This is a genomic window from Nostoc sp. UHCC 0302, from assembly GCF_038096175.1.
In the GTDB taxonomy this organism is placed as follows: domain Bacteria; phylum Cyanobacteriota; class Cyanobacteriia; order Cyanobacteriales; family Nostocaceae; genus UHCC-0302.
In genome coordinates this window covers 1,962,643-2,424,015 of the sequence record NZ_CP151099.1, presented here as the reverse complement: position 1 = coordinate 2,424,015, position 461,373 = coordinate 1,962,643, and the positions used below count along the sequence as shown (strand labels likewise).

At 40.9% G+C, this 461,373-nt stretch carries 351 protein-coding genes and 20 pseudogenes (2 of these 371 cut by a window edge); 192 read left to right on the top strand and 179 right to left on the bottom strand.

Going from position 1 to position 461,373, the window contains the following annotated elements:
• From WKK05_RS10035 to WKK05_RS09970, 14 genes are all read left to right on the top strand, one after another.
• Window positions 1-216, top strand: partial view of an EthD domain-containing protein gene (locus WKK05_RS10035; protein WP_341529585.1) — the 3' end only. 1,344 nt of this gene lie to the left of the window's left edge; only the last 216 of its 1,560 coding nucleotides appear in the window; its start codon lies beyond the left edge, outside the window; the stop codon is at window positions 214-216.
• Window positions 217-289: 73 nt separating this feature from the next.
• The gene (locus tag WKK05_RS10030) at window positions 290-3,595 is read left to right on the top strand and encodes an AtaL-like protein (protein WP_341529584.1); all 3,306 of its coding nucleotides are present in this window, start codon (window positions 290-292) and stop codon (window positions 3,593-3,595) included.
• A gap of 140 nt (window positions 3,596-3,735) precedes the next feature.
• On the top strand, window positions 3,736-5,946 hold the full coding sequence (locus WKK05_RS10025) for a CHRD domain-containing protein (protein WP_341529583.1): 2,211 nt from the start codon (window positions 3,736-3,738) through the stop codon (window positions 5,944-5,946).
• 56 nt (window positions 5,947-6,002) lie between these two features.
• A complete protein-coding gene (locus tag WKK05_RS10020) occupies window positions 6,003-6,692 on the top strand; it encodes a hypothetical protein (protein ID WP_341529582.1) in 690 nt (229 codons plus the stop codon).
• Window positions 6,693-6,763: 71 nt separating this feature from the next.
• Complete coding sequence (locus WKK05_RS10015) at window positions 6,764-7,081, top strand: antibiotic biosynthesis monooxygenase family protein (protein ID WP_341529581.1); 318 nt, start codon at window positions 6,764-6,766, stop codon at window positions 7,079-7,081.
• Between the two features lie 154 nt (window positions 7,082-7,235).
• Entirely contained in the window at window positions 7,236-8,663 is a 1,428-nt protein-coding gene (locus WKK05_RS10010) for an MFS transporter (RefSeq protein ID WP_341529580.1), read from the top strand.
• Between the two features lie 104 nt (window positions 8,664-8,767).
• Window positions 8,768-9,400: a DJ-1/PfpI family protein gene (locus WKK05_RS10005; RefSeq protein WP_341529579.1), complete on the top strand. Its 633-nt coding sequence runs from the start codon at window positions 8,768-8,770 to the stop codon at window positions 9,398-9,400.
• A gap of 170 nt (window positions 9,401-9,570) precedes the next feature.
• On the top strand, window positions 9,571-11,394 hold the full coding sequence (locus tag WKK05_RS10000) for an AGE family epimerase/isomerase (protein ID WP_341529578.1): 1,824 nt from the start codon (window positions 9,571-9,573) through the stop codon (window positions 11,392-11,394).
• A complete protein-coding gene (locus WKK05_RS09995; RefSeq protein WP_341529577.1) occupies window positions 11,394-11,537 on the top strand; it encodes a hypothetical protein in 144 nt (47 codons plus the stop codon). Before WKK05_RS10000 ends, WKK05_RS09995 begins: the two co-directional genes overlap by 1 nt.
• A gap of 92 nt (window positions 11,538-11,629) precedes the next feature.
• Window positions 11,630-12,043 carry an STAS domain-containing protein gene (locus tag WKK05_RS09990; protein WP_341529576.1) on the top strand — a complete coding sequence of 138 codons (414 nt, stop codon included), beginning with the start codon at window positions 11,630-11,632 and terminating at the stop codon, window positions 12,041-12,043.
• A 212-nt stretch (window positions 12,044-12,255) separates the two neighbouring features.
• Window positions 12,256-14,370: a glycogen debranching protein GlgX gene (gene glgX, locus WKK05_RS09985; protein WP_341529575.1), complete on the top strand. Its 2,115-nt coding sequence runs from the start codon at window positions 12,256-12,258 to the stop codon at window positions 14,368-14,370.
• 134 nt (window positions 14,371-14,504) lie between these two features.
• Window positions 14,505-15,266 (top strand): MinD/ParA family protein, encoded by a 762-nt coding sequence (locus tag WKK05_RS09980; RefSeq protein WP_341529574.1) that lies wholly within the window; start codon window positions 14,505-14,507, stop codon window positions 15,264-15,266.
• A 56-nt stretch (window positions 15,267-15,322) separates the two neighbouring features.
• Entirely contained in the window at window positions 15,323-16,657 is a 1,335-nt protein-coding gene (locus WKK05_RS09975) for a CHAT domain-containing protein (RefSeq protein ID WP_341529573.1), read from the top strand.
• Between the two features lie 598 nt (window positions 16,658-17,255).
• Window positions 17,256-21,533 carry a DUF4114 domain-containing protein gene (locus WKK05_RS09970; RefSeq protein ID WP_341529572.1) on the top strand — a complete coding sequence of 1,426 codons (4,278 nt, stop codon included), beginning with the start codon at window positions 17,256-17,258 and terminating at the stop codon, window positions 21,531-21,533.
• Window positions 21,534-21,624: 91 nt separating this feature from the next.
• Here the strand turns inward: WKK05_RS09970 and WKK05_RS09965 are convergent, their stop codons facing one another.
• The 8 genes from WKK05_RS09965 to WKK05_RS09930 form a co-directional block, all read right to left on the bottom strand.
• Window positions 21,625-22,407, bottom strand: coding sequence for a DUF928 domain-containing protein (locus WKK05_RS09965; protein WP_341529571.1), 783 nt, complete (start codon window positions 22,405-22,407; stop codon window positions 21,625-21,627).
• Window positions 22,408-22,574: 167 nt separating this feature from the next.
• Complete coding sequence (locus tag WKK05_RS09960) at window positions 22,575-24,185, bottom strand: CHASE2 domain-containing protein (protein ID WP_341529570.1); 1,611 nt, start codon at window positions 24,183-24,185, stop codon at window positions 22,575-22,577.
• A 41-nt stretch (window positions 24,186-24,226) separates the two neighbouring features.
• Complete coding sequence (locus tag WKK05_RS09955) at window positions 24,227-25,066, bottom strand: PP2C family protein-serine/threonine phosphatase (protein WP_341529569.1); 840 nt, start codon at window positions 25,064-25,066, stop codon at window positions 24,227-24,229.
• Between the two features lie 136 nt (window positions 25,067-25,202).
• A complete protein-coding gene (locus tag WKK05_RS09950; RefSeq protein WP_341529568.1) occupies window positions 25,203-25,637 on the bottom strand; it encodes an ATP-binding protein in 435 nt (144 codons plus the stop codon).
• 39 nt (window positions 25,638-25,676) lie between these two features.
• Window positions 25,677-26,015: an anti-sigma factor antagonist gene (locus WKK05_RS09945; protein WP_341529567.1), complete on the bottom strand. Its 339-nt coding sequence runs from the start codon at window positions 26,013-26,015 to the stop codon at window positions 25,677-25,679.
• Between the two features lie 427 nt (window positions 26,016-26,442).
• Window positions 26,443-28,020, bottom strand: coding sequence for an AAA-like domain-containing protein (locus WKK05_RS09940; protein ID WP_341529566.1), 1,578 nt, complete (start codon window positions 28,018-28,020; stop codon window positions 26,443-26,445).
• A 168-nt stretch (window positions 28,021-28,188) separates the two neighbouring features.
• Window positions 28,189-29,649, bottom strand: a complete 1,461-nt coding sequence (locus tag WKK05_RS09935; protein WP_341529565.1) for an AAA-like domain-containing protein — start codon at window positions 29,647-29,649, stop codon at window positions 28,189-28,191.
• Window positions 29,650-30,424: 775 nt separating this feature from the next.
• Entirely contained in the window at window positions 30,425-30,961 is a 537-nt protein-coding gene (locus tag WKK05_RS09930) for a PadR family transcriptional regulator (protein WP_341529564.1), read from the bottom strand.
• 233 nt (window positions 30,962-31,194) lie between these two features.
• Between WKK05_RS09930 and WKK05_RS09925 the strand changes: the two genes are divergently transcribed.
• The gene (locus WKK05_RS09925; RefSeq protein WP_341529563.1) at window positions 31,195-31,605 is read left to right on the top strand and encodes a hypothetical protein; all 411 of its coding nucleotides are present in this window, start codon (window positions 31,195-31,197) and stop codon (window positions 31,603-31,605) included.
• Window positions 31,606-31,904: 299 nt separating this feature from the next.
• On the opposite strand, the gene WKK05_RS09920 is transcribed toward WKK05_RS09925, so the two are convergent.
• Complete coding sequence (locus WKK05_RS09920; RefSeq protein WP_341529562.1) at window positions 31,905-32,114, bottom strand: hypothetical protein; 210 nt, start codon at window positions 32,112-32,114, stop codon at window positions 31,905-31,907.
• 854 nt (window positions 32,115-32,968) lie between these two features.
• Here WKK05_RS09920 and WKK05_RS09915 point away from each other — a divergent pair.
• The 3 genes from WKK05_RS09915 (at window position 32,969) to asnB (ending at window position 36,998) form a co-directional block, all read left to right on the top strand.
• The gene (locus tag WKK05_RS09915) at window positions 32,969-33,250 is read left to right on the top strand and encodes a hypothetical protein (RefSeq protein ID WP_341529561.1); all 282 of its coding nucleotides are present in this window, start codon (window positions 32,969-32,971) and stop codon (window positions 33,248-33,250) included.
• Window positions 33,251-34,114: 864 nt separating this feature from the next.
• The gene (locus tag WKK05_RS09910; RefSeq protein WP_341529560.1) at window positions 34,115-34,762 is read left to right on the top strand and encodes a sporulation/spore germination protein; all 648 of its coding nucleotides are present in this window, start codon (window positions 34,115-34,117) and stop codon (window positions 34,760-34,762) included.
• Between the two features lie 307 nt (window positions 34,763-35,069).
• Window positions 35,070-36,998 carry an asparagine synthase (glutamine-hydrolyzing) gene (asnB, locus tag WKK05_RS09905; RefSeq protein ID WP_341529559.1) on the top strand — a complete coding sequence of 643 codons (1,929 nt, stop codon included), beginning with the start codon at window positions 35,070-35,072 and terminating at the stop codon, window positions 36,996-36,998.
• A 222-nt stretch (window positions 36,999-37,220) separates the two neighbouring features.
• On the opposite strand, the pseudogene WKK05_RS09900 reads toward asnB, so the two are convergent.
• Window positions 37,221-37,574: pseudogene (locus WKK05_RS09900) on the bottom strand (POTRA domain-containing protein); the annotation flags it as partial.
• A 444-nt stretch (window positions 37,575-38,018) separates the two neighbouring features.
• Here WKK05_RS09900 and WKK05_RS09895 point away from each other — a divergent pair.
• The 4 genes from WKK05_RS09895 (at window position 38,019) to WKK05_RS09880 (ending at window position 42,547) form a co-directional block, all read left to right on the top strand.
• Entirely contained in the window at window positions 38,019-38,936 is a 918-nt protein-coding gene (locus tag WKK05_RS09895; protein WP_341531057.1) for a polysaccharide deacetylase family protein, read from the top strand.
• A 600-nt stretch (window positions 38,937-39,536) separates the two neighbouring features.
• Complete coding sequence (locus tag WKK05_RS09890) at window positions 39,537-39,986, top strand: hypothetical protein (protein ID WP_341529558.1); 450 nt, start codon at window positions 39,537-39,539, stop codon at window positions 39,984-39,986.
• A gap of 150 nt (window positions 39,987-40,136) precedes the next feature.
• On the top strand, window positions 40,137-40,745 hold the full coding sequence (locus tag WKK05_RS09885) for a phytochelatin synthase family protein (protein ID WP_341529557.1): 609 nt from the start codon (window positions 40,137-40,139) through the stop codon (window positions 40,743-40,745).
• 476 nt (window positions 40,746-41,221) lie between these two features.
• Window positions 41,222-42,547 (top strand): hypothetical protein, encoded by a 1,326-nt coding sequence (locus WKK05_RS09880; protein WP_341529556.1) that lies wholly within the window; start codon window positions 41,222-41,224, stop codon window positions 42,545-42,547.
• Window positions 42,548-42,662: 115 nt separating this feature from the next.
• Here WKK05_RS09880 and WKK05_RS09875 read toward each other — a convergent pair whose 3' ends face one another.
• The gene (locus WKK05_RS09875; protein ID WP_341529555.1) at window positions 42,663-43,220 is read right to left on the bottom strand and encodes an exonuclease; all 558 of its coding nucleotides are present in this window, start codon (window positions 43,218-43,220) and stop codon (window positions 42,663-42,665) included.
• A gap of 166 nt (window positions 43,221-43,386) precedes the next feature.
• Here WKK05_RS09875 and WKK05_RS09870 point away from each other — a divergent pair, with 166 nt between their 5' ends.
• Window positions 43,387-43,995: a phytochelatin synthase family protein gene (locus WKK05_RS09870; RefSeq protein WP_341529554.1), complete on the top strand. Its 609-nt coding sequence runs from the start codon at window positions 43,387-43,389 to the stop codon at window positions 43,993-43,995.
• Between the two features lie 346 nt (window positions 43,996-44,341).
• Window positions 44,342-45,925 (top strand): mechanosensitive ion channel family protein, encoded by a 1,584-nt coding sequence (locus WKK05_RS09865; protein ID WP_341529553.1) that lies wholly within the window; start codon window positions 44,342-44,344, stop codon window positions 45,923-45,925.
• A 324-nt stretch (window positions 45,926-46,249) separates the two neighbouring features.
• On the opposite strand, the gene WKK05_RS09860 is transcribed toward WKK05_RS09865, so the two are convergent.
• Window positions 46,250-46,855 (bottom strand): HPP family protein, encoded by a 606-nt coding sequence (locus WKK05_RS09860; RefSeq protein WP_341529552.1) that lies wholly within the window; start codon window positions 46,853-46,855, stop codon window positions 46,250-46,252.
• Window positions 46,856-47,649: 794 nt separating this feature from the next.
• Here WKK05_RS09860 and cax point away from each other — a divergent pair.
• Window positions 47,650-48,771: a calcium/proton exchanger gene (gene cax / locus WKK05_RS09855; RefSeq protein ID WP_341529551.1), complete on the top strand. Its 1,122-nt coding sequence runs from the start codon at window positions 47,650-47,652 to the stop codon at window positions 48,769-48,771.
• A gap of 56 nt (window positions 48,772-48,827) precedes the next feature.
• On the opposite strand, the gene WKK05_RS09850 is transcribed toward cax, so the two are convergent.
• Complete coding sequence (locus WKK05_RS09850) at window positions 48,828-49,853, bottom strand: zinc-dependent alcohol dehydrogenase family protein (RefSeq protein ID WP_341529550.1); 1,026 nt, start codon at window positions 49,851-49,853, stop codon at window positions 48,828-48,830.
• Window positions 49,854-50,112: 259 nt separating this feature from the next.
• Entirely contained in the window at window positions 50,113-50,547 is a 435-nt protein-coding gene (locus WKK05_RS09845) for a hypothetical protein (protein ID WP_341529549.1), read from the bottom strand.
• A 322-nt stretch (window positions 50,548-50,869) separates the two neighbouring features.
• On the opposite strand from WKK05_RS09845, the gene WKK05_RS09840 reads away from it, so the two are divergent.
• Window positions 50,870-52,381 (top strand): pentapeptide repeat-containing protein, encoded by a 1,512-nt coding sequence (locus WKK05_RS09840; protein ID WP_341529548.1) that lies wholly within the window; start codon window positions 50,870-50,872, stop codon window positions 52,379-52,381.
• Between the two features lie 45 nt (window positions 52,382-52,426).
• Here the strand turns inward: WKK05_RS09840 and WKK05_RS09835 are convergent, their stop codons facing one another.
• Entirely contained in the window at window positions 52,427-52,633 is a 207-nt protein-coding gene (locus WKK05_RS09835) for a hypothetical protein (RefSeq protein WP_341529547.1), read from the bottom strand.
• A 398-nt stretch (window positions 52,634-53,031) separates the two neighbouring features.
• On the opposite strand from WKK05_RS09835, the gene cysH reads away from it, so the two are divergent.
• Window positions 53,032-53,757: a phosphoadenosine phosphosulfate reductase gene (cysH, locus tag WKK05_RS09830; protein ID WP_341529546.1), complete on the top strand. Its 726-nt coding sequence runs from the start codon at window positions 53,032-53,034 to the stop codon at window positions 53,755-53,757.
• Between the two features lie 140 nt (window positions 53,758-53,897).
• Here the strand turns inward: cysH and WKK05_RS09825 are convergent, their stop codons facing one another.
• From WKK05_RS09825 to WKK05_RS09815, 3 genes are all read right to left on the bottom strand, one after another.
• The gene (locus WKK05_RS09825; RefSeq protein ID WP_341529545.1) at window positions 53,898-54,419 is read right to left on the bottom strand and encodes a dihydrofolate reductase family protein; all 522 of its coding nucleotides are present in this window, start codon (window positions 54,417-54,419) and stop codon (window positions 53,898-53,900) included.
• Window positions 54,420-54,458: 39 nt separating this feature from the next.
• Entirely contained in the window at window positions 54,459-54,890 is a 432-nt protein-coding gene (locus WKK05_RS09820; protein WP_341529544.1) for a hypothetical protein, read from the bottom strand.
• 156 nt (window positions 54,891-55,046) lie between these two features.
• A complete protein-coding gene (locus WKK05_RS09815) occupies window positions 55,047-55,751 on the bottom strand; it encodes a Crp/Fnr family transcriptional regulator (RefSeq protein ID WP_341529543.1) in 705 nt (234 codons plus the stop codon).
• Between the two features lie 590 nt (window positions 55,752-56,341).
• On the opposite strand from WKK05_RS09815, the gene WKK05_RS09810 reads away from it, so the two are divergent.
• Window positions 56,342-56,737, top strand: coding sequence for a hypothetical protein (locus tag WKK05_RS09810; protein WP_341529542.1), 396 nt, complete (start codon window positions 56,342-56,344; stop codon window positions 56,735-56,737).
• A gap of 104 nt (window positions 56,738-56,841) precedes the next feature.
• On the opposite strand, the gene WKK05_RS09805 is transcribed toward WKK05_RS09810, so the two are convergent.
• Entirely contained in the window at window positions 56,842-57,699 is an 858-nt protein-coding gene (locus WKK05_RS09805; protein ID WP_341529541.1) for a neutral zinc metallopeptidase, read from the bottom strand.
• Window positions 57,700-58,108: 409 nt separating this feature from the next.
• Here WKK05_RS09805 and WKK05_RS09800 point away from each other — a divergent pair, with 409 nt between their 5' ends.
• A complete protein-coding gene (locus WKK05_RS09800) occupies window positions 58,109-58,639 on the top strand; it encodes an isochorismatase family cysteine hydrolase (protein WP_341529540.1) in 531 nt (176 codons plus the stop codon).
• Between the two features lie 12 nt (window positions 58,640-58,651).
• Here the strand turns inward: WKK05_RS09800 and WKK05_RS09795 are convergent, their stop codons facing one another.
• The 5 genes from WKK05_RS09795 to WKK05_RS09775 all read right to left on the bottom strand — a co-directional run bounded on the left by WKK05_RS09795 (window position 58,652) and on the right by WKK05_RS09775 (window position 67,325).
• The gene (locus WKK05_RS09795; protein WP_341529539.1) at window positions 58,652-61,417 is read right to left on the bottom strand and encodes a zinc-dependent metalloprotease; all 2,766 of its coding nucleotides are present in this window, start codon (window positions 61,415-61,417) and stop codon (window positions 58,652-58,654) included.
• Window positions 61,418-62,175: 758 nt separating this feature from the next.
• Entirely contained in the window at window positions 62,176-62,736 is a 561-nt protein-coding gene (locus WKK05_RS09790) for a general stress protein (RefSeq protein ID WP_341529538.1), read from the bottom strand.
• Window positions 62,737-62,887: 151 nt separating this feature from the next.
• The gene (locus WKK05_RS09785) at window positions 62,888-63,088 is read right to left on the bottom strand and encodes a chlorophyll a/b-binding protein (protein WP_341531056.1); all 201 of its coding nucleotides are present in this window, start codon (window positions 63,086-63,088) and stop codon (window positions 62,888-62,890) included.
• A 567-nt stretch (window positions 63,089-63,655) separates the two neighbouring features.
• Window positions 63,656-65,782 (bottom strand): glycogen debranching protein GlgX, encoded by a 2,127-nt coding sequence (gene glgX, locus WKK05_RS09780; RefSeq protein ID WP_341529537.1) that lies wholly within the window; start codon window positions 65,780-65,782, stop codon window positions 63,656-63,658.
• Between the two features lie 514 nt (window positions 65,783-66,296).
• Window positions 66,297-67,325, bottom strand: coding sequence for a zinc-binding alcohol dehydrogenase family protein (locus tag WKK05_RS09775; RefSeq protein ID WP_341529536.1), 1,029 nt, complete (start codon window positions 67,323-67,325; stop codon window positions 66,297-66,299).
• Between the two features lie 91 nt (window positions 67,326-67,416).
• Here WKK05_RS09775 and WKK05_RS09770 point away from each other — a divergent pair, with 91 nt between their 5' ends.
• The 7 genes from WKK05_RS09770 to WKK05_RS09740 all read left to right on the top strand — a co-directional run bounded on the left by WKK05_RS09770 (window position 67,417) and on the right by WKK05_RS09740 (window position 75,345).
• Window positions 67,417-70,521, top strand: coding sequence for an EAL domain-containing protein (locus WKK05_RS09770; protein WP_341529535.1), 3,105 nt, complete (start codon window positions 67,417-67,419; stop codon window positions 70,519-70,521).
• A gap of 423 nt (window positions 70,522-70,944) precedes the next feature.
• The gene (locus tag WKK05_RS09765; RefSeq protein WP_341529534.1) at window positions 70,945-71,748 is read left to right on the top strand and encodes a hypothetical protein; all 804 of its coding nucleotides are present in this window, start codon (window positions 70,945-70,947) and stop codon (window positions 71,746-71,748) included.
• Between the two features lie 198 nt (window positions 71,749-71,946).
• Window positions 71,947-72,300, top strand: a complete 354-nt coding sequence (locus tag WKK05_RS09760; RefSeq protein WP_341529533.1) for a hypothetical protein — start codon at window positions 71,947-71,949, stop codon at window positions 72,298-72,300.
• Window positions 72,301-72,890: 590 nt separating this feature from the next.
• Window positions 72,891-73,784, top strand: coding sequence for a transposase family protein (locus WKK05_RS09755; RefSeq protein WP_341525207.1), 894 nt, complete (start codon window positions 72,891-72,893; stop codon window positions 73,782-73,784).
• Window positions 73,785-73,910: 126 nt separating this feature from the next.
• On the top strand, window positions 73,911-74,042 hold the full coding sequence (locus tag WKK05_RS09750; protein WP_341529532.1) for a hypothetical protein: 132 nt from the start codon (window positions 73,911-73,913) through the stop codon (window positions 74,040-74,042).
• 18 nt (window positions 74,043-74,060) lie between these two features.
• On the top strand, window positions 74,061-74,846 hold the full coding sequence (locus WKK05_RS09745; protein WP_341529531.1) for an SAM hydroxide adenosyltransferase: 786 nt from the start codon (window positions 74,061-74,063) through the stop codon (window positions 74,844-74,846).
• A gap of 244 nt (window positions 74,847-75,090) precedes the next feature.
• On the top strand, window positions 75,091-75,345 hold the full coding sequence (locus WKK05_RS09740) for a threonine dehydratase (protein WP_341529530.1): 255 nt from the start codon (window positions 75,091-75,093) through the stop codon (window positions 75,343-75,345).
• Window positions 75,346-75,532: 187 nt separating this feature from the next.
• Here the strand turns inward: WKK05_RS09740 and WKK05_RS09735 are convergent, their stop codons facing one another.
• Window positions 75,533-76,216, bottom strand: coding sequence for a RibD family protein (locus WKK05_RS09735; RefSeq protein WP_341529529.1), 684 nt, complete (start codon window positions 76,214-76,216; stop codon window positions 75,533-75,535).
• 145 nt (window positions 76,217-76,361) lie between these two features.
• Here WKK05_RS09735 and WKK05_RS09730 point away from each other — a divergent pair, with 145 nt between their 5' ends.
• Window positions 76,362-77,060, top strand: a complete 699-nt coding sequence (locus tag WKK05_RS09730) for a rhomboid family intramembrane serine protease (RefSeq protein WP_341529528.1) — start codon at window positions 76,362-76,364, stop codon at window positions 77,058-77,060.
• Between the two features lie 278 nt (window positions 77,061-77,338).
• Complete coding sequence (locus WKK05_RS09725; RefSeq protein WP_341529527.1) at window positions 77,339-80,020, top strand: PAS domain S-box protein; 2,682 nt, start codon at window positions 77,339-77,341, stop codon at window positions 80,018-80,020.
• 15 nt (window positions 80,021-80,035) lie between these two features.
• On the opposite strand, the gene WKK05_RS09720 is transcribed toward WKK05_RS09725, so the two are convergent.
• From WKK05_RS09720 to WKK05_RS09670, 11 genes are all read right to left on the bottom strand, one after another.
• Complete coding sequence (locus WKK05_RS09720; protein ID WP_341529526.1) at window positions 80,036-80,338, bottom strand: hypothetical protein; 303 nt, start codon at window positions 80,336-80,338, stop codon at window positions 80,036-80,038.
• Between the two features lie 264 nt (window positions 80,339-80,602).
• On the bottom strand, window positions 80,603-84,853 hold the full coding sequence (locus WKK05_RS09715; protein WP_341529525.1) for a response regulator: 4,251 nt from the start codon (window positions 84,851-84,853) through the stop codon (window positions 80,603-80,605).
• Between the two features lie 319 nt (window positions 84,854-85,172).
• A complete protein-coding gene (gene bioF, locus WKK05_RS09710; protein WP_341529524.1) occupies window positions 85,173-86,351 on the bottom strand; it encodes an 8-amino-7-oxononanoate synthase in 1,179 nt (392 codons plus the stop codon).
• 307 nt (window positions 86,352-86,658) lie between these two features.
• Window positions 86,659-87,297, bottom strand: coding sequence for a Holliday junction branch migration protein RuvA (ruvA, locus tag WKK05_RS09705; RefSeq protein ID WP_341529523.1), 639 nt, complete (start codon window positions 87,295-87,297; stop codon window positions 86,659-86,661).
• Window positions 87,294-88,052, bottom strand: a complete 759-nt coding sequence (locus tag WKK05_RS09700; protein ID WP_341529522.1) for a sucrose-phosphate phosphatase — start codon at window positions 88,050-88,052, stop codon at window positions 87,294-87,296. The genes ruvA and WKK05_RS09700 overlap by 4 nt, the downstream gene beginning before the upstream one ends.
• A gap of 548 nt (window positions 88,053-88,600) precedes the next feature.
• Window positions 88,601-88,834: an exodeoxyribonuclease VII small subunit gene (xseB, locus tag WKK05_RS09695; protein WP_341529521.1), complete on the bottom strand. Its 234-nt coding sequence runs from the start codon at window positions 88,832-88,834 to the stop codon at window positions 88,601-88,603.
• A gap of 35 nt (window positions 88,835-88,869) precedes the next feature.
• Window positions 88,870-90,102 carry an exodeoxyribonuclease VII large subunit gene (xseA, locus tag WKK05_RS09690; RefSeq protein WP_341529520.1) on the bottom strand — a complete coding sequence of 411 codons (1,233 nt, stop codon included), beginning with the start codon at window positions 90,100-90,102 and terminating at the stop codon, window positions 88,870-88,872.
• Window positions 90,103-90,164: 62 nt separating this feature from the next.
• The gene (locus tag WKK05_RS09685; protein ID WP_341529519.1) at window positions 90,165-90,446 is read right to left on the bottom strand and encodes a type II toxin-antitoxin system RelE/ParE family toxin; all 282 of its coding nucleotides are present in this window, start codon (window positions 90,444-90,446) and stop codon (window positions 90,165-90,167) included.
• On the bottom strand, window positions 90,433-90,726 hold the full coding sequence (locus WKK05_RS09680) for a type II toxin-antitoxin system Phd/YefM family antitoxin (protein WP_341529518.1): 294 nt from the start codon (window positions 90,724-90,726) through the stop codon (window positions 90,433-90,435). The genes WKK05_RS09685 and WKK05_RS09680 overlap by 14 nt, the downstream gene beginning before the upstream one ends.
• Window positions 90,727-91,135: 409 nt before the next feature.
• Window positions 91,136-92,500 carry a PIN-like domain-containing protein gene (locus WKK05_RS09675; protein ID WP_341529517.1) on the bottom strand — a complete coding sequence of 455 codons (1,365 nt, stop codon included), beginning with the start codon at window positions 92,498-92,500 and terminating at the stop codon, window positions 91,136-91,138.
• Between the two features lie 433 nt (window positions 92,501-92,933).
• Complete coding sequence (locus WKK05_RS09670; protein ID WP_341529516.1) at window positions 92,934-93,128, bottom strand: hypothetical protein; 195 nt, start codon at window positions 93,126-93,128, stop codon at window positions 92,934-92,936.
• A gap of 177 nt (window positions 93,129-93,305) precedes the next feature.
• On the opposite strand from WKK05_RS09670, the gene recA reads away from it, so the two are divergent.
• Window positions 93,306-94,382 carry a recombinase RecA gene (gene recA / locus WKK05_RS09665; protein WP_341529515.1) on the top strand — a complete coding sequence of 359 codons (1,077 nt, stop codon included), beginning with the start codon at window positions 93,306-93,308 and terminating at the stop codon, window positions 94,380-94,382.
• A gap of 111 nt (window positions 94,383-94,493) precedes the next feature.
• Here the strand turns inward: recA and WKK05_RS09660 are convergent, their stop codons facing one another.
• From WKK05_RS09660 to hemL, 3 genes are all read right to left on the bottom strand, one after another.
• The gene (locus tag WKK05_RS09660; RefSeq protein WP_341529514.1) at window positions 94,494-95,237 is read right to left on the bottom strand and encodes an FHA domain-containing protein; all 744 of its coding nucleotides are present in this window, start codon (window positions 95,235-95,237) and stop codon (window positions 94,494-94,496) included.
• 742 nt (window positions 95,238-95,979) lie between these two features.
• Window positions 95,980-97,665 (bottom strand): serine/threonine-protein kinase, encoded by a 1,686-nt coding sequence (locus tag WKK05_RS09655; protein ID WP_341529513.1) that lies wholly within the window; start codon window positions 97,663-97,665, stop codon window positions 95,980-95,982.
• A 606-nt stretch (window positions 97,666-98,271) separates the two neighbouring features.
• A complete protein-coding gene (gene hemL / locus WKK05_RS09650) occupies window positions 98,272-99,570 on the bottom strand; it encodes a glutamate-1-semialdehyde 2,1-aminomutase (RefSeq protein ID WP_341529512.1) in 1,299 nt (432 codons plus the stop codon).
• 107 nt (window positions 99,571-99,677) lie between these two features.
• Between hemL and WKK05_RS09645 the strand changes: the two genes are divergently transcribed.
• Together WKK05_RS09645 and hisIE are read left to right on the top strand one after the other, a co-directional pair.
• The gene (locus tag WKK05_RS09645) at window positions 99,678-99,866 is read left to right on the top strand and encodes a ChaB family protein (RefSeq protein ID WP_341529511.1); all 189 of its coding nucleotides are present in this window, start codon (window positions 99,678-99,680) and stop codon (window positions 99,864-99,866) included.
• A gap of 101 nt (window positions 99,867-99,967) precedes the next feature.
• A complete protein-coding gene (hisIE, locus tag WKK05_RS09640) occupies window positions 99,968-100,618 on the top strand; it encodes a bifunctional phosphoribosyl-AMP cyclohydrolase/phosphoribosyl-ATP diphosphatase HisIE (RefSeq protein ID WP_341529510.1) in 651 nt (216 codons plus the stop codon).
• Window positions 100,619-100,707: 89 nt separating this feature from the next.
• On the opposite strand, the gene WKK05_RS09635 is transcribed toward hisIE, so the two are convergent.
• The gene (locus WKK05_RS09635) at window positions 100,708-102,006 is read right to left on the bottom strand and encodes an MFS transporter (RefSeq protein ID WP_341529509.1); all 1,299 of its coding nucleotides are present in this window, start codon (window positions 102,004-102,006) and stop codon (window positions 100,708-100,710) included.
• 516 nt (window positions 102,007-102,522) lie between these two features.
• Here WKK05_RS09635 and WKK05_RS09630 point away from each other — a divergent pair.
• On the top strand, window positions 102,523-102,720 hold the full coding sequence (locus WKK05_RS09630; RefSeq protein ID WP_341529508.1) for a DUF2811 domain-containing protein: 198 nt from the start codon (window positions 102,523-102,525) through the stop codon (window positions 102,718-102,720).
• Window positions 102,721-103,251: 531 nt separating this feature from the next.
• Here WKK05_RS09630 and WKK05_RS09625 read toward each other — a convergent pair.
• On the bottom strand, window positions 103,252-103,971 hold the full coding sequence (locus WKK05_RS09625; RefSeq protein WP_341531055.1) for a response regulator transcription factor: 720 nt from the start codon (window positions 103,969-103,971) through the stop codon (window positions 103,252-103,254).
• A 686-nt stretch (window positions 103,972-104,657) separates the two neighbouring features.
• On the opposite strand from WKK05_RS09625, the gene WKK05_RS09620 reads away from it, so the two are divergent.
• Window positions 104,658-105,278 (top strand): CPP1-like family protein, encoded by a 621-nt coding sequence (locus WKK05_RS09620; protein ID WP_341529507.1) that lies wholly within the window; start codon window positions 104,658-104,660, stop codon window positions 105,276-105,278.
• 195 nt (window positions 105,279-105,473) lie between these two features.
• On the opposite strand, the gene WKK05_RS09615 is transcribed toward WKK05_RS09620, so the two are convergent.
• Window positions 105,474-106,166, bottom strand: coding sequence for an HAD family hydrolase (locus tag WKK05_RS09615; RefSeq protein ID WP_341529506.1), 693 nt, complete (start codon window positions 106,164-106,166; stop codon window positions 105,474-105,476).
• A 156-nt stretch (window positions 106,167-106,322) separates the two neighbouring features.
• Between WKK05_RS09615 and WKK05_RS09610 the strand changes: the two genes are divergently transcribed.
• Window positions 106,323-106,727, top strand: coding sequence for an NIL domain-containing protein (locus WKK05_RS09610; RefSeq protein WP_341531054.1), 405 nt, complete (start codon window positions 106,323-106,325; stop codon window positions 106,725-106,727).
• Here the strand turns inward: WKK05_RS09610 and WKK05_RS09605 are convergent.
• Window positions 106,724-107,791, bottom strand: coding sequence for a DUF3616 domain-containing protein (locus tag WKK05_RS09605; protein ID WP_341529505.1), 1,068 nt, complete (start codon window positions 107,789-107,791; stop codon window positions 106,724-106,726). The genes WKK05_RS09610 and WKK05_RS09605 overlap by 4 nt on opposite strands.
• Before the next feature lie 328 nt (window positions 107,792-108,119).
• On the opposite strand from WKK05_RS09605, the gene WKK05_RS09600 reads away from it, so the two are divergent.
• The gene (locus WKK05_RS09600) at window positions 108,120-109,088 is read left to right on the top strand and encodes a CHAD domain-containing protein (protein WP_341529504.1); all 969 of its coding nucleotides are present in this window, start codon (window positions 108,120-108,122) and stop codon (window positions 109,086-109,088) included.
• Window positions 109,089-109,295: 207 nt separating this feature from the next.
• On the opposite strand, the gene WKK05_RS09595 is transcribed toward WKK05_RS09600, so the two are convergent.
• Both WKK05_RS09595 and WKK05_RS09590 read right to left on the bottom strand, forming a co-directional pair.
• Window positions 109,296-110,350, bottom strand: a protein-coding gene (locus tag WKK05_RS09595; RefSeq protein ID WP_341525019.1) for an IS630 family transposase whose coding sequence is annotated in 2 segments (ribosomal slippage) — window positions 109,296-109,955 and window positions 109,958-110,350 — 1,053 coding nt in all. Because the reading frame shifts where the segments join, the coding sequence is not laid out codon by codon here.
• 77 nt (window positions 110,351-110,427) lie between these two features.
• Window positions 110,428-110,811: pseudogene (locus tag WKK05_RS09590) on the bottom strand (cation:dicarboxylase symporter family transporter); the annotation flags it as partial.
• A gap of 272 nt (window positions 110,812-111,083) precedes the next feature.
• Here WKK05_RS09590 and WKK05_RS09585 point away from each other — a divergent pair.
• Window positions 111,084-113,714, top strand: a complete 2,631-nt coding sequence (locus WKK05_RS09585) for a DNA polymerase III subunit alpha (RefSeq protein WP_341529503.1) — start codon at window positions 111,084-111,086, stop codon at window positions 113,712-113,714.
• A gap of 486 nt (window positions 113,715-114,200) precedes the next feature.
• On the opposite strand, the gene WKK05_RS09580 is transcribed toward WKK05_RS09585, so the two are convergent.
• Window positions 114,201-114,419 (bottom strand): P-loop NTPase, encoded by a 219-nt coding sequence (locus WKK05_RS09580; RefSeq protein ID WP_341529502.1) that lies wholly within the window; start codon window positions 114,417-114,419, stop codon window positions 114,201-114,203.
• Window positions 114,420-114,561: 142 nt separating this feature from the next.
• Between WKK05_RS09580 and WKK05_RS09575 the strand changes: the two genes are divergently transcribed.
• From WKK05_RS09575 to WKK05_RS09565, 3 genes are all read left to right on the top strand, one after another.
• On the top strand, window positions 114,562-114,732 hold the full coding sequence (locus WKK05_RS09575; RefSeq protein WP_341529501.1) for a hypothetical protein: 171 nt from the start codon (window positions 114,562-114,564) through the stop codon (window positions 114,730-114,732).
• A 728-nt stretch (window positions 114,733-115,460) separates the two neighbouring features.
• Complete coding sequence (locus tag WKK05_RS09570; protein WP_341529500.1) at window positions 115,461-116,168, top strand: response regulator transcription factor; 708 nt, start codon at window positions 115,461-115,463, stop codon at window positions 116,166-116,168.
• Between the two features lie 408 nt (window positions 116,169-116,576).
• On the top strand, window positions 116,577-116,864 hold the full coding sequence (locus tag WKK05_RS09565) for a hypothetical protein (protein ID WP_341529499.1): 288 nt from the start codon (window positions 116,577-116,579) through the stop codon (window positions 116,862-116,864).
• A 54-nt stretch (window positions 116,865-116,918) separates the two neighbouring features.
• Here the strand turns inward: WKK05_RS09565 and WKK05_RS09560 are convergent, their stop codons facing one another.
• Window positions 116,919-117,398, bottom strand: coding sequence for a cupin domain-containing protein (locus WKK05_RS09560; protein WP_341529498.1), 480 nt, complete (start codon window positions 117,396-117,398; stop codon window positions 116,919-116,921).
• 587 nt (window positions 117,399-117,985) lie between these two features.
• Between WKK05_RS09560 and WKK05_RS09555 the strand changes: the two are divergent.
• A pseudogene (locus WKK05_RS09555) lies at window positions 117,986-118,813 on the top strand (cation:dicarboxylase symporter family transporter); the annotation flags it as partial.
• 805 nt (window positions 118,814-119,618) lie between these two features.
• Here WKK05_RS09555 and WKK05_RS09550 read toward each other — a convergent pair.
• From WKK05_RS09550 to WKK05_RS09540, 3 genes are all read right to left on the bottom strand, one after another.
• Window positions 119,619-119,897, bottom strand: coding sequence for a hypothetical protein (locus tag WKK05_RS09550; protein ID WP_341529497.1), 279 nt, complete (start codon window positions 119,895-119,897; stop codon window positions 119,619-119,621).
• Between the two features lie 306 nt (window positions 119,898-120,203).
• Window positions 120,204-121,916, bottom strand: a complete 1,713-nt coding sequence (locus tag WKK05_RS09545; RefSeq protein ID WP_341529496.1) for a diflavin flavoprotein — start codon at window positions 121,914-121,916, stop codon at window positions 120,204-120,206.
• Between the two features lie 120 nt (window positions 121,917-122,036).
• Entirely contained in the window at window positions 122,037-123,755 is a 1,719-nt protein-coding gene (locus WKK05_RS09540) for a diflavin flavoprotein (protein ID WP_341531053.1), read from the bottom strand.
• Window positions 123,756-124,285: 530 nt separating this feature from the next.
• Between WKK05_RS09540 and speB the strand changes: the two genes are divergently transcribed.
• From speB to WKK05_RS09515, 5 genes are all read left to right on the top strand, one after another.
• Window positions 124,286-125,323 (top strand): agmatinase SpeB, encoded by a 1,038-nt coding sequence (gene speB, locus WKK05_RS09535; protein ID WP_341529495.1) that lies wholly within the window; start codon window positions 124,286-124,288, stop codon window positions 125,321-125,323.
• A 138-nt stretch (window positions 125,324-125,461) separates the two neighbouring features.
• On the top strand, window positions 125,462-126,307 hold the full coding sequence (locus tag WKK05_RS09530; RefSeq protein ID WP_341529494.1) for an endonuclease/exonuclease/phosphatase family protein: 846 nt from the start codon (window positions 125,462-125,464) through the stop codon (window positions 126,305-126,307).
• Between the two features lies 1 nt (window position 126,308).
• A complete protein-coding gene (gene cls / locus WKK05_RS09525) occupies window positions 126,309-127,754 on the top strand; it encodes a cardiolipin synthase (RefSeq protein WP_341529493.1) in 1,446 nt (481 codons plus the stop codon).
• A gap of 404 nt (window positions 127,755-128,158) precedes the next feature.
• The gene (locus WKK05_RS09520) at window positions 128,159-128,800 is read left to right on the top strand and encodes a hypothetical protein (RefSeq protein ID WP_341529492.1); all 642 of its coding nucleotides are present in this window, start codon (window positions 128,159-128,161) and stop codon (window positions 128,798-128,800) included.
• A gap of 10 nt (window positions 128,801-128,810) precedes the next feature.
• Window positions 128,811-129,617, top strand: a complete 807-nt coding sequence (locus WKK05_RS09515; protein WP_341529491.1) for a pentapeptide repeat-containing protein — start codon at window positions 128,811-128,813, stop codon at window positions 129,615-129,617.
• 80 nt (window positions 129,618-129,697) lie between these two features.
• Here WKK05_RS09515 and WKK05_RS09510 read toward each other — a convergent pair whose 3' ends face one another.
• The gene (locus tag WKK05_RS09510) at window positions 129,698-130,012 is read right to left on the bottom strand and encodes a chromosome segregation ATPase (protein ID WP_341529490.1); all 315 of its coding nucleotides are present in this window, start codon (window positions 130,010-130,012) and stop codon (window positions 129,698-129,700) included.
• Between the two features lie 326 nt (window positions 130,013-130,338).
• Between WKK05_RS09510 and WKK05_RS09505 the strand changes: the two genes are divergently transcribed.
• Window positions 130,339-131,442 (top strand): aromatic acid exporter family protein, encoded by a 1,104-nt coding sequence (locus tag WKK05_RS09505; RefSeq protein WP_341529489.1) that lies wholly within the window; start codon window positions 130,339-130,341, stop codon window positions 131,440-131,442.
• A 282-nt stretch (window positions 131,443-131,724) separates the two neighbouring features.
• Here WKK05_RS09505 and WKK05_RS09500 read toward each other — a convergent pair whose 3' ends face one another.
• The 7 genes from WKK05_RS09500 to WKK05_RS09470 all read right to left on the bottom strand — a co-directional run bounded on the left by WKK05_RS09500 (window position 131,725) and on the right by WKK05_RS09470 (window position 141,678).
• Window positions 131,725-133,455 (bottom strand): iron uptake porin, encoded by a 1,731-nt coding sequence (locus tag WKK05_RS09500; protein WP_341529488.1) that lies wholly within the window; start codon window positions 133,453-133,455, stop codon window positions 131,725-131,727.
• 869 nt (window positions 133,456-134,324) lie between these two features.
• The gene (gene kdpC / locus WKK05_RS09495; RefSeq protein WP_341529487.1) at window positions 134,325-134,963 is read right to left on the bottom strand and encodes a K(+)-transporting ATPase subunit C; all 639 of its coding nucleotides are present in this window, start codon (window positions 134,961-134,963) and stop codon (window positions 134,325-134,327) included.
• The gene (locus tag WKK05_RS09490) at window positions 134,963-135,232 is read right to left on the bottom strand and encodes a potassium-transporting ATPase subunit F (RefSeq protein ID WP_341529486.1); all 270 of its coding nucleotides are present in this window, start codon (window positions 135,230-135,232) and stop codon (window positions 134,963-134,965) included. The genes kdpC and WKK05_RS09490 overlap by 1 nt, the downstream gene beginning before the upstream one ends.
• A 6-nt stretch (window positions 135,233-135,238) precedes the next feature.
• Window positions 135,239-137,380, bottom strand: coding sequence for a potassium-transporting ATPase subunit KdpB (kdpB, locus tag WKK05_RS09485; RefSeq protein WP_341529485.1), 2,142 nt, complete (start codon window positions 137,378-137,380; stop codon window positions 135,239-135,241).
• Between the two features lie 264 nt (window positions 137,381-137,644).
• The gene (gene kdpA, locus WKK05_RS09480; RefSeq protein WP_341529484.1) at window positions 137,645-139,390 is read right to left on the bottom strand and encodes a potassium-transporting ATPase subunit KdpA; all 1,746 of its coding nucleotides are present in this window, start codon (window positions 139,388-139,390) and stop codon (window positions 137,645-137,647) included.
• A gap of 1,025 nt (window positions 139,391-140,415) precedes the next feature.
• A complete protein-coding gene (locus WKK05_RS09475; protein ID WP_341529483.1) occupies window positions 140,416-140,913 on the bottom strand; it encodes a DUF6174 domain-containing protein in 498 nt (165 codons plus the stop codon).
• Between the two features lie 309 nt (window positions 140,914-141,222).
• Window positions 141,223-141,678 carry a hypothetical protein gene (locus tag WKK05_RS09470; protein WP_341529482.1) on the bottom strand — a complete coding sequence of 152 codons (456 nt, stop codon included), beginning with the start codon at window positions 141,676-141,678 and terminating at the stop codon, window positions 141,223-141,225.
• A gap of 1,127 nt (window positions 141,679-142,805) precedes the next feature.
• Here WKK05_RS09470 and WKK05_RS09465 point away from each other — a divergent pair.
• Window positions 142,806-143,003, top strand: a complete 198-nt coding sequence (locus WKK05_RS09465) for a hypothetical protein (protein WP_341529481.1) — start codon at window positions 142,806-142,808, stop codon at window positions 143,001-143,003.
• Window positions 143,004-143,630: 627 nt separating this feature from the next.
• On the opposite strand, the pseudogene WKK05_RS09460 reads toward WKK05_RS09465, so the two are convergent.
• Window positions 143,631-144,968, bottom strand: a pseudogene (locus WKK05_RS09460) (IS4 family transposase).
• A gap of 599 nt (window positions 144,969-145,567) precedes the next feature.
• Here WKK05_RS09460 and WKK05_RS09455 point away from each other — a divergent pair.
• The 8 genes from WKK05_RS09455 (at window position 145,568) to WKK05_RS09420 (ending at window position 167,647) form a co-directional block, all read left to right on the top strand.
• Window positions 145,568-147,661: a hypothetical protein gene (locus tag WKK05_RS09455; RefSeq protein ID WP_341529480.1), complete on the top strand. Its 2,094-nt coding sequence runs from the start codon at window positions 145,568-145,570 to the stop codon at window positions 147,659-147,661.
• A gap of 628 nt (window positions 147,662-148,289) precedes the next feature.
• Window positions 148,290-150,092, top strand: a complete 1,803-nt coding sequence (locus WKK05_RS09450) for a fatty acyl-AMP ligase (protein WP_341529479.1) — start codon at window positions 148,290-148,292, stop codon at window positions 150,090-150,092.
• A gap of 63 nt (window positions 150,093-150,155) precedes the next feature.
• Window positions 150,156-151,124 (top strand): acyl-CoA desaturase, encoded by a 969-nt coding sequence (locus WKK05_RS09445; protein ID WP_341529478.1) that lies wholly within the window; start codon window positions 150,156-150,158, stop codon window positions 151,122-151,124.
• 59 nt (window positions 151,125-151,183) lie between these two features.
• Window positions 151,184-152,182, top strand: coding sequence for an acyl-CoA desaturase (locus WKK05_RS09440; protein ID WP_341529477.1), 999 nt, complete (start codon window positions 151,184-151,186; stop codon window positions 152,180-152,182).
• A gap of 677 nt (window positions 152,183-152,859) precedes the next feature.
• On the top strand, window positions 152,860-153,186 hold the full coding sequence (locus tag WKK05_RS09435) for an acyl carrier protein (RefSeq protein ID WP_341529476.1): 327 nt from the start codon (window positions 152,860-152,862) through the stop codon (window positions 153,184-153,186).
• A gap of 268 nt (window positions 153,187-153,454) precedes the next feature.
• On the top strand, window positions 153,455-158,698 hold the full coding sequence (locus tag WKK05_RS09430) for a beta-ketoacyl synthase N-terminal-like domain-containing protein (protein ID WP_341529475.1): 5,244 nt from the start codon (window positions 153,455-153,457) through the stop codon (window positions 158,696-158,698).
• On the top strand, window positions 158,695-162,183 hold the full coding sequence (locus tag WKK05_RS09425; protein ID WP_341529474.1) for an amino acid adenylation domain-containing protein: 3,489 nt from the start codon (window positions 158,695-158,697) through the stop codon (window positions 162,181-162,183). Before WKK05_RS09430 ends, WKK05_RS09425 begins: the two co-directional genes overlap by 4 nt.
• Before the next feature lie 52 nt (window positions 162,184-162,235).
• On the top strand, window positions 162,236-167,647 hold the full coding sequence (locus WKK05_RS09420) for an SDR family NAD(P)-dependent oxidoreductase (protein WP_341529473.1): 5,412 nt from the start codon (window positions 162,236-162,238) through the stop codon (window positions 167,645-167,647).
• A 342-nt stretch (window positions 167,648-167,989) separates the two neighbouring features.
• Here the strand turns inward: WKK05_RS09420 and WKK05_RS09415 are convergent, their stop codons facing one another.
• On the bottom strand, window positions 167,990-171,730 hold the full coding sequence (locus WKK05_RS09415; RefSeq protein ID WP_341529472.1) for a choice-of-anchor Q domain-containing protein: 3,741 nt from the start codon (window positions 171,728-171,730) through the stop codon (window positions 167,990-167,992).
• Window positions 171,731-172,365: 635 nt separating this feature from the next.
• Between WKK05_RS09415 and WKK05_RS09410 the strand changes: the two genes are divergently transcribed.
• Both WKK05_RS09410 and WKK05_RS09405 read left to right on the top strand, forming a co-directional pair.
• On the top strand, window positions 172,366-173,061 hold the full coding sequence (locus WKK05_RS09410; protein ID WP_341529471.1) for a pentapeptide repeat-containing protein: 696 nt from the start codon (window positions 172,366-172,368) through the stop codon (window positions 173,059-173,061).
• Window positions 173,062-173,919: 858 nt separating this feature from the next.
• Complete coding sequence (locus WKK05_RS09405) at window positions 173,920-174,117, top strand: DUF2811 domain-containing protein (RefSeq protein WP_341529470.1); 198 nt, start codon at window positions 173,920-173,922, stop codon at window positions 174,115-174,117.
• Between the two features lie 201 nt (window positions 174,118-174,318).
• Here the strand turns inward: WKK05_RS09405 and infC are convergent, their stop codons facing one another.
• Window positions 174,319-174,852, bottom strand: coding sequence for a translation initiation factor IF-3 (infC, locus tag WKK05_RS09400; protein ID WP_341529469.1), 534 nt, complete (start codon window positions 174,850-174,852; stop codon window positions 174,319-174,321).
• 226 nt (window positions 174,853-175,078) lie between these two features.
• Here infC and WKK05_RS09395 point away from each other — a divergent pair, with 226 nt between their 5' ends.
• From WKK05_RS09395 to xylB, 3 genes are all read left to right on the top strand, one after another.
• On the top strand, window positions 175,079-175,267 hold the full coding sequence (locus WKK05_RS09395; protein WP_341529468.1) for a hypothetical protein: 189 nt from the start codon (window positions 175,079-175,081) through the stop codon (window positions 175,265-175,267).
• A gap of 33 nt (window positions 175,268-175,300) precedes the next feature.
• Entirely contained in the window at window positions 175,301-175,495 is a 195-nt protein-coding gene (locus WKK05_RS09390; protein WP_341529467.1) for a hypothetical protein, read from the top strand.
• 516 nt (window positions 175,496-176,011) lie between these two features.
• Window positions 176,012-177,481 (top strand): xylulokinase, encoded by a 1,470-nt coding sequence (gene xylB, locus WKK05_RS09385; protein WP_341529466.1) that lies wholly within the window; start codon window positions 176,012-176,014, stop codon window positions 177,479-177,481.
• Between the two features lie 31 nt (window positions 177,482-177,512).
• Here xylB and WKK05_RS09380 read toward each other — a convergent pair whose 3' ends face one another.
• The 5 genes from WKK05_RS09380 to WKK05_RS09360 all read right to left on the bottom strand — a co-directional run bounded on the left by WKK05_RS09380 (window position 177,513) and on the right by WKK05_RS09360 (window position 184,033).
• A complete protein-coding gene (locus tag WKK05_RS09380) occupies window positions 177,513-179,375 on the bottom strand; it encodes a glycoside hydrolase family 2 TIM barrel-domain containing protein (RefSeq protein ID WP_341529465.1) in 1,863 nt (620 codons plus the stop codon).
• 847 nt (window positions 179,376-180,222) lie between these two features.
• Window positions 180,223-181,151, bottom strand: a protein-coding gene (locus WKK05_RS09375; protein ID WP_341529464.1) for an IS630 family transposase whose coding sequence is annotated in 2 segments (ribosomal slippage) — window positions 180,223-180,756 and window positions 180,759-181,151 — 927 coding nt in all. Because the reading frame shifts where the segments join, the coding sequence is not laid out codon by codon here.
• Between the two features lie 166 nt (window positions 181,152-181,317).
• The gene (locus WKK05_RS09370) at window positions 181,318-182,781 is read right to left on the bottom strand and encodes an MFS transporter (protein ID WP_341529463.1); all 1,464 of its coding nucleotides are present in this window, start codon (window positions 182,779-182,781) and stop codon (window positions 181,318-181,320) included.
• A gap of 827 nt (window positions 182,782-183,608) precedes the next feature.
• Window positions 183,609-183,809: a hypothetical protein gene (locus tag WKK05_RS09365; protein ID WP_341529462.1), complete on the bottom strand. Its 201-nt coding sequence runs from the start codon at window positions 183,807-183,809 to the stop codon at window positions 183,609-183,611.
• A gap of 68 nt (window positions 183,810-183,877) precedes the next feature.
• Complete coding sequence (locus WKK05_RS09360) at window positions 183,878-184,033, bottom strand: hypothetical protein (protein ID WP_341529461.1); 156 nt, start codon at window positions 184,031-184,033, stop codon at window positions 183,878-183,880.
• A 392-nt stretch (window positions 184,034-184,425) separates the two neighbouring features.
• Between WKK05_RS09360 and WKK05_RS09355 the strand changes: the two genes are divergently transcribed.
• From WKK05_RS09355 to WKK05_RS09345, 3 genes are all read left to right on the top strand, one after another.
• Complete coding sequence (locus tag WKK05_RS09355) at window positions 184,426-188,577, top strand: amino acid adenylation domain-containing protein (RefSeq protein ID WP_341529460.1); 4,152 nt, start codon at window positions 184,426-184,428, stop codon at window positions 188,575-188,577.
• Between the two features lie 130 nt (window positions 188,578-188,707).
• Window positions 188,708-191,965, top strand: a complete 3,258-nt coding sequence (locus tag WKK05_RS09350; protein ID WP_341529459.1) for an amino acid adenylation domain-containing protein — start codon at window positions 188,708-188,710, stop codon at window positions 191,963-191,965.
• A 278-nt stretch (window positions 191,966-192,243) separates the two neighbouring features.
• Window positions 192,244-193,773: a glycosyltransferase gene (locus tag WKK05_RS09345; RefSeq protein WP_341529458.1), complete on the top strand. Its 1,530-nt coding sequence runs from the start codon at window positions 192,244-192,246 to the stop codon at window positions 193,771-193,773.
• Between the two features lie 365 nt (window positions 193,774-194,138).
• Here the strand turns inward: WKK05_RS09345 and WKK05_RS09340 are convergent, their stop codons facing one another.
• Window positions 194,139-195,239, bottom strand: a complete 1,101-nt coding sequence (locus WKK05_RS09340; protein WP_341529457.1) for an alpha/beta hydrolase — start codon at window positions 195,237-195,239, stop codon at window positions 194,139-194,141.
• 233 nt (window positions 195,240-195,472) lie between these two features.
• On the opposite strand from WKK05_RS09340, the gene WKK05_RS09335 reads away from it, so the two are divergent.
• Window positions 195,473-200,185: an amino acid adenylation domain-containing protein gene (locus WKK05_RS09335; protein ID WP_341529456.1), complete on the top strand. Its 4,713-nt coding sequence runs from the start codon at window positions 195,473-195,475 to the stop codon at window positions 200,183-200,185.
• Between the two features lie 186 nt (window positions 200,186-200,371).
• Here WKK05_RS09335 and WKK05_RS09330 read toward each other — a convergent pair whose 3' ends face one another.
• The 9 genes and pseudogenes from WKK05_RS09330 to WKK05_RS09290 all read right to left on the bottom strand — a co-directional run bounded on the left by WKK05_RS09330 (window position 200,372) and on the right by WKK05_RS09290 (window position 208,383).
• A complete protein-coding gene (locus WKK05_RS09330) occupies window positions 200,372-201,226 on the bottom strand; it encodes a sulfurtransferase (protein WP_341529455.1) in 855 nt (284 codons plus the stop codon).
• Between the two features lie 390 nt (window positions 201,227-201,616).
• Window positions 201,617-202,165: pseudogene (locus tag WKK05_RS09325) on the bottom strand (AAA family ATPase); the annotation flags it as partial.
• Window positions 202,166-202,554: 389 nt separating this feature from the next.
• Window positions 202,555-203,070 (bottom strand): hypothetical protein, encoded by a 516-nt coding sequence (locus WKK05_RS09320; RefSeq protein ID WP_341529454.1) that lies wholly within the window; start codon window positions 203,068-203,070, stop codon window positions 202,555-202,557.
• A 145-nt stretch (window positions 203,071-203,215) separates the two neighbouring features.
• On the bottom strand, window positions 203,216-203,788 hold the full coding sequence (locus WKK05_RS09315) for a DUF4142 domain-containing protein (RefSeq protein WP_341529453.1): 573 nt from the start codon (window positions 203,786-203,788) through the stop codon (window positions 203,216-203,218).
• A 62-nt stretch (window positions 203,789-203,850) separates the two neighbouring features.
• Window positions 203,851-204,054: a ChaB family protein gene (locus tag WKK05_RS09310; protein WP_341529452.1), complete on the bottom strand. Its 204-nt coding sequence runs from the start codon at window positions 204,052-204,054 to the stop codon at window positions 203,851-203,853.
• A 216-nt stretch (window positions 204,055-204,270) separates the two neighbouring features.
• Window positions 204,271-204,834: a type 1 glutamine amidotransferase domain-containing protein gene (locus WKK05_RS09305; RefSeq protein ID WP_341529451.1), complete on the bottom strand. Its 564-nt coding sequence runs from the start codon at window positions 204,832-204,834 to the stop codon at window positions 204,271-204,273.
• 33 nt (window positions 204,835-204,867) lie between these two features.
• Window positions 204,868-206,619, bottom strand: a complete 1,752-nt coding sequence (locus WKK05_RS09300; protein WP_341529450.1) for a thiamine pyrophosphate-dependent enzyme — start codon at window positions 206,617-206,619, stop codon at window positions 204,868-204,870.
• A gap of 123 nt (window positions 206,620-206,742) precedes the next feature.
• Window positions 206,743-207,870 (bottom strand): aldo/keto reductase, encoded by a 1,128-nt coding sequence (locus tag WKK05_RS09295; RefSeq protein ID WP_341529449.1) that lies wholly within the window; start codon window positions 207,868-207,870, stop codon window positions 206,743-206,745.
• Between the two features lie 75 nt (window positions 207,871-207,945).
• A complete protein-coding gene (locus tag WKK05_RS09290) occupies window positions 207,946-208,383 on the bottom strand; it encodes a pyridoxamine 5'-phosphate oxidase family protein (protein ID WP_341529448.1) in 438 nt (145 codons plus the stop codon).
• Window positions 208,384-208,900: 517 nt separating this feature from the next.
• Here WKK05_RS09290 and WKK05_RS09285 point away from each other — a divergent pair.
• Together WKK05_RS09285 and metK are read left to right on the top strand one after the other, a co-directional pair.
• On the top strand, window positions 208,901-211,948 hold the full coding sequence (locus WKK05_RS09285) for an HAD-IC family P-type ATPase (RefSeq protein ID WP_341529447.1): 3,048 nt from the start codon (window positions 208,901-208,903) through the stop codon (window positions 211,946-211,948).
• 150 nt (window positions 211,949-212,098) lie between these two features.
• Complete coding sequence (metK, locus tag WKK05_RS09280) at window positions 212,099-213,283, top strand: methionine adenosyltransferase (protein WP_341529446.1); 1,185 nt, start codon at window positions 212,099-212,101, stop codon at window positions 213,281-213,283.
• Window positions 213,284-213,350: 67 nt separating this feature from the next.
• Here the strand turns inward: metK and WKK05_RS09275 are convergent, their stop codons facing one another.
• Entirely contained in the window at window positions 213,351-214,175 is an 825-nt protein-coding gene (locus WKK05_RS09275; RefSeq protein ID WP_341529445.1) for a M90 family metallopeptidase, read from the bottom strand.
• A gap of 474 nt (window positions 214,176-214,649) precedes the next feature.
• On the opposite strand from WKK05_RS09275, the gene WKK05_RS09270 reads away from it, so the two are divergent.
• Window positions 214,650-215,606: an aldo/keto reductase gene (locus WKK05_RS09270; RefSeq protein ID WP_341529444.1), complete on the top strand. Its 957-nt coding sequence runs from the start codon at window positions 214,650-214,652 to the stop codon at window positions 215,604-215,606.
• 6 nt (window positions 215,607-215,612) lie between these two features.
• On the opposite strand, the gene WKK05_RS09265 is transcribed toward WKK05_RS09270, so the two are convergent.
• Entirely contained in the window at window positions 215,613-215,762 is a 150-nt protein-coding gene (locus WKK05_RS09265; protein WP_341529443.1) for a hypothetical protein, read from the bottom strand.
• A gap of 639 nt (window positions 215,763-216,401) precedes the next feature.
• Between WKK05_RS09265 and WKK05_RS09260 the strand changes: the two genes are divergently transcribed.
• Both WKK05_RS09260 and WKK05_RS09255 read left to right on the top strand, forming a co-directional pair.
• Window positions 216,402-216,623, top strand: coding sequence for a CopG family transcriptional regulator (locus WKK05_RS09260; RefSeq protein ID WP_341529442.1), 222 nt, complete (start codon window positions 216,402-216,404; stop codon window positions 216,621-216,623).
• Window positions 216,624-217,833: 1,210 nt separating this feature from the next.
• Window positions 217,834-218,154, top strand: a complete 321-nt coding sequence (locus WKK05_RS09255; protein WP_341529441.1) for a hypothetical protein — start codon at window positions 217,834-217,836, stop codon at window positions 218,152-218,154.
• Between the two features lie 234 nt (window positions 218,155-218,388).
• On the opposite strand, the gene WKK05_RS09250 is transcribed toward WKK05_RS09255, so the two are convergent.
• The 7 genes and pseudogenes from WKK05_RS09250 to WKK05_RS09220 form a co-directional block, all read right to left on the bottom strand.
• Window positions 218,389-219,411, bottom strand: coding sequence for a VOC family protein (locus WKK05_RS09250; RefSeq protein WP_341529440.1), 1,023 nt, complete (start codon window positions 219,409-219,411; stop codon window positions 218,389-218,391).
• 315 nt (window positions 219,412-219,726) lie between these two features.
• Window positions 219,727-220,631: pseudogene (locus WKK05_RS09245) on the bottom strand (transposase).
• A 412-nt stretch (window positions 220,632-221,043) separates the two neighbouring features.
• Window positions 221,044-222,072 carry a hypothetical protein gene (locus WKK05_RS09240; protein ID WP_341529439.1) on the bottom strand — a complete coding sequence of 343 codons (1,029 nt, stop codon included), beginning with the start codon at window positions 222,070-222,072 and terminating at the stop codon, window positions 221,044-221,046.
• Between the two features lie 38 nt (window positions 222,073-222,110).
• Window positions 222,111-223,436 (bottom strand): peroxidase, encoded by a 1,326-nt coding sequence (locus WKK05_RS09235; protein ID WP_341529438.1) that lies wholly within the window; start codon window positions 223,434-223,436, stop codon window positions 222,111-222,113.
• A 19-nt stretch (window positions 223,437-223,455) separates the two neighbouring features.
• Entirely contained in the window at window positions 223,456-224,007 is a 552-nt protein-coding gene (locus WKK05_RS09230) for a hypothetical protein (RefSeq protein WP_341529437.1), read from the bottom strand.
• 39 nt (window positions 224,008-224,046) lie between these two features.
• Window positions 224,047-224,262: pseudogene (locus WKK05_RS09225) on the bottom strand (IS1 family transposase); the annotation flags it as partial.
• A 10-nt stretch (window positions 224,263-224,272) separates the two neighbouring features.
• Window positions 224,273-224,449, bottom strand: a complete 177-nt coding sequence (locus WKK05_RS09220; RefSeq protein WP_341529436.1) for a hypothetical protein — start codon at window positions 224,447-224,449, stop codon at window positions 224,273-224,275.
• Window positions 224,450-224,920: 471 nt separating this feature from the next.
• Here WKK05_RS09220 and WKK05_RS09215 point away from each other — a divergent pair, with 471 nt between their 5' ends.
• A complete protein-coding gene (locus WKK05_RS09215) occupies window positions 224,921-225,787 on the top strand; it encodes a bile acid:sodium symporter (RefSeq protein WP_341529435.1) in 867 nt (288 codons plus the stop codon).
• A 625-nt stretch (window positions 225,788-226,412) separates the two neighbouring features.
• Here the strand turns inward: WKK05_RS09215 and WKK05_RS09210 are convergent.
• On the bottom strand, window positions 226,413-226,544 hold the full coding sequence (locus WKK05_RS09210) for a hypothetical protein (protein WP_341529434.1): 132 nt from the start codon (window positions 226,542-226,544) through the stop codon (window positions 226,413-226,415).
• A 124-nt stretch (window positions 226,545-226,668) separates the two neighbouring features.
• Window positions 226,669-226,961: pseudogene (locus tag WKK05_RS09205) on the bottom strand (ATP-binding cassette domain-containing protein); the annotation flags it as partial.
• A 165-nt stretch (window positions 226,962-227,126) separates the two neighbouring features.
• On the opposite strand from WKK05_RS09205, the gene WKK05_RS09200 reads away from it, so the two are divergent.
• The 3 genes from WKK05_RS09200 (at window position 227,127) to WKK05_RS09190 (ending at window position 235,215) form a co-directional block, all read left to right on the top strand.
• Window positions 227,127-232,370 carry a PAS domain S-box protein gene (locus tag WKK05_RS09200; protein ID WP_341529433.1) on the top strand — a complete coding sequence of 1,748 codons (5,244 nt, stop codon included), beginning with the start codon at window positions 227,127-227,129 and terminating at the stop codon, window positions 232,368-232,370.
• 382 nt (window positions 232,371-232,752) lie between these two features.
• On the top strand, window positions 232,753-233,568 hold the full coding sequence (locus WKK05_RS09195) for a response regulator (RefSeq protein WP_341529432.1): 816 nt from the start codon (window positions 232,753-232,755) through the stop codon (window positions 233,566-233,568).
• Window positions 233,569-234,246: 678 nt separating this feature from the next.
• Window positions 234,247-235,215 (top strand): phytanoyl-CoA dioxygenase family protein, encoded by a 969-nt coding sequence (locus WKK05_RS09190; RefSeq protein WP_341529431.1) that lies wholly within the window; start codon window positions 234,247-234,249, stop codon window positions 235,213-235,215.
• Between the two features lie 279 nt (window positions 235,216-235,494).
• Here WKK05_RS09190 and WKK05_RS09185 read toward each other — a convergent pair whose 3' ends face one another.
• On the bottom strand, window positions 235,495-237,261 hold the full coding sequence (locus WKK05_RS09185) for a Rieske (2Fe-2S) protein (RefSeq protein WP_341529430.1): 1,767 nt from the start codon (window positions 237,259-237,261) through the stop codon (window positions 235,495-235,497).
• A gap of 610 nt (window positions 237,262-237,871) precedes the next feature.
• Between WKK05_RS09185 and WKK05_RS09180 the strand changes: the two genes are divergently transcribed.
• Complete coding sequence (locus WKK05_RS09180) at window positions 237,872-238,372, top strand: universal stress protein (RefSeq protein WP_341529429.1); 501 nt, start codon at window positions 237,872-237,874, stop codon at window positions 238,370-238,372.
• A 243-nt stretch (window positions 238,373-238,615) separates the two neighbouring features.
• Here the strand turns inward: WKK05_RS09180 and WKK05_RS09175 are convergent, their stop codons facing one another.
• On the bottom strand, window positions 238,616-240,049 hold the full coding sequence (locus tag WKK05_RS09175) for an AAA-like domain-containing protein (protein ID WP_341529428.1): 1,434 nt from the start codon (window positions 240,047-240,049) through the stop codon (window positions 238,616-238,618).
• 1,414 nt (window positions 240,050-241,463) lie between these two features.
• Between WKK05_RS09175 and WKK05_RS09170 the strand changes: the two genes are divergently transcribed.
• The 3 genes from WKK05_RS09170 (at window position 241,464) to WKK05_RS09160 (ending at window position 242,375) form a co-directional block, all read left to right on the top strand.
• On the top strand, window positions 241,464-241,772 hold the full coding sequence (locus WKK05_RS09170; RefSeq protein WP_341529427.1) for an RNA-binding protein: 309 nt from the start codon (window positions 241,464-241,466) through the stop codon (window positions 241,770-241,772).
• Between the two features lie 114 nt (window positions 241,773-241,886).
• A complete protein-coding gene (gene rpsU / locus WKK05_RS09165; RefSeq protein ID WP_341529426.1) occupies window positions 241,887-242,075 on the top strand; it encodes a 30S ribosomal protein S21 in 189 nt (62 codons plus the stop codon).
• A gap of 66 nt (window positions 242,076-242,141) precedes the next feature.
• The gene (locus WKK05_RS09160; protein WP_341529425.1) at window positions 242,142-242,375 is read left to right on the top strand and encodes a DUF3134 domain-containing protein; all 234 of its coding nucleotides are present in this window, start codon (window positions 242,142-242,144) and stop codon (window positions 242,373-242,375) included.
• Between the two features lie 627 nt (window positions 242,376-243,002).
• On the opposite strand, the gene WKK05_RS09155 is transcribed toward WKK05_RS09160, so the two are convergent.
• Genes WKK05_RS09155 through WKK05_RS09140 form a run of 4 tightly spaced genes read right to left on the bottom strand, consistent with a single transcriptional unit; the run spans window position 243,003 to window position 249,064 of the window.
• Window positions 243,003-243,461 (bottom strand): cupin domain-containing protein, encoded by a 459-nt coding sequence (locus WKK05_RS09155; RefSeq protein ID WP_341529424.1) that lies wholly within the window; start codon window positions 243,459-243,461, stop codon window positions 243,003-243,005.
• A 55-nt stretch (window positions 243,462-243,516) separates the two neighbouring features.
• Window positions 243,517-245,940, bottom strand: coding sequence for a glycoside hydrolase family 15 protein (locus WKK05_RS09150; protein WP_341529423.1), 2,424 nt, complete (start codon window positions 245,938-245,940; stop codon window positions 243,517-243,519).
• A 49-nt stretch (window positions 245,941-245,989) separates the two neighbouring features.
• A complete protein-coding gene (locus WKK05_RS09145) occupies window positions 245,990-246,928 on the bottom strand; it encodes a cation diffusion facilitator family transporter (protein ID WP_341529422.1) in 939 nt (312 codons plus the stop codon).
• Between the two features lie 15 nt (window positions 246,929-246,943).
• Complete coding sequence (locus WKK05_RS09140; RefSeq protein WP_341529421.1) at window positions 246,944-249,064, bottom strand: glycogen debranching N-terminal domain-containing protein; 2,121 nt, start codon at window positions 249,062-249,064, stop codon at window positions 246,944-246,946.
• A gap of 58 nt (window positions 249,065-249,122) precedes the next feature.
• Between WKK05_RS09140 and WKK05_RS09135 the strand changes: the two genes are divergently transcribed.
• A complete protein-coding gene (locus WKK05_RS09135) occupies window positions 249,123-249,278 on the top strand; it encodes a hypothetical protein (protein ID WP_341529420.1) in 156 nt (51 codons plus the stop codon).
• Here WKK05_RS09135 and WKK05_RS09130 read toward each other — a convergent pair.
• Window positions 249,275-250,087 carry an SDR family oxidoreductase gene (locus WKK05_RS09130; RefSeq protein WP_341529419.1) on the bottom strand — a complete coding sequence of 271 codons (813 nt, stop codon included), beginning with the start codon at window positions 250,085-250,087 and terminating at the stop codon, window positions 249,275-249,277. The two genes, WKK05_RS09135 and WKK05_RS09130, sit on opposite strands and share 4 nt — an antisense overlap.
• Before the next feature lie 735 nt (window positions 250,088-250,822).
• Between WKK05_RS09130 and WKK05_RS09125 the strand changes: the two genes are divergently transcribed.
• The 9 genes from WKK05_RS09125 (at window position 250,823) to WKK05_RS09085 (ending at window position 258,840) form a co-directional block, all read left to right on the top strand.
• Window positions 250,823-251,317: a DUF2231 domain-containing protein gene (locus WKK05_RS09125; protein ID WP_341529418.1), complete on the top strand. Its 495-nt coding sequence runs from the start codon at window positions 250,823-250,825 to the stop codon at window positions 251,315-251,317.
• On the top strand, window positions 251,314-251,907 hold the full coding sequence (locus WKK05_RS09120) for a DUF2231 domain-containing protein (RefSeq protein ID WP_341529417.1): 594 nt from the start codon (window positions 251,314-251,316) through the stop codon (window positions 251,905-251,907). The genes WKK05_RS09125 and WKK05_RS09120 overlap by 4 nt, the downstream gene beginning before the upstream one ends.
• A gap of 24 nt (window positions 251,908-251,931) precedes the next feature.
• On the top strand, window positions 251,932-252,852 hold the full coding sequence (locus tag WKK05_RS09115) for a cytochrome c oxidase subunit II (RefSeq protein ID WP_341529416.1): 921 nt from the start codon (window positions 251,932-251,934) through the stop codon (window positions 252,850-252,852).
• Window positions 252,842-254,518 carry a cytochrome c oxidase subunit I gene (locus WKK05_RS09110; RefSeq protein ID WP_341529415.1) on the top strand — a complete coding sequence of 559 codons (1,677 nt, stop codon included), beginning with the start codon at window positions 252,842-252,844 and terminating at the stop codon, window positions 254,516-254,518. The genes WKK05_RS09115 and WKK05_RS09110 overlap by 11 nt, the downstream gene beginning before the upstream one ends.
• Window positions 254,519-254,760: 242 nt before the next feature.
• A complete protein-coding gene (locus WKK05_RS09105) occupies window positions 254,761-255,426 on the top strand; it encodes a heme-copper oxidase subunit III (protein ID WP_341529414.1) in 666 nt (221 codons plus the stop codon).
• Between the two features lie 37 nt (window positions 255,427-255,463).
• Window positions 255,464-255,709: a hypothetical protein gene (locus WKK05_RS09100; protein ID WP_341529413.1), complete on the top strand. Its 246-nt coding sequence runs from the start codon at window positions 255,464-255,466 to the stop codon at window positions 255,707-255,709.
• An 89-nt stretch (window positions 255,710-255,798) separates the two neighbouring features.
• A complete protein-coding gene (locus tag WKK05_RS09095) occupies window positions 255,799-257,166 on the top strand; it encodes an NAD(P)/FAD-dependent oxidoreductase (protein WP_341529412.1) in 1,368 nt (455 codons plus the stop codon).
• 84 nt (window positions 257,167-257,250) lie between these two features.
• Window positions 257,251-258,213, top strand: a complete 963-nt coding sequence (locus WKK05_RS09090; protein ID WP_341529411.1) for a VOC family protein — start codon at window positions 257,251-257,253, stop codon at window positions 258,211-258,213.
• Between the two features lie 219 nt (window positions 258,214-258,432).
• Window positions 258,433-258,840, top strand: a complete 408-nt coding sequence (locus tag WKK05_RS09085) for a peptidoglycan-binding domain-containing protein (protein ID WP_341529410.1) — start codon at window positions 258,433-258,435, stop codon at window positions 258,838-258,840.
• 409 nt (window positions 258,841-259,249) lie between these two features.
• Here WKK05_RS09085 and WKK05_RS09080 read toward each other — a convergent pair whose 3' ends face one another.
• Entirely contained in the window at window positions 259,250-259,792 is a 543-nt protein-coding gene (locus WKK05_RS09080) for a DoxX family protein (RefSeq protein WP_341529409.1), read from the bottom strand.
• Window positions 259,789-260,718, bottom strand: coding sequence for an SMP-30/gluconolactonase/LRE family protein (locus tag WKK05_RS09075; protein WP_341529408.1), 930 nt, complete (start codon window positions 260,716-260,718; stop codon window positions 259,789-259,791). The genes WKK05_RS09080 and WKK05_RS09075 overlap by 4 nt, the downstream gene beginning before the upstream one ends.
• A gap of 605 nt (window positions 260,719-261,323) precedes the next feature.
• On the opposite strand from WKK05_RS09075, the gene WKK05_RS09070 reads away from it, so the two are divergent.
• The 5 genes from WKK05_RS09070 to WKK05_RS09050 all read left to right on the top strand — a co-directional run bounded on the left by WKK05_RS09070 (window position 261,324) and on the right by WKK05_RS09050 (window position 264,603).
• A complete protein-coding gene (locus WKK05_RS09070; RefSeq protein WP_341529407.1) occupies window positions 261,324-262,940 on the top strand; it encodes a GMC family oxidoreductase in 1,617 nt (538 codons plus the stop codon).
• A gap of 30 nt (window positions 262,941-262,970) precedes the next feature.
• Window positions 262,971-263,471 carry a DUF1622 domain-containing protein gene (locus WKK05_RS09065; protein WP_341529406.1) on the top strand — a complete coding sequence of 167 codons (501 nt, stop codon included), beginning with the start codon at window positions 262,971-262,973 and terminating at the stop codon, window positions 263,469-263,471.
• Window positions 263,468-263,986: an HPP family protein gene (locus tag WKK05_RS09060; RefSeq protein ID WP_341529405.1), complete on the top strand. Its 519-nt coding sequence runs from the start codon at window positions 263,468-263,470 to the stop codon at window positions 263,984-263,986. The genes WKK05_RS09065 and WKK05_RS09060 overlap by 4 nt, the downstream gene beginning before the upstream one ends.
• Window positions 263,987-264,022: 36 nt before the next feature.
• Window positions 264,023-264,379: a hypothetical protein gene (locus WKK05_RS09055; protein WP_341529404.1), complete on the top strand. Its 357-nt coding sequence runs from the start codon at window positions 264,023-264,025 to the stop codon at window positions 264,377-264,379.
• An 83-nt stretch (window positions 264,380-264,462) separates the two neighbouring features.
• Window positions 264,463-264,603 carry a hypothetical protein gene (locus tag WKK05_RS09050; protein WP_341529403.1) on the top strand — a complete coding sequence of 47 codons (141 nt, stop codon included), beginning with the start codon at window positions 264,463-264,465 and terminating at the stop codon, window positions 264,601-264,603.
• 680 nt (window positions 264,604-265,283) lie between these two features.
• Here WKK05_RS09050 and WKK05_RS09045 read toward each other — a convergent pair.
• The 3 genes and pseudogenes from WKK05_RS09045 to WKK05_RS09035 form a co-directional block, all read right to left on the bottom strand.
• The gene (locus tag WKK05_RS09045; protein ID WP_341529402.1) at window positions 265,284-265,724 is read right to left on the bottom strand and encodes a bacteriorhodopsin; all 441 of its coding nucleotides are present in this window, start codon (window positions 265,722-265,724) and stop codon (window positions 265,284-265,286) included.
• Between the two features lie 46 nt (window positions 265,725-265,770).
• Window positions 265,771-267,066, bottom strand: a pseudogene (locus WKK05_RS09040) (IS4 family transposase); the annotation flags it as partial.
• A 257-nt stretch (window positions 267,067-267,323) separates the two neighbouring features.
• Window positions 267,324-267,653, bottom strand: coding sequence for a bacteriorhodopsin (locus tag WKK05_RS09035; RefSeq protein ID WP_341529401.1), 330 nt, complete (start codon window positions 267,651-267,653; stop codon window positions 267,324-267,326).
• Between the two features lie 268 nt (window positions 267,654-267,921).
• Here WKK05_RS09035 and rppA point away from each other — a divergent pair, with 268 nt between their 5' ends.
• From rppA to WKK05_RS09020, 3 genes and pseudogenes are all read left to right on the top strand, one after another.
• Window positions 267,922-268,656, top strand: coding sequence for a two-component system response regulator RppA (gene rppA, locus WKK05_RS09030; RefSeq protein WP_341531052.1), 735 nt, complete (start codon window positions 267,922-267,924; stop codon window positions 268,654-268,656).
• Window positions 268,657-268,701: 45 nt separating this feature from the next.
• On the top strand, window positions 268,702-270,054 hold the full coding sequence (rppB, locus tag WKK05_RS09025) for a two-component system sensor histidine kinase RppB (RefSeq protein ID WP_341529400.1): 1,353 nt from the start codon (window positions 268,702-268,704) through the stop codon (window positions 270,052-270,054).
• 137 nt (window positions 270,055-270,191) lie between these two features.
• Window positions 270,192-270,299: pseudogene (locus WKK05_RS09020) on the top strand (mechanosensitive ion channel family protein); the annotation flags it as partial.
• 566 nt (window positions 270,300-270,865) lie between these two features.
• Here WKK05_RS09020 and WKK05_RS09015 read toward each other — a convergent pair.
• The 6 genes from WKK05_RS09015 to WKK05_RS08990 all read right to left on the bottom strand — a co-directional run bounded on the left by WKK05_RS09015 (window position 270,866) and on the right by WKK05_RS08990 (window position 278,646).
• Entirely contained in the window at window positions 270,866-271,891 is a 1,026-nt protein-coding gene (locus WKK05_RS09015) for a glycosyltransferase family 2 protein (RefSeq protein ID WP_341529399.1), read from the bottom strand.
• 18 nt (window positions 271,892-271,909) lie between these two features.
• Entirely contained in the window at window positions 271,910-272,953 is a 1,044-nt protein-coding gene (locus WKK05_RS09010; protein ID WP_341529398.1) for a glycosyltransferase family 2 protein, read from the bottom strand.
• 214 nt (window positions 272,954-273,167) lie between these two features.
• The gene (locus WKK05_RS09005) at window positions 273,168-274,430 is read right to left on the bottom strand and encodes a hypothetical protein (RefSeq protein WP_341529397.1); all 1,263 of its coding nucleotides are present in this window, start codon (window positions 274,428-274,430) and stop codon (window positions 273,168-273,170) included.
• 133 nt (window positions 274,431-274,563) lie between these two features.
• The gene (locus WKK05_RS09000; RefSeq protein WP_341529396.1) at window positions 274,564-275,841 is read right to left on the bottom strand and encodes a lipopolysaccharide biosynthesis protein; all 1,278 of its coding nucleotides are present in this window, start codon (window positions 275,839-275,841) and stop codon (window positions 274,564-274,566) included.
• 61 nt (window positions 275,842-275,902) lie between these two features.
• Window positions 275,903-277,150, bottom strand: a complete 1,248-nt coding sequence (locus WKK05_RS08995) for an O-antigen ligase family protein (protein ID WP_341529395.1) — start codon at window positions 277,148-277,150, stop codon at window positions 275,903-275,905.
• A 59-nt stretch (window positions 277,151-277,209) separates the two neighbouring features.
• Window positions 277,210-278,646, bottom strand: a complete 1,437-nt coding sequence (locus tag WKK05_RS08990) for a hypothetical protein (protein WP_341529394.1) — start codon at window positions 278,644-278,646, stop codon at window positions 277,210-277,212.
• 446 nt (window positions 278,647-279,092) lie between these two features.
• On the opposite strand from WKK05_RS08990, the gene WKK05_RS08985 reads away from it, so the two are divergent.
• The 6 genes and pseudogenes from WKK05_RS08985 (at window position 279,093) to WKK05_RS08960 (ending at window position 288,383) form a co-directional block, all read left to right on the top strand.
• Window positions 279,093-281,249: a hypothetical protein gene (locus WKK05_RS08985; protein WP_341529393.1), complete on the top strand. Its 2,157-nt coding sequence runs from the start codon at window positions 279,093-279,095 to the stop codon at window positions 281,247-281,249.
• A gap of 436 nt (window positions 281,250-281,685) precedes the next feature.
• A pseudogene (locus tag WKK05_RS08980) lies at window positions 281,686-281,829 on the top strand (mannose-6-phosphate isomerase); the annotation flags it as partial.
• A gap of 71 nt (window positions 281,830-281,900) precedes the next feature.
• On the top strand, window positions 281,901-283,109 hold the full coding sequence (locus WKK05_RS08975; protein WP_341529392.1) for a GAF domain-containing sensor histidine kinase: 1,209 nt from the start codon (window positions 281,901-281,903) through the stop codon (window positions 283,107-283,109).
• Window positions 283,110-283,223: 114 nt separating this feature from the next.
• Window positions 283,224-285,344: a hypothetical protein gene (locus tag WKK05_RS08970; protein WP_341529391.1), complete on the top strand. Its 2,121-nt coding sequence runs from the start codon at window positions 283,224-283,226 to the stop codon at window positions 285,342-285,344.
• Between the two features lie 836 nt (window positions 285,345-286,180).
• Window positions 286,181-287,713: an ATP-binding protein gene (locus tag WKK05_RS08965; protein WP_341529390.1), complete on the top strand. Its 1,533-nt coding sequence runs from the start codon at window positions 286,181-286,183 to the stop codon at window positions 287,711-287,713.
• On the top strand, window positions 287,706-288,383 hold the full coding sequence (locus WKK05_RS08960) for a response regulator transcription factor (RefSeq protein ID WP_341529389.1): 678 nt from the start codon (window positions 287,706-287,708) through the stop codon (window positions 288,381-288,383). The genes WKK05_RS08965 and WKK05_RS08960 overlap by 8 nt, the downstream gene beginning before the upstream one ends.
• A 2-nt stretch (window positions 288,384-288,385) precedes the next feature.
• On the opposite strand, the gene WKK05_RS08955 is transcribed toward WKK05_RS08960, so the two are convergent.
• Window positions 288,386-288,679 (bottom strand): hypothetical protein, encoded by a 294-nt coding sequence (locus WKK05_RS08955; protein WP_341529388.1) that lies wholly within the window; start codon window positions 288,677-288,679, stop codon window positions 288,386-288,388.
• A gap of 807 nt (window positions 288,680-289,486) precedes the next feature.
• Here WKK05_RS08955 and WKK05_RS08950 point away from each other — a divergent pair.
• The 3 genes from WKK05_RS08950 (at window position 289,487) to WKK05_RS08940 (ending at window position 291,705) form a co-directional block, all read left to right on the top strand.
• Window positions 289,487-290,371 (top strand): WecB/TagA/CpsF family glycosyltransferase, encoded by an 885-nt coding sequence (locus tag WKK05_RS08950; RefSeq protein ID WP_341529387.1) that lies wholly within the window; start codon window positions 289,487-289,489, stop codon window positions 290,369-290,371.
• Window positions 290,372-290,501: 130 nt separating this feature from the next.
• Window positions 290,502-290,840, top strand: a complete 339-nt coding sequence (locus tag WKK05_RS08945; RefSeq protein WP_341529386.1) for an STAS domain-containing protein — start codon at window positions 290,502-290,504, stop codon at window positions 290,838-290,840.
• Between the two features lie 214 nt (window positions 290,841-291,054).
• A complete protein-coding gene (locus WKK05_RS08940) occupies window positions 291,055-291,705 on the top strand; it encodes a sugar transferase (RefSeq protein ID WP_341531051.1) in 651 nt (216 codons plus the stop codon).
• Between the two features lie 26 nt (window positions 291,706-291,731).
• Here the strand turns inward: WKK05_RS08940 and WKK05_RS08935 are convergent, their stop codons facing one another.
• The 7 genes from WKK05_RS08935 to WKK05_RS08905 form a co-directional block, all read right to left on the bottom strand.
• Entirely contained in the window at window positions 291,732-292,175 is a 444-nt protein-coding gene (locus WKK05_RS08935; RefSeq protein WP_341526991.1) for a transposase, read from the bottom strand.
• A gap of 135 nt (window positions 292,176-292,310) precedes the next feature.
• On the bottom strand, window positions 292,311-292,805 hold the full coding sequence (locus WKK05_RS08930) for a helix-turn-helix domain-containing protein (protein ID WP_341526990.1): 495 nt from the start codon (window positions 292,803-292,805) through the stop codon (window positions 292,311-292,313).
• Between the two features lie 277 nt (window positions 292,806-293,082).
• Window positions 293,083-293,298, bottom strand: coding sequence for a hypothetical protein (locus WKK05_RS08925; RefSeq protein WP_341529385.1), 216 nt, complete (start codon window positions 293,296-293,298; stop codon window positions 293,083-293,085).
• A gap of 17 nt (window positions 293,299-293,315) precedes the next feature.
• Entirely contained in the window at window positions 293,316-294,734 is a 1,419-nt protein-coding gene (locus WKK05_RS08920) for an aldehyde dehydrogenase family protein (protein WP_341529384.1), read from the bottom strand.
• A 114-nt stretch (window positions 294,735-294,848) separates the two neighbouring features.
• Entirely contained in the window at window positions 294,849-295,892 is a 1,044-nt protein-coding gene (locus WKK05_RS08915; RefSeq protein WP_341529383.1) for a nitrilase-related carbon-nitrogen hydrolase, read from the bottom strand.
• A 29-nt stretch (window positions 295,893-295,921) separates the two neighbouring features.
• Window positions 295,922-296,683, bottom strand: coding sequence for a red chlorophyll catabolite reductase (locus WKK05_RS08910; RefSeq protein WP_341529382.1), 762 nt, complete (start codon window positions 296,681-296,683; stop codon window positions 295,922-295,924).
• An 80-nt stretch (window positions 296,684-296,763) separates the two neighbouring features.
• Complete coding sequence (locus WKK05_RS08905; RefSeq protein WP_341529381.1) at window positions 296,764-297,156, bottom strand: hypothetical protein; 393 nt, start codon at window positions 297,154-297,156, stop codon at window positions 296,764-296,766.
• Window positions 297,157-297,788: 632 nt separating this feature from the next.
• Between WKK05_RS08905 and WKK05_RS08900 the strand changes: the two genes are divergently transcribed.
• Window positions 297,789-298,550 (top strand): TspO/MBR family protein, encoded by a 762-nt coding sequence (locus tag WKK05_RS08900; protein WP_341529380.1) that lies wholly within the window; start codon window positions 297,789-297,791, stop codon window positions 298,548-298,550.
• Window positions 298,551-298,965: 415 nt separating this feature from the next.
• On the opposite strand, the gene WKK05_RS08895 is transcribed toward WKK05_RS08900, so the two are convergent.
• Entirely contained in the window at window positions 298,966-299,316 is a 351-nt protein-coding gene (locus tag WKK05_RS08895; protein WP_341529379.1) for a PEP-CTERM sorting domain-containing protein, read from the bottom strand.
• A 146-nt stretch (window positions 299,317-299,462) separates the two neighbouring features.
• On the opposite strand from WKK05_RS08895, the gene WKK05_RS08890 reads away from it, so the two are divergent.
• A protein-coding gene (locus WKK05_RS08890) for an IS630 family transposase (RefSeq protein ID WP_341525019.1) occupies window positions 299,463-300,517 on the top strand; the annotation gives its coding sequence in 2 pieces (ribosomal slippage) (window positions 299,463-299,855 and window positions 299,858-300,517; 1,053 coding nt in all).
• Between the two features lie 35 nt (window positions 300,518-300,552).
• Here WKK05_RS08890 and WKK05_RS08885 read toward each other — a convergent pair.
• Together WKK05_RS08885 and WKK05_RS08880 are read right to left on the bottom strand one after the other, a co-directional pair.
• Window positions 300,553-300,717, bottom strand: coding sequence for a hypothetical protein (locus tag WKK05_RS08885; protein ID WP_341529378.1), 165 nt, complete (start codon window positions 300,715-300,717; stop codon window positions 300,553-300,555).
• A 146-nt stretch (window positions 300,718-300,863) separates the two neighbouring features.
• Window positions 300,864-300,998 carry a hypothetical protein gene (locus WKK05_RS08880; protein WP_341529377.1) on the bottom strand — a complete coding sequence of 45 codons (135 nt, stop codon included), beginning with the start codon at window positions 300,996-300,998 and terminating at the stop codon, window positions 300,864-300,866.
• A gap of 543 nt (window positions 300,999-301,541) precedes the next feature.
• Between WKK05_RS08880 and WKK05_RS08875 the strand changes: the two genes are divergently transcribed.
• The 4 genes and pseudogenes from WKK05_RS08875 (at window position 301,542) to WKK05_RS08860 (ending at window position 306,209) form a co-directional block, all read left to right on the top strand.
• On the top strand, window positions 301,542-301,718 hold the full coding sequence (locus tag WKK05_RS08875; RefSeq protein WP_341529376.1) for a hypothetical protein: 177 nt from the start codon (window positions 301,542-301,544) through the stop codon (window positions 301,716-301,718).
• Window positions 301,719-301,958: 240 nt separating this feature from the next.
• Window positions 301,959-304,868 (top strand): cation-transporting P-type ATPase, encoded by a 2,910-nt coding sequence (locus tag WKK05_RS08870; protein ID WP_341529375.1) that lies wholly within the window; start codon window positions 301,959-301,961, stop codon window positions 304,866-304,868.
• Window positions 304,869-304,972: 104 nt separating this feature from the next.
• A pseudogene (locus tag WKK05_RS08865) lies at window positions 304,973-305,281 on the top strand (RtcB family protein); the annotation flags it as partial.
• A gap of 736 nt (window positions 305,282-306,017) precedes the next feature.
• Entirely contained in the window at window positions 306,018-306,209 is a 192-nt protein-coding gene (locus WKK05_RS08860; protein ID WP_341529374.1) for a hypothetical protein, read from the top strand.
• A 68-nt stretch (window positions 306,210-306,277) separates the two neighbouring features.
• On the opposite strand, the gene WKK05_RS08855 is transcribed toward WKK05_RS08860, so the two are convergent.
• The 4 genes from WKK05_RS08855 to WKK05_RS08840 form a co-directional block, all read right to left on the bottom strand.
• A complete protein-coding gene (locus tag WKK05_RS08855; RefSeq protein ID WP_341529373.1) occupies window positions 306,278-309,031 on the bottom strand; it encodes a UPF0182 family protein in 2,754 nt (917 codons plus the stop codon).
• On the bottom strand, window positions 309,028-309,744 hold the full coding sequence (locus WKK05_RS08850) for a DUF305 domain-containing protein (protein WP_341529372.1): 717 nt from the start codon (window positions 309,742-309,744) through the stop codon (window positions 309,028-309,030). The genes WKK05_RS08855 and WKK05_RS08850 overlap by 4 nt, the downstream gene beginning before the upstream one ends.
• A 100-nt stretch (window positions 309,745-309,844) precedes the next feature.
• Window positions 309,845-311,011 (bottom strand): hypothetical protein, encoded by a 1,167-nt coding sequence (locus WKK05_RS08845; RefSeq protein ID WP_341529371.1) that lies wholly within the window; start codon window positions 311,009-311,011, stop codon window positions 309,845-309,847.
• A 272-nt stretch (window positions 311,012-311,283) separates the two neighbouring features.
• Window positions 311,284-311,751 carry an Hsp20/alpha crystallin family protein gene (locus tag WKK05_RS08840; RefSeq protein WP_341529370.1) on the bottom strand — a complete coding sequence of 156 codons (468 nt, stop codon included), beginning with the start codon at window positions 311,749-311,751 and terminating at the stop codon, window positions 311,284-311,286.
• 448 nt (window positions 311,752-312,199) lie between these two features.
• On the opposite strand from WKK05_RS08840, the gene WKK05_RS08835 reads away from it, so the two are divergent.
• Window positions 312,200-312,868, top strand: coding sequence for a dienelactone hydrolase family protein (locus tag WKK05_RS08835; RefSeq protein ID WP_341529369.1), 669 nt, complete (start codon window positions 312,200-312,202; stop codon window positions 312,866-312,868).
• Window positions 312,869-313,024: 156 nt separating this feature from the next.
• Window positions 313,025-314,359 carry a glutamate-cysteine ligase family protein gene (locus WKK05_RS08830; RefSeq protein ID WP_341529368.1) on the top strand — a complete coding sequence of 445 codons (1,335 nt, stop codon included), beginning with the start codon at window positions 313,025-313,027 and terminating at the stop codon, window positions 314,357-314,359.
• 57 nt (window positions 314,360-314,416) lie between these two features.
• Here WKK05_RS08830 and WKK05_RS08825 read toward each other — a convergent pair.
• Window positions 314,417-314,703: pseudogene (locus tag WKK05_RS08825) on the bottom strand (ISLre2 family transposase); the annotation flags it as partial.
• Window positions 314,704-314,915: 212 nt separating this feature from the next.
• Between WKK05_RS08825 and WKK05_RS08820 the strand changes: the two are divergent.
• The 3 genes from WKK05_RS08820 (at window position 314,916) to WKK05_RS08810 (ending at window position 317,137) form a co-directional block, all read left to right on the top strand.
• Window positions 314,916-315,125 (top strand): hypothetical protein, encoded by a 210-nt coding sequence (locus tag WKK05_RS08820; RefSeq protein WP_341529367.1) that lies wholly within the window; start codon window positions 314,916-314,918, stop codon window positions 315,123-315,125.
• Window positions 315,126-315,649: 524 nt separating this feature from the next.
• Complete coding sequence (locus WKK05_RS08815) at window positions 315,650-316,552, top strand: fatty acid desaturase (RefSeq protein ID WP_341529366.1); 903 nt, start codon at window positions 315,650-315,652, stop codon at window positions 316,550-316,552.
• A 225-nt stretch (window positions 316,553-316,777) separates the two neighbouring features.
• Window positions 316,778-317,137 carry an SMR family transporter gene (locus WKK05_RS08810; RefSeq protein ID WP_341529365.1) on the top strand — a complete coding sequence of 120 codons (360 nt, stop codon included), beginning with the start codon at window positions 316,778-316,780 and terminating at the stop codon, window positions 317,135-317,137.
• A gap of 183 nt (window positions 317,138-317,320) precedes the next feature.
• Here the strand turns inward: WKK05_RS08810 and WKK05_RS08805 are convergent, their stop codons facing one another.
• Window positions 317,321-317,494, bottom strand: coding sequence for a hypothetical protein (locus WKK05_RS08805; RefSeq protein WP_341529364.1), 174 nt, complete (start codon window positions 317,492-317,494; stop codon window positions 317,321-317,323).
• Window positions 317,495-318,165: 671 nt separating this feature from the next.
• On the opposite strand from WKK05_RS08805, the gene WKK05_RS08800 reads away from it, so the two are divergent.
• The 9 genes from WKK05_RS08800 (at window position 318,166) to WKK05_RS08760 (ending at window position 329,110) form a co-directional block, all read left to right on the top strand.
• On the top strand, window positions 318,166-318,735 hold the full coding sequence (locus tag WKK05_RS08800) for a pentapeptide repeat-containing protein (RefSeq protein WP_341529363.1): 570 nt from the start codon (window positions 318,166-318,168) through the stop codon (window positions 318,733-318,735).
• 70 nt (window positions 318,736-318,805) lie between these two features.
• Window positions 318,806-318,937: a thiamine pyrophosphate-binding protein gene (locus tag WKK05_RS08795; RefSeq protein WP_341529362.1), complete on the top strand. Its 132-nt coding sequence runs from the start codon at window positions 318,806-318,808 to the stop codon at window positions 318,935-318,937.
• Complete coding sequence (locus WKK05_RS08790; protein ID WP_341529361.1) at window positions 318,937-319,113, top strand: thiamine pyrophosphate-binding protein; 177 nt, start codon at window positions 318,937-318,939, stop codon at window positions 319,111-319,113. Before WKK05_RS08795 ends, WKK05_RS08790 begins: the two co-directional genes overlap by 1 nt.
• Before the next feature lie 180 nt (window positions 319,114-319,293).
• On the top strand, window positions 319,294-320,259 hold the full coding sequence (locus WKK05_RS08785) for a Glu/Leu/Phe/Val dehydrogenase dimerization domain-containing protein (RefSeq protein ID WP_341529360.1): 966 nt from the start codon (window positions 319,294-319,296) through the stop codon (window positions 320,257-320,259).
• Window positions 320,260-320,798: 539 nt separating this feature from the next.
• Window positions 320,799-321,020 carry a hypothetical protein gene (locus WKK05_RS08780; RefSeq protein ID WP_341529359.1) on the top strand — a complete coding sequence of 74 codons (222 nt, stop codon included), beginning with the start codon at window positions 320,799-320,801 and terminating at the stop codon, window positions 321,018-321,020.
• Window positions 321,021-321,096: 76 nt separating this feature from the next.
• Window positions 321,097-323,253 (top strand): SIR2 family protein, encoded by a 2,157-nt coding sequence (locus tag WKK05_RS08775; protein WP_341529358.1) that lies wholly within the window; start codon window positions 321,097-321,099, stop codon window positions 323,251-323,253.
• 32 nt (window positions 323,254-323,285) lie between these two features.
• Window positions 323,286-327,221: a hypothetical protein gene (locus WKK05_RS08770; RefSeq protein ID WP_341529357.1), complete on the top strand. Its 3,936-nt coding sequence runs from the start codon at window positions 323,286-323,288 to the stop codon at window positions 327,219-327,221.
• A gap of 74 nt (window positions 327,222-327,295) precedes the next feature.
• A complete protein-coding gene (locus tag WKK05_RS08765) occupies window positions 327,296-328,450 on the top strand; it encodes a tRNA-dependent cyclodipeptide synthase (protein ID WP_341529356.1) in 1,155 nt (384 codons plus the stop codon).
• Window positions 328,451-328,606: 156 nt separating this feature from the next.
• The gene (locus WKK05_RS08760) at window positions 328,607-329,110 is read left to right on the top strand and encodes a hypothetical protein (RefSeq protein WP_341529355.1); all 504 of its coding nucleotides are present in this window, start codon (window positions 328,607-328,609) and stop codon (window positions 329,108-329,110) included.
• A gap of 36 nt (window positions 329,111-329,146) precedes the next feature.
• Here the strand turns inward: WKK05_RS08760 and ppsA are convergent, their stop codons facing one another.
• Window positions 329,147-331,603: a phosphoenolpyruvate synthase gene (ppsA, locus tag WKK05_RS08755; protein WP_341529354.1), complete on the bottom strand. Its 2,457-nt coding sequence runs from the start codon at window positions 331,601-331,603 to the stop codon at window positions 329,147-329,149.
• Window positions 331,604-331,963: 360 nt separating this feature from the next.
• Between ppsA and WKK05_RS08750 the strand changes: the two genes are divergently transcribed.
• The gene (locus tag WKK05_RS08750) at window positions 331,964-332,104 is read left to right on the top strand and encodes a hypothetical protein (protein ID WP_341529353.1); all 141 of its coding nucleotides are present in this window, start codon (window positions 331,964-331,966) and stop codon (window positions 332,102-332,104) included.
• A gap of 145 nt (window positions 332,105-332,249) precedes the next feature.
• Here WKK05_RS08750 and WKK05_RS08745 read toward each other — a convergent pair whose 3' ends face one another.
• The 4 genes from WKK05_RS08745 to kaiC all read right to left on the bottom strand — a co-directional run bounded on the left by WKK05_RS08745 (window position 332,250) and on the right by kaiC (window position 337,795).
• Window positions 332,250-335,174, bottom strand: coding sequence for a PAS domain S-box protein (locus WKK05_RS08745; protein ID WP_341529352.1), 2,925 nt, complete (start codon window positions 335,172-335,174; stop codon window positions 332,250-332,252).
• Between the two features lie 195 nt (window positions 335,175-335,369).
• Window positions 335,370-335,729 carry a circadian clock KaiB family protein gene (locus tag WKK05_RS08740; protein WP_341529351.1) on the bottom strand — a complete coding sequence of 120 codons (360 nt, stop codon included), beginning with the start codon at window positions 335,727-335,729 and terminating at the stop codon, window positions 335,370-335,372.
• On the bottom strand, window positions 335,726-336,055 hold the full coding sequence (locus WKK05_RS08735) for a circadian clock KaiB family protein (RefSeq protein ID WP_341529350.1): 330 nt from the start codon (window positions 336,053-336,055) through the stop codon (window positions 335,726-335,728). Before WKK05_RS08735 ends, WKK05_RS08740 begins: the two co-directional genes overlap by 4 nt.
• A gap of 27 nt (window positions 336,056-336,082) precedes the next feature.
• Window positions 336,083-337,795, bottom strand: coding sequence for a circadian clock protein KaiC (gene kaiC, locus WKK05_RS08730; RefSeq protein WP_341529349.1), 1,713 nt, complete (start codon window positions 337,793-337,795; stop codon window positions 336,083-336,085).
• 598 nt (window positions 337,796-338,393) lie between these two features.
• Between kaiC and WKK05_RS08725 the strand changes: the two genes are divergently transcribed.
• Window positions 338,394-338,783: a response regulator gene (locus WKK05_RS08725; RefSeq protein ID WP_341529348.1), complete on the top strand. Its 390-nt coding sequence runs from the start codon at window positions 338,394-338,396 to the stop codon at window positions 338,781-338,783.
• A gap of 331 nt (window positions 338,784-339,114) precedes the next feature.
• Here WKK05_RS08725 and WKK05_RS08720 read toward each other — a convergent pair whose 3' ends face one another.
• The gene (locus WKK05_RS08720; RefSeq protein WP_341529347.1) at window positions 339,115-340,212 is read right to left on the bottom strand and encodes an ATP-dependent 6-phosphofructokinase; all 1,098 of its coding nucleotides are present in this window, start codon (window positions 340,210-340,212) and stop codon (window positions 339,115-339,117) included.
• Window positions 340,213-340,750: 538 nt separating this feature from the next.
• Between WKK05_RS08720 and hoxE the strand changes: the two genes are divergently transcribed.
• The 9 genes from hoxE (at window position 340,751) to WKK05_RS08675 (ending at window position 348,857) form a co-directional block, all read left to right on the top strand.
• Window positions 340,751-341,284, top strand: a complete 534-nt coding sequence (gene hoxE / locus WKK05_RS08715) for a bidirectional hydrogenase complex protein HoxE (protein ID WP_341529346.1) — start codon at window positions 340,751-340,753, stop codon at window positions 341,282-341,284.
• Window positions 341,271-342,905 (top strand): NADH-quinone oxidoreductase subunit NuoF, encoded by a 1,635-nt coding sequence (gene nuoF / locus WKK05_RS08710; protein WP_341529345.1) that lies wholly within the window; start codon window positions 341,271-341,273, stop codon window positions 342,903-342,905. The genes hoxE and nuoF overlap by 14 nt, the downstream gene beginning before the upstream one ends.
• A gap of 9 nt (window positions 342,906-342,914) precedes the next feature.
• Complete coding sequence (locus tag WKK05_RS08705; RefSeq protein ID WP_341529344.1) at window positions 342,915-343,745, top strand: DUF6544 family protein; 831 nt, start codon at window positions 342,915-342,917, stop codon at window positions 343,743-343,745.
• 55 nt (window positions 343,746-343,800) lie between these two features.
• Window positions 343,801-344,517: a bidirectional hydrogenase complex protein HoxU gene (gene hoxU / locus WKK05_RS08700; protein WP_341529343.1), complete on the top strand. Its 717-nt coding sequence runs from the start codon at window positions 343,801-343,803 to the stop codon at window positions 344,515-344,517.
• A gap of 36 nt (window positions 344,518-344,553) precedes the next feature.
• Window positions 344,554-345,078 (top strand): DUF3122 domain-containing protein, encoded by a 525-nt coding sequence (locus WKK05_RS08695; RefSeq protein WP_341529342.1) that lies wholly within the window; start codon window positions 344,554-344,556, stop codon window positions 345,076-345,078.
• A gap of 59 nt (window positions 345,079-345,137) precedes the next feature.
• Window positions 345,138-345,683, top strand: coding sequence for an oxidoreductase (locus tag WKK05_RS08690; RefSeq protein WP_341529341.1), 546 nt, complete (start codon window positions 345,138-345,140; stop codon window positions 345,681-345,683).
• Between the two features lie 72 nt (window positions 345,684-345,755).
• Complete coding sequence (locus WKK05_RS08685; protein WP_341529340.1) at window positions 345,756-346,208, top strand: hypothetical protein; 453 nt, start codon at window positions 345,756-345,758, stop codon at window positions 346,206-346,208.
• A gap of 124 nt (window positions 346,209-346,332) precedes the next feature.
• Window positions 346,333-346,953: a CBS domain-containing protein gene (locus WKK05_RS08680; protein ID WP_341529339.1), complete on the top strand. Its 621-nt coding sequence runs from the start codon at window positions 346,333-346,335 to the stop codon at window positions 346,951-346,953.
• Between the two features lie 455 nt (window positions 346,954-347,408).
• Window positions 347,409-348,857, top strand: a complete 1,449-nt coding sequence (locus WKK05_RS08675) for a Ni/Fe hydrogenase subunit alpha (RefSeq protein ID WP_341529338.1) — start codon at window positions 347,409-347,411, stop codon at window positions 348,855-348,857.
• 174 nt (window positions 348,858-349,031) lie between these two features.
• Here the strand turns inward: WKK05_RS08675 and WKK05_RS08670 are convergent, their stop codons facing one another.
• Both WKK05_RS08670 and WKK05_RS08665 read right to left on the bottom strand, forming a co-directional pair.
• Complete coding sequence (locus tag WKK05_RS08670) at window positions 349,032-349,421, bottom strand: pentapeptide repeat-containing protein (RefSeq protein ID WP_341529337.1); 390 nt, start codon at window positions 349,419-349,421, stop codon at window positions 349,032-349,034.
• A gap of 174 nt (window positions 349,422-349,595) precedes the next feature.
• A complete protein-coding gene (locus WKK05_RS08665; RefSeq protein WP_341529336.1) occupies window positions 349,596-350,666 on the bottom strand; it encodes a Photosystem Q(B) protein 1 in 1,071 nt (356 codons plus the stop codon).
• A gap of 290 nt (window positions 350,667-350,956) precedes the next feature.
• Here WKK05_RS08665 and WKK05_RS08660 point away from each other — a divergent pair, with 290 nt between their 5' ends.
• From WKK05_RS08660 to hypE, 9 genes are all read left to right on the top strand, one after another.
• Window positions 350,957-351,430 (top strand): hydrogenase maturation protease, encoded by a 474-nt coding sequence (locus tag WKK05_RS08660; protein WP_341529335.1) that lies wholly within the window; start codon window positions 350,957-350,959, stop codon window positions 351,428-351,430.
• 31 nt (window positions 351,431-351,461) lie between these two features.
• Complete coding sequence (locus WKK05_RS08655; RefSeq protein WP_341529334.1) at window positions 351,462-354,251, top strand: bifunctional acetate--CoA ligase family protein/GNAT family N-acetyltransferase; 2,790 nt, start codon at window positions 351,462-351,464, stop codon at window positions 354,249-354,251.
• Between the two features lie 19 nt (window positions 354,252-354,270).
• Window positions 354,271-356,574 (top strand): carbamoyltransferase HypF, encoded by a 2,304-nt coding sequence (gene hypF / locus WKK05_RS08650; RefSeq protein WP_341529333.1) that lies wholly within the window; start codon window positions 354,271-354,273, stop codon window positions 356,572-356,574.
• Window positions 356,575-356,580: 6 nt separating this feature from the next.
• Window positions 356,581-356,808 carry a HypC/HybG/HupF family hydrogenase formation chaperone gene (locus WKK05_RS08645; RefSeq protein WP_341529332.1) on the top strand — a complete coding sequence of 76 codons (228 nt, stop codon included), beginning with the start codon at window positions 356,581-356,583 and terminating at the stop codon, window positions 356,806-356,808.
• A gap of 198 nt (window positions 356,809-357,006) precedes the next feature.
• Window positions 357,007-360,636 carry a pyruvate:ferredoxin (flavodoxin) oxidoreductase gene (gene nifJ, locus WKK05_RS08640; protein WP_341529331.1) on the top strand — a complete coding sequence of 1,210 codons (3,630 nt, stop codon included), beginning with the start codon at window positions 357,007-357,009 and terminating at the stop codon, window positions 360,634-360,636.
• A 197-nt stretch (window positions 360,637-360,833) separates the two neighbouring features.
• On the top strand, window positions 360,834-363,437 hold the full coding sequence (locus tag WKK05_RS08635; protein WP_341529330.1) for a cation-translocating P-type ATPase: 2,604 nt from the start codon (window positions 360,834-360,836) through the stop codon (window positions 363,435-363,437).
• Window positions 363,438-363,460: 23 nt separating this feature from the next.
• Window positions 363,461-364,492 (top strand): dihydroorotate dehydrogenase-like protein, encoded by a 1,032-nt coding sequence (locus tag WKK05_RS08630; RefSeq protein ID WP_341531050.1) that lies wholly within the window; start codon window positions 363,461-363,463, stop codon window positions 364,490-364,492.
• A gap of 18 nt (window positions 364,493-364,510) precedes the next feature.
• A complete protein-coding gene (gene hypD / locus WKK05_RS08625; protein ID WP_341529329.1) occupies window positions 364,511-365,656 on the top strand; it encodes a hydrogenase formation protein HypD in 1,146 nt (381 codons plus the stop codon).
• A gap of 9 nt (window positions 365,657-365,665) precedes the next feature.
• Window positions 365,666-366,712, top strand: a complete 1,047-nt coding sequence (hypE, locus tag WKK05_RS08620) for a hydrogenase expression/formation protein HypE (RefSeq protein WP_341529328.1) — start codon at window positions 365,666-365,668, stop codon at window positions 366,710-366,712.
• A gap of 206 nt (window positions 366,713-366,918) precedes the next feature.
• On the opposite strand, the gene WKK05_RS08615 is transcribed toward hypE, so the two are convergent.
• The gene (locus WKK05_RS08615) at window positions 366,919-368,277 is read right to left on the bottom strand and encodes a TrpB-like pyridoxal phosphate-dependent enzyme (RefSeq protein ID WP_341529327.1); all 1,359 of its coding nucleotides are present in this window, start codon (window positions 368,275-368,277) and stop codon (window positions 366,919-366,921) included.
• A gap of 232 nt (window positions 368,278-368,509) precedes the next feature.
• Here WKK05_RS08615 and WKK05_RS08610 point away from each other — a divergent pair.
• Together WKK05_RS08610 and WKK05_RS08605 are read left to right on the top strand one after the other, a co-directional pair.
• Window positions 368,510-368,662 (top strand): annotated as a pseudogene (locus WKK05_RS08610) (alkaline phosphatase); the annotation flags it as partial.
• Between the two features lie 486 nt (window positions 368,663-369,148).
• The gene (locus tag WKK05_RS08605) at window positions 369,149-369,970 is read left to right on the top strand and encodes a carbonic anhydrase (protein ID WP_341529326.1); all 822 of its coding nucleotides are present in this window, start codon (window positions 369,149-369,151) and stop codon (window positions 369,968-369,970) included.
• Window positions 369,971-370,338: 368 nt separating this feature from the next.
• Here the strand turns inward: WKK05_RS08605 and WKK05_RS08600 are convergent, their stop codons facing one another.
• The gene (locus WKK05_RS08600) at window positions 370,339-370,509 is read right to left on the bottom strand and encodes a ssl1498 family light-harvesting-like protein (RefSeq protein ID WP_341529325.1); all 171 of its coding nucleotides are present in this window, start codon (window positions 370,507-370,509) and stop codon (window positions 370,339-370,341) included.
• 555 nt (window positions 370,510-371,064) lie between these two features.
• Here WKK05_RS08600 and WKK05_RS08595 point away from each other — a divergent pair.
• Complete coding sequence (locus tag WKK05_RS08595; RefSeq protein ID WP_341529324.1) at window positions 371,065-371,679, top strand: CHAT domain-containing protein; 615 nt, start codon at window positions 371,065-371,067, stop codon at window positions 371,677-371,679.
• A gap of 308 nt (window positions 371,680-371,987) precedes the next feature.
• Here WKK05_RS08595 and WKK05_RS08590 read toward each other — a convergent pair whose 3' ends face one another.
• The gene (locus WKK05_RS08590) at window positions 371,988-375,245 is read right to left on the bottom strand and encodes an ATP-binding protein (protein ID WP_341529323.1); all 3,258 of its coding nucleotides are present in this window, start codon (window positions 375,243-375,245) and stop codon (window positions 371,988-371,990) included.
• Window positions 375,246-375,907: 662 nt separating this feature from the next.
• On the opposite strand from WKK05_RS08590, the gene WKK05_RS08585 reads away from it, so the two are divergent.
• The 9 genes from WKK05_RS08585 (at window position 375,908) to WKK05_RS08545 (ending at window position 385,540) form a co-directional block, all read left to right on the top strand.
• Window positions 375,908-377,008, top strand: coding sequence for a response regulator (locus tag WKK05_RS08585; RefSeq protein WP_341529322.1), 1,101 nt, complete (start codon window positions 375,908-375,910; stop codon window positions 377,006-377,008).
• A 49-nt stretch (window positions 377,009-377,057) separates the two neighbouring features.
• The gene (locus tag WKK05_RS08580) at window positions 377,058-377,744 is read left to right on the top strand and encodes a response regulator transcription factor (protein WP_341531049.1); all 687 of its coding nucleotides are present in this window, start codon (window positions 377,058-377,060) and stop codon (window positions 377,742-377,744) included.
• A 142-nt stretch (window positions 377,745-377,886) separates the two neighbouring features.
• Window positions 377,887-378,579, top strand: coding sequence for a response regulator transcription factor (locus WKK05_RS08575; RefSeq protein WP_341529321.1), 693 nt, complete (start codon window positions 377,887-377,889; stop codon window positions 378,577-378,579).
• A gap of 241 nt (window positions 378,580-378,820) precedes the next feature.
• On the top strand, window positions 378,821-379,024 hold the full coding sequence (locus WKK05_RS08570; RefSeq protein ID WP_341529320.1) for a hypothetical protein: 204 nt from the start codon (window positions 378,821-378,823) through the stop codon (window positions 379,022-379,024).
• Window positions 379,025-379,037: 13 nt separating this feature from the next.
• The gene (locus tag WKK05_RS08565; protein WP_341529319.1) at window positions 379,038-379,214 is read left to right on the top strand and encodes a hypothetical protein; all 177 of its coding nucleotides are present in this window, start codon (window positions 379,038-379,040) and stop codon (window positions 379,212-379,214) included.
• Window positions 379,215-379,434: 220 nt separating this feature from the next.
• Window positions 379,435-380,016 (top strand): helix-turn-helix domain-containing protein, encoded by a 582-nt coding sequence (locus tag WKK05_RS08560; RefSeq protein ID WP_341529318.1) that lies wholly within the window; start codon window positions 379,435-379,437, stop codon window positions 380,014-380,016.
• A 39-nt stretch (window positions 380,017-380,055) separates the two neighbouring features.
• Window positions 380,056-383,139 (top strand): peptidase domain-containing ABC transporter, encoded by a 3,084-nt coding sequence (locus tag WKK05_RS08555; protein ID WP_341529317.1) that lies wholly within the window; start codon window positions 380,056-380,058, stop codon window positions 383,137-383,139.
• A gap of 60 nt (window positions 383,140-383,199) precedes the next feature.
• On the top strand, window positions 383,200-384,711 hold the full coding sequence (locus WKK05_RS08550) for an HlyD family efflux transporter periplasmic adaptor subunit (protein WP_341529316.1): 1,512 nt from the start codon (window positions 383,200-383,202) through the stop codon (window positions 384,709-384,711).
• 40 nt (window positions 384,712-384,751) lie between these two features.
• Window positions 384,752-385,540 carry a peptidylprolyl isomerase gene (locus WKK05_RS08545; RefSeq protein ID WP_341529315.1) on the top strand — a complete coding sequence of 263 codons (789 nt, stop codon included), beginning with the start codon at window positions 384,752-384,754 and terminating at the stop codon, window positions 385,538-385,540.
• Between the two features lie 284 nt (window positions 385,541-385,824).
• On the opposite strand, the gene WKK05_RS08540 is transcribed toward WKK05_RS08545, so the two are convergent.
• From WKK05_RS08540 to WKK05_RS08480, 13 genes and pseudogenes are all read right to left on the bottom strand, one after another.
• Window positions 385,825-386,607, bottom strand: a complete 783-nt coding sequence (locus WKK05_RS08540) for a peptidylprolyl isomerase (RefSeq protein ID WP_341529314.1) — start codon at window positions 386,605-386,607, stop codon at window positions 385,825-385,827.
• Between the two features lie 180 nt (window positions 386,608-386,787).
• A complete protein-coding gene (locus WKK05_RS08535; RefSeq protein WP_341529313.1) occupies window positions 386,788-387,825 on the bottom strand; it encodes an aldo/keto reductase in 1,038 nt (345 codons plus the stop codon).
• A complete protein-coding gene (locus WKK05_RS08530; RefSeq protein WP_341529312.1) occupies window positions 387,822-388,922 on the bottom strand; it encodes a T3SS effector HopA1 family protein in 1,101 nt (366 codons plus the stop codon). The genes WKK05_RS08535 and WKK05_RS08530 overlap by 4 nt, the downstream gene beginning before the upstream one ends.
• Window positions 388,923-388,994: 72 nt before the next feature.
• Window positions 388,995-390,158: a phosphotransferase gene (locus WKK05_RS08525; protein WP_341529311.1), complete on the bottom strand. Its 1,164-nt coding sequence runs from the start codon at window positions 390,156-390,158 to the stop codon at window positions 388,995-388,997.
• A gap of 350 nt (window positions 390,159-390,508) precedes the next feature.
• Window positions 390,509-390,706, bottom strand: a complete 198-nt coding sequence (locus WKK05_RS08520; RefSeq protein ID WP_341529309.1) for a hypothetical protein — start codon at window positions 390,704-390,706, stop codon at window positions 390,509-390,511.
• Window positions 390,707-390,776: 70 nt separating this feature from the next.
• Window positions 390,777-390,974, bottom strand: coding sequence for a hypothetical protein (locus WKK05_RS08515; RefSeq protein WP_341529310.1), 198 nt, complete (start codon window positions 390,972-390,974; stop codon window positions 390,777-390,779).
• A gap of 70 nt (window positions 390,975-391,044) precedes the next feature.
• Complete coding sequence (locus tag WKK05_RS08510; RefSeq protein ID WP_341529309.1) at window positions 391,045-391,242, bottom strand: hypothetical protein; 198 nt, start codon at window positions 391,240-391,242, stop codon at window positions 391,045-391,047.
• Between the two features lie 86 nt (window positions 391,243-391,328).
• The gene (locus tag WKK05_RS08505) at window positions 391,329-391,526 is read right to left on the bottom strand and encodes a hypothetical protein (RefSeq protein ID WP_341529308.1); all 198 of its coding nucleotides are present in this window, start codon (window positions 391,524-391,526) and stop codon (window positions 391,329-391,331) included.
• A gap of 837 nt (window positions 391,527-392,363) precedes the next feature.
• Window positions 392,364-392,495 (bottom strand): annotated as a pseudogene (locus WKK05_RS08500) (transposase); the annotation flags it as partial.
• Between the two features lie 16 nt (window positions 392,496-392,511).
• Entirely contained in the window at window positions 392,512-393,654 is a 1,143-nt protein-coding gene (locus WKK05_RS08495) for an IS4 family transposase (protein ID WP_341531013.1), read from the bottom strand.
• Window positions 393,655-393,756: 102 nt separating this feature from the next.
• Window positions 393,757-394,323, bottom strand: a pseudogene (locus tag WKK05_RS08490) (transposase); the annotation flags it as partial.
• Window positions 394,280-394,420, bottom strand: a complete 141-nt coding sequence (locus WKK05_RS08485; protein ID WP_341531300.1) for a hypothetical protein — start codon at window positions 394,418-394,420, stop codon at window positions 394,280-394,282. The gene WKK05_RS08485 and the pseudogene WKK05_RS08490, both read right to left, overlap by 44 nt.
• A 161-nt stretch (window positions 394,421-394,581) precedes the next feature.
• The gene (locus WKK05_RS08480) at window positions 394,582-397,251 is read right to left on the bottom strand and encodes a bluetail domain-containing putative surface protein (protein WP_341529307.1); all 2,670 of its coding nucleotides are present in this window, start codon (window positions 397,249-397,251) and stop codon (window positions 394,582-394,584) included.
• 665 nt (window positions 397,252-397,916) lie between these two features.
• On the opposite strand from WKK05_RS08480, the gene WKK05_RS08475 reads away from it, so the two are divergent.
• A complete protein-coding gene (locus WKK05_RS08475; RefSeq protein WP_341529306.1) occupies window positions 397,917-398,345 on the top strand; it encodes a hypothetical protein in 429 nt (142 codons plus the stop codon).
• Window positions 398,346-398,564: 219 nt separating this feature from the next.
• Window positions 398,565-399,446, top strand: a complete 882-nt coding sequence (crtC, locus tag WKK05_RS08470) for a cyanoexosortase C (RefSeq protein ID WP_341529305.1) — start codon at window positions 398,565-398,567, stop codon at window positions 399,444-399,446.
• Between the two features lie 150 nt (window positions 399,447-399,596).
• On the opposite strand, the gene WKK05_RS08465 is transcribed toward crtC, so the two are convergent.
• The 7 genes and pseudogenes from WKK05_RS08465 to WKK05_RS08435 form a co-directional block, all read right to left on the bottom strand.
• Window positions 399,597-399,860 carry a hypothetical protein gene (locus WKK05_RS08465; protein WP_341529304.1) on the bottom strand — a complete coding sequence of 88 codons (264 nt, stop codon included), beginning with the start codon at window positions 399,858-399,860 and terminating at the stop codon, window positions 399,597-399,599.
• A 484-nt stretch (window positions 399,861-400,344) separates the two neighbouring features.
• Window positions 400,345-400,500 (bottom strand): CHAT domain-containing protein, encoded by a 156-nt coding sequence (locus WKK05_RS08460; RefSeq protein ID WP_341529303.1) that lies wholly within the window; start codon window positions 400,498-400,500, stop codon window positions 400,345-400,347.
• 262 nt (window positions 400,501-400,762) lie between these two features.
• A pseudogene (locus WKK05_RS08455) lies at window positions 400,763-401,101 on the bottom strand (CHAT domain-containing protein); the annotation flags it as partial.
• A gap of 159 nt (window positions 401,102-401,260) precedes the next feature.
• Window positions 401,261-402,574 carry an FAD-dependent oxidoreductase gene (locus tag WKK05_RS08450; protein ID WP_341529302.1) on the bottom strand — a complete coding sequence of 438 codons (1,314 nt, stop codon included), beginning with the start codon at window positions 402,572-402,574 and terminating at the stop codon, window positions 401,261-401,263.
• Between the two features lie 304 nt (window positions 402,575-402,878).
• Window positions 402,879-403,040: a hypothetical protein gene (locus WKK05_RS08445; protein WP_341529301.1), complete on the bottom strand. Its 162-nt coding sequence runs from the start codon at window positions 403,038-403,040 to the stop codon at window positions 402,879-402,881.
• Between the two features lie 278 nt (window positions 403,041-403,318).
• Window positions 403,319-403,519 carry a hypothetical protein gene (locus tag WKK05_RS08440; protein ID WP_341529300.1) on the bottom strand — a complete coding sequence of 67 codons (201 nt, stop codon included), beginning with the start codon at window positions 403,517-403,519 and terminating at the stop codon, window positions 403,319-403,321.
• Between the two features lie 565 nt (window positions 403,520-404,084).
• Window positions 404,085-404,756, bottom strand: a complete 672-nt coding sequence (locus WKK05_RS08435; protein WP_341529299.1) for a LuxR C-terminal-related transcriptional regulator — start codon at window positions 404,754-404,756, stop codon at window positions 404,085-404,087.
• A gap of 109 nt (window positions 404,757-404,865) precedes the next feature.
• On the opposite strand from WKK05_RS08435, the gene WKK05_RS08430 reads away from it, so the two are divergent.
• Both WKK05_RS08430 and WKK05_RS08425 read left to right on the top strand, forming a co-directional pair.
• Entirely contained in the window at window positions 404,866-405,522 is a 657-nt protein-coding gene (locus tag WKK05_RS08430) for a DUF3386 domain-containing protein (protein WP_341529298.1), read from the top strand.
• A 327-nt stretch (window positions 405,523-405,849) separates the two neighbouring features.
• Window positions 405,850-406,494 carry a hypothetical protein gene (locus WKK05_RS08425; protein WP_341529297.1) on the top strand — a complete coding sequence of 215 codons (645 nt, stop codon included), beginning with the start codon at window positions 405,850-405,852 and terminating at the stop codon, window positions 406,492-406,494.
• Between the two features lie 430 nt (window positions 406,495-406,924).
• Here the strand turns inward: WKK05_RS08425 and WKK05_RS08420 are convergent, their stop codons facing one another.
• Window positions 406,925-408,418: a PLP-dependent aminotransferase family protein gene (locus WKK05_RS08420; RefSeq protein ID WP_341529296.1), complete on the bottom strand. Its 1,494-nt coding sequence runs from the start codon at window positions 408,416-408,418 to the stop codon at window positions 406,925-406,927.
• 215 nt (window positions 408,419-408,633) lie between these two features.
• Between WKK05_RS08420 and WKK05_RS08415 the strand changes: the two genes are divergently transcribed.
• A complete protein-coding gene (locus WKK05_RS08415; protein ID WP_341529295.1) occupies window positions 408,634-408,849 on the top strand; it encodes a hypothetical protein in 216 nt (71 codons plus the stop codon).
• Between the two features lie 90 nt (window positions 408,850-408,939).
• Here the strand turns inward: WKK05_RS08415 and WKK05_RS08410 are convergent, their stop codons facing one another.
• Entirely contained in the window at window positions 408,940-409,287 is a 348-nt protein-coding gene (locus WKK05_RS08410) for a hypothetical protein (protein ID WP_341529294.1), read from the bottom strand.
• 59 nt (window positions 409,288-409,346) lie between these two features.
• Window positions 409,347-410,831 carry a CIA30 family protein gene (locus WKK05_RS08405; RefSeq protein ID WP_341529293.1) on the bottom strand — a complete coding sequence of 495 codons (1,485 nt, stop codon included), beginning with the start codon at window positions 410,829-410,831 and terminating at the stop codon, window positions 409,347-409,349.
• A 523-nt stretch (window positions 410,832-411,354) separates the two neighbouring features.
• On the opposite strand from WKK05_RS08405, the gene WKK05_RS08400 reads away from it, so the two are divergent.
• Both WKK05_RS08400 and WKK05_RS08395 read left to right on the top strand, forming a co-directional pair.
• On the top strand, window positions 411,355-411,855 hold the full coding sequence (locus tag WKK05_RS08400) for a pyridoxamine 5'-phosphate oxidase family protein (protein ID WP_341529292.1): 501 nt from the start codon (window positions 411,355-411,357) through the stop codon (window positions 411,853-411,855).
• A 60-nt stretch (window positions 411,856-411,915) separates the two neighbouring features.
• The gene (locus WKK05_RS08395) at window positions 411,916-412,800 is read left to right on the top strand and encodes an alpha/beta hydrolase (RefSeq protein WP_341529291.1); all 885 of its coding nucleotides are present in this window, start codon (window positions 411,916-411,918) and stop codon (window positions 412,798-412,800) included.
• A 6-nt stretch (window positions 412,801-412,806) separates the two neighbouring features.
• Here WKK05_RS08395 and WKK05_RS08390 read toward each other — a convergent pair whose 3' ends face one another.
• A complete protein-coding gene (locus WKK05_RS08390; RefSeq protein ID WP_341529290.1) occupies window positions 412,807-413,604 on the bottom strand; it encodes a Uma2 family endonuclease in 798 nt (265 codons plus the stop codon).
• A 176-nt stretch (window positions 413,605-413,780) separates the two neighbouring features.
• Entirely contained in the window at window positions 413,781-414,572 is a 792-nt protein-coding gene (locus WKK05_RS08385) for an FHA domain-containing protein (protein ID WP_341529289.1), read from the bottom strand.
• Between the two features lie 1,699 nt (window positions 414,573-416,271).
• Between WKK05_RS08385 and WKK05_RS08380 the strand changes: the two genes are divergently transcribed.
• The 5 genes and pseudogenes from WKK05_RS08380 (at window position 416,272) to WKK05_RS08360 (ending at window position 426,714) form a co-directional block, all read left to right on the top strand.
• Window positions 416,272-416,730, top strand: coding sequence for a hypothetical protein (locus WKK05_RS08380; RefSeq protein WP_341529288.1), 459 nt, complete (start codon window positions 416,272-416,274; stop codon window positions 416,728-416,730).
• A 156-nt stretch (window positions 416,731-416,886) separates the two neighbouring features.
• Window positions 416,887-416,983 (top strand): annotated as a pseudogene (locus WKK05_RS08375) (RNA-binding protein); the annotation flags it as partial.
• Window positions 416,984-417,115: 132 nt separating this feature from the next.
• On the top strand, window positions 417,116-421,339 hold the full coding sequence (locus WKK05_RS08370) for a chemotaxis protein CheB (RefSeq protein WP_341529287.1): 4,224 nt from the start codon (window positions 417,116-417,118) through the stop codon (window positions 421,337-421,339).
• 324 nt (window positions 421,340-421,663) lie between these two features.
• Entirely contained in the window at window positions 421,664-421,897 is a 234-nt protein-coding gene (locus WKK05_RS08365; protein ID WP_341529286.1) for a helix-turn-helix transcriptional regulator, read from the top strand.
• A gap of 11 nt (window positions 421,898-421,908) precedes the next feature.
• Window positions 421,909-426,714, top strand: coding sequence for a PAS domain S-box protein (locus WKK05_RS08360; protein WP_341529285.1), 4,806 nt, complete (start codon window positions 421,909-421,911; stop codon window positions 426,712-426,714).
• Between the two features lie 52 nt (window positions 426,715-426,766).
• Here WKK05_RS08360 and WKK05_RS08355 read toward each other — a convergent pair whose 3' ends face one another.
• Complete coding sequence (locus WKK05_RS08355) at window positions 426,767-427,831, bottom strand: sulfonate ABC transporter substrate-binding protein (RefSeq protein ID WP_341529284.1); 1,065 nt, start codon at window positions 427,829-427,831, stop codon at window positions 426,767-426,769.
• A gap of 138 nt (window positions 427,832-427,969) precedes the next feature.
• Here WKK05_RS08355 and WKK05_RS08350 point away from each other — a divergent pair, with 138 nt between their 5' ends.
• A complete protein-coding gene (locus WKK05_RS08350) occupies window positions 427,970-428,161 on the top strand; it encodes a hypothetical protein (protein ID WP_341529283.1) in 192 nt (63 codons plus the stop codon).
• On the opposite strand, the gene WKK05_RS08345 is transcribed toward WKK05_RS08350, so the two are convergent.
• The 10 genes from WKK05_RS08345 to WKK05_RS08300 form a co-directional block, all read right to left on the bottom strand.
• Entirely contained in the window at window positions 428,158-429,021 is an 864-nt protein-coding gene (locus tag WKK05_RS08345) for a TauD/TfdA family dioxygenase (protein ID WP_341529282.1), read from the bottom strand. The genes WKK05_RS08350 and WKK05_RS08345 overlap by 4 nt on opposite strands.
• A gap of 60 nt (window positions 429,022-429,081) precedes the next feature.
• On the bottom strand, window positions 429,082-430,188 hold the full coding sequence (locus tag WKK05_RS08340; protein WP_341529281.1) for an aliphatic sulfonate ABC transporter substrate-binding protein: 1,107 nt from the start codon (window positions 430,186-430,188) through the stop codon (window positions 429,082-429,084).
• Between the two features lie 171 nt (window positions 430,189-430,359).
• A complete protein-coding gene (locus tag WKK05_RS08335) occupies window positions 430,360-431,181 on the bottom strand; it encodes a class I SAM-dependent methyltransferase (RefSeq protein ID WP_341529280.1) in 822 nt (273 codons plus the stop codon).
• Window positions 431,182-431,475: 294 nt separating this feature from the next.
• Window positions 431,476-432,702 (bottom strand): acyl-CoA dehydrogenase family protein, encoded by a 1,227-nt coding sequence (locus WKK05_RS08330; protein WP_341529279.1) that lies wholly within the window; start codon window positions 432,700-432,702, stop codon window positions 431,476-431,478.
• Window positions 432,703-432,743: 41 nt separating this feature from the next.
• Window positions 432,744-432,905 (bottom strand): hypothetical protein, encoded by a 162-nt coding sequence (locus tag WKK05_RS08325; RefSeq protein ID WP_341529278.1) that lies wholly within the window; start codon window positions 432,903-432,905, stop codon window positions 432,744-432,746.
• 34 nt (window positions 432,906-432,939) lie between these two features.
• A complete protein-coding gene (locus WKK05_RS08320; RefSeq protein WP_341529277.1) occupies window positions 432,940-434,430 on the bottom strand; it encodes an amidohydrolase family protein in 1,491 nt (496 codons plus the stop codon).
• Between the two features lie 240 nt (window positions 434,431-434,670).
• Window positions 434,671-436,170 carry an amidohydrolase family protein gene (locus WKK05_RS08315; RefSeq protein ID WP_341529276.1) on the bottom strand — a complete coding sequence of 500 codons (1,500 nt, stop codon included), beginning with the start codon at window positions 436,168-436,170 and terminating at the stop codon, window positions 434,671-434,673.
• 157 nt (window positions 436,171-436,327) lie between these two features.
• Window positions 436,328-437,368, bottom strand: a complete 1,041-nt coding sequence (locus tag WKK05_RS08310) for an ABC transporter substrate-binding protein (protein WP_341529275.1) — start codon at window positions 437,366-437,368, stop codon at window positions 436,328-436,330.
• Window positions 437,369-437,387: 19 nt separating this feature from the next.
• Complete coding sequence (locus WKK05_RS08305) at window positions 437,388-437,717, bottom strand: 4Fe-4S binding protein (RefSeq protein WP_341529274.1); 330 nt, start codon at window positions 437,715-437,717, stop codon at window positions 437,388-437,390.
• The gene (locus WKK05_RS08300; protein WP_341529273.1) at window positions 437,714-439,342 is read right to left on the bottom strand and encodes an FAD-binding protein; all 1,629 of its coding nucleotides are present in this window, start codon (window positions 439,340-439,342) and stop codon (window positions 437,714-437,716) included. Before WKK05_RS08300 ends, WKK05_RS08305 begins: the two co-directional genes overlap by 4 nt.
• Window positions 439,343-440,682: 1,340 nt before the next feature.
• On the opposite strand from WKK05_RS08300, the gene WKK05_RS08295 reads away from it, so the two are divergent.
• From WKK05_RS08295 to WKK05_RS08270, 6 genes are all read left to right on the top strand, one after another.
• Window positions 440,683-442,386 (top strand): iron uptake porin, encoded by a 1,704-nt coding sequence (locus tag WKK05_RS08295; protein ID WP_341529272.1) that lies wholly within the window; start codon window positions 440,683-440,685, stop codon window positions 442,384-442,386.
• Between the two features lie 510 nt (window positions 442,387-442,896).
• Window positions 442,897-444,042 (top strand): FMNH2-dependent alkanesulfonate monooxygenase, encoded by a 1,146-nt coding sequence (ssuD, locus tag WKK05_RS08290; protein ID WP_341529271.1) that lies wholly within the window; start codon window positions 442,897-442,899, stop codon window positions 444,040-444,042.
• Window positions 444,043-444,129: 87 nt separating this feature from the next.
• A complete protein-coding gene (gene ssuC, locus WKK05_RS08285) occupies window positions 444,130-444,957 on the top strand; it encodes an aliphatic sulfonate ABC transporter permease SsuC (protein WP_341529270.1) in 828 nt (275 codons plus the stop codon).
• A gap of 138 nt (window positions 444,958-445,095) precedes the next feature.
• On the top strand, window positions 445,096-445,878 hold the full coding sequence (locus WKK05_RS08280) for an ATP-binding cassette domain-containing protein (RefSeq protein ID WP_341529269.1): 783 nt from the start codon (window positions 445,096-445,098) through the stop codon (window positions 445,876-445,878).
• Between the two features lie 420 nt (window positions 445,879-446,298).
• Complete coding sequence (locus WKK05_RS08275) at window positions 446,299-447,246, top strand: D-2-hydroxyacid dehydrogenase (protein WP_341529268.1); 948 nt, start codon at window positions 446,299-446,301, stop codon at window positions 447,244-447,246.
• A gap of 122 nt (window positions 447,247-447,368) precedes the next feature.
• Window positions 447,369-448,319 carry a D-2-hydroxyacid dehydrogenase gene (locus WKK05_RS08270; RefSeq protein ID WP_341529267.1) on the top strand — a complete coding sequence of 317 codons (951 nt, stop codon included), beginning with the start codon at window positions 447,369-447,371 and terminating at the stop codon, window positions 448,317-448,319.
• 66 nt (window positions 448,320-448,385) lie between these two features.
• On the opposite strand, the gene WKK05_RS08265 is transcribed toward WKK05_RS08270, so the two are convergent.
• The 3 genes from WKK05_RS08265 to WKK05_RS08255 are packed head-to-tail and all read right to left on the bottom strand — an operon-like array spanning window position 448,386 to window position 449,329.
• Window positions 448,386-448,745, bottom strand: a complete 360-nt coding sequence (locus tag WKK05_RS08265; protein ID WP_341529266.1) for a hypothetical protein — start codon at window positions 448,743-448,745, stop codon at window positions 448,386-448,388.
• Window positions 448,746-448,769: 24 nt separating this feature from the next.
• Window positions 448,770-449,132, bottom strand: a complete 363-nt coding sequence (locus WKK05_RS08260) for a hypothetical protein (protein ID WP_341529265.1) — start codon at window positions 449,130-449,132, stop codon at window positions 448,770-448,772.
• Window positions 449,133-449,143: 11 nt separating this feature from the next.
• Window positions 449,144-449,329, bottom strand: a complete 186-nt coding sequence (locus tag WKK05_RS08255) for a hypothetical protein (RefSeq protein WP_341529264.1) — start codon at window positions 449,327-449,329, stop codon at window positions 449,144-449,146.
• 110 nt (window positions 449,330-449,439) lie between these two features.
• Between WKK05_RS08255 and WKK05_RS08250 the strand changes: the two genes are divergently transcribed.
• A complete protein-coding gene (locus WKK05_RS08250; RefSeq protein WP_341529263.1) occupies window positions 449,440-450,468 on the top strand; it encodes an ABC transporter substrate-binding protein in 1,029 nt (342 codons plus the stop codon).
• 223 nt (window positions 450,469-450,691) lie between these two features.
• Here WKK05_RS08250 and WKK05_RS08245 read toward each other — a convergent pair.
• Window positions 450,692-450,928 (bottom strand): annotated as a pseudogene (locus tag WKK05_RS08245) (IS1 family transposase); the annotation flags it as partial.
• A 140-nt stretch (window positions 450,929-451,068) separates the two neighbouring features.
• Entirely contained in the window at window positions 451,069-452,268 is a 1,200-nt protein-coding gene (locus tag WKK05_RS08240) for an acyl-CoA dehydrogenase family protein (protein ID WP_341529262.1), read from the bottom strand.
• A gap of 757 nt (window positions 452,269-453,025) precedes the next feature.
• Here WKK05_RS08240 and rplU point away from each other — a divergent pair.
• Together rplU and rpmA are read left to right on the top strand one after the other, a co-directional pair.
• Window positions 453,026-453,430: a 50S ribosomal protein L21 gene (gene rplU / locus WKK05_RS08235; RefSeq protein ID WP_341529261.1), complete on the top strand. Its 405-nt coding sequence runs from the start codon at window positions 453,026-453,028 to the stop codon at window positions 453,428-453,430.
• A gap of 28 nt (window positions 453,431-453,458) precedes the next feature.
• The gene (rpmA, locus tag WKK05_RS08230; RefSeq protein ID WP_341529260.1) at window positions 453,459-453,755 is read left to right on the top strand and encodes a 50S ribosomal protein L27; all 297 of its coding nucleotides are present in this window, start codon (window positions 453,459-453,461) and stop codon (window positions 453,753-453,755) included.
• A gap of 386 nt (window positions 453,756-454,141) precedes the next feature.
• Here the strand turns inward: rpmA and WKK05_RS08225 are convergent, their stop codons facing one another.
• Window positions 454,142-454,915 carry an SDR family oxidoreductase gene (locus WKK05_RS08225; protein WP_341529259.1) on the bottom strand — a complete coding sequence of 258 codons (774 nt, stop codon included), beginning with the start codon at window positions 454,913-454,915 and terminating at the stop codon, window positions 454,142-454,144.
• 342 nt (window positions 454,916-455,257) lie between these two features.
• The gene (locus WKK05_RS08220; protein ID WP_341529258.1) at window positions 455,258-456,094 is read right to left on the bottom strand and encodes a nuclear transport factor 2 family protein; all 837 of its coding nucleotides are present in this window, start codon (window positions 456,092-456,094) and stop codon (window positions 455,258-455,260) included.
• Window positions 456,095-456,178: 84 nt separating this feature from the next.
• Here WKK05_RS08220 and murG point away from each other — a divergent pair, with 84 nt between their 5' ends.
• On the top strand, window positions 456,179-457,252 hold the full coding sequence (murG, locus tag WKK05_RS08215) for an undecaprenyldiphospho-muramoylpentapeptide beta-N-acetylglucosaminyltransferase (protein ID WP_341529257.1): 1,074 nt from the start codon (window positions 456,179-456,181) through the stop codon (window positions 457,250-457,252).
• Window positions 457,253-457,284: 32 nt separating this feature from the next.
• Here murG and WKK05_RS08210 read toward each other — a convergent pair.
• Window positions 457,285-457,487 (bottom strand): annotated as a pseudogene (locus WKK05_RS08210) (element excision factor XisI family protein); the annotation flags it as partial.
• A 261-nt stretch (window positions 457,488-457,748) separates the two neighbouring features.
• Between WKK05_RS08210 and WKK05_RS08205 the strand changes: the two are divergent.
• Complete coding sequence (locus WKK05_RS08205; RefSeq protein ID WP_341529256.1) at window positions 457,749-458,207, top strand: hypothetical protein; 459 nt, start codon at window positions 457,749-457,751, stop codon at window positions 458,205-458,207.
• Window positions 458,208-458,468: 261 nt separating this feature from the next.
• Window positions 458,469-458,708, top strand: a complete 240-nt coding sequence (locus tag WKK05_RS08200) for a DUF6737 family protein (RefSeq protein WP_341529255.1) — start codon at window positions 458,469-458,471, stop codon at window positions 458,706-458,708.
• 335 nt (window positions 458,709-459,043) lie between these two features.
• On the opposite strand, the gene WKK05_RS08195 is transcribed toward WKK05_RS08200, so the two are convergent.
• Window positions 459,044-459,226 carry a hypothetical protein gene (locus tag WKK05_RS08195; protein WP_341529254.1) on the bottom strand — a complete coding sequence of 61 codons (183 nt, stop codon included), beginning with the start codon at window positions 459,224-459,226 and terminating at the stop codon, window positions 459,044-459,046.
• Between the two features lie 480 nt (window positions 459,227-459,706).
• Between WKK05_RS08195 and WKK05_RS08190 the strand changes: the two genes are divergently transcribed.
• Window positions 459,707-460,918, top strand: coding sequence for a sensor domain-containing diguanylate cyclase (locus tag WKK05_RS08190; protein ID WP_341529253.1), 1,212 nt, complete (start codon window positions 459,707-459,709; stop codon window positions 460,916-460,918).
• A gap of 86 nt (window positions 460,919-461,004) precedes the next feature.
• Here WKK05_RS08190 and WKK05_RS08185 read toward each other — a convergent pair whose 3' ends face one another.
• On the bottom strand, window positions 461,005-461,373 hold the 3' portion of the coding sequence (locus WKK05_RS08185) for a thioredoxin family protein (protein ID WP_341529252.1). 210 nt of this gene lie beyond the right edge of the window; only the last 369 of its 579 coding nucleotides appear in the window; its start codon lies beyond the right edge, outside the window — the gene reads right to left on this strand; the stop codon is at window positions 461,005-461,007.

Below are 461,373 nucleotides of genomic sequence, written 5' to 3'. Positions count from 1 at the left end.
ACTATGTGTTGGCCAATTGTGATGTTTCATGGTGAAGTTACCTTCTTTGAATGGAAGTGTGTGGATGATGAAACCAACGAAACACTTGCTAAAGGAAATGTCACCTGGATTCGCCGCGGTCATAGAGGCGGATGTCACCTGAAAACTGAGCAATTAACTTTCTACCGCGATGTTTTTGCTCCAGGTGGATTATTGAAGTTAATCACCACAGCCTAATATCATTTGGGATTTTGAAAGGCTCTGTAAAAGAGCTTTTCTCCAAATCAGAAATTAGCTGCAATCAAACAAAATGATATTAGATGAGCATCAGAAATACAAAAATGCAGTTTTGGATGACTTGAAACTGCAAGCAGGTTTAAAAAGTATTAATCCGAAGTTTGGCGATTTTGTTACTCGTGTAGCTGGTGAAGCATGGGGTTTACCATTAATTGACCAAAAGACTAAGGCACTAATTGCGATCGCAGTTGATGTTGTCAATCAAAATCACAAAGGCCCCGGCAGTCCTTTTGCAGCACACGTGGATATGGCTCTTAAACAGGGAGCCACTTACGAAGAAATCACAGAAATTCTTTTATTTATGTGCGTTTATGCGGGATTTAATAAAGTCGCAGGCTGCTTCGGTGTGCTGAATCAGATTTTTGAAATAAGGAAAAAATCAATGACAACAGCAGTAAGAAAGGTCGATTACTCAATCCGTGACCAAAAAGGCAAAGTCGCCTTCTATCTATGTTTGTGGAAACGCAAAAGTATTTCTAGAGAACTTTTCTCTGACTATTGGAGAAATGTACATGGCCCACTTTGCGCCCGTCTTCCAGGTCAACATCAATACTGGCAATTTCACGTAGCTCACTATGATGGTGGGATTTGGCCGACAGTCGGCGGTGTGGACTATACCTGTACTGAAGAAGATCAGTTTACTGGAATTGCCGAATTAACCTTTGAATCAGAAGCTGAACGTGATATCTGGTTCAAATCTGCTGCCATTCTTATGGATGACGAGCGCAATATATTTAGTAAAGCAATTGGTTACAATACCAGCTCTGGTAATTCTAAAACATATATTGATAGCATTACCACGGGTGAACCCAACGGAGAACTAGGTCTAATCAAGTTCCACGTCATGGTGAAAAAATCTGATGGCGTGAGTGTAGAAGCTTTTCGCAAATATCTAACAGACAGCTTTGCACCAGCTGTTATCCAAAGTGATTCTATTCTGAAATTCCGACTGCATTTATTAGAAGAAGTAGATACTTCTACTTCTCGCCCAGATGCGCCTGGAGTATCTCATTATGAAGCTCCAGAGAAGCAGTATCAAGCTGCTTTTGAAATTGCTTTTGCCAATCCTTTGGAAATGGAAACATTCTTTGCTTCCAAAGAATACGCAGTTGCTGTTCAAGATTTGGCTAAGTATGTCAAGCAGCTTTTACCTTTTCCTGAGCAAACTGCTTACACCTTTGTTTATGACAGCAAAATGACTTTGGCGGGTCAATGTAGTTCTAAAGTTGCAGATTTGATTGTGAAAGCTGGAGCAACAAATCAACTTAAGGAGGACGTAGTTTCTCTTATGAGCGATCAACAAAATTGGCAGAATGGTAAGTCTGGATTAGGTCATTACCTGCAAGGTGTACAACACTTTGGAATGACAGTTTATGATATGCCGAAATCTCTAGAATTTTACCTAGATATATTAGGAGGTAAAGTTGCTATTGGTGGAGATGGATTTTACGGCGAAGCATTGCATAATCTACTATTTCAAAAGGAGGAAGTTGAGGCATTAGATAAAGGTCTTGATCCAAAAGCTCTAGGTGTTGCCAACATCAGAGATGGTTCAGATATGTCTTTAGATGTTAGATTCATTTCTTTTGGTAATACAGTTGTTGAATTAATTCATTTTCGGGATGCTAAGTTAACAATGGCAGCACCGAACTTCTTTGAAAAAATACCTTCTTCTGTTGGTTATACTAATGCTCCGCATCTTTCTTTTTATGTGAAAGATGATGTGGATATTGATGATTTTGCGAAAAAATTAGAAGAAGAGTGTCAAAGAAGAGGCATGACTGAGGTAGTTGTTAACCGAATTATTCGGGCTAACTCAACCGAAGAAATAAAAAAACTTGCCCCCAAATTTGCCAAGACTGACTTCACTGGTGATTTTGAGGGATGGGCATTATTTTACTGTAAAGGGCCGAACGGGGAACAGCTAGAATTTAATCAAGTAACTCGTAAAGCTAAAGAGAATTTCACCAGAGCAGAAGCGGAATATAACCAAGCTAACGGGACAAATTATTGGTTTTTAAATTCTCAAAAACAAAAATTAGATCCTCATAAACTGTACGCCACATATAGTATTCCTGTTAATGCCAACTACAGTACTGTTTGGGAAGTTTTACTCGACAAAATGCAAAATCCTCAACCTTATATCCCTCATAAGGTTGAAGAATTGAAGATTTTGGAGAGATATGAAAATGGCATTCTCCGCGAAATTAGAACGCCGGGAATGCATATGAAAGAAAAAGTCACTGTAGATCAGCAAACCGGAAAAATAACATTTACTGTAGTGGATCATCCACTTTTTACAGGTGAGTTAAGTAATCAAGTGACCCTAGCTAGTAATGGTAATTCTGGGTCTTTGCCAATATTAACTTACACAATAGATTTGCAGCCAATTAGCGAAACAGCTCTGCAACAAAAAGAGGCAGAGTGGTTTATTAAAGCTGCTCAACCAGAAGCGATCGCTCAAGCTGCTCAACATCTAAAACATATTATTGAAAGTAAAAATAATCAGGAGGAAAAAACAATGACACTGGCACATTCACAGACATTTGTTGGTACAAAATCTGAAATCGTGCGGCGGATGTTTCAAGCTGGCGAATCGATGAATGTAGAAAACTTCGTTAAGTTCTACACTGAAGACGCCCACTATCAATTTAGCAACTTCCCCGTTGCTTATGGGCCGCAAGGTATTAGAGACTCTTCTGTTGGGTTCCTGCAAACGGTTGCCAAAGTTTACCACCACATTAAGAATATGTGGGAAGTAGGAGACACAGTTGTCTGTGAAATGGATGTTACTTACATTCGCCATGACGGTAAAGTGTTCACACTTCCTTGCTGCGACACAATTGTCTTCAAAGGCGATAAAGTCCAGGAATTGCGAATTTATATGAATATCGATCCGGTATTCGTCTTTGATAACAATGAAGCACAGCCAAAAGCTGCGACTTCTGGCGGTTCATTGACGAAAACGCTGGAAAAAATGTATGAGGCTTTGCACGCTGAAAATTGGGATCAATTTATGACATTCTTTACCCCCAATTTACTTTACAAAATCGGTGCAAATGACCCTGTAATTGGCCCAGAAGCTTGTCGAGATTTGTTGGCTCATATCTATAAAACTCTCAAACTCACAACCCACAATACACGAGGAATTTGGGAGATTGGCAACACCATCATTTTAGAAATGGATGCTAATTATATCCATAAACAAGACAAGCGATTCGTTCAAGTTCCTTGTGTCGATATCTATCGTTTTGATGGCGATAAGATTTACGAATGGCGAGTTTATCCAGATGCTTCTGCAACTGGTGTCCGCATTTAAAACATTTAAAAGCAGTTGAATCAGCTGTAGGGGCGTACAGCTGTGCGCCCCTAACTCTTAGTCACCAAAACCCCAACAGCTTCAGTACCAAGTAGCCTGTTATTCACCATAAAACCAACACCGACTGGAAATTCACGCCGATGACACATAATACAGGCCCCTACGTTAGCATCCCACCTTCTACACGAGGTAAAGTTGTTGATGATTATTTGCTTGTACCACAAGACGATCCAACTCGTGCGGCTGTCTATGGTTCAGGTGATTTGTATACGTTTTTAGCAACTTCGCGGGAGACTGACTTTTCCTACAACTTTTTCGATTTCTTCTTGCCAGTTGGGGGTGGGCCGCCACCACACTTCCATCCTTACGAACAAGAAACGTGGTACATAACTGCTGGGGAAATTCAATACAACTTAGGTAACCAAGGGACTAATAGTTTGGTACTGCCCGAAGGCAGTTTGATCTTCGGCCCCAAAGATAGAGTCCACGGCTATCGTAACTTAGACTCGCAGGTATCGATATCGGGAAAAACTCCGGGAGCAAGAACACTTTCGTTAACTACTCCTGGGGCGTTAGACCTCTTCTTCAGTACTGTAGCTGAACGAGTCATAAATAGGAATGACCCCGTACCTGTTATTCCACCTGATGAAGCAACCTTTATCAACCTAGCAGAATTTTCGTTGCGGACTAAGGCAGGTATATCGTTTGCAGGGCCAGATTTTCAACCACCCGCAGATGCACTTGATTATTTACTGGTGCTTCCAGAAGACGCCAAGCCTGATGTTGTCCAGCAAGCGATCGCCCTTTCCAAAATTGATGGTTTTAAAGTTTGGACAACTGGGAATCAGCCAGGGTTACCGCAGCGACCAACATTTACCGGGCCGTTTGGAATTGAATACACTTCCCTAGCTAGCTTTACAGAAACTGGGAATAAGTTTGCATATAACGAATTTTCGCTTGCGCCGCAAGCGGCTGATACTTTTGTTCAAGCTAACTTAAATGCCAGCCAAGTGGTTAAGGATAGTAAATCGTTAGCGACTGGCGTTGCTAATATCAAACCTTTGAGAACAGGGAATGCTCTTTTCTATGATTTGACAGTAACTGGCTTAGACTTTGGGGAATTGTTACCAGGTGGCACTCCTCAAACTCCTGATAATGAGTTAGATGATGTTACTGCAATTCATATCCACTCAGGCGATCGCGGCAGCAATGGTGGACACGTCTTTAATATCTTAGATCCGCACCATCAAGATGAAGACAACCTGACTATAAAATTGAATGCGGATGGTTCCACCACACTCAAGGGTATCTGGACTCAGAAAGAGGCAGATATTCCCAAGGAATTAAAAGATTTTCTGACTGGTACTGGTTTACCAGGGCAAGAATCTGATTACTACTTCCAGGTTCACACCCAAGGTAATCCGGCTGGCGAAATTCGTGGTCAAATTGGTCGCACCACTGATGATTTTGGCGTGCCAATTAAAAGTGAGAACCATGAAATTTTATATGTAAAACAAGGACAACTATCAGTCAAAATTGGTGATGAAGTCAGACTGGCTGGGCCAGACACCTTTGTGGAAATCGCCCCAGGAAATGAATATGCGATCGCTAACTTTGGCACAGCAAAAGTAGAGTCACTAGCAGTTTCAGTACCACAGGGAAACCTTGAGCCAGCACCGATTCCTTCACCTTTAAAGCCTCAAGGACGTGCCTCCCACAAGCAACTGGTTTTCTTGGGTGATGGAGATGATGTATTTTCTCAGCCTAATCGCAAGAATCTTCGGGTTTACGGTGGTAAAGGTAATGATGAACTCTATGCCACTCAGGACGATCGCCTATTTGGCGAAAAAGGAGAAGACTTACTCGATGCCTCTAGCGGTACTGGTCGCAACCTTCTGGATGGCGGTGAGGGGAACGACTTCCTCATAGCTGGCAAGCAAGATCAACTAGTTGGGGGTGACGGAGACGATACACTGTTTATTGTCAATGGTGGCGAAAACGTTCTCTACGGTAATGCTGGGACTGACCAGTTCTGGATTGCTAACGGTAGAATTCCCGATACTGTGCTTGACCCCAGACAATCAGTACCGTTACCACCACCTTTTCCCGTACTGCCAACTTTGCAAGATACGCGCAACATCATTGCAGACTTTGAATTGGGTGTTGACAAGATTTACATCAGCGGCGTTAGTGGGATTTCTGACTTTGATGATTTGAAGTTACTACCTGTTTATGGCGACCTCCGCAGCACCAGCATTCTCGCCACATTAGGCGGTACAGAGTATTCTTTAGCAAACGTGTCAGGCATTTTGTCCAACGAATTAACGGCTAACGACTTTGTTTTTGCCTAGTCATAAGTTGAAAAAAGCTTAAAAGTACGTCCAACTGTTTGTAATAAGGGTATAGTATGCTCCGCTCAAATTCTAAATGGCTTTTACCTGTAACTGTTTGTTTAGTAACTTTTGGCTCAATTCGTCCGGCAGTTAGCGCCCAAATTAATTATACATTTAGTGCCAACTACGACACATTAAATACCTCAGTTAACGCCGCTCCAAACATCGTACAGGTATCCCCCTCATGGAAAAGTACGAACGCTTCTTTTGGACTGAATACTCTTAGCGGCCTGGTCTACGGTCTAACTGACTTCAATACTGGCAAATTCACCTTTGACACAAATCCTACAAAATTTGGCTTACAGGGTTTCCCTGCTGGCTCGGTTGTCATCGAAGGCAGCGGTGGAGACAAGTTATTTGCAAGCGATAGTGCCGTTGGGTTAATTGATTTCCAGACTCTCACAGCAACAACTACAGGTGTTTATACGATCACTGGCGGAGAGGGAAAATTTAAAGGTGCTAGCGGCAAGCTGGACTTTTCCGAAATTGGCAAACTCAGTTTAGATCCAAATACTCCTTTCCAAGGAAAAGCTTCAGTTACAGGTTCCTTCCAAGTTAACGCTGTTCCAGAACCGAAGTATGATGCAGCGCTCCTCGCTCTGGGTGTGCTTGGAGTTGGTACACAGTTGCGACGACGCAGCCTGAGAGCCAAACGCAGAATACTCACAGATTCATTTGTTGATTTCCCAACAAATAGCTTATAAGATTCGCAGTGATTCAACTTCATCTGTGATTATTTTATAGCCAACCAAACTAACTTTTAACTAAGACGAACATGGCTACAATTAGCGACAAAGCTGGTCTACTCACCGTCATTAACGTCTTCACAGTTGAAAATCCTCAACAGCAGCAGATCTTAGTAGATCACCTTGTAAGTAACATCGAAAAAGCTAAGAAGCAAGAGGGCTTGATCTCTGTGAATATCCACAAAAGCTTGGATGGTACACGAGTTGTAAACTACGCCCAGTGGAGCAGCAAAGAAGCACTGGAAGCAGCTCTGAAAAGCCAAGAATTTATGGCTCCTGTAGAGAAGGCTGTAGAATTCCCTCACGATTTTCACTTATACGAAGTCGTGTTTACAACACAACCATAGCGATCGCTATTTTTTCAAGGGTGTAGAGGTGTAGGAGAAACCATAACTTAATTGACTTGCTCATAATCTTTATTTCCAAATTAGTTCTGCTCCCTACCCCTCTGCCCCCTGCTCCCTGTCCCCTACCCGCCTCACTAATGACACAAAAAATCTTATGGTCACTAAGACTGCAATAGATTCCAGGCGTTGGCTAGCGCTGATCCTACTGTGTGCTACACAGTTTATGTTCGTACTTGATGTATCGATTATTAACGTTGCTTTGCCCTCAATGCAGTCAGCGTTTGATTTCTCACAACAGAACCTCCAATGGGTGATTAACGCTTATACACTTGCTTTTGGGGGCTTTCTCCTGCTTGGTGGTCGTGCAGGAGACCTACTCGGCCACCGTCGCGTTTTCATCGTTGGACTGACTCTATTTTCTTTAGCCTCACTGATGGGAGGTCTTGCGACTTCTGGAGCTATGCTGATTACAGCGCGTAGTCTTCAGGGCCTAGGCGCTGCTCTTAGCTCTCCGACGGCGTTGTCAATTCTCACGATGACTTTCACTGAAGGTTCGGAACGCAACCGCGCGTTAGGAGTTTGGGGAGCTACGGGTGCATCAGGTGGCGCAGCTGGCGTACTTTTGGGTGGAATACTGACTGGGATGCTGGGCTGGGAATGGGTGCTATTTGTCAACGTACCCATTGCTGGTGCAGCAGCTCTGTTTGCTCCAACATTGTTGAATGAGACTGTCACGAAAAAAGATTCTCGGCAATTCGATTTAGCAGGCGCTTTCTGTAGTACAACAGGGCTAATTCTGCTTGTCTTCACAATCGTGAACGCTGAAGGACACTTGGGGCGGACACTGGGATTACTCTTGCTGTGTGTGCTACTTTTCGTCGGCTTCATTATTATTGAGCAGCGATCGCCTGCACCACTAGTGCCGTTGCGAATCTTCCGTCTACGTAATCTCACTGGAGCTAACCTTGTCACTTTGGTTCACGGCACTGGGCCGTTGTGTACCTTGTTCTTTATCTCACTCTACCTCCAGCAGGTGCTAGGCTTGTCGGCGCTCAACTCAGGACTTGCCTTTTTACCTTTTGCACTAGCTGGCGGTGCTTCCTCTGGTTTTGCCTCGGTGATGGTGAATAGGTTCGGTGTCAAACCTGTTTTGACAGCCGGGATGCTTTTAATGGCCATCGGTCTGGTACTCTTCGCCCAAGTTGCTGTCGGTGGCAGTTATTTAATCCATGTGCTACCAGCTTCGCTCATTGTTGGTGCTAGCGCTGGTCTCTCCTTTGTCCCGTTAACTATTGCTGCTTTCATGTCGGTCAAAGATGAAGATGCCGGGCTAGCCTCCGGGTTGCTGGCTACTAGTCAGCAGGTAGGTGCTGCTATAGTTCTGGCGTTGCTAGTGGCGATCGCCAGCGCTCACACTAAAGGAATTATTGCAGCGCAAGGTAACTCACCAGAGGTATTGGTAAGCGCATTGACCCAAGGCTTTCAGTCTGCTTTCTACCTCGGTGCTGGTTTAGTGGCACTGGGTGCAATCGTTGCGTTTTTAGTTATCCAACAACAAACCAAATACTCCCGTCTTGAGTGACGCCTCTTCAGATTTCACTGACATGAAACAGAACAGATTTACACTTTGAATTTATCAACAGATTGGCATTCAATACATACAAATAATTAAAGAGTGAGCTAGCTATGACAACTGATTTAAAAGGAAAAATTGGTGTACTTATTGAAGAACATTTTGACCAAACTGAATTTCGCAAATTCAATGAGTACTTTCCTCAACAAGGTTATGAAGTAGAATACATTTCGCATTTGTGGGGTAATCCACAATTAACATTCGGCTCAAATCCCGATAACGGGGAAGTTGAAGATCATGTAGTTGTGACCACAGAAGTTAACGATATAAATCCATCCGATTACAAAGGCATAATTTGTATTGGTGCTTATGCTATGGATCGGTTGCGATATCAGGTTTCTGTCAAAAAAGGTCAGAAAAATCAAGCCCCAGCAGTGGTTTTTCTCAGAAAAGCAATGAATACAGATGGTGTGAAAATTGGTACAATCTGTCATTCTTTGTGGCTTTTATGTGCTGATAAAGATTTGATTCAAGGTCGCCAAGTTACCTGCGCTCACAATATTATTTGTGATGTAGAAAATGCAGGTGGTGAAGTTATTTATGAAGGTGACGTAACCGCCGATTTAGTTATTGATAGCAACTTGATAACAGGAAAACATCCAGGAGTTGTAGACCAATTTATGGAAGTTTTTCTACAAGAAATTGAGAAGCAGGAACAAAAGGTAAAAGTTGGAGCAAATGCTTGAAGGCTAGAGACTAGGGATTAGGGATTAGGGACGGGGGACTGGTGACTGGTGACTAGGAAAGAAATTATTTAAATATTTGCTTGAGCTTTGAATATCCATACCCAATCCCCAATACCCAATCGCCAGTACCCAATACCCAATGCCCAATACCTAATCTTGGAGATAATCTTATGGATCATATGAGTTTTTCATTTTCAGACACGATCGCCGGTTATGTCACCCACTTTAACCGTAATGACAAATCATTTGGTATCAAAACATCAGACGGACGAGAATACCAAGCATACCTCACCCCTAGCGCCTATGGTCGGATTAGCCAAAACTTAGAGGAACCTTATCTAGACTGTACTGCTCGGTTTGGTGAAATGCTCACTCCTGGTCAGCACGTGTTTGCTTATGGTGTTTTCTATCCTTATGGACAAGATTATAAGTTTGAAGTTAAATATCTTGTTTTTCCAGGTGATGCACCCAACAAATATCGGCATGAAGAAGCAGATTGGTGGATTAAACAAATACGTTCAATTGCTGATTCCTACTTGAAATGGCAGTTTGGCTACCCGGAACAGCCGATTGATTATAAAGAATATCGCACTTACCTCAACTTGGCTGGTAGTAAAAAGCGTGATGATTTCTTGCAAGAAACTGATACGATTTCTCGCCTAGTTTATGGTTTCGCCTCAGCTTACTTATTAACCGGAGAAGACCGCTTTCTGGAAGGCGCGGAAAAAGGTACAGAGTATCTGCGCCAGCACATGAGATTTTATGATCCAGATGAAGATTTAATTTACTGGTATCACGGTATTCAAGTTACAGGTAACCGAGAGCAAAAACTACTTACGTCTGAATTTGGCGATGATTATGATGCCATCCCAGCCTATGAACAAATTTATGCCCTAGCTGGCCCCATCCAAACTTATCGAATAACCGGTGATCCCCGCATTCTTAAAGATGCTGAGATGACTATCGATTTGTTTGATCGCTTTTTCTTAGATAAAGATGGTGTTGGTTATTTTTCGCACATTGACCCGATAACTTTAGATCCGCGTGCAGAATCTCTGGGTACAAACCGCGCCCGCAAAAACTGGAACTCAGTAGGAGATCACGCACCAGCTTATCTGATCAATTTGTGGCTAGCAACTGGCGAACAAAAATACGCCGATATGCTGGAATACACTTTTGACACGATCGCTAAATACTTCCCCGACTACGAAAATAGCCCATTTGTCCAAGAACGGTTCTACGAAGATTGGAGCCACGATACCACCTATGGATGGCAGCAAAACCGCGCTGTAGTAGGCCACAACCTCAAAATTGCCTGGAATCTGATGCGGATGCAAAGCCTCAAACCCAAAGCTGAATATGCAGATTTGGCACAAAAAATTGCTGCCCTGATGCCAGATGCGGGTAGCGATCGCCAGCGCGGAGGCTGGTATGATGTCGTAGAGCGAACACTGGGTGAAGGCGAAGAACAATACCGCTTCGTCTGGCACGACCGGAAAGCTTGGTGGCAGCAAGAGCAAGCAATTTTAGCCTACTTGATTCTACATGGCATAACTCAAGAGCCGGAATACTTGCGCCACGCCCGCGAAGCGGCAGCTTTCTATAATGCTTTCTTCCTCGACCATGATGACGGCGGTGTTTACTTCAATGTTTTGGCGAACGGTTTGCCCTATTTGATGGGTAATGAGCGGTTTAAAGGTAGCCACTCAATGAGCGGTTATCACTCAACTGAATTGAGCTATTTGTCGGTAGTTTACACCAACCTACTAATTACTAAGCAACCAATCGACTTTTACTTTAAGCCACAGCCGGGAGCATTTAAAGACAACATCCTGCGAGTGCAACCAGATATTTTGCCACCTGGAAGCGTGCGGATTGGTCAAGTATGGATCAATGAAGAAGACTATACCAATTTTGACGCAACTGCTTTAACAGTCAAGCTACCCGATACACAAGAAAAAGTGAAAGTTAAAGTGCAAATTGTCCCGAATTAGTGAAGAAATTAAAACAACTCAACGCTAAAACTGGCTGTCACAATATCATCAAAAATCTGTCAGTTTCAGCAATATACGGACACGAAACAATTTGCAGCGGCGATCGCATAAATAAGAGTGCAAAAATGCGATCGCTACTTTAAAAGTTAGGATACCCCGCAAGTATCAGATTTTAGTTGGTGGACACTCCACAAAACTGTTGTATTTATTTAAATTTGGAATTCATCACTACGCTATGACAATTAACATCGAATTGCTGCCAGTAACACTAGTAAAAACGGCTGTCGATCAAGAGAAGACTGATCTGAATACACTCCCATCAGTAACAGTCGTAGAAATAGTCGGCGATATAGACACCAATACAGCTCCCCTAGCTCAAGAGCAGATTCTACCACTAGCCCAACCTGAAACCAGAATGATCCTGGAAATGACTAATGTGCCTTATATGTCCAGTGCTGGCTTAAGGATGCTGCTGTCGCTGTACCGACAATTATCTGCCAAAGGCGGACAGATCATTTTGGTAGGACTTTCCGAAGAAATTCAAGACACAATGTCTATGACTGGATTTCTCGACTTTTTTCAGACTCGCAATAGCCTTGAGGAAGCCTTAGAAGCTTTCAATGTCAAAGTTAAAGTCAAAGGCACTTAATAGCTTGTGGTGAGGGCTAAAGCCCTTCCTCAAGCACTAAATTGATTACTACAAATTCCCCTAATTGCTGTGACAAACTACTAGTACGCGACAGCACAAATAAATCACCCATCACAAAACTCCAAAAGACTTACTGTGCTGGTTTGTTTATTTCATACTGCATACTTCATACTTCAGCTTTTTTGTACTAGCCCGATAGGAAGGAGCTATAAATGCAGAGAATTGATATCCATCCCACCCATAGTTACAAAAACTTTAAGCTACGTCCCGGTAGTGCGATCCCTTTTGGAGCAACCTTAGTACCAGGAGGCGTTAACTTTTCCATCTTTTCCCGTCATGCCAAATCCTGTACCTTAGTACTGTTCAAAAAGCACGCTCTTGAACCAATGGCGGAAATTCCATTTCCAGAAGAGTTTCGCATTGGTAATGTCTTCAGCATGACCGTATTTGAATTGGATTACGAAAACCTCGAATACGGCTACCGCATGGACGGGCCTTTCGACCCCAAACAAGGACACTGGTTTGACACCAGCAAAATTCTCCTAGACCCATACGCCAAAATCATTGGTGGCAGAGATATTTGGGGAGAAAAACCCGACTGGGATAATATATATCAGCATCGATCGCGTTTAGCATTTGATGATTTTGACTGGGAAGGTGAGCGTCCACTACAAATCCCTACTGAGGATTTAATCATCTATGAAATGCACGTCCGCAGTTTCACTCGCCATCCCTCCGCTGGAGTGAAGCATCCAGGGACATTTGCCGCCATTCGCGACAAAATCCCTTATCTTAAGGAGCTAGGTGTCAACTGTATTGAGCTGATGCCCATCTATGAATTTGATGAATTTGAAAACAGCCGCCCTAATCTGCAAACAGGGGAAGTACTACTAAATTACTGGGGTTACAGTACTGTCGGCTTTTTTGCTCCGAAGGCTGGTTATGCAGCTACAGGCAAATATGGGATGCAAGTTGATGAACTCAAAACGTTGATTAAAACTCTGCATCAAAATGACATTGAAGTAATTCTAGATGTTGTTTTCAACCATACAGCAGAAGGTAATGAGTACGGGCCAACGATTTCCTTTCGCGGAATCGACAACAAAACCTACTATATGCTGACTCCAGAGGGCTACTACTTTAATTTCAGTGGCACTGGTAATACCCTTAACTGTAACAATCCGATTGTTCGCAATATGGTACTCGACTGCCTGCGCTATTGGGCTGCTGAGTATCACATTGATGGTTTCCGCTTCGATTTGGCGGCGATTTTGGGACGTGATCCTTGGGGCGCACCACTCTTGAACCCACCACTGTTAGAAAGTCTTGCGTTTGACCCAATTCTCGCTAACTGCAAACTAATTGCTGAAGCTTGGGATGCAGGCGGTCTCTACCAAGTCGGCTCGTTCCCGGCATTTGGGCGTTGGTTAGAGTGGAATGGTAAGTACCGCGACACTATTCGTAAATTCCTTAAAGGTGAGCCAGGGCTGGTAGGAGACATGGCACAGCGGCTACAGGGTTCGCCGGATCTCTATGCTTGGGCTGACCGTGGCCCGACAACTTCAATTAATTTCATCACCTGCCATGATGGTTTTACACTGATGGATTTGGTTTCCTATGATGGGAAACACAATGAAGCTAACGGTGAAAATAACAACGATGGCACTAATGATAACGATAGTTGGAATTGTGGCTGGGAAGGTGAGACTGACAATCCAGACATTCAATCCTTGCGTCGACAACAGATAAAAAATGCTGTCGCTATGTTGATGGTCAGCCAAGGAGTGCCAATGATCCTCATGGGGGATGAGGTAGGACGCACACAATACGGTAACAATAACACTTATTGCCACGATAACGAACTCAACTGGCTCGATTGGAAATTATTGGAATCTCATGCAGAATTGTTTAAGTTTTTTAAGCACTGCATTGCCTTTCGTAATGCCCACCCCGTGCTGAGAAATAAATATCACTTCCGCAATGTCGATTACGCTGGCAGTGGCTATGCTGATATTACTTGGCATGGAACTCAGGCATGGAACGCTGATTGGTCTGATGCCAGTCGTATCCTCGCTTTTATGCTCTGTGGTAAACACGCTAGGGAGGGGACAGTAAGTGACGATTACATTTATGTAGCGATGAATATGCATTGGGAAAGTCAGTGGTTTGAAATTCCAGGACTGCCTCAAGGAATGCAATGGCATATTTTTGTGAACACTGGAGCCACACCGCATGAAAGCTGGACTCCTGGGACAGAACCAGTACTAGAAAATCAGTACGGATTGCTGATAGGAGGCCGGTCAGTGGTCATATTAGTAGGTAAATAAACTCATGTCCCTAGATACTGTATTTTTTCGTGAACATCGTCATTAGTAATTTTCCCCTTGCTCCCTACCCCCTGCCCCTTTCCCGTTGCTGCCTATATATGGCAACCTTAAAGTGAAATGGTATAAGGTGTGTCATGCCCAAAATTATCTCTGTTCACTCATTCCGAGGGGGAACTGGTAAATCAAATATCACTGCTAATTTGGCTGCTACTGTAGCTCGCTATGGGTATCGGGTTGGCATTATTGATACTGACATCCAATCTCCAGGGATTCATGTGGTTTTCGGTTTCGATGAGGAAACGATGGATCGTTCCCTGAATGATTATTTATGGGGCCGTTGTGATATCGAGGATACTGCCTATGATGTCACTTCTGCTTTGAAGGATGCAGCCAAGAAAGGGAGTGCTATTTACCTGATTCCTTCCTCTTTAAATCTTGGTGAAATTACTAGGGTGCTACGTGAGGGATACGATGTCGGTTTACTACATGACGGCTTTCAAGAACTGATCGACAAACTGAATTTAGAGTATCTGTTTATTGATACCCACCCTGGACTCAATGAAGAGACTCTTCTCTCAATTACCATTTCCGATGCTTTGATTATTATCCTGCGTCCAGATCGGCAAGACTTTCAAGGTACTGCTGTGACTGTGGACGTAGCCCGCCAGTTAGAAGTACCTGAGTTGTTATTGGTGGTTAATAAAGTGCTAGCTAATTTGGATTTAAAGGCTTTACAACAGCAGGTAGAACTAGCCTACAACGCATCCGTAGCTGGTATTCTCCTTCTCTCTGAAGATGTGGTTCAGCTAGCTAGTAGCGATATCTTCTGCTTACGATTTCCCAAGCATCCTTTCAGCCAAGTAGTAGAAGCGATCGCTAAACAGATTATTGGCTAAAAAATTTATCAGCATATTAAATGCACTAAGCTTAAAAATTAACCTGGTACAAATTTATGAACAAAGTTAGTTTTTTAGCTGTGACATTTTTAATCACAGGAATTATCGGCTATTTTCCAGCTCAGGCTAAAGTTAATGATTATAAAAAATTAAATTATCAGAATCCTCAACCACCTCCAGTAAAAGACGTTGTAACTGAGCAGGAAAAAACATGGAAAAAGGCTTATGAAAGTTACCTAGGTGGAACTTATTCTCAGGTATTAATGTCTGCCAGTGCTACTAGTTCTACCTTGCGTAGAATAGAAAAAGAAACTGGGCATAAGTCTGCTGTTGTCTATTTGATCCCCAAAGATAAACAGTTAGAAATTATCTTAGTCACGCCCAGAAATGACCCAATTTATAAAACTATATCAGCAGCTAACAAAAAGGCTTTACTCAAAGTAGCTAAGGAGTTACAAACAGAACTTAGTGATGTTAGAAGAGTTGACACTACTAGTTATTTGCCTCCAGCACAGCAACTTTATCAATGGTTGCTTGCTCCAATTGATAAAGACCTGAAAGCTCAAGATATAGATACTTTAGTTTTTTGCGTAGGCGTTGGCTTGCGTTCTGTACCATTTTCAGCATTGCATGATGGTCAGAAATTTTTGGTAGAAAAGTATAATATCAGTCTGATTCCTGCCTTTAGCCTGACAGACACTCGTTACACCGACATCCGTGACTTTTCAGTTTTAGCTATGGGGGCGTCCGAGTTCCAAGACCTTCAACCGTTGCCTGCTGTACCTATAGAGTTATCTACTATTGTGGATAACAAAGGAGGAATTCGCTTTTTAAATGACAAATTTACTGTAGAAAACTTGCGATCGCAACGGCAACAAAAAGCTTATAAAATTATTCACTTAGCAACTCACGGAGACTTTAAACCTGGAGCAGTTAGTAACTCTTACATTCAATTGTGGAATACTAAGCTGCGCTTAAATCAGCTGCCACAATTAGGATTGAATACACCTCCTGTAGATTTGTTAGTATTGAGTGCTTGTAAAACTGCCTTGGGGGATGAGCAAGCAGAACTCGGCTTCTCAGGGTTGGCGCTAGAAGCAGGAGTAAAGTCAGCGCTGGGTAGTCTTTGGTCTGTTAGTGATGCCGGAACTTTAGCTTTAATGACAGAGTTTTATAGACGCTTGAAAACATCATCCATTAAATCAGAAGCTCTAAGACAGGCGCAAATAGAAATGCTCAATGGGCAAATTCATATTGAGAACGGGCAACTGCGCCTAGTAGCACTAAGGTCAGCAACGCCCTTACCACCAGAAATAGCACAACTTGGAAATTTTAATTTATCGCATCCTTATTATTGGGCAGGCTTTACGATGATTGGTAGTCCTTGGTAAAATTAGTGTTACTCCCTTGCCGTTGCAAGATTATCTGTTTCGACATCTTGTGAAAAACAAATTATAATTTCTAGTGGCGGGAAACTACTTTTCCAACATCTTCTAAAAATCGATTAAAATCAGCTATTAACTTGATTTTTGATTCTAGACTTATAGCAGTCGCCAAAGCTGTTAGGACAAGTTAGCAATAGATGCTTTCAACAGCGTACATTGTGAATTAATTGTTGTCCTAAGCTTCTTGTCAGTTGCTATAATAGTATGAATAAGAGATTTTGTTGAGATGTTTGTTTTTTCGTAGTGCTGTAATTTCAGACCAATTTTTACTTTAAAAGAATTGTTTCATTAGCAGCGTAACGGACGTAAGACCGCTTGACGTGGGTTTATTGCAGCCTGTTTTAATTAGGAATTAAGTAAGTAGACATAAATTTAAAGTTTTTAGTTAGCGTTAAAGCGCTTTAACGCTAACTAAAAAATACAAAGTATGCTCAGTTTTGTTATGTCCACTTACTTATTCGGTTATTCGTTTTTAGCAAAATATTAACTGAGATTTTGCTTGATTTTAAAGTGGCTTTTTGAGATTAGAGGAGATAGTCACATCATGGTTTCTTATCCACTGAATAATGCGTATATTATTGGTCAGACAAACTTTGATGAATGGAGCGAAGGTTTAGATAAAAAAGAATATTTACGGGTTTTACCTCACCCTGACCAGAAAGTTGTTTTTAAAGATCCCTTTCTTGATTGGCAAAAGGATCATCAAAATGGTCAATTTAAAGAAGAGAGCCTTACTGGTAGTTATTTTTCTAGTTGGGGGCCAGATAAAGAATTAGACGTAACCCTGAAAATGTCAGACTTAAGCAAGACTGTCATTGATGGGTTCGGGATTCTCAAATCAGGAGATGGGTTAATTCCTTGGCTTAAGGATAGCGAAGGACAATCTGAAAAAACTCCCTACGAATTTCTTCGGGGATATAACGGTCAGATTCCAGGCCCCATGTTAATTACAGAGCCTGGAGACACACTCAAAATCAAACTTGAGAATGACTTAAAAGAAGTAACTAACTTACATACTCATGGGCTTCACGTCTCACCTCTAGGAGATGGAGATAATGTTCTTGTTAGCCTGAAGCCGGGTGAAACTAGAGATATAGAAATACCAATTCCAGACAATCACTTTATAGGTGTTGACTGGTATCATCCCCATTTACATGGAGAAGTAGCGGATCAAGTCGGTTCAGGATTGGGTGGTCTTTTAGCGATTAACGCTCCTTATAACATTCCGGATCTGGATAACTTTAATCCTACAACCAGTCCAATATATACATTTGCTATTAATACTTTTGGAATTCAGCAAGAACTTAGAGATCCAAGTTCTACCGATCCTCTTAATCAAAGTTCTGATCCAACTGTCAAAGTTCCTGCGGGTACTCCTTTAGAAGTTTTGGGTAACGAAGATGGCAAGAAAGTTTATGAACTTTCTGATGCAGTTTTTGAAGGTTATAATGCTAAACCTATATTCTACAATCCTGAAAAGCCCACAGGAAATCCCACAGGAAATCCTCCTTCTTTTACATACGGTGGTGGTGCTCTAGCAGAGCCAGTAGAAAACGTTATTCACACCGTCAATGGACAATACAACCCAACTCTAGACCTTAAGACTGGTGAATGGGATTTGTTTACATTCGCCAATATGAGTACCAATGCCTTCCATCTATTGCAATTGGTATACGACGATGGTACGCAACTTCTTCCCCAAGAAGTCAATTTAGTTGCTATTGATGGTGATGCGGCTGGTGTAGTAGAAGACGTGAGAAGGGAAGTAAAAAATTTTCCAGTCCTAAATCCTGGATCTAGGGTATCTGTTCAACACTGGTTTGATAAACCGGGTAAATATTACTTCCTTTCTAATGGAACAGAAGAGATTTTAGGTGACAATGTTTCACCCTTAATTAAAGGTAAGAAAGGATTTAATGATGGTCATTTAATTTGGGGTTCTCAAGTTTTAGCAACAGTTGAAGTTACTGGAGATCCAGTTCCTGAAGGTGAATTTCCTAAACCTTATGAGACGTTAGTCCAACAAAGTCAAAAGATTAACGACCTTGTAACTGCGGCAGAGGCAGGAAAGTTTGATCGGGAAAGAGATTTTGTTTGGGATGCCAATCCAGGTGGTGCGATACTGATAGGCAATAATCCCACAGATACGAATGTAAAAACATTCGAGGGAACTTATACTATCAACGGAAAGTATTTTTCTACTACACCCGGTGAGAGTTTACCTCCACTCGCTATGCCGATGCTGGGTACAACGGAGATATGGAATGTCATAAACAAATCTGGATTGCCAAATCCAGATTTAGACGGCAAGACAATTCCGGGTACAAATATCCCAGTCCCAAATTTTCCTTTACCAGAATGGCATCCATTTCACATTCACCAAAATGATTTTACTGTTTTATCAATCAATGGTTTCTCGGTTGATGAAATAGAGGACAACTACCTTGCGAGGGTTTTAAGCGATACAATTGCGCTACCACCTGCTTATGTAGAAGGCACTGCTACAAAAGAGAATCCCTATGGCAGACCAGCAGATCCGACAAAACCTGAAGAGTCAGCCAAACTTAAGGCATCAGTAGTCAGAATCCTGATGAAATTTGAGGATTTTCCTGGTAGTTATGTGAATCATTGCCACATTCTTTTCCATGAAGATGCTGGGATGATGATGATTCTTAGACCAATTCTGAATACAAAAAACACCTTATTAGGTTTGAGTTCAGAAGATGGTTCTGGGCAAATAGATTTATTTACAGCTAACAATCAGCAAGGTTTTAGTCTGACACCTTATGGTACAGGCTTTAAGAAAGGAATAGACGTTGCGATCGCAGATGTTAATTACAAAGGCCAAAAGGACGCTGAAAACAAAAATGTCACTGATAATGTTACCGATGTCATCACCATCCAGCGCTCTTTAGATAAAACTAGTGATAAGTTCACAGTCAAAGTCTTTGATGGCAAAATACTAATTGATGCACAGACAGACGAAAACCCATTAATTACACAGTTCACTCCTTTTCAAGATATCGCTAGCTCACCCAATCAAAGCGCATCAGTAGCATCTGGTGACATTAATGGCGATGGATTTGCAGATATTGCCGTTGGTTTAGGTGGAGAAATATCACCAACAATTGAGATTTATAGTGGTAAAGATTATAAATTACTCAGCCGCCTTAACCCATTTCACCACGAGAGTTTCAAAGGTAAAATTAACCTCGCAATTGGCGATGTTGATGGCGATAACTACGACGATATTATTGTCGGTCAGGGCAGTGGTGGACGCGGATTGCTGGAACTTTATAGTGGGCAATTAATCACTCAAAAAGGTAGTTTAAATGGCAAAGATACATCACATGAAACAGCACTGCTCTCCAAAGAGTTTCAACCCTACGGAGCCGACTACAAAGGAGAAATAGATGTCACATCTGGTTATATACTCCAAAGACCAGATGAACCAAATGATGCTCCCACTCAAACTAATAATGCCAACATTACGACAATTGCCAAAGATTCGCTACCTAATGAGAAAGAACAAATTCAAGTATTTACTTTTTTAGGAGGAAGTCATCATCATGAAGAAGAACATGACTCCTCTATGGAAGCTGAACAATTACGTTTAGAGGTATCATTAACTCCCGCGGGTAACACACAAGAAATTTCTGGAACCTTTGCTGATTTACCTGGGTTACCTAAAGGTGAACCTGTTCTGTTTACCCGCAAAGAAAACGGTGAGTATGAAATAATTCATCTGGGAGACAAGAATAAACCTGAGTCAACGTCAGTTGCTACAACTACACTCACCAAAAACGCTAACAATGATGTTTTTACCATTGACAGTAACACTGACCTATCAGAACTCAAAGTTACACTTACAGCAAGCGATGCCAATTTTGTCAATCAATTAGGAGTCTTTGTTGTTGATGATGCTAGTGGCAAAATTAACGGTATTGCTCCTGGTGCAGCCGGTTATACCGAAGCAGCACTCGAACGAGCCAAAGTTATTTTCTCAAGTTTAGCTAATGTCCCCAAGGGGTTTAATGCAGACAATCTGACCCGTCTACTGCAATTCAACTCTGGGGAAAATCTGAGATTTTTACTAGTAAAAAACAGCACCATAGATGCTGTACTAACTGGAGTTACCCCAGCAACAGGAGTACTGTTTGCTGATCCCTCAACGCAAAAGATTACAGACTTGGGGGCAGATGGTTTCTCATTAGCTTGGGAAGATGGGGCTGGTAACACAGTTAATGACTTCCAAGATTTAGTTGTGAAGATTCAAGCAACAAAAGATTCATTCCCTTTAGGCACAGGTTTGCAAGAAAAGCCACAGGGAGAAGTCATTGATTTGCGGGGTGTGACACAACAGGTAAAAGCTGATTTTGTAGTCAATAGAGAGGCGTTGTTTAACAACTTTATCGGCTTTTATGAAGTAGCTGATGAGAATGGTGGTATTGATACTAATGGCGATCGCAAAGCCGATATTCTCATCGGACAAGCTGGTTATACGCAAGCAGCTGTTACTAAGCGTGTTGCAGGTATTGACCTGACGGTAAATAACCAAGGTACAGCAACTTACAGCGGAACTTTCCAACCCGGTTCCATTTTTGCACCATTTCTCATCGTCAATGGAAGACCCGATGCTATTCTTGACAGCAATCCAAATAACAATCCAGCAGTTTACTTCCCATTTTTAGGCGCTAATGCTGATAAGGCAGATCATATTAGCTTGTTAGCAAATAACATCTTTGGTTTTGAGGATTTACCAAAGGCTGGTGACAAAGATTTCAACGATGTCACAGTCAGAGTAGATTTGAGTTTGGTGTAGCAGGCAGGAGAGACGCGATTAATCGCGTCTCGTCTGTACAGGAGATAGTAGTTATTTCTCTGCCTTGTCTCCTTGTCTCTAGTCCCCAGTACTAACGACTTAACGGCTCTTTGGCAAATTTGCTGAGTCCAACTGACTTTAGTAGTTCTTCCCAGTCGGCTTGTAAAGTTGAATCTTGAGGATGAGAGTAGCGTAATTCTGCTAATGTTCTAATGGTTTCGTGCCATATACCAGCTTCTGCATATAAAGCAGGGCGATCGCGTGGTGCTGCTTTCTCTAATTGATTGGCTAGAGTAAGACTCGGTTGAATTCTTTGCACCCAACCTTCTACATAAATGTCTTCACTCCGGTCTTGAGGATCGCAAATTATGGAAAAGAACCAGTGATAATTCTTCCCAACTTCTAGAGGTTGGAGGCTATTGTTATTAGGAAGACTAAATGTAAAAATGCCGGGAGTTTTGGGAACTGTAAATCTTGTTTTATAAATTACCGTGCTGTTAGCATTTCCTTCGTGTAACTCGAACTCTGCTAGTTGGGTAGAAATTGGCGGAATATATACAAAGAAAGTGGGATATTTTTCTACAGTTAATCCCAGGTTACTTTCTGGCAGTAAAGCCTTTAGGGAGTTTCGATTAGAACTACAACTACTGCCACGTGATGCCCCGCCTTTTCGATTCTCAGGCGCTCCGACTTTAGGAGGCTTAAAATCAACTTTTGTTTTAGCGATTTCTACACGTTCAGCCACTCTTTGATTGGCTATTGTGGACGGTGATTGGGCCTTTAACATCTCAGGAAACGTAGCACTCACACTTATTCCCAGTAACGTAGCTAAAGATAAAGATAGCGGTGCAAAAGTGGGAAAATTACTTTTCATCTTCAACCTTGTTTGATTATGTATAGATTTTAATTGGTATTTAATAATTAAAGCTTCAGTAAAAGGCTTAATACAAACTGCTCTCAGTTGTTATTTTTTTATGAGCCAATTTGATGTTAAATAATATCTACATCTAATATTATTAAACTATAACCTGAATTTATAATTTACTCATCAGTTTTATCTTTTTTATCTTTTATATTTTTCAAATTTTTTATTTTATCCTTCAGTCGTCGGAGATATTTTATATCTAAACTTTCAGACGTTTTACGACTTTTATTAGTTTCATTAACCTTTATAGATATATCAGGCGTATTCTTTTTTGTGACTATAGCTCGTTTACTCCTAAGCTCCTTGCCCTTTTTCTGTAAGTCTTGAAAATATTCTGTCTTGGTAATCTCGGCAACTTGGCGCTCTTTCTTCGACTGGTCAATCTCGATGTCTAACTTGAGAGGATTTTTGAGGCGATCGGAAATTGCCTTTGTGTATCCCGCCTTATTAAATCGGTCTACTATAACTACACTCCCGGCAGTTAGAATGAATGTGTATATAGATGGTACTAGCGGTATCCAAGCTCCCTGGAAGAACAAACCGAAGCATACCGCCAATAAACCTCCTAGCGCAACACCACTAGCTAACCCAAAGTGTAGAGGGTGGCGAATATACCAAGCCAATATTCCGCCAGAAAGCGACCATACCCCTATCCATATTGTCTCGCCCCAGTTTGACCAATACCAAAACAGAGGGCGATGATCGAGGACAGCACTCAGAATTTGACTTACCACCTGTGCATGAATTATCACGCCCAACATTTCTTGGTCTTTTTGTTGTCCGCCACTGTAAGGTGTATAAAAAGTATCTTTAATACTCTCTGCTGTAGTACCGATAAGAACTACACGGTTCTTAATCAAATTGGGATCAACTTTATCTGTTAATACTTCTGTGAGCGTTACTTGTTGGGCAATGTGCTGGCGAGAACGATAGTTAAGCAGAACTTGATAACCAGCAAAATTAGCATTGTGGTAGCCGCCAGAATTAGATTGTAAGCGTTTAAATACTGTTGAGCCTAGCTTTAGCTCCTGAGATTGTGTAAGAACTGGCTGAATTTTTTCTACTTTCAGGTAAATTAATGCTAAGCGCAAACCGAAGGAGTAGAGATCAGCGGTGGATTTTTGGCACAAATGGAGGTTTTGTGCATTTGGCTTCTTTATGGGGGGAGGATTCATAAACAGTAGACTTCGCCGCAGGATACCCCCAGAATCTACAAGTAAGTCAGCAAATCCCACATGATTTTCTGGGGCGCCAGGAGGAGGTGCAACTCCGGGGCTTCCTGAAGTATCATTGACTTTGCATACAGTAATAATGCGATCGCTTTCATGCAGCCGTTTAGTAAACTCTTTACTACCAGGTGGTTTGGGCAAATCTCGATAAATATCTAACCCAATCGCCCGCGGTTTTTGCCGCTCTAATTTATCCAAGAGCTTCTCTAGTATGTTATCAGGTAATGGCCATGTGTTTTGCAGATGCAGGTCTTCTTCAGTGATAGCAACAACTAGCAAGCGAGGATCAGGCCCTTCATCAGGACGCCATTGGATGAATTGGTCGAAAGCCCAAAGTTCCTGTGCTTGCAACCAACCAACTTCTCGCACACCCATTACCAAAGCCGTGGCGATCGCACTCGTAAAAACCACACTTGCGCCTGAGACTAATAATCCTTTGTACAGTCCCTGCAAACGTGGCAAAACAGAATTAACTGTGCGAGAGAACTTAGAAATCACACATCTTTCGTCCTTGCGATCCTAGTATAATCAGCCTCAAATCAGGCACGATGCACGGCTAACATGGTTATATCGTCAAACTGATCGGCATCCGCAATATGAGCATACACACTTGCTTCGATGCGGTCTAGCACCGCAGTTGCTGAAGGCGCAGGCTCTTGCAATAAAGATAGTAATTTTTCTTCAGTAAAAAACTTGCTTGCTGGGTTACGAGCATCAGTTACACCATCAGAGTAAGCTATCAAGATGTCCCCAGGTTCCAACTGAACTTGGTCAATACCAAAATTTCTATTGGGCATGATGCCAACAGCTGGGCCAGTGGTCTTAAGTCGAGCCTTGACGCCATCCGCTCCAATAATTACGGGAGATTCGTGTCCAGCGTTGATGTAGTGTAACAAGCCTGTAGCTGGATTCAATACGCCAAAAAACAGCGTGGCAAACATATTTATCCTGCTATGATTATTGGCTATGTAATTATTTGTTAGGTTAACAGCATTTTTTAGGGCAGTAGTGCCGATTCTGGGAGGTTGTTTGCGTATCCCCTGAATTGACTTACTGCCATCATCGCTCAGAGCATCCAACCAGCTAAGATTATAATGCTGTTGGGCAAAAGCCCGGATCAAACTCCGAAAAAGGGACATGAACAGCGCTGCACCTACTCCTTTGTCGCAAACATCAGCAATCACAATCCCAACTCGATTATTAGCTAGGGGAAAAGCATCGTAGAAATCTCCAGCAACTTCCCGCGCTGGATGAAAACGAGCAGCTAATTCCCACCCTGGTATCTCTGGTAAAGTCTCTGGTAAAAAGTCAGCTTGAATCATGCGAGCAATCTGTAAGTCTCGCTCGTAGATGACTAAAAGCTCATGCTCAGTTTTCATTTATGAGGAGCCTCCTTGGAGTGCTGAGTGAAATGGGGAGACAGAAGGCAGGAGGCAGCCGAGCTGAGGCAGAAGGCAGAAGGCAGAAGTAAAGAATTAGACTTCCTCCTTGTCCCCTCATCCCCCAGCCCCCTCTCTAATGGTCTGATTTAGTGCGATACATAATGAAAGTGTTGCGGTTTTTGTCCCCAACACGTTCATAGAAAAACTTATCGACTTCATGGAGTGCAAGATATATACCTAGACCACCAATTGCCCGCTCCTCTAGGGGCAGTTTTAACTCATCTTCATCTGGAAGATGAGTTTCGCATGGATTGTAAGCCAAACCTGTATCCTCAATAGAAATTGTTAGAGCTTGCTCGTCAATATCTGCTTGCAAGTACAAAACCCCCTCGTAACCCGCTTGACCATAGCCATACATAATAATGTTGGTAGCTATTTCGTCCACTGCTAGGCGGCAGCCATAGGCAGCTTTTTTATCTAAACCTGCTGCTGCGGTAGCTGTCATCACATATTCAGCGATCGTCGAAAGTGAATCCAAAGTTGCGGGTATTGTTAAAGAAGGTTGCATATCAATTACCTTATAAGAAACTAATTAATATGCATCCCTCTAAACGTTTTCAAGTTCTGCAATATTATCTTCATCAAGTAAAATCACACTTTGATCAAATCCAGTTTTTTTCAAAGTATCTTCTACAGTTTTCTGAGCGCCAACTACGTAAATATCAGTATTAGCACCCATCTTTTGCTTAGCAAATATTAGTACTCGCAACCCCGCACTAGACATATATTCTAAATCTTGCAAGAGTAAAACAAGGCGTTTTGCTCCTTGGGATGCAGCTTTGTCCACTTCTGTTTTAAAAATTGATGCAGTCAGCGCATCGAGTTCGCCAGACAACTTAATTTTGGCGATACCGTTATTTATTTCCAGAGTTGCATTGAAACCCATAATCTTTTTTCCTTAAATAGATTGATTTGACAACCTGAGAGATAAACTTACTTTTGATATCAGTTTAATTGCTTATTAATTGCCTCAAGACTAGATATCATCTAACCAATTTTATTTGTGCTTTAGCTTATTTCTACTTGAGATACTTTATTTAGCTCTAAATTATAAATTAAGCTGTTCGTTAAAGAAGTGCAGCATTAAAAAGTCCTAAAAAGTTAGGGATTGCAAAGATATAATCAAATTATTTTGTATTATTTAGTCATAAAAAGTCATATAACTGTATTAGCTATAAAGAGGAAGCAGAAGGGCAAAAGCATCAAAAATATTAGTTATTATTTATTTCCAAGTTCTGATCTCGATAGGGTGAATCGCACCCTATCGAGATCATCGGAAGCCTCAGAGGAGATAAGTCTACTCTGCTTCCTACTCACGGTTTATGTAGTACTTGCTTAGCGCCTTCTGAACATTCCTGTCCGTACTGGAGGAAATTTAGCATCCCTAAACCTAAAACAATCATGAATGCCCAAATAAATGCACCTAAAAAAAATAATCTTTGAAATCTGGCAGCTTTTTGCTCTTGAATCAATCGGGCTTTAACTTCTTTAGCCCGTTCTGCTTCTAACCAAGTCTCAACTTCTCGCCGATCAAATTCTTGGCTAGCCGCTAAAAACTGATGATCCAAATCGCTCAAGCTTTTGCCTTGTGACCAAGCTAGAGCCTCAAGTAAAGCTTGCCCACGTAATAGCCGTGAATGATCCCGGTGTTCTGAGGCAGCCCAGGCATTAAATGCTTGGGAGTAGGGCCGCAATTTCGCTAGTTGTTTTTCTACCCAAGCTTGATTAAAAACTTCTTGATAAATGCGATTTTTTACTATAAGTTGTCCTTGATGCTTAGTTACCAATCCTGACAATAGCAGCTCGATTTGCTCGTCTCCATCATTAGAAGATACTTCAATTCCCTGGAGAATTTGCTGGTATAGTCCCAGTAAACCACTAGCACGTAGTTCATTTCTCAGCAAGCGATCGCGGATTGTCTTTAAATGCTCCGGCTCATCATTTGCTTCCCAATTTTCTATAATATGCGTTTGTACTAACTTTTCCAAAACTAAGGATGGAAACTGGTAATAAAAACTTATAAGATGATAATTAATTATTGGTAAATGATCATCTAATTTGTAACGCTCATTAACTTCTAGGCTTCTCTGCTCCTGTAAATCTTTGCTGCCGCTGTTTCTTTCTTGTACTACTATTTGACAAAGTTTTTGAGTGAGAAACGGCTGACCATTCGTCCAAGCTAATATTTCTTTGAGAACTGCCATAGGATTAGCTACCTTACCCTCCAATCCTGCTGCCAATGGCTGAACTTCTGTTAATTTAAAGCCATCTATATCAATAGATTTACCTATATTAAATGGGGTACAATTTCGGTCAGCAATCAAATCTGATGGCGTTGCTACTCCGAACAGCGCCCACGTTAGACGGTTATATTCTGGGTCTTCTGCTCGCTGATTGTAGCAAGACCGAATTAGTGCAAAAAAATCAACAATTGGGAAATTTAGACCTAGAACACTATCAATTTCATCAACAAAAATAAATATTTTTTCACTTTTGAGATAGACTAACAAAATGTCTTCAACAAATTGGCTCAATCGCTGTAAAGCTGATAAATCTTCTCGCTCTGACCACCAAGCTTTTATATTAACTTTGCCAAAGAGGTTAAAACTTCTTAATAAGTCAACTACTATTCCCTTATACCACTGAGAAGGAGTAATATTGCCATTGCCGATCCGCGTCATGTCGATAGAGGCACAACTAAAGCCTGCTTTTTCTAAACGATGCCGGGTTCGTAATCGCAAGCTAGATTTACCCATCTGCCGCGAACTAAATACATAGCAAAATTCACCCTGTGTCAGAGCGTTATAAAGTTCAAAGTCAGCTTGTCGTTCTACGTAGCTAGGAGCATCTACTTTCAGACTGCCGCCGATTTGATATTCGTACTTATTCATCTTTTAGCTAACTCCAACAAAAGAGGTAGGGGGATAGGGGGAAGAGGGGGCAGGGAACAGGGGGGATAGTTCTTGAAAGCTCGATGTTGACCTTTTAAATTTCAAAGTTGACCTTTTGAGCCTCAATCTTCATGTTTCTCCCTGCTCCCCTGCCCCCTGCCTCTTCCCTCACCCCAATTGCTCGCCAAAATACAGTCGATACAACTCACAACTAGGCATTGCTTGATTTCCTTCAAGTTTCACCAAACCCATGCTTTCTAATTTATAGGCAGCGATCGCTTCTAATTGCACACTTGTTGGCGATGTAACTACCCGTTTGAGTGCTATCGCCAATTCAGGATGCTCTTGGAGATTCGCTAGGTGATGCCGCAAATAGTCGCTATAAATTCCGGCAATTGTCGGGGCTTCTTCTAGTAGTTGCTCTAGAGTTATCTCTTGACGTGCCAAGTTATAAAAAGCGATCCGAGCTAGATAGGGATGCCCACCAATCATCGCCAATAGAGCAGCCAGCTTTTGGACTCCTACCTCACCTCTAGCCCAATCTAGCCCATGACGCATGGCTAAATCTTGCATCTGCTCCACACTAAATTCCGGTAACTTAATCGGTAGCCCAACATTGAACGGCGACTGATTGATATCTAACGGAATATAAGCTTCTGTAGCATGAACCACTACCAGCCGAAGTTTTTGCCAGATATCCAGTTCTGAAGCATCTTCATGCCAGGAGCGTAGTAACGGTAGAAAGTCACCAGAGATTTCTGGATACTCGAAAATCCGATTCACTTCATCCAAAGCTAAGACTACCGGAAAGTCGATTTTTTGCAGTACATAGTCTTGTAAATATAATGTGCAGCTAACTTTGCTGCCGATATCCTCATCCCAATAATCATCCAGCTTTGGTTCTAGATTCAACTGCCGACTGACATTGGCACAAAACCAGCGTAAGAATTTTTCTAAGCTAGTGAAAACTTGACTATCCGCCTGCTGCAAATTGATCTGGACGGTGTGTATTCCAGACTGTCTAGCATAAGCCATAATTCTGTGCATCAGGGAGGTTTTCCCCATGTTATTGGGGGCTTTGATCCGAATTAGGCTCCCTGGTTTTTTAATTTCGGCATAAGTGCGTTCTTCAATCGGAGGACGTTCAATATAAAAAAAGGAATTAAGTGGCACTGATCCACTAGGAACGTCTAAAAAGTCGGGATTAAGCATTGAGAGTTTTCTGCCCTCTTGTCCCCCCACAGCCAAAAGTGTTCTTGATGTTCCCCTATCTCCAGAGAGAATCTCAATTTCTACTGTTTCTCTGCCTGATGCTTGATAATCCCTCAAGGCTGCTACCTGTAAATTCTGGGGTATTCTTTGCTGAATGCCACTGTCGCTACTTTGCGCTCGTCGTCTTAAAACTGACCGAAAATTACTTTTAGTTACTTCTTCCTCAAAGGCATTTGAGAGTAACTTCCATAACTTAGAACCAACATCCTTGATATAGTTAGCGTCATAACCAGAGCTTTCTGCTATCTCTGGATACGTTTGCCCTTCCCAAGCTTTGCGAAATACTAACTCCTGAACGTCATTTAAGCTTTGTTCAAGAAATGCATCTAAAATGACCAATCCTTCTTCAAGCTTCATTTTAAAAAAAAGTTATAAAGTTTATTTTAGATATGACTTTACCGGACTTTATCATACTTTTTTTACTTATTTACTTAAACTTAATACTGCTGTGTGACAAACGTGTTAATTTGCTCAAATCAGCAGACTTTGAAAAGTTCTTGAGATGACATTTATAAAATAAATGTATGGTTTTTGGCTGTTGTTGTCTTTTTATGATTTTTACTGTTTGGAGTAGACTGCACACAAAAGCGTAGATGCGATCGCAGAGCCTTGCCGTACTCCTACGGGGAAGCAAGCTACGCCTTAGTCTCCGTTAGGAACAAGCTAGTAGCTTGTCACCAGGCATTGCTAAATTACTAAGCTTAGGAAATATTTAGTTTTTTCATTGAGGTTATTCACTGGGTGGGTGGTAAAAAACTGAACTATCTAAAGTAATATTAACAAAACGCATAAAGCTTGAAGTTAAAACTGTCTGTTATCTGATTACTTTGATTGACTTTGGCTTTTACCTTATCAATAAGCTAGGCTAATTCCGAACTAAATATATAAAGCATATATAAAGCAATTCCAGAAGTTTTGATCTGTTACTACTCCAGTTCAATTTTGTTCCTTGACAAGTAATATTTGTGCATAGAGAAAATATACAAACTTTTTACTTTACATAATTTGGTTTTATCTCACCCACCAGTATATTAACTTCTAGCTTGAAAGTGCTATCAGCGGTAGCGGGGCTTTGAACAGCGTGCCGAGTTAGGAGAAAAAAGACACGAGTAGTTTTCCCAGTGGCCCCTCCCTACTGGTGGCTAATCACATCAATAGCTGTCTTGAGCCAATCAATATAAGTCTGTTCTCTGCGAATCACTAACTCTAGTACAAGCCGTTGCATAATCTCTTCACGATTTGCACTTTGATCTCCAAGTGCTGGTAGCTGAATATTGCCACAAGTATCTAACTTTTGGTTGCGTGCCACTAGTTGATGCTCTAGCAATTTAATAAGCGCTTCATTTGGTAACTGCGCCCCAAAAAATAACTGCACGAGCAACGGTTCTCTTAATGTTGGCAAAGGCTGAGGGCATTGAAGCCAACGGATTAGTTCCGCTTTTCCTGTTTGGGTCATGCTGTAGACCTTACGGTTAGGGCGATCGCTTTGAATCTCAACTTTACAAGTAATCCAACCTTGCTCGACTAGTTTATCGAGGGTTCTGTAAATCTGTGCCTGGTCTGCTGTCCACAAGTGAGCAATGCATTGATCAAAACAGCTCGTTTTCAGGTCATAACCTGTCATTTGTTCTTGCTGAAGGAGACCTAGAATTGCGTGTGCTAGCGACATAGGCGGTTTTCCGAACTTTAAAGTAGTCAAAACTATATATGTTATTTCTTATAGCATTATATGCTAATATAAGATTTATCATATAATAGTTGTATATTCGGAAACGCCAAAGCAAGAACTTGCTGGCAACAACAGATGGCTTATAGACTGACTTCACAGTCTATTTGTGATGAATACTCAAGGAGAAATTATTCAAGCCATTAAAGGCTTTCGTCATAAGAGGATGGGTTCCATTGACTTCTAACACACTTGTACAAAGAATACGTCAACATCAATATCTACGCGATTTGCGAAACAAATTACTAAGCCTTCATAAGGTATTGCTTGACGCAGAACGCATCGCCTACGAACAAGTTCAGGGACGAGTATCAACTAAAGAACTCCTTGAACTTGCTCTCAATCATGAACAATTTGCTTGGCTACATCGTATTTCTGAGCTGATTGTACAAATTGACCAAATGCTGACAGCAGATGAACCCGCATCGCTAGAAAATGTTCAAACTTTGATTACCGATGCTCGTACGCTGATTGTACCGTCAGAGGTGGGTAATGCATTTGCCAGAAAATACTACGCTGCTCTCCAGCGTGAACCTAGTGTTGTCTTAGCACATGCAGATGTGTCAAAGCTACTTGCGTTGGACTAGGGGTTGGGGATTGGGTAAATCAAACCCCCCTCTGGGGATAAGGGGCAATGGGGATTGGGGACTGGGGTATTAGTTATTTTTGCCCCTGTCTCCTTATCCTCCTTTTGAGCAGCACTAACTATCGTTGGTTGTCCAAGAATCTTGCTAAACCTTCTAAATAAAAGCTTTCAGGATTTATATCTGCTTGAACTGAGTTGCGATCGCCTACAGGATTCCACCATTTCTGTAAGTTGGGTTTTTCTGTTTCGGTGCTATCTTTACCGCAGAGAAATTTGTTAAACGCAGGTAGAAAGCGAGTGTTAGCAATCTAAATTCAGAGCGATCGCTTTAGCTGCTAGATCACATGGCAATAAGGGTAGTTTCAGGAAATCTAAATATTCATTCATAATCGCAGACTCATATCTTTCGATATCTCCATGTTTGATGGTAGGAACTTTGCTATATCGCGAAATCTGCGTGAACTGATTAGGTTTGTTTTGTAAGTCAATTATTAAGTTGTGGTCTTTCATATAGCTAATGTTAAAAAATATTGAGCATTGAATCTTTGAAGAATTGGCATTACTGATTGTCTTGATGAACTAGCGATATAGGCAGGTTTCTTACTCTATATGATCGCCATAAAGGGCTTCAGATGTAGCTGGGCTTATCGCGTTGCGTAGCAAAAGGAAATACCTAAAAGTTAGTTAATTAAAAGTAAAAGGTAATTCATCTGTTGTTCCCTTAACAGATGAATCACCTTTATAACGAATTAATGAATTGAACAGTTCAGTTTATGTCGTGTTCATCAAAATTTTATCATCCTTTCCAGCAAGTTGCTATATATTTGCTGTATATCTGACGCACAAAAGAAATTTTCTATTTTTGGTTTATTCAGTAAGAGTAGCTTTCTCGGTGTAGACTGTCCGAACTATGTACACAGACTAAAACAAGACCTCAATGATGACCTATCTATCCAAACCACACAATTGTCAATTTGTCAAATGATACAAAACGACTCTAGATGAATATTGAAAATTTGACACCGCTTTAGAACGGGCGGTAAGTGAAAGAGGGATACTTGATCGAAAAATCTCTGCAACTGCAATGCGGTTAGGATAAGCTAAAGCAGAAATTAGAGGGTTAATAAACGTATGAAGTGCTTTTTTAATTTCTTGACTTCAATTCCATAATTTTCTCAGCAGACACTCGTATTTTTAAGAAATTTACTGTATCCTAGTTTATCCAACTTAATTTTTTCAATACTAAACTCATCAAAGCTTTTCCGGCTCACTGAAGAAGATGCTTGAAAGACTGTATTAGCTTCTTTCTGAATCAATATTCAGAGCCTCGTTTTTTTGTCAATTTGTACAATCTAAAAATCGCAATGGATATGCAACTAATCAAAAAATCCGATAAGCCAGTCCTCAGAAGGACAGACATAATAGACTTACTAAAAGAGCAAGATATTTTTGCCGATAGTACCGATACTATTGATATCGAGGAACCACCAATTGAAGAAGAGGAACCAATTTACATAGAGGATGAAGAAGATAACTATATTCCAGTGCGTGACAATCCTCTTGTTCAATCTGTTGGAAAATCAGGCTGGCAGATTTCTGATATTTGGCGGGATATTAGAGTAGATAGTTTTTATAATGGATACTAAATTTGATTCTTAGTAAGATGAGAAATTTAACAAAACTTGATTTTTGGAACTTAATGGGCTAGCAACATGAATGTAGTTTGGCTTTAGAACAGTAGACCAATAACTTAGTCAATACATTAGTTAGCTAAATCAAGTATTCATCTTACGTCTTAGCTCGACTTTATCCAAAATTAAGAACTTGGTTTTCTTTCTCTGGCAAAAAACCTGGCTTTTTAGCAAATACTTTTTCTGCCTCATAGATTATCGATGAAGTTAAAAAAGTGAAACTACTGTCCCACAAAGGTTTCAGCGATAGCGTTCCTGCAACGACTCCGCAAGAGTATCGCGTTGCGAAAAAATGGATAAAGTCGAGCTTAGATGATGCTTGTAAAGTATCAAGTTGTATCGAGATCCCCTCTAGTCCCTCTTTAAAAAAGCTACCGTGTACACATAAGTGATCTGACTTATCCTGTCCTAACGGACATCCCTCTCCTGGCTAAGGCTACGGTGTAAACACATCTCTGGAACAAAACCAAAATCGTCGTAAAGCCCCCTAAATCCACGCCATTTGTATAAAAATCTTCTTCTTCAATGCTGATACTGCTCTGGACTCGCTCTAGAGCAGTTTTATATTAAGGACTTACGCTAGCCAATAATCAAGGGCGTAAGGGTGTAAAAAGAATTAATTTTTGATTCTCTTTATACCTTTAGACTTCTAGTTATATTGATGGTATTACTCTCACGAATCTTTGCTTTGTCTCTGTGTAATGCATAATTGGAGACAGATAAAACAACATATAATTGCTTAATAAACTATAAATTTATACGGAATTTATCCCAAAGACACTGAAGTTTATATAAAAACATACAGCAACAAACAGTATTATGAGTACAATTATCACCACTAGCAAAAGATGTCTCTTACCCTTTATTGTTGTAGCGATCGCAGCCAGCCTCAGCGGTTGTAACTCTAGCCCTACCTCTCGTAATATTAGCAGCCAAACACCAGTACCTGTCACAACACCAAACAGTACATCATCGCCACCACTCACTACAACACCGAACAGCGCATCATCACCAGTTCCAAGCCAAAACCCAAGTGTAGCCCAGCTAAGAGCTAAATCTCCTAATAAAGAATCCTCAAGCGAAAATACACCTGACTCAACTTCTCAGGCTGCCACTAGCAAAACGACCAACGTCACTTTATACACAAGCGATGTTCAATGTCAAAAATTAATTCCAGAAAAGGTTGCAGTCCCAGCCGAGGAACCTGTAAAAAGTGCAGTAGGGAAAATTTTAGCTCAACGAGATACCAGTGACTTTGGCTTGTCTGGGTATCGTGTTAGTGTCAAAAATGGCATTGCTACAGTTGATTTACGAATATCTCCTGAGTCAAAACGGCAAATAGCTTCTCTTTCTAGTTGTGAACAGTTTGCTTTATTTGGCAGTGTCCGCAAAACACTGACGAGTAATAACCAATGGAAAATTAAAGAAGTTCGCTTTACAGAGCGAGGTGAGGAAATTGTTCTTTAACTTATCAAGCTTAAAGCCTTGGAATCAATTTTTTAACAAATCCAAGCCAGCAGCTACCACTTCTTGGGATGAGATATCCAGACATTCCAAATCTTATGGACAGGTAAAGGTGTAGTATAGACTACACACAATCGGACGACGCAGTAAACAAGAATAAACATTACGTGGTCGCCATTGTGGTTCAAGTTTATCCGCCTTAGCTGATTTAGTAAACTGAAAAGTTATTTCACACCCTTCTCAAGAAGGATGATTATATTCCTTTGCTTGCCACTATTAGGAAGGATACTAATATAGTTAAAGTTAATTTATGTGTGGCATAGTAGCATTATTTTCAGCAGAGGAACCAATTTCTGAGTCGTCTTTAAAATTAGGGATGGATTGCTTAAAGCATCGAGGCCCAGATGGACAAAAATTCTGGATTTCTCATGATCAACGAGTTGCTTTAGGACATAGAAGACTCAGTATTATTGACCTCGTGAGAGGCGAACAGCCAATTACAAATCATGATGAAACTTTATATTTAATTGCCAACAACGAGTTTTATGACTTCGAGCGGATACAGCGTGATTTAAAACAAAAAGGATATCAGTTAAAAACCAATTCTGACAGTGAAATTGCTCTGCATTTATACGATGAATTCGGGACACAATGCTTACATCATTTACGAGGCGAATTCGCTTTTATAATTTGGGATAAACGTAATGAAGTGCTATTTGCAGCACGCGATCGCTTTGGCATCAAGCCACTTTATTACAGTATTTACAACAACACCTTATACATAGCTTCCGAAGTCAAAGCTTTGTTTGCCGCAGGTGTACCAGCTCATTGGGATCGTGAATCTTTCTGGCAAGATACTTGGGGAGTTTTATCTTCAGACCGCACTCTATACGCAAATGTGCATCAAGTGCCACCTGGCTATTTTCTGCTAGCATCCCGCTCTGATATTCGACTGCATCGTTACTGGGATTTTGATTATCCCCAAATGCATGATTCCTTAACTCTACATACTCCAGAAGATTACATTGAACAGCTTCGTCATACGTTAGATGAAGCTGTTCAACTACGTTTAAGGGCTGATGTGCCAGTTGGCTGTTATTTGAGTGGTGGTTTAGATTCATCTGCGGTGCTAGGAATGGCGACAGCTCATAGCTCTGAACCTATGCAGGCGTTTACCATTGCTTTTGAAGAAGGAGTGTATAACGAAGAAGCGATCGCGCGTGAAACAGCAACATATTGCAAAGCCAATATTCAAGTTATCCAGATTCGTCAAAAAGACATAGCAGAAAATTTTGCTGACGCGATATGGCATTGTGAAATGCTCAGTATGAACGCTAACACTACTGCCAAGTATCTGTTAAGTCGTGCTGCTAGAGATGCAGGCTATAAAGTTGTACTTACAGGAGAAGGCTCAGACGAAATCTTTGGAGGTTACGTTCATTTTCGCCAAGACAAATTACTCTCTAATCAAGAAGGAGAAGACGAAGAAACTATCAAACTACTATTAAAAGACCTGAAACAGAAGAATCAAGTTTCAGTAGGTTTATTATTTGCTGATGAGCAAATAATTCCAGCATTAAATACGATTCAACACTTGTTAAATTTTGCCCCAGCTTGGATGCAAGCTGCTGCTCAAAGACATCTCAAGTCTATTCATTTGTATTCGCCAGAACTGATTTCCGAGTTCCAAGAGCGTGATATTTATCGCATATTTTTTAATCAAATAGATGTCGAAGGTCAACTTAAAGGAAGAGAGCCTGTCAATCAATCTCTCTATTTGTGGTCAAAAACAAATTTAGCCAATTACCTATTACGAATGTTGGGTGATGGTGTTGAAATGGCACATTCCATAGAAGGACGGCTACCTTTTTTAGATCACAAAGTTGTGGAATTAGTTCGCACCTTTCCCATTTCACTCAAAATTAGTGGTCTCACCGAAAAATATGTTTTGCGAGAAGCAGCAAAGCCATTCATCACAGATACAGTATATAAGCGCCAAAAGCATCCATTTATTGCTCCACCTTCAACTTTTAATCCGAATGAAGCATTACAACAACTGATTCAAGATACACTACGGAGTTCAGTAATGTCCCGTGTACCCTTTTATGATCAAGCAGCAGTAATTAATTTGCTTGACCAATTACCTATAATGAGTGAGAGCGATCGCGCTACCGCAGACTTTAATTTGTTAAGAATGCTTAGTGCTTGCGTTCTGCAAGAAAGATTCGGACTCACTTGAAAATCTTGATGGCATTTCTAATTTCCCAATCAAAGCAACAATCGCTTTAACATCTGCTAGTTAAATTCTCATCGCGTTTTGAGTGGCTGATATTTTGCATCATTCTCAATAACCGTGTCAAATCGGCAAAGTTATAACAAAGCTGTCCACCAAGACCAAATTGCTCTAACGGTACTAGGGAATCTGCTGCTAGTTGTAAATCGCCTCTGACCAAAAACAGAGTAAACGCGGCACATTCAGCGGTGTTCCAGCACCTAGTTGAATGCGATCGCGAATATATTGACTGTGCAATCTTCTATTGCCGATGATCTTGATTTCTTGTAAATTACCTTCAATTACCTGAATTTTGATTACCCCAGCTTCTAATATCTGCGGTGTAATTAATGCCCTCGTAGTTACATAGCCCCGATCAACGTAGAGTTTTGTGATAGCATCTCTGACTTGCACTAATTCCGCAAATGTCAGATCCCGCCCCACAAAGGGAGCTGTAATAGCGGTAAATTGTTCTGGTGAAAAAACTGTACTACCAACAACTTCAATGCGTTCAACCCGAAATTTGGTATCGGGGTCATCCTGTCCCGGAGTTGGCTATTAAAATCAAATGGTATGACGCTGTGCAAGTCCTGTCATTACCACTTGCTTTGGCCACACTTTTGTCATGATTTTGCAATGGCTCCGTCAATATAATGTGCAATTTTTAGCTATGTTTACTGATGTAATCTTAGCCAAATTACTTTACTTCTAATGATATATATATTATCTTTGCCCGCCATAGTCTATAAAAACTAACATACAAAATATCTCTTAACTTGTACCGAAAGAGTTTTATTTATCGATATAAAGCTAGTTGCAATTTTCCAAATCAGGTTTCTTACTAACTTTGAAAATACATAAATTAATGATGCTGTAGTTTGTGGGGCGAGATTTATAAAAGTGTAAAAACTGGTTGAAGTCTTGGAAAAAAGATAATTTCAGCTTTTAAGGAGCTATGAAGTGAAAAAAAATAACTTATTTTTTAGTTTGCAAAGAACATTGATTACATTGTTTGTCTTGGGTACAAGTTTGAGTGTTGGCACGATAATGCTTATCAAGTTAAATTCCTCAGAGGCTCAGAGTATAGAAAATATCAATGTAAACAATATAGCCACTAAGGTGGGAACTCAGGAGCAGATTGAAGAACTAAAAGCAGCGATGCTCACAAGTTGGGAACAACAAGCACAAGCAAAGGGCTTTTCCTACCCGATACCATCAAGGTCTAAAGGTGCAATAATCCAAGCAGCAAAACTTCTTCCCTCTCAGAAAGTAATTGCTCTGACTTTTGATGATGGCCCTTGGCCTGGGAGTACAGCACAAGTACTAGATATCCTCCAAAAAAATCACATCAAAGGGACATTTTTTGTTATTGGGCAAAATGTGAAGAATTATCCAGGTTTACTCAAGCAAGAGATTGCTCAAGGTCATGTAATTGGTAACCATACTTGGCATCATTGGTATCAATTCTTGAATCCACAAGCAGCTGCTTATGAAATTGACCATACCGCAGACATTATTTATCAAACTACAGGGTTGAAAACAAATTTATTTCGACCACCTGGAGGAATCATGCATAATGGGGTGGTTGACTATGCTAGAAATAGTAAATACGCCATTATTTTGTGGTCATCTGACTCTGTTGATTACTCGCGTCCTGCTGTACCGAAATTAATCAGGAATGTGTTCAGAAAGGCCAGACCTGGAGGAATTGTGTTAATGCATGATGGCGGTGGTAATCGCTCGAAAACAGTGCAAGCTTTACCAGAAATTATCAGCAGCTTTCGCAAACAAGGCTATCGCTTTGTTACTATTCCCGAACTTTTAAAATTACAAGCTCAAGACCAAAATATCGTTACCGCAGCATCATCTATGACCACAAATCATCAATCAAGTCCTCATCAGTAATTTAGCGCAGAAGATAGGAGCCAGATCCAGGAATATCCGGCTAGAACTCAGAGAAGTAGGAAATAATATCCCTTTCTTAATTCAAGGGAAGCGGCAGATTGCTGTTAACTTTGCCAATGGGGGTAAATTTTTGGTGTCTGATGGATGACGGTTGCTTAAAGGGCATGAAAAAAGAATAAAAATTTGGAACTAAGCTGTATTATCGCTTGGAGAATGTGCTGAGGATAGGATAGTTATAGTGTGTTTAGATACTAACTGTACATAGTCAGCGCTTGTAATTGTTATGTGTAGATGATGAAATCTTGATGGCGTGGAAGTGGTAATTAAGTACTGTTGCGCTCTCTTATACCACAAAGCTGATCGCCAATCACTATGTCTACACAGACTTCAATGATGAACTAATGCTGATTTAATGAGTTTGCAAATACAGATAGTTATCAAAAATTCACAATTAGCTTTGTCTTAAGTGTCTTAACTGTCCTTGACAAATAACAAGAATTTTAGAAAGATAACTAGTTATTAACTTGTTAGTAACATTACAAAAACTTGTTTTGAATAGCCTGCAAAATACAACCGTAAATCTTAAAAAAGAATAAAGTTATGACAACATTACAAAACAAAAGTGTAGATCCATACCAACACATTGTGGAGTCTGCTAATCGCTTAGGGGTTCAACTCAATGAGCAAGAATTAGAACGTTGGATGAAATATATCACCGAGGCCACAGGCGATAGCGATATTGTTGTGGATAAAGAAACAGGTGTTTTTGGACACAAAGTCACCATGTTGGATTTTGACCCACAAGAGTTGGCACGCTTTCGAGCCATTGGCAAAATCGCAGAATTTGAGGACATCCCTGGTGTCGTAGAAACTGCTTTGGCAATTTCTGGTTCAGCAGCTCAATCTAAAATTCAGACCTATCCAGGTGATTGTGACTACTTTGAGCGAGTAAATATCATGCCCCCAGCCGTACCGAAGCCTGTCAAGTTCTTGCCAAATTGGTTCGTGACAAGGCACTCAAGACCTTATCTGGTAAAAATTACCAGTTAATTGATGTCAAGTTTGGTGGCTACCCCCAGCAGATGATCCGGGGAGAATACAGAATCTCTTGCCAAATCTCCCAATTTTAAGCAGCTCTATATTTCTTTAACTAAAACTAGTGACAAATAAGTTTTCCTAGCCAACCTTTTTAATTACACCATGACTACAACAGACTTACATACGATTAAACTCAAAGCTTTTCAACAGCCAATCAGATGCTGCAATGTCACTGCGATCGCTTATGGATTGACGGCACTAGGATACCCAACAAGTATTGATGATATATTCTACGTAACTAAGCTACCTATTAACACAGTTTTAGATGATGGAATGACCTTAGCCGAGACTTATGATACCTGCATCCAATACGTTGAAGAAAAGAATTTACCCATATCTGTGATTCTGGAACACTTTGATAAAGCGAGCATTACGCTAGAGTCTTTCATTGAAGAAATCGAAAGAGCTGTTTCAGATGTGAATGATATTCACATCCTTAACTTCAATGTTGACATTGCTCACGAAATTAAGTTAGGTGGTGGTCACTTCTCTTTATTGGCAGACTACGATAAAAAAACACAAGAGATAACTATTGCTGATACCAACCCCAAGCGCTACACGCGGTTTTGGAAATGCCCTGCCGAACGTATGTACTTAGCTTGTATAGATAGAGATTCGGCATCAGATCGAGCTAGAGGAATGATCGTACTCAAAAAGGTTCAAAACAACGAACAAAAAGCTCAAGATCCCGAACTGATGGCTACTATTTAAATGATATTTACAGCAAAATTCCGAATTCAGGTGGTCGCACCTCGACTGCGCTCGGCGACCACTGAGCGCACTTGTGCTGAGCACGGAAATCGAGCGAAGTCGAGATTCAACTACCGCTTGCCGTAAAGCCTGCGGCATGGCTGCGCTTAGGGCGCAGCCTCTCCCTGCGGGACGCTGCGCGAACGTAGAGAAGTGTTCCCTGTGTCTACGAGTGTTTCAAGAATCAAATCGGATTTCTATAGATTGTGTACTTCAGCAACTTAAAATCTACTGATGAATTGGCGGGCTTACTATTAATGCTTGTCAAGAGCTTTTTTGATTGAGTTATTTCTGAAGACGTCAACCATGTTTGAAAATATTTTGTATTCTAGCTAGTTATTTCTGAATTTTTATTCAATAATTTGTTAGTAATATTACAAAAACTTGTTTTGAATCACCTGCAAAATACAACCGTAAACCTTAAAAAGCAATAAAGTATGACAACATTACAAAACGAAAGTGTAGATCCGTACCAACGCATTGTGGAGTCTGCTAATCGCTTAGGGGTTCAACTCAATGAGCAAGAATTAGAACGCTGGATGAAATCTATCACTGAGGCGACAGGCGACAGCGATATTGTTGTGGATAAAGAAACAGGTGTTTTTGGACACAAAGTCACCATGTTGGATTTTGACCCACAAGAGTTGGCACGCTTTCGAGCCATTGGCAAAATCGTAGAATTTGAGGATATCCCTGGTGTCGTAGAAACGGCGTTGGCGCTCTCTGGTTCAGCGGCTCAATCGAAGATTCAGACCTATCCAGGTGATTGTGACTACTTTGAGCGAGTAAATATCATTGCCCCCAGCCGTACCGAAGCCTGTCAAATTCTTGCCAAACTGATGCGTGAAAAGGCGCTCAAGACCTTATCCGGGATAAACTACCAGTTACTTGAGGTGAAGTTTGGTAGTTACCCTCAGAAAGTGATTCGGGGAGAACACACGCTGCACGCTGGTTCACCAATTACTTGGCTACCTAATGACATTTCCGCCGGTCAGATTGAGGTGAGCGATTTAGAGGGCAATCCTCTAGTTATTACTTGGGATTCTGTAGCAGATGATCCTGGTTGGTGCAAGTTGGACTGGGTGATTGCCGACACGATACGCAGCCAGTTGTCCAACGCTAGCAATATGTTGGATGTCACCTGGGAAGCACCAGATGCTACTATCACTCCACTAGACGGCTATCTCGACGGTTACTTTCAGGAGGTTTACTTAGACGCTGAATCCGCCCCCATCTTCTCCAAGCTGGTGAAACAGGTTTCCAGCGATGTCATGGATGATTATGTGGCTCGGTTGGAAAAGGAAGTCCAAAAATGTGTTAAAGGCAATTACATCAACTATGGCAAAGCAGCCAAACGGATGTACAACATCTTTCGGTTGAACGGACGTTATGAGGAAGCCGCCTTTTTGCGTGAATTGTTCGATGAACCTGCGGCACTACTTTATCAAGTACACGCCCTGGTACGAACCATCCAAGAAGCCAGGGACAAGAGTACTGTCTTTGAGCTAGAAAGCATTCTCAATCAAACCGATGAACTGATTTTGGCGTCTGTCAAAGTTTTGGAAGGCGAAGAGGAATTGGTGATTGTGCGTCATCTGCTGCGCCTATACCGTAGTCTGTGCCGCCAGGAAGCTGGTACTCCCCTTGGTTCCGAAGTGGATGTAGCCCAAGCGGAGGTGATGAAAATTGTGAATAATTTCTTCTATGAAAAAATGACTGGGTTACCCACAATTAAGTCTTATATCGAGGGTTTCCAGTTATAAAACAAGCTCTTCGGCTGCTCAACGCAGTAACGGAACTTCTGTAAGGGTGAAGATCGCTCATCCCTATACTAATCTGTCACCAAATCTGACAATTTTCAGCAGATGCCTATTTTAGTTAACGCTTTAGATTCGCTTGCAACAGGTTACAGAATAACTCCCCCTGCTGAATGGCATCATCCAGGGCTACGTGTGCCAATGTAAGATTCCCTAACCATGCAGCAGGTAAATCGTCCTTACCGGAATCGCTGTAGTTTTGTTTCAGGTATGCCATCGCATACGAACGGATATCCAGTGCTGAATGTTTAAATGGGCTATCGCCCACAAAATGCATTAAGTACCAGTACACAAACATAAAGTCATAAGTGGCTGGATAACCAACGAAAATCGGTTTACCTGGCAAACCGACAAGCCAGGAGTAATAGGATTGCATGACCTCCCCTGGAGGGTGTGCATTAGCTCTACAGGCTGCCCAAGCATCTGGTTGTTCTGACCACCAACTCATGGTTTTGGGGTGTCCTTCTGCTCCTGGTAAAGTTTCGAGATTAGCCGTAAAAGTCGAAATCAATTGCTTGTCTGCGGTGTACGCTGCTGAGCCAATACTGAGCATAGAGTGAGGCCCAGGAATGGGGCCATCTGCTTCTATATCAGTGCTGATATAAATTTCAATTTTCATGTTTTGTACTACCTGTATTTCATCACTATGACTTAATCTTTTTCATGCTCATCGGCAATACTAACGGATGTTGATTTCAAGATCCAGGTGCAACTAACTAGTTAAATTTATTGAACTGAAACTGTTGACAAATAAGTTTTCCTAACCAACCTTTATTAATTACACCATGAATACAACAGACTTACATACAATTAAACTCAAAGCTTTTCAACAGCCAATCAGATGCTGCAATGTCACTGCGATCGCTTATGGATTGACGGCACTAGGATACCCAACAAGTATTGACGATATATTCTACGTGACTAGGCTACCTATTGACACAGTTCTAGATGATGGAATGACCCTAGCTGAGACTTATGATACCTGCGTCAAATATGTTGAAGAAAAGAATTTACCCATATCTGTGATTGCCGAACACTTTGATAAAGCAAGCATCACGCTAGAGTCTTTCATTGAGGAAATAGAAAAAGCTATTTCAGACATTAATGATATTCACATTCTTAACTTCAATGTTGACATCGCCCACGAAATTAAGTTAGGTGGTGGTCACTTCTCTTTATTGGCAGACTACGATAAAAAAACACAAGAGATAACTATTGCTGATACCAACCCCAAGCGCTACACACGATTTTGGAAATGCCCTGTTGAACGTATGTACTTAGCTTGCATAGATAGAGATTCGGCATCGGATCGAGCGCGTGGGATGATTGTACTGCGGAAAGTTGAAAGCAATGAACAGAAAGCTCAACAGCCAGAATTGATGAGTGCTATTTAAGCCAGTAGTTTTCAAAAAAGGCTAGTTTATTCGCCCACTGTTCAATAAGGTTCAGATAAGACCAAAACACTCGTAGAGACTGCGATTTATCGCGTCTCGAAAACCCAAAATTTTGTATGAGTAGCCCTTAAATGAACCGTATTGGCCCGCTGTTCTAATTTTCTTTGAAGTTCTAAGCGGAGACTCCCTCCGCTTGGAAAAATAAAATAGTAACCAAAAATATCAGCATTAAATAAGTTACTCAATATAATAGAATGTGATTTTATTATATTGAGTAAATTCTAGATGCATAACTATTTTAGTATAACAACATAGGCTTTGAAATGTTTAGTTTTTATGCTGAGCTATGAATTTATTAATTGTTTTGTCTGAAATCTGCTTTGTAATATTTTTTTTCTTGTTATTAAACTGGCTTGTGGGCAAATTCTCCAAGCTATTCGTGAAAGTAGCTATCCTGAAAATTGAACAGAGTACTATCAAAACCTTACGCCGAAATGTTACGGGTTTGTTAGTACTTGCTTGCCTAGTAGTGTGTATTCTAATTGTTGGCGTTAATGGTTATCTAATCTACCGAGGCGAAAATCTACAACAATATACACTCTTGTTGATTGGCAGTATCCCATCAGGATTTTGGGTAAGTTTAGGAATTGGCGTCGCTCAGAGTCTTGGTACTTTGATTTTAGCTGCGATCGCTCAAAAATTTGTCGGCTATTGGCTCAATTTTGCTAGCATTCGTGCTAAAAGAATTGAACAAAACACTGCTGACGATAAAAGTATTGATACTTTCTTTAGCAACCTCAAAAAAATTGTTACCAATGGAATCTGGCTGTGGGCTGTGATTTGGTGTACCCAGTTCCTGAAATTGCCAGTCATCGTTTCTCAGTATCTCTACATTTTACTGCGGATATATCTAATTATTGCTATTGGGTTACTCATACCTAAAGCAATTACTGCTGTTATTGATAGTTTAGATGCTTTAAGTATAAGGTACTCCAGCCCTGACAACCTTTTAAGATTTTATGATCGGCTTCGACACTTAATCCCCTTTTTAAAGCGGTGTCTGGAATTTGTAATTTATGTCTGTGTGGCGACATTAGTAATCCAGCAAGTTCAGTTTATCGCCAACATCGCAATTTTTGGGTCTCGAATTATTAAGATAGTCGGAATTATATTCATCAGTCGTGTTTTGTTTGAAGTCGTTTACTTACTTGTTGAAGAAATATTATTCAAAGACAGAAATCTAAGCGAAATACAAACCAGCAGACGTCTCACCCTTGTTCCTCTTATTCGTAGTTTTTTACAATATTTAGTTTACTTCGGTGCGATCGTCTCCATCCTCTATACCCTCGACATTAATCCCGCTCCCATACTCGCTGGAGCAGGTATTCTTGGTATAGCTGTGGGTTTTGGAGCGCAGACACTAATAAATGATATAGTTTGTGGCTTTTTTATTCTGTTTGAAAATTATTACTTAGTTGGTGACTATATTCAGGCTGGGAAAGCGGAAGATAAGTTTGTAGAGGGGATTGTAGAGGCAATTGAACTTAGAACCACTCGTGTGAGACACCCGAATGGCCAATTGCAGATTATTCGTAATGGCGATATTGGCTCAATTACTAACTACTCTAAACAGTATATTTTTGCAGTGGTAGAAGTTAGCGTACCTTATGACTCTAATTTAGCTCATGTATATCAAGTGATTGAGAACGTGGGAGAACAATTAAAAACGAATGATCCAGATGTACTCGAACCTACACAAGTGGATGGAGTAGAAAGCCTCGGAGAATCTAATTTGTTGTTACGGACGCTGACAAAAGTAAAGCCAGGAAAGCATCTTCAAATACAGCGTGTTCTCCGAAAGACTTTTATGGATACTTTAGTCCAGGAAGGAATTACAATTCCCCTTCGTGTTGAGAGTAGCGAACCTTAAAGTAAAGCAATAGCGATTGGTTTCTTTATATTCTTCTAAGGGACTTTCAAAAAATAAATTATCCAGTAGTGGCGTGACCGGATTAAAATAGTGGATTAATAAACCGCAGAGGCACAGAGAACATAGAGACAGAAAAGAAAATTGTCTTGATGTTTTATGCACTAAATTATCCCGGTCATGCTACTACACTCATTGGTTGGATACTTTTTTAATTGGAAGTCCCTAACCATTTCCATCATTCCACTAGACGTGTGAAGTAAATTTTGACTTGAATTGTGATCGAGCTTGAAATATTTGTTCGGAGTGCAAGCAGCGTTAAAATTTTTACAGCCAGTGCTTGGGATAAGTTCTCTCTTCTGCCAGATTATTGAAAACCACAGCACAGAGTACCAAAATAATAGAACCTTCAAGAGCAGGTGTTAGCAGAAATTGCCAAGGAGCCTTTGTCATCATTACGACTAGTGCAACTGCTCCCGAAGGCGGGTGTACCGTTCCAGTCATCTGCATCACCCCAATGGCTGTCGCCACTGCCATTCCCATTGTCCAAGGTGACGAACCGAAAAGATGTAAAATAGTCAAGCTGACTAAGGCAGCTACAAGATTACCACCAATTACATTACGGGGTTGAGCCAAAGGACTGTCTGGTACACCAAAGATCAATACACTGGTAGCACCAAATGGAGCCATAAGCAGAGGAGAATTGGTTTTTACAGACAGGTAAGCCGTTGCTGCTATTGCTAAGAAACTACCCAGCCAACTCCAAAAAACATGTTTGTGGTGAGGTTTATTTATAGGACACGTTAGAGGACATGAACGCCAGGTTCCAGTTATCTTGAACCAGTAATTCTGCCATTTCAGGTGAAAGTTTTTGTAATTCAACAGCCTTATATAGGTGTAATTAGTTCGCCCTTTGGGTAAATGTCCTTTCATAAACTCCACAACAATAAATAAGCGGCACTTAAAAAAAATTATCTGCCCAATTCTGGTCTAGCTACCTCTAAAATATAGAAGTAGATAAACACAAACTATTCCGAGTTTTTTAGCAAAAACAGTGTCTAAAATCTGTACATAGGCAGAAGAGGGCAACGCAGACAGCACAATATTTATGTCTGTTAGACAAGGAATCTCCTGCATTTCTCAACATTCTAAGAACAAGATTTACATACACACATTAGTGCCAACTTAACAACTTTGACAGAATATTTTTTAATGTCATGATTCTTTAACATTGTACCATCAAGGTAGCTTGAAAATTTTTAAATAAAGTCTACATTAGGTATAAAAAACTATAGTTTTTATAAAATTTACTTATCGCTTGTCCATATTGGTTCCAGAAATTCGAGTATTTATAAGGCACGAGGATAGCAAATGGAAAAGCTGAAGATAGCTCTTGTGCTTAAGAAGAATCTAGAGGCCGAGTACTTGCAGCCATGCTGAGATGACCAGAGGTTACTGGCGAAGTTTCCTTGGTGGGGGGTTGGTGACTTGGAATGAATAGCAATTGCGATCGCCGAGGGGATTAGTTTATCTACCAGCCTCATCCATCTTTAGCCAGTTAGCTAAATTTGACACTACCTATAAAATGCTTTAGGAAAATGAAATTTGTATACTGATGAGTTATTTAATAATTGTTACAAACAAGGAAGATTGCTTTTCTTGTGTAGTTCTTGCAATTAATTAAGCGACAGTTAGTGCTGAATAATCTTTATGAGAGCTATATACTTATGCTAATGGTGCTGAAAAATATACAAACTAAAAATCTAATTTCATTAGGTTTGCTAGTTTTCGTTCCTATTGCCATTGTGGCGGAAAAGTTGGAATGGGACGCATTAATAGTGTTTGGACTTTCAGCGATCGCAATTATTCCGTTAGCAATCTGGCTAAGTACCGCGACAGAAGAGATTGCTGTGGTTGTAGGGCCTTCTATAGGAGGCTTGTTAAATGCAGTCTTCGGTAATGCGACTGAGTTAATCATTGGTCTAGTAGCTCTCAAAGAAGGCTTGGTAGACATTGTAAAAGCCAGCATTACGGGGACAATTATCAGTAATCTACTGCTGGTAATGGGACTATCTATGCTGTTGGGAGGGTTACGTTACAAAGAGCAGACTTTTCAGCCAATGGCTGCGCGAGTAAATGGTTCGACAATGACACTGGCAGTAACTGCAATTGTCCTGCCTGCGATGGTGATCACTACATCTAATGTGGTCGAGCAGAGTGCTATTACCAATTTGTCGATTTTTGTAGCGGTAGTTTTAATTGTAGTTTATGGTTTTACACTGTTGTTTTCTTTGAAGACTCACAGTTACCTATACGATGTTGGGGTTGCAGAACTAAAAGATCAGGTTTCTCAAGATGATGCCACAGAAGAAAATAAAGATTCAAAGCCAAACTTGAGCCTTTGGGTTAGTATTTTGCTTGTGGCAACGATTGGTATAGCGTTCGTGTCTGAGATTTTTGTTGGTGCAGTTGAAGAGGCAACAAAGGGACTAGGATTAACACCTTTGTTTACCGGAGTAATTTTGTTACCGCTAGTTGGAGGTGCAGCCGAATATGTAACTGCTGTCCGAGTAGCAATTAAGAACAACATGGATTTGTCAGTGTCTGTAGCAATGGGGTCGAGTCTACTAGTTGCTTTGTTAGTTGCGCCGATCCTTGTGCTAGTTGGGCAAGTGATTGGACAACCAATGGACTTAAACTTTAACTTGTTTGAGGTTGTTGCAGTGATCATTGCTGTGGTCATTGCTAACCTAATCAGTTTGGATGGTCGCTCTAACTGGTTAGAGGGGATGCTACTGCTAGCAACTTATGCTGTACTGGGTGCTGCCTTTTACTTCCATCCAGTTTGAGCCTTAATCATATCTGCTTCATTGTTAAACGCAAACTTTCCTAAAAATTCTCTTCCCTACTCCCCACTCCCTATTTTCAAGCTAGAGTTTTCGCTATCAATCACCAATACTGCCGATCCTTCAAACAAGCCATTGCGAAGTGCATCCAAAGCCTCATTAGCTTGAGCTAGGGGGAAGAGATTTACCTCTGTCTGGATGGGAACTTTGGGTGCTAAAGCCAGAAACTCTTCTCCATCTTTGCGAGTCAGATTAGCAACAGACCGCAACACCCTTTCTTCCCAAAGAATTTTATAAGGAAAAGCAGGAATTTCGCTCATGTGAATCCCCGCACAAACCACAACCCCGCCTTTGACAACTGCACGCAAAGCTGCTGGTACAAGCTTCCCTGCCGGAGCAAAAATAATCGCTGCATCTAAGGGTTCTGGTGGTAACACATCTGAGTCCCCTGCCCAACTTGCACCCAATTGTCGAGCAAACTTTTGACCTTCAATATCCCCAGAACGGGTAAAAGCAAAAACTTGACGCCCTTGATAGCGTGCCAGTTGAATTAAAATGTGGGCAGCGGAACCGAAGCCATAAAAACCTAGTTTTTGGGCATCATCGGTCATTTTATAAGCCCGATAGCCAATTAAACCAGCACACAACAAAGGTGCAGCTTGTAAGTCAGCATAACCAGGGTCTAAGGGAAAGCAAAAGCGGTGGTCAGCTACAGTATACTCGGCATAACCACCATCAAAATTGTAACCAGTGAACCCAGCATAATCACAAAGGTTTTCTCGACCAGACAGACAGTAGCGACAGCGAACGCCGCAAGTGTAACCCAGCCAAGGAACGCCAACACGCTGACCTATAGTAAATTGTTTAACGCGCTCACCAATGCCCTCAATAGTACCCACAATTTGATGTCCAAGTACTAAAGGTAGCTTTGGTTGTGTCAATTCTCCATCAACTATATGCAAATCTGTGCGGCAAACAGCGCAAGCATGAACGCGAATTAGTACTTGCTCAGGATTGGGTTTTGGCACTGGCAAGTCAGTTAAGCGTAAGGGCTGACGCGGTGCTGATAAAATCATTGCACGCATAGGCTATTCAGTATTCAGTATCTCAATATTAGGATTAGACTTTTTGCAAAAATCTAATTTTGGAATATTCAGAACTTTAGATATATACAAATAGATATACAACAGTTTGCAAGTAAATAAAGTCAGTGTTTAAGTTTAAAAGCTATATATAAAGCCTCTTTTTCTCCTGACTCACCTCGGCTGCCCTCGGCGACCACCGAGCGCAGTCGAGGTGCGACCACCTGGCTTCTGAATTCTAACTCCTAACTCCTAACTTGCTTCACTTATGGAAACGGGTAACGCTTAGCATCAGGACTACTACAACCAGTATCCAAAACATCGGCAATCCAAAGTAGATTCCGGCGTAAATAGCGTTATTAGCCCGTGTCTTGATAGGTTCCACAGACAGCCAGGCATTTACTATAGCAATATTAATTATCCCAAGAACCAAGTGCAAGGCTAATACGAGAATTGTCAGACCAATAACAGAGCCAATTACTAAATTCAGGTGTCGCCCCCAATTGATGGCGACTAGAGCCAGAGTAATGCCAAGAGTAAGCCAGCGCAAGCCCATAACGGGGAAGAAGATAATAGCTGCTTCATTCGCAGTAATTCCTGGGTGTGTAAATGGGGACAACGGTAACGACCATAAAAACAGTAAAGCCGTAGTCCCAAGCGAAGTAAACCAGCAACCCCAGAAGAGAGCTTCTTTCATGACCCGATTATTCTAGTAGACGGATTTTTATCTTAAGTTATACACTTACTTGGAAAAGCACGGAATCAAAAATATTCATTTTCAAAAAAATATAAGTTTGGACTGAAATTATCCAACCTAGTGGAGATTCATATCATGGTAAATAATGCATAGGTTTACAACTACTTAGGCAAACTTAATATTGGTTAGATGAAGGCAGTAAAAAGTTGCTTTATAGTTGTTGAGATTGTTTACTGACTACAAACAAAATATTGCGCCATAGCCTGTAAAAGCGCATACTCAAGATATATTCAGCATCAGTTTCACATTAGCCAGCCCAGTCATGCATCAGGATTTCTCCGGTCAAAATCTTAGAGGTCATTCTTTCAAAGGTCAACACTTGGCTGGTGCAAATTTTAGCTATGCAGATATCCAAGGAGCTGATTTTACGGGTGCTAATCTCAGGGATGCTAAATTCATTGGTGCTAAAGCTGGACTTCAAAATCAGTGGGGAAGTATCTTGCTAGTAGCCTCACAATTAGTGACAGAAATTTTAAACTTTTTTTCAGAATATACTAGTTACTTAGCATCATTTAATTTTTACAACTCTAATTCCGAAAACTTTTTCGCTGCTAGCATCTGTTTAATTTTGCTTTCAGTTTTTTGGCTTATTACTATTCAAAAAGGCATAATACTTGGGCTTGGAAGTTTCGCTTTTGCGGCGATTATAGCTTTTGCTTCTGCCAAAGTCTTAGCTAAAACCAAAGCTGGAGCAAGAACTGTCATTGGAGGGTTAGCTTTTGCCTTTGCCTTCGCCACAGTAGGAGCTTTAGTTTTTAATCTCGCCAGAGCAGGAATCTTTGGCTTTATTATATTGCTGTTCGGTTCTTATATAGGATGGCGTGTTTTCAAAGCAGATGAAAAAGACGCTTTGATTGACTTGTTCAGCATTAGCTTTACTGCTAAGGGAGGTACAAGTTTTCGTGATGCAGACTTGACTGATGCTGACTTCACCAAAGCTACCCTCAAAAGCACAGATTTGAGAAACGCTATCCTAACCCGTACCTGTTTCTGGCAAGCCGAAATGCTCTATTGTGTTTATTCTGAAGAAAGTTACCTTCAAAACACAGAAATATGTAGACTATTGGTTACTGGACAGGGGCAAGATAAAAACTTTGACCGTCAAAACCTGCAAGGAGTGAATTTAAAAGGGGCTAATTTAATTGATGCCAGCTTTATTGGTGCAGACTTAGATAAAGCCAACCTACAAGATGCTGATTTATCCAGAGCCAAACTTGTACAGACACAGTTAGACGGAACGGATTTTACAGGTGCTACTCTCACTGGAGCCTTTATTGAAGATTGGGGCATTACCAGTGACACAAAGTTTGATCTGGTACAGTGTGAGTACGTTTATATGCCAGAGCGCAAGCCAGACAACAGACAAGAGGTGTTTGCAGATGGGGAGTTTGCTGATTTCATCAAACCGATTTTTGACACCTTCGACCTGTATCATAATCAAGGCGTTGACCCTTGTGCGATCGCAATTTCGTTTAAGCAGTTAGCTGAAAATCACCCTAATGCTGAACTAGAAATAGTGGCAATGGAAAAACGGGGTCAAGATAAGTTTCTGCTTCGTGCTAAAATCACGAATTCCGCTGATAAATCTGAACTGAGCGCAGAATATTTCACTATCTACAATCAGCTAAAAGCTTTGGCAAAACAAGAAGTTCAAGCATTAATGGCTAAAAAAGACAGTAGAGTTTTTGATTTACACAAAATGATAGTAACAGCCTTACAACATCCTAGTTTTTATTCAAAAATTGAACAGATAGGTTCGATGAATAACAAATAATAGCCAGAAATACCTGGCGTTGCTGAGTGAGAATATGAATTTGTTTCATGCAGAGGAGCCACTGCGTTGCGCGGGAAACCCGCGTTGTAGCAAGTGGCGTCGCGCTAAGACGCAAAGAGTAATACCAATTTGAAAAAAGAATGTGACAAATAAACCATTTGTAGAGACGCGATGAATCGCGTCTTCACCCAAGGATGTGTTGCAATCATTAATTGAATTGGTATAAGAGTTGAGAGTACCCGATTTTTGCATTTCATGTCTAAATTCAGCAATGCCAAAAACCTAATCCCCCAGCCCTAATCCCCTCTTCAGAAAGGGGTTGGAGGAGAAATTATTCTAGAATCACCGAATTGGTGTTCTAGTCCCCAATGACGAATGGTGAATGAAAAATGCGATCGCCGATGATAATATAACAAAATTGTTACCTTACTTGCTCCAGCTTGTTCGCCTACAGCGTGGATTGTTACAGGATAGGGATTGAAGGCTGGTACAGCTCGTATATTTCATTCATCCCAGGCTTGATCAGCTAATTTCTGATGATGTAGTGATAACCGAACAAAATAATTACCTTATATCCGAGCGGGATATGAGCCTTTATAGGGTAAAATAATTTCTATTAAAGGTAGAAACCATTGGAATAACTAATTATCATGACAGTTTCCACGGCATCTAGAAACCAAACGACTACTTTTGACTTAGAAAAATTAAATCAGGAGTTTGAAACTGCCACACCAAAAGAAATTCTGGCATGGTCTATAGAGAACATCCCAACGGCATTGGTGCAAACTAGTGCTTTTAACGTGGATGACATGGTAATTACTCATATTCTTTACAGTGAACTAAAACATCCAGTTCCTGTGATATTTCTCGATACCTTGTACCACTTCGGCGAAACTCTAGAACTAGTTGCTAAAGCTAAGCAAATCTACAATCTCGATTTGAAAACTTACAAAACTCCAGATGTAGATACCCGCGAAGCCTTTACTGCCAAATACGGCGAAGCACTTTGGGAAAAGGATATTACCCAATTCCACCACGTTACAAAAATTGAACCACTGCTACGGGGACTAGACGAACTCAATACCGTCGCTTGGATTACAGGGCGTCGCCGTGACCAAGCAGTAACCCGTGCTAATATGCCCATATTTGAATTGGATACCCAAGATCGTTTAAAAGTAAACCCCATAGCTGCTTGGACACGCAAAGATAGCTGGCTATATGTGGCTGAACATGGAGTAATCTATAACCCTTTACACGATCAAGGTTATCCCAGCATTGGCGACGAACCCATAACCACCAGAGTAGGTGAAGGCGAAGACGAACGTGCCGGACGCTGGCGGGGAACTGGCAAAACAGAATGTGGAATTCATATCTAACACGGATTAAGTGTTAATAGCAGGAAGCAGAGAAATTTTAGTAAAATTTCTCTGCTTTTTGTGTATTTTTATACTAAATCTACAATTTTTTGAGATATAGCTGTAGTCATAAAGGAGTGTTAGGGCTTGTGTTGCAAATATCACTTCTTTTTGTAACGAAGTTCCGCAACACCGGAAGAGTAAGATTTCACCTCAATCAAGTCGAGTTTTAATTCCAGTACTGATTGGTAAAGGGAAATGCCTGAACCCAAAATTGTTGGAATCACTGCAATGATGTACTCATCGACTAATCCCCGATTTATGAATGAGGATGCTAGCTTGCCACCACCTACTAACCAAACACGTTTATAGCCCTTCTTGTTTACATCCTCTACAACTTCTTCAACACCACCTTTGACAAAAAATGTGTCCGTGCGTACTGTCGATAAATTCCGGCTTGTCAAAACGTATGAAAGTTTGCCTGGATATGGCCAATCTCCAAAGCCCAAAACTTGTTCATAAGTAGTTGCACCCATCACTAAAGCATCAATTGAGTTATAAAATTTACCATAGCCATTATCTTCGCCACCCTCTTCAGATGATGGTAACCAATCAATATCTCCATCCAATCTAGCGATGTATCCATCAAGGCTTATTGCTACATGAAGAATAAAATTTGTCATAATCATTCTGGAAAATAAATGACGATTAGCTTAATTTGGCTATATCTCAACTGGACAAAGATGATGCAGAAATTTCATTAATTGTTCTCCATCTTCCAGATAAGTCACATACTCTCTTTCGCCAACGCTAACATTCTTGCCTTCCATATCCTTTTCATATCGTTCAGCTATAACAACAATCGGGGTGTGCTTGGAAAGCCCTGCAATCTCCCGTATGCGCCGCCCCATGTTAATATATTCGTCAATTGTCTGCTCGACCTGATTAAGCAAAATTAAGTCAGGCTGATTGCGCTTATACCCCGTTTTTGTCATTGGGTAAAGCCCAGTACTAGAGGCGATCGCATCTTCTTCATTGAGTGCCATAATTACACGGTAACCCCAATTGTGAAGATTCGTACTCAGGAGTGGTCGCGTCTGTTCATCTTGTTCAAACAGTAGAATTGTTGGTAGGACATCTTGTTTTTTACTCACTGATTTCTCTTTGCCTCCTCATTAAAATATGACTAACAGATTGAAAAGAAGATTAATCTTGTAACCAAGAAAAATTGACTTGTACCCAATTAGATAATTAGATTCAGCTTGCATTTTTTTGCCGTAGACAGAGAGTTAATTTGACTTCAAAAACAATTATTTCTGTTTTCGTCCAAGCAAACGCTTATGTTCATTTTTAACAATTCTGAAACATTCGCACGAAGTTTTTTCTAGTCTCTGTTGATCAAGAATCTGAACGAGACCGCGACTATACCGAATAATACCTTCTTCTTGAAGCTTTTGGGCGGCTTGAGTGACCCCAGCGCGACGTACGCCCAGCATATCGGCGGTAAACTCTTGTGTCAGCTTCAGCTCGTCTGAATCAACACGGTCTTGCACTTCTAGTAGCCAGCGTGCTAAGCGTTGTTCTAGAGCGTGGAGGCGATTGCAGCCAGCGGTTTGCGAAGTCTGCGCGATTAAGACTTGGGTGTAGCGTAGTATCAAGTCACGCAGTTGTTTATTACGTTCAAACTCTCCCCGCAGTGCTTGTGCATTTGCCTTTATCGCCTTGCCCGCAACCTGTACAATGTATTCTGTTTGCGTAGTCTCGCTGACACCAAAAAAAGCATTAATACCAGCTACTTCACGTTTACCAATCATAGCCGTCTCAGTTGTAGAGCCGTCATTCATGGTAATAGTAATTGAGATTATGCAATCAATAGGGAAATAGATATCCTTGATAGTATCGCCAGGTTCGTGTAGTATCTCGCCCTGCTTTAACGATACTTGCTTCAGATGGGGGGTGAGTGTCTGATAAAGCTCATGGGATAAGGCAGCAAGTAAGCAGTTTTCAGCGGACATAGGCAATTTATGGACATCCAGAAGTTATTGCTTTTCAAGCATCTCAATTATTTATAAAAGCTATCAAGTAGCAGAATAGATAGATTAAAGGACTGGTACTAAGAAATTTTTTAAGTTTTAATGTGTTTAGAGATACTAGTCAAATAAATATTTGCTAGATTACGAGCCGAATACGATTGAGTAGAGACGCATCATGCGCGTCTTTACAAAAGTTATCGGTCGTACAAACTGCCACAACTTTTTTCAAACTGATATAGTTATCGCTGAAATTTTTGCAAGGCATCTGCCCATTTTTTACCAAAGTAGAGGAGGCAGAAAAATAAAAGGGTGGGTAAGATACCCACCACATCTAACCTTGCTAACTAAAACTATTTTCTTTACTAAAAGTAGTAATGAAACCCGTTGAATTACTGAAACAGCCGAAATAGTCCTATAGAGGTAGTGCAAATCTTTACCAAAGAAAGTTATGAGGTTAGATACTTAGCAACTAAAGTTATGGAAATTTACTTATCGAGTTAAAGCAATGCTTTTTTGAACAGGTAACTGCCTGAAACTGAAAATATTTTGCTTAAAACTATTTACTTCAAACTATGAAAACTAAGACAATTGACCAAGAATCCTTGAAGCACGAGTTAACCCCACCAGAGTCTTTCGAGGGAATTGAACGAGTCGAGACATCTGTTAGCAGCAATCGCCGAAATAGAAGGCGTTTTAGGACACAGACTATTAGCGATCGCATCTTGGAAACAATCGCGATTTCCTCTATTTTGAGCGCTGGCTTTTTAGGAATAGGCGCATTAGGATGCTGGGGTCTAGAAATTATTGATGCCAACACAAATCCAGCCAAGTCAACAATTCTCAGCGGTCAAAACTGGCAGCAAAAGAAAAATGTTCTCACAGGCGGAATGCTAGTTGGTGTTTCTGGCTTTCTTGGTAGTGTTTTGTTGACGGTTTGTCTTAGAAAAGACAATGAGACGAACACCTAATAGTATTTTGGTTTTTGCACAAAGTTATAAGCGCCGGAAGTCGGCGCTGTGAAGTTCTCCTAGAGACCAAAGCGAAGGGTGATTTTGAATTTCGCCATACGGTACTAAATATTTGTCTTTGCGAAAGTATTACATTGTTGAGGATCACCTGTCTGAAGACCCTGCTTAAACCAGCGAACCCGCTGGGCTGAACTGCCGTGTGTAAAAGATTCTGGTACGACATAGCCTCTAGCTTGTTGTTGCAAGCGATCGTCCCCAATGCTACTAGCAGCATTTAGCGCTTCTTCGACGTCGCCTGTCTCAAGAATTTGCCGCGATTTTTGAGCGCGATTTGCCCAGACACCTGCAAAACAATCTGCTTGCAATTCCAACCGTACAGAAAGCTGATTACCCTGCGCCTCATCCACTCGATTCTGTAAAGATCGAACTTGATCTGAAATACCAAGTAAATTTTGGACGTGATGTCCAATTTCATGAGCTACCACATATGCCTGAGCAAAATCTCCTGGAGCTTGGTAGCGATTCTTTAAATCACGATAAAAACTCAAATCAATATAAACTTTTTGGTCTTGCGGACAATAAAATGGCCCAACTGCCGATCGCGTAAATCCACAGGCAGATTTAACTGCATCGGAATATAGAACTAATTTTGGTTCCACATAAGTTTCCCCACTCTGCCGAAACACATCGCTCCAAGTATCTTCCGTATCAGCCAGTACCACAGAGACAAAATCAGCCATCTGATCTTGGGCTGGAGTTCCTCTTGTTTGAGGTGATTCCGGCACGGGAGAATCTGTAGGTGCGCCATCTTGCTGCCAAATAGCACTCGGATCACCACCCAAAAGCGCAACAAGCAGCGATAGTATTACTGCTCCTATACCACCACCGACTACAGGAGCAGAAACCCGCATTCCTCGACGATCTTCAACATTCGTACTTCGACGACCTAATTGCCAACGCATAATTATCGCTTACCAAACGCACAAAAAACACGGCTTGATTCAGCTAGGGCGAGATCCATACAAGCTTTCTAGCTGCGTAACTCAAATATTACTGATTTCAGGCATCTAACTCGTCTACCTGCGGGCGAACTGGAAACGAAACATAGTCAGTCTGAAGAAAGGTTATTAATTTGATAGGTTCGTAGTTTGCGCCCTCTTCGCTACTGACGTTATAGCTAATCTCAAACCACAATCTTTGTGCGTAAGTCCTGTTATAGAGTGCTTGTAGAGTTGATTCTTTTTAAAATAATCACAGATGAGTAAGTGGACATCAGAAAATTAGCGCTAAAGCACAACTACAAACAAACTTTTATTTATGTCTACTTACTTACAGTCTTTTATGAGTTAACCGCTGGAAAAGAACGTCTAAATGACCGAACCATTATTGATTGTTGATGTGCAACTTGGTTTCATCAACGAATTTACGCATCATATCCCGCAAAGAATCGTCCGTTTAATCCAACGCGATGAGTATGCACCGTTAATTTTTACTAGATTTGTTAACTGTAGTGATGGGCCGTACACACGATTTCTCAACTGGCATAACTGCAACTGCGAACCAGAGACAAGCATCGTTACGGAATTAGAATCTTTTGCTCAACAAGGTTTAGTTTTTTATAAGCCGGGACTGTGCGGAATGACGGAGGATTTGACTTCTTATCTTCGCACTTCTGCTATTGAACGAGTTTTCATTGTTGGCATTGATACTGATATGTGTGTATTGAAAATCGCGATGGATGTTTTTGATATTGGGATTGAACCGATTGTACTAACTGACTGCTGCGCCAGTACAGAAGGTTTACAGGCGCACTTAGCAGGGCTGTCAGTACTCAGCCGGAACATCGGCGCTCAGAGACTGCGCGAAGTTGGGCTGAGCGATGGTTCGCTAGCTGCACCCTAGAAAAGAAGTGTTTTATTTTGAGAGCAACTGCGCGTTTAATGCTTTGGTGATGCGATCGCCAGAAACTTCCAAATGAGCTAGTGTGTAAATGTCAAGATTTTTACTAAGTTGTTTTAAGCTGATATCAATGGCTTTTTGCAGTTGTTGCAATTTATACCAAGCAAGTGTCCGACCATCTTCAGGTGCATCACTATGACCTAGCACCATCTCTAGCAAAATATTCAGATATTCTCGTTGTAATGAGCGGCGGATGCTAGAAATTGGTTTTGGTTCACTTTGGGTTAAAACTTCTGTCCAGACGCCTTTTTGCAGGGTATCGAACAGTTCTGGTAATGAGAGAGCTTCTCCAGGTGGAGTTTTGAACTCTATATCCAGTAAGCGATTGAGACGCTCACCGTCTAATAGCGATCGCATTATCCTACTTTGAAAACTCAAAATGCGATCGTGAATTGGATAATCTAGGCGATTATTGGGTACAGGGCTACCCCAGTGTTGCCAGCGTGATGGTGCTAGTTGATTAAGCAATTGTGGTGAGAAACTGAAAGCATTTTCTGCAAAAACGTACTCTTGCAACTTTGCCAAAGCCTGACGTTGTTTTAAAAGTGAAACTGGTACAAATGCCCAAGAAGTATCATCACTAGCATGGAGGCGCCGAAACGATTCGCCACCAATATATTGAGAGAGTAAAGTGGCGTTACTAAAGTAGTAATGAAATACTCTATTAAATAAACCGCGCAGATTACTATAGCTTTCTCCTGGTGATAGATAGCCCTTATTCAGGCGCTGCCAAATCACACGGGCATTATCCATTTGCCACTGAGAATAAACTAGCACATCGCTACTCATATCCCAGAGATTTGCCAGCGGATTGATATCCCAGATATCTTCATCAGTTGCATAAGATAACTCTGGTTGAGGCGAAGCCAAAGCAATTTGCTCCAAAAAACCCTTTTCCGTTTCTGGAATGATTGCTTCAGTTTGGATATCGGGGTTTCTTTTATAACCATACTCAATCGCCCATTCATCATAGGGGCCAATAACCTGCGGAAAATAGTCACCTTGCTTTACACCCTGTGGTGCTATATTCACGGGTAGATAGTCCATTACCGAACCGACTAAACCTTTGGCATGAGTGATTTCAGTATCATTTAATTCTTCGGGCGCTAACATGGTGCTGCCATGAAAGTTGTGGCGCAAACCCAGAGTGTGTCCGACTTCATGAGCAATTAAAGAACGTAAATATTGATGCACATACACCTTAATTGCTTCACTATTGGGTGTAGTATTTTGCAAAACCGACAATGCGATCGCCCCTATAGCTGCTTGATTTAACGACTCTGCGCTATAGCAGACATCAGAAGAGTCGAAAAAGTTTGTACGGGAAGAAACTTTTGTCATGTATGGTGGAACTGCCCCCTGCTCTCTCTTCCCCCTGCCCTCCTGCTTTACTCCAACGTTTTGACATGAATTGTTTGCCAGTAATGAATTTGCTCCTATCAGTGCGCGATATCCATGTTGAATGGAACGCACCATATTAGCATCTACGATGATATCTGCATCCAAAATTTCCCCGGTGAGGGGGTTGACGCGTGCCGGGCCTCTGGCAAAACCCGCATCCAGAGCATTGAACCAGCGAATAGTGTTATAGCGCACATCTGCTGGCTGCCAATCAGCATCATCTGGCATTTGCCGAGCTTCAATAGCATTTTGAAATCCTGCTTTTTCAAATGCTCTGTTCCACATCAAGATACCTTCACGAATTGCATCGCGGTACTCGAACGGTACAGCATTTTCAATCCAAAATACAATTGGCTTTATTGGTGGAGATAAGGCTGCTTTGGGATCAGATGGTTCAAGATGCCAACGGTTAATGTAACGTACAAATGGTTCTTCGGTGTTTTTATTAGATAAATCTTGAAAGGCAGTAATAAAATATCCCACTCTATCATCGGCAAGTCTGGGAATATAACCGTTGTTTTCTCGCAGTTGAGAAAAACTGTAATGTACCTTCAGAGTCAGCGCCCTGCTATCAGGTACGGTGACTAAATCTGCTCCTTCTAATGATGAAAAACCATAAACTGAATCAATCTCTACGTTCTCTGGGTAACTGTTAATATCACCAAAATATGATCTGCTTTGTTCAAGGTGGTAATCAGCCTGCAAAGAGTATTTTAATAAAGAAGTTAATCCAGGAAAATCTTGCATTAGCAAGTCTTCCAGGTTAATTAAAATATTTTTAGTCCGCGGATCAATAGTATCTATTTGGACTGAATAAAGAATTGAATCACTAAATGAACGAGCAAGCGATCGCTGTTCTGGCTCACTTGATTCTGTACGAAATTTAACATTACGAACAACGAAATGCAAATTATCGTTTACTCGCCGAAAATAAAATAAAAAGTCAGAAAGCGGTAATCCACTATAAATACCACTTTCTCCAATGCCCGATTCTAACGTTACTATAGCTAAGTAGTTTTTGTTTAGCTGATCGGGTCTAATTTCCCAGTAAATTTTACCCGAATCTTCACTCGTATAAAGTGTAAATAATCCCTCTAATTTATTTGTGCGGTTGATTCTCTCACGAAATCGTCGAAAATCTTCCTTTCTATTCTCCCCAAGATAATTGTCAACACTTGCTAAGTTTTCAACTGCTGGGAGTGTATTAAATGGCTCTACATAAATACTTGAAAATTGGTAGGCTCCTGCGTAGTTGATAGGCAGTAACAAAGTATACAGTAATACTATATAGATTGCTAATTTCGTTATCCAATTTTTCATCCTTTGGCTTTCCACCGGAAGCGGTTTTCCTATCGAGTAAAAAATACGAATTAATGTGTCGTCTACAACCCTGCCAAGAACTTCTTAAATATCTATGACTTACGCAGTATATCCATGCACCTCGCTCAAACAAACAATTATTCTTTACTAGATAAAATCAAGCTACTTGCCTATAAATAGTATGTTTTTTGATTTCAATTAGCGCTTGGGAGTAATTACTCATTTACAAGCTGAAATTCTTCATTTTCCCAATATTTATGTCTTTAGATAGATATTCTCTAAAACTAAAGATACATGATTTTTTACTTACATTTTGTATTAAAAACTAAAAAAAGCGGGAAAAATGTGTTTCTCGCTACAATTATTACAGAGGACATCTCTAAGCGCTGTTGTATACACTCATAGGGCAAAGCCGGAGGCTCCAAAAATTCCAGCCTGATTATCAGCCATCAGTGGTGTCACAGTTAGCGCTTCGCTTGAATGCAGCAATCCTGTTAATGAGACCAATTTTATAGTACAATTGTTCTGATAAGTGATAATAGCACGTAACACCCCCGGTTTATTACCGGGGCTTTCTGTTTAATAAGTAACCCAGATGCTGATTGTAGACAACTCTAGATATCAATGGAGCGAGCGTCTAAAGAGCATCTCTGAGGATTGTTATAGATAAATTCGTAAAGCTCGCTCGCATCTAGAAGGCTCACTAAAGCAACTTCTGTTCAAAGTGCGAACGAGATACAGTACAGCAAATATTTAGCTTATCGACTTTCAGTTTGGGGGGAATCATAAATACCCCAATATTGAATACCTTGCTCGCGTAATATTGCTTCAGCACGATGAATTTCTGCTTCGTTGCCCTCTAATATGAGCAAATAGTAACTTTGTTGAAGGCGATCGCTATAAACTCTAGCTCGTTCTTCGGGGATGCCTAAATCAGTTAATGCTTTCACTAAATTCTGATTTGCTGCTGCTCCTACAGCAACACCTGCCACGCTAGTAACTAATGCTACACCGACGGAACCTGCTGCTAAGACAGCTCCTAAGCCAGGAAGTGCCAGACTACTCAAACCAACTAACACGCTACCCCAAGTAGTTGCTGTGAGTGTATCCCCTACTGCTCCTGTTGTGTTTACATCTTGATCACCAATGCGATCGCTTATCTCTGCTTCGCCTAGTTGTTCGCCCTGCTCTACATCTTTAGCAATGACAGAAACTTTCTCTACAGGAAAGTTTGCAGTTCTCAATTCATTAATTGCCTGCTCTATTTCTTGAGAATTGGCAAATACTCCTACTGCACGTATAGTGTCTTTAGTTATCATATTTTCCTCGTTCGCAATTTTATTTATTAGTGCGTCCATCTTTAACTCCAGCCTTAGACTCTACTTCACGAGTAGGTTAAGTATTTAAGACGCTACTAAGTTGTTGATTGAACTAATTTTCCCCAAAAGGGAATAAATCATGAGTAAAGGCTTAGCGAATTAAGTGGAGTACGTCACGTACTAAACTATAACTAGCTAAATCCCAGAATAGGTAAGCAACAAAGCCAATCATCGCTAAACGCCCATTCCAGAGTTCTTGTTGAGGGTTCCAACCAAAAATCCAGGCATTGCGATCAGCGCCGTTATAGGCTTTAGCTTCAGTAGGTAACTCAGTAGTTTTATTAGTATTCAGTTGCCATTTAAAATTCCCCCGATAACTCTACTCAACTAAAATGTTACATATGATTACGTTTGCAGTTCTCTGTCTATCGGGGAATTTAAAAACGTCACAGGAAGTATCTCTAGATATTCTGTAAATTTTAAAAGTTTTATCAAGAAATATCAGGATTTTTATCTAGCAAATCTAGCAAAATCTCATGTATCGGCATCTACTTACCTGAACCTCAGTTTTTAATTTAAATGATGGAATCTGCTGATGTACTTTTTACAGCAGAATTCAGAATTAAGGAGCGGAGCCGGAGACGCTCGCGGCTTGGCGTCAGAATTCAGAGTAAAAATGTAGGGGTTTGAGCAATACGTTTCGGATAAGCAGGGGAGGCAGGGGAAGCAGGGGGAGAATTGGAGGAAATATTGAAGGCATTTTTTAATTCTTCTTCCATTTCCTCCCCTGCCCCTCTACTCCCCCCGCCTGCCTCAACCAAAAAGTTCCTTAACCGAAAGGTATTGGGGGTGTGAGCATCTACCTCTCAATAAAATCGATGAATTTTGTAGAGACGTTGCATTACAACGTCTCTATTTGTTAACCAATCAGCCGTAACACGACAAGCGATCGCTCTGTAACAGGTACAGTTTGATTCCCTGAAACCAACTTCCCTGGCTGGATAAACCGAGGTTCATTAGTATCAATTACTATTTCCAATACTCTTTCTTTAAGCCCATCTGGTAGGGCAAAGTCAATCATCTCGTAGTGAGCGTTAAAAAATAGTAGAAAACTCTCATCAATAATTCGCTCACCTTGAGGCCCTGGAGTAGTAATTCCCTCTCCATTCAAGAAAATTTCTAATACTTTGGCGTAACTAACTAGCCACTGTCTTTCGGTCATTTCACTGCCATCAGCATTAAACCAAGCAATATCACTAATCCCAAAACCGTGAATCGGGCGACCTTGGAACCACTTACGCCGCCGAAATACTGGATGCTGATGGCGGAAATAAATTAGTTCGCGTGTAAAGTCTAATAAGTCTGCGTTTGCTTTTTGCAAGTCCCAGTGACGCCAAGCAATTTCATTATCTTGACAGTAGGCATTATTATTACCCTTCTGAGTACAGCCAATTTCGTCTCCTTCTAGCAGCATTGGAACACCCTGAGACAGCATTAGGGTTGCTAGAAAGTTGCGCCGTTGACGTTCCCGTAAGCGCAATACTTCCGGGTCATCAGTTTCGCCTTCTACACCACAATTCCAGGATCTGTTATGGCTTTCACCATCACGATTATCTTCGCCGTTGGCTTCGTTGTGCTTTTCGTTGTAGCTGACCAAATCGTTAAGGGTGAAGCCATCGTGAGCAGTTATAAAATTAATGCTTGCATTCGGATTACGCCCGTTTGTTTGATATAAGTCAGGGCTACCAGTGAAACAGTAAGCAAATTGCCCTAAGCTATTATCTTCACCGCGCCAGAAATCTCGTGCAGTATCTCGATACCTACCATTCCACTCAGACCAACGCAGCGGAAAGTTACCTACTTGATAGCCGCCTTCTCCCAAATCCCAAGGTTCAGCAATTAGCTTGACATCTGCCAAGATTGGGTCTTGGTGAATAATATCAAAGAAAGCTGAGAGATTATCTACTTCATATAATTCTCGCGCCAGTGCCGAAGCTAAATCAAAGCGAAAGCCATCGACGTGCATTTCTGTCACCCAATAGCGTAAGCTATCCATAATTAACTTCAATACTTGGGCATGGCGTACATTCAGAGAGTTACCACAACCTGTAAAGTCCATGTAGTAGCGAGGATCATCCTTGACCAAGCGGTAGTACACTGCATTATCAATGCCTCGCAGCGACAGTGTTGGGCCTAAATGATTGCCTTCGCCAGTGTGATTGTAGACCACATCTAAAATCACTTCAATTCCCGCAAAGTGCAGAGCCTTGACCATTTGCTTGAATTCTGTCACCTGCTCTCCGAGAGTTCCACTCGCGCTGTAGCTAGAGTGGGGTGCAAAGTAGTTGATGGAATCGTAGCCCCAGTAGTTGCTTAGTCCTGTTTCGGCTAAATGTCCCGGATTGGACAAAAAGTGATGCACAGGCATTAGTTCAACTGCTGTAATTCCTAATTGCTGTAAGTGTTGAATTGCTGCTGGATGTACCAACCCAGCATAAGTACCACGCAATTCTTCTGGAATATCTGGATGTAGCTTGGTAAAACCTTTGACATGAGTTTCATAAATCACAGTTTCGTGCCAAGGTCTGTATAGCAGTTTGTCATCTCCCCAATCAAAGGATTGATCAACGACAATACACTTTGGCATTATTTTGGCATCATCTAGTTCACAAAAAGCTAGGTCTTTTTCAGGACTATCCAAAGAGTAGCCAAAGATAGCTGGATCATTACTAATCTCACTCTCAATTGCTTTAGCATAAGGGTCAATTAGTAGTTTGTTGGGGTTAAAGCGATGGCCTACCTCTGGGGCCCAAGGGCCATGTACTCTAAAACCATACCGTTGCCCCGGCCCCACTCCTGGTAAATAACCGTGCCAAACGAAATTGTTTTTTTCAGTTAAAGGTAAGCGGATCTCTTCGTCATCGGTATCGAATAAACAAAGCTCTACACCAGTTGCATTCTCTGAAAATAAAGCAAAGTTTGTGCCTTTACCATCCCAACTAGCACCTAAAGGATATACATTCCCCGGCCAGACAGCTACATACATAGATAGACTTCCAATAACTAATTTTTGCTATTATTCAAAAACTTTCGATGTGTTTCAAGCAATTAATTAAAATAAGCTTTTTTAAAAACTAAAGTCACTAATTTTAAATGGAATTAAGCAAAATGTTTTCATTCAAAACTGATGCTTTTTAGTTATCAGTATTCAGAAACCTTGTAAATTTAAGAAATATATTAACCTAGTAATATAGAAATTTTACATATGCGATATATAAGATCAGTTATCAAGGACATTTGCGATATTACAATTATTAACTTTGGTTTATTTCTATCTATAGATATAGCTTTGTTATCTAACCTTGATATTTCTAGTTGCATGACATCTAACAGTTTTACTCGTCTTAAGGAGTATATGTTTTGATAAAATTTCATCCAAATGGATGAAAAGATTACAAATGCATTCTGTCCAAGGAAATAGACTAGATCATGCAATTCAGGAGCTACTCATCTGCTTCGGGACGTAGAGATGTATGCCCCTAGGCATTTAACTGAAGTTGTTAGCTATTTATTCCAGAAAGCACTAATTTACCAATCGTTCTCCCAGATTCAAGCTCAGTATGTGCCTTGGCTAGGTTTACTGTATTTAGTGAACCCAAATTTTTGGTCATAGTTGTTTGTATAATCCCTTGAGTAACTAGCTCACCTACTTGATTTAACAAGTCGTGTTGAGATTGGATATCTTCTGTTTCATATACGGGCTTGGTATACATAAACTCCCAAACAAATGTTACGCTTTTCCACTGCAAAACATTCATATTCAAAGGTTGTTTCGTTTCAACAATAGAACAGATTTTTCCTTGCGGTTTAATCACATCTGCCATATTTTGTAGATGCTGTTCTGTATCGTTAAAACAGAGAATGTAATCAACTTCTTTGATTCCAATAGTCTCTAGTTCTGTCTTGAACGGTTGATGGTGATTGATTGTGTAATCAGCACCCATTTTTTTGCACCAATCTATGGTTTCGGGTCTAGATGCTGTGGCAATAATGACCAGCCCTGCAACCTGTTTCGCTAGTTGGATAGCGATAGAACCTACACCCCCTGCACCACCAATAATCAATACTTTGGAGGCTTGATTTTTAGATGTTTTTTGTGGTTCAATTCCTAATCGCTCAAATAAGGCTTCCCAAGCGGTAATAGTTGTTAATGGAAGTGCTGCCGCCGCTTCAAATGTAAGATTAATAGGTTTCTTGCCGACTATGCGTTCATCAACTAGTTGATATTCACTGTTGCTACCAGGACGAGTGATGCTGCCTGCGTAGTAAACTTGATCACCAGGTTTAAACAAAGTTACTTCATTGCCAACCGCTTCCACAATTCCGGCAGCATCCCATCCTAGAATTCGCGGCGTTGTTTGTTTTTCTTTGATAGACGAGCGGACTTTGTAATCAACTGGGTTAACAGAAATTGCTTTGACGCGAACCAGTAAATCTCTGCCACTTGGTTGTGGTATTTCGATATCAATCTCAGTAAAACAGTCGGGGTTGCTAGTTTCTCGATATTCGTATGTAGCGATCGCTTTCATGATTCCTCCCTGTAACTATAATAATCAATGTGATATTTAGCTATTAACAGCCGATTTGTAGCTTCAAACTATTTATTAAAACTGTCTATAGATGCTACCGCAGATTTTCTCGTCTCTAATTCCTAAAGAACTATTGAGAGTGCCACTACGTGTAGCTCTTGTAGTACCTTTTGTCTTGCAAATCTCTGCTGCTGTAGGGCTAACAGCATTTTTTTCCTTGAAAAATGGTCAGAAAGCTGTGAATGAAGTTGCTACCGAACTGATAAATGAAGTTACAACTCGGATTCATCAACATATTACAGATTATATGAAAACACCTCAACTCGTCACTGAAATTAACGCTAATGTGATGCGTTTTGGCGAGTTAGATTTTAGTAATGAAAAGAGCTTAGAACAGCATCTATGGTATCAGATGCAGTTATTTAAATCTTTAAGCCCTATTGCATTTGCCAATGTACAAGGAGAAATTTATTCAGTTGATCGCCTTAATAATGGCTTGTTAGTAATCAGAATATTAAACCAATCAACTGGTGGTAGATACCATACTTACAGTACTGATAACCAAGGTAATCGTGTTAACTTAATTCGAGTTAGCACAACCTTTGATCCCCGTACTCGTCCTTGGTATACAGAGGCTGTAAAAGCAGGTAAACCTACTTGGAGCGCAGTTTATCCCTATTTCTCTTCATCTGGACTAGCGATTAGCGCCACACGGCCTGTTTATAACAAAACAGGTACTTTATTAGGAGTTACAAATGCAACTCTATCTCTTTCGCAACTGGATGATTTTTTGCAAAAATTCAAGATTGGTCGCTCAGGAAAGACATTTATTATCGAGCGTTCTGGAGATTTGGTAGCAAGTTCATCAGTTGAGCAGCCTTTTGTTCTGAGTCAGGAGTACGGAGGTTTTGAAAGGAGAAAGCCTCCGCTTGGACTTTCCGCTTCGCTGAAGTTTCTCAAAGGAGAGCCGAAACCCAGACGACTAAAAGCGATCGCCAGCAGCGATCATGTTATTCGGTTAACAACACAGCATTTACTCAAAGAGTTTGATAACTTTAGCAACATTGATCAAAGCCATCAGATAAACTTCAAAATTGATGGTCAGCGGCAATTCATTAAATTAATGCCATTTACAGATAGCTACGGGCTAAATTGGGTGATTGTCGTAGTGGTTCCAGAAGCTGACTTTATGGAGCATATCCAAGCCAACACACGAACTACGATTTTGCTGTGTTTAGGAGCATTTATCCTGGCTATAGTAACAGGAGTTATTACCTCCCATTGGATTAGCCAGCCAATTTTTCGCTTAAGTTTAGCCTCAAAGGCGATCGCTAATGGTAATTTAGACCAAACCGTTACAGTAGAAGGCATAAACGAACTTAGAGTTCTCGCTCAGACTCATAACCAAATGGCTGATCAATTAAAAAAATCCTTTGCTGAACTGGTAGAGGCTAACAGACAGCTAAAGGATGAAATTGGTGAGCGTCAGCAGGTGGAAGAGGCGCTGCGCCTAAGCGAACAACGATTTCGATTAGCAGTTGATAACTTCCCACATCCATTTGTGATTTATGATGCCGAGCGGCGGTTGCAATTTGTCAATGCTTTCGGAGTTAACCGCAGTGGTTATACTGAGTCAGCACTTTTAGGCTACAAAGACGAAGAATTATTTCCACCGGAAGTCACAAATACCTATCTCCCACTCCTGCAAAAAACAGTAGAGATGCGTACCTTGCAAACCGGAGAATGCAAAATCAATTTGCCTGGTGGGCCATTCACCATCGTTGTCACCTATGTGCCGCTTTTGAATGAACATGGAGAAATTCACCAGATTTTCGGACACACCCATGACATTACTGAGCGCAAACGGGCAGAAGAACAGCTACTGCATAATGCATTTCACGATGCACTAACAAGTTTACCAAATCGAGCTTTATTTATAGAGCGCTTAAAATCTGCACTCCAACGAGCTAAGCGACAGGAGAATTTTTTATTTGCTGTACTGTTTTTGGATCTGGATCGGTTTAAAGTAATCAATGATAGTCTGGGACATTTACTTGGAGACAAATTTCTACTCGCAATAGCAAATAGGTTGCGATCGTGCATAAGCTACCAAGATACAGCTGCCCGGATTGGGGGAGATGAATTTACAATCTTGCTTGAAGACATCCGAAATGTGTCAGACGCCATAGGAGTGGCTGAAAAGATTCAACAACAACTGGCACTACCTTTTGAGCTTGACGGGCAAGAAGTGTTTACAACAGTAAGTATTGGCATCGCTTTGAGTTCTACCGTGGAATATAACCAACCAGAAGACTTGCTCAGAGATGCTGATACGGCGATGTACCGAGCCAAGGCGCTAGGCAGAGCGTGCCATAAACTATTCAACCCAAATATGTATACTAATGCTCTGTCCAGATTGCAGTTAGAAACAGATTTGCGTCGAGCAATTGAACGCCAAGAATTTCGGGTTTATTACCAACCGATTGTTTCACTCAGCAGCGGTAGAATTTTAGGTTTTGAAGCTCTGCTTCGCTGGCAACACCCAGAGCGTGGTCTAGTTTCTCCAGATGATTTTATCCCCTTAGCAGAAGAAACGGGATTGATTGTTGAGATTGGTTACTGGGTGCTGTATGAGTCGTGCCGCCAGATGCAAGCTTGGCGGCTACACGAGTTCACAAACTCGCCTGAAAAAATCAGCGTAAATCTTTCTGTCAAGCAATTTTCCCAGCCGAATTTGATTGAGCAGATTAAAAAAATTGTGCATTCGACTGGTCTTGATGCTTTCTCTCTCGTACTAGAAATTACTGAAAGCGTAATTATAGAAAATAGCAATGAGTTAACTGCTGCTTTATGGCAACTTCAACAGATGGGGATTGGGTTATCTATTGATGACTTCGGTACTGGCTATTCCTCATTAGGTCGCTTGCATGACTTTCCAATTAATGTATTGAAGATTGACCGTTCTTTCGTTAGCTCACTAGATGCTAATGGTGGTAGAAATTTAGGAATGATTGAGATAATTGTGACACTAGCACACAAACTCGGCATGAATGTGATTGCTGAAGGAGTCGAGACAAACGAGCAACTAACCTTTCTGAGAAAGTTGAACTGTGAGTATGGGCAGGGATATTTATTTTCCCACCCATTAGATAGCTTGGCAGCGACAGCATTAATCGCGGCGAATCCTCAATGGTGAAGGTTCTTTAATGCATATATAGAATTTACTTGAGCCATTTGGCGCAATATTAGCACTACTGTTAAATATCATTTATCTTTGTGTGATGTCGTATTCGGGAAAAAACTTATAATTAGGCTCGTAGTTGCGCTTGAGCGCCATACATAACTCTTGCGCTCAAGCGCAATTACAAACATACATTTTATTTATAAGTAACTAATCGGACTTGAGATTAGTCCTAATTATTAGTCTTCAACCGAACCTGATATAACTCTATTCCGTAAGGCAGTGTGCATAGCTTACTCTTGGACGATATCAGTTATCTATTTTGTCTACTAAGATACTAAGTGTTTAGTTTTAAATTAAGCCCTTGTTTGCAAAATAGGGGAATAAAACCCTTTCTAACCGTTTCTTTCTAACTTCACGGAGCTAAAGATTATAGATATGACTAATAAAGAGCTAGAAACTTTAAAAAAGCTAGCCTCCAACCAATCTTATGAAAGTTTAGGACAGCCTTTACCACCGCTAGACTCAGCGACTAACTTACTTGGCGAAAAGCCTAGACGAAATATGAGTTGGTGGTTATTAAAGGTATCATCTATTGTGGGTTTACTATATCTATTATATGTTGTTATTATTCCTCTTCCAAATTCTCAACAAAATCACAGGATTGGGAATACAGAAATTATTATATTTAGTTTAATTCTACTATTTAATTCAGGTTTATTGGATAACGTAGAGGATATTTCAATTTCCGGTACTGGAATTGCACTCAGAAGATTAAAACAAGAAGTTAAGGATGATATTAATAAGCTACAAGATGAGCAAATTGCAGAACTAAATAGTCAACAAAGACGTATTGACTTGCTTCAAGAACAACAATCAGCAACACTTAAATTCTTAGTTAGGTATCTTATCGATGGTAATGAACTAAAACATCTCCTAAAACTTAACTCTGGAGAAAAATCTAACTCTCAATTCAACGATAACTTAGCGAAGGAACTTAGGCATCTTCGCGCTATGGGATTCATTAATAATTTTGCAGGCAAGGGAATTACAAAACTTCAAGAGGACGGTGAAGGAGATTTAAGTAATTATTTCCATATCACAGAAGAGGGGAAATCGTACCTAGCTTTGAGAAACAGTTTAGGAATTAATGAAATTCCGGGAATTGGCGAAGACGGAAGATGGCATCAAGACCTCAGAAATATTACTGATCAACAAGAGGCATCAGAAGTTAGGCGTTAGTAATTACCTAGTAGAGTTGTTGCAAAAATCTATTTACAAAATAAGGCTGTTTTGAGTAACGCTAGCACTGCGTGCAGTGACAAATCCCTTACTAAAGACAGTTAGGTTTTCTTTCTATAGAATGTAGTAGGAGTCATAGCGAAAGTTTACCATATGACCACTTATATGAATCCTATTTACATATCAGGGTGACAACAAATGGTTAATCACAAACAAATCGTTTACCATCCAATACAATCAGAGCATCTAGAGCCTGGAGACAGAGCTAAATTATTTATTCATAATCATGATAATCTTAGGCATTTTAGAACACAGCAAACTCTTGCTTCGCGTATTCTCAAAGCGATCGCAATTTCCTCTATCTTAAGTGCTGGCTTTTTCGGGATAGGTGCGTTGGGATGTTGGGGGTTAGAGATTTTCGACGTTAACACAAAACTGACGATAGTTAATAAACAAGATTGGCTCGCACGCAAGCATATTTGTTTGGGTTGGATGCTAGTTGGGTTTTCTAGCTTTCTTGCTAGTGCTTCGTTTGATGAAAAGCCTCTCTGACGATGGTAATTAAACTAACCACAGGAGAGATTCGGCAATTTTACAGAAATGTCAGCATATTTTAAGACTTGTATAAGGTATTCTAGAGTAACGCCAGATTTAACTTTCTCCAAGTACTTCTCTATCTAAAACGACACTTTGCTAAATTATTTTGTAATCGTTCTTTGTCAAAGTGATTGGAGCTATTGAAGAGTATAAATAATATCACTCAATCAGCAGAGGAGTTAGAATATGCTTGAACCAAATACACTATCCAGCAACAAACTTTATATCTTCCGAGGTCAGCAACTGCGTTACAGCCATCCCTCAAGTTGTAAAGTGCAGTCCCGATACGTATTCATCGACTCAAAGGGGAAGCGCAAGGAATTAGGAGCGCTCTTTGTACGAAGGGAACTTCAGGAAAGTACAGAACTTGCGGAAAAATAATCCGGTCAGTGGGTAAAGCCTTTCTCCTAACAGAGATGCTGCGTAAACAAATATAAATTCCCTACAGCGTAGCGTCTTTCAAAAAACTTGTCCGAAATATTAACTTAGGAAAAGAAAAATGGTAAAACGTTAGATTGGGCGTCTACCATTTTCCACAATTAGTTATGATTTTAGATTATATACAAAAGTATCCACTACGAACAAAACAGATTTTAGGGATTAGTTACGAACAATTGCAATCACTGCTAAATTGCGCCTTAAAACGAAATCGATACATCAAAGCTAAACAAGAGAGTCATAAAATTAGAATTAATGCGGCTGGTGGTGGTCGTCCCGAAAAGTTATCAACCGAAGAACAAGTATGTTTATGTCTATTTTATCTAAGACAGATGCCAACATTCCAAGTATTAGGAATGCTATTTGGTGTTTCCAAAACCGAAGCTAATGATACATTTCACGACTGGATACCAATTCTTCGTGATATATTACCTGCTAGTTTATTAGAACAAGTATCAAATAATGAAAGTGATTTACTATTTGTTCAAGAAGTATTAACAAATTTTAGGCTATTAGTCGATAGCTTAGAACAGCCAATATATAGGGATTCTGACCAAAAAGAGCAACAGAAATATTTTTCTGGAAAGAAGAGACAACATACATTAAAAAGTCTGATAATTGGCATACCAGAAGGCAAAGATATTGTAGAGGTAGAAGTAGGTGTTCCTGGGCCAACAGCAGATATAAAATTGTTTCGTCAATCTCAAAATAAATTTGATAAATCTCAACCCTTTTCAGGTGATAAAGGCTTTCAAGGAGGTGAGAATATCACTACTCCTCATAAAAAGAAACCAAAACGAGAATTAACTCAACAGCAAAAAGATGAAAATAAGGCTTTATCTAGTAATCGGATATTCATTGAACATTTGATTCGATTACTTAAAATATTCCGCATAGCCTCACAAAGATTTCGCTTAAAGCTTGAGACGTATGAGCAGATTATTTTAACAGTTTGCGGATTAGTTAGGTTAAGAATTGGTAGCTTAGTTCTGCCAACTTAGCTAGTAGCAAAAATCATAAATTTTTAGAAATTAGGAGTTAATTTTTATGCCTCTAAATTATCACTAACTATCTCAAAGCCTTATAATTACGTATTTACGAAGATATCAAAGTTTTGCCCCAAAGCTTTGAACAGTCTGGCTTTGGAATTTTCGGACAAGTCTAAAGGAGAAGGCGATCGCATCATTAAACAACGAATTACTCAAAATGCTACCAGAGAGCTAAGACTGATTCTTTCTGTTTGTGTACCATCTTGTTGAAGATACAGGAAAAAATATATGCTGGTTCACATCATTGCAGATTATGGCTTTGGCGATTTAGCTTTTGCTGAAGTAGTGCAGCGTATTAAGCTGTATTTGCCGGATGCTGAACCAGTACTAACACCCGTACCTGCATTTTCCACACTAGCGGCGGGATTTTGCATAGCACAGTTAGGTTTAAACGAGTCACCAGCCGGGACTATTATCTATCACAATGTAGCGCCTCGCGCTGATGATGGACAGGCACGTGTCAATAATGCAGGGGAGGGTCTGGCTTTTGCACGTTTACCGACAGGGGTGCGCGTCATTGGTGTAAATGCTGGTTATGCCTTCTCTTTTGTGCGTGATGCTGCTGCTGATTTACGCTGGGCTGCGGTTCCGGCTCAAGGTTCACAGTTTCGTTCTCGTGATCTTTTTCCCCAAGCAGCAGCTGCTATTGCCTTGGGACAACCTGATGCTTTAGCTGATAAACTTCCTCCTTCAGATATACCCGGCATCCCCGATAGTTGTATTGCCTATATTGATGGCTACGGCAACTTAAAAACCACTATCCCAGAGAATACTATCAAGTCAGGCGATGGCAATATTGTGCGTGTAAAAATTGGTGACACCGAGCTAAAAGCAGTTGCTAGTCATGGCAGCTTTGCAGTCGAAGACGGACAACTAGCTCTAGCACCGGGTAGCAGCGGCTGGACGAATGCACAAGGTGCAGAAACACGTTGGATGGAACTATTCTTGCGTAGTGGCAGTGCTTGGGAGTCTTTTGCTCGTCCCAAAGTTGGCGATCGCATACATATCCTTTAGACTGCACTTATCAACATTTATTTTGGCAAAAGCTTTTGTCAAGAAATTGGGGTATAAGGGTGTGGGGTGTATCCTACTTAAGAAAAAGCGAAAGCACCAAAAACACCCCTGTTGATAGAGACTTTTGGCAAGACTATATACTTATAATATTAAGTCCAGATGTTCATAAACAATCATAAAATATACTCTTATGTTTCGTGTAACTCAAATTATTCGGAACTTGTACCTTCGTATTGAAGGCTCTTTGTCTTTTGTTTTAAATAAGTTTTTTGATTGGGTAAAAAACTTGTTTGCTTATTTTGCTAAAGTTTTTGGATTCACTAGCTCCGGTTATTTCTTAGAATCTGATGAAGCAGAAAAGACAAAGCAAGCTTCAGCTAAACAGCTAACTGAAACGGAGCAAAATAAAACTCCTGTGGCTCCAACTAGTAATCGCCGTCGTCCTAATGACAAAATGGATTACTACCTTAAGATGGCTCGTGAGATAAAAAAGAATTAAAAAAAAGTGTCGTATAACAAATAATTTGTTATACGACACTAGCAGGAAAGAGTATAAATCTCATACCAATACACTTGCTTATCTTTATGCTACATAGCCAAACATATTTGCGTGTTTCATATCTGTAGATAAGCCAGACTTTGTATTACCGTTATTACGAATACACTTTTTTCTCTGCTGAATCAAATCATTTTTTGAGTATGCGATAGTGCAAAAATAACTCATTCCCATTCTGGCGAGTTTCGATGAGTTGAAGGTTAGGCGCATCATAGGGAATAAAACCTTCTCCTTCTACGGGTGTTAACGCATCCCGTCCTCCATAAATTACAGGCCAGATAGTCAACCACCAATCGTCAATTCGCCCTGCCTGCAATAAAGTAGCTGTCAAAGAACCGCCTCCTAAAGCAATCACTTTGCGGATACCCCGTTCTTCCAGCAGGCTGTAGGCTTTATCCCAGTCTAAGTCTGTATCTCCTAGATCAATTAAGTCAGCCACTTTACTTAAGGTTGTGGTATCAGAATTACGCTCTAAACTAGTACGTGTTGTAAATATCCATCGCTCAACTTCCTGGCTAAAAAAAGGTAGAGTCGGCGCTAACTCTAGTGAACGTGAGACAACACAGGTAATCGGTTGAGGAGACTGACCACGAACTTTGCGCGCCGCCAACAATTCTGGATTTTTAATTGTATAGGTGATTTCCTCAGCGCGAATTGTTCCAGCGCCTACGATAATTAAATCTGCAAGGGAAACTTGATATTCTAGGTGTGCTTGATCAACTGGATAGGAATTAGAGGGCGCTTTAGGATCTGTAGGAGTAATTTTTCCATCAGCCGACATGGCAAGAACCAGAGTTGTTTGAATGGTTGACATGATTAGGTTCTGACCTTATACAAAGTTTTAATTTATCTTATTTTGGTGCAAGCTTACACCCCTTTTAATTGTAAAAAACCTACATTTATAAAGCAAGGAAAGCATGGCAGAATAACTAATAACTCTTGATTCTTGACAAATTCAGATGATTCCTATTAGTGATAACATTCGTTGTCGAAATCAGCCGATTATTAATTACTGGCTAATTGGTATTAACATTGCGATATTCTTGTGGGAACTCAAACTAGAATTTACTGGGGAATTGGGTAATTTTGTCAATAGTTGGGGGGTAATTCCAGCGCAGATTAGTGGGGCAATTACAAATGCTATTTCAGCCAACTCTGCTGCTTGGGTAGTTGTGTTTTTACGTTCATTTTCCCTACTTTCGGGAATATTTTTGCATGGCAGTTTTAGTCAAATATTAGGGAATTTACTATTTTTATGGGTTTTTGGTAAATCTTTAGAAAATGTTTTAGGGAGTAGCCGCTATCTAGGATTTTATTTGGCTGCTGGCATACTGACGGGAGTAGTACAAATTCTGGTTGAACCGAGTTTGACAGTACCATTGATTGGTGCGAATGGTGCGATCGCAGCTGTTTTAGGGGCATATATTATCAAGTTTCCTCAAGCAAAAATTGATACAATTTTACCCTTACTAATTGTATATATCCCTATCGAAGTACCAGCTTTTATATATGTATTTTGGTGGTTTTTACAACAGGTGTTTTATGGTATTGGCAGTTTAAATATTCCTCCTGTAGGTGTGAATCAAACTAGCATTTTACAATGGTCACAAATCGCAGGATTACTAATTGGCGCAGCTTTCATGCGATTTAAAAAATAATTTTTTAAATACCAAGCATCTTGTACTCAGGAATAGCTTTAATAGCAATAAATGTCTATATGCCTTTAGGCTAAAGTTCCTCTATACCTTTTGATGGATTGAATTTTTTCAATAAAAAACTCATACTCTTCACACAAGGGAACATATACTCTTCAATTCAATAAGTCATGGGAAAATCTCAAAACCAAGAATGAAAAAGATTTCTTCCCATTCTCCCTACTCCCCACTCCCTACTCCCTTTTTCAAGCTAGTAGTATTTAGTATGAGTGGTTTGCAAGATGCCAAATGTTGATAAAAACAACTGTGAACTCACTAATGAATTAGCATTTCTACGGCAGCGTGTAGCTGAGTTAGAACAATCAGAAATATCTTATCAACAAAGGCAAGCAGCACTAGAGCAACAGGTAAAAGAACTAGAAGTAAAACTAGCAATAACAGCACAAAATCCTTGTATTCAAGTTGCTAAGTGTAGTATACCCTGGCATCTTGAGCAAGATACGTCTATGGCTGTCAACCAACAACCAGATATAGCAGTTGTCTTGCAGCAACTTCAACAAGAAATCACAGAACGACAACAGTTAGAAGTAGCGTTGCAAGATAGTGAGCAACGGCTGCGGCTAGCCTTAGAGACTGCCCAGATGGGTTTGTGGGACTGGAATATCCTTACCAATCAAGTGGTTTGGTCGGAGAATAATGAACTGCTGTTTGGTTTGGCTCCAGGAAGTTTTGACGGTACTTATAAGGCATTTTTCAAGTGTATTCATCCTGAAGACAGGCAATCTGTAATGCAAGCGATTCGCGCTTTGCGTAACGCTCATGTCTCAGCAGAAAAAACTGATTACTATAATGAATTTCGCATAGTTTGGTCAGACCAAAGCGTACACTGGATTTCTATTAAGGGAAAATTTTTCTATGATCAACAGGGACAAGCTCTGCGAATGATCGGTATATGTAAGGATATTACTGATTGGAAGCTGGCAGAAGATAGTACCCGTCAACTAACAAATCAGGTTGAAGAACAAGCAAATATCTTAAATGCCATCCTCACAGCATCTGTAGATCACATTTATGTCTTTAACCGCAAAGGTCGCTATCAGTATGTAAGTTATGATGCAACGACAGTACTGGGTTTAAAACCCCAGGATATTATTGGTAAAACTTTGCAAGAACTGAATTTACCTAAAGAACTAATTGAGCAAGTAGATCATCAAAGACAAATAGTTATGAAAACTGGGCAATCAATCAAGGATGAGTGTGAATTTCTTGCCGCTGATGGGTTGCATTACTATGAATATATCCTTACACCATTACGCAATTTAAACCACAGCATTGAAGGTGTAATCATAGTTTCTCGTAATATTACACAACATAAACGGGTAGAAAAATCATTACGTGAAAGTGAAGCCAGATTTCGGCGGTTATTTGAATCTAACTTACTTGGGATTGCTTTTTGGACTGTGGATGGCTTCATTGTTGATGCTAATGATGCCTTTTTAAAACTAGCTGGCTACACTCGTGATGAATTTGCCACGTTAGGTAAGATTAATTGGAGAGAATTGACGCCTCCAGAGTATCAACATTTAGACGAACACGCCCTCGAAGAGGTAAGCGAAACTGGAGTTTCTAGTATTTACGAGAAAGAGTACGTTCATCGCGATGGTAAACGAGTTCCAATTGTACTGGGAATAGCTCTGTTAAATAACTCCCAGCAAAATGGGGTGGCTTTTGTACTCGATATTACTGATCGTAAACAAGCCGAGCAAAAATGCGATCGCATGTTGCAAAGAGAGCGCACAGCACGCAAAGAAGCAGAAATCGCTAACCGCATCAAAGATGAGTTTCTGGGGGTTCTCTCCCATGAACTCCGAACTCCACTCAATCCCATCTTAGGCTGGTCGAAATTACTACGCTCTCGCCAGTTTGATGAACAAACCACTAACCGGGCTCTGGAAACTATTGAACGCAACGCCAAACTCCAGACCCAGTTAATTGAAGATTTGTTGGATGTATCTCGCATCCTCCAAGGAAAATTGAACCTGAATATTTGTCCAGTAAGCTTAATTATGGTAGTTGAAGCAGCACTAGAGACGGTACGACTAGCAGCCGAGGCCAAGTCAATTCAAATTCAAACTATATTTGATCCGGCTTTAGGGCAAGTTATGGGTGACCCGAATCGCCTCCAGCAAGTTGTGTGGAATTTGGTTGCTAATGCAGTAAAATTTACACCAACAGGAGGTAGGGTAGAAATCCGATTAGTGGAAGTTGGCAAGCAAGCCCAAATAGTAGTCAGCGATACAGGTAAAGGAATTTCGCTAGACTTTTTGCCTCATGTCTTCGATTACTTTCGTCAAGCTGATAGTACAACTACCCGCACATTTGGCGGACTTGGTTTAGGACTAGCGATTGTTCGTCAAATTGTAGAAATGCATGGCGGAAACGTGCAAGCAGCAAGTCCTGGAGAAGGATTAGGCGCTAGCTTCACTGTCAAGCTCCCGCTTTTGGTCAGAAGTGAACAAGTTAGGGATAAGGAGAATGAGACTTTGGCTTTTACCCCCGAACCACCACCCCTCTCAGACACCCAAGTTTTGGTAGTGGATGATGAACCAGATATCCGCGATTTAGTGACCTTTATTTTACAAGACTACGGTGTAGAAGTAACCGCTGTGGCATCGGCACAGGAGGCACTAGAAGCACTGTCTGAATCGGTTCCCGATGTTTTAATTAGTGATATTGGGATGCCAGAAACAGACGGTTATATGTTGATGCAAGAAGTGAGACAACGATCGCCAAAAGAAGGAGGACAAGTACCAGCGATCGCTTTAACAGCTTATGCAGGAGAACTTAATCAGCAGCAAGCACTAGCATCAGGATTTCAAATGCATATCCCCAAACCAGTAGATCCAGATGAATTGGTAAAAGCGATCGCTGATTTGATTGCATCAAAGGCAAAACGTGTTTAGTCCAGAGATTAAAAACTATTTATCTTCCTGCTTAAATAGTTCCACCAAACCAACCGTGCCTACAAAAAAAGTATAAATACCATATTGCAATGGTAGCCTACTTTTTGAAGGTGCATAAATAGCTGCTATTACCCCCTCAAATAGATGAATTCCCACAATAAATCTTTCTGCCCATAAAATTGGGATAAGAATATTTAGTATTTTATTGTTATTTACTAATCTATAAATATTCCATATTTCTAAGCCAATTGCACTAGTAATAATAACTATAGATATAACTTTTATCAAATTAGCTAATGTTTTTTTATCCAACTTCAACTCATGCTCAACGCAGGTTATTTTGCTTTAATAATTATAACTGAAATAATCTCACTCAAAATCTGAAAATATTGAGTAATATCAAGTCAGATTAATTACTTATAAATAAAATGTATGTTTGTAGTTGCGCTTGAGCGCTAAATATATTCTTGCGCTCAAGCGCAACTACGATCCTATTTATAAGTATTTTACTGTATCCAATATAATTGTTTGATTAAGTTGGCAGACCGCTTAGTTTCAAAAAGTAGATTTATAAAATCGTAATTAATAATTCTGTCTACTAGGATGTTGTAATTGCAAAGCGGTTTCTACTCGTTGGTACTCTCTTTGGAGTTGTAACATGAGAGTAGAAGCACTGACTGTAGTACCAGCACGACCCATCACTTCTAGTTCTTGACATACTTGAGCCAGAGATATAGCACCGAAGGTTACACTCAACGACCTCAGAGCATGAGCAGCATTACGAAGTGCAGCAGCATCACCTTGATCAATTGCGTTACCAATTGCTACTAGCCTTTGCGGAGCATCGTTCAAATACTCATCTATGAACTCTGCAAAACTTTCAGTATTATCGCACACTATATCTTTTAGAGCTTGAAAGGTTTCGGCATCGAGCGCTGGTGTAACTTGTTCTTTTTTCTTGACAAAAGAAATGAGCTGTGTATTGTCAATAGCTGCTGACTGCAAGACGCGATAGCTATTGAAAGCTTGAACAAGAGCCTCTACACAGATAGGTTTACTAATATAATCATTCATCCCAGCATCAAGGCATTCTTCCTTATCCCCCTGCATGGCATGAGCGGTCATGGCAATAATCCAAGGTCGGCTGTTTTGTGGCCATTCCTGGCAAATTCGGCGAGTCGCTTCTAGTCCGTCCATTTCCGGCATTTGCACATCCATGAAAACTAAATCATAGGGCTGTCGGCGTAAAGCTGTGAGTGCTTCTAGTCCATTATTCGCTATGTCAGCGTGATAACCCATCCGCTCTAACATTTGTAGAGCTACCTTCTGGTTTAAAGAAACGTCGTCCACCAAGAGAATGCGTAATGGCAGCTTTTGACTCAACTGGGAATCAAATACTGATGGGAGTACTTGCGAAGGTAGTATAGATATCTCTTGTTTGTATAAACTTCTAATGAATACATCGTACAGGTGCGATCGCTTAATTGGTTGACTCAGCACAGTAACAGCGCCTAGTTTTTCTACCTCCTCTTTGTGTCTTAAGCTTTGAAAGTTACTCAGCATTACTAAGGGCAGGCTGTGATACCCTGGTAGAGAGCGAATACATGCTACCAGATTTGCACCGTCCATATCCGACATCTGTATATCTAAAACTGCGATATCAAATTGTTCTCCTGAAGTCATCAATTCCAAAGCTTGCAAACCTGACTCCACAGAGCGAACTAGCATTCCCCAATTGGAGGCTTCTAAGTTGATAACTTGTCGATTAGTAGCATTCTCACCTACCACCAACAGACGTTTTCTTGCTAAATTTGCTTGCACAACCCCAAGATCAACGACTTCGTTAGTAGAAACCGATTGAGCTATCAGTGTGAAATAAAATGTAGAGCCAACTCCCACAGAACTTTCAACCCAAATACTGCCACCCATCATTTCACACAAGCGCTTGCTGATTGCTAAACCCAATCCAGTACCACCATATTGGCGAGTCATAGATGCATCAACTTGGCTAAAAGGCTTAAATAGTAGCTCCATTCGTTCTTGGGGAATGCCAATTCCTGTATCCTTGACGGCAAATTGAATATGGTATTTGTCTTGACAAATTACTTGTTTGACTATCACAGAAACTACAACTTCTCCAACTGCTGTAAATTTGACGGCATTACTAATTAAATTCACCAGAGTTTGCCGAACTCGCATCACATCTCCGACGATGATGCTTGGGGTTTGGGGGTCAATTAGGTAGGCTAAATTTAGGTTTTTAGCAGCAGCTTGAGGCGCTAATAAGTCTAAAGCTTCTTCTATGCAATCGCGGAGGTTGAAAGGCTGTTCATCTAAATCTAATTTATCTGACTCAATCTTGGAAAAGTCCAAAATATCATTGATGATAGTCAACAAGGCATCACTACTACTGCGAATAATTTCCACAAAGTTGTGTTGTTGCGGAGTAAGTTCCATATCCAGTAATAGTCCTGTCATGCCAATAACGGCATTCATCGGGGTACGAATTTCGTGGCTCATCATCGCCAAAAATTCACTTTTTGCCCGATTTGCGCCTTCTGCCTCACGTTTTGCCTGCTCTAAAGCAAAGTTTTTCCAAGTGAGTTCTTCTCTTTGGCGGGTTTCTTGCTCTAGTAAGTCTGCCTGTGCGATGGCGATACCCAGTTGCGCTGCAACTGCTTCCAATAATTCAACTTCTTCCTGAGTCCACTGGCGAAAATGGCTACACTGGTGTACTCCAATTACTCCATTAGGTTTTCCTTGATAGGAGGTGCGGACTGCCAGCATGGACTTTAGCCCAATATCGTAGCAGATTGATTTAGCAGCTTGCATTAAAGGCTCAATGTACACATTACAAGAAGCGATCGCTTGATCCTGTAACATTATTTTCTCAGCATGAGGATTGCCAGCGATCGGAATATCTAATTTCAGCATGGATTTGTAACCAGGGACAACATATTCTGCTACTGCGGGAATTCGCGGTATGGGGTCGCTGATGTAAGAATGAATCGCACAGCGATCAACTTCAAATGCTTGTCCAATTTGAATAGCAGCCGTCTCAAAGATTTTTTTGGTGTCAAGACTTTGACGAATTTCCTGAGTAATTTGTTTGAGCAGCAGCTTGTATTGCAATTGCCTTTGCAGTGCAAGTTCGACTCGTTGACGTTCAGTAATGTCAATGGCAATTCCTCCTACCAAACAGCGATTAAGTTGAAAAATCGGAAATTTATAAACCAAAAAATCTCGAACTGTACCATCAGTACAGGGTACAGATTCCACCGCTTCTAGAACTTGGTTGATACGAGCAACTTTTTGAATGTTGTCTAGGAATTGCTGGGCAAATTGAGGCGGATAAAGCTCAAATAAAGTTTTGCCAATCGGTTCTTTTGTAGACAGTTGCACCATACGTAGGTATGGTTCGTTGACGTAGAGGGTTATCCCGTCAGTATCGGATATCCAGGCGGGTGTCGGACTACAGTTGATGAATGCTTGGAAACGCTCTTCACTCTGACGCAGCAAAATCTCAGCTTTTTTGCGTTCGGTAATGTCGTGCAGGAAACCAATGATGGCAAAAGTTTGCTCTTGTTCATCTCTTAAAGGTACTACGGTTGAGCGGCAAATTCCCTGACTGCCGTCTTTGCGGATAAAATTAATTTCATCTGACCAGCGTCCCTGCTGCTTGACTGCTTCAAGAACTATAGTGTTCAGCATTGTGGCTGTTGCTGTTTCTTCAGGATGTCGAAGAATCTCAGGAGGAGTTTTGCCTAAAACCTCCGCTTTGGTATGGCCAAATATCCTTTCAGCAGATGGACTCCAGTCTATAATCTTACCGCTCATATCCGTGATGACCACGGCATCATGCATATTTTCAAAAGTGAGGGCTTGCCGACGTAGAGTAACTTGTGCTTGTTTGAGTTCAATAATCTTGAGCGCTAGTTCTGCATTTATCGCCGCTATTTGATAATTACTCGCCTTGGTAGCTTGAGCGAAATAAGTTAATAAAGTGAGTGTGGCGGCAAATAATAACCCAGTAAATAATACAACTTTTGGCAGGAGCGATCGCAAGTTTGTTAAAAACTCTGGAGTTGGATACACTTGTACCCGCCAACTGACTCCGTACAACTCAATATTTATTTCTTGCTGCCAAGGTGACTGCTCTAAAAGTTGTAAATCTTCTCCAGAAATCAACTCTTGACCGTCAAATACCCTAATTTTGTACCCCGATGGCAGACGCACAACTGAATCCAGCAGGGGTTGAACCTGAAAAACTCCTATTATGAATCCATCAAATTTATTTTCTACAAATAGGGGTATGTATACTAAAAATCCCTTACCACCCACTACCAGATTGACTGTGCGACTCAAAGTAGCTTGACGGCGCTCGCGTGCTATTTCTAGTGCTTCCCGTCGCCGAGTTTCCTGACTTAAATCGAAATTTAGGGCTTTTTTGTTTCCAGCCAATGGCACAATCCACTTAACCCGAAAAGTTGGGTCAACCCATTCTATTGCCCGATATCCTGCGAAGTCTTTGACATAGGCTGCTGCATCTGCTTCCCATTCCTGTTGAGGAGTACCACCACGAATTTGCCAGCGTTCTCCCATGCGCTCTAATGCGAGAATACGGCTCTTCATATCGGTATTCAACTGATTTTTAATGGCGATCGCCTGCTGTTGAATAAGTTGTTTAATGTTAGTCTGTTCTTCAACTAGAAACCATTGCCAGAGTGCGATCACCGCAATTGAAACAAAAACACCAACTAGTAGTGGCAACAACACTTGTTTATTAAAATTTTTTACTGATTGATACAAGTGATATTTATGTTGCCTAACCACTTGTTTTCCCTCCAGTAATGTGTGTATTTTCGTACTAAACTTCTCTTTTAATTCATCGAAAATACAAATAGCAATAGTATACTTACGGAGAAGCGGCAAATTTCAATTGGAGAGTGGGGGAGTAGCAGTAGAGACGCGATTATACTCTTACGAGAAGCTGCACTCCCTGCGTCTACGCGTCTGTGCAGGGAGTGGGAAAGTAGGGATAGAGACGCGATTATACTCTTACGAGAAGCCGCTCTTCGAGCGTCTACGCATCTGTGCAGGGAGCGGGAGAAGAATAACTGATGATTAATCCAATGCCCAATGCCCTATTTAACTAAAAAGTCGTATCAATATAAATACTATTCAGTGTTTGTACTAATTTCTCAATATGGCTGGATTCATGAGTAGCCATCAAAGATATTCTTACCCGACTGGTTGGGACTGTGGGGGGACGAATTGCTGGAGCAAAAATCCCAGCTTGTCTAAGTTGCTTTCCCACTTGCAGCGCATCTGCGGCACTTGCTAGTTGAAAGCACAGTATAGGTGATTCTGAGGGAAGCAACTTGAAGTTTGGTAACTGCTGAAGCAATTTTTTTAAGTAATCTATATTCGACCACAATTGAGTGCGGCGTTGCGGTTCTTGTTGCATTATCTTGATTGCTGCTAACGCCGCTGCTGTATCAGCGGGTGAAAGTGCAGTGGTGTAAATCCAACTTGGTGCGCGGTTCCGCAAAAAGTCAATTAGAGTTGCACTTCCCGCTACGTACCCGCCTAAACTAGCTAAGGCTTTGCTCAAAGTGCCAATTTGAATTAATTGCCTTCCCGTACACCCAAAATATTCGACACACCCAGCGCCAGTTTTTCCTAATACCCCTGTAGCATGAGCTTCGTCGACTAGCAGCATACAGTCAAACTCATCAGCTAGATCCAAAAGTGCTGGCAAAGGACATAAATCGCCATCCATGCTGAAGATGCTATCAGTAAGAATCAAACAGCGTCGGTAGTTTTGCCGCTGCTGATTCAACTGGGTTTTTAATGCTGCGACATCACAGTGCGGATACTCCACAATTGCTGCACCGCTGAGAATCGACCCGTTTTTCAGACTAGAATGATTGTACTGGTCAGACAAGATTAAATCACGCTTGCCTGTCAGGGCAGTAATTGCACCCAAATTAGCTAGATACCCTGAACTAAAAACGACAGCATCTTCTGTTTGTTTGGTAGATGCGATCGCCTCCTCTAATTCCCTGTGTAATTCTCTATGTCCGCTCAATAATCTAGAACCAGTGCTACCAGTTCCAAACTCCTGGATAGCAGCAATTGCCGCCGCTATCACGTGCTCATTTCCAGCTAGCCCCAAATAGTCATTACTAGCAAAATTGATTACCTCTTGCCCTCCTAAAAGGACAGTTGCACCCGGACGACCCTCTATTGTTTGTACCGAGCGATACCAATTTGCCCGATGAATCGTTGCCAGAGATTCTTCTATCCAAGCGTAGGGGTCAGTCTTCATAAAAAGAGAGGAAGATCAGGGGATGAGGGAAATAACAAATGCCTAATGACGCCAGTTCTTTCAAGTCGGCAGAGCCTTGACGCTCGTACCCCTACTGGGAAGCAAGCTACGCCTTGGCATCTCCGAAGGAGAAGACTCGCTAACGGCAGTCGCTCATGCGGGAGACCCCCTTCTCTACGAGACGCTCCGGTATCGCTAAAGCGAAAGCTCCGCTAACGCATAGCGTCTCCGATAGGAGAAGGCGTTAGCCTCTCCCTTTGGGAGAAGACCGCGCTGCCTCACCACAAGACTGGCTCCCCAATGCTCACTAACCAACTTGTTCACTACTGCTGAGATGGGCGATGGCTTGTTTAATCCAATCTTCTACGTAAGCGTCTTTTGGAAGTCCGATGTCTTCACTGACTACGTGTAAGGCGTGGCTGACTTCATGGGCAGTATATCCCAAGGCGAAGAGGGTCATTTGCACTTCCTCGAGAATTCCAGGGGCTGGGCCACCTGTGGCGACGAAAAACCCTGCTGATTTGCGCCACTCGACTAGCTTGCTTTTCAGTTCCAGACAGATGCGCTCGGCAGTTTTCTTCCCGACACCGGGGGTTTGAATTAAGATTTGCGTATTACCAGCGATAATTGCTTGGACTAAATCTGGGAGTTCCAAAGTGTCCAATAGGGCGATCGCTAAAGCTGCACCAATACCGCTGACACTCAGCAAGTGGCGAAATAAATCACGTTCTGCTGGCGAAGCAAAGCCATATAGCAACGGCACTTCTTCGCGAATTTGGTAATGGGTGAAAATTTGCGCTACTCCTCCTGAATCTGGTAATTGATTTGCTAATCGTTGCGGAATTTGCAAATCATACCCTATCGCGTTCACTTCTAGAGTCAGAATCACGCGATTAGCGCTAATTGTTTGGATACCAGCGACGAGACCTTTAAGATAGCTAATCATTCTAAGAAACCAAAATATTTTAATCCTTCAAGAATTCCACCTGCACAAAAAGCTTTTGCCAGGTAACGGTGGTCAGCAGGATTGTCCTTGTGCCATTCGAGTAATTCTTTTCTGGCATTCCCGACAATGATTCCCCGTTCGTTGCCTACAGTAAATAAAGCAATATCATTACCTGAATCACCGCAGACAACTGTTTGTTCGGCTGCAAATTTCCACTTTTGACGCAAAAATTGCATTGCCTGACCTTTATCGCTGGAATGAGGTACAATGTCAAGGTCTATTTCGCTGCTGTAGATTAACTTTACATTTAATTTATAATTTCGCAACTCTGCCTCAAGTCGTGGTAAAATCCCCGAAACAGATTGTTGCAGGAAAAAACTCACTTTGAAAGGTCGCTGTTCTGAGTCTGGTTGCGGTTCAAGCTCAGGAAATTTCTTGGTGATAGATAATACAAGTTCACGATTCCAGCCAGGCGAAAGGATTTCTGACCAACCTGCATCTGGAGTATCAGCACCATCGAGGTAAATTTCTGTACCCACAGCCAGGACGAGCGCATCTGGTTGTAAAAGATTTTTTTTATCTTGGAGTTCTTGATAAAGAATCGGCGATCGCCCAGTAGAATAGACGATTTTAGTACCGTATTTTTGGCGATGTTGACTTAGCAATTGTTTCAGTTCTGGTAAGGCGCTGTCATCTCCCACTGTGCGATACACAAGGGTGTCATCTAAGTCTGTTACAAAAATAAATGGTTTCATACCTTCGATGTACCTTAAATTTAGTAATTGCAAAAATGCCTGACAATATCAAAATTGACCAGATTGAATCTGCTCAAAAGAATGCTTAACCATGCGTTCCGAGTTAATCTACCAGATTTTGGCTCTTATGTATTCGTACTAATGCAATAATTCTTTTAAAACTTCAAAATAACCAGAATCTCTCTATTTAGTCAAAACAAGCGAGTAATTAACTTTTCAAAATTCTTAGAAGTGGAACTTTGAAACCTTTTGGTACTATAGGGCTCATATTTGTTTTTGAAATACACGGTAGGGTGTATTATGCCTCTGGCTAACACACCGCCAAAAGACTTTGGTGCTGGACTCTCATGGATAACACAACGCCAGTCCGTTCAAGTCGGGACACCCGCCCACACGGCTGGTTTCTCTACATATCCTTAGATTATTTCAACAATCAAATTAGATTGCTATAGCAGGTTACTAGTAATATTTGTTATATCAAGATTAGGCTATTGGTCTTGAGAAAACTTTATACTATAAACTAAACTTTAGATAGTAATTTATCACTATTAATCATCACTCAAAGTTTCAATTAATAAATCTACCTGTTGCTGTCGCTGCTGCAAAAAACCTTCACACTGACGTAAATACTCAACAGCCTTTGCAAATTGGTCAAAAACCTCTTCCAATTCCAATTCACCCGCCTCAATGCGAGCAATAATTCCCTCTATTTCATTAACCTTCGCCTCATAATTCCAACCTTCCATTGAATCAGAACTAGAGTCATTCTTACGTTTAACCATCAATCTCTCTACGTCCTCTGTATGTCTGCGGTTCGTTATTTTTTTACTTCCGTAACCTTCACTTTAACCTCACCCTGCCCCAACTGAATCACTAACTTTTCTCCTACTTCTAACTCAGCAGCAGAACGAGCGATCGCCCCATTTTCCTGTCTTACCACCGCATAACCACGCTGCAACACAGCTTTGGGGTCAAGGCTTGCCAACTTCTGCCGTAGCAATTCTAGATGTTGGGCGGCTTGTTGTGATCGCCCCATTGTTGCTTGCATCAATTGCTGACGTTTCCAGGCTAGCTGCTGCGTTTCTTGTTGCACTTGTCGATCTAACCGCAAACGTCGCAAACGGTTTCGCAATACTTGCAGTTTATTTTTAGCAGTTTCCTCAGAATCAAGTACTGCCTCATGCAAAGCCGTAACTCGCTGCCGATGCTCAGCATACAACTCTGATAACGCCGGCACAACCATTTCCGCCGCCGCAGTTGGCGTATGTACGCAAGCATCTGCAACTAAATCTGCTAAAGACTCATCCCGTTGATGTCCAATACCAGTAATTATCGGAATAGAACAACTAGCAAGCGATCGCACTACTCGTTCATCATTAAAGCAAGCCAATTCTTCAACCGCGCCACCTCCCCGGGATAAAATTAGCACTTCGGCGCGTCCATCTCGTTCCACGCGTTCAATTGCCTCAACTATAGATTCTGGCGCTTGCTCACCCTGCACCGTAGCAGGCGAAAATAAAACGTGTAAACCTGGATACCTTTGCTTGAGAGTTTTTTGAATATCACCCCAAGCCGCCGCAGTTGGTGAAGTTACAACAGCGATCGTTTGGGGGTGAGGGGGAAGCGATCGCTTTCTTTGGGCATCAAACAATCCTTCAGCTAGCAAGCGGTTTTTTAATTGTTGATAACGCAGTGCTTGTAAACCCACACCAGCGGGTAAAGCCTGCCAAACAGATAACTGATACTCTCCGCGTTGGGGATAAAGCCGAATACTGCCCAAAATGATTAACTGTTCCCCAGGAACTGGCATTTGTGCGAGTTTTGCCAATTGGCTATTCCATACTACACACTTAATTCCGGCTGTGCGATCGGGGTCTTGCAGTGTGAAAAACAATCCACTACGATGATTATTTGCGCTCGATACTTCGCCAGTTACCCACACTTGCCGCAATTGCTCATCTTGCTCTAAAAGCAAGCGTATATAGTCAGTTAACCCAGCTACAGAAAGCGCTGTATCGATAATCAGAGAGTTGGGGAGGTCGAAAGTCATCAAAGATGCCTGAAAGCATTTGTGCTGGAGAGATTTTAGCATTTTTCATAAAAACCAAAGTTTTATTCCAGTAAACGCTTTAATCTTTTATAGACATTATCATCATTGCGCTTACCAACTAAAATCACTTCCACTAAATCTTCTTCAGGAAAATATCTGTAAACAATTCGATATTCTCCACTATCAACTCGATAGAAACCCTGATAACCAGATAACTGCTTACTATCAGTTGGTAGAGGCTCAACATTTAAAGCCAAAACCTTTTTTGCAATCTGTGCTGCTATTTTCGGCTGTAAACCGTTGAGAAAATTAAGAACAGTTTCTAGACCATCAAGCTTCGCCATTAGCTAAATGCTCTAGTGCAGATGTAAAAGCTTCTGTACCAATCATTTTGGACTGCCTCAGCGCAACTTCAGCAGCTTGACCGAAAACCATATCCTCTAATTCTTCCAACCGATTAATTAATTTTTGGTAGCTCTCGGCTGAAATAATCACATGGCTAGGCCGTGATTGCTTGGTTAGTAAAACTGGCTCAGTAGCAGCTTTGTCAAAAACCTCACCATGTTTGTTACGAGCATCAGTCAGAGTGTAGGTCTGCATAGCAGTTTTGACTATTTTAGACATTTTTATTAAATTTTAACAGATAACTCTTCTCATCTCAATTTTGGCTTAACAGAACTTGCTGCTCGTTTATGTATATAGAATAGTTATGTAGAGAAGAATTCAGCAATGAACATCGTTATTTCTGATCAAATTTTAGCTGCAACCCGCATGGCTGAGATTGAACTGAAAAAAGAAATTGCCGCTATGCTCCTTGGGAAGGAAAAACTCACCTTCGCTTAAGCCAATCGTTTGGTAGAGATGAACCGCATTGCGTTTCAGTATCTACTCGCAAAACGTCAAATTCCGGTTCACTCTGGTGGTAGATGATTTTGAAAAATATATCAAAAACTTACAAGAGATGGACAGACTCTGATTATTGTTAGTAATGCACCACATTTTAATAGCTATAATGCATCTCCATTAAACTCTGCTAATGGATAAAATATGGATAAAATTCTGCTGTTAAATCATCTTCCTTTTCTAAGTTAGCTACTCCAATGATAAGATTCACGCATGGTGGCAGTTGACTATTATTTTTTTGTAATATTTGGATAGTTTGGTGTGCTGCTTCTTCATCCTGCATTACGAATACAAACGTTATTTCATCAAGTGAACCTTCTTTAGTTTCATAATAACCACGATATTTCTGATCTCGTAAAATGAATCGAGCAGTAAGTGGATCACGAAATATTTTGATTTCAAATCCCAAATTTCTTTCTGACTCTGAATCACGAACTATATAATCTGGAAAACCTCGTTGATTTTCCAGTATACTAAAGTTAGCATAACGTTTTTGAAGCCATATAAGTACAGATTTTGCCGCAACAAGCTGTAATTGCCTAAAAGCTAAACGTCCCTCAAAAGATGCTCTAACAACTTCACGAACTTGAGATATTGATTCATCAGTAACATTGGTATTTAAGAATTCTTTAGAATACTTTAGAAATTGTTCTGAATTATACATATAAAAGAGCTTAGTACCAGCCTCTCTTGAAATTTCATTAACTAATTCAGGACGTGGGCCAATCTTATTTTTACCTTGATAATCAGTTATCCACCACCAATCTTCTTTTTCATCATCAGTAAGAAATACTATTGATTGAATAGAATCTTGTGATGCTTTATTAATTATTTGCTTCCAAAGTACTAAATCTCCATACTTACGTTGATAAATTACACCACCGTAGGAAAAAATATCGCTTTTGCTATCAATTTCTTTCTTCTGGTCTTTATATCCTGGTGGTATATCACTCTTAAATCTAATTTCTCCTTCTTGATATATCTTGGTGATTTCTTCTTGGGAGAAAGATTCACCAACTTTTTCTTTTAGTAATTGATCAAGTTGTTCTCTAATTGGATCACTATCTGTTACTGATAGCTGAGTAGCTTCAAGCTGGTCTAAATTGGCTAGAAAATCAGTGATTTGTTGATCAAGGGCTGAAACAAGTTTATCAGCTTGAATAGATGAGTGTCGCTTCTTTAACTGTAATTTTTCTAGTTCAGAGATCATTGCGGCTCTAGAACTTTCTAGAACTTTACGAACATCTGAAAAACGTTTCTTTTGTTCAGCAATAACAGTAAGGCGGTTTCTTTGAAATTCAAGTGCAGCTTGATATGGAACCCAAAGACGAGGTGCTATACTTTGTAGAACAGTAAAAAGCTGTCTCCGTGCTTCTTCAGGATATCGATACATATTAAGTAGAATATTGGCATCTAGCACAAAAGTTGCTGATTGCCAAATTTTTTGAAAATCTATTTCACTTGGTCTGTAGTAACCACTAAATAGTTCTTTCATTATAAAAAATACCAAAGTTATGTGACGTTTACTGTTGGTTTATAGTGCCAATATCACAAAGCTAAAAGGCAATCTAACTCTTATTAAACTGATATCTATAAGATTACCAGACTGAAAATTTCAGTCTATCTTCCAGCAAAAAGCAATAATTCCCCGTGAATCCATCACTTGCTCAATCACTGGGAAGTTAAGTGAACACAAAACTAAAACTGAGCATTTTATTAAGTAAATACACTTAGATTAAAGACAAAAAATAATAATATGAGGTTAGTTGACACAAACAATATAACCCCAACTCAGTAGCTTGTACATTCAAACCTCTAACTAACAGTAAATCGCCTCACCCCCTAAGCACACTCAAGTACAAGCCAAAATTGCAGACAACATCTTGCGTGTGGAAGTTACCCTTAAAGCTTTGAAAATCCCATGATTATTACCTGGAAACCGTCAACATCTTCGCCTTACCCGATGAAGTCTCTGTAGATGATATGATGATTGCCATAGCGATCGCTCCTAATTTCGCCACCGCGTAGATTACAAGAACGGTTTTACTGACAGTGCTGTTGAGATAAGTTTTCTTTAAAAGTCCCTTGCCTAGCCAGACAAAAGCAGCTATCTCTGGATGCAAGTTGGTATCATTGAGCAGGACTACCCCAATCAGGTAGCGATCGAGTTACGATCTTGTCACACTTTCTTTTTGATCTGAGAAGTCCTAAAACCAGAATTTTCTGGCTAAAATAGTATATCTGTTCTACTCAAATTCCGAACCCAAAACTCCTTAAAATCCATATACTTAGAGGCAGGAATGGCTATCAACACCGATACTTCAGGCAAGCAAAAAGCGCTGAATATAGTACTCAACCAGATTGAGCGCAGCTTCGGTAAAGGAGCAATCATGCGGCTGGGCGATGCTACCCGGATGCGAGTGGAGACAATTTCCACAGGGGCGCTGACTCTGGATTTAGCATTGGGTGGCGGTTTACCCAAAGGGCGAGTGATTGAAATTTATGGCCCGGAAAGTTCCGGTAAGACTACAGTGGCGCTACACGCGCTCGCCGAAGTACAAAAAAATGGCGGCATTGCGGCCTTTGTTGATGCTGAACACGCCCTTGACCCTACCTATGCTCAAGCACTGGGTGTAGATATTGAAAACTTGCTGGTTTCTCAACCTGATACTGGTGAATCAGCTTTGGAAATTGTCGATCAGCTTGTTCGCTCTGCTGCGGTTGATATTGTAGTTATTGACTCGGTAGCAGCACTGGTTCCCCGCGCTGAAATTGAAGGCGATATGGGTGATGCTCACGTTGGTCTGCAAGCACGGTTGATGAGCCAAGCTTTACGTAAAATTACTGGCAACATTGGTAAATCAGGATGCACAGTAATTTTTATCAACCAGTTGCGGCAAAAAATCGGTGTTACCTACGGTAGCCCAGAAACTACAACTGGTGGTAACGCATTGAAGTTTTATGCTTCAGTGCGCTTGGATATTCGCCGGATTCAAACCTTGAAAAAAGGTACAGATGAATATGGTAACCGCGTCAAAGTCAAAGTCGCCAAAAACAAAGTAGCGCCGCCTTTTAGGATTGCAGAATTTGACATTATTTTTGGCAAAGGCGTTTCTACTTTAGGTTGTCTTGTGGATTTGGCAGAAGAAACTGGCATCATTGTTCGCAAAGGAGCTTGGTATAGTTACAACGGCGATAACATCTCCCAGGGTCGAGATAACGCCATCAAATATCTAGAAGAAAAGCCGGAATTTGCTGAACAAATTAAGCAACAAGTACGCGAGAAACTAGATAAAGGAGCTGTTGTTTCTGCTAACTCCGTAACCAAGGCGAGTGAAGAAGATGAAGAGATTGATTTAGAGGAAGAGGAAGAATAACAGTAGGGTAGCCACACTACATTAAATGCGGTGTATTAATGAGGGTGCGCTATCACGTACTACAAATAGCTAAAATGATTGCTACCACATGGCGAGCAATCATTTTTATTTTTATCTAGAACTGTAAGGTATTTTTCTACTGAAAAAGCGGTCTAAAATTTCAGACTTTTGTTCTGTAGTGAAGCTTTCATACAAATGTCCCATATCTTCAAATACACTAGAGTTTTTGCATATTTCTAGAAAAGGGACATCTAAATTTTGAGCCAGAGGCTTTTGTTTATCGCGGTGAGCAGTAGATATTTCTCCTTGATCATCATCTATTAGCTGAGGTACAAGCCGCATCAATAACTCCATTGCTACAGTTGGCAAAATGCGGGATGCATGACTCAAGAAAAAATCAAAAGTCATACCACCCAAGCGGATGCGATCGCCATCTTTAAGCCTAATCGGTTGATAGGCATTTTCGCCATTTACAAATGAACCGTTGCTGCTGTTAAAATCAACTAAGTAAAAACCCTGATTGTCAATATATTGAATAGCAGCGTGGCGACGTGATAAAAATTTATCAGCAATGCGAATACCACTGCTGCGATCGCGACCAATTGTCCAGATATGTTGTGGCTGTCGTAAACTTTGCGTCTGCTCATCGCACAAGTTAGTCATTAGATACACACTAGCAGTATCTACTACACCATGTACATAATGAGGCTTAACCTCCTTTAATAATGGATCGGACAGGTTTTCTAGCTGAAGAATTTCATCTAAAAGGCTGCTATGGTGTTCATACAACTTGATGAATACCTGATATAAACTTAATCGCCGTTCTAGTTCTGTTTGTGCAAAGTCAGCCATCATAAGTTAAGTTTTGTACTGCCTGATTTCAGTTATAAATATTCTGTCTTAGCCTGTAATCAGCAAATTGTTTTTCCTTTTCCGTTGCCATGTGGAAAGCTTATGTCTTCAAAAATCTGAATTTTTACAATTTAGTTTTAGGTAAAAGTTTCCTTTTGAAATCTCATGAAAAATAATTGTCATTTGATTTGTTGATTTTAAATAATTACTCCTTATTTATAATGAATAAAAATTATGAAATCAACTACGTAATTACACTGTAAAATACCGAAAAATACCGAGTTAAGATAGATGACATTGTTGGAGCTTTTGTCAACAGCATTGCCCTCATTGATTTATAATAATTCAAAAATTATTGCAGTGCAATTTTATCTTGATTATTCAGTATAATCAACAGCTACTATCTAATCAATAGTCACATATTTATAATGTCTAATACCAATTTGAAAAAAGAATGTGACAAGTAGACCATTTGTAGAGACACGATTCATCGCGTCTTCACCCAAGGATGTGTTGCAATCATTAATTGAATTGGTATAAGCAATATTTTGCAAGCGACCACACCGAGTAAATCACATCGCTCCAATACCAGAACGCTCAAATCAGAAGATGCTTTCGACCTCAAGGAGGCAGCTGCGCTGCCTATTCGTGTTTAGTTACTAAGCACAACGTTTCGTTTAAAGCCGCAGACGTATCTACAGGCTTTTCTTTGCACGTAAGTGGCTTTCAAATATCACTTCTCAAATTACAACAACCCTCGTTTACCATTGGGGCGCACGGTCATCCAATTCGTCTTTGCAAGTGCTAACTGGTCATCAGAAATTTTAGCTCCAGTAAGATTAGCACCGCATAGATTAGCTCCTCGGAGATTTGCATTGCTGAGATAAGCATAGCTGAGGTCGGCTCCTCGCAAGTCTGCCCCTTCTAAATCAGCATGGTTGAAGTAAGCTTTGCTCAAATTAGCGTCTTTGAGATTAGCTCTACTGAGACTAGCTCTGCCAAAGTCACTGTTGTGCAGATTAGCTCCCTGGAGATTAGTTTTTTGCAATTGAGAAGAATGGAAATTTGTTCCCGATAAATCAGTACCTTGTAGATTTAGCAAACTGAAATTGTGTAGAGCAAAATCCCGCCTTCCCTTGAGATAGGCTGTAAGCAACCCTTGTGTATCTAACTTGCGTCCAACTTTAGTATTTTGAATTTGTGAACCATTACTGTTGCTGTTACTCAAAGTTGTTGATTTAGCCACTATAGACCCTTGTCCCCCTCCTGGTAACCCAGCCGCTTCTGCTGCTCTAGCTCGTCTAGCACGAATTGCTGCGGCTACCTGCGCCACACCTGTACTGGTATTGGCAGAAGGGTTACTGCACAAAATAGCTGAATCATCTTGACGATTTTGCATTGGTGTTCGCGTTGGCGGAGTCTCTCCCTGCGGGACGCTGCGCGAACGTAGAGAAGCTGCTCGCGGATAGGAGGCTCGCTCTTTACTATCTGTATCTGATTTAGCCAGTAACCCCTGAGCTAAGCTATCCAGGTATGGTTCCATCTCCAACGCTCTGAGGACATCTGCTGCTGACTGGTATCGACTGCGTACTGAGACCTCCAACATTTTTCTCAGTACACGTATCAAATGGTCACTCACATGGACAAGTCGCTCCCACATCATTTCCCCTGTTGTGGGATTGTATTCCAAATCTTTAGGGGTTTTGCCAGTTAGTAGATAAATGCACGTCACACCCAGGGCATAGATATCACTGGCGTAGACAGGACGCATAGCCATTTGCTCTGGAGGAGCAAAACCAGGAGTACCAATCGCATATGCAGTTAATGCTGTCTGCCCATACTGGCTTGGCAAACCTTGACTGACTTGGTTTTTCACAGCTCCAAAGTCAATCAGAACCATTCTGGCATCTTGAGTGCGGCGAATCAAATTGGCTGGCTTGATGTCTCGGTGAATTACTTGGCACTCGTGGATGTATTGCAACAATGGCAGAGTCTCGCTCAAGAATTGCTTAACTCCAGTTTCGCTCAAGTTCCCATTCTGTTTAATTTCTTGCTGGAGGGTGTCACCGCTAATATATTCTTGAACTAAATAAAATTGTTCCTGCTCTTCAAAATAATCTAACAGCCGTGGTATTTGGGGATGGTTGCCAATCTTGCCCAGAGTTCTGGCTTCTCGTTCAAAGAGTTCCCGCGCCATTTGCAAAAGGTGTGGTGTAGTGCCGGCGGGACGTAGTTGCTTGATTACACAACTCGGCTGTCCTGGTAAAGTTTCATCATTGGCTAAAAATGTTGCTCCGAAGCCACCTTGACCTAATGGTTGATGTACGTGATAGCGATCGCGCAACAGTAGCTGCGAGCCGCAAGATTGACACGTTCGGCTATATGCCAAATTTTCTGGATTGAGACAGGTAGGATTTAAGCAGTAGCTCATGCGCTGTCAACTCGCTGCACGAATAATAAACTAGAGCATTACACTCTCATTTCATTATTGAAAGCAGAATCCTTTTTTGCCAGGGAATTTTTGCTGGAAATGCTTTAAAGATTCCCTAAAGTTATCCTGGGATTACTTAAAGCTGTAGTAAAGCAAGAATAGTTTAGTGAACCCAGCTTATGACCCTCTAATAAGCTGTTGCTTAGCCTTAATACATTACGAATCCTACAACATGCTTATAAATAAAATATTAACAAGCTCAGTACTTTCAGCAATTATTTTGTGAGTAAAACTACGCTTATTAGCTCTTTAAAATAGTCATTCTTGCTCATTTATACTTTGTCTATGCCTGATTCGAGTTCAAAACTATAAAGGCTATAGCTACATAATCTATCACTGTTGAGTGTTACTGAGCTACCGAACTACCGAACTTATGTTCGGTGGAAGCCACGCTAGAAATTTCTCGCTGAGTTAGAAGAGAATTCTAAAAGAGCAGTGCCTTAGCGCTGTCTTTGACTCAACACTCAGCGAAAAATCACAGCGACGGCTTATTGCCTGAGTGCGGGCTGCTAAACTGCTGTGAGTTTCAACTCAGCACTATTTTGGTTATAGGTTAGACATTACATCCCGTGCGACTGCTAAAGTCTGCTCTATATCTTCTTCAGTGTGAGCTAAAGAAGTAAACCCTGCCTCAAACTGTGAAGGTGCTAAGTATACACCATGTTCTAACATTCCACGATGGAAGCGTCCGAATTTTGCTGTATCAGAGTTTTTCGCATCCTCGTAGTTATGAACAGGGCCAGAGGTAAAGAATAAGCCGAACATGGCGCTAATTTGACCGCCACAAGCTGCATGACCAGTTTCTTGGGCAATTTGCAGCAAACCATCTGCTAACTTCTTAGTAACCCGGTCAAGATAATCATAAGTACCAGGTTTTTGGAGTAATTCCAAAGTTTTAATGCCAGCAGTCATTGCTAAGGGATTACCAGAAAGAGTTCCAGCTTGATATACAGGGCCAGCCGGGGCAATCATTGACATGATATCGCGACGACCACCATAAGCTCCCACTGGCAAACCACCACCGATAACCTTACCCAGTGTCGTCAAATCTGGAGTGATGCCGAATTTCTGTTGAGCGCCACCATAAGCAATGCGGAAGCCAGTCATTACCTCGTCAAACACCAATAAAGCTCCATGCTCATGGGTAAGTTCCCGTAAGCCCTCTAGGAACCCAGCATCGGGAGAAATAAACCCAGCATTACCTACGACTGGCTCAAGAATGACACCAGCAATCTCGTCGCGATTTTCCTCAAACAAAGCTTTTACAGCTTCTAAATCATTGAAGGGGGCGGTTAGAGTACTACTAGTTGCCGATTTTGGCACTCCTGGCGAGTCAGGTAAGCCGAGTGTAGCAACACCAGAACCTGCCTTCACAAGGAACATATCAGCGTGTCCGTGATAACAGCCTTCAAACTTGATAATTTTCTCCCGGTTTGTGAAAGCTCGCATCAGGCGTAACACTGCCATACAAGCTTCGGTTCCAGAGTTCACAAATCTTACCATTTCGATACTAGGAACAGCATCGATCACCATTTCTGCAAGTATATTTTCCAGTACTGAAGGAGCGCCGAAGCTAGTGCCTTTTTCTAATGCTTCATGCAACGCCGCAATCACTTCTGGATGAGCATGACCGCAAATTGCTGGCCCCCAAGTGCCTACATAATCAATGTATTGGTTGCCATCTACATCCCAAATGTATGCGCCTTTAACGCGATCAAAAACGATGGGTTGTCCGCCTACAGATTTGAAAGCACGAACAGGAGAACTGACTCCTCCTGGCATCAGGTTTTGGGCAGCAGCAAAGATTTCTTGTGATTTTGTTGTTTTAATTGTGGTATTGACCAAGGTTCTCTCCTAACAGTGGGCAAGAAAAAAGCTCTATCTCAGGATAGGGTTAAAAACTATCTAGAATTTCTATCCTATATAATTAGCTGAACCAAAAAAATAACAATATGTTATACAAGTCGAATGAAGACTTGCCTTTAGAGATTCGGACTCGATTATCTGAGGCATACCAGGATCTTTATCGAGCAGCTTTTAACTCGGCAATTCATTGGTACGGTGAGGCTTCGAAAGCTCACCAAGTCGCGTTAAGTGCTGTAAAGATGCAGTCGGCGATGGAAAGGACTGCTCTTGTTTAGAGCGAGTTCAGATAATTCAATTTTCTTTCATCATGCCAGCTGTTCTATTTAGAATGGTATCGTGAATTCATGAATCATTCTCATTAGAGCAACTAGCTGGTATGTATTCTAACGATTTGTATTCACTACATGATGCCATTCCTGTTGAGGAAATTCGCTACGATGAACGGGGTCTCGTGCCTGCAATTATCCAAGATTATCTGGATGGCACTGTCCTAATGATGGCGTGGATGAATCGAGAGTCGTTACAAAAGACTTTAGATACTAGAGAAACTTGGTTTTGGAGTCGTTCCCGTCAGGAGTTATGGCATAAGGGGGCGACGTCTGGACATATTCAAAAAGTGCAGAGTATCCGTTATGACTGTGATAGTGATGCCTTGCTTATTAGTGTAGAGCAGGTGGGAGATATTGCTTGCCACACTGGTGAACGCAGTTGTTTTCATCAAGTAGATGGAAAGATAAACCCGCCACCAGGGGATACATTGTCGCAATTGTTTCAGGTAATATGCGATCGCCGTGACAATCCAACTGAAGGTTCTTACACCAATAAGTTATTGGCTGGTGGTGATAACAAGATTTTGAAAAAGATTGGCGAGGAAACTGCTGAGGTAGTAATGGCCTTTAAAGATGACGAAGCAGATGCGATCGCAGGTGAAGTAGCTGATTTGCTCTATCATACTCTGGTCGCTTTGGCTCACCATCAAGTCGATTTAACAGCAGTGTATCGGAAGTTACAAGAGCGTCGGCGATAATTTGTAATTCGTAATTAACAGATACTCAAAAAAGCTTGCTACAAGTAGCTTTCTATTCTTAGCTTGCTTCTGAATCAATAAATTATTTCCTAATTTGGGATTACTTTATTTATGTCAACAGATGCAGGCTTATGGCTGGGCAATATCCGATTGAGGTACTGCATAATTGCCAGGATAATTACAACACTCAGGGAGAAGCCTAGCCAGAAGTTATCGATAATAATTCGTGGTTGGTCTAATACCCATCCACCCAAGAAATGACCAATAAAATAGCCAACAGACCAGCAGAGGGCATTAATGGAGAAATAAACGCCGCGTTGATTTTCCGGGGCTAAATCAGTGACTAAAGAGGCAGCAGAAGGGGTGTAAGAAACAATGGCAACGGCAAATACTGCCAAGGCTAAAATTACCCAAACTAGTTGATGTGATGAAGCAACGCCACTAGCCCAGATGAAGCTGAAGCCGATTGCCCACAGAAGCGCAGAAACGGTAAGTGCAAATGTATGAGAGCAACGCTTTAAAGCACTGGTAACAGGCAACTGGCAGAGAATGGCTAATAGTAGATGCCCAGCAAATAAAGTACTAATAGTAGTTTCAGCCAATCCTTTGGCAGCACCCTCCACATTCACAAAGTTTTTGAAGTAGAGGGGGAGCGTACCGTGTATTTGAGAAATATAGGTTGTGAAGAGGATATTTACTCCGATATAAACGAGAAATCGGCGATCGCCTAACGCTGTCATCCAAGAAGCAAAATGTTCTGTCTTTTCAGATTGCTTTGTCTGCTGCTCGTTTTCATTAATTCCCACAAAAACAACTGCAAAAAACATTACAAAAGAGATGGCATCAATGATAAATAGCCACCGATAGCTGTCAATTTTCCCTACCAAAAAGCCTGCCAGAACAGTTCCGATCACTAACCCAAGATTATCCGCTAGTCGAGCCAGGGCAAAAGTTTCACGGCGATTATCAATCTGACTGGCATCAGCAACAACAGCTTCACTTGCAGGCCAGTAGAAACCTATACCTAAACCACTAATTAAGCTACCAATTAATAACGTGGCAAAATTGTTAGTTGTAGCTAAGACTAAAGAGCCAATTGTTGAAATTGCTGCTGCCAGTAACAAAGTACGGCGGCGTCCCCAGTCCCCAGAATCAGCCAAAGAACCACCCAAAATCCGTCCTATAATCCCAAAAATTGAGGCGCTAGCCAGAGCTACACCTACGGTAGTTGCAGATAAACCGACTTGATTGACAAAAAAAATCGGGGCATAAAACGTGGTAAATCCAGTACCAACTTCCGAGAGAAATCTGCCAAGCGCCAAAATCCAAACTTGGGAATTAATTGCAGGCAACCACGATGTTAACGGGAATTGGGAAGCAAGTTTCATCAGCTTAAATGTCATCAAACGATAAAGTTTTTGTAATTCTTATCATTGACTGCAATTTTCCTCACTCATTCCACAGAGTTTCCACAGGAATATTAGCAGTTTTCCACAGATGCTCCACGAGCTAATCAGCTTCTTGCCGTGATGTTGGGGATTGTTAATCAAGAGCAGCAAGGAACCTTAAAGACTGAGTTTATTTTAATTTCTGTAACGATAAATTACCTGAAACCCTTATGATTTGGTTAGCAATTATTTTTTATACTATCGTTTTTAACATTTCGCAGCATTGACAAACCTACCCCCTCTTGAAGCACAATGATGCGGCTTGCTTCTTTAGCCAGTTCAAATGTTGATATCAATTGTGTTAAATTTAGCACTAAAGATGTTGGCGTTGATTGTGGGGTAAGCAAAGTACTTACGGCGCTCAAGTAGGATAATCTCTACTTATTGTTTACCCCCTGGACTTCCTAGCGCAAGCAATTTGTCCCTCTCGATTGACCTCAGTAGGAGGAAAATCTCATGAATACAACGGTTAGCATCTTTACAGAAATTCCCGAAACACTCCACGAATCCCTCAAAAACTACTTAGAAACGCATCCTGATTGGGATCAAAACAGAGTATTGACCGCAGCGCTATCACTGTTTTTGCTCCAAAATGGAGATAGCGATCGCCGTGCTGCGCGAATCTATCTGGAAACCTTGTTCCACCACTCTTAAGCAGAGTTCCTGCACTAATTCACCAACAACAGCTAATTTACCAAAAATGCCGGAATGCAAGCTGATTTTCCCAAAAATCAGTTTGTAGCTTCTGGACAGAGGGGATGAAGTGTGAAGCGGTAACTTCAGTCTTCCTCTCGATACTATTAGACAAACATTGAGACCAGGTGAAAAATTGAAGCAATACGTTGTATTGGTTTACCGTAGTTACTTGTATATTTAGTAAAACTTATCAGATGCAAAAAGTTATTTTGGATTCTTACTATCTCAAGCTAAGTAATAAATGCCTAAAATAACTTTTTGGTCTGTATTTTTAAGTAGCCATCAGGAACTGCGTACATTAATAATGGGTAAAACTTTGCTGTGTTGAGTCATTGACTTTTACTCAGCAGCTAGTCTCAGCCTAGACACGTTAGGCGTGTCTAGACTAAAATACTTTCCACTCAGCATGAGATATTAGGTTATGGATTTATAAAATCCAGTACTTAACTTAGCTATTAGTCAAAAGTGAAGTTATGGAAAACTTGAAACTCAAGACTTGACTTCTAATGGCTGAGGGTGAGTAGGACATTCAAACTTATACCCTACGCCACGTACAGTTTGAATTAATGCTGGCTGACTAGCATCGGCTTCAATCTTTTTACGAATTTGACCAATATGTACATCTACAACCCTTTGGTCGCCTACATATTCATAATCCCACACCTCTTGGATTAGTTCTGCACGCCGCCAAACTCGACCTGGATGACTGGCTAAAAAATGTAACAAGTCAAATTCCAGAGCAGTTAAAGGTACAGGTTGGCTATTAAGCGTCACCTCTCGCCGTACTGGATCAATCATCAGTTTTTCAAACAACAGGCGTTTTTGTTCTGCGGTAGTAACAACTCTCTGACGCCTCAAAATAGCTGCTACTCTGACTTCTAGTTCTCCCAAACCAAAGGGCTTGGTAAGATAATCATCAGCACCTTTAGAAAAGCCGCGAATTTTGTCAGCTTCATCTGCACGGCTAGTCAACATCAGAACAAAAACACCATTACGACTTTGCATCTCTTGGCAGAGGTTAAACCCAGTTACATCTGGTAAATTCACATCTAGAATCACCAAATCAGGGTTAAATTGCTCAAATAGAGCGAGAGCTGTCTTTCCATCTTCGGCAGCCTCAACCTGATAGTTCTGCTTAATCAAAAAGCGTTGGATTAAATTGCGAACCGCAGGATCGTCGTCAACTACAAGAATCTTGGCAGGAGCCATGACCATCACTTTGCACAAAAATTCATTAGGATTAACAGGAGAATTGCGTATAGACGCAGTTTCTACTTTGGCATACATTAAGAACTTACAAGGCTAATGCGCGAGAATCCTGATTATTCAAATAATACTTTGATCAAAATCTGGATAATCAAAGCACCAAGCTTCTCTTCGCTAACCCCGCATGGAATTATAAACCTTGTAACTGTCAATTTTATGCCTAGTAGACAAATGTTCTAACTCTAGCCACAAAAATTTGCTACACCGGAACATTTGATTTTGCTGGTGAGGTGGTAATTTAAAACTTTTTAATTTTAAATCGATATGCGGATCGATACCACAAAATAATTATCAGGCTAGTTAATGAAAACTCTATCAAGGCACTGCAAGTTGCCAAATCCAAAACATAAAAGTTAACTTTTTCATAAAAATGCGTTTTTAGGTCTTCACAGTCCAAATTCTAGAGTAAAGCGAGAACTAGACAACGACATGAGGGGATACACGGAGTTATTGCAATATGTTAAAGTTACTATAGTTAAAGTTCCCAAGTCGATAAAATTAAGCCGTGCTACTATCCTGTTAGGGTAAAAAAATAGGTTGAAACGTTGGTTTCGATCAAATATAAAACCTAAGGCTGTTTTTTTAGACATAAAGACTGTCGCTGACTGAGGCTGAAGTAATAAACTCCCATGAGCGATCAAAATCCCTACGAAAAACTTGGGGTATCAGAAGAGGCTAGCTTCGATGAAATTCAGGATGCTCGTAACCGCCTATTTGAGCAGTATGGTGGCGATACGAAGCGTCTGGAAGTGATTGAGGCAGCTTACGATGCGATTTTAATGGATCGCTTGCGGATGCGCCAGGAAGGTAAAATCAAAGTACCTGAACGGATACGGTTCCCAGAGTTGCGAGTGCAATCGCTTCCTAAAGAAAGTCCAACCCCTCGTGAGCAGTCGCCTGCATGGCTGCAACTAATGCTGGATCAGCCAACACCTGCGGATGTACTCTTACCAGGAGCTTGGTATCTAGGTTTGAGTGCCATAACTGTGTTTTATCCAGCCACTGGGGATCAAGTTTTGCAATTAGCATTGGTGGTTGGGGTAGCAGCAAGTATTTACTTTCTCAACCGCAAGGAAGGCAAATTTGGTCGAGCTGTTTTGTTCACGTTAGTTAGTTTAATAATTGGTCTAATAGCTGGCGGATTAATTGCTAGCTTAGTCATACCACAAATATCATTCATCACGTCAAATCAGTTTTCTACAGTGTTGACGTTTATATTGTTGTGGTTGGTTTGTAGCTTTTTGCGTTAAAAGGATTTGGGGGTTGAGATTCTACGCTCACTTGTGAGAAGGCTTTCCCTCAAATAGGTGTCTGTGAGATTGAGATTATAAATATGTATTGCTGGTAGTGGGTAATGGGTTCACAACCAATTACCTATTACCCAAGGTTAAAAGATAATAAACGAATAACCCATTGCTTCAAACTTTGCCAGCTATGGAGCATTTTTAGATAAGGCGTTGATGCTCTAGGATTAAATCTACAGCGAAGCTCAGATCCTTAACAATTAAGTCGGGGTGGTAAAGTTCCAATTGAGTGCGATCGCGAATACCGCACTCTACAGCGATCGCCTTAACCCCGTGTTTTTTAGCCGCGGTAATGTCCGCTTCTGTATCTCCTACCATCCAGGTATCAGCAGCAGCAGGAAGTTCTTCGATTGCCCGTGCCATTAATAAGGGCTTATCGTCGATATCACGAGTTTTAACATAATCGTTACTCAAGCAATAACAACGGTTTTCGGGGAAAAATCTTTCTAAATCGTGTTTTTTGAAGGCATAATCCAGTTCTGAAACCCGGCGCATAGTCATCACCGCCAAATCGATTCCAGCCTGTTGGATTTTTAACAGCGCATCTACAGCACCAGGTGCGAGGCTGTCATACTGGAAGTAAGGTTCTGTATGTACTGTTTGCCGCCGCAACTGGGAAAATTCTTTTGCCTGTGCTTCATTTAATCCTGAATCTAAAGCAATTTGTTTTTCGGGAACGCGCGATCGCTTTAATTGCCAAAATTCCGCTTTCGGAAGTTGTCGCACTGGTTGATCTGGGTAGCGGGTTTTCTCCAAGCAGAATTGATAAACACGGTAGTACCGTTCCGAAACATCAATAATTGGGCCGTCGAAGTCGGTAATTAGTCTTAGCATCGGCGGAAAGTGTTAAATTTTATTAAAATTATCCCAGATGTGTGGCTATTTTTCGAAGGACAAACTGCAAAAGGCTGATAAACATTTGCAGGCTGTACTTTTGTGGTTCATCAAAATTTCTATCACGCTACAACAGAAAAAACCTCTGCTAAACCTATGAAAAAACGAGTCACGCTAACTTTTCCTAAACGCGCAATTCAAGTACCCGTTACCTACTTACTAGCCAAAGATTTCAACGTCGCCGCTAATATTATCCGCGCTCAAGTAGCTCCAAATCAAATTGGTAAACTGGTGGTGGAACTGGCGGGAGACATCGATCAGTTGGATGCAGCAATCGAGTGGATGCGATCGCGGCATATTAACGTTTCCCATACATTAGGCGAAATTGTTATTGATCCAGATGTGTGTGTTGACTGTGGCTTGTGTACTGGGGTTTGTCCTACCGAAGCCCTCAGCCTGAACCCAGAGACGTATAAATTAACATTCACGCGATCGCGTTGTATCGTTTGTGAACAATGTATCCCTACCTGTCCCGTACAGGCAATTTCAACTAACATCTAAACTAGCTCTAATACATCTACTATCACAGTAGTATCACCCACCAGCCTAGTTTTTGCCGGAGAATCATAAACTACCAATAGCGAAGGTACGCCAGCTACATCCTGAAAAAGCGTAATTCCCTCTGGGTGATCGTCCCGATTTCCATAGGGAACCTCTTGGAGAAACTCTGGATTGCTGAAGACGTTTTCTCGCAAATTCACACCATTTCTCCAACGATAAATTTGTACTGGCCCATCTAAATCCATCGTCGGCCCAGCCAAAATCAACAAGTCTTCGCCATCTAAACATAGATCCCGAATACCCAAACCATTCAACCAGAGAAAATGCTTTTTATATGCTTCTTTTGCTGCGCCAATCTGTCGTAATGTCAAAAGTCCAGCGCTAAAATCTTCTAATTCTATTTCCAGCACCACAGCCCAACCCCGCAGTACAGGGCCACGTAAACCTAGAAAAATGCGGTCTTGATAGATTGCTATTCCTTCAATATCAAAACCATTATCTTTTCCCGGAATTGCTGCTTTAACAAAAAATCCCAAATGGGGATCATCTGCTAAGGCCGTCATTAGCAAGTTACCCTGGTTAGTCACCTCTAGTTTAGCGGCACTCAACTGCACCTCTGAATTTTGGGGGTGTGGACAAGATGATAATAACTTGCCGTTTAATAAGGGAATTCGTCCTATGAGGTAACGGTTAGGTTCTGATTCAATTTTTGCCAGCCTTTTTAAGTTTTTTACATCAGTATTATCAGGTTTGGGTTTTTTGCGCTTGTAGCTGTGAGAACCAACAAACCACAGATAATAATCATTATAAGCAAGTCCTTCAATATCAATTTCCTCATCTTCTGGTGCAGGTAAATTAATAAATTCTGCAACCCGGAATTGTTGATGTTCTGTAAATTTATCAGTATTAGTTAAAGAGAGACGTTCAACAGTTGAGGTTTCATCTGACCCCAACCATAAATACTTCTGGTGTGTTAACAATACTGCTGATAGGTCTTCTCTATGTTCTTTAAAATTATCAGCAAAAGTCAAAAAAACTTGATTGAGCAAACGTGAATCTGACATTTTATATGATCTTTATAGATTACGAAGATGTTATTCATCTTCGTTTAATGTTTTAATTTATACAAAGAAACTAGACTTACCCAATAGCTATGTTTATATGCAATCTACAACTATAAATCTGCTGTTTAGGCTTTTGATAGGTTTGGGGTTTTGAGAAAATAGATTGTAAGCATTAATAGTTATCATAAAACATCTTAATTAAAAGAATGTTCCTAATAATACTTAGCAATCATTCCCAAAATTAAAAAAAGATATCAAAAGATATATGCAAATTTTGAACTAATGTTATCATGCAAAGACATGATTAAGTATGTGATTATTATCAGTTATGAAAGTAGCTACAAAACCCACAGTAAAAACTCTAGGGGACTGCGCTTACCAAGCGATTGAAAAGCATTTTAAGAAAACAATCAAATGGGAAAAACCAGTTAAGAAAGATGAAGATCCAGAAGCGCTTCACCAAATGCGGGTAGGAATGCGTCGCCTACGTACCGCGGTCAGTAGGTTTGATCTAGCGTTGGATTTGGCGAAACCAATTAGTGATAAGAATATCGGAAAAATTGCCCGTCGTCTTGGTAATCTCCGAGATTTGGATGTGCTAAAAGAAACTTTAGAAACTAATTACAAGCCACATTTACCCCCTAAAGAACAAGAATCTCTGCAAACAGCTTTTACTGCTTTGACTAAACAACGTGAAGATGCACTCTCGAATGTGCAAAAAACATTAAAGGATGAGCATTATAAGTCTCTAAAAGAAGCATTGGATGACTGGTTAGAGAAACCAAGTTATCAACCGCTAGCATCTGTTGCGATTCAGCAAGTTCTACCAGATTTACTTTTACCGGAAATAAGTAATTTTTTACTACATCCAGGTTGGCTAGTTGGCACTCAATTTGTAGAATCGGAAGTGACAATCCGAAGAAACTGGGAACCAGAAAAGATAGAGAAACAATTGACAACTAAAGGCGAAATTCTTCACAGTTTACGGAAACAAGCCAAACGCCTACGCTACCAGATGGAGTTATTTACTGACTTATACGGCGAGTCTTACGCAGCTTACATTACAGAAGTCAAAAATATCCAAGAAATTTTGGGTACTATGCAAGATGGTGTTGTTTTAACTGAGTGGCTCGTAGATGTCTTAAATTCAGAAATTCACACTCAACTACCTACACTTGCTAGTCTGTTATCCGAAAATCGTTACCAGTCATGGCAGCAATGGCAACCCTTACAAGAGCGGTATCTGAAAGCTGAAACCAAACATAGCTTTCATTTAACAATACTGCACCCTATTTAAATAGTAAAAGTAAAAATCTACCTTTAACTTTTGCTTTGTCTGGTGAAGAGTGCTGAGGTGATATATACTAGGTGCTAAATGTGTTAAGTACTTTTTTCTTTACCTAGACCGTAGCTTTTCGCACCCAGCATTATACTGAAGATAAATGTCTCTCCCTTACTCGCCTAAGTAGGTAGGCACCGAAATTTTCTACTATGTAACAAAATCTTAAGTTGATAATCTAGAGCTAAATTTTACACGATGTGTGTTGTGATTGTTTTTTTTTCCTCTAGCTTGAACACCATTGATGACGGCGTAAGCGAGATCTAGCTCATCATCAAATGCTTGCCCGGATAACTCATCTTTCTTGAGATGTTGCCATTCCAATTCAATTGGATTCATTTCTGAGCAATATTTCGGGAGAAAAAAGATGTACAAACCCTGACTTTCCCATTTTTTCCACAATTGTTGAACTTCTTGGCAGCGATGTATTGGCCCGTTATCTTGCACAATCACGCTGATACGTCCAGTTTCTTGGGCTTGTTTGGCTTCTTTCTCCATCATTTCTATATAAGATTTACGGTCAACACCACCGATAACTAAACCGTAAACAAAACTGATTAAAGGTTGGAGAAGCCCGATAATACTTAATCTGCGACCACGGCGTTTAGTCTGTTCTAACCGTTTTTGCTCACCTCTAAAGTAATATGTATAACTAGGTTCGCTCCACATACAGAACCCTGACTCGTCTAGGTATTTCAGGTCTATTTCACCAGTGGCAGCAGCTAATTCCAACATGTCTAGGTCTGCTTGCTTGTTTGCTCGTGCTACTGGGTCTTGTTTTCCTTTATGGCTTTTCCTTGTCCGTTTCCAATCGACCCCCTTTTTTTGAGTACCCGTCTTAATCTGTCGGCACTCATCTCAACGTTGCGTTCTGTTTTCAACTTCAAAGCTAACTGAGAACTATTGTATGTGCGTGGCTCGTTTCTGAGGCATTCTTCTAAAAATATCATGTCATCCTCAAGCCACTTTGGTTTCCCCCCTCGCCCAGGAGATTCCCAAAGCCCTTCTGTGCCCAGTTTTTGCCATTGATGCAAAACTTTTGTGACTGTTTTTTTGTGACAATCAAAGTGATCTGCTATCTTCTCTACATACCAACCATGTGCATTTAGCCTGATTATTTCCGCCCTGTCTTTGACTTTCTGTGGTACATCCTGTTTTCTCAGATTTAGTAAAGTTTGGTCTTGCTCAGGAGTCAGAAATACCCTTAAACGCGCACCCATACACCAACTACCTTGTAGATGCATTATCAGTCTTTACATATCTTAACATAGCTGACTTTTTTGGCACCTACCTACTTAGCTACATTTCCCCAAGTCCCAGGACGCAGGACGTTTGCCACTAAAAGTCCTACTAAGATAGCTACGGTAGTGTTTGTTAAAAGTAGCCCTACTAGTCGCCTCCCGGCTGTACCAGGGATGTTTGTAGTCATTAACGTATGTAGTACGGCTACCAAGATTAGCGGCGTAGCCAAGGCGCGGAGAGCCTTAAGCACTAATTCAGCCGGAATTGCTAAGTTATTAATGAAGGTGGCATTGCTGGGATTGGGATTGCCTGCACCAAGAGCTATGCCAATACTGACTGCGGCCACTAAGGCGATGAGAATTTGCAACGTGAGAGGGATACGCCCCCACCAAGGGCGGACTTTGGTTTTAGGCGAAGTAGTACTCTCGGTTTGGCTCATGCTGAATGCTGGTTTACTGATGTATTTATTAAAACTTCACTTTCGGAAGTGAAAATTTCGCAAACGAGTTAATCTAAGATCCCGTTACTTTATAAGTTAAGTGGAGATAACAAAACTGAAAATGCTTTATGGCTCGTAGTTTGCGCTGTCTTCGAAGACAGCGCCACTACAAACTTTAATTTATTCATGTCTACGTATTTATAAATCCGGCTCAAAAGGTTGTGCCGCTGGGCTGCCTTGAGAGATATTCTTGGCTTTGGTTGGAGATTCATATGTCCTTTGTCCCTTTGCACATTCATAGTGATTACAGTTTGCTCGACGGGGCCAGTCAGCTACCAGAGTTAGTGGAGCGAGCGATCGCCCTGGGGATGAAAGCGATCGCTCTTACTGATCATGGTGTCATGTATGGAGCGGTTGAACTGATCAAAATCTGCCGTAGTCAAAATATTAAGCCAATTCTTGGCAACGAAATGTATATTATTAACGGCGATATTGAGAAACAAGAACGCCGTCCTAAATATCATCAAGTTGTTTTAGCAAAAAATACTAAAGGTTACAAAAATTTAGTTAAATTAACCACAATTTCTCATCTTAAAGGTGTACAAGGTAAAGGAATTTTTTCTCGCCCTTGCATTAATAAAGATTTACTCAAAGAATATCATGAGGGTTTAATTGTCACCAGTGCTTGTCTAGGTGGAGAAGTTCCGCAAGCAATTCTTAGTGGTAGACCAGATGCAGCTCGTAAAGTTGCCCAATGGTATAAAGATGTATTTGGAGAGGATTATTATTTAGAAATTCAAGACCACGGCTCCCAAGAAGACCGGATTGTTAATGTAGAAATTGTCAAAATTGCCAGGGAGCTAGAAATTAAAATTGTTGCTACTAATGATTCACATTTTATTTCTTGTTTTGATGTTGAAGCACACGACGCTTTGCTATGCATTCAAACTGGCAAGCTAATTGCTGAAGATAAACGGATGCGTTATAGCGGCACAGAATATCTCAAATCTGGTGAAGAGATGAAGCAGCTATTTCGTGACCATTTGCCGGATGATGTAATTGAGGAAGCTGTAGCTACTACTGAAGAAGTTGCTGATAAAATTGAGCCTTACCATATCATGGGTGAGCCTCAGATTCCTACCCCCCCTATTCCCTCTGGTCATACTGCGGACACTTATGCCGAAGAAGTTGCATGGAGCGGACTTTTAGGAAGGTTAAATCGCAAATCCCGTAACGAAGTCGATTCCATCTACAAAGAAAGATTGGAATATGAACTAAAAATGATCCAGCAGATGGGTTTTTCCAAATATTTTTTAGTAGTTTGGGATTATATTAAATTTGCTAGAGATAATAATATTCCTGTAGGCCCTGGTCGAGGTTCGGCAGCTGGTTCGTTAGTTGCCTATGCGATGCGAATTACTAACATTGACCCTGTACATCATGGGCTACTATTTGAGCGCTTTTTGAACCCCGAACGGAAATCCATGCCTGATATTGATACGGATTTCTGTATTGAACAAAGAGATAAAGTTATTGAGTACGTAACTGAAAAATACGGTGCAGATAGAGTTGCCCAAATTATTACCTTTAACCGTTTAACTTCTAAAGCAGTTTTGAAAGATGTCGCCAGAGTGTTGAATATTCCTTACGGGGAAGCAGATAAAATGGCGAAATTAATTCCTGTGGTCAGAGGGAAACCAACCAAACTCAAGGTGATGATTTCTAATGAAACCCCAGAACCAGAGTTTAAAGAAAAATATGATAAAGAACCCCATGTTCGTCACTGGCTTGACATGGCGATGCGAATTGAAGGCACTAACAAAACCTTTGGTGTTCATGCAGCAGGTGTAGTAATTTCTGCCGATCCGCTTGATGAAATTGTACCGCTGCAACGGAATAATGATGGCTCTGTAATTACCCAGTATTTCATGGAAGACCTGGAATCAATGGGTTTGTTAAAAATGGACTTTTTGGGTTTACGGAACCTAACATTGATTCAAAAAACTCTTGATTTGATTGAAGAAACCAAAGGATATCGTGTTGATCCTGATGAAATTACTAGCCAGGAAAGAAAAGCTCAGAAGATATTAGCTAAAGGTGAACATAGTGTTTTACCAAAAGATGTACAAAAAGCTTATGAACTATTAGAAGCAGGTGAGTTAGAAGGGATATTTCAATTAGAATCTTCTGGAATGCGTCAGATAGTACGAGATTTGAAGCCTTCAAATATAGAAGATATTTCTTCTATTCTGGCACTTTATCGACCAGGGCCATTAGATGCAGGACTAATTCCTAAGTTTATTAACCGCAAACACGGTCGAGAAAAGATTGATTATCAACACAGCACTCTAGAACCGATACTAGATGAAACCTATGGAATTATGGTCTATCAAGAGCAAATTATGAAAATTGCTCAAGATATGGCTGGATATTCTTTAGGACAAGCTGACTTGTTACGCCGGGCGATGGGTAAAAAGAAAGTTTCTGAGATGCAAAAGCAGCGAGAAAAGTTTGTAGATGGCGCTGCAAAAAATGGCGTGAAGAAACAAGTAGCAGATGAATTATTCGAGCAGATGTTGAAGTTTGCAGAATATTGTTTAAGCTATAACACGGAAGTTTTGACGGTAGAATATGGTTTGATGCCGATTGGGAAGATTGTTGAAAAAGGCATTGAATGTAGAGTGTACAGCGTTGATAGTAATGGAAATGTTTATACACAACCTGTAGCACAATGGCATAATCGCGGGGAACAAGAAGTGTTTGAGTATTGCTTAGAAGATGGTTCAGTGATTCGGGCAACTAAAGACCATAAATTTATGACTACTGATGGGCAAATGTTGCCGATTGATGAAATCTTTGAACGGGGATTAGATTTGATGCAGGTTCACGGGTTACCCAGCTAGCCTTGGCGAATATAGTGCTTCTCGTTTTTTTCTAATACACTCTGGCCTCTTTCCAAACCTCTCTCCTACAAGGAGAGAAGCTTTAAGGTTTGCTTCCCTTTTAGAACCATAGTCTTTAAACCTTGTCGACAAAATTATTGTGGGAAACTTTTGAGGATTTTTGAATTATACCAATTCAATTACAGCGTTTTGTATCTAAATGGAGTACATTCTTTACCCCTCTTAATCCCCCCGATGTATTGGGGGGAAATTGCCAATCTAGTTCCCTCCCCTTTCCAAGGGGAGCAAGTGGCGTGAGGGTTAGGGAGGGGTATTTTTTTACTTCACTAACTTGCAATCTGCTGTAATGATTGCAACACATCCTTGGGTGAAGACGCGATTCATCGCGTCTCTACAAATGGACTATTTGTTGCATTCTTTTTTCTAATTGGTATTACCTTTAAAACGCCATCCTCTTTAAAGTAGTAGTAGCTGTGAGGTTCATTTTTAGGAATTACACCATTTACTACCTGTCCTAAGACATTGACTATTCGCCAATTCCCAGATTTTATGCTGAACTGGACAGTACAAATCAGCATCTATCAGTAAGACTTTATGCTCTGTCTGAGCCATTGTTACAGCCAAATTTGCAGCTACTGTAGACTTACCTTCTTTAGGTACATAACTGGTAACTACTAGAACTTTTAACTCTTTGTCAGCACTCATAAGCCTCAAGTTCGCCCTCAACATTCGATACGCTTCGCTAATGGGAGAAAGGGGAGTATCTCTAATAATAAGTCTTGAAGTATAAGATTCTAAATATTCATTAAAATGGGCTAACTTTTTAGATTTATTAAACTCAGGTTTAATGCCCAGTCAAGTCAATCCTAATAATTGCTTTGCTTCATCTACTGTCTTGATAGGCGGTTCGCTTTGCGACCATCGCCTAGCTCATAACGTTACTGCTGGACTGACCTTAAAATCTGTATTCCTTATCCTGCATAGCTTAGAGCTTTTCTTAGTGCCACTCGATTCTTAACCTTCGTTGTGATTTTAGACTAACGTGTCATTGTATCGTTTACTACACATTAGTTTAGATAGTTGGTTTCGCGAGTTAGTCGCGTCGTTATCTTCATGCAAAAAGCGGATATCATAGCTCAAAATTCACCCTCAATAACACGATATTGATAGTAGTTCAAATTTGTACAACCTAACATTTAAAGATAGCTAATAACTACGTTGTATATAACTAAACGTAGCTATTTCAATGTCATGCAATTATTTATTGCTGACTAGAACTTTTGCAACAAATTTTTAAAGAAAAATTCCCATGAAAGTGGGTAATATTTTAATGCTGCGCTACTATAGTAAATAGTTACTTAATTAAACTTTTTAATATTCCTCAATCATGTCCACCATTGTTAAAAAATATTTAAAATATTTTAGCTCATTAAATATTATTTAAAGTTCTGCCATTGTTATGATAAATGTAGGAGTATAGCAAAATTTACAAAATTTATATTAATTGTTATATTTTATAGCTATTTTCGTGCCATTAGTCATTCGTATGCCTATCAAATCAGAGTAATTAAAGATAAATAATAGAGCCTCAAAGTTGGAAAAGTAATTAGTAATTTTCTAGCAATGACAACATTTAAATGAAGCTTACCTCCCCAAACCATGCTTTGATAGGGTTTTAGGTTGTACTCACTTCGAGAATGATGGTACAGGGTTAAGAGTTTTCGTCATGAAGGAACGTTAACAAACTTGGAAACTAATAAAGAAAAAATATTAGTGGTAGACGATGAAGCTAACATTCGCCGTATATTAAAAACGCGCCTATCTATGATTGGCTATGATGTAGTGTTAGCTAGCGACGGAGAAGAGGCATTAGAAGCTTTTCGCTCTTGCAATCCTGATCTAGTAGTTTTAGATGTAACAATGCCAAAGTTAGATGGCTATGATGTCTGTCAAGAGTTACGTAAGGAATCAGATACACCAATTATTATGTTAACAGCTTTGGGAGATATATCAGATCGGATCACGGGGCTGGAATTTGGTGCTGATGATTATATGGTTAAACCATTCTCTCCCAGAGAGCTAGAATCTCGAATTGCAGCAATGCTACGGCGGCTAAAAAAAGCTAGTGCCAATCGGATTGCTAAACCAGGAGTAATGCATATTGGCAAGATAAAAATCGATATGAACAAGCGCCAAGTTTATAAAGATAATGAGCGCATTCGGTTGACGGGTGTAGAGTTTAGCTTGCTAGAGTCGTTAGTCAAAAACTCTGGAGAAGTTTTTTCTCGTGCTGAGATTTTGCAGCTAGTGTGGGGTTACACTTCAGAGCATCATGTAGATACACGCGTGGTAGATGTGCATATCTATCGCTTACGGAGTAAGTTGGAAGATGACCCCAACAACCCAGAATTAATTCTGACTGCAAGAGGTAATGGTTATCTTTTCCAAGGGTAGAAATAAGAATTTTAGCGACTTATTGCTTAAGTCTTCATTAATTTCCATACCTCCCAAGTCAGATTGTTAGGATATGCTTTAGTCATTCGCTCACAAGGCCTCGTAGTATCTGTAAGATTTCAGTATAAGCCTCGTGAGCTTGCTGATAACAAATTCTCACTTTTCAAATATTCTCTTAGTTCACTTCAGTAGGAACAATTTTTTGCTGTCTGAAAGCACATCAAATTAGAACAAAAAATGTTCCAAATGGTAAGCGTAATTTAAATTCTTTGCTTTTAGTTTAGAAGCAGCACTATAAAAAAGATTTCAAAAATACGGTAAATTTTATACCAAAGTTTTAAGTAACGTGAGTTCAATGAATACTGTGTTAGCCCCTTGATTTAACTGACTTTTCCCGTTAAGTCTCTTTTGCAAGCTGGCAACTTTCTCTACGAGACGCTACGCGAACACAAAGGTCATGCAATTTTAACAAAACTGACCACAGTACCTGGAGACCGACGGGTGTTTTACTTCGATGTTCACTCACAACAGGTTGTAATTACATTCTTATATTCAGCACCAGATGGAAGTATTTGGGCTAGTTATTATCCTTTGATTAAAGACCTATGGCAGCGTGGTTGCTGCCGGATTGAACATTTAAAAAAGCTTCCTGGAAACCCCAGCAGTGTTTACTGCTCTTATTCACGCGCTCAATGAGCAAAATCATGCCGCATCGTATGGAGCCGAGACACCCTACTGGCTCTGACAAAATTAGTACGGTGTGCCGTCTTTGTGGACAAATCTCCACAACCCATTCTCTAAATTGGCCATAAGGTCGTCATCAGGATAGCTGCCTTCGTCTCCCGGTGTTCTATCCCCGATTTCGAGGTAAAGAACATCCTCTGAGGTTTCGTTGAGCAGATGGTGTCCGTTACCAGTACCAGCCTTGAAGCCAGCACACATACCTGGGGAGAGTTGTGTATAACCTTCATCGGTACAAAGCGTTGGATGCCCCTCCAAGATGTACACGAACTCGTCTTGCTTGCTGTGAGCGTGACGAAGGGCTGAAATTGCCTGAGGAGCTAGGCGTGTTAGGTTTACACCAAAGTTCGTGATCCCAAACAGGTCACCAAGTGGGTGTTTCTCCCTGCCCACCATACGCGATGCAAACGGTTCAGGATAGTTTGAGGGCTTAGTTCTTGTCGGTGCATCAGATGCGTTGATGGCGATCAATTTTGCTCCTTTTGACATAAGAAACTCGTAAAACGGAATAATAAGGGCTAATACCAATTCAAAATTTTTGTAGGCTCTTATTTTGGCAAAGGTATTACTCTAATAACTTAATTTCAACGTTCTAACATTATGACACAAGCAATCTTAACAAAGAAAGATCCGTTGACCACACGCGATCGCCCTCATTAGTAGTATTATCCTAATTGCTTACTTTACGATAGATTTTCCCCGCTCTGCGAAAATTGCACGTATTTTTGTGATTACTAAAAATAAAGATGACTGAGGAGGCAATAGGCAAATGAAAAGAAGGCTCATAGCTACAAAACCCCTTATCTAACGTCAGTAAACCGAAAAGTTTTGCGATCACCAAGTCAAGCAGAAAATGGTACTTATTCTTTTTATGCTTACCTATCTCACCTTCTAAGGTTCTATTAGCTGTGTAATTTTTTTTGAAAAATTCACTTGATTAATTGGCAAATTGGCAACCCTTAGAAAATTAACTATGTTACCTTTAGCGGAATCAAGGTGTGTTTGCACTTTCAAGCTATCTGGACGGGTTGAAACCCGTCTTTATTTATCGCTTTCTCTATCTTGAAAACGGGTGTAAGCCGCTGGTTGATAATAATGTTATCCAACTAATCGTTATTGCCCTGAGCTTTGGTATCGTCCTACGGGGTATCAAATCCGAACAAATTGCCCAAGGCAAGAACGGATACCAGCCAATTGAGGATGTGATTGGAGTTTTGTTTGAGGCGGTGGTTCGCATTCTCAACTGGGTAATTGCCTTAGTACCTTTTGCAGTCTTTGGAATTGTCGCGAAAACTGTTGCCAAAGAAGGCTTTGCTCCTTTTCAATCTTTGGGTGCGTTCATTCTAGCCGTGCTGGTAGCGCTGGCATTACAAGCTTGCTACTACCTAACTAGAGTTAAATTCGGTTCTTGGGTACACCCGCTAAAATTCCTAGCTGGCGGTTCTGATGCTTTTTTAACAGCTTTCTCGACTTCTTCTTCGGCGGCTGCAATGCCTGTAACTTTTGAAGTTTTGCAAAGAAAAATCGGTTTAAGGGAATCTTCAGCTGCTTTAGGGGCATTAGTAGGGGCAAATTTCAACAATGATGGCACTGCCCTTTATGAAGCAATGTCTGCGTTATATATTTCCCAATTGATTGGGCAACATCTGAGTTTGGGACAGCAGTTAATTGTTATCTTGACGTCTATATTTGCATCGGTCGGTGCGGCAAATATTCCCAATGCTGGACTAGTAACTATGACACTAGTGTTTACTTCTGTAGGCTTGCCTACGCAGTATATTGCTTTACTGGTAACTGTAGACTGGTTTCTGGATCGCTGCCGCACTGCGATTAATGTAATGGGAGATATGACTGTCAGTACTTTACTTGATGGCAAAAAGCCACGTTCTCTTGATGAAGCTTAATTTATCAGCTTTTAAACAGTGCAGCAGTTTTGCAGGTATCTAATGCCGTTAAGGCCCCTTCTTGGCGTTACATTCTTTAGCCCAGCAGCGTTTTAGAAGTTGAATTCGCCACATTGATGCAAAATTCCGGGGATTTAACATCAATTTAGCCTCGCGACTAAACAAAGGCTGGTTGAGATATTGCCAAAGAGGAAATTTAATTTTGGTGTGATTGGGAGCCATAAGAAGAACAAAATACTATAAAAACGTTGTGGCAGTATTTGGCAGTTGTTGTGAAAACTGCTACATACTGTTTTTCTAGTTAAAGATTACACTTCGTTTTTATAATTGTCCCTGTAGGAATTGCGGAAAATTAGTCAAGCATACACTAGCTATTCTGAATAGATTTAAGTAAAGAAACCCTTGCGCTAATTGCTTTGATGAGGGAAGCCTCACAAAACATTTCTCTAGGCTAGGTGCTTCTCTTTTTTCATTATGCGATTGGCTTCAATGCCTTTTGGGCGATCGCTTTAACTGAAAAGCTGATTTATTATCTCAACTATCTTAATTTGTCAGCAGAGTTCAGTGATTGATATTAAGCCCTATTCTTTAAAACTTTCAATGACAACTTCGTGTTGCCTGCTTTTCATGAAACCTGCTTTAAAAGTGTACTCTTATACCAATTCAATTAATGATTGCAACACATCCTTGGGTGAAGACGCGATTCATCGCGTCTCTACAGATGGACTATTTGTCATATTATTTTTTAAAATTGGTATTATCTTTCAATAATATAAATTTAAAACTTTCAGATACACAAATACCCTCAAAAGCTTCGATATTGCTTCTTAGGAGCAAGAAAGTGAAGTTCTGGTATTACTATATTTGCCATGAAATACTCAATGGTTTGCTGCTTAACCAAACCATGCATTACTAGAATCTCTCCCAACAGCTTACCACTCAATTTTTGTGCTTTGAGTACTGTATTTACTTCATCTGGGGTAATCACTTCAGCATCAACTAAATACCTCCCAAGCCGTTTAAGCTGAAAACCTTTCGCGTCTATTTCGTTAATCAATGGTATCTCCTTATTTTCACTAGTCATATTGCAATAGATAGATAACCATGCTTGATAATTAATTATAGTATTTACTGTTAATCTCTAATTTTAATTATCTCATAACCTTTGCTTAACTATGTTTTGTAAGGGTTAGGTCTCAAACTCCAAAAATGTAAAATTATGGTAAAAAAAGTATGAATTTATTATGCAGACTGATTTGCGAACAAAAAAATAAATCCACCTACACATGAAAGTGAAAGGTGGATTTATCGGATATATGAATATCTAGCGCGGTTGTATCACAAGTAGAAACGTTGCATTGCAACGTTTCTACACGCGTGAAATGTATAGTTAGTAATGAGTGCCAGTTTTACGATGGTTGATGGCAGTAACAGCATCAGGCTTGAGTAATTTGCCGTCGTCAACAGTTGCATACACAACCCAGTGGTCGCCGCATTCCATGCGTTGATTAACTGAGCATTCCAGATAGGCTAGAGCATCATTGAGGACAGTACAGCCGTTATCTGCAACTCCTGTTTTAAAGTTGGCAAATCGGTCTTCTCCTGGCGCAAAAGATTTACGAAAATGCTTCGTGTAATCTTGATGATTGCCTTCAGGCAGAATATTTAGGGCAAATTTACCACCTGGATACATCAGGGATTCGATCGCTCGTTCTTTAGCGATCGCAATTGTAAGCCCTGGTGGGTTAAAGGTAGCTTGAGAAACCCAAGCACCTAACATCCCAGTAGACACTTCTCCTTGCTTGGCTGTAATCACGCAAACCGAACCAATAATCCGACCGACAGCTTGTTCTACCGGGGTAGCTGATTGTTGCGGGACACGCACCTTTTTCGCCTTTTTCAGGGCTTGGGCAAAGTCTGTGCCGACTTCTTCACAGAACTTGAGGGTAACATCGTCGGGTTTAAACTTCACCTTTAGGGTTTCAAAGCCAAGGCGATATCCAGCATCCCGGAGTTTACCTTCAATTAAGTCAAATGCTTCGCCACTCCAGCCATAGGAACCAAACACCCCAGCGAGTTTGCTATTGTCACCGCTCGATAGCACAATACCCAAAGCGGTATGAATAGGAGTAGGTGCATGACCACCAATAGTAGGAGAGCCGATAATAAAACCATCAGACTCAGCTAGGCTGGTAGTAATTTCCTCGGGGGTGGCAAATTCGCAGTTAATAGATTTTACAGCGACTCCACCTTTAGTCAGTCCTAAAGCGATCGCTTGTGCTAGAGTCGCCGTATTTCCATAAGCTGAGGCATAAAGTAGAGCCACAGATATTTCGCGATCGTTTTGAGAACGGCTCCATTCTGCATAAGCTTTGGTAAGTTCAATTAAACCGCTGCGTACCAAAGGCCCATGACCTACAGCATACATTCTCACCTGCAAATCTGATATTTTCTCCAAAGCTGCTTCCACATGAGGAGCTTGAGGAGCCATTAAGCAGTTGTAGTAATAGCGGCGGTCTTCTTTGTATGTTTCCCAGTTATCATCAAAGGCTTCATCACCACAGATATGAGTTCCAAACAACTTATCTGTGTAGAGAATTTGGGTTTGCTGATCGTAGGTACAAAGTCCTTCCGGCCAACGTGGGCTGGGAATAGGGAAGAACTTTAAAACATGACCCTTACCTAAATCCAGAGTTTCTTTCCCCCGCATTACCAAGACTTTCAAATCGTGGTCAAGGAAAGCAGCCCGCAAATTTCCCGCGGCGGGAAGAGAACAAACAAAGGTTACTTGTGGTGCAAGTTCTAGAATTGCCTTGAGGGTTGCAACTCGGTTGGGATTAAAATGACCCATTATTACATAATCCAACCGTCGCAAATCTAGAGTCTGCCGTAATGTTTCCAGATAAATTTCGGTAAAACTTTCTGCGGGTGGGTCGATAAGTGCAGTTTTATCGGCTTCTATTAAATAGCAATTGGAGGTAGTACCTCTTTCAAGTGCATATTCAATTTCAAACCGTAGACGTGACCAACTACGAGCTCTAAGAACCTTAGTATTTGTAGCAATTGGTAGAACTTGTACGTCGCGTGGTTTGGACTCAGGCATAGATTTTTGATAAAGTTGGGTACTGGAGACTGGGTATTGGGTATTGGGTACTGGGGACTGGGTACTGGGGATTGGTAAAAGCTCCTTCCCAGTCCCTAGCCCCCAGTCCCCAGTTCCTTGTTAGTAGTAATTACCTACTTTGCGATGGCGGACTGCTGTTAGCCCATCGGGTTTGGAAACACGACCGTCTTGAACGGTGCAGTATAAAATCCAGTGGTCGCTGCATTCCATGCTGCTCTGTATTTCACATTCCATGTATGCCAGGGCATCAGTTAGAATCGGAGAACCGTTTTTCGCGGTTTGAGTTTTCACTCCAGCAAATCGGTCAGCACCGGGATGCAAGCGCTTGAGAAAGTGCTTTTTGAGTTCTTGATAATTGCCTTCTTCCAAAACGTTGAGGACGAAACGATCGCCTACTTGCATTAAGGAATCAATGGCGCGGTCTTTGGCAACGGCAATTGTGAATCCTAGTGGTTGCAAACTCGCTTGTGTTACCCAGGATGCCAGCATTGCACTTGAGGCATTATCTTTTTTAGTGGTGACTATATACAGTCCACTACTAATCCGACCCAGCGCCTTTTCCATGTTGACGTCGAGGGACTTGATTTGCTTGATGTTGCGATCGCGCACCAGCAATTGTCCCAAGTCTTTACCCGCTTCTTCACACAACTGGAATGTTGATGCGGTGGGAGCTTCTTTAATCCGAATAGCTGGGAAAGCTTCTTTGATGCCAGAGTCAAGAAATTTTCTGCGGAGTGTATCAACGGGTTCATCATCCCCACCGTAACACTCGAACAGCCCAACAACTTGCTTGTTCTTGGCGACAGCTAGCAGCGAACTGATACTAGCTTGGGCGGCGGCGGCGGTAGTCGGGGGCATACCGATAATGATGCCAGCTGCTCTCCCAGCTAGTTCTTGAATTTCTTGGCTCTCAGCAGTATTAAGATCCAGTACTTCCACCCCAACGCCAGTTTTCAGGATACCTTCGGCAATTGCGTGACCAAGGCGCTCGCCATACCCGTAATCTGAGACAAAAAACAAGCCAACGGTAGTTTCTGTTTTAGCTTGTCTTTGGCTCCAATTTTCATAGCACCCAGTTAGAACATCTAAATGGTGGTATAATAAGGGGCCATGACCATTAGCAATAATATTAATCTTCCCTAGGTCGCCCATCCGCTTCATCGCATTGACCAAAGAACGAGCGTTAGGGCCCATCAAGCAGTCGTAGTAAAATCTAAAGTCAGCTTCGATCGCTTCTAAATCTTCGTCGAAAGTGCGATCGTCACAAAAGTGCATCCCAAAAGCATCACAGGTATAGAGGATTTGGGTTTTGCGGTCAAAGCTAAAGATTGTATCTGGCCAGTGCAGGTTAGGCGCACTCACGAATTCGATTTCGTGTCCTTTGCCAATATCTATGCGATCACCAGTTTTGACAACTCGCTTAGAAAAAGGATCGTGTACCAAACCTTCTAGAAACTGAAGCGCCACTTTTGACGCTAAGACAGTGGCTCTAGGAGCTAACTGGAGAACATCTTCCACCAAGCCGCTGTGGTCTGGCTCTGTGTGGCTGACAATTATGTAATCAATTGTTTTGGGATTGACAAGACCTTTTAAAGTCTCTAGATACAGGTGACGAAACTTCTGGTGAGAAGTATCAATCAAAACTGTTTGTTCGCCCCTAATTAGATATGAATTGTAGGTTGTGCCGTTTTGCAGTCCGAATTCGATATCGAAGCGATCGCGATCCCAATCAAGAGAGCGAATCGCCGTTGTGTTAGGGGCAATTTCTACAGTTTGTATAGTTAGCCGATGTTGAACGTTCTCTGCGATCGCTACCATTATTCGTCTCCGAGCGCAAATCATTAGTATTTTCTTCTCTCACCATTTTCTAGCTAAAATTTTTTTGAAGTTGTAATGAATATTAGTTTTTGCAAAATTTAACTTGTATCAATTGTTGCTATTTATTAGTAGATTTTTTAACTCAAAAAATCTACTAATTCTTATTAAGTTAATATATATACTTAATATGGAATATCGCTTTTTATTAAAAATATTTTCCAATTCCAAAATATCATATAGCATTCCTAAATTATCCGTGAACTACAAGATTCCTAATTTCTCTAATAAATTGGAAATCTAATCCGATTTTTCTAAAATACTGAATATATTTATCATCGCATCACCAGAATGTTTAGAAGCTTACATTTCTGTCGATATGTTTGCGCCCTAGTAACTAACTTCAGCACCAAGCAAAAGCGCTAATACTCCAACGACTTATGTCATCCCATCATGAGCGTAACCTGCGTTACTATAATGCAGGCAGGTGTCCACCATGTGTTCTCTACCCACGTAAATCCAGAAAGCGAGCCATGATTAATCAACTCCAAGACTACAATCCCAGCGGCATAGGTGAAATCAATGGCAACCTCTTGGGTTTGCCGTTCGATTACGAGTCTGCCAACCTGATTGTGTTCGGTGTGCCTTGGGAAGTCACCGTTTCTTATGGTGCAGGTACAGCCAACGGGCCGCAGCGGGTTCTTGATGCTTCGACGCAACTAGATTTATTCGATTTCGATAATCCTGATGGCTGGAAACGCGGAATTTTTATGGTGGAAATTCCTCAAGATATTTTAGAGAAGAATAAGTATTATCGCGCCTTGGCTGCACAAATTATTGAACGACTAGTGCAAGGTAAACTACTGACAGAAACACCAGATTTAACACCTGTTTTGACAGAAATAAATCAGGCTTGTCAACAGGTGAATCAATGGCTGTTTACACAATCTCAGGCAGCAATTAACAATGGTAAACGAGTTGCAGTTATTGGTGGCGACCACAGTTCACCCTTGGGTTATTTTCAAGCATTAGCAGCTAAATATTCTAACTTCGGCATTTTGCATATTGATGCACACGCAGATTTACGTGATGCTTACGAAGGGTTTGAGTTTTCTCATGCGTCCATCATGTTTAATGCGATGAAACTACCGCAAATTTCCAAGTTAGTGCAGGTAGGCTTGCGCGATATTTCTCATGATGAAGTGGAAATGATAAACGAATCTAATAATCGCATTATTGCTTATTATGACCCAGCAATTAAGCAAAAGCTCTATTCTGGAACTACCTGGATTGATGTATGCCGAGAAATTATTAGTCATTTACCTGAATACGTTTACATTAGCTTTGATGTAGATGGACTTGATCCAAAACTCTGTTCGAGTACAGGTACTCCTGTACCAGGCGGACTGGAATTAGAGCAAACTTTTTGTCTGTTTCGCGAATTAGTAAATAGCGGTAGAAAAATTATTGGTTTTGATCTTTGTGAGGTCGGTGATGCTGAGTGGGATGGTAATGTAGGTGCGCGGATTGTTTACAAGTTAGCGAATTTGATGGATTTATCGCAGCAGTAAGAATGCTCAATTTAAAAGCATGATTTTCAAATCAAGTTGATTAAACATAAAGACACAAAGTAGAATTTGCCCCCAGCTAAATTATCTTTGTCCTACCCATAGAGTTAAAGATAGATAAAGTTAAGTTAACTGTTAGTAATGCTTGATTTAAAAGAACACGTAGATTGTTTCGCCAGAAAATTTCTTCCATTCTACCGATTCATTCCTTCAGAAAAATTCACTATTGATAGAAGCCATTTGGTTCAAACAGAGTTAAATTGTAACTCAATTAAAGTTCTTAGCTGGAATATTGCTAAAAACAATAATGATAAAGTTTGGATAAGAGATTTTTTAAATATTCTGGATAAATACCAACCAGACCTGATATTTTTGCAAGAGTTTCGCCTAAGTGTAGAGGCGGAAAATATTGTAGAATTGATAGATATGAGTTGGAATTTTGCACCTAACTTTATTGATACTCATCATCAAACTTATTCAGGAATTTTAACAGCAGCTAAAATCAGCCCGCTCAGCAAAAGGGCTGTAATTACAAAACATTATGAACCTATTATTAACACTCCTAAAGTTTCTCTGATTACTGAATATCCCTTGTTAAATCAGAGAGAAACTTTTTTAGCTATCAATAGTCATCTGATAAATTTTGTAGATTTAGACAAATTCAAAACACAGCTGCATGAGTTAGAGTTGGTGCTGTCTGTGCATCGTGGGCCTTTAATATTTGCGGGAGACTTCAATACCTGGAATCGAGAAAGGGCAGTTCTCTTAGATAAAATGGCAACTCGCCTGGGATTAATGCCAGCGACTTTTGCGCCTCATGAAAGCAAGAAAATCAAACGCTTTCTATTGTCACCCCCCCTAGACTATATCTTTTACAGAGGAGTTAGTGAAAAACAAGTCAGTGCTAAAGTGCTAGACCAAATTTCTTCATCCGATCACAAACCATTACTGGCAGAATTTTCTTATGTAGATAGGAAAAAAAATTAAAATGCTTGTAGATGGTGGTGTGGTAGCTCTTTATTATAGTGCAGCTACAGTTTTTGTTCATACCTTGGGAATTGTCAACGCTGCCCATGCGGTGATGAACGTCCGATCTTCCCAAGGTGCGATCGCTTGGAGTATTTCTTTAGTCACTTTTCCTTGGCTAGCGATTCCGTTGTATTGGATTCTAGGCAGGACTAAATTTCATGGATATGCTGAAGCTTTGCGCTCAGTCTACGCACAACACCATCAGCTGGTTCGCCAAACCTACAGTGACCTGATTCAATTTAAGGCGGTACTACCAGAGAAGTTAGCACAGTTGCAACCGCTGGCAGAAGCTTTTACAGGAATTCCTTTCACATCAGGTAATGCTGCCGAATTACTGATTAATGGTCAGCAAACCTATGCGGCGATGTTAAAAGCGATCGCATCGGCAACAAATTATATTTTGTTGCAATCCTACATCGTTATTGATGACCAAGCAGGTAACGAGTTCAAAGATGCTTTGATTACCAAAGTCAAGCAAGGCATAAGAATCTACTTTCTCTACGATGAAATTGGTTCTAATAAACTGTCTCGCTCCTATATCAACTCTCTACAAGAAAATGGAATTGAGGTAAGTGCATTTCATACCACCAAAGGCGAAGGTAATCGTTTCCAGATCAATTTCCGCAACCATCGTAAGATTCTGGTGGTGGATGGCGAAATAGCATTTTTGGGTGGTTTGAATATTGGTGACGAATATTTGGGAAAAAATCAACGCCTAAGTCCGTGGCGCGATACCCACATGATGTTGCAAGGCCCAACAGTACAAACCCTGCAAAATTCCTTTCTTCGAGATTGGTACTGGGCAACTCGAACAGTTCCTGAAGTTAACTGGCAAGTAAAAGTTAATCGAGAACTTAATCAAACCGCATTAGTTCTGCCTACAGGCCCCGCAGATCAACTCCCAGCCTGCCAACTTTTTTTCGTCAATGCTATCAATCAAGCCAAGAATCGCCTCTGGATTGCCACTCCTTATTTTGTACCAGATGATTCAACCTTGTCAGCCTTAAAACTGGCAGCAATGCGCGGTGTAGATGTGCGAATTATTTTACCGAACCGACCCGACCATCTTTTTGTGTATCTATGTTCTTTCTCTTATTATTCTGAAATGGAAGCGATCGGGATCAAGCTATATCGCTACAAAAATGGCTTTATGCACCAGAAAATCATGCTCATCGATGAAGATATGGCAGGTGTAGGAACTGTCAACCTAGATAATCGCTCATTCTTGCTCAACTTTGAAGTTATGGGCTTTGTTGCCGAAGCTCGCTTTGTTGAAAGCGTGGAGAAAATGCTACGAAATGACTTGTCTGCCTCTGTTTCTGTTAGTCTATCGGAATACGATAGGAAATCTTTTTGGTTTAAGTTAGCCGTCAGAGTATCTCGGTTACTGACACCATTACTGTAAAAATTGTTTGCGCCCAAATAAATAGTGCGCCCTTTATAAACAGGATTTATATAGCTGTCGCCAGGTGCTTTAGGACATCAACCTGAACATAAAACCCTGACACCAAAAGACTTTCAAACCTATTCCCTGTCTCCTGCTATACCAACAGGCTGAAAAAGCTGAATTTTTATATTCTGTAAAGCTCTGTGGACATAGCTGTGCTTACTACGTAGCGTTACCGCCAGGAGAAGGGTAGGTGGGCTTGGTTGGTGTGCAAAATGAACCCCGAATTACATTCACTAGGGCTTAAGTTGACTCAAACCCTTGATTTTTCGTGACTCATGTACTTAGCCTTATGGTAGTTTAGGGTTAAACTCATATATTGCAATAGATAACTTTTACCCTAATGACCGGAGAGCAAAACTTTGGGAATAGAACTACGCAGTTTTGTATTTCTCGACAACCTACAACCTCAACACGCGGCATACATAGGAACAGTAGCCCAAGGTTTTTTACCATTACCAGGAGATACATCGCTGTGGATTGAAATCTCTCCTGGTGTTGAAATTAATCGGATTACCGATATAGCGCTTAAAGCTGCCTCTGTCCGTCCGGGAGTACAGGTAGTAGAACGACTATACGGTTTATTGGAAATTCATTCTAGCTCTCAAGGGGAAACGCGAACTGCTGGTCAAGCTATTTTGGCGACATTAGGAGTCCGAAAAGAAGAATGTCTCAAACCACGTGTTATTTCTACTCAGATTATTCGGAACATCGATGCTTACCAAACACAACTGATCAATCGCACGCGGCGGGGGCAGCTACTACTTGCAGGGCAAACGCTGTATGTATTAGAGGTTGAACCGGCTGCTTACGCTGCACTGGCTGCCAATGAAGCGGAGAAAGCGGCATTGATTAATATTCTTGAAGTTCAAGCTGTCGGCAGTTTTGGACGGCTTTACTTGGGTGGACAAGAACGAGATATTCTTGCAGGTGCGGCGGGAGCATTAGCGGCGATTGAAAATGTAGCTGGTCGGGTACATCCCCAAAGTGGACGTAAGGAGTAAAGGATAGAACATGGCAAATCGAGAGCATCTGGCTTTACTCAAAGCAGGTGCAGTCACATGGATTGAGTGGAGACAGAATAATCCCCAGATTGAACCAGACCTCAGTGCTGCAAACTTACAAGGGGGTAACTTTAGAGGGGCGCATCTCCAAGAGGCAAACTTGAGTAGGGTGGATCTGAGTAATGCTTTACTTGTACGAGCCAACCTTAGCGGTGCTAACTTTGGTAGTGCTAACCTCTATAAAGCCAAGCTGATTGAAGCTAACCTGAGCGGGGCTAACTTTAGTGTTGCTAACTTGAGCAGTGCTACACTTACAGAGGCAGATTTGAGCCATGCCAATCTGATTGGAGCTGATTTGAGTCAGGCGAATCTCAGAGGAGCTGCGATCGCTCAAGCTAATCTAATTGGAACTGACTTAAGAGAGGCGAACTTAAGAGAAGCAGATTTGGGTGCTGCGAAGCTAATACGGACTAATCTCTGTTTTGCCAACCTCATAGCAGCTAATTTGATTGCAGCTGACCTCAGCGAGGCAAACTTGTACGAAGCAGAAGTGATGGGGGCTTACCTTTATAAAACTGACCTCTACAAAGCTAATCTGGCTAAGGCTCGCTTGGGTGGCGCATATTTGTTCCAAGCTAACTTGAGTGAGGCTGACTTGAGAGGCGCTAACTTGGGATGGGCTAATCTCACACAAGCGAACCTCAGAGGAGCTAATCTTAGAGGAGCTAATCTTAGAGGAGCTAACCTTAAAGGAGCTAACCTGAACGGCGCGAATTTTCAAGAAACTATTATGCCTGATGGTTCCAAGCACGATTAATTTATCAAAATAATTTTTGGTCATCAGTGCTGAGTGACTACTCAGCACTACTGAGCGATCGCTAATTTGATCAAAGCCAATCACTGGCTTGTCAAAATTCGACTAACTTGTTCTAACTGCAATGGTTTGCGTTCAATATTCTGGAAACAATCAATTTTTTGCAGATAACTATACGCTGTTTTAAAGTTACTTAAATTCACTAAGACAATATCTTCATAAACCGACTCTTGCGGACTCTTCACATCCAAAATTACTTCTTGTAGATTATTTTGGGTAATAGCGAGTTTCAAATATTTCAAAAATAACTCACGTTTTTTGGAACGGACACTCAGCAAGTACCAATTACCATTCACGGGTGGTGGTGCTGAAGAATCTATAGGTTGTAAAGGTGACATAATTTCGGCGATACAGATGAAGGTGATAGTGAGATTAAAACTGCTTTAAGCGTGCTAAGTAAAGAATCTCGATATAACCATAGCATCTTGCATTCAGGAATCTACTGTCAGGGATTGGCTAGTCTGTGTTTTTCTATTTTGGCATTTTGGCATATTTGATGAATATCGGTTTGTTATCCTACAGATCCGCGAATGTCTTTGTGCAACAGTAAAAACTTGCAGAATCCCTCGGTTTACTACTGGGGGTATTTTTTATTTCGGAATTAAGACCCGTCAGATTTAAAGTAGGATAAGTTCATTGCGTTACGCCGATCAACCCAACACGCATGGCAGAACTATCTGATAGGCGATCGCCTAGACGGAAAATCATCTCAGCATTAAAAACTTGGGCTGCTACTCCTCATGGAATATCAACAGTTCTACTGGCCAAGATGGCGCTAAAAATGGCAGTAGCATCAGTAATATCTTTGGTGATTGCTCAGGGGTTGCGATGGAACTACCCGTTATATGCAGCGATCGCAGCCATCATTGTTATGTCATCTACACATGGCAGCACTCTCAGCCTGGGTATTCAGCGGATGATTGGGACGGTGATAGGTGGTATAAGTGGAGCAATCTTTGCGGTTGCATTGGGTAGCAATTTTTGGTCATTGGGAATAAGTGTTTTCTTAACTATCTTTCTCACTTCCTACTGGAAATTCAATGAGGCGGCAAAGTTGGCAGGGTATGTTTCAGCACTTGTCATCTTGAGCCACAGCGAAGTTGCTTGGCTCTATGCGTGGGGTAGATGTCTCGAAACCTTTTTGGGCATCGTTGTGGCACTGTTGGTGAATAACTTCATTTTTCCGGCCTCTGCTGGAAAAGAATTGAGGCGTTGTCTATCGCAAACGCTAACTGATTTAGAGCAGTTTTACGCCTTAGTAGTAGACTCTGCGTTTACAGGAAATTATGATCGCCCTCATGTAGATGCATTGAAAATCAAGATTATTGGTTCACTTCAGAAAGGGCGATCGCTATGGAAGGAAGTCAAACAAGGACAGACAAACGAACCGCCAGAAAAGCAAATTAATGAAGCTTGGGAGTTTCTCATCCGCAGAATTTGGGAACACACTCTAACAATGGAACATACTGTACTTGCTCGCCAGCAAGATATTTTTTGGCAGATTCTTTCACGCCAAATTACCCAACTTGCCCAAGAAACGCAAAGTGCGATGCTTGTTTTAGCAACAGCCGTCAAGTCCGGCAAGTCTGATATATCCTTGTCTGGAATAGAAGTTGCACTAACCAAGGCTACAGAGCAATTAAACCAGCTACAAGAAATGAAACAGCAAGATTATCCAATGGATGAGCTACTGCGGTTTTTCACATTCTTCTACACGATGGAAGAAGTAGGGAGGAAGTTGCAAAGAATGGCAGATATGCTGAGTTAGGAATTGGGGATGGGAGAAACGCGAAAAAGTGAGATCCTCGTGAAATAGGCTGTTCTTGAGCAGGGGGAGCAGGGGGAGTAAAGAGACATATTAGTACTTTTTACTACTGAAACAGATTGTTTATACACTTATTTCTTTCTCTTCCCCTGCCTCCCTTGCCTCCCCTGCCTCCCCTGCCTCCCTTGCCTCCCCTGCTCACCCATCTCACAAAATCGCATTGCTCTTATTGGGGATTGGGATTGGGGATTAGTTATTCTTCCCTACTCCCCACTCCCCTAACCCTTAAAAATTAAAGGTTGTTCTCAACGTCCCAATGATTGCATCATCGTTGTTGCCACCACCTTGACCAGGATTTGTCAACCAAATTATCCCAGGGGTAATAGAAATATTATCGCTGATGCGATACTTGTAAAAGCCTTCAAAGTGGTAAGGTTTATCACCATTGACGCTGCCTAAGTATGGCTGCACACCTGCGAAAACTCCTAAAACGTTGCCTCTCCTACCAAAATCTGGTAATGCTACCCCAGCACCGTAACTCCAAACTTCACCATTATCATTAGCACCAAAGCCCGTGATATCGCTGTAAAGTACAAAGCCACTAATAGACAATTTGTCACTAGGTTTAAAAGCTGCTTCAAAACCAAAGGAATTGCTGACGTAAGGATTGCCACCAGCAACAAAGTTTGCTTGTGCAGTCCCAACTACAGCATTAGTCACTGAACCTGTGTCGAATAAAGCACTACCTCCACCATGATAACCGTGGACGTAAGTTGCAGCTAAAGTTAGGCGATCGCCAACATTTAAATTCAACTGTCCTAAAGCCGCATAATTACCCTCAAACAAACCTGAACCTGGATTAGGGTTATTCGGTTCAGATGCCAAGTACCCAAAAGTTAATGAAGGTTTGAAGCTACTGTTGCTATTCCCAAAACCTAAGTTGAAACCGATACCAGCACCGCCACCAATCCGGTAGATTGGGCTTTCAGAAGCAAAGGTAGACAAAGCACCGTTACCACCATCAAAATCCTCAAAGTATGGGTTGACAGTAGGAACGTAATCGCTTTGAATACCTCCAGTAGCAGCAATGTAAACTTGTGAGTTGCCAACTGGAAAGTAGTACGCCAACCAGTCGATGAAAGCACTGTTATCGTTAGAAGGGGATAAGTTAAAGGTTTGAGTTCCTTCAAATGTGTCATTTGATAAAGCCAATCTAGTGGCATTACCAGCAGCAATCCTAGTGTGCAAGACATCTTTACCTGTGAAGCTGCTTTGGAAGTCTAAACGCACCCTATCTTGAAATACAGTGTTGTTGTTGTCGCCGCTGCCAAAGTTATCGGTAAGAGCAAAAATTGCCTCACCCACAAGTTTAGTTGTAGTAGAAAACTGATTTGCTTCCAGTTCCGCAGTACGTGTTTCTAGAGAATCTACTCGACCCCGTAAGGTTGCTAATTCTGCTGAGAATTCTTCTTGCAAACGCTGGAGAGTTGCCAAATCTTGTTTTGTTACTAAGTCAGCTGTTGCTGTCGCAATCAGTTCATTAACCCGATCTAAACAAGCATTCAAACCTGCGGCAAACTCGTAACGAGTTAATGCCCGGTTACCACGGTAAGTGCCATTAGGATATCCTGCAATACAACCGTAACGTTCAACCAGGGATTGCAACGCTTGAAATGCCCAGTCTGTTGGCTGTACATCAGAAAACTGAGAGACTGATGTCACCTGAGACAGTGAATTCTGGTTATTGCCTTCACGCCTATAGCGGTCAACTTGTTCTAAAACGTTATTCTCATCAGTTTTAGCTTGAGCAACCAACTGCTGGTTAACTTTTGGTTGCGTTGTTTGAATGAATATTGAACTATCAGAAGTTATTGGTGCTTCTGTCAAAACTACTTTTGTCTTTATATCTTCAGCCGAGCTAAGTACTTTCGCAGCCATAGCTCTAGCGGAACCCAACACCGTCACTCCCAAAACTACTGGACTGATTACCAGAGTTTTCCACAATAAATCAGACATGTTTTATTTTCCTTTCCAACAAAGACCCAGAATTAATGGCTTCAAGAAAAAGAGAACAAGTAGTTATCGTACTTCCGGAAATCTTATCAGATTGAAGTGATATAAACTACTGTGTGTCACGGAAATTTTACATAAAATTGGAAGTTCTTAAAGATGGACTGTTTACCAATTAGTCCGTTTATCTATAAAAAGTAAAGGCATCAGTCGTCAAGAGCCAGAATGGCACTATGAAGCTGGCGGATAAATAAATGGTGAAACACCACACTAATAATCTTAGATAAGTGTGGTCTTCAATATAGGACTCATATTTGATTGCGTGAAAAAACCTTAGTACACTTTTATTCCTTTTTACCTGTTTCCTGTCTCTAGAAGTGTTTCAAGAATCAAATCGGATTCCTATAGATGTCAGTCTGAAAATCTACCTAATTACATTTTTGGTAGTCTTAAAGGCGATCGCTTAATTTTTATAAGTCTTATTCCAAATTCTTTCTAAGGTTTCAATCTGCTTTTGCCTTTGAAGATTTAGCTGATGAATTCTTTCTAAGTTTTCATTTTGCTACTAGCTGTTAACTATGCGCTTGTGACGCTGCTTTTTATAATCTATAAACAATATCGCAGTGAATCACCTGATGTTGATGGAAAAACTGCAAGACAGGTAGTAAATCTAGCAATAATTTCCGAATTTCAACTTGATTAAATAAAAAGTTTGATTGACTGATTGCGGGAATGCAACTGTCCTCAACAGGCTTTGACAGTTTGCTGGTGCAGGGAAGATATTCACACATAAAAGGGGTGTAAACTTGAGTCCTGGAACTTTCTCAGTTAGAAGAAGTTACAGGGAACGGCTATTTCTGCCGCATCCCATGCCTTTATCCTTTAATCTGATCTAAAGCTAAATTCAGCTTCAAAACATTAACTCCAGGTTCACCAAAGATACCGAGAAAACGACCATCGCTATTTTGGGCAATCAAAGTTTCCAGTTGGGTGGATTGAATTCCTCGCGCCTTGGCTACTCGTGCAATTTGCGCTGTTGCAGCTTCAGGGGTAATGTGGGGGTCAAGGCTGGAACCAGAGGTGTAGACTAAATCGCCAGTTGGCTGCACACCTGCTGTTTTCAGACGATTGAAGTCACCTTCAACCTTTTTGCTGGGGTCGGGGTCATCTTTACCTTTGATGCGTTCCAGCAATGCGGGATTACTGGGAGCCAAGTTGCTAGCGCCAGAAACCCCAGTTCTTAAAACTCCCGCATCATCCTTTTTGGGGTCGGCGGTGCTGTAGCTCGTGGTACTGGGACGACTGTTAAAATAGCGATCGCTACTAAAAGGTTGACCAATCAAAGCAGAACCCACAACTTGACCTGCATTATTTTTTAGCAGACTGCCATTGGCTTGAAATGGAAACACAATCTGCCCAATAGCAATCATCCCAAAAGGATAAATAATCGCGACCATAACCCAGAGTACCAAGGTAGAACGAATAGCTCTACTAGCTTCACGTGCAAAACTCATTAGAATTTCTCCGGTACAAACATTACAAAAAATAAATAGATAGAAAGCCCTAGTGTCACCATTCCTAACAGCCCCAATCCCCAAGATTGACTGCGGGAAAGCTCTTCACCAGTAGCTGCATAGACTAGAGGTGCAACCACTAGGTTGAAACACATCGCCAAGAATAAATACAGTGGCAGCTTTTGTCTACGCCATTGACACCAGATTTCAGTTATTTCTTCTAATACTTGAGATGCAAGAATAGTGCGTCGGATCTGAATAGGTTTCATAGTAAATTAAGACAAAGGTAGAATAATATCTATAAGTTTGATGGCAATGAAGGGAGCAACGATGCCGCCAAGACCAAAGATGAAGATGTTGCGACGTAGCAGTTGATCTGCTGTTAAAGGTAAAAACTTCACCCCTCTGAGTGCTAGCGGAATTAGTGCCGGAATAATCAAAGCATTGTAAATCAGCGCCGAGACGATCGCAGATTGGGCGCTCTTTAATCCCATAATATTAAGTGCGCCGATTCCAGCAGCTGCAAAGATAGTAGGAATGATGGCAAAATACTTGGCAATATCGTTAGCAATGGAGAATGTTGTCAACGCTCCACGAGTAATTAGCAACTGTTTACCTATGGTTACTAGGTCAATTAGCTTCGTCGGGTCTGAGTCTAAGTCCACCATGTTAGCAGCTTCTTTGGCAGCTTGCGTCCCAGAGTTCATTGCCACACCCACGTTTGCTTGAGCCAAAGCAGGGGCATCATTAGTACCATCCCCAGTCATTGCCACCAGTTTACCCTGAGATTGTTCAGAGCGAATTACCTCAATTTTGTCTTCTGGAGTCGCTTCGGCAATGAAATCATCTACCCCGGCTTCCTCGGCAATTACCGAAGCGGTAATCCGGTTGTCACCTGTGAGCATGATAGTCTTAACACCCATGCGGCGGAGTTGGTCAAAGCGTTCCCGCAAACCAGGTTTCACAATATCTTTGAGGTAAATGACACCATAAATCTTGTCATCTTGGCAAACAGCTAAAGGTGTACCGCCTAATCGGGAAACTCGCTCATAAGCTGCGTCTATATCATCAGGAACGTAACCACCACGAGAACGGACAAATCCCTTAATGGCATCCACTGCACCTTTGCGAATTTGTTTACCATCGGGGAGATTCGTGCCACTCATCCGGGTTTTTGCCGAAAATTCCACACCTTCGGCTTTGTCGCTCTTGAAATCTACCGCAGCCTGAGACTTTTCTGCCAATATCACAATTGACTTGCCTTCTGGTGTTTCATCAAACAAGCTAGCAGCTAGGGAAACTCGCGCCACATCTTCTAGTGAGTGATTATCCAGAGGAATAAACTCATCAGCCATCCGGTTTCCCAAGGTGATAGTGCCTGTCTTATCCAGCACCAAGGTGTTGATATCGCCGCAGGCTTCTACTGCTCGACCAGAGGTAGCAATGACGTTAAACTGGGCAACTCTATCCATTCCTGCAATACCGATCGCACTGAGCAAACCACCAATAGTTGTAGGTATTAAAGCTACCAGTAGCGAGATTAGAATAGCAACGCTAGCACCCGCCCGCAAACTGTTTCCCGCCTCAGCTCCAAAGGCCGTGCTGATAAAGGTGGCGATGTAGCCGACAAATGGGGGCATAGTTGCCACCACAATCAGGAATACTTGTGTTAACACTGCCAACAATACCGTCAAAGCAATCTCGTTGGGAGTCTTGCTGCGTTCTGCTCCTTCTACCAGGGAGATCATGCGATCAATAAAGCCTTGACCAGGATCAGCACTAATGCGAATTGTTAACTCGTCGGAGAGTAAGCGTGTGCCGCCTGTCACCGAACTGGCAATATCTGTACCTGGCTGCTTCAATACAGGGGCAGATTCTCCAGTAATTGCAGACTCATCCACCGAGCCAATGCCTTTAATTACATCTCCATCGGCGGGAATCATGTTGTTTGCAACCACCTTGACCAAATCGCCCCTTCGCAGTTCCGTAGAATTGACTTGTTGTATCGAACCATCAGGGAGAATTTTATTGGCGATCGTATCTGATCGCGTCGATCGCAGCGAATCAGCCTGTGCTTTCCCACGTCCTTCTGCTACAGCTTCGGCAAAGTTGGCAAAAACGAGTGTAAAAAAGAGAATAAAGGTAATTAACCCGTTTAACAAGCGTTGTTGATTGATATCCGCCTGAATTGTGCCAAACAGATTTGGGTTAAGGCTAACAAGAAAGGTGACAATTGTCCCTACCCAAACAACAAACATAACGGGGTTTTTGACAGTAATTCGTGGATCGAGCTTGATAAATGACTCACGAATTGCTCTCTGATAAAGCCCCCGCATATTTGTTTTAGGGGTGTGCTTGCGCGAGTCACGAGTTCCAGATGCAATACGGGGCGAAGGAGAATCAGTAGTAATTGGCATACATTAAATTTTGGGAATGGAGCATTGGGCATTAGGCATAGAAAGATGAGGTAGATGAACGAGTATCTGATACCAGTTGGAAAAAAGAATGCGACAAATAGACCATTTGTAGAGACGCGATTCATCGCGTCTTCATCCAAGAATGTGTTGCAATCATTAAATTGAATTAGTATGAGGTGGATGAATCCAGTTCCGAGGTGGATGAATCAGTTTCTAATTCTCCTTATCTCCCTTGTCCCCTCATACCTCCCCACTTTCTACTCCCTAGCCAATACCTTTAGCGATAAAAAACGCTTCACCAATGGGGCCTAATGCCAGTACTGGGAAGAATGTAAGTGCGCCCAGGATTAAAATCACGCCTGCGGTAACGCCTGTAAATAGTCCAGTATCGGTTCGCAATGTACCAGTGGTATAGGGAACAGCTTGCTTACGAGACATACTATCTGCTAAAAACAGCAAACCCAGAATTGGAATATAGCGTCCAGCAATTAAACTGAAGCAGGTACTCAAGTTCCACCACAGGGCAGTTGCAGTGGGTTTTGCACCTGTAGCGATCGCCAAAGGAGACGGTTGTGAATCTCCCAAACCTTCAAACCCAGAACCGTTATTAGCAGCAGCCGAGGCATATTCGTAGATAACTTGAGCAAAGCCGTGGAAACCTGGATTACTAATTCCTGATAGTTGATCGGGAAATGCCAAAGCAATACCTGCGGGAATCATAATTGCGATCGGGTGAACCAGCAGAATCAGGAAACTAGCAAATACAACCTCGCGCTTCTCAATCTTGCGTCCCAGAAATTCTGGTGTGCGTCCTACCATCAGCCCTGTAGCGAACACAGCCAGAATCAGGTAAGCAAACAAATAAGCAGTTCCTGTACCCTGTCCACCCCAGATAATTTGCAGGAACATATTAGAAAGGGTAATAAAACCGCCGTTGGGCATAAAGGAGTCGTGTAAACTATTGACTGCGCCGCACATAGTACCAGTTGTACTCGTTGCAAATAGTGCAGATTGCGCCCAACCAAACCGGACTTCTTTACCCTCTAGGTTCGGTTGCTGACTACCCAGCAGTGCATTCACAGCCGGATTGCCGTTGTATTCACCAATGGCAGTGACGATGATAAATATTACATAGAGAACACCGACCATGCCATAAACTAACCAAGCTTGCTTAGTATTATTAGCAAACAAGCCATAGGTGTAGATTAGGGCAGTGGGAATCGAAAGCATTGCCACGATTTGAATTAAGTTAGTAAATCCGCTGGGATTTTCAAAGGGGTGTGCTGAGTTGATGGCGAAAAAGCCGCCGCCGTTTTCCCCTAATTGCTTGATAATTTCAAAATGGGCAACGGGGCCACGAGCGATCGCCTGACTAATATTCGGATTTTCCAAAGTAGGGAATACAACTGCACCCCCCAGTGTTTCTGGAACGCCAGCTGCTATCAAAACAATGCCACCCACAATACAAATAGGCAGCAAAATTCGGGTAATCGAGCGAATTAGGTCTACATAAAAGTTGCCTAACGATCTACCAGTCAATCCCCGAATAAAAGCAATTCCTACTGCCAAACCAGTTGCCGCAGAGGTAAACATATGATAACCAAGCCCCCACATTTGGCTACCATAACTCATGTAGGTTTCACCAGAATAGTGCTGCTGGTTGGTATTAGTAATAAAAGAAATAGTAGTATGCAGCACTGTGTCCCAAGTTGGGGCATTTATCCCCGTGGGATTTAGGGGCAACCATCCCTGATTCATGATGATCAAGAAAATCAGCAACCCCATTGCTACGTTGCTGTATAGAATTGCCCGCCCATACTGCCAACCCGTCATATTTTCTTTGCTTTTAACACCAACTAAGGCATAAAGCACTCGTTCAACCGGATTCAAAATTGGGTCGAGAAAAGTACTTTGCTCTAGGTAGACACACGCCATGTAGCGCCCAAAGAAGGGAGTAATCGCTACTACAATTAATAGCGTTAATGCAATTTGAATCCATCCTTGCAGCATAAATCAGTCGAACTCCGCTATGAGTAAATTTAAATTGATTTCTTAAATATAAATTCAATTAATCGCGTTCATTCTCTTTAGTGATAAGACTTCAGTATTGATTTATCATTAATATTCCTGCTTCGTCTTATTTGATTGAGCTAGTAAATACTTGCTTTTATTAAATAAGTCTACTTAAGTTCCATTATTACTAATTAAATTAAGACTTTTTTTCTAATTTTTAACTCTCGTTTTATCTATAAAATCGGTAGTTTTCATATCAATGATGAAGCCTTTTTTTGAATTAGACAAGATATAATTTGATATTTGAACTAAAAATATAAGTGATATAAGTTAATTTATATATGAAGATTGAAAACGTTTATCTCAATATATATCTGCAAATATAGAAAGTTAATTTAACGTGAGTTCGATGAACCTCTCCCTCCCAACCTCCCTCTCCTACGAGGAGAGGGAGGAGCAACGAAAAAATCATGGTTTTACCCCCCTCTCCTACGAGGAGAGGGGCTGGGGGAGAGGTCAACATAGCACTTGTCGAACTCACGTTAATTTATTGCTATCAAGAAGAATACACAAGCCACAATTTAGCTTGGATATTCAGTTGAGAATTCACACATCAACTGATTGTTTGATACGCCTCTTGAAAATAGCGATCGCAAGCCAAGCCTATCTATGACAAAAAGGCGATGTTTCTAAATTAAGTAACGCGCTGTCCGACTTATTCTTAAAACCCCACTTCCATTCCTCTCCCCGTTTCGGGGAGAGGCTTTAAATCTTGCTCCCCAACGCTAGTAGGGAAGGGGCCGGGGATTAGATTTGAGAGAATTTTCCTTCCCAATTCTGTTAGCGTAGCGAGGCGCAGCCCATTCTGGCTCACCTCGGCTACTTCGACTACGCTCAGTACAAGTACGCTCGGTGGTCGCCGAGCGCAGTCGAGGTGCAGCCACCTGAATCCTGCTGTAAATGTATATTTAGAATGCAGTATCTAATTCGGGACAACTTGATTTTGCATACAGAATTGATAATCAATCAATTTTTTCTAGACTCTCAATTGTCAGGAATAGTTCATCATCAGCTACCTCGCTTTTATAATCAATATTAATTTGAGTTGGGTAGCCGAGTCTCTTGTCGTATTCTACAGTTAGGTTAGATGCTCTACGAGCGATCGCATCCCTAATAATGTTAAAAAGCTTGGGAATTGTATTATATTTCTGAAATAATTCTGCATCTGCTCGTTTCCCAGTATCTTTAAAAGTAATAGAAGTTGTAACCCCGTTACGTACTTCAATAACTACTGGTTCTGTAGCCTTGGGGAAACAAAAACAACTTCTACTAAATGTAAAGCGATAGTTAGAAATGTTCTGCCGTCTCCATAATCGGCGATTAATTCTAAACTTTGCTAAGTTTGAGCTATTAGTAACCGTTTGTATTTGTGGTGTCTGTATCGGCGGTTGAGACATTACCGATGTATTCAAACCCAAAGATGCAACTAAAATGGCACTAATCGCAATAGGCAAGCGCATATAAATCCTTTGTTAACCTTAATTCTTCCCTTCAACACGTTTAACGATCATTCCAGGAAACGTGAAATCATCTGTAACCATTCAAATGTAAGGAATCAGAAAATAACTTATAGCGATTGCCAGGCACATGAAATACACTCCACCCGCGCTGTTGCGCACCCTCCCCTTGGTAAGGGGAGGGTTGGGGAGGGGTTATTTTGTAGCTCACTGGAGTTGGAAACGCTATATAGATAGTTCAGTTATTAGAGTTAGCTTACTTCTTCAACTTCTGAGCAACAGTGGCTGTATGCTGCTCAGAAATAAAAAAGTCTATAATCCCAGAAAAAATTCTTCAAAAAATGGGTAAAACTTGCTTGCCAAGAACTCAAATTTTTTTCCAATACAATCAGGACGATCTATTTTATGGCCTGTACTATTAAACCAATCATAATTATTAGCAGGATAATAACGCAGATTAGCCATTCCCTGTTTGTAGTACCCTGATAAAATTAAAGTACTTATTTTCGGGAAAAAATTTACTTGGAAATTTTCTAAAGCATGGTTTTGACTTTTGAAAGTTATTGCCAAATTATTATTACCGATTTCTTGGGACAATGAATTAAATTGATTTTTTGGCAGAACTAAAGCTGCATGACTACTGCTAATTTTTCGTGTTAATAGCCGAAACTGAGTATTAGGAAAGACTTGCCCTGCAATATTAGCCGCCTCTGATTGGAAATCTGTTTGTATACTGTAAAGAAGTCTTTCTAACTCTGTTGCCGACATTTTTTTACCTTTCTTAAAGATAGTTTTGTACTTTATAGTTTGATAAAAGAGAGTATGAAATAAGTGTTTTAGCTTGAACCTTAGTTAATTTATCAAAAGTAGCTTAAATATTTACGCACATATAGTAGAAAATTACATTTCTTAGCATTATCTTCTAATTGAGTAACATTTGGTCTATTTTCGAGGCAGCGATAGGAAATACTGTCCGGTAGGTATAAGCGTATTTGCTGCAAGTAGCATCTAAAGGCTAAAGAGTCGATAATAAATGGATTCTGACCGCTGTCTATACAACTCAAGTAGCTTAAACTAGGGCTGACAATATTTGAATTATCGCCTTCTTGTGAACATTAGCGATCGCCTGCGCTTTCTGCAAAGAAGCTGACCAAGAGAGCGTAGCGTGTCCAAAAGCCTCAGCGGACTTTACCTTAAATGCGATCGCGTAATCATAAAACTTTTTTAGATAACTTGGATAACATTGATATGCTTTCCCATTTTATATATACATTAAGTAATTTTACATAATAAAAGTACTAGCGCAACACAGCTAATTATGAATTTTTGTACATTTAATTTTGTTTACTTAATTTAAGGAAGCCTCAACTCTGACGCTAGTCAATCGCTCGTTCTCCTACAAAGATGTGGGTGACGCTCCTAACGTCAGTCGCTCATAGTAAGCTACTGCGTTACTGAGGTAGTCCATTTTATATAAGGGATTTCTCCCAGGGGGAACTGCCGAAAGTGTTCCCTGGCTTGTTCGTCTTGAGTGGTGTGGAAACCCCCAGACACTAACTGACTCAACTTTTCGCAGTGCCTTTGTGGTAAAAAATTCTGAAACATCAAGACATAACAACACAAAAATAAAAAGCGTTTTTATCTATTTTGGAATCATCAGTTTATGATGCATAGTTATTACAATCCTCAAGTCAAGTTTATATATTTTAACTAGTCTAATTTGAAATATTTATCTTATAACTTTTGAAATAGACAAATTTTATTCCCAGGGGACTATGAAATATATTTGCTAAAATGTTACTCTCATGAGAGTTCTTAAAGGTTTTTGCACATTTGAATGTTGAAAAATGGTAGACTATCAAATAGTTCGAAAATTGAAATTTAATTTCTAAAAAATGGAAGATTCAATATTTATTATATTTCTTTCCTTTGGGTGTATTTGGATTTTGATGGGAGTTGTAGGTTTGATTGCACTTTTAAAATATGAAGGCGAGGATATTAAATTTGGTAAATGGGGACTTATAGTTGCTATCCCAATCTTAATTCCAATAATTATTGCCTTGATTATTGGATTTATTATCGCTAATAAGTAGCTAGGCATAATTTAAATTTCCTAACTTACACTTCTGCGAAGACGTAGCAAACTACGAACCATACAGTATTTTTAGTTTAATTATATCTACTTAATTGTAGCCAGTAAGTATATTGTAACTACAATAATTAGGTAGAGTGCGGCTATCTCCGGTATTGTATTTTCTCAAGGCAATTTGCTTGTAGTAATACCCTACGAAAACGCTTCTCTACTTTCGCGCAGCGTCCCGCAGGGAGAGCTACGCCAACGCGAACAGCGCAGAGTTTATGCAACTTGAATACTAATTAGCTGACAATTACTCTGTTGCTTGGTTTCAGCATCAATTGCTGTTGATTGAATAATAGAAAAGAGCGTAAAAAGCAAGTAAATTTGGATTGTAATCCCTCTTTTATCACTTTCGGGAGAGAATAATCTGGAATGCTTACAGCATAAGACTTTTACTAAAAAACCATGATTTCAGCCATTGTGTTAGAAAATAAACACTCAAATGCCTGTTCTATCTACAGTTCAAAATTTGGCTTTGATTTTTCTTTTCCCAGAGTAACAAAACAGGGGTAATACCAATTCACGAAAATATTGATACGTATAAATTTCTTGTAGGGACACGGCAATGCCCATTGGTGTCAACTTAAGAAGATTTTGCCCAAATTTGTTGGGTGTAAGCGTCAATCTGTCGATGGCGCTTACGCCTGGTTTTGACTAATCCAAAGAGCTTTTGATGTTCCACAAGATAGGGAACAGCGTCAGATGCCTCACCACGTAGAATAGCTTGAGAAAAATGGTATAAACCACGAAAAACCATCTCTGTAGAAATCAGGTCTAATGGTTGATTCAATGCGATGGCAACATCGATAGATAATTGATTGAGAACAGCATAAAAAATCCAAGTGGCAAAGATTTGAATTTGGACACCGTTAGTATCACCAACCCAGATATAAGCCAAACCCAAAAGTCGTTTGGTGAGCAAAAATGCGTCTTCAACACGCCAACGCCGACGATATAATTCACAGACTTGCTGTGCAGATAAAATGTGCGGGTCAAGTACGTTTGTTAGGTAGTAGTACCAAGTTGAACCCCACAAAACAGAAACTAAGCGTACTTGTCGTTGACAAGGATTCGAGCGATATTCCCCTAGAGAAATAATTTCATCGCGGTAGAATGTAGCATCAGTCAAACAACGGATTACCCTATAAGCAGTTTTTTCTCGAAGTCGTGTCAAGAAAAACTTATTAGATGCGGTAAACGCATCGAACCAAGGGAATTTAAAAAACCCTAAATCAAAAATTAGTAATCCACCAATTGGCAGGCGCTCTAGTAATTACTCACACCAGATTTTATCGTTAGCTTTACTGTTGTTTGTATACCAGGTTGTTACGGGATGATGATGAAATGCCTCTACCACCATCATGATTTTCCCAGCAAGTGTTTTTTGTTGTCCTTGCAGTGCTTTGAGTTTTCTTCTGAGTGCTTCTAGTGTTGACCCATCTGCAATCCAGATTGCTGTGAATTTTCCACATACTAGCTGCCAATTCTCTGGTACTGCCTGATTTTTTGGTTGTGTACTAATTCTTGCCATTACTTGCTCAAATATTTGTGCAAACAGTTCTATTGGCAATGTTCGCAATCTTTTTGACAATGCTTGGGTACTTACCAACATTGGTTCTACTCATAACAATCCTTCTTGTGACAAGACCCTCATTACTTCTCTTAATCCCGGAATCTGTCGATAGACTAAACTCACAACGATCGCCATCATCACTGGCAGAGTCAATATTCTGTCTCGCCATTTTTTCTTTTGTTCTGGCTCTTGTCCTGGTTTGTGTTCATAGGATTTGAGCGGTTTAAAGTTCAGGGGCGATAGCAATGAAAATATCTGTTTCTCGATTTCCTCTATCGGTGGCGCTGGGATATGTTTTTGTTGCCGTAGGTCTGGGTTGCCAATTCTAGCTGGTCTTTTCCTCGCCATGATGTATCACTAAGAACATCTCTATAGATGTTCTTAGATTACATCTGATCCTCACTTTTTGCTTAAGTTGACACCAATGGGCAATGCCGTGTCCCTACCAAAGTATTTGTATCATTCTTAAAGTGAAATGGTATAACCCAGAGTACGAGGGGTAATTACTAAAAGGATATATGGCGGTTCTCGGTTGAGTGCAGTACAGTTTTGACCTTTTTGCTTGTAGGAGAGAGGCTTTAAGTATTATTCCCCTTCACTTCAGTGAAGGGGTTGGGGGGTTAGGTCTATATTAGGCTCAACTGCAAATGCTATAAAAAACATAGTCCAGAACCAATCATATAAGGACTTTATATAATTAATCTACTTGATGAAACCTTTTTGCAGCAATAGCTCACCCAATTATAGATTTGTTAAATGTCTTAAGCCCTGTGAGTTCAGACGCCAGTTGTCTAGAATTAATTTTGGCTACTGAATTATTTAATTCTTTCTTGATAAATTGCATTAGAACTTAATATTATTAACGAATATAAAAAAATTCTACTTTGCATATATCTATATATAGGTATGTTATATCTACCTACAGTTTTTAAATTGCATTTAACAATATGAAACGCAAAAAAAGCCTTAACGCAGCTATAGTTGGGGTTTCATATACTCTGAAAACTAAGTTTATCTTATTAGTCTGTGTTTTTCTCATTAGTTTGTTTGGTATTTTGCTATCAAACAGCTTGATTACAAGTCAGAAAGCCCTAGCTCGGATTAACCTTCTGGAGTCGGCTCCAACTCAACCTTTAGGCTATTACGACTATTTTGGTAAATTGCTGAATCCCCAACAAGCAGCAAGAATAGTTGTCAAGCAAGGACTTGATCCTAATGACCCAATTTCCTACCAAAGAGTCGGAGCAGTTGAAATCACTGAGGAATTAATTGCCAAAGGTAAAGATATATTCTTCAACCGCAAAATTGGTGACACATTTGGACTGCAAAGAGTATTTGGTTTTGGCTCTGGCATTGCTAAAATTTTTCCAGAATTACAAATAGCAATAGTTAAGTTGCAAGGTCAGCCGACAACGAACTTACAAATTACTCTTGAGAAAGATATAACTTTAGGTCACCGAACTTTTCCCACAGGAACTGTCATCAATACAGGCTTAAAAATGGAAAAGGGAGGGACTTTTCCAATTGGACTGGGAATCACACCTAACATCGATATTAGCTGTGCTGCCTGTCACGTATCCCTTTCAAATCAAGGTGAACCTCTTTTGGGAGTACCTAATAGCGAAATTGCCGCGCCCCTGTTAGTTGCTCTAGCACCAAATTCTGCTGCGGGTTTTTCGCGGTTAAACTTTAACCCTTTAAACCCAGAATACCAAGGCAATGGGAAAATGATTCTAGACAGTAAAGGTAATCAAGTAAAATTACCTGACCCTGAAATTTTTGAAAAAGCCTTTGACGACGCAGTATTAGATGTGCCTTTCGGTAATTTTGAAAGCTCTTCAGATAGCATCAACAATACTACTCAAATTCCCAGTGTATTCACATTTAAAAATCATCCTTATTTCTTAGATGGACAGTTTGCTATAGGGCCGTTTGCAGGACTCAGCGCTACTAGCAATGGTGTTCACTCTTCGGAAATCAATCTGTTAGCAGCGGCTCAACTCAGTGAAGAAACTCTTGGTATTGACCCAGAAGTTTATATTGGTACATTTCTTCAGAATGCTGCTGACCCACGCTTACGTTTACCAAGTGACAAGATAGTCAAACCCTCGAAATGGTTGCGGGAGATTGCACCGGATGCGACACAAACAGAATTAGAAGACCAATTTGCTGCACCAGGAGCTGGAAATTCTCCTAATTTGCGTCCTAGCTTGTTTACATACAATGGTTTAATTTTCAGTCCGAATAGTGGCAACTCTAATGATATTGCTAGTGGCTCTTTCTTATTTGCTGAAAACGCCATGTCTGCTTTCCAAAATAGCTTAGTACCACCTGCTAATAAGTCTGCGGAAAACTGGCAGGCATTGAACAACCATTCTGTTAAACGTGGAGCCAAAGTATTTGAAAAAGCCAATTGTGCAACTTGCCATATTCCACCCTTTTTCACAGATAACAAAATTCATCCAGTTGATGAAATTGGTACTAACCCAGCTCGTGCTGAATCTCGCCTAGCGCTGAGTAATCTTTTAGTAACGCCCAAGCTTTACACTTTCAACACTCCCGTTCCCATACCTGTTAACGCTGAAGTGTTAGATGTGCCAACGCAGGGCATCTCTGATAGTCCCACAACCTTACCTAAAGGAATATTACCGAAAGGTGGTTACAAAACTACTTCCTTGCGTGGTCTTCATTTAAGCGCACCATATTTGCACGATGGTGGTGTAGCAGTTCGAGCAGGAAGTATAAAATTTGATTCTAATGGCAGCTTTACTGTTGTTGATCAAAGCGGCTTAGGGCTAACTGGCACTCTCAGTCAAAGTATATCTGCTGATGCCGCTAGCAGCTTGCGTGCCTTACTTGATCGAGAACTTCGTGCCTTAGTTGTGAAAGCTAACACAGCTAACCCTAGTTTAGTACGTAGTAATCTTGATGGTACAGGACATGAATTTTACGTAGATAGGCAAGCTGGATTTAATCCAAAGCAGCAAACAGACTTGATTAATTTCTTACTGGCACTTGATGATGAGCCTGCTAGATTTTAATTCAAGCCCAGCTTAAATTTTTGATGTTCTAACTCAGTTGCTATATTAGCTTTTGAGACTACTTTCACCCTCGTAATAATTTTAGCAGCCAAGCGATCGCTTCTTCTTTTTTAAGGAGCGATCGCATTAACAGGCTCTGGCAACGGCAATATTTACAGGGCGATGTTCTCGAAAAACAACTAAATTACTAGAAATTTTCCGAAAAATAGAAAAAATATACGTATCTATAAGCTTTTTAAGGATTTTTTTCTCACGATTGATTTAGGATTCCTATAGCTAAACATAAGATTATTAAGTTATATTACACAAAGCATAATTGTTACTAACCAAACTGAAATTGGAATAGCAAGTATGGAGTTTGTAAGAGCCTCACTAGGCTAATTCTTTATTCTTCTCTAGACTCCATATTTTTATAAACAGGCTGACTCAAAGCAGAATTCAACCAATACAGCTAGCTCCTTTGGATCGCTCTTAAAACAATACAGGTTATTTCCTTTTTCACGGTGGCTAATAACCCTTAGTTTCTCTCAGTTTCCGAAAGTTTGTGACTTACTGATTTGTCAACATACACACTTATGTTTTTCAGCGTAAAATTCTCATTTTTGCTCAATAACGTTCTTTTGGACAAATGAACAATCTTCTTGAAAAACTCCCTTTTGAGCTTTCTACATTGGTTGATATCCTTCGTTGGAGAGCATTACATCAACCAGAGCAAAAAGTTTATATATTTTTGAATAATGGAGAAGTAGAAGAATCTTACTTGACTTATGCAGACTTAGATCGTCAAGCTCGGGCCATTGCTAGCTGGCTTCAAAGCCTCGGAATGACTGGAGAGCGGGCGCTGCTACTTTACTCACCGAGTCTGGAGTACATAGCTGGGTTTTTCGGATGTTTGTATGCTGGAGTTATTGCTGTACCAGCTTATCCGCCTCAGTTTCACCGACCCATGCCTCGCCTCCAGGCTATTTTGGCAAATGCACAAGCTACATTAGTCCTCACAACCAAACAGATATTGACCAACGTAGAAGAGCATCTGTTTCCTCATAGTCCAGAACTGAAAGCTCTACGATGGCTAGCCACAGATAGTATTCCTAGCAATTTAGAAAAGCAATGGCAAGAGCCAATATTGAACAGCGATACCTTAGCTTTTCTCCAGTACACATCAGGATCTACAGGTACACCTAAAGGAGTGATGATAACTCATGGGAATCTACTACATAATGAACAGATAATTCAACAAGCCATGCAACACACAGATAAAACTATCTTTGTAGGCTGGCTACCACTTTTTCATGACATGGGACTGATTGGTAATATACTTCAACCTTTATACTTGGGTATTCCATGCTTTCTCATGCCTCCAGTAGCCTTTATACAGCGTCCTTTTCGCTGGCTACAGGCTATTTCCAAATATAAAGCTACCACCAGCGGTGGCCCCAATTTTGCTTATGATCTATGCGTTCGCAAGATCACTCCTGAACAGCGACAGACACTCGACCTGAGCAGTTGGGAAGTGGCTTTCAATGGCTCAGAACCTATTCGTGCTGAGACAATAGAGCAGTTTGCGACAACTTTTGCACCCTGTGGTTTCCGACGAGAGGCATTTTACCCTTGCTACGGAATGGCTGAGTCAACTTTATTCATTTCTGGAGAATTAAAGACAAATCCCCCTGAGATATATCAGATAAATAAAGCAGCTCTTGAGCAAAATCAAATAGTAATAACTGCTGGACAGCAAGAGGATGTGAGGAAATTTGTATCTTCTGGTCAAGGATGGTTAGACCAGAAAATCATGATTGTTGACCCTGAATCATTAACTAAATGTCCTGATAACCGTGTAGGAGAGATTTGGATATCAAGTCCAAGTGTTGCCCAAGGTTATTGGGGGAGAGTTGAAGAGACGAAAAAAACTTTTCATGCCTATACATCAGATACCAATGAAGGCCCATTTTTACGCACAGGAGATTTGGGATTCTTACAAGATGGCAAACTATTTATCACAGGGCGACTCAAGGATGTGATTATTATTCGGGGACGTAATTATTATCCTCAAGATATTGAACTGACAGTAGAGAGGAGCCATCCAAGTCTGAAGCCTAACGGGGGAGCAGCTTTTACAGTAGAGGTCAGCAACCAAGAACGACTGGTAATTGTTCACGAAGTGGAACGGCGTTATCTACAGAGTTTGGATATCGAACAAGTCGTTGGTGATATTCGTCAAGAGGTAGCACTGGAGTACGAATTACAAGTTTATGCCGTCGTATTGGTCAAGCCTGGGAGTATTCCTAAAACTTCTAGTGGAAAAATTCAACGTTATGCTTGTCGAGCCAACTTTTTAGATGGAACACTAGATTCATTAGCAAAAAGTAATGAAAACTCTAGATTTTCTAGAAAATTAGTTAACCAAAATGCCAGTGTAGTTTCTAGCTAACTCTGTTGTTCCAAGCAGCACAATATCAGAGATATGTTAGCCAAAAGCAACCAGGAGAAACTCATGTCAATACAGTTAGATAGCACAGCAAATTCTGTTCCTATTACAGGTTTTCTTAAGAAGAAGCAACAAATAACAATCAAGGGTGATAGTCTGAAGACTACGCAGAGGCTTCATGCATTGGCTATTTTTTGGATTCCTCTGGTGGGTTTAACAGTTGCGATCGCCTTAGCTTTGCATTCAGGTATTGGACTAGTAGAATTAGGTCTATTTGCTGGGATGTATGCCTTAACAATGGGTAGTATTACTGTTGGTTTTCATCGGCTTTTTGCACACTGTGCCTTCCAAACCAATACTCCTATCCGAGTCATACTTGCGATTCTTGGTTCTATGGCTTGCCAAGGGCCATTGATTTATTGGGTGAGCAATCATCGACGCCACCACCAATACAGTGATTTACCTGGAGACCCTCATTCACCTCATTTTAATGAGGATAAAAGCCTTAGCGGTTTATCAGGACTGTGGCACGCTCACATAGGTTGGATGTATAGTCACGAGATTACAAACACTTTTTTGTTTGCTAAAGACTTACTTCGGGATTCTGTAATCTCAAAAGTTAATCAACTATATTACCTGTGGATCTTGCTAGGTTTAGTCATTCCTGCCATCTTAGGAGGAGTTTTAACAGGTACTTGGATGGGAGCCTTTACAGGATTCCTTTGGGGTGGTTTAGTTCGCTTATTTTTTACATACCACTCTACGAGCAGCGTTAATTCCATTACCCATTTATACGGTAGTCGTTCTTTTCATACCTCTGAGCATAGTCAAAATAACATTTGGTTAGCTTTACCTACCTTCGGTGAAGCTTGGCACAATAACCATCATGCGTTCCCAAACTCTGCAATTTTTGGGCTGAAATGGTGGGAAATTGACTTGGGAACTTGGGTGATTCGTATACTCCAATTAACAGGCTTGGTATGGGATGTTAAGGCTCCGACTGGAGAAATGATAGAGGCTAAAAAAGCTTTATAGCTGGACTTTTCACCATGCCTTCAAACTCAATACAAGTTCAGATCATAAGGATGTAAACAATGGAAACACAAAATTCACAACCTAGCCAAACTTCGGATAATACAATCCAAACCCCTAGCGTCAAAACAATCCGTAGACCTCCTGTAACAATCGGGAATGATTCTATACGAGCTGTACAACGTCGTATTGCTTTAGCAACTATCTGGGTTCCTTTCCTTGGCACGTTAGTTGCTATAGGAGTAGCTTTCGTCTACGGCTTTAGTCCAGTAGCGATCGCATTATTGGTAAGTTTCTATATCCTCACCAATCTTGGAATTGAATTCGGCTTTCACCGGAACCTAGCGCACAAAGCTTTTGATACCCATCCATTCATACAGGCTATGTTTGCAATCTTGGGTTCTATGGCTGCTGAAGGAAGTGTCCTTTATTGGGTAGCTACTCATAGACGGCATCACATACATAGTGATACAGCCAATGATCCTCATTCACCATATATACGTAAAGTTAGTGTAGAAGAAGAACCACTAAATTTGTTGACTGGATTATGGCACGCTCATGTAGGTTGGATGATAACTGACAAGCTAACGAACTGTACACTTTTTGCCAAAGATATCAACCAGAATCAAGTCCTTTATAAGATTAATCAGCTCTATATACCTATAGTTGTTCTAGGTCTGATTATCCCTGCCGTTATAGAAGGCATTGTAGAAAGGAGTTGGATTGGACTACTTAATGGTTTTCTGTGGGGTGGACTAGTCAGGATGTTTTTAGTACATCATTCTACTTGGAGTAATGGCTCATTTGCTCATAGATATGGAACTCGTCCCTTTAATACTGGTGATTTGAGTGCTAACAATATTTGGGTTGCTATCCCCACTTTTGGCGCGTCATGGCAAAACAATCACCATGCTTTTCCTAATTCAGCATTTCTCGGTTTTAAGTGGTGGCAGATTGATGTAGCTGGCTGGTTTATTTACATATTTGCGAAGTTACGTTTAGTATGGAACGTCAAGCAGGTTACATATCAAATGCTCGAAGAAAAGATCAAGGTTAATTGAACAACAAGCGAAGCAAGTCTTTCGTCTATCTTGTCTGAAAGTTGCCAGAGATTTTGTATCCCAATGAAGATATCCAAGGCAAATCGAAGTATTTAAATCAGGACTTACGCAAAATAATCAAAAAAGGTAGACAAAAAGTAGCTTGCCGTTTGCCCTAATGTCCGTCAGGAGTAGAGAAGCGATTAACCGCATTTGTACAATAGTTGCAGAAACTTTTTGCGTAAGTCCTATAAATTTAAGTGCTGAAATTGAATCTTTCTGAAACAGCATAAAAACCTCTCAGCACGAAGATAAGTATTGCAGGAGGGATTCTGAATTCTGATACTTTAGAGCATTTGCCCTGAATCATTGTCTATTAGCAGAATGGCACTAAGTTAAGCGTAAACCCCTTATATAACTGGCTTTTGGGTGTGGGGTGTGGGGTGTAGAGTGTGGGAAATCAAGAAAATGTTGAACTCCTTGACGCAACTAAAGTTTAATTGTCTTAAACACGAACCTGCAACCCTACCCCCAACACCCTGCCCTAGCGAGATTTCACGTTTTCTTAGTGACATTCGTCTATTAGCATTTGTTAATTTTGGTAATCTCTTGAAAAACTAAAAACGCAAAAAATACCAAGGTAATATTTGCTAATTACAAATTTTCTTAGTAAATCTAAACCCAAGTTACCACAAACTATGAATACTCAAAAATTTTCAGCATTTCAAATCCAGACATCAGTCAGTGCAGACGAATTAAATAACAATGTAGAAGTGTCCTCAAAACAACTAACTCTAGCAACAATTCAAGCTTGGTTAGTTTCCTATCTAGCAGAACTGTTAGAAATGGAATCAGAAGAAATAGACATCAAAATACCTTTTGTACGTTACGGTTTAGATTCATCAGCAGCAGTGGGTTTGGTTGGAGATATGGAAACTTGGCTAAATCGAAGTTTATCTCCTACATTGTTGTATGATTACCCCACAATTGAAGCTTTAGCTAACAATTTAGTTGATACCATTTAATTTTTCCATGTAGGCGGGGAGGAGGTTTGATGAGTTTTCCCCAAGTTATAAATATGTAAATTGTATTTGCCATAACTTATCAAGCATCAGCCTTGATCTTCAGATACAGCAGATTTCAAGTTGATTGAGTACACAATATAGGTCTCAAAGTCAGGTATAAAGCTTGTTTTCTTCTGAATTATATGTAACGCCTTGACAAAGCCGGAGACGCTCCGCTCCTGAATGGCTGAATTCTGCTGTAAAAATATCAATCAGAGGTGCGACTAAGATGGAAACAATAGCAATTATTGGCATGGGTTGTCGCTTTCCTGGTGCTAAAGATCCCGAATCTTTCTGGGAGTTGTTACATCAAGGAGTGAATGCTGTTACTAAAGTACCCCCAGAACGATGGGAAGCTGATGCTTTCTATGACCCTAATCCAACCACACCCGCGAAAATGAATACTCGCTGGGGAGGCTTTGTAGAAGATATTGAAAAATTTGATGCCAGCTTCTTTAATATTTCTCCTCGTGAAACGGAACACATAGATCCTCAGCAGAGATTAGTACTGGAAGTAGCTTGGGAAGCACTAGAAAACGCCGGGATCATACCAGACAAATTAGCTGGCACGCAAACTGGTGTGTTTATCGGGATTGGATCGTATGATTACCATAACTATGTTTGCAGTGATTTAGCTGCTCTAAACGCTTACAGCGCCACTGGCACTTCTAATAGTGTTGCTGCTAATCGTCTATCATATTTGCTGGATCTTCGTGGCCCCAGCGTAGCTATAGATACGGCTTGTTCTTCCTCGTTGGTAGCAGTACACTATGCTTGCCAAAGTCTACGACTTCAAGAAACTGACCTCTGTATAGTTGGAGGAGTCAACATAGTTTTGACTACAGATGTCAGTATCACTCTTTCCCATGCGCGGATGATGTCTCCTGATGGCAGTTGTAAAACGTTTGATAAAAACGCTGATGGTTATGTTCGGGGTGAGGGCTGTGGTGTAGTTGTCCTCAAACGTCTTGCAGATGCTTGTAAGGATGGAGATAAAATTATTGGTGTGATCAAAGGGTCAGCAGTTAACCAAGATGGTCTTAGCAATGGACTAACGGCCCCTAATGGCCCGGCACAACAAATAGTTATTCAAAAAGCTTTGGATAATGCGGGAGTTATACCAGCAGACATCAGCTATGTAGAAGCACATGGTACAGGCACATCTTTGGGAGATCCGATTGAAGTTCGGGCTTTGGGAGCAGTATTTGCTAAACAAAGACTTCAAGACGAACCGCTATTTATTGGTTCAGTCAAGACTAATATTGGGCATTTGGAAGCAGCCGCAGGCATGGCAGGTTTAATTAAAGTAGTATTGGCATTGCAGCATGAAACAATTCCTCCTAATCTGCATTTTCAAGAACCTAGTCCTTATATTAATTGGGCAGAATTGCCAGCGGTAACAATACCTACCGAACCTACTGCTTGGTTGAGAAGTACAAAACCTCGCTTGGCTGGTGTGAGTTCTTTTGGTTTCGGTGGAACTAATGCTCATGTCGTGTTGGCAGAAGCACCAGTACAAACGCCAGTTATATCTGAAGTTGAACGTGACTGGCATTTGCTAACATTGTCAGCGAAAAATGAGACGGCCTTACGAGAACTAGCGCAAAAATACGAAAAGTTTTTAAGTAAAAATTCCCAAGCATCATTAGCTGATATCTGTTTTACAGCCAACACCAGCAGAACGCGTTTCGATTATCGGTTATCTGTTGTTGCTGCATCTAATTTACATCTGCGTGAACAATTAAATGCTTTTGTTGCCAACGAAAAAATTGCAAGTTTAGTCAGTGGCAAAATCACTGGTCGTAAGCGTCAGAAAATAGCATTCTTATTTACAGGGCAAGGTTCTCAGTATATAGGCATGGGGCGGCAATTTTATGAACAAGCACCCGTATTTCGCCAAACTCTACAAAAATGTGACGAAATCTTACGCCCATATCTGGAAGAATCAATTATCAACATCCTTTATCCCTCAGACAGACAAACATCACTGATTGACCAGACAGCTTACACACAGCCAGCACTATTCGCCTTAGAATACAGCCTGTATCAATTGTGGCAAAGTTGGGGAGTCAAACCTAACGCCCTGATTGGACATAGCGTCGGCGAATATGTAGCAGCCTGTATTGCCGGAGTCTTCAGCCTTGAAGATGGACTCAAACTGATTGCTATTAGGGGGCGCTTGATGCAAGGCTTACCAACCACAGGGGAAATGGTTGCAGTCATGGCATCGGCAGATGAGATCAACAATATTGTAAACATTGATGAAAGCCAAGTAGCGTTGGCAAAGCCCGCCGTAGGCATCGCAGCCTATAACAGCCCGAACAATACAGTCATCTCCGGTGATAGTCAAGCCATACAAGCAATCTCTGCTACCCTCAAAGCCGCAGGTATCAAAACCACTAGACTGCAAACATCTCATGCCTTCCACTCGCCACTGATGCAGCCAATATTGGCAGAATTTCAACAAGTGGCAGCGACAGTCACTTACAACTCAGCACAAATCGATATTATATCTAACGTGACTGGCGAAAAACTCTCGCCCACAGCCATCAATGCTGAGTATTGGTGTGAACACTTACGTTCAAGTGTAAAATTTGCTGACAGTATTGCGACGCTGCACCAACAAGGCTACGAGATATTTGTCGAATTAGGAGCAAAGCCCACATTATTGAGCATGGGGCGTAGTTGTTTAGCCAACAGCAATACACTTTGGTTAGCCAGTTTACGACCAGGACAAGAAGATTGGCAGACTATCCTAGACAGTCTTGGACAATTGTATGTTAGGGGAGTAGCGATCGCTTGGTCTGAAATTGAGCAAGACTATAGCAGAGGTCAAGTCACATTACCCACTTATCCCTTCCAGCGACAGCGTTATTGGCCAGAAATCAGAAATGCTGCCCAGCAGGTAGCATCCGCTAACAACCCTCAACTACACCCGCTACTCGGTCGGCGAATCCACTCCGCCCTCAAAGAAATTCAATTTGAAAGCCAAATCAGCCCAAAAGCCACTGTTTTTTTACAACAGCATCAAATCTTTGGCAAGACCGTTTTGCCAGCCACAGCCTACATAGAAATGGTATTAGCTGCTGGACAACAAATCTTGCCATCCCAGCAATTGATTATTGAAGACATCAGCATCCAGCAAGCCTTGCTGTTAACAGACAAACCACAAACACTCCAGTTAATCTTAACCCCGACGACAGCAGGAGCTTATAGCTGGCAAATCTTCTGCCAGAACATCACCGCAGAGAACACACAACCAACTTGGACATTACAAGTCACAGGTAAGTTGCGTCAAGCTGCACCTGACATACCATCAGCCAAAATAAACATAGCTAACTTACTTGCTGAATGCAGCCAACAAATCTCATTGCCAGAATATTACGAACAATTCCGCCAAAGGGGCGTAGATTACGGTGAGAGTTTTCAAGGCATCAGCCAATTGTGGCAGCACGCCGAATTTGCACTTGGTGAAATACACTTACCAGAAGGATTGCAAAAAGAAGCACAATCATACCAATTGCATCCAGCCCTACTAGATGCCTGCTTACAAGTATTAGCAGCAGCATTACCAGCAGAGTTAAATGACTACAGTTATATGACAGTAGGCATCCAACAACTGCGGGTTTATCAACAACTAACACATCCACTGTGGAGTTGTGCCAAATTCCATCCTTCTGTCAATGATAATCATAAAATATTAACAGGGGATATAGAACTGTTAAACCTGCAAGGAGAAGTGATTGCCATTGTAGAAGGGTTACAGTTGCAACAAGTAGGGCGACAAGCCAACGAAGTTTGGGAAAACTTGCCCACACCAGCAGCCATCAAAGCTCAATTACAACTGCAACTTGCGCCAATCATTGCCCAAACAAAGCTAGAAAATTATACAGTTGGCTTAAGTCATCTAGAAAGCTTGAGCATAGCTTACGTTCTGGAAGCATTTGCTCAATTAGGATGGTGTTTTTCACTCAGGCAGCAGTTTACTGTAGAAACACTCATCGAAAACTTGGGAATAGACAGCCTACATCTGCGGTTGCTAGCCAGATTACTAGAAATGTTGGCAGAAGTGGGGATATTGCAGCAACAACAAGCCCAATGGCAAGTGCAGAAACTGCCAGAGTTGATAAAACCTCAATCGCAGATGAATTGGCTGCTAACTAACTACCCCATTGTCAACACAGAGCTAACTTTGCTTGAACGTTGTGGGAGCCAACTAGCATCAGTGTTGCGAGGGAAATGTGACCCGTTACAGCTATTATTTCCTGGTGGAGACTTCTCAATTACTGCCCAACTGTATGAAAAGTCTCCAGTGGCGCAGGTAATGAACATTTTAGTGCAAAAAGTACTCGTCACCGTCTTGGCACAAATATCAGCCGGACGCAAGCTGCGGATATTGGAAATAGGTGCAGGGACAGGAGGAACAACTTCCCACATCCTCCCCTATTTATCACCCAATCAAGTGGAGTACACCTTTACCGACGTCTCACCAATATTCCTGTTCAAGGCGCAACAAAAGTTTCAGGATTACCCGTTTGTGCGTTATCAGATTTTGGATATTGAACAAGACCCACTAGTGCAAGAATTTGCCGCCCAACAGTATGATGTGATTGTGGCAGCGAATGTATTGCATGTGGCTGGAAACTTACGTGACTGCGTAAAAAATATCAAGCAGTTGTTAGCACCAGGGGGAATGCTGGTATTGCTGGAGGGGACACAACCTCAGCGGTGGTTAGATTTAATTTTTGGTTTAACTAAAGGCTGGTGGCAATTTAAAGACCTTGATTTACGTCCTGCTTATCCCTTACTCAGTAGTTACAAATGGCAACAACTATTAATAGAAGCTGGTTTTAGCACAGTTGAAACTTTGCCAGGTGGCGAAGACAGCCAAGGTACTTTGTCTAAGCAAACAGTGATTGTGGCGCAAGTTGACCAAATGCAACCGCAGTTAGTTGGAGTGGTGGCAAATTATGACTTTGTTGGGGAAAGGCGAGAATACACAAAATTTACAGAGCAGCCTACAGCAGATTTGGAGCTGCTACATAAATTAAAAACAGCTACTGTTAGTGAAAGCTACTTACTGATTACAGATTACATTCAATCAGTGACTTCTCAAGTTCTGGGTTTGAGTCAATCTTCGTTGGATGTGCAACTACCGTTGAGCGAGGTGGGAATTGATTCTTTAATGGCTATGGAATTAAGGCTCAACATTCAAAAGACGCTGGATGTTGATGTACCTATAGTGAAATTCATAGAAGGACTGAGTGTCGCTAGTTTAGCAATATATGTAAGTGAGCAAGTAGCAGAGGCTCAATCTCAGACTAATGTCTCTCTTGATACAGTTTATGCATTCAGCCAAAGTGAGAAAAATGGTTCTGAAAATCGCGTAATTACCATAAGCAACGCAGAAAATAAAGTGTGGTTTGGCGAAGAAACAATTGGTGATAGCGAATGGATAGAAGGTGAGATATGAATTTAGTTAAGTTTCTGGAAGAACTTTCAGCACAGGGTGTAGAGTTGTGGATTGAGGGTGATGCCTGCGGCGGGTATCGCCAACGCTTGCGTTATCGAGCGCCTAAAGATAACTTTGATACAACATGGCTAGCAACAATTAAGGAGCATAAACAAGAAATATTACAACTTTTGCTCCGAAGCCCTCAAAATTCGCCAATTTATCCTCTATCTGAAGGTCAAAAGTCACTATGGTTTTTATACCAGTTAGCACCAGATAGTGCAGCTTATAATGTTGCATTTACCTTTCGCATTCGCTCTTATATAGATGTCTTTGCTTGGCGACAAGCTCTACAAACACTGATAAATCGTCATCCCATGCTGCGCGTCAACTTTAGACAGCAGGATGGCGAACCTGTGCAACAAGTCCATAGATACCAAGAAGTCCGCTTTGAGCAGATTGACGCTACAACTTGGAACTTAGACGAACTGCACACAAAGGTTGTTAAAACACATCAGTATCCCTTTGACTTGGCAAAAGGGTCTGTATTAGAAGCATACTTGTTTACTTGTTCCGAGCAAGATCATGTTTTTCTGCTAAAAATACACCATATTGTCTGCGATGGCTGGTCTTTGTGGATGTTACTAGAGGAGTTGCGAGTAGTATATGCAGCTATCAAGTCTGGTGTCGAAGCTAAGCTTGCGTCCCTCAATTTCTCATATCAAGATTTTGTGAGTTCGCAATCTCAAATGCTAACTAGTACCCGAAGTGAAAGCTTGTGGGACTACTGGCAACAAAAGTTAGCAGGGGAATTACCAGTATTAAACTTGCCTACTGACCGACCTCGCCCGCCTGTACAAACATATAATGGTGCATCTCACTTTTTCAAGCTGTCTAAAGAACTCTCATTGCAACTACGAAAACTCGCACAGGCTGAAAATGTTACTCCTTTCATGCTGCTACTGGCAGCTTATCAAGTCCTGTTGCATCGTTATACAGGTCAAGATGATATTTTAATAGGGTCTCCAGCGGCTGGGAGAAATCGGCTAGAATTTGCCGAAATTGTTGGCTACTTTGTAAACATAGTGATCTTGCGATCGCAAATATCTCCTAACTCTACCTTTAAAGATTTTTTGGCACAAGTCCGTCAAACAGTACTAGGCGCAATTTCTCATGAAGATTATCCTTTTCCTTTGTTAGTTGAACGCTTACAACCACAACGTGACCCTAGCCGTCCACCACTTTTTCAAGCAGGGTTCGCATTGCAAAAACCACAGCAATCTTCAGGAATCCAAGAACTTTTTACATTCAATGAAACCCCAACTCAATTAAATTGGGGCGATTTATTGTTAGAACCTTTCCCTATAGGACAGCAAGAAGGCAAGTTTGACTTGCTCTTGGAATTTGTCGAGCAAAAAGAATCATTTGTAGGAGTCTTAAATTACAATACTGATCTCTTTGATGAAACTACCATAACCCAGCTGGCAGGACATTTCCAGACCTTAATTGCAGGTATAGTTAATAATACTAATCAATCTATTTCTCAATTACCCTTACTAACAGCACCAGAAAAACATCAGTTACTTGTTGAGTGGAATAATACCCAACAACAAAATGATTCCCTCAACTTGTGCATTCATGAATTGTTTGAAAAACAAGTTAAAGAAACTCCCGATGCAGTCGCAGTGGTATTTCAAAATCAACAATTAACCTACCACGAGTTGAATTGTCGAGCCAACCAGCTAGCACACTATCTCAAGTCTTTAGGTGTGGGAGCAGAGGTACTTGTGGGTATCTGTGTAGAACGCTCCCTAGAAATGTTAATCGGAATGTTGGGAGTTCTGAAAGCAGGTGGCGCTTATGTACCCTTAGACCCTGCTTATCCAGTTGAGCGGTTAGCTTGGATGTTAGAAGATGCAAAAGTGTCAGTACTGCTAACTCAAGAAAAATTATTAGAAAAGCTACCTAACCATCAAGCCCAAGTTGTTTGCTTAGATAAAGATTGGCAACATATCAATCAACATAACCAGAAAGACCTCCACAGTGAGGTGATGACTACTAATTTAGCTTACGTAATTTACACTTCTGGCACAACAGGCAAACCGAAGGGAGTATTAGTTACACATTTAGGATTATGTAACTTAGCTCAAGCGCAGATTCAAGCTTTTGGCGTCAAAGCTGACAGTCATATTCTCCAGTTTGCATCTTTTAGCTTCGATGCTTCGGTGTCGGAAATTTTTATGGCTTTAGGCGCAGGAGCAAGATTATATATAACTCCGCAAGACTCTTTACTCCCTGGGCCGGGATTCATTCAACTATTACGCAACTATGGCATAACTCATATTACTCTACCGCCATCAGTATTAGCTGCCCTACCGATTGAGCCGCTCCCTTGCTTAGAAACAATAATCGTTGCGGGAGAAGCTTGTCCGCCTCACCTCTTGGCAAATTGGACATCAGGACGACGTTTCTTTAATGCATACGGGCCAACAGAAGCCAGCGTTTGCACCACCATAGCAGAATGTACTAATAGCGATAAACAGTTATCTATTGGACGAGCGATCGCCAACACGCAAGTATTTATTTTAGATCAAAACTTTCAACCTGTACCCGTTGGTGTTCCAGGGGAAGTATATATAGGTGGAATTGGTCTAGCTAGAGGTTACCTCAACCGTCCTGAATTAACCACTGAGAAATTTATCTCCAACCCCTTCAGCCTGCAAGAGCAACAACGGCTCTATAAAACTGGTGATTTGGCTCGCTACTTGCCCGATGGTAACATAGAGTTCCTCGGTCGCCTCGACAACCAAGTAAAAATTCGCGGCTTCCGCATCGAATTATCAGAAATAGAAGCTAAATTGTCCGAAAATCCTGCTGTGAGTGAAGCTGTAGTGATAGCTAGGGAAGTGCAACTTGGCAATCAACAGATAGTAGCTTATGTAGTGCCAAATCAAGAATACCTGCGTTCAATTACTATAGAAAAAAATCAGCCGCAAAATCTAGTCCAAAATCTCAAGAGTTATCTACGGGAATTTTTACCTGAATACATGATTCCCAATACCGTGATGCTCTTAGAATCTTTACCCCTCAGTCCTAACGGTAAAGTCAAAAAACGTGCTTTACCTACTCCACAAATTTCGTCTTTACAAACATTAGCAGCGAATGAACTTCCTCAAACTGAAACTGAAGCAATATTAGCTACAATTTGGCGAGAATTGCTTCAAATAGAAAAGATAGGAATTCATGATAGTTTCTTTGACTTAGGTGGTCATTCTCTACTTATAGCGAAAGTTAACGTCAAAATTCAAGAAATATTTGGTCAAGAAATACCACCCATAGAAATATTTAAATACCCGACAATACATTCCTTCGCCAAATATTTAACACAAAATACTAACAAACAATCTTCTGCTACACAAAGTCAAGAGCGAGCTGATTTACGTAGCATTCGCACCGCTGCCATACAACAACAAAGACAATTAAGGCAAAAAACCCGCTCTAAATAACATATTTTTTTCTTGGCGCTCTTGCTGGATCGTTCATTAATAATAGAAAAATATGAATAAACTCGATTTAATTGATAATTCTAATACTGAAGAAATTAATGGTTCATCAATAGCCATTATTGGAATGTCTTGTAGTTTTCCTGGAGCAAAAAATCCTGATGCATTTTGGCAGAATCTCCAAAATGGTATTGAATCAATTTCTCATTTTTCTGAGCCAGAATTAGCTGCGAGTGTAGAGCCAAGCTTACTAAATCACCCCAATTATGTCAAAGCAAATGCTATGCTCTCAGACATCGACCTATTTGATGCTGAATTTTTTGGCTTCAGTCCACGAGAAGCTGAAATCATTGATCCACAACACCGTTTATTTTTAGAAAAATCTTGGGAGACACTTGAAAATTCTGGTTATAACCCAGAAACATATCAAGGTTCAATTGGTGTTTATGCTGGTGTTAGCATCAGCACTTACTTAATTAAAAATCTTTATGGTAATCAAAACCTCTCAGAATCTGTAACTCCTTATCAACTTGTATTGCAAAACGATAAAGATTTTTTATCTACACGTATTTCTTACAAATTAAATTTAAAAGGGCCAAGTGTTAACATTCAAACTGCTTGTTCTACTTCACTAGTGGCTGTACATCTTGCGTGTCAAAGTTTACTCAGCGGTGAATGCGATATGTCTTTAGCAGGTGGTGTTGCTATCCGCGTTCCTGAAAAAACAGGATATTTATATCAGGAGGGGATGATTCTGTCTCCCGATGGACACTGTAGAGCTTTTGACGCCCAAGCACAAGGTACAGTTAGCGGTAACGGTGTTGGAGTTGTGCTATTAAAGCGTTTAGCAGACGCGATCGCTGATAGAGATTGCATCCATGCAATTATTAAAGGATCTGCTATCAATAATGATGGCGCTTTAAAAATTGGTTACACAGCTCCTAGTTTTGATGGTCAAGTGTCTGTAATTACTGAAGCACAAGCTATCAGCGCTGTGGAAGCTGAGACTATTAGTTATATAGAAGCACATGGTACTGGTACTCCTCTAGGTGACCCCATTGAAATTGCAGCATTAACAGAAGCTTTTCACGCCACTACCCAAAAAAATCACTATTGTGCGATCGGTTCGGTAAAAACTAACATTGGACACTTAGATGCAGCAGCGGGTGTAGCTGGTCTCATTAAAACAGTCCTTGCTCTTAAACACAAGTTGATACCGCCGAGCTTGCATTTTCAACAACCTAACCCGAAGATTGATTTTGCTAATAGTCCCTTTTATGTCAATACAAAACTGACTGAATGGAAAACCAATGGTGTTCCCCGCCGAGCTGGAGTAAGTTCTTTTGGAATTGGCGGAACTAATGCTCATGTTATTTTAGAAGAAGCGCCTATACAAAAGTCTGCTGAAAAATTTAGACCTTCCCAATTATTATTACTATCTGCTAAAACCAAATCTGCGCTAGAAACTCTAACGGCAAACTTAGCTAAGTATTTAGAGCAACATCCTGAAACTAATCTTGCAGATATTGCTTATACACTGCAAGTTGGACGTAAAGCCTTCAGCCATCGCCGCACTTTAGTTGCTAGTAATGTTGCAGATGCGAAGATTGCGCTTTCTACTTTAGATCCTAAAAGAGTTTTAGACGCTAGTCAAGATTCTCTAGAGCCTGCTGTCGTCTTTATGTTTCCCGGACAGGGCGCACAATATGTAAATATGGGTTGGGAACTTTATCAAGAGGAACCCACATTTCGCGAACAGGTTGATCTTTGCGCGGAAATTCTTAAACCTCTACTGGGGCTTGATCTGCGTCATGTAATTTATCCAGTAGAGCCACAAGCAGCAACACAACAATTACAACAAACTGCTATTACCCAGCCAGCACTTTTTGTAATTGAGTACTCCTTGGCTAAGTTATGGATGGAATGGGGAGTGCAGCCAGAAGCGATGATTGGTCATAGCATCGGTGAATATGTGGCCGCTTGTTTAGCTGGTGTTTTCTCCCTGGAAGATGCATTGTTTTTGGTAGCAAAACGTGGTGAACTGATGCAGAAAATGGCTTCAGGGTCAATGCTTGCTGTACCACTTTCAGAAAAAGATATCCAACCTTTCCTCAGCGAGAATATTTCTTTAGCTGCAATTAACGGAGAGTTAAATTGTGTAGTTGCAGGTACTACAGAAGCTGTGGATGTATTGCAAATTCATCTATTAGAAAAAGGTGTGGAGTGTCGCCATCTACATACCTCCCATGCTTTCCATTCCCCGATGATGAATGCGATTTTAGAGCCTTTTACTGTTGTAGTGAAAAGCATAAATTTGCAACCGCCGCAAATCCCCTATATATCTAATGTGACTGGGGATTGGATTACAGCAGCCCAAGCAACAAATCCTAGTTATTGGGCGAAACATTTACGAGAAACTATACGCTTTGCAGATGGCTTACAACAATTATTTAAACAATCAAATCGAATATTTTTAGAAGTTGGGTCTGGGAGAACTTTAAGTACGTTAACAGTACGTCATCCAGATAAACCATCTAATCAGATTGTACTTTCTTCATTACGCCATCCACAAGACCAACAATCAGATGTTGCTTTTTTGTTGAGTAGTTTAGGAAAACTCTGGCTTGCAGGAGTACAAGTAGATTGGTCGGGATTTTATACTCATGAACAATGCTCACGCCTACCCTTACCTACTTATCCGTTTGAGCGCCAGCGTTACTGGATTGATCCACCAAACCCAGTAGAGGCTGTTAGTCCTCGCCCAAGTATGTTAGAGAAAAAGCCAGATATTGCGGACTGGTTTTATGTTCCTTCATGGAAACGCTCAGTTATACCTGCTCGCAATACTCATGTTTCCCTAACTCAATCATGCTGGTTGGTGTTTGTGGATGAGTGCGGTTTAGGTTCGCAAATCGTACAACAACTAGAGAAAGATGGTCAAGATGTGATTCGTGTGTTTGCTGGTGAGGAATTTAGTCAGCAGAGCGATCGCTCATATACACTTAATCCACAACAACGTGATCACTATGACGCTCTCATACAACAACTTTTAGCACAAAAGAAAACACCACAGCATATTGTGCATTTATGGAGTGTCACGTCCAACAGCTACATAGGCGGAATTACATCGCTGGAAGAATCACAATATTTAGGCTTCTACAGCTTGCTGTTTTTGACACAAGCCTTTGGCGCACAGAATTTTACTGATGAGTTGCAATTCAACATTGTATCTAACAATATTCAAGAAGTAACTGGTGTAGAGTTACTACATCCAGAGAAATCAACATTACTTGGACTATGTAAAGTAATTCGCCAAGAATACGTTAATATAACCTGTCGTAGTATTGATGTTGTGGTTCCAGAATTGGGAACTTGGGAATATGAAACACTTATCGATTCTTTAATTACAGAATTTACTGATAATATCTCTGAGACAACTATTGCCTACAGAGGTCATCATCGCTGGATACAGACTTTTGAATCTGTGCAGTTGGATAAAACAGCAAATGGTAAAACTCGGTTAAGAGAAGAGGGAGTATATTTAATCACTGGAGGTTTAGGCGGTATTGGTTTAGCGATCGCGGAATATTTAGCCAAGACTGTGCAAGCTAAATTAGTGCTGCTTGGGCGATCGCCTCTTCCCGAAAAAGCTAATTGGGAAAAATGGTTAGCTACCCACGATGAACAAGAACAGATAAGTCGTAAAATTCAAAAACTTCAGAATATTGAGGCTTTGGGTGGGGAAATTCTACTGATTAGTGCTGATGTCACTAACCTACAACAAATGCAGCAAGCGATCGCGCAAGCGAGAAAGCAATTTGGGCAGATAAATGGGGTAATTCATGCAGCCGGAGTTCCTGGTGGAAGCATTATTCAGCTGAAAACACCTGAAATGATAGCCAGCGTCATGGAACCCAAAGTTAAAGGAACATTAATCCTAGAAACTCTCTTCAAAGATACAAAGCTAGATTTTTTAGTGCTGTTTTCATCACTCGCTTCTATTGTTGGAGGATTAACTCAAGCAGACTATTGTGCAGCCAATGCTTTTTTAGATACATTTGCTCTCAGCCGGTCTTCTCAACAATGTACATTTACCTTATCTATTAATTGGGATGGTTGGCAAGAAGTAGGAATGGGAGTAAACACACAACTATTAATTGAAAAACAAACAACATCGCCTGAAATTTTAAAAAAAGGAATATTGCCTCAAGAAGGCATAAATGTGTTTAGTTCTCTTCTGGAAAACAGACTACATCAAGTTCTCATTTCCACTTCTGATTTTCAGCTACGACTACAGGAAAGTAATAAATTTAAAGCATCGCTTTCTTCACAATTTTTGCAGTATGCTAACAAACTTCACCCAAGGCCTACACTTAGTAATGCTTATGTCGCTCCTCGAAATGAGTTAGAACAAAGCATTGCTAATATTTGGCAGATGTTTATTGGGATTGAGCAGATAGGAATCTACGATAACTTCTTTGACATAGGAGGAGATTCACTAATAGCAGTTCAATTTATTAGCAAATTAAGCTCAACCTTGAAAATAGCAATTTCTTCACACAGTCTCTTAAATGCACCTACAATTGCAGAGTTAGCTTTGTTAGTTGAACAAACTTCTTTGCCTATGGTTGATACTAGCAAATTTCAGACCAAATCACTTTCTAATTTGCTAGTAGAACTTAAATCAGGTAGCTTTAAACAACCATTTTTCTTAATACATCCAGTAGGTGGTCAAGTTTACTTTTACCGAGACTTAGCAAATTGTTTAGATCCTCGACAAGCAGTTTATGGTTTGCAAGCACAAGGCTTTGATGGTAAGCAACAACCCCTGATGCGGGTAGAGGAAATGGCAAGCCAATATATAGAAGCATTAAGAGTTGTTCAGCCGGAAGGGCCATATTTTCTTGGGGGATCTTCTTTTGGAGGTACTGTGGCGTTTGAAATGGCTCACCAATTACAGGCTTTAGGTCAAAAAGTCGCACTGTTAACCCTCATAGACACTCCTGGACAAGGACAAATGCCAACAAAGGTTGAAGATAGCGATATCAAAATATTGGCTTACCTGCTTGGTGTTGGTGCTAATGTTTCTGTTTCTTTGGATCACTTAGAACAGCTTACACCTTCTGAACAACTAAGTTATTTATTAGCTCATGAAGAAATAGCAAATAAAATCCCTCCTGATTTTACTATTGATCAATTACGTCCTTTTCTCAACTTATTTAGGGCAAATGCTTGGGCAATGCAAAGCTATATACCGCGAATTTATCCAGGTAAAATTGTTTTCTTTCGGGCGCTTGAGCGCGATGCATTCAATCCCCAGAATCCTGAACTGGGTTGGTTAGATTTAGCTACTGAAGGTATAGAGATTGTTGAGGTTCCTGGTAATCATATGACAATGCATTCCCTTCCTCATGTTCAAGTCTTGGCACAAAAGCTGAATATATACCTTGAGAGAGCAAGAGCGTAAGAATTCAGGTGGCAGAGTATCGCCCACCGTAGGTGATGTTCCATGTGGTCAATCCAATTAAAAATTAAAAATATAAAATTAAAAATTGCAAGACGCTCTCTACGAGACGCTCCGCTAACGCGGAGCTTTCGCTTTAGCGATACGCAGACTCGGCTTAGCTGCGCTATCAGTGGGGGCAAATCGCTTTGCTTAAATTGCTGGTGCTTAAGCAATCTGATAGCAACAGATCCATTACCAGAAAGTAAGGTTAGTAGATAATTGCGTAAATTTTTGCTTATACCACCAGCAAGATAGTCTCCTTCTAGTACTTGTGTTCGTACCTCTAGTCTTTTGCTTTTTTCATTAGCTTCTAATAAGGTTAACAACCGCCTCATAAGCTCCGATGTCCACTATTCCATTAGAGATACGGGCGAAACCAGACCCACGTTGGTCATAAGGAACTGGTTCAGTAGTGTTGCCATCCCCATCTAAATCTGTGGTATCAGTAGGTATATCTGCGTTGCTGCCTGTGTTGATGGCTCTGCTACCAGTAACTAAGGCATGGGTTTTGGTAGCACCTCCATTATCTTGCAACGTTGTATCTAATACATCTTCTAGTGGAACATTAAGTTCTTCGTTAGCGTTAAAGCCTGTAGAGCCACTCAAACTGCCAATGAGATTATAGCCGTTGCTGACGAAGGCGCCTGTTACATCAGAGTTATTATTGCCAGCAATGAGACTATTTTTCACCGTAACAGTACCACTCTCATTGTTGAAGATGCCACCAGCGGCTTCCTCATTTTCCGCAGTATTCAACGTGATGGTACTATTATTTACTGTCAAGGTTGCATTGATGAAGATACCTCCACCCCTAGCTGCTGAGTTGCTACTAATAGTGCTGTTATTTACTATGAGAGTATCATAGTAACTAACAATACCACCACCAACATCTTTGGCTGAGTTTTCGTTGATAGTGCTATTGGTGAGGGTCATAGTACCGCCGTTATAGATGCCGCCACCAGAGGTACCTGAAGAATTGTTACTGAAGGTGCTGTTACTTATCGCTATAGTACCACCGTTATCGATGCCACCACCTTCGGCGCTTACCGTGTTGTTGTTAAACGTACTGTAGCTCACTGTCGCAGTACCACCGTCGTTAGAGATGCCGCCGCCAGAATTTGTGCTGTTGTTATTGAAGATACTGTTGATTACTGTCAGCGTGCCATAATGATTGATGATGCCACTGCCTTGGAAATTTGCACTGTTATTGTCAAACTTACTGTTGCTCACCGTTAAGGTGCGATCGCTGAAGATGCCACCGCCTTGGTCGTTTGCTGAGTTGCTACTGAAGGTACTATTGTTTACCGTTAGGGTGCTATTGGTGCTGTAAATACCTCCGCCGCTACCAGAGGAGAAACCAATAAAAGACAAGTATTCTGCTTCATTACCACTAAAGATGCTGTTGCTTACCGTTACGCTACCATTAGTGCTGTAGATTCCGCCACCATATTCTGCTCTATTGTTTTTTATAGTACTATTACTTAGTGTGACAGCGCCATAATCACTATTGTAAATGCCCCCACCATATTGGTCGAATAAATCCCCTGTTTTATTCTCACTGATGGTACTGTTAGTAAGTGTTAGAGAGCCAGTATTATAAATGCCGCCACCACTGTAGTCTGACTTGTTATTCCTAACGATGCTATTAGCCAATATTAGAGAACCACTGTTATAGATGCTACCTCCCAAATCTGAGTAACCATTAGTAATAGTCAGCCCAACAATATCTATCGTGACTCCAAAGTTAATCTGAAAAATAAGGTTTGTATTGTTACCGCTGACAGCTAGCTTTTCTGCACCTGTGCCGTCAATGCTAAGGTCATCTCTGATCACGATACTACCACCACTTAGGGTGATGGTATCAGCGATATCATCAGCGAACACCCCATCAAATTTGATGATATCTTTTCCAGCTTTGGCATTAGCATCTTGAATCGCTTTGCGTAGAGAACCACTACCATTATCCTTGGTGTTAGTAACAGTAAATATGGATGTTGATGGTGGTGTTATTCCTAACCCAAAATCAAAATTATTTGCGTTGTTCAGTGCAGTAGCAGATACGTTACTGACCGTAAACAAGTTGATTGCACGACCAATACCTGTATTTCCATCAGGATCAATTAAGGCTTTAGTTCTAGTCCCTTGAGTTTCAAAACGCAAGTAACCTTGTGAGATAGCAGAAGCATAATTCAAATTACCTAGATTTAAACTCTCGAAAATTTGCCGCAGCAAAAACTTATCTGTACCGACTTGAAAGTCAGTGATCGTATCTCCTAACTGCCGGATATTTGTATAAATAAATGCATCTGCACCGCTACCACCTGTGAGAGTATCTTTGCCTTCGTAGCCTGCAATAATGTCACTCTCAGGAGTACCGTTAAGAATATCATCAGCGGCAGTACCATTAATGACATTTATAACTGCTTCAAATGCACCGATGTCTACTTGACCACCAGAAATGCGTTTAAAGCCAGAACCACGCCCGTCAAAAGGGATTTGTTCTGTGGTGTCGCCATCACCATCTAAATCTGTGGTATCAGTAGGTATATCTGAATTATTACCACCGTTAATAGCAGGACTACCAATGAGCAGAGCATGTGTTTTAACTGAACCGCCGTTGTCTTTTAAGGTAGTATCCAACACATCTTGTAGCGAATAGTTTAGCTGCTCGCTGGCATTAAAGCCTGTAGAGCTACTGAAGCTACCGATGAGGTTATAGCCGTTACTAACAAAGTTGCCTCTAACATCATCAGCAAAGGTAGCGTTAGTTGGATTTGCCGTAGAAGTATTAGTATTGCCAGCAATGATGCTATTTTTCACGTTGGCAGAACCAGAATTAGAGTTATAAATGCCTGCTCCGCTCTCTAATTCACTGGAACTGGTGTTAAGTATAATAGTGCTGTTGTTGACGAAAAGAGTGCTTTCATTATAAATCCCAGCTCCCCCACTTTCTGCTGAGTTGCCGCTGATGGTGCTATTGCTCAGTGTCAGAGTGCCAGAGTTGTAGATGCCGCCACCGCTTCCATATACAGAGTTGCCACTGATAGTGCTGCTGTTTACTGTTGCGATGCCAGAGTTGTAGATCCCGCTGCCGGCAAATCCTGAGTTGCCAGTAATATTGCTATCATTTAGCGTCAGAGTGCCACTATTTCTAATACCGCTACCAGTTCCAGAATCTGAACTGCCACTGATAGTGGTATTGTTGACTGTTAAAGTGCCATCATTACTGATGCTAGATGCAAATTCTCCACCACCGTTGTCACTCACAGTACTGTTGTTTAATATGAATGTGCCATAAGTATAGATGCCGCTGACATTTCTTCCTGAGTTATTACTAATGGTGCTGTTGCTCACCGTGGCAACCCCAGAGTTCAAGATGCCACCACCACCTTCACTATAACGATCATAACCACCAAAGTTGCCACTAATAGTGCTGCTATTTACAGTTAGAGTACCAGTGTTATAGATGCCGCCGCCGCCTCCGTATCCTCCTGATGCGTTGTTGCTGATGGTGCTATTGTTTATCGTTAGAGTGCCAGAGTTATAGATCCCACCGCCGCTTCCATATTGTCCTGATGCGTTGTTGCTGATGGTGCTATTGTTTATCGTTAAAGTGCCAGAGCTATAGATCCCACCCCCTTGGGAATCTGCTGTGTTATCAGTGATAATGCTGTCGCTTACAGTAAGAGTTCCAGCATTGAGAATACCACCACCTATAATTAGGCCAAATTCTCCTGCATTTAAAGAACGACCATTGGCAACAGTTAATCCATCAATTTCTAGAGTAATACCACTTTTGATCTCAAATACGCTGCTGTTGTTGTTACCACTAACAATTAACTTTTCTGCACCTGTTCCTTCAATACTCAAATCATCTTTAATATTCAAACTACTACCGAGAGTGATAGTATCAGCAATCGAGTCAGCAAATACCCCATCAAAATTGATGGTATCTCTCCCTGCTAAAGCATTAGCTTCTCTTATTGCCTGCCGCAGTGAACCAGCACCAATATCGTTGGTATTAGTAACGCTAAATGTAGCCATGAATGATGTGACTCCAGTTGTGGAAGGTTAAATATTACACAAAAAAGCAACCCTTAGCAGCCTCATCAAGAGCATGAGGATGCCTTCTAAACCAGGAACACACGAATTCAGAAAACTAAAAATTACTAAAGCTATTACAAATACATTCAGTTCCTTAAATGTATATAAATACACTTAATCACCATGATGTTAGGATAAAAAATTGACTAAAACAATCTCTCTGTTGGTAGTAGACAACTAGCAAATATACATCTATTTAATGACTTTAACTTCACAAGAGACAGATTACAATGCAGCTTTCTGCTCAAATCGTATCTAGTTAATTGCCAACTGTCCGGAAAGTCCAAAACTCTAGCTGTATCCCATTACATACCGAATCTTCTATATGTAAAGTCAGGGACGACAGCTTAAAAGTCCCTTATATAAATTCCACTGTTTAAAACTGCGCTGGTTCTACAAAGCGCAGTTTTTTATTGCACAGGTAGCTTTCCTAGAGGAAAGCACCCATTTTTAACAATTGAATTAGGGGCGTAGTACCTTGTTTACCCGCTGCAAGATGAATATTGCGCTACAGTCTGTAAAAGCAGGTACTCTAAGTGTAGCAAACACAGGCCTTTATATTTAGCAGCTAAGTTATGCCCCTTGACTACTCCGGTCAAAACAAGAGAGGTCGTTCTTTCAAAAGTCAAAACCTTACTGGGGCAAACTTTAGTCATGCAGATATTCGTGGTGCAGATTTTAGTAGGGCTAATCTGACAGGCGCAAACCTATCTGGCGCAAACCTATCTGGCACAAACCTATCTGGCGCAAACCTATCTGGCGCAAACCTCGATGGTGTTAGCCTCTTAGGGGCTAACCTTAATGGCGCTGACCTCTTTGGCGCAAACCTCGATAGTGCTAACCTCTTTGATGCTAACCTCTTTGGCGCAAACCTCTCACGCGCAGACCTCGATAGTGCTAACCTTGATGGCGTTAACCTCGATGGTGCTAACCTCTCACGCGCAAACCTCAATAGTGCAAACCTCTTTGGCGCAAACCTCTTTGGCGCAAACCTCTTTGGCACAAACCTATCTGGCGCTAATCTCTTTGGTGCTAATCTCTTTGGCGCAAACCTCGATAGTGCTAACCTCTTTGGCGCTGACCTCCAATATGCTGATCTCGATGGCGCAAACCTCGAATATGCTAATCTATCTGGTGCAAACCTCGAATATGCTAACCTAAATGGCGCTGAACTCACCAAAATTGTTTGGAACGAGAATACAAAATGGAAAAATGTGCAAGGATGGGAGACGGCAGTGAATGTGCCTGAAACACTTGTATTAAACTATTAAACAACTTTCTAATTACGTAGCTTGCTGCTAGCCAGAGGCTAGGATTTACGAATTACGGATTAGTATAGGTGGGTGTGCCAGAGTTTTGCCTGCGATCTTCCTCCTCAAGTGTCCCCTTTGTGAATACCCTGCCACCTAAATCCTTACGAAGCTAGCTCATCTAGGGTTTGAAATTACTGCTTTTGATATTTCTCAAAGTGCGATGTCTGACGAGAAACTGCTTCTCTTCGAGACGCTTTGCAAACGCATTTACGCTTGGTGTGAACAGTGATTTCCCAACCCGACGTTCACAATTGTAATTGCACACTTCGATCAATGCAGTTGGTTCATTCATCAGTGGAAATTTCTTTGGCTAGCCGATGAATCTTTCAGCACATTGCAACGGGGAAGATTATGGATTTGTATTTTTTCGTAATTCTTATTATTCGCGGAACTTTTCCTCAATCATTCCACAGACTTTCCACAGCTATTCCCCCTGTTTTCCACAGTTGTTTTACAAGCTAATCGGCTTCTGTTCGTCGGCTGGGGATTTTGTGATGACTGTAGCAACAATTATGAGTTACTGAGTTATTGTTAAGTTGAGTAACTAAAACCTGCCTCTAACCCTAGCTTTCACGTAATCATTTATTTTTTCTATACTTATTTTTAACATTTGGCAACATTGACAAACCGATCCACTCAGCGCACAATAATTCGACTAGCTTTTGTAGCCCGTTCCAACAGCCGCATCAACTGTATAAAATTATTCAGTTGTCAGTACTAGTGGTTCGGCAAGCAAAAAATGGCTGAAGAAGTACAGCTACTGCTTCACGCTAGCTAGTTGTCCTTATTGAGTTGCTCGCTTTGAAGCAAAATCTCATGAACGCAACACTTAACATCTTTACTGCTGTTCCCGAAACACTACATCAATCTCTCAATAATTACTTAGAACAGCATCCCGATTGGGATGAACATCGCATTCTGACCGCAGCCATATCACTGTTTTTGCTACAAAATGCTGATGGCGATCGCCGTGTTGCCCAAGTTTATCTAGAAACTTTGTTTAGTCGCAATTAAGGTAAAATGCTTTGCGCTCAAGTAATCAAGCAAACAGCTAGTATGTGTCCCATTGGGACACATTCAGGCAAGTCTATATTAAATAATCAAATTGGGGCAGATGTTGCCCCTGATGCTTCGGCATTCAGTTCCAGTAAACCAATGTGCCAGTAGCACTACATAAATTTGGGGAGGTCTTCTAGCTATTTGCGAAAAATTATTTTAGGCAGGAATAACTTGAGCAACCAGTGAACGTTTATCAAGTGACTGAACTTTACCTACCTGACCGATATCGTTCACAATGCGCTCTAACAGTTCTCCAGCCTGCTCACGATATTGATTTTCTCGACCTCGTAACCGAATTGCAAACTTCACTGAATCACCCTTACTTAACCACCCAACAGCTTGTTCAACTCGTAATTTGTAATCTGCTACACCGACGTTCGGACGTAACCGAACTTCTTTAACCGTGGGTCTTGCGCTTTGCCCTTGACGCTTTTTCTTTTGATACTGAAGTTTGCCATAATTAAGAATCTTTGCAACTGGAGCATCTTTCCCTTCGGAGACTAAAACTAGGTCAAGCTCTAAGCTCTGGGCTAACTCCAGTGCTTCATTAGTATTGGTCAAACCTCGATTGTTATTCTCATGGTCAATCAAGAAAACTTGGGGTGACTTGATTTGTGAGTTAATTAATTGCTTTTGAATTACGATAATGTTTTCCTCTGATTTATTACAAATCTGTAACGTGCCAGTCATGGCGACTTAGCACGAATTTGTTACGTAAGTCTATCGTAACGTAATCCCTTGCTCTTCCCTATTCGCAAAACCCGCACTCTGGGATCGCTTCTCTTCAAAATCTGCTGTGCGTTTCGGCATTCACTTATACTATAGTCACCCTTTATTTGGAACTTGTGTCAAGCTGTAATAGAGACCAGAGTCAAACTCTCTTCTCCCGCTCAGTTCTGACTTGCCCTTTGCAAATATGCCTTCCATTACCTACAATCGCACCGACAGCCAGCAGCCGGAGAACTTCAACATTAAAGGTTATGTTGTCCGTCCAGGATTACACATTATCAGCTATGAGCAGCTTAAGTTGGTGCGAGAGCAAATACAATGCGATGACAAGCTTGAATATCTAGTAAACCAAGGTGTGATTAAGTTGAGTGGTTAATAGCTAGCTCTATGGGGTTGATTTTGTCTGTATTTGACAACTTCTCAAGCTGTTTGCTCTTGCACCGTAAAAGATAATAGTCCTGACGTTGGGGACATGATCGCTGCGATCGCTCAATTCTCCACCCTCTTTCATGGCAGCATTCCTCGAACTCAACAGCAGCCCCACCTCTCAATACCCTGGGACACAAATTCAGCAGCTATTCGGTTAACAAGCCTGCGATCCTGATCAAAAAGTATCGTCTATTATCTCCGGTATAGCGAGCAAAATACTAAACTTCGTCCATGAAACCGAAATTTAACCAACTTGCGATCGCCGTTCGCGCTAGCGTCTCCCTTCAGGAGAAGCAGAAGGCTTAAGCTTCTCTTCTCTACGAGAGGCTGCGCCAACGAGACGCTTCGCGAACGCTTATCGCCTATGGCGGGCGGGTACGCCATCGCTCCACTTTTTTTAGGAAGCTAGGATAAATATTCCTTTCGCAGCAAGCAATTCATACTTTGATTCAGCAACGCCAATTATTAAATTACTAAGGGACTTCCAGAGAATAAATTACCCAATTTATTCAGATGATATTTTTCTTTTTCCCCTGCTCCCTGCTCCCCTGCTCCCCTGCCTACACAGCGATTGATTATTTTTTTAATTGGAAGCCCCTAAGAGTGGGTGAGAGCTAAGTATGCACAATTTAACAAATGAGAGTTATTTAATTTTTCATGCTTAACTTTTAAGTATTTGAGGATTAGCCAAATGCTGCTTGGCATCGATTTAGGAACAGGCTCTGCTAAGACATTGCTCCTAGCAACAGACGGAACCGTAATAGGTGAGGCGTCAAGCTCATATCCTGTTCATGCACCTCACCCCGGATGGGCTGAGTCAGACCCAGGGGATTGGTGGTCAAGTGTTGCCTTGGCTGTTAGGGAGGCAGTGGGAAATCATACTGATCAGGTAAAGGCGATCGCCCTTTCAGGACAGATGCATGGTATTGTCCTCACAGATGAGTCCGGTCAGCCTTTGCGTCCTGCTATCCTCTGGGCAGATACTCGCTCTAGTGCCACGCTTAACACTTATCATTCGCTTGATGCCACTATTCTAGAGCGATTGGGCAACCCAATTACAGCTGGAATGGCTGGCTCAACCTTACTGTGGCTACGAGAACACGAGGCTAGTGTCTATGCCCAAGCGCGTTGGGTACTTCAGCCAAAAGATTGGCTACGGTTACGCCTGACTGGTAAAGTTGCAACGGAACCATCTGACGCTAGTGGTACTTTGCTTTACGATGTTGTGTCGGACACCTGGGCAAGGGATGCAATCTCAGCTCTGAATCTACGTTGTGATTGGTTACCAAACATTATCCCCTCTAGTGCGATCGCAGGTTACCTAACGGCCATTGCTTCAGAGCATCTTGGCTTAAGAGTTGGTTTACCCGTGATCGCTGGTGCTGCGGATACAGCAGCAGCGGCACTTGGTAACGGACTACTAGAGCCTGGATTGGTTCAACTAACTATTGGCACAGGCGCTCAAATTATTACACCTCGTTCTCAACCAATTATCGATCCTCAGGGTCGTACACATCTCTATCGAGCCGCTGTACCTAACCAGTGGTACACCCTTGCAGCAATGCAAAATGCTGGGTTAGCGCTTGAGTGGGTGCGAGGTATCCTCGGCTTGAGTTGGCAGCAAGTATATACTAAAGCTTTTTCTGTTCCTCCAGGATGTGAAGGGTTGACATTTTTGCCATACCTTACTGGTGAGCGAACTCCACACCTTGACCCTTATGTACGTGGGGCATGGGTGGGGCTTGGACTGCATCATACACAGGCGCACCTGATGCGGGCAGCTTTAGAGGGGGTTGTTTTTGCCTTGCGACAAGGTTTTGAGGCACTTGAGGCCACAGGTTTGAAAGCGACACAACTGCGTTTAGCAGGCGGTGGAACTGTAGAAATGCCTTGGAAACAATTACTGACTGATGTATTGAGAATACCCCTCTATACAACTACCGTTGCTGCTGCTTCCGCGCGTGGTGCTGCTCTACTGGCGGGTATCGGAATTGGCGTATACGCAGATGCTAATGACACAAGCAAACTGGCAGCTACACCAACGCTTGCTGCAACTCCCCAATCAGTTGATTCAGTCCTAGAAGAGGCTTGGATGCGCTATCAATCTCTTTATCCACGGCTTTCAAGAGAATTAGAATATAAAAAGTCACAGTTTAAGTAAGTTTTTATTGCCTCAATTAGCGTCCACTCAGTTAACACCGAGTGGGGCTGCAAAATCCTTCCCCAGATAGGGTTGCAGCCCGGATTGCTTCAATCGGAAATTTCGGTGTGCGATCGCCATACAATAAACCGTTAGCTTCTTGGAAGGTATCTGTAAACTGTGTGTAACAGAATCCACTGAACAACTCAAGACTATTAACAGTTTCGAGTAGTTGGGTGTATTTCATTTCTAGCTCAGAAATATTGAAGCAACGCTCATATCCCCAGACTTTATCTGCATCTGCTTGGTTAAGAGGAGCATAGGCAATACCACCAAACTCGGTCAACATTATTGGTTGTCCCTGATGGGGATAGTTGTCGAGAGTGAGGATACGTCCTCCAGGACGCTTATGATTAAGCATATCTGACAGCTTAACTTCTGACCCATAACGGCGAATTAATTGCTGCGGCTTGGTGTCGTAGTCATGAATTGCCAGAATATCTGTATCTGTACTTTCCCAACCATCATTACCAATGACTGGACGAGTCGGATCTAGTGTTTTGGTCAAGTGATACATTGCCAATACGTAGTTACGGTGAGCCGCTGTCTCAACTAAATTTGGCACTCCCCAAGATTCATTAAATGGAACCCACGCCACAATACATGGATGACTGATATCGCGTCTGATCACCTCAGTCCACTCGTGTATCATGCGTTCCACCGCTTTCGGTGTGAAACGATAGGCACTGGGCATCTCCTCCCAGACTAACAGCCCTAAAACATCTGCCCAATATAAAAAGCGGGGGTCTTCAATTTTTTGATGTTTGCGGACTCCGTTAAAACCCATCGCTTTAACTAGTTCTACATCGCGTCGCAAGGCCTCATCGTTGGGTGCTGTCATCAATGTATCTGGCCAGTAGCCTTGGTCTAGCACTAGCCGCAAATAGTAAGGGCGACCGTTGAGCATAAAGCGATCGCGCTGGATGCTGACGGTTCGCATTGCTGTGTAAGACTTTACTTCATCCAACAATTGGTCTTTAGACCACAGTTGAATTTCTGCATCAATTAGCGTCGGCTTTTCTGGACTCCACAATAATTCATTGCGGTAGTCGTCAATTCCAGGATCGCCAAGGGCTATCCGACGGCTAATTTCTCCGTTGAACACTTCATAAGTATCTTTCGCTAATATCTGTTGACCAACTCTCAATGTCATTTTGATTTGTATTCCTGCTTCGGGCATATCACCTGCGATCGCAGCTTCAAAACCAACTTCCCATCGTTCGCAGTTGCAATTCCAGCAGATGTGACCTAAATAAGTCGCACCTACACGTTCTACCCAAACTGTTTGCCAAATACCACTGGTGCGAGGATACCAAATACTGTGCGGTTTCAACTGCCAATCTTGTTTACCCCGAGGTTTCGCAAGGTCTTGCGGCTCGTCTTGCGCCCATACTGTAACCAAAGTTTTGCCACTGTCGTTCAAAACATGGGTAATATCAAGGCTGAAATTAGTATGTCCGCCCTCATGTTCAGCTATATACTGACCATTTACCCAGACACGAGCGCGATAGTCTACAGCACCAAAATGTAACAGCAATCTCCCATTACCTGGAGGTGTTTCAAATTCACGCTCGTACCAACAGTTTGGATGAAAACTCATGTCCCCTATCCCACTTTTGGTAGATTCCGGCGCGAACGGAACTTCTATCAAATGAGTCCATTGCTTCAGGTCGCTGGGTTTAATGCATTGTCCTTGATCATCAAATGCAAACTTCCACAGACCGTTTAAGCTTTGCCAAGGCGATCGCTGTAATAGTGGACGTGGATGTATTGTTTTTCCTAAATCAAAAGTATCCTCTTGATTGAAATTAGTAGATAATTCATCCCCAAGATTATTTATATCTAATAACTTCATTACAACCTCTTTTATATCTCCGATATAACAGATTTTTTTGACATTCAGTTTAGACAAGCTAAATGTTTTATAACCAATGATTTTGTTCTTGGCAATTCAGTTTTTGAACTAATCTAACGTTAATCCATACTTATAAAAAATATATTTTTAAACTTTACAGTGAATTTCAAGTTGGTTAAGTACACAACTAAAGACTCAAACCCTGTTTTACTTCTTAATCCTAACTCACCTCGACTGCACTCGGCGACCACGGAGCGCAGTCGAGGTGCGACCATTTTAATTTGGAATTCTGCTGTATTTAGCAAGGTTTATAGACATTTAATTCAAATGGGTGTCTTTCATATTTAGCTAGCTGCTGTTTGCCGCTATTTTAAAGCTCGCACCACACTAATTACGCCTTTGTGGCAAATACTAACTCTTCATTATCCAAATTTTTTAATTATAAAACAGGATAAATTCTACATATTATTTATGATATTGTGAATAATATATGGCGTGTATTATTTAACATAAATATTTACATTATACCTCTCATATAATTAGATAAAATGTTATCCTGGAATATTCTGTTAGTTATCCACAATCACGATTTTTAAATCTATCCATTTTGCTGGGATATTGTTAAGATACATGATTTAAAATTTATTATTGGGCTTCGTGGCATTAGTGGGGATGCATGGTAAGTAAGTCGTGGAGAAAATTTACAAGTATGTAACAAACAATTAAGCAGAAGAATTAGAGCTAAATCTTATACGTTGCGTACTGTAGCTTCCCTTTTCTCCTCTTGTTTGAACTCCATTAATAACAGCATAGGCAAGCTCTAACTCATCCTCAAAAGTTTTCGAGGCTAATTCATCTTTTTTGAGGTCAAGCATTCCAATTCAATCGGGTTCATTTCCGAACAATATTTAGGTAAAAAGAAGATGTACAAACCCATGTCTTCCCACTTTGACCATAATTGCTGAACTTCTTTACACCGATGTATTGGGCCATTGTCCTGGACGATGACTCTGCTCCGTCCTGTTTTTTGGGCTTCGGCTGCTTCAAGCTCCATCATCTGAATATAAGATTTACGTGAAACACCACCAATCACCAAACCGTAAACAAAACTAATTAAGGGTTGGAGAAAACCAATAATACTTAATCTTCGACCCCGGCGTTTACTCTGCTCCAAGCGTTTTTGTTCTCCCCGGAAGTAGTAGCTATAACTCGGTTCACTCCAAGCACAAAATCCGGATTCATCCAGATATTTCAGGTCGATTTCACCAACAGCCGCAGACAATTCCAGCATTTCTAAGTCTGCCTGTTTGATTTGCTGTAATACTGGGTCTTGCTTTCCTTTATGACTTTTTCTCGTTCGTTTCCAAATGATCCCCTTTTTTTAAGTACCTGTCTTAACCAGTCAGGACTTAATGTTATAGAGCGTTCTTGTTCTAGTTTTTGGGCTAATTGAACGCTGTTATATGTACGTGGTTCTTTTTCTAAACATTCTTCTAAAAAAACCATGTCAGCTTCAACCCACCTTGATTTCCCTCCCCTCCCTGGTTTTTCCCAAAGTCCCTCTAACCCAAGATGCTCCCATCTATGCAAAACTTCTCGCACCGTTTGTGCAGTCCAATTAAAGTGAGTCGCTATCTTCTCTACATACCAACCATCTGCGCTCAATCTAATCACTTCTGCTCTGTCTTTTACTTTCTGAGGTACATCTGCCGTTCTCAGGTTGAACAGAGTCATATCTTGCTCTCTAGTCAGAAATACCCTTAAACGGCTACCCATATCTTTGTTACCGCGGTAGATGGATTATACGTATTTAATTATCTTTACACAGTTTGGTTTTTTCACATTGTTCTACTTAAAGCAGAAAGGTGAAAGGGATAGATTTTCCTATCCCGCCCTTTAACCTTTTACCTGCAAGAGTGCGAAAGTTCCTTTTGTAAAAGGTTTATTCTACTTTAATTAAATCTGTTGACTGCTTGATTGGGAACAGGATTCGCATTAACTGGCCTAATGGCATAGAGCGTTGCTCTTGAACAAAAACTAAGGGTACAAGTGCAACCATGCGTAGTAAGCCTGAAAGAACAAACAGCCCCAGTAAACCCATAGCATCAGGTAGAGTTGTTAGAAAGCTGGCGAGACTAATACCTATTGCCCCAGTTATACCAGCAATTGCCCCGGCGATCGCAAAGTAAGTAGATTGATAACGCAGGGGTGCTATTCTCATCATCAGATTATTGGTACACAAATCAATTGCCGCCCATGTACCACCAGTTACTACGTGCAACAAGGGTAACCAGATCCAAAAAGAAATTTGATCGCTTCCAACTCCTAGCCACAACAGAGGTGTCACTGCCACCAAAACTCCCACCAATAGCAGTAGTGGACGATTCCCAATTCGGTCGGACAGTTTGCCCCATAAAAGTAGCATTACCATGTTTGCACCAGTTCCTAACCCGTTATAAATCGTTACCACACTAATATCTATATCTAGGTTGTCCAGCATATACAGGTTAAAGAAGGGAGCGCTGACGTTAACAGCAAAGCACCAAATACTCAAGTAAAGAACAAACTTCAAAAAATTAGCATCTTTAAACAAGCTAAAATCTATTCCCTGTGGCTGCGGTTGGGATGTCCCTGAATTCGCAACTTTTAAAAGCTGCGGATTTACATCGGTCATCCAAAACTGGCAAATCTGGCTGATTAGCCCTAGCACAATTCCTACAACCAAAACTACGCCGTAACCTTGAAGTGTTCCATTAGGCCAAGCCGATACCGCTAAACCTAACAGCGGCACACTAATAAGGTTCGTTAAGCCAAGAATACTATTGCGAAAGCCAAAATATAGCCCCCGCAAGCGCTGAGGTACTAACACCGCTGACCAACCAAGCCAAGGCGCACGACCGAAAGCTTCGATGACATTAGCTCCCAAAAGAAGTGCCAATGTCAACTGCACTACTTGCTGCCCAGCTATATGAGATGAAGTAACTAACGCAATCGCTGGTATGAGAATCAACCACAACAGCCGCGACGGCATGAAAATACAGACAAAATACCAGCGGAAACTGGTACTTCGGTTTACCAGATAGGCTCCCAATGGTTGGAGCAGATTTACCATCTGAGGGATAGCCGCGAGCAGACCAATTTCGACTGGGCCAGCACCTAACTCTAGCAAGAAATTACTGAGCAACGCGCCACCAATGATGCTATAAAAAACCGCAGCAAAGACACTCTCAAAAGTTAACGCTTTGAGACTTTTACGAATTTCTAGCTTAGAAATTTTTAGAAACAGTTTTGGGGTTGGAAAAAGTACTGTCTCTGTTAATGTCCTATCCTCTAAGATTTCTTGAATGGGGATAGGGGGAAGAGAACTAGTTTCTACTGAAATGTCATCTTCGTGGGACTGAACCATATTATCTAATCAATATTTAAGTAGTTAAATTTTTATAGCTATTCCTTTATAAGCACTAATTAGCAAAACAAACTTTATTAACAGCTTTTGTATAATAAATATTTTTAGCAAAAAACCAAGATATTTTTCAAATAAAAACCTTAATTTCACTAAAGTCATTCTTGGGAAGTAATACTTTTATTAATAAATACCCAAATTTAAATATGGCTAGTACATAGAAGTAGAAATAATCCATATTTATACAGTCAAGAGGAGAGAAATAGATTTAATTATAAATTTACGATTAATGATTGAAGTTAATCACACAGTATAATGCAGATTATGTAATTACGTTAAAAAAGAACTAAGGCAAACTTTATGATGAAGTTGAAGCTTCGGCTCCGCTCAGCTTCAAACCTTCGACTGCGCTCAGGGTTGAAAACCTATTCTTGTCAGAGATAGGCTCAGATTTTCAGGGGATTGAACATAGCACATATAATTTTGTTCTTAGTAATCTTTAAAATACTGTGCTAATCGTGATGTTATTTCTATTTTCTGGTCTAATTCCGCAATTGTTAAACCTGCATTTGATGTTATAGGCTCATCCTTGAAATTAACTATGGCTAGACATGACTTTATTTATTCAAATTTGAACTGTTCCATTATACAATCTGAATCTATTGGGGTCATGCTTCAAACTGCTAAAATTCATGTGCAATAGGAATTTTGGCAGTTTTTGACACTAATTTGACAGCCATATTTCTCTACCACAATAGACTGAGCGATCGCCATCTCTAATTTTCACTGATACTAAATGGTGCAAAGTACTGCTAACAATACTTTGCACATCAAGCTTGTCGTGTCTTTTTCTTTTCTAAAACTTGGATGCAGTATGTACCTATACCCAGCCCAATAGTTCCACTACTGATTGCATACATCGTATTTTTTCCCAAAACTTGCACACCAAAATACCCAGCAGCAATGGCAGCAGCTGTTCCAGTGATGCAAAAAGCAATAAATTGTGGCCGCCGAGCGTGTGGTCGTTTCATAAATTAATCTCTTCGTTTTGAATATAGGCGTGGAGCGATCGCCTGCAAAGAAAATAGCTATTTGCTATTTAGCGTTGTTTTTTCGGTGGCTCGTTCTTTGCTAACAAGTCCGCAAAATCATAAATCGTAACTTTTAGCTGTGGATCTGGTTCAATCTTTGGTAGAGGCTCTGGCACAACTTCAGTCCAGCCCAAACCAAGTGCATTTCTAATTTCTTGCTCCATGTTCAGATTCCCCTATTTATTGTATTAATTGTTTCACATCATCAATCGCTTCTATTAACTCACCCAAAGTATTTACAACATCGTTTAGAACTATATGTATCAAAGGCTGCCCGGCTTTTCTGAGCAACCTCCAGCTAAATCTGAGGAGGATGATTTATGATTGACTCATTCTTAGAACCTCGTTACTCACCGATTGATTGTTAGCATTGACATCATGTTCAGTATGGAAAACCGCATTATTGTAGCATTTACCTGCGGTAGCAGCCATCATCTATAGTGATAGGATGTCAAAAATGGGTTGCTTTTAGCGAATGCGTTATCGTTGTGGAAGACAATAACTTTACTTCATCAGTCCTCTCTCTTCATACTCTTTTTTTGGCAAAGGTCTTGTTATGAGCCAGGATATTTTTAGTAGCCTCACGGCTGATGAAGAACTCAATTTTTCTGAAGAAGCAGAGGTTTTTGTCTTCCCCACTTCTTTCGCCCAGCAACGATTGTGGTTTCTTGAGCAGCTAGCACCGGGCAGTTCATTTTACAATGTCTCAACAGCACTTCGCTTGACAGGTTCCCTCAACTTTACCGCCTTAAAGCAGACATTCAACGAAATTGTTCGTCGCCACGAAACCTTACGCACTACGTTTGTGATGACAGAGCAGCAACCAGTGCAGGTAATAGCACCAAGCTTAACCATACCTCTTCCCCTGATAGATATACGCAATTTCGACCAAGAACGTGAGACACAACTACGGCGAATCGCAACCGCCGAGGCTCAACATCCTTTCAATCTCACTACTGGGCCATTGCTGCGAGTGAAGTTGCTACAAATAGATGAAGCAGAATATGTGCTGCTGCTAAATCTACATCATATTGTTGCCGATGGCTGGTCAATTGGAGTGTTAATTAGAGAACTGGGGGTATTATACAAAGCCTTTGTAGAAGATAAGCAATATCTAATGTCTACGCTCCTGCCAGAACTAGCCATTCAGTATGCAGATTTCGCCCAATGGCAACGGGAGTGGCTGCAAGCAGTGGGAGAAAACGGTTGTTCGCCTTTACAAACGCAGTTAGCTTATTGGCAAAAGCAATTAAATGGGATTTCGGTGCTGAATCTCCCGGTCGACCGATTAAGGCCAGCAGTGCCAACCTACAGGGGTGCAAAACAATTTTTAGAACTACCACATTCCTTAACTCAAGCGCTAGAGGCACTTAGCTACCAAGAAGATGTGACCTTGTTCATGACAATGCTTGCAGCATTTCAAACTTTGCTCTATCGCTACACGCAGCAAGAGGATATTGTAGTAGGTTCAGCGATCGCTAATCGCAATCGTAGCGAACTAGAGGGGTTAATTGGTTTTTTTGTTAATAGTTTGGTGCTACGTACAGATTTCTCAGGTAACCCAACGTTTCGAGAATTATTAAATCGAGTGCGAGAGGTAACTTTGGGAGCCTATGCCCATCAGGATTTGCCCTTTGAAAAGCTGGTGGAGGAACTTCACCCAGAGCGAGATTTAAGCCGCCATCCCCTATTTCAGGTTGTATTTAGCCTGCAAAATACTCCCATTGAAGCGCTAGAGTTACCTGGGTTAAAGCTTTCGTTATTCGACTTCGACAGCAAAATTGCAAAGCTTGATTTAGAGTTCCATTTATGGCGAGACTTGGAAACTCTCAAAGGGCAAGTGGTGTATAGCACTGATTTATTTGATCAAAGCACCATTACGCGAATGCTGGGACATTTCCAAATACTATTAGAAAGTATTGTCGCCAATCCAAAACAGCGTCTTTCAGATTTAGCTTTGCTTACTGAAGGAGAACGACAGCAGTTATTAATTGATTGGAACGACACTAAGAAAACGTACCCAAATAGTAAGTGTTTTCATCAGTTCTTTGAAGCACAGGTTGAAAAAAGTCCCGATGCAACTGCACTAGTATTTGGTAATCAACAACTCAGCTACAAAGAGTTAAATATACGTAGCAACCAACTTGCACATTATCTTAAAAAAATAGGTGTAGAAACTGAATCTTTAGTTGGCGTTTGTGTAGAGCGATCGCCAGAAATGATAATTGGCATATTAGCCATCCTCAAAGCTGGTGGCGCTTACCTCCCTTTAGATGCCAGCTATCCTCAAGAACGTCTTAAATTCATGTTGCAAGATGCACAGGTTTCAGTATTGCTGACACAGCAGAAATTACTTCAGCATTTTACAGAATTTTCAAATCCAATTATTAGTATAGATAAAGATTGGGCAGCTATTACACAATATAACGGAGAAAACCTAAGCAGTTACGTAACACTTGAAAACTTAGCTTATGTCATCTATACCTCTGGCTCAACAGGGCAGCCAAAAGGCGTTTTAATCGAACACCGAGGACTATCTAATTTGGTAGCAGATCAGATTGAGGTTTTTAACTTGCAACCAAGTAACCGCATTCTGCAATTTGCATCATTGAGTTTCGATGCCTCAATTTTTGAGATTGTGATGGCATTGCAAATAGGAGTAACTCTTTATTTAGCAAAAAAAGAATGTCTTCTACCTGGAAAAGCTTTGCTTCAACTATTACGCGAAAAAGCTATTACCCACGTTATCCTTCCACCTGCGGTTTTGGCAGTTTTACCTACAGAATCACTCCCTGCATTGCAAACTATTATTTGTGCAGGCGAATCATGTTCCGAGGATATAGTAAAACGTTGGTGGAGTTCTAGCCGGAGGTTTTTTAACGCTTACGGCCCTACTGAAGCAACCGTTTGGTCAACTGTTGCTGAAATTAAATCTGTTAGTGAAAAACCTCCCATTGGTCGTCCAATTGCTAACACTGAAATTTATATATTAGATAAGCATTTACAGCCTGTACCAATTGGAATTTTAGGCGAATTATACATCGGTGGTGATGGGATAGCACGAGGCTACCTAAATTGCCCTGACTTAACCGCCAAAAAGTTTATTTCCAATCCTTTTAATACTAAGAAAGGAGCAAGAATTTACAAGACGGGTGATTTAGCCCGATATCGACCAGACGGTAATATTGAATTTTTAGGTCGCTTCGATAATCAAGTAAAAATTCGTGGCTTCCGCATTGAATTGTCAGAGATTGAAACGGTTATAGTCCAGCATAATAATGTACAAGAAGCAGTTGTAATTGCTCAAGGTAATCTATCTGATAATAAGCATTTAGTGGCTTATATTGTTTCTAAGTCACCGCAGGAGCAAACAATTATTGAACTGCGTCAATTCTTAAAAGAAAAATTACCAGAATACATGATACCAAAAGCTTTTGTAATTCTGGATTCTCTGCCCCTAACGGCTAATGGCAAAGTAGATCGTTCTGCACTAAAAGCAGTTGATACTCTGAGCCGCTCAATAGATAAAACCTTTATTGCACCTCGTACTCCAACTGAGTTAACCTTGGCAAAAATCTGGGCTGAAGTCCTTAACGTTGAGAATGTAGGGATTCATGACAACTTCTTTGATTTAGGAGGTAATTCGCTACTGGCTGTACGTTTATTAGACCAGATAAACAAACAACTTGAGCGTAATTTACCCTTATCTAACCTGTTTTTAAATCAAACAATTGAAAGTTTAGCAATTGCTCTATATTCAAGAACAGATTCTCTGGCGTGGTCTCCTTTAGTTCCGATTCAACCGAATGGCTCAAATCCACCTTTCTTCTGCGTCCATCCAATCTTTGGTGTTGTCTTTCCTTATTATGAATTAGCTCATCATTTGGGGAAAAATCAGCCATTGTATGGACTACAACCTATTGGAATTGATGGGAAAACTCCACTAACCCGCATTGAGGATATGGCTAGCCATTACATTGAAGCATTACGCTCAGTACAACCTAAAGGCCCTTATTTTATAGGAGGTTGGTCTTTCGGAGGTTGGGTTGCTTTTGAAATGGCTCAACAACTCCAAAACTCTGGAGAAGAAGTAGCGCTACTTGCTGTGCTTGACACTGTAGCACCAATTAAGAGCAATCTCCCTTCTTTGAGTAATACTTTCAAGTTTCTTTTTACTACAGTAGTGCCATATATGTGGCCTTTTTTCCTTGATTATTTGCGTCTAATTACTGCTCCTAGCAAAAATCGAATTAATAGTTTAACTTCTCGGTTTCCTAATTTTAAGAAGTTGACACGATACTCCTTTTGGGAGTCGCTAACATTCAAAACAAATTTGTTTTCGCAGTTCATCCAAAAGGAGGATGCCACAGTCAATCTTATATCTGAAGAATCTAAATTAAGACTTTTAAGCGAGTCAGCAATTCGCCCTATGCTTCGTGTTTTTAATGCCAATAGCCAAGCAGTTCTCAATTACGTTCCGCAAGTTTACCCTAAGCGAATTAATCTTTTTAGAACAAGAGTTCAGTCAAACACTGCGGAGGGAGAGCCGAGTATGGGTTGGGATCAGTTAGCTGTGGGAGGAACGAAAATTCATCATATTCCTGGCAATCACTTAACTATGTTGAGAAAACCTCATATCCAGGTTCTCGCTGCACAGTTAAGAGCCTGTATTGAGGAAGCACAAAAAGATAAGGATGGATCAACATAGCAATCCTATGTGATTTGGGAAAAATAATTTTTTATAACAACCGCAGAGGCGCAGAGAACGCAGAGAGAATAAAGAGAGATTTTCACGTTGGCGTAGCCTGCCCGTAGGGCTTATGATTTAGGATTGCTATATGTCTTCTGAAGAGGTTTTTGTCTTTCCAGTATCCTTTGCCCAACAGCGGTTATGGTTCCTTGACCAGTTGATCCCTGAGAATACTATTTATAATGTGCCGACAGTAATTCGCTTAACAGGTTCGCTTAACTTAACGGCACTGGAGCAAACTTTTAACGAAATTGTGCGTCGCCATGAAACCTTACGCACTACATTTATAGTGTTGGATGGGCAACCCCTACAGGCGATTGCGCCCAGCTTAACAATACCTATTTCTGTATTAGACCTCCAGCTAATGGCAGATGGTGAAAGGGAGGTTGAAGTAAACAGCATTGTTACCGCAGAGATAGAACATCCCTTTGATTTATCCTCCGGGCCATTGCTGCGAGTTAAGTTGCTTGTGCTTTCCAACACAGAACATATTCTGTTACTGAATATGCACCATATTATCTGCGATGATTGGTCTATTGGGGTGCTGATTCGGGAACTGGGAACGCTGTACACAGCTTTTACACAGAAGCAAACTCCACTTCTATTAGAACTGCCTCTTCAGTACGCCGACTTTGCACACTGGCAACGCGAGTGGCTACAAGGAGAAGTACTGCAAACACAGTTAACTTATTGGCAGCAGCAATTAAATGGTATTTCTATGCTGCATTTACCTACCGACAAACCAAGGCCAGCTATACAAAGCTATGAAGGTGCAACACAATTTTTTGAGTTACCAAAAAAGCTAACTGACGCACTAGAAAAGCTTTCGCAGCAAGAAGGTGTAACCTTTTTTATGATGATGTTGGCAGCATTTAAAACTTTACTCTACCGCTACACACATCAAGAAGATATTGCCGTAGGTTCGCCAATTGCTAACCGTAACCGCAGCGAAATTGAAGGTCTAATTGGTTTTTTTGTCAATAGTTTAGTGCTACGCAGTAATTTATCTGGAAACCCGACTTTCCGAGAACTGTTAGGCAGAGTACGAGAGGTAACACTAGGAGCTTATAGTCAGCAAGATTTGCCATTTGACAAGCTAGTTGAAGAACTCCACCCAGAGCGAAACTTAAGCTATCATCCGTTATTTCAAGTAGTGTTTAGTTTGCAGAATGCGCCAATGTCGGCACTAGAACTGCCTGGATTAGTGCCTAGCTTTATGAATATTGACTTAAACAAAACGCGTTTTGATTTGGAGCTACACCTATGGAAGTGTTCTGATGATTTTAGGAGCTTATGGGGTGCAAACTGGGAATATTCTGAAGGACTCCGCGGCGTAATAGTTTACAACACAGATGTGTTTCATAAAGCTACTATTACCCGGATGCTGGAGCATTTTAAAACTCTGCTGTCAAGCATTGTTGCCAATCCAGAACAACGCATTGCAAATTTACCGCTATTAAGTGAAGCGGAACAACATCAAATATTAGTGGAATGGAATAATACTAACGTAAACTATCCTCATGATAAGTGTATCCATCAATTGTTTGAAGAACAGGTACACCATCATCCTGATTCTATAGCATTAATCTTTGGTAATGAGCAAATTACTTATCAAGAGTTGAATAGACGCAGCAATAAACTAGCACAATATTTACAAAAAATTGGGGTAGGTTCAGAAACTTTAGTAGGTATTTGCATTTTCCAGTCTATAGAAATGATAGTTGGGTTACTAGGCATTCTGAAAGCAGGAGGAGCATATGTTCCTTTAGATGCCAGCTATCCTCAAGAACGCCTAAAGTTTATGCTGGGAGATGCACAAGTTTCAGTATTGCTAACACAAGAAAAGTTGCTCAAGTCTTTTGAATGCTTTTTGAATCCAATTATTTGTATAGATAAAGACTGGGAAATTATTACTCAAGAAAACAAAAACAACCTTGAAAGTAGCGTTACATCTAATAACTTAGCTTATATTATCTACACTTCCGGCTCTACAGGAAAACCCAAGGGAGTGGCTATAACTCACAAAGCTGTAAATCGGCTAGTGTGTAATACAAACTATATAAAATTGTCATCATCAGATAAAATTGCTCAAGCCTCAAACACTTCTTTTGATGCCGCAACATTCGAGATTTGGGGAGCGCTACTTAACGGCGCTCAACTTGTAGGTGTTAGCAAAAATGTAATCCTTTCGCCTCAAGAATTTGCATTACAGCTACAACAAAAAGAAATCAGTGTCTTGTTTTTGACAACAGCTTTATTTCAACAGATTGCTAGAGACGCTCTGCAAGCTTTTGCGTCATTGCGATATTTGCTATTTGGTGGCGAGGCTGTTAATATCAGATGGGTCAAAAAGATTCTCCAACATAGTGCGCCAAAGCATTTAGTTCATGTTTATGGGCCTACGGAAAATACAACATTTTCATCTTATTATCATATACATGAGTTACCAGAACTAGCTACATCTATTCCCATTGGTTGCCCGATCAATAATACACAAATTTATATATTAGATACTTATTTGCAGCCTGTGCCTGTTGGCGTTATTGGGGAATTATATATTGGTGGTGATGGTCTGGCACGAGAATATCTCAATCACACGGAATTAACTACTAAACACTTTATTACAAATTATTTTAGTAATAATTCAAAAACACGACTTTATAAAACAGGTGATTTAGCCCGCTATTTACCAGATGGCAATATTGAATTTATAGGTCGGATTGATAATCAAGTAAAGATTCGTGGCTTTCGCATTGAATTATCAGAGATTGAAGCGGTGTTGAGTGAACATCCAGCAGTGAGAGAAACAGTAGTCATTGCTGATGAGGACATACCTGATAACAAGTATTTGGTGGCTTATCTTGTTCTTAATGTAGTAGAGACAGCAAATTTGGCATCTCTACTACGTAAATTTCTGAAAGAAAAGTTACCAGAATACATGATACCAACAGCTTATGTGGTACTGGAATCAATACCATTAACACCTAATGGCAAAGTAGACTGTCGGGCTTTACCTAGACCCAAAGTAACCTTTGATAGATATGATTATGTAGCGCCGCGATCGCAACTTGAAGAGTTACTTGCAGAAATTTGGGCTAAAGTCTTGGTAAAAGAGCAGGTAGGCGTGCATGATAATTTCTTTGAATTGGGCGGTCATTCTCTACTAGCTACTCAGTTAATTTCCCGAATCCGAGATACCTTTCAAATAGATGTAACTGTACGCAATTTATTTGAAGCACCAACTGTAGAACAACTTGCTAAGTGTATCGATACAATGTTTTGGGCAGCAAAAGGTGCTGATAAAACTGAAACTATAGGACAAGAGCGAGAAGAGATTGAATTTTAAGTAGAAACATCACCTTACCATTTATGTCATCCGGTATATGTGCGCCAGCCACAGTAGTGATTAACTTAAGCATTAGAAAAATGCGCGAATTAACTGGGTTTAAGCTGAAGGGAATCAATAAAAGCCCTTTGACTTACTTGTTTATGGTGTATTTATATACAGCCTTACTGCCTGCGTTTTTCAGCCTTGGGAGTTTTTAACAAGCTCACTAAGCTGTTATGCTGCCGTCTTCCGGCAAAAATCTCTAGTAGAAATCAACCTGTATTAGGAAGTGGGCTATGCATATTGGATTTCTCAACCCTCAAGGCAATTTTGATTCAAATAATAGTCACATAACGAAACACCCAGATTTTGGGGGTCAGCTGATCTACGTTAAGCAACTCGCCATAGCCATAGCTCAAATGGGTCATAAAGTTGATATTATCACCCGTCAAATTATTGACCCGGAGTGGCCAGAGTTTGCCCAAGCGATTGATACTTATTCAGGGATCGATAACGTCCGCATTATCCGCTTACCAGCTGGGCCAAAAGAATTTCTCCCTAAAGAGTTGTTATGGCCTCATCTGGTTAGTGATTGGGTACCCAACATCTTGAAATTTTATCAACAGCAAGGTGGCTTACCCGATGCTATGACTGCTCACTACGGCGATGGAGGACTTTGTGCCGTTCTAATTGAAGAGGAGACAAGCATACCTTTTACCTTTACTGCTCATTCTCTCGGCGCTCAAAAGATGGACAAACTGGAAGTTACCCCAAAGAATCTGCCAGAAATAGACGAGCAATTCCATTTTAAATATCGCATTTTAGCCGAACGCCTGAGCATGAATCGCTCGGCCGTTAATATCACCAGTACACGACAGGAACGCTTTGAACAGTATTCTCATCGAGTCTATAGTGGTGCAGTGGATGTAGACAACGACAACCGTTTTGCGGTAATTTCGCCAGGAGCAGATTTCTCGATTTTCGGTGCAAAGGCACGTTCCGAAAACGAGGAGGCTACCTATCAGTTCGTTCAGGAGCGATTGGCACGAGACATTGTAGAACCACGTCGAGATTTGCCCGTCATCCTAGCATCCAGTCGATTAGAGCTTAAAAAAAACGTATTAGGGCTAGTGCAAGCCTTCGCAATGAGTCCAACACTTCAGGAACGAGCTAACTTGGTGCTAATTACAGGGGGGCTGGATGATCCTTTACGAGAGGAGGCTAGTGACAGTATAGCTGAAGAGGTATTAGCTCCCATTCGGGAAGTGGTCAAAGAAAACGACTTGTGGGGCAAGGTGAGTGCCTTTGGCTTGTCAGATCAGGCTCAAGAGTCACTGGCAGCAACCTATCGGTTTATGGTTAAACGCCGCTCAGTATTTGCGCTGACCGCACTCTACGAACCCTTTGGGCTTGCTCCCTTAGAAGCAGCAGTTGCAGGTTTACCAGTGGTAGCAACCAAGAACGGTGGCCCCAGCGAGAGCTTGCGACAGGGAAATAAAGAATATGGCGTACTCGTTGATCCCGAAGATCCTGCTGATATTGCGCGGGGCTTGGAGCGGTTGCTATGCGATGCTAACGAGTGGGAGTATTTTGCTCAGGCTGGTCAGGAACGGGTGCTTAAGACATACACTTGGGAATGTACTGCTGAAAACTATCTGGCTTTGCTTGAGAAGATTCTGTCTTCACCGGAAACTCGCCCTCGCGCTGAACTCCTTCCCATTCATCCCTACTTCCGTAATCCAGAATCGCAGACTGATGTTTTTTTGGAAGAATTGAGCGACCTTTACTTTGGATCTAATCAAAAGGTACTAATAAATGCGAGTTAAATAAAGTGCAAAACTAAGGTCAAAGCAGAAGTTGCTACAGACTGCGCGAAACACCGAAACGTCAAAGCGGAAGCTCTTGCAGGGAAAGCGGAAGTTGCTACAGCCTGCGCGAAACACCGAAACGTCAAAGCGGAAGCTCTTGCAGGGAAAGCGGAAGTTGCTACAGCCTGCGCGAAACACTGAAACGTCAAAGCGGAAGCTCTTGCAGGGAAAGCGGAAGTTGCTACAGACTGCGCGAAACACCGAAACGTCAAAGCGGAAGCTCTTGCAGGGAAAGCGGAAGTTGCTACAGACTGCGCGAAACACCGAAACGTCAACCCTGGAGCAATATTTTTTGATGGATGCTAAATGTGGAATTCAGGCAGCTATGAGCAGCCAGCGCAAAATGTGCTGACTGCTTCAGCAAACTGTTGGTTTTGTTCCATCAATGCCATGTGTCCACCTGGTTTGATGGTGACTCTTTGAGAATAAGGTAATTCTGCTTTCATGCGATCGCTCGCCACAGGTTTTGTCGCTATATCTGAAGCCCCACACATTACCAATACAGGTACATTAATATTTGCAAGTGTGTCTGTTTCGTCGAATTTCAACATTGCCAGTGTGCCACGAGCCAGAACCCCAGGCGAACCCAATGCTGATAGTAGACCTGCAAAACTTAGTTGACCGCGTGTTTCAGTACCTGTAAATCCAGATAGTTCGACGGTGATGTACAGCGAACCATTCAAATACGAGAGCCAAGTCATTAACCAAAAAACCGGCCACAGCAAGATAGTCAGGTACAACACAGGTTCGAGTAGCGGTTTCTGCAATTTGCGTACCAGATTGCTAAATATACAAGTTTTAACCGGATTGGTGTAAGTAGTATCCACAAGAATTAAGCCAGCCACTCGGCTTCCCAAAAGCTCTGGAAACAGACGACAGAATGTCAGGTTAATCATCCCACCCATGCTGTGTCCTAGCAGAATAACAGGTTTATCCCCTGCTATGGCGACAACAGCTTCCAAGTCACGGGCATATTTTTCTATGGAGTGATCATTGTTTTTCGGTTTGGAAGATTTTCCTAGGCCAGGTAAATCCCAAACAATTACTCGAAAGCGATCGCTTAACTGTCGTTTGGCATAGTACCATACAGTACTGTTTGGCCCCCAACCGTGTGACAAAATAATTGGTTGACCATCTTCAGGCCCAAAAAACTCTACTTGCAACACGCTCCCATCTGGACGAGACAAACGCTGCACGGTTTTACTACGCATAAACTTGGGTTCTTCGTTTCCAGGACGGCGCAGCAGTGGCAAACTAATAAAACGACCGCCAAAAGTCCACAGAAGCATTACTAATCCAGCTACTAAGTAGGACGTTCCTATAAGTTCTTGTTCGTACCACTCATAGAGAATGTAGATCCCCCCACCAAGTACCCCAACGGACAGCAACTGACCCAGCCATACAAGTAGAAAATTATGAGGCATGAATATCATGAGCCTAAACCTTGCGATACCTTGTTAACTGCGTTGTCTTTTAGCTTCATACCACAGTAATAATCGTCCAACTTTCACTCCCAAGATTGATTTATACAGTGTTATGAGTGTGATAAAAATGCTGGGTTAGTTAATAAACAGTATAAAATGGCAAAAACAGCTATCAAGTTAATAAACTTATTGAAATCTGCTGTAAGTTACAACAATTGCGAAGAGGTGTAATTTTGAATACGGTTGAGTTTTTATCTCATCTTCGCAGCTTAGATATTCAAGTTTTTATTGATGGTGAAAAGTTTCGCTGTAACGCGCCTGAAGGAACTATTACGGCAGAACTACGTACAGAAATTCAAGAGCGTAAAACAGAAATTATTGAATTTTTAAAAGCAACTAATCGTACTAACAACCACATCTTTAAACCTCTCTCACCTATTTCGCGGTCAGGAAATCTTCCCCTCTCCTTTGCTCAACAACGGCTATGGTTTCTTGACCAATTAATCCCTAATAATCCTTTCTATAACATTCCAATAGCTCTACATTTAACAGGTTTGCTTAATAAAGCCGCGCTTGAGCAAACTTTTAACGAAATTGTCCGACGACACGAAGCTTTACGTACCACTTTTGTTATACAGTCCGGGCAACCAGTTCAGGTAATTAATCCTAAGCTAACTATTACTTTACCAATAATAGATTTACGGCAATTGCCACAAGCCGAACGAGAAATACAAGCACGACAATTCACTAATCAAGAAGCTCAACGTCCGTTCAATTTATCAACTGATTCATTGCTGCAAGTAAAACTTTTGCAGTTGGATGAGACACAATACATCCTGCTGCTGAATATGCACCACATTGTTTCTGATGGTTGGTCTATTGGAGTGCTGATTCAAGAGATAGCAGCACTTTACACAGCCTTTAGTAGCAATCAGCCTTCTCCTCTGCCGAAACTTACAATCCAATATGCAGACTTTGCATACTGGCAACGCCAATGGTTGCAGGGGGAAGTATTAGAAAAGCAACTCGATTACTGGCAGAAGCAATTAGACGGTATATCTATATTAAAACTGCCAACCGATAGACCAAGATTAGCTGTTCAAACTTACCAGGGTGCAAGGCAACCTCTGCAATTATCAAAAAGTTTGAGCAAAGCACTTTTAGCTCTCGGACAGCAAGAAGGGGTAACTTTATTTATAACTCTACTAGCAGCATTTAAAGTTTTACTTTACCGCTACACACAACAAGAAGATATTGCTATTGGTTCACCCATTGCCAATCGCAATCGTAGTGAACTTGAGGGATTAATTGGTTTTTTTGTCAATAGCTTAGTTCTGCGTACCGATTTAACTGGAAACCCAACTTTTCGAGAATTATTGAGTCGAGTCAAAGAGGTAGCTTTAGGGGCTTATGCTCATCAAGATTTGCCTTTTGAAAAACTCGTAGAAGAGCTGCATCCAGAGCGTAATTTGAATCAAAATCCGCTATTTCAAGTGGTGTTTGCATTACAAAATGCGCCTATGTCATCATTAGAGTTAACTGGTTTAACTTTAAGCCCGCTACCATTTGATACGGAAACAACACGCTTTGATTTGGAGTTCCACCTCTGGGAGCCAAATCCTCAAAATGGTTTATGGGTAGATAGTTCAGAAGCAATTAGTGGGTTTGTAATTTACAGTACTGATTTATTTGATGAGGCTACTATTACCAGGATGTTAGGGCATTTCCAAATATTACTGGAAGGTATAGTTGCAAATCCAGAACAGCGAATTGCCCAATTACCGCTTTTAAACGAAGCTGAGTTACATAAATTATTAGTTGAATGGAATAATACTCAGTTAGATTATCCTCAAGATAAGTGTATACATCAGTTATTTGAGAGCGTTGCAAAACAGAATCCTGATGCAACTGCCCTAGTATTTGGCGATGAACAACTCAGCTATAAAGAGTTAAATATACGTAGTAACAAACTTGCATATTATCTCAAAAAATTAGGAGTTAAAGCCGAAGTTTTAGTAGGACTTTGTTTAGAACGCTCTTTTGATATGGTAATCGGGATGTTGGGTATCCTGAAAGCAGGTGGAGCTTATGTACCTCTAGACCCCAGCTATCCATCTGAACATTTGAATTTTATGCTTGCAGATGCTCAAGTCTCAGTTTTATTAACTCACGAGCGATGGCTGAAACGTCTGAGTAACTATAATTCACAGGTAATCTGTTTAGATAAAGACTGGGAAATTATTGCTCAAGAAATTGAAGATAATCTTATTAGCGAAGTTGCAGTAGATAACCTTGCTTATGTCGTTTATACCTCCGGTTCAACAGGAAAGCCTAAAGGCGTACAAATTGAACATAGAGGATTGTTAAATCTAATATTTTGGCATCAAAAAGCTTTTGCAGTTTCACATATTGACCGAGTAACGCAGATTGCTGGGATTGCATTTGATGCTTGCGGTTGGGAAATTTGGCCTTATCTTAGTGCAGGAGCAAGTATCTATATTGTAGCTGATAAAATCAGGCGATCGCCTGAATATCTCCGAGATTGGTTAATATCGCAAAAAATCACAATTTCTTTCTTACCAACACCTATAGCAGAGAAGTTTTTATTATTAGATTTTCCTCACGACGCAGCTTTACGAATATTACTTATAGGTGGAGACAAACTAAATCAATATCCTTTACCTTCCCATCCTTTCCAGGTAATTAATAATTATGGCCCAACTGAAAATACAGTTGTGACAACTTCCGGTCATATTTTTCTGAAGAATAACGATAATGTAGCACCTACAATTGGTCGCCCCGTTAATAATACACAAGTTTACATATTAGATAAACATTTACAACCTGTACCTATTGGCGTTTCAGGAGAGTTATATATAAGTAGTGATGGATTGGCAAGGGGTTATTTAAATCGTCCTGCTTTAACTGCTGAATGCTTTATTTTTCATTCTTTGACTAATAAGTTAAAGGCACGACTTTATAAAACAGGCGATTTAGTTCGCTATCGAGTAGATGGCAATATTGAATTTTTAGGTCGCCTCGACGAGCAGGTAAAAATCCGTGGCTACCGCATTGAGTTGGGCGAGATTGAAGCAGTGCTGACTCAGCATCCAGCAGTACATCAAACTGTAGTAATAATTCATGAAAATCAAGAGGAAAAACGCCTAGTAGCTTATGTGGTAGCAAAAGCTGAATACAGCAGTGAGCAGGAGAATGTGCAATTAATGCAATTGCAGAATGAGCAAGTTTTGCAATGGCAGATGCTCTATAACGAAACTTATAATCAACCTACTGCTAATTCAGATGCAACATCCAATTTTGTCGGTTGGAACAGTAGTTACACAAATCAGCCTATTCCAATAGAGCAGATGCGTGAGTGGGTGAATAACCAAGTCGAGCAAATTTTGGCTTTGCAACCCCAGCGAGTGTTAGAAATTGGTTGTGGAACAGGTTTAATTCTATTTAGAATTGCACCTCACTGCACTAAATATTGTGGAACAGACTTTTCCCCAGTTTCACTTAACTACATTCAGCAGCAGTTAGAAAAACACGAAATGCCGCAGGTAACGCTGTATCAGCAAATGGCTACTGACTTCGATAAAGTAGAAACAGCAGCTTTTGATGTAGTAATTCTGAACTCAGTTGTACAATATTTTCCTACTATTAATTATTTGATTAGTGTATTAGAAGGTGCTGTTAAGGCAACTGCGCCGGGTGGCTTTATCTTCATCGGAGATGTGCGTCATCTTTCACTCTTGCAAGCTTTCCATGCATCAGTGCAACTGTATCAAGCTGAACCTTCCCTCACCCGTTCCGAGTTGCAGCAACGGGTTCAAATGCAAATTTTTCAAGAAACAGAGCTGGTAATTGACCCAGCTTTTTTTAGTGCAATAAAGCAATATTTTCCCCAGATTAGCCATGTACAAATTCAACTGTTGCGGGGACGCGAACGCAATGAATTAACACAATTTCGATACAATGTGATTCTTCATATTGGCGGCGAAACTATTAATACTACTGAATTATCTTCAGTGTTGAACTGGTCTGAAGATAATTTAACAGTGTCAGCAGTACGTCAGCTATTAATTGAGTCTCAACCAGAAATATTATGTATTAATAATGTACCTAATGTGCGGGTGATGGCAGCTGTTAAAACAGCAGAATGGCTATCAGATGTAGAAAGTTTTAAAACTGTAGGTCAAATGCGTAAAGCATTGCAAGAACTCGAAAATTTAGGAGTAGAACCAGAAGATTGGTATACGCTGGATATACCTTACAAAGTTGAGATTAACTGGTCACATTCAAGTATTGAAGGATGCTATGATGTGGTTTTTGTTAGGCAAGATAGAATAAGTAATAAAACTATTTTTCCTCATAGCACGGCTCACTCTCGTCCCTGGCAATCTTACGCTAATAATCCCTTACAAGCCAAAGCTGCGCGTCAGCTAGTGCCACAGTTGCAGACTTACATAGCACAAAAACTGCCTGAGTACATGATGCCATCAGCTTTTGTAGTATTAGAATCTTTACCTTTAACAGCTAATGGTAAAGTCAATCGTCGCGCCTTAAGAGCATTCTATGATGCAATTCAGCCCCAATTACCTGAAAATTACATTGCACCTCGGACTCCTGGGGAACAAGTGCTGGTGAAAATTTTTGCTGAGATTTTAGGACTTAAGCGCGTAGGAATTTATGACAATTTCTTTGAATTAGGCGGTCATTCATTACTGGCAACTCAGCTTGTCTCTAGAGTGCGCGATGCCTTACGTGTGGAGTTGCCTTTGCGTAGCGTATTTGAAGCACCAACAATTGCACAAATATCTAAAATAGTGGAAAGCTTGAAAGAAAGTAATGCTCAAAGTCAAGCGCCAGTTTTAGTACCATTATCACGTGAAAGTCGGCGGATTAAGTTATCTTCCTTAAACAAAGAGAGCAAGGAGCGTTAGTAGTAGTACAGAAGGAGTTAGTGGACAGTGGGCAGTGGACAGAAGTCAGGAGTCAGGAGAAAAAGAACTATACTTTGAGTGCAACTCTGTATCATTTCATTTGCATAAGGGCAGGGACAATAAAAAAGTCAAAAAATGTTCAGACAATTCCAATTTCTGGCTTTTCGTTAAAAATTATCCAATGAATCAGATTAGTCTGCTATTAATCGGTAGTGAAAAGTCGCGAGACCATTCATTCCAAGACCCAAAATAATTTCTGGCATAAATTCCTGCCATTTGCAGAGCAATCTGAGTATTCGCCGCCCTAGAACCTTTAAAACAGTAAACGTAGACAATAGAGTCGGAAGTAATACCTACAGATTGACAAATTTCTAAGATTTCCGCTTTTGAGCGAAACATCGAGATTTCCAACTCAGATGTCATCAAACGATGCCATTCTAGCCATACAGCGTTAGGGATTCTACCTTTGCGAGGACAAAAATCAGGGTTGTAAGGAGAAGAACTCAACCCAAGCCATTCGGAGCGATCGCGCACATCTAATTTAATAATTGCTGGATTGTCAATTGCTTGCAACATCTCGGTGGTAGTCACCATCATGTCAAGGTTGGGATGCAATCTAAATATGCTACTTTCACGTAATGGTACTTCATCGGTAATAGGTAATCCCGCCCTGAGCCATGCTCTATATCCTCCGTGTAAGATAGATACCTGAGCGCAACCCAAATACTTCAGTAAGAAAGCTGCTCGACAAGATTGACCATAACCTTCATTTAAAGTGTCTTCATAAACAATTAGCCATTCTGCACCAGATATTCCTACCTTGCTCATAATTTGTGCAAAATACTCTTGCAATTTATTTAATCCTGTTGGGAAGGAATTCTCTAAAAGATAGGTGAAAAAATCTCTAATATTTATGGATTGAGGAATATGAGAAATAGCATAATCTTCTTGATTCCGCGTATCGATAACCACAGTTTGCAATGAGTTCTGGGCTAACAGAGACCTAAGCTCTTGAGGAGAAATGAGAAGTTTTGTATTCACGCTTTCATGCTTCTGTTATTGTACCATTAGGCATTATCGCGCTCGGTAGATTTGTATTTTGAAATGCAAATCACAGAAGAAGGAATGTTGAATGTTACGAGATAACTTTTGTGGCTGTCAATGGCACGTGATTGATGTGAAGCTAGAAATAATGTTACGTTTTCCAATTTCCACTAGTGAGAATTTTGGGAACTGCTACGGAAGTATAATGTCCAGAATGCTATCTAAACAAGTAAATTTAGCTGCAAAATTACAATAGAATTCAGAGGATGTCTGAAAAGTAAGAAAGCTCACGTAACTGTATCCTGTCATTAGAAAAAACACTTAAGTATGACAAAGTTACGAGACTCAAACAACTTGCGTGATTAAAATCACCCATTAAAAACTTAATGCTGAAAAGGGAATATTCCGGTTAAATTGGTCAAATTTATCTTTTATAAAACAGCCCTGTTGACGGACGATGGGTTTATGAATCTCGTTAATTACAGCAGTTTTACCAATACCTGAAAAACCAGCGACTAACATGAGTTCGCTGTTTCCTTGAGAAACTCGTTCAAAGGCTGCTAGTAGTTGCTCAACTTCATTTTTTCGACCGTATAATTTTTCAGGAATGAGGAAGCGATCGCACAAATCTCGTTGTCCAATCTCAAACGGTTCTATTGTGCCTGTTTCCTTTAATTGATTCAGGGCGATCGCTAAAAACTCTGTTAGTGTCAGTGGATGGGAGAGACAATAGTCTTTTAGGGAAATGCCCCCAAAATCTTCCATCACCAGGGCATAACCATTGTGGTAAGTTTCTAAACTGAAGGGATGTACGATACCTGAAATATCTAAGTTCTTGGCGATCGTATATTGGTTGCGGAACTGTAACAATTCGCTGAAGGTTGGATACTCGCGTTTTAACAATTTGACGACAACTGCTTGCTGGTCTGTTTGGCGAATATTAATTTACGGAATCTCAACTACTCGAAATATTTCTTTCAAGAATGTACAATTGACATTTAACAAGCACCTCTCTCTTGAAGTGAGAGGATTGCTCAAAGGAAAATTTTTCTCTTTTTCTCCTTTGAAGGGTAGGTTTTTAACCTTGAATAAACCAATTGTCAACTGTCAATTGATAATAATTTAGGATTCAAGAGTCAGCAGTCAGAATTCTCAGCGTTGCTAGTATCATTAGTATATTCAGTAAGCTGGCTGCATATTTGTAGGTTATCTGAGCTACAAATCATAGTTATTTAACACTTAAGCGAGTAAAGGCTGGGCTTTAAAAGGCCCCACCATATTGCTCCTCGCAATTGGTGGTAGTTAATTTACTTTGTATTATTCAATTATTTAACACTTGATTCTGTATATCTTTGAAGATTTTCCGGTTCAAATTGATACAGTACACGAGTAGCTTCCTGTGTTAAATCTTCATTTCCATGAACCAGAATTAAATATTTGCCAGCATCTAGACGATTACGATAAGGTAAAATATTGCCGCTAGAAACTTTTTCACCAATTCCTCCACCAAGTAGACCAGCGCCTAGCGCACCAGCTATACCTCCTAAAAAACCAGCACTAATGTGATTCCCAATTTCGTTAAATTCAGGAAAAATTTCAATGTTTGTCAGGAAATTGAAGGCGTAACCTGCTACAAATCCAAAGGGTACAAGCCAATAGAAAAGCAGATTTTTCTGTTTACGGGCTTGCTTGCCGGGATCTTTGAGTCCAAATTCATCAGCACTCATATAGCCGTTGCCCAAAATATTGACTTGTGAAATTGGGAAGCCTGCTTCTTCAAGAGCAGAGTAGGCTGCTTCTGCTTGTTTTCGGTCTGGTAGTACTGCAACAAGGTAATTCATATATAAAAGGTAAAGTAAGCAATATGTAGATACCTGAGTGGCATCTACATACTATAAATAATCTTAAAGCGATCGCAATTTACATAAGTAGCAATTTATTTTCGTCTATCCATATTACCTTGGTAATGGCGATCGCGTTATTGACTTACTTAGTAGTTGCAGTCAGCTGAGTTTTGATGGCGTTGGCCCTCTGCAAATGCTCTTGAAGAGTTGGCAAAGTTTTAGTTGCCCAAGCTTTCAAGTCCTCATCTTGTCCTTGCTCTGCCTCGCGCTGAAATAAGGATACAGTCTTCGCATGATCCTTCACCATCTGATTCATGTATGCTTGGTCAAAAGCTGTACCAGATAGCTTTGATAGTTTAGCTTTTACTTCTTTATTTTCTGCACCAACATCTTTGGGAAGAGTGATACCCTTTTGGGCAGCTAATTGTTTAAGTTCATTGTTTGCTTGCGTATGCTCTTGAACCATCTGCTGTCCAAACTGTTTCACATCATCGTTTGCTGCCTTTTGCAATGCCAGTTGCCCAAGCTCCACTTCTGCCTTACCACCGCGAGCAGCTTCGATCGCAAATTGCCGATCTGAAGCATTGATAGCGTTCTGAGTTGATCTAGTTGGAGTTTGATTAGATTGAGCTTGAGTTATCTGTTGCCCAGAGATAGCAGTGAACATCCCGAAGGCTACAAGCGCAGCCATGACAATTTTTTGTTTATTCATCATTAGAATTTCTCCTCTGTAAAGTAAAGCTTTTTTTTGTTTTGCATCAAGAAAATTCTGCCGAGCTACTCTGGCTTTTTATGCCATTGCTCATCCTCGCCTTTTTCGTAATCACGCTTTACTGCGCTCCAAGCAACACGAAAAGCAGTTTCTTCTTCGCCATATTGTTCTTCAGCACTGTTAAATGCAGCCCGAAAAATTTCTTGGGCGTGCTTGGGTAGGTTGTCTTTAACTGAATCTGGTAAGTCTGCAATCTGTTTGTAAGGCATAAATTTCATTCCCTTATTTGATGACGGAGGAGAAGGGAAGGCAAGGGGGCAGGGGAGCAGGGGAGCAGGGGGAAAAATAACAAATGCTCAATCCCCAGCGATGCACTGAGTTTCGACTGCGCTCAACTACCGCTTGTCGTAAAGCCTGCGGCATAGCTACGCTTAGGGCGCAGCCTCTCGTAGAGAAGTGTCCCCAATCCCCAATCCTCAATCCCTTCAACGAGCGCCAGCAACAGAAGGTTTGAACTGCGAAAACAAATTGAGCATTTCGCCATTAAACGCTGGAATGTCACTCGGTTGTCGGCTTGTTACCCAATTACCTTCGACAACCACTTCTCGATCTAGCCAGTTACCGCCTGCATTGCGAATGTCGTCTTGAATCGTGTAGTAACTCGTGAGCGTCCGTCCTCGCACTAAGCCGGCTGAAACTAATTCCCAGGCGGCATGACAAATAGCGGCAATAGGCTTACCTTGTTCCTGAATCTTTTGCAAGAATGATTGGACTTTTGGCCCCATTCTCAGGGTATCTGCATTCAGAGCGCCTCCTGGCAACAACACTGCGTCATACTCTTCGGGCTGTGCATCGTCAATTACCCGGTCAACGTTGACTGTAATACTTTTGTCAAAATGACGAAATGCTTGTATTTGCCCTAGTTTGGCTGACAAAACTTCTACAGTTGCACCAGCTTCTTTTAAAGCACGTACTGGTTCAGTTAGTTCCGATTCCTCAAAGCCATCAGTAGCAATGACTGCTACTCGTAAATTTGATAGATCAGGCATAATAAACCTCTCAATTAAATCAAAGATTTGTACTTAGATCAGCTCTCGCACCTTATCCGACAGAATTGTTAGAGCAATCTTCTCGCGGCTAGGTTCGCCTTTAGCGAGTGATTCGGCAAACTTGGTTGCTTGATCTGCGGTGATTTTGGGAGGCAAAGGCGGCTCTAAGGGATCAACGATCGCCTCTACAATTACTGGCCCTGGTGTAGCAATTGCCCGGTCTAAGATTTCACCACATTCAGCAGGATCTTCAATCCTCATTCCCACACCACCACAAGCTTGAGCAAAGGCGGCAAAGTCAATCGATTCTAATTCGCAGCCGTACTCTGGGTTGCCCAGAAATACCATCTGTTCCCATTTAATCTGCCCCAGCGTGCCATTTTTGATAATCACTACCTTAATCGGCAAGCAATATTTCACACAGGTAACAAAATCTGCCATCAACATCGAAAAACCACCATCACCGACAAAAGCAACACACTGGCGATCGGGATAGGCAATTTGAGCAGCGATCGCATAAGGCAATGCACACCCCATTGATGCTAAGGTTCCTGATACTGAATGCATTTGTCCCCGTTTGACGGGAATTTGCTGCGCCCACCAGCCTGTATTTGTACCCGAATCAGCAGAGAGGATTGCAGTATCAGATAGGCGTTTACCCAACTCCCAAGCTACAACCTGTGGCTTCATCGGCTTGTCTTTTCTGGTGCTGCGCTTTTCCATCAATTGCCACCATTCTTTGGTGCTGGATTGCGCTTGTTCGAGAAAACTGCGATCGGAATTATGTTGTAAAAGTGGTAGCAAGTCTTGCAAGGTGCGGCGACTATCCCCCACTAATCCAACCTCAACTGGATAGCGCAAACCAATCCGAAACGGGTCAAAGTCAATTTGCACACCCCGCGCTTGACCGGGTTTCGGGAGAAACTCCATGTAAGGGAAAGAAGTTCCAACCATCAGCAAAGTGTCGCAATTCTCCATCACTTCCTGCGATGGCTTTGTACCAATTAAACCAACTGTACCAGTGGTGTAAGGGCTATCATCTGGTACAGCTGCTTTGCCCAGTAATGCTTTAACAATTGGTGCGCCCAATTTTTCTGCAAGTTGTTCTAATTCATCAGTCGCCTTTAACGCCCCCCGACCGGCCAAAATTGCCACTTTCTTACCAGCATTTAGAATTTCTGCTGCACGTTGCAAGTCATCCTCAGCGGGTAAACGCACACCACGTGCAAAAACATCCGAGGTATGATGAGGCACATTCCGCATCGAACCCTTTCTCTGGGCATTTTGGGACTGAAAATCTAAAGGGAAGTTGATGTGTGCTACACCTCGGTAGCTCAAAGCTGCACGGCAAGCCAAATCTGCTAGACTTTCGACGTGAGTCGGCCCCATGACACGGGCATTGTAAACCGTCACGTCCATAAACACCTTGTCCAGGTCTACATCCTGTTGAGAGTGGGTGTTAATTAGGTCGTGGTAGTGGTGTCCCGTCAGCGCCAGAACTGGTTGACCATCAAGTTTAGCATCATATAAACCGTTGAGCAGATGCAGTCCACCAGGCCCAGATGTGGCTAGACAGACCCCCAGCTTCCCCGTGTATTTGGCATAACCACAAGCCATAAATGCTGCTGCTTCTTCATGCCGTACTTGAATAAAACGGATTTTGTCTTGACGCTGGCGTAGAGCTTCCATAATGCCGTTAATCCCATCCCCAGGTAGCCCAAAGATAGTATCAACACCCCAATCATAAAGAGTATCAATTAAAACATCAGCCGCAGTTGTAGCCATATTTTCTCCTTTTTTTGGGCATCGGGCTATGAGAATGCTGAGTTAGGAGACAGAATAAATTCTTACTACTTGAATTTTGAATTTTGAATTTTGAATTTTGAATTGATTTATCCCCTGCCTCTTCTAAGTTTCCACTTGACTTTGAGGCGGAAAGCCATGCTGGATCCTGCCTTCGTCAGCATCGAACTTCTTGGAGGATTTGAAGAGTTCAAAACGCCCATCGGCAGCATATTGAGCGCAACGATCGCGCAGTGCCTGCATTTCTTTTACCTGCATCGGTTGAAAGCCACGAGCGATCGCTAGGTTCTGGCGTAGTACTTGCAATGAATCAATACCGCTGACGAGTGTGGCGATCGGTAAACTCATGGCATAGCGTATGGCTTCTTGGGGTGTCACTACACCTTTTTTGACTGCATCACCATTGCCGCTGAGGCTTTTCATCCCAATTGCGGCAATTCCCCGTTTATTTAGTTCTGGTAGCACTTGTCGCTCAAAGCTTCTAAAGCTGGCGTCAAAGCAATTGAGCGGCATTTGCACCGTGTCAAATGGATAATTGTAGGAGAGCATTTTCAGATGAATCGCAGGGTCTTTGTGACCTGTAAAGCCAACAAACCTGACTTTACCTTCTTTTTTCGCCTGAGCTAGAGCTTCAATTGCCCCATTACGACGAAATATCATCTCTGGATCGTTGTAGTAAACAACTTCGTGGATTTGCCACAGATCAATGTGGTCAGTTTTCAAGCGACGCAGAGATTCTTCAAGTTGCTGCATTGCCACTTTGCGATCGCGTCCGTGGGTACAAACTTTCGTCATCAAAAAGACTTTATCTCGTCTCCCCTGCAACGCCTCTCCCATCCACTCTTCACTGCGGTGCTGGTTATATTCCCAAGCGTTATCCATGAAGGTGATGCCGTTATCTATAGCTTCATGGGTAATGCGAATCGCCTCTTCTTTGCTCTTAGCTTGCCCTAAAGTTGCACCTCCCAATCCAATAGCTGACACTTCTACCCCTGTTTTTCCCAATGGACGGCGGGGAATTTCACCAGTAGCAGTGGTTTGGCTGATGATTGGAGTTTCAGATGATGGTTGGATTTGTGACGCTTCTACCTCAGAATCGCCCTTCAAGATGTGGTCAGCAAATAATGCCCCCGCACCTGCACCAATAAAGCCTATTCCTTTTAAGAAATGCCGCCGCTTTAGCTCTAAAGGCAGATGCTTTTGTGCGGCTTCATCATTGTTTTTACCTGCCATTAACTTTTTTTAGTAATACTTAATTCTGCAAGTTCAACCCAAGAATTTCACGCCTTAAAGACGTAATAATGCCAATTAACTAATTGTTTGTGGCTTAAAACTGGTTTGACTTTCCCAGTAATCAGCTTTGTTAATATTTACTTTGAGCAAAGCAATATCAGGTTCGTCTAGACCTTTGGGAAACCAGGTTTGAAGTTCCGGCTTCCATAGCTCTCGCATTTTCTCACGGTCGTTTACAAGTTTTGCTGTACCTGAGATGGAGATGTATCGCTGCTGATCGCGTGAGGAAAAACTGACATTGACCTGCTGATGATGTTCAACCTCAGTCACTTTATGGGAACTAGCATATGTAAAAAAGCAAAGTGTACCATCAGAGATGTTGCCGCTTTTTGACATAGGGTAACTATGTAAACTTCCATCATCATCAACTGTAGTGAACATCCCATAATCAATATCTTGGATTAATTCATCCAGTTTTTGAAATTGTTGCTTCTGGTCTGTAGAAGTTGTCATTTTTTGTTACTCTTTATCCCTATTCTCTTTCTTTGTGATTACAACCAGTTTTAAGGTTTGTAAATCTCTTTTCCAGTATTAACGCTTTTTATTTTTAATTACGTGAGCCTAGAGGTGTAATTATGCTAGAATTACGGCTTTTTTCAGTTATACCCATAGAGATATTTGTTTGGTACTAGTTACTATGCATCTCAGCTTTTGCTAACTACAAATTTTATTTACAGCAAATTGTTATTTGCATTTATACTTATTTCTCAAGATAGAAATTTTTAAGTTTTAACACTAGCTGCCAATGGCTTTTGTAACTTAAGACTGATGGATTTAGCGTTTGGGTTTATTATGGTTAGATATTGGGTTTATTAAAAAAGTTTTGAAAAGTCTAATTTAGGATGAGATAAATTCAAGAGAATCATTGTTAGTTTAAAAGTTTAAATATTTTCACGATAGACTAATAAAACTTTGGATTAAGAAATAAATTTCAATAATTATAAAGGATGCTTTAGGAGTAGTAATTGCTGTGATTAAAGCAATACATACTAACGTTAAAGGAAGAGCAAGATATAAAATTAATGAGCTTTATCGTTCACCACATTTAAAGCAATATTTGGAGCGATCGCTTTCAAATAAAGCAGAAATTACTTATGTTTCGGCAAATCCATTAACTAGCAATATTCTTGTTCTCTTCCAAAAAGACAATAATCCTCAAAAAATCGCTTCATTGATTGAAAATTTAATATTAGATTATCAAAAACAAGGCGGAGATTTACAGGCAGCAAAATTAACACAAGATAAAAAAGTATCCCACACAAAAGTTGTCTCAGGACAAGAGCAAAAGATAGAAAGCTGGCATTTAATACCGACAGATAATGTCTTAACAGTTTTAAATACTTCAAAAACATCAGGATTATCTAGCAAGTCTGCCGCAGAAAATTTGCAAAAATATGGCTCGAATGTCCTAGCCCAAATAGCCACTCGCTCTGATTTAAGTATCTTAATTGACCAGTTTAAATCTCTGCCAGTTGCTTTACTTGGTGTTGCTGCTGGGGTTTCTATTTTCACTGGCGGACTAATTGATGCTGTAGTGATTATGGGTGTGGTTGGTTTGAATGCAGTGATTGGTTACACCACAGAAAGCCAATCAGAAAGAATTATTCATTCTCTCAGAAGTCGCGAACAAACATCAACTTGGGCAATTAGAGATAGCAACCTGATAGAAATCCCCACAGAAGATGTTGTTTTAGGAGATATTTTATTTCTCAAACCCGGCATTTATGTAGCAGCAGATGCCCGACTGATCGAAGCAGATAATCTAAGTATTGATGAGTCTGCCCTAACTGGCGAAAGTATTCCTGTTACTAAAATCACTGCGTCTTTAACTGGTGAAGATGTACCGTTAGGCGATCGCTTTAATATGGTCTACAAAGGAACTTTAGTAACGGGTGGTCAAGGACTGGCTGCGGTTGTAGCCACAGGCAAATTTACCGAAATGGGCAAGATTCAACAACTAGTTGGCGAGGCGACGGCAATGGAAACTCCTTTGGCTAGACAACTAGACGAAGTGGGTAGTCAACTCGTTTTAATCGGTATGGGAATTTGCGGCCTTGTCTTCGGTTTGGGAGTGCTGCGCGGATATGGCTTAGTACAAATGCTCAAATCATCGATATCTTTAGCAGTAGCTGCGGTTCCTGAAGGATTACCGACAATCGCCACTACCACCTTAGCGCTAGGCATCCGAGATATGAGGAAAAATAACGTCCTCGTTCGGAGTCTCAGTGCAGTGGAAGCATTAGGTTCTGTGCAGACGATTTGCATGGATAAAACCGGGACAATTACCGAAAATAGAATGTCGGTGGCGGAAATACATATCAACACCAGATATATTACAGTAACTGACAATGAATTTATTAGCGGCAAAGAGAATATTAACCTCTATAGCTGTGATGAACTTTTAAAGTTGATTCATATCTCAGTTCTTTGCAATGAAAGTGAAGTCAATATAGAGCAAGATGGCGAGTATACTATTAACGGTTCAGCAACAGAAAATGCTCTAATTCACATAGCAATTGGTGCTGGCGTAAATGTTATAGAACTTAGGCAAAAATATCCTCTACTGCAAACAAACTTGCGCTCAGAAAACCGTAACATCATGAGTACAATTCATGGAACTCATGATGACAAAAAGTTAGTAGCTGTTAAAGGCAATCCCGCTGAAGTGATTCAGATATGCCAAGGTTGGATGAAAAATGGCAAAGTTGTGCCTTTTACCGAAGAAGACAGACAGGCGCTGGAGATGGAAAACGATCGCATGGCAGGTAAAGCATTGCGAGTGTTAGGCGTAGCTTATAGCTATGTTGATGAAACTCACAACGGGGATAATTATGAGTCAAACTTAATCTGGTTGGGTCTTGTGGGGATGGCAGACCCGATAAGAAAGGGTGCGAAAGAATTAATTGGTGACTTTCATCAAGCAGGAATCGATACAGTAATGATTACTGGTGATCAAAGTCCAACAGCTTATGCGATCGCTAAAGAATTAGAGTTGAATAGAGACCCCCAATTAGAAATTCTCGATTCTACTAACCTCAACAATCTCACACCTGAAGCACTAACAGCACTCAGCGACAAAGTAGATGTTTTTGCCCGTATCAGTCCTAGCAATAAACTGCAAATTGTCCAAGCATTGCAAGCAGCCGGCAAAGTTGTCGCCATGACTGGCGATGGTATTAACGATGCACCAGCGCTGAAAGCAGCACAAGTTGGTGTAGCAATGGGCAAAGGCGGAACCGATGTGGCGCGTGAGGTTGCAGATATTGTTTTAGAAGATGACAGACTCGAAACAATGATGATTGCTGTCAGCCGGGGACGGACAATCTACAACAACATCAGAAAATCAGTACATTTCCTCCTAGCTACAAACCTCAGCGAAATCATGGTAATGACCACAGCCACCGCAGTGGGAATTGGTGAACCTTTGAATGCCATTCAACTGCTGTGGCTGAATTTGGTGACTGACATTTTCCCTGGACTTTCTCTAGCGATGGAAGCACCAGAACCTGAAGTTTTGAGCCAGCCGCCCCGCAACCCTGACGAACCTATTATTAAGAATTCTGATTTTGGCAGAATTGCTTTTGAATCTGCAACATTATCCGTCAGTACTTTAGCAGCCTATGGCTACGCCATCTTCAGATATGGCATTGGCCCCCAGGCAAGTACTGTTGCTTTTCTGAGTTTAACAAGTGGACAACTTTTACATACATTTAGTAGCCGTTCAGAAAGCCACAGCATATTTAATAAAGAAAAACTACCAAATAATCCTTACTTAAATACCGCTGTTACAGGCTCTTTTGCCCTCCAACTTTTAGCTATAGCTTTCCCTCCATTGAAGAGTCTTTTACAGATTACGCCACTTAATGCTATGGATGCTGCTGTGATTGGAGGTAGTGCTTTACTACCTTTGTTAGTGAATGAAAGTACCAAAGGAACTGGGGACTCTCAAGAGGCAGGGGAGCAGGGGGCAAGGAGGACAAGGAAGACAAGGGGGACAAGGAGGAGATTAAGAAAATAATTACTATTTTCTGATTTCTGTACAGACGCGTAGACGCTCGAAGAGCGGCTTCTCGTAAGAGTATAATCGCGTCTCTACTCCTAACTCAACACTTTTAATCCCTAATCCCCAGTCCCCAGTCCCCAATCCCCAACACAGGCAAGGTGAATTATGAAAAAAGACTTCATGTTTACATCTGAGTCAGTAACTGAGGGGCATCCTGATAAACTTTGTGATCAGATTAGTGATGCGATCGTTGATCGGTTTTTGCAGCAAGACCCCTTCGCCAGAGTAGTCACAGAATGTGCTGTATCTACAGGCATCGTTTTTATAGCAGCAAGATTTGAACCTAATGCCAACGTAGATTTTACTAATATAGCTAGACAAGTTATTGATCAGGTGGGTTACGAGCAATCTGATTTTAATGGTAGAACCTGTAGCATTTTGACAAGTTTAAAAGAATTGTCTTCTAACAAATCTCATTTCTTTGATGAAAAAAGTTTATCTGATGAAGAGATAGAGCAAATTACTGTCACCAATCAAGTAACAGTTTTTGGCTTTGCTTGTAATCAAACAAATACTCTCATGCCATTACCGATATGGCTAGCACACAAACTTGCCAAGCGAATTACTGAAGTAAAACGCCAAAATATACTGACTTATCTTACTCCTGATGGTAAAACTCAAGTAGGAGTGGAATATAAAAATCGTCAACCCCACAGAATCCACAGTATTACAGTTATTGCCAGTCAAAATAAACCATCAAAACCTGATTTGCAACAATTACAGGATGATATTAGAGAAACTGTGATTTATCCTGTATTTGAAGACGAAGATATTAAACCAGATAAACAGACAAGAATATTTATTAATCCTGATGGGCCATTTATTAAAGGTGGCCCAGCAGCTCACTCTGGGTTAACAGGTAGAAAAAATGCTATAGATACCTATGGCGAATATTCAAAACATAGTGGTTCAGCTTTGAGCGGCAAAGATCCAATTAGGATAGATAGAGTAGGAGCATATATTGCCCGTTATGCAGCTAAAAATATAGTAGCGGCAAAATTGGCTGATGAATGTGAGGTACAGCTAAGTTATTCCATAGGACTATCCAGACCTGTTAGTGTCCAAGTTGAAACTTTTGGCACAGGCAAAATTGCTGATGAAGAAATCACAACACTCCTAGAGAAAAATTTTGATTTCCGTCTTGCAGGTATTATCAAACAGTTTAATTTAAGACATTTACCTTCATTAAATAAAGGTAGTTTTTATAAGAAACTTGCTGCCTATGGTCATGTAGGTAGGATGGATATAGAACTCCCTTGGGAGAAAGTAGATAAAATTGATGTTTTTTGAAATGAACTGATATATTAAACTCCTTGCAAAAGCAGGGGCGCACATCTGTGCGTCCCTCTTATAATATTTACACCCATTGCACAGGATCTATCTGATAATAATCTTGCAGTAACTCATAAAGTGCTGGATGCTTATTCAATAATTGCTGTGGTTTTTCAAAGAAAGTTTCAGTCGCTACAGCAAAAAATTCTGCGGGATTAGTTGCGCCATAACTATCAATTACAGTTTTGACACCTCGTTGAACATCATCACAGAGTTGTTTATATTCTTCTGTCATTACCCTAGCCCAAATAGAATAATCTGACTTGCGTTGCAAAATAGGAACACCTTCTGCTTTCCCATCTTCTTGATCCAACTGATGGGCGAATTCATGAAGTACGACGTTATGTCCATCCTGCCAATTGTGAGTATCTCGTTGTACCTGTTCCCAGGAAAGTATAACTTGGTCTTTAGTCCATGATTCCCCCAATCTAGCCTCACGCCTTTCCTCAACAACATAATTGCTTGTGGCAATGGTTTGCTTCACAAAATAAGTACTAGGATAAATCAAAATTGAACGAAGTCTAGAGAAGTATTCTCCTCGCTCATTGAGCAAGAGTAAACAGGCAACAGAAGCAATGGTGAGTTTCATTTCTTCTGTAACCTGTACTCCTTGGCAACCAATGAATTGTTTTTCTCTTAAGAACACTTGAATATGTCCTTGTAACCGTCTGCGTTCATCAGGTGAAAGCTGGAGATAAATCGGAAGATTATTTTCAATAGTAGCATTCCAAAGTGGAGGAAAAGAACGATATTTAATGCGGTTTCTCCGCTGTTTAATTAATCTGGGACTAACTAAAATTGCAGTAATAATCAGCCCAAGGATGACAAAAATAATAATTGTTTGAATCATTAATTTTTAGCACTTACTGCTGTTTGATGCTCTGTACATAAAGCTATGAAGCTTACTGCTATAAGTTTACTAATATCAAATCAGCCTTAACACCAGCATAAAATTAGACCTGTTGATAGAGTAATAGAGGCTGATTGAGGTAGAAAATTAAATAATATTTTGTGTTACAACTCGTATTATAGTAGTCAATACGATTGAAGCATTTGCAACACAAACTGCGATCGCATCTCTCAATGTCTATCAAAAGCATCTTGATTCTCGCAAAAACTTCTCATGTCTCAATCGCTTGCTGTATGGGGTGGATGTATTGTTATCCCTTGCTGCTTAACGCTTTATAGTTGAGAAACATGGAAGGCAACTCACTGACAAAAGTGTATTTATACGGAGAATAATTCACACTACAGATAGCAGTTGAGGAAATGTTTGCAGCGTACACTAACGACTGACTCTAAAATTTTTGGACAAATTGTAGATATGCAAACCAAACAACTCGGAAATTCAGAGCTTCACATCACCCCAATTGGCTTTGGTGCTTGGGCAATCGGTGGAGGTGGTTGGGCTTTTGGTTGGGGAGCGCAGGACGACCAAGAATCGATTGAAGCAATCAATCGCGCCCTCGATCTCGGCGTGAATTGGATTGATACCGCAGCAGTTTATGGACTAGGGCATTCGGAAGAGGTTGTTGCTAAGGCGCTCAAAGCTCGCTCAGATCGTCCCTATATTTTCACTAAATGCTCAATGATCTGGGATGAATCTGGCAAAATTGGTCGCAGCCTCAAGGCAGATTCAGTCCGACAGGAAGTTGAAGGCAGTTTGCGCCGACTCGACATTGAAACCATTGACCTCTATCAGATTCACTGGCCTAACCCCGATTCAGATATTGAAGAAGGCTGGACAACTCTCAGCAAGCTAAAAGATGAGGGCAAGGTTCGCTATATCGGGGTTTCAAACTTCAATGTCGAGCAGTTAAAACGTGTCCAGGAGATTGCACCAGTCACCTCATTACAGCCGCCTTATTCACTGGTTAAGCGCGATGTCGAAAACGAGATCCTACCTTTCTGTAAGGAAAACAACATAGGTGTGATTGTCTATTCACCTATGCAATCGGGCTTGCTCACAGGAGCAATGACGTCTGAGCGAGTAGCCAACCTGCCAGATGATGATTGGCGCAAGACCAGCAGTGAATTCCAGGAGCCACGTCTATCTCGTAACCTGAAACTCGTCGAGATATTACAGCATATCGGTCAACAACACGGGCGCTCTGCGGGTGAGGTGGCGATCGCTTGGACTTTAAACAATCCTGCGGTTACAGCTGCGATCGTTGGTGGGCGCAACCCCAAACAGGTCGAGGGAATCATCGGTGCAAGTGAATTTCGCCTTAATGAGCAGGAGCTAGGTGAAATTAGCAACTTTCTGCGCGATAATCCATAATCTCTTTCATGACAAACGTAAAAGTTTGTCTAAATCAGTCAGTTTATTAGCTGAATAAGCTAAGGCACTTACCAGTAATAAAATGCCTCGCTGTCGATGAAAGTCTGGGAGGCTTTCATCGCCAAAATAACTAAATCTAGCAATAGATCGTGTCAAATTGCGATCGCTCTTACATTTTAGGCAAGCAAGGTTCTCCGTAGCGTTCCCCTTTGAAGTTATACCAATTTGAAAAAAGAATATGACAAATAGGCCGGCCATTTGTAGAGACGCGATTCATCGCGTCTTCACCCAAGTATGTGTTGCAATCATTAATTGAATTGGTATTATTAAATGTTAAATACCTCTAAAAAAATTCTAGAGGCATTAACAAAAGTTAAGTTATAAAGTTAAATATAGTGATTGTTTCTTTGTTTATATCCAGAGTTTAACATAGTAAATTCAACCTCTGGGTAAAGACTAGATGAACATTGGATGCAAGTTTATGAAATCAGTGTTAATCATAGTTCACAAGTCAGTAATTTGCTGAAGATAAATCTCTTACTACCTTTCTTCTCATTGCACTTTGTTTGACAATATCTGTGAAAATATAAACTCTTTTCAGATGAAACCAAAATTTATATAAATGATTTATTGATGAAGTTTGGGATTACAGGTAAATACCCTGGGAGTGGATGTGCTAAAAATAGTTTTACGGCAAGTATGCTGTGGTTAGCAATCGGCTGGCACTATTATTCATTAACCATTGCATCTTGCTTTATAAATTTAATTTCTCAAATTTGATTAATAGAGCAAGTGATGAACAAAAAATGGGCTGTTAAAAGAATTACACTAAATCTTGGATTGATTGAGAGCAAAAAACTTGAACGATATTGTGCAATCACGGGCAGGCCAGCAACTGATGTGATTCGTGAGCTGATTCGCTCTCTTCCAATAACCCACCCAGAAGCATTTGAACATTCTTCACCCATGAAAGGTAACTCTATTGCACATATCCATAAGCCAGTTACTATGGGTTAACCAAAACACTCTTCTCTAAGTGTGTTGGTTTACACAATACGTATGTGCGGGCTAAGCTAAGCCTTCGTTATGTTCCCAGGATTATAGTGTTGAGGTCTTTTCATCAAGTGTGAATGCGCTCAGTTACAATGCCATTCCCTATTGGGTGTTGCATATTTGCGGGATGAATTGAGATTTTTGACCAAGACTAAAGATAGACTCTCAGCGCCTACTCTGCGGGTTCCGCCTTAGCGGTATGCGCGAAACAAAATTCATCGCATTAATCAGCAACACCCCTTATTAATATCTTTTAGGTAGAACACCTAGATATTAGGGATAAACCATCCGGATTATCTACTCAGGTAATAGATGCAGGTTAATTGCAGCGATTGTCTCTCTTCAACTCAAATAGCGTTCAAAGCAGTATTAAGGGAGAGGCTAACATTCAACTAGCTAGCTTTCACTAACCGCGTTGAGAAATTATGCACCAAACTAGACTTATACAATTCCTCGGTTCTATATGTTCTAGTTGATTTCTAGCCAGTTTTAGAGCAGTAACTCAGTGCTGTATCAATCATGTAGAGCTGTTTTACAGCACTCATCTCAAACTGGCATAGGGCAGGACATTGAAGCAGGAGCTTTATTCTATTCCTTGTACAACTTCTTGACTGTCCGGCACTGTTGATATCTCTATTAAAACCGTAACTGAAAAAGATAAGTTGCCAAATTGCCGAAATCTGTGATTTATCTTGTGTTTAAGTACAAGCAATCTCAGAAATGAACAGGAGGATTTTGATTGATAGCGGCTGCTAGTTGATTCTCTTACTTACATCCCAACCAGAGAATCACATTTAACTATCAGGCGATCTAACATGAACACTTAACTCAGGAACTACTCGCCAATTCGCTGGCATTCGCTCGAACCAGTGGCAGTGCTATTTATGTTAACTAAATTTTACCAAAGGAGTACTACTGTCCTGGGGTAAGTCTTTTTAGAACGAAAGCAGGATTTATATCAATAGTCGTGAAGCCCTTGTGTTTATACATAGAGAAAGCTTGGTTAGTTTCCTACAAAACAAAAATATTTCAACAAATTATGTATTATTTACGACATCATCAAAATGAGATTGCACTGATTATAGGATTAACTAGCTTGCGCTTGTGCCGAAGCCTGTGATGCTTATTGAGTATTGTTTATAGAAATTATTCTTTATATTTGGAGTAACTAATAATGGAATTTACATTAACTACAGCAGAGATTCGGGAAATCCTCAAGGGATGTCAACAATCTCTCCAGCTTGCACAAACTATGCAAGGCTGTCGAAAAGTTGAATTTTCTGAAGATTTTTCAACCTCGGATGAAGTGATACTAGACGAAACTGCTAATGTACTTTTTGAAGTTATTGGAGCTATTGACGACTCCAATGAGGTAGTGCTAAGCGACGCAGTTAATGTGCTTTTTGAAGTCATTGAAGCTATTAACAAGTACGAAACTGAGACTAGGCCGCAATTGCAAGAAACAGGAAATGTCTGGAACCAGTACTCTATCTAATGACAAGTTTTATATTTGAACCCAACAGTAATTTTAGTCATTCCAAAGCCTCCCGAAACGGGAATGCAGAATCCTTTTGTATCCACCCATAATTTGGAGATGTCGGGGAAGCTTGGATGGTTTGTTACTGATAGGAAAATTTAGAATACAGGAGTCAGAAGTAAATCCGGCTTGATATCTAGCTTTTTAACTCAGATCCTGTACTTCATTTACTTATAAACTGCTGTATTTAAATTAGTTGCCTTCTAGTAAAGTCCAAAAGTAACCATCTGGTGCAACAAAAGAGAAGCTCTTCTCGCCAAACTCATTGCTAATGATGGGAGTAATTTTTTTTGCAGTACTCGCTTTGATGCGATCGCAATACTCTTCTATTCCCTGTACACGATAAGTGTAGAGAGAAACTCCCAGGCTCCCTGGTTCGGCTGCTTCAAAACGCGATTCTAAATTGACGTATTCTGGAAAGCGAATGATGTAAAGTCTGCCGCTGCGTGCAGCCATCAAGTCAGATTTTGAAGAACGTGGGTCATCAAAGGTAGTAACAATAAACTTTTCTCCAGGGTTGAGGTCAAAAATATGTCGACCCGCTGGTGAAGATTCATAGCTAGTCTCAACATTATCACGCACACGCAGCAACCCCAAAACTTCTTCGTAAAACCTTACGGTTTCTTTGCTATCATCTTGAGTAATGATTCCCATATGGGTAAACTGACTAGTTTTAAAAGCAGCGTTAGGGTTGATTTGTCCATAATGCGGCAGTGTATAGCCAAATCTTTGAAATAAAACCTGTCTAGCCAAGGGTTGCAATAGCAGCATTTCTCGCACTCCAACAGCCTGTTCCACGAAAGGACGACTTTTTCTTTCTTTGTTGTAAATGACTTCCCAGTAAGGGTTAGTGTACCTGATAGGCCAACCTGCGGCTTTTGCATCTTCTACATGATTTAAAATACTTAATACATCAGCAGTTAAGGTTGTTGCCCAGCGATTTCCCTTAACTTTCATTGACTCTGTTCCTAAACCCTGATGTGTGGGATTTTGCCAAACTAGGAGACGAACTAAACCATGATCTGCGTTTTGATGGTAAAGACGAATTGAACGTAAAGAGGAATTCACTCCATATAATTGATTGGCTATATCTGCGTTCAATTCACCCACTTGACCAATACGATAGCCAAATTGCTCCCAATATTGAATTGCAGAAATTGGCTCTGGGATGCCAATACACACTTCATAAATACCTTCAATTTTAGTTTGGGTCATGATATAAATGCGGCTATTAATAATAGTGATTGCACAAGTCAATTTTCGGTAAATTAAACCATAAATAAACACTCATAATTTATCGGTGTTTATTTGTGATTTTATAGTAATTTTCATCGCAATGAAGGACATGAGTAGGGTAACACAGCTAGCTGTGCTATCCTACTGCTAGATTATTCCTGATCTTGCTTTTCAATACCACAGGCAAGTGACACAAGTAGCAAGTTTTAAGCGACACGATAGCTTGAAGTGACCATCTGACAGTATTAATCAATTTTGTTTATCTTTTTTCAGGGAAGAAACATTGGTCACAAGTTAAGATTGTGAGGCAATTGTCAAGGAGATTTGAGAAGATGGCTGAAAGAAAAATTCAGGTGTGCCTCGTTGTTGATCAGGAAAGGGTGCAACAATTAGCTTCATGTTTGGTTTTCGTTGACGTTTAACAATGCCTAAATATTGATTTTCTGGAGCAGCAAAATCTTTGATAGGGTCAGTTGCTAGACCTTTTTGATGAGCAACATAAAAATGATAAAGACCGCGATAAATCATCTCTACAGAAATGGAGTCAAAAGGTAGAGAAAGTTCGTCGGTGACAGCATCACCTAAATCAACCAATACAGCATAAAATAACCAAGTAGCCCAAATCTGCAATTGAACACCATTCATTGAACCAGTCCATAAATAACTTAAACCTAAAAGTCGCTTTACAGTATTAAAAGCATCTTCAATTCTCCATCTTCGGCGATACAAATCAGCCACAACATAGGGTGGTAGAACTGTAGGGTCAAGCACACTCGTTAAATAAGAATGCCATGTCTTGCCTGAACGAATTTCAACTAGACGTAGAGTAACAAAGGGAGTCTTCTTTGTGCCAGAACCAAGACGTATCAGACGGTCGCGTAAATAAAAGCTATCTGTAAACACTTGCTGGACATGAATCGCTGCTCCCTTTTTTAACCGGGTTATAAAGTTCACATTCTTAGCAATTAGTTGTAGCCAGAAATTAAAGTGGTAAAATCCTCTATCTAATAAAAGCAGATTATTGGGAGTAACTAAATTTAAAATATCTGCTTCAAACTTTGTAATACCGCCGCTACCATTAATGGTAAGTTGAGAATCCTGTCTCTTAATCCCAGTTGACGGTAGTAATTTTCTTGGGTAGTAATGGCTGGTGTCAGTAACTGTTCGAGTTGAAAAGCAATTACTTCGTCTTCCACCATTGGCCGTTGCTTCTTTTTAGCATGATCTCGATTGATTTTACGGCTGCTGCTCACGGTTTTTACAATCGCTCAATTACTTGTATTAACTGAGTTTCACATAATTTTTTCTGTTAGGAAATCCTACTTTCAAACCTACTGATAATGATAATCAAATATTGGGGTGGGGAAGGAGGGCAGCAACGCTGCCCTCCTTCCCCACCCCAATATTATTCTTATACAGAGATATCTATGTACAAAGATGTATTGACAAAATTCACTTATTTCTAACTTGTGGCAAATGGACTACACCCTGCCCTAGCAAGGATTTTAGCTTTTCAAGCGTGCCATTCGTTTCAAGGTCTTTGGGATGATTAATGTCTAGAACCCCTTGCTTAATTCTTGCCTATCTCCCCTGAAATTTTCCGCTCTCCACTTAGACATTGACTCGCAGTTTCGCCATGTTCCGCCAAAAGTGTCCTAGACTTTCCGTGCCGCCGAATAGTGTGGTGAAGATGGTCGAGTCGGCAAGCAAAATATCGCCGCCACGGTAACCGTTCGGCGGTACCCAGATGCACGTATTGAATTCCCGATTTCCCTCTGCCGTGAACGGATGCGGTCGGGAAAGATCAATCGGCTGTGTCGCCAAAACATGAATGGACTTCGTGTCCTCTGTTGTCAGCGCGTAGTGGGGCAGATGCAGATGGAAGTTGAACGTGGTAACTCCATTCAGCAAACCCAGTTTGTCGAGATCCTTGTTAACGGTCAGGGGTGCGATCTGGTTGCTTCCTTGTACGATAGCAGGCCGGAGTCCAAACTGATTAAGTACAGGCACTTCGAGTTCTTTCATCAGCGATCGCGTGTACTGACCGAAGCGCTGCTGGCGCGGCACGAGTTCGTCGCCGTGATGCTTATACTCCATCTGGCGTTGCTGCATATCACTCGTGAAACCCACGTCATGGTGCGGCGCAAGGAGCAGGCACGTGCCTTCCCGGTTAAGCCACTCCCGGATCGCGTCGATTTCTCCCTTCTCGGCCTCTTGCTCGGATACGAGGTGATCCAGACCGAACACCATCAATGTATCCGTGTCTGCCAGAATTCTTTCATCAATCAGGAGTTTGTAACCTGCCTGGTCAATGCGTTGGTAAACGGCGACCGGCTGCCCAGTAATCTCGCCCACGATTTGCTGAAAATCGATGGTTGATCGGTGGAATAGCTCCAGAGTACCAGCGATGCCCTGCAAGAAATTCATCTTATCCCACTCAGATCCCTCAAAGTTCGGCCAGCCGACCCGACGGACTTCGGTCATCGTCGAAAACCGATTATCCAATTCGGTCAGATATCGGTTGACTTCCCAAGGATAACTCCACGTCCAGTAAATGCTGAACCGACGTTTGTTCGGCGTGTACGGTCGCGGCACATGGTTCTGGTTGTACGTTCGCCCAACTCGATTGAGCTTGCTCATTTTCACCACCATTCCTTTTATTTGATCGGATTCTAAAGTTACCTGCCACTGCTCAGTGACGCCAGGTACCGAAGCGCCTTCAGCCCGGGCAGAAAGAAGTAAGCCCCGCCCCGAACCGTGGTGAATGCCGGAATGCCCTTGATGGTTTTCCGGATTGGCCGCTTCGGGATCTTGAAGTCAAGGGTGCCGTCCTGCGTGCCGATAATCGGATCGCGCTCGTTGCCGAGTTCGTGGAAGTTCTTGTCATTCACCCACACGTTCTGCGCGAACTCGAACTGACGAATCAGGCTCGCGCAGATCACGAAGGCAGCAATGCCACGCTCTATCCCGTCTTCTGGTGCATCTTCCGGGAGTGGTGGCCCGTAGGTCGCCCCGCGACGGATCATCCGCCGCCGATTCATGTTCGCCCCTGTATCACGAGGATTCAGGCGACGGATATGGGAGCCGAGGGGTACGGCATAGCCATGCGGGTCCATAGTCGCATAGTTGAAGTCGTTGTTGCGCTGCATATCCACGGCGAGTGCTGGATCGTCCTTTTTTGGTGACAGCACCAGCGGTGCGCCGCTGCGCCAACGACCCATCAATTTCGCCGCCACAAGTTCCTGCTCTTCCGGCGTCTGACCGTGCTGGCGCAGGAAGTCACGAAACTCGATGATATGCTCCTGCAGGCGTCGATAGGCCATGTAGCTACCGTTCCGGGAGAGGATCTCGGGTTGCGGCAGATTGGCTGGGAGACCATATTCGTCCGGGTATCCCAGGATGAACTCGCCCGCCTTCAGCGGCGCACCGGAACCGGGCGTCGGCTCTTCGCCCGAGCCTTCGATGGCTGGCTGCGAGAGCCGATCGCGGTAGCCGAAGTGGTCGTGTGCATAGTTGAAAGGCGGCGTTGCCTCCAGATCCAATGCCGAGATCACTTCCACGCCCTCGCACTGCGCGATGAGTTGCTGGTGTTCCGCCTTGCACCGATCACGCTCCGTGTTATCGCGGGCAAAGAGAATCACAATTGCATGGAGATCCGGACTAGCCACACCTCCCACCCAATTGTCAGGATGATTCGTGCCGGTGTCGCCGAGGATCTCCGCGCGGGCCACCATGCCCTGCTTAAACTCATCAGGAAACGTGGCCAGCGATGCCTCATCCATACCCAGCGCCCGCAGGCCGTTCCAGGTGAAAGCCACGCTCACCCATCGGTTGTCCTGTTCGACCGAAGCACGAACCTCCGCAGACGACTGTACCTTTTCAAGAATGGCAGCTAGCCATGCTCGTCCACCAGCAGGATTCCGGAACGATAGAAATTCATACCGTCCGGTGAGCGCAGGCACACGAGTCAACAGAATGTGCTGAATGTCGTCAAACTCAAGCATATCAATTCCTCCTGATGGATTACTGCATCTGGTCAAGCATGTTGGAGAACGCCGCCTTGAGTTTGAGGGCTTTCTTGATTTCGTCGGAACTTACGTAGGGATACTCGCCGTATTCGAGGAAGCTTGGACACTGGTGCTCACGGACGAATTGGATGAACGCCGATGTGTTCGTCTTCCAGTCCTCGGGAAATCCCTCAAGATTCTCGAAAACAGTATTGAGTCCGTACTTTGAAAAGAGTGCAACGGCGTCCTCAGTATATTTGTCGAAGTCTGTGTCGAAGATGCCCTGGTACATGAAGTATGTGTCCTCGGCGATATCAAACAGCACCCAACGTAGGTAATGCAGTTTGAGCACAGCAAGACCGTCCGGTAAGTCGGCGATGGTCTTCTCGATCGTCTTCCCATATTCGCGGATGGTCTCCTCCCTGCCGGGCTTGATTTTTGCGATGATCGTGAAGCCGTAGCACGCGGGAGTCTTAGGAAAAATCGGTCCGTATCTTCCCTGTTCCTGTGCGAAGACTCCCCCCTTTGGGATTGCCATGGCGGCGGGTTTCGTCCAATCGTTGTGCATATCAATCTCCCTTTCTTGGGTGGCGTTATTAAACTGTTGTTAGACGTTTAAGCCAAACTCGTAGCGATTGATAAAGAACCCAATAACCAAATCATGCATTTCCTCAGTCTTAGAAAAGCAAATTGTTTTTCTAGCTAGTCGCTTCAGCCGAGTTCTTAAATTTAGATGTTTATGTGCAATTCTTTGAGTCTTTCTCTTGCCAATCTCATGTTTTTCCGCAGGTAAATGCCGTTCATAAGCTCCCCAACCATCTGTATAGTATTTCTTAACACCAAATGGCTTTAATCAATTTTTTAGCTTCAGAAATACTTCGTCTTACACACTGTCCAAATGCGTAAGCTAAAACTTTGCCTGTCAGGCGGTCGATAGCACCTACATAACTCCACACTTCATCTAGTTCGGACTCTTCAATCCCTTCCAGATCAGGAAGCAGGACGGTCATAGGACAGACCTAAATCACTTATTTAACCCCGGCTTCTATTATTACAGTATTCCAACAGTTTGATCACATTACCAACGGATCTATACTTTTCGGTAGATACAAATTACTCTATCGGCTTAATAAAGTAGTAGTTTCAACACGATAATTCTACTTTCTTTAGGAGGATGCAGAGTGATTTATTTCTGTTTATAAATCAGCTATGAGTACAGTTTTGATAGATAATTTCTATGTCTATTGAGTCACTTTAAGAAGTAACTTCAAGAATTGTTCAACAGTCATTAGATGAAATACACAAATATTCATTATTCACCTGCCCATACATTATAGGAAGTAACAGGATATGAACATTCATTAGGAATAAATTTAATTACTAGAATCTGTTAGTTTGCTGACTGATTGTTGTCCTGCTTTAGCGCAATTTCGGAATCTTGTAGTGATTTTTCACCATCCAGGATCGGTCATTTGAAAACCATGCACCATCCCTTACTACTGATACTCGTTAAAGTCACTATTTTTTCTCTAATGTTAGCCATAGGGTGCAACCTCTCTTTTGAAAAGATGCGCTCCTTCTGGCGAAAACCTGTCTTAGTATTCCGTGCGCTTTTAGCGGTTGTTGTGCTGGTTCCTCTAGTGGTGATTCTGCTGTTGAAACTGTTTAACTTACCATCGGCAGTGATGATCGGATTGGCAATACTTGCAGCTTCTCCAGGTGCGCCTTTGACCACAAAGCGATCGCAACAGGCTGGAGGCAGCTTCCACTACTCAGCGAGTTTTCAGCTAACTCTGGCAATACTTGCGGTTTTTGTTACTCCCATCACTTTGGCGATTTTTGCCACCTTATTTGAGAGTATTTCCCAAAAAGTAGCAATTGTGGACGTTGCCCGACAAGTGATTATGGTGCAGTTATTACCTGTCAGTCTCGGTATTTTGATGCAAAAGTTCGGGCATACATTTACCCAACAGATTGCTAAACCCTTGACTTTTATTGCTAACAGTCTCTTTTTAGTAATGGTTGTTTTAGTGTGCATCTTAGGGCTGCCACTGTTTTCCAGAGTTGGGCAATTACCACTCGTAGCGATCGCAATTATGGTGATTGCCTCTCTAGGAATTGGACACACCTTAGGCAGACTCGATGATGATATGCGAGCTACCTTAGCGATTTTCTGTATTGCTCGTAATTTTGGTTTAGCTTTGTTTATCGCTATTTTGAATCATGTACAGCAGATGGTGATTCCGACACTGGTAGCTTACGTAATTTTGGGAGCTTTTATAGGTGTTCCCTACTCAATCTGGAATAAACATAGATTAGCCAAAACTAGCCCAAATGTTGGTATTTGAGAGATCAAAAACCGGGTTTATTAGTAACTGTTTCCTTGCCCACTCGAACCAAGCAACCTAGGGCAAACAACTCAAGAGAAGCGTGTCAAACGTGGAATAAAAAATAAACAGTTTCTCGCTGGGTTGGATAACAATTATTTAGAAAGAGTTTTAGCGTTAGCATAAACTGATATATCAAAATTTGAATTGATACTTTAGGGAAAAGTTTACTTATTCTCTAGATGAGCATAGTTATATATAGCGTTTCCAACTCCAGTGAGGTACAAAATAACCCCTCCCCAACCCTCCCCAACCCTCCCATTACCAAGGAGAGAGTGCGCGACAGCGCGGGTGGAGTGTATTTCATGTGTCTGAGAATTGCTATATACTTGCTTTGTGAGCTTTTTTACTATCAATAAATAGGGGTTTTACTTTCGATAATCTAATTCATATTTTTAAAAAATACTTTATTCACTTTATTTATCTTTCTCTTATTCTCTACAACTATATATATCATTTTGAAATTTTTCTTAGTTTTTATTAGCAAATAAGATGCGTTTCCCCTAGGGGCTAGGGGGAATCAAAATTTGCGATGTTGGTCATCAACATTATGATGTTTACTACCAACGTCAAGTGATCGCCTCAGTTAATTTAAAGCGATCGCTTGAGTAAAACTGAGAAACTTGTCTAGCGATCGCATTGGCAGGGTGTTGGGGGTAGGGTGTTGGGTGTAGTGTTTAAGAAAATTAAACTTTAGTTGCGTCAAGGAGTTCAACATTTTCTTGATTTCCCACACCCCACACCCCACACCCTCTCATCCAGTTATATCAAAGGTTTACGCTTAACTTAGTGCCATTAGGGGTTTAAATAAGAGGTGTGAAACTTTCTTCAATTTTGAATTGTTAAGCTTCTGCTGCGTGGAGTAAGCAAATATAAGTTCCGCTCTGCTGCCATAATTCGTCATGGTTACCACGCTGCACTATTTGACCTTGCTCTAATACAATAATTTCATGGCAGTCGCGAATTGTGCTGAGGCAATAGGCTACTACAATACAGGAACAACCACGGTGTTGTAAATTGCGGTTAACAATTAACTCGGTTTCCGTATCTAGGGCGCTGGTTGCTTCATCCAGTATTAACGCTGTGGGATTTCTTACTAAAGCGCGGGCAATTTCTAAACGCTGGCGTTTCCTCCTTGTCCTCTGCTCCCTGCCTCCATGATGCTAATATCTGAGTAGCTGCTGTAGCATTTAAAGCCAATATGTAGTTTTGCTGTAGTTAAATATCCTGTTGATTAACTAACGATACAATCGCTATACCAAGTTGTTCTATCTATCCAGGAGGCATCAAGGAGTTGGTGATGAGCGTTGAACAGCTAGAGCAGGTGAAGGAATTGCAAGCTACCGTAGCGAAGATGGAAGTTACATTAGATGCGATCGCTGATGGTGTAGTCTGGGTAGGAGAAGACCGATGCATTCAATGGTGCAATTCTCATTTTGAGTCTCTGGTAAATCAACCCCACGGCACTGTTTGCGGCTTGAAGTTAGCTGATTTGCTACCCCTAACCCAGGCTGGACAACCAATTGCTTTGCAAGCCTATCCTGATGTACAGATACACAATGGGGGATACGAAACAACAAATTATCAGTTGCAACAGGGTGAGCGTACCCTAATACTACAAATATCCGGCAGATTTACCGGAGTGACTGATGATAAATGTGCTGTACTGGTAATTCGGGATATCACGCTAACTCAGCAAACTCAAGAATCCTTACAAGAAATTGAAGAGCGATTGCACACACTAATCAACGCTACACCCGATATTATCTGTTTAAAGGATGGCGAGGGAAAATGGTTGTTGTCAAACCAAGCTAACCTGGACTTTTTAGAGCTACAAGGTGTTAATTATCAAGGCAAAACCGACTCAGAACTGGCAGAATTTAGCAATTTTTATCGGGATGCTTTGCTCAATTGCGATAAAACAGATGAACAAGCTTGGCAACAGGGAACTGTTCATCGGGTAGAAGAAGTTGTGCCTCGTCCTGATGGGACAGTGAGCAGTTTAGATATGATTAAAGCTCCCTTATTTCACCAGGATGGGAGACGTAAGGCGCTGGTGGTTTTAGGGCGGGATATTAGCGATGCCTATCGGCAAACTACGCAACGCAAACAAACTCAAGTAGCTTTAAAAAACTCTCTGTCTTTGTTAAGCGCTATTTTTGAATCGATTCAAGATGGTATCTTAGCAGTCAATGGCTTAGGAGAAATCACTAGTTACAACCAAAAGTTCTTAGAAATGTGGTCAATTCCACCAGAAGTTTTGACAGAACCTGACCATCCTAAGCGACTGGCGTATCTGGCAAACCAGTTAAAAGACCCAGATGATTTTTTGCAACGAGTCCGAGAATTATACAGACAGCCAGAGCGAGTTAGTTATGACTTGCTAGAATTGCGAGATGGCAGAGTATTTGAGCGCTACTCCTGTCCTCAGTGCATCGGCGAACAGATTATTGGTAGAGTGTGGAGTTTTCGCGATGTCACCCAACGGCATAGGGCAGAAGAAGCACTGCGACAAAGTGAGTTGCAATACCGCAGTATTTTTGAAGCTATTAATGATGGATTGTTTATTACTGAAGTAGAGACTGAAAAAGTAGCCGAAGTTAATCCCGCTGCTTGCCAGATGCATGGTTACTCTTACCAGGAATTTATCACCTTGCATCCATCTGTCTATATTCACCCAGACTCACATCGGGTTTTTGATGAGTTTATTCAAACAACCAGGTCTGGTGAGCAATTTTATGGGCAAGCCGTTGATGTCTGCAAAGATGGAACCTTAATAGATGTCGAAGTCAAAGGAACAATTTGCACTTATAACGGTAAGCCTCACATCTTGGCAATCGTGCGGGATATTAGCGACCGCAAACGCACTGAGGAAGCTTTACGACAAAGCGAAACACAGTACCGCAATTTGGTACGAACAGCTAACTGCATTATTCTGCGTTGGGACAGCAACGGTAATATCATATTTTTAAATGACTACGGTCAAAAGTGTTTTGGCTTTGATGTAGATGAAATTGTCGGACGTAATGTTGTCGGTACAATTGTTCCAGAAACTGAAACTTCTGGACGCGACTTACAGATGTTAATGGTTGATATTTGCCAGAACCCAGAAAACTATTTATTCAACGAAAATGAAAACTTGTGCAAAAATGGCGATCGCGTGTGGGTAGTCTGGGCAAATAAACCCATCTTAGATGAACAAGGAAACTTAATTGAAATTCTTTCGGTGGGAACCGATGCCACAAAACGTAAACACGCTGAAGAAGCTCTCCAGGAGAGTGAGTTAAAATTCCGTACTATCATCGAAAATGCCAATGACCTGATATTTGTCCTGAACACAGACGGAATCTTTACTTACCATTCGCCTAATATCACCCCAATTCTGGGATACAGCTTGGCGGAAATAGAAGGTCATTCTATGGTTGAGTTCGTCGAGCCTGAAGATTCAGCAATTAGCCTTTGTGCATTACAAAGAACTGCAACTGGAGAAAAGCTAACTGGTATTGAGGTGCGATTACGACACAAAGACGGTAGCTGGCGATGGTTCAACTTTAATACTTCAACAATCAACACTCCCAATGGCGGAATTGCAATTGCTGGCGTGGGACGCGACATTACAGAACGCAAGCAAGCAGAAGAAGCCTTGCGTCGTAGTGAAATGAAATACCGTAATATCTTTGAAAATTCCCAAGTGGGTATTTTCCGCACCCGCCAAACAGATGGATTGATTGTGGATGCAAATCAACGCGGTGCTAGTATCTTCGGTTTTGCCTCTGCTTGTGACCTCATTGGCAAGTATTTTACAACTGAATTCTATGTAAATCCAGACGATCGCACGCGGATGTTAGCAGAGTTAGAAGCATACGGCGAGGTTCGCAATTTTGAAGTAGCACTGCGTCACTTGGACGGCTCTGTTGTTTGGGTACTTTTGTCCATTCGCTTCAACGCAGAAGAATCCTGTTTGGATTCTGTGTTTACAGATATTAGCGATCGCAAACAGCAAGAACAAGCATTACACTTGATTGTCGAAGGTACGGCCGCTAAAACAGGTAATGAGTTTTTCAATTCTTGCGTTCGTTACCTTGCTGAAGTATTGCAAGTAAACTACGCCCTAGTAACAGAATGTGTTGATCAAGAAAAAACCAAAGTCCGTACCCTAGCGTTTTGGTGTGGCGAGACAATTGGAGATAATCTGGAGTACGAGTTGCGGGGTACTCCTTGCGAACATACTTTACAAGGCAACATCTGCCACTATCCTCAAGGGCTAAAAGCGGCTTTCCCTCAAAATCCAGGCTTAATAACAATGGATGCTGAGAGTTTTTTAGGCGTTCCCCTAACTAATTCATCTGGCGAGATTGTGGGACATCTAGCGGTGATAGATGTCAAACCAATGAAAAATGACCCAGGACGGGAACTGATTGTAAAAATCTTTGCTGCCCGTGCTGGTGCGGAATTAGAACGGAAGCAAGCTGAGGAGGCTGTTGGGCGTCGCGCTCAAGCAGAAAGTGTAATCAGTTGCATTTCTCGGCAATTTGTTGACCAAGATTTAAACACAGCAATGAATTATACGCTGAAAGCGATCGCTCAATTTATTGATGCCGAACACAGTTGCATCTTTGAATGCTCAGATGATCAAAGCCGATTTGACCTCATTCATGAATGGTGTGATAAAGGTATTAACCCACTAATTGATATAGCCAAAGACTCACCTGTTGAGAGTTTCTCCTATTTTTACACTCCGATTCTCCGTGGTAAACATCGACAAATTCCTTGTGTGACAAATCTGCCGCCTGATATGGCAGAGAGAAAGCTGTTTGAGCGTATGTCGTTTCAGTCTATAGTTGCTGTACCCATGCTTCACTCTGGCAAAGTGGTTGGGTTTGTTGGTGCAGCGGTGACTCACTTCTGTAAAACCTGGAGCCAGGAAGATATTAATTTACTGAAGTTGGTAGGTGAAATTATTGCGATCGGTCGGGCTAGACATCAGGCAGAAGAAGCCCTGAGAGTTGCCAAAGAAGCCGCCGAAACTGCCAACAGAGCCAAAAGTGCTTTCTTGGCTAATATGAGTCACGAACTCCGCACACCTCTGAATGCGATTCTTGGCTTTTCGCAGCTGATGGAGCGAGACACTAGTCTCAAACCAAACCAACGTGAATCTTTAGCTACCATTAACCGTAGTGGAGAACACTTACTTAACCTAATTAACGATGTGCTGGAAATGTCTAAAATCGAGGCTGGACACATCGTTTTTAACCCCGAAGACTTCAACCTGTATTTACTGTTGCAAACATTACAAGAAATGTTCCAGGTACGGGTGCGGGCGAAGCAGTTGTTCCTTAAGTTTGAAATTGCTCCTAATCTTCCCCAGTACATCCAGACAGACGAGGGCAAACTCCGTCAGGTTCTCATTAACCTTTTGGGTAACGCCGTTAAGTTCACCCAGACTGGGGGAGTAACTTTGCGGGCGAGACTGGGGGCTGGGGATTGGGGACACTCAAGTGGCAGGGGAGCAGGGGAGCAGGGGAGCAGGGGGCAGGGAGCAGGGGGACAAGGAGATAAGGGGAGTAATCAACGCCCAATCCCCGATGCCCAATCCCTAATATTTGAAGTCGAAGATACTGGACGGGGAATAGCACCAGAAGAAATGGATAACCTGTTTCAGCCTTTTGTTCAAACAACAAGTGGTATTCAAACCAAGGAGGGTACTGGGCTAGGATTAACTATTAGCCGCCAATTTGTGCGGTTGCTGGGGGGCGATATTCACTTTACTAGTAGCCTTGGGCAAGGCTCTACTTTTAGCTTTGAAATCCAAGTGAATTTAGCCCCAGCTTTGAAAGTCGTACCAAAGTTGAGTAAGGGACGTGTGATCAAGCTGGCAGCAGATCAACCGCTTTACCGGATTCTGACTGTGGACGATCGCAAAGAAAACCGTGATTTAATTGTGCAACTTCTTAGTGGCGTTGGTTTTGAGGTAGAAACTGCAAGTAATGGGCAAGAAGCGATCGCTATGTGGCAAACTTGGCAACCCCACTTGATTTGGATGGATATGCGAATGCCTGTAATTAACGGTTACGACGCAACTAAAGAGATTAGAGCTAGAGAGAAAAATCTCTCAATTCCAAATCACCGAACTGTTATTATTGCCCTGACTGCTAGTGCTTTTGAAGAACAACAGGCAAGTATCTTGGCCGCAGGTTGCGACGACTTGGTTCGCAAGCCATTCCGGGAGCAATTGATTTTTGAAAAAATAGCTGAATATTTGCAGGTGCGTTATATCTATGCAGAAGAAAACAATGAAAATGAAACAGATAAAAAGCTAGAGAATATACAATCCTCCACTTTGGATGTTTATTCTTGCTTAATGAAAATGCCTGCGGAATGGATAGCAGAACTTAATCAGGCTGCCGTTGAAGTCGATGCTGAACGAATTCTTCAATTAATTGAGCGAATTCCTCAAGCTAATTCTACCTTAGCTGAAGAACTAGCAAATTTAGTCAGATCATTCTGTTTCGATGAAATTCTCAATTTGATTGCGAGTCTCTAGTAAGCATTGTGATTTTTAGCCGAAATTAAGAATATCTTATAGAGAAATCATCTTAATTCTATCTGTAATCCCATTTTCCAAAACATTTGCAATACGTGAAGCTCATGTCCACTGAAGTAACCATAATATCCGCATTACCCCACCCTGCCAAAGCTCCGCTTTTGCTCCCTTCCCCAAGGCATCGGCTACGGTGTACACACAAGTCGAATTACCCCCCTTATAAAGCAACCTTAGTTCGATATTTTGTAACTTAGGGAATAATCGGGGAGAACTAGCGTAGAAAACTGGGTAATTGGTATTTATTTTTTTATAACTTATCGAACTAAAGTTAAAATATCTAGCGATAATTAATAGCTTAATCCTGGCTCAAGCCAATATCGTAATGCCTAACCAGTCACTCAACACACCCAAAGCAGACATACTAGTGATTGACGATACACCAGAAAACCTGAACCTCCTATCTGCGATGCTGACGCAACAGGGGTATAAAGTTCGGAGTGTGACTAAAGGCTCTACGGGGTTGCGAGGAGCAGATGCAGCTCCCCCCGACCTGATTTTGTTAGATATAAATATGCCAGAGATGAATGGCTATCAAGTCTGCCAACACCTGAAGGTAAACGATCGCACCCGCGAAATCCCAGTGATTTTTATCAGCGCTTTGGGTGATGTGTTGGATAAAGTGAAAGCGTTTGCAGTTGGCGGGGTTGACTATATTACTAAGCCTTTTCAACTAGAAGAGGTTTTAGCACGGATTGAAAATCACTTGACGATTCGGAAACTGCAAACACAACTGCAAGCACAAAATGAGCGACTACAGCAAGAAATTTATGATCGCGCCAAAGCAGAAGAGAAGTTTGCTAAAGTCTTTCGTTCTAGTCCTAATCCAATTGCGATCACTACTGTTTCTGAAACACGCTTCATTGATGTCAACCCCAGTTTTCTCAGAATGAGTGGCTATTCTCTAGAAGAAGTTATTGGACATACCGCTGCTGAACTGAATTTGAGTAAGGATAAACAAGCCCTCGCCCAAACTATTCAACTTTTACCTAATATTGAGTCAGTTTACAATCTAGAATTTGAATTTTATACCAAGTCTAGAGAAGTAAAAATCATACTACTATCCATCGAATTGATTGACTTATCTGGGGTGCAATATGCTTTATTGATTGCCGACACATCATCGAATGCAAACGTCTAGAAAATGATCTAAGGGTTGGTTGTAAAAAGCGATCGCCTTTAGTATTGCCCTTGAGCGATCGCAATACCTTGGGTTTGATTTGGTTGGGCATAGTAATACCAATTTGAAAAAAGAATACGACAAATAGATCATCTGTAGAGACGCGATTCATCGCGTCTTCATCCAACGATGTGTTGCAACCATTCATTGAATTGGTATAAAGTAAATACTCCCACTGGAGGAGTGCGATTACGCTCTTGCCGCCACACCCTTACTACTGATTTCATAACTCAACGATAGCCTTACATTCACGTGCGCTACTTTGGTTACAATCTTTAACTGGTTCGAGCCATGCTGATTGTAGCCTCTGCTACCTTTTAACTATAGTTTTAAAACACGCTATAGAATGATCTCTTTTATACCTAAAGACTGTTTCTGTGATTAGCAAAAGCATTTAGGCTAAAGCTTATCTGATGGCCTTTGCGATGGTAATTTTGAAAACCAAAACAAGCAACTAAATAAAAGAAAAGGAGAACCAACATTTAGCTGAGTAGTAAAGTTTATCTGCCAATACAAATTTCCTCCAAAGGTGATAGTTGCATTAGCTAAATAAAATGTACATATCGCTTTCTTTCAAGATGTTTGGTTTTGTCAAGCATTATTCATCGTAGGTAAGAAATTAAGTAGGAGTTATTCAACATGACAGATACAACTATTGTTCAAAGAAGGGATATTGATACTATTCCAAAAAAGTCTCTTAACTTAGATAAAAGCTTGATTCCACAAGCAGAAAATATTGACTTTTGGCGTAAGCTCAATCCAGACTTGACAATTTCTGACAAAGCCTTGCAATGGGAATCAGTGCATTCTGCAATAGAGCCAATCTACTTAGATGAATACGCACTTCAACTCAAGGAAGAAGGCTATTTTCAAACCCCTCCAGTGATACCTCCTACTACAACCCAACAAATGATCCAATGTATAGAAAAGGTCAAAAAAGCAGGGTTTCCCCCAATTTTTGCTTTAGTTTATGATATTTTCTATGAAGGGTTTGCTTATTTTGATTCAGTTTTGACAAGGATTTTAGGATCGGGTTATAAATTAATCCCCAATTTTTGGATCTACTACATAGAAACCCTCGATACTGGTAAAGGATTTGAACCTCATCGCGATACAGAGTATTCAAATACTATAGGTTCAGATGGTATGCCTAACGTCCTTACTCTCTGGATAAGCATCACAGAGGCTACCCCCTTGAATTCATGTATGTATTTAGTACCTGCTAATCGTGATCCTGAATATACTAATGCTATTCACGATTTAAATACAGGAGGAACTCAATTTGCTTTAGAGGATATTCGGGCTTTACCTACTCCACCTGGTGCGCTTTTATCTTGGAATCAATATATTTTTCACTGGGGGAGTCGCAGTAGTAAACGTGCTAAGTTTCCACGAGTGAGTTATGCTGTTTACTGTCAGCGAGGAGATATTGCGCCAGTAGATGATGTACTCCTTGACATTCCATCTGTACTCGATTTTGAGACTAGACTAGCTATAGCTTGCAGAGCTATTTACCATTATTCTCCTGTGAGTCTTCAACAATCATCACAAGAAGAAGAGTTACTGGAATTTGTAAAAAGAAACAAAGCAAAGTTGCAAATAATTTAGTCAGATTTCGCGAATAATTTAGGATTGCTATAGTTAATTGACTTGCGAAATGTGATCCAATTATTCATATTTTTGCGCTCTGAATAAGGTACATAGATAAGAGCGCACAACTAAATGTGCGCTCTTACTTATAGTGGTCTGGCAACTCAACTTTGCTAGGTGAATTAGCTTTTCAATTTCTCTTCTTCCTTCGTGTACTTTGCGTACTTTGCGGTTCGTTCCTTTTCCTCTCAAAGTTAGGTTGCTAGACCACTAGATAATTCCTTTTTTCTAAACGAATTATGATTCTTCAAACAAGCGATCGCCTTTATGCAACCGCTCGGCAATTTGATAGGTTTGTGCTTGCGATCGCATTGTCGGAGAGTGCGCCGCTAGATACCGAGATGCGGCAACTAGTACGTGGACACCCGCAGGAGTTTCACTAAGCAGCGAGTATTGCCTAAAAGCTGCTTCTATTTCTTGAATCACATGAAAATCACGGTTTTCCCGCAGCATCAGTTTACCCAACATCGCCATTAATCGTTTAGCAGAACCGCCGCTGTACAAATAATCTGCTACCAACTTACCTGTTTGATTTACTTGCTGTTGGCGGTCTAACAAATCTGGTAGTTGTTTGAGCAATTCTTCGGGATTTTGCACAGGTTCTTTTGGTTCTGGGAGTCGTGCTGGTGGCACATTCAAAAAACGATTTAGATACACGCTCATAGCAGCATCAAAGACACCCCGCAGTAGTTCTAGTGATGGGACTCTGCGAATTCCTTGATGCACAGCGTTGGCGAAGGTGAATGGATGGTGTGCCGAATTCCAGTCGCCAAAGTCATTGTTGGTATGGAAGCGAGCTACGCGGAGTGCAGCTGTGTAAGTAACTACACTAGCTAATTGTTCATCAGTACAACCTGCTTGGAGGGCATTAAGAAGAGAATTAGCGATCGCTTGCGGATCTTCCCCTAACAAAATTGGTACTAATTCATCTCTACCTGACCAAGTACCTTCTCGCGATTGGCCTGTTGCCAAAGCCGTGGGTAATTGCTCAAAGGCAGACTGTAGAATTGCTACCAAATCCACAGGGTAGCGCCAGGAATTCGACTCTTCCATGCGGGAAGCATTTGCCAAACCAGAAACTAGACTCGCTAAAACTAACTCGGCCCCTTGCCAGCCAACAACATCGAGTGCTTCCAGCGCCTTGTTGATGAAATCGAGTGTATGACCGATATCGATGTAACGATGGTCTGTAGCAGCCGTGAACAGTATATCTGCAATTTGCTCAGAACTAGCTCCTGCTCGAATTGCAGATACCAAACACCTTTCTGCTGCTTCACTATCTCGCACCTCTATAAACTGACGGAACCAGTTTTTAAGAGTATTCAAGTCAACATTGGAATTGGGCAATGGATGTACGACAAAGTGCGGCGGCGCACCTGCGCTGTCACCAGCTACTGCTGAAAGTCCCTGAAAAAGAGCGCGGGGTTGATCTTCAGCATCTAGATAGGGCAGCAAATTCATCATACTGGTGTGGATGGTTAAGCCTGAACTCCATCCAGTTTTGTTATAGTGCGTGCCAAATTCCAGCCCCATCTGGAATGGTTCTGTAACATCTGCCCCCATATCTAGTAATGCGATAGTTGATTTGGCAATAACTAACGAAATACTTTGTTCTAAGCCATCCCGAAGCCGTTGATGGTGGTGAGCATGGGGATCAACTGGGGGAGCGAGATTTACCCAAACTTCGCCATCACGGATTTCTACAGGAAAAGAGGGGACATCATCAGCCCAAGAGTCGAATGTTCCGCCGCTGGCGAGGTCGAAGCGGGCATAGTGCCAGGGACAGGTAACAATACCATCTTTGCAAGTACTACCCTGGAGGGGAAAGCCCATGTGTGGGCAACGGTTATCAATTGCATAAACTTGATTGTCTGAGTAAAACAGAGCAATAGTATGTTTTTGACTCCGAACTAATAAACTACCTGCTGCTTGTACATCTGCAAGTTTAGCAACACAGACATACTGGTCTATATGGGTTGTTGGGGTTTCAAATATTTGAGTCATTTAAGATTTCTCAAAAAGTGAAGTAAAAACTCTTACCTCCACTTTGACGAAATTTCTACCAGTTGAGCAGTTATAAACCCTAATTTTTGTTAACGCCTTATTGTACTTTGCTGCTGTAACAAGCGCGATCGCTTTTTAAGCATCCATCTAAATTCAGGTACAGAGTGAAATAAACGTCATTATCAGGCGTGCCACTAGAGCATTGTTGTCTTTCCTCACAAGTTCCTCAAATTTTTGCTCTATAAATATAAATGTAGGGGAAAGAACGCCCAAGCAGTTTAAATTTAAAATTAATCAAGTTAACTTTTAGGTTTTCTGACTCCTTTACAGACGGAATTAATGAGCCAGCGCGTTGCGGTGAATCAGCGCTGCGGGAGGGTTTCCCGGAGCAGGCGACTGTGTTAGCGCAGCGTAAAGCCAACTCTTAGAGAGGCTGCGCTAACAGCAGTCCCTCTACTTGGGGTATCCTCAAGATCGGGCTGCTTCACCGCACGTGTGGCTGCACTCACTGTCCAACGCAGTGGCTCCCCGTTGTAGCGACTGGCGTCACGTCTCTACTTCTTTGTAAATTAAATACCTGACAGCTTACCAATAAAAATTGGAGGTATATATGTTTAAAAAGATTCTAGTTGCACTGGATAGGTCAGAGATGGGGCAACAGGTTTTTGAGCAAGCATTTAATTTAGCAAAGTTAACACAAGCCAATTTTATGCTGCTACACGTTCTATCTCCAGAAGAAGAGGGCAGCCCTTATGTACCGATGTTGTCTAATTTTGACTATTATCCAGGATTAAACAATCAGAGTTTTGAGTTATACCAAAAGCAGTGGGATGCTTTAAAAAATGAAGGTATCCAGATGTTGCAGCATTACTGCGCTCAAGCCAACACCGCAGGTATCACTACAGAATTTATACAAAACCTTGGCAGTCCTGGTCGGATCATTTGTGATATGTCTCAGAGTTGGGGCGCTGACTTAATTGTTATGGGGCGTCGCGGTCGTTCTGGTCTCAGTGAACTATTCCTTGGTAGCGTGAGTAACTATGTCCTTCACCATGCGCCATGTTCAGTACATATAGTGCATCTTTCGGTTCCTGCTAAGGTCTTGGCTTAATCAGGTGCTAGCAGTTTTACAGGTAACATAGGAGACCCCATTGAACAATTTTACAAACTGCTTACTTGTAACAAAGTAAGCTAATCGTCATTTATCGAAACAGAATAAAGGCGTCAGGAGTCAGGAGTCAAAATATTAGATTAACGCATCCAATAATTCAAGTGGTAGATGGAAATTTATAGTTTCCTGAGATGAATTTTGACATAGACATTCATTAGTTTTTATTGAGAATTAAGATGCGTTTTACCAAATTTTTGTAGCTAATTGTTTTGTAAAATATGTGCGGTAGAGTTCGCAACGCGGTTTAATCAAATCGCCTTCAAAGCGGGTCAAACCCAAACTTTCAAGTTTATTAGCATTAATAGGATTAAAAGGAATACTTTGCTGTGCCGTTAGGATTTCGGCATATATCTGGGCTAGGGTAGGATTTTCTTGCAGTTTGATCCATTTTTGCCACAAATGATGGCGGTAAATGCCACCGTTAGTGAGCGCATCCTGTATCAGTTCTCGTAAAGTTATTCCTTGAGAGGAAAGATAATACAAACTAAGCTGAACCAGCGCTGGATGCCCCCCCACTAACCAGATAAGTTGGGCTGACTCCTTCCTAGTAAACCAGTTTAAGTTGTAGCGACTAGCTAAATCTTCTACTTGTGATTGAGTAAATTCATTGAGAAATACAGGTAGACCAATGTTCAACGGGGAGCAGTTAACATCTAAAGAGATATACTCTTGCGTAGAGTAAACCAATACTAGTCTCAGCTTTTGCCAATTGGGATTGTGTCGTGCTTCCTCACACCAGGAACCTAACAAAGCAAAAAACTCCTGGCAAACGTGAGGATATTTAAAGAAATAATCAACTTCATTTAATACCAAAACTACCGGATTTTGGTATTTTTTGAGTAGGTAATTCTGCAAATAGAAGCTACTAGTTAACTTAGAATCAATTTCCTGATCCCAGTTTTCCTTAAGCTTGGGATCGATGCCTAATTGAGTTGCAATTCGCCAGCAAAGACAACGCAATAGCTTATTTAAATCAGTTAGACAGTCTGCATCAATCTGATAGCAATTTAGATTTACAGTGTGATATTCTTGCTGGCGTGCAAAGGCCAACAGCCGCAGCACTAGAGAACTTTTACCCATCTGTTCGTGAGCGCGAATCCGAATTATACCCCCTGGTTGAGTTATTTCTTGATAGACAGCTTTTTCCAGTGGCGGACGTTCGATATAAAATGGAGAATCAAGGGAAATCGGGCCATCTGGGTATGAATAACAAAGCTCAAGCTTCTGACGTTGTTGTTTTGCCAAAGAGTCTTGAGTTATTGATTGCAACGGATATATCTTTTTCGTGCTATCGATCTGTAATAGCGATTGAGTAGTTTTATCCTGATTTATTTCACTCCCAATACTGTAATCTTCCCTAGATAATTCCAGGTTAAAGGCATTAAAACATAATTTAAGTGTTCGCTGATCTACACTTGCGTTCAAAGACCACAATCGGCTGAAAGTTTTTCTAGATATATAAATGCGATCGCTTAATTCTCTCAAGCTGAAAGGAACACCGTTATTTTGGGCTATCTCTAGGCTTTTAATTGCAGATTGTAATCGTTTTCGCCCCACAGAAGTCAAGATAACTCCTCGGTTTCGTCTAGTTTTACATTGTTCTACTTCACTAACCATACAACTTACCCTGATAAAAGTATTGTATTTCTATAACTAAAGCTATTTTTATTATTTAAGATATTATGAATTTATTTAATATGCTTTGAATAAGCATTACTAATTTAGCTGAAGTAAATATAATTAAACTGATATTTTATAATTTTTGCTTTCTTTGCTAAATACAAATTATGAAATTTAAGTTATTTATGTTACCTATTTAAAACTTTTTCATAATGATTTTGCTGCTTGGATTAGTTTTTTAGAAATATTTCTCAAAATATTGATGATTAAATTCATACTTTTTTCCGATTAAGAACTGTTGGCTAGCTTCCAGAGAGTAATAAATCGGCTTACAGATACAATTACTTTGTATCTCCAGATTTTTTCCCAAAACTTGAAGCTAAGTTTATCAATGAAAAATAAGAAACTGATAGGGACGCTAAAAGTGGATAAAGGAAATATAGAAAAATAGAAGCACCAGAATCTGACTACGTTCCTGAAAGCTATTGCCCCCTACGTTCCATTGGCAACTCCGGCTGGCAACCGTCTGATGTCTGGCGTGATATTTGGGTTGATGATTTCTGTAGTGGATGGTGGCGATCGCCTGCCTCTGTTAAAAGGCTGATTATGTATTCTACTTATGTGCGTACTAGTGCAGCGTGGCATAAATAAATACTGGAGTTGAGGCTAGGCAATGAAAAACGACCCAGCAACGCTGAGTTGAAAAGAAATACTCTTCAAGAATGAAAATCTACAATCTTAAACAGATTTGTTGTTCAGAAAACAGCGGCTTTGGTCTTTGTTCTTCTACTTAAATAACAAGCCTTGAAGCTCTAACAATAATGCCTAGTTATCGCTATACAAACTTGAAGCTGCAAAATTTTTGCTTCATTTTATCATTACTAAAAACCAAGCAGATTTTTTAGCAGTTTATGAATGTCGAAATATCTATCCTAGTGAATAGGGGAGTAAAAAAAGAGCAAATACTTAAAAGCCGAATTAATAAGGATAGCGAACATTGGTTAGTAGTTGTTCAGTACATTTTTGTAAATGAATGTAAATTTATTTGCCAAGTCAATGTTAGCCCGGAAGGAGGAAAAATCTGCTTACTCTGCAACGGGGATGAGGTATTTTAAAAAAGTTGATAGTTCCAGCAAGAACTAAATTTGAGTTTTTAATTTAACCAACTTGATCAATATAAAATATTTGGAAATATTTATTTGGGTTATGAATCATTCATCTTTGACTCAATCAAGCCCAGTTTACCTAGTCACACCTTAAAGTTATTATCCGAGGTTACGGAAACTAAAAACGAAATGATCCGCTAAGATGGTAAATGAGAATTAAATTCGGTTGCAGCGTTTGTTTTTAGGATGACAGACATTTCTCCCAAGTCTAAATCTCTGCACACTTATGATTTCGGAGATCATCTATGTCATTGTATGTAGGCAACCTCTCTTATGAGGTTACACAAGATAGTCTAACTGCTGTGTTTGCAGAATATGGTTCGGTAAAGCAGGTTAAACTTCCTACCGATCGGGAAACCGGACAGTTGCGCGGCTTTGCTTTTGTAGAAATGGGTACAGAGGCTGAAGAAACCGCTGCAATTGAAGCTCTAGACGGTGCTGAGTGGATGGGACGTGATTTGAAAGTAAATAAAGCTAGACCCAAGGAAGACAGAGGTTCGTTTGGTGGTAACCGGGGGGGATATTCAGGTGGCGGTGGACGTAACCGTTACTAAACTTTAAAACAAAAATTTTACAAGCGAGTCTTTAGCTCAGATAAGGTGTCTGTCTTTTTTTGGACTGTTCTCTTCAAACAGCCATTGATTAAGTCAGTTTAGTAGGAGAAGATAATGACTCAAGTAATAGTGGGCGACAATGAACACATTGAGTCTGCCTTACGTCGATTTAAACGAGAAGTTTCCAAAGCCGGAATTTTTCCAGATATGAAGAAGCATCGTCATTTTGAAACGCCACTAGAAAAGCACAAGCGCAAAGAAGTTGCTAGACACAGGCAACGTAAGAGAAATTCCCGTCGCTAATCAGAACATGAAAGAATCATTTTTCCGTTTTGGCACAGTAACCCCTAATTAAAAGCGAGTTTTTTTATGCTTACAAGTCCTTTGCGCGAAGAGCCTCGGAACCAGCGAGCTGCTGTAATTCCTTCAAGTAATGAGTTTGTGCTTTTGGAATGGCTCAAATCGAATGGCCGCCTCATCAAGCGTGAACCTCAAGAATCTCAGTATCTTAATGAAGTAGAAGAAATCTCAGAAATGATAGATTTGGATGATATCCCTTATGATCATGACGATGACGACGTTGAAATGGATTTGGAAGCATAGTAGATTAGCCCCATTTTAAGTGAGTTCAGCAATATTAAAGAGTATTACAGGCTCATCTACATCGTTGGACAAAGCTTAATTCACATTAATCCAGCCAGCGCTAGTAACTAACTTCATCACCAAGCAAAAGCGCTCATACTTCTACAATAGAATTATGAGCGCTGGTGAATCAGATTCAGAAACCATTACGAGGATTATCTATTTGCTAGATAGACCGAAGTAGATATTATGGTAACAACCATTAAGTAAATAAACTGCTAGGGAAGTTACAAATATTTTGTTAATTATGCTACTTGTACGAGTTAGCCTAATAGTTTTCACCTTCCGGCGGTGGTTAAGTTGGTATGAAATATCAAAGATTCTCGTAGGTGTCCACCACCAATAATATGGATTTACTAAAATAAATTTTGGACACTACATCACAGTCAATCCCTCAAATATCCACATACTAGGAAAGTTGTTCACTCCCGTAAAGAGGGCTGAAGTTGAAGTAACGCTAGTCCTACCCGCTACTAACTTAATACCAATTCAATTAATGATTGCAACACATCTTTGGGTGAAGACGCGATGAATCGCGTCTCTACAACATGGTTTATTTGCCACATTCTTTTTTCAAATTGGTATTACTTACCTAAATCGACAAGATTGGTTTACAGTCGGAGTCTTTTCAAATTGCACCATTATTAAAACAGCTGGCGCATCGCCTACTGTTCCAGATAAGTGACCTTTATGACCTTGCGCGTCTGTTTTCGTACCCTGATCTTCTCCAAAGGAAATTTCGCCTTCCCCCATCTCGACTCGCTGACCGTCCATAGTCTCCACAAACCAGCGTCCCGACAAAGGTATGATCCACTGGGGTTTAGGGTTCTCATGCCAGTTACCAACCCATCCTACGGGTAGCACAGTAAAGGTGATTGTAGCACCGGACTGCTTCAAATTAGAAAGCCACTGCGGTGAGGTATCCGGGGCTATGCCTTTTTCTATGAAGTCTTCAATTTGACAACGGGATTGGTGACTTATACCGTCGTTGTCAGTCCAGACGTGCCAATATTCAATTGTTGGTTTGGGTGATGAGTTATTCTGCATAATAATGGCTCTTTTTGATGCGAAATGTATTGAAAGGCGAATTAGAAATTAGGAATTACGCAATTTTAACCGTATAATTGTGTCCTTCCCATTTGCTGCTTTCAATCCAGAAAAAGGTAAAGTTGATTGGCTGTTCCTGATTATCAGAAATAGAAATATCTGCAAAGCTAACTCCTATCTTTGTAGAAGTAGCAGGTGTATTTTTGACAGTTTGCCAATTATCATCTGACCAGTGCAATTGAAAAGATGCTAAAGCGTGAATTCGCAATGTATAACCTTTTTTAACTTTCTCTATTTGTCGGTTAAACTTCCACATTTCAAATGATTTACACTCTTGTCTTTCGCCTAGATATCGATTCGCCACCTGTGGAATTAAATCAAATACCTGACCATCATGATTTGACCGCAACATCTTGATATACTCTGAGTGCGCCCACATCAAAGGCATTGCAGAACCTGTTGGTTTTCCTAAATACAGATGGGTTTCAGGCATATCTGCTTCATCCCAAACCTGTTCGGGTAGTAAACAAGTATCTGAAGCAAATCCTTCCATCGCCTTGATATATGTTTTGACATCGCCGCCAATAGCTAACTCATAATGTCCCCGTTCTCCTGTCAAGAGAGGCCAAGCGCGTCCCTTACCATAACCAGTATAAGGACTGCCGTCTTCTTGCTGGCCGTAGCCGTCGTGGTTGTAACGATGCCAACAAGGCCCAGCAGGTGTATCAACTTTTAAAACTGCATCAATTACTTTGACAGAATCAACAATAATCGGGTCATCAGGTTTGCGAATTCCATAGCGTACTAATTGTAAAAACCCACCATCAACAATTTCCTTAGCGGGAAATTCTGACGGTTCATCAGGTGGTTGACTGCTAATAAAAAGAGTTCCTTGGTTAGGATTTTCGTTGGGTTGAGGATTATTTATATCTGTAGGAGTAATGCGAATGTAATGGCGTTTGATGCCAGAAACTAAAGTTCCTTCAGTAGTAACTGTCCAAGCTTCGATATGAGATTCTAAAAAATCAGCGTATTCTTCGATAAACTTTGCTGTTGCTTCATCCCCACGTTCACGAACAAATTGAGCAGCACAAATTAAGGCGGCAATATTAGATGCTAATGTTGATGGTGAATAACCGCTATTTTCTTCCCAGCGTTCTTGTTGGGTAGCTGGGCCGTGACGAATTAAATAACCTGCCGCCCGTAAAATCATCGGATAAATATCAAAGTTTAAACAAGTTTTTTGCTGGTGCAATAGCCATGCTAACAGAATGGGAAATGCCACCTCATCAAGCTGGATACCTGTCCAATAAGGTTTACCATCAACCCAGAAATTTTGGGGAAAACCACCATCTTCCTGCTGACTCGTGGCGAGATAAATTAGCGATCGCACTGCTGTATCTGTTTCCCCAGCAGCCACTAAACCTGATACACTGCTAACCATATCCCGCGTCCAGACAAGGTGATATCCTCCTTGATCTTGGTCGTCTTTGGCTTCACCCCAAGGGATAGCCATAGATGCAATTAAAGCACCGGGATAAGTTTTGTCTTCATGTGCCAACAACAGACTAACGCTGTTGTGATACAACTTCCCATCATCGTATGAAACATTTTCTAATGAGTGGATGCCGTTGCGCGTAGACGCGGAGCGGCTTGTCGTTAGACATCGCTTCCACTGTTCGTTATATAGCTGTTTCTGCTGTTCAAAAGGAATATTGAGTGACTGAAACAGTGTAGAAATTGCGTTGTGCAGATTTGTGCCAAATGCTAATCCTAAAGTAAACTCTTTAGTGCTGTCTAAATTTAGTTCTCCAGTTAACGCCAGGTTGCCATCTACAGCACTGTCAAACTCCCAATCCATCTGAAAATTATCAGCTAAATCTGTCCAGCCATCACTTTCACCGACGTAGCCACAAGAAAGACGGGTAAAGGGAATTGTTGCACCCAGCGCTAACCATGTTCCTTGTTTCTCGGCTGTGAGAATACGATGTCCAGCAACTTGTACAGCGTAACCATTATTACCTCTACCTCCAACTTCCAGATGCGGCGCACACAAAGCATATAGCTGGAGTTGGGAAATAAAATCGCTATTTCCTGTTAACTTTGTGCGTTGTAAAATACAGGATAAATGCGGGTCAGCAATCACTTCTTTGATTACAGCATAACGCCCTTGTGGATCGGAATTAGTGATGCGATATCCTAAACCATGAGTCCACATCGGTTCAACTTTTGATTCGAGATGGCGTTTCTCTTCGTGAAAAAAGTTTTTTCCATCAGAAATTAGATACTGTAAATCCCGAACTTGGGGTTTATCTACTGTGGGATGGTAGACTTCAGTGACAACACCATTCCAAATAGTAAACCAAATGTTACTAGAGGTAGAGTAAGCTGTTCCGACTCCATCTTTATTAGCATGAGTCCATCGAGGAGCGATACCCGGTGAGCCAAAAGCCTGCCCTTGACCAAGAATTTTTATCATAATTTGTTGTGCAGTTTAGTGCTGTAATTAATACTTCTTTTATTAAAATTTATTGAGAAGTTTGAGACGTTTTTCGAGCAGCAGCTAAGGATTTAGCTTCAATAAAAATTTGTTTAATCTCAGGATGCTTTTGGGTAATTTTTGCTTCTAAACTTTCTACAGTTAAGGCTATTTCCTCACCTGTAAGATTGTTATAAAATTGAATTTCTAAGTTGAGTAATACTTCTTTGGGAGCAAGTTGCATTGTTAGCACCCGGATAACCTCTTTCACTCCTGGTTCTGTTTTTGATAAAGAACGGATATTGGCGATGGTTTGAGGATCGGCACTTTCACCAACTAATAATCCTTTACTTTCTCTCGCTAGCACTACTGCTACAACAGCTAAGATAATGCCAATAATAATCGAAGCAATGCCATCAAAATAAACATTATTAAATAAATGTCCTAAGAAGATTCCGATTAAGGCCACGAATAAGCCTAAAATTGCGGCAGTATCCTCAAATAATACTGTAAATACTGTGGGGTCTTTACTGTTTTTAATTGCTTGCCAGAAATTTTGTTTACCCTTAGTTGGCAAAAACTCTTTTAAAGCTACAGTCCAAGAATAACTCTCCAATAATATTGCAATACCTAATACAATATAATTCCACATTGGGTTTTCTAAAGGGCTGGGATGAATTAAATGAGTGATTCCTTCATAAATTGACATCCCACCGCCAAGGGCAAAGATGAGGATAGCAACGATAAAAGTCCAGAAATAAAGTTCTAGACCGTAACCAAAGGGATGGCGATCATTTGCTGGCTTTTGGCTTCTCCGAATTCCCAGCAAAAGTACCAGTTGATCGCCAGTATCTACCACTGAATGAATCCCTTCAGATATCATAGCGGAACTGCCAGTAATAGAGGCGGCGATAAATTTAGTAATAGCGATCGCTAAGTTAGCCCCCATCGCCGCATATATAGTTTTATTAGATGAATCAGTTGCCATAAGAGTAAATAATCATTATGTAGAAATTTCTAATTCACCATCGAGATGGGTAACTTCCCATTGAGTTTGTTCGCCATCGCGCCAAAAGCGCAATCCCACCGTAGCGTCTCCTACAGACAAATTTGTGAGTTCTAAATCGGGTAAGCAATCTGGTAGATTCGGCTGTACTTTTAACTGTTGTTTTGAAGCATCAGCTTTGAGTCCTAAAATAGTACGAATAAGTAAAAAAATTGAACCAGCAGCCCAAGCTTGAGGTATATTAGCGTCTGGATAAGGTACGGGAAAGTTATTATCTTGACGTTCAATTCCTGCAAACAATTCTGGCATTCGCCCAGCTTGAAAATAACTAGCAGCAGCAAAGATACCCTCAGCAATGCGATTAGCTTCTTGGTGATAGCCATATCGCTTTAATCCGGCGGCAATAATAGAGTTATCGTGAGGCCAAACACTACCCCGTTGATAACTAATTGGGTTATATGCCTGATTTTCAGATGAAAGAGTCCGTACACCCCAACCACACCACATATCTGGTTGAAAAAGTCGGTTAACAAGTTTTTTTGCTCGTTCCTGTGGGACAATACCAGACCAGAGCAGATGACCAGGATTTGAGGCAATTGATTGAATTTGCTGCTTTTTATCGTCTAATCCTAAACAATAAAAGCCAACTGAATCCATCCAAAAGCGATCGTTAAATCGTTGATAAAGTTCTTCGGCTTTTTGACGCAGCTTTTTAGCTTGCTCTTTTTCGCCCCACACTTCATAAATTAAAGCTGCCCTCAGCCACGCATCATAAACGTAGCCTTGGACTTCACACAAAGCGATTGGCGGCTCAGCTAACTGCCCATCGGGGTAAACTATTGCGTCACCCGAATCTTTCCAACCTTGATTGCGTAATCCTTTTGATGAATGAGTTAAATACTCAACAAAGCCATCCCCGTCAAAATCGCCGTATTTGTCAATCCAATTTAGGGCTTTTTCCAGTGGCGCTCGACACTCATCAAGCATACTGACATCAGCGTTCCAGTTATAGGCTTCAGCTAAAGTAACAATCCACAGGATGGTAGTATCTACTGTTCCGTAGTAGGGATGATATGGAAGTAGGTTTAATGTAGTTAACTCATCGCGCCGCATTTCGTGCAGCATTTTGCCCGGTTGGGCATCGTGCCAATCATCCAACTCAGTAGCTTGGAGTTGAGCCAGTTTCACTAACGTGCCACGGGCAAATTCATGATAAACTGCGATCGCTTGCAAGCTCGCAATTATTGAGTCACGTCCAAAAACAGCAACAAACCAGGGAATACCAGCAGCAGGCATCCAAAATTGATGTCCATTATCATCCACCTCAATCCGCAACGCTCCCATATCTGCGATCGCTTGCTGATAGTATTCGGCAATTTCAGCATTAGACGAGCGCAACTTTGTCGCATTCATCAGAAATTCATCCCTAACCTTTCCCGCTTTTGTATTGTGAGGCACAGCGCAGGTGCTTTGAGGTTTGAAGATATTTCCATCGGCTAAGGCTGTAAAATTAACACAAGTGTGCCATGTTTTTCCAGGAGCGATGACCACATCAAACATTAAACGACCATTGGCATAGCGTGGCTCAGAATTACCACAAATTGGCTCAATCACAATACCTCGCAAGAATGAGCCGTTGCAATATTCAGTAGTGAGTACACCATTTTCCCATTTGGTTTGTGTCTCACCTCGCGTCAATATTTGCTGTGATTTGACATCAAAAATATCCGCAAAATCAGAACGCACAGCTAGCATTAATTGAAACTTAACATCTTCATTATAATAGTTAGTTATATCAATATCTTCATGCATACCTTCTACAATGTCGCGCCCAACGGTTACAAGTAAACTACCAGCAGGTAGAGTGCCATTGATAATAGGAAGTGGCGGGTTGGTAAATTGGTAAAGTGCATTATGATGGGTGATATTGCTAGAGGCTAGCAGCGAAAGTCGGTAGCGATTCACCGAAATTTCGTAATAAGAAATTAGCCGTGTGTCCCAAACAAAAAAACCTTGAGGTAAATTTTCGTCGATAGAACCATCACTAGCCGTTACTAAAAAAGAGGAACCATCGTTAATGGTTATCAAACCCGAATTGACAATAACTTTTGTAGGCATTCTCAATTAACCAATTCTGTGGTTTTAATTACCCCGCTTCCAACAAGCGGAAAGTTTTGTGGCTCTTTTTAAATACCGATTACAAAACTTAATTACGAATTACGAACTTGTACTGAGTTTCGACTACGCTCAACTACCGCGTAGCCGTAAAGCCTGCGGCATAGCTGCGCTTAGGGCGCAGCCTCTCGTAGAAAAGTATTACGAATTATCTTAACCATTGTCTGTAAAACCTGGATACAAAGTCATACCACCATCTACAAACAGTGTTGTACCGTTGACATAATCAGAGTCATCAGAAGCCAACCAAACTGCTGCTTTAGCGATATCTTCTACATCTCCCACACGTTTCGCTGGAATTAGTTTTAGTAAATTTGCCTCTGCTTGTGGAGTATCCCAAGCTGATTTGTTAATTGGAGTTTTGATGGCACCAGGAGCAATACTATTAACGCGAATTTTGTGAGGAGCAAGTTCTTGGGCAATACTTTGCATCATCATATTTATACCACCCTTGCTCGTAGCATAATTAACATGACCAGCCCAAGGAATTACCTGATGTACGGAACTCATACAAATAATCTTACCTGCCGCACAAGAAATATCAGGCTTCACACCTCGACGCAAGAATTCCTTTGCGGCTTCCCTAGCACATAAGAATTGTCCCGTTAGATTTATCCCAATCACTACATTCCATTGCTCGAGGGTCATATCTATAAATGCTGAGTCTTTTTGAATGCCCGCATTACTTACTAAAATATCAATAGTGCCAAATTGTTTAAGGATCTGGCTGAACATTGCTTTTACTTGGTCTTCTTTGCTGACATCAGCTTGAATCGCAAATGCTTCACCATTAGCAGCTTTGATATCATCGACAAGTTTTTGGGCTGATTCAGTTTCCGAATGGTAATTAATAGCTACTGCTGCACCTGATGCAGCCAAATAGCGAGCGATCGCTTCACCAATTCCAGAACTAGCACCTGTCACAAGTGCTTTTTGACCTTTAAGTAGGTAAGGGGAATAACTCATAATACTTTTTCAGAATTTTTGCTATGTATTTTCATTTGCAAAGTTTGAGGATAGCTGATATTGAAAACTTATGATTTAATCCAAATTTAAGCAAGCTGTCCTACGTTGAAATTTTTATACTAATTACATATTTTGCTTATGTGTTTAATTTTTGACAGCTATTTTGGTGATTCTGGCATTACTTTAGAGGTTTGCAAGAATGAACGCTTCTAGCCATTGGAATAATAAATATCTCTACCGAAAGAACGATAAAAATTTCATCACGATTTCATTATTGGATGAAATCTTTAAAGGATGAAGTCAGTTGCATGTCTTTCTTAAGCAGGAGATAGATTTTATAATAATTTCAATTTTTTGACATGGATTTGTTTATACAAGAGTTTGATTAATGATAAGTAACTATTTACTAAAGTTATTTCTTAATCTTGTAGAGATGCATATTTTCAGGTGTGTATGATTATTGATGATAAAATTTAACAAATTTCTTTTACTATCTGCCTTTTTTAATAAAATTGGAAATTAGAGAGATGTAGCTAACAAGAAATCATAATTTATTTTTAGATAAGTCATCCCTAAGATAGTAGCTTTTTGCTCTATCTTTTAGATATTGATTGTTATGAATTCTAAATCTTGTCAGCATCTGCAAAATTAAAAATCTTCAAACAGTCAATACTGAATTTTATTTTTACAAAATATCTAAGTAATCACAGCATCTGATACCCCAAGGAAAAAGCGATGTCTGCCTTACCTCTCAATAGCCAAAATTTACCATACCCCGATCCTTTGCACCCAATTATCGTTCACTTTGTGATTGCGATGGTGTTTTTTTCTTTCTTCTGTGATGTTCTAGGCTATTTCACCCGCAACGTGCGTTTATTTGAGGTGAGTTTCTGGAATATGTTTGTTGCTGCGATCGCAATTTTCATCGCGATTATCTTTGGTCAATTTGAAGCAGGACTAGCCCAAGCCCAGAAAGCAGCCCAGTCAACACTGAATTATCATACCGTCTTGGGTTGGTCACTGGGGGCGATGGTTGCGGCGATCGCTGCTTGGCGTTTTGTGATTCGCAACCGCAGCCCCCGAAAAGTACCACCTGTTTACTTGGGGGCTGCAACATTTTTAGTCTGCCTAGTGTTTTTGCAAGTGTATTTAGGGAGTAAACTGTTTTGGGTGTATGGGTTGCACGTAGAACCTGTAGTTCAAGCCATGAAACAGGGAGTTTCACCATGAACCCGCAACTGATTGAGCAGTTGAGATTGCGGCTGGGTGCTAACGGATTGCCTTACGAGATTCCTGTACATCCCCAGTTAGTGCATCTAACGCTGGGTTTGTTTATCATTGCCATCATCTTTGATATAGCAGGAGTGCTGTTTTCTTTAGAAAAACCAATTTTCAAATTTTTGGGATTGGCTGCCATCCGTTCTACCTTTTTTGATGTCGGCTGGTACAACCTCATAGCAGCAGCAGCTATTACATTTTTCACGGTTGCGGCTGGTTTTTTTGAGCTACTGTTAGCAAATCCACCAGTCGATCAAAAGAGTGCCTGGGGATTGAGTGCTGGTTGGACGATGCTTTTACATGGTTTGGGTGGCGTTTTGCTGTTGGGGATCATTGTCGCCATGACTGTATGGAGAGGTTTGCAACGCTATCGCTGGCGGAAGGATGCTTCCAGACAGGTGCAGTGGAGTTACTTGTTAGCAGGGATTGCGATGCTAGGCATATTATTCGTCCACGGAACATTGGGGGCGCATTTGGGAGAAGAATTTGGGATTCATGTTACTGCTGCTAATACCATTTCTAAAAATGTTTACAACAAATAATTAAACGAGAATTTATTGAATTTTATGTTTAGTGTTTTTGAATATGTATTAATAGCGGTTTATGTAGCAGTGCTGCTCGTCGTCAGTCGGTGGATTGGGCAGCAGGCATTTTCTTGGATGCCTCCGCAAGCTACAGCAGAAGCACAACGGGTAGATGATTTATTTAGCTTCTTAGTCTCAATTGGAGCATTTATCTTACTTGGGCTAATTGGCATCATGATTTATGCGATCGCTTTCCATCGCGCCCCACCAGAAGACTACACCGAGGGACACCCCTCTAGAGGTGATGCGAGGCTAGAAATATTGTGGACAGCAACCCCAACTTTGTTAGTAGTGTGGATTGCCTTTCAAAGCTTTAATATTTATCAGCAGTTAAATATTTTAGGTCTAAAGCAAATCGTGCATTTGCATACACCCCTTGAATCTGCACCTGCTTATGCTGCAACCGTCAGCGATGTCCCTAAACCTGCATCTGAGACTATTGATGTTTTCGTTAAGCAGTGGGATTGGTCTTTTCGTTATCCAAATAATGTTACTAGTAATCAACTGCATCTGCCGATCAATCGTAGCACTCGCTTAAATCTGCAAGCGCAGGATGTAATCCACGGTTTCTACGTCCCTGAGTTTCGCTTAAAGCAGGATATTATTCCAGGGCGCGACATTGATATTGTGCTAACACCGATTCGCTCAGGCAAATATCGGCTGAAAGATTCTCAATTTAGCGGTACTTACTTTGCCTTAATGGAAACGGATGTATACGTTGAATCCCTAGATCAATATAACCAATGGCTCACGCAAACTGCTAATAGCGAACAAACTCCAGCAAATCAGGCAGTTGCCGAAAATATCCAACCACCAAAAACATTGTTTAATAGCGGCTGGAACACCGTCACACCTGCTCAACCTGGCATTGCCAATAAAAGGAAGCAAAATAATGACACATGATTTTAGTCAAGAAATTACCGGGGATCGAGAATCGGAAAATTCCCAGAATCAAGAGGGTAATAATTGGCAACAATATTTCACCTTCAACACCGATCATAAGGTGATTGGAATTCAGTATATGGTGATGACCTTCATGTTCTTCCTGATTGGCGGACTGTTGGCGATGCTGATTCGGGCTGAGTTACTCACCCCAGAATCAAATCTGGTCGATCGCCCGCTTTATAATGGTTTGTTCACCATGCACGGGACAATCATGATTTTCCTGTGGATTATTCCCTTCAATGCAGGTCTTTCTAACTACTTAGTACCACTAATGATTGGAGCGCGGGACATGGCTTTTCCCTTGCTCAACGCCATCTCTTTTTGGATTTTGCCACCCGCAGGTCTTTTACTACTATCTAGCTTCTTCGTCCCAAACGGCACTGCACAATCTGGCTGGTGGTCTTATCCGCCAATTAGTCTGCAAATTCCAGGCGGTGGACTGATTAACGGTGAATTTATTTGGATAGTCAGCCTAGTTTTAATAGGTATCTCTTCAATCATGGGGGCTGTTAACTTTATGACAACCATCTTTTGGATGCGCGCCCCAGGGATGACATTTTTTCGGATGCCTGTGTTTGTTTGGTCGGTTCTCAGCGCCCAGTTATTGCAACTAATTAATTTACCTGCTTTGACGGGTGCATTGATCCTGCTGTTGTTTGACCTCTCCTTCGGTACACAATTCTTTAAACCAGACGGGAATGGCGATCCGATCATTTATCAACACCTATTTTGGTTCTACTCTCACCCAGCAGTTTATATCATGGCACTACCAGCCTTCGGTATTTTTGCGGAGGTTCTGCCTGCATTTTCTCGCAATCCCCTATTTGGCTATCGGTCAGTTGCGCTCGCAACCTTGGGTATTGCTTTTATCAGCATCTTCGTTTGGGCACATCACATGTTCACCAGTGCAACCCCTGGTTGGATGCGGATGACCTTCATGGCTACTTCAATGTTAGTTGCCATACCTACCGGTATTAAAGCCTTCGCTTGGACTGCCACTATCTGGCGGAGCAAACTACATCTAGAGACACCAATGCTGTTTGCCATGGGAGGTGCAGCCATGTTTATTTTTGGCGGTGTTACTGGTGTAATGCTTGCTGCCACGCCCTTTGATATCCACGTTAATAATACTTACTTTGTTGTGGGACACTTCCACTACATCGTTTTTAACACGATTACAATGGCAATCTTCGCGGCAATTTACTACTGGTTTCCCAAAATAACTGGAAGAATGTATGCTGAGGGTTGGGGCAAGTTACATTTTTGGCTGACCTTTATTCCTGCCAATATTACCTTTTTCTCCATGCACCCATTAGGTTTACAAGGAATGCTACGCCGAGTTTCTTCCTACGATCCACAATATCAAGGATGGAACATTATCGCTAGCTTGGCATCATTCTTACTAGGAGCATCCACACTACCTTTTATTGCTAACATAGTAGGCTCTTGGCTTTACGGCCCGCGGGCAGTTGATAATCCTTGGCACGCTACTGGATTGGAATGGACAACCTCTTCACCACCTCCGCGAGATAACTTTGAAGAGATTCCAATTGTCAAAAGACCTCCTTATGACTACGGCAATCCAAAGTACTCAATAATCGAAAATTCTAATAACAATGAGTAAGGAGTTAGAGGATGTTTGAAAAGTCATGATTGATGTATCAAATATTTTTTCCCCCACCCTAGCCCTCCCCTTATAAAGGGGAGGGAACCGGATTTTCTTGTTTCTCCCCTTTATAAGAAGGGATTAAGGGGGGTAATAATTCGATTAAAATCACAACACACCACTTTTCAAACATCCTCTTAGACAAATTTTAATTACGAATTATGTAGCTTGCTTCTCGCCTTTGGCGAGTATTACGAATTATGCAACGTCGCACTATTCATATAGATGAAAGTCCTATCCGTTTTGATCTGTGGCGGCGACGCTTGCCAAATTGGTTACAGCGCTTCCTACCAAGTGGTGGCGGTAGTCATGAAGATCATCATGGTAAAGGAATGTTCGGATTTACCGTGTTCCTGCTGTCAGAAAGCATCATATTTTTGAGTTTTATCTTTACTTATGTTGCTCTACGACTGACTACTAAAAACTGGCTACCACCCGGTATTTCTGGGCCAGAATTGTCTACAATTGTGGTTATTAATACGGTAGTATTACTTTCTAGCAGCTTTGTCATTCAACCAGCAGAAAATGCCCTCAAGCGTAATCAACTCAAGAAATTTCGTTGGCTATGGTTAATAACGATCGCAATGGGGAGCTACTTCTTAGTTGGTCTGCTAATTGAGTGGAAAAGTCTCGACTTCAAGATTACTACAGGATTAGTTGGTTCGACATTTTACTTACTAACAGGTTTCCACGGTCTACACGTACTGGCTGGTGTTGTGCTTCAGATAATTATGCTGATTCGCTCATTTATTCCAGGCAACTATAATAAAACTCACTTCGGAACAAGTGCGACTACTCTGTTTTGGCACTTTGTTGATGTAGTTTGGGTCTTTCTTTTCTCACTTCTCTACCTTTGGCGAGCGTAAAAAATTCAGAAATGTCAGTATTTTAAGGAGTAATTTGATGAATCTATTCTTACAAGAAATACCAGCCTCAGAACTCGCACCAAAAGCAGTTCAAGAAACTCCAGCACCAGGTAAAGATCCACTAATTGCACGCGGGTTACAAAAAGAGCAATATGCTGGCATTATTGGGCTAGCGATCGCTCTAATTGCTGCTGTAGGATTTTTTAGTCGGAGAGTTGAATATGCTATTGCATTCGCTCTTATTATCAGTATATTTTTAATTGCTTTGTTTTTATTCGTATAGCAAATCAGTGATTAGTCTTTTGTAAATCAATATACTTCTGGCAAAAATCCTGACTATACACTCTTTATCAAGAGTTTGGAGAATATTTTATGAACAGTCCAGTTTATCAAACTGTGATTATCGGTGGTGGTTTTACCGGGTTATTTACAGCCTTACATTTAGCTCACGAACACTATCCTCGTTCTGTGATCTTGATTGATAAAGATGAGCGATTTTGCTTTAAGCCATTACTATATGAATATTTCGATGGCGAGATGGATAGCTTTCAGGTAGTTCCTCGCTTTTCGGAACTACTTAAAGGCAGTGGTGTCATCTTTGTGCAAGATACAGTGCAATCAATAGACTTGCACCAACGGGAAGTTAAATTAGCTTCGGGAAACTCTTACAACTACAGCAACTTAGTATTAGCTTTGGGCAGTGTTACTGGCTATCATCAAGTTGAAGGTGCTAGAGAAAATGCCTTTCCTTTCTGGACGCAAGCAGATGCGATCGCTCTTGACCGTCATTTACGTGACTGTTTGCAAAAAGCCATCCAAACGGAAGATGTAGAACAACGCCGAAAACTATTAACAGTAGTCATAGTTGGTGGTGGTGCAAGTGGTGTAGAAATGGCGACAACCTTAGCTGATTTCCTCCCACATTGGTATAGCGCTTTAGGAGGCAATTCGAGTGAAATTCGCGTGGTATTGCTCAATCATGGTCAAAAAATCCTTGATGGCGATATTAACGATCCACTACGTCCAATTGCTGAGAAAGAATTACAAAAACGTACTATACCAATTGAAATCCTTACGGGAGCAGAAGCCACTGCTGTTCACCCTAACACAATTGAATATAAGAGCAATAATCAAGTTAACATACTGCCAACATACACCACAATTTGGACAGCTGGTACTTCCACTCATCCACTAATTCAAGACTTACCAATTCCCAAAGAACATCGAGATCATCATAACCGTCCCCTAGTCACTCCCACCATGCAATTGCTCGACTTTCCAGAAGTTTTTGCGGGCGGTGATTGTGCAGCAGTTCAGGAGAATTCGCTACCACCTACAGCCCAAGTTGCTTATCAACAAGGAGCTAATATTGCCCAGAATTTGAAAGCGATCGCTCTCGGAGAAGACCTTAAGCCAGCAAAGGTAAATATACGCGGAACTCTCTTAAAATTGGGGTTAAATGATGCTGCTGCTAACCTTTTCAATGTTTTTGAAGTTGCAGGCGAATCTGGGCATTTAATCCGTCAAGGCACTTATTTAACGCTATTGCCAACACCAATTCATGACTTTCAAGCAACAACAGAATGGGTGGATGAAGAGATTTTCCATCACCACCTTGACCCTCACGATGTAGGGAAAAAAGTCGTGCAAGCAGTGGAAGTAGTTGGTGCAGGAGTTGTAGGCGCTTTAGTTGCCAGAAAATTATTAAAAATGTTGGGAGATGAGGAGAAAAGTAAATAAAGAGTGGGGAGTGGTAATAAGCTTTTAACCCTGACATAATCTCCTTCAAGAGAACGTTAATTATAAGTACAAAGGCTGCTAAATATGTCTAGTCAAACCGATGTACAAGTACATAGAATTAGAGCTATTTACTTAACAGTAACAAGCTGCAATCGCTCTTTGGAATTTTATACACAAGCACTCTTGTTTGAACTAGTTTCTGACATTACTGTTGAAGGACAGGATTACAGCGACTTAGAAGGTGTGACTGGGGCAAAAATTCGCATTGTAACTTTACGATTAGGTGATGAACTTATCGAGTTGATGGAGTATCTTAATATTCAGGGTAAACCCATCCCCAGCGATTCACAAAGTAATGATTTGTGGTTTCAACATCTGGCGATTGTAGTGAGTGATATGGATCGCGCTTATGCTCACTTGCGTTCATTTCCCGTTGAACCAATTTCTGTTGCACCGCAGACAATACCAGTTGATAATGAAGCATCTGGTGGTGTCCGCGCCTTCAAGTTTAAAGACCCTGATGGTCATGATTTAGAGTTAATTTGGTTTCCGCCTGATAAAGGAAAAAAGAAATGGCATCAGAAAAACCATCGCTTGTTTTTGGGAATTGACCATAGTGCGATCGCTATTTCCAATACCGAGCAGAGTCTACACTTTTACTGCAACCTCCTGGGAATGCAAATTGATAGCCGCAGTCTCAACTGGCGTGCAACCCAATCTCGCTTGGATAATTTACCAGGAGCTGAAGTCAAAATTACAGCACTGCGACCTATTCAAGATGGTGTAGGAATTGAACTATTAGACTATATTTTGCCTGGAAAAGGCCGCCCAATGCCGAGTGACTGGAAAAGTTGCGATATTGCACATATCCAAATTGAGCTAGTTGTAAATAATCTTGAGCAGACGGTAGAGATACTACGGTCAAATGGAGTTCGATTTGTATCGTCAGGGATTGTACAGTTTACGGTTAGTGGAAGTTGCGATCACAAGGGTTACTTAGTTAAAGATCCTGACGGACACGCTATATTGCTTGTTACCGACACATGAATTAGTCATGCTTTTGTCACACTCTTATCACATTTTTGCAATAACTCTGTCAATATAACGTGTGATGCTATAGCTCTGGGATAGGCAATAGACTCGCTCTATAGCAAATATCACACACCAGAGTTGATCGAAGAGAATCACTATCAGGTACAAGCCTTCATAGCATGACTCTTCAAATTAAAATTGCAAAATCTCTCATAGTTTGAAAGGAATAAGAGAATGAATTGGAAAGTATTTGCTTTAATCCCTGCTCTGACTCTAACTACTGCTTTGCCTAGTTACTCTTTAACCAATAATAAAAGCCACAATTTGGCTGCCGCTACTCAGGTTGCACAAAATCCTCAGCAAGGCAACACCATGAAAAAGCCTAATGCTATTCCCAAGGTTAATGCCAAACGCAAGTCTAATAGTACAGCAGTTAAGCGTAGTAATGTACTCACAGTAGGTAGCAGGGGAGAAGCAGTCAAAACTGCTCAGAATGCTTTAAAGCAACAAGGATTCTATACCGGAAATGTGAATGGTGTCTTTGATAACAAGACACGTTCAGCAGTGATCAAATTTCAAAGGTCTAAAGGATTAAAAGCAGACGGAATAATTGGACAGCGGACTTTAGCATCTTTAAGATAAGATGATTTACTTGACTTGTTCAAAAGTAATTTATTTAACCACAGAGACGCAGAGAACACAGAGTCAAGAGATTAAAGAGGAATTTTTTGAGCAAAATTTTTGCTCACCTTGAAAGGGCTAGTACAGTAGGGCGGAAATAAACAGACCATTTGAAATGTCTAAAACCCTTACGCAACGATAATTACGAATTACGAATTACGCGAAGCGGTACTAGTCCTATAAACTAACCTTTTCTATTTGAATATGGGCTGCGACTATCTCGCAGCCATTTCAATATTTATTGTGTCAAAAAAGGATATCTACGATGGGCTACGCCAATATTGATCCTGTGAAGCGACTTCATGCCATGACTTCCTCATGACTACAGATGAAAATTCAGCACTGTTTTGGTGATTCAGTTGCATAGTTTTCACCGTCCAAAAATCAAAGCATCCAGCGAATAAGCACCAGGGCCTAAAACCGCGATCGCAATCAGCATAACGCAATACATAAAAGCCTTTTCCCAACTTGGGGGTTCACCTTGTCCTAAAGCACCCTGATACTGTTCTTGAGGAATTAAGTATGGATCTTGAGCTACAAAAGGCTTACTTCCAGATATATGCAAATATATTGCAAAAATCATTGAGCAGAGAATGGGCAAAGTTGCTAAGAGTGTGAGGAATCCAATAATCAGAAAAATTCCGCCACCTAACATCGATGCAGCTGATAAAAAGCAAAGAAAGACAGGCATTTTTAGAGACTCAGCCCACCGTCGAAGATGCGTTATCTTGGGATAGCCGTGTAGTATAAACAACCAGCCAACGCTAACTCTGAGAAGTAAAAATGCCAATCCTGGAAATCCGTCAGGATACACAGGAGAAAGTGAACTGAACAAGTGTGGACTTAGCTGTGAGAAATTAAATGCAGCTAGGAAAAAAGCGATTACTACACCAATCGCAAATTTATAAATCATTGTTGTACACCACGGGTATTAAGGTCGATAGCATATAAGGAATGACCGGCTGTGATAAATAAGCGTTCACGAAGTGTCCCTGAAAGGGAATCGCTTTCTTTACCACCGAAAGTCAGGTTAGCTGATGTCTCCGGTACAAAAATTTTTCCTAAGCGAGTTCCGTCGGGGGCGTATATCTGCACACTGTCTTGAGAACTAGTAAAAACATTGCCATGTTCGTCAACCCGCAGTCCATCCGGTTGTCCAGGCTCAATGACTGCAAATACACGCCCATTCTTTACATAGCGATTGCCCACAACCTCATAGACACGAATATGATGAGGCCCCCCAGGAATATTAAAGGCAGCTGTATCTGAAACATACAAAAGGCTTTCGTCTGGACTGAAAGCCAACCCATTCGGGCGCACCATGTCTGTTACTACAGGATAAATCTCACCTGTTGCCGGGTCAAAGCGATACACATAACTTCCGGGTTGTTCCTGTTCGCCGCCGTAACCTTGGTTTGGCTCGGTAATCCCATAAGGCGGATCGGTGAACCAAATTGTGCCGTCACTTTTGACTACTAAATCATTTGGACTATTCAGGCGTTTGCCTTGGTAGCGATCGACTAAAACCTTCCATTCACTATCATGTTCGCGTCGGATAATAGCACGCAAACCAGAGGAACACGCAACTAGACGACCTTCCAAGTCGCGGTAATTACCACTTTGGTAATCAGATGGATCTCGTAAGACAGTCACATTGTCAGTGGGACTCCACCGCAACAGGCGGTTGCCGTGAGCATCGCTCCACACAACACTGTCATCTTCATGAAAGTAAACAGGCCCCTCGCTATGGACTGCACCTGTGGCAAGCTTTTGAACTGAGGCTCCTGGGCGTACAATAGCACGCAGGCGATCGTCATAAATTTCAATAGCTTCAGGCATAGAAATCTCCTGTTATTTAACTTGGCTACTGACGATAAATAGCAGGTTTAAATTAATACAAAAATACTGTAAATGTATACTTGGTGTCGTGCTACAAACTGAGTGTAAAATTTCTAGCTATTTTCATCAGTTACTAAATACAACATTGAAGTTAATTATTATAAAGTCAATTCTATTTTATTAATATCAAATAACATTGCACCATAGATATAGATTGCATCAAAATAGACTATTTCTGTTCAAAACAAAAGTATGTGTGTTAAAAATTAAATATTTTTTAAGACAATCAAATTGCTGGCTTGATAAAAAATGCCAAGTTAAATTTATTTGTTAATCTTGTAAAGAGATTATATGGCTAATTCACATAATAGAAAGAAAAAATGAAATTGAAATGAAATATTAACCTGTCTTTAGATATAAATAAATATTAATCCATTAGAGAGAAGCAATATTGTAATTAAAGCTTTAGTCTAAGCATAAGAATCTGTCTTTAGAGATATTTAAATTTTGATAAAACTTATAAAGTAACTTAAACTATTGCCAAATTAGTTTGTGGCATCAAAGAAATTAAACCGTAATTAATATGAAACTACTAATTATCAATTATGACTAGCATCACAGAACATTACGACATCATTATTATCGGTACAGGAGCCGGTGGAGGTACATTAGCCCACCGCCTTGCACCCACAGGTAAAAAAATTCTAGTATTGGAAAGAGGCGACTTTTTACCGAGAGAGAAAGCTAACTGGAATCCAGAGGAAGTCTATCAAAAACATCGTTACCATACTGATGAGCAATGGTATAACAAGGAAGGTAAAGCCTTTCGTCCTCAAACAGGCTACTGGGTTGGTGGCAATACCAAACTCTACGGTGCAGCCCTAATTAGATTCCGGGAGCGAGATTTTGAAAGGGTAATTCATAAAGGAGGAATTTCTCCAGAATGGCCTTTGAAATATCAAGACTTTGAGCCATACTACACCCAAGCAGAAAAGCTGTATGACGTGCATGGACAGGAAGGAGAAGACCCCACCGAACCACCTCGCAGCGAACCATATCCCTATCCGCCAGTCAGCCATGAGCCAGATATGCAGTCCCTTGCTGATGGCATTCGGGAACTGGGTTACTACCCATTTCATTTACCACTAGGATTAAAGCTCAATGAAAGCGATCGCCTAAATAGCCCCTGCATTCGCTGCGATACCTTTGATGGATACCCCTGTCTTGTACACGCAAAAGCCGATGCTGATGTCAACGCCATTCGTCCGGCTCGTGAAAAGTATGCCAATGTTACTCTTTTAACTAATACTAAAGTCTTGCGGCTACATACCAGTGAGTCAGGGCGAGAGGTTACGAAGGTAGAAACTGAAATTGGAGGAGAGCAACATTGGTTTACAAGCGATATTGTGGTTGTTGCCTGTGGTTCTGTCAACTCAGCTGCTTTGCTGTTACACTCTGCTAATGACAAACATCCCAACGGATTAGCCAATAGTTCCGATCAGGTGGGACGGAATTTCATGAAGCAACTGGAAACAGCCATAGTTTCCATACATCTAGAGGTGAATCACGCCAACTTTCAAAAAACGATCGCTGTCAACGATTTTTACTGGGGAGAGCCAGATTTCCCTTATCCGATGGGCATGGTGCAGAATACAGGTAATGTACTTGCCGATATGATTCCCGGAGAAGCACCGCCACTGATGGCTCCATTTATCAAGCTGATTCCTCATTTTGAGCGCCATTTGCTGGCCGAGCGATCGGTTGGCTGGTGGTTGCAAACAGAGGATTTACCAGACCCAAATAATCGGATTCGGGTGGTGGGCGACAAGATTCATGTTGACTATACACTGAACAATACCGAAGCAAGCGATCGCTTAATTCACCGATGGACATCTGTACTCAAGTCAATCCCTCACTCTGCTAAACATGTCTTGCCATTTAGCATTTATCCTCGCACTCATATACCTGAACAAGCAGTTGCCCATCAATGCGGTAGTTGTCGATTTGGCACAGATCCCAAAACCTCAGTCCTGGATCTCAATTGCCGTACCCATGATGTCGAGAATCTTTATGTTGTAGATAGTAGTTTCTTTCCGTCAAATTCCGGTGCTAACCCTACACTGACGATTATGGCGAATGCATTGCGTGTTGGCGATATGCTTGCAGCAGCCCTGGGTGCAAAGCACACGCTCCTCGTAGCAAGATCCCAGAGGGTACGCTAACGCATAGCTGAAGGATTGAATTAGAAAGCTATGAAAAAAGAGGCATCACAAGATTCATTAATTAATTTAATATTACCCCTAGCCCTCATACTAGGGCTAGTTCTGCTTTTGAGTTTGAATGTGGAAGCCGGAGGGCAGGGCAGGGAAACTACTCCTCTAGAGACATGGCTCAAAGTCATTGTTGGTTATTTGGCAGCAGGGACAGAAATTGCCGCAGCAGTTGTGATTGGCGGAGCAGTGATCCGAGGTATTTCTACTTATTTGCGATTGTTGTTCTCTCGCTCCAAACAACATTTTGATGCCACAGAAGGAATTCGTCTACAATTGGGTCGAGTGCTGGCATTGGGGTTAGAATTCACTGTTGCCAGCGATATTTTGCGGACAGCAGTAGCACCCACCCGCCAGGATATTTTAAATTTGGGGGCGATCGTTTTGCTGCGAACCTTGCTGAATTATTTCTTAGAGCGAGAGATTCAGCAAGGAGAACAACGCCGTTCATCGGAGCCGGAACTAGATAGGAGTATACGATGAAATCCCATCGTTCCAGCTTAAAACCTTTGGAAGGTGCAAATCGCTCGCTCCGCCGCCGCCTCGATTGGAAGGGTGAGTTGGTATTAGCCACTGCGCCGACATTAGTTATATTGTCTGTGTTTGCACTAGTAGAGGTACTAACCCGCCAGCGTTTATTGTTTGCGTCTCTCGCTTCTAGTGCCTTTCTCATTTATCTCGATCCCCAGCACGGTACAAATACGGTGCGAACTCTAGCCATTTCCCAAATGATGGCAGCTGGAATCGGTTTTATAACATTCATGCTGTTAGGTTCGGGTTATGTGTCTGGGGGAACTGCAATGATCGTTACCATTGTGCTGATGATCCTGTTAGATGTGATGCATCCTCCAGCCGTTTCTACATCCTTAAGCTTTGCCTTAAAAGCTGGTAATGAAAATAACTTAGTTTTGTTTGGTCTAGCTGTGGGCATCACTGCCCTGTTGGTTGGACTAGAACGCTTTGCTCTGTGGCTTCTGGTACACCTGAGCCAGAAGTAATTTTATGCTGATTATAGTTTCAAGGAGAAACAGATTATGAACGAAGAACACTCTACTTCTAACCAAGAAAATGAAAATCAAACGCCCCCAAATACTCATCCTATTGCAACAGGATTGGGAGTAGCCGGAGGCGGAATTGCCGGAGCCGCACTAGGTCGCTCAATGGGTGGTAAAGTTGGTGCTGCAATTGGTGGCGTTGCAGGTGCGATCGCACTTGGAGTTGCAGCCAATGAACTGGCAGGATATGCTGAAGAATTCGTTGAAGAACTCCAACCAACAGTAGGGTTAGGATTAGGAGCAGATCACAAACCAATTGAATTACCCTCTCACTATTCTTGGGAAGAATTACAAGCACTATCAAAACCTCAAGGTGGAGAAATGCAAGCTACCTAAGCCAAGAATTTTAATTACGAACTACGTTAGCGAGTCTTGCCTATGGCACGCCAAGGGCGAACGAGCGTCATTACGAATTAATCATGTTTCCACTTTGGTTAAAAGCGGGTTTCTGGGGTTTGGTGGGTGGTTCAGCGCTGCTACTGGGTTCCGCAGTAGGTTACTATGCCAAGATTCCTCAACGGGTTATTGCCGCAGTTATCGTTTTTGTGCTGGTGTACTAATTTCAGCACTAGCGTTTGAACTAATGGATGAAGCTTATCAGCGTGGTGGCTTTATTTAAAAATAAAGCTATTCCTATCGAGAATATTATTGTTGAATCACGAAAAAAATCAGCACAATATAAAATTTCAAGCTAGAGCTTTGATTTAATTAAGGCTCTAGCTTGACGCTCCCTATTCAACTTTCAACTCAATCACTTGTGGTTCACACACTCTAGGAATAATACTGATACCAATTCAATTAATGATTGCAACACATCCTTGAATGAAGACGCGATGAATCGCGTCTCTACAGATGGCCTATTTGTCATATTCTTTTTTCAAATTGGTATGATTTGTCCACTGTGCTCTAGGCGTGCGACCTTGACTTGGCTAGGATCGGATAAGTGAGCATTGTTATGTAAAGATGCTATCAACTTTACGGGAACGGGATTTCACTAATTCTTCCTCTCGCTGTGTTCCCCTGCTTTGTCTCATATTTCAGTTTTGTTTAAGTTAAATTGCTCCAGTCAAAATTGCAGTTGTGCATTTTGATCTGACAATGCTTTAATGTCGGCGTGCAGGGTTTTGATTGTTTTTATGTAGCGTATTGCATAGATTTGCCCTTCGGATCTTTTCAGAGTTAACAATTTTTCGCACTTTGGTGTCATCAACCATTGCCATCTTCAAGAGAAAGGATATTATCAATAAGGACTCCGTTCTCTTTCCTCACTTTGCATATAGGAATGAGTAGTTTCCATGATGCGATCGCTGTTGCTGGCTTGGGCTAAAGTTTCATTACCAGCAGACACAACCACAAAACCAAAACCTACCTTGGCACATAAGTCTAGAACTGCGTAGCATAAGGTTTCCCAGCCAACACTGATGACACGGAACCCTTCAGCACCAAGAATCCAAACAATCGGATAGCAAATCCACAAAACGATTAGTATATTTCGCAGAGTTTGAAACAAACTGTTTACTCTGCCATTTCGTCTCTTAGCACTAGCAGAATATTCAGTCAACAGCGATCCTAAGATAGCTAAGAAAGCACCCGAACTGATTACCCACCAAAGATAGTTGTAGGGCGGAGCTTCAACAGCGCCGATAAAACCAGTGACAATCATGAAAATATCTGCCCCCATCCATCAGTGAGAGGTTAGAGTGATTGCACTTTTGTCAAGAGGGTGCGGGAAAAGGCGATAAATCCAGCTTGGAGACTGGTTTTCGCAGGGCTTTAACTACTCCTAAATCTTGATTTTCTTTGGCAGCGAAGTACTTAATTGGGTCATCCGCCTTACCTTTATCATAGGCGACACTAAAATGATATAAACCACGAAAAATCATCTCTAAAGAAATGCGGTCAAATGGCAAAGATAATTCGTCTGCAACCGCATCTCCCAAGTCAACCAATACTGCATAAAAGAGCCAAGTTGCCCACACTTGTAACTTCACACCATTAATAGAACCAGTCCATAAATATGACAGTCCCAATAAACGCTTGACCACGTAAAAAGCTTCTTCAACTCTCCATCTTCGGCGATATAAATCTGCGACAACGTAAGGAGGTAAGATTTGTGGGTCGAGGACAGAAGTAATATAAGAATAGCTAGTTTTACCAACCTTAATTTCTATTAAACGTAAAGTAAGCACTGGTGCACCACGACGAACAGTTCCAAGTTGAATCAATCGGTCTTTAACTGAATGGTCATAGCTGAAAATTTTTAAGTACTTAATAGATGCTTTGGCTTTTAAACGAGTAATAAAATGAACTTCTTGGTTAATGAGTTGTTGTAAAAAGTGGAAATGATAAAAACCTCTATCAAGTAAGATCAGAGTTTTAGCAGGTAGTAGTTTCAGCAATGGAGCTTCAAAGTTAGTTTCTGATGCAGCAGGATTAGTGTGAAACCAAACTTCAATAGGTAAGCGATTGACTAAATCAATAACTGTACAAATCTTTCCTGCTAATTGACCTGTTTTCAAGTCTTCTAGGCTTTTTAGCTTTCGGAATAAGGCTTCTAATGTAGACCCGTCAGCTATCCAAATTCGTTCAAAATTAAGAAGTGCAAATTTAACACTATCAGGAAGTGGTCGCTTCAGCCGTCGTTGCCAATTAAGTTGTAACTGAGGTAGTAAATCTTTAAATACTCGCTCAAATAATTCAGATGGGAATACTAAAAATCTTTCAGAAAGAGATTGTTGAGCAATTATTCTAGAACGACACCACAATAAATCTTCTCTTGCTAAAAGCCTTGTTAATTCTTGAACTCCAGGAACTTGTCGCCACAATAAAGTTAATACTGCTGCTACCATGAAGGATAGGTTGATAATTCTATCTCGTAAACCTAACTGCTTATAGTATTTTTGTTGAGCAAAGATAGCTGGAGTTAGTAACTCTTCTAAATGCGACGCAATCGCTTCATTATCTATGGTAGGAGTATTATGCTTTTGCGCGTGGTCGGAGTTTCGTTTTGCAGCTTTGGGCATAGTAGTCAACAAGCACTTTTCATTACCGCATTTGATTACTGAATTTACAATAATAATGAAACTCACTTTTGAAAAATTTATTCTCTCGTTACAATACTTTTTTGCCTCACATTTTAGCCGTTAAAAACTTATAGATAATGATAATCAAATAGAGAGGAAGGAGGCGAGTGTCGCTCGCCTCCTTCCCCTCCCCCACGCACGATTATCATTTTCATTAAAGTTTTTTTGAGTATTTTAACTGATTGACAAAATTTACTTTATTCTAACCTCTCACCGATGGCCCCCATCACACCTGCAATCAATTTAGGGCGTAATCCGGCAATCACACCTAGTTCCAGCAAGAGCAATGGAGTTGTCACTACCCAGTCTATGTAACGCCCCCAGAAAACTGTTTGACCATTGATAGGCGTTACTGTTTCGCCGAGAATCATTGTCAGGTAGAATGCTGCTGCCCAAAGCGTAATGAAAAAGCTTTCGAGGGGAAATTCCATCCCTTCTTTACGCCTCATGGCAGATGCTTTTAAGCCAAAATAAATACAACCGATGACCATGCCAATAAAGGCAACCCACAGCCAAAGTTGAGTCATATTCTTACCAAAACCAAAGATTTTTTGTCGCAACTATGTTATTGATAGTTGTGAAATTAGTTTAAGGGATAGCTGCGGGGCTTGCTTCCTACTATTGAGGTAACAAATATTAACATCTTAAGAAGGAGAAAGATTTCATTAAAATTTCATTTTTGTATGGATTTCAAAACTATGCAGACATCAGTCTTAGAGTAAAATCCAAATTTCATAATTATTTCACTTTTTTATGAAAGCGTATTTAAAGAAGGCTTTTAGCTTTGGGTTGACTATGCGGCTGATATTAGTTGAGGATGAAGCAGATTTAGGTGCAGCAATCAAACAAGTCCTGAGCCATGAAGCGTATATAGTTGACTGGTTTCTAGATGGTACTCAGGCATGGCAATATCTAGAAACTGGCTGGACTGAGTATACCTTAGCGATTTTTGATTGGATGCTGCCTGGAATTTCGGGGATAGAGTTGTGTAAATGGTTGCGATCGCGCCAATTAACTCTACCTGTATTAATGCTAACGGCTAAAGACCGAATGGAGGAAAAGATTATTGGTCTAGATAGCGGTGCAGATGATTATTTAGTTAAACCCTTTGATATGGCAGAGCTGCTGGCAAGATTGCGGGCATTACAACGGCGATCCTCTTACGTAGGAACAACGCTGACACCTCAAGTCCAACCCCGAAGCTTACAAGTAGGTTGCCTGACTCTCAATTACAGCACTCATCAACTTATTCGTCAGTATTATCACGGTGAAAATCAAGTATTCTCTTTAACTGTCAAGGAATTTCAATTGTTGGAATATTTCATGAGGCATCCTAACCAAATTGTCAGCCGCGACCAAATTATTAATCAGCTTTGGGAAATTGGTGCAGAACCAGTTAGCAATGTCGTAGCAGCACAAATTCGCTTATTGAGACGCAAATTAGGAGAAGAAGAGAACGAATCTTTAATTGAAACTGTTTATGGTGTGGGCTATCGTCTCAATATTCCGCCTGCGGAAATAGGCAGATGATTTCTGCTAACTCGACAGCGACACTTTCAACAAGGTTATAGAAATATGGAACGCAATCCCATCTTTTACCAGACTCGGTTGCGCCTGGCAGCTTGGTATACCCTCGTCATGGGCGGTATTTTAGGGCTATCTAGTTTGGGGGTTTATAGTGTGGTTGCCCATGCCTACTATGAAACCATAGACCAAGGATTGCAGTCAGTCGCAAATGCACTCCATAAAAGTATTGAACCGGCTTGGCAACAACCCGGACAATTACAACGCCTTGCTAAAGAATTTTCTTTAGAATTATGTGTGGATCAGACAAGTTGTTTGCCTAAAAGAACATCTATTAAAAAATCAATCACAGAGGCGGCGAATCCAGTTAATTACTATATACGCTTATTGGATCGCTCAGGAAAACTTTTTGCTAGTGGGGGCATGGAATTTGGCAATTTTTCGATTACCTCAGCATTAGAGCATTGGCAAATATTAACAGATTCCTCTGGCACTCGATACCGCGAAATCACTTTACCTTTGTATACTCAAAACCAGGTTTCGGGTTATCTACAAGTTGCGCGTAGTATCACTGATTTAGAACAACATCTTACTTATTTAAGGCTAACTTTGGTGTTGGGATTGCCAATTTCCATGATTTTCGTTGGGTTGTCTAGTTGGTGGTTGGCAGGAAGAGCAATGCAACCTGTATATCTTTCCTACCAACAAATGCAACAATTTACTGCTGATGCTGCCCATGAGTTTCGCACACCTTTAGCAACAATGTACTCTACTATTGAAGCTGCTATCAAGTTACAGCAAGAACCAAAATCCAATGGTGGAATTTTAGATGTACTCAAACGCCAAAATCGGCGACTATCACAATTAGTAGGAGATTTACTGTTATTAACGAGGATAGATCAAAAACAACTAACAGGAGAATATCAGTCTTGCTGTTTGAATGATTTAATTAGCGACTTAATTGAGGAATTAGCATTTTTGGCAGTAGAAACTAAAATAAATCTCTCTAAACAGGTGCAAGTCTCAGAAAAACTGTATGTGATGGGAAATGAAGAACAGCTTTATCGCTTAATTTCCAACTTAATTGCCAATGCAATTCAAGCTACATCTAGCGGTGGAAAAGTCACGGTTTTTTTGGAAAAAAGTGAGCTTTACGCCATGATTAAAGTTGAAGATACAGGAATTGGTATTGCTGTTGAACATCAACAGCGAATTTTTGATCGCTTCTACCGAGTAGATCGCGATGCCTACGGCGGGCTGCGCTTACGCTCTCGCACCTCTGGCGGTTCGGGTTTGGGATTAGCCATCGCAATCGCGATCGCCAGAGCGCATAAAGGCAATATTCACGTTCAAAGTCAACCTGGGCTAGGTAGTACATTTACAGTTCGACTTCCTATTTCATAATATCTAAAATCCTATTATCTTGCCCTAAAATAAATTTTTCATCCTATTTATAGGTAGGAAAAACTAACTAAAGGTGGAGTTAAATATCAGGATATTTTTACATACTTATTAAGTTGACTAATTAAGCAAGTAAGATCATGAATGCAGATATATCCGCACTCTGGGACAGAGTTCAGGGAATGATTAACGGATTCATTGTCCTCCTGCCGAATATCTTGCTGGCATTGATTGTCTTTGCAATCTTCTTTCTTCTACAATTAAGAAAACGTTAGTCGAAAACGGCATCGATTTACCCTTTCCCACACAGCAAATTTTATTCCATGACCATACAGAAGAGACAGATGGCGATGTCTGGCGACAAGCCGCTCCGCGTCTACGCTTCCGTCAGCAAGAAGGTTTTTTTTTTAACTGATTGATAAAATACGCTTTATCTTAACCCTGTTCTGTCACTTCCGGAAAACAATAATCGTAGCGAAACACTAAAACTTTTATCTAATCAAGCTTTGAGCCTTTCTTTTCTAATAGAAACTAAAATTTGTAGCTAAAAAACCAAAAGTAAAGTTCCGAAAGGCTTTCAGGTACTGGTTTCTCCCAAAGTGACAGAACAGGGTTAATCTCTCACCGATGGGACTACTTACACCCGCACCACTGATTGACAGCTAAGGGATGGATCTACGAGCCTTCAAAACTGCCCATGAAGCGGTTAAGTTTGCTTCAAAATACCAAGGGCGACTGATGATAAATTCCAAATCAGGTAATGCGGCTGTCTTCTCAAATTATCAGCTCTTCAAGCAAGTTTTAAAACACGCTCCTAGCCTTGCAAAATGCGTCGTCTTTGAGTAGCACCTGTGGTTTTTAAAGCAATAGCCTCAATTGAACTGTAAAGGGACTGAGGCAATAACCAAAGAAAATAGGCAGCGGCCAAGGTCAAAAATGTGCGGCTTGGCTCTTTAAAAATAATACGCCAGTTGGTTAGCAAGGCTCGATTCACAAGTGTTACAGCCATTGCACCATCTTGCAGAGTTACTGCCCTACGAGCTAGATACCGCAAAATATAGGCTTTAGCCAGTGTTTCATATTGATTAACTATTTCTGGAGCATATAAACGTGCCCTACTAAGCATCAATTCCCAAGCATCTAACTGCTTGAGTATATTTGCTGATAATCCACCAGAATTTACTCTATATAAAGTTAAAGCTTCAGGAATGCCTTCTATTTCCAGATCGCTCTTAACAGATATGCGAAACCAACATTCAACATCTGTAGAATCACCATTAGTATGACGGGATCGCTCATCGAAGTAAAAGTCTTCAACAGTACCATAAAGATTGTCTTGGAATTTAATCGTTTCAAAAACTTCTCTTTTTATCACTGCTGCCGAACCATTGCTAATTGGATTTCGGCAAAGAACAAGCGCTGGAGTAATTCCCTTCATCTGAGGTATTTGATAAATACCCAAGGGTTGTCCATTTTCATCAATAAAAGCAGAGCGGCTAAAGCTTACCCCTACATGAGGTGAATTATCTAGATGCTTAACATGTTTTTCTAATTTTTCTGGCAACCATAGGTCATCAGCATCTAAAAGAGTTAAATATTCTCCTGTAGCATGACGAATACCAGTGTTTCTGGCCCCAGGCAATCCTCGATTCTGTTGACGAATAATTTTAATTCTATGGTCTATGAATTGCTGACAAATTTCTATACTTCTGTCAGGAGAACCATCGTCAATAATTAAAATCTCCAAATTTTTGTAAGTTTGATCGAGAGCCGATTGAAGTGTTGCAGCTATATATTTCTCGGCGTTGTAAACTGGAATAATAATAGAAACTTTATTCATGGTGAATCTTCCTAATAGTTATGTGCAACCTTCTTGACTGTTCAACAGCTGGTCTTGAAGAATGCGGCGTTTTTGGCTAGTCCCTGTATTCTTTAAAGCAAGTGTCTCAAGAAAACTGTAAAGAGTCTGGGGTAAAAGCCAAAGAAAATAGGCAGCAGCTAAGGTTAAAAGCATCCGGCGTGGCTCTTCAAAAAGAATACGCCAGTTACTTACTAAAGCACGATTAATTAGTTTCACAGCCATAGAACCTGCTTGTAGACGAACTGCATTACGAGCTAAATACTGTAGCTGGTAGGCTCTGGCTAGTGTTTCCCATTGAGTAACTATTTCTGGAGCATAGGAGCGTGTCTTTTCAATTACTTTTTCCCAAGAATCTAATTGTTTGAGCAAGTTTGCTGAAAGCCCTTCTGAATTCACTCGATATAAAGTCAAGGCTTCAGGAATGCCTTCTATTTGCCAATTAGTTTTAATAGAAATACGAATCCAACATTCCAGATCCTCTGATTGGCGGAAGTGTTCGTCAAAATAATAATCTTCAATAGTTCCGTAAAGATTATCTTGAAATTTAATTGCTGCAAAAACTTCTTTTTTTATAACTGCTGCCGAACCATTGCCAACAGGATTGCAAGTAAGTAAATAAGGTGTCGTGATTTGTTTAAGCTTAGGCATCTGATATGTACCTAAAGCTTTTCCATCTTGATCGATAAAAGCCGAGCGACTAAAGCTAACACCTACATTTGTTGAGTTTTCTAAGTGAGCAATATGTTTTTCTAGCTTGTCTGGTAGCCAGAGATCATCTCCATCTAAAAATGCTAGATATTCTCCTTGGGCATGGCGAATACCAGTATTTCTAGCTCCAGCTAGTCCTCGATTTGCTTGATGAATAATTTTAATTCTGGAGTCTATGAATTGCTCACAGATTTCTGCACTCTTGTCAGGAGAAGCATCATCGATAATCAGAAGCTCGAAATTTTTATAAGTTTGTCCAAGAACCGATTGCAGGGTAGTAGCTATGTACTTCTCTACTCCATAAACCGGAATAATTACAGAAACTTTTTTCATCTTTAAGACTAATTTATTGCAGTCAGGTTCTCAGATTGCACTGTTAGTACATTAATCTCTGATATAACAATCAAAATACTACCTGCTGGTTACGATCGCACATAAATCTGGTATCATCCAACGAAGTGAAGGATTATCCACTTGGCTATCCGCTTGCAGTTAGCGGTGAAAGTTGCCATAAGTACAAGCCACCTTGTTCTACAATTCTAAATATTTAGCTATTTTTAGGTATTGAAATGTTGTTTGTTAAACATAGTCCAATTTTCTCAATGGCTAGATCATCGTCTTGACCCAATTGAATTACGGTTGAAGAGCGATCCTGTCTTTTGAAGAGACTGTGTAATACCCAGGCAAAGTTTCCCGAGGTTTTAATGATGATATCAGCGCAAACTATTGCATGAATACTTTCAAATGTATTTTTCTCGGACTCACCTACAAGAGTATAAACATTTGAGTACTTAGAAAAAATCTCAAACTCTTTATTTAGTGTTCTTTCCAGATTATTTAATTGCCTATTTTCCTCTTTGCTCAGTTTTATTTCACCTTTAAACATCGCGTGTCTGATGTTTTGAAATGTTCTTTCATCGCCATCCGACATTACGATGACAGAAAAATTTTCTTCACCGTATCTAGAAAATAATTTTTGTAATAAAGTCTCAGCCTTGTTTGTATTATTAGAGTTGGAGTAGTTCTCCATTTCCCATTCATCCAAGTCATTTATACTTTTAAAAAATTTAATTTTTGTGCTAAAAACTCCAATTATTTTTTTATTTAGATTGATCAACATCCTATCACCTTTCCTTAGATGTATCACAATTTTTATTGTTTGAGAATTGAAAGGTATATGTACAGGTATGTTTTGTCTAGCTTTATAATAATTTTCAGATAATTGTAATTTAAGTGGTTGAAGCATAATTCCTTCTGGATCTGCACTGTTTAGTAATTCGTCTAGGCTAAAAGCACGACGATCTTCATATAGTTGAGGTCTAAATCTTAAACAGTAAATAACTTTTTTTGAAGATGGAGTTACTTCGGTAATAAATTTCTCAACAGACTCTTTTAGCTGCTTAATATTAGATATCTTATCTTCATAATAAATTTCATCTATAGGTATCTCAATAATTTTAAAATTAATAAATTTTTTATTACTTATATTCTGTTCCCATTTATCAAAACCAAGAAAATTACTAATCTTATCAGAATATCTGTCAATTTTCAGAAGTTTGTTGACAGTAGTCTCAATCTTTTTAAGAATCTTTCCTGGAAAGTTTAACTCGTATCTTTTCTCATAGGCAAGTGACGTATGTATATAAGTATAATCACATAATTTACCAATTCTATATAGAAGTGATAGCTGCCACAGCATATCTGTCAATCCAGATGTTACCAACTTGACAGTAAAAAAAATTTCTTTTTTATTCTGATTATTGAAGTTGTCATTTGTTTGGAGAATGTTGTCGTAAGGTTTAATATTCATGATAAATTCCTACAAATAATTTAAAATTTAGATAGGAAAACTCGCTTTCTTATTATATATAGTATTGCATACGATTAGCGCGAATTTTTCTAAGGCTATAAACACCATAATTCAACAGTAAACCCACTTATACTTATGGTTTCTTTATAACTAAGAAAGATGATTTTTGCCCAAATAAATATCTAATAGCCCAAATGCTGAATGCAGGTTGCGCCACTAATTGACAAATCAGTACTGTTACAGCTACCCAAAAGATTCCCCAGTGTACCACTACTAGTAAAGAAATTACGAATAACACAGTATAAATTAGATTCCAGTAGAGATTTATCTGGGTTTTACCTATAGCGTTGAGTAGTAAATAAGTAGGATTATAAAGCGTGAGCGGTAGAGCTGAAAGGCAGATAATAATCAAGATGGGAATTGCTGTCACCCATTTTTGTCCGAAAATTATTGGCACATAAAATGGTGCCAAGCTCGATTGTAGAAGAATGAGTGGAACTGTAAAGCTAGCAGTCGATTTGAGACTACTAAAATATCGCTCCTTTAACTGCTTGAAGTTACCACGAACCTCACAAAGATAAGGAAATAAAGCTGAAGTAACTGCACTCATTACATTCAGACTAATTCCTAATCCAGCATTAAAGGCGAAATAGTATATCCCTAATGCATTAATTCCTAGAAAACGTCCAATAAGTAAGTAATCTATATTAGCTCTTAGCTTATTTAGTAATTCAACGCCAAGTATATCTTTACCAAAGTTTGTAACTTCTTGCCACCGCTCAAGTTTGAAAGACTTAGGAGGTCGCCATGAATGATTCATATAACTAATAACGATCCATATTGGAGTTGATAAGACAATGGGTAAAACTACAGCCCACATCCCAAATCCTAAGAGAGCTAAACCTATTGTTGCAATATTAGCAATTAACGATTGAATAACATTACATAAAGCTGTAACATTTAGTCGGCTTTCTCTTTGAATCAGTGCAGACTGAATCATAAAAATTGGGAACATTAAGTAGACTAAAGCGGCAACACAGATAGGGAAAATAAGTTGATTATTTCCATAAAACAAAGCAATTGGAAAGGCAGCAATACACTGAATAATAAAAATTGAGCCGCATAGAATCCAATTAAGCCAGTACGATGTATCGCATACAAGTTTTACCTCTTGTTCGTCAGCTTGAACAATCTTAGACCCAATCCCAGCTTTGAGGGTAAAAACGGTGGCAAATTCATTAGTTGTAAGAACGACTGCTACCAAACCGTAATCATAAGGACTTAATAAACGAGCTAAAGTAATTGTTGTCCCCAGTCGGAAAATACGATTTGCTAACTCTGCTCCTCCTAACCAACCAACATTACGAATATATTGGCCTGAAAATTGTTGTTTTAACTTATTAATTAGCATTTCACTGAGTTAAATAAAGTTAATTGTTTGAGAGAATTAACAACACTACATCGATGCAAAACTAAATTTTTTGTTTGAATGCAATACCCATTATTATCAAACCAGGCCAATAAAGGTACACTAAGCCTTCTATTTTTTCGCCAAAAGTAAATAAAAACAAAACTAAGAGTACACTTAAAGCTACTTTGGCAGTTTGGTTTTTATAGGCTTTATATAGTAAATCTATAAAGCTCCATAATAAGGGAAATGCTAATGCAATTAAACCTACTGCTCCCTTTTCAAACAGAAGACCGAACCAAGTGTGATGAGTGCCAATAGGCATAAATTTTGTAAATGGTATTCCGCGTGGAGCAATAATTCCATGACCCCATATAGGAGCTTCTTTCCAACCTGCCAAAGCCATGCGGCCTAAAACTTCTCTAAGTTGAGAAGAGTCAGCTCGAGCTTGTGAGAACTGTTCTTTGAATATTTTGAGAGAATCGATAACAAAAGGGGCAAACATACCTGTGAATAGACTAATTACCCCTGCTGCAAGTTGTACTTTAGGTTCAATAAAATTTACTAAAATCCAAGTTATTGCTGGAACTGTAGCAAGGCACAAAATACCTAAGCGTGAGACTGAAGATACAATCATAGCGACAGAAGCGAGCATACCAATTAACCGCCACTTTCTGTTAGTTTCTTGAGATGAAAGCAAAAAATAGACACAGCCTACCAATCCTAATGCTGGAGGCCAAGGCGCAAATAATGATAAGCGAATTTGATTGACATTGCCATCTTCAAATACATAAAGTTGTACACTATAAAATGTTACATCATTACCCCCGATAAATCGCAGTGGAGAACTATATAAAACATTTGGTAGATGTAGCTCATGTGCTATGTAGAAAATTGGAATCATAATTAGGCTTTGTAAGCCAACAATACAGACTCCTCGGTAAAGTAGTTTGGGACGGATATTAAGGCAACCAATCAGAGGAAATAATGCAAGATAAGCCCAATTCCTTGCCCAGTTTATTGAGGAGGTAATTATTTTAGGTATTCCTAAATCAAAATCTATATGACCCATAATTAAAGCAACTTCTATGACCAACATAGAAATAATCCATATCCATACACTAGGAGGAATGGTTATTTTGTCTTCAGTTGCTGTATTTTCAGTTTGGTTCCAAAGTTTTTTACATAAGTATAGTGTTAGAAACCATGCAATTAGAGATATTGAAAAGTAACAAGCTCCCAGAAAGTAAAGACCATATGTGCCTATTAAGCAATACCAAACTACTTTTTCTTCTAAGTTTTGAGGCCGCATCAAATTGATAATTTCAAATGTTTGTAATAGGAGATGATATTTAATAATTTAAATATTTTTTAACGTTTGTTCGCTTTGATTTTAGTTCTAATTACATCAGAATTATGACGTTTGCGATCGCGCAGCCAGAGTAACGTTATCCCGATACTTGAAAAAATGGAGCCAGCAGCCGCACCTAGATAAACATATGTTTTTTTTGGTGTAACAGGACTATCAGTATCAGATAAACTAGGTTCTGCGACAATTTGAACTAGTGGATAAGAACCAAAAGCATTCGACTTGCCAAGATCCAGTCTGGCCAAAGTAGATGAGAAAACTGCTTCGGCAACTTGCATATCCCTTTTGAGGGCATCCAGATAAGACTCTTGCTGTGCTAGTTTTTTGAGTCTATTTTCAAGCTGAACTATCTGTTGATTTATTGCTTGAGCTTGAGTTGTGAGTCCCTTTTGGTCTACCTGAACTGTAATTAATTCTTGGAAGAGAGTTTCACGCGAAGCAGTACCAGAGTTAGTATTATTAAGGCTTAGTTGCCCTAAATTTGACAAACTGACTGGTCGTCCTAGAATAGATTGACTTCGAGCTAGCAAGGCTGACTCCGCAGCATCTCGTTTAGCTCTTTCTGCGATTACCGTCGGATGATTAGGCAGAAATTTAGATTCTAGAACAGTCAGAGCAGCGCTAGCTTCACTATAGTTTTTTAAGTTCTGTTGAAATATTTGATCTGTTTGCAGAGCAAAAGCATCTGTAGCTTGCCCAGCAGATAATTTTAAATTAGCCGATAATTGTTTTAGACGACTACTAGCTTGCTGTTGTTGAGCTATTATTTCAGCTCTTTGTCTGCGTAGCTGTTCAATATTGGTTGTTAGATCCTTAATTTGCTCTTCAGAGTTTAAACCCGAACGCGCTTTATAATCAGAAAGCTTCGTCTGCGCGACTTGCAATTTTTTCTGCGAAGATTTAAGAGCTACTTGGAAACCTGCGTCTCGTTTAATAGCTTCTTGAATTCTCAGTTGGTTAAGTCTGTCTTCAAGAGCTTTGTAAAAAGCTAATGATTTACTTCGAGCTTCTTCAGGACTTGAACCTTTAAACTCAACTGTCACGATCGTTGTATTATCTACTACCTTAAGCCGCGGACTACCAAACTCTTTTAAAGACATATTAAGCTGAGCTGCTGCTGCTTTCAAGACAGGTTCGCTTTCAGCAATAAACTTATAATTTTCTCTGGGATCTTGAGAAGAACTAGAAGAGTATGGAGATGAATTTTCATAAGAAGCTTGACCAATATCTGGTAAATTTAAGTTTGTGTTCGACCCTACCCCAGGCAAATTAATAGCTGACTCACTGCTATATGTTGGTGGCGTAATCTTTAGATAAAGAAAGGCTAAAACCCAGAAAGCTACGTTGGTAGCCAGACCTAGAAGTAAATAACGTTGCCAACGTTTTCGGCTTACTACTGTTTTGCCAGAACGTTCAGAGATTTCTATATAATTAGTCATTAAAATCCTCTAAAGTCGGTAACTGGCTGAACGAAATAGCTTATATTTAGTTGTGCGATCGCCTAAATTTACTCCCAAAATCATACATTTCTAACTTTAGACTTGATTTGCAACACTCAGCACAGTATCTTCTTGAAGTAGTAATAAGAAAAACTATCTGATGGCTAAGATTGCACCGATGCAGACAGTATCCTATGGAATAGGATAAAATTATCCATTAAGCTATCCACTTGGTTGTAGTTAATTCTCAGTGGTTACCGCAGAATTCAGAGATTAAAGTAGACTTTATACAACTCTAGTCATGCAGGTTAGGGCTATGTTAATTGCTCAAAACCCTGAAGCAACTGGGTTTATACTCAGCACTTTGCTATACCCAGCTTTTAGGTCTAGGTAGTGTACTTTACTTAGTTGAAATTCGCTGTATATGTTGGATTTAGTCAATCGGTATGAGTGATCGCCCTTTCTGGATACTGTTCAGGAAAACAACTTGTACAGCTATAATTGCACTGACAATCGTAGTTACACTTACACCCTTTAAGCTCACTTGCAGCGCTACACTACGCTATCACTGGACTAATGTCGCTATCGGCGGAGGTGGTTATGTTACAGGTGTTTATTTGCATCCACGACAGCGGGATCTGGTCTACATCAGAACTGACATCGGTGGTTTTTATCGTTGGAATCCAGCAGATAAGGAATGGATTCCTCTAACAGACCACTTTGAACTACAACAGAGCAACTACTATGGGGGAGAAGCGCTAGCACTTGACCCGAATAACCTAAATATAGTTTATATAGCAGCAGGCAAATACACTGCCAGTTGGGCTGGATTGGGAACAATTTTTAAATCTAGCGATCGCGGTCAAACCTGGACTAAGTTGAAAATAGACTTGCCGATGGGCAGCAACGAAACTCGGCGTTGGCTAGGAGAAAGACTTGTCGTTAATCCTTTTAATTCCAATGTTATTTTCTTTGGCTCGCGGTTGAATGGGTTATGGAAGTCTTCAGATGCTGGTGCGACATGGGGCAAAGTTATCTCCTTTCCTGGAAGACCGCAAGTAAATATTGGAATTACAGGTATTTTATTTAACAAAAATGTTTCTGGTCTAGTCTATGCCAATGCGTATGGAGACGGGATATACAAATCTACCAATACGGGTATTACTTGGAGCAAAATACCAGGAAGTCCATCACAAGTGAATCGAATGGCTCTCGCTAGTAATAGCGTTTTATATGTAACGCACGCATCAGGTGTGAGCAAATATGTAAACAACGTCTGGAGCAATATCACACCAACTAATATAGAAACTAAATTCAATGCCTTAGCTGTAGATCCAAATGACCCTGATCGCATTTTAATCGTTTATGACCAGTATGCTTGCAAAACCAATAATTGTGGAGTATTTCAATCTACTAATGGTGGAGCTACATGGCAAAAGAAAAAGCATATTTTAAAACTTCAAGTGCCTTGGTGGCCTAACTCGTATTTTGCCTCAGCAGCCTCAGCCATTGAATTTGATCCAAAAATTCTTGGCAAAGCTTGGTTAACAGATTGGTTTGGAATATGGCAGACAGACAATGTTTATGCCCAGCCGTCTGTCTGGTCAAACTATCAAAAAGGACATGAAGAGGTAGTTAGCTTTGCTCTAGCCTCACCTCCTAGTGGATCTTTGTTGTTGAGCGGTGTTGCTGATGTGGATGGATTTAACCACAGCAAAGGACTAGATACCTATCCTTGTACGCAGTTTGGCGGTGAAAATAGTCCCCGGTTTCAAGATACTTACGGCCTTGCCTATAGCGAAAGCGATCCTTCCCGAATGGTGCGTGTTGGTGGAAACCGATGGAACAACACATATACAGGAGCAACTTCGACAGACGGGGGTTTAACGTGGAGAAAGTTTTCGTCATTTCCGCAAGACATAATACCGTTGCGCGTAGCTATGTCAGCAACCAACTCAAATCTGTTTGTTGCAATTATCAACGAAGATCAGCCAATCCGCACAACCAATGGCGGATCTTCTTGGAGCAAAGTATCAGGATTACCCAACGGGCCAAAAGGCCCGTGGTACTGGGGTCAACCATTGGCGGCTGACAAAGTCAATGGCAACACTTTTTACTACTACAGCCGCGGCAAGTTATACCGTAGTAACAATGGGGCTAAATCCTTTAGCATTGTGAACTCTTCATTACCTTCAGAAAATTGGTCTATGCTGAAAACGGTTTCAGGGGTCAATGGAGAACTCTGGCTCAGTCTCAATTGGCACGGGCTTTATCACTCAACAGATGGCGGTGTGAACTTTACCAAAATTACCGGAGTGGAGAGAGCTTATTTATATGCGCTTGGTAAGCCACAGACAAAAAGCAAAATTCCAGCGCTGTATTTATATGGCAAAATCAATCGCGTAGGTAATATAGTCACCTCAACGAGCCAAGAAGCATCAGGAATTTTTCGATCTCTAGACAGAGGAAAAACATGGACAAATATTGACGATTCACACAATACCATCGGTAACGACCCTAATGTAATGGAGGCTAGCTGGCAGAAATTCGGACTAGTATTTATCGGTACTAATGGTAAAGGAATTTACTATGGAATTCCGTAAAAGCCGCAACATAGTATAGAGATAAAATTATCCACATGACTATCCATTTAGCCGTAGCGTACATACAGTCAAAGCTTCATGCTAAAAATTAACTGGTATTTTATTAAAAAACTTCAATAATTGTTGGTCTGCAACGCAATTATAAGTTTATTAGCTGCACTAATATTTAAGTTAAGTAAGTCGGTGGGAACAAACGCAACTATGTTAACGTAAGTTCGACAGATTTCAAAAACCCCTCTCCAAACCTCTCCCCCAGAGGGAGAGAGGCTTTGAAACCCTGATTTTTTCGTTGAAAACTAAGAATATTTTTGCCCCTCTCCGCATCGGAGAGGGGTTGGGGAGAGGTCATCGAACTCACGTTATGTTAATAAAGATAAATGAGGCTAAAACTCTCTTCCCTTCTGCGTCCTGCCTCATCCCAACTACAAATATTTACGAAGTATTATTAAGCAATAATCAGTCTACTTACGTACCTCACTGTACAGATCACCGTTTAGAAAATCCTGGAGTTATTTCGTTAGTCTTGATTGAAGTGCAAAATGGAGAATACTTGAGAGAAGATGATATTATTCGCTTTTAAGATGACTATGCTCGCACCAACGATCACAAGTTAGAAAGCGAAGCAATACATAGAAAATAATAACCCAGTTAATGAAAGCTACATTGGCTCAAAATGAAAACGTTAGGCTGGAAGCTTTACACCAATATCAGATTCTAGATACTATTTGTGAAACTGCCTTCGATGATCTCACCCGTTTAGCGGCACAAATTTGTGGTACTCCCATAGCTTTGATCAGCTTAATTGATGAGTCGCGTCAGTGGTTCAAATCGAAAGTCGGATTAGACAGTGAATCAACTCCCCGTGATCTGGCATTTTGCGCCCACGCCATTTTGCAGCCCAACGACACTTTGATTGTTCCAGATACACTACTCGACAAGCGTTTTGCTACCAACCCATTAGTAACTTTTGACCCATATATTCGCTTCTATGCTGGTTCGCCGCTGATAACACCAGAAGGATATGCTTTAGGAACACTCTGTGTCATTGACCGTGTACCACGACAACTAACTTCAGAACAACTCGAAGCATTGCAAGCGTTGAGTCGTCAAGTCATGACTCAACTGGAATTAAGGCGTAATTTATACAAATTAGAACGTATAACTACTGCTGATCACCAAAAGATTGAATACCTAATTTCTGCCCTTTCACACGATCTACGTACTCCCTTGCTAGCCACTCGTGGTACTCTGAACGCTATGCTAAGTGGTGCTTTTGGTTCTGTTAGCGACACATGGAGAGATATTTTAGAAGATTGCCATCAAGCTAACGAAGACCTTGTGAAATTGGTCGAAACTCTGTTAAATATATCTCGCTATCAAACCGAAGTTTCTAAAAGTCTGAAGTACGAAATTCTTAACTGGAAAGACATTTTTGTTGAAACCATTCTCCGCAGCAATACTACTTGGACAAAAAAATGTACAATTAAATATAAAATTGCTTCTTCACTGCCGATTGTCTGTGGTGATACTCTTGAGATTCAACAAGTTGTGCAGACTTTACTTAATAATGCTGTAAAAGTTAGTAAGCCAGACCAGGAAATTATCCTTGAGGTAGCATCTTTTGGTGTTGAAAAAGTAAAAATATCAGTGCTAAACGATGGCTTAGATATTGCTTATTTAGACAAGCCAAAGCTTTTTAAGAACTTTATTCAAGGACGTGGCCGCCATAATATGGATAACTTAGGTCTCTACTTATGCCATCAAATTGTGGAGGCTCACAAAGGTACTATCAACGTCGAAAAGACTGCCGAGGGTACTACATTTTGGTTTACCCTACCTGTCGTCTCATTGAAAAGCTAAATATCTAAAGCAAGAACAGATGTAGAAAGTTATCTGGGACAAATCCAGGTGACACGCATTTGTCAAAATTTGGTTTTGAGAATATGACTGAGATGTTGAATTGAGTCAATCGTTATGAGCGATCGCCGTTTCTGCTTAGGCAAAAGTACTTGCATTGCTATAATTGTGCTGGCTGTTGTCGTCACACTTACACCTTTTAAACCTGCTTGCAGCGCTACATCAGACTATCACTGGACTAATGTTTCTATCGGCGGAGGTGGTTATGTCACAGGTGTTTATTTGCATCCGCTAGAGCGGGACTTAGCATACATCAAAACTGACATTGGTGGCTTTTATCGTTGGAATCCAGAAGATCGCGAATGGATTCCACTAACAGACCACTTTCGGCTGCAAGATAGTAACTACTACGGGGGAGAAGCCTTAGCACTTGACCCGAATAACTCAAACATTGTATATATAGCAGCAGGCAAGTATACTGCTAGTTGGGGAGGATTAGGAACAATTTTTAAGTCAAGCGATCGCGGTAAAACCTGGACTCAGTTGAAAATAGACTTACCAATGGGCGGCAATGAAACTCAACGTTGGCTAGGAGAAAGGCTAGCCGTTAATCCCTTTGATTCCAATATTATTTTTTTTGGCTCGCGGTTGGATGGGCTATGGAAGTCTTCAAATGGGGGTACTACATGGAACAAAGTTAGCTCCTTTCCTGGAGAGCCGGAAGCAAATATTGGAATTGCAGGTCTTGTATTTAACAAAAAAGTTTCTGGTCTAGTCTATGCCAATGCCTATGGAGATGGAATATATAAATCCACTAATGCGGGTGTTACCTGGAGCAAAATACCAGAAAGTCCATCACAAGTGAATCGAATGGCTCTTGCTAACGACGACGTTCTGTATATAACGCATACGTCAGGTGTTAGTAAATATGCAAACGGCATCTGGAGCGATATCACACCAAATAACACAAAAACTAAATTCAATGCCCTGTCTGTAGATCCAAATAACTCCAATCACGTGTTAATTGTTTATGACCAGTATATTTGCACAAAAAATGATACCAGTATATTTCAATCTACTAATGGTGGAGCTACATGGCAACAGAAAAAGCATACGTTGAAACCTCAAGTGCCGTGGTGGCCTGAGTGGTATTTTGCCTCTGCAACCTCAGCTATTGAATTTGATCCAAAAACTCCTGGCAAAGTCTGGTTAACAGACTGGTTTGGAACATGGCAGACAGACAACATCAATGCACAGTCATCTGTTTGGTCGAACTATGAAAAAGGACATGAGGAGCTAGTGAGCTTCGCTCTAGCCTCCCCTCCAAGTGGCTCTGTATTGTTAAGCGGTGTTGCTGATGTGGATGGGTTCAACCACAGCAATGGATTAGATGCCTATCCATCTACACAGTTTGGCGGCGAAAATAGTCCCCGATTTCAGGACACCTATAGTCTTGCTTACAGCGAAAGCAATCCTTCACAGTTGGTGCGTGTCGGTGGTAACCGATGGAATAATAGTTACACCGGAGCAACTTCGGCAAACGGAGGGCTGACATGGAAAAAGTTTTCCTCATTTCCGCAGAACGTAATACCGTTACGTGTAGCCATGTCAGCAACTAACTCAAATCTATTTGTCACAATTCTCAAAGCAAGACAGCCTATTCGCACAAACAATGGCGGATCTTCCTGGAGCAAAGTATCAGGATTACCCAACGGGCCTAAAGGGACGTGGTACTGGGGTCAACCACTCGTAGCTGACAAAGTAGATGGCAACACTTTTTACTACTACAGCCGCGGCAAGTTATACCGTAGTAATAATGGGGGCGTATCTTTTAGCATTGTGAACTCATCATTGCCTTCAGAAAGTTGGTCTATGCTCAAAACGGTTTCAGGGGTTAATGGCGAAGTCTGGCTTAGTCTCGATTGGCAGGGGCTTTATCGCTCAACCGATGGAGGTGTGAAGTTTGACAAAATTACTGAGGTGGAGAGGGCTTACCTATTTGCGTTAGGTAAGCCACAGAAGGGAAGCAAAATTCCTGCACTCTATCTGTATGGCAAGATTACTCGCATGGGTGAGGGAATTTTTCGATCTCTAGACAGAGGAAAAACATGGATAAACATTAGCACTCTGCACAAACCTATCGGCAATGAACCTAATGTAATGGAGGCTAGTTGGCAGCAATTCGGACTAGTCTTTATTGGTACCAATGGAAAGGGAATCTATTATGGAAATCCGTAAAAAATAAAATACAGAACTTTGCAAGTTAATAAGGTACACCTTAAATTCACTTTATAAATGACCTCTAAGATGTACTTCTAAGTATAAAAGTGGGAAAAGTGGGAAAAGTAGGAAAATCATAAATTTTTTCCCAAAATACTATTAATTCTTTAGTGTCATGCTATTATTTTTTTACAAAGAATATGATTGAGAATCTAACTCATATTTCAATTGATGTATTCACGGTAGCTAATAACTTTACTGACAATTTATGTTGTAAACAAAAATTTAAAAATATAACTAAGCTCAATGACTATGACCTTTTAGATTAGATATGTTTAAGTGACTTTTCATAACGACGTAGCTTACCACCAAAAACTTTTATTTCTGAAATACCAATTTCTCTGGTATGGCAAGAACTGTAGTGATTTAATGACTTAAATTAATATGTTTATAGTATGGCTTCTGCTGTATATTAAAAGTATAAATAGTCTAGCATTCAGTTAGTGTCAACTAGATTTTATTTAAAAATATTATACTACAAAGATATTTTGTATATGAAAACTAGAACAATAAATTATAAAAAATAGACCAGTAAATCTTGTGTTTACATAGCTAATAAAATAATATTTTATTTAATAATTACTATTATTTTACAAAATGAATGATTACTGCTATATTATAAAAATATAGGGACGTTTGTATGCAATATAAATAATTTATTTAGGTTATGAATAATAATATCGAACTCTAGCGCCAATCAAGGCGTTGGAGTATAGCAACTTTTAATGATTATGCTAAGTCAATGTTCAATATTATTTAGATCAAGATTTTGGATGTATTAAATAGTGCTAGATATGAGTTTGCTACGTTTCCTAACTCAATGGTATAGGAAAAGTAATTTATTAACGCCTCTGCACACTAGCATTTCAGTACTGGTGTTACTAATACTTGGACAGCAAGGCTTCAATATTTTGATGGCGTACCTCAATCATCAAGCATTTGATTGGGTAACTCGTACTCTTGTGATAGAGAAAGAAGGAGAACGTCTACTCAATATTGCGATAGATGAGGAAAGAGGTTTTCTAGATAATTCTAGTCAAGGACAAATCAGCACTAGAGATAACGGCAAGAATAAGTCCAATTTCTACAACAGCTTCAACAATCTGTACAATCTTGTCAAAGACAATCCTGCTCAAATCAAGCAACTCGATAAAATTAGATATCTCTATAACCAGTGGCAAAGCAAGTTGAACCAAAAAGCGCTTTTTGGTTCTGTCAGCACCTATAGTCCGGCGGAAAATACTTTATTCAATTCCTTACGCTACGAAATTAGGAAATTGATTCAGCACGAAGAAATACTTTTGAGCGCTCGCAAAAATTATCTAGAGCAATTATATGATATCAACGTTGCCATCAACACCTTCAGCACATTAATCATCCTGTTGGGAGCAGGTTTAAATCTTCAGTTGTTGCATCGACGAGTCAAGCTTCCATTACACAGATTGACAGAGGTAAGCAAACTGTGGCAAGCGGGACAAATGGAAGTCCAACTCAGCTATTCTTCTAGAGACGAAATCGGTCAACTAGCTGGAGTTCTTGACGCGATGGCTGACAGTACACGTCACCGTCAACAAAACATTGAGGTACGTAACCAACAGCTTGAAGACCTAATGTCTGCCCTTTCTCACGACCTACGGACTCCTTTGCTTGCTACCCGCAACACCCTAGACTGTATGAGCAGAGGGGCTTTTGGCCCAGTAAACGATACTTGGAAGGAAGTATTTGAAGAGTATCGTCAAGCTAACGAGGATCTCCTAAAGCTTGTGGAACTCCTCTTGGATGTCTCCCGTTATGAAGCAAATCGAAGCGATCACTTAAGTTGCGATCGTTTAAATTGGGAAAAGATTTTAATTAAAGTAATTGACCAGGTAAAAGCAACATCTACACGTGAATTAGCCTTCGTTTGTAAAATTTCTCAATCACTGCCAACCGTCTACGGTGATGAATTAGAAATTCAACGTGTTCTACAAAACCTGCTAGATAATGCTGTGCGGGTGAGTAAACCTAAAGGGGAAATTTTACTTGAAATCACAGCTTGTGGACAAGAACAAGTGCAGATTTCGGTGCGTGATTACGGTTCAGGAATTGCACCGCAAGAACAGGAAAAGCTATTTCACCGCTTTATTCAAGGACGAAATCAGCGTGGAAGAAGTGGGCTAGGTCTGTACTTATGTCGTCAAATCATTGAGGCTCACCGAGGAACAATTGGTGTGAAAAGCTCTATTGGAGAGGGAAGTACCTTTTGGTTTACTCTCCCAACTGCTATCAAAAATGCTGATTGGAACTGTGAACAGAATACTACTAGATATAGGAAGAGTGATGCCTAAGATTGACGAAGAGAAAACTGTACGGATTCTATTGGTTGATGACCACGCTTTAATCCGCCGAGGAATGAAAGGTCAATTTAGCCTTCAACCAGGTTTTAGTGTAGTTGGTGAAGCATTGGATGGTGGACAGGCTGTTGAATTGGCTACTCAACTCCAGCCAGATGTAGTCTTAATGGACATTGATCTGCCAGTTATGGATGGAATTACAGCCACCCAGCAGATAAAAAGTAGCTGCTTAAACACTCGTATTTTAGCCTTGAGTGCCTTTGATGACGACACCCAAGTTATGGGAATGCTTGCAGCTGGCGCTGATGGTTACTGTCTTAAAACCATTGAATGGGAACAACTTATCGCCGTCATTCAATTGATACTTCAAGGTGGTGCTTATCTAGATCCTTTAATAGCTCAAAAAGTCGCTCGGATGCTCAAGCCCAGCGCTGTCACTCCCGATGTTCCTGTATCTAAGGTAATGGCGGAACCGATTCTCAGTAATCGTGAACGCGAGATTTTGAAACTTATTGCACAAGGACACTCAAACCAGGAGATTGCAAACCAGCTCTACCTCTCACTCGGAACCGTCAAGTCTTATGTACGTATGATTCTCAACAAACTTAGCGTTGATGATCGTGTCCAGGCAGCAGCTTTAGCTGTACGTCAAGGATTGATTTGAGCTTAGAGAAATTTCTGTAAACAGGCAGATAATTCTGTAAAAGTAGTAGCCAGCGGCGGTCTGTCATTCATGGGTTGTTCTGACCATAAAATATAAGGCTGAGGTACTTCGTGCTGAAATTTATTAGATATGGGCAGACATAATATCAATACGTGAGGTGCAAACAAAGTTATCTCTTCAAGCGTGGGAATATAGTAATATGGGAAAACTTCTGCATCTTGTTTTAGGCAATAGTTGCTGACGCGCTGAACAGTAGTTACATTGTTACCAATAACCATAATTCGATATCTTTTCATAGAATTTATAGATTAATTAAAAGATATTGTGTATCTCACAACTAACTGGAAAGACAATATTTATAGATAATAATATTACCTACCAAATTAAAATTTTACCAATGAAGGCAGCAGTTAGGGGGCAGTCCGGCTTGAGGAAACTGACCCCTAACTACTGCTGTGACTAAAGAGAACAAAGGTTTAAAACCCCCACTGAACTCTCGTTCAGTGGCTCCAAGTCAGGAGGGGTTGAATCCCCTTGAAGCTTGCTCATAAAAGCCCTCTGCCTACTTCAATTGTCTTAATTAAGTTAAGACTGTAGGAAACATCATGGTGTCTCTTTGTAGAATCTTAGTGATAGCTTGAGGTCTATTATCAAAATATTTTCATTATTCAATAAACATATTATGTAATTTAGACTATCTGTGCGCTACAACCAACCGGATAGTTAGCTGGATAAATTTATTTATCATTAGGATACTGTATAAAAAATACTCCAAGTAGCCATCAGATAGTATTTTCTAACGGTATTTGCGTAGGAAAGTATACGAAGACTTCAATAAGTCTTTACTAAATCTTGTGAAACAAATCTCAAGTCCTACCAAATCTTTTATGCTGCTTACAGGTTAAAAGTAATGCACATATCTCAAAAGCTTTGATAGATAAAGATTTCAGTCTAGTCGTAGGCATTGCTTATACTACCAGCAATTGTACGGTTTGATATCACCCAGACGTAACGTTGTAAGAAGTATATATCGGTGAGCAGAAAACCTCAGCAATGCTCTGCATTTCATGATTTTTCAACTTAGATGGCGAGCATTAAATTATATGGCACACCAAAATAGTCTCTTCAAGATTCGCCTTGATCGCATTTTCTCATCAGAAACACTCAATTTTTTTCCAGTACAGCTTTTCAAGCGTCAGAGAAAATCCTTTGAACAGGAGAGGGAGCAAGCACAAAAGGTTCATCTCTTAAATGTTGAGATTGACAATATTTTGACAACAGAAGTTTTAGAAAATCTGACATCTGGTACTGTATTTACTCCTAATGTAGATCACATAATGAAATTGCAAAATGATCATGAATTTCTTGAAGCTTATAAAACTGCTGATTACAAACTATGTGATAGTCAAATTCTAATGTATGCATCTCGTTTTTTGGGTCAGCCAATCCAAGAAAAAATTTCCGGTTCTGACTTTTTTCCTGCATTTTATAATTTCCATAAACAAAATGAAACAATCAAAATATTTTTATTAGGTGCAGCTCAGGGAGTAGCTATTAAAGCTCAAGAGAGAATCAATGCTAAAGTTCAGAGGAATATGGTTGTAGGCACATATTCACCACCTTTTGGATTTGAAAATAATGCGGCAGAGTGCAGAAGAATAGTTGAGATGATTAATAGTTCAGATTCCACAGTATTAGCAGTTGGATTAGGCGCACCAAAACAAGAAAAATGGATATATAAATACAGAGATCAATTACCAAATATTAGAATATTTTTAGCCATAGGTGCCACTATTGATTTTGAAGCAGGTAACGTACAAAGAGCGCCCAAATATATAAGTGATTTAGGCTTTGAATGGTTATATAGAATGGCATCCGAACCTAAAAGATTGTGGAAAAGATATCTAATAGAAGGATTGCCCTTTTTTGGACTAGTTCTGCAACAGAAATTTAATAAATACAAAATAACAAATGATCAGGCATCTTAAGTAATATTATCGTTTCAATATAGCGAGACAAGCATATGTAGTGCGGTAAACCTATGCATCTATCATGCTTTTTATATTGAGCTTTTTAGATACTTAATTAAGCTGAGTGCTAATTAAACCTATAGAACATATGACTCTCACACAAGAATGCCAATTGATTGTGATTCAGCCTCAGCAATGCTTAAATTGGAAGCACAGTAATACTTTAAGGGAACAGCTATCTAGCTTAGTACCTCACCCCAACCATCTTTGGGTAATTGATTTAGTCAAAGTAGATTTTATGGATAGTTCAGGGTTAGCCGCTTTAGTTAAGGGGCTTTCGGCTACACGTTCTAGTGGCTGTCATTTGGTAATTTGTAATCTGCAAGCACCTGTTCGGATGATCTTTGAATTGACTCAGATGGATTCAGTGTTTGAAATTTATGAGAATTATGATGCTGTAGTCACGATGTTCAATCCTCAGTCATGAAGTATTGATCGCTACTGTGACTACGAAGATTTCCAAGAATTGATTTTCTGGTTATATACTGACTTTCTTAACTTGTTAGACTATCTAATTTCCGCTTTTATCTAAGTAACTGAAATAAGTAAATGTATAAGCGACTCAATTCATAAATTAACCAATAGAAACTGTAATTACCATGTCTAAAATCTCTACTTCCCAACATTTTCATCTAAATGTTATGGATGATACCTACGCTGCTCCTAAAGCTAAACTTCCAATTCATCCCTCTGTAATCAGTAAAGCGAAGCGGATCATTGATATCTTGGGTGCTGTTGTAGGGTTATCGATTACAGTAGTTGTAGCAATTCCTATTGCGATCGCTATTCAGTTAGATAGCCCAGGCCCTATCTTTTATTGTCAAATTCGCTGTGGTTTGAATGGCCGTTCCTTCCGGATTTGGAAATTCCGCTCTATGTCAGTCGGGGCTGATAGACTTAAGCATCTAGTCAAGAATGAAGCTAAAAGCGATCAGATATTCAAAAATGAGAATGACCCTCGGATTACCCGTATAGGTAGGTTTCTCCGTCGCACTAGCCTAGACGAACTCCCTCAGTTCTGGAACGTGTTAGTAGGGGAAATGAGCCTTGTCGGCACCCGCCCTCCGACTGCTGATGAAGTTACACACTATTCAAATTATCACTGGGAACGGTTGAATGTTAAACCAGGCATCACTGGCGAATGGCAAACTAATGGCCGCTCCCGCATCAAAGACTTTGAAGATATCGTTCACATGGATTTAGAATACCAACGTAAGTGGTCTATTACCTACGATATTAATTTAATCCTAAAAACTCTAAAAGTTTTGTTAACTAAGAGCGATGCTTATTAACAAAGGTATGAGCTAATACCAATTCTCTATGAGCCTGCATAAAATAGAGATTGATGAAAAAGAGCTTCAAGAATGAAATCATAACTTGTAAGAGTTGATACTAACTCAGAAGATAATTGAGCTAATTCATCTTGAACCCGTTGACGCAACTGGTCTAAATTTGAGAAGTTCTCGCCTTTGAACTGGCGTTTAATAAACTGCCATAATCTCTCTATAGGATTAAGTTGAGGACTATGAGATGGTTGAAAAATTGGGATAATATTTTCAGGCCAAGTGAGTGCTAAGGCTTGATGTGCTGAGGCTCTATCCATTTGTATTAAGGCCATATCTGAGCCTAATTCAAGAGAAAGGGAATCAAGAAATTTCTGAAAATTTTCACTGTTTAAATGAGAATATTCTTGGCAAAAATGCCATCCTGATATGGGTTCAACTACTCCATAAAGCCAATATGCTTTTCTTGGCCACTGCACCTTAACTATGGGCTTGACTTGCGCGTGCCGTAATTACTCGCCCAGTTTCGGTTTTCAAACCTAATCTGGTCTCATCCTGGCACAAATAACGTAATCGTTTTCCGCCACCCAATAGGTTTTGTAAAGCTACCAAGGCTAAGGGAATGTTTTTTTAAAAAGGCTTATAGCTTGCTCATCAATAGACGAGCTTATGGGTCGAGGTACTTTTAGTTTTGCCCCTAGTTTATAGCGTACTAAACTATAAACTGTTTTGTACTTTACTTGCACATTCCATTTTTGCTCTATCCATTCGACAATTTGCCCATAACTACTAAATCCCTCCAGGGATTCTAACTTTGACACTAACTCCGAAAGCATTTCTCCTTGAATTACAGGAGTTGCTCCTGGTGCAGTTTTTACTTCTAGAAGCTTGGATAATCCCCCTTGCCGATACCTTTGCAACCACCGTGTTACTGTTGACCCATCTCTGCCCAATCTTCGGCTCAATTCTTGATGCTGTGTCACTTGTTCTGTTTTTATCCACCACAGCATCTGTAAACGCTCTTTTTCAAATGCTGTGCGCGTATTTTTCAAGCTTTTTGACAAATACTCAGCACTTTCTTGAACTTCTAGATTGAAAGGGCGTGCCATCGGTTCCTCATGAGTCTCTATCTTCCATATTCTTTATTCTACATTTATATGCACGCTCATTTAGACTTGGTATAAGTAGAACGAGGTGAAAAAACCAAACTATTTCCTTCACATCATTTGACCATTTCTCAGGATTTTGGACAGATACAGAACCCTTACTCCTGCACCGGATACCGCCGCATCATTGCATGGGTGGCTTGTAGTTTTTGAGTTGTCGTTGTGAGAGACAATAACTCTACTACGAAGCGCCCTACCTTTTCATGCTCTCTAGGGTGTCTCAAAGACTTGTGTTGTGAACCAAAACTATCAAAATTTTTCCAGGTGCTTTGTTTATCGTAGACAAAACTGTGGCAGAAGCGATCGCCCCTGGTAAAACAAATATTTTGAACAGAATGAGAATGCGATGCCAACTCTTGGAGACGCTTTGCGTAGCTTGCTTCTCCAAAGGAGTACGGCGGTAAGCTACGCCATTGGTTACGGTAATGAGTTGCATAGTGATGATGGCATTGGTCACTCCCTATTATCAAACCACCAAGGGTCATTAGTAGCGTTAGTTTTAATCAAAAAAGCTTTTTTTCGCATGAACCGTTTCAAAGCCGCCGCACCCATGCGTGACCCTCCCAGACCGGAGAATTTAAAGGCGTTTTTTTCTCCCTCATGCATGATAGCGGTGAGTGCTGCATCATTAATACTGATTGCACCTGCATCTATTTGATGAGCAACTGCTAACGCTTCTGTCTCCGATGCAAAAACAGCAGCACTCAATCCATAAATTGAGTCGTTCGCTAAATACACAGCTTCCTCAACTGTAGAAAAAGGCATCACTGGCATAATAGGGCCAAAAGTCTCTTCGGTCATCACTTTCATAGTGTGGTTGACCTGAGTGAGAACTGTTGGACGACACCACCAACCTCCACCTAAGTCTTCAATTACACCACCACAGTGAATTACTGCTCCCTTTTCAACTGCATCTAAGAGATGGTCGCTGATAATTGCTGCCTGTTTTTCAGCAATAATCGGGCCAATTTCTCCACTTTCAACTGTGGGATAAGCTAGCCCAAGACGATAAGCTTTGGTTACTAGTTGATGATAAAACTTTTCAAATATGGATTCAGCAACGTAAATTCGCTCGATTGAAAGGCATGATTGCCCAGTGTTAACGACTGAACCCCATAAAATTGCTGAGATTGCTAATTCTAAATTGGCTGATTCTAAAACGATCGCCGGGTCTTTTCCCCCTAATTCCAAAAAAGCTGGGATAAATCTTTTAGCAGCCGCCTCTGCTACTTTTCGTCCCGTCGCCACACTACCTGTAAAGCATACCAAGTCTACACATTCAATCAGAGCTTCTCCAGTTTCGCCCGCTCCTTCAATAAAAGTTAAGACATCGCGCAATTTGGGTATAGCGTTGAGTGCTGCTAGCAGAGGTGCTACAAAGCGAGGCGCAATCTCACTCGGTTTGACAATTACAGCACAACCCGCTAGCAATGCCGGAATCGTATCAATTGTAGAGAGTAACAGCGGAAAATTCCAAGGGCTGATTACCCCAACTAGAGGATAAGGAACTGAAGTTTGTTGCAGTGCAATAAACGGAATGGCGGTGTTTCTGGCGGATTCTTGTAGCAACTCCGGTGCTAACCCACACCAGCGGTCAATACTAGAGAGGAAAGAATCTATTTCTAGTACTGAGATTGACAATCTCCCCGTATCATTTACCAAAGCTTCTGTTAGCTGTTCCCGTCGAGATAATATAGCTTGCTTCCACTGCTGTAAGGCATCGATTCTACCCTCCAACCCTAGTTGCTGCCAACGAACTTGCGCTCTCCGCATCCGGTTACATTGCTGTGCCAGCAACTTCGGAGGCTGCGGTATAATTACGTAATCAAATTTGCCAGTCCGGGGGTTGCGGACTTCTATTGGTTTTGTCATTTGTCATTTGTCATTTGTCATTGGTCATTTGTCATTGGTCATTGGTCATTTGTCATTTGTCATTTGTTTCTTACTCCCCCACTCCCCCACTCTCCCACTCTCCCACTCTCCCACTCAAATTATCCCTTGTTTGGCTAAGCGCTCGATGGTTGCTTGCTGTGTTTGGATGAAGTGTTTGCGGTCTACTTCTCCTTGGAGCATAGTATTAGCAGGGTAGAAGTGTGACTCATGGTAACTTTGGGCGTATAGCTCAAATCGCTGGCGTGAGAGTAAATTATTTAACCCTGGGCGACGGCGATCGCGTCTTAATGCAGCTAGGTCAATCTCTGCAAAAGCTGCCATACTTTCGCCTGCACCTGTCTCGGCTAAAACGATTCCCCGATGGTCAATGATTTTAGAACCTCCATCGACTGAGGCAATGGGGATAGAACTATTAGCGAGACCTGCGGTATTACTTGAAACTACGTAAGCCATATTCTCAACAGCGCGAGTTATTTTAGCTGCATCTTTAGGCGTAAGGTTTTTACTATACACTTCTGATGTCGAATGCAAAAAAATTTCTGCGCCGCGCATTGCTAAACAACGCGCCACTTCTGGATATAAAATTTCTTCTGATGCCAAAGCTGCCAAGTTACCGATTTCAGTTTTAGCTACGGGGAAAACTCCCTCGAAGCCATAGCAGTCGAGATACTTATCCCAAACATCATGGGGAGTTGGGGCAAACAAAGAATTCAGCCGCCGATATCGCAGGACAACCGTGCCAGAAGGGTCAATTACAAAACAAGTTTGGAAGTATAATCCAGGAAAGTTAGGGTCGAGTTCGTAGGCATTACCAGCTAAAAATATTTTATGTTTTTGGGCGATTTTGCCGAGTGCCTCATACTCAGCACCAGCCATTTCCAGACAGGCTTTTTCTGCCCAAGCTGCCAGAGACTCTCCCATTGGGAAACCTGTGAGGAAATATTCTGGCAGTACAATTAAACGACAATCAAAGCCAATGAAAGCGATGCTGGCAGCAATTTGTTGTGCCAAGCGATTGATAGAGTTTTGGATTAGCGAAGTAGCTTCTTGGCGATCGCGTGCCTGATTGACTGCATAACAGGTAACTTGGAGTGCCAAGGCTCGAAATGAGTCGAAATAATCAGTTTTATCTGCCATGCTCTTCGTTCTATCCAAATTCCCCTACATCATAGGATACGATCGCCACCCCAAAGCGATCGCACAAGTTTATCTGTTAATTCTGCTCCTAACATCTTTGCTGCTACCTGATTCCCCGGATCACGTTCTGCACTGTGACGGCGCAGCAACAAATCACGTTCAGTCAAAGCTTTCTTAGTATCTTCAGACACTATTTCAGCTTCATCTACCCAAGTTAACCAGCGATCTAGCATTTCGTGTGCAACTGTACGCGTCAGTTCTATGGTGTCAACAGCCGCAGCACCTGTGAAGCACAAGCTGATTGGTGATTGAATCAAGCGTACATATACACTTCTGCTAGTAAATAACTTTAAATTTGTATTAGTCTGCAACTTCAAGAATGTCTCATTAACTGGCTCATAGTAGCGATCAAGATAGTTGAGATCAATTAACGGATCAGTTCGGGGAATATAATCTATATAAAAAAGAATATATGGAAGTGTAGTAAACTCAATTGCCAAATGCGGAACTTGGATATCCGACTTCAACCAAGTCGTTAGACGCATCGTGCTAAAAGATTTTTCAGGGTTTCTTAGCCACGAATGAACTAACCAATCAATTTCTCCTCCCGAAAAAGTGGTGAGTGAACCTTTGATATTGCCATCATGACTGCTGTATTCCTGAAACTTTTGTGTTGCAGGATCTGGTTGTAAATCAAAACGAGCCTCTAGCTTTTGGCGAAGTTCGTTTGTAATTCCCCACAACTGATCAAATACAGTTTGATGGTCTAAATTAGGTTGCTGCTGATTCATTGTTTGTCTGTGCCAGTTTTGTATAGACTTTGATACTTACCAGCATCTCTGATAAGGGCGCACAGATGTGCGCCCCTGCATCAAAATTTAGTGACCGTCACACTAATACCAGAGTCGAGTCGCGGAACTTTGAGATATTCAACTGGCTCAGTACGTTGAGGACTTTGGTTATTTGTTTGCTGCTGACATGGCTTGAAGAAACTGTCTGGTTTATTAATAATCTCAAGCGGGTTAATTTTGCATCCTTGCTCCTGCACTACCGAAATTGAGTTAGCAGTTTGTTTGAGATTATTAGTCTGTCCGTTAAGATTACTCCATGTAGTATTAATCGTGGCTGGGTGCGTCAACAAATTCGCAGCTTTATTGTCTTCAATTGTGATATTTGGAAAATTCTCTGGGTTCGCATAAGCACTTGGTGAGACAGTAAACATACTAATTACAACAAGTAAGCTCAGATAAGAAAATTTCATCATTAAAAGCTCTCAAAATTTAATGTCAATTTAATAATTACAATTTAGCTAAATACAGCAACTGAAAAATAGCAGCCTCGGTTAAGCCAACAAACTTAGCACAATAAGTAAAGGTATTCTAGTTTTAGCAAATATTGTTCGTTATCTGAGAAAATAGGTTACATATGCCTGACATTTACCTTTTCGTTGAGTAAATGGGCGATCGCTTGTTCATACCCCAGTCAAGAAGCACAAATCCAGGCATCTGTCGGTAACTGGGGCTTTAGCAGCGGTAGTGCGCTGCTTCAATAAATTGAAAAGCAGAGGAATCCAAATTCAACGCACAGTTAAGCGTTGTTGGGATAATGTATCGGCTGCGATAAGCGTTCGCGAAGCGTCTCGTTGGCGCAGCCTCTCGTAGAGAAGAGAAGCTTAAGCTTTCGGCTAAAGAATGCTGGGATGATAACCCAGCGAGAGCAAATTGTCGTTAAAAAACTGCTGGTGAAGTTTCTGCACTGGGGTTTTGTAGTCGTGGATGGAGTGCTGGTTGATTAGGAGGACTAGCAAGTGCAGTGGTTTGAAAACTTTGTATCAAAGTTTTGTATCATATAATGACCTATTACTACTAATTAGAAACCACGCACAATCTCTTAACTATGAATCAATCCAATAATAGTGGAATACTTGAACAATTTGTCAATATAGTGATGGGTTTAAAGACTGTTAATGTTAATCAACAACAGTCCCCAGATAAATTAATAGCTACTACAAAAGAACTAGATATTAGAGCAGTTTTAGTTTATAAACTAGGGACTATTCTACAAATAGCAGTCATGATTTTAATGATGTTTGGAATGGAAAAATTAGTAATATTGATTGATAAAAATTCTTCTTTTCCCAGCTGGTTTAGCATTTTATTGACTGGATTATTTTTTGCTATATTAAGTATCCGCTCACGAATTTTTTCTCTTTTAGATAATACCCGCTCTCGTCGAACTTATGACCAGGTAATCAGGCCAAGATGGTCTCCTCCACCTTTAGTATTTCCCATAGTTTGGATGATAATTGCCGTTTTGCGGGTAATTTCTTCTATCTTGGTTTGGCAGCAAATGAATCACCAGTTTTTAGTGCTACCTTTAATTTTGTTTGTGGTACATCTGGCTTTAGGGGATACTTGGAATACGATTTTTACTGTAGAACGGAGATTAGGTGCTGCTGTTCCTGTAGTTATTTTAGGCCCTTGGTTATCTGCTGTAGTGGTGACCGCAATTTATTGGCAAACTAATCCTGTGGCGGGAATGACTTTATCATTCTCTTGCCTATGGCTAACTGTAGCTGCTGTATTGGTATTTAGAATTTGGCAATTAAATGGATCTGAGCCATTGTATCCTTTAAAACTAACACCTGTGGAGAAATAAATACCCAAAATTCATCTTGACATGAAAACAAGGAAAAATATCACTTGACTTTTGAGTACCGCATTCAACATATATAAACGGTAGAGCAATTAATGGTCTACCGTTTTTTTTAACTCTTAAATTTGAGACTTAATTGATCTTAAATATAACTCAACACGTTGGGGTAACAATTCCCGACGGTGTTGAGAACTAACCTCCGAATGCTTGGTTTAGCTGGGCAAGGAAACAGAGGATTGTACTAGCGATGTCGTGGGGAGATGTATATACTCAAGCGGAAGATGGTTTAGTTGCTCTCGATAATGCAGAGATATCCCTTTAATAAAATAAACCATCTGCCAGTGGAATATGTGATTGTTGACTTCAAAGGTTGCATTAAAGATACTTGTTACCTCGCCCTGCTCTTGAGGAAAAAGCTTTAAGTCACCTTTTGGGAAGCTGCTTGCTTACGTTTCATCCACAAACCAAAGGAGCAAGCAACTAATGAACCACCAATAGTAAAAGGTTCAGGTACAGGTGCGCTGAAATTGGAAATTGTTACATTTCCTCTACCACCTTTATTGTCTAGTGTATCTAATCTCAGTCCAAATACATCCCCTGCGGCAACTATGGTGGTGTAAGCCCCCTGCCCTGTTGTTGTAATCTCAGAGAAAATATCTGTGACACTGCCGTTTTTCACAAAAGAGAACCCGTCGTAAATAGCATAGTCATCAGCAGTTGAGTAATTCCATGTAAAGTTTACGGTTCCCGCAGTTACTGCTTTGACCAAATAATCAGTTGTTCCAGGTTCGTCAGATCCGTTATTCCCGCTAAACAGTTGTATTTGTTCGGGCGAACTAAGTAGGTAGGTGCCAAAAAAGTCAGCTATGTTAAGATATGTAAAGACTGATAATGCATCTACAAGGTAGTTGGTGTATGGGTGCGCGTTTAAGGGTATTTCTGACTCCTGAGCAAGACCAAACTTTACTAAATCTGAGAAAACAGGATGTACCACAGAAAGTCAAAGACAGGGCGGAAATAATCAGGCTAAATGCACATGGTTGGTATGTAGAGAAGATAGCAGATCACTTTGATTGTCACAAAAAAACAGTCACAAAAGTTTTGCATCAATGGCAAAAACTGGGCACAGAAGGGCTTTGGGAATCTCCTGGGCGAGGGGGGAAACCAAAGTGGCTTGAGGATGACATGATATTTTTAGAAGAATGCCTCAGAAACGAGCCACGCACATACAATAGTTCTCAGTTAGCTTTGAAGTTGAAAACAGAACGCAACGTTGAGATGAGTGCCGACAGATTAAGACGGGTACTCAAAAAAAGGGGGTCGATTGGAAACGGACAAGGAAAAGCCATAAAGGAAAACAAGACCCAGTAGCACGAGCAAACAAGCAAGCAGACCTAGACATGTTGGAATTAGCTGCTGCCACTGGTGAAATAGACCTGAAATACCTAGACGAGTCAGGGTTCTGTATGTGGAGCGAACCTAGTTATACATATTACTTTAGAGGTGAGCAAAAACGGTTAGAACAGACTAAACGCCGTGGTCGCAGATTAAGTATTATCGGGCTTCTCCAACCTTTAATCAGTTTTGTTTACGGTTTAGTTATCGGTGGTGTTGACCGTAAATCTTATATAGAAATGATGGAGAAAGAAGCCAAACAAGCCCAAGAAACTGGACGTATCAGCGTGATTGTGCAAGATAACGGGCCAATACATCGCTGCCAAGAAGTTCAACAATTGTGGAAAAAATGGGAAAGTCAGGGTTTGTACATCTTTTTTCTCCCGAAATATTGCTCAGAAATGAATCCAATTGAATTGGAATGGCAACATCTCAAGAAAGATGAGTTATCCGGGCAAGCATTTGATGATGAGCTAGATCTCGCTTACGCCGTCATCAATGGTGTTCAAGCTAGAGGAAAAAAAAACAATCACAACACACATCGTGTAAAATTTAGCTCTAGATTATCAACTTAAGATTTTGTTACATAGTAGAAAATTTCGGTGCCTACCTACTTACTATTGTCTACGAATCCGTCAGTATCTGTGTTAACTAATGTCCAGTTAGCAGTATCGTATGCTCCTACAAAAGCTGCTTGTGCTGGTTTAGCACTGATAGCAGTCGAAAAAAGGCTAATACCAACAGTGACAATACCAAGCTGCTTTGCTAATTTCATCCGAAGATTTTCCTAGAATTTTAAATTTGACATTCCTGTACAAGCTCGTAGACGAGTCTCTAAAGAATGTAATCTTATAATTTTATATATACAGAAGAAAAAGTTTGAAGTTATTACAAAGTTGTATGAAATTTTACTAAAGTACTTCACCAGTTCGCCCCTAACGCAGCTTTTATCTCTAAAAGCTTGGGTAGTACTCCTTGCCGATACCTTTGCAACCACCGTGTTACTGTTGACCCATCTCTACCAAGGAAGCGGCTCAATTCTTGATGCTGCGTCACTTGTTCTGTTTTTATTTACTACAGCATTTGTAAACGTTGTTTCTCAAAAACTGTCCGCGCATTTTTCAAGCTTTTTGACAAATACTCAGCACTTTCATGAACTTCTAGGTTGAAAGGGCGTGCTATTGCTGACTTTAGAGTTTTAATCTTCCATGTTCTCTATTCTACAGCTGTATGCACACTTACTTAGACTTGGTATAACCTTTCTCCATTCGACAATTTCCTCACAAGTTCCTCAAATTATTTTTCTAAATTGAGAATGTAGATAAATCTAATCATTGTTCATCTCCAATATCTACTTAGCTTGCTACTCTCTGGCTAAAAAGATAGTTCAAGAAAAAACAGCCTCAAACTCAGGTTTTTCTATCAATAGTAGAACAACCCATTGATGCAGATCATCTGCTAGGTGGTGAAGGACTAATTTGGAGAAAACCTATTACACGGCTTACACGGCAACAGTTTGGAGAGGATTTTTCTAGTATCTCTTAATATCGGCTAATAAATTGCTTTTTTATGATGTGAGTCAAATGAGGAATCAATATTATGACAATCTCGACAAAACTACAACAGTTTTTTCAGTCAATTAAAGAAGTTCCTGCACAAATCATTAACTACATCTCAAGTGGAGCCGCCAGAATTTTTGCACCGAAGGATGATGATTATCCAGCTACAGGGGTTCAACCTTTTGAGGGAGACATTCCTGATGAGAAAGAAAACTGAATTGGACATTGTGTTAAGTATTAATTTGAACAGTTGCTCAATGATATACATAATAAATGTATAGATGTGCCAGGCTGAAACGTAAAGATTGGAACTAACAGGTAGAATACAAAAGTCAAGATGTGAGATTTTTTTCCAGTAGTTTGCAAGTAAGTGAGGTACAAAAGGCAGGACTTAAAATTAGACCGAAAAAAGTGCAATCAAGTTATGTGATTGAATGCAGTACAAGGTTTGGAAAGTATGGTGTCATTCCATCAACCAATCTGGGAATTGTCCATTGAATCCGTCTATGAGTCACTAGGAACTAATATCAATGGTTTAACTGAAAATGACGCAGCACGACGATTTGAGCGCTATGGTGCAAATGAACTGCCAGAAACTGCTCATCGTCCAATGTGGCTCCGCTTCACTGATCAGCTCACCCACTTTATGGCACTATTGCTATGGAGTGCGGGAATTTTGGCATTCTTGTCCAACACGCCTCAACTGGGTTGGGCAATCTGGGCTGTTATCTGGATTAACGCTGTCTTTAGCTTTTGGCAAGAATATCAAGCAGAACAAGCACTGGCGGCATTGAAAAAAGTATTGCCAGTACAAGTGCGCGTATACCGAGATGGGCAATTGAAGCAGATACTGGCAAGAGAGTTAGTCCGGGGTGATGTCATGCAACTGGAAGAAGGCGATCGCATTTCTGCCGATGCACGCCTAGTATCTGCTGATAATTTTTACGTGGATGTCTCAGTTCTCACGGGGGAATCTCTACCAGTTGCTCGTAATCCTGACCCTGTACATCCCCGCCAAGTTGTACCAATTCGTGCTGGCAAAACCTTGTTGCATCCTGGGGAACAGCCTTTGCAAGAGCAGGTTCATCCGGGGGAAATCGCTAATTTGGTTTTAGCTGGCTCTAGCGTCTCATCGGGGCGAGCAATAGGTGTGGTTTATGCTACTGGAGCGCAGACGGAGTTTGGACAAGTCGCACACCTGACCACGATGGTGAAGCGAGAACCCAGCACCTTAGAAGTACAAGTTGCCCAGATTGTGCGCCTAATCACAGCGATCGCTTTGGGTATGGGCGTGATTGTATTCTTTCTCACTGCCTGGTTAGTAGGCATGGAGGTAAAAGAGAGCTTCATTTTTGCGATCGGGATTATTGTGGCGCTAGTTCCTGAAGGATTGCTACCAACCGTCACCCTAGCATTGGCTATGGGAGTACAGCGCATGGCACGACGCAATGCCTTAGTCCGTCGCCTTTCTGCGGTGGAAACTCTCAGTGCAATCACAGTCATTTGTACAGATAAAACAGGAACTTTAACCAAAAATGAAATGACGGTACGTCATCTATGGGTTCCCTCACAACAGCAAAGTAGCAGCGAAAAACCCAAAAATAACAAGTCATTCCCTTTGCTAATTGAAGTCACAGGTGCAGGCTATGACCCTACAAACGGTACACTTCTCATTCCTGAGCATTTTGCCGCCACTTGGCAGTTGAATTTGTTATTAACAGGGGCTGCCCTTTGTTCCAATGCTCGTTTGATTCATCTCACTGCACCCAGCCGTTGGCAAGAAATTGGCGATCCCACAGAAGCAGCGCTGCTGGTTGCTGCGGCTAAAGCCGGGTTGAACTTGGAACAACTACAACATCAGTTTCCTCGCTTGCGGGAAATCCCTTTTGATTCTCGCAGACGGATGATGACGGTGGTGCTGAACTGGCAATTTTCACAGTTGTGGGCAAATGAATTTCCCTATCTCGGTTTCACCAAAGGAGCGCCACTGGAAGTATTGCGACACTGCCAGTCTATCCTGCGGGAAGGAACAGTTCAGACTCTAACTCAGGCTGACCGGGACATGGTGGTGAGAGCTAATGATGACTTGGCCAGACAGGGATTTCGGGTACTGGGGGTTGCTGCTCGTCCAGGTGATGATCAGTTACTAAAGGAACAAGTGCAGGAGTTGGAGCAAAACTTGATATTCATTGGTCTGGTGGCAATGTTCGATCCCCCACGTCCAGAAGTGAGAGACGCGATCGCCAGTTGCCGTACAGCCGGGATCAAAGTGACGATGGTGACAGGAGATTATGGGCTAACTGCCGAAGCGATCGCCCGTAATATTGGTCTAGCAAACGAGAAGGTGCGGGTTGTGACTGGTGAAGATATGGGTCATCTTTCGGATGCTCAACTGCGGCAAATTTTGCAATATCGTTCCTGCTTGGTGTTTGCTCGGATGTCTCCCGAACACAAGTTACGGCTAGTACAGGCTTACCAAGACTCAGGCGAAATAGTAGCTGTAACAGGGGATGGTGTGAATGATGCTCCCGCATTGCGATCGGCTAATATTGGCATTGCTATGGGCATGAACGGCACTGATGTGGCGAGGGAAGCGGCAGATATTGTGTTGACAGATGATAACTTTGCTACCATCGTCAGTGCTATTGAGCAGGGTAGAGCCGTCTATCAAAATATTCGTAAGTTCATGACTTACATCTTGGCATCGAACGTGGCTGAGTTAGTACCTTTCCTGGCAATGGTAGCGTTGAAAATTCCTCCAGCCTTAGTGATCATGCAAATTCTGGCAATTGATTTGGGAACGGACATGATACCTGCATTGGCACTCGGTGCAGAACGCGCAGAAGCAGGCATCATGCTGCAACCCGCTCGTGCCAAATCTAAACCCCTGCTTGATCGCTCCCTACTTCTGCGTGCCTATTGTTTTCTGGGATTAATCGAGGCTGCTTTAGCGATGTTAGCTTTTTTTATTGTTTGGTGGAGCAATGGTTATGGACTTGCCCAGTTGCAAGCTATTACTCCCACTATTCTGTCTCACTCGGCAGATATGACCACAGTTGCCATTTATACCCAGGCTACTACTATGACATTAGCAACCATCGTTGCCTGTCAAGATGGAAACGTTTTTGCTTGTCGTTCTGAACAAACCTCCATATTTAGGTTGGGGTTCTTTTCCAACCGTTGGATCTGGTTGGGCATTGCTATAGAATGGTTGCTAATTCTGGCAATTATTTATATCCCTCCTCTGAGACATATCTTTGGTACTACACCTCTGACTCTCTGGCAATGTTTGCTATTGCTAGCCTGTCCCCCTATCCTGCTGGGAGCAGAAGAATTCCGCAAAGCTATTTTTATCCGCAGGCGCTAAATATTTTTAAACTCCCTAGCGCTTCTCAAAACGTCCACTTTTTTCTAATAGATGGATACAAAAAATAACAGTTTGAGGTAAGGGTTCATAAAGTTTCCTTTGGTTCGAGTTGTTATGGTGCAGGACGGGTGATGAGTCGGCATCAAGCCAAGCGAGAAATTCGGGGCGATCGCCTCAAGGGTGAACTGGAACACGAAGGCATTAGCATTCGGGCTGGTTCTATGTCCGGTTTAGCAGAGGAAGCACCGCAAGCATACAAAGATGTCAGCCAAGTAGTAAATGTAGTCATATCATTTCACTTTAAGAATGATACAAATACTTTGGTAGGGACACGGGCAATGCCGTGTCCCTACGAGAAATTTATATGTATCAAGATTTTCGTGAATTGGTATCAGCCAAGCGGGAATTGGTAGTAAATTAGCGCGTCTGCATCCCGTTGCTGTTGTCAAAGGATAAATATTGAATGCTTGCTTACAAATAAACTGAAGGGTCTAGTTGTTCGCAACCAGACCCTTCAGCTATCACTGTCTATTCTATACAAAGGTTTCCTCCACAACCAACTTGGGTTTACACGTCTCGCAGTCTCCTCACTCGAACCTCTCATAGTCGCATCTTCCTAGATCCTGGTTTGGCTTTACTCTTACCTTAACTTTCAGTAAAGGGTGTTGCCACTTTGTTTCATCTATGTTGGAGGTTCCCTGCGATCGATCTCACTTATATATTAACATAGTTTTATTGCACGGATGGGCATTTTTTTGTTTTTCATCTGTCAGCAATAACTGCTTTAAATTGGAGCTTCTAATAAACTAGATAGCTTGTTAATTCTAACAGAATCTCGATGGTTATACGTAAGAATTCTTAATGCTATTACCAGATAATAATTAAGTAGTCAACAATATGTCAAAATATGTTAATAAAATTAAAATTTATGGTGTATTATGCCGCACACTAAAGCACCAAATTGCTTAGTTTTATATTTCTTTACATGCATTGAAATTTTTTCATAGGCTTACTTAGTGCATAATCAAAGAATCTGATCCCGCTTTTGTCTTGATGCCAAAGTTCCTCTCTTTGGAAACACTTGGGGGCTAGACGAGGTTCCTGATTGTATGGTCATAAGATATTTAGAACTCTCAGGAGATATAGGTTATGCACAAGGAATATATGGATATTTTAGAAACGTTAATCGATAAATTGTCATTAGCTGCAATTTTAGAGATGTTAGAGCGAATATGTCATAAAAAAGCAGAAAATTTGCGAAATAATTGGCAAGATGAGACTTCAGCCAAGCTATGGGATAAAGCCGCTAGACAGATAGAACAGATAAATATTGATGTCTGATAAAACAATCAAACCAACTTTTTGAATTACGTAGCTTGCTTCTGCGTAGTAGTATTACGAATTACAAATTACGAATTAGTATTACTACCCTGATTCAATTTCCGCAAAATTCCCTCCAATTCTTGCTGATAACGTCCATACTCAGCCCAATTTCCCTGCCGTAATGCCTCCTGTGCTTTTTGATAAGTAGCTAAAGCAGACTTAGCCAGATTTGGAACTTCTCCAGTTACGCGGCTAGGTACTTGCTCCTGTTCCTGAACACCACCGAAGATTGCTGCTAGAGATTTTTCTAAAGTTTCTTCCATCACCACAGCTTTGTCATAGGCAACAATTACCCGCTTCAGTTCAGGTAACTCGCCCTGTTCTGCCCGCAGATATACTGGTTCAACATAGAGTAAAGACTGGTCAATAGGAATCACTAACAAATCTCCACGAATCACTTTAGAACCTGCCTGACTCCATAAAGTAAACTGCTGGGAAATTTGCGGTTCCTGGTCAATTCGTGCCTCAATTTGTCGAGGGCCAAAAACAAGTTTTTGCTTAGGAAATTCGTATAACAGTAACTTACCGTACTCTTTGCTATTAGAATGTGCCGCCATCCAGGCAATCATATTGTCTTTGTTGGCAGGGGTGAACGGTAAAATTTGGATAAATTCTTCCTTGGCTGCTCCTGGTAAGCGCATAATCATGTAGTAAGGCTGCATGATATGTTCATTTCCTTCATAGGTTTCGATGGGCAAGCGCCACAAGTCTTCCCGGTTGTAAAATAATTCTGGGTCGTTCATGTGGTAAACAAGATACATCTGCGCCTGGATTTTAAACAGGTCTTGCGGATAGCGAAAATGATTCTTCACCTCAGATGGAATTGACGTGTTGGATTCAAATAGGTGAGGAAAAATCTTTTGGTAGGTACGGAGTACGGGATCGGCTTCATCGACGATAAAAAACCGCATTGTGCCATCGTAAGCATCAACTAATACCTTAACTGAGTTACGGAGATAGTTGATATCACGATGTAAAATCTGTTCAATATTTCCGCCTTTGAGAATTTCGGCGGCGTTCATAGTCTGGGCTACTGGTTCAGAATAGGGATAGCGATCGCTCACTGTATAAGTGTCTAAAATCCACTGCAATCTACCATCAATTACTACTAAGTAAGGGTCGCTATCCAAGTGCAGAAATGGCGCAACATGACTTACCCTTTCCTGAAGCAATCGGTAGTAATGGATACGCGACTGTTGATTAAAGTAATCGGAAATTAAAATCTGAAGGCTACCTAAATCGTAGGCATAAGCTAGCCTGTGCCACATCGTTGGTATTGGTACGCCACCTTTGCCGTTGTAGTTAGTATAAGCATTCCCATCCCCTAAAGGATAGTCAAACTCTTGGGTTTTTGTACCAGTAAAAATATAGTTATCAGTTTTTTCGCCATAATAAATTGCCGGCTGGCTCACCTGTAGATCCACCTTAGAGATGGGGGGAATATCTTTGATATACAATTCCGGTAAACCATCGGAGGTGACTTGATTAACTGGGCTCATCACCAAACCGTAGCCGTGGGTATATTTCAAACGTCGGTTAACCCAAGTTTTAGCCTCTTGGGGTAACTGAGAATAAGCCAATTCCCTTCCCGATAGCATCACCTGTTGGTAGTTGCCATTCAGGGTGTAGCGATCTACATCCACACTCTGAAATTGATAATACAGGCGCATCTCTTGAATTTGGCGGTAGGTACTCAAAAGTGGGCGGTAGTCCCATAAGCGAATGTTGCGGATAGTTGGCTGATTTGACTGCAAAACTTGGCGATTTAATTGGGTTACGGCTGTATAGTTTTGCTTCTGCACGTCATGCAAATGATAAGCATTCTGGGTAAATTTAATATTGTTGGCGATGTAAGACTTTTCTTTAGTTAATTCGTTCGGTTCAACGATGAATTGTTGGACAAACCAAGGATAAACACCGTTGAGCAATACTAAAGCCACAAAAAATAATACAATCCCCAACATAGGTAAAGCAAAACTTCTCCGCCCAATCGAGAGAAGCAACAGAACTGCTACTACTAACGCAATGATACTTGTCACCCAGTAGGCAAACAACCGTGCATGGACATCAGTGTAACCAGCACCAAACACAACACCATTGGTTGAGTAAAGCAGGCTGTAACGTTTGAGCCAGAAATCAATGGCAATCAATGTGGCAATTCCCGCCAATAGCAGACTTAAATGGTTTTTAGCTTTCCTATAGAGGGGATTTCGACCATTGTTCTGCCGTAGTGTAAAAATGCCTTTGAGGAAGTAAACCAGAAAAGATACTATCAGCCCCCAGACAAAAGCGAATAACAACCAGTTACGAATAGCTTCATAAAGCGGTAACTGGAAGACATAAAAGCCAATATCCTGTTGAAATATCGGATCGCGATCGCTAAAACTAGTAGGATGCAGATACTTAAGAATAGTTTCCCACGCAGAGGTACTAGCACTCGCTGCACCAAACCCAATGAACAAAATCAACACTAAAGCTAGGAAATTGGCAAATTTATCGGCATAGTCAACCAATGCGCTGTCTTCAAAAAAGCGAAAGGAACTATGCCGCGTGTGGCGCATAGCAATCTGATAGTTTACCCAGAGAAACAGCGTGTAGAAAGCAAAAGTGACAATCCAAGTGAGAATTTGCCAAGTTAACCTTGTCCAAAATACTTCTGAAAACCCGACAGTATCAAACCACCATACTTCTGTTAGAATATGCACCAGTGTTTTAGATAGAGACACACTAACAATCGCAATCAAGATGATTAATAGAATGCCTCTCTGTTTCAGTTTCATAATTTTGTCTTCCTGAGATTTTGTCTAAGAGCAGGCTGATACCAAGCCTGATAAAGTTGCCGCATTTGTGTGATTTCAGCCGTTTGAGTTTTAATAATGGACTGAGCTAAGTTGCGAACTTCAGGGTGTGTACTATTGTTAGCAACCATACGTGCCATCATCACAGCCATTTGGTGATGAGGAATCATTTGGCTAATAAATTCCCGATCAAAGTCTTGAGTATTTTTCAAGGTTTCTAAATCTACATCCATGCCCCTCATATCATGATGCATAGACATTGCCATCATTCCTTGATTCTGAGCCTGGCTCATACTGTGCTGTCCTCCCATCATTCTCATGCCAGACATTGATGCAACAGGCACTTCTTTGCCATACCATGCCTTATACCAAGTTCGCATTTGTTGAATTTCACGGGATTGGTATGTTTTAATGGCTTGAGCTAGTTTTTTGATTTCAGGATGTTTAGCACGCGTTAAAGCTAAATTAGCCATTTCCACTGCTTGCTGATGGTGAGGAATCATCATTGTGATGAAATGCTGATCAACCTCACCCATCATCCCTTGTTGGGAAGGAGTAACCTGAGAAGATGGATGATGAGTATTATGTTGTAAAGTTGGAGACTGAGCTTGCGTGTTATTGATTATTAAGAATCCTCCAACAACACTACTGTTCAATAACCCTATAAGACCATAAATCAAATTTTTGTTCTTCATAACTTCACTTCTTTGCTATTTACAATTAGGAAATTAGCTCTTATTTTTTTCCCAGAGTGATTAAACAAAGCTAAGATCATTACTACAAAACTACTTTCCATCAATAGCGAAATACCGCAGCTAATGGTGTATTATCTGGCATATCTGCGGACTCAAGTGCATAGACAATACCGCCATTCAAGATAGTCTGGGTTGCAGCGAAATTTAATAACTCTTCGTCGTTGGGTTCTGCATTGGGATGCACATGAACCGTTTGGGTGTCTGGGTCAAAAGTACCCCACTGCTGCTGACCGAGAGCGACAATTAACTTGTCAACTCGTCCCTGACAAGCCGCCGGAATAGTTTCCGTAATTTGGCTGGAGGCTTTTCCAGTTCCTAGCAGTTCCCTGTATTGAGCGATCGCCTCTTGCTGTGCTTGTAAAAATAATGGTTCCACTATTTCCCAAGCTTGGGTATGTAATTCCTCTGCTGCCAGTAGTTCTGCATTCCCTGTTATACCAGTATCTAGGAGATAACCATAAGTATTCGCCTCTCGATAAATCGGCAACAGATATTCCACTCCAGCCAGCACTAAAGGAGCGTGTTCCTCTTTTAATAACTCCTGCAACGCCTCATTTACCCGATGGAAGTATATGCTGAGATTTTCCTTTTCATCCTCATCACCTGCACCATGACCATGAAATACAGTAACTCCACCAGGAGCGGTGCGTCTTCTACTTACTGCTCCTGGGGTTCCTGTATGGGAAGGGGTTTGCCGTTCTGGTTCTTCAAACCGCAATACCTCTTCCAAACTTGGTAACACACCAGTCAGATCAATTTCTTCAATATGATGGTGTGTGCCTTCTAATAGCCGAATCAGATTATGGCTGATAGCAAGGATATAGAAGTGTCCATCGCTATTAAAGAGGGGAAATAGAGGTTTAAGATAAAAACAGTTACTAACAATTGCTAATTCTTCAAAATCTATAGGTAGAGAGTAATACTGCAACATGTCCTGGGAGCGGAAGATTGCTAAACCATCACTCTGATGTTGCCAAAATTCATACTCATCTATTTCTTGGACTGGTGCGAGTAAGTTTTTCGCATCTTCAGAGCGCCAACCACTTTCAATCAAGCGTTCTTCAGCTTCTCGGATTAAATTCCTAAACCGAATTGGATTCTGTTGTGTGTCTGCCCCTGCATGGCAAGTTGGTAGAAAAATAGATACGCAGACTTCTCTAGGTTGTTTTGCTAGTGTTTCGAGTTCCACAATAGAGAGTAATTTCATTCGTTTGCCTCCTTTTACAGAGAAGGGGTAGAGCTGTGATTTGAAGATTTAGGTTACAGAACTGGCTGGTATGAGCGTTTTTTCAGTCCTCAATTTGACTTCCAGTCCTTCTGCCGTTTTGAAAATACTAGTATTGAAAGTTGCACAAAAAATTGTATACGGTGACAGATATCGGTGAATTCTTCGCCCTTGGACGAAGAGGAAAAAGGGACGGGGCAGACGGGAGGATATTTCATCCCCGCACCCTGTTTCCCTGCTTTTACAGCAGCAAACTAACTAAGGTTAATCTTGACGGCTTTTTTCTTCTCTCCTTCAACCTTCGGTAAGGTGAGGGTAAGAATACCGTTTTTGTATTCAGCTTGCGCTTTGTCGTTTTGAACGTGAGCAGGTAGCGGAATGATTCGCTCAAATTTGCCATAACGGAATTCAGAGCGCATAATGCCTTTTTCTTCCATCTTGGTTTCAGACTTGCGTTCGCCACTGATCGAAACAGATTCTTCAGTAACCTCCACATTCAAATCTTTAGATTCTAGTCCCGGAATTTCTAGTCTGAGGTTAACTGCGTCAGCAGTTTCTTCCATTTCGGCGGAGGGTATAAAGGTAAGTGCAGAGACTCCTCCATTCCCACTGGGGATCATCCGCTCAAACAGGCGGTTCATCCGTTGTTGCAGATGCTCAATCTCCCGCAAAGGCTCCCAACGTTCAATTTCTTGAAACGGTTCCCAACGAGTAATCGGCATAATCTTTGCCTCCAATATTCGTAATTTAAAACTTGATATTTCAACTTGATTGCTACCCTTGCAGCTTTAACCTCAGTGTGGGCTGGATGTAGCAAGCTACTGGGGAGATGGTGGCAGAATCTTTCTTGTTTGCAAAAGAGTTGTGCCACCATTTTTAAATTAAAAGAAAAATTTGAGGAACTTGTGAGGAAGTGGTTGATATTGTTTTATTGATTTAGACGAAGCGATCGCAATGGGTTTGTTATTGGCTAATAACTGAGTTATTCTTCCGAAATATTAACTTATTCAACTACTCCTTGGATTAATCTTCTAAGTTTTTGGGTCATTTGATTAAAAAATTCCTCACGTCTTCCTCACATTTTGTTTCTAACCTCAAAGTAGAGTTCACATTCTAAACAACAAGGCGGCAAAAGGTGAGCTACTTGACTCATAAATGGAGATTGAGTTTATGGATAGAACATTAACACAGCACCCCCGTGAACATCTGGTGTCAGTGACAGCAGGTGAGGTTAACTTAGAGGGTAATTTAGTGATTCCAGAGGGTGCTACGGGCATAGTTTTATTTGCTCATGGCAGTGGTAGCAGCCGTCACAGCCCCCGCAATCGCTATGTTGCTGGAGTCTTACAACAGGCAGGACTCGCAACTTTATTAATTGACTTACTGACTCTGGAAGAAGAAGAAATTGACCTGCGGACAAGACATTTACGCTTTGATATTGGTTTGTTGGCATCGCGGTTAGTTGGCGCTACAGATTGGCTGGTACATAACTCAGACACCCGACACCTAAAAGTTGCTTACTTTGGTGCTAGTACAGGAGCCGGCGCAGCCTTGGTTGCCGCTACAGAACGTCCAGAAGTTGTCCAGGCTATTGTCTCTCGTGGTGGACGACCGGATTTAGCTGGTTCAGTGTTACCTCATGTCAAAGCGCCAACATTGTTGATTGTTGGGGGTTACGATATGCCAGTGATCGCAATGAATGAGGATGCACTAGAACAGTTGCGATCGCTAAAACGGTTGGAGATTATTCCCGAAGCCACCCATTTATTTGAAGAACCAGGTACATTAGCAGCAGCAGCACAACTGGCGAGTGAATGGTTTACGCATTACCTCAAGTAAAAAAGACTGGGGATTAGGGATTGGGTGGAAAAATGACGGAATGTTTTCCTAGTCCTCAATCTTAAAGCCATAGCAAAAATTTTTGTAAATGCTAGTAGGGGTATGTTCCCCGTGTCAGCTTATCCTTAGAAGCAAAGCTAGACATTTATTAACGATATGGATGTAGTAAAGCGTCGTATCGGTCTTGAACAAGAGTTTTTTCTGGTAGATGAAGTTGGTCATCTGAGCGATCGCGCTGATGAGTTTTTGCAGGGTTGTCATTTAATGGCGCAAGCACAAGGTTTAAACCCAAGTTACTTTGTGCCTGAGTTCGTCAAGAGTATGGTGGAGATCAATACACCTCCTGCCTATAGTGGTACAGAACTAGCAAGAGTTTATCTTAAAAATCTCAAATTGGCGCTTGCTGTAGCGCGACAGATGGGTTTACGGCTTTATCCTCTGTCTAGCTATCCATTGCATATCATGCCAGTGATGCGCGATCGCCCTAATTATCATATCCAAGCACGGACTGTCGGCTATGAAAAATTTTTGCACGCCGGCAAATGTACTGGCACACATCTGCATTTGGAAGTCCCGCCTGGAGTAATTAACCCTCGTGTTGCCGTATCATACAACTCGACATCAAAAGAGCGAGAAGAGCTACTCAATATCTACAATTTAGCTACAGCTTGCGACTCAGCCCTTATTTCTCTGACACGGGCGTGTCCCTTTTATGAAGGACAGGCGATCGGGCTAGCCGCGCATACAATTCGTTATCGAGGTAGCGAAACCTTTGGCTGGGAAGGAGTTTATACTAATTTACAATCTGTCGGCGGACTCATGCCTTATGCCGAGAGTGTTGAGGGTTTAGTTGAGCAGCAGTTCGCTCGTTACTATGCTTGGCTGCAAGCGATGGAAAAAGCCGGAATCGAACCTCACCTGTTTTTAGAAGCGGGAGGCAGCTTACTTAAGTCAGCTTGGAATCCAGTTAGACTCAACAAACTCGGCACTGTTGAAATAAGATGTATAGATAGTAACTATCCTTCAGTTATTTTAGCTGTAATTACACTGCTCGATAATGCAGCTCATCGAGTTAGGAGCGAGAAGTTAACAGTGAGACCAGCTAAAGGAATGCAGATATTTGAATTAGTAGGCGATCGCCTTCATGTACCAGATTTTGAATATCTCAGTGGTGAATTGCTCTATACCTCAGCTACAGAAGGAATCAAAAACCCCAAAGTCAAGGCTTACGTCGATTCAATTTTGCAGTTTGCTATGAGTGACACTGGCGAAGGAGCAAATTTTTTGGCAAAACTGAGCCAAGACCTTGATCGCTATCAAACGATAGAAGCCGAGATATTACAAGAGTTTACCCCAACAACTGCTCAACTGCCATTAGATGCTGGTTTACGTTTAGTGCGTGAGTGCTGTGACAAGCTAGAAGCGCAAGTTTCATGGATAGACACAGAAAATCCCTTATCAGCGTTGGATGCTGACGAAATATTGTTATAGCAGTTGCTAGATAGCTAATGATTGGATAAATGAAGGGTGCAACGCAAGAAACTTGGGTTAAGCAGGATAGAGCCTAACCGTCAAAATAGAGTTGCAAAAAGTAGACCAACTTCCCGCAGCCCATTGGCATCGAGCTGTAATATTGCTTCGGCATTTTCCAACAACCAAAACTTGCCATTACCTTTAAGCCTTAGATTAACTACTTGGCGAATTAAACTCTCGATAGCACCACTGCCAATAGGCATTTTCATTGCTGCTACTTGAGAATAGCTTAATCGTCCTTATTGATGGAATTTGGTAAAATATTGAATCTCGGAGGTTATAGTTTAGCGGCGCTCGCCACTGAATGTTTTGACTCAAAGTTTGCATTTGGTCAAGTAAATCAGCCGATTCTCCACGTTTGAGTAGAGAAGGGGCTTGTTTAAACGCTCAACCCGTCTAAGGGACTTCCAGTTTAAAAAACATCCTATCGTAGGGGCGCAAGGCCTTGCGCCCCTAAAAATGTACAAATAATTTTGGATAATTTATTTTTTGGAAGTCCCTAATACTCATAGCCATGCCCCAATCGAAAAGCGTCTGCTGGGCGATCGCTAAACATGGCTCTTTGGTTTACAATTTTTTGATATTTGTACCAGACGCTAACACAGGCCAATATTGCGAGGCACTGCTTGAGCCACTACCGCCAGAAAAATACCCCCTTCTGGGGGCGATTAATGTGTTTGATGTGCCTAAAAGGACACAATCGAATAATGAGAGTTCGCTATAAGGATTTCTGTATATATGCCCATCTTACAATGAGCTATCGATGGATGTCTTCGGTGATCACCTTTTCTTCAAAATCGCTTCACGACAACTTATCAATAAAATCGCTATTTACACTGTTAACGGGGTATTGCAACCACTCCTCTTTTTCCGTATTCCGAGAAAAGTCAGAAGTTGTTGCATAAATATTGATTATTTATGTTTTTTTTGAAACAATATCTTTGGTTCGATAAACTTTTATGAAAAACATGAGTTTCTTGAGGTCAGCTATTTCTAATAGACAATTTATAGAATGCAGTTTTACAATATTTTGGGTAAAAGTTAAGGGGGAAGAAGACAAGTAACTGGCATTGTGTTAGGTGCATATTTCCAAATGATTTGTCACAAAAAAATCATCAAAGTGCCTAACACACCGCCTTGTAACACGGTGTATTAAGGCTTTAGCCTTAATACACCCTACTTAAAATTTACTTTATAAATAGTCTTTTAGGTATTACTACAAACACTATCATTGTGAGACATGAAAATATGAAGACTATTACTAGCAGCCAAGTTCCATACTCCCAGACTGTTAAACTTTTTATTGCTTCATTATTTTGGTTTATCTATTTGTTTTTTATTCCTTATATATATAGTTCAGCAAATATTTTGCCTTTTTTTTTAATCGTCTTCCCAGGAGGTTATCTTTTTTGTTTGTTAGCACTGTTTATGCATGAATGTTGGCATGAATATTTACCTGGCATTCACAATAAGTTTTTTTACTCAGTTTTATCCTGGATGATATTTCTCGATCATCAAATTTTTGATATAGTGCATCCTTCTCATCATTCTCAAGTAAATACTTATCAAGATATAGAGTTTTATCCTTTAGGAGAGATTAAAAAGCGTTCTCTTCGAGTTATTTATAACTTTTGTGAAGTATTTTTAGGAAATATATTTCTTGTACTTGTGGTTAATTTTAAAATATTGCATGAGCCAAAACTTAAAAAGCAGTACTCCTTTAAAAAACTAGGAGTTTCTCTTTTAATGCGGGCTATTTTTTGGGGCGGAATTGGTTATAGCTCTCATTTACTATTAAAAGTAAATCTGCTTCAAATTGTAATTCCTTATGCCCTTACCTGTTGGATGGGATCTTTAATGATTCATCATAGTGAACTGATAGAACATGGCAACCTAATTGTAGAAGGAAAGTTAGAAGAGCGTAATTTAAAAAATAGGAACTTGAAACCACATGGTGTTTTAGAAAAATGCTTTTTATTTCTTACCAATAATCATTCTTTAGAACATTCATTACATCACTCTAAGTCTAATACTTACACTCGACCATTTCCTCAAAAAAATCCTATGTCTGAGCAAACAGTGTATATTTCATTTGCTGAATATTCGATAATTTTAAAAGATATGCTTACAGGTAAATGCTCGAAAATTTAATGTCATACCAGTTTTAGATAAAGATGAGCTTGAGCATTGAATAAGAGATTTACTGTTAGTGGCACGTTAACAAATTATGAAATAGCTGATTAAGCTAAGGAACTTGTATGCCCTTGTTTAAGTTTGTGAAGGAGGGCGTTATACAAGATTTATAGTGAGATAAATAAACTAGCAGCAATAACTAATTTAGATAGATAAAAATTTTCAACCAATGGATAAATACTAATGATTAAATTTTTAGACCAACCTTGGTTACTAGTTGCTGTATCTGCTTGCTGTAACTGCATTGGTACTATTTTACTCAAACAATCACGTTTGGCTCTCAATAATTCTAGCAGCATTCTTGTAACTATCGCTTCTCCTTGGTTTCTTACTGCTCTAATTGCTTACTGCACAGGTTTGCTCCTATTAACCAAATCACTTGATCAACTCCCAGTTTCTATAGTAGTCCCAACTTCTCAAGGAATTGTATTCATTTCAATTACTTTTATTTCTCACTGGTTATTTAAAGAAAGTTTGACATTTAAACAGGTAACTGCCGTAAGTTTCATCTTAGTTGGCATTATTATAATGTCCCGTAAATAATTTTTAAAATATGGGGTGAAATAAGCAAGCGATACTATTAGCGATGAGTTTTTATTTCGTCAACAAGGCAACTCTCAAGTTTCAGATTGTTTGAATCTGGTAAGAAGTGAGTTAGCACCGACATAGGGCTTGCTGAGGCTTATCCCTCAAATGTTTGATGGAGCGAAGTTTGAAGTATCTTAATTATATCTTTCCTTCTTCCTCCTTCTGCCTTACCCCAACCAAGATCACCAAAAGTTGCCAAGACCCAAACTTGGCTGCAACGTTGCAACTTCCCAAAATCCCTATTAGGGATTGAAACCCAAAATCCGCCTTCAGCGATCGCACCTTATCAAAATAATAGTTGCAACTTCCCAAAATCCCGATTTCACGTTAATTCCCCTCTGTAATACACGGGTAAAACACGACCAATGCTTGATTACGTGAGTGCAGCGATGGCGGAACGCCCACCGTAGGTGATCGTGTTTTGGATGACAATGTTTGGCATTCAGGAGTGGGTGTTGCAGTTTCGCTTGGGTTACCTCGGTCGCTACTGGGCGTTAATAAGCGTTGCGGGCTTGTCCCTTGGCTTATTGCTCTCTTCATTCATTGTTGTGCCATTGATCATCAGTTTGAGAGCAGACCCGTTCAGATTTCCAGACAATATTATTCTGTGTGCGATAGCCGTTCGCGCTAGCGTTTCCATAGGAGATAAGCTTCGTTTATCGCAGGTGTTATCTTTGGTGTCATTGTCAGCCTGGGGCAATGGCTGATACTGCGAAAAGCTGAGTTGACACCGAGAATCTTTGCTCTTAATAAATACAGCAGTTGTGATTGTGATTTTCGCCAAATGAAGCGCTAAAAGCTATGACCAGTAAATCTTTCAGCATCTAAAATTTCAAATCCAAAACAGTATAGCTTCCTCATAAGTTCCTCATCTTTTTCCTTTACTCTTGAAATTGAGAACATAATTCAGCTTAATTTTTCAATATATATCGTTAGTTTTTTTGTTAACAGCATTTTCAGCTAACTACGGAAAACTTCAGGTTATGGACGTTAAAGAACTTCTAAATCGATATGCAGCAGGAGAACGGAACTTCCACGGTATTGCCTTACCAAAAGCAGACCTACAGGGTGTTCACTTGGGCGGTATAGACTTTGGTAGAGCAGACCTAAGAGGTGCTAACCTAGCAAAAGCATCTATGAGTGGAGCTAATTTGTGTAAAGCCAATCTTCAAGGTGCGAACCTAGAACACGCAAATTTATCTGAAGTGATTTTTAGTGGTGCTGATTTGTGTGAAGCTACACTGACAACTGCCAACCTCAATGAATCAGACCTGAGTGGTGCATATCTTTGTGGCGCAGACTTATGTGATGCTACTTTGCATATGGCCTCACTCAGTGCGGCAAACTTGCAGCGTGTAAATTTGAGTGATGCAAAAATGAGCGGAGTCAGAATGTGGAAAGCTGATTTGCGAGAATCTAACTTGAGTGGTGCTGATTTAAGCGATGCCAATCTGAGTGAGGCAAACCTGACTGGGGCGAATTTAAATGCAACAGATATGAGTGAAGCTTTTTTAACTGGGACAATTATGCCTGACGGTACTATGCATAAATAGTGTTAGAACCTGGAAATTAGTTGTCTGCTGATAGTCGGTTCTGAGAAAACAGTCTTTGGAGAGGTAGAAAATGCCTCAACTAGCACCGCATATATTTGATATCTTATACCAGCAGGGCGTAAAACACGCGTTTGGCATACCTGGGGATTTTGCCCTAACGCTATTTGATGCACTAGCAGCCAGCAAGATTGACCCATTGTGATGACACACGAACCCTGTGTAGGCTTTGCTGCTGATGCTTACTCCCGGATTCGGGGTTTGGGTTTAGCGGTTGTTACCTACAGTGTTGGCGGGTTGAATATGGTGAATGCTGTAGTAGGCGCTTATGCGGAGAAATCACCATTAGTAATTTTAAGTGGTGGCCCAGGCAAAGGATAGAGTTGTACCAATTCGTAATTCGTAATTAAGACAATCCCCAATCCCAATGGATAATATTTTTCGGTTTGCTGATGATCTAGCCCTGCCAAGATTATTCACATCTACGAAAGAGAAGCGGATTTAAAAGCGATCGTCGTAGTTGATAATATTGCTTGTACCCCTGCGATCGGTGGAGTACGGATGGCAGTAGATGTGACTACAGAAGAAGTCTTTCGACTAGCGCGAGCCATGACCTTGAAAAATGCTGCTGCTGAGTTAACCTACGGTGGCGGCAAATCTGCAATTCTAGCTGACCCAAAACAGCCCTTGGCAGATAAAGAACATTTGATACGTACCTTTGCCCGTGCCATCAAGGATATTACTGAGTATATCCCCGGCCCCGATATGGGAACAGATGAACAGTGCATGGCTTGGGTCAAGTCAGAAATTGGTCGGGCTGTTGGGCTACCAAGAGCAATGGGTGGTATCCCCTTAGATGAAATTGGTGCTACTGGTTTTGGTCTTAGTGTCTGTACAGAAGTTGCCAGTAAGTTTTGCCACCTCGATTTAAAAGGTAGCCGTATTGTAATTCAAGGTTTTGGTTCGGTCGGCAAACACGCTGCTCGCTTCTTAGCTGCTCAAGGGACGCTACTTGTAGGAGTAGCAGATTCTCAAGGGGCGCTGTTTAATCCTCAAGGAATCAATGTAAAGCAGTTAATCAAACTCAAAAATTCTGGTAAGAGTGTCATTGACTATCCACAAGGAGACAAGCTAGACCGGGACGCAGTTATTGACATTGAATGCGATATTTGGATACCAGCCGCCAGACCTGATGTCATTCATGCTGATAATGTTGCTCGCTTGAAAACTCACCTCGTGGTCTCAGGTGCTAACATCCCGTTCAAGGAAACAGCCGAAAGGATATGTCATCAACGGAATATTCTTGTAGTACCTGATTTCATTGCCAATGCAGGGGGCATAATCTGTGCTGCGGTTGAGTATGATGGTGGAAATCAGACAATAGCTTTTGAGACTATTGCTGAGAAAATTTGCCACAATACGACGCTAGTGTTAGAACGAGCTACCCAAACAGACAGGCTACCACGACAGATTGCCGTAGAACTTGCTCAACGACGGGTATGTATTGCTAAGGAATATTTTTCTTAGCTTTAAACAAAATTTCGTGGATTTAATAGGTATTTATTGGTTTTTAATTATTGATTAGTTAGAAATTTTTAAGAAGTGTACGCAGTCTATATTCTTCAGTTTTGATCAGATTTTTATCAACAGGTGGCTGCGAGATAAGAGGTATGGGGAAATTATTCCAAAATTAAAGATAGGTAAAAGCCTCTTCTATAATTTTTATGAATTCTAATCCAGTCTATTTTACAACTACTCCATGTTCAAATTAGTATAATTATCCTCATCTTAAAGACGTAGGATATGAGCCTAAAACTCTTCTTTAGATAGATAGAAACTCTCTTGAAAACTACATCTATAGGTTGATACTTAAATTAAGTTATTTTCTAATATTTAGGAATACCTTGTAAATCGATTAGAGAAACTTTAGCTGGGGTAAATAAAATTTACGAATATTGACATAGTATTAAATATAAAACCGATTTTATTGAGGAAATAAAATAATAACTGGACGCACCACAAACTTCACAAGCGGTAGAATTACGGCGATTAGTGCCACTATTGATGTGGGCTATGGTAACGGGAGGACAGCCCGTTTCAAGGATCAGATAGTTACTACCAATCTTTCGGCTGGTGGTGACTCTGGTTCAGTGGTTGCTACTTTGGTAAATAACACCCCGGCGGCTGTAGGGCTGTTGTTTGCTGGCTCGTCGGTGGCAACTATTGTCAATCAAATCGAAAATGTGCGATCGCTATTACAAATAGAAGTTGCAGAACAGATCCTCTAAATACTGGTCAAGGGTAATAGGGAAAATTTTCTTCTTAATTCCCAATTACCCTTGACTCCTCTAGGGAGAAATTAAAATGGCGGGAATGACTTGGCTTCATCTTTCAGATTGGCATCAGAAGGGGAAAGAATTTGACAGGCAGGTTGTACGTGATGCCTTAATTAGAGATATTGAGGAGCGGGAGAAAATCAGTCCAGACTTGGCAAAGATTGATTTCATCATCTTTAGTGGTGATGTGGCTCACGCTGGTAAAAAGGAAGAATATACAGCAGCGTGGGAAAATTTATTCGAGCCTGTGCTTCAAGCAACTGGGTTAACTGCCGAGCAGCTGTTTATTGTACCAGGCAACCACGACCTCGATCGCAGTGCCTTTGAATTGCTACCAAATTCTATCCTCCAGCCCTTTGAGTCTAATGAGCAGGTCAAAGATTGGCTGACGAACAAAAAAAAATGCGATCGCCTGCGGGAACCCTTTGAAGCCTATAGAGAATTTGTTACTCAATACACACATCAGACTCAACCTGACTACAGCAGTATCCGCAGGCTATCGATCGATGGAAAGCGGGTAGCATTGCTTGGTCTAAACTCTGCTTTAATGGCTGGGCGGGTAAATGAAAGAGGAGAAGTAAATGATGATGGAAAACTAATTGTTGGAGAACCTCAATTGTATGATGCCCTCCACAAAATAGCTAGTGATGAGGTTCGGATTGCGGTGCTGCATCATCCGTTAGAATTGCTAGCTGAATTTGAACGCGATCTAATCACACAACGTCTTCAAGACAACGATGGGTGTCATTTTCTTCTATGCGGTCATCAGCATCAAGCTAAAGCTTATCAAGTAACTGGGACAACAGGAAACTGTGTAATTATTCCAGCTGGTTCCAGCTACAGCAACCGTGGTTATCACAATGGTTACAATTTTGTACACCTTGATTTTGAAACTAATAAAGGAATCGTATATCTGCGCCTCTGGGATGATAATGGCAACTACTGGTGCAAACACACAGCAAAGTCCCATGAGGATGGGTATATCACCTTTGAACTTCCAAAAAAAGAGATTAGAAACCGAAATATCCCAAGTATTGGAATATTGCCAGACGAAATACAAAACACGCTTAAACAACACTTCGATTGGCTAATTCCCAAAATCAAAAATGGCTTAGTCATTCCTTTCTTGGGAGCAGATATTAACTTATGCGATCGCTCACAAGATCCAAATTTGGCACCCAAACCGTGGGAATGGAACCTGAACAGTGACTATCCACCTACTAGTGTAGAAGTCGCTGCTTACCTAGATAGAAGCCATAAATACTTACAGAGAATGCGTTGTCCGTTATGCGACGAAGAAAATTTGCCTGCTAACTGTCCAATTATGACACAATTTGTAACTAGACTGGATCTTCAGAATGTGTCGCAATACTTCAATCTTCTGAGTGAGGGTGAAGAGAACATCAAAGAGACAATCGCAGCCATCACTGAAAAAGAATACAAACCTAACCGATTGCATCAGTTCTTAGCTAAACTTCCTCGTTTCATGGATGAGATGGGCTATTCCGCTAGGATTAAAAGTTTAGGTGAAAAAACTCGTTATCAACTAATAGTAACGACCAATTTTGACAGAACACTAGAACAAGCCTTTATAAATGCCAAGCAGCCATTCGATTTAGTTTCTTATACGGCAGGTGCTGAAGATAGCGAAGGACAGATTGTTAAACAGTTTGTCCATCAAAGATTTGAACATGAAATTGAGGGAAATAAGGATTCACCAGTAGTTCAAATAGGTCAACTAAAACCGATTCCGCCAGGAACTGCTAACGAATATTCAGACTTTTCACTCAATGAGCGTCCAGTCATCTTAAAACTCTATGGCCCTGTTGATTTGCCAGAACGCCCAAGAAAAAGCTTTGCGATCACAGAAGATCATTTTATTGACTATTTAGCTTATGCCGATAACAAACCTGTGGATTTACTGCCAAGCTATCTGTTAGGCAAACTCAACAACAGCCATATTTGGTTTTTAGGATATAGCCTACGCTATTGGCATCAGCGTGTCATTTTACACCGCTTGTTGCCAGAGAAAGAAAAAAGGAAGACACAAACATGGTGGGCAGTTCACCCAAAACCTGATGCTTTGGATAAGTTCCTTTGGAAGAATAAAGATGTAGAAATCATGAGTGAAATATCTTTAGAAATATATTTTGATGAATTGAACAACAAACTGAAAAAACAGTAGTAAACATTAAAAACTGAGAATAAGAGAAAATTATGTACTGTGATAGCATTGAGATTCCTGCACCCTACAAAGGACTAATTCCTTATTCACAAACAGATAAGTTGTTCTTCTTTGGGCGAGAAAAAGAGCAACAAATAGTGATTCAAAATTTGTGGGCTTCAAGGCTGACAGTTGTCTATGGGGCTAGTGGTGTAGGTAAAAGTTCGCTCATGCGGGCGGGTGTTGCTTATAATTTGCGTCAAGCTGCCTTGGAAAACCAAGAAACAACTGGTAAGCCAGGGTGGGGTGCGATCGTTTTTCCTCCACTGAAAGGCGAATTAGATGATAGTTTGTCTTGGCAAGATCCACTGACAGGGATCAAGAAACAATTGGAAGCAGAAATAACTAGTCTTTTCGATACTGAATCACCACGTGAAATTAAGCAACAATTTGAGCAAGCACTCAAAGCTATTACTAAAAATCCAGAACAACCTTCTTTTACCGATATCTTGAAGGCTTGGATAGAGATTGTTCACCAAGAAGATGAGAACGGTAGGTTATTTATTATCCTAGATCAGTTCGAGGACTATTTTGATTTCTTCAACGATAGTGTTCAAGACACCTTCGCTGATGAATTTTCTCAAGCTGTTAATAACTCTAGTTTGAATCTTCATTTCCTCATTTCTATTCGTGAAGATGCCCTGTCTAAACTTGACCATTTTAAAGGTCGCATCTTCCGTAACTTATTAGACAATCGTATAGCAATCAAACATCTGAACCGCCAATCAGCACAGGATGCAATTGAGAAACCAATTGCTGAATATAACCGACAGCAAACTATCCTTGATAACTTGTGTAAATCAAAGTTAACCGTACTCTACGGTGACAGTAGTGCAGGTAAAAGTACAATTTTGCGAGATGGTGTTGCTTATTATCTGCATCAAGCAGCAGAACAAAATATGCAAACATCTGGCAAGCCAAAATTAGCAGTTACCCTATTTAATTGTTGGTATGAAGGCAAACCATTAGATAATTTATTGTTGCAAATTAAGAAATCTATTAAAGATATAGTAAATATCGAAGTTCCTCACTTAGATTTATCATTTACTGACACTTTACAGGCATGGACAAAGCTTATTAATATTGATGAGAGTGCTAAGATCTTCATTATCCTTGACCAGTTCGAGGAATACTTAACCCCTTCTCCTACAGATAAAACACAATTATTTTTAGATGAAATTTTTCGTGCAATTAATCATCCAGAATTAAATATTAATTTGCTCCTTTGTCTTCACAGCAATACTATTCAAAAACTTAATATCTTTAAAAAAGATATAGTTAAATTATGCCCGTATTACTTACACATATCCTCAAGTTTTGTCAAAAAAGAACCTATTGTAGATAATTTGCTCGATTCTACAATTATTCAATCTATCAAAGATGAATTAGTCAGTATTGAACTAGACTTAGTTACAGCAGTTTTGGATGATATAGCTCTTTCGCAAGCACAGTCAGAACAGAGGTTTGAAACTCCTTACCTCCAACTGGTAATGCTGCGTCTATGGAAACAGGAAATAAGTGGTGAATCTCTTTCTCACAGCCTAGAAAAACAAAGCTATATAAACTTAGGCAAATCAGAGCAAATTGTCCAAGATCATCTCGATCAAAAGCTGGAAGATTTCAAGACTGATTTCAATATTGATACTTCTTATCGTCTCTTTTACTACTTAGTTACACCATCTGGTGATAAACTTGCTCTCAAAGCCAAAGATTTATGTGATTACGTTAACGCAGAACCAAACCAAACTGAAAAACTTGAGATAGAAAGGGTTTATCAATGGCTAAATAAACTTAGTCAAGGCGAGGCTCGAATTATCCGCCCACTAGCTGCTGATTACTATGAAATTTTCTTAGATGTTTTGGCTAAAGCAATCTGGAAGCGGCTACAGCGTCAACGCAAAATCAAACAAATTGAGCAGATGGCGAAAGATGCTTTGCTACAATTTGAGTCTTCTGAGTTAGAAGCATTACTGACAGCGATGCGTGCTGGACAAGAGTTTCAGAATAACATTCAAGATGGACTGTTACCCCAAAATTGTCACGCTCCCCAATTAAAAGCTACATTGCAGAAGATTCTTGACAACATCAGAGAGGAGAATCAATTTCAAGCACACCCAACAACTATCTATAGCGTCAATTTCAGCCCTGATAGTGAGTATTTAGCTACTGGCTCAGAAGATAATACTGCCCGTTTGTGGGATTTACAAGGTCACTTAAAACAAGAATTCAAAGGTCATCAGGGCTGGGTTTATTGCGTCAGTTTTAGCCCCAATGGTAAGTATTTTGCTACGGGTTCGACTGACCATACTGCCTACCTGTGGGACTTACAGGGTAACTTAAAACAAGAACTCAAAGGTCATCAGGGTTGGGTTTTGAGTGTCAGTTTTAGTCCTGATGGTAAATATCTTGCTACTGGCTCTGCCGACGGTACGGCCCGCCTATGGGACTTACAAGGTAATCAGATTGGTGAATCTTTCCAAGTTCATAAGGGCTGGATTTGGAGCGTTAGTTTTAGTCCACCGGATGGAAAGTACCTTGCTACTGCCTCATCTGACGGTCATGTCTGCTTATGGGATTTACAAAATAACTCTTGGGATAAATTTCTAGTCAATGGGGTTACAGTTTATAGCATCAGTTTTAGTCCTGATGGAAAGCACTTTGCTACTGCCTCATCTGATGGTACTGCTCGCCTATGGGACTTGCAAGGCAAGCTACAGCAAGAATTTATAGGCCATCAGTGTTGGGTATATAACGTCAGTTTTAGTCCCGATGGTCAGCACCTTGCCACTTGCTCTGCTGACGGCACATCCCGTCTGTGGGACTTACAAGGTAATCAATTGGCTGTATTTAAAGATCATAAGGGCTTTGTTTGGAGTGCCAGTTTCAGCCCCGATGGGCAACACATCGCCACCAGCTCTGCTGACGGCATAGTTCGCCTGTGGAACTCAAGAAACAAGCATTTAGCCAAATTCAACGGTCATAAGGGCTTGGTTTGGAGTGTCAGTTTCAGCCCAGATGGACAGATGCTAGCCACTGGCTCATCTGACAAAACTGCCCGCCTGTGGGGCTTACAAGGCAATGCTATTGGTAATCCTTTTCAAGATCATGATGGCCCTATCTTGAGTGTTAGTTTTAGTCCCGATGGACAGAAACTGGCCACTGGTTCAGAAGATGGTACTGCCCATCTGTGTGATTTACAGGGCAATTTACTACAAGAATATAAAGGTCATAAAGGCTGGGTCTGGAGCATCTGTTTTAGCCCAGATGGTAAGTATTTTGCTACTGCCTCATCTGAGGATGGTACAGCTCGCTTGTGGAACTTGCAAGGCAACTTACTACAAGAATTTAAACACAATAATCCAGTTTGGAGCGTCAATTTCAGTCCGGATGGACAGATGCTAGTCACTGGTGCTGCCGATAATACTGCCCGCCTATGGGATTTACAAGGTAAGTTATTACAACAATTTAAAGGTCACAAGGGCTGGGTTTGGAGTGTCAGTTTTAGCCCCGATGGACGGATGCTAGCCACTGGTTCTGCCGATGGTACAGCCCGCCTGTGGGATTTGCAAGGTAAGTTATTACAACAATTCAAAGGTCACAAAAACTGGGTCTGGAGTATCAGTTTTAGCCCCGATGGACAGATGCTAGCCACTGGTTCTGCCGATGGTACAGCCTGTCTGTGGGACTTACAGGGGCAATTAGTGCAAGAATTCAAAGACCATGAGGGAGCGGTTTATAGTGTTAGTTTTAGCCCCGATGGACAGATGCTAGCCACAAGTTCTGTAAATGGAACTGTTCGGCTATGGTCAATTGAAAATTTTGAGCGTCTTTTGGCAAGAGGGCGTAATTGGCTCAAGGACTATTTTGCCAACAATTCTCATAATCGAAAAGATTTAAAGGTGTGTGACAACACAGATAGTTCTTCCTAGTTTAACTTTTGTTATGGTTATATTAAGTTGATATTTAAAAATTTGATTTCTTAATAAATTACCTTACTTTGCTTATGTCTATCCAGCAACTTCAAGAATTCCTCAATTTTCACAAAATTAAATATAAAACGATTCATTATTCACTTGCTCATACGTCACAAGAACTTACAACATATAAATATACGTTAGGAATGGATTTAATTGAAGCTGTACTAGTAGAAATTGACGGACAAAAAATAGCTGTGACTCTTTTACCAGCCAGTTTACAAGCCAATGTAGGCTCTCTCCAAGCAGCTTTAGATATAAACAAAGGTAGATTACTTCAGCAGAAAGAATTTGAGCATTTATTCCCCTATTGCGAATTTGGGACACTTCCTCCCTTCGGGGAACTTTACAATATGGAGGTTTTTTGGTGGCAAGATTTAGCTAAAAATCAAGAGGTTGCATTCTACGCTTATTCTTATGCTCATTTGGTTAGAATGAAGTATGCTGATTTTGAAAAACTAGTCAATCCTCACAAGGGCATAGTATTTTCGACTAGACCAAAATATCGGGTAGAAATTGCAGCAGTTATCCCACAAGTTGCTAGGCATGAACTTGATATATATGAACATTGTTTTTTAGGGATAAGTTTAGAAAGTAAAAATTTTTCCATAGCAAGATTAATAGGAATGACGGATTGGATTAGTAAACATTTTAAAAAATGCACTGTTTTGATTGGTGATAGCATACATCGAATTACTTTACAAATAAATCAAGGTTTAAATGAAAAACAGTCCCTTAACAAGGCACTAATTTTAGGAAGAGAGTATGTAGATAATGCAAGTTATGTTTTTGATAATTACACTGCTAACTGTCTTTTTAATGTAATCTTTTGCTCAGAAATACAAAAAACAGAAGATTATTTTAAATATTATGAACAATTAAAAAATATTATTAGACAGAATGAGAATTTTGCCAATTCAGTTAAATCTTCTGTGAAAGAGTTTGTCCTTCGGCACTTTGAACAAAATACTGAAAATTTTGATAGTTATGTAGAATTGTCATCTAGATATTTACTCGAAGAATTAGCTATTTTTGCCTGTCTTGTTAAAGACGACTTATCAATAATGATTTATCCAGGCTCTTTATTAAAGATTTTAGGAGAAATTGCCGAAGGGCATTATTCTGGTGTTCCCGATAGCCTAAAAAAAATTATCCATGTTTCTTTACATCTTAAAGGTAGATGATATTGCTAGTCTTATAAATTATCAATACTGCCAAAAATTTTAATATTAATAAATGGAAAATAATTTAAATGGCCAGTAATTACAGGTTAAAAAACAACCAGTATTTTCATTTTTAAATTAACTCTATTTTAGTCTCAGTGAACTCAGTATTCACCAATGTCTACACCACCATCTACTGAATCTCATTCGAGTCCGCTAGATGATTTTGAACTAGATTTGCTCAAACAGGAATACTTTTTTCTGCAAACTACTATCGAAGACTATAATAAGCAGATTTGGATCATCAAAGCGCTGGGTATTACTGGTACTAGTGCTGTTTTAGGATTGATGTTAAAAGAAAAACAAAATGCCATTACCATTGCTATTATGGGTTGTGCTATACCCATATTTTTCTGGATTCTTGAAAGTCAATGGAAACATTTTCAGCGTGGTTTTTATCCCCGCATTGCTCAAATTGAGTCCATTTTCATTAATACTTATGGTTTGTTGAGTCCTAAAATCTACGGGAGTTGGACTTATACTTTCAAGCGCAGTCCAACTCCCCAACATAAAGGTTATCTGTGGGATGGTTTGCTGAATCGTAGTGTCTGTATCAGCTATTTGCTAGAGATTGCCTTTCTCTTGATCATGGCTGCGATCGCTCCTAATTTTGCAAAATAATCATTATACTCACTGTGGCTCAGGAGATAGCTATGGCTAAATTACCTGACTAGAACTACCTTCTTCCGTACTTGCTATTTTTAAAAGAGTTTTCAATACAGAGTCAGGGTTAAGGCTGATAGAATCAATACCTTGTTGAACCAAAAATTGAGCAAATTCTGGATAGTCACTGGGTGCTTGTCCACAAATTCCTATTTTGCGCCCGTGCTTTTTAACTGTGGCTATAGCTTTGGCAATCATCCGCTTCACAGCTTCATTACGTTCATCAAATAAATGCGCTACTAATTCAGAATCTCTATCTACTCCTAATGTTAATTGTGTCAGGTCATTCGAGCCAATTGAGAACCCATCAAAGATTTCACAAAACTCATCAGCCAATTGCACATTACTTGGTAACTCGCACATCACATAGACCTGCAAACTGTTTTCTCCCCGCACCAAACCATGCTTTGCCATCTCTGATAGCACGCGCTGACCTTCTTCGGGAGTACGACAAAATGGAACCATTAAAATTACATTAGTTAAACCCATGTCATCACGTACACGCTTCATCGCTAGACATTCCAAAGCGAAGCCTGCACGGTAGCGTTCATCGTAGTAGCGAGAAGCACCACGCCACCCCAGCATCGGGTTTTCTTCTTGGGGTTCAAACTGCTTGCCGCCTAAAAGGTTAGCATATTCATTACTCTTGAAGTCTGACAGGCGCACAATCACAGGTTTAGGATAAAAAGCAGCTGCGATCGCGCCAATACCTTGAGCTAGTTTATCGATAAAGTACGCGGTTTTATCTTCGTATTGGCCAGTTAACTCGGCAATCTGAGACTTGGCAAACTGATCTTCTAATTCATCAAAGTGAATTAATGCTAGTGGATGTGTCTTAATATGATTAGCAATAATAAATTCCATTCGTGCTAATCCCACTCCATCATTAGGGATAGCAGCATAACTCAATGCTTCTTCTGGATTGCCCACATTCATCATAATTTTGGTATGAGTATGGGGCAATTTCTCCAATGCTAATTCTGTTACTTCATAGGGCAATAAACCTTGGTAAATTTTGCCAGTTTCACCTTCTGCACAGCTAACAGTAATTTCTTGCCCTGTTTTCAATACAGTGGTGGCGTTACCACAACCAACTATTGCCGGAATACCTATTTCTCTAGCAATAATTGCACTGTGGCAAGTACGCCCACCTTGGTTAGTGACAATTGCACTAGCACGTTTCATAATTGGTTCCCAGTCGGGATCGGTGCGATTTGTGACTAGCACTTCTCCAGGTTGAAACTGGTTAATTTGATGCACATCTAAAATCACTCTGGCTTTACCTTGCCCAATCATCTCACCCACACTCCGCCCTGTACTCAACACTTCACTCTTTTGGTGTAACTGATAAGTGCGGAGAACATTTTTCGATTTCTGAGATTGTACTGTTTCGGGACGCGCCTGCACGATAAAAAGTTCATTGGTAATACCGTCTTTTGCCCACTCAATATCCATTGGTGTGTAGACACCACGGACTTGTGAGTAATGTTCTTCAATAAGGCAGCAAGCTTGGGCTAATTGTAAAATTTCTTCATCACTAAGGGCATATTTTAGGCGATCGCTTGCCGCAACACGTATATTTTTGGTCAATTTCGATCCCCCAGTATCGTAGACCATTTTGATTTCTTTTGTACCCAGTCGCTTTTCTAAAATTGGGCGATATCCCTGCTTTAGGGTAGGTTTAAATACTAAATACTCATCAGGATTTACTGCACCTTGTACTACATTTTCTCCCAAACCATAGGCAGCAGTAATCAATGCTACATCTTGAAAACCTGTTTCAGTATCAATTGAGAACATCACTCCAGATGTTGCCAAATCAGAACGCACCATTTTTTGTACGCCTACCGAGAGGGCTATGCTAAAGTGGTCAAAGCCTTTGAGTTCACGGTAGGAAATAGCACGGTCAGTATAGATTGAGGCAAAGCACTTATGGCAAGCTTCTAGTACACCTTGCAATCCGTGGACATTGAGGTAGGTCTCTTGCTGTCCGGCAAAGCTAGCATCAGGTAAGTCTTCTGCTGTGGCGCTAGAACGGACTGCGACATCAGTATTAGTACCATATTGTTCTTCAAGGTCTTGATAAGCTTGAGTAATTGCTTGTTGCAATTCTAGTGGAAATGGAGTTTGTAGCATTAAAGCTCGTACTTGCTTTCCAAGAGAATGGAGATTGTTCACATCTTCTATATTTAAATCTGCAAACAATTGCCGTAATTTAGGTTCCAAACCTGCTGAAGAGATAAAATAATGATAAGCATAAGCTGTAGTAGCAAAACCTGTGGGTATCTTGATACCTTTAGGTACAAGCTGCTGAATCATTTCTCCCAAAGAAGCGTTCTTGCCACCTACTAGAGATATATCTGCAATTCCAACTTGGTTTAAAGGTAATACCAAGGCGTTTTCTTGGGAAAATTGATGAGTAGTTTGTTGATTAACTAGTGCTTCTGGCATGGAAAATTTCCTTTTATCAAGCTAATCGCGAGGGTTATAGTCGTCTCAATAAGGTTCGGTTAGCTTGTTTATCGCTCAAAGAAAAGATCCCCCCAACCCCCCGATAAATTGGGAGGCTATTTTCCTCCTTTACTTCCTTAAAGGAGCTATATTCTTTAATTTACCCCTTTTTAAGGGGGTAGCCGTAGGCGGGAGGATCTTATGCGAACCGTATTGATAGTCATCTCACACTTATGGTTATAGAAAGATTATTTGAGGAACTTGTGAGGGTGTGGCTAAATAATCTACAGAAAAATACTGCAAATATAGATAAGTTGGCGTTGCATAATAAGAATATGAATGGCATTGCTGAGTAAAGATATGAATTTGTATCACGCAGAGGAGCCACTGCGTTGCGCGGGTTTCCAAGGCACTCCGTTGGACGGCTTTGCCGGCTTGAAGGAAGTGCCGCCGCGTTGTAGCAAGTGGCGTCGCGCAGAGGCACAGAGAATAAGAGTTTGAGAGTTTGAATTTTTGACTTTCATACTCAAATTCAGCAACGCCAGGAATTTTAATGTAGTGGACTGTCTAGACTAAAATGTTCCATTGAATTTTTCTTGACGGCTCACTTACGAACTAGGATTTTATTATGATAAAAAAGACAAAATTATAAAGGTAGCCTTAAGTAAAAAATACTACCTGCTCCTATTTGACTTTCAACCCAGATTTGCCCGTTGTGTTGCTCTACTATATTGCGACAAATAGCCAGGCCTAAACCTGTTCCACCTTGCTGACGAGAATCGGAAGCATCCACTTGATGAAACCGCTCAAAAATAGATTCTAACTTGTTAGCAGGAATCCCTCTACCTTGGTCTTGTACCTTAAATAATGCATCTGAAGCTTGACCATCTTTTGTTTTGATTTCTTCTACTGTTATTAATACATTAGACCCTTTAGGTGAAAACTTAATCGCATTACTCAGCAAATTTGTTAGTACCTGGATAATCCGATATTTATCAACTGTTAATTCAATGGATTGAGGTAAAACTGATAAATTAACCCCATATTCATTAGCTATTAATTGCATTAATTCTGTAGATTCTATTAATAACTCAGTAGCATTAGTTTTTTCTTTATTTAAAGTGAATTGTCCTGATTGCAACCTTTCTAAGGTTAGAATATCATTTACTATTCTGACTAAGCGTTCAGAGCTGTCTGACACAATTTGAATGATCCGCTTAGCCTGTTCAGAATCAAGCTTTACCAAACCAGTTTTCAATAAGCTTAAACCTCCTTGGATCGAAGTCATGGGGGTACGTAATTCGTGACTAACAACTGAGATAAACTCATTCTTGATTTTTTCTAATGCGTAGCGTTCTGTAATATCTTCACCGATGCTCATCGTACCTAATTTTCTGCCTTGTGAATCTCGTAGTAACGTATTGTTCCAAGCAATTACGCGTTCTTCTTTAGATTTCGTAATAATTGGATTCTGGTAGTGAGAATGTAATTCTTCCTCTAACGTTTCTACAAAAACCTTTTGTATATTATCTTGCTGATGCTGCGGAATAAAATTGGCAACCCATTCTTTACCTAAAATTTCTTCTTGCGTATACCCACTCAATTCTAAAAAGAAAGGATTGATATATTCAACTTTACCTGTTCTATCAAGTCCGATAACTAACAACTGCACATTTTCTAATAAGCTACGCCAACGGCGTTCTGCTTCACGTAGTTGAGCTTCAGTTTTTGTTTGTTGGTTAATAGTTGCTGTCAGAATGTTGATTAATCTATGTAAGTGTGAATTTGCTTGAGATAATTCAGTAGTTCGCTCTGCAACTTTAATTTCTAATTCTGCTTTTGCTTGTTGCAAAGCAGCTTCCGCTTGCTTGCGTTGGGTAATATCTAAACAAGTACCAAGCATCCGTATTGCTGTAACTTCGTCGTCATAGATACATTTTCCTTTTCCTGCAATCCAATGAATGCTACCATCAGTCCAAATAACTCTGAATTCTACATAATATTCAGAGTTATTGTCTTTAGCATCAATTACTTTTTGGTGAATTGCTCCTCTATCTTCAGGATGGAGGCAGGCGAGAAAAGCTTCATAGTTACCAGCAAAACTACCCGGAGTTATACCAAATAATTGCTCTTGACGGCTTGACCATTTGAGATGGTTAGTCAGAATATTCCAATCCCAAGTTCCCATCTGAGAAGCTTCTAAAGCTAATCTTAAATGTTCCTCACTTTCTTGTAAAGCAATCTCAGTCTGTTTTTCTTTAGTTATTTCTTTTAAAAAAATTGATATACCTTCCAAAGAAGGATAAATGCGCTTTTCAAACCAGCGTTGGCTCGATGAATAAAATTTTTCTACTTGAATAAAACGTTGCTCATTTAAAGCTTGTAAATAATCATTATAAGAATTATGACTAAGTATGTAGGGAGATTCTTGCCAAATATTTTTACCAATTAAATCCTTTGCTTTCTTCCCAAAAATTTCTGCTGCTTTTTGATTAACATAGGTGTAGCACCAATTAGTATCGATAGCTACAAAAGCATCGCTAATGCTCTCTAATATATTAGATAAACTATTTTTGGTTGCTTCTGCTTCTGCACGAGCAGCTTGTTCACGGATTACCATCTCTGCTATTTTTTCTTCTATCTGTTTGCGCTCTGTGATATTTGTCAGCGTCACTACACTACCAATATGTTGCTTGTCTAAATTTAATAATGGAGCCGCACTCAACAGTAAATGAAATTCGCTACTATCTTCGCGGTTTAAGAATACTTCTACTCCTTGAAAACATTGACCTTGTAGCAAGCTAGATACTGAAAATACTTCTTGCTTTTGCTGGCAATTTGCTAATTGATTGGTAAATAAACACTCTTCTATTTTTTGATAGCCGCTGCAACGATGACATTGCAGCGGAAACGACAAATCAAATTGTTGAAATAATGGATTCTTCCCACACAGTTGCTGTGCTACTTGATTAGCACGAATAATTTGCCAACTTTGATCACAAACAATAATAGCTTCGGCTGCTTGTTCGAGAATAGAGTTTGCTAGTCTTTCAGCCGCTACAATTTCTGCATTACGTTTTTGCTCGGTTAAGTCGGTTACTACTATGCAAGTAACGGCTACGTCATCTATTTGCAATGGCTTAAAAGACAAATAAATAGGTATTTGAGTTTCATCCTCAGCAATTAAGTAAACTTCTCCTCGACAAAATTCCTGCTTTGCTTGGCGAAATAATCCTTGAAATACCTGTTTTTCTTGTGGCGCTATGTAATCTTCAAAGTTAGAGCCGATTACTTTCTCTAGTGGCTTTTTGAGCATTACCGCTAAAGGGTGATTGCAGTAAAGAATTGTTCCATGCTCATCTATAGTCACAGCGCCTTCATGCATCTCTTGCAAAAAAGCACGGTAAGGATAATCAGTATCTTGCAAAGTGAAAATTCGTTCTTCTTGAGGGCTAGATATAACTAAAGCATCTACCTCTCCCATTCTAATAGCTCTAAATGTCTCTTCTAAGACCTGTATTTGATTACGTAGAGCTATATTTTCTAGTTCAAGTTCTTCGCGTGTTTTCACTACAATCACCTATTCACCGACTAATTACTAATTCGTAGTTCGTAATTGATGGTACAATACCCTCAACTCGTTGATAGATAAAAATAACTTTCCCGTGTATTTCCTACCTATAGCTTTAGCAATAGAGGAATACTTAAAAGGTATAGTTGTTCAGTTACCAATAATTTTGAGCTATCTTTGAATCTCAGGATTTTTTCAAGAAATATCTAAAGCAACGATCACCTTATCAACATTTGTTAAATCGCCAATCAACTGTTGTAAAGGTGGCGGAAGCTCTTTGATTAAAGTAGGCACAGCAAATATATGGTCTTTTTCTAAAATCTCAGGTTGTTGGTATATATCAATAATTTCCATTTCATAGCGTCCTTTTAAATATTTTTCACAAATTCTTTTCAGCATTTGAATAGCACGCATTGATCTAAGGGTATTGCCAGCTACATACAAACGTAAAACATATTTTTGTATGTCTGTATTTGCTAGCGCTTTTTCAAAATCTTCGGTAGATTCTATAATTAGTTCATGCGAACTATCGTTAGTTTGGTTTGAATTATTCATGGCCACTCTTCTGTAATATTTAATTTACGTAAATCTAGCCCTACTAAGACTTTTTCAGTATTAGATAAGTCTCCAATTATTTGCTTAACAGGCTCAGGTAATTTTCTCACTAAAGTTGGAATAGCTAATATTTGATCCCCTTTAGCTAATTGGGGATTTTCTATGAGGTCAATTACTTCAATACGATATTTACCCTCTAGGTATTCTTCACAAATTTTTTTCAGATTGGCAAATGCTTTTAAAGACTTAGGAGTTTGTCCAGCTACATATAGCCGTAACTCCCAAATTTCTTCTACTGTATGGCTAGATTGAGATAGGGGATTCATATATTTAACCGTAACAAAAATCTCTATTCATGTGTCAGCTTGGCGCAAATGTAATCTTTGTTTTTGTTCATCTAATAAAACTTGTTCTTGTGTCTTTTCGAGAGAAATTAACCTTTCAATTTCTTTCTTTTCAATTTCAAATTGAGCTTGTATAGCTTTGACTTGTGCTTCGGTCAGTAAACGTTTACGTTCAATCTCACGCTGTTTTTGCTCAATTTTTTGTTGGCGGGCCATAGCAGCAGATTTGTCTTTAGCTTCTTGTATAATTCTTGCTGTACCTGTGAGTACACCTTCCGTCCCTAAATACACATCTAATAACTGTAGCCCTTCAGTAGTTAAAATAAATTCTCGTACTTGATTAGAGTGTGACATACCGCGAGATTTAAGTACATGAATTAAACGATTGCGCTCACCATTACTCTCTACAGTTCGCAGCAGTATCCAAGTATCAGCTAATGAAGAAATCCCTATCTCTGTATATTCTACAAAAGCACTATTAGCTTCATTTAAATTTGTAAAAATTGTTGTGATATTTTTTGTTTTCAGATAATCTATCAGGCGCATCATAAAAGATTTCATCTGAATATCGCTACTACCATAAGTTAAGTTAGATATGGGGTCGAGAATGACTGCATTAGGTTGAAAGTCATTAACTGTACTCAGCATATTCACAAGGTGCATTTCTAAACCATAAAACGTTGGGCGTAAGGCTTGGAATTTGAGTAATTTTTTATTAACCGCAGTCTCTAAATCGATACCAATAGAACGCATATTGCGAATAATCTGTTGGGGAGATTCTTCAAAGGCGAAATAAAGGCATTTTTCTCCTCTTTTACAAGTAGCATCAGCAAAATGAGCGCAAAATGAACTCTTACCAGTTCCCGCCGTACCGGAAATTAAGATACTGCTACCACGAAAAAAACCTTGTCCTCCCAACATGGTATCGAGGCGTTTGATACCACTAGGTATCCATTCGGTTGTGACTGGATAATCTAAGCCGACAGAGGTAATTGGGAGAACGGAAATACCATCTTCCTTAATCAAAAATGGATACTCGTTTGAGCCGTGCCTAGAACCACGATACTTAATAATTTGTAACCACCGGGTTGAAAGTTCATTACTGACACGCTGCTCTACGCGGATGACACAATCTGAAACATATTCTTCTAAACCATGTCGTGTGAGGCTATTCTCTCCACTTTCACTGGTAATGATAGCTGTGACACCTTTGGTTTTAAGCCACAGAAATAATCGCCGTAATTCGGCTCGCACGATCGCAGCGTTATCTAAACCACCAAATAATACTTCTAGTGTGTCGATGACTACTCTTTTAGCTGCGATCGCATCAATTTCATAGCCTAATCTAATAAATAATGCTTCTAGGTCATATTCGCCTGTTTCTTGAATCTGACTGCGCTCAACTTGAACGTGGTCAATTACTAATTTTTTTTCTTTGATTAGTTCTGCTACATCCCACCCCAAGGAAGCAACGTTTTGGGTTAACTCCTCAGCAGTTTCTTCAAAGGCCATAAATACGCCTGGTTCATCAAATAAGGTAGCACCCCGTACCAAAAATTCCATTGCCATCAGTGTTTTGCCACAACCTGCTCTACCACAAAGTAGTACTGGTCTTCCTTGTGGTAACCCCCCATAAGTAATTTCATCTAAACCTTGAATACCAGTTGGGCATTTAGCAAGCATTGTAGGTTTTAGCTGTGTATTATTTTTTTCTTTATTCATATCTCACCTAAATGCTTATTTGAGAGTAATCACAACAGTAGGGGCTAGTATTTCTAATAAAAATTAACTCTAAAAACGACCTTGCTTCTATTTCCTTGTACTAATTTATAGAAAGTTTGTGAGGATTTTGTGAAGAAGCGTAATCCTTTCGCAAAACCAATGGATTATCTGGAAAAATAGCTATTGAAAATGATTATCATCTTCTCAAAAGCTGTCTTGTTAACTCAGACGCGGCTGTAGTACAGCCCCCAGAATCCTGTGATAAATATCCAACAAGGTTCCTATTTTACTATTAGATATTTCCTAATTAATTCATTCTTATTCAAAAATTACCATCTTGCTCAACCTACCGCTACTAATTAGCAACCTAGAAATAATATTGGGTTGTGAGATATTTTTACTACTAGTTCTATTGGTTTTATTTAAATTTTTATTTCCTCACAAAATCTTCACAATCATTGGTTAATATTTTGTTATTAGGATATTAGACTAATTTTCTAATCCTATTACTTGAAATCACAATCAAAAGATAATTTACTAATCAATACTAGTGTTTTGATTGATAAAAGTATCTGTAGAAAAACAAAGGGTAAAAAAGATGAAAAAGCGGCTATTGATAATTGATGATGAAGATAGTGTGCGGGAAATTATTCAAATCTCGTTAGAATCAGTGGCTGGCTGGGATATACTAACAGCATCTTCAGGTAGCGAAGGAATAAAAATTGCAGCATCTGAGCATCCTGATGCCATTTTACTAGATGTAATGATGCCTGAGATAGATGGGCCAACTACTTTTAAGCAGCTACAGGCAACTGTTGCAACCTGTGACATTCCTATTATTATGCTGACAGCTAAAGCTCAACCTAGCGAACAAAAGCAGTTGAGAGATTTAGGAGTAGCAGGGGTAATTACTAAGCCTTGTCTACCCCAAGAATTAGTTGATGACATCTGTAGAATTCTTAATTGGAATCAAGTTATCCATCTATAGCAATCCTAAATGAGTTATAAGAAAAATTCACCCCCGGCTAACGCCATCCCTCATTGGTAAGGCTACGGTGTACACACATCTCTGGAACAAAACCAAAATCGTCGTAGATCCCCCTAAATCCCCCTTGGCAAGCAGGGCTGTTTCATTCCCCAAATAGCTTTAAAAATCAAGGGTTCTAGCAATTAAAACGTTAATGTTCAATGTCAGGTAATACCAATTCAATTAATGATTGCAACACATCCTTGGGTGAAGACGCGATGAATCGCGTCTCTACAGATGATCTATTTGTCATATTCTTTTCTCAAATTGGCATAACTTTGAACTTGATTTTTTACAAAGTGTCATTAAATTGCGTTTTGACGATCGCCGGAGTGAGATTGCCAAGGTAAGTACTGAGCGATCGCGCAGTTTGCACTAAGAAATTATTGGGATCTACAAGACATGGACTGCAAGCCAAGACTGCCTCTAAAGGAACTGCTACAACTTGTCCATTTTGCCAAGCTACCATCTGTGCAGATTGCCCATCAGCTAATAAATCTACCGCAGCTTTACCAAAAGCTGTTGCTACCAAACGGTCTAAAGCTGAAGGAATACCACCTCGTTGGATATGTCCTAAAACGGAAACTCGAATGTCAATTTGATTGTTACTGCAACGGCGAATTTCATCGGCAATATATTGACCCATACCACAGGATGGCTTTTCACAGGATGGATAGTTAGATGAATCGGCTGCTATTTGCGCGCCTTCCGCCACAACTACAATTGCAAATCTGCGTCCCCAGCAGCGTAATTCTGCCAAATGCTCGCACACACCTTTAATTGTGTAGGTAATTTCAGGAATCAAAATCACATCTGCCCCGCCTGCAATGCCAGAGTGCAGTGCTAAATGACCAGCGTGGCGTCCCATGACTTCGACAATCATCACGCGATCGTGACTAGCAGCTGTAAATGTCAAACGATTTAGGGCATCAACAATCGTGTTGACAGCAGTATCAAATCCAACTACTCTTTCTGTCTTGCCTACATCATTATCAATTGTTTTCGGAATGGCAACAAACTGCCAATTTCCTTTGCTTTGCAGTTGGTTGAGAATTGCTAAACTGCCATCTCCACCAATACCAATTAAGGCATCTAGTTCTAAAGCATGATAACCTGCAATAATCTCGTCAACATGAGCTAGAGTATCCCCTTTGTTGATGCTACCCAGAATCGTGCCTCCCATATTCAACAAGGGGTCAATGCCACGTAGGTCTAGACCATGTATGCTCAGAGGAATTGCCTTTCTCTCTAAAAGCCCTCTAGTCGCATAAGGAATACCCACTACCTGCCAGTTATAAGTGAGGGTGGCGTGGTTTACAACTGCCCGAATTACAGCATTGAGTCCAGGACAATCGCCACCACTAGTCAGAATCCCAAGTCGTTTTTGCATGGTAATGACACCTCAACAAGAAAGGCAGGAGGTAGGAGGCAGAAGAAATATTGTCTTCTACCTCGCTGTTGAACCCTGTTTTGGCTATATGTTGAGGTTAAGTCAAAAATCTGAGGAAGTTGTGAGGATCTAACTAAGGTATTAGGCGAATGGCACGCTTGATAACGGCAAACCTATTATTTATAAGTCTTTTGGGTGTAGGGTGTGGGGTATGGGGTGTAGTGATCAAGAAGTTTATTAATGTTCGCACTTTTATTCTATTTTTCTTAATTTCTGACTACATCCTACCCCCAACAAAGAGTCCTAGCAAGGATTTTAGCTTTAGGCATTGCTTAATTGCAGATAAACATCTTTGAAAATCTATTCTCTATGCCTTGAAAATCTATTCTCTATGCCTTCGCGTCTAGCGTGACAAAATCATTACATCATCCAGCAACGCCGAAAATCCACTTACTGTCCTCACAAGTTTCTCAAATTGTTCTCCTATCATTCTAGTTGTGAGATGCAGAACATCCTGAAGAGACCAGAGGCTCAAACCATGAATTCAGCATCTGCTGTTAAAACTAAAAACGCCGCAAAAACACCCTCCGTAACTCGCGGTGATAAGCGCTTTAAGATGCTTGATGCAACTATCAAACGCTACCAGTATCAACAAGATGCACTCATTGAGATATTGCATAAAGCACAGGAACTTTTTGGCTATTTAGAAAAGGATGTATTGATTTACGTCGCTCACAATCTCAAACTGCCGCCTAGTCGAGTTTATGGAGTTGCCACGTTTTACCATTTGTTTTCACTTGCACCTAATGGCGTACATACTTGTGTGGTGTGTACGGGTACGGCTTGTTACGTCAAAGGCGCTCAAGCTATCCTGACAAATGTAGAAAACTCCGCCCACATCCACGCTGGTGAAACCTCAGCAGATGGTCAAATTTCACTGCTAACAGCAAGGTGTTTAGGTGCTTGTGGAATTGCACCTGCTGTAGTGTTTGATGGCACTGTTTTAGGCAATCAAACTCCTGAATCAGTATGCGTTCGCATCAAAGGATGGTTGCAAGATGGATTTACCTGAGTTAATTGAAATTGCCCAAAAAGAACTTGCTTCAGAGAAACCTGTGCAAGTTCGCTGTTGTGTTGCAGCTGGTTGTCTATCTGCCAATTCACAAGTAGTCAAACAGCGTTTGGAAGAGGCTGTAACAGCAGAAGGTTTGACTGAAACAGTGGAAGTTCGTGGCGTTGGCTGTATGCGTTTGTGCTGTCAAGGGCCATTAGTAGAAGTGGGGAGTAGGGAAGATTCTATTCACGAAGCAGAGAGTCTAGGTACACTCTACGAGAAAGTTACACCTGATGCTGCACCTTCAATTATCGCCGCTCTCAATGGAGGAGAAACAACAGTCCAACAAGGTGATTTAACGCATCCATTTTTTACATCCCAGATGCCGATTGTTTTAGAAAACAGTGGCAAAGTTAATCCAGAACGCATTCAATCTTACATTGCTGCCAAAGGTTATCAAGCCCTTTACCATGTCTTGCGGGAGATGACTCCTAGCGAGGTAGTAGATACTATTACTCGCAGTGGTTTACGGGGACGTGGTGGTGCTGGTTATCCTACAGGTTTGAAATGGGCAACAGTTGCTAAAGCAAAAGGAGAACGCAAGTTCGTAATTTGCAATGCTGATGAAGGTGATCCAGGGGCATTTATGGATCGCAGCGTTCTAGAAAGCGATCCCCATCGCGTTTTAGAAGGAATGGCGATCGCAGCCTATGCTATAGGTGCAAACCAAGGCTACATCTACATCCGGGCAGAATATCCCGTTGCTATCAACCGTCTGCAAACTGCAATTCGTCAAGCGCAACACCTTGATATTTTAGGCAGTCAAATTTTCGATTCTCGATTTGATTTCAAAATTGATATTCGTATCGGTGCTGGGGCTTATGTCTGTGGTGAAGAAACTGCTTTAATGGCTTCTATTGAAGGTAAACGCGGTACTCCTCATCCCCGTCCACCCTATCCTGCCGAGTCTGGTTTATGGGGCTATCCTACTTTAATTAATAACGTTGAAACTTACGCCAATGTTGCACCTATTATCCGCAAAGGTGCTGAATGGTTTGCCAGCATTGGCACTCAAAAGAGCAAAGGTACAAAGGTTTTCGCCTTGGCTGGCAAAATCCGTAATACAGGTTTGATAGAAGTACCGATGGGAACTTCACTGCGGCAAATTGTAGAAGCAATGGGTGGTGGCGTACCGAATGGCGGTGCGGTAAAAGCAGTGCAAACTGGTGGCCCTTCTGGGGGATGTATTCCAGCATCAGCTTTTGATAGTCCAGTGGATTATGAATCACTCACTCAACTTGGTTCGATGATGGGTTCTGGCGGCATGATTGTCATGGATGAAACTACCAACATGGTGGATGTCGCACGCTTTTTCATGGAGTTTTGCATGGACGAATCTTGCGGTAAATGCATTCCCTGTCGGGTGGGGACGGTGCAGTTATATAAATTGTTGACGAAGATTAGCGAAGGTAAAGCATCCTTTGCTGATTTGGAATTGCTAGAAGAACTATGTGACATGGTGAAACATACAAGCTTGTGCGGTCTTGGGCAGTCTGCACCCAATCCGGTATTTAGTACTTTGCGTTATTTCCGTGATGAGTACTTGGCTTTGATTAAAGAAACCGCCATATCTAAATAGGTGGGGCAAATGTTTACCAAAATTTTCTTTGGCATTGGTGCAATGCTGGCGATCGCATTCATCACTTTAGTCATCATCCAGGTAAGGAATGAAAAAGAAGTTGATAGGATTTGGCGATCGCTTAAAGAAGTGCCAACAGGCGATCGTTTCACTAAAGACATGGTTGCAGAATTGCCTCTTCCTGTGCAACGCTACTTTTTCCATGCCATTGCGCCGGGAACTCCTCTTGCTTCATCTGTCAGCCTGGAAATGAGTGGCAGTTTTAGGATGGCGCAGGATAAACCGTGGATACCGATGCGAGCCAAACAGATTACCTCAGCACTAAAAGGATTTGTTTGGAAACCAGTTATTGGTAGCGGTTTGTTTAAATTTATGGGAGTAGATTACTATGCAAACAACTCAGGTCGAATGCGCTTTGCTCTTTGGGGATTGATTCCATTAGTAAATGCCCACAGTCCTGATATTACTCGCTCTGCTATTGGACGATTCGCAGGAGAATTTTTCTGGCTGCCTTCTGCTTTGCTACCTCAACGCAACGTAACTTGGAAGGCAATTGATGAGAAAACTATCCAAGCTAGTTTGAAAGTTAATGCTGAGCCTATAACGCTGACACTGGTTACAGACCTTGACGGTAAACTGCTGAAGGTTTTTTTCCCACGTTGGGGAGAACATACGGAAAACGGTAGCTATACTTACATTCCCTTTGGTGGAGAATTTCAAAAAGAACAGACTTTTGGCGGATTTACAATTCCCTCTCAGATAAGTGCAGGCTGGTGGTTTGGGACAGAGAGTTACTCAGAGTTCTTTCGGGCAAAGATTAAGCGGGCTGAGTTTCGTTGAGTAACTCAAAAGAATCAGTCTTGTGCTGATGAATGACTCAAAAAGCGAGGTGAAAATGGCAGTAAAAACTTTAACCATTAATGAACAGTTAATTAGCGCCCGTGAGGAGGAAACTATTCTCCAAGCAGCGCAGGATGCAGGAATTCACATTCCGACTTTGTGTCACTTAGAAGGAGTTGGAGATGTGGGGGCTTGTCGGCTTTGTTTAGTAGAAATTGCTGGCAGTAATAAACTCCAACCTGCTTGTGTGACGAAAGTTACTGAAGGTATGGAAGTTGAGACAAATAGCGATCGCCTGCAAAAATATCGTCGCACAATTATCGAAATGCTATTTGCTGAAGGCAATCACATTTGCTCGGTTTGTGTAGCTAATGGTAATTGTGAATTGCAAGACTTAGCGATTGAGATGGGTATGGATCACGTGCGTTTGGATTATCATTTTCCCGATCGCAAAGTCGATGTTTCTCATGATCGCTTTGGTGTTGACCATAACCGTTGTGTTCTTTGCACTCGTTGCGTCCGTGTTTGTGACGAGATTGAAGGAGCGCACACTTGGGATATGGCGGGTAGAGGAACGAATTCTCATGTAATCACTGATTTAAATCAGCCTTGGGGAACCTCAGATACTTGTACTTCTTGCGGCAAATGCGTTAATGCTTGCCCAACAGGTGCGCTTTTTGATAAAGGTTCGAGCGTCGGTGAAATGAAACGCGATCGCGCCAAACTTGATTTCCTGATTACAGCTCGGGAGAAGCAGCAATGGCTTCTTTAGCTACTGATCATGAATTAGCACAACGAGGTAAACCTAATGTTACGCCGCATCTTAAAAACCTTTTGGTGGCTCCTATTGCTAGGAATATTAACAATATATATATACGTGGGTTTAGCAAGCTTCATATCTCAACAGGTGATTGCTGCTGTTATTCAATTAGAAGAAGCGCCTGGAGAAATAGTATATCGCTCACAACAAAAATTAAATGATGAATTGGGAAATTATTGGCAGGTTGTCCTTTTCAAGCGAGTTCATTCTAATAGCAATAAAATATCTTCAATAAATCTCCGATTAGTGGGATTTCCTGGTTCTCAAGAACTGTTCCATCCTTTCCCTCTGAAGATTACTAGCGATACAGGTAAAGTATTGACTGCTCCCGATATTTTCCTAGATGAAGCACCTGCACCAACTATCGGTCAGTATGACTTTAAGGATATTTTACCTCAATTGCCCACTCAAAGTTTGTTAATTAGTATACCTGTAGATACACAACATTTCATTAATATCTCAATCCCCGAATACGTTGTACAAGAATGGCAAGAAGTTGCACTAAAGTCCTGAGTGCTAAGGTCAAATTATCATTTATTTGCTATCCATTTATACTCTCATAAAAAAAGAAAATGACTCGTTTAAAATTAGCTACGGTTTGGCTAGGCGGCTGTTCTGGCTGTCATATGTCTTTCCTCGATTTGGATGAATGGCTAATTGATTTAGCAGTACAAGTAGATTTAGTTTATAGTCCCTTTGCTGATGCCAAAGAATATCCTCAAGGGGTGGATGTGGTGTTAGTTGAAGGTGCAGTTGCTAATGAAGATCATCTGCAAATGATTCAGATAGTAAGAGAGCGATCGCAAATTCTTGTCTCTTTTGGCGATTGTGCTGTTACTGGTAATGTTACTGCTTTACGCAACCCTTTAGGTAGTGCCGAACCAGTTCTCCAGCGTTGTTACATCGAAGCAGCCGACATTCACGGCACAATTCCCCATGAGCCTGGTATTGTACCAACCTTACTAGATCGTGTGATACCAGTGCATACAGTAGTACCAGTTGATATTTATTTACCAGGATGTCCACCTTCAGCAACTCGGATTAAAGCAGTCTTAGAGCCACTCTTAAGAGGAGAAAAACCGCAGCTAGAAGGACGTGAATTTATCAAGTTTGGTTAACTTCACAATTTACTCAGATTTTTTTATCTAAGTTAAAGGTAAAGCACTTACAAAATAATTTCATAAGCAAATATGGCAGTTAATTATCGAGAAAGAATCATTGCTCTTTGGACAGTATTTCTCTTAGGAATACTATTTCATACACAACTAGGCTTAATGCCGCTTTTTCATGGCTTATCTGTTGTCGAAGCTCAAAAAGCTACAAACATCAATGATATTTCTGTAATTATGTGGTTGATGTTAAGCTTTTTTGTACTACCAATGCTGGCAATTATTGCCACTGCTTTTACTGATTCCAAGCGTTATCGCATGATCCATTTTGGCTTAACTATCTTTTACAGCATCATGAACTTACTACACGTGATTTTAGATTTATTTGTCCAGCCAGTTTTCTGGTATCAGATAGCCTTGATGATCTTGTTATTCCTTGTGGGTTTATTATTAAACATTACTGCTTTTCAATGGATGCAAATGCATAACAGGACTAATAAATTACAAGGAAACTTAGAAAGCTCACATTTTTAGCAGTTATAGCAGTTTGTAAGAAAGTGAGTACAAAATACAGGACTCACACATCAGATATTAAAGAGTTTCTGCCTCTTTCAATAGCCTGTATTGCATCAGGATCATTAAAAATTTGGAGAGAATTATGTTGAAAGCATCTGACATTATGACTAAAGATGTTGCTACGATTCGCAGTTCAGCAACGGTGGCTGAAGCAGTTAGACTCTTAAGGGCAAGGGACTGGAAAGCGCTGGTAGTAGATCGTCACCATGAACAGGATGCTTACGGCATTATTACCGAAAAAGATGTTGTCTATAAAGTGATTGCTTATGCTAAAGATCCTTGTAGTACGCGTGTTTATGAGGTGATGACCAAACCTTGTATCGTTGTCAATCCTGACCTGGGTTTAGAATACGTAGCACGTTTATTTGCCGACCATAATTTACAGAGAGCGCCTGTTATTCAAGGCAAACTACTGGGCATCATTTCCCTGGCTGACATTCTAGCTAATAGTAACTTTCTTGAGCAACCCTATATTCTCTTGTTAGAACAACAGCTTCAGGACGAAATTAAAAAAGCTCGTACCGTTTGCGATCAACAAGGTATCCGTTCAGAAGAGTGTGCTGCGGCTTGGGATGTAATCGAGGAATTACAAGCCGAGATAGCACATCAGCGGGCAGAGAAAGTTTTGAAAACAGCTTTTGAAGAATACTGTGATGAATATCCAGAAGCGAAAGGAATCTATGACACTTGGTGTAGTGGGTAAGCTCCTCAATATATTAAATTGCTCGCTTAAGTAGTAGAGTGACCGGGCTAATTTAGCGCATAAAACATTAAGACAATTTTCTTTTCTCTCTCTGTGTCGCGCCAGTTGCTACAACGGGGGGAACCCCCGCAACGCACTGGCTTCTCTGCGCCTCTGCGGTTTATTAATCCACTATTTTAATCCGGTCACGCCAGTAGGGTGTGTTATGTGGCATTAACCTAACGCACCGCTATACAACACGGTACGTTAGGCGCTTGACCAAAACTTTTTGTAACCAACTATATTGAAATATGTGCCTCACACGCCACTACAGTAATTTTATTTTTACTTTATAAATGCTTTCTAAAAGGTAGAAAACAGAAGGTAAAAACTGCTTAGAAAGCTGATTTCATTGGTTGGTATTTCAATTTATTATCTTGATTTAAACCTATCTTAGCTAAGCAGTAGATATAGTTATGAAAAAAGTAATTATTGATCCAGTTAGCCGCATTGAAGGACACGCCAAAATCAGTATTTATCTGGATGATACAGGACAAGTAAGCGATGCTCGCTTTCATGTCACAGAGTTTCGTGGTTTTGAGAAGTTTTGTGAGGGTCGTCCGCTTTGGGAAATGCCAGGAATTACAGCGCGAATTTGTGGAATTTGTCCGGTGAGTCATTTATTAGCTTCTGCCAAAGCAGGCGATCGCATCCTTGCAGTTACAATTCCTAAAGCAGCCGAAAAACTGCGTCGTTTGATGAATTTGGGACAAATTATCCAATCCCATGCCCTGAGTTTCTTTCACCTCAGCGCCCCAGATTTATTATTAGGAATGGATAGCGACCCCGAAAAACGCAATCTATTTGGCTTAATTGCAGCCGAACCTGAACTGGCGCGTGGCGGAATTCGCTTGCGTCAATTTGGACAAGAGATTATTGAACAATTAGGAGGGCGAAAAATACACCCATCATGGGCGGTTCCTGGTGGTGTCCGCGAACCATTATCGATAGAAGGACGCACTCATATTCAGAACCGTATCCCAGAAGTACGCACCACAATATTAGATGCACTGGGTAGATTTAAAGGCTTACTCAATGATTATGAAAAAGAAGTGCAAACCTTCGGGAATTTTCCTAGCTTATTTATGGGTTTAGTCACTCCTGATGGTTTGTGGGAGAACTACGACGGACATATTCGTTTTGTAGATAGCGCCGGGAATATCATTGCTGATAAGCTTGATCCAACTCATTATCAAGAATTTATCGGTGAAGCAGTTCAACCAGATTCTTATTTAAAGTCTCCCTACTACCGCCCTTTAGGTTATCCTGACCAAAGCGATTATTGTCGTTTAGATAGTGGTATTTATCGGGTAGGGCCGCTAGCGCGTCTGAATATTTGCAGTCATATTGGTACACCTTTAGCTGATGCAGAATTGAGAGAATTTAGAGACAGAGGTAAAGGCACTGTCACTTCATCATTTTTCTATCACTACGCCCGGTTAATTGAAATTCTGGCTTGCATTGAACGCATAGAAATTATAATAGATGACCCAGATTTAATGTCTAAAAAATTGCGTGCTGATGCTGGCATCAACCAACTAGAAGGAGTAGGTGTAAGTGAAGCACCACGCGGTACATTATTTCACCATTATCAAGTTGATGAAAATGGGTTACTTCAGAAAGTAAATTTAGTAATTGCCACAGGTCAGAATAATCTGGCAATGAATCGCACAGTAGCACAAATTGCACGACACTTTATTCACGGTTCAGAAATCCCTGAAGGTATGTTAAACCGTGTTGAAGCGGGAATCAGAGCTTTTGACCCTTGTTTAAGTTGTTCAACTCATGCAGCCGGACAAATGCCCTTGCATATTCAATTAGTTGGGAAAGATGGGAGCATTGTTAATGAAGTTTGGCGAGATTAGGAAACATCAGTAAGATTATCTGCCCAACCGAGGAGTTGTGTAAGTAAGCCGATGAGAATAATTCAAACTATAGCAACTAATGTAAAAATATTGAATGAAATTGGTTTGTAGTGAGGGCTTCAGACCTCACTACAAACCTTTAATTATTTACGCCATCCTACTTAGCCTATACTTCTACCTCTCTTTAATCTGCAATCCCACTTGCACTGGATCAAAATTCTGAGGGAAATGAGTATTGCGATCGCAATCTGCTTTTTCCAGTTTCGCTCCCTTGAACTCAGCTTGACGGAGATCGGTGGAAAACAATAAGGCTCCCCGAAGATCAGCATCTTGCAAATTAGCTTGACTGAGATTTGCAAAGCTGAAGTCACAGCCTCTAAGATTAGCACCATTTAAATTAGCTTCACTCAAGTCAGCGTAGCTGAAATCAGCTCCTTTGAGATCAACACCCTGCAAGTCGGCATTACCCAAGTTCGCGCCACTAAAATTGCGTTTCCCCTCTGCATACCTCTCTACGAGAGTAACGGCAGTATTAATGATCTGTTGAGAATTTGTTTTAGACATAGAACCGCCTTACAGCTTGTCTCATGATTACCGTAGCCGAAACTCATTTACTATCTTCTCTCCAACCTGCAAGTTTTCCATAACTCACCACTGCAAAAACCTGCCTGCAATATTAGCTTATATCATAATCACAGGCAGGTTGAAAACAACTATAAAAATGGATGGATGCAATCTTTAACTAACTGGAATCGGTTGACCGCTAGACAGAACTAAAGGGAAATTATGGACATTAGGAGCGTGCATTGCATTTATACCAAGATTGGCACGGTTCAGCACATCAGCGTTGGTTCTAATTACTTCACCCCGACTATCTAAGATGGAATGATTAAAGTTCAAGCCATTGATATTAAATGCCATCGAACATACACCCATCGCTGCGAACCAAATACCTACTGTTGGTAATGCTGCTAATAAAAAATGGAAAGCACGATGATTTTTACTAGCAAAGGTAGGAATCAACAACCGTCCCAAGAAGCCGTAGTGTCCTGCCAAGTAATTGTAGGTGACTTTCTTCTGACCCAATTTATATCCGGCATTAATTGATTCATTTTCATCAGTATTCCGACTTAACGTTGAAGTCACCAAAGAACCATGCAACGAACTCAACAGTGCGCCGCCGAATATACCTGCTACACCCAACATATGGAACGGGTGCATGAGAATATTATGATCGCCTTGGAAAGCTAACATAAAGTGGAAAGTTCCAGCAATTCCCAAAGGTAAACCATCAGAAAAACTACCTTGGCCAATGGGATAAACTAGCAAAACTGAAGTAGCGGCAATGACGGGTGCAGAATAGGCAACTGCTATCCAGGGACGCATTCCTAAACGATAGCTCAGTTCCCAAAATCGCCCTAATAAACACCAAATACCAATAAGAAAATGCAGCACAATCAATTGATATGGGCCACCATTGTAGAGCCATTCATCTACTGATCCAGCTTCCCAGATAGGATAAAAGTGCAAACCAATGGCAGCAGAGGTCGGCACAACTGCGGCTGTAATTAAGTTATTACCATCCATCAGTGAACCCATGATTGGCTCACGTATGCCATCCATGTCTACGCCAGGAGCAGCAATAAAAGCCAAAATAAAGCAGGTGGTGGCAGCCAGCAAGGTGGGAATCATCAACACACCAAACCAGCCAATATAAATCCGATTTTCTGTGCTAGTAATCCAGCTACAAAACCTATCCCATAAATCAAAAAAATTGAATTCTTTTTGGCGTTGGACAATGGTACTCATAGTCTGTACCTCCTAAGCAATTACAAGTTCAAAAATTTTTAACTACTTTTGGCGGATGTCTATCTTTTTTACTTGATCGATTGTTGTTTCAAATATAGATTCTGGCGATAATTACGACCCATCTGAATAAGGCAGTGAGTTTTCAAGCTAATTAATGCAATAGTTGAGCATCTATACCTTGAAGTTAGAAAAAGAATTTGAGGAACTTGTGAGGATTGGTTCAAATCTTACCTCACAAGTTCCTCAAGTTTTTGACCTAACTTCTAAACAGGATTAGATAGCTAAAAAGTATGATTTACAATGCGATGGGCTACGCCCCGCCGGAGGCGATCGCGATTGGTTACGGTAATGAATTGCGTAGTGATGATGGCATTGGGCAGCGAGTAGCTAAGGCATTGCAACTATCAAACGTGAAATCTCTTGCTGTCCACCAACTCACTCCTGAACTTGCTGAAACTTTAGCCGATGCTGATTTAGCAATCTTTATCGATGCTTGTTTAATGTCTGAAAGTTCGCAGGTGCAAGTACAATCGCTTTCACCTGAATCTTTTAACGTCATCGCCGGACATACAGCCGATCCGCGATCGCTTCTTGCTCTGACTCAAGCTATTTACGGTCGTTGTCCACCAGCTTGGTGGATAAAAGTCCCAGGAGAAAACTTTGAATTAGGCTACAGCTTATCACCAATTGCCGAGACTGGAGTGGCGATCGCTTTACAAAAAATTACCCAAATTATTGACGAAAATTTTAGCTTACTTCTTTAAAATATATTTCCACCACAGGTAATAGCAACTCATGCAAAAACCTACCCAGTCATCCGTCGAACGCGCCTATGATATTTTACGAACCGAAAAAGCTAACCCCCTTGATGCTATTTTTGCCCCAAAAAGTGTTGCTGTAATTGGTGCTAGCGAAAAAACTGGTAGTGTTGGGCGCACCTTACTATGGAATTTGATTAGCAATCCTTTTGGTGGAACTGTTTTCCCTGTCAATCCCAAGCGGCACAGCATATTGGGAATCAAAGCATACCCAACTATCTTTGATGTCCCAGAACTAGTTGATTTGGCAGTTATCGCCACCCCAGCACCAACAGTCCCAGACATTATTGCTAAGTGCGTGGATGCAGGTGTGAAAAGTGCAATTATCCTCAGTGCTGGTTTTAAAGAAGCTGGTACTGAGGGTGTAGCCTTAGAACAGCAAATACTTGAGCAAGCGCATCGCGGCAAAATGCGGATTATTGGGCCGAATTGCTTAGGTGTGATGAGTCCGCGCACAGGTTTGAATGCGACTTTTGCCAGTACAATGGCGCGTCCTGGAAATGTGGGCTTTATTAGTCAAAGTGGAGCGCTTTGCACTGCTATCCTTGATTGGAGTTTTCGAGAAAACGTTGGTTTTAGCGCCTTTGTTTCCCTTGGCTCAATGCTGGATGTGGGTTGGGGAGATTTGATTTACTACCTTGGTGATGACCCGCATACTAAAAGTATTGTTATTTACATGGAATCAATTGGGAATGCGCGAGCATTTCTGTCAGCAGCGCGGGAAGTTGCTTTAACTAAACCGATTATTGTGATTAAAGCAGGACGTACTGAAGCAGCAGCTAAGGCAGCAGCTTCTCATACTGGCGCACTTACAGGAAGTGATGAGGTTCTTCATGCAGCTTTCCGGCGTTGTGGGGTGTTGCGCGTCAATAGCATCTCTGACTTATTCGATATGGCGGAAGTATTAGCAAAACAACCCCGTCCCAAAGGGCCACGTCTGACAATTTTAACTAACGCAGGTGGGCCAGGGGTACTTGCTACCGATGCTCTGATTGCTGCTGGTGGAGAAATTGCCACAATTTCTGAAGAAACAAGCGTATCCCTTAACCAACTATTACCAACACATTGGAGCCACGGCAACCCGATTGATATTCTGGGCGACGCTGACCCACAAAGATATACCCAAGCGTTGGAAATTGCTGCTAAAGATCCCAACAGTGACGGCTTATTGGTGATTCTCACTCCTCAAGCAATGACAGACCCCACCCAAACAGCCGAGCAATTGAAACCCTACGCGCAGATGGCTAGTAAACCCATCCTTGCTAGTTGGATGGGAGGAGCAGATGTAGCAGCAGGTGAGATGATTCTCAATCGTCACCATATCCCCACATATCCTTACCCTGACACTGCTGCTCGGATGTTTAGTTATATGTGGCAGTCTAGCTATAACTTGCGTGGTATCTATGAAACTCCCGTAATGCCTGCACTTGATTCCTCATCAGGGATACCAGACCGTAACTGTGTGGAAAAAATTATCCAATCAGCACGTCAGGCACAGCGAACTATTCTCACAGAGTTTGAATCAAAGCAGATATTAGCTGCTTATGGTATTCCGGTGGTCGCCACTTGTGTTGCTAAGAGCGAGGATCAAGCAATTCAATGTGCAGAAACAATTGGCTATCCAGTTGTTTTAAAGCTGTTTTCCGAGATTATTACTCATAAAACCGATGTTGGCGGTGTGCAGTTAAATCTAAAAGATGCTGAAGCTGTACAACACGCTTACCGCACAATTGAATCCTCTTTAAACGAGAAACTACAACACGACCTTTGTAAAGACGCGATGAATCGCGTCTCTACTCAACTGTTCTTGGGTGTAACGGTGCAGCCAATGGTAAAAATGGGTGGTTATGAATTGATTATCGGTAGTAGTCTGGATGCACAATTTGGCCCGGTGTTGCTTTTTGGCACAGGTGGACAACTAGTCGAAGTTTTTCACGATCGCGCGATCGCACTTCCACCCCTCAATACCACTTTAGCACGACGCATGATGGAGCAAACGCAGATTTACAAAGCGCTCAAAGGAGTTCGAGGGCGTAAAAGTGTTGATATGGTTGCCCTTGAACAATTAATGGTGATATTTAGCCAATTAGTGGTAGAACAGCGTTGGATTAAAGAAATCGATGTTAACCCGTTGCTAGCTTCATCTGAGCAATTGATTGCCCTCGATGCACGGATAATCCTGCACGAACCAAATGTTAAGGAGGAGCAACTACCAAAGTTAGCGATTCGACCCTATCCTACACAATATGTTCGCAAGTGGACGATGAGAGATGGAACTCCAGTTACCATTCGTCCTATCCGTCCAGAAGATGAACCGTTGATGGTGCAATTTCACAACACACTCTCAGAGCAAAGTGTTTATTTTCGTTATTTCCACTTAATTAAACTCCAGTCGAGAGTAGCCCATGAACGATTAACACGCATCTGCTTTATTGACTATGATCGCGAAATAGCCCTAATTGCCGAATATCAAAATCCTGAAACGCAAACACGGAAAATTTTGGCAGTCGGTCGGTTAAGTAAAATACATGGTACGAATGAGGCAGAATTCGCTATTGTGGTATGCGATCGCTATCAGTGCCAGGGTATAGGAACCGAGTTACTGCGACGGTTACTGCAAGTTAGTCGAGATGAGCAACTCAGCACCGTCACAGCTGATATTTTGGCTGACAATTATGCCATGCAAAAAGTTTGTGAAAAACTTGGTTTTCATATCGAACGCACAGACGATCCTACTGTAGTCAAAGCCCAAATTGATATCACATAAATTACATCTATGCTTTCAAATGACTCATGACAAACAACGCTTGCAAATAACGATCCAAGGTATTGTCCAGGGAGTAGGATTTCGTCCATTCATCTACCACTTGGCAAGCAAATTAGGACTTGTAGGTTGGGTAAACAATTCTGCTCAAGGTGTCTTTATTGAAGCCGAAGGTAGTTACAACCAACTAGAAATATTCCTTCTATCTATTGAAAAAGAAAAACCTTCGCATTCTGTAATTAAAAAGCTAGAATTTATATTTCTTAACCCCATCGGCTATCAAAAATTTGAGATTCGTAACAGTATTGGTGGTGAAAAAACAGCCCTAATTTCACCAGATATAGCCACTTGCTCAGATTGTCTGCGTGAGATATTTACACAAATAAATCGCCGAAACAGCTATCCTTTTACAAACTGTACCAACTGTGGGCCTCGTTTCAGCATCATTGAAGCCTTGCCATACGATCGCCCCAACACTACAATGAAAAACTTTGTAATGTGTGATACTTGCCAAGCTGAGTACGATAATCCTAGCGATCGCCGTTTCCACGCGCAACCGAATGCTTGTCCTCAGTGCGGCCCTCACTTAGAGTTATGGGATAGAGAAGGTAATGTTTTAGCATTCCATGACGCTGCTTTGCAAATGGCAGCAGATGCAATTTGCCAAGGTAAAATTATTGCTATTAAAGGATTAGGCGGATTTCATTTAATAGTAGATGCCCGATGTAAAAATGCCGTAAGACAGTTACGTATTAGCAAACAACGGCCAGAAAAACCGTTTGCCTTGATGTATCCAACTTTGGAGTTAGTCAAAGCACATTGCAAAGTTTCAAATCTAGAAGAACAGTTGTTGCGATCGCCTCAAGCCCCTATTGTCCTGCTGGAGAAATCTCCAATCCCAAATCCTAAATCTCAAATTGCTGCTGATGTCGCCCCAGGTAATCCTAATCTCGGTATTATGTTGCCCCATACGCCATTACATCATTTACTTATGGCGAAATTAAATTTTCCTGTAGTAGCTACTAGTGGCAATCTTGCTGATGAACCAATTTGTATAGACGAATCTGAGGCAATTGAGCGTTTGGGGAGAATTGTAGATATATTTTTAATTCACAATCGCCCAATTCACCATCCTGTTGATGATTCGATTGTACGTGTTTTCATGGAACGTCCAATGGTGTTACGGTGCGCCCGTGGCTATGCTCCTCTAGCAATTCCAATTAACACCAAATCTAATATTCTGGCTGTGGGAGGACATTTAAAAAATACTATTGCTATTTCTATTAATCAACAAATTTTAATTAGCCAACATATAGGAAACTTAGATACAATTCAGGCTTTTGATAGGTTTAAAAATGTAATTGACAGCTTCAAAAAAATTTACGATTTTCAACCTGATGTTGTAGCGTGTGATTTACATCCAGATTACCTTTCTACCCAATATGCACACAATTTGAGCGTTCCTATCATCTCCGTGCAACATCACTATGCTCATGTCCTTTCATGTATGGCAGAAAACCAGCTTTCAGGTTCTGTATTAGGTATTGCTTGGGATGGTTCTGGTTACGGGCTAGACGGCAAAATTTGGGGAAGTGAATTTCTTTTAATTACAGAAACATCATTTCAACGTGTCGCTCATCTGCGGATGTTTCCTCTTCCAGGAGGCGAAAAAGCGATTAAGCAGCCCAGACGTGTAGCTATAGGTTTACTTTATGAACTCTGGGGAGACACACTTTTTAAAATGAAAAAGTTAGCACCATTGCAAGCTTTTTACCCTCAAGAGTTAGAAGTTTTGCAACCAATGCTCAAAAGACATTTGAATACACCACTAACTTCTAGTATGGGTCGGCTATTCGATGCGATCGCCTCAATAGTGGGATTACGTCAACAGTCTTCATTTGAAGGACAAGCAGCAATGGAGCTAGAATTTGCCATTTCACATTTTCAAACCAAAGAATATTATCAATTTACAATTATTCAGCCTTCAGAAATAGATAATTGTTCACCATTAGTTGTTGATTGGGCATTGATAGTCAAAGGAATTTTCGAAGATATTGATAACGGTTTAGCAATCGGGCATATATCAACTAAATTTCATAATACACTAGTTGAAATTACTATTGCTATAGCAAAGTATGTCGGTGAAGGAAAAATTGTGTTAACAGGCGGCTGTTTTCAAAATCGTTATTTGGCTGAGAGAACTATTTACCGTTTACAAGAAGAGAACTTTCGCCCTTATTGGCATCAAATCATTCCACCCAATGATGGAGGTATTGCACTAGGACAATTAATGGCAGCTTCCCGTGAATTAATAAATCAGGAGTAAAAACCAATGTGTTTAGCAGTCCCAGGAAAAATTGTCAGTATCAATGAAGCAGAAGCACTAATGCGAACAGGAAAAGTTAGCTTTGGTGGAGTAGTAAAAGAAGTATCTCTTGCTTACCTTCCCGAAGCAAAAATTGATGATTACGTAATTGTCCATATCGGCTTCGCTCTTAGTATCCTTGATACCAAAGAAGTACAAGAGACACTGAATTACTTACAAAATCTGCAAACTTAAACTTATCCTCCACTAGCTTGACGCAAGGAATCATTTTTTCAAAGATGGTTGCACAATAAACGTTTTAATAACAAAGCGCTCAACCAGTCCCCAATCCCTTTTACTTCTTCACAAGTTTCTCAACTTCTTATCCTAATGTCAAAAGTAGATTCAGCTTAGTCATTACTAGCCCTTAGAGACTTACACAGGTGCAAGAAGATGAAGAACAGAACATTTGCAACCATAGATGGCAATGAGGCTGTTGCCCAAGTCGTCTATCGACTCAATGAAGTCATTGCTATTTATCCCATTACTCCTTCTTCACCAATGGCTGAGTGGTCAGATGCTTGGGCTAATCAAAGAAAACGCAACATTTGGGGTACTGTTCCCTCGGTAGTAGAGATGCAGAGTGAAGGAGGTGTGGCTGGTGTTGTACATGGTGCTTTGCAAACTGGTTCACTAACAACCACATTTACAGCATCGCAGGGATTATTGTTGATGATCCCAAATATGTACAAAATTGCTGGGGAATTAACACCTACAGTATTTCATATTGCCGCGCGATCGCTAGCTGCACAAGCCCTCTCCATTTTTGGCGACCACAGCGATGTCATGGCAGCGCGTGGCACTGGTTTTGCTATGCTTTGTGCCGCATCAGTCCAAGAAGCACAAGACTTTGCTTTAATAGCAACACGAGTAACTTTAGAATCACGAATACCGTTCCTACACTTTTTTGATGGCTTTCGTACCTCCCACGAAATTAACAAAATAGAAACTTTAACAGAAGATGACTTGCGAGAATTCATTCCCGATGAATTAGTATTCGCCCATCGTTCACGCGCCCTCACCCCCGAAAAACCAGTTTTGCGCGGTACAACACAAAACCCTGATGTTTACTTCCAAGCCAGGGAAACTGTAAATTCTTACTATTTCGCTTGTGCAGACATTACCCAGAAAGTCATGGATGAATTTGCCGCGATGACTGGGCGACAGTACCAACTATTTGAATACCACGGCGACCCAGCAGCCGAAAGAGTTATTGTGCTGATGGGTTCCGGTTGTGAGACTGGACATGAAATAATAGATTACCTCAACGCCCGTGGCGAGAAAGTAGGCGTTTTGAAAGTAAGGCTATATCGCCCATTTGATGCCAAACGCTTTGTCGCCGCATTGCCAGCAACTACCCGTTCTATAGCAGTTTTAGACCGCACCAAAGAACCTGGTGCATCTGGTGAACCTCTTTATTTAGATGTGGTAAATGCAATTTATGAAGCATCGAAAGCACGGCAAAGCATTTCCCCCACTCTCCCCGTGTCTCTCTCTTCCCCTCCTCAAGTAGTTGGTGGTCGTTACGGTTTATCTTCTAAAGAATTCACACCAGCGATGATTAAAGCCGTCTTCGATAACCTTGCTGCGGCTGAACCAAAAAATCATTTTACCATCGGTATTAACGATGATGTTACTCACACCAGCTTGAATTATGACCCCGAATTTAGCGTTGAACCAGACAAAATAGTTAGAGCAATTTTTTATGGTTTGGGTGCAGATGGTACAGTAGGCGCTAATAAAAACTCAATCAAAATTATTGGAGAAGAAACAAACAATTATGCTCAAGGTTATTTTGTTTACGATTCTAAGAAATCAGGTTCTGTCACAGTTTCGCACCTACGCTTTGGTTCACAATTAATTCGCTCGACCTATTTAATCAGTAAAGCTAACTTTGTTGCTTGCCATCAATGGGAATTTATTGAAAAATTTCCTATCCTAAAAGACATTATACCAGGCGGAACATTCTTAGTGAATTCTCCTTATGAAAAGGATGAAGTTTGGCATCATCTGCCGCCATCAGTACAAGAGCAAATTATTCAAAAGCGTCTGAAATTTTATGTAATTAATGCCTATAAAGTTGCCCGTCAAGCAGGCATGGCTGGAAGAATTAACACGGTAATGCAGGTTTGTTTCTTTGCCTTATCGGGTGTACTGCCACGAGAAGAAGCCATCGCAGAAATCAAAAAGTCCATCCGCAAGACTTACGGCAAGAAAGGTGACGAAATTGTGCAGATGAACCTCAAAGCAGTAGATACCACATTAGAGAATCTACATGAAGTGGGGACTAGGGAACTCGGGGCCCCCTCTGGGGATAAGGGGCAATGGGGACTAGGGACTGGGGAAGAGTTTTCCGAATCCCCAATCCCTAACACTGCACCTGCTTTTGTCCGTGATGTCTTAGGTAAAATGATTGCCCGTGAAGGGGATGAACTACCAGTTAGTGCTTTACCAGCAGACGGTACTTATCCCACTGGTACAGCGAAATGGGAAAAGCGTAACATTGCCCAAGAAATACCCGTTTGGGATACAGATGTCTGCATTCAGTGTGGTAAATGCGTGATGGTGTGTCCTCACAGCGTTATCCGTAGTAAGGTTTACGAACCGCAGCAGTTAGAAAATGCACCATCAATGTTTAAGAGTACCAATGCTAAAGACCACGATTGGAAAGGTTTGAAATACACTATCCAAGTTGCAGCAGAAGATTGTACTGGTTGCGGTATTTGCGTAGATGTTTGTCCGGCGAAGAATAAATCAGAACTACGACGCAAAGCCATTAACATGGAACTGCAAAGACCATTACGCGAACAAGAACGGGAAAATTGGGATTTCTTTTTGGATATTCCCAATCCAGATAGAAGTCATCTAAAACTGACTCATATTAACCAACAGCAAATGCAAGAACCATTGTTTGAATTTTCTGGAGCTTGCGCTGGTTGTGGCGAAACACCTTATATTAAGTTAGCAACACAGCTGTTTGGCGATCGCATGATTGTTGCCAACGCCACTGGTTGTTCTTCTATCTATGGCGGTAATTTACCTACTACCCCTTGGACGCACAACGCCGCAGGACGTGGGCCAGCTTGGTCAAATTCGTTATTTGAAGATAACGCCGAATTTGGACTTGGTTTTCGTATCTCAATTGATAAACAGGCAGAATTTGCCGCTGAATTACTCAAACAACTGGCAACAAATGTGGGTGAGGAACTGGCAAATAGTATCCTCAATGCCGAACAAAAAGACGAGGCTGATATTTGGGAACAACGCGAACGAATTGCTATCTTGAAGCAACAGTTAGAAGCAATTATCACTAGTCAATCACCACTGACAAACAAAGCCAAGCAACTCCTGAGTATTGCTGATTACTTAGTGAAAAAGAGTGTCTGGATTATTGGTGGTGATGGCTGGGGTTACGATATCGGCTTTGGAGGACTAGATCACGTTTTAGCCAGTGGACACAATGTTAATATTCTCATTCTTGATACTGAAGTTTATTCCAATACAGGTGGACAAATGTCCAAAGCCACACCCAAAGCAGCTGTAGCCAAATTTGCGGCTGGGGGTAAAGCTGCACCTAAAAAAGATTTGGGTTTAATGGCGATGACTTATGGCAATGTCTATATTGCCAGCGTCGCAATGGGCGCAAGAGATGAACACACCCTCAAGGCATTCTTAGAAGCCGAGGCTTATCAAGGACCATCGCTAATTATTGCCTACAGCCATTGTATTGCCCACGGTATCAACATGAGTACAGCAATGCAGAATCAAAAAGCTGCTGTTGATTCAGGTCAATGGTTACTGTATCGATTTAATCCAGATCGCATTAAGCAAGGAGAAAACCCACTACAACTTGATTCACGCACACCAAAGTTACCGCTAGAGCAATATATGTATCTAGAAAACCGCTTCAAAATGTTGACTAAGAGTAACGAAGAAGCGGCACAGCAGCTACTTAAAGAAGCTCAAGCAGATGTAAAAACCCGCTGGCAAATGTATCAATATTTGGCTGCAAGAAGTTATTGAATACTCAAGATTTCTCCTAATCTTTCTTCTCTGTGTTTCTGTGTAAAACTTATTCACAACCTAAAAGAATATTTGAACGAACCGCAAAGACAAGGCAGCGCTTTGGGCGGGTTCCCCAACTTGTAGCGACTGCCGCGCAAAAGAAAGATAAATAGAGGATTTCACGATATATCTCACCCAAATCGAGGAAACAAAATATGGGTTATCAACTTGACCTCAAAACTATTACTGGAATTTCTGAACAAGAAGCCGCTTATAGGTTGAAGAGAGAAGGTTATAACGAATTGCCCTCCAGTAAGCAACGTAGTATTTTGGCGTTGGCTTCTGAAGTTTTGCAAGAGCCAATTTTTCTGCTACTTGTTGCTTGTGGTACGATTTATGTCTTTTTGGGTGAGGCGCAAGATGCACTAATTCTACTCGGCTTTGTGTTCTTTATTATGGGTATCACTCTCTATCAAGAGCATAAAACAGAGAGTGCTTTAGAAGCACTGCGCGATTTATCCAGCCCGCGTGCTTTGGTAATTCGTGATGGCAAACAAAAACGGATTGCCGGTCGTGAAGTTGTGCGGGGAGATATTCTAGTTTTGGCTGAAGGCGATCGCGTCCCTGCTGATGCCATACTTTTATCATCTACTTACCTCACAGTTGATGAATCTCTACTTACAGGTGAATCGATACCAGTACGCAAGGTTGCGGGTAGTAGAAGAGAAATGGCGCGTCCTGGTGGCGATGACTTGCCTTTTGTTTACTCTGGGACGTTGATTGTTCAAGGTCAAGGTATCGCCGAAGCTCAAACCACTGGTATATATACGGAAATTGGCAAGATTGGTAAAGCTTTGCAAACAGTGAGTCCGGAAGAAACCTTATTACAAAAGGAAACCGGAGAGTTGGTGAAAAAACTCGCTGTTGTAGCGATCGCCATTTGCGCTGTCATTGTCATAGTTTACGGTATCACCAGAGGTAATTGGCTAAATGGGTTTTTAGCTGGTTTAGCATTAGCAATGGCGATTTTGCCTAATGAATTTCCCGTTGTGGTGACAATCTTTTTGGCTTTGGGTGCGTGGCGGATTTCGCAAAAACACGTTTTAGCACGCAAAATGCCTGCTGTGGAAACATTAGGTTCAGCAACGGTACTCTGTGTTGATAAGACGGGTACGCTGACTTTTAATCAGATGTCAGTCAGCCAGTTGTTCGCAGAAAATGAGCTTTACGAACTCAGCTTACACGAACGGGAGGAACTACCAGAAACTTTCCATCAAATCGTCGAATTTAGTATTTTAGCTAGTCAAAAAGACCCCTTTGACCCAATGGAGAAGGCTTTTAAAGACCTTGGTAATAATTATTTAGCACATACTGAACATCTACATGACGACTGGCAATTAATTCGTGAATATCCACTATCGCCACAATTGCTGGCTATGTCCCATGTTTGGCAGTCACCTGATGGTTTAGACTACATCATTGCAGCCAAAGGTGCACCAGAAGCGATCGCAGATTTATGTCATTTCACTTCAGAACAGATGCAGCACCTATCTCAACAAATTAATGAGATGGCTAGCGCTGGCTTGCGAATTTTGGGTGTAGCTAAAGCATACTTCCAGTACACAGACCTCCCAGTAGAGCAACATGATTTCAATTTCCAGTTTATTGGATTGGTAGGTTTAGCCGATCCCGTTCGTCCAACTGTGAAAAGCGCTATCCAGGAATGTTACACCGCTGGCATTCAAGTAGTCATGATTACAGGTGACTATCCCAGTACTGCCCAAAATATTGCTCGTCAAATTGGTCTGATGTCTACAAATGAAGTCATTACTGGATCAGGACTAGATCAGATGGATGATGCTGAATTATCCCGGAGAATCAAGACAGTCAATATTTTTGCCAGAGTTGTACCTGAACAAAAACTACGTTTGGTCAATGCTTTAAAAAATAATGGCGAAATTGTCGCTATGACAGGCGATGGTGTGAATGATGCCCCGGCATTAAAATCAGCCCACATTGGCATAGCAATGGGAGGGCGAGGCACAGATGTAGCCCGTGAAGCCGCAGACTTAGTATTACTTGACGATGATTTTTCATCCATCGTTGCAGCTATTAAACTCGGTCGCCGCATCTTTGACAACCTCACAAAAGCGATGGCTTATACCTTAGCAGTTCATGTCCCCATTGCTGGTATGTCTTTAATTCCGGTGTTGTTTAAATGGCCACTAGTATTATTACCAATTCACATTGCCTTTTTACACTTAATTATTGACCCAGCCTGCTCAGTAGTTTTTGAAGCAGAGCCACCTGAAGCCAATGTGATGCGTCGTCCCCCCCGAAATCCTAAAGAACCGCTATTTAGCAAGCAAACTTTGGGTTTAGCATTGCTGCAAGGTGTAGGAATATTACTAGTTTTACTAATAGTATTTGTTACTGCTCTATATCGAGGTCAGGGAGAACTAGATGCCCGCGCCTTGACTTTTACTACTCTGATCATTGCTAACCTCAGCTTGATTTTGACCAATCGCTCTTGGTCACAAACCATTTGGGAGATGTTGCGCTCTCGTACCCTTACGGGGAAGCAAGCTACGCGCAGTAACTCCCCAGTAAATTTGCAAAATATAGCTTTGTGGTGGGTGTTAGGAGGGGCGTTAGTTTTTCTAGCTTTTGTACTTTACTTGCCTTTTTTACGGCATCTGTTTAGCTTTTCTATCCTACATCCAATTGATTTGGCAATTTGTTTAACCGCAGGAGTTTTCAGTATTTTTTGGTTTGAGTTACTGAAGATTTTGCACAGAAAAAAACAAGCTTCTACATAATCTTAAAAACAGGAGTAAAGATGATGGATTTAACTACAATTTATATGGGAATGAAATTGCGATCGCCTCTTGTTCCCTCTGCATCACCTCTCTCTGAGGACATTGATAACATCCAGCGTATGGAAGATGCTGGTGCAGCAGCAGTAGTTATGCATTCGCTGTTTGAAGAACAGTTGCGCCTAGAATATTATGAACTCCACCATCACCTCACCCAAGGCACTGAAAGTTTTCCTGAAGCCTTAACTTACTTCCCTAACTCAACTAGCTTTCGGGTGGGGCCAGAAACTTATTTAGAGCATATCCACAAAGCCAAGCAAAAGGTGAGCATTCCGATTATTGCTAGTCTCAATGGCTCATCTGTCGGTGGATGGACAAACTATGCCAAACAAATTCAGCAAGCAGGAGCAGATGCACTAGAATTGAATATTTACTACGTTCCTACCGATATGGAACTAACAAGTAGTGAAATTGAGCAGACTTATATTGATATTCTTTGTGCAGTCAAAGCAGTAGTAACTATCCCCGTAGCAGTCAAACTCAGCCCGTATTTCACAAATACAGCAAATATAGCAAAACGTTTGGATGAGGCGGGTGCTGATGCTTTGGTTCTATTTAACCGTTTTTACCAGCCGGATATTAATCTCAATCTTCTGGATGTTGAACCTAATGTATTGTTAAGTACACCCCAGTCCATGCGATTACCTCTGCGATGGATTGCAATTCTCTACGGTCGCATTCATGCTGATTTAGCTGCAACAAGCGGTATTCATCGGGGCGAAGATGCTTTAAAAATGCTCATGGTTGGTTCCAAGATTACGATGCTTTGCTCAGTACTGCTACGACATGGTATTAACCACATTCGAGTCATAGAGCAGGAAATACGTGAATGGATGCAAAAATACGAATACGAATCAGTACAGCAAATGCAGGGAAGTATGAGTCAAAAGCATTGCCCAAATCCCAGTGCTTTTGAACGCGCCCAGTATATGCGATCGCTGGCTAGTTATAAACCTGAATGGAAAGCTGCTCATGACACATCATATTACTTCGGTTAAAAGTTTTAATTTATTACTATGAAATTCGTTGATGAATATCGTGATGCTGCGATCGCGCAACATTATGCACAAGCGATCGCACAAATTACTAACCAACCTTGGGCGATTATGGAAATCTGCGGCGGACAAACTCATTCTATTGTCAAATTTGGCATAGATGAGCTTTTACCTCAAGAAATTACCCTGATTCACGGCCCTGGTTGTCCTGTTTGCGTTACCCCTGTGGAGTTAATTGATCAAGCAATCGCGATCGCTTCACTTCCGGAAGTGATTTTTTGTTCCTTCGGCGATATGCTACGAGTGCCAGGAAGCAGGAGCAGCAAGGAAATAGGACAAACAGAAAACAAAGCTGATCAATCACAAAGAGATTTATTAACAGTTAAGGCGAATGGGGGAGACGTTCGTATTGTTTACTCGCCCTTAGATGTGCTGAAAATTGCTCAAGCCAATCCCAGCAAACAAGTTGTATTCTTTGCAGTCGGCTTTGAAACCACTGCACCTGCTACAGCAATGGCTATTTACCAAGCACATGAACAAAGGATAAAAAATTTCTCCTTACTAGTGTCACACGTCCTAGTACCTCCAGCAATGGAGGCTATTCTGGCTTCACCAGATAATTGTGTGCAAGGATTTTTGGCAGCTGGACACGTCTGTACTGTGATGGGTTACACCGAATACGAACCAATCTCGCAAAAATATCACGTCCCTATAGTAGTTACGGGATTTGAGCCATTAGATATTTTGCAAGGCGTGTACTTATGTGTGAAACAGTTACAAGAGGGGCGATCGCAAGTTGAAAATCAGTACACTCGTTCAGTCCGCCGTGATGGAAATCAAGCCGCTCAACAAATGATCAACGAAGTATTTGCGAGGGGCGATCGCAAATGGCGGGGAATAGGCGAAATACCAGAAAGTGGGCTAAAGCTTCGCCAGAAATATATTGAATTCGACGCACAAAAACGTTTTCCTCTTGCTAATCAGAAAACTGAAGAATCTGCTCAATGTATCAGTGGGTTAATTTTACAAGGAGTCAAAAAACCTCATCAATGCCCTGCCTTTGGTAGCTATTGCACTCCAGAACATCCCCTTGGTGCGCCGATGGTGTCATCAGAAGGATCATGTGCAGCTTACTATCGCTATCGGCAAATCGCAAACATTATATAAATATAAATAATGGAAAATTTCTCACTATCATGTCCCATTCCTATAACCCAGTATCCTAACATCCTGCTAGCACATGGTGGGGGTGGCAAGCTAATGCATCAACTCATTGAAAAGATGTTTTTAGCAACTTTTGATAACCCGCTCCTAAATGTCCGGCACGATGCAGCCAGGTTTACCATTCAGCAACAACAGTTAGCTTTGACAACAGATTCTTACGTTGTCCAACCACTATTTTTTCCAGGTGGTGATATTGGTTCTTTAGCAGTGAATGGCACTGTCAACGATTTAGCAATGTGCGGCGCCCGCCCACTTTATTTGAGTGTTGGTTTCATTATCGAAGAAGGATTGCCAACTCAAACTCTTTGGCAAGTCGTGCAATCTATGCAGCAAGCAGCTAAAACCGCCAAAGTGCAGATTATAACAGGTGACACCAAAGTAGTAAATCGAGGTAAAGGAGACGGCATTTTTATTAACACAGCAGGTATTGGCATTATCGAGCATTCCCAAATCATTGCGCCTCAAAGCGTGCAACTAGGCGATGTTCTACTGCTGAATGGAGATATTGGGCGGCATGGAATTGCGATTATGGCAGTTAGAGAAGGTTTAGAATTTGAGACAGCTATAGAAAGTGACTCAGCCCCACTTGCTGATTTAGTTCTCGCACTGTTGGCATCTGGAATAGAAATTCACTGTATGCGAGATTTAACTCGTGGGGGTTTAGCAAGTGCATTAAATGAAATTGCTGAAGCAGCAAAAGTTGAAATTGCAATTGATGAAAACTCGATTCCCATTCGTGAAGATGTGCAGGGTGCTTGCGAAATTTTAGGTTTTGACCCCCTTTATATCGCCAATGAAGGACGGTTTGTCATGTTTATCCCAAAAGCAGATGTTGAAAAAGCGCTAGAAGTAATGCATTTGCACCCTGCCGGCACATTAACCCAGATTATTGGCAGAGTCACACAAATATCTTCAGGACTGGTGACAATAAAAAGTAAAATCGGTTCTACTCGAATTGTTGATATGCTCAGTGGAGAACAATTACCACGCATTTGCTGAATAGTCTTCTTTTGTCACTTTTTTTAATTTTACATTTTTAATTTTTAATTGGATTGACCAGCCTGATTGTGTATATGGTTTAACCAATTTTCACTGGTGGTCTGACCTGGCGGCTTAACTATGGATAATTTACCGGACATCATATCAGCCCCCGATGGTGTTATCTTGTGCTTCAGCACTGACAGCACAAGATAAATTATAAGTAACTAGTTAACTACAGGTAATCCTGCGAGCGCCATTGCCACTTCGGAAGCACTATATTCAGTATCCACAAGCCGTCCAGCTTGATAATCGATATAAGCTTGCATATCAAAGTGTCCATGACCGCAAAGATTGAACAGGATAGTTTTGCTTCTTCCTTCTTCTTTGCAAAGCTTTGCCTCATCAATCGCTGCTTTGACTGCATGGTTTGCTTCTGGCGCTGGTAAGATTCCTTCTGCTTTTGCAAAAGTTAATCCAGCAGCAAAGCAACCGAGTTGGTGTTCAGCACGTGATTGAACTAATCCCAAATTCACAATATGACTGACTAGGGGAGCCATACCGTGATAACGTAAACCACCGGCATGGATGCCTTCAGGTACAAATCCACTACCTAAAGTGTGCATCTTGGTCAGTGGAGTTAACTGAGCAGTATCACCAAAGTCGTAAGCATATTTGCCACGAGTTAATGATGGGCAAGCAGCTGGTTCGACAGCTATTACTTGTATATCTCGTTCGCCTCGCAGTTTAGCACCGAGAAATGGAAAGGTAATTCCGGCAAAGTTACTACCTCCACCTGTGCAGCCAATTACAATATCAGGATAATCTTCTGCCATCTCTAACTGAGTAAGTGCTTCTTGCCCAATCACAGTTTGATGCAGGAGTACGTGATTGAGAACACTGCCTAAAGCATACTTACTTTCTTCATCAGCAGCAGCGACTTCCACAGCTTCACTAATAGCAATACCCAAACTGCCTGTGCTGTTGGGATGTTCTGCAAGAATTTGGCGTCCTGCTTGAGTTTCAGTACTTGGACTAGCAATTACTTTCGCACCGTAGCTTTCCATTAACGCTCGACGGTAAGGTTTTTGCTGGTAGCTGACTTTTACCATGTAAACTAAGACTTCTAGGTTGAATAGCGCCCCAGCAAATGCTAGAGATGAACCCCACTGTCCTGCTCCGGTTTCAGTAGTTAGTCTTTTGACCCCAGCTTGTTTGTTGTAGTATGCTTGGGCGACTGCCGTATTCGGTTTGTGGCTTCCAGAAGGACTAACACCTTCATACTTGTAGTAAATTTTGGCAGGTGTATCCAAAGCTTTTTCTAAACGACGGGCGCGATAAAGAGGAGTCGGTCGCCATTGGCAATAAATAGAGCGTACTACATCTGGTATTTCAATCCATCTTTGTTGACTAACTTCTTGTTCAATCAGTGCCAATGGGAATAGAGGTAATAAATCATCTGATGTAATTGGCTTACCATTACCAGGATTTAAAACTGGTGGTAAGGCTTGTGGCAAGTCAGCTTGGATGTTGTACCAAGCAGTAGGCATCTGATATTCACTCAGAGTGTATTTAATTATGTCCATCTGATTAGTTGATGCAGGTAAGTAGTATATTTCTGATCTTCCAAGAAAAAGGTAAAAATTTACTTTATTATTAAGGTGAGCATGATATTAAAATTTGGCATAAACGTTCCCCTTTGTGATTGCCGCAGGCATCGCACGTGTGATTAATTGCGTTGGTACTATCGAAAATTTTCGGGAGAGAGTTGATATAGCTATTCATTTAACGTCCTAACATATACTTCAGTTGCTATACAAACAATTTTGTCGAGTGATTTTCCAAGATTTAAATAACCAAGGCATTTACAGCGCTCCTGTAAATGGCACTTTCCAAACTCCTTTTAGATATGGGCGAGATATATTCTTTGTTTGGAGTGGAGACACTGCTGGTCAGGGATGGGGTATTAATCTCAATTCAATTAATTAATGCAACAAATCCTGATGTTGCTGATGTCTTCTATCGCTTTGGGTAAATCCTAAATAGAATCAATCTCTCTAAAGTGATATTAGCTAACTATTTAGTGTATTTGAAGCTGAATATTGCTCTAGTTAGCAGATAATAGCCAATTGTCCTGTTTGAAATTTACACAAAACTAGCGCCAGTTCCAATCGTGACTAGCACTTTTTTTATATTTGTACACATTAGTAATATATTGTAATAGTCTATAGGTTCGCCTTTAGGGTTCTCTTGTCGTAACTTGACCTGCTAACGAACGGAGTTCCCAAGGCGAAAAAATCAACAGGAGTAAATCAGAGAGGATATTTCAAGCACTAAGCTGACCTATGATAGAGTAATCTTTCTCAATTGTAAAATCGTGAAAAGCGATCGCTTTTTACTTCCTCAATCCGCTCTCTAATTTGGCTCCTAACACACGAATATTTGTGGAACTTGGTAATGAAGAAATTAATTAAAGGTCTACGTGAATTTAAATCTAGCTATTTTTCGGCACATCAACAACTGTTTGAGCAACTTTCACACGAGCAAAAGCCCAGGGTATTATTTATTACCTGTTCCGATTCGCGTCTCGATCCAAATCTAATTACACAAGCCCAAGTCGGTGAATTATTTGTCATTCGCAATGCAGGCAACATAATTCCACCATATGGGGCAACTAATGGTGGTGAAGGAGCTACAATTGAATATGCTGTTCAAGCTTTAGATATTCGGCAAATTATTATCTGTGGTCACTCTCATTGCGGCGCAATGAAAGGATTAATGAAGTTACACAGCCTGAGCGATGAAATGCCGCTCGTGCATGATTGGCTTAAATATGCGGAGGCTACCCGAAGACTGGTTCTAGACCACTACAGTCACTATGACGGCGAAGAACTGCTAGAAATTATGATTGCCGAAAATGTTCTTACCCAAATTGAAAATTTGCGAACGTATCCGGTGATTCACTCTAAGCTCTATCAGGGGGAACTGAACATTTATGCTTGGATTTATCATATTGAAACAGGAGAAGTTTTAGCATACGATCCGCAGAAGCACGCCTATGTCTTGCCTCAAACCCAGGTTCCAGAATCAGAGATAAATGAGACGCGCTTGGATAAGTTTCCAAATACTAATGTAGTAGCCCATCCGCCTCAAACCCAGCAAAATGACGTTAATTCTCCAGAAAAACAACCTATTCCTGCATTTGAGTGGTTTCCAATGAAACGCCTCTCTCCAGAGCAGATGGAGCGAATTTATCGAGGATCAAATCAGGGAAATTGAGAGCTGAAGATTAGAAACTGTAAAAGAGCATCATAAAAGAACCTCTTCCTTAAATTCAGACACTCCAGATTGGGAGTTAGTTGATACTGGCGAACGGTCATCCTACGGCAGGCGTCTCCCTTTGGGAGAAGACTACTAAATCTTCTCCTTTGAAACTGTGCAAGGGACGATAAACGTGCGGGTTTTTAACCCCTTGCATTGCCCTTCTCTCGTCAGAGCTCAAGGCGAAGGGCGAGTGCAAAGTACACGCTACGCATTAATACTTAAATAATGTAATTTATACTATCAGTGCAAAAAACCCCAGCTGTGTAAGCTGAGGCGAGGGGGAGATTGACGATGAGATATAGCTATATTGAAGTCGAAAAGTCTTAGCTCACGCTAAAAGCAATCAAAACTAAAGTTGTGACTATTAAAGTAGCGAACACACTTTGTAAAAGGTATTTGCGTTGTTCCCAAATTGCAGGGTACTCAGCATAGTACACCTTGGGTTCAGCTGCATAGTTGTTGAGAATGCCGTCTTCATTAACAGTAGTGTACATAGTTTTTTCTTTTTTGTTTAGTTATGTAAATAAATATAACAAGTTTGTTACAAATTGTCAACAGAGCTTGACTCTTAAGAAACCCATTTAAGAATCCCTATCCAGCAAGGTTTTCAGAAAACTCACAAAAATATGTTTCTTTCATATTGTGCTAGTAGCGAATGCCTCCGGCACTTGCAAATATAGTAGATGTCATTTAGAGCTTGACAGAACAGAAAAAGTATTGGTTTTCTAGTCTGCTAGGAGTAAAGCTGATCTCTGCGTTTTCTGAGAAGTTGGAAAGAGAATCTAAAATCCAGAGCGATTGTGCTCCGCGCAGTGCCGTAAGGCCCTTCTCAGACGTAGCATCATAGGGTAGGGGTACATGATTCGCAAAGCGACACGGCTACGCAAAGGCTTACCGTGCAGCGTCTAGTTCACGAACGATTCTAGAGGAGAAGAGAAGGCAATCGCTGCTGTATTGGGTAATCAGCAAGCAACCGGAATTTAGTTGATGAGCGATCTCAAACAGCCCAGGCATTAGGAAATTTAGGGAATGCTTATTATGGGGCAGACTTGTATGTAAAAGCGATCGCCTTTCACCAAAAACGTTTGAATTTATCGCAAAAAATTCTAGACCAAGCGGGTGAAGCCAAAGCGATCGCTCAAATCTTTCACACAACAGCCCTGATTGGTGAAAACGCAAACAAATCAAGGGTGATTCAACAGATGAGCCGTTCTAAGATAGTTCATTTAGCAACCCACGGATTACTCAGCGACTTTCACGGATTAGGAATACCAGGTGCGATCGCCCTTGCTCCCGATCCCACAGCGAAGGAGCAAACCTCAACAGAAGAGAATGGTATTCTTTTCGCCAGTGAAATTCTTGACCTCAAATTGAACGCTGAATTAGTCGTTCTCAGTGCTTGCAACACCGGGCGAGGCAAGATCACTGGAGATGGAGTTGTTGGCTTATCCCGTGCCTTGGTTGCTGCGAGAGTTCCCAGTGTAATAGTCTCTTTATGGTCAGTACCTGATGATGCAACTGCTTTACTGATGACTGAATTCTATCGCCAAATCCAGCGCCACCCTGATAAGGCAGATGCACTGCGGCAAGCTATGTTGACCACAATGAAAAAATATCCCCACCCATTAGATTGGGCAGGTTTTATGTTGATTGGTGAACCATAAATATAGCAGGGGACAGGGGACAGGGAACAGGGAATAAGTTTGAAAGTCTTTTGGTGTCTGGGTTTTATGTTCAGTTGATGTCCTAAACTACCTAGCGACAGCCATAATGCCTGAGCAGATGATCATCAAAAATAATGTTAGCGGAAGTCTAATTTATACCGTTTATCTAAAATATGATGACAAATTAAATCAGGCTTGTAGTAGCGCTTAAGCGCTACTATGAACGATATGTTACTTTCATTGAAAGAATTCGTATTAGAGCATTTTACGTAATAGCTAATACAAATGATACCCTGCTTTCTGCTACCCTAGCGATGAGTTAATACAATAATTTCTTCAAAAGAGAAGCAGTCTACGAGATTGGTTAACCCCTTAATCAGGTGATCATGCTGCTCAGGAATTTGCTTAATCAGCATGAGGATTTCTTTAGCATTGATTCGGAGCGCCGCCTGATGCAGTTGCTCGATCCAGTCGCTGGGCATTACGCTTAAATCTGCAACTGTTAGCAAATCATGTGTCAAGGATGAAGCATTAGAAAGCCAAGATATTCCTTCCCTATTTTCCACTTCATTAGCATAAATATAGCGAACGCCCAAGTGTTCAGCCATCTTTTCAAAAATCACGGTCGTCCGAAATGGCTTACGCACAAAGTCATCAAAGCCTACGGATAGAGCTGTTAAGCGGTCTTCTTCAAATGCGCTTCCAGTCAAAGCGATAATCACCGGAGCTTGAGCGCCTGCCGCTTTTATATGCTGGGTTGCTTCAAATCCGTTCATAATTGGCATCCGCAGATCCATCCAGATTAAGTTAGGCGACCAGCTTTGCCAAAGGTCGATCGCGACTTGGCCATTTACTGCCTCCCGCACCTCAAAGCCAATGGGGGTCAACAAGTCAACGAGAAGCCGCCGATTTTCTAGTTTGTCCTCAACAATCAAAATGCGATAGCTGGGTTGTCCCTTTTCTAAACCGATAACTTGCCGACTCGGCGCAGGCGTTGGCAAGGTATCCAGAACTACTGCACTAGTTCGGATATCAAACGTAAAAATTGAGCCTTTTCCTACAGTGCTATTTACCTTTATATCTCCGCCCATGAGCCGTACAAATCGCTGGCTGATGGGTAATCCAAGTCCAGTACCTTCCTGAGCTTTCTGTCCCGCCTCCGTTTGGACGAATGGCTCAAATAGGCGATTAAAGTCAGAGTCAGCAATACCGCAACCCGTATCTTCGACGCTGAAGTTCAGGGTGATAGCTTCCTCCGCTGTAATATTTTGGCTAGGAGTTGCTACACGCAACGTCACTGCACCTATCTGCGTAAACTTAATTGCGTTTCCTAACAGATTAACGAGAACTTGGCGCAATTTACTCTCATCGGCACAGATATATTGAGGAACTGTACGCGATCGCTCAAAAATGAGTTGTAATCCTCTTGACCGAGCTTTCAAAGCAAACATCTGTTGCAGTCGATCTAGAAGCCCGTAGAGGTCAAAATTTGTTTCATTAAGGATGACTCTACCAGCTTCAATTTTGGACATTTCCAACACATCGTTAATTAAAGTTAGTAAGTCTTCACCACTGCGATTGATCGTGTCCAGATATTCCTGCTGCTGCGAGTTGAGCGAGCGATTCCGCAGCATCAATTGAGTAAAGCCAAGGATAATGTTAAGAGGAGTCCGTAGTTCATGGCTCATGTTGGAGAGAAACTGGCTTTTGGCTAGATTGGCAGCATCTGCGGTTTCTTTAGCTTTCTTAAGCGCGGCTTCGGTTTTTTTGAGCTTGGTGATATCACGAGCAACCCAAAGTACTGCATTTTCAGATAATGGGGAGACACTAGCTAAAAACCAGGTTTCTCGATTCTTCACCGACAAATGGTATTCAACGAAAACATTCTTGCGACTTCCATCAGGATTTCTGGGCTGCTCTCTCAGCTCCAACGCTTGCTGAATAGCATCAAATATTAGATTGGCTATTTCTTTAGGTAAAACTTCATGAACTGTTTTGCCAATGCGATCCATATCAGGTTTGTAAGCAAAGGATTGTGTCAGCACATACTTCGTTTGCACATACTTTAGGTAACGACCCTCCGCATCAAAAACCACTACCATGTCGGTCATGGCAGCGAACATTAACCGGAGTTCTGCCTCAGATGTTTTCAGTGCTGCCTCTACTTTTTGACGGTCTCGAATTTCCCGCTGAAGTTGGGCATTTTTCTCGCCGAGTTCTATCGTGCGTTGCTTGACTCGCCTTTCTAATTCTTCGTTGGTTTGCTCTAGGGCTAAAAAGGATTCACGTAACTGTTGCGCCATTTGGTTAAAAGACTGTGCCAAAGAGTTTAGCTCGGTTGTACTTTTGACAGAAACTCTTTGGTCTAAATTTCCTGCTGCGATCGCTTTTGCTGCACTCCCCAGTCGGTGAATCGGCTGTGTAATCCAGCGAGCTGTTAAAATGCTCAGTACAGTTGCGAGTACAAACGCACCCAGACAAAGCACAATTGTTGTGCGAGTATTCGCATTGATTTGATCCATGAAATCCCGTTCGGGAACGACCACGATGATCAGCCAGTCCAACCCTTGCTCATTCTTCATTGGCACAACTTGTAAAAATTGCCGTTGACCCTCAATGTCAAAATCAAGTTGTTGTTTTTCAGTGATCTGGGTTAAATTTCCAAAGCGTTGCTGCAAATATTCAGCGGTGCGTCGCGTCAAGATATCATTGCTTGTGATCGCCTTGACTCGAACAGGATTCTGTGATGTGAATGGGGCTGCTGGATTTGTAATCACGTAGGGTTGTTGAGTGGCGGAACTGCCAACCAGCAATCCTGTGCGGCGTTCGATGATGAAGGTTTCGCCCGATCGCCCGATTTTCAGAGTCCGCAGATATTGACTGATTCCAGTGAGTGAAAAATCTACGGCAGCAACCCCTAACAGATTACCGCGATGATCATAAATCGGTAAGCTGGCATTCAGCACATATTTGGGCGTAGCAAACAGTTTATAAATTCCACCCCAGTTCGCTGTCTTAGACTGAACTGCCGATTGATACCAAGGACGAGTCCGCGGATCGTAATTAGGCTTGGATCTTAAAAGGTTAGTGTAATGCCCCGGCTGATCTGCGGCATAAATCCGAATCTCATGCCCAGTGGACTCCCCTGAAAGTTTCACCTGAAACCGACCATCATCCGCTCTTTCAACCGCAACGTGTTCTCCATATTGCGACCCAACGTAAACTGCTGTTACTTTATCAAACGTCTTTAATTGATACCAAAGGTGTTGTTCTAATGCTGATAAATTTTTTACATTAAGTTCACCCAGTTCGATGGCATTAGCATTTAATTGATTGATTTTATAAGGCGTTTCAACATATGTTTGAAGATACTGTTGGATGCGAGCCATAATTTCACTTCGGAGCTGGATTGCAACTTCATTGACTGCGCGTTGCCCATTCTGTATTGATAGCCACCCAGTTAGCCCTACAGCTAGAGAAATTTGCAGTATAAATGGCACTACAAGTATGTGGTGCAACTGCACACTTTTAGCAAGCTTTGAAACTTGAAGGGTGAGAGGACGCATTGTCCGAACTCCTTAAATTAAACAGCAACGCTAGGGTAAAAATATTTACTCAGAAGCTTATGAAGTTTGATAAATTTTATTAGCATAATATAGAAGATGAATCATTTAAGATGATACTACCTACGAGGGCAAGATTGAAAAATAATACACACCCAATTGTAGGAGAGTTTAAATTTCGCAATAATCGAAGGTCAAAAAATGGTAAATATGGTGAGAATCTTGAACATATTCATTTATCTATCAGATGTAGATAATTTACGCGCTTATGTTGAGTTTTGAACGGCAATTCTAGAACAAAGGTAACTCTGGCAACATACTACTTCCTTTTAAATATTTTATGTCAAGCTAACAAGCGGTCAATAATAAGTTTTTAACTTTATTTGTCAAATGTAAAAAAATTATTTAAAGTGGGTAAAAGTAAAATGTATTACGTAGTCAGCTTGATTTAAATTACTTTTAATAACACTATTTTAAGTAGGCAGACGGATATAAAGCTAACCATATAAATAAATGTAAATTTATTAGCAGTTTTGAAGTAACAAAATATCATCAATAGATTTGTTACACAGATTTATTTTTGTATAACTTATAATCCACAATCTTCTATAGAATGCGTTATCAGTAGGTTGATAATTGCCGATTCTCTTAACCCTTTGAGAAGTATGGAATTAAGCCAATCAGCCAAGGGAGATATTCTGATCGTTGATGATACCCTGGATAATCTTCGCCTCCTATCAGCAATGCTTGCGGAGCAAGGATACGAAGTTCGGAGTGTCACCAATGGTTCTATGGCGTTGATCGGCATACAGGCTCAACCTCCAGATTTGATTCTGCTCGATATTAATATGCCTGGAATGAACGGCTATGAAGTATGCCAGCGCCTAAAGTCTAGTCCCCAAACACAGGAGATTCCCGTCATTTTTATTAGTGCTTTGAATGAAGTCTTTGATAAGGTAAAAGCTTTCTCGGTTGGGGGCGTTGATTTTATTCACAAACCTTTTCAGATTGAGGAAGTTCTCGCCCGAATGGAGCATCAACTCAAACTTCGCCGCTTACAACTACAACTCCATGAGAAAAATCGTCGCTTGCAGGACACAGAAGCAGAACTGAGGCGATCGCTTGACCAGCAGAAGGCGCTGAATCAACGCATTGAGGAAATGGTAGCGCTAGAAGAACGCAATCGGATAGCGCGTGACATCCATGACTCGCTGGGACATTCTCTCGTAGCGCTAAATGTGCAAATGGAAACAGTGCTAACGCTTTGGGAAGTTGATCCAAATCGAGCGCGATCGTTTTTATTAGAAGCGAAAAAATTGGGTTCCGAAGCTCTGCGGGAGGTGCGTGAATCAGTTTCTGCAATTCGCTCAGATCCACTCCACGGACAATTACTCGAAGGTGCGATCGCCTACCTTGCTGAGGAATTCTATCACCTTACCGATGTCTTACCAGAGTGCCAGATTGATTTATCACAACCGCTCTCTGATTCAGTAAATCATGTCGTATATCGCATTGTCCAGGAAGGGCTGACCAATATTTATAAACACGCCAAAGCCACAGCTGTTCAGATCAAAATTCAAACAACGGCTTCTGGGCTATCGTTGATACTCCAAGATAACGGCAAAGGCTTTGAGTCAGATCAAGCCGTGGCGGGATACGGACTCCAAGGGATGCGAGAACGAACAGCTACAGTAAACGCACAGCTAGAAATTATCAGTAAACCGGGTGCTGGTTGTCGGATTGTTGCTAACTTTCTTAGGGACTAGGTAGGGGAAGAAAACTATTGCCCAATGCCCAATGCCCAATCCAAGACATATAATTCGAGTGCTGCTTGTAGAAGACCAAGAAATTGTCCGGCGGGGTCTAAAGACGTTGCTGGAAACGAAGCCCGATCTTCAGGTGATTGGTGAAGCAAATAATGGTCTTAGCGCGATTAAGCAACTCGAAACTTTACGAGAAATCGCCCAATTACCTGATGTAGTGCTAATGGATATCCGAATGCCTGTAATGAATGGTGTAAAAGCAACACAGTTGATTTGTCAGCAATTTCCAGACATTAAGGTTTTAGTTCTGACTACGTTTAACGATACTGAGTATGTTGCAGAAGCACTGCGCTTTGGAGCGAAGGGATATTTATTAAAGGATACCCCCGCCGATGAACTCGCTCAGGCGATTCGATCAATTTACCAAGGCTATACCCAATTCGGGCCTGGAATTGTAGAGAAATTGATTGCTGAAACGCCAACAACGCAGCCAAACTCAGCAGAACCATTAGCGCCAGGGTTAACGGAATTGACGAACAGAGAGCGAGAGGTTTTACGATTGATTGCAAAAGGCGCAAACAACCGAGAAATTGCCCAAGCGCTTCACCTGTCTGAAGGGACAGTTAGAAATCACATCACGCATATCTTAACTCGGCTAAATGTGCGCGATCGCACTCAAGCTGCGATCGTCGCGAATTCCTGTCGCGCTTGGTTAGAAAATGCTGGGTCTGAATCATGAAAATTTCATCTGAGAAGATGACAAATGTCATGCTCAAGTCGTGACATTTATTCGATGTCAGCAATCTTGAATTTTGATAAATTAAGGCGGATTTTGTATTACTCATAAGACATCTGGTGAAACCCTTGTGGAGATAGTTACGATGAAACATGATAAATCCTCTCCAATTCGCTTGTTAATCGTTGACGACCAGAGCCTCATTCGTCAGGGGCTTAAAGCAATGCTAGAACAGGAACCTGATTTGGAGGTCGTCGGTGATGCTGAGAATGGTAAAGTTGCTCTAGAGCTTGTTGCAGCACTCCAGCCCGATGTGGTGCTAATGGATATTCGGATGCCGGAAATGGATGGACGAACTGCAACAAAACTGATTGTGCAAAACTTTCCCAATATTAAAGTTCTCGTCTTGAGTACATTTGATGATGATTCTTATCTAACAGGGGCAATGCGTGCAGGCGCAAAAGGATATTTGCTCAAAGATATGCCCTCAAGTGAGCTAGCAGATGCAATTCGCTTTGGGCATTATGGCTATACTCAATTTGGGCCGGGGTTATTTGATAAACTATTGGTGACGGAAACAGCTTCGGCTTCAACTAGCCAAAACTCCGCCTCATCAAAGTCATCGGAAATTACCGCACGAGAACAAGAAGTTTTATCTTTGATAGGCGTTGGCGCAACGAACCGCGAAATTGCCGAAAAACTTTATATTACAGAAGGAACGGTAAAAACTCATGTGACGAGTATTCTCAACCGCCTCAATCTCAAAAATCGCTCGCAACTTGCCATTTATGCAAATTCTGTTCTTAATCAAGAAAACAAACCATCTGATAATTCGTGAGGCAGTCCAGTCTTATTCCAAAGGGAGAGGCTAGTGCCTTCTCTCGCAGACGCTATGCGTTAGCGGAGCTTTCGCTTTAGCGATACGCGCAGCGTCTCGCAGAGAGCCTCACCCGAAGGGTAATTCGTAATCACGCTTGAGTACTCGCTAACGTAATTTGTAATTCAAAAAATTAGATTTAATTTCAATACCTTAGCCAAAAGAAGAGGGTGAAGAGATAGGGCGCTTCGTAGTAGAGTTATTGTCTCTCACAACGACAACTCAAAAACTACAAGCCACCCATGCCAGACATCTTATCACTCTTACCCCAGATTTCTCACAAGTAAGAAATTCAGGTCAGCAGCCGAGCGATGACGTAGCACAAGCTTGTCCACAAGATGATGTGGCAGCGTCACAGCAACAAGCCAAAATCTTCCAAATCTGCGAAACCCCTGTTTGCAAATGAAGCGGAGAAACTTATGGGCAATGTAGAACTGATTAAGGAGTGCGTTGCCGCTCAATCCTGGGACTTAATCGCCTCGCTTACAGAAGAATGGACTCAGGAATTTAAATCTGCCGTCTGGGAACAGTTGATACTAGATGAACGCTCTGCTGTCAAGCAACTCAAGCCACAGTGTATAAAATTATCTTTTTAGAAAGTTAACTTTTTTTTAACCTTACTTACGGAGGAATAAGTAAGCATATTAACTCTCTCTATCAGGAGATGAGTTAAGGGAAGTATCAAATTATATTGATATTTGACCAAATTTACTAAATTTTCTTGGTTTAATTGAATATGCAACTGCTCTAGAAATGGTAGCTTTTTTACTTTACATAACATTATAAATTGTATAAAAAGCATAGGTTGTAAAAGTAATGTCAAAGCATTTTAGTAAGCCTAAAGAATTTGAAAAGTATGATTTTACTTGTAGTAAGTATTTAACATCGTTTCAGCGTAAGGTGCTATTGAAGCATTTACAAGATGATTTGCAACCAGAATACCGTCGGAGGTTGGAAATCATGTTACTAGCAGATATGGGTAAATCTCAAACTCAAATTTGTCAAATATTAGGTTGTTCCCAAGAAATGGCACGGTATTGGATTGCTGTAGCACAAGCTGGTATAGCGCACACATGGAATGAACGGCCTATAGGCAGACCCAAGACTGTTAATGCTGAATATATTCAACGTTTGCAACAATTGGTGAGTCACAATCCTCATGAGTACGGCTATCCATTTCGATGCTGGACGGCTCAGTGGTTAAGTAAACATTTAGCCAAAGAATTTGGTATTGAAATAAGCGTTCGCCACATGTACCGCCTACTCAAACAACTAGGATTGTCTACAAAACAAAAACACTCCTCTGGTAAACAATCAACTAAGGATAAAGATACAGCCATTACTATTTGCGATTTGCAATCTAACTCTGAGGCTAGTTTTGATTGGTATTTGATTTAAACCTAATAAAATAACTAACTCTTGGGTGGAGGAGAAGCAATGGTATCGGTATTTTCAAAGCAACAGGTCGGTGAATTTATTACCCAGACCTTGGGGGAGAGGCTTTCATCAGAAGAACTGCAAACTTGCTTGGCAGTGACAGAAATAGTCGAGCCACCAATTGCCAAGCAGTTTTGGCAAGCAGCAGAAGCAGAAAGAGGCATCCATATTATCCTAGAAGGTAAAGTCAGACTTTTGGATAACTCTGACAACTTAATTGCCACTTTATCAGCAGGGGCATCATTCGGGGAAGTGACGCTGTTTCCAGAAGATGACTTCGGATATTACACTGCTAGAGCTTCTACAAACTTAAAGCTTTGCTTTCTCAAGCAAGAAGTATTACAAGCTTTAATCAATAAATATCCAGCAATTAGCGATCGCCTACATCATCAAGCAGAAGTTTTTGACATATTGCTGTTGTGTTTCCAAAACTCTCAATTACCTCCTAATACTAGTACCCAACCCATACTCAAAGCCTTATCACTATTTGAGCGGCACTATCTAGAAGTTGGCTCTGTCCCCACAACACTATGCAAAGAATCTAAGCTGTGGTTGCTGCATCGAGGTGAATTATTACATTCAGACGGTCACAAACTGACTCCAGGCAACATCTATCCTGCGAGAAAACGAGGTAGTTGGCAAGCGACACAACCAACAATTGTCTACTGTCTGCGGACTTCTAATTGGCAAGCAGCAAGGCAATTATGGCCTCTATTGACAGAATTTCTTGGTTCAGACTCAGACTCAAAAGTGATTGCTCATGAAGGCTTTCAGACTCAACATAAAAAGTCTTCTCAAAGAAAATTTGTTAACGAAAGAAAAACTATTCCATTTCGCCCGCGAACCTCGCCAACAAAACAAAAGCAGGAATTACGCCGAGCTTATTTTCCTAGTCCCAAGGTAAAAGTCGGGCAACTATGGGGACAATTTAGCAAGCGTTATCCATACTTTGCTCAACAAAGCGCTTCTGACTGTGGCGCAGCTTGCCTAGTAATGATTGGTCGCTATTGGGGTAAGCACTTCAGCGTTAATCGCTTGCGGGATACCGCTAATGTTGGTCGCAGTGGCGCATCACTGAGAGGTTTAACAGCAGCAGCAGAAAGCATCGGTTTTACTACCCGACCAGTTAAAGCCAGTCTTGATAAGTTAGCACAACAACCTCTACCTGCGATCGCACATTGGGAAGGCAGACATTACATAGTTGTGTACGAAATTACACCTAAAAGAGTAATTGTAGGCGACCCAGCGATCGGTCAACATAGCCTCACTCATACTGAATTTAAAGCTGGTTGGACAGGTAATGCCTTATTATTGCAACCTACAGCTTTACTTGAAGAAACTCCAGAAGAAAGAACGCCATTGTGGCAGTTTCTAGAGTTAGTTAAACCTCATTGGAAAGTATTGTTAGAAGTCTTTATCGCTAGTGTATTTATTCAAGTTTTTGGGTTAATAACACCGCTATTTACTCAGCTACTTTTAGACCGAGTAATTGTTCAAGGTAGCATTTTAACTTTAAATGCTGTAGGATTAGGATTGGTGATATTTGGTTTATTCCGCGTAGCCATGACTGGACTGCGGCAATATCTATTAGATCACACTGCTAACCGCGTAGGAGTGGCGCTGACAGTAGGTTTTATTAAACATACCTATCGCCTACCTTTATCCTTTTTTGAGTCGCGTTATGTTGGCGATATTGTTTCTCGTGTCCAAGAAAATCAAAAAATTCAACGTTTCCTTACTGGTGAAGCACTGTCAATTATTCTAGATTTGTTGACAGTATTTATCTATGTGGGATTGATGTTTTGGTACAGTTGGCAAATGGCTTTTTTAGCACTTTTGATTGTACCACCATTTGTTCTACTAGCGTTGTTTGCTACACCTTTCTTTCGCCGCATTAACCAAGATATTTTTAATGCTTTAGCCAACGAAAGTAGTTATTTGATTCAATCTTTGAATGGGATTCGCTCAATTCGCTCAATGGCAGTAGAACAGACAGTACGTTGGCATTGGGAAGAGTTACTAAACAATTTCATTAAAAAAATGTTTAGCGCTCAGGTAATTGGCAACCAATTTCAAATTTTTAGTTCTACAATCCAATCGTTAATAACTACTGGTTTACTATGGTATGGAGCATGGTTAGTGATTCAAAATCAACTCACTATAGGACAACTAGTCGCTTTCAATATGTTGTTAGGCAACATTATTCAACCTTTTCAACGACTAACTGCACTGTGGAATCAGGTACAAGAAGTTATTGTTTCCACAGAACGCATTAATGATGTTTTAGAGGCAGAACCGGAAGAAGATTTACAACATCAACCACGTCAGTTTTTATCTAAGTTACGAGGTAATATTCGCTTTGAAAACGTCACTTTTCGCTATCACCCAGAAAGTGAAATTAATGTTCTGGAAAACTTGAGCTTTGAAATTAAGCCTGAACAAGCAGTAGCAGTTGTAGGGCGGAGTGGTTCAGGAAAAACTACACTTTCCAAGCTAATCTTAGGCTTATATCCAGCAACAGAAGGCAACATATTAATTGATGGTCATGATGTTAGTAGTATTGCCTTGCGATCGCTCCGGGAGCAAATAGGAGTAGTTGATCAAGATACTTTTTTGTTTGGTGGTACGATTCGGGAGAATATTAGTATTGCTCACCCAGAAGCCAGTCTTGAAGAAATTATCGAGGCGGCACGTTTAGCTGGGGCAGATGAATTTATTCAGCAATTACCTTTAGGTTACGAAACTCAAATTGGTGAAGGCGGCGGGATGCTTTCTGGGGGACAACGCCAACGCCTAGCAATTGCCCGTGCTTTGTTGGGTAATCCCCGGTTATTGATTTTTGATGAAGCCACCAGCCATCTAGATTCTGAATCGGAACGCATCATTCAGAAAAACTTGAAAACTATTCTGAAAGGACGTACCAGTTTGATCATTGCCCATCGTCTGTCTACTGTCCGCAACGCTGATTTAATTTTAGTTTTGGATCGCGGCGTTTTAGTTGAGAGTGGTACTCATGACGAACTAATTGCTAAAAAAGGGCATTATTACTACCTCAACCAACAACAATTAACACAAGTAAGTTGATTGTTGAGCTGATTTAGTAACTATTAATCACTATTGAAAACTCTGCATTGAGAATTGCTTATGCCAAGCCAATATCGCAATTCATCATCGGCGATCGCCAAAACTGAGGATGAAAAAACTACAGTTAGTAAAACTGATGATGCCAACAATTGGTCGTATAGCACCGAAGAACTCTTAGATGCTTTACCCAAAGTTTGGACACGCTCTTTATTGTATGCCCTTGTAGGTTTTACGGCGATCGCTTTACCTTGGGCGATGTTATCGAAAGTAGATGAGACAGGTAGTGCAAGGGGCAGTATCGAGCCGCAAGGTGCAACTCTAAAATTAGACTCTCAAACAGATGGGAGAGTCACATCTGTTAGGGTGAAAGAGGGAGACAAAGTAAAAGCGGGGCAAATTCTGCTGGATATCGAATCTAATATTTTGCAAACACAACTCCAGGAAGCTGAAGCAAAACTCTCTGGACTACAAAATCAGCGATCGCAATTTGATATCCTTAAAAATCAACTACAGTTATCAGTTAATGTACAAGAGCAGCAAAACCAATCTCAAGCTTTAGAAAAAATGTCTCAAGTCAACCAGGCGAAACAAAACCTGGATGCGAAACAAAGTACATATAACTTACAGAAATTAGAAAAACAAGCATTAGTTAATCAAGCACAGCAACAAATTAAAGCATCTCAGGATACTCAAAAATCTGCAAGAAGTCGTTTAAGTATAGATTCCAGACAAGTTGAACGCTTTAGAAAACTGACAACTGATGGTGCAGTTTCCGCAACTCAAGTTGATGAACTCCAAAAAGAACAAGAAGAAAGTAAACAAGTTTACGAAAAAGCTATATCAGATGTTAAACAATCGCAATTGCGTTTAATTGAAGAACAGAATCGTTATCAAACAACTCTGAATCAGTTAGAGTCTGATATTAAACAAGCCAAACTTCGGCTGCAAGAAGAGGAAAATAGTTATCGGAGTTTGCAGCAAACAGGGACACTAGCGCTGCTGAGAAATCAGCAACAACTCAAAGACTTGCAAACAAAAATTGCTGCTCTAGAATCTCAAATTGCTCAAGCTAAAAGCCAAATTGTATCGTTAAAGCTTCAGTTGCAGCAAAGAATAGTGCGATCGCCTGTTGATGGTATGATTTTTGACTTGCCCATTGACAAACCTGGTTCTGTAGTACAACCAGGACAAAGGATTGCTCAAATCGCGCCTGAAAATACTCCTTTAATTCTTAAAGCTGAAATGCCCAGCACTCAAAGCGGTTTCTTAAAGGAGGGGATGCCAGTAAAAATCAAGTTTGATGCTTATCCTTTCCAAGATTATGGAGTAGTACCAGGGCGGCTAGATTGGGTTTCACCAGACTCTAAAGTTACTCAAAGTAACCGAGGTAACACCCAAAATTTTGAATTAAAAATATCTCTGGCTCGTCCTTATATTCAATCTAGAGATAAACGTATTCTCCTAACTCCAGGGCAAACAGCCACAGCAGAAGTAATTATCCGCCAGCGTCACCTGATTGACTACATTTTAGACCCCTTTAAAAAGTTGCAAACTGGAGGTTTAGAACTTTAGTTGTTAGTATTAGACAAGTTAATAGTTGGAGAGTTACCTAATGGAAAAAGATTTAAATATCTTGAGCAAAGACATTCTTGAACAGGTAAAATTTTCATGTCAAATTCCTACTATAGTGGAAGCGATCGCTATTCGTAAAATTATTAAAGCGGCTGCCAATCAAGTAGGAATTAAAACTGAGGCTGAAGAGCTCCAAGAAGCTGCGAACGGTTTGCGTCTAGCCAATAAGCTCCTCAAAGCAGAAAATACTTGGGAATGGCTAGAAAAACATCATCTTTCTCTGGATGATTTTGAAGAGTTAGCATATACCAAACTACTTTCTAAGAAGTTAGCAATACATTTATTTGGCAACGAAGTTGAACGCATATTTTACGAACACCAACTTGATTATACCGGAGCAGTTATATATCAAGTAATTTTAGATGATGAAGACTTGGCTTTAGAACTATTTTATGCTCTACAAGAAGGTGAAATAACTTTCCAAGAACTGGCTCGACAATACATTCAAGAACCAGAAATCCGCCGGGCTGGGGGGTATTTAGGAATCCAGCGTCGGGCTGAAATGAAGCCAGAAATTGCCGCAGCAGTTTTTGCTGCCACACCACCACAAATTCTTAAGCCAATTATGACCCAAAAAGGCGTGCATTTAATTCGTGTTGAAGAAATAATTCAACCACAATTAGATGAGCAACTGCGCGTAAAGATATTAGGTGATTTATTTACGAATTGGTTAAAGCAACAAATAGCAGAACTGAAAATTGTGATTCAAATGGAAGATAAGAATATTCAAACTGAGGTTAATGAGCAAAGAGTAGCAAATGCAAATTAAGGAAACCTAATAAATAATAGGGTGAGAATTTCTTACCCTATTAAATAATATAAAATTTACGTGAGTTCAACGAGTTTCAAAGACCCCTCTCCAAACCTCTCCCCTGAAAGGAGAGAGGCTTATAAATCTTAATTTTCGTTGATATTTAAAGATATTTAAGCCCCTCTCCGCGTCGGAGAGGGGTTGGGGAGAGGTTATCGAACTCACGTTAAATTTTACTGGCGCTACCGGATAAAAGAAGAGATTTATGGCAATATATTAGCTCAGTCGTGCCAATACTAATGTTAATCTTGATATACGATATTGTTCAACTTATTCTGCAACCAAGATTGAAATAAAGATTCCATGATTTGCTCTCTAACTGCTAGGGTTAATTGCAGAGGAAACCACTTTTCAACCTTGACAACGTGATAACCTAATTTAGTTTGAATAGGCCCTAAAATTTCGCCTTCCTCCACATTTTTAATAGCTTCAGCCACATCTGGTATTAGTTCTACCAAAAAGCGAGTCCCGACAAATCCACCTTTTTCTTGCGATGTCTTACCTTTTGAGTATTCCAACGCTAAGGCACAGAATGAAGCGTGTCCCTCGCGTAGTAACTGGACAATTTTCCAAGCTGTTGCTAAGTCTACAACAAGAATCTGCGATATCGCTACTCGTTTGTAGCGATCGCGGTTTCTCATATATTCACCATCTACACTCGGCCCAAACAAAAATTCTTTCAGTTGTTTCTCTAAAAGCCCTATTTTAATTCCTTGTACCCAGTCTTCCATACTAATACGCTGCTGGTCTAACCAAGCGATCGTTTCCTGCATTCCCCATAGCTGATGTTTTTGGCGAAAATCATCTCCAGCTGCTTGTACTTCCTCTTCTGACACAGTAATACCAAACTCTTTGCAAGCGGCTAAAATTTGTGCTTCCCTTTCAGCCAAAGCCAAAAATTCCGCAATCTTAGCCGAACGGCGCAGATATGCAATTACATCTGCATCCGTTGCTGTAGGGATGGATAATGGAGCCAATTCTTGAGCATATCCATTAAGAGTGCTTTCTGACAAATGTTTTTGCATGGCTGTTGTTTTATATAGATGTGTTTTTCAGCTAAAAAACATTTAGTTTGCATATTGAAATGACATCATATTTTGGTGGGGGAGCCACTGTGTTGGGCGGGCAATGCCCGGCTTGTAGCAAGTGGCGTTGGGCATCTTGCCCGCCCTAATTATGCAAGTTAAATGTAGAACAGCTTATTACTACCTAGAACTGCTAACCAATAGCCTTTCTGGTGAAATATCTTGAATCTTCACCCGTCGGCGATGCAAATCTCCATACAGATTAAGATAGTCCAATTCTTCAGGCGTTAGTTTCCCCTTTTGGACACTCGCAACTGCTGCATCAACCTCCTGACGATTTCGTAAACCTGTTAATGCTACATCCACACAGTTCTGGCTTAAAGAATAGCGATATAAATCGGGAACTGAAGGTAGCCAGCATCCAGAGGGTAGTCCAACGGGGGGGTTCCACAGTGGCGGGCCAGACATACCAGCAGATTTAAAGGTGACAATACCAGGTCGATGAGGGTCGTTGGCATCTAAATGAGGGAAAACCTTAGTCTGGGCGGTGCGATGGGCAACGTTGTGTCTGACCATAGCAACATCCAACCAAGGGCTATTTAACCATTGTCTTGCTAAATCGTGGTCATGGAAAGAAGCACCAATGTAACGCACAGCACCCATTTTTTTGAGACGTTCTGAGATACCAAACACTCTTTCTATAGTTCGTTGACAAACTGTATTTGGCCCACGAATATCATCAGAAGCACTAACACACTTTTCAAAAGCACTAGCATTATGCTGGTCAATCCAACCCCAATAAAATACATCAATATAATCAATTCCCAAATCGGCAAACTGATCGAATAAATAACTAAATATTGTCTCTGGAGACTTAACAATATAAGTAACAGTTGCCAAAACTACTTTTTCTCGTACCGAAGATTTACGTCCACATAATTTACGTAGCGTCTCAGCCATTGTGCTGTAAAAATATTGATGCAAATCGCTAGAGTAAAAAAAGTAGTTGATTCCTTGCTCAAAGGCGTAAAGAGTATCTTCACTAGAAATCCGACCACCACCGCCTAATCCTAGACAACTAACTGTTAAGTCAGTCCGTCCAAGTTTACGGTAAAAAGGCAAGTCTGACTGAGGAAATTTACTGTTAGCTTGGGCAATCTCAGCTTCTAAATTTACAGATTGTGGTTCAACTATGGGTGAAAGATTAGTAATTTTCATACTTCTAAAAGTGTATATATATCTTCAGAGTTAGCATTGAGATAAGGACGGTGCAATTCAATTTTCAATAGAGAAAATTGTTGCACAATCTCTTCTAGCCGGACTGACGGCGAATTATCTCCTTTATTCCAAGCTTCTAACAATCCCTTGGCGATTATTTGACAGCGATTTGTGCCAAAACTTTCTTTCTGGGTGAATTTATGGTTTGGTTCTTCGGCGATCGCCAATCCTGGTGCTAATTGCTTGGTAAACAAAGGTACTTCAGGTTTAAAATCAGATTGGTGTTCTATATACACCTTTTGTAATACTGATTGAACAGCTTGGTAGTTATTTTTATTAAAATAAAGTACCGCCGAATCATAACGCCCGTAGTCTTTTGGGTTATATAACGCTTTAAATTTAAAGGGAATCAAAATATGATTTAATTGGGTAGTTAAGCTACGCATAACTGCCAATGCCCCTGCGGAAGTTAAGTTAAAATAGACACGCACTACATCTTCTGAATTACATGGCCCTGCATTGCCAACCGCCATATAAAAGCCATTCTGCACTAAATTCTTGGGCATTTTGATGGCAACCATGTCACCAATAGAAGGACTTTGTATATCTGGTTGGAGATGTTTTGCTGGATTAATATGTAGTGTCAAACCTCCTTGTTGTACAGCTAATGCACCATCTATTTCTTGTTTAACTACTTGCCAACGAGGGCTAAAGTAACCTTCTGTAGTGTTACTTTCGTGGAGGCAATCGTAAAACGCTACGTCCACGCCTAAGTAGGTATTGTTTTCTAAATTCTGATTTACAGCTAAATCATTTTCACTACTATCAATTGCTAAGACAAGTTTCAAAGAAGCATTGTAATATATACCGTAGAGAAAAGTAGACAATCGCTGGTTAAGAAATTTACTTTGTATATTTAAGGGTAAATTTTGAAAGCGGGAAATTACCTCTGGCGGTAATTCTAAAGATTTATAGCTTGGGTGGCTAATACAGAAGTGTGAGTGAATTTCTACTTGATTAACAATGTCAAGCAGTGAAGTCTGCAATGACTCTGGAATAGCTTCTGTTTGAATTTGTGGCGAATCTAATAGTTGCATAATGTCTTTTTCACTACAAATACAGGAGTGTTAGAGTATAAAGAATCAAGAATTTATTTTTCTCATCCACCCTTAAACGGCTATAGCTTTAGACTCTATACCTAAAGCTGATGCTTCCATACCAAAAATTGTGGGAATAGATTGTTCTGGACGACATAGTAAAGATTTAGCAACCTGAAGCATACAGATATCCATATTCCCAAAGGACTTTTGATATTGAAGCCTTGACTGAATAGCAGTAATCAACATCCAGCCAGAATATTGCACGACTCGCCGCATGAAATCAGGACGACGCTGTAAAATTTGAGGGAACTCAGCAGTATAAGCGATCGCCAAAGCTGCAAGAGAAGGTTGCAGTAATTCCAAAGGCGTAGTCGCCATTCGTAAAGACTCATCGATGCTCATCGTCTTACTTGTAATCAAGCTTTTCATCCACATCAGTAGATAGCTACCAATGAGTGTGCCTAAATCAAACGCTGGATCTCCCCAACCGCATCGTTCCCAATCAATAAAACGTACCAGAGGAGATTTAGCTTGCTGCCAATCATTAGACAATAAGATATTGTTTAGCTTTAGGTCATTATGGGTTAAACAACAAGGAGCTAAAGAAGAACCAAGTTCAGCAATTGCTTGCCCTAAGCTGTCATAACGTTGATAAAGACTAAAGAATTTTAAACCATCGGCGGGGACTGAACCAAAAATTTCTGGGCCAATCCGTTCTAAGTTCCGTACCAAATGGGTAACTATATCGAGGGATTGATTATCCTGATTTTGCGAAAAAAAGTCTTGATAATCTTGGCTATTGAAAGTCAATCGATGAATTTTAGCGAGAATCGTGCCGATGGAAGTAGCAATCTGCAAAGGAAAGAGATTTTCCGTAGCGTAGAAGTCCATCAAGTCACGATAATTATTTAAGTAATTTAAAACAATAATTGAATATTCAGGATGAAAGTAAACTCCCTCTGACAGCCAAAAGCGCATTTCGCTTAGTTCGGGGAATTGATGTAAAAATTCCTGAATCTGCCACTCACGCAAAAATTCGCCAGATGTATTTCCGTCTCGGTTACGACGCTCTTGTTTAACAAGGAGTTGGCGATCGCCCAGCAAGGTCAGTAATAAGTTAAAGTTTTTAGCAGATTTGTGTTCGATTTCACAATGAGCTTTATCTTCTACGTTACATATACCCTGCTCAACCAAAAAATCGAAAACATTTTGAGAACCTAATACAAATGTCATGATACAAAACTTTAATCTAAATCAATTTACTTTTTTATTTCAATAGAGACTTGACAATTGTGCAAAACATTGTTCTCACCATCTTTTCTTTATTAGTGAGGTTTTTAGCGTTAGCAACTAAAATCTTATTCCTTGCGATCGCCCTTTTATGGTATTGAAGCTAGGAAAAAGTTAAGTAGGAAGTAAAAAGTTTTGAGAAGCGGGTCTTAGTTAACTGAGACCCGCTATAATTGGATTTAAGAATTGATCCTCAGTCGGAGTTTCTCAAACTCCGATTGAGCTTATTTGTTCCATGCGCTTGGACAAATAATAGCAGTCTTTACCGATAAGGGTTCAAACATTGAATAACCCTACTTGGAGATGGAGACATCGCCACCAACACTGATGAAAGATTTATCAACTGTGTCGGCAGAAATGGAGAGGAGACTGTCGCTACCGCCTAAAGTTACAGTCATTTCGTCATCGTTGAGTTCTTTGAGAAAGGTTTCAGAATCTTCAAACAATTCAGAACCAGTAGGACGCAGTTCGGTAATTTTGATTTCAGCCATGATGTTTTCTCCTTAAACAATCTTGTGTTTGATTTTCTGGTTTGCAATTAGAGTCAAATACTTCAAGACCCTACTTGGAAATAGAGACATCGCCACCAACACTGATGAAAGATTTATCAACCGTGTCAGCAGAAATGGAGACGAGACTGTCGCTACCGCCTAAAGTTACAGTCATTTCGTCATCGTTGAGTTCTTTGAGAAAGGTTTCAGAATCTTCAAACAATTCAGAACCAGTAGGACGCAGTTCGGTAATTTTGATTTCAGCCATGATGTTTTCTCCTTAAACAATCTTGTGTTTGATTTTCTGGTTTGCAATTAGAGTCAAATACTTCAAGACCCTACTTGGAAATAGAGACATCCCCACCTACGCTGATGAAAGATTTATCAACCGTGTCAGCAGAAATCGAGAGGAGACTGTCGCTACCGCCTAAAGTTACAGTCATTTCGTCATCGTTGAGTTCTTTGAGAAAGGTTTCAGAATCTTCAAACAATTCAGAACCAGTAGGACGCAGTTCGGTAATTTTGATTTCAGCCATGATTTTTCTCCTTAAACAATATTGCGTTTGATTTTCTGGTTTGCAATTAAAATTGGTTGCCAATTAGAGTCAAATACTTCAAGACTCTACTTAGAGACGGAGACATCCCCACCTACGCTGATGAAAGATTTATCAACCGTGTCAGCAGAAATCGAGAGGAGACTGTCGCTACCGCCTAAAGTTACAGTCATTTCGTCATCGTTGAGTTCTTTGAGAAAGGTTTCAGAATCTTCAAACAATTCAGAACCAGTAGGACGCAGTTCGGTAATTTTGATTTCAGCCATTTTCTTATCCCTAAAAAGAAGTTTGCAGTTATCTTTGTTCAGGATTAAATTTGCTCTTGCCTTAATCCTTAATTTCATTTTTATCCCAAAAATAAGCAATAGCAAAGCTTTTTTCTAGATTTTTCTTGTCACAACTATTGTTTTTATGTCATAAAATAAGTAGTATTATTTAAACTATAAAAATGTGAAAAATATGTAAAAAGATAGAAGTTTTATATAAGCGATAGTAGTAATTATCATGATAGCGTGTTAATCTATCCAAAGGTGTACGACATTTGATATATAGTTTTAAATAGCTTGATACTAGCTAAATATTTATACCAACTTCACAATATTGACAGTCTTAACATCTGCATTATTTATTACATCATCAGTTTATTTATTAAGCATCTAGTAGCATTTTATAAGTGTTAAACAGCACTTCCATGCACTTTTGGGATTTTGATATTAGCCTTGTATTTTTTAAAATTAGTTTATTGTGAATAAATTGAATAGAGATTGACTACATTTTATCTTCCTATAGACATAAAATTAATTATTTCAGGCAATATTTTGTGAAAATTTTTAGTACAGACATTATTAAAGGAGTTTTGTCAGGAATTCTGTCTTTGTTTTATCTTGCGTTCCATATTTGATTGCACTACCTCTAGCATTCGTCTAAATGGGGTCAGGACTTACGCAGCTGGCACAGCGCGAACGGCATTTATAGTAATTACAACTCGATCTCAAGGTGATAGCAATGCTGGAGACATGGTAATTAACACTAAGAAATTAGGTGTTGCATAATGTTTCACCGTATTTACGACGAGAGCGTTTACTTGAGTCTGGATTTTCTTAAGGGATATATAATGCCGAACTATAGCGGAACTTGGAAATTATGTGCAACTTGACTTGTTGTGCCATCGAGAAAGCGTTATTGTTACCAAAATGGCCATCTACTACCAAGTATGTCAGAGGAATAAAGCTTGAGGGGGGACAAAAAGGGCTAGAATGCAGATAAAATAAGCCTCATAGCCCTTTCTCCTTGTTGATAATACTTACGCTTATTAGGAGCTAGTGTCATTAACTCAGCCACCAATTCATAAGAATTTTCCATGAAATCGACCCAGTTAGACCCATATAATCCAATATAAAAACTGCTATGACGGCGAACTGTCCGCCCAGATTCTTTAATTCTGCCTACATATTTTTGAACACCCATGCGTTTAATTTTTTGACCAGATATAGTTGCAGCCGTGTATGCAAGTGAGATTAATAATATTAGGGAAATTAGCCTTTGACCTGATACATTAGTATCTTCTAAATTATAACCACCGCTTTTAAAATCTCTAAACATTTCCTCAATATCAAAACGTTGTTTATAAGCCTTAATAGCCGAATCTAAATCATCTAAATTAGTCAGAATAAACCAGCCCTCTTCCGGCGCAACTCCAAAACGTTTCCGTTTCCATTTAGTAGCGAGATTAAAGCTAACAAACCCTTGAGATTTCGTATATTTAATACCTTGGTAAAAGAAGGAAAGACCAGGTGCTAAACCCAAATCTCTTAATTGCAGCCAAATTTCTGGTTCTATTTCTATAAATGCGTCCTTTTTTAAGCGTAAGCAGAAATATACTTTCTGCTCTGTGAGCCAGTTAGCCAACTTTATTGAACAAAATTCTCGGTCTCCTAACACTACAATTTTATAATCCTTGAAAATCGGTAATGCTTTTTTAAATACTGCTTCTTGTTCATCAAAATTACTTGAGCCTAACTTGTCTAATAGCTCAAAATATATTGGGATAGACCTTTTGTCCCAAACCACGCTAATCATTAATAGATTAATGCATCCCCAATTAGTCCGATCTATAACTACATAAATAACTTCATTTAAAGGAAAATTTATTTCTAGCCAGCTTTTGATAATTGGAAACCAAATTTCTTCAACATTGATGTAATTTAAAGATAAAAATCGCTGAAGTTTTTTCCTTCTACTTTCAAATAGTATTGGTATTGGTAAAGCAGTCGCTAGCGCCTCAAGGCTAACAGTTTTAATAGATTGTAATAAACAGATAAGGAGTTTTAGTAATAAGTATTCAGTACGTCCAAGCTCTCGCTTGAGGTGTGTCTCGTAGAATTCTGGTAATATTATCATTAAATAGAGCTTATTGCGAATGAATGCTCTTTTTGTTTTACCACAAATTGCTACACTCGTTGCCCTATATCTATTTCAGGGTATTTCGTATCCCCTCAAGGGAATAAAGTTAGCTACTAACTCTAATAGTGAATTAATCATCTTTTTAATTAGTACTAGCTCAGACGTTAATACCACTTCCGTTTTATTTTTGTTCTTACTCACTTTTGGTCGTCCACACCCACGTTTTTCTTGAGATTTTATTTTTTTGATTGGCAACGTGCTATTTATTTCTGTATCGCTCTTAATTACCTGTTCTACTTTAATTTAATAGGAAATGACTGCCTCCCTTGAATGCTCACTAATAATAAGACAAAGAAAGATAACCCTGATATAGGTCTGTTTGCCAGGCTAGAAAAAAATCGCTCTAACCCATACATAAGTCTGTTTCCCTGATTTACTAACAACAACTTCATCTCCAGCCAGCAGATATACTTCCCGCTCTCGCCACAAATGCTTGCGAAAAAATAGCCAAAACAAGGTTGCCTAAGGTATTACTGTATGGAAGAATCTCAAAATTGTTCGGTAACTACCACCCATGCTTCTCCAACGAGAGATTCCCTTCATAGTGACTCTGCCGCTAAGAGCTAACATTGCCAGGATGATTTGGTTCAATTGCCGCATCGTTGTAGCGTTTATCTCCGGCAGGAGGCATTGTAACAATGATAAGATATCGGGCATGGGCGAGGAGTGGTTTTTGAGTTGTCGTTGTGAGAGACAATAACTCTACTACGAAACGCCCTACCTTTTCATGCTCTTATTTTGGCAACGGTATTGATTTAGGTAACCTAGTTTCTTATCCACATGAGTGGAGATTTAACGTTTTGCCTAACAGTCAAGTGTGTGGTTTAATTCCCTTAAGTTGAATTTAGCTAACCTTCGCTAAACAACCGACAGCACACCTAAATTACCCTTGTAACCCGTAATCTCAATAACAGCATCAGTTGCAGCAGAGAATCCATTAGTAGAATCATTCAAAACTAAGAATGTTTGCTGAGTAAAACCCTGAATTAAATTATCAATTGTACCTACACTAAAAGTTGCTGCTTGATTGGCAACAAAAGTAGTTGTATCCAATAATGTTTTAATTTTAGACTCTGTTAAGGTGTCAATAATGCCAAATTGGATAACATCATTAGCAGTATTCACGACATTAGCTGCATCGATAGTATCTACACCAATATTCAGGTCTTTAATAACATCGAAATTAGACAGCAAGGAATCTGTTAAATTCTCAAACACAAATGTATCATGACCATTACTGCCAGTCAGGATATCTGCACCCGCACCACCAATTAGGGTATCATTACCATTGTCACCAATAAGTTTGTCATTCCCGTCAAATCCTGAGAGTTGATCGTCACCGTTGCCACCAAAAAGTTGGTCATCACCATCAAATCCTACTAGATCATCACTGCCATTTTTACCATATATGATGTCTTTACCTGCTAATCCCAGCAGTTCATCGTTGCCATCACCACCAGAGATTTTGTCATTACCAGCATCACCAATCAACTCATCATCACCACTGCCACCGTTGAGGATTAAATCCTGTGGTGGTGCATCATTACTAATAGTCTTTGAAATAAGGTAGTATCCAGTATCATCGTAGTTATAGCTAACAAAAGTATCAATGACACCATCATTATTGTCATCAATCTGCTCAGATATCAGCTTACTGTTGCTATCATAAATGTAGTTAGTGAGTGCATCAATGCTGCCATCGTTGCCATTATCAAAGTTCTTAGTTAATAAATTACTGCTGCTATCATAAATGTATGTAGTGACTGCATCAGTAACGCCATCATTATTATTATCAATTTGCTCTGATATCAACTTGTCGGCAGTATCGTAGCTGTAATTCGTAACTATGTCAATGATGCGATCATTGCTAGCATCAAAGTTTTTAGTTATCAGTTTGCCATCGGCATCATACTTGTAAGTAGTAAGTGCATCAGTGATACCATCATCATTGTTGTCAGTCTGCTCAGATACCAGCTGACCCTTGGCATCGTAGCTGTAAGTGGTGATTGCATCAGCTGTGCCGTCGCCATTGTTGTCATTGCTGGTGCTGATGCGTCCGTAGATAGAAGTTGTAAGGGAATCAACTATGCCATCACCGTTATCGTCCTTACTTTCTGACGTGCGGTTACCGAAGACATCGTAGGTATATCTGACAATAGAGTCATCTGTACCATCGTTATTATAGTCATTGATTTCGGATAATTTGCGACCGTATGCATTGTAAGTAGCTCTGTAAACTTCCTCAACTATACCGTCGCCATCAAAGTCCCTGGTTACCGATGTCAAGTAGCCATTAGCATTGTAGGTAAGGGTTGAAAGATAGTTAACTATACCGTCACCGTTAGATTTAACGCTTACGGATGTCAAATTGCCTTTAGCATCGAATGTATCGGTGGAGATAGAGTCAATTATGCGATCGCCATTATCGTCATAGATATTAGTGTTAGAGATTCGGTTACCTTCAGCATCGAAGGTAATATTATTGACTCGCTCTAGGATGCCGTCGCCATTGTTGTCATAGCTTATAGATGTTTGGTTGCCATCAGCATCGTAGCTATAGCTTGTGACAGACTTAGCTATAACTTCGGCATTACCGTCACTGATAATGTTGGTTATTGATATCAGATTGCCATCAGTATCGTAGTTATAAGTAGAGACAGTTGCCTGAAAGCTTGCTGCGTTACTATATTCGCTTTTGAAAGTTGTCAGTTTGCCATTGACATCATAAGTATAGGTAGATAAAGTTACCTCCTCACCATCGATTACTAAATTGGATGTTAAGCTGCCGTTGCTATCATAAGTGGCTTTGTAACGTTGTGTCTCATCACCATTGTCTTGTCTAGTTCTAGATAAAAGTTTACCGTAAATATCGTAAATATAAGTATCATTAATAACTACTCTACCGTCACCATAATAGTCAGTGCTTTCAAATGTTAAATTGCCTTTGGCATTATATGTATAGGTTTTGACATAATCAAATGTACCGTCTCCATTATTGTCACTGTTTACGGATGTCTGCTTACCGTTTACATCATATGTATAGATTCTGACATCATCAAATGTGCCGTCCCCATTATTGTCATAACTTGTAGTTATCTGGCTACCGTTTGTGTCATATGTAAAGATAGTTAAACTATCAATAGTACCGTCACCATTATTGTCAGTGCTACTGGATGTCAGATTGCCGTTCTCATCATATATATTGCTAGAAATATAGTCTGGCGTGCCGTCACCATTATTATCGGTGCTACTGGATATCAGCTTGCTGTTGTCATCGTATATACTAGTATAAATATAGTCCGGTGTGCCATCACCATTATTATCAGTACGGCTGGATGTCTGGTTGCCGTTGGCATCGTAAAAGTAGGTGGTGACTTTGGTATACTGACCCTCACGATTGTTGTAATAGCTGTCGTATACAATACTATAGGTGATGATTGAATCTACTATGCCATCACTATTGTTATCAATCTTCTCAGAGGCGAGGTTGCCGTTTAAACTGTAGATATAAGTTGTAGTTGATGCCACAATTTTTATTTAGGTCAGGTGAAGATAATTACAGATTGTAGCAAGTACGGTATACTCTCGGACTTCAATTATCTTGCTAGGCATTGACTAAAAAAGTGGACTTATTTCTTAATAATAGAGAATTCTGACTCCTGAATTCCCATACTTTTATGGGAGTGTGACACTTAAGAGCGGGACGCTTTGCGTAGCTTGCTTCCCCCGAGGGGTACGACTGGCGGTAGTTGAATCTCTACTTCGCTCAATTTCCGCGCACTTGTGCTGAGCCTGTCCTGCCCTTCGACTACGCTCAGGAACCGCGTAGCCGTTCGCGTAGCGTCCCGTAGGGAAGTAGCCGAAACTCAGTGCATCGCTGGTAGATGCAACTTGCTTGGGCGTAGGAGTATAAACGGGTTTAAGTTCTTTACTACGAAAGTTCTAATTTCTGTATAAACCACTGATGAATAATTAAAGAAAAACGGCGCTAAATGAAGATATAGCGTTTTACAGTTAGTAACAGCTTAAAAGCGTTCAAAAAACCTGAAATTTGCTGTCTCTCCAGAGAATTAGTGATAATTGTCGATTTTGTCTCTACAGATAGATGAATAATAATTAGCCTTTTAGTATAAGTAAATACTTAAGGGCGCAAATACTTATCAAGTAAAAATTTATAAGGAGAATAATAGTTTATGAAATTGAAAACTGTATGTGCAAGCATAGCAGTCGCTACTTCTATGGCTACAAGTATGATATTTTTTACTCAAGCTGATGTACTGGCTCAAAACAGTCCAACTAAAACCGAACAGGCGAATTCAAAAGCGTCAAAGTCTTTGGACATTCAGTGGTTTTTGGGGATTATACCCTGGCCAAGATGGACTAGAAATTCAAATAGTTACAGTAGTCAAAATTCAGGTAATAGAACTACTTATGCAAATAATTCAAACAATCCCATATCAACAAACATAGGTAACCCAAATAGACCAAAATCAATAGGTACAAATCAAGGATATAACCATAAAAACGTCCCTGTTCCTGTCTTAATACCAGGACTAGCTGCTTTAGGCGCTGGCTTAATACGCAAACATCGCCAAGAGCAAAAGCAAATGGAGATGAAATAAATTACTTCATTACCTCTATAAGTTAAACAGTGAGACGAAGATTACGTTCTCACTGAAACATATTCACATTATTCATAAACCTTTAGCTAACTGATCTTAAACAAATACTAATTTCAGAGCATTCCCTAATTTTATACAGATTGATTAATAGTTTATAAAAATAAGGTTTTAATTACTTTGGATAGCTATAAAAAATATAATCATACAATCAATAAAATATTGTCAACCTATTTAGGTAAAAATCATAATCGAGTTGTTTTATGTGGTTTAGTTGTAGGTTTGTACTATTACTTGTTTTTTTGGTTAAAGATACTGATACAGTTTCTAATTGGTGGTAGCACATTTCCTTTGTTGACAGTTACTGCGGCTTATTTAGGATTACAGGAGTTATGGCAACAGAAAAACGGACTTATTAAGTTAAATCCTTCAACTATGCAACTAAGGCTAGGCCATAGTTTAATTTTATTTGGAGTTGGTCTTTTCCCTTTCAGTCTTAACAAAGGCTGGTCTCAAGCATTAGCTTGGTTAGTAATTTTAGTAGGTATTGTCCTTAGCACTTGGGGGCTAAAATTCTTTACACGCTATCTACGTCCAATTTTTTTGATTGGTTTAAGCATTTATCCTGGTATTCACATTCTACCAGCGTATATATGGCGAGCCTTGACTCCTGAAAGAATGATGGATCACATTCAAGCTTGGAGCGTTAATTTAGCACTTAACGTCATAGGCTATCCAAGCAGTGTAGATGGAACATTGGTTAAATTACCTACAGGTAGTGTAGATATAGGATGGGGTTGTAACGGATTTGATTTGATGGTCTTGATGGTTATGACTAGTCTGTTAATAGGTATAGCTTACAGACTAAAGGGCTTCCAGATATTAACAATAAGCTTTTTGGGATGCATTCTAGCTTTTACTTTTAACACTGCTCGCATTGCATTACTGGCAATCTCTGTTGCTTATTGGGATAGAAGTGCATTTGATTTTTGGCATGATGGTTGGGGAGGACAAATCTTTTCAGCAGCCGTGTTTACAGCGTTCTATTACCTACTTATTCAAATGCGCCTACTAGATTTTGATCGCAAATCTAAACTACAATAACGCGCCCACTATCAATTCAATAGCCAACATCAGCAGAGACTTTGGTAACTTGCATCTGTCGATGGTTTGAGCAATTAGCTGCACTGCGTTAGTAAGAGAGGACAATTATGCTCGCTTGGGAGTCCTAGCGGTAGCTTGCACCCAGGTTAACTAAGAAACTTTCGATTGCTGCCAAAGGATAAGTTTCAATTGAGAGCAGTAGAAAACCCCATTACTGATTTGCTGTTCGTTTTCAGCTATCCAATCATAAATTTGTATCGCTTTTGCTAATGCCAGTTGTTCTGAACGATAAAGCTGAGGGGTGGGACAGTAAGCTTGTCCATTGATATGTATAGCTACAATCTGCCAATAGTCGCTTTCTGGTACAACTTCTAAAAACCCGTTACTGTAAGCCTCGATTATTCCTATGTTCATCTACAACCATCAAACTTTAAACAGGCAACAACAAAGTCGATGCCAGCCAATTCTTGGGAGTCAAAGCTGGAATCACGAGGGAATGTACTACCAACCCCCACTCATTATTTTGTGTTTGTGGTCAAGATAAATCTGAATTCTTGGTCACTTTTTAGCTTGATTTCGTTATTGGCAGCAATAAGAGCAACAGGAATAGACACAAACTAAACTAAACTATTCCACTGTGCCTGCGGTAGTTGCTTTTATCTAATTAGGATGAAAAAAATAATTATCTGTAGCTCTTAAAAACAATTCTTTAAAGTAAACAACAACAACTTGACAAGTACATTTACACTCTGTAGGGTTAATTGTGTGATTGCGAGCAAAGTTCAGCAATCTTAAATCTTGCGACTGCTACCCTGTGGGAAGACTTCTCTACGAGACCAAGGCGAATGCCTATGTTCCACTCGCAGTGACAGTATTATATTTTATTGTGTCCACTTACTTACAACCAGTTACCAACGAGAACATAAGCAGCCCAATATCCTGGGCGGCTGTAGTTTGGATAATTTTGTAAAAGGGTTACTTGAGCGCGACGCAGAGCTTCTGCTTTTGTAACTTTAGCAGAAACTATAGCGTTTCCAACTCCAGTTAGGTACAAAATAAACCCTGCCCAACCCTCTCCTTGGTAAGGTTACGGTGTACACACAAGTCGAATTACCCCCTTTAATCCCCCTTATAAAGGAGGAAAAGAGGAAATTTAGTTCCCTCCCCTTGGAAAGGGGAGGGTTAGGGTGGGGTAAAACCGACACTTAAACCCAGATGAGTAGCCTGTTTCAGACTTCTATGTACACCGTAGCTTGGTAAGGGGAGGGTGCGCGACAGCGCGGGTGGGGTGTATTTCATGTGCTTGGCAATTGCCATAACTCACGATAAAACTCACCTACTAAAATTGTAGTGGAGCGATCGCCTACATTCCATAAGCTTACCATTGTACTCCTTGCACCTGCACGCACAGCAACCCCTGCTAAACTCAGTGTTGCCCGATTATCTCCCTCTGCTGTCTGACAAGCACTTAAGACGAGAAGTTCTAAGGGTTGTGAGTATGTTTCATCTCAGCAGCGCAACAGCAAATCAAAGTCATTAACATTAATTAGCCCATCCGTCGCCAAAATAAATGTATCTTCAGAACGAGAACTAAACTGTCCGTGAGTTGGCAAATGAACAACATTAAACGCAATAGAAGTTATCTTTTCTTCTAACTTTTAACCTTGCGGCGATGGCGGAACACCTACCGTAGGTGATAAGCGTTCGCGAAGCGTCTCGTTGGCGCAGCCTCTCGTAGAGAAGAGAAGCTTAAGCCTTCTCCTTAAGAGCGGGAGGCTGTGCCAATGGAGATGCTAGCGCGAACGGCTATCGCTTCACTCGACCATAAAGAAGCGTTCCACTAAATAAGCCGCATATTCCATACCATAAGGTACGCTCACCCCAGCAGTCATTTCATTAGCAAAGTAGGTGTTATGACGACCTTGCAACATTTCCAATCGTTGATAAATACCATCCTTGAGGTCTTCGGCTGAAAAATGAGAGAACCACTTCCAAATTAGGGGTTGCCCCATAGGTGTCACTTGAGTACCTCCAAGCTTTTTGACACAATCGGCTACGTTACCTTCCAACTCTTCAAAAGTTGTCATTTCATCCATGAATGGATAAAAATTGTAGATTTTACTGCCTGGCTCAACCTCGTAGATAGCTAATGGATAACTAGTTGGTAAAGGCTGATTTAAAGTATTTCTGATTACGTAGAAGATGTTTGCAGGTAAACCCTCTACTTTACAGGTAATAACCGCTCTTTTAATTGTACGTACCCTAGAAAAAATATCTACTTCTTCAGGAGAAGCATCAGCTACGCCAAGAAAGTCATCTACAGGAGCAGTCCAAATTAAACGCTCGAATTCCCACTGATTTGAGGCAGTTTTGACCAGAATTGTTTGACCGCGAGAAACACGCTCAATAGTTTGTCCTAGACACAAGTTATGGGAGGCCGCTAAACGATTCCATAATTCTTGATTTCCTTCTTGTAATTGAGGCATATTCAGAATCAATTTTTTCAGGAAACTGCAACGGTTCAATAATGCCAGTAGCCGAATCACATAAGCAGTAGAAGCTTCTTGTCCCAGATGTCCAAATTGTGCCGCATTCGCAATAGGCATTAGAGCATCTCGAATAAAATCTAAACCCTGTTTGTTAAACCATTGAGGCGAGGATTCATTCATGGCTCGGTAAGCAGGATTGATATAGCCTGGCTCCTCATCCCAAGTATACTTGTCTAATTCTTGGAAAAATCTCCTCATCTGCCAGAGCCGACTGAATAAAGAATATTTGGACTCCACTAAAAACGGGCTAGAAACTTTGCCAGTTGCTAAGTCAAATAATTGCACCCGTGGCATCACATGAACCGACGGAGAAATCCCATACCTCTTTCTGTATTTTTTGTACAAGGGACTAGGTAAGATCCAAACAGTTCCACCCTCGTAAATACCCCGTGATTGAAGACTTGCGTCTGCGTACCTAATTGAATATGTTTTACCTCCTACGCGATTTTTGGCATCAATGATAGTTATGTTTTTATATCCAATATCATGTAATTCTTCGGCAGCCGTTAAACCAGCACATCCAGCACCAACGATACCAATACGGATTGAAGGTTCATAGGTTAAACGATTCATTTGCATGAAACTGTAGTAAGAATTTCAATTCCATCTAATTCTACTAACTCTATGTTCAGCAATATATGCCCAAATGCCTAGCCCCTTCTCCTGCAAAGACGCCAAGGCGAACGGGGTTCAAGATAGTACGATGTCTACGATGGTCACTGAGCTTTGTCGTACCACTTCCCTGCGGGACGCTACGCGTTAGCGGAGCTTTCGCTTTAGCGATACGTGGAAGCAAGCTACGCGCAGCGTCTCGTAGAGAAGTGCGGGCTACGCCTCACTCGACCATTTTTTAGGATTTTGGGTGGGTGTGGAACCTTTACCCTTACTCCTGCATCGGATACCGCCGCATCATTTCTTGCAATTCCACTGCCTCACCCTCTGCCGTATACACATCTTCCCCCGACATTGCGATTGCGCTAAGCGCAGTGCCAAAGGCACAATATGGATGCGCGTTACACTCTCCGCAAGATTCAGGAAGAGGCATGCCGCAGAGGTTTAATTCCCTATTTCCCACTGATAAACGATTCCGAGGAGATATAGCCTCTAGATTGAATGGCACTAAGATAACGGCAAACCTATTATTTATAAGGCTTTTGGGTGTGGGGTGTGGGGTGTAGTGATCAAGAAGTTTATTAATGCTTGCACTTCCATTCTATTTTTCTTATTTTCTGACTACACCCCACACCTTACCCCCAACAAAGAGCCTGATTCATGGATTTTAGCTTTTCAAGCGTGCCATTCGCCTCTAGATTTAAATAATTACTACGCCTCCATTGTGACGACGACCTCGTAGAAGTTGAAATCGTGAGGTGCAAACTTTCCAACTTGTTTCTTCATAGCTATAAAGTCTTGGTCTTGAGTCGCTACTTCCATCTCTTCACGACTGCGCCATTGAACGTAGTTAATGACTCGTTTACCGTCCAAGCTTGCGTGCAGGCTGGCTGATATGAAGCCTGCACGCAAGCTTGGGTATTTCTTGGTTCTCCACTAGGAAATCCAATATACGCTGTTGCTGTTCAGGATTTTCAACTGTAAAGATGTTAATCGCGGTAATTTGACCAGATTTATCGCTAATTGTGATCAATTTTGCTCCTATTTACGAGTTAGAACTGATTTTGGTGGAGTTTTATGGAATTAAGAAAAATCGGAAGCTCAATTGAGAATTGTTAATCAATAATTATTAACTGGCTTTCTACGTTTTCTCAACTATTGGAACTAACTTAGGCGAAAACGAAGTCCCCAGCCGATAATTTGTTGAACAGAACACCAGACAAATTTGCAAACGAAATATCCTTGCCGTCCAAGCTAGCAACAATGCTGGTACTGCGAAAATCATCAAAAGCGGGTAGCAACTTCAAGTCATCAAAGTCAGAGATGCCGCTGAAAGCAAATAAATTGATATTAGCTGCTTAATAATTATATAATAATTATTTTTACTCACATGGGGCATAAGGCAATTCAAAATACTTGCTAAATGTATAGCTTATACCGGGTTGGAGAATGCGCAGGTGACTCATTAAATTATCCTTTATGAAACCTGCGTATCTTGCAGCTTTGCTACCATTTCTGCACGTGCTGAAACCTTTAACTTACGAAACATCCGCTTCAAAGCTTGTTTGACAGAATTTTGCGTAATCCAAAGTTTTTCACCAATTTCCGCATTCGTTAACCCCTGCGCTACTAACTCAGCAATTTCTAACTCACGCACTGTTAGAGGATTGGGTACAAGAGAATTGGATACTTTTGAATTCGCCCGTAGGGTTGCCATTTTTGCTGACAAATGAATGCATAAAGCGCTCAAGTCAGCTAAATCGTTGCCATTAAAAGGAGGATTTCCCCTATCACGGGCTAAATTAAGCGTTCCGACAAGCCGACCATCGCAAACTATTGGCCCCGTCATCACGTGTTCGTGGTCGTGACGTGAACAAAAATTCTTCCAGTCGCTTGGAGATAATAATAACTGCTCATGAGCGGGAGCGTGACGTTCAACCACGTAGCGCCCGACTGGATTGCTTTCTAAGCATACTGCCGGAATCCCTGAAACATCAATTTCAGCGGTTGGTTGCTCGTCTAAAAAATAGATACCCCAATGTTGTACGCCAAAATGTTCGCCAATTTTATCCATGAGAGCTAGTTTTAATTCTTGCTCATTACGGACATTGGCGATCGCATGAAATACGGCGTGGAGAGAATTAGACATAAGTGTACCCAGTTGGGGACTATCCGAGCCTCAACATTTACTTCTATGCTAATACCAAGGAAAGTAAAACGCTAATAACGCTAATTTAAAGTAGCGATAGGAGAAGCACATGACAGTTACACAACTCTCTGCTCAGGAACTTTTCCGGGCTGCTTATGAGAACCGCTATACCTGGGACAAGAATTTCCCCGGTTACACTGCAAATATTACCTATAAGTATGACGATAAAGTGTTTACAGGCAAAGTTATCGTCAATGCCAATCTGAAAGCGGAAGTATTGGATGTAGAGGACGAGCAAGCAAAGCAGGCAATTCACGGACAAGCTTGGGAGATAGCAATTCACCGCATCCGCCGTAGCTTTGATGAAACCCACAGCACAAATACTTTTAGCTATGGTGAAACTGACGGAACTGGTGCAGTTGAACTTTTAGTTGGTGGTAAGGCTGAGGGTGATAAATACAAAGTCCGCAATAATGAGGTTTGCCATGTTCACCGTCTAATCCACGGTACTTTTGTGACAATTGACACCTTCAGCAGTCACGATACTGGCGAAGGCTACCTTTCTCACACTTATGACTCTGTATACCACGACCCCAAAACCGGGGAACAAAAAGGTGGTAGAAGCGAATTTACTGATGAATACGAAAAAGTTGGTAAATATTTCATCTTGAATCGCCGAGAAATTCGCACTGAGACAGGAGGACAAATCTCAGTTCAAGAATTTATCTTCTCGGACATCAAGTTATTGGAGCCTGTTGCTGCTTAAGCTACATTCTTCAATCTAAGTATAAAGAGCGATCGCATTAAATTATTGGTGCGATCGCTTTTATTTTTTACGTTTCTTTTAGAGTTTATTGAGAATAAAATCCTCTTGTTGACATTATTTGTTTGCCCTAGATGCTCTAGTAAAAGGAAAACTATTTGAACTAGGGAAAGGTCTGTCTTACGATGCTACACAAAAAGGTTAAAAAATTTTTAGTAAAAAATAATACAAGATGTAGACTAAATTTAGCAGTACATAATTAAATCAAGTTTTATGAAAAAGCTATTCAAGGCTAGTCTGATAGCACTACTGTTTAGTCTAGTAATAATATTGCCAAACATAGTACTAGCTAATGATTTGAGATTCATTCCCAACAGATCAGAATTAGCAAGTAATGATTTTGTAGACTGGCGAGCAGTAGGGCCGATATTTAGTGCTGTTACTAACCCTTTTTTCGTTATGTCTTCTAATGGTATTGGAGTAACAGTCAGTAAATCATCTGGAGAATTTAGCATTACAGAACAAACTTCAGCTTCAGACGGGCCTTTTTCCGCCAACTTTGCACCAGGTGATGCACTAATTTCGACAACAGGAGAAACTTCTGGAGCAGTAACAATTACTTTTAGCTCTCCTATAATCGGAGTTGGAACTCAGGTTGAAGCATTTGGAAATGGAGTTTTTTATGCCGTAATTGAAGCATTAGATAGTTTTGGTAAGAGTTTGGGCAGCTTTCGTGTTAAAGGATTAGCCAAGTACGGTGGGACTGGGGATAACACTGCTCCTTTTGTTGGTGTAATTAACCATAGTGCCAACATTGCTAGTATTAGAATAACTGCACTCAGAAGAGGTAGAGTTGGGTTTGCCTTTAACAGACTAGACATAGTTTCACAAATAAATTCACACATAGATTTAAAGCAAACGCATGGGATTTCTGAAATCCCTGACAAAGGCAAAGCAACTTCAGACATTTCTTGAGGTACTACCAAAATTAATAGCTATCGCACCAGCATGGACATAAATTATCCAATATCGAATTTTTAATGATGAGTTAGCTAGTGCTTCATATACAGCAGAATTCAGGTGGTCGCACCTCGACTGCGCTCGGTGGTCGCAGAGCGCAGCCGAGGTAAGCTAGGAGCCAGAAGTCATAAGTAAAAGAGGCTGAACATATAGCTTTTAAGCTCATACACTGTACTTTATTTACTTACAAACTGCTGTAAATAAATCTTGAATTACGTTGACTTGAATACTCGGAATCTAGTTATAAAATTACTTGATGAGATTGGAAAAGAGCGTCAACCTCTGCAAATTTAGTTCATCAAGAGCATTAAAATACAGCGCGTCTTTTTTTAATTACTACAACGTGATGCATTGTGTTAATTATTTCCAATGCAGGAGAGAATCACTAAATACTATAAGCAAGCGGTTGATAATTAACAGTCTTCTCACATCCTTGATTAATATGCTTTTTCAGCAATTTACCCACAATTGCAATGCCTTGCTCAATCTCATCTTGTTGGAGACAGAAAGCTAGACGCATAGCTGGATAACCCTGCTGATCTGGGAAAAATACCGTATGACAAACTAGGTAAACATTTTGAGCCAAGGCTTCTTTACGAATTACCTGAATCGGAACATTATCAGGTAACTGTACCCACAGAAATAAACCTCCTGTAGGAACTGTCCACTTTGCCTCTTCGGGAAAATCACGCTCTAAAGCTTGCAGCATAGCATTACGACTTTGGATATTTTCTGTACGTAGTCGGTTGAGGTGACGGCGGTAATGTCCTGAAGCGAGATACTCACTGACTATTGTTTGAGAAATACTGGATGTGTGAAAGTCATAGAGCAATTTCTGCTCGATTATTGCTTGATAATGCTTGCCTGGAACCACCATATAGCCGACTCTTAACCCAGGCATTAAAGTTTTAGAAAATGTGCCTAGATAAGTCACTAAATTATTTTTATCTATAGCTTTAATTGGAGCTGGTACAGGTTCAAAATTTAATCCTTCATAGGCATTATCTTCTAAGATTGGACATTCGTACTTTTCGGCTAATGCTAACAATTCTTGGCGATGAGCTTGTGTTGTCGTCAATCCTGTAGGATTGTGAAAAGTCGTGATGGTGTAAATTAATTTAGGGCGATGACTGTCTAGATATTGTTCTAATAACTCTAAATTCATTCCCTCCGCAGTCATGGGAATACCAATTATCCTAGCTCCTAAGCTTTCTAAGATGGAGATAATACCGTAATATGTGGGAGATTCTACAATCACCCAATCCCCAGGTTTGACATAATAGTTCATCGCTAACGACAAACCTTGCTGAGAGCCATTAGTAATAATTAAATCTTCTGGAAAAACTTCTAACCCTTGATGTACTAACATTTGAGCAATTTGCCTGCACAAAGTTAGTTGTCCTTGAGGCAAATCGTAGGGACAGAAAATATCAGCGTCTTCTTGTCTTAATACTCGTCTGGCAATGGCGGTAATATCTTTTGGTGGACGAGGCGCACCATAGCCAAAATTAATCATTCCTGGCTGTGCTTGCGCTTGTTTCATCGGAATGTATGTGTCATAAAACGAACACTTTCCGGGTTTGGGGATTACGACATTTTGAGCTGGAGCAAATGTCGGGTTTAGGTTAGTACTTTGAAGAGAAATGTTATTTACAAAATAGCCTGAACCCTGACGAGCAGAAACAATACCATCTGCTTCTAAAACGCTATAAGCTTCAATAATTGTGAGTTTATTAACTTGCAAACTCTCTGCTAAAGAGCGAATTGAGGGGAGGCGATCGCCACTTTTGAGTGCGCCAGATTTAATCAGACGACTAATGCGATCGCGTATCTGCAAATAAATGGGTTTGCGTGATTGCCGTTCCAAAAAAATGTTCATTTTGGCGCACTCGTAATGACTTGAAAATCGTCAATATTGGCAATATAAACGATTTTTACCAAGTTTACCTAGTACAGTTGAATGATTTTTTACTATTACAGTTGTAACGGCATATAACTGTACTAGAACAAATCTACTAAAACTGTACCTTCTCAGTTGAAAATTCCTAAGTGAAAGTAAAAGTAATAGTTGATTGTTGATTAGGCGCTTTCACTATGAATAAATTTAATTTTTTATTATCTTTCCAAACAATTTGGCAACATTTTGTCACATGGATAGGCAGCAGTTCTGACCTGCAAGTTTGGTATGAATCAGACCATCGTGGTCGTGTTTCTTGTTGGCACGCTTATGACCCGGTAACAGGACGTTCTGCCTGTTTTGGTTCTGAGGAAGAAATGCGAATTTGGATTGACAAATGTTATTACAGATAATACCAATTCAACAAATAATGTGAATATAAACCACGTTTAGAGACGTTGCAATGCAACGTCTCTAAAAAATAAGGGTAAGTTACGAAGTTTCTAACGTGATTCTAATTGAGAAACACGCGCCTCTAATTTATTGACTTGTTGCTTCAATTCAACCACTAAAGTTGCTAGTCGATCAAACATCTGGTCTTGTTGTGATAAATTCCCTCTAGAACCAGTTGGCTGTCGTGGTGTAAGTGTTGTTCTTGGCGACGGAGACTGGCGGCTTTGTCCCATTCGGGATTCTATCTGGTTTAACCGTGACTCGACACGATTCAAGTCCGCTTCCAGATTGTTGATGCGAGATTGTATTTGCTGGGACGACGCGGTGTTGGGAAATAAACCGAGCCAGATAATAATTACTAAAATCCCAGAGAGTACTAGCACCTTTATTTTTTTCATGTAAATAACTGACTTATTTAAAAAGCCTTTGTATGCTTTTTAGTCTGTGGATATTTCATTCATTTATCCGGTTGTAAGTGAGAAAATAACCTCTGCCAATCGATAGAGTTTATATTGTTTTCTCCCTCTTTAACCTCAAACGTAATGTTAGACGCTTTCGCCAGTTTTAGCGCTTGCACACAAAGTTTTGCGACATCCTCACGGCTGATTTTTCCCCTAATATTATCGCCTTGCTCAAAGATTAATTCTTTATTCCCTGATTCTTCAGTTAAAGCACAAGGTCTAATAATTGTATAAGGAATTCCACTTTCTCTTAAACTATCTTCTCCTTTCAACTTCCATGTCAAAATTCCTCCCAATTGGTCATTTAATTTGACTGCTGGAGGTTCTTCATCCAAATTAATACCTGGGCGTCCGGGACGAGTCACACCTGCTGAACTGACGAGGACGAACTGTGGTAGAGGTTCCCCACCATAAGCTTTAATTGATTTCACTTCTAAAGTAAAATCACCAGCTGAGAATTTAGGATTTAAAGCATTATCATATTCAAATTTGCTCAACATCAGTTGAAATGAACGTATTTGACTGGAGTCAATTGATGGTGCATCTTTTACAGTTTTTGCGCGAAATACAGGAATCAAATCTGCAAAGGGAACACGAACGTCTATCCAAGTGTTAGCTACGGTATCGAAAGAATAGCTATAACCAACACCATCCCATGCCGCATCTGTCCGCAGAAATAATTTATAACGTTGTCCATCACCTTTAAGGCGTAATTCTACACCTGCATAACTCGATAAGTTGAAAGGTGGATCAAAATTCTTAGTTCTGATAGAAGCAAAGCCGCCAGAGTTGGCAGTAGAAACATTGCCAGCAAATAAAGCTGTATCTTCTAATAATTGGATATTACTTGCACTTACGCCACCCATCACAACATCATCAATTGCACCCCAAACACTTTTTAATTCTGTTGATGGATGCGTAAAGTCAAATATGAGCTTTTCATCTGCTTTAGGTAGATATCTTGCTGCTGCTTCTACTAAGTTTTTGACACCTTGATATTCCACATTTTCTGGAGTGTCGCCAACAATTTCTGGCTGATAAAACTTGATACCTTGATAGTATTTGGATCTATCTGCTGTGTCTCCCTCAACTGGTTGCACACGTACTGCTGTGCAACAAATTACAGCTTGGATATCAGCGAAAACTACAGGTGTTAAAGTTTCTGGTTTCGTAATATCTGCAACTACTAAGTCAACATCATCGCCTAGAATTGACCTTGCCTTCTCGATATTTCGGACAAGCGATCGCACCTTATAACCCTGTTCCAGCAAGCGCCGCACTACTCGCTTACCGACACCACCAGTCGCACCTGCCACTAGAACTACACTCACTTTTCTTCCTCCAATGGGTATATTTTGATTATCCTTCGGACGACCTTGGATTAACTGTTGTACCCAGTTAAGTAAAGGAATTACCTCAAAGTAAGTCAGAGTTTCAATAAACCTGCCTAAATCCCATTGAGAACGATTTTTGTCACTCACAATCGCGTCCTCGCAACTTTCTTAAGTCTATCTTAACTAATTTATAATTCGTAATTAATAATTATGATAATATTAAGCGCTAATCAATTTTCAATCATTTTCTATTTTTTATTCGTAATCTAAAAGTTTTAAAAGTGTAGAAGATCACAGAGGCTGGCAACAATATTAAACTAAATTCTGATAATACATCTAGATATTAGGCTGGAACTATCAAATTTCTACCTGATATTAAAATAGTGATGTAACTAGAGGTGAGATTTGGGAGTCTATGAAATCAGAAACGGGTGCTGATGTTGGTAATTTTGTAGGAAAATACGAGTCTACAGGAGGTATTGAAGCTTGAGTTATGCAAAGAGGTTTTGTGGTTCTCGGACTGTAGTATTTCTGTGACAGACTAATAGCGCACCATCTTTTGTAAAAAATCTGCCAGCCGTGGTTAAATTTAGGTTTGATTTTGCCATCCTATTACTCAAGAACGCTAGGATACTTAAGGAATTGTTACTCATCCAATGGTAATTTCCTTATGAGCCAACTGGAAAAAGTTCAAGCTGAATACGAAAAGTTTCCTGAAGAAGTTGACAGTGTAATAATTAGCACCGTCAACGCACAAGGAATACCTGACTCTAGTTATGCGCCCTATGTAATAGATGATGCTAAGAATATTTACATTTACGTAAGTGGTCTTTCGACCCATACTAAAAATATCTATGCCAATCCTCATGTTAGTGTCTTATTTATCGAGGATGAAGCTAAGAGTAACCAAATTTTTGCGCGTCGCCGTTTAAGTTTTATTTGTACAGCAACTTTAATTGAGCGTGAAACTGACAATTGGAATCAAATTGTTGAGCAATTTCAAGAACGATTTGGTGAAATTATTGAGGTTTTGCGCGGCTTATCTGACTTTCGGATTTTCCAGCTAACTCCTAGTGAAGGTCGTTTTGTCGTTGGTTTTGGGGCAGCATATCACATCAGCGGTGATAACCTTAATCAACTCGTTCAAATTACAGGAGATAAAGACGGATAAAAATAACAATTTAATCCTTTATCCTTCACGTTTAATAGTTCATACTTCACATTTAATTTTATGCTTCAGTTTCAACCTCCTGGCTTTGGGCATAAAGTCATCCATACATCCTTGGGGGCTATGGTTTACTATACCCAAACGAATGCACCTTGGACAATTGCTGATACTGAAGATTTACCTCCACTGCTTTTCTTGCATAATTTTGGTGGTGGAGCATCTGCGTATGAGTGGTCTAAAGTTTACCCAGCTTTTGCCTCTAATTATCATGTTTTAGCCCCTGACTTAATCGGTTGGGGAGAATCAGCTCATCCAGTTAGGGATTATCAAATTAGAGATTATCTCAGTACAATCGCAGAATTTATCATCCATACTTGTCGCCAACCTGTAATAGTTGTAGCATCTTCTTTAACAGCTGCTTTTGCTATCCGCTTAGCTATTGTGCAACCCAACTTATTCAAAGCACTGTATCTAGTATGTCCCTCTGGGTTTGACGACTTTGGGCAAGGTGCGGGACGCAGACTTCCGCTTTCGATAATTAATACACCGTTGCTGGACAATTTAATTTATGCCTTTGGTGCTGAAAATGAAATTGCAGTCCGCAACTTTTTGCAAAGTTTTCTCTTTGCTAAAGCACAAAGAGTATCACAAGAGATGGTGAATGCATATTTAATCTCTGCACAACAGCCTAATGCCAAGTTTTCAGCCTTGGCATTTTTACGGGGTGACCTTTACTTTGACTTGAGTTTATATATTCGGCAACTTACTATTCCTACAGTCATTTTTTGGGGTGAGAAAGCACAATTTACTAGTGTTAAATTAGGACGAAGGTTGGCAAATTTAAATGTAAGTGCAATTCGAGATTTTTATGCGATCGCAGATACGGGAGTACTACCCCATTTGGAAAAACCAGAAGTTGTTATTGGTCTATTACAAAAGTATCTTTAGACATTACTAAGTATTGAGTTGCTCAATTTCAGATTCCGTCAAACCTGTTAACCCAGCTACCTGTTCTACTGACATTCCTAACTCAAGTAAATTTCGTGCTGTCTGCTGCAACTGTGACTCAGCCTGCTCAGCTCGTTCACGTTCCTGCTCAGCCAATTCTTGCACTCTATCTGCCCGTTGACGTTCCTTTTCTTCTGCTGTTGGCAATAATTCTCCATCCATTGTTACCCAACGCAACCAAGTTGTATTAATTCCTTTGTAGCTACCTTGCCAACGTAGTAATACTAAACCTAATACTTGGCTAACCAATTGATTCTGGGCGTTTGGTGCTAGTGGTTGATAAACTCCGTTATTCAAAAAGAAACCAGCCCAATCATCTGGTTTGAAAGGATCAAACCAGAAATATTCTGGTACACGCATTTGATTTTGATAAATCAGCTTTTTCTCGTTTTTATCAGTTGCTGCTGTACCCGGCGAAAGCAATTCAATTACTACATCAGGGCCTTTGCCTTCTTCCCAAACAACCCAACTGCGGCGTTCTCCCTTGGGAACTCCTAACACAATAAAAAAATCTGGGCCACGAAAATCCTGGTTTTTCAGCTGTGCCAAGCTGAAGTAGACAAACATATTGCCACTCGCATACCCGTCATCTCGGTCTTCCAACCAAGTTCCGACGACATCAATTAACAATTCCATTTGCACTTTATGCCGTTGGCTTTCCATTGGGATACCGTCATCGTAGGGCAGTTCCGCTTGGCTTGGTGGGAACGTTACATCTGTTACAGGGAGGGCAGTTTCTGACATGGCTTTTTAAATTTTGGTAGCCAGTGCTGACATATCTATGTTAGTTGATTACTGGGATAGAGTGCGATGGCGTAACCGCCCGCCCTAGGCGATCGCCTAAATAACAGTGGCAAAGCGAATCGCACTTGGATACATTAGAACTATTAGAAACTTCCGGTACGGAATGTTAACGAAACTCATCTTTTAATTACTTGCTGAAGTGTAAGCGGATTAAAGTTGAAAACTTTTCCTGTTGTGAACAGTTGATATCCACATGAAATACCTGCAAATGATAAAAGCAATGAAAAAAGGGATACTGAACCAATAACGACCCCACTAGCGATGAATAGAGCAATTCCTATTCCGATCAAAACCCATCCCAGTTTACGATTATCACGTCCACCCCAATTAAGAGCTACTACACCTCCTATACATAGCAATATTCCAGGTGTGCTGCGTAAGTAGACGCTTACATAAATACTTGTACTTAAAAATGCAACGCCTGCTAGTATTAGCCCTAATCCAATAAGTTTACTAACAAAAATTACTTGATTTTCTTCTTCTTTACTAGTAGGTACTCTGATATTAGTTTGTGCAAAGTTGGGTGTAGGGTTTTTTGTCGCAGATGTAGCGCTCTGCTTTACCCTAAACATAAAAGTTATTTTGTCTCCTTGACCAAGTGAAATTCTGTCTCCTGGTTGTAGTGAACAAAAGATATTCGGTTGAAGTTTAACACCATTAACATACGTGCCATTAGAACTGCCCAAATCAGTGATGTGGTAATCATCATCATTTACCCAAATTTGCGCGTGAAGACGAGATACTACATCGGATTCTGGTAAGCCTGAAATATCGATATCTGGTGGTTTTTGGTCATTTGGTTTACCAATGCAAACTATCGAAAGATGCGAAGGCAATTGGAAAAGAGTGTTAGTTTGGATGTGAAGAAGCTCTTTAGTTAGGTCTGTGGTAGAAGATGCACTATTCATGGTTTTTGTAAATTAACTATCTTTTCCAAGATCCTCTGCCCTTGAGTGAAAAGAGAATAGTGAAAATCCTGAAATAAAATTTAATTTTTAATGAAATTGTTCTCATTCCGCAATAAGTTTCTACAGCTTTATTTTGGGAAGAGCATTTCTTGAAGAATAAATCTTCTAATCACTTCAAACTACCTTGCTCAAATGCATAGGAGGATGCATAGTCGAATGGCACTAAGACTCATGTAAAACCTTGTCAGGGCTCTTTGTTGGGGGTAGGGTTGCAGGTTCGTGTTTAAGACAATTAAATTTTAGTTGCGCGGCGGAGTTTAACATCTTCTTAATTCCCCACACCCCACACCCTACACCCCACACCCTCTCATCCTCGATTTCCGCGCACTTATGCTGAGTAGTCGAAGTAGTCGAAACTCAGCGCATCGCTGAGGACTGGGGACTGGGAATTACAGCAGATTGCGGGTAATTGTAGTACATTAAAATCAGTGCATCAATACTAAAAATGAAAGCTTAGTCCATTGATTTTCGAGAAAAAATAGTCCAAGCCTATGAACAAGGAAGCACCTCAATCAGACAAGTAGCCTCTCGATTTGATATGATACTAATTCTTTATGAGTTCGCATAGAGCAAAGCTTGGTAAAACAGAGCTTCCAGGATAAAATCATAAGGCATCATGTCAAAATAAATTGTACAAATTTTATTTGGAATAGCTTGCTAAATCTAACTTTCAAACAAAAATATTCAGGTATTTTTAGACAAATCCTAACTAGTCAAAGAAGAGATGAACTTAGAAGATAATTGAGCTAACTCATGTTGAACTCACTGGCGTAATTGGTCAAGATTTGAGAGATTCTCACCTTTAAACTGACTTTTAATTAACTGCTATAATCGCTCGATGGGATTAACGCTCTTATATCACTTGCGGAGAACAATCATCGGAGCGAAACTCTGAAACTGTGATTTAAAAAAGTTTTGAGTTTTTCTTTTCTAACAGAAACTAAAATTTCTTGCGGTATTTAAACATTTTTGATAAAGAAATAAGCCTCAAACCCATGCATAGCAAAGAAAATACGCGAAATGCCTAAAAAAGCCTGAAACCCAGATATATCAAGAAAATAGGCAAAAAGATGTTAAAGCCTTTGTGTATATATATTTGAGACTATTTTATCCGTGTTTTTTATCTAAGTTCCAATAATACCGTATTGAGAGTAAAAAAAGAGCCTAAAAGACTGGATGCTTTTATGCCGCTTCGGTAGCTTGTTGACTAAGATTTACCTCTACCTGCATCTGCATTTTTTAATCTTTTTTATATTATGTATAAAAAAGAACTTAAAAGCTAGATAAAGCCTTTCAGTTTACTCCTTTAGATAGATAAAGAGGACAATAGGCATAGTGGTACTGTTTTTAACAGTATGGAATCAAGCTGTTTATTTCAAAATAGAAAGTTTGATTACAATTTAAAAGGTTTAATTTCGCATTCATTCTCCTATCTTAAGTCTGATATGAAAGCCAATGATTATATAGAATTCTACTAATCTAGAAACTGATAAATTTTTAACTAATGTTTTACATAGCTGAGATTCTAAGCATTGCTACAATTTTGGTTAGTATGATTCTATGTAAAGCAAATTTACTTGAATTTGTTAGCCTAGAAAATGTTAAAGCAATAGGATATTTATTAAAAATAGCTTAACTTATGTCTAATAATTATCAGTTTTTTTGTATAGATTTCTGGTTACCTATTGATTACGAATCAAATAAAGACGGTGAAACTTTTATATTTGCTGATGATACTTTCGATTTAAGTATTGCAGGTTTTTCTCTAATTAACTATTGTTGGGAACAGCAAATAAATCCAGAAATAATTGAATATGAAAATCTTGTGAAAAATCTTGGTTTTCCACTAGAATTATATGGGGAAGAATTTAATTTTTTATCTAAAAATAGTGCGCTAACGCTATTAAATAAGATAAGTAACAAGTATTCTTCGGAGCTTACCTGTTGGTTGCAAAATTACATATATCCTGAATGGAAGCGCCAAGGATTAATAAATACACCTTGTATTACTAATTCTTCTGTTTTATTTAAACCAAATGCTGAAGTCCTATCTTTGGAGCTTTCTGGTACTGAGGTGAATGGCACGAAGAAAAGGTGAAAGTTTATCAAATCCAAATTAACTGCGTCAGCGAGTTCAACATGAATTAGCCCAATTATCTTCTGAGCTAATCTTCTCTTTGACCAGTTATGATTTCATCCTTGAAGCTCTGTTTTACCAAGCTTTACTCTATGCAGGCTCATAGAGAATTAGTAGAACCAGAAAACTGGTGAAAAGAGAGGCTTTGCAGTTGTAGAAATGGAAACGGACACTAAAGAAATTGCAGCAATTAGGATTAAGAGGCACTGAATAGATGGGTTAGAGCCTTAAAGTAAAGCTAAAATAATTGGGAATGTAAGTTAGGAGAAAAACTCTGCTACACTAGCGGTAAAACTATTGAATACAAGAGAAAGTTAAATTTTCTAACATTGTATTCCCTAATACAATGAACTCTCATCAATCTTCTGAGCCATTACCATCGGATTCTATTGCTGTTGAACCATCGACACAGAAGCAGCAAGATAAAAGTGATGAATTATTTCCTATAGTCGGAATTGCCGCATCTGCGGGAGGATTGGAAGCATTTACGCAGCTACTGAATCATTTACCCATTGACACTGGAATGGCATTTGTACTGATTCAGCACTTAGATCCAAATCAGGAGAGCCTGCTAAGTGAGATTCTGGCGAGGGAGACCCAGATGCCCGTCCGTGAAGCGCAGAATGGGATGTTTGTAGAACCGAACCAGGTATATGTTATTGCGCCGAACACGAAGATGACGCTGGCTCAAGGGGTGCTGCAACTCAAAGCCCGTGAGAAAATTCATGGGAAATATATGCCTGCTGATGCTTTTTTTACTTCGTTGGCAGCAGAAAGAGGAAGCAAAGCCATCAGTGTTGTCCTATCTGGAAGTGATGGAGACGGCGCACAAGGATCAGAAGCAATTAAGGCGGCTGGCGGCATCACCTTTGCTCAGTGTGAATCATCGGCACAATTCAGTGATATGCCGAATACTGCTATTGCTACTGGTGATGTGGACTTTATTCTCCCACCACAAAAAATTGCTGAGGAACTAGCTCTTATTGCTCGTCATCCTAACGTTACCCGTCCGATTTCTTCACAAACAGTTGAGCCACTCTCTAAAAGTGAGACTGCTTTGCCGGCAATCTTTGCAATGCTGTTAACTACCAATGGTGTTGACTTTACGCATTATAAGCAAACGACTTTAAACCGACGAATTGCGCGGCGGATGGTGCTGTATAACTTGGAAAGTCTAGAAGATTACGTGCAATATCTGCAAAATCATCCAGATGAAGTGCAAGCACTTTACCACGAAGTCTTAATCAGTGTCACCAGTTTTTTCCGTGACCCGGAAGCTTATCAAGCTTTGAAAGAGCGAGTATTTCCGGCGATCGCTAAGGGGAAATCAGTTGATGAGCCAATTCGGATCTGGGTATCAGGCTGTGCAACGGGGGAGGAGGTTTATTCAATTGCTATTTCTTTAATGGAATTTTTGGAGAATGTGCTTCCCAAACGGGCTATTCAAATTTTTGCGACAGACATTAATGAGACAGCAATTGAAAAAGCCCGCTTAGGTATCTACAAACCAAACCAAATAGTTGATGTCTCACCAGAACGGCTAAGACGCTTCTTTAATCAAGTAGAGAGCGGCTATCAAATCAGCAAGCCGATTCGGGAACTTTGTATTTTTGCTAAACAAAACTTCATCAGTGAACCGCCATTTTCCAATCTGGATCTCATTAGTTGTCGTAATGTCCTGATTTACTTTGAATCTGTTTTGCAAAAGCAGGTAATGCCCATTTTTCATTACAGTCTCAAGCCCACTGGGTTTTTGATGTTAGGTATCGCCGAAAGTGCAGGAGAATTTTCCAACTTATTTACTTTAGCAGACAGAAAAAACAATATTTATACCAAAAAATTAATACCCACTCCACTTAACTTTAACTTTGCCAGCAGCAACTACCCTGTAGCGAAAATAGCTGCTGATAAGTCTATGAGTCATAAAATTTGGGATATTACTGACTTAAATAAACAGGCTGACCAGATTCTTTTGAATCGTTATGCCCCAGTTGGCGTGATGATTAACGACAATATGGACATTCTGCAATTTCGAGGGGAAACCAGTCCCTATCTGAGACCCGCCCCTGGAGATCCCAGTTTTAATTTGTTCAAAATGGCACGAAAAGGACTGCTGGAAGAGTTGCGTACTGCGATTCATCAGGCAAAAAGGCAGAATGTTCCTGTGAGAAAGGAACAGCTACAGATGGAAGGGAGCGAGTCGTCTAGGAAAGTCAGCATTGAGGTGATTCCGTTTCAACCTGATTCCGTGGAAACTCACTGCTTTCTTGTTTTATTTGAAGATGTACCTGCTCCAACAAATGCACAAGTGACCATCACACCTGGAAATGTAGAACAACTAGGTAGCGAGGAAATACTCCGACTCCAACAAGAACTAGCAGCCACCAAGCAAGAACTTGCTGTAACTCAAGAATATTTGCAATTGATTAGTCAGGAGCATGAGTCCACCACTCAACACCTGAAGGTGGCGAATGAAGAAATCCTCTCCAGCAATGAGGAATTACAAAGCACTAATGAAGAGTTGCAAACAGCCAAAGAAGAGGTACAAGCAACCAACGAAGAATTACATACAACTAATCAAGAATTGCAAAGTCGCAATCTCGAATTACACAAGGTCAATAATGACCTGTTGAATATACTCAGTAGTGTGAATATTCCTATTCTCATACTGAGCAACGATTTACGGATTCGGCGTTTCACGCCAACAGCACAGCGTTTACTAAATCTGATTCCTACAGATGTGGGACGACTACTGAGTGATATCCGCTCCACTATTGACGTTCCTAATTTAGAGTCATTGTTCATTGAGGTGATTGACACTTTAACTGTTAAAGAACTGGAGGCGCAAGACCAAGAAGGACGTTGGTATAATCTGCGAATTCGACCTTACAGAACTACAGAAAATCATATTGATGGCGTGGTGATGGTGTTGATGGACATAGATGCCCTCAAACGCAGTAAAAAGCAGTTGCAAGCTGCTCTTGATTATGCCGAAGCTGTTGTGGAAACTGTGCCAGAGCCTTTAGTCGTTCTCAATGCTGACTTACGAGTTATCAAAAGCAATCGGGCTTTTTATCAAATTTTTCAGGTAACACCCGCCCAAACAGAACAGCAAATAATTTTTGAGCTAGGAAACGGTCAGTGGAATATTCCCCAACTACGATCTATTCTGTCAGAAATCCTCACTCATAACACTCAGGTTGAAAGTTTTGAGCTTTGCTTTAACTTGGAAAAAATTGGGCAAAAGACTATATTGCTCAATGGTTATAGAATTTTACAACCAGGAAATCAGCAAATGATTCTGCTGGCACTTCATGACATTACACAGCAGAAGTTGTTTGAGGAAGAACGCACCCAGCTATTGGTTAAAGAGCAGTCAGCCCGCTTGGAAGCGGAGAAATCTAACCGAATTAAGGATGAGTTTTTATCTACTTTATCCCACGAACTCCGCAACCCCCTCCAAAGTATTTTGGGATGGTCTGATTTACTCCAGGAACAAAACTTTGATCCCGCTCAAATGAATCGTGCAATTGACATGATTGGGCGTAGTGCTAAAGCGCAAATCCAAATGATTGAGGATCTTCTAGATATCTCGCGCATTACTACTGGTCAACTCCGTCTGAATATTTGTCCAATTGATCTAGGCTCTGTGATTGAGGCAGCCCTTGAGATAGTCAGATTATCGGCAGAAGCGAAAAATATTCAAATTGAATGCCACCTGCAACCCGTGATTGGAAAGGTACTTGGAGATGGGTTGCGCTTGCAGCAGGTAATCTGGAATTTGTTTTCTAATGCCATCAAATTTACTCCTTCTGGGGGAAGTATAGTTGTCACACTGGAGCAAGTTGATTCCCAAGCCCAGATTCGAGTTAGTGACACAGGTATTGGTATAACTAATGACTTTCTCCCTTATATCTTTGAGCGGTTTCGTCAGGCTGACAGTAGCAAAACTCGTGCTAATCAAGGACTGGGCATAGGGCTGTCCCTTGTGCGTTATCTAGTCGAACTTCATGGCGGCAAGGTTAAGGCAGAAAGTCCAGGTGCAAACTTAGGGACAACTATCATCGTTGAGCTACCACTGAACACCAATCTTGAGAGGGATTTTAGCGCTTGTGATCCAGAGGTGATATATATTTCTGGCGACGCGGAAATAGCCGTTGATAACATTCCTTCCCTGGAAGGTTTGCACATACTTGTTGTAGATGATGATGCCGCTATATGTGAGTTAACGAAGATGATGCTACAAAATCACGGGGCTGAAGTAACTGCTGCCGCATCCGCTGATGAAGCATTCTCAATACTTACAAGCCAACCAGGGTTGTATGATGTGCTATTGTCTGACGTTGGGATGTCGAACCAAGATGGCTATACCTTGATCCGGCGAGTGCGCTCTCTGAGTGCTGAGGCTGGGGGACAAATTCCCGCAGCAGCAATGACAGGGTATATCAGTACTACTGATATCCAAGAATCTAGGGAAGCAGGTTTTCAAATGCACATTCCTAAACCCGTTGAGCTAACCCAATTGGTATTTGTGGTTGCCAACTTAGCTAGACGAGGGACAGCTACCTGACGCTATAGTAGGGCGAGTCACTGGCCCCTGGGGTGAAGTTTCCGGTGTACAGCTTCGTTGCCTGGGAAACGATGGCGAGAATATGTATGTATGTAAATATTTTCTACAAGAACGGGGCGCGATGTCCCAAGCAATCGCTGTCATTTGAACTAGAATTGCCTAGATTTTTGTAGTTTGTAACTATGTACTGAAAATTAATCATTTTTCTCCCCTACTCCCTGCTCCCTGCCCCTCTACCCCCTTCTCTAACCCTGGATAGATGCAGTCACAGCTATAGCAGATGCTATATTCCATAATCTAAGAGAAAATTAAAATATTAACCTTATGCTTGCAATCCAACAGCCGAGGGCTGCCCAGTTGGTTCGTGAAACTCGGCAGTCCCTTAACCTTTCCCAGGTAAAGCTGGCAGTTATGCTAGGAGTTTCGTTTCACAGTATCAATCGGTGGGAAAATGGACGGACGCAACCTTCACCACTTGCTATGAGACAGATTCAAGAGTTACTACACCAGATGGGAGAACCCGGTAAGGCGCTTTTGGCCAAATACTTTCAAGCATAGGAGCTGAAACTGTGACTGCTGAAGTCCGGGCAACTATTCCCAAAGATATAGAACAAGTCTTAGCTAATATCAGCGACGCTTTTGTCACATTGGATGGTCAATGGCGCTATACCTTTGTTAATGACAAGCTAGCTGAACTAGCCGGGATGAATAAAGAAGACTTCTTAGGTAGAAGTATTTGGGAGTTGTTTCCTGAAACAGTTAACAGCATAGTTTACACAGAGATGCACCGAGCTGTTGCAGAGCAAGTAACAGTGCATTTTGAATACTTGTATCCAAAATGGCATCGTTGGTTAGAAAGCTACGTCTATCCTTCGCTAAATGGTGTATCAATATTAATTAGAGATATTACACAGCGTCAACGCACTCAAAAACTTTTAACTGCACAGTCTGCCGTTACTCGGCTTTTTGCTGAAGCTACTACTTTTAACAATATTTTTCCTAATATTTTACAATCCTTATGTGAAAGTTTAGGATGGCAAGCTGGGGTTATTTGGAGTGTAGACCATCAAGCTAATGTTCTGCGCTGCATAAGTACTTGGTATTCATCCTCTTTGAGAATAGAGAATTTCCCAGCATTCAATGGGCGTACAACCTTAGCTTTAGATGAGATGCTTCCTCGTCGGGTTTGGACAAGTGATCAACCTGTTTGGATAAAAGAACTCACAGAAGGGGAATCTCCAGCTGTTATAGGATTTCCAATTCAGCTAGGCAATAAAATCTTAGGTGTCATCGAATTTTGGGGTGACCAAATTCCAGAGTCTGACTGTGATTTGCCGCAAACGATCGCAGCGATCACTACTCAAATTGCTCAATTCATGGAGCAGCAGCGAACAGAGTTGTTACTGGGAGAAAGAGAAGAAAAATACCGCCGGATTTTTGAAACCGCAGGTGTATCAATTTGGGAAGAAGATTTTACGGCTGTCAAAGATTTAATTGATGAGTTGAAAGCGCAAGGGGTTACAGATTTACGAAATTATCTGAGCGATCGCCCCGACTTAGTGCAGAAAGCAATTAAGCTGGTGAAAATTCGAGATGTCAACCAGCAAACTCTCAAAATGTTTGGCGCTCAAACTAAGGATGAAATTTACGCCTCCCTTGCTAATATTTTTGTTCCAGAAACCTCAAAAGTGTTTCTTGAAGAAATGGTCGCCCTAGCTGAGGGGCGTCACTACTTTGAGTCAGAAACTATTGTGAAAACGCTCCAAGGTGAGCAACGACAAGTAATATTTACAATTACTTTCCCTCAACAGGAAACTGGATATGAGCAAGTACTAGTCAGCATTTTAGATATTAGTGATTACAAGCAAGCCGAAGAAAACTTACGCCTTAATGAGGCACGCTACCGCTCCCTGGCAGAGGCTAGCGCATCCATAGTCTGGACAGCAGCACCTTGGGGAAACGTTATTGAAGACATCCCTACTTGGCAAGCGTTTACCGGACAAATACCGGAAGAATATAGAGGATGGGGTTGGGTTGACGCAATACACCCAGACGACCGAACATCTGTGGCGGCAATTTGGAGACACGCATTTTCTACCCATAGTGTTGCAGTTGCGGAATATCGTGTCCGGCGGTATGACGGCGAATACCGCTACTTGACTATCCGCGGCGTGCCAATAATTGACGACAAAATCGGCGATATCCGCGAATGGGTGGGTATGTGCGTAGACATTACTGAACGTAAGCAAGTTGAGGCAGAACGTGAGCAGCTACTTGAGCGCGAACGGCTGGCTCGAATTGAGGCGGAGACAGCCAGAGAGCAAACTACTCAGATTTTAGAGAGTATCACTGACGGCTTTCTTGCCTTTGATCGCGAGTGGCGCTTCACTTACCTCAATCACGAAGGCAGTAGAACTCTAGGACGTTCCCCAGAGGAACTGCTAGGAAAGAATCTCTGGCAAGAGTTTCCTGAACTAGCTGTTACAAGCTTTGGTCAGCTTTATCAAAGGGCAGTTCTTGAGGGAGTGCCGCTTGAGCTGGAAGATTATTATCCACCCTTTGATGCATGGTTTGCTGTACGTGCCTATCCTTCACCCACAGGGTTAGCGCTTTATTTCCGCAATATTAATGTACGTAAGCAGTCAGAGGCAGCACTAAAAGAGAGTGAAGCAGGTTTTCGGCTGCTGGCTGAAAACTCGACTGATATTATTTCACGTCACACAGTCGATGGCATACTTTCGTACATCTCACCAGCCTGCAACACACTACTAGGGTATCAACCAGAAGAACTAATAGGTCATCACAGTAGTGAGTTAGTTCACCCAGACGATTTAGCACAGATGGCTCAGAACCAACCAGTTAATACTGATTTACCAGATATTTATACTGTTACCCATCGGGCTTGTCACAAGCAAGGACACTATATCTGGCTAGAAGCAACTGTTCGAGCCATTCGCAATCCTCAAACTGGGGAAATTGTGGAGATTCAAGCATCTTCACGGGATATTACTGAGCGCAAGCGAGTAGAGGAGAGACAGCACTTTCTCGCCCAAGCTAGTGAGATTTTAGCTTCATCATTGGACTATGAGACAACCTTAACTGGATTGGCGCATTTAGTAGTGCCTGAAATGGCTGACTGGTGCGTAGTTGATATTATTTGTGAAAATCAATCAGTTCGCCGGGTTGCAGCAGCCCATGCTGAGCCAGCAAAACAAGAATTGGTAGAAGAGTTACAAAATTATCCGCCTGATTTAGCGCGACTTGAAGGAATTGCTCAGATATTACGAACAGGCAACTCACAAATTACTCATTTTATCCCTAATGAGCAGATAGAAGCAGCAACCTCTAATGCCAGTCATCTCAAAGTATTGCAACAGCTAAATCCTAAGTCTGGCATGGGTATTCCGCTGATAGTCCGTGGACGGGTGCTAGGAGCAATGACTTTAGTATCTTCTTCTGATCGCTACTACAATACAGAAAGCCTGATGTTAGGCGAAGAACTGGCTCGCCGCGCTGCTGTAGCTGTTGATAATGCACGGCTTTACATAGAAGCACAGCGATCGCAACAAGTTGCTGAAAAGTCTGCGGCTCGCACTGCACGTCTGCAAGCTATTACCGCTGCCCTTTCGGAATCTCTGACTCCGACGCAGGTTGCTGAGGTAATGGTTGAGCAAAGTATGGCAGCTTTGAATGCTAGTTCTGCTTTATTAGCAGTTGTGACTAACAATGGGACTGAGCTGGAAATTGTCCGTGCTGTCGGTTATCAAGAGGAAACGGTAGATTTATGGCGGCGATTCTCTATTGATACATCCGCACCCCTAGCAGAGGCAGTACGTACCGGAGAGCCTATCTGGCAAGAGCCGACGACAACAAGGGTTGCTCATTACTCACATCTGGCTAAGGAGTACGCTCAGTATAACTACGGCGCTTGGATTTCGATTCCCTTGATGATCGAGGGACGAGCCGTAGGCGGAATGTCTCTAGCATTCGCCGAAATTCAGGAGTTTAACCAGGATGACCGAGCCTTTATTCTGGCCATGGCACAGCAATGCGCTCAAGCAATGGAACGCTCTCGTCTATATGAGGCAGAGCAAACTGCACGGGAAGCAGCAGAAACCGCCAACCGCATTAAAGATGAGTTTCTCGCAGTCCTCTCCCATGAATTGCGATCGCCACTCAGCCCAATTCTCGGATGGTCAAAGCTACTTCAAACCAAAAAACTTGATGAAAAGACAATTCCTTACGCGCTGAAGACCATCGAGCGAAATGCTCAGTTACAAGCGCAACTAATTGAAGATTTATTAGATATCTCCCGAATTCTTCAAGGCAAACTCAGCCTGAATATCTGTCCAGTTGATTTGACAGGTGTGATTTCGGCAGCAATGGAAACGGTACGTTTATCAGCAGAGGCTAAATCAATTGCCCTGCACACAATGCTAGAACCAAATCTGGGGCAAGTTTTGGGTGATTCTGGTCGATTGCAACAAATCGTCTGGAACCTACTCTCAAACGCGGTTAAGTTTACACCCGAAGGGGGACAGGTGGAGATTCGGTTGGAGAGGGGATTGGGAGCTGGGGACTGGGGATTGGGGACTGGGGATTGGGACAAGGGGGACAAGGAAGAGAAAATAACTCTTAACTCAGCACCGGCTAAACGCCCCGTTACCGCTAACAGCAGTCTCAATGCCCTACGCGCTATGCCCTATGCCCAAATCATAGTTAGCGACACAGGTAAAGGTATTGACCCCAACTTTCTGCCTTATGTATTTGATTACTTTCGCCAAGAGAATAGTACCTCTACCAGAAAGTTTGGTGGACTGGGGTTAGGGTTGGCGATCGCCCGTCACTTAGTTGAACTGCACGGCGGGACAATCCAGGTAGAAAGCTTGGGCGAAGGTCAGGGGGCAACTTTTACTGTGAGATTACCGCTGATTCAAGATAACTCAGAAATTCAACAAGATAGTAGTGAATCTTCAACACCATCAAATTTAAATTCTGTCAAGGTTTTAGTGGTGGATGATGATGCAGATACACGAGAATTCGTCGTTTTTCTGCTAGAGCAGTATGGAGCAAATGTGACAGCAGTGGCTTCAGCAAATGAGGCACTAGTTGCTTTGAGCAATTCCTTACCAGATATACTGTTAAGTGACGTGGGGATGCCGGACGTGGATGGATGTATGCTAATCCGACAGGTGAGAAACCTACCGCCAGAACAGGGAGGGCAAATTCCAGCGATCGCTCTTACTGCCTATGCTGGCGAAATGAACCAGAAGCAGGTACTACAAGCAGGATTTCACAAGCATCTTGCTAAACCAGTAGAGCCAGCCGAATTAGTAGAAGCGATCGCTAATTTAATTCAAGCTGAAAATAGATAAATTCTCATCTTGCGTCATAAAAAAGGACGAGTAACGGACTCACCCCAAAAACTTATTTTTCGCTTATCAGTGTTGGTGGAGTAATAGCTGCATATTCTTTAGGTGTCAGTAATGCTTCCTGAACATCAATCTTTTTGGGTAGAATTTGTTCCTCATAAAATAAATCAGCAATTCGCTGTTGGTCTTTCATCAATTCTGGTGTAATTCCTTTTAATCGATTATTAGAGCGACTAGAAATTATCTCTTGAATCGGCAGATCAATCTTGAGTATCGGTGCAATTAACTTAGCAACCTCTTTACGATTTGATTCTGCCCATTGACCATTTTTATCAATCTCTTCCAAGATGATCCGAACTAATTCAGGATTATCCTTAGAAAATTCTCGTGTTCCTATATAGTATCCACCTGGAGTACCGATATTTTTGGCATCTCGCAGCACACGCGCACCGTGTAGTTTTTCCACCAAAGCTAAGTGAGGATCACCAGTAACCCAAACTGGAATAGTTCCTTGAATAAAAGCACCACGGGCTTCAACATTGGGCATACTCAAGACTTGAATATCACTGTATTTCAAACCTACTTCTTTCAAAGCTTGAATGATAAAATAGTGAGAAGCAGAACCTTTTTGAAAAACTACTTTTTGACCTTTGATATCAGCTAGAGTTTTAATAGGAGAACCTTTAGGAACAACAATAGCGCTGCCTGCACCAGAAGTAGGAGTCAATCTTCTACCAGCAAGATAAACAATTCTAGCACCAGCAGCTTGGGCAAAAATGGGAGGAGTCTCACCTACTGAACCAATATCAATTTTACCGACGTTCATTGCTTCCATAAGTTGCGGCCCTTGAGCAAATTGCGCCCACTGTACTTTTATACCCAAGGGTTCCAAACGTTTTTCTAAAACTCCCCTGACCCTAACCAAATCACCAGAGCTTTGATACCCCATTCTGACTAGTTTTGTTTTAAAAGTAATGGTTTTTGTAGCTACTGTATCTGCTTTAGGATTGGTTGAAGTGCAACTTATTAAAGTAGTAGATAAAACTATAAAACTTGGCATTATGCATAATGCCACTTTATTAATGACTGTCAGCTTTTTTTTAAGGGAACTTGTAAACATTTGCTTTTACTTGAGGCAATTTAAGTTTAAAGACTGGAGTAGAGGCGTATGCATACGTGTCAACTTAAGCCCTGGCGAATAGAATTCGCGGCTATACAAACCAAGTCCGCCTGCGCGGACTAATGGAAAATTAATGGTTTGAAACCCACGAAGGTGGGTTTTGTTTGTGTAGACGCGGTTTCTAACCGCCCATTTCGCGTTAAGTTGACACCAATGAGGCGTATGACGCCCCTACAGCCGATTCATGGGTTGCAAAGATTTTTGAAAATGGTATTAGAGAGATATGTGATTATTAAGGGCAAGCGGCTAGCAACACTCTTTAAAGCCTAAAAAGGACGGCTACCTGCAAGGCTAACGCGCCGCATTACCCGCCGTTCATTCGGATCAAATGCTTGACGATAATGCAGAGTAGCTTGATTATCCCAATAGACAATATCGCCCACAGACCATTTGTGTTGGTAGTAAAACTGGGGCTGATTCAGATGTTGACGCAACTGCTCAATCAGTTCTGCTCCTTCTTCCGGCTCTAGACCGACAATTTCAACTTCAGTTGCATAGTCTAAATAGAGAATCTTCTTGCCGCTTTCAGGATGCGTTCGCACTAGAGGATGAGGGAAAACAGGGCTGATTAAGGGAATATTGCGGTCAAGACGGTATTTAGAGCGAGGGGCATTCCGGTCACGTAAAAACGGATTATAAGTTATCAGCTGCAAGTCTGCAATTCGTTCTTTGGTTGCATCGTCTAAGGTTTCATAAGCCAAATTGAGATTCAACCAATAGGTGTCTCCACCTTGAGCAGGTACTTCCAATGCATAGAGCAACGAGCCGCTAGAAGGCTTAGGAGTCCAATGATGATCAGAATGAAACGCTAACTCGCCAGTGCCAGTATAACCACCATCAACGTTGGAAATCGGAATCACTACTGGTGTCACTCCCGGTTCCGAAGCCAAAACTGGAACATCTTCTGGTGGTACAAAGAGGTCACCGAAGTAAAATGCAAAGTTCAACAACTGTTCATCGGTGAGTTGTTGGTCTTTAAAAATTAAGATGTGGCGATCGCGCAGTGCTTGCTTAAGTTTTAAAATCACTTCAGGTGCAACAGCTCGGCTAGCATCCAATCCTGTAACTACAGATCCTAACGGCCCATCCGTGGGAGTGATTTTAAACTCTGTCAAAGTCAAAGTAGGCATAATAACTAATTACTCAAAATTTTCAAAATTGCTGGCTTAAAACAGGGAACAGATTGCAGACTACTTATTAGCTAACACCTCTGAGGGAGTAATTTTTGCATACTCTTCAGGTGTCAAAAATCCGTCTCTAACATTCACCTTCTTGGGAATAAGTCCTAAGCTGTACCACTTGTCAGCAACTTCTTGTTGCTTATTGATAACTTTCTCGGTAATCGGTAACAGTCCATAGTCATATTTACTGTGCATTGTTTCTAGAGTTGGTGGATCTAGCTGAGTTACAGGAGCCAGGAGTTGTGCTACTTCTTTGGGATGATCTTTAGTCCAGATTTCTGCCTTTTCCAGCTCCTCTAAAAACACTTTGATCACATCAGGGTGCGCCTGATAAAACTGACGTGAGGTGGAATAAAAATTGCCAGTATCTCGCAACTTACCCCCATCTACTAGGACACGGCCTACTTTCTTTTGTTCATTTCTGGTTGCGAATGGCTCCCAAATAAACCAAGCATCCACTTTGTTCTGACTGAATGCCGCATTTGCGTCTGCCGGTGCTAAAAAAACTGATTGGACATCGCTCAGTTTCAATCCTGCTCCTTCTAAAGCTTTAACTAACAGGTAGTGACCAATAGAGGCTTTCTGGAAAGCTACTTTTTTACCTTTCAAATCAGCAACAGTTTTAATCGGAGAGTTGACAGGAACTAAAAGTGAAATTGATTTTCCACTAGGTTGTGTAGTAGATAAATAAACCAGAGGCGCTCCTGCTGCTTGTGAAAATACAGGAGGGGACTCTGCTGTAGATGCAATATCAAGTCCATTTGCATTTAGAGCTTCTAGCTGTTGGGGGCCAGCAGCAAACTCAGCCCACTGTACTTTAAAACCGAGAGGCTCTAATCGTTTTTCTAAAGAACCTTGCTTTTCTAAAACTGCTAGAGCAGATAGTTGCTTTGACCGTACAATTCTTACTACTTGGTTATTACTTTGCTTCTCTGTAGTGCTAGATGAAGATTCTGTACCTGTTGAAGTTGCTGACTGTTGACTATTATTTTTTGTTTGACCACAACTTGATAGAGCAGTCGATAAGATTAAGCAGTAGCCTAGAGCAAACAGTAAAGAACGGCGTGTTATTCTCTGGCTTTTTCTGAATTCAAACTTTGGTTTTAAAGCTGGCATGAGTTGTTGTATTTATGCTTTTTTAAAAGTGTTAATTTAGGAATTAGGGTGAGTAGTACCCACCCTATGGTGAATCGAGGCAATAAGATTACATCGCTTAGAAGGAAACAAAAAGGAAGTGGAGTGGTTATTTTTCCACTCCAAGCCGTGCTAGTGGAAGATTCAATTTTCTTAGTGCTTCCAAGCAACTAATATTGAAGCTTTGAGTTCTTCTGTAAAATGTCCAGATGGCTCAACAGCCAGTAATGCTTCTTTAAGATCCTTTTCAAATACTGGAGCATTATCGCCATAGAAAATCTTGAGAGAGAAGGCTGTAGTGTATAAATAGCCAAGATAGCTATCAACTGTCCAAGATTTTTCAAAGGCTACTTCATACACTTCTTGACGAGCAAAAGCTGAATTGGCAATTACAACTTCATGGGGAGGATCGACAGGCTTACGAGTACCTTCGCCACGTTGTCCAGTCCGTCGGCGATCGCCTAACCATTTTTTGACTACTCCAAGAGCAGCTTGCTTCCAAGGGAGAGCGCTATCCCAAGGGTTATCACCAGTGTTGAGCAGTGCTAAACCACCATCATCAGTAAGCAATTCATAAAGGCGTTCAAGCACTAGTTCGCGTTCCATCCAGTGGAAGGCTCTACCAATTGTAGCTAACCTAAATTTCCCTAAACTAGAGTCGATTAACTCTGCCCCTTGTTCTAACCAAGTAATATTATTTGCTCCAACTGCTGCTGCTTGCCGTTGAGCTTCTTTGAGCATATCTGGATCTGGATCAATAGCAACAACTTCCTCAAATTTAGTTCGTAAAGGAATTGAAATTAATCCTGGGCCAGTACCCAAATCAAGGAGTCGTCCTTGACCATTGAGATTAAATATTTCGCCTAGTTTATCGAATACAGCAGGTGGGTATTTAGTTCTATATTGAGCGTAGCCTTCTGCGGCTCCTTCAAATAAGGTTGGATCATAGGTAGGAAGTGTTTTTAGTTGAGTCATAAGTCGATAATTCGTAATTCGTAATTCGTAATTCGTAGTTCGTAATTCGTAATTAAGAAAGTCAGAATTTAAAAAACAGTTTGAGCCAATTCCTGGGATAAAGCAGCTGCAATTACTAGGTAATTTTGGATATCTTGAACTTCCGGTAGTTGTACCATCATCAAATTTCTTCTGACTTTAGGTAAGTAAGATAGACATAATTAAATGTCTACCTTACAAGCTAGTGAGTAGACAGCTTAAGTATTGGGGATTGGGGATTGGGTATTAATTGTTTTTCCCACTGCTCCCTCATCTCTATGAATATTGGGTGATAGTAGGTAACTCATTATTCAGCACCCAATCACCGATCGCTCGCAGTTTGTAGTCTATTGGATCATGGAGGGTAAAGGTTCGCAAATCCCGCCAGTAACGGTCAAACCCATATTTGGTTGCTGTAGCACGGGTTCCGGTAACTTCAAAGATGCGATTGGTAATATCTATACCTACTCGTGTAGCTAATACTTTGGCGGCAGAAACTGCGATCGCTACTTCTCCTCTCTCTTCAGGTGAGAGTGCTATATCTTTGTCCCATGCTGCTTGCACTTTCTGGGCTGCTTGGTCAGCTAAAGCAACTGCTGCTTGAATCTCCACCCAAAAATCACCGTAATGATGCAGAATATATGGGTCTTGAGTCGCACTTTCTACCCCTGATGTAATCCACGGTCGAGTAGTAGTTTTGGTATACTCACGTGCTGCGGCGAAAGCCCCTTTAGTAATTCCCAGGTATACATTGACTTTGGTTAACTGTGCAATAATACCGAGAAAGGTTGAAAAGGCATTATTAGGAGGGTCGGTAGGCCCTAAAATCTCATCTTTCTCAACTAAGACATTGTTAAATCTATAACTGCCGCTATCAGTACGACGTTGCCCAATATTATCCCAATCTTGATTAGAGATTAGCCCTTCCCTGTCTTTAGGAATAACAAATATAAATGGTAACTCTACGCCATCTTGCACAGCGGAAAATACCCGCAAATCTGCAACAGAAATACCTGTACCAAAACTTTTTATACCATTAACTCGAAAATTCTCGCCTTCTGGAGTAATTTTCAGCCGTGTGTCTCGTGTATTGATAGCGTTTGCCCAAAATAAGTTATTTTTAGCAGTTTCTCTATAATATTTTTCTTTTTGGGCTGCCGTACCAGAAACATGACCTAAAGCTGTCAAATTCAAATGATTTCCATACAATTGGCCAATTGATCCATCAGCTTTTGATAACTTTCTGACGATTTTTAAAGCATCTATCCAAGTTGCCCCAATCCCACCATATTGCTTAGGTACAATCAATGGCAGCAAGCCACTTTCACGCAGTTTCTTAATTTCCTCTTCTGGAACTCCAGCTTCAGCATCCCGTGCAACTGCCGATTGAGCAAGTTCCTTGGATAAAGAAGCTGCTAGGTCTATATAGTCTTTTGGTTTTGTAATATCTAGCACCATAATCAAATCATCCTTGGTATTTTCTAGGCAGTGGGGAGCAATCAAAGGCAGAATTTATCAGAAATGTAGAGTGGGTTTTGCCCACCCTACAAGTGAACAGAGGAAATGGAACATGGAACGTTGTATTGGTCATGGGGCATGGGGCATGGATAATTAATACCAATTTGAAAAAAGAATGTGACAAATAAACCATTTGTAGAGACGCGATTCATCGCGTCTTCACCCAAGGATGTGTTGCAATCATTCATTGAATTGGTATAAGTTTTTCTCAATACCCAGTCCCTAGCTCCCAGTCGCTAGAAATTCGTCTGCGGCTTTCTCAACGACCGTACCCTTGAAGAAGTCACGATTGAGGCTTGTGTACAACTCCAATGGATGGACTGAGAGGAAATGGTGCAAGTCTTCTTCAGTGATAATGCCGCGTTCTACCATTGAGTAGGCGTTGGCAGTGACAGCAGTGATATCTGGTACATCCCAATGACCGGAATCAGAACCTAAGAATGCTTTGACGCGATCGCCATAAGGATTCGCTTTACGATTAAATGCATGAGCTACACGGGTATCATCTGATTCCGTACCGAAGTAGAAATGATTCAAGAAGCGCTGACGCACATCTTCTGGCCCCTTCACCCCTGCTAGTTCAAACTCATCCAGGTTACCTGGGTTGTCTGTAGATATTAATTCGTTGCTACCGTGGAAGCCTAAACCACTACCTAGTTGTTCTGCACGGCCACGCACGAGTTCGTCACCATAGCGAACAAAGTACTCTAGGAGTTCTTCGCGATTGATATTAGCAGGGTTGTTGTTCTCCAACATATGGTCTTTGTTGCGGGTGTCCCAGTGCCAAATCAAATCAGCATACAAACTCGCACCCCAAGCTGAACCTCCTTCCAAGAAGGCAAATTTTAATGTTGGGAAGCGGTGAGTTACACCACCCAAGAACAACGATTTACATAGTGCTTCTGCTGCGGCGGCAAAATGTCCAATGTGGTTGTATTGATAGTTGGAAATCGAACGGCGATTGATCCAGCCCATTCCACTTGAGTGAGTCGTGGGTACTACTTTGAGTTCTACACACTTGGCCCAAAAAGGATCATAGTCGTATTTGCTATCTAAACCAAATGTGTCAATCCAAATAGCTTCATTTGCGACTTCTTCCCCATACTTCTCAAAAGCGGGAATTGGGCGACGGATATGTCCGGGGATTTGGATTGCTTTAAGTCCCAAAACCTTGACTGCATATTCCAACTCTTCAATTGCTTCTTCCGGGGTGTGCATCGGAATTGTGGCAATTGGTGTTAAGCGATCGCTATAAGCACGGAAAATATCTGCATGATAGGTATTAGCTGCGCGACAGACTGCACGCCGCATTTCCTCATTACCAATGTGTGGGGCGAGAGTTGCCAAGTTGGGGTAGACTACTGCAAAGTCTGTCCCTGCTTCTTGCAGACGTTCATGCAGCAATTTCGGCAAGCTAACAGTAGCTAAATTTAAGGCATCATTGGTAGGACGAGTCCAAAAGGGAGGACGTGTAGTGCGGTAAGTGCGGCGTTCTTCCCAAGTTTGCTGGAACCATTTTGAGCGAGATGTTCCAGGTAAGTGTTCTTGGAAGCGTTGAGCAATAGCCGTTCCAGCAACTTGTTCTAAATAATCCAAGAATGCTGGGGGAAATTCTTGGGTATGCACATCAGTATCAATGATGGGATAACCGAGTTTTTCGCGAATTTGAGCAGATTTAGTTTTTTGTGTTGGGCGTTCTAGTGCGATCGTCATATTATGTTTACCCTAAATTCATTTTCTTTGTATCTCTGTGTCTTGGTGGTTTTAAACCACCAAGAGACAAAGCTAGTTTTTGCTAGCTAGTAGTCTGCCAAGACAACGCTTGCGTTGTAGTCAGTAAGGGAGGCTCTTGAGGAAAGGGAAGCAGGGGAAGATGAAGAGGCTTTTAGAAAATAGCAATATTCTTCCAATTCTCCCCCTGCCCCCATTCTTCCAATTCTTCCCCTGCTTGACCTACACAGCAATTTTGGGTTGGTGAACTACTAGATACTCGTCTGCGGCTTTCTCCACAGCTGTACCTTTGAAGAAGTCACGGTTGAGGCTGGTGTACAACTCTAATGGATGAATCGACAAGAAATACTGCAAGTCTTCTTCAGTAATAATTTCGTTTTCTACCATTGAGTAGGCGTTGGCGGTGACAGCGGTGATATCGGGTACATCCCAGTGACCAGAGTCAGAACCCAAGAATGCTTTAACCCTATCGCCAAAAGGATTCGCCTTACGATTGAAGGCATGAGCTACACGGGTATCATCTGATTCTGTACCGAAGTAGAAGTGATTGAGGAAGCGGTCGCGTACATCTTCGGGTTTCTCAATTCCTGCGAGTTCAAATTCATCCAGTTCGCCTGGGTCTTGAGGAGCGAAATGTTTGCTGTGGAAACCTAGACCATCACCGAGTTTATCCAAGCGACCATGTACTAGTTCGCCACCATAACGAGTGTATAGTTCTACTAGTGCTTCTTTATCGACAATGGCGGGGTTATTATTTGCCAACAAATGCTCTTTGTTGCGAGTTTCCCAATGCCAGAGAATATCTGTATATAAACTTGTACCCCAAGCTGAACCACCTTCTAAGAAGGCAAATCTTAATTGAGGGAAGCGACGAGTAACGCCACCAAAGAACAACGATTTGCACAATGCTTCCGCAGCAAAAGCAAAGTGATTAATGTGATTGTACTGGGCATTAGTCACTGAACGTTGAGTAGTCCAACCTTGGCTAGAAGCGTGAGTTGTGGGTACTACTTTGAGTTCTACGCACTTCGCCCAGAATGGATCGTAATCATACTGGCTATCTAAACCAAAGTTATCCAGCCAAACTACTTCGTTAGCCACTTCTTTCCCATACTTCTCAAAAGCTGGAATCGGACGGCGAACATAACCAGGGATTTGAATTGCTTTGAGTCCTAAAACATTAACCGCATATTCCAACTCTTCAATTCCCTCTTCGGGAGTATGCAACGGAATAGCAGCGATGGGTGTTAGGCGGTCAGAATAGGGACGGAAAATGTCTGCATGGTAAGTGTTAACTGCCCGACAGACTGCACGCCGCATCTCTTCGTTACCGATATTTGGGGCGAGAGTTGCCAAGTTAGGATATAAAACAGCAAAGTCTGTACCTGCTTCTTGCAAGCGCTCATGTAGTAACTTCGGCAAGCTAATCGTAGCTAAATTTAGAGTATCTTTTGTCGGACGACCCCACCAGTTAGGGCGATTTGTGCGATAAGCAAAACGTTCTTCCCAGGTTTGTTTGTACCACTTAAAGCGAGAAGCCCCTGGTAAATGCTCTTTGAAACGTTGTGCGATCGCAGTTCCACCAATTTGCTCTAAATAATCTAAGACTGCTGGCTCAAATTCCTGCGTATGTACATCGGTGTCGATAATGGGATAACCAAGTTTTTCTCTAATCTGAGCAGACTTGGATTTTTGTTGTGGACGGTCTAATGCAATTGTCATGATAATTTACCCTAATTATTCAAAAAGTAAATATTTGGGCATTTGGAGAGAGGTGATTATACTCTTACGAGAAGCCGCTCTTCGAGTGTCTACGCGTCTGTACAAGAGTCATGAGTAATATTTATTTTGCTTGTCCCCTGCTCTCTCATCCCCACTCTTACTTAGCAACCCAGTCAGTTAGTTGAAAATTTGACTTTGCCAAATGTTGCGAGACTAAAAAATTCTTTGTGCCTTCTAAAAGTTTCACTCCCTCTGGCGGTAATGGTTCTTCTGATATTTGTTTGAGTGGATAAGATACTTTGATAATTTCGAGTGGGTATTTAGTAGTCTCGGCGTGGTATTTATAGTATTCTTCAGAATTTGCTTTTAAATCTTTAGTTGCTTCTGTCAAGACTGCGTTCAACTTCTCTGGGAAATTAGGCTGTTTAGCTAGAAAGTTTTCGGTTGCAACTACTAATGATGTCCCAGAAAGACCATTATGATTTGCAGAAGAATCAATCACTGGAAACCCTTGCGATTTGAGAAAAGGCCCCAAATCGCTTGAAGTTGCATAAGCTGCCACATCACCACGTTCTAGAGCAGACTTGGCCTCAGTAGTCATCAAGTGAACAACTTTTACATCTTTGGCAATTTTAGATTCATCTAACAAACCCAGTAGGTATCGATGCATATAAGAACCTTTCTGAGTAGCTATTTTCTGGCCTTTAAGTTCAGCAAGTGTGCGGGGGCCATTCTTTTTCGCTACTAACCAAGCAGTTGTATTAAATTGAGTGATCCGAATTAATCGGGTTTCAACACCCCTAGCTCTCAAAACTATTGCTGGTGTATCGCCTAAAAAACCAACATCTAATTGACCTGCTACTAAAGCCTCGTTGAGATCCGGCCCATTAGGAAATCGGGCAAATGTAATATTTTTAAATCCGGCTTTTTGCAACTCACGCTCTAATATTCCCTTACGCTTTGCCCAACCAAGTGGCCCTGTGGGTTGGGTAGTACCTACATAGCCTATGCGTAGGATAGAAGCACTAGATGCAACAACAGAGCTAGTATCAGTGGCATTTGCAGACTGAGTGGATTTTATTTCACTTTGGCTACACGCTGTAGTTAGTAGCAGTAGGAAACAAGCTCCTAATATTGACCATCTTGAAGTAAATCTATTTTGATTGATAGAACCTTTTCCTACTGCTAACGACAGCATGAATTTTTTCTCCGCTGTTCTACTTGATCTGCTTGAGTATCTGGAATGTTTGATCAATTTTTGCTGTTGATGTCCGTTTCGGCCCCCAACCAACATTTTCACGGTAACTACCTAGTAACCCTGCTTCTGCCAATTCTGCCTCGTTGACTGAACTAGAGATATCACTTTCTGGTGCAACATAAAGAGCGTCAACAGGGCAATACAATTCGCACATATAACAGGTTTGGCAGTCACTCTTGCGTGCTATCGTTGGCGGAGCGCCAGGCACAAGGTCAAATACGTTGGTTGGGCAAACATCGACGCAGATATTACACTTCACGCATCTTGACTCGCTGACCAATTCAATCACGCCGCCACCCCAACTTTAGATGAAGATTTTTCTACACCATTTAGTGGCTGTGCTTTGACCCATACTTGATCTAAGCCACCACTAATCAGGTAATGTTGCTGATGATTATCTTGCTGAGGATAGTCTAGATGTCTGTGCATCCCACGAGTCTCTTTACGTTCAATGGCACTGCTATACATCCATCTGGCTGTGGCCACCATTGCCGCTGCTTCCCGCGCTCTAATAAGCTCTTTCCCTGATGTTACCTGGGTTTGGATTTCTTGCCAAAGATAATTTAGTCTACCAAGAGACTCGGTTAAGCCTTGTTCTGTACGGAAATAATTCCGCTCGTAGGGAAATACTTCAGCTTGTACCGCCTGAATGACTTCATCAGTGGCAAAAGTTGAGGAAGAATGAGCGCTTCTTGATTGTAATGCTACTTCCCCAACTCCCTTGACACGGCGCTGAGTTAATATTTCATCTAAACTAGTGGCATATTCGGTGGCAGACTTACCTGACCAATAGCCAGAAGAAATTGCCCAAGCAGCATTGTGGCTACCACCACCAGTAAAGCCGCCACAAATTAATTCGCGTGTGGCTGCATCTCCAGCAGCATAGAGTCCTCTTACAGAAGTTGCACAGCTATCATCTAAAATTCTGATTCCACCTGTACCACGCACAGTCCCTTCTAAACGCAAGGTAACAGGGAACCGTTGAGTGAATGGATCGATACCTGCACGGTCAAAGGGTAAGAAGAAGTTGGGTTGCGCTAAACGCATAGATGCCCGCATCGATTCAGGTGCTTTATCTATGATGGCGTAAACTGGCTGTTGCAGCAATGTCTCTGCTATTACTGAACGTCCTTTCTGGGAACCTGCCCCCGGAATCACAGTACCGTCTTCGTAGGTGAAGGTTGCCCATTTATAAAAGAGGGTTTTGGTGACTGAAGAAAAAGCGGGAGAGATGCCATAAGCGTTGGAAAATTCCATGCCTGACATCTCGGCCCCAGCTTCTGCTGCCATTAAATAACCATCCCCCGTTAAGACGTTGCATCCTAACGCTTTGCTCAAAAATGCACAGCCGCCGGTAGCGATGATTGTGGCTTTTGTTCGTACTGCCCATCTGCTACCAGTCTGACGGTTGACACCAGTTGCACCACCAACAGCACCATCTTCATCAACCAATAATTCCAAAGCTGGGCTGTGGTCTAAAATCTTTACTCCTGCCCTTTTAATTTGCCGCCGCATCAGCCGCATATATTCTGGCCCTTGCAGCGATCGCCGATAGGGTTTACCTTCGTCGTCTGTAGGAAAGGGATAACCCCACTCTGCTAACCGATTGATGTTGACGTAGGTCTGATTCAGTACCCGATCCATCCACTTACGGTTAGATAAGAATCCACCCAATGATTCCCGGCTCGCCATTGCTGCTTCCCGCGCTTCTTGATCGGGTGGCACGTACCAAACACCATTACCTGACGCAGCAGCGCATCCTGTAGTACCACAGTACCCTTTATCTACGAGTACAACCTTAGCCCCACTAGATGCAGCACTCCACGCTGCCCAAGTACCTGCTGGCCCGCCTCCAATCACAAGCACATCTGCTTCTAATTTGAGTTCAAAATCAGTTGTTAACGTCTCTAGCATCAGTTAGTATTTCCCCCATCGATAAAGTTTTAAAAATCAAGTCTTCACCCCATCGATGCTGCACACCATCACAAAACTTTATTTGCTTGTAAGCAACTTGCTTGCAGCCTAAATCTTTACCTTTTTTGCTGAGGTTGCCGATAGATTAAGATTTTTACTTTCAAAATCTACTATAACTTGACGGATTTACCGTAGTTTGTACATAACAGAGTTTTTCATAGTTTCCAGCAAAAAGCAAGTATCCGATTATGACAAATTGAAAAGTAAACTTATGTAAAATGAATTTTTAATCATCCTAAAGGGTATTGATTTTTACGCAAAATTGTGCAAATATCCAAAGTTATGTCAAAACTACGAAATGTCGATAGACTTACTGTGGTTTATGTGTCAAATATCAAGCAGTTACGCAATCCAAAAAGGAATCCAATTCATATTCAAGACGTTTACCAATGTTTATCAGAATTGTCATCTAATGAAAGTAGCTCATTTTAGCTGCTGAGCATTTAATAAATGTTTGTTGAGTCTGTTTCTTTTACAAACCCAAGTGTGAGAAGATATCAGCAAAGCGTATTGGCGCTAGAGGAGATTCAGATATTTAACCTCTAAGAAGAGTATGCAATGTAGCAAACGTTTGTAAAACTTTTATTGGGATAATAGCCCTTTTAATCAATTACTACAGTCGGTTGTAACCGATTGCAATTTTGAGTGTTCAGTTTAGGAAAACAGACTTTGTTTTTAATCTTAGAACTGATTGTAAGGCAGGTAAAAAATTTTTGCCACAAGTCTCAGTTAATTTGGGATGAGCAAATGAGTAGCTACGGAACAATCGCTACCTCTAGCTTTACCAGAGAGGCTGCCAATCGTGTTTAAGATAATCATCTACAGATTACAATTTTTAGGCTGATGCTCTTGACCAAAAACAGCGAGTAGAAACTGGTGCTGAAGCATAATGCTCAAAAAACATTAATATTTAGCACCATCTATTGAGAGAAAAGAGCTTACTAAAAAATATGTCTGCCATGAAAGGCTTGCGTTTACTACAAGAAAAATAGTTATTCGCCGCCATTCTTAATAAGTTGATTACAATCGATGATTCCGTTATTACTAAACAGTGAGCGGTGTCTCGTGGCAATTCGCTATGTGTGTGTATCAACAAGTTATTGAAACTGAAGTTGTTTTACAAAAGTAAAGAAATTGGAATCAACAAAACAACTTGCAAGCATTAGAATTCCAGGAATCATCATATATACGGATGTTCGCTCTTCCACAAGCGTCTGGTAGCTACGTAAAAAGATTGACCAGTGAAATTTAGTTGATATTGTGTGAGGAACAAACAACCCATGTCTAAAGTTTTGTGGAATTATTTGTTATTGATCCCAGCCTTGTTTAGTGTAGTCTTGTCTTCGGCAGCGATCGCGGGTGAAGCAGAAACAAAAGAGCCAACACAGCAAGCAGTACCAAAAATTCAAGATATTGCTCCGACTGCTATTACCCCCGGCAGTGCGCTTGATGCTCTTGCCAAACCCCCAAAGTCTCAAAAAGATTCTAATAATTCCTTAGCACAAGTAACGTCTGTCTCAGAACTGTCTGATGTTCAGCCCACAGATTGGGCTTTTCAAGCATTGCAGTCTCTGGTTGAGCGCTACGGTGTAATTGCAGGATATCCAGATGGCACATTTAAAGGTAATCGTTCTTTAAGCCGTTATGAATTTGCGGCTGGTTTGAATGCAGCCTTAAATCGCCTCAACGAACTAATTGCCACTAACACCGGAGAACTGGTACGACGGGAAGACGTAGCAACTTTGCAAAAGCTGCAAGAACAATTTGCACCTGAACTAGCAACATTGCGAGGCAGAGTTGACAATTTAGAAACACGTCAAGCTGAGGTGGAAGCCAATCAGTTTTCTACAACTACTAAACTAGTTGGTGACGCGACATTCGTGGTTGCTGATACATTTGGCGATCGCGCGAATAATACATCCGCAGACGATACTAAAGATGAGACTCAAACTTTTCTTGGTTACCGTGCCAGACTTAACTTCCAAACTAGCTTTACTGGCAGAGACCAACTAACCACTCTCATCACAGGTGGAAGCACTATTGCTAACTTGACAAGTAGTACGGGAACTGCGATGAGCCGTTTTACCTTTGATAGTGATGGTAGGCAAGGAAGCTATCTCAGTCAGTTAACATATCGTTTCCCATTAGGCAAAAATATCACTGTTTGGATAGGGCCAAGAGCGCTTCAACCAGCTACATTTACTCCGACCTTAAATGCCCCAGTTGGGGGAATTAATGGTGCTACTTCGCGGTTTGCCGCCTTTAACCCTACTGTTTACCGACCTGGATTTGATGGAGCTGGTGCTGCTTTAGCTTACAAATTTAGTGATCAATTGCAATTAAACTTAGGTTACATAGGAACTGATAGTCAGGTTAATCAACCAAATGGTACTGGTAATGGGTTTTTTAATGCCAACAATGCGGCACTTGTTCAGCTAACCTTATCGCCAACTCGTCGGCTAGATGTTGGTCTGACCTACGTCCGCAAATACTACGGTACTGCAACTGGTTTTAACATCACTGGTGGTACAGGTAGTACTTTTGCTAGAAATCCTTTTGAACAAAACTCCACTACAACCAATAACTTCGGACTTCAATTTAATTGGAGAGCTAGTAATACCTTAACTTTAGGTGGTTGGTTTGGCTACACAATTGCCAATCGAGAAAATGGCCCCGATGACAGTGCAACTATTATTAACACTGCATTGACTATTGGTTTCCCAGATTTGTTTAAAAAAGGTAATATCGGTGGAGTTATCGTTGGTGTACCACCCAAAGTTACTAGTAGTGATTATCGCACTAGACCTGGTGCGCCAGTCAGAGAAGATCCAGATACTTCTTTACATCTAGAGGCTTTCTATACCCATCGGATAAATGACAACATTACTATTACCCCTGATTTCTTTGTGATTACAGCGCCAGAGCATAATGATAATAACGATCCGATTTGGGTAGGTAGTCTGCGTACAACGTTTACTTTCTAACCCAGAGGCTTTTCTCTGAGTTTTATACGGTAAATCGATAGATTTACAGATACTTGCAGCCTGACCTCTGATATTATTTGAAAAAGTGCCGCCAATCACAACAGCAAAAATTCGGCTTTTGTTATGGGTGTCATTACAATTAATTACTTGAGGTTCAAAGTATTCGTTTGATAGTGTTTGCAAAAACTATGCTTATAAGCAGTAAGCTGTTAGACTTTCCCCAACACAAAAAGTAAGAGCAGATTGTAACTGTTGCAGTAGATAGACTACAGACATCATTGCTCAGTCAAATATGTGATTTACTCTGAGAGCTTTTGTATTTTCCAATACAGCTATTTCACTGATAAAAGTGCCAAAATTTTTGTGAAAGGCGTTAGTTTTACAGGTAATAGTTCATTACTAATCGTCAAGCTGAGTTGATTTTTGAGTAATATCGGTTAAAATTTTGTCTATAAACTACGGTATTTCGGTCGAATTATCGTAGTTTTAAAACCTCGTACCCTGACAGAAATGCAAATTCTTTGGTTTATCCCTACTGGGTCTCACGACGGACGCTATTTAGGAACAGATATTGGTTCTCGTGTAGTTACCCCGGATTATTTGCAGCAAATTGCCCAAGCTGTAGATAATTTAGGCTATACAGGCGCATTGTTACCTACAGGGCGTTCTTGTGAAGATGCTTGGATTACCGCTGCCTCTTTTATATCCGTTACCAAACGGATGAAATTTCTGGTAGCAATCCGTCCAGGAATTACTTCCCCTGGTGCTGCTGCGCGCATGGCAGCAACATTTGACAGGATTTCTAAAGGCAGATTGTTGATTAATGTAGTCACAGGTGGCGATCCGGAACACCTTGCTGGGGATGGTTTGCATCTTAGTCATGACGATCGCTATGATTTAACCGATGAATTCTTGACAGTTTGGCGAGGCATTGTTAGCGGGGAAACAGTTGACTTTCAAGGCAAATATCTAGACATCAAAGGGGGCAAGCTTTTATTCCCACCAATTCAAAGTCCCTATCCGCCATTGTGGTTTGGCGGTTCATCTGCGGCAGCCAAACGAGTTGCTGCCAAGCATATTGATGTCTACCTGACTTGGGGAGAACCACCAAAGCAAGTAGCCCAAAAGATTGCCGAAGTTCGGCAACTAGCAGCAGAACAAGGCAGAACAGTCAGTTTTGGAATTCGGATGCACGTAATTGTCCGAGAAACCGAATCAGCTGCTTGGGATGCTGCCAATGAACTAATTAAGTATGTCGATGAAGAAGCGATCGCCAAAGCCCAACAAGCCTTAGCCACTTCTGATTCTGAAGGACAGCGGCGCATGAGTCAACTACACAGTGGCAGCCGAGAAACTTTAGAAATCAGCCCCAATCTATGGACAGGGATTGGATTGGTACGGAATGGTGCTGGTACTGCTCTAGTTGGAGATCCCGATACTGTTGCTGCTAGGATGCTGGAATATCGCGATTTAGGCATAGATACCTTTGTTCTATCTGGATATCCTCATCTAGAAGAAGCATATCGTACCGCTGAATTATTGTTTCCACGCCTACCTGTGCAGAACCAACCTGCAATAACGCCACAAGTCTTGAGTCCTTATGGCGAAATAGCTGCACATGAGAAATTTGCTAAACAACTAACGAGTGCCTCATGATAATTCGTAATTCTTAATTCGTAATTAAAGAGCTAATTACAAATTAAGAATTATGTTGACAATACTTCTAGGAAAATCCAAATTTCGATGACTATTACTCTGAAAAACAGCAAAAGCTACGGGAGATCCGTAAATACGTTCCTAGACAACCCGCAAATCGAGAAAATAGTTCCTTGGATTGTGCCAATTCTAGTACTAACGCTGTGGGAAATTGCTTCGAGAACTGGTCTACTTTCCACCAGAATTTTACCAGCCCCAAGTGGTGTAATTGCCACAGCAATTAAACTAGCCTCCACTGGAGAACTATTTCAACACATCGGAATTAGTGCTGGACGTGCAATATCTGGTTTTATAGTTGGTGGCAGTATTGGCTTCAGTTTAGGATTACTTAATGGCTTTTCTCGTGTAGCGGAAAAGTTATTGGATAGTTCTTTACAAATGCTTCGCACAATTCCTAATTTGGCATTAATTCCTCTAGTAATTTTGTGGTTTGGGATTGGTGACCAAGCCAGATTATTTCTAGTATCTATGGGGGTTTTCTTCCCGATATATCTCAACACATTTCATGGAATTCGTAGTGTTGATCCTGGACTAATTGAGATGGGAAGAGTCTATGGATTAAAAACGCCACAACTTTTATGGCAGATTATTTTTCCAGGGGCATTATCTTCTATTCTGGTTGGAGTTAGGTTCTCCTTGGGGATTATGTGGCTGACACTGATTGTGGCAGAAACTATCGCCGCAGATTCTGGGCTTGGTTACATGGCAATGAATGCACGTGAGTTCATGCAAACTGATGTGGTGGTTTTGAGTATTGTGATCTATGCCTTGCTAGGTAAATTAGCAGATGCCGTTGCTAGAGGGTTAGAAACAAAATTCTTAGCGTGGAATCCCGCTTATCAGCAGCGTAAATAGATTGCAATTACTAAGTTAGTAGTTAAAAAAGCCTTGAACTTTTGACTGCTACCTTATTTTTAGTTTCCTCAGCAAGCTGTTCAATTTCAGCAACCAAATAGTTAAATCATGACTGTTCTATAAAAGGAGTTTTGTCTCATGACTTCAACTTTGCAAGATACACATCAAGGTACACAACTAAGTGTTTTGGATTTGACAAAGACTTTTGGCAATAAAACTGTATTAAACTCTTTAAATTTAGAAGTTGCACCAGGAGAGTTTGTTGCTATTGTAGGACGTAGTGGATGCGGAAAAAGTACCTTATTGCGGCTCATTTCAGGATTGGATAAAGCAACTGCTGGTGGCATACTACTTGATGGAGAACCACTGCATAAACTCAGCCGTTCTGTAACAGTTATGTTTCAAGACCCTCGTTTGCTACCGTGGAAGCGCGTTATTCAAAATGTGGGTCTAGGCTTGCCAGATAATTGGCGTGAAAAAGCTCTGTGGGCGCTGGGTAAAGTCGGACTCAAAGATAGGGCTGATGAATGGCCATACGTACTATCTGGAGGACAACGGCAGAGGGTATCACTAGCAAGAGCATTAGTGAGTAAGCCACGTTTGCTGTTACTAGATGAGCCTTTGGGAGCTTTAGATGCTCTGACTCGCTTGGAGATGCAGCAGTTGATTGAAGATTTGTGGCTAGAGCGAAAATTCACTGCCTTTTTAGTTACCCATGATGTGGAAGAGGCTGTAGCACTAGCAGACCGAATCGTAGTAATTGAAGAGGGACAAATTTCCTTCGATATCCCTGTGAGAATTTCGCGTCCTCGTGACAGAGCCAGTGAAGCGTTTGTAAGTATTAGAGAAGCAGTTCTTGAGCGAGTAATGAGTCGTGAAGGTAATCACGCAAATCAGCAGTTATTGCAGTTGAGTAAGTAAAATTTAGCTTTGAGAGACTCTATTAGAGTTTGATAATTTCTCAAAGAACTCCGAGTTACCCTTATAATTCCAAAATTGTTGCTTATAATGTCAACAAATTTCGAGATATTAATCGAGTAGTGCTGTAGCCAACCTATGAAATCATAAGGTTAATTGACTACCATTACACTTGAGGTAGCTGTGGTAAATTAGGCTACTTCAAGATTAAATTTGACTGAAAAAATAATGCTTTTTAATGTAGAAAAAGCTTGTTAAATATCATACATATAATCATCGTAGCAGTTTTTACTTTGATAATTTTATCTATTGTTTAAAATGATAAATAATTAACAATATTTATATAAAAAGTTGTAAGGGCGTATAGCTGTAAGCCCCTACTAATATCTTTGTATAGGTATTTAGTGAAATAGGGTAAGCTTAATGAAAGTTATTTTGCCTATTGAAATCGCTCCTGATATAGAACCGCATCTATCATCTGATATAAAGGTTGTATTGGTTGATAGTGATGGTAATCTTGACGCTGATGCCAGTGATGCTGAAGTTTATTTAAGTTGGTTTTTTCTCAAAAGCCCAATTTTGCATCGAGTGTTAGCAGCAGCACCTACACTGCGTTGGCATCATGCACCGAATGCAGGAGTCAATCATATTTTGACACCAACTTATTTGGAGCGTGACATCATCCTCACCAATGGGGCAGGGGTGCATGGGATTCCGATCGCAGAATTTGTGATCACCTACATACTTGCTCATGCTAAGCGTTTGTCTGAATTGTATGCATTACACGCAGAACGTCACTGGCAAAGAGGTTTTGCTATCCAAGAGTTAACTGATGCCACTCTGCTAATTATTGGTGCTGGTGGGATTGGGCAAGAAATTGCTGCCCGTGCTAAACCCTTTGGTATTAGAGTTATTGGTAGCCGCCGTCACCCTGAAGCCTTACCAAATTTTGATAAAATTGTAGGTGCAAATGAATGGCGATCGCTTCTACCAGAAGCAGATTATGTAGTAATTGCTACTCCATTGACTCCAGAAACTAAAGGTTTCATTGATGAAACTGTATTGCGATCGCTGCCTCCCCATGCCTACTTAATCAATATTGCTCGTGGTGCTGTAGTAGATGAAGCCGCATTGACAAAAGCTTTAACTGAAGGTTGGATTGCAGGTGCAGCATTAGACACAGTAATTACAGAACCGCTACCACCAGAAAGTCCTTTATGGTCACTTCCTAACGTCTTTATCACACCTCATACTTCTGGCCATTCTCCAAGAGTCAAAGAGCGTTCAGTAGCTCTATTTCTCGATAATTTGAAGCGCTACCAAGCTGGTGAACCGTTAAGGAATGTAGTGGACAAACAAGCTGGATATTAATAGGGAATGGGGCATTAGTCAATAATCAATAATCAATATTTATTCTTCCCCTGTGTTTCCTCATCTCCCTTATCTTCCTAGTTCCCAATCCCCAGTCCCCAGCCCCAATCCCCATAAAAATTGTGAAAATAATTCTACCAATCAATCTTGCTCCTCATATTGAGCCACAGTTACCGTCTGATATAGAGGTAGTGCGGACAGATAATGAAGGTAATCTTGAAGGCGATGCCAGCGATGCAGAAGTTTATGTAAACGGGTTTTATTCAAACAACATTCATATTTATGACAAAATATTGGCACAATTACCTGCAATACGTTGGCAACAGACGCCGAGTGCAGGTGTAAATCACCTCCTCACCCCCGCTTTTCTAAAACGAGACATTATTCTGACGAATGGTACAGGGATTCATGCAATTCCAATTTCGGAATTTGTATTAACATTCATGCTTTATCACGCCAAGAATCTGCGGAAATTGCAAGCTTTGCAGGATGCACATACTTGGCCCAGAGGAGTGTTTCTCGAAGAATTAGCGGACGCAACTTTGTTAATTATTGGCGCAGGAAACATAGGTAAAGCGATCGCATCTCGTGCCAAAGCTTTCGGTATGAGAGTTTGGGGTAGTCGTCGCCATCCTGAACCACTGCCAGATTTTGACAAAATTGTGGGTGCAAATGAATGGCGATCGCTCCTACCAGAAGCAGATTATGTAGTTATTGCTACACCTTTGACACCCGAAACTCAAGGTCTGATTGATGAAGCAGCATTACGCTCTATGCGTCAGTCTGCTTACCTAATTAATATTGCTCGCGGTGCAATAGTTGATGAAAACGCATTGCTGACTGCTCTGCGTGAGGGATGGATTGCAGGCGCTGGATTAGACACTGTTGCTACTGAGCCGCTACCGCCAGAAAGCCCCTTTTGGTCACTGCCTAACGTCTTTATTACACCCCATTGTTCAGCCCTTTCCCCGCGGCTGAGAGAACGGATCACAGAACTATTTCTTGATAATCTCAGACGTTATCAAGCGGGACAGCCCTTACGGAATGTAGTGGACAAGCAAGTAGGATACTAAGATTCGATCAAAATAAGACTTACGCAAAAATTGACTTTAGGGAGGGAGACAAACGGCAGAATTTTACTACGTGGTGCTATTATTTACCACCAATGTACCGTTGTTGACAATATTACTAATAACGGTTTCGCCCTCGAAAGTACCTTGATTACCACTGATAGTGCTGTTGTTCACTGTCAGAGTACCGTTATTAAGAATACTTCCTCCATAATATGCATTATTGTAAATACCGCCTCCAGCAAATACACTGTTGCTGCGGATAGTACTGTTACTCACCGTCAAAGTACCAAAATTTAATATTCCGCCGGCTCTGTGTCGAATGGCACTAAGAAAAGGTGAAACGTCGTCAGGGCAGGGTGTTGGGGGTAGGGTGTTGGGTGTAGTGTTCCAGACAATTGAATGCGAATGCGTCAAAAAGTTCAACATCTTCTTGATTCCCTACACCCGAACCTACACCCTACACCCCACACCCAAAAGCCAGTAATACCAAAGATTTACGCTTTTCTTAGTGCCATTCGGCTCTGTGTCTTCATAGCTAAACAAATCTCCACTTGTCTGACGAGCATCGGCAATAGTCAGCCCTTCAATTGCCACAGTAGCACCTATGCTAATTTCAAAGACAATGTTTGTCTCATTTTTACCACTAACAGTGAGCAAATCCGCTGTTGTGCCGTCAACAATTAGATCATCTCTGATCAGGAGCTTACCATTAGTTAGGCTGATGATATCCCTGATACCATCAGCGAATACCCCATCAAATTTAATGACATCTTTTCGAATCTTGTATCGCTTGCCGTAGAGAACCACTAACACTGTCGTTGATGTTAGTAACAGTATAGGTATTCAATGCTGGTGATGGTAGTCCGAATCAAGGCAAAGTTCTTGGCGTTGTTCAAAGCCGTGGCAGATATATTTTTCAAGGTGAGAAAGCTGACAGCACGACCACGACCAGAGGAACCATCAGTGTCAATCAAGACGATGGTTTTGCTGCCTTGGGTTTCGAAGCGCAAGTAACCTTCAGATTCAGTAAGAGCAATAATCCCCAGTTGTCACTGCTACTTATCTTTTTAGTCCCTAGTTCCTAATCACCTAGCCCCAAATCTTAAGGAGAATATCAACCTTGGCTACCCACTATAAACGTCGTCAGGTACTACGCTGGCTTGGTGCGATGACAGGCACTACTACAGCAGTGGTTGTTACAGCAAGTTGCACTAAGAATTCTAACCAAATTGCCGCCACATCAGCAGTTGATTTGTCGGATGTGACACTGCGGGTTGCTAAGTATAAAGGTGGTTGGGATCTTCAACTGAAGTTAGCTGGATTAGATAATTTTCCCTATAAAACTCAGTTCACAGAGTTTACGGGAGGCAACCTCATGGTACAGGCGATTAACGCTAATGCAATTGATCTGGCTTCCTGTAGTGAGATTCCGCCTATATTTGCGATCGCTTCTCAAGATGCAGTGAAAATTATTGCTGCAACTAAAGGCCCGACCATTGGGCAAACTGTGCTTGTACCGAAAAATTCTACAGCTAAAACGATCGCTGACCTCAAAGGTAAGAAAGTCGGCTACATCAAAGCCACTACAGCCCATTACTTCTTGATCAAGATGTTAAAGGAGGTTGGCCTGACGTTGAAAGATGTTAATGGGATTGCTCTTTCCATCCCTGACGGTCTTTCTGCCTTCAGGAAAGGTGAACTGGATGCTTGGGCTACCTACGGTTATTCAATCCCGCAAGCTAAAAAAGATGGCGCTAGAGAGTTGAAGTCTGCAAAGGATATCCTTAGTGGTAACTTTTTGATTGTTGCAGCTCCCAAAGCGATCGCCGATACTGCAAAACAAGCTGCGATCGCTGACTTTCTGTGTAGAATCAAAAAATCGCAAGCTTGGCAAGCATCAAATTTGGAGACTTGGGCTAAGAATTATGCAACGGCAATTGGCATTGACGAGAGCATTGTACTAGAACAAGCAAAGCTAGAACAGCAACAGCGTCCTTCTCAGGTGCTTCCTACCTCTGATGATGCGATCGCATCAGAGCAAGAAGTTGCTGACACATTTGCTGAAGCTGGCGTGATTCCCTCTAAAGTTGAAGTTAAACCCCTGTGGGATAATAGCTTTAACAATGCAATTTCTCAGTGTAGTATTTGACAATACAGATAATACCGATTTAATTAATTAATGCGATAAATTTTTTGCTAGAGACGTTGCAATGCAACGTCTCTACACATGGTCTATCTATCAGTTTTAAATTTTAAAAAAATCGCTTTTTATCCTCCAATTCTTTCAGATAAGCATAAAAAGCAGTATATCAACTGTGCAACTTCTGGAGTTGTTTCACAGGCTGTTGAGTATCAGGCAAAGAATTAGCCGCCTGTCTTACCCAGTTAATTACAGTATTATGATTCACACCTGTAGTCCTTTCAATGGCCCGAAAACCCATACCGCTGAAGTAGAGTTCTAAACAGCGCTTTTTGATTGATTCTCGATATCCCAAAACATCATAATACTCAATGAATTGACGACGACAATGGTTACATATATAACTTTGCTTACCACGCCGATGTCCGTTTTTGCTAATTTTGATAGATCCACAATCAGGACATTTCATAAAACCTCGCTTTCAGCACAAAAATCCTAATTAATAGGCATGATGGTCTTAACTTCCATGTTTTATAGGCATACTTTCAAAGTGATTAAGTACTGGGGATTATGGATTGGAAAAACTCTTTTCCAATCCCCAGTTCTTAATCACTTAACTTTCAGCACCGATTTCCCCAAAGACTGGCAAATAACATCATTTTGTGGTGTGTGGATTCGGCTGCAAAGAACATCTCGGTAATGTCGTTCTAAAGGATTCTTCTTTAACAGACCTGGATTACCTGTCAGTTGCAAGCCAATCTCTACAGCACGAATCGAGTTGGTTGTAGTCAGGTATTTAACAGCTTGTGCTTGTAATCCTACGTTAGGCTCATACTCACCCTTATCAATGTCTTCTGCCAAGCTATAAATTAGTCTCCGGTTAGCGAATAGCAGTGCTTCCATCTCACCCACAGCAGTTTGGAATCGGGGCAAGGTCGCTAAAGGTTCTCCCAGATTAGTAGGTGTACGTTCATTAAGGTAACCAGTTAGCCAATCTCGTGCAGCAGTGGCAACTCCTAAATACAAGGCACTGACTGTCAAACTTCCCCAGGTAGAAATCAGCGGATCAAAGGATAACGTAGTTGATACGGGGCTGATATTTAGAGCATACTCTAAGGGAATCAATACATTTTCTAAAATTAGATCGTGACTGCCTGTAGCTCTCATCCCCAGATGATCCCAGGTTTCGACAATTCTTAAGCCAGGAAGGTCACGAGGTACAAGAAAGCTTCCTACTTGGGGTTCATCCTCATTTGTTTGCGCCCAAACAACAAAGTAGCTCAAGATGGGACTACCTGTAGTGTATTGCTTATGTCCCGTTAAGCGCCAGCCATCTTTTGTTCGTTCGGCAACTGTGGCAGGTAATCCGCCTCTAGCTGGCGTCCCTAACTCTGGTTCAACACGGGCAGCGTTAAGTAGGGTAATGCCTTCAATTGACTCACGACATAGCCGTTGGTAAACTTCTGGATGCCAGCGACGGTTACGAGCAGCATGGGCGTGTTGCAGGTAGTGCATCGTTAATACTAGTGCTGTTGAAGCATCACCACGCGCTATCCCCTCAATTACCCGGCAGATACTCGTAAGCCCCAAACCCTGACCACCCAATTCACGCGGAATGGTAAGGCTGAGAAGCCCCGCTTCGTGCAAAGCTGTGAAGTTCTCGAACGGAAAAGAACCATCTCTGTCGTGTGCCGCTGCACGGGTTGCAAAGTCCTTAGCAAGAGCCTCTACTCGCTCAAAAAGATTAGGGAGAGTTTCTAAGCCTTTATTGATAAAGGTTTCTGGCACTGTTTGCTCTAACGGTGACATGTATACTCCTTTAAAACTCACTTTACTACTTTTGAATCAGAGTTGTTTTGCAAGACAAGAGGCATTTTGTGGATATTTCTTTGCTATATGCTGAACTGAATTCAACCTAAACCTCTAAAAAGTGGGTGCATTTTAATATCTATTTAAATTATCCTCATCCTTATTAATAACAAGACTTTGTAGCAACAGTGAAGACAAATTTACCCTTGTGAGCAAGATAGTTAAGATACGTATTACACAAGAGACTGATGCTTTTATCGCAATTACTAATTAGTTGAAGCCTGAATCTTGCTTTCCCTTGAGTGTAACTTCTGATCTCTCGCTTAGATTAGTTAATGATCATTAAATACTACTAAAAACCTATCGAAATACCGGAATTTGGTTTCAGTATGCCACACATAGCTTTCTCAAAGCAAGCTATGGTATCTAAAGCTTGGGAAGTAATTTCATCTTCTCCTGATGAATGTCTGACTTTAATTGAATTTTTTTGTCCGATGCGATGTCTACGACGGGCTACGCCTACGCATCAGATACATTGGCATAGATAATAGGTGAAAAAATTGTTGCTCATAAAAACTCTTTACTTGTTAAATTTGATTTATTTATAGTTTGACTGAAACGTAGTTAACAAGATACAATTTTAGATTGTCTGTCTAATTCCTGCTCGGATCAGGTAGACATAATACAAAAGCTGGCAAAAGCTTCTCTACAGGAGATACAAACCAGCTACCTGTACGGCAACCTCAAGGACAATCCCATGACCTACGCAATTATCGAAACTGGCGGCAAACAAATAAAAGTAGAGCCAGGGCGGTTTTACGACATTGAACTGCTGACTGCCCAACCAGAGGAAAAAGTTACTATAGAGTCAGTATTATTCGTGCAGCACGACGGCGAAGTCTCCATTGGACAGCCGCTAGTCACAGGTGCAACTGTAGAAGGGACGGTGTTACGACATTTCAGAGGTCGTAAGGTCTTGGTATATAAAATGAAGCCGAAAAAGAAAACCCGTAAAAAACGGGGGCATCGTCAGGAAATTACCAGACTTTTGATTAACTCCATCACTCTAAATGGTGAAGTGTTTGCCGCTGAAGCAGGCGCAATACCTGAAATGCCTGTTCAAGATAACACTACTGAAGAAGTTGAAACCGCTGCTGAATAATAGATAAGTAGATACACGAGAGGAAATTATGGCTCATAAGAAAGGAACAGGTAGTACACGTAACGGTCGTGACTCTAATGCTCAACGTCTGGGCGTTAAGCGTTATGGTGGTCAAGCTGTGCGTGCGGGAAACATTCTCGTGCGTCAGCGCGGCACTAAATTTCACCCAGGTAACAACGTCGGTATTGGTAGCGATGACACTCTGTTTGCCTTAATCGATGGTGTCGTAACCTTTGAGAGAAAGGGCAAAAGCCGCAAAAAAGTTAGCGTTTACACAGCAGCCCCAGTTGCTGAAGCAACACCAGCTGAGGCAGCAGCAAGTTAAATTGGCAGGGTGGGTAATACCCACCCTACAGATTTATTAACTGCATCGATAACAAGGCTCCATACCAGGAGTTTTGATTCGATAAATATCAATAGATAGTACTGTAAATCAATATTGCTCTCAAATAGATTTTATAAAAAATCGCAGACGTTTTTTTGCCTACGATTGGCAAAAGTATACCTTCAGATAGATGTATTGTTTAAGATTTTTAGTTTTGTAATGTCTATTTGGTAATCATCCCTAATCTTCTTCAAGGGAAATTGCACGAACTTTGGTTCACCTATTAGATTCCACTCAAAGGTATGCAATACATGAGATGCAAACACTTTCGTGATTGCGATCGCCAATAGCATGACTAAACTCAGTGTTTTGAAGATGTCTTCATTTTAACTTTGGCGATTAACCAGGGTGGCACTAGCTTGGTCAACAGGCATGAGTATAACTTCGTTAATGTTGACATGAGGCGATCGCGTCACGCAGAAAAATATCACATCAGCTATATCATCTGGGGTCAGAGGAGTAACTCCTTGATAAACCTTACCAGCACGTTCATTATCGCCGTGAAAACGCACTTCGCTAAATTCTGTTTCTACCATCCCAGGGTCAACAGAAGTTACACGTATAGGAGTTCCTAAGAGGTCTTGTTTTAACCCTTCAGAAATTGCCTTCACGGCAGCTTTTGTAGCACAGTAGACATTCCCAGCAGGATAAGTTTGGTGTCCGGCGATGGAACCCAGGTTTACGATATGACCGCGACCACGATTCACCATTCCAGGAACTACATAACGGGTGAGATAAAGCAAACCCTTAATGTTCGTGTCAATCATTTCTTCCCAGTCTTGAAAACTGCCTTCATGCAACTTGTCTAAACCGCGACTCAGACCAGCGTTGTTAATCAGAATATCGATGTTAGACCAGTCAGCGGGTAAGGTAGAGATAGCAGACTCGACAGCAGTGCGATCGCGTACATCTAGCTCTAACAAATGAATTTCAATATTAAATTCTTTAGTGAGTGCATCCGCCAACTGCTGCAAACGCGAAAACCGCCGCGCCGCTAAAATTAATCTTGCACCCGCACCAGCAAAAATTCTGGCGCAAGCAGTACCAATACCACTGCTTGCACCAGTAATCAAAACGATTTGATTTTGCAGAGAAATCATTAGGATAGTTAGGAGTTAGGAGTTATGAATTAAGTAGGTAGACACAAATAAATTAAAGCTTGTAGTTGCGCTTTAGCGCTAAAGCGCAACTACAAACTACAAAGCATCTTCAGTTTAATTATGTCTATTTACTTAGTAAAAGATTTACAGTTCATAATTTATCATCAGTCGTCTATGACTCCCAATATTAAGAGTTAGGAGTCAGGAGTACAGACGCGATTATACTCTTACGAGAAGCCGAAGCAGAGCGTCTACGCGTCTATACAGGAGTCAGAAGTCAGAAAATAGTAATTATTTTCTTAATCTCCCCCTCTGCTCCCTGCCCCCCTGCCCCTCTGCCCCCTACTTCACCACTTGCAGGCGCTGAGTTACCATCGTTAACCCACTACCTCGAAGGATTACCGCAGAAACCCATTGGCTACCAGGAGTAGATGGTGCTTGTCCCGTTTTAAAAAGTCCGCCAGAGGTAAGTAATTGCAAATCTACAGATGTGGGGTTGAGATATTTGTCTGCTTGGATAGGTTCTTCCAAAGCTGAACCGAGGAGAAAATCATCGCCGAGTGGTTCTTTGACGATCGCATCAAAAGTATATTTCTGACCGACTTTTACCTGCTGTGGTAATTTAATATCAACTTGAGGTGGCTTGCTACCAGATGTCAGTAGGGTGCGTTCTGACAAAACATCTTGGCGAACGATTTTTGCACCTGTAACACGCTGGCGCGATGTAATGGTAGCATTGAGAGCCAAATTATTACTATTAGCAGAGGGTGAACCAGTGATACTGGTTATTGTTTCAGCAATCAGCCCATTACCTTCAGTTTTCCAAGATTTTAGTTGTGTGCTGTAGCGTAAATTTGGATACCTTTGCCACAGTGAAGTCAAGGCTTTTTCCAGAGTTTTACGGTTTAAGCCATCTCCGTGAGTGAAATTAGGGCTGTAAAATTGCATTACGCCGTTGATATTTCCCTGGCTGGCGGCTGCATCGATTTGCGTCAACAGGTTTTTCAGGTCGGCGGGGACATTTTGGGGGGTACTGGCTTGTGCCACTTGCTGCGGTGTACTAGCTTGAGCGCGTTGCCAACCACTACTTAAACCAAATGTCAGCAGGAATAAAATCAGCCAGATGCTGGTTGTTAGCTTTCTTTGGTGTCTGATTAATAAGAGAATAATGTTAGTCATTGGTAAGAGTTTACTGATTTGACTAGAGAAGGTAAGGAAATTGTTTTATCTTAGTTAAGCTAGGCGCTAAACGGTAGAGGTTTGATGGCAGACGCACCGATAAAATTACTAATAGCTGCCAGTGGAACTGGTGGACACTTGTTTCCAGCGATCGCACTGGCACAGAAACTACCAGATTATGAAATTGAATGGCTAGGCGTACCCAATCGGCTAGAAACTCAACTTGTTCCTCAACAGTATCCTTTGAATACTATTGCAGTTGAAGGGTTTCAGCAAGGGTTTGGATTTTCCTCCCTCCGCATTTTGGGTAAACTTATCGGTTCGATTCTGGAAGTCAGACGCATCCTCAAGCAAGGAAATTTTCAAGGAGTCTTTACCACGGGAGGTTATATTGCCGGGCCAGCAGTGATTGCGGCACGTTCTCTCGGTTTAAGAGTGGTTTTTCACGAATCTAATGCTTTACCCGGTAAAGTAACTCGCTTTTTTGGCCCTTGGTGTAATGCAGTAGCCGTAGGATTTGAAGTGGCTGCTAAGTATTTACCTCGCGCCAAAAATGTCTGTGTTGGTACTCCCGTTCGCTCGCAATTCCTGGACGAGGAGATTAATGTACCACTAGATTTACCCATTCCTGATGGCGTTCCCCTAATTGTCGTCTTTGGTGGTAGCCAAGGTGCAGTTGCTGTTAATCAGTTAGTGCGCCAGTCTGCTCAAGCTTGGTTTGATGCTGGTGCGTATGTAGTACATTTAACAGGCGATCGCGATCCTGATGCCGAGAGTCTCAAGCATCCGCAATACATCGCCCTACCCTTTTACAATAATATGGCGGCATTATTACGACGAGCTACTTTAGCAATTAGTCGTTCTGGTGCTGGTAGCTTGACAGAATTGGCAGTGTGTGGAGTGCCAGCAATTTTGATTCCTTATCCCTTTGCTGCGGAAGACCATCAATCTTATAATGCAGACGTATTTACGAAGGCTGGTGCGGCATTAACGTTTAAGCAATCAGAGTTAACGGCTGAAGTACTGCAAACTCAGGTGTTAAATTTGTTGAAATCACCAGCAGAGTTGGCAAAAATGGGGAAGAACGCAAAAGCGATCGCAGTTCCTGATAGTGCGGAAAAGCTAGCACAGTTAGTGCGCGAGGTCGTGGAGATGTAAACAGGTTATCAACTATTACGCCACCTGTTTGGCTAGTTGTTTACTTGTCCAACAGCATACTCAGTAGATTGTCGTTTGAAGGGTAGATGAAAAGCTAAGACAATATCTTGTTTATGTATGCCTCGACTAGGAAGTTTATAGCAATTATTCCTTTACTACCATCGTGCTGAGTCCGGATTTTTTCGTTTTTGATATCTAGATGTAAACCATATACACGTCGTTTGTTTGGCCAACCTGTGTGAACTAGTTAATAGCGATCGCATTCTTGATTAAAATTCAGTTCTGCTTCGGCTTCTGCGTTGCTGGCTTTGATTCGACTGTAAGTTTGTAACAGTTATTGAATTATTTGACGAGATTGCTCTACTTTTACAATTTGACAATTGTCTCTTCTTAGGCATCGCAAACAATTAGGGGTAACCTACTCTATCAAACAAGTAGAATGTTAAAGTTTCACCAGTTTCACCTATTATAATAGGCTATTTTTAGGGATGGCTTTATGAAAAAATTAATTTTTTGCCCTATCATTGCTTTCTTACTAATAGGAGTAGCAGATACATTAGCCATTGCTCCAAGTCCAAGTCCCTATGTTGAGATGGGACTAAAATCATCACAGATGTTCACTTGGCTAGACAAATTTCCTGCGGCAAGAGTTGCTCAAGCTGGTACAGAAATTGATGAAAAGACTGCTTTCAATTTAGTGTGGAAACTGCCGCAAGTAAAACGTAAGGCAAAGGAAATTGAGCAACTCTCTAGAGGAACTATCAAGGTGGGAGCTACCGTTGATAGTTCTCCAACTCCAAATGAACCCTATTACACAGTTCAAGTCTTTGAAAAACATCCAGATGAAAATGTAACGATCTATTGGTTCCGTGTTTTGAGTTCAAGTGGCGCGATCGAAGTTTTAGATTTGGTGCAAAACCAATACATATCCTTGGATAAATGGCGATCCAACTGATACAGCAGAATTCCTAATTCAGGAGCAAAGCCGGAGACGCTCCACCTCCGAGCAGAAGGAAATCCGGCTTTATATCTAGCTTTTTAACTCAGATACTGTACTTCATTTACTTGCAAACTACTATATAAAACAGTATCAGCTTGATTACGGTTTGTGATACTGTTTTACTAGTTTGGAGTTACTTAAGGAAAAAATGACTGTATTTTTCTATTTACGCTAAAAATTTTGAAATAAAATTTGCAGATTTACTCTATAAAATCAATGTCTGAACAAAAGCCTTTAAGTCCTTGGAACTACAAACCTTGGTGGTGTCAGCCCTGGTCTATACTGCTCACAGGGATAACAGTTATTAGTACTAGCTGGTTACTATTTAAAACTATCTGGTTAACAGTTCTTGTTTCGATTCCTATATTGACATGGATGGGCTTTTTCTTGCTAGTCTGGCCGCAATTAATTATCCGCAGTGGGGTTTTAGAATCGTATCAAAAAGACAATGCATAGGAGAGCTAATTCACTCTCAGTCGATAACCGATACCTCTAAAAGATTCAATTCAATCGCTTCCAAGTTTCTGCTATACCTCCTTCTTTAACCAATTCAATCGCTTCCCGTCCAGTATTAACGACTGTGGCCATGAACCCATTTATTTGCCTCTAATCCCGTTTCCACAAATGTGATGATGGGAGGCTTGTCTTCGTCGATGATAATGCGGTTTATAGGCTGTGATGTTTTGGTAAGAATTGAGAGGAACTACAAGAGTAGAAGTCGAGGCTTGACCTAAATCACTAATCAAGCCACTTGGGGCGGGTATAGGGGTTCTACATCCTTACACCCCTATTTATTGCCTAGTTCCACCCAACAGCCATGTGCAAGAGCGATCGCCTGGAAAATACCCATCAACAAAGGCGATCGCATAGTAATCTTTGCGGCCTGGTCGATAATGAGACAAAAAGCTATCGAAAATAGCAGTGACATCCCCTTCAGATAGTTGTTCTGTACTTACACTGCCCTCATTTGCCAACTGTCGAAACTCTTCAACTTACTGACAGGTTTAGTTCTCATAAATGGTGTGTAACCTAGTCACTTTTTTCTTTTATTTTCAAAAGCTTAGATAAATTTTCAGTAAATCTAAGATAAAAATTTTTTGTATTGATTTTATTACTCCGAATATTTTGATTCTTAACCACCGAACTTGAGCAAATACCGTCATCTAGTACACCTTACGTATTTGGAACTTTTTAGTGATTTTGAATAAGTGATATGTGACGATAAGTAGTTCAGCATCTACCAAAGCTTCGCCTTTTACTGAAGGAGGCTTAAATTATTTAATATTAAAATTCAGTAACTTCCGAAAAAATGTCAAGTTCAGACGAAGCAATTTAGCAACGTTATAAGTTTTGGTAATGATTAGTGATTTTGAGAGTTTTCAACCTGGGATTGGGTGGAATATCTTGTAACCATTTATATGTTCAGGGAATTTGCACAGTGAAAGTTAGGCGACATGAACAATAGAGCAAGCCAAACGCATAAAGAACCCAAAGTAATGGAATATCTCTGCCTAATTCCAAGGCTATTAAGTTTAGTTGCAGAGATATTTTTTACTCGCAGCCTTAATGCGAAAGAAGCAATTGTGTGGTTGCTGCGACGTTTTATGCCGCCGAAAGTTTCTTGCTTAAGATTCAAACACTCATCTTTGAAAACGCAACCTGCCCTTTTCCCTGAAAATGAAGCAGAAAGGCTCAAAGCCCTGGAAAACTACAATATTCTGGATACTCTTCCTGAACAAGCATTTGACGATCTAACTGCTCTTGCTGCTTATATTTGTAGAACTCCAATTGCTTTAATTAGCTTAGTTGACGCCGATCGCCAATGGTTTAAATCTAAAGTTGGTCTAGAAATCAGCGAAACACCAAGAGAGTGGGCTTTTTGCTCTCATGCTATTCTTCAACCAAAGGACATTTTAGTAATTACCAACGCTACTAAAGATGAGCGCTTTGCAAAAAATCCTTTAGTCAAAGGTAACCCCAAAATTCGTTTTTATGCAGGTGTACCACTCGTTACGCCTAATGGACTACCGATAGGGACGTTGTGTGTCATCGATATCGTTCCTCGTCGCCTGAGTGATAAGCAGTTAGATGCACTATACCGCTTGAGTCGTCAAGCGATCGCGCACATGGAGCTAATTCAGGAAGTTCGCAAACGACAACAAGCAGAAATGGAGGTAAGGCAGTTATCGCTGACTGATGAACTCACCGGCTTGTATAATCGACGTGGCTTTTTCCTACTGGCTGAACAACAGTTAAAACTTGCTCACCGAATTAAAGTATCGTGCTGGGTAATTTTCATTGATTTGGACGGGCTGAAAAAGATCAATGATACCCTTGGTCACGACATGGGAGATGCCATGCTTATTGATGCTGCTCAACTAGTCAAGCATAGTTTTCGTAATTCTGATATTGTTGCCCGTTTGGGTGGAGATGAATTTCTTGTTTTCGCATCCAGCCCTTTTAGCGACGCTGATAGTATTCAGGCGCGTTTGCAAACCAATATTGCCAGATTCAATCAACAGGAGAAGCGTAGTTATCAACTGTCGATGAGTATGGGAATAGAGTGTTATTTGCCAGAAAGCAATATGTCACTAGAACAACTGATTGCTAGAGCTGATGAGTTAATGTACGCTCACAAACGTCTTAAGCGACGGCCTATAAACTAAAATTATTCCTTTATTTAGTAACACCAGTGATACATAGACAATTGTAGAGACGTTGCATTGCAACGTCTCTACAGGATTTTTTATTTTTAATTTACAACTTGGCTCCCATGACTGCGAGGATCTTCTTTACTAGCCGTTGGTGCTACTGGGGCTGAGAATTTGGATACTTGTCCACTAGCTTGAGCATAAGGGAGAGATGATCCAGTAACCAAAGCCTCTAAGTTGCTAGCCATAATTGTGCGGGGTTGATCGCCTATAGCTTGCGCTATGGTTTCCCCGTTTTGGCTCAAAAACACAAAATGAGGAATGCCATCCACCCGATATTTCAGCATTTCCGGCAGCCACTTAGTATTATCCACATTCAGCATGACAAAATTCAACTTGTCAGCATACTGTTCTTCCAGTAAGGCCATGTCTGGAGCCATTTTCTGGCAGACTGTACACCAATCAGCATA

Bases quoted from the DNA above. Each gene is read 5' to 3' on its own strand.
- WKK05_RS10030 (WP_341529584.1), top strand. From the start codon at position 290: ATGATATTAGATGAGCATCAGAAATACAAAAATGCAGTTTTGGATGAC.
- WKK05_RS10025 (WP_341529583.1), top strand. From the start codon at position 3,736: ATGACACATAATACAGGCCCCTACGTTAGCATCCCACCTTCTACACGA.
- WKK05_RS10020 (WP_341529582.1), top strand. From the start codon at position 6,003: ATGCTCCGCTCAAATTCTAAATGGCTTTTACCTGTAACTGTTTGTTTA.
- WKK05_RS10015 (WP_341529581.1), top strand. From the start codon at position 6,764: ATGGCTACAATTAGCGACAAAGCTGGTCTACTCACCGTCATTAACGTC.
- WKK05_RS10010 (WP_341529580.1), top strand. From the start codon at position 7,236: ATGGTCACTAAGACTGCAATAGATTCCAGGCGTTGGCTAGCGCTGATC.
- WKK05_RS10005 (WP_341529579.1), top strand. From the start codon at position 8,768: ATGACAACTGATTTAAAAGGAAAAATTGGTGTACTTATTGAAGAACAT.
- WKK05_RS10000 (WP_341529578.1), top strand. From the start codon at position 9,571: ATGGATCATATGAGTTTTTCATTTTCAGACACGATCGCCGGTTATGTC.
- WKK05_RS09990 (WP_341529576.1), top strand. From the start codon at position 11,630: ATGACAATTAACATCGAATTGCTGCCAGTAACACTAGTAAAAACGGCT.
- glgX (WP_341529575.1), top strand. From the start codon at position 12,256: ATGCAGAGAATTGATATCCATCCCACCCATAGTTACAAAAACTTTAAG.
- WKK05_RS09980 (WP_341529574.1), top strand. From the start codon at position 14,505: ATGCCCAAAATTATCTCTGTTCACTCATTCCGAGGGGGAACTGGTAAA.
- WKK05_RS09975 (WP_341529573.1), top strand. From the start codon at position 15,323: ATGAACAAAGTTAGTTTTTTAGCTGTGACATTTTTAATCACAGGAATT.
- WKK05_RS09970 (WP_341529572.1), top strand. From the start codon at position 17,256: ATGGTTTCTTATCCACTGAATAATGCGTATATTATTGGTCAGACAAAC.
- WKK05_RS09965 (WP_341529571.1), bottom strand. From the start codon at position 22,407: ATGAAAAGTAATTTTCCCACTTTTGCACCGCTATCTTTATCTTTAGCT.
- WKK05_RS09955 (WP_341529569.1), bottom strand. From the start codon at position 25,066: ATGAAAACTGAGCATGAGCTTTTAGTCATCTACGAGCGAGACTTACAG.
- WKK05_RS09950 (WP_341529568.1), bottom strand. From the start codon at position 25,637: ATGCAACCTTCTTTAACAATACCCGCAACTTTGGATTCACTTTCGACG.
- WKK05_RS09945 (WP_341529567.1), bottom strand. From the start codon at position 26,015: ATGGGTTTCAATGCAACTCTGGAAATAAATAACGGTATCGCCAAAATT.
- WKK05_RS09940 (WP_341529566.1), bottom strand. From the start codon at position 28,020: ATGAATAAGTACGAATATCAAATCGGCGGCAGTCTGAAAGTAGATGCT.
- WKK05_RS09935 (WP_341529565.1), bottom strand. From the start codon at position 29,649: ATGAAGCTTGAAGAAGGATTGGTCATTTTAGATGCATTTCTTGAACAA.
- WKK05_RS09930 (WP_341529564.1), bottom strand. From the start codon at position 30,961: ATGTCGCTAGCACACGCAATTCTAGGTCTCCTTCAGCAAGAACAAATG.
- WKK05_RS09920 (WP_341529562.1), bottom strand. From the start codon at position 32,114: ATGAAAGACCACAACTTAATAATTGACTTACAAAACAAACCTAATCAG.
- WKK05_RS09915 (WP_341529561.1), top strand. From the start codon at position 32,969: ATGGATATGCAACTAATCAAAAAATCCGATAAGCCAGTCCTCAGAAGG.
- WKK05_RS09910 (WP_341529560.1), top strand. From the start codon at position 34,115: ATGAGTACAATTATCACCACTAGCAAAAGATGTCTCTTACCCTTTATT.
- asnB (WP_341529559.1), top strand. From the start codon at position 35,070: ATGTGTGGCATAGTAGCATTATTTTCAGCAGAGGAACCAATTTCTGAG.
- WKK05_RS09890 (WP_341529558.1), top strand. From the start codon at position 39,537: ATGACAACATTACAAAACAAAAGTGTAGATCCATACCAACACATTGTG.
- WKK05_RS09885 (WP_341529557.1), top strand. From the start codon at position 40,137: ATGACTACAACAGACTTACATACGATTAAACTCAAAGCTTTTCAACAG.
- WKK05_RS09880 (WP_341529556.1), top strand. From the start codon at position 41,222: ATGACAACATTACAAAACGAAAGTGTAGATCCGTACCAACGCATTGTG.
- WKK05_RS09875 (WP_341529555.1), bottom strand. From the start codon at position 43,220: ATGAAAATTGAAATTTATATCAGCACTGATATAGAAGCAGATGGCCCC.
- WKK05_RS09870 (WP_341529554.1), top strand. From the start codon at position 43,387: ATGAATACAACAGACTTACATACAATTAAACTCAAAGCTTTTCAACAG.
- WKK05_RS09865 (WP_341529553.1), top strand. From the start codon at position 44,342: ATGAATTTATTAATTGTTTTGTCTGAAATCTGCTTTGTAATATTTTTT.
- WKK05_RS09860 (WP_341529552.1), bottom strand. From the start codon at position 46,855: ATGAAAGGACATTTACCCAAAGGGCGAACTAATTACACCTATATAAGG.
- cax (WP_341529551.1), top strand. From the start codon at position 47,650: ATGCTAATGGTGCTGAAAAATATACAAACTAAAAATCTAATTTCATTA.
- WKK05_RS09850 (WP_341529550.1), bottom strand. From the start codon at position 49,853: ATGCGTGCAATGATTTTATCAGCACCGCGTCAGCCCTTACGCTTAACT.
- WKK05_RS09845 (WP_341529549.1), bottom strand. From the start codon at position 50,547: ATGAAAGAAGCTCTCTTCTGGGGTTGCTGGTTTACTTCGCTTGGGACT.
- WKK05_RS09840 (WP_341529548.1), top strand. From the start codon at position 50,870: ATGCATCAGGATTTCTCCGGTCAAAATCTTAGAGGTCATTCTTTCAAA.
- WKK05_RS09835 (WP_341529547.1), bottom strand. From the start codon at position 52,633: ATGCAAAAATCGGGTACTCTCAACTCTTATACCAATTCAATTAATGAT.
- cysH (WP_341529546.1), top strand. From the start codon at position 53,032: ATGACAGTTTCCACGGCATCTAGAAACCAAACGACTACTTTTGACTTA.
- WKK05_RS09825 (WP_341529545.1), bottom strand. From the start codon at position 54,419: ATGACAAATTTTATTCTTCATGTAGCAATAAGCCTTGATGGATACATC.
- WKK05_RS09815 (WP_341529543.1), bottom strand. From the start codon at position 55,751: ATGTCCGCTGAAAACTGCTTACTTGCTGCCTTATCCCATGAGCTTTAT.
- WKK05_RS09810 (WP_341529542.1), top strand. From the start codon at position 56,342: ATGAAAACTAAGACAATTGACCAAGAATCCTTGAAGCACGAGTTAACC.
- WKK05_RS09805 (WP_341529541.1), bottom strand. From the start codon at position 57,699: ATGCGTTGGCAATTAGGTCGTCGAAGTACGAATGTTGAAGATCGTCGA.
- WKK05_RS09800 (WP_341529540.1), top strand. From the start codon at position 58,109: ATGACCGAACCATTATTGATTGTTGATGTGCAACTTGGTTTCATCAAC.
- WKK05_RS09795 (WP_341529539.1), bottom strand. From the start codon at position 61,417: ATGAAAAATTGGATAACGAAATTAGCAATCTATATAGTATTACTGTAT.
- WKK05_RS09790 (WP_341529538.1), bottom strand. From the start codon at position 62,736: ATGATAACTAAAGACACTATACGTGCAGTAGGAGTATTTGCCAATTCT.
- glgX (WP_341529537.1), bottom strand. From the start codon at position 65,782: ATGTATGTAGCTGTCTGGCCGGGGAATGTATATCCTTTAGGTGCTAGT.
- WKK05_RS09775 (WP_341529536.1), bottom strand. From the start codon at position 67,325: ATGAAAGCGATCGCTACATACGAATATCGAGAAACTAGCAACCCCGAC.
- WKK05_RS09770 (WP_341529535.1), top strand. From the start codon at position 67,417: ATGCTACCGCAGATTTTCTCGTCTCTAATTCCTAAAGAACTATTGAGA.
- WKK05_RS09765 (WP_341529534.1), top strand. From the start codon at position 70,945: ATGACTAATAAAGAGCTAGAAACTTTAAAAAAGCTAGCCTCCAACCAA.
- WKK05_RS09760 (WP_341529533.1), top strand. From the start codon at position 71,947: ATGGTTAATCACAAACAAATCGTTTACCATCCAATACAATCAGAGCAT.
- WKK05_RS09755 (WP_341525207.1), top strand. From the start codon at position 72,891: ATGATTTTAGATTATATACAAAAGTATCCACTACGAACAAAACAGATT.
- WKK05_RS09745 (WP_341529531.1), top strand. From the start codon at position 74,061: ATGCTGGTTCACATCATTGCAGATTATGGCTTTGGCGATTTAGCTTTT.
- WKK05_RS09735 (WP_341529529.1), bottom strand. From the start codon at position 76,216: ATGTCAACCATTCAAACAACTCTGGTTCTTGCCATGTCGGCTGATGGA.
- WKK05_RS09730 (WP_341529528.1), top strand. From the start codon at position 76,362: ATGATTCCTATTAGTGATAACATTCGTTGTCGAAATCAGCCGATTATT.
- WKK05_RS09725 (WP_341529527.1), top strand. From the start codon at position 77,339: ATGCCAAATGTTGATAAAAACAACTGTGAACTCACTAATGAATTAGCA.
- bioF (WP_341529524.1), bottom strand. From the start codon at position 86,351: ATGAAGACTGACCCCTACGCTTGGATAGAAGAATCTCTGGCAACGATT.
- ruvA (WP_341529523.1), bottom strand. From the start codon at position 87,297: ATGATTAGCTATCTTAAAGGTCTCGTCGCTGGTATCCAAACAATTAGC.
- WKK05_RS09700 (WP_341529522.1), bottom strand. From the start codon at position 88,052: ATGAAACCATTTATTTTTGTAACAGACTTAGATGACACCCTTGTGTAT.
- xseB (WP_341529521.1), bottom strand. From the start codon at position 88,834: ATGGTTAAACGTAAGAATGACTCTAGTTCTGATTCAATGGAAGGTTGG.
- xseA (WP_341529520.1), bottom strand. From the start codon at position 90,102: ATGACTTTCGACCTCCCCAACTCTCTGATTATCGATACAGCGCTTTCT.
- WKK05_RS09685 (WP_341529519.1), bottom strand. From the start codon at position 90,446: ATGGCGAAGCTTGATGGTCTAGAAACTGTTCTTAATTTTCTCAACGGT.
- WKK05_RS09680 (WP_341529518.1), bottom strand. From the start codon at position 90,726: ATGTCTAAAATAGTCAAAACTGCTATGCAGACCTACACTCTGACTGAT.
- WKK05_RS09675 (WP_341529517.1), bottom strand. From the start codon at position 92,500: ATGAAAGAACTATTTAGTGGTTACTACAGACCAAGTGAAATAGATTTT.
- recA (WP_341529515.1), top strand. From the start codon at position 93,306: ATGGCTATCAACACCGATACTTCAGGCAAGCAAAAAGCGCTGAATATA.
- WKK05_RS09660 (WP_341529514.1), bottom strand. From the start codon at position 95,237: ATGATGGCTGACTTTGCACAAACAGAACTAGAACGGCGATTAAGTTTA.
- WKK05_RS09655 (WP_341529513.1), bottom strand. From the start codon at position 97,665: ATGAGCTACTGCTTAAATCCTACCTGTCTCAATCCAGAAAATTTGGCA.
- WKK05_RS09645 (WP_341529511.1), top strand. From the start codon at position 99,678: ATGTTATACAAGTCGAATGAAGACTTGCCTTTAGAGATTCGGACTCGA.
- hisIE (WP_341529510.1), top strand. From the start codon at position 99,968: ATGTATTCTAACGATTTGTATTCACTACATGATGCCATTCCTGTTGAG.
- WKK05_RS09635 (WP_341529509.1), bottom strand. From the start codon at position 102,006: ATGAAACTTGCTTCCCAATTCCCGTTAACATCGTGGTTGCCTGCAATT.
- WKK05_RS09630 (WP_341529508.1), top strand. From the start codon at position 102,523: ATGAATACAACGGTTAGCATCTTTACAGAAATTCCCGAAACACTCCAC.
- WKK05_RS09625 (WP_341531055.1), bottom strand. From the start codon at position 103,971: ATGGCTCCTGCCAAGATTCTTGTAGTTGACGACGATCCTGCGGTTCGC.
- WKK05_RS09620 (WP_341529507.1), top strand. From the start codon at position 104,658: ATGAGCGATCAAAATCCCTACGAAAAACTTGGGGTATCAGAAGAGGCT.
- WKK05_RS09615 (WP_341529506.1), bottom strand. From the start codon at position 106,166: ATGCTAAGACTAATTACCGACTTCGACGGCCCAATTATTGATGTTTCG.
- WKK05_RS09610 (WP_341531054.1), top strand. From the start codon at position 106,323: ATGAAAAAACGAGTCACGCTAACTTTTCCTAAACGCGCAATTCAAGTA.
- WKK05_RS09605 (WP_341529505.1), bottom strand. From the start codon at position 107,791: ATGTCAGATTCACGTTTGCTCAATCAAGTTTTTTTGACTTTTGCTGAT.
- WKK05_RS09600 (WP_341529504.1), top strand. From the start codon at position 108,120: ATGAAAGTAGCTACAAAACCCACAGTAAAAACTCTAGGGGACTGCGCT.
- WKK05_RS09585 (WP_341529503.1), top strand. From the start codon at position 111,084: ATGTCCTTTGTCCCTTTGCACATTCATAGTGATTACAGTTTGCTCGAC.
- WKK05_RS09580 (WP_341529502.1), bottom strand. From the start codon at position 114,419: ATGAGTGCTGACAAAGAGTTAAAAGTTCTAGTAGTTACCAGTTATGTA.
- WKK05_RS09575 (WP_341529501.1), top strand. From the start codon at position 114,562: ATGCCCAGTCAAGTCAATCCTAATAATTGCTTTGCTTCATCTACTGTC.
- WKK05_RS09560 (WP_341529498.1), bottom strand. From the start codon at position 117,398: ATGTCAAAAGGAGCAAAATTGATCGCCATCAACGCATCTGATGCACCG.
- WKK05_RS09550 (WP_341529497.1), bottom strand. From the start codon at position 119,897: ATGACTAGTGAAAATAAGGAGATACCATTGATTAACGAAATAGACGCG.
- WKK05_RS09545 (WP_341529496.1), bottom strand. From the start codon at position 121,916: ATGCCTGAGTCCAAACCACGCGACGTACAAGTTCTACCAATTGCTACA.
- WKK05_RS09540 (WP_341531053.1), bottom strand. From the start codon at position 123,755: ATGGTAGCGATCGCAGAGAACGTTCAACATCGGCTAACTATACAAACT.
- speB (WP_341529495.1), top strand. From the start codon at position 124,286: ATGATTAATCAACTCCAAGACTACAATCCCAGCGGCATAGGTGAAATC.
- WKK05_RS09530 (WP_341529494.1), top strand. From the start codon at position 125,462: ATGCTTGATTTAAAAGAACACGTAGATTGTTTCGCCAGAAAATTTCTT.
- cls (WP_341529493.1), top strand. From the start codon at position 126,309: ATGCTTGTAGATGGTGGTGTGGTAGCTCTTTATTATAGTGCAGCTACA.
- WKK05_RS09515 (WP_341529491.1), top strand. From the start codon at position 128,811: ATGGCAAATCGAGAGCATCTGGCTTTACTCAAAGCAGGTGCAGTCACA.
- WKK05_RS09510 (WP_341529490.1), bottom strand. From the start codon at position 130,012: ATGTCACCTTTACAACCTATAGATTCTTCAGCACCACCACCCGTGAAT.
- WKK05_RS09505 (WP_341529489.1), top strand. From the start codon at position 130,339: ATGGCAGAACTATCTGATAGGCGATCGCCTAGACGGAAAATCATCTCA.
- WKK05_RS09500 (WP_341529488.1), bottom strand. From the start codon at position 133,455: ATGTCTGATTTATTGTGGAAAACTCTGGTAATCAGTCCAGTAGTTTTG.
- kdpC (WP_341529487.1), bottom strand. From the start codon at position 134,963: ATGAGTTTTGCACGTGAAGCTAGTAGAGCTATTCGTTCTACCTTGGTA.
- WKK05_RS09490 (WP_341529486.1), bottom strand. From the start codon at position 135,232: ATGAAACCTATTCAGATCCGACGCACTATTCTTGCATCTCAAGTATTA.
- kdpB (WP_341529485.1), bottom strand. From the start codon at position 137,380: ATGCCAATTACTACTGATTCTCCTTCGCCCCGTATTGCATCTGGAACT.
- kdpA (WP_341529484.1), bottom strand. From the start codon at position 139,390: ATGCTGCAAGGATGGATTCAAATTGCATTAACGCTATTAATTGTAGTA.
- WKK05_RS09475 (WP_341529483.1), bottom strand. From the start codon at position 140,913: ATGCGCTTGCCTATTGCGATTAGTGCCATTTTAGTTGCATCTTTGGGT.
- WKK05_RS09470 (WP_341529482.1), bottom strand. From the start codon at position 141,678: ATGTCGGCAACAGAGTTAGAAAGACTTCTTTACAGTATACAAACAGAT.
- WKK05_RS09465 (WP_341529481.1), top strand. From the start codon at position 142,806: ATGGAAGATTCAATATTTATTATATTTCTTTCCTTTGGGTGTATTTGG.
- WKK05_RS09455 (WP_341529480.1), top strand. From the start codon at position 145,568: ATGAAACGCAAAAAAAGCCTTAACGCAGCTATAGTTGGGGTTTCATAT.
- WKK05_RS09450 (WP_341529479.1), top strand. From the start codon at position 148,290: ATGAACAATCTTCTTGAAAAACTCCCTTTTGAGCTTTCTACATTGGTT.
- WKK05_RS09445 (WP_341529478.1), top strand. From the start codon at position 150,156: ATGTCAATACAGTTAGATAGCACAGCAAATTCTGTTCCTATTACAGGT.
- WKK05_RS09440 (WP_341529477.1), top strand. From the start codon at position 151,184: ATGGAAACACAAAATTCACAACCTAGCCAAACTTCGGATAATACAATC.
- WKK05_RS09435 (WP_341529476.1), top strand. From the start codon at position 152,860: ATGAATACTCAAAAATTTTCAGCATTTCAAATCCAGACATCAGTCAGT.
- WKK05_RS09430 (WP_341529475.1), top strand. From the start codon at position 153,455: ATGGAAACAATAGCAATTATTGGCATGGGTTGTCGCTTTCCTGGTGCT.
- WKK05_RS09425 (WP_341529474.1), top strand. From the start codon at position 158,695: ATGAATTTAGTTAAGTTTCTGGAAGAACTTTCAGCACAGGGTGTAGAG.
- WKK05_RS09420 (WP_341529473.1), top strand. From the start codon at position 162,236: ATGAATAAACTCGATTTAATTGATAATTCTAATACTGAAGAAATTAAT.
- WKK05_RS09415 (WP_341529472.1), bottom strand. From the start codon at position 171,730: ATGGCTACATTTAGCGTTACTAATACCAACGATATTGGTGCTGGTTCA.
- WKK05_RS09410 (WP_341529471.1), top strand. From the start codon at position 172,366: ATGCCCCTTGACTACTCCGGTCAAAACAAGAGAGGTCGTTCTTTCAAA.
- WKK05_RS09405 (WP_341529470.1), top strand. From the start codon at position 173,920: ATGAACGCAACACTTAACATCTTTACTGCTGTTCCCGAAACACTACAT.
- infC (WP_341529469.1), bottom strand. From the start codon at position 174,852: ATGACTGGCACGTTACAGATTTGTAATAAATCAGAGGAAAACATTATC.
- WKK05_RS09395 (WP_341529468.1), top strand. From the start codon at position 175,079: ATGCCTTCCATTACCTACAATCGCACCGACAGCCAGCAGCCGGAGAAC.
- xylB (WP_341529466.1), top strand. From the start codon at position 176,012: ATGCTGCTTGGCATCGATTTAGGAACAGGCTCTGCTAAGACATTGCTC.
- WKK05_RS09380 (WP_341529465.1), bottom strand. From the start codon at position 179,375: ATGAAGTTATTAGATATAAATAATCTTGGGGATGAATTATCTACTAAT.
- WKK05_RS09370 (WP_341529463.1), bottom strand. From the start codon at position 182,781: ATGGTTCAGTCCCACGAAGATGACATTTCAGTAGAAACTAGTTCTCTT.
- WKK05_RS09365 (WP_341529462.1), bottom strand. From the start codon at position 183,809: ATGAAACGACCACACGCTCGGCGGCCACAATTTATTGCTTTTTGCATC.
- WKK05_RS09360 (WP_341529461.1), bottom strand. From the start codon at position 184,033: ATGGAGCAAGAAATTAGAAATGCACTTGGTTTGGGCTGGACTGAAGTT.
- WKK05_RS09355 (WP_341529460.1), top strand. From the start codon at position 184,426: ATGAGCCAGGATATTTTTAGTAGCCTCACGGCTGATGAAGAACTCAAT.
- WKK05_RS09350 (WP_341529459.1), top strand. From the start codon at position 188,708: ATGTCTTCTGAAGAGGTTTTTGTCTTTCCAGTATCCTTTGCCCAACAG.
- WKK05_RS09345 (WP_341529458.1), top strand. From the start codon at position 192,244: ATGCATATTGGATTTCTCAACCCTCAAGGCAATTTTGATTCAAATAAT.
- WKK05_RS09340 (WP_341529457.1), bottom strand. From the start codon at position 195,239: ATGCCTCATAATTTTCTACTTGTATGGCTGGGTCAGTTGCTGTCCGTT.
- WKK05_RS09320 (WP_341529454.1), bottom strand. From the start codon at position 203,070: ATGAATTACCTTGTTGCAGTACTACCAGACCGAAAACAAGCAGAAGCA.
- WKK05_RS09315 (WP_341529453.1), bottom strand. From the start codon at position 203,788: ATGATGAATAAACAAAAAATTGTCATGGCTGCGCTTGTAGCCTTCGGG.
- WKK05_RS09310 (WP_341529452.1), bottom strand. From the start codon at position 204,054: ATGCCTTACAAACAGATTGCAGACTTACCAGATTCAGTTAAAGACAAC.
- WKK05_RS09305 (WP_341529451.1), bottom strand. From the start codon at position 204,834: ATGCCTGATCTATCAAATTTACGAGTAGCAGTCATTGCTACTGATGGC.
- WKK05_RS09300 (WP_341529450.1), bottom strand. From the start codon at position 206,619: ATGGCTACAACTGCGGCTGATGTTTTAATTGATACTCTTTATGATTGG.
- WKK05_RS09295 (WP_341529449.1), bottom strand. From the start codon at position 207,870: ATGGCAGGTAAAAACAATGATGAAGCCGCACAAAAGCATCTGCCTTTA.
- WKK05_RS09290 (WP_341529448.1), bottom strand. From the start codon at position 208,383: ATGACAACTTCTACAGACCAGAAGCAACAATTTCAAAAACTGGATGAA.
- metK (WP_341529446.1), top strand. From the start codon at position 212,099: ATGAAAAAAGACTTCATGTTTACATCTGAGTCAGTAACTGAGGGGCAT.
- WKK05_RS09275 (WP_341529445.1), bottom strand. From the start codon at position 214,175: ATGATTCAAACAATTATTATTTTTGTCATCCTTGGGCTGATTATTACT.
- WKK05_RS09270 (WP_341529444.1), top strand. From the start codon at position 214,650: ATGCAAACCAAACAACTCGGAAATTCAGAGCTTCACATCACCCCAATT.
- WKK05_RS09260 (WP_341529442.1), top strand. From the start codon at position 216,402: ATGAACAAAAAATGGGCTGTTAAAAGAATTACACTAAATCTTGGATTG.
- WKK05_RS09255 (WP_341529441.1), top strand. From the start codon at position 217,834: ATGGAATTTACATTAACTACAGCAGAGATTCGGGAAATCCTCAAGGGA.
- WKK05_RS09250 (WP_341529440.1), bottom strand. From the start codon at position 219,411: ATGACCCAAACTAAAATTGAAGGTATTTATGAAGTGTGTATTGGCATC.
- WKK05_RS09240 (WP_341529439.1), bottom strand. From the start codon at position 222,072: ATGAGCAAGCTCAATCGAGTTGGGCGAACGTACAACCAGAACCATGTG.
- WKK05_RS09235 (WP_341529438.1), bottom strand. From the start codon at position 223,436: ATGCTTGAGTTTGACGACATTCAGCACATTCTGTTGACTCGTGTGCCT.
- WKK05_RS09230 (WP_341529437.1), bottom strand. From the start codon at position 224,007: ATGCACAACGATTGGACGAAACCCGCCGCCATGGCAATCCCAAAGGGG.
- WKK05_RS09220 (WP_341529436.1), bottom strand. From the start codon at position 224,449: ATGACCGTCCTGCTTCCTGATCTGGAAGGGATTGAAGAGTCCGAACTA.
- WKK05_RS09215 (WP_341529435.1), top strand. From the start codon at position 224,921: ATGCACCATCCCTTACTACTGATACTCGTTAAAGTCACTATTTTTTCT.
- WKK05_RS09210 (WP_341529434.1), bottom strand. From the start codon at position 226,544: ATGTTGAACTCCTTGACGCAACTAAAGTTTAATTTTCTTAAACACTAC.
- WKK05_RS09200 (WP_341529433.1), top strand. From the start codon at position 227,127: ATGAGCGTTGAACAGCTAGAGCAGGTGAAGGAATTGCAAGCTACCGTA.
- WKK05_RS09195 (WP_341529432.1), top strand. From the start codon at position 232,753: ATGCCTAACCAGTCACTCAACACACCCAAAGCAGACATACTAGTGATT.
- WKK05_RS09190 (WP_341529431.1), top strand. From the start codon at position 234,247: ATGACAGATACAACTATTGTTCAAAGAAGGGATATTGATACTATTCCA.
- WKK05_RS09185 (WP_341529430.1), bottom strand. From the start codon at position 237,261: ATGACTCAAATATTTGAAACCCCAACAACCCATATAGACCAGTATGTC.
- WKK05_RS09180 (WP_341529429.1), top strand. From the start codon at position 237,872: ATGTTTAAAAAGATTCTAGTTGCACTGGATAGGTCAGAGATGGGGCAA.
- WKK05_RS09175 (WP_341529428.1), bottom strand. From the start codon at position 240,049: ATGGTTAGTGAAGTAGAACAATGTAAAACTAGACGAAACCGAGGAGTT.
- WKK05_RS09170 (WP_341529427.1), top strand. From the start codon at position 241,464: ATGTCATTGTATGTAGGCAACCTCTCTTATGAGGTTACACAAGATAGT.
- rpsU (WP_341529426.1), top strand. From the start codon at position 241,887: ATGACTCAAGTAATAGTGGGCGACAATGAACACATTGAGTCTGCCTTA.
- WKK05_RS09160 (WP_341529425.1), top strand. From the start codon at position 242,142: ATGCTTACAAGTCCTTTGCGCGAAGAGCCTCGGAACCAGCGAGCTGCT.
- WKK05_RS09155 (WP_341529424.1), bottom strand. From the start codon at position 243,461: ATGCAGAATAACTCATCACCCAAACCAACAATTGAATATTGGCACGTC.
- WKK05_RS09150 (WP_341529423.1), bottom strand. From the start codon at position 245,940: ATGATAAAAATTCTTGGTCAAGGGCAGGCTTTTGGCTCACCGGGTATC.
- WKK05_RS09145 (WP_341529422.1), bottom strand. From the start codon at position 246,928: ATGGCAACTGATTCATCTAATAAAACTATATATGCGGCGATGGGGGCT.
- WKK05_RS09140 (WP_341529421.1), bottom strand. From the start codon at position 249,064: ATGCCTACAAAAGTTATTGTCAATTCGGGTTTGATAACCATTAACGAT.
- WKK05_RS09130 (WP_341529419.1), bottom strand. From the start codon at position 250,087: ATGAGTTATTCCCCTTACCTACTTAAAGGTCAAAAAGCACTTGTGACA.
- WKK05_RS09125 (WP_341529418.1), top strand. From the start codon at position 250,823: ATGTCTGCCTTACCTCTCAATAGCCAAAATTTACCATACCCCGATCCT.
- WKK05_RS09120 (WP_341529417.1), top strand. From the start codon at position 251,314: ATGAACCCGCAACTGATTGAGCAGTTGAGATTGCGGCTGGGTGCTAAC.
- WKK05_RS09115 (WP_341529416.1), top strand. From the start codon at position 251,932: ATGTTTAGTGTTTTTGAATATGTATTAATAGCGGTTTATGTAGCAGTG.
- WKK05_RS09110 (WP_341529415.1), top strand. From the start codon at position 252,842: ATGACACATGATTTTAGTCAAGAAATTACCGGGGATCGAGAATCGGAA.
- WKK05_RS09105 (WP_341529414.1), top strand. From the start codon at position 254,761: ATGCAACGTCGCACTATTCATATAGATGAAAGTCCTATCCGTTTTGAT.
- WKK05_RS09100 (WP_341529413.1), top strand. From the start codon at position 255,464: ATGAATCTATTCTTACAAGAAATACCAGCCTCAGAACTCGCACCAAAA.
- WKK05_RS09095 (WP_341529412.1), top strand. From the start codon at position 255,799: ATGAACAGTCCAGTTTATCAAACTGTGATTATCGGTGGTGGTTTTACC.
- WKK05_RS09090 (WP_341529411.1), top strand. From the start codon at position 257,251: ATGTCTAGTCAAACCGATGTACAAGTACATAGAATTAGAGCTATTTAC.
- WKK05_RS09085 (WP_341529410.1), top strand. From the start codon at position 258,433: ATGAATTGGAAAGTATTTGCTTTAATCCCTGCTCTGACTCTAACTACT.
- WKK05_RS09080 (WP_341529409.1), bottom strand. From the start codon at position 259,792: ATGATTTATAAATTTGCGATTGGTGTAGTAATCGCTTTTTTCCTAGCT.
- WKK05_RS09075 (WP_341529408.1), bottom strand. From the start codon at position 260,718: ATGCCTGAAGCTATTGAAATTTATGACGATCGCCTGCGTGCTATTGTA.
- WKK05_RS09070 (WP_341529407.1), top strand. From the start codon at position 261,324: ATGACTAGCATCACAGAACATTACGACATCATTATTATCGGTACAGGA.
- WKK05_RS09065 (WP_341529406.1), top strand. From the start codon at position 262,971: ATGAAAAAAGAGGCATCACAAGATTCATTAATTAATTTAATATTACCC.
- WKK05_RS09060 (WP_341529405.1), top strand. From the start codon at position 263,468: ATGAAATCCCATCGTTCCAGCTTAAAACCTTTGGAAGGTGCAAATCGC.
- WKK05_RS09055 (WP_341529404.1), top strand. From the start codon at position 264,023: ATGAACGAAGAACACTCTACTTCTAACCAAGAAAATGAAAATCAAACG.
- WKK05_RS09050 (WP_341529403.1), top strand. From the start codon at position 264,463: ATGTTTCCACTTTGGTTAAAAGCGGGTTTCTGGGGTTTGGTGGGTGGT.
- WKK05_RS09045 (WP_341529402.1), bottom strand. From the start codon at position 265,724: ATGGGGGCAGATATTTTCATGATTGTCACTGGTTTTATCGGCGCTGTT.
- WKK05_RS09035 (WP_341529401.1), bottom strand. From the start codon at position 267,653: ATGACTCAACTTTGGCTGTGGGTTGCCTTTATTGGCATGGTCATCGGT.
- rppA (WP_341531052.1), top strand. From the start codon at position 267,922: ATGCGGCTGATATTAGTTGAGGATGAAGCAGATTTAGGTGCAGCAATC.
- rppB (WP_341529400.1), top strand. From the start codon at position 268,702: ATGGAACGCAATCCCATCTTTTACCAGACTCGGTTGCGCCTGGCAGCT.
- WKK05_RS09015 (WP_341529399.1), bottom strand. From the start codon at position 271,891: ATGAATAAAGTTTCTATTATTATTCCAGTTTACAACGCCGAGAAATAT.
- WKK05_RS09010 (WP_341529398.1), bottom strand. From the start codon at position 272,953: ATGAAAAAAGTTTCTGTAATTATTCCGGTTTATGGAGTAGAGAAGTAC.
- WKK05_RS09005 (WP_341529397.1), bottom strand. From the start codon at position 274,430: ATGAATATTAAACCTTACGACAACATTCTCCAAACAAATGACAACTTC.
- WKK05_RS09000 (WP_341529396.1), bottom strand. From the start codon at position 275,841: ATGCTAATTAATAAGTTAAAACAACAATTTTCAGGCCAATATATTCGT.
- WKK05_RS08995 (WP_341529395.1), bottom strand. From the start codon at position 277,150: ATGCGGCCTCAAAACTTAGAAGAAAAAGTAGTTTGGTATTGCTTAATA.
- WKK05_RS08990 (WP_341529394.1), bottom strand. From the start codon at position 278,646: ATGACTAATTATATAGAAATCTCTGAACGTTCTGGCAAAACAGTAGTA.
- WKK05_RS08985 (WP_341529393.1), top strand. From the start codon at position 279,093: ATGAGTGATCGCCCTTTCTGGATACTGTTCAGGAAAACAACTTGTACA.
- WKK05_RS08975 (WP_341529392.1), top strand. From the start codon at position 281,901: ATGAAAGCTACATTGGCTCAAAATGAAAACGTTAGGCTGGAAGCTTTA.
- WKK05_RS08970 (WP_341529391.1), top strand. From the start codon at position 283,224: ATGAGCGATCGCCGTTTCTGCTTAGGCAAAAGTACTTGCATTGCTATA.
- WKK05_RS08965 (WP_341529390.1), top strand. From the start codon at position 286,181: ATGAGTTTGCTACGTTTCCTAACTCAATGGTATAGGAAAAGTAATTTA.
- WKK05_RS08960 (WP_341529389.1), top strand. From the start codon at position 287,706: ATGCCTAAGATTGACGAAGAGAAAACTGTACGGATTCTATTGGTTGAT.
- WKK05_RS08955 (WP_341529388.1), bottom strand. From the start codon at position 288,679: ATGAAAAGATATCGAATTATGGTTATTGGTAACAATGTAACTACTGTT.
- WKK05_RS08950 (WP_341529387.1), top strand. From the start codon at position 289,487: ATGGCACACCAAAATAGTCTCTTCAAGATTCGCCTTGATCGCATTTTC.
- WKK05_RS08945 (WP_341529386.1), top strand. From the start codon at position 290,502: ATGACTCTCACACAAGAATGCCAATTGATTGTGATTCAGCCTCAGCAA.
- WKK05_RS08940 (WP_341531051.1), top strand. From the start codon at position 291,055: ATGGATGATACCTACGCTGCTCCTAAAGCTAAACTTCCAATTCATCCC.
- WKK05_RS08930 (WP_341526990.1), bottom strand. From the start codon at position 292,805: ATGGCACGCCCTTTCAATCTAGAAGTTCAAGAAAGTGCTGAGTATTTG.
- WKK05_RS08925 (WP_341529385.1), bottom strand. From the start codon at position 293,298: ATGCAACTCATTACCGTAACCAATGGCGTAGCTTACCGCCGTACTCCT.
- WKK05_RS08920 (WP_341529384.1), bottom strand. From the start codon at position 294,734: ATGACAAAACCAATAGAAGTCCGCAACCCCCGGACTGGCAAATTTGAT.
- WKK05_RS08915 (WP_341529383.1), bottom strand. From the start codon at position 295,892: ATGGCAGATAAAACTGATTATTTCGACTCATTTCGAGCCTTGGCACTC.
- WKK05_RS08910 (WP_341529382.1), bottom strand. From the start codon at position 296,683: ATGAATCAGCAGCAACCTAATTTAGACCATCAAACTGTATTTGATCAG.
- WKK05_RS08905 (WP_341529381.1), bottom strand. From the start codon at position 297,156: ATGATGAAATTTTCTTATCTGAGCTTACTTGTTGTAATTAGTATGTTT.
- WKK05_RS08900 (WP_341529380.1), top strand. From the start codon at position 297,789: ATGAATCAATCCAATAATAGTGGAATACTTGAACAATTTGTCAATATA.
- WKK05_RS08885 (WP_341529378.1), bottom strand. From the start codon at position 300,717: ATGAAATTAGCAAAGCAGCTTGGTATTGTCACTGTTGGTATTAGCCTT.
- WKK05_RS08875 (WP_341529376.1), top strand. From the start codon at position 301,542: ATGACAATCTCGACAAAACTACAACAGTTTTTTCAGTCAATTAAAGAA.
- WKK05_RS08870 (WP_341529375.1), top strand. From the start codon at position 301,959: ATGGTGTCATTCCATCAACCAATCTGGGAATTGTCCATTGAATCCGTC.
- WKK05_RS08860 (WP_341529374.1), top strand. From the start codon at position 306,018: ATGCACAAGGAATATATGGATATTTTAGAAACGTTAATCGATAAATTG.
- WKK05_RS08855 (WP_341529373.1), bottom strand. From the start codon at position 309,031: ATGAAACTGAAACAGAGAGGCATTCTATTAATCATCTTGATTGCGATT.
- WKK05_RS08850 (WP_341529372.1), bottom strand. From the start codon at position 309,744: ATGAAGAACAAAAATTTGATTTATGGTCTTATAGGGTTATTGAACAGT.
- WKK05_RS08845 (WP_341529371.1), bottom strand. From the start codon at position 311,011: ATGAAATTACTCTCTATTGTGGAACTCGAAACACTAGCAAAACAACCT.
- WKK05_RS08840 (WP_341529370.1), bottom strand. From the start codon at position 311,751: ATGCCGATTACTCGTTGGGAACCGTTTCAAGAAATTGAACGTTGGGAG.
- WKK05_RS08835 (WP_341529369.1), top strand. From the start codon at position 312,200: ATGGATAGAACATTAACACAGCACCCCCGTGAACATCTGGTGTCAGTG.
- WKK05_RS08830 (WP_341529368.1), top strand. From the start codon at position 313,025: ATGGATGTAGTAAAGCGTCGTATCGGTCTTGAACAAGAGTTTTTTCTG.
- WKK05_RS08820 (WP_341529367.1), top strand. From the start codon at position 314,916: ATGCCCCAATCGAAAAGCGTCTGCTGGGCGATCGCTAAACATGGCTCT.
- WKK05_RS08815 (WP_341529366.1), top strand. From the start codon at position 315,650: ATGAAGACTATTACTAGCAGCCAAGTTCCATACTCCCAGACTGTTAAA.
- WKK05_RS08810 (WP_341529365.1), top strand. From the start codon at position 316,778: ATGATTAAATTTTTAGACCAACCTTGGTTACTAGTTGCTGTATCTGCT.
- WKK05_RS08800 (WP_341529363.1), top strand. From the start codon at position 318,166: ATGGACGTTAAAGAACTTCTAAATCGATATGCAGCAGGAGAACGGAAC.
- WKK05_RS08795 (WP_341529362.1), top strand. From the start codon at position 318,806: ATGCCTCAACTAGCACCGCATATATTTGATATCTTATACCAGCAGGGC.
- WKK05_RS08790 (WP_341529361.1), top strand. From the start codon at position 318,937: ATGACACACGAACCCTGTGTAGGCTTTGCTGCTGATGCTTACTCCCGG.
- WKK05_RS08785 (WP_341529360.1), top strand. From the start codon at position 319,294: ATGGCAGTAGATGTGACTACAGAAGAAGTCTTTCGACTAGCGCGAGCC.
- WKK05_RS08775 (WP_341529358.1), top strand. From the start codon at position 321,097: ATGGCGGGAATGACTTGGCTTCATCTTTCAGATTGGCATCAGAAGGGG.
- WKK05_RS08770 (WP_341529357.1), top strand. From the start codon at position 323,286: ATGTACTGTGATAGCATTGAGATTCCTGCACCCTACAAAGGACTAATT.
- WKK05_RS08765 (WP_341529356.1), top strand. From the start codon at position 327,296: ATGTCTATCCAGCAACTTCAAGAATTCCTCAATTTTCACAAAATTAAA.
- WKK05_RS08760 (WP_341529355.1), top strand. From the start codon at position 328,607: ATGTCTACACCACCATCTACTGAATCTCATTCGAGTCCGCTAGATGAT.
- ppsA (WP_341529354.1), bottom strand. From the start codon at position 331,603: ATGCCAGAAGCACTAGTTAATCAACAAACTACTCATCAATTTTCCCAA.
- WKK05_RS08750 (WP_341529353.1), top strand. From the start codon at position 331,964: ATGAATTTGTATCACGCAGAGGAGCCACTGCGTTGCGCGGGTTTCCAA.
- WKK05_RS08740 (WP_341529351.1), bottom strand. From the start codon at position 335,729: ATGAATAATTCAAACCAAACTAACGATAGTTCGCATGAACTAATTATA.
- WKK05_RS08735 (WP_341529350.1), bottom strand. From the start codon at position 336,055: ATGAATCCCCTATCTCAATCTAGCCATACAGTAGAAGAAATTTGGGAG.
- kaiC (WP_341529349.1), bottom strand. From the start codon at position 337,795: ATGAATAAAGAAAAAAATAATACACAGCTAAAACCTACAATGCTTGCT.
- WKK05_RS08725 (WP_341529348.1), top strand. From the start codon at position 338,394: ATGAAAAAGCGGCTATTGATAATTGATGATGAAGATAGTGTGCGGGAA.
- WKK05_RS08720 (WP_341529347.1), bottom strand. From the start codon at position 340,212: ATGCAAAAACGACTTGGGATTCTGACTAGTGGTGGCGATTGTCCTGGA.
- hoxE (WP_341529346.1), top strand. From the start codon at position 340,751: ATGAATTCAGCATCTGCTGTTAAAACTAAAAACGCCGCAAAAACACCC.
- nuoF (WP_341529345.1), top strand. From the start codon at position 341,271: ATGGATTTACCTGAGTTAATTGAAATTGCCCAAAAAGAACTTGCTTCA.
- WKK05_RS08705 (WP_341529344.1), top strand. From the start codon at position 342,915: ATGTTTACCAAAATTTTCTTTGGCATTGGTGCAATGCTGGCGATCGCA.
- hoxU (WP_341529343.1), top strand. From the start codon at position 343,801: ATGGCAGTAAAAACTTTAACCATTAATGAACAGTTAATTAGCGCCCGT.
- WKK05_RS08695 (WP_341529342.1), top strand. From the start codon at position 344,554: ATGTTACGCCGCATCTTAAAAACCTTTTGGTGGCTCCTATTGCTAGGA.
- WKK05_RS08690 (WP_341529341.1), top strand. From the start codon at position 345,138: ATGACTCGTTTAAAATTAGCTACGGTTTGGCTAGGCGGCTGTTCTGGC.
- WKK05_RS08685 (WP_341529340.1), top strand. From the start codon at position 345,756: ATGGCAGTTAATTATCGAGAAAGAATCATTGCTCTTTGGACAGTATTT.
- WKK05_RS08680 (WP_341529339.1), top strand. From the start codon at position 346,333: ATGTTGAAAGCATCTGACATTATGACTAAAGATGTTGCTACGATTCGC.
- WKK05_RS08675 (WP_341529338.1), top strand. From the start codon at position 347,409: ATGAAAAAAGTAATTATTGATCCAGTTAGCCGCATTGAAGGACACGCC.
- WKK05_RS08670 (WP_341529337.1), bottom strand. From the start codon at position 349,421: ATGTCTAAAACAAATTCTCAACAGATCATTAATACTGCCGTTACTCTC.
- WKK05_RS08665 (WP_341529336.1), bottom strand. From the start codon at position 350,666: ATGAGTACCATTGTCCAACGCCAAAAAGAATTCAATTTTTTTGATTTA.
- WKK05_RS08660 (WP_341529335.1), top strand. From the start codon at position 350,957: ATGATTTACAATGCGATGGGCTACGCCCCGCCGGAGGCGATCGCGATT.
- WKK05_RS08655 (WP_341529334.1), top strand. From the start codon at position 351,462: ATGCAAAAACCTACCCAGTCATCCGTCGAACGCGCCTATGATATTTTA.
- hypF (WP_341529333.1), top strand. From the start codon at position 354,271: ATGACTCATGACAAACAACGCTTGCAAATAACGATCCAAGGTATTGTC.
- WKK05_RS08645 (WP_341529332.1), top strand. From the start codon at position 356,581: ATGTGTTTAGCAGTCCCAGGAAAAATTGTCAGTATCAATGAAGCAGAA.
- nifJ (WP_341529331.1), top strand. From the start codon at position 357,007: ATGAAGAACAGAACATTTGCAACCATAGATGGCAATGAGGCTGTTGCC.
- WKK05_RS08635 (WP_341529330.1), top strand. From the start codon at position 360,834: ATGGGTTATCAACTTGACCTCAAAACTATTACTGGAATTTCTGAACAA.
- WKK05_RS08630 (WP_341531050.1), top strand. From the start codon at position 363,461: ATGGATTTAACTACAATTTATATGGGAATGAAATTGCGATCGCCTCTT.
- hypD (WP_341529329.1), top strand. From the start codon at position 364,511: ATGAAATTCGTTGATGAATATCGTGATGCTGCGATCGCGCAACATTAT.
- hypE (WP_341529328.1), top strand. From the start codon at position 365,666: ATGGAAAATTTCTCACTATCATGTCCCATTCCTATAACCCAGTATCCT.
- WKK05_RS08615 (WP_341529327.1), bottom strand. From the start codon at position 368,277: ATGGACATAATTAAATACACTCTGAGTGAATATCAGATGCCTACTGCT.
- WKK05_RS08605 (WP_341529326.1), top strand. From the start codon at position 369,149: ATGAAGAAATTAATTAAAGGTCTACGTGAATTTAAATCTAGCTATTTT.
- WKK05_RS08600 (WP_341529325.1), bottom strand. From the start codon at position 370,509: ATGTACACTACTGTTAATGAAGACGGCATTCTCAACAACTATGCAGCT.
- WKK05_RS08590 (WP_341529323.1), bottom strand. From the start codon at position 375,245: ATGCGTCCTCTCACCCTTCAAGTTTCAAAGCTTGCTAAAAGTGTGCAG.
- WKK05_RS08585 (WP_341529322.1), top strand. From the start codon at position 375,908: ATGGAATTAAGCCAATCAGCCAAGGGAGATATTCTGATCGTTGATGAT.
- WKK05_RS08575 (WP_341529321.1), top strand. From the start codon at position 377,887: ATGAAACATGATAAATCCTCTCCAATTCGCTTGTTAATCGTTGACGAC.
- WKK05_RS08565 (WP_341529319.1), top strand. From the start codon at position 379,038: ATGGGCAATGTAGAACTGATTAAGGAGTGCGTTGCCGCTCAATCCTGG.
- WKK05_RS08560 (WP_341529318.1), top strand. From the start codon at position 379,435: ATGTCAAAGCATTTTAGTAAGCCTAAAGAATTTGAAAAGTATGATTTT.
- WKK05_RS08555 (WP_341529317.1), top strand. From the start codon at position 380,056: ATGGTATCGGTATTTTCAAAGCAACAGGTCGGTGAATTTATTACCCAG.
- WKK05_RS08550 (WP_341529316.1), top strand. From the start codon at position 383,200: ATGCCAAGCCAATATCGCAATTCATCATCGGCGATCGCCAAAACTGAG.
- WKK05_RS08545 (WP_341529315.1), top strand. From the start codon at position 384,752: ATGGAAAAAGATTTAAATATCTTGAGCAAAGACATTCTTGAACAGGTA.
- WKK05_RS08540 (WP_341529314.1), bottom strand. From the start codon at position 386,607: ATGCAAAAACATTTGTCAGAAAGCACTCTTAATGGATATGCTCAAGAA.
- WKK05_RS08535 (WP_341529313.1), bottom strand. From the start codon at position 387,825: ATGAAAATTACTAATCTTTCACCCATAGTTGAACCACAATCTGTAAAT.
- WKK05_RS08530 (WP_341529312.1), bottom strand. From the start codon at position 388,922: ATGCAACTATTAGATTCGCCACAAATTCAAACAGAAGCTATTCCAGAG.
- WKK05_RS08525 (WP_341529311.1), bottom strand. From the start codon at position 390,158: ATGACATTTGTATTAGGTTCTCAAAATGTTTTCGATTTTTTGGTTGAG.
- WKK05_RS08520 (WP_341529309.1), bottom strand. From the start codon at position 390,706: ATGGCTGAAATCAAAATTACCGAACTGCGTCCTACTGGTTCTGAATTG.
- WKK05_RS08515 (WP_341529310.1), bottom strand. From the start codon at position 390,974: ATGGCTGAAATCAAAATTACCGAACTGCGTCCTACTGGTTCTGAATTG.
- WKK05_RS08510 (WP_341529309.1), bottom strand. From the start codon at position 391,242: ATGGCTGAAATCAAAATTACCGAACTGCGTCCTACTGGTTCTGAATTG.
- WKK05_RS08505 (WP_341529308.1), bottom strand. From the start codon at position 391,526: ATGGCTGAAATCAAAATTACCGAACTGCGTCCTACTGGTTCTGAATTG.
- WKK05_RS08475 (WP_341529306.1), top strand. From the start codon at position 397,917: ATGAAATTGAAAACTGTATGTGCAAGCATAGCAGTCGCTACTTCTATG.
- WKK05_RS08465 (WP_341529304.1), bottom strand. From the start codon at position 399,860: ATGAACATAGGAATAATCGAGGCTTACAGTAACGGGTTTTTAGAAGTT.
- WKK05_RS08450 (WP_341529302.1), bottom strand. From the start codon at position 402,574: ATGCAAATGAATCGTTTAACCTATGAACCTTCAATCCGTATTGGTATC.
- WKK05_RS08445 (WP_341529301.1), bottom strand. From the start codon at position 403,040: ATGCCTCTTCCTGAATCTTGCGGAGAGTGTAACGCGCATCCATATTGT.
- WKK05_RS08435 (WP_341529299.1), bottom strand. From the start codon at position 404,756: ATGTCTAATTCTCTCCACGCCGTATTTCATGCGATCGCCAATGTCCGT.
- WKK05_RS08430 (WP_341529298.1), top strand. From the start codon at position 404,866: ATGACAGTTACACAACTCTCTGCTCAGGAACTTTTCCGGGCTGCTTAT.
- WKK05_RS08420 (WP_341529296.1), bottom strand. From the start codon at position 408,418: ATGAACATTTTTTTGGAACGGCAATCACGCAAACCCATTTATTTGCAG.
- WKK05_RS08415 (WP_341529295.1), top strand. From the start codon at position 408,634: ATGAATAAATTTAATTTTTTATTATCTTTCCAAACAATTTGGCAACAT.
- WKK05_RS08410 (WP_341529294.1), bottom strand. From the start codon at position 409,287: ATGAAAAAAATAAAGGTGCTAGTACTCTCTGGGATTTTAGTAATTATT.
- WKK05_RS08400 (WP_341529292.1), top strand. From the start codon at position 411,355: ATGAGCCAACTGGAAAAAGTTCAAGCTGAATACGAAAAGTTTCCTGAA.
- WKK05_RS08395 (WP_341529291.1), top strand. From the start codon at position 411,916: ATGCTTCAGTTTCAACCTCCTGGCTTTGGGCATAAAGTCATCCATACA.
- WKK05_RS08390 (WP_341529290.1), bottom strand. From the start codon at position 413,604: ATGTCAGAAACTGCCCTCCCTGTAACAGATGTAACGTTCCCACCAAGC.
- WKK05_RS08385 (WP_341529289.1), bottom strand. From the start codon at position 414,572: ATGAATAGTGCATCTTCTACCACAGACCTAACTAAAGAGCTTCTTCAC.
- WKK05_RS08380 (WP_341529288.1), top strand. From the start codon at position 416,272: ATGTCTAATAATTATCAGTTTTTTTGTATAGATTTCTGGTTACCTATT.
- WKK05_RS08370 (WP_341529287.1), top strand. From the start codon at position 417,116: ATGAACTCTCATCAATCTTCTGAGCCATTACCATCGGATTCTATTGCT.
- WKK05_RS08365 (WP_341529286.1), top strand. From the start codon at position 421,664: ATGCTTGCAATCCAACAGCCGAGGGCTGCCCAGTTGGTTCGTGAAACT.
- WKK05_RS08355 (WP_341529284.1), bottom strand. From the start codon at position 427,831: ATGTTTACAAGTTCCCTTAAAAAAAAGCTGACAGTCATTAATAAAGTG.
- WKK05_RS08345 (WP_341529282.1), bottom strand. From the start codon at position 429,021: ATGCCTACTTTGACTTTGACAGAGTTTAAAATCACTCCCACGGATGGG.
- WKK05_RS08340 (WP_341529281.1), bottom strand. From the start codon at position 430,188: ATGCCAGCTTTAAAACCAAAGTTTGAATTCAGAAAAAGCCAGAGAATA.
- WKK05_RS08335 (WP_341529280.1), bottom strand. From the start codon at position 431,181: ATGACTCAACTAAAAACACTTCCTACCTATGATCCAACCTTATTTGAA.
- WKK05_RS08325 (WP_341529278.1), bottom strand. From the start codon at position 432,905: ATGAATGATTGCAACACATCCTTGGGTGAAGACGCGATGAATCGCGTC.
- WKK05_RS08320 (WP_341529277.1), bottom strand. From the start codon at position 434,430: ATGACGATCGCACTAGAACGCCCAACACAAAAAACTAAATCTGCTCAA.
- WKK05_RS08315 (WP_341529276.1), bottom strand. From the start codon at position 436,170: ATGACAATTGCATTAGACCGTCCACAACAAAAATCCAAGTCTGCTCAG.
- WKK05_RS08310 (WP_341529275.1), bottom strand. From the start codon at position 437,368: ATGCTGTCGTTAGCAGTAGGAAAAGGTTCTATCAATCAAAATAGATTT.
- WKK05_RS08300 (WP_341529273.1), bottom strand. From the start codon at position 439,342: ATGCTAGAGACGTTAACAACTGATTTTGAACTCAAATTAGAAGCAGAT.
- WKK05_RS08295 (WP_341529272.1), top strand. From the start codon at position 440,683: ATGTCTAAAGTTTTGTGGAATTATTTGTTATTGATCCCAGCCTTGTTT.
- ssuD (WP_341529271.1), top strand. From the start codon at position 442,897: ATGCAAATTCTTTGGTTTATCCCTACTGGGTCTCACGACGGACGCTAT.
- ssuC (WP_341529270.1), top strand. From the start codon at position 444,130: ATGACTATTACTCTGAAAAACAGCAAAAGCTACGGGAGATCCGTAAAT.
- WKK05_RS08280 (WP_341529269.1), top strand. From the start codon at position 445,096: ATGACTTCAACTTTGCAAGATACACATCAAGGTACACAACTAAGTGTT.
- WKK05_RS08275 (WP_341529268.1), top strand. From the start codon at position 446,299: ATGAAAGTTATTTTGCCTATTGAAATCGCTCCTGATATAGAACCGCAT.
- WKK05_RS08265 (WP_341529266.1), bottom strand. From the start codon at position 448,745: ATGTTGAACTTTTTGACGCATTCGCATTCAATTGTCTGGAACACTACA.
- WKK05_RS08240 (WP_341529262.1), bottom strand. From the start codon at position 452,268: ATGTCACCGTTAGAGCAAACAGTGCCAGAAACCTTTATCAATAAAGGC.
- rplU (WP_341529261.1), top strand. From the start codon at position 453,026: ATGACCTACGCAATTATCGAAACTGGCGGCAAACAAATAAAAGTAGAG.
- rpmA (WP_341529260.1), top strand. From the start codon at position 453,459: ATGGCTCATAAGAAAGGAACAGGTAGTACACGTAACGGTCGTGACTCT.
- WKK05_RS08225 (WP_341529259.1), bottom strand. From the start codon at position 454,915: ATGATTTCTCTGCAAAATCAAATCGTTTTGATTACTGGTGCAAGCAGT.
- WKK05_RS08220 (WP_341529258.1), bottom strand. From the start codon at position 456,094: ATGACTAACATTATTCTCTTATTAATCAGACACCAAAGAAAGCTAACA.
- murG (WP_341529257.1), top strand. From the start codon at position 456,179: ATGGCAGACGCACCGATAAAATTACTAATAGCTGCCAGTGGAACTGGT.
- WKK05_RS08205 (WP_341529256.1), top strand. From the start codon at position 457,749: ATGAAAAAATTAATTTTTTGCCCTATCATTGCTTTCTTACTAATAGGA.
- WKK05_RS08200 (WP_341529255.1), top strand. From the start codon at position 458,469: ATGTCTGAACAAAAGCCTTTAAGTCCTTGGAACTACAAACCTTGGTGG.
- WKK05_RS08190 (WP_341529253.1), top strand. From the start codon at position 459,707: ATGAACAATAGAGCAAGCCAAACGCATAAAGAACCCAAAGTAATGGAA.